Origin of the sequence: Marinomonas sp. PE14-40 (genome assembly GCF_051623805.1) — a bacterium.
Taxonomy (GTDB): domain Bacteria; phylum Pseudomonadota; class Gammaproteobacteria; order Pseudomonadales; family Marinomonadaceae; genus Marinomonas.
This window is the reverse complement of the sequence record NZ_CP130700.1, coordinates 4291714-4753086: the sequence shown is the minus strand read 5'-3', so window position 1 is coordinate 4753086 and position 461373 is coordinate 4291714. Positions and strand designations below refer to the sequence as shown.

The window sequence follows — 461373 nt, the reverse complement described above, 5'->3', positions numbered from 1 at the left end:
CATTGCTGGGTAAATTGTGATTATCAAATCAACTGAGACTAAGATGCCTCGCTTGATCAAAGTAAACACAGAGCTAGCATTATCCGCACGCTCTACAGCTAGTCTTAAACCCGTCGCAAAAGCACTCTCTCCTTCCAGTTTATCCGTATTTAACTGGCGTCCTACTTCAGGGTTGTATTGATGTGCTTTATTACGTAATGGTGGAAGCTTTGGCACAACTATAGCGCAAATAATACCTGTCACCACAACCGATAAATACCATTCAATAAAATAGCCTTTCATGCCTATAAGACTTAATAATAAATAAGAGTAAGCAATTGAAACAATAGAGAAATTTGTCGCTATAGTGCAGGCTTCTCGAGAAGAATAATAGCCTTCCTTGTATTGCTGAGTTGTCAGAATAATGCCAACACTTGAAGCAGATAACCAAGAGGCAGTACAGTCAATCGCAGCACGTCCTGGTAAACGGAAGCATTTCTCAAAAACCTTCGCGAGTAAGCTACCGACAAACTCCATCAAACCATAGTCGGTTAACAAAGGTAGTAGCACAGCAGATAGGAAATAGATCGCAATAACAACGGGACCTACATCATAAAGCATTACCCCGCCAGTATTACGGTGCCACACCCATTCTGGACCGACTTGGAAATAAGTCATCGCCATTAATACCGCACCAATCACACGTAAAATCACCCAACCAGTTCCAGGGTTAAACAGCTTTATAAATGCGCTTGAACTGTTTTTTAACGGACTATAAGAAACAATTAAAGTAAAGATAGTTGGGATAATGGCAGCGGCGGCGGTTGCAGGAACCATCATAGGCTTGATTACAGTGTTGATATAATCAATTAACAGAGCGATGGTGATGGTAAATTTACCATCAACACTGACTGGGGTTAAAAAAAGCAAAATGCCAAGAATAGTAGGGATTAGAAATTTTGATAATTGTGATGCAGTGTATTTAGTCGTTACAGGTCTATTTATCGGATTTTCTGATGGCTGATTAGACATACAATACTCCTTAAAATTATAATTATTGTTGGTTTTATGAGCACACTTAATTCAATTAAGTGAGGAGAATAGTGACTAAATCACGAGTCTTTGTAGTGGCAATTTATTCGCTCTAAACGACGTAATTGAGCCTGCCAAAACAAATCTACACTCTGATTATGATAGGCCTTATTCGCGAATTGCTCCGCAGTAAATAGGCAGTCTTGCTCGCTAGGAATAATAAGAGCTTGACCTGTACTTTGTGCTTGCAATTGAATTTCACAAGCAGCATTCAGGTAATACATATTAAAAAACGCTTCTGCAACTGATCGACCTGTTGTCAGAAGACCGTGATTACGCAGTATCATGCAGTTGTTATTCCCCATAGCATCAACAATTCGTTGTCGAGCCGCTAAGTCAATCGGAATACCTTCATAATCGTAATAAGAAACCTTGTTGTAGAAAGCCATATTAGTCTGATTAATAGGTAACAAACCCTCTTGGGTCGCCGCAATGGCCATTCCCGCTTGAGTATGAGTGTGAATGACACAAGTCGCCCCTTCACATGAGCTGTGAATGGCACTGTGTATAGTAAAACCAGCTGGGTTTACTTCAGGGTTTTTATCACTCAGTTTGTTTCCATGAATATCTATTTCGACTAAGTTACGGCTCGTTACCTCTTCAGGTAATAGACCGTATTCATTGATCAAGAATGCATTTTCTTGACCTTCTAATTTAACGGAAATATGAGTGAAAATTTGATCACTCCACCCATAGTAGTTGAGCAGCTGATAAGCAGCAGCGAGGTCGTTGCGCATATCCTGATTCGATTGTTTGAGCATGTAGAACACCATTGATTATTATTATTGGATAAACTCAAGATACCTTCCTTGTTTCCCTGTGAATATTGACTTATTCTTCATAGTTCATTCCAATATGTAATAAACTATGAACAATAGTCATCTACCTTCCACGATTGCATTAAGTTGTTTTGAAGCGACAGCTCGTCATTTGAGTGTCACTCTGGCAGCGGATGAACTTTGCCTGACACAAAGTGCAGTCAGCCGACAAATTAAGCGGCTTGAACAGCAGCTCGGCTGCAGTTTATTTCTAAGAGTTAAACAGCGTTTAATTTTGACTGAAGGTGGGTTGGAATATGCCGCTCAAGTAACTAAATATATGGCCTTACTCAATGCTGCAACCGTCAACTTGAAAGCAAGTAGGCAAACACAATTACGTATTGGTGCAGAACCATCATTAACAGCTCGCTGGTTGTTACCGCTAATCGACGACTTTAAAAAAGCGCATCCTGAAGTATCATTAGATTTTGTAACTGAAATGAAAAACCTTTACGAGGCACAGCAGGGGTTTGATCTCGCAATTCTATACGGAGATGGTCGTTGGCCTGAGTTTGATTCGACATTTTTGATGTGCCCAAAAATGTACGCGGTATGTACACCAGACCTGTTGCAACAATATGGTCCAATCTCTAAACGTGAGGATATTTTAAAATATCCACTACTACATCATATGGCTCAAGATGTTTCTTGTGACCTCTCTTCAACGCAAATATGGTTAAAATCAATTGGATTAAGTCAAGCTGAAATAGCAGGAATCTCATCTCAACATTTTGAACATTTCCAATTTTTACTTGATGCTGCTTTGCATGGTTTGGGCGTAACAGTATTGCCAAGTTACTTTATCGATGAAGAGCTCAAATCGGGCAGGCTAGTAAAAGCCTCAACCGAGCCACTTGTCGCTAAAAATTATTATATAGCGATACGAAAAGGGATAAACAATAGTAACTGTCAGCGTTTTAAAGATTGGTTACTGAAAGAAGTAAAAGCATAGAAGTAGATAGAACCTTCAAAAATAGCTTCTAACACGTTTAAAAACAAAAAAAGCGCACGTCAATGCAATAAACATTGAGTGCGCTTTGTTATTGATAACGGATGTTAAGCCACGGCTTCTTCAGTCTCAGCCAAAGGTACTGAAGTTCGAATTAAGTGATCGAAGGCACTCAATGCAGAAGTAGCGCCTGCTCCCATGGCGATAATGATTTGCTTGTAGGGTGTCGTTGTTACATCCCCAGCAGCAAATACACCTGACATAGACGTCTGGCCTCGCGCATCAATTTCGATCTCACCTCGATCAGATAAATCAACACTGCCTTTTAAGAAATCAGTATTCGGCAACAACCCTATCTGAACAAAGATACCCGCAAGCACTACTTTATGAGAGTCGCCAGTTAATCTATCTATGTAAGTTAGGCCATTGACTCTTGAGCCGTCACCTAGCACCTCAGTTGTTGCTGCATTTTTGATGATGGTCACATTGCTTAAAGAGCGTGCTTTTTGTAACAAGACTTCATCGGCACGCAACACATCAGAAAACTCCAACACAGTCACATGCTCCACTATGCCAGCAAGATCAATTGCAGCTTCTATCCCAGAGTTACCACCCCCAACGACAGCCACTTTTTTGCCTTTGAATAATGGGCCATCACAGTGTGGGCAGTAAGCCACGCCTTTCCCCTTGTATTCGGCTTCCCCTGGCACGTTCATTTCACGCCAGCGCGCCCCTGTCGCCAAGATAACTGATCGGCTTTTTAGCACAGCGCCACTTTCTAGCGTCACTTCAACTAAACCAGAATCACTCTCTTGAGCACTGACAATATTGGCTGCTCTTTGGGTTTTAACCAGGTCAACATCGTAATCTAAAACGTGCTGCTCAAGGTTTGCGACAAGCTTAGGGCCATCGGTTGCTTTCACCGAAATAAAGTTCTCTATCGCCATGGTATCACTGACTTGTCCGCCAAAACGCTCTGCCACAACGCCGGTACGAATCCCTTTACGAGCAGCATAAATGGCCGCTGCAGAACCCGCTGGCCCACCACCCACAACAAGCACTTCATAAACTTCTTTTTTCGATAGTGCCTCTGCTTGTTTCTTCTCAGCACCTGTATCTAATTTGTTTACGATTTCTGCCAAGGTCATACGTCCTTGTCCGAATAACTCACCGTTAGCGAAGACAGCTGGTACCGCTAAAATGTTGCGCTCTTCCACCTCTTTCGGGAACAAGGCACCGTCTATCATGGTGTGGCTAATATTTGGATTTAGCACAGACATCAAGTTAAGCGCTTGAACAACTTCAGGACAATTCTGGCAGGAGAGAGAAATATAAGTTTCCAGTTTAATCTCACCTTCTAGTAAAAGAATCTGATCTAGAATCGCTTGCTCTTCTTTTGCTGGGTGTCCACCCGCTTGCAACAAGGCCAATACTAAAGAGGTAAACTCATGACCCATTGGAATGCCCGCAAAAGCAACCCTTGCCGCTTCTTCATTGGCAGGTTGAATGGACATTAAAGGCGCGCGTTCTGTGTCTAGTTGCGTTTCAAGCAAACTAATCTGGTCAGACATTCCTGCAATTTCTCTTGCTAGCTCAACCAGCTCTGTCGATTTATCAGAGTTATCTAGATTGACACGAATGCTCACCGGGCGAATGATTTTTGTTAAGTAAGCTGATAACTGAGTTTTAATTGATTGATCCAACATGCTTATTTCCTCTTATCTTCTGTTACATAATTTGTTTGTTTCAAAGTGACTCTCTACTAAATTCGCTCAATAAAGAGATGCACTTAAGTCATGCAATTAGATTAATAAAAACAATCAAAACAGTGAAATTGATAGATTAAATACCATCAATAGGAAAATGCTATTTGGTAAGATTTACAGCGTTTTGTGACTCTAGATTCAAGCTCTTAAAAGACTAAAAAGCCCCGCTAAACAGCGAGGCTAATTAATAAAAGCAACGTCTATGAAAAGCTTTGATAGCTAATAAGCTTATTGCTTAACGATACACATACCTTCACTTTCTGGTCGGCTCAATTCAAAACCAAACTTTTTATATAACTCGGGGACATCTGCCATAAGGGTTATATAAGCGCCTTTTGGGGCATCCCTATCCAAATAGTCCATGATACTTTGCATAATTAGACGGCCTAATCCATTACCTTGAAAATCAGGTTGAACAGCAATATCGACTACTTCAAAGTTAAGTGCACCATCACCTACAACACGACCCATACCAACAACCTTGTTATCAATGCAAATATGCACACCAAAAAGGCTATTAGGCAAAGCACGTTTAGCAGCCTCATAAGGTCTAGGAGCTAAACCAGACACTTCTCTTAATCTCAGAAAGTCATCAACCGAAACAACTTTTTCTACTACTTGATACAAATGCCTCTCTCCATTTAAAGTTTTTTCCAATCTTGAGACTTTACTATAAACGCCTTATTAGCATGGAAGCTTTTTCATGATATTAGAAATAAGCACCTGCTTTCCACAAATATTATTTAGGCAAAGTCATCACCAATCTAAAAAACCAAAAAGCCCGCCTAGTCTCCTAGGCGGGCTTTATTTTATCAGATGCTAGTCTTAGATTTTACCAACTAGATCTAAAGATGGCGCTAGTGTTTCTTCACCTTCTTTCCATTTCGCTGGGCAAACTTCACCTGGATGAGCTGCTACGTATTGAGCGGCTTTTACTTTACGAAGTAGATCTTGTGCGTCACGACCAATGCCTTCTGCGGTAATTTCCATTGCTTGGATGATGCCATTTGGATCAACCAAGAAAGTACCACGGTCAGCAAGACCTTGCTCTTCACGCATAACTTGGAAGTTACGAGTGATGGCACCTGTTGGATCACCAATCATGGTGTATTGGATCTTACCGATAGTATCAGAAGAATCGTGCCACGCTTTGTGAGTGAAGTGCGTATCAGTCGATACTGAGTAAACCTCTACACCACGCTTTTCAAACTCAACATAGTTATCAGCAATATCACCTAGTTCTGTTGGGCAGACAAAAGTGAAGTCAGCTGGGTAGAAGAAGAAAACTGACCACTTACCTTCTAAGTCTTTATCAGATACTTCGATGAAATCACCTGCTTTAAAAGCAGATGCATTGAAAGGTTTAATTTGTGTATTGATCAAAGATGTTGTCATTTCTTGCTCCAAAAATAATTATCGTTTCTATTCAGTTTTTGTTGATTTCATAACAAGCTAGCTTTAAAAGACGCTTGCGGTATTTGTTTCGATCGCCTCAATTGGCGTTGTGTTTCGACAAGGAGTAGATTAATAAATATTATTGAAAATAAGAAATTGATAGTCTAAATCAGGCCAATAAGAAATTCCTATTGGCCTTCTCTCACCCTCTTACTTAACGAGTTTCTGCAGGAAATCATTCGGAATTACCGAGACATGCCCATTGTACTTTGGATGAACCATCATAGGGTTTGGATACTTGGCGATAATAATGTTTCCTAAAGGCGGCACATTGGAGTAAACAAGTTTGCCATATTTCCCCTGAACGGGATCACTCTGCCGACTAGATGCCTCAGTAAGACGAATGGTATGCCCTAAATACGCCATAAGCCTTCCTCTATCTGGGTCCAGCGGTGAAAGTCCTGGTGCTCTATTCAAGGTTCGTAATTGATTTAAAACTGTCGCTGGCGACTGATTTCTTCTTGCGGTTTCCAATGCTATTACAAAGCCCTGCTTCGCTTGAGGCCCATTCATTAAGCGTCCTAGGTTTTGTCCCCACCAAGCTAATGATTGGATAACAGCAGCCTCTTGTCCAATACGCTGATTATCAAGTGTGCCTTGAATTGCTAGCTCGGTTTGAACTTCAGACTTGCCTGTGACGGTATTAAAACTTAATTCACCAGTTCTGGCTGTCATTCTGACTTGACGTCTAGGGCTAATACTATCAAAAAGCTTATAGGCGAAACTATTTGTCCAATCTATCAAGTCTAAATTTTGATGATCTAATCGATATTGGGAACTGCGAGCCCCAAAACACATGACTAAAGTAAAGTTATAATTTACCTTAGGAATAAACAGCATTAACAATAACTCTGCTAATTGCCTAACTGTGACTCTTTCATCTGGATTTGCAGGATTAGTCGATCGAATCAGGCCATAATCCGTACTTGTCATGGGGCCGTGTATCGACAACATTACTTCTGTCGCCCCTTTACATTTATTCTTTAAATCATTTCGTTGTCGATTAAAAGCGGCATCCTGAGGCCCATTAACAAAAGCACGATAAAAGCCCACTATATCGATCTCAGTTACTCTAGGTGTATGCAAATACTTTGAATCAGGATGCTTTAACTTAAGTGCAGTAACAGCCTTGTGGCCGTCTACACCTAAGTCATCAGACATATTTAAAAAGATAATATTTTTTGCCATATTAAGTCCTTTTGTTAAGTTCAAATAAGATGAGGCAAAACTCATATAAAACAATAACTTAAAAAACAAAATAAAACAGTTAACAAAAAATCAAAAGGAAAAATTTAAATTAGATTCAAATTTATTTTAAAGTCTCAAGATTATAAAGAGTCGAAACCGGTTTTGGCTCATCTTCAGTAAGCTTAATCGCACCTTTAATCCGTAAAGCAGCTCGGCTAAATGCCTCTTCACTATTTGCATGAACAAAGCATAGAGGGGTTTTAGAGTCTAGTTTTTGCCCTAGTTGAGCGATCTGATTTAAGCCTACACTATAGTCCAGCTTGTCATCCGCTTTACTGCGACCACCGCCAAGGTCAACAACAGCCATGCCAATTGCTCGGGTGTCCATGCTTGATAGATAGCCAGACTCGGACATGAATACCGGCTTTATAATCTCAGCTTTAGGCAGGTATTTATTTGGCTGCTCTAATAGGTCATTTGGCCCACCAAGGAAGGCTACCATCTGCGCGAATTTTTGTGCCGCTGCGCCTGAATCTAAAGCTAACATACGTTTTTTAGCTGCCTCTTCCTTAGACATTGCTAGGCCTGAAATAAGCAGCATTTCATCAGCCAAGGCATAAATCACTTCGGCCAAACGCCCAGCTCTTTTCTCCCCCGTTAGAAAGGCAATGGTTTCTGCTATTTCAAGTGCATTACCAGCGCTTGTTGCCAGTACTTGGGACATGTCAGTTATCAAGCAGCTGGTTTTAACACCAGCACCATTAGCAACAGCAGAAATACTCCTTGCTAATTCAATCGAGCTTTCAAGGTCTTTCATGACAGCACCACTGCCCGTTTTCACATCCATGACAAGGGAGTCTAAACCACAGGCTAATTTCTTAGATAGAATGGAAGCCGTCACCAGATCAAGTGATTCGACGGTGGCAGTGATATCTCTTGTCGCATAAAGGCGCTTATCTGCTGGCGCTAAATTGGCAGATTGACCTATGATGGCAAGCCCAATCTCTTTGACACTGTCTCGAAATACCTGATTTGAAACCTGAGTTTGATAGCCAGGAATAGCATCTAATTTATCCAGCGTGCCACCAGTATGTCCTAAGCCTCGGCCAGATATCATAGGTACATAACCGCCACAAGCCGCAATAATGGGTCCTAACACAAGAGACACTAGATCTCCCACGCCACCGGTACTGTGCTTATCTAATACAGGTCCATTAAAGGCTAAGTCTTGCCAGTTTAATACATCACCCGAGTCACGCATGGCGCATGTTAGCGAGATGCGCTCTTCTATGTTCATTCCTTGAAAATAAGTTGCCATAGCAAAAGCAGCGACCTGTCCTTCACTAATCGTTTCTTTGGCAATCGCATCGACAAAGTAAGCTATTTCAGCTTGGCTTAGGATCATGCCATCTCGCTTTTTACGAATGACTTCTTGTGGGATAAAGTGGTCTGCTAGCTTTGACTCTCTATGGCAACTCATAAGGCATCCTTTCTTAGAAACTAATAAGCACTTTCAGCAATATCATGTTCGACATCAAGCTCGCTAAGAAGGTTAGCTAATAAGCTAGAAGCACCAAATCGAAAGCTTGACGCTTGAATCCAATCTTTACCTAAGATTTCAGTCGCTAGGGTCAAATAAGCATCAGCATCTTGTGCCGTTTTTACGCCACCAGCCGCTTTAAAGCCAACATTAGTATCTGTTTCTTTAATCACATTGAGCATGACTTCGGCGGCATCTAATGTGGCATTGACAGACACTTTACCTGTACTGGTTTTAATAAAGTCAGCACCTGCTTGAATAGAGATTTCACTGGCTTTTTGAATCAAGGCAGGTGTTTTCAACTCCCCCGACTCAATAATCACTTTAAGTGTGGTTTGATCGCCACAAACTGCCTTACAAGCTTTTACTAAATCAAAACCAATTGCCTCATCTCCTTGAATCAAAGCGCGGTAAGGGAAAACAACATCCACTTCATCTGCCCCTAACTTAATCGCTTGTTGGGTTTGCTTAACCGCTAGAGAGACATCAGCCACTCCCATGGGGAAGTTGGTCACTGTGGCAATTTTAACGTGAGAAAGTCCCAAATCAGCTAAAGTCTTTTTTGCCAAAATAATAAACTGAGGATAAATACAGATAGCAGCAGTGTGCCCAACTGGTGTATTAGCTTGATGGCATAAATTGATAATGGTGTCACTGGTATCAGAGTCATTTAAACTAGTGAGGTCCATTAAGCTCAATGCTGTTTTTGCGGTTTGTTTTAAATCAGACATAGATTTTCCTTTCAAAATAAAAAGTGCCAAGCATCCTTAATTAGAAAACCTGACCATTCGAACAAGATAATCAAAAGCGTTAAAGATAAAAACAATTAATCTTATCCAGAGAGCAGCAATTCCTATTTTATTGATTAAGATCTAACTTTTGGCTCTCTAATCATTTTTTGATTGCAGCTAAAAAAGACTTATTCACTTCACACTATCTGCACAACCATGCTGCTAAAATTCACGAAAACTGCAAATTGTGGGCGTTTATTCTCTCAAATGGACAGTTTGTGTGAAGATTCACATTTTTCATATTGGTTTGTTTGAAAAGCTAAAAATCGCATGGTTAACTGAAAACACTTAGCAGGAATTAAGATTTTTAAAACCTGTTAGAAAAAACTTAAATTGTATTTAATATCAACAAGTTAACAGGAATAAACAACATGTCTGATGATATCGCTTTTAAAATCCAACTTGGAATTATCCTACCTAAATTAAAAGATACTGTAGGTGATAACCTATCCAATATTATCGAAGAGCTAGTCTCAATATTGTCCTATGGCACCCTTGAAGGTGAAGACAAAGTTGAGCTTTCAGCAGTAAAAGAAATCATTATGAAAGATATCGAAATCTTCCTTGATAATGATGTTCTACCCGCACTGGATGCAAAGTTAAATCCACCAGAACCAGAGCCAGAAGCTGAAGTAAATGAAGAAAGCGCTGAAGAGGCAGAAGCCGAAGAAGTCGCAGAGTAACCTTTCTCCCTTGAGTAGTTTTTTATTATTGAACATAGTAGCAAGACAGTTTTCTATCTTACTTGCAGCCAGCTAAAGCCCTTTAGCTGGCTTTTTTATTATGGCAAATCAACAAACCCTCCCCTCTGATACAATCAAATAGACCATTCATTTTGACAATTCTTGCCTATCCGTTAATAGTTAACAACACACAATTCTTAACTGTGAGCTCTCACCGGAAGCAGACTCTTTTATTACAAGATGGAATAATCAAATTTAATTAATGAGTCCAAAGATGAAACTTTTTCTCTTTTTAAGCCTATTCTTCTCGCCCACCTTATTCGCAGTCGATACCATAAATATGCGTCCAATTTTTTACTCTGGCGACCCAACCACAAGCTATAAGTACCAATTACTCGAACTTCTACTCGAACGAACCTCAGCAGAGTTTGGCCCATATCAAATTAATATAACTAATAGCATTCACTCTCAAAAGCGGGATATCAACCAGCTAAAGTCAGGTGAAATTAATGTCTTTATTTCTATGACATCGCAAGCAAGAGAGGAAGTAATGCAAGCTATACGCTTTCCCGTCTTTAAAGGTTTGTACGGTTATCGCGTTCTTCTAATTAAGGAAAGTGAGCAAGCTAAATTCAGCAAAATTAAGAGCTTAGAAGCATTGCAGCAATTAACAGGAGTACAGGGTTCTCACTGGCCTGATTTGCAAATTTTACAAGCCAACGGCCTCAAAGTAGAAAGCACCAGCCAACATAAAAGCCTTTATAAAATGCTGGAACATGGTCGAGTAGATTACTTTCCTAGAGGTATTCATGAGCCATGGAAAGAACTTAAAGATAGACCTGAAATGGCATTAGCGGTTGAGAAAAGCTTGATGCTTTATTACCCTGCCCCTGGCTATATATTTGTTAATAGAAACAATACTCGATTAGCAAAACGCCTTAATCAAGGCTTTAAAAATATCATAGAATCTGGTGAGTTTAATCGCTTTTTCAACCTCCACCCACAAATCGTCGAAATGAAAAATCAAGCTAACATAAAAAACCGAACATTATTAAAACTATCTAACCCTCTACTCACCCCTAAGACACCATTACAGGATGAAAGACTCTGGTTTCGAGTAGGTAACTAATTCCCGCAGATATCAGCACAAAAATGACATAAAAAGGGTTATGTACAGCAATATATTTACTTAATAAAATAGTATGTAAAAAGAGCGACATCCTCTTACTTAAGCTCTTTTTTTGACAATTTATTCATGTCGGTTAATAGTTAATTATCATGACTCAAACCATGAGCTCTCATTGGGAACAGACTCTTTAAATTCATTATGGAATGCCCTAGTTCATTTAATGAGATCAAAGATGAAATTTCTACTCCTTTTTAGTTTATTATTTTCTCCTTTACTGCCTGCTCTAGATATCATAAAAATGCGACCTGTTTTGTTTCCTGCTGATCCTAAACAAAACTATAAATACCAGCTGATAGATCTAATACTTAAAACCACTCAAGAAAAATTCGGCCCTTATCAAATCACCTTTGCCAATACAATTCATTCGCAAAAAAGAGATATTACGTTACTTAATTCAGGTGCTATCAATGTTTTCATATCCATGACCTCAAAAGAAAGAGAAAAGAGGATGCAGGCGGTTCGCTATCCTGTTTTAAAAGGTCTTTATGGATACCGTGTTTTCTTAATTAGAAAAGAGGATCAACAAAGGTTTTCAAATATTCAAAGCCTAGATGAACTAAAACAACTTAAAGCGATTCAAGGAGCTCAGTGGCCTGATCTAACCGTATTAAAAGCTAATAACCTCTTGGCTGAAGGCGCTAGTCGTCATGATAGTTTATATAAAATGCTGCAATATGGTCGAGTCGACTATTTTCCAAGAGGAATACATGAACCTTGGGTAGAGTTAAAAAATCACCCAAACATGGGCTTAGCCGTTGAAAAAAGTATCGTTCTCTATTACCCCGCTCCCGGCTATATTTTTGTAGAAAAAGGCAATACACACCTAGCGGAACGTTTGAATGAAGGCTTCGAACAAATTATTCATTCAGGAGTGTTTGATCGATTTTTTAACCAGCATCCACAAATTATCGAAATGAAAGAGAATGCAAACCTACAAAATCGAGTGATCTTCAAACTTGCCAACCCTCTACTGACAAAAGAAACACCACTTAATGACAAAAGGCTTTGGTATCAAATCCATTGAATAACGCTCATAAGTTAAGTGGAGGGGTCTGTGGATTTACTGCATAAGTGTTATGACTTTATATGCCTTAAAATTATGCATTAAAAAGATTATCCTAATCAAAAAATAAGCCAACTTGATCAAGGATATGCATATCTCTTCCGTTTCCCTCAACTTTGATAAAAAACCCAGTTTAGCCAGCCCTTTAATCAAGGCATTATGCTTACCTAGAAAAGGCTTTAAACCTGAAGTAGGTATTCCTGCTATCAAAGCCAGTTGGTCACAAATCAACATAGACCCTCAAGCACTCCATGCTTATTGCCAAACACTGGGACTGAAGGAAGAGGCAAACCTTCCCTTACTTTATCCTCATGTACTCGCAGGGGGCATGCATATGCACATGCTAACTCACAAAGCCTTCCCTATTGGATTATTAGGCGCGGTGCATTTAAAGAATAAAATCAGACAAATTCGCCCCATTAAAATTAACGAAGTAATCAGAATTGATAGCGAGTTAGGAGAATGGCGCATCACAGAGAAAGGCTTAGAGTTCGACTTCAGCTCTTTTGTGTCGGTGAATAATCAGGTTGTTTGGTCTGAAATCAGCACCTACTTTAAGAAAGGAAAATTTCCACCCGCTAACAAAACATCTGAACCAGACTCAAGCATAGAATTAAACAACTTGGAGCTAAACACGTTAGAAGACACATACTCTGGTGATAATTGGCTGATTCCTAAAAATCGCGGTAAAGTCTACGCTAAAATTTCAGGGGACTATAACCCTATCCACATTTCTAAAACCCTAGCAAAACTCTTTGGTTTAAAACGCGATATCGCTCATGGCTTTGGCGTTTTAGCGCAAGCATTAGCAAGCAATGGCGTTGACGAAATTACCCAAGGCCATACACAACTTGCCCTAGATACTGTCTTTAAAGGTCCATTATTTTTAGAAGAAACAGCCAGTGTAAAACTCGCTGTTTCTGATGATAATGGCCTAGAACAAGGCTTTGATATTTATTGTGGCAAGAACCCGAAACCTAGTATTTGTGCTCATTTACAAGTGCTTAACTAGTCCCCTAGATTTAGCGATTCTTAAAATAAAGGCCCTTTGCGATAAAGGGCCTTTACTCTAAAAAAGTTATTTAGGTGCCTCATCCCTTCTATGCAAACCATAATCCCTGACAACATGCGCCACTCGGATACGATAATCATCAAAGACTTTCTCACGCCCTAAACTCTGGGCTTGATTATGATCTATATGCTTACGCCAATTTGCGACAGCCGCTTCATCCTGCCAGAAGGATAACGAGAGCACCTTAGCTGGCTTAGAAGATTCAGACATTGAGGCTTGAGGCTCAGACAAACTTTGAAAGCGCTCAATAGAAATAAAACCCGGCATCTTCACTAGGTTTGCCTTTAATGAATGAGCTAACTCAAAATAGGTGTCTACTTCGTCAGGTTTAAGTTCTACTTCAAACATAACAGCGATCATATTAACGCCTTATTAAAAGCTTTTGCCTTACACCAGTAAGTCGCCTCTACTGGGGTTAAAAAGCGACGTGTCTCTTGCAAGATAAATTGCTCTTCATTGGCAAATTCAAAGTTTTCTATTGCCTGAGCATCCTGCTTAAGCCTTATTCGATAGGCTTCATAACTTGCCAAGCTATCAAAGCTAATGATGCCAAACGCTTGAAAATTAGTACCTTCATGGGGAAGAAAGTAACCTACTAACTCACCACCGCAACGGGGAATAATCTGCCCCCAGTGATTAGCATATCGCGTGAATTGAGCCAACTTAAAAGGGTTAATTTTGTATTCGATAAAACAGCTTACTGTCATTTCCTGCTCCTTAGGAGTTGATTAAATCAAATTGGTTTTGATGATGAGCAGAAGTCTACTTAAGCCAGTTAAAGCATACTTCGATGTGGCTCGAAGCATGTATTCAAGAAAAGCCTATATTGCCAAAGAGTCTGCATACAAACATAAGATGTATGCGAAAATACAAAAAGAGACACATGTTTATTAGATCCAAGGGGGAACACAATGGAATTCAATATCGCGCTAGTTGCCTCTTTGATGGGAGATTCAAGTCGTGCACTCATGCTTAATGCGCTTTTAGGTGGTAAGGCATTAACAGCGACAGAGCTAGCCACTTATGCAGATATCAGTGCTCAAACAGCCAGTACTCATTTAAATAAGCTTGTGGAAGGTCAGCTGATCCAAGTGAGGAAACAAGGTCGGCATAAATATTTTCAACTTAAGAGCTATCAGGTCGCTGAAGTACTAGAAGGCATGTTGAATTTAAATGCTCAGCTATCAGCAACACAGACAAGCTGCCAAGATATTAAAACAGGGCCAAACGATGAGCGCTTAAGGCATTCACGTATTTGTTACGATCATTTAGCAGGCGAGATAGCCGTAAAGGCCTATGACGCCTTGTTAAGAAAAGGATGGTTGGTAGAAGACAATTTACAATTAAACTTAACTGAATCAGGCAAGCTTAACTTTGCCTCGTTTGGGTTTAATTTAGCTGAGTTCGAATCCAGTAAACGCCCTCTTTGTAAACCTTGTCTAGATTGGAGTGAACGTAAAAGCCATCTTGCAGGTACACTTGGAAAATGGATTCTGGATGATGCTATTGCCCGTAAATGGGCAAATCGAGATCTGGACTCAAGAGCCATATCTTTTAGTGAGTCTGGCCTTAAACACCTAAGCCAGCGGTATGATTTAGAGACATCTTAATATGTCGTTTTTCCTGTCGGTAAACTCAACCCATATTGATCTAACAAGGTCTTCCAGTATTCATCTTCAGATAAGTTTTTCACCACTTGAGTTAAAGTGTTAAACACCTTCTCATCATGATTAACCAAAATATGGCGTGTGTAGGTTTTAAGAGGATTTGGTGAGTAATAAACCTTGTGGCTAAGCTTCATTTCTTTTTCGTAATACTTCATCGTCGATAGAGGAATCAAAAAACTACTAACCCTATCCTTTAACAACATACCTATATTTTGCTTAGCATTAACCACATCTTTTCGTTTTATTTTTCCTGCATCTATCTCTTTTTGAATACCACCATATAAATGCCCACGGATACCACCTAAAACAAAACCTTGTGCCATTAGAGATTCAGGTCCGTTATAAATAAAAGGGGTTCTTACTCTAGAAACAAACGCTTGTTCATCTTCTAGCAGCCTAGGAGTCCAATCATATTTCTCTCGCTTTATGTCTGCAAAAAAGATGGGGTTAACCCAGAGCACAGCCCCTTTTACACCTTCATTTAGATAAGAATCTAATCGCTTTCTTGGTATGATTTTGAGCTCATACTGATAAGGGCTATTGGCTTCAAATAGATTCAACATCTCAACAAAGTCATAATTCAAACCTCTTTTATCTGATGCACTAATCACGAAAGGTGGATAATCGTAATAGCTCCATAAAGTCACCACTTCTTTGCTTTGAAGCACAGAACTAAAAATCGAACCAAATAGAAAAAGAACAGAAAGTGAAAGGGTTTTCAGCACGGGAAACTCCTAAAAAGGGAGAGAGACAACTAATTAAATTGATTACAACAATACTAGATGATAATCCCCACTCACGCCTTTTCTCTTTAGTAATCCGTCAGTTTGCCCACCGGTAAATCAAGGCCATATTGATCTAATAACGCCAGCCAATAATCATCTTGGCCAAGCTGCTCTACCACCTTATTTAAAGCTTGGAACACTTGCGAATTATGATTGACTAAAATGTGCCTTGTATAAGAGTTAAGAGGATTTGGTGAGTAGTAAACCTTATGGCCTAACTTCATCTCTTTTTCATAGTACTTCATGGTCGTCAATGGGATTAAAAAACTATCTACCCTGTTTTTTAAAAGCATGCCGATATTCTGCTTCACATAGCTCACATCACTACGAATGATCTTACCTGCGTCGATTTCCTCTTGAATACCACCATATAGATGACCTCGAATACCGCCAAGGACAAAACCCGGCTGCATTAAAGAGCTGGGCCCTTCAAAAATAAAAGGGCTTTTACTTTTGGATATAAAACTTTGTTCGTCTTCTAATAAGCGCTCTGTCCAACGATATTTTTGCCTTTGTGTATCAGCGAAGAAGACAGGGTTAACCCACAAAACCGCCCCTTTAAAACCATTATTGAGATAAGAGTCAAGCCGCTTTCTAGGAACAACTTCAAGCTCATATTGATAAGAATCATCATTTGAAAAAAGATTAAGCAGTTCAACAAAGTCGTAACTCAGACCCTTTTTGTCCGACATACTGATCACAAAAGGCGGGTAATCATAATAACTCCAGAGAGTCACAACCTCTTTCTTTACTGGAGGAGAGTCGACCAGAGGCGAGCTAACAAGGGAAGAACTGAAACAGAAAAAGAGCAAGGATAACGCCAAAAAACACTTACGCACAAAACCACCTAGAGACGAATCTCTTTTTGCTGATATTTTAAACAATTAAAATATAAACGATTGGTCAACTTTTATGCAATTTTGGCGTTTTCACCTTATGAGAAGAAAGCCCTCTAATAAGGACTTATAAAGACCTTGGTACTAAGCAGTGAGCAAAGACGATCTTTTACACTGTAATGGCGCGCGCAGCAGTCGTGCAAGGTCTTTTATAATAAATTAGCGCCATCGAATTCAGACAGACTCAGTTGCTTCAAGTCTAAGCCATCAACACAATTCAGATTCACACGATAATAACCAGGTTTACGCAAAGTTTGATGAAATGGGTAAATGCCACACTGATTACAAAAATGATGTTTAGCCACTTCAGAGCCAAAGGTATAAGTTGATAAAGCCCCTTGCTGAATGTCTCTCTGCAACTCAGCTTCACTCACAACAAAAGCACTCATAATAGCGCCCTTCTTAACGCACAATGAGCAATTGCAGGTTAGCCCCTCAGTAATTTGAGGCACATCGAAAGTAAATTTCACACTACCGCAATGACACTGACCAGAATACTGCATATAAAACCTCGTCCTTAGCTATTTTTTTATGGATAAAAGCATTAAGGAAGCTGCGAATAAGTTCTCCCGCCTCAGCGTGTGGATAAAATGCCTGAGATTTAAGGCGAGAGCCGCAACTTAATAGTTATTCTATTGATCAGGCTCTCAACTTATAGATAAGGCTTTTAGCCCACGCCCTTCGGGTCTTACGGAAAAAATGTCACTCTGTTTTCCAATATCCTTAAAAGAGTAGACTGAGAAGAGGTGACTTAATCACAGTTTCCTTAAACAAATTAAGGCTAAATAGCGTAAACTCTTGCGGTTAAGAGAAGCAAGCTCCAAAAGCCTAAAATAAGAGTAAGCTTTTAACGATCTAAACTAACTAACAAGCCTAGAGAAAGCATTTGAAACCTTTTAAAGTAACAGACCTACCAAAGCATATAACTTATCAAATGACAGCCATCCCAAGTGATGATGCAAGAGTCTCTGGCACTCCAGATAAAACCCCTTTTAATAAACAAGAAGCGGCAGAAGTACATTACCTTATTACCCGCTTCGCCAGTGCGAAGCGCCTAAAGCTTAAAAAGTCACTGGTCAAAGTGGCAGAAGTGATTCATGCAGAGCTGCCAAAAGAGCAAAAAACTCAAATTGAAGCAATGAAATGGCTACAAGCAAACTGGAATAAGTTTTAGCACCTTACCCCATTTTCAATAAATACAAAAAAAGCCGATATATGAAAATATATCGGCTTTTTTATTTAATATCTAAACGCAAAAAATTACGATCTGATACTTAGTGGGATTTTGCTTTCAGGCGAGGCATAAAGTCTAAAAGCAAAAGAGCCTTAGTGCTTCACACTAAAGCCCTCCACTATATTATTGTGCTTTAAAATCAATACGGTATGCATGTAAAAGAGGCTCAGTATAGCCAGAAGGCTGAACTTCACCTTTGAAAACAAGATCACAAGCCGCTTTGAAAGCAATGCCATCAAAGTTAGGTGCCATGTTTACATATTCGCTATCACCCGCATTTTGCCCATCAACAATAGCTGCCATACGCTTCATAGATTCCATAACCTGCTCTTCTGAGCACACACCGTGTGCTAACCAGTTAGCAAGGTGTTGAGATGAAATACGCAAAGTCGCTCTGTCTTCCATTAGGCCAACATTGTGAATGTCTGGCACTTTAGAACAACCAACACCGGCATCAATCCAACGAACAACATAACCAAGGATACCCTGCGCATTGTTGTCGATTTCAAATTGGATCTGCTCAGCAGTTAGTGCACTTGCATCAGCCATTAGCGGAATGCTTAGAATATCATCTAGGCTAGCGCGGCCGCGGCTTGAAAGCGCTTCTTGACGTTCAAAAACACTGACTTGATGATAATGAGTACTGTGCAAAGTCGCACCGTTTGGCGAAGGAACCCAAGCTGTGTTAGCACCAGATTTAGGGTGACCAATTTTTTGCTCTAGCATGGCAGCCATTTCATCTGGCATAGCCCACATACCTTTACCGATTTGTGATTTGCCAGGAAGGCCGCATTCGATACCTACATCAACGTTCCAATCTTCGTAAGCTTGGATCCAAGCTTGCTGCTTCATGGCAGATTTAGGCACAAACGCACCCGCATGCATTGAGGTATGAATCTCATCACCAGTACGATCAAGGAAACCTGTGTTGATGAATACAACACGTTCAGAAGCGGCACGAATACACTCTTTTAGGTTAACTGTAGTACGACGTTCTTCGTCCATGATGCCAACTTTTAGCGTATTGCGAGCAAGACCAAGTGCATCTTCAACACGGCCAAATAGCTCAACAGCGAAAGCCACTTCTTCAGGGCCATGCATTTTCGGTTTAACAATGTTCACACTGCCCGCACGGCTATTGGTTAGCGTATTGGTTTTGTTTACATCATGCATAGCGGCAAGCACAGTCACCATAGCATCCATGATGCCTTCAGGTACTTCATTACCGTCTTTATCAAGGATCGCAGGGTTAGTCATTAGATGACCAACATTACGAACAAACAACATACTACGGCCATGCATTACAAGTTCAGCACCATCAGCGCCAGTGTATACGCGATCAGGGTTTAGAGTACGTGTTACGGTTTTGCCATTTTTTTCAAATGACTCTTCCAGAGTACCCTTCATTAAGCCTAACCAATTTGAATAAACTTCAACTTTATCTTCTGCATCTACTGCAGCAACAGAGTCTTCACAGTCCATAATGGTTGTGATTGCCGCTTCTACGATTAAGTCTTGAATGCCAGCAGTATCTGTTTGACCTACAACACCACTTGCATCAATCAAGATCTCGATATGCAAGGCATTATTTTTAAGCAAGATAGCGCTAGGTGCACTTGCTTCGCCACGGTAACCAATAAATTTTTCTGACTGAGCCAGACCTGTTGTTGTGCCATCAGCCAAAGTAACAACTAGCTGACCATTTTCAACAACATAAGCTTGTGTACCAACATGAGAGCCATTTAACAAAGGCGCTGCATTGTTTAGGTGATTACGAGCAAAAGCAATTACCTTGTTACCACGAGCAGGGTTATAACCTTTACCTTTTTCTGCACCACCTTCGTCAGAAATAGCATCTGTGCCATAAAGTGCATCGTACAAGCTACCCCAACGACCGTTTGCAGCATTAAGGGCGAAACGTGCATTTTTAACAGGTACAACTAATTGAGGTCCTGCTTGCTCTGCAATCTCAACATCAACGTTAGCCGTGGTAATTTTAAAGTCTGGCCCTTCTGGAAGAAGGTAACCAATTTCTTGTAAAAAGGCTTTATATGCGACTGCATCATGCGCTTGATCCGCACGTTCTTTATGCCAAGCATCAATTTGTGCTTGTAAGGTTTCACGCTTCGCTAACAGATCTTTGTTTTTTGGTGCTAGATCAGTCAGAATGGCTTCGAAGCTAGCCCAAAATTGCTTCGTTTCAACACCTGTACCAGGTATGATTTTATCGTTCACTAGTTGCCAAAGGTTTTCGGCAATTTGTAAGCCACCTTCTTGAATTCTTGCAGTCATAAACCCCTTCCTAATCTTTCACTTTTAGTCTTACTAGTTTGCTCATTTAGCATGAGTTAATTGTATCAGAATTTCATTTTATGAAACATATGTTACGAGCCGTTAACACTTATTCCTCACATTCATACAAATAATAAGATCATTCATACAAAAAATGATTATTTCAATTTTAGCTGGCTAACTATATTTGGTTTTTTCACTAGGCAAAATTGTAATTTATTTTCACAAAATACGAAAAGGCCAAGATAAACCCTAATCAAATGTACTAAAGCTACATATAGCGCCTATCAACTAGGCTTTTCATTGAATATAGCTGTCTATAAATATGACCCCATTTCATTCAAAATGCACATTCATATTCTAAATGATAGCAATGCACAATATAGATTAGACTAATTCAGGTTAAATTCTCTATGCTGTTTCACATGGTCAAGCAAGCGGTAACGCAAGCAAATGCTAATGACCAGATGCAAAGCTTAAAAAGAAAGTGAGTCCTTAATAAGCTTCATCATAAAAACAAAAAATTATTAAACAGTGCTAACTAAGTAGTGCAACTGTCACCATTGAGGAAGAAACATGTCAAACTATAAAAACGATATCGACACTACCGCTAGCCTTATCGCATCTCAAGGTGCGCCATGGAATGCAATCAACCCTGAGTTTGCCGCTCGTATGCGTGCTCAAAACCAATTTAAAACAGGCCTAGACATTGCCCGTTATACAGCAAAAATTATGCGTGCAGATATGGAGCGTTACGATGCTGACTCTTCACAGTACACTCAGTCTCTAGGTTGCTGGCACGGTTTTATCGGCCAACAAAAAATGATTTCTATTAAAAAACATTTCAATAGCACAGATCGTCGCTACCTTTACCTTTCAGGTTGGATGGTTGCAGCGCTTCGCTCTGAGTTTGGTCCACTTCCTGACCAATCTATGCACGAGAAAACCTCTGTATCTGGTTTGATCGAAGAGCTTTACACCTTCCTACGCCAAGCAGACGCTCGTGAACTAGGTGAATTATTCCGCAGCTTAGATTCTGCTCGTGATGCAGGCGACAATGCCGCTGAAGATAAAGTACAAGCTGAAATCGATAACTACCAAACTCACATCGTGCCTATCATTGCTGATATCGATGCAGGTTTTGGTAACGAAGAAGCAACTTACCTACTTGCGAAACAAATGATCGAAGCAGGTGCTTGCTGTATCCAGATCGAAAACCAAGTATCTGACGAAAAACAATGTGGCCACCAAGACGGTAAAGTCACTGTGCCACATGAAGACTTCTTAGCGAAAATCCGTGCGGTTCGTTACGCTTTCTTAGAACTAGGTATTGAAGACGGTGTCATCGTTGCACGTACAGACTCTTTGGGTGCAGGCCTTACTAAGCAGATCGCTGTAACCGCTGCTGAAGGTGACCTAGGTGATCAATACAACAGCTTCCTAGATGTGGAAGAAGTTGATGCAAGCAACATGAAAAATGGTGATGTACTACTTAACCAGAAAGGCAAATTGGTTCGTCCTAAGCGCCTTCCAAGTAACTTGTTCCAGTTCAAAAAAGGTTCTGGCGAAGATCGCGTAGTACTTGATTGCATCACCTCTCTACAAAATGGTGCTGATCTACTTTGGATCGAAACAGAGAAGCCACACGTTCAGCAAATCGCTAGCATGGTTAACCGTATTCGTGAAGTTGTGCCAAATGCGAAACTTGTTTACAACAACTCACCATCTTTCAACTGGACACTAAACTTCCGTCAGCAAACATTTGATGCTTGGACAGAAGCAGGTAAAGACGTATCAGCTTACGATCGTGCCAACCTAATGTCAGTTGAATACGATGCAACTGATCTAGCAACAGAAGCAGATGAAAGCATCCGTACTTTCCAAGCGGATGCAGCACGTGAAGCTGGTATCTTCCACCACCTAATCACATTGCCAACTTACCACACAGCAGCATTGTCTACTGACAATCTTGCGAAAGAGTACTTCGGCGAGCAAGGCATGCTAGGTTATGTGAAAGGTGTACAGCGTCAAGAAATCCGCCAAGGTATCGCTTGTGTGAAACACCAAGCAATGGCTGGCTCTAACATGGGTGATGATCACAAAGAGTACTTCTCTGGTGATGCCGCGCTGAAAGCGTCTGGTAAAGACAACACCATGAACCAATTTGGTTAATTCTCTGCCTCCCCGCATTAGAGCTGATTGACATAGGCTCGAAAAAGAGAGTTACCAAAACCCTGAAAAGAGGCTGGCTATCATAAGTCCAGTCTCTTTTTTTGGGCCTTTAATCTCTAACAAAAAGACAAATCCCCACCTGAGAAACTTATCCTAGATAAATCCAATAAGGTTATCAGCCACTCGCTAAAGCATCCCACCAATCGTAAACATACAAAGCAATATAGATAGGCAATAGCGCCCAAAGAAGAGGGTCATCCCAGAAGGAAAAAGTGGTTCCAATTGCGGCGATGGCAAGCACCATAAGTTCGGTGATACCGACAAATAAAAGAAACTTAGTGATATGAACAAAATAACGTTGAACCGTATGGTTTAACTTAGTCTTTTGATAGGTCGCTTCGAAAACACCAATAATGCCAGCCGCCATTAACAAACCTATCACAGTCAAAATAGATGACTGATTCGATTTATCCATTTCAGCCATACTCTCAAAGGTATTCAAAAACAAAACAGGGGCGACTAGCCCCAACAAAATACCTTGTTTAATCGCTACTTCTAAATAGTACTTAGGTTTTTCCATTTATAGCCAATCTCCTGGGCCTTTTAACTTTCTTTCAATTTTATTTTTCGCTTTCGCTGAAGAGAAAGGCTGCACTCAATTTATGCAAAACTGAATACAGCCTTAAACTAATAACTCTCAGAATCAAAGACAACTTTGCCTTGCAACATTGTCATGAGAATTTCAGTGTCAGCAATCTTGTTAACACGCATTTGCCTTATGTCTTTTTCTAAGATGGCAAAGTCAGCGGATTTCCCCACTTCAATAGAGCCTGTCACCGCTTCCAAGCCTAAGCTATGGGCAGCGTTAATAGTATAAGCCTCTATCGCGCTTTCAATATCAGGCAAACCTGTTTTCCCCATAATGACACTATTAGCAATACCAACTAATGGATTAATATCATGCACATTCCAATCACTGCTTAGCGTGACGTTTGCTTTGGAGTCATAAATGGCCCTTAAATTCATCAAGGCTTTCGTGCGTTTTGCCCCTAAAAAAGCCTCTGCCCATTGATGATCATGATAAGCCACATAGTCAGAACCCACCTGAAAGTCCGCACTAATATCTAGCTCTTCAAAACGAGGCACGTCTCTTTTATTCACTAACTCAACATGGGTTAAGGTATAAGGCTTGGTAGAACCAAGATCACGCATAGCCTCGATTGCATTCAATGACTCTCGCACAGCACCATCTCCTATGGCATGGATATGTGCACTGAAGCCAATTTTATCTAGCTCACTCAACCAAGCTTTCATTTTTTGAGGCGATATATAGTTGATGCCACGGGGCTCATCAGGAATATAAGTATCAAAATATGGTGTTAGCATTTTCGCTGTGCCATTGATAAAAATACCATCACTGTACATCTTCACCTGATCGACCAATAACAGATCCTTCTCTTGTCGAGATTGGATAGTCGATAGATAGGTCAACTGCTCTGCCATAGGGTCAGTTGGATAAATCCAAGGCCTTAAAGACACACGCGCGGTGAGATCACCTGACTTTTGTGCTTCTTGCCACACTTCATACCAACCCCGCTTCCAATATAAACGACCATCACCAATGGTTGTTATCCCATGAGCTGCAGCCTGCTCAAGGCCAGCCATCAACCCATCGTAGCTTTGATCAAATTGATTACTTAGGCTATTCCAAGCCATTTCCATCACAATATCACCGGCGTTATCCATCAGGATGCCATTCAGCTCGCCAGTTTCTTCATCCTTTAGAATTTTCCCACCTTGGGGTTCTGGAGAGTATTTAGTAATGCCAGCTTGTTTTAATGCGACAGAGTTAACCCACATAGAATGAGAAGTCTGCTCCATCAAGACAACAGGCTGATCAGGGAAAATCTTATCTATCACTTCTAACGGCGTATAAGGCCCTCTTTCTAATAGCAAGGCATCAATTGAAAACCCATAACCCGTTAACCATTCATTTGGATTCGCATTTCGACGACAAGCTTTTAAATAACGAACCTGCTCTTTCAAGTTGCCATCCATGCTTAATTCACAGCTACCACCGGCTTCAGATGCGGCTTCAAACACGTGGTTGTGGTTATCAATAAAACCCGGCATCACAAATGCGTCTTGCAAATCCACAAGCTTGGTTGCAGATGATTGGTAGCCCAAAGCATCAGCTTGATTACCTATATAGAGTATCTCACCATTCGCCACTACGATTGCATCTGCCGTATCGTGACCATAAATAATCCCATTGGTAAGAATCATATCCGCTTGTGCAAAAGCAAGCGTGCTCGCACTTATTGCCAAGCCAGTTAACAAGGCGGTTGAAAAAATTGGTTTCATCGCATCTTCCTTCGTATTTCTTATGATGAATATCAAAGCTAATTAAGTATTCAATTAAGTATATCCCAGTAAATTTTAGTGATAAAAATACTCAGCATTCGATTTTTTGATAGCGCAGCTAAAGGCACAACAATGATATCTAGGTACTCAACGTCTAGTGCTAAACTCAGCCGTGAGCCAGTGACGAAAGGCGGTCACTTTTTTACTTGGCGTAGAAAGATCATTTATCAGAATATAATAACTTAAGCCTTCTAAACTTGAGCCTTGGGGATGCCTTTTTAACCAAGCTTGTTGCAATGGAGTTTGGATAAGTAAATTACTCACAAAAGCGATACCTTGCCCAGCAAGTGCTGCCTGTATGGTATGCTGTTCTTGATCATAGGAACAAATCATTAACTTGCTACTCACTTCATCTTCCAACTCAAAAACGCGCTGCCAAGTCATAGGCTTTAAACGAGCGTTTTTCCATTTTGTCTCTATTAGCTGCGCTTTTCTAAAATCAGGAAATGCCTGTATATAAGCCTCTGTGGCATACATGCCAAACTCTTCGGTCACAAGTTTAGTAGCAGCCTTATCTTGAGGGTCAAACTCGCCATAACGAATTGCTAAATCTATACGCCTATCTTTGGTGAGATCCTCTAATGCGTCTTCGGTTTTTATCACCACTTCAATGTCAGGATGAGACTGATAAAAACGCTCTAGGTTTGGCACTAACCAATGGGAAGCAAAAGAGCTGGTCGTGCTCACACAAAGGCGTGTCTTTTGGTCCGAAATTTCCTCAAGCACGGCCGAAATTTGTGCAAGAGATTGATGAGCCACTTGCGCTAGCTTCTCACCATCTTGGGTTAGAAGAATATGGCGAGTTTTTCGCTCGAACAATAAAGTGCCTAGCCTTTCTTCGAGCGCTCTTATTTGATGAGAAACCGCCGTTGGCGTCACATTCAACTCAAGAGCAGCCTCTTTAAAGCTTTTCAACCTTGCTGCCGAGTCAAACACACGAATACTGTTTAGTTGAGGTAAATGAGAAAACATAAAACACTTATATGGATGAGTTAATCTCATCTATAAGAAAAAATTCATCTTTTGTCAAAGCAAACCTTTCACCCCATGATAACCACAGATCAATCAGGCCTAAAAAAGCCAGATGACACTCTAAACAGAGAAAAGCAAAAAGGAGACAAAAGCATGCAAACAGATAGCCCAAAGATACTTCACATAGATACCAGCGCGAGACAATTCGATGAATCCAAAGAGAAGCATAATTCACTTTCAAGGAAGCTTGCTAACCGCTTTAAAAAACAATGGTTAACCTTGCAACCAAAAACAGAATTCATCTATCGTGATCTTGCAATAAGTCCACCAGACTTTATTGATCAAGCTTGGATAGAAGCCGTCTTCACTCCAGAAGCACAAAGAACAGCAGTACAGAATGCGAAAGTAACCCTATCAAACACCTTGATAGACGAGTTAATTGCGGCAGATATCATTCTGCTTTCTACTCCCATGTATAACTACGGCATGCCAGCGGTATTAAAAGCCTGGTTCGATCAGGTGATTCGAGTAAACAAAACCTTCTCATTCGATCTTAAGCGAGGTGACTATCCGTTAAAGCCCTGCTTATCAGGAAAAATCATGGTGCTTCTCACCTCTTCTGGCGAGTTTGGTTTTGAAGCAGGTGGTATAAGAGAAAGCATGAATCACCTAGGCCCTCATATCAAAACCTTGAGCCATTATTTAGGTGTCGAAAGCTTCTATGAAATTGGTTCAGAGTATCAGGAATTTGGAGATGAGAGACATGCTGAATCAGTTAACAAGGCAGAAGAAGCCATTTCAAAACTCGTTGGAAGGCTATCTCATAAATAGGTGAGAACACCCACTTAATCATTCACTAGCTTTGTTATGTGCACCAACTCGAATAACACCATTTTCATAAGCAAAAATGACAGCTTGAGCTCTATCTCTGAGTTCAAGCTTACTTAGTAAGCTAGATACATGAGTTTTTACGGTTGATTCACCAATAAATAAACGACTGGCTATTTCACTATTATTAAAGCCAAATGCTAGGTTTTTTAAGATCTCTTTTTCTCGTATCGTTAGCCTCTCTATATGTCCTGTTACATTTGTATGAGAAGGCTTTAACTCAACAAAAGCTCCGATCAGCTTCTTAGTGATTGAAGGTGTTAACAAAGCGCCTCCCTGAGCAACCACATGGACTGCAGCAATTAACTCATCAGGAGGTGTATCTTTTAAAATAAACCCACTTGCACCTTCTCTTAATGCACGATAAATATATTCATCTAAATCAAAGGTAGACAAAATTACGATACGGGTCTGTATATTTAAATCCCCTAGAATAGCTGAGGTTGCAGACAAACCATCCATTTCAGGCATTCGAATATCCATTAAAATTAAATCAGGGATGTATTTCTTTGCGGCTTCAATTGCTTCTACGCCATTGGCACATTCAGCGACAACCTCAATATCACTTTGATGATCAAGGATCATAGATAACCCGCTTCTCACCAATGCCTGATCATCAACTATAACAATTCGTATACTCATGCTGCTTATTCCTGCTCAAAAGGCAAATAACACTTAACTTGGAAACCACCCTGATCTAGCTTTTTCGTTTCAAGCGTACCCCCTAATAACACAATTCTTTCTCGCATTCCTATAAGCCCATAACCTGACCTTTCTGGTACTTTCTCTTTTTCTGCCAGACCCTCATCTTTAATTTCTATCTGTATATTATTTTCATTATATTTAACACAGACATGCACAGATGCCTTCTTACCAACATGTTTTAATACATTAGTAAGAGACTCTTGAATAATACGATATATTGTTAAGTCCATACTCACCGGCAGAGCTTTATTTAAAGTAGGCATTTCCATCGTCACAACTAAGCCTGCGTTACAAAAATTTTCGACTAATTTAGGGACATCACCTAACCCCGGCTGAGGTGCTAATTCACACACTTCTTCATCAGGCCTAATAACACCAAGTAAACGCCTCAACTCAATCAGCGCCTCTCTACCAGCATGCTCTACGGCATCCATTGCATTCATCGCTTTTTGAGGTTCTTTTTTAAACACTATTTTTGCAGCCCCAGCCTGAACTGTCATTAAGCTTACTTGATGAGCCACAACATCATGAAGCTCTCTTGCAATGCGCCCCCTCTCTTCTTCTACCGCTTTCTTCGCATCATTAATTTTATCTTTCTCAAGCTGCTCTGCTCTCTCTTGCAATAGCTGCAAGTATTCACGCCTTGCTAATACTCTTCTCCCTATATACCAAGACAGAAATAAAAAGATAAAAGAGAAGCCCATATCTGTCAGTGTTTCATTCTTATCAAAGATTAAAATGAGCCCTATCAACCCAATCGTTGCACCACCTAACTGACTTAACTTATCTCTTATCTCATACCTCCCAACACTATATAAGGCAATTGGAACACCAAAGAAATCAAAAGAAAGCCCTAGAGCAGTTGCTATCGCCATCATAAGAAGCGTAACCGCTAGCACTTTTAATGGATGTTCTTTTCTCCAGTAAAGAGAAATAGAAGCAATTGCCAACAGAATAAGGAGCAAGGCTGGCGTTTCGTCCAAGGCTCTAATGATGACCTCATCGCCATCCCCTTCTGAAGAAACAAAAACTGAAGCCAGAAAAACACAAATAGCTAAAACAACTTCACTCAAATTCGGCCAGCGTGCAAATGGTCCTTTAATAGGAATAAAGCTAGGCACTGAATATTGTGGAGTCTCTGTCTCTTTTTTCTTTTTCATTTGTATACCTGTGAACATTGAGCAAGAAGGTAAATCATACAAGATAACTTTTTAAACTAAATCCTCCTAAATAGTGATTTTTCCTCTCATAAATCTAAAGATGCCTTCATTAATAAGGAAGAAAGCTACTACTTTTGGATGACCTAATTTCACCTAATTGGCGGATCAATAAGAGCCTAACTTGCCTGTAAGACCACCTTTATAAACATATAAAAAATGGAAATCTAAAGCTCAAGATTAGGACATTCATGATGAAAAGAAACTTTTATATAGGCTTCTCAACACTGGCATTATTTCAGTTTCTTCTCAACTTAAGCCAATATATCAACCTTTATGATTTGCTAAAAATTTGGCGCCTGACATTTCTGTGGCTCAAACTGTTCTAATGATTTCATCATCAAATTTACTCAAGATTATACTTTCATTTAGACGCCACCCATCTATCTCCCTTACCTCTAGACATAAAATTAAAATCATCCTTTTTGGTGATCTAATTTCATACAAAAGGCGGATGAAGAAAAAAAGCTAATTGATAAACTTACCATCTAAGTCATAACGGCTAAAAGTCACACTAGAACCCGAATAAAACATTAAAAACTTAGGAATTAAAAATGAAAAAAGTCTTTATTTTACCTTTTGCCTCTCTGCTTTTAATTGCTTGTAGCTCGAATCAGAACAAACATGAATATTTTACTGAGGCTGCAATGGCTTGTAGCAATGTCTGTGAAAATCATCCTGAAATTAGTGAATTAAGCAGCTCCGGTGGAATTGGTTCACCTTTATTATTTATTGGAGGTATGGAGACCTCTTGTAAATGCTCTAGATAAATTTAAGCGAATGGTTAAAAGGTAATATGATGATGAAAAATAAATCTGCTTTTTGGAACCGACTTTCAAAGCACTATTACAAATCTCCGGTAAGAAACCCTCAAAATTATAATTCAAAACTTGATCAAATTAGCCAATTAATCAGACCTGAATCATCAATACTTGAACTTGGTTGTGGAACAGGTTCCACTGCCCTTAAGCTTTCAAGTAAAGCTTATAGTTATACCGCTTATGATTTTTCTGAAGAGATGATAAAAATAGCCAATAGAAGATTAGACAATGAGAAACATAAAGTAGAGTTTATCCTTAAAGATATTGAAGCGCTCTCCCTGCCTTATAAATACTATGATATGGTGATGGCTCATAGTGTTTTACACCTCTTAGAGAATGCTGAAGATGTGCTAGAGTCAATGCTTAATGCCGTAAACTATAACGGCTATATAGTCCTGAATTTAATACTGCTAAAAGACATTCCGTTCCCTTTAAAAGCTTTATTATCATTTGCTCAAATATTAAGGCTAGCACCTTATTTAGAATATCAAAATGAAGTGAATTTCATAAAAATAATACGTGCGAAAAATTTTAAAGTAATGCGTTTTTGGAAATTAGACAAAACAAGTATATTCGTCATAGCTCAGAGAAGAGAAAGTTATAATGATTAATTTTCTTTTTAAATCAATCATTATATTAACAGCGCTTTATATTAGTTTTATTTTCAGTCAAAACTCAGAAAGTATTACTAATCTCATGCTAAAAGTAAGAGAGAATCAGATTATTTTTTCTGCCATTTTAATTTTATACATTATTTTATTAGCAATCCCATATATACCTTCAGCAGAAATTGCCCTCTGCCTCTTAATTGTACTAGGTAACGAGAGCTCTTCTATAATTTATTTTTCTACAATTATTGGCTTAATGATTCCTTTCTTAATTGGTCGTTATTTTTCAGAAAGAAAAGATAAAAAGATTGAAAACTTCTTCATCCATTCAAAAATATTAACACATATAGGCAGGTTCAACCCTGTTGTAACACTTGCACTCTTAATAAATATGCCTGGTAACACGTTACTAGGCGGGGGTGGAGGGATAGCAATGACATTTGGTTCAGGAAAGCTGCTTTCTCCTTTCAAATATTTATTAGGTGTGCTCGTAGCAGCCTTACCAATTTTTGTCATTGGCAAGGCTACTGAATATCTAGCTAACTATTTTTAGAGCTTCTCTCTATGATGGGCTCTCAGTTTTTTACTTGTAAAAGCGCCACACCAAAACCAATAAAAATGCCGCCTGTAACGCGGTGGAAGATTTTAACTAGACTCACGTTTTTAAACCAATGACGAACGGATTTCGCTAGGTAACCAAAGCTTGCTAGGCTGATAAAAGACAGCGCCATAAAGGTAAGTGTCATTATCATAAACTGTGGGAATGCCGCTAAGCTGGTATCCAAAAACATTGGAAAAAAAGCAACAAAAAAGAGAATCGCTTTTGGATTAGTCATGGCGATCATGAAGGCTTCTTTGAACTTAGCAAAGTAGTTGATCTTAACGCTAGCTATCTGTTCATTTTCAGATTCAACAAAGAAGGTATCCTTACTTCTAAACTTTTTAATCCCAAGGTAGACAAGGTAGCAGGCACCTAAAACCTTAAGAATCGTAAAAAGTAGCGCTGAGGTTTTTAGCACTAAGCCCAAACCCAACATTGAGATAGAAGAGAGTATAAATATCCCCATGATATTACCCAGCGCAGCTGCAAGGACAGATTTATAACCCCAAGATACTCCGTTCGAAATTGCCAGTATGATGGCAGGTCCAGGACTCACTACATTTAAAAATGCTGCTGCGGTGAACATTAACCAAACTTCAAATGCCATGTTTATCCCTCTTTGTTGACTAAGGTTTAATCCCATTCAATAGCCCAAAGATTCTACGCTTTTTGTATAAGAAGGATACAAGTGAGCGGAAAAACACTTTTTATTTTCATTATTTTTTATCAATAACCTAATGCTGAAGCGACTACATCAAGTCACTCACTAGATTTTGCCATTGTGTACTCAAGGTGACCTGTAAACTCGTCTTTTTGTTTGCTTTTAATGCTAAAGCCTTGTCCTAAATAAAATAGAATACTTGCCTGATTCTCTTGATACACAGACAAACTCAAGCTATCTCTTTGCTTTAATGCATGGGCAATAAGCTGCTTCCCGATACCTTTACCTTGAGACGCTATTGCTACAAAAATTGCAGCCAGCTGGTCATCATTGAGAGAGTAAAAAGCAATCGGCTTAGCATCCTCCTCATAAACATAAGTCTCTGAGTTAGGAAGGTAAATATCTCTCATCGCCTCGACTTGAGACTGCCACACTTGCTCATCGACAAAGCTGTGAACCTTGATAGAAGCCGTGAGCCATATATCAACTAGTGCTGGGATATCATTTGGAGTTACAGGTCTTATCATTTTATTCACTATTTTCTTCACCGGTTTACGTTAAAGCCATTTAGAGTCGGGCTATAGTGACAAGATTAAGCGAAATATGATTGAAGATTTGCGGCAGTTTTCACTTTGTCGTTTCATACTCCTCAAAAACAAGAAAACCCCAGACAAGCTGAGGTTCTTTTAAACTTTCTACAGGCTCAAAATGAACCCTGAGAGTTTGTTTTAAGCAACACTTACATCAACATTGATGTTACCGCGAGTGGCGTTTGAGTAAGGGCAAACCACGTGTGCTTTTTCTACTAAACTAGTGGCGGTTTCTTTATCAAGGCCAGGAATAGAAACACTGATCGCCGCTTCAATACCAAACCCTGTTGGGATAGGGCCAATACCCACACTTGCAGAAACTTTGGTGTCATCAGGAATCGCGACTTTTTCTAGGCCTGCAACATACTTAAGCGCACCAAGGAAACATGCAGAATAACCAGCTGCAAACATTTGCTCTGGGTTAGTCCCTTCGCCACCAGCACCACCTAGTTCTTTTGGCGTAGATAATACAACAACCAATTTGCCGTCATCAGATTGAGCCTGACCTTCACGGCCACCTGTTGCACTTGCGTATGCTGTATAAACTGCTTTTTCTAATTTCATGGTTTTATCCTCTATTTTGATTAATTATCTTCATTTATATTTTAAAGTAGCCAACTACTAAATAGCGCACTACTTTTATATTTTAAAAAAAAGAAGTTTTCACTTCTTCCTTAGCCTTCATTCAAAAAGTATTACATGTTCTTCAATAAGTTATCTCTTAATTTCTCTAACTTATCTTTGGTTTCTTTAAACTCTGTCATATCCATATCAGCGGCACATTTGGCCTTTTCCATAATACTAGCTACCTTGGCTTCCATCTCTTTTGCATTTTGCGTTAGAGAAACGATGACACTTCGCTCATCTTGCAAGGCACGCTTTCTTGTTACTAAATCACTGGCTTCCATTCGCTTTAATAAGGGAGTCAGTGTGGCAGAATCTAAATACAAGCGCTCGCCAATGGCATTTACCGCCTGCTCATCTTGCTCCCATAAGGTCACTAGGACCAAATACTGAGAGTAAGTTATGTCTAATGGCTTAAGCAGCTTTCGGTATAACTTGTTCATTGCTAATGAGGTTGAATAAAGTGAGAAGCACAATAAGTCATCAAGCTCAGGGGCGGACGTTTTTATTGAAGTTTTATCTGACACTTAAACTCTCTCATTAACTTTAAATTATTTTCTAAAATCAGCTTATTTATCAAGCTTGTTATGCAATATACATAGCGCACTATTTAAAATCAAGCTTTGCGTTACACCTTTTTAATAAAGTGCCTCAAGTAGGCTGAATGACGAAGACCTCTCACTTATCATGATGGGCCTCTGATTGCTCCCATAATACGGGGCCACTGGCCTCTTCTCCCAGTTTGTCATCTGGGTTACGCAATTTACACTGTGTCATAGAAAGACAACCACAACCAATACAGGTATCTAGCTCATTCCTTAAGGCTTGTAACTTAGCAATCTTAATATCTAGCGCTTCTTGCCAAGCATTTGCCATTTCCTGCCATTCGGCTTTACTTGGGGCATGATCAGACGGTAAATGATCCATGGCTTCTTTAATTTCAGATAAGCTCATACCCAGCATTTGCGCGGTTTTAATCACAGCAATGCGGCGTAAAACATTTCTATCGTAGCGCCTTTGATTACCCGCATTACGCCAGCTTTGAATCAGGCCTTTCTCTTCATAAAAGTGCAAGGTCGATACTTTTACATCAGCACGTTTTGCCACTTCTCCAACACTTAATGCCATAAAGCTTCCCTTTATATTTTTACTAAAAAAGCAAAGCACCTGCCCTGGAATGGAAACAGGTGCAAGCCTTAAGGAACCTGTGATTAAGTCACCTCTTCTCAGTCTTATCAGAAAAAGTATCACACAAGGCGTTACTTTTTCTGAAAGACCCGAAGGACGTGGTCTAAAAGCCCTATCTCTATGTTGAAGACCTTATCAATAGAATCACTATTAAGTTACGTTCCTCGCCATAAATCTAGCGGCTTTTATCCACACGCTGAGGCGGGAGGACTTATTCGCAGGTTTCTTAACATTTAAATCGCTTTATTAAGTAAATACTCTAAAAGCGATCATTTAAGCAGATTTTACCAGATTTTCATCTGTATCTTGCGCTTCACCTTTGTGACTTAACAAAGCTTTAATCAAGGAGATTGTCATTAATACCATGATGACTGAGAAAGGTAGAGCACCTATAATCATGGCAGTTTTGATCACCCCTAGACCACCAGCAATTAACAGAGCGCCAATCAGAGCCGTTAAGAAAACACCCCAAACGATAATATGAGAACGTGGTGTTTGTGCTGTGCTACCACCCGCATTAATGGTGTTTACCACCAAAATAGCTGAGTCAGCTGACGTCACCAAGAAAGTCATTAGCAATACTACGATTACCGCTGACATCAATTTCGCCCCTGTATCAGACATTAAGACATTCAAAGTCTCATAGATTTGCGCTGAGATGTTCGCCCCTAGAATCTTACCTTCGGCAAGGCCTGAAAGCTCAAGATCTAAAGCGGTACCACCAACAAAGGTAAACCAGATAAAACAAACAAATGAAGGTATCAAAGTGGCACTTAAGACAAACTCTCTGATGCTACGACCTTTAGAAATACGTGCAAAGAAGATCCCTACAGCAGGCGCATAAGCAATCCACCAAGCCCAATAGAAGATAGTCCAACCTGACTGCCAATCGCCTAAGGCTGTGCCTTTTTCTTCAACGTTAACCGCCATAGAAACAAAGTTAATTAGGTAATCAAATGTGCCTTTAGCAAGTAGCTCAATGGCTAAAAAAGTCGATCCAAAAATCAAAAAGAACAACAATAAAACCCCTGATAGGGACATATTGATATTACTTAGCCATTTTACACCTTTACCCACACCACTGATGGCAGATAAGGTGGAAAGCGCCATAACAAAAACCAAAGCCACTATCATAGCTGTCATGGTAGGTGCGCCATCACTCATAATCCAATCAGCACCCGTTATATTGTAAACACCGGAAGCAAACTGGCTCACTCCATAACCTATGGTTACTGCAATCCCTAAAATGGTGGCTAAGACAGCGGTAATATCAACAATATGACCAAAAGTGCCATTTAACTTATTACCGAACAAGGGCGTAAGTACCGACCGTATTGTTAGAGGTAGCCCTTTGTTATAGCCAAAGTAAGCTAAAGCTAGACCCACTAGTGCGTATATTCCCCAAGCAGAAAAACCCCAGTGCAAAAAGCTGTAGCGATATACAGACGCTAAGGTGTCACTTTGTTTAGCGGCTACTAAACCTTGAATAATATCGGGATTATTGGCGAAATGGTAAATCGGCTCACCCGTTGAATAGGTCAGCATACCCACACCAATGCTGGCACCAAACATCATAGAAACCCAAGAAAAGCGTGAAAACTCAGGCTTTGAATCAGTACCACCTAAAACGATATTCCCCACCTTAGGTACCATAGACAGAGCAATGGCCGTTAAGGCAAAAAATGCCATGACATAAATATAGTAAGTTCCAAAATTGCCTAGCACTAACGCGTTAACTTGAGACAAGACACTTTTAGCTTGATCTGGAAACACTAAAGCCCAAAGTACAAGCACCATGATTAACATTTTAGAGGTTAAAGTCACTGCGTGATTAAACCCCTTATAAAAGCCATCTTGGGCTGTGTCTATGACCACCTCGTTTGATTGATTTTTCATATAAATACCTTGTTTTTATTATGTCGTGGTAAGCAGTGCACTCTCCCTAGTGCTATTTAAATTCCGCTTTCAGCTGCTCCTTGCATCACTTTCAACAGGGTTCTCAGGCAACAAAAAGCCCGCCTGAAAACCAAGGTAGTCAGTGATAAATTATTAAATTGCTTAGTTAATGATTTGAATAAAGGTGCTAGGCGGCGCTCTGCTTCGCGCCGACTTCTTTGGCGATAACTAGGGCATCCACAGCAATACTTCCCTTGTCATTCACTATGATGGGGTTAACGTCTATCTCACTGATGACATCAGAAAGATCTGCTGCTAAATGAGAGAAGTTAGCCAGTTGCTGGGCAAGTTGATTAAGGTCTGCTGCTTTCGCGCCTCGGACACCAGCTAATAAAGGACGAGTTCTTAAGCTGTCTATCATTGTCATGGCTTCTACTTCATCAAATGGAGCTAAAGAGAAAACCCTATCTTTCAAGACTTCGATATAAATGCCGCCACTACCAACCATGACCATAGGGCCAAACTGCGGGTCGTTTACCATACCAAAGGCAAGCTCTGTACCTTGACCAACCATAGGCTCAATCGTCACTCGGTAACCCAAACGATTCGCAAGGTCATCATAGGCTTCACTCACGTCAGTCACAGAATTAAGATTAAGCTTTACCCCATCGACATCTGACTTATGGTGAATATGTGGCTCGGCGGTTTTAAGCACCACAGGGAAAGTCATCTTTTCAACGGCTTTTAGAGTGTCTTCTTGGGTGTGCGCTTCTTGTGGATTCGCAATACCAATACCGTAATCCGCTAATAGGTTTAAGCTGTCGGTCTCACTCATAGGTAAGCCTGTTACTAATCGGGTATGCCATTTATCTTTGCGAGCTGGGTTGCTGATGTTCTCGACTGTGGCATGTGCTTTGGCTTGTTGGTCACGATTAGCAAATAGGTTTGCAATCGCCTTTACCGCATTCTCAACGCCGTTTACTAATGGAATATCATGATCCATCAGGTCTTCAGCAATGCCAGCATTTAGCGCTAGTGAGAAGGTATTCAATACAATGAAGGGTTTACTTGAATACTGTTTTACTTCTTTTGCGATTTCGATAAATTCTGGCATATAAATAAATTCATCACGGGCCTCAAACTCAAAGACACCCACAGCCACATTTGGATCCTCCATAATGTAACGCACACTATCACGGAAAACTTCCGCATAATCTGGCGTAAAAGGCCCTGCGGCATCCAATGGATTAACCGCTTCTAAACCTAGAGGCAACCTTTGTTTGAGCTTATTCATGGTGTCGTCAGTCAAGTTAGCAAAGGTCAAATCATGCTCTTCTGCTGTATCAACAAATAACTCTCGCAAACCGCCTGAATCCCCAATATAGCCAAGATCACCAGCCCCTAAATTACCTCCTTGAGAAAGAATCTGAGCACAGGTCATAAGGTCATCAAGTGAGTCAGTGGCTATGACACCGTATTTTTTAAACAAGGCGTCATAGGCCGTATTATTGCCAGCGATGGCACCAGAGTGAGTCGCTGCTAGTTGCGCACTAACTTCAGTACGGCCAACTTTTGTTACCACAACAGGTATGCCTTTACGCTTGGCTTTTTCTAATACTTTGACGAAGTTTTCTGGGTTACGAATGGCTTCCATAAAGATGGCAAGAACACGGGTGCTTTCTTGCTCTAGGGCGAAGTCCATATATTCATCAAGAGAGGTCGCAATTTCTTGCCCAGCAGATACCACAAGGTTAAAGCGGAAACGCCTGTCGTTTGATGTTGGTAAAACAAAAATAGAACCAGAATGTGCAATCAAAGATATGTGGCCCGCTTTGCGCTCACCAGGGGATTGGAAACTAATGTAGGCATCGTTATCAAAATTGTAATACCCCATGCAGTTGCCACCGCAAATAGGCATGTTGGCTTGCTTAGCTTTGTAAGCAAGTCGCTCTAACAAGGTTGGACTGGCTTCTTCTTCGAGTTTGCAATAATCAAAGATAGTCACTCCGCCAATATTCAAACTGATGGCTTCATCAAAAAGCGGCTCCATTCTATGACTCGCGACACTTAACACCGCCATATCAATCGCTACTGGAATATCAGATAAGCTTGCGAAACATTTGTGCCCTTCTATCTCATCGTATCTTGGGTTAACAAGAAAAACCTGCCCCTTATAACCGCCACTTAGCAGTACCTGTAACATGTCATGGCCTACCGTGCCTTCTCTTGGTGAAACGCCAACAAGGGCAATGGTTTGTGGCTTTAGTAGTCGATCTAGGTAATGAGTATTTGAAAGTGTCATAAGTTAGCGTCCTTTATATTCTGGTGGGCGTTTTTCTGAGAAGGCACGAGAGCCTTCGAGGTAGTCCTCTGAGTACAGCATTTTTTCGAAAAGAGGCAGGTCACTTTCCTTTTTCCAAGCTTTTCGTGTTTGCACAAACGTTTCTTCAACAGAAAGAGACACAGATAAGGCCATGATCTCTTTCATGGCTTGTAATGGTAGTGGTGCTGATTCAGCAATTTGCGCTGCCATTTCATGCGCTTTTGCAAGCACTTGATCCGGCTCTAACACATGGGAAACTAGGCCATGATGTTTGGCTTCTTCCATGCCCAATTTGCGACCTGTCAGAATGAGTTCGGACGCTAGATTGTAAGGTAGGCGCTTAGGGAGTTGCTGAATACCACCGCCATCAGGCAAGAAACCTAGCTTGGCTTCCGGTAACCAAAATTCAACGTCTTTTGCTGCAATGATGACATCAGCGCTGAGTAGCATTTCAAAACCACCACCAATGGCACTGCCTGTTACAGCAGCAATGACAGGCTTCTTTAGCCCCCAGAATTCACTCATACCACCTAGTCCACCTGGACCTAAATCGTAATCTGCCGATTCCATTAACTCATCACCTTTATCAGCGAATTCCTTTAAGTCCCAACCGGCACTAAAGTAGCGACATTCTGCATTGGTGATAATACCGACATATAAATCATCATCGTCTTGTAGACGCTTAAAGGCCTGATAAAGATCTGTGCTAGTCGCAAGATTAATGGCATTTACCGGTGGGCGGTTGAGGGTTATTTCTAACACTCTTCCAATTTTTTGACAGCTCACTGATTGGGACATAGTGATTTCCTAAGCGGGTTAACTTTACGCATTTGCTCAAGATGATTTGAGTATGCTTCTTTTTATGCCCCGATTCTGCGCTCATGATTGAGTGAGTGTAAATTGATTAAAATATGATAAAAGGTTAAAAAAACTAACCATTAGGGAAATGAAAAACCTCATCTAAAAACTTACTTCTAAGAGATTATGGTGCTAGAACAAGACTTAAAGGAGAGAAATTGAAATGATAAAAGGAGAGTGAAAGGAGAATAAATACGTAAAAGTAAGAGGATAAAAACGTATTTTTAACCTCTAATTCTTTATTTTCTGACAATAAAACTTGAATCTTCACCTATTTTTTGGGTTAACCAATCATTAAATAACTGTATTTCAGGCTTAGGATTTTGCTGCTTAGGGTGCACGCTATACCAGCTCCCGACCTCCATAACAGAGAAATCAAACGGTCTAATAATTCGTCCTGTTTCTAAATCTCGCTTGGCAAAAGATTCCCTAGCCATGACAACTGAATTTCCTTCATAAACCATTTCTAAAGCTTGTAAATAGTTATCGACCACAGGCCCTGAGTCGATAATATGAGGATCAACACCCGCTTTATCTAACCAAGTTGGCCAATCATCTGGCGCTAGCTCAACAGTAATTAAATCTAACTTAGCAAGGTCTTCTGGTTTTTTTAATTTGCCTTCGGCGACAAGTTTAGGAGAACAAACAGGGAAGATCTCCATATCAAACAAATAGGTGTAATCTAGATGGGACCATGACTTATCACCCATTATGATGCCCACATCCACGTCATCCTTATCAAAGTCCACATCCACGAATGAGATGGATATCCGCACTCTGATATCAGGATACTTCGCTTGGAAGTCATTGAGCTTAGGAATCAGCCACACAGTGCCAAAAGTGACATAGGTCTGAATGGTGAGGGTTTTTGTCTTGTTAGCGGACTTAAGACTTGCAACAGCTTCTGTAATATTGTCAAAGCTATCGTTAATCACTGGGTATAAAAACTCGCCCTGTTTCGTCAGGCTAATAGAACGCCCATTTCTCTGAAACAAAAACACATCTAACTCTTGCTCTAATTGCTTGATCTGATGACTGACAGCCGAGTGCGTCACACAAAGTTCATCGGCAGCTTTACGAAAGCTTTTGTTACGAGCAACGGATTCGAAAACTCGTAAGGATTTAAGTGAAGGCAATTTTCTATTCATACTTAATTCACATGTCTAAAAAGATTTTTGAAATTAGGCTAAAACTAGACGAATTATTCAAAAAAATAAACTGGTTAGTTTTTTAGACCATTTATAGAATTATTTTCAATTTACTCCCTCCTTGAAGATGATCACACTCAGCAAAAAAATAACTAGAAAATAAGTTTTATCTATTGGAGGTATAAATGCAGATCATAGAGGTAGGTGTCATAGGTGCTGGGCAAATGGGTAATGGTATTGCTCAAGTCATAGCTCAAGCAGGCTACAAGGTTAAGCTATGTGACTTAAACGCCGCAGTATTAGAGACCGCCCTATTCACGATTAATAAAAATCTAGATTTTTTAGTGAATAAGGACAAAATATCTCAAGAGCAGAAAGACATTACTTTAGCGCGTATCGAATGCCATCAAGACCTTTCTGCATTATCCAACTCAGATTTGGTGATAGAAGCCATTATTGAGAATGAAAAGATCAAATCTGATTTATTCAAACAACTTGATGGGATCTGTAAAGATACCTGTATTCTTGCCTCAAATACCTCTTCTATCTCCATTAGCAAGTTAGCCAGCGCGACCCATAGGCCAGAGCGTGTTATTGGTTTGCACTTTATGAACCCTGTACCTCAGATGAAACTCGTTGAGGTGATCCCAGCATTGCAAACTCAGCCTGATATTTTCAATCTTTGTTTTGCCCTAATGGAAAAGTTAGAGAAAAACCCGGTAAAAGTTGACGATATTCCAGGGTTTGCGGCGAATCGCATTTTGATCCCTATGATAAACGAAGCCATCTTCTGTCTTTATGAAGGGGTTGCCAGCGCCGAAGAGATAGACACCATTAGCCAGCTTGGCATGAGCCATAAAATGGGGCCTTTAGCATTGGCTGATTTAATCGGTTTAGACACGTGTTTGAGCATAATGGAAGTCTTGTACGATGGTTTTAAAGACAGCAAATATCGCCCTTGTCCACTGCTTGTGAAGATGGTGAGCGCGGGTAGATTCGGCCGTAAATCAGGCCAAGGCTTTTACGCTTACCTAGATAAAAAAGTGCAGGCCTAACCTATGCAAACACCTCTAGCTAATAAAGAGTTTGATCACACTAACACTATAAACGCCTTGGCTGACAAGTTTGAAAATATTCGCTTAGAATGCCTTGAAACTGGCATTTATCAGATCTGTATTCATAGGCCTAAGATTTTAAATGCACTCAACCTGCAATGCCTTGAAGAATTAAATACTTGCTTAGATCTAATAGATAGCAACCCTGATGTACGTGTGCTTCTTGTCACTGGAGCGGGTGATAAAGCCTTTGTTGCCGGAGCTGACATTGCTTATATGAAGCAATTAAGTGCCCAAGCAGCAGAAAACTTCTCTGCCTATGGTAATCAAACCTTTAGTCGTTTTAGTCAACTTAAAGTACCTGTCATTGCCATGGTAAATGGCTACGCCTTAGGTGGTGGTTGTGAACTCGCCCTCAGCTGCGACTTCATTATAGCGTCAGACAAAGCCTGTTTCGCTCAACCTGAAGTTAACCTTGCTATCTTGCCTGGTTTTGGTGGGAGTCAGAGACTAACCAGAAGGCTTGGTCTAAGCCTCGCCATAGAGCTGGTTATGACGGGTCGTAACATCAAGAGTGATGAGGCATTAAAACTAGGCCTTGTGAACCATGTTTATCCTGCTGATAGCTTAAATGAGGCAGGACTTGAACTAGCTAGGGGTTTAACTCATAAAAGCCCTTATGCTTTAGCTGCAATAAAGCAACTTATGCATCAAGGGGAAAATATCCCCCTTGATCAAGCGCTTAAATTAGAAAGTCAGTCCTTCGCTCTCACCTTTGCGGGTAATGATAGAGAGGTGGCTATGCAGGCCTTTCTTGATAAAAGCCAAGCTAGCTTTCGTTCCCTCCAGAAAACAAGCTAATTAGCTTTCAAAATCCTGTAAAAGAGAGTGACTTTGGAGTATCAAGCCCAGCTTGATACTCATTTTTTTGCCTTACTTTGATTCAGGCACAAGCACTAATCTAATAACTTTCCCTACCTTATTAAAGCTAGCTATCAAGCTGATAGAAAAACTTAATCAAAAATTTGGCCTTCACCCCTTTACCTCAAGTTAACTTGAGCTTTTATGCTTGGCACACTTTTATCAATTCGAAGGACGCCCTATGCCATTCAAGTATGTTAGCTTTTTATCAGGACGTTTTTTTGATGGCATTTCTTCTGGCATGTTTATGCTGGCTTTACCTTGGATCATGCTAGAAGAAACACAAAGTGGCAGTATAGTGGCACTGAGCACTTTAGCCTGTACCTTGGCTTCTTTTAGTTTAAGTCCTCTTTTATCCACTTTAATCGATAGACACTCTCGCAAAGCCATTCTATTTATCACACAAGTTATCCAGGCTCTGACCGCATTTATTGTTCTAATTGCTTTCTTTTATCAAGTAGGCAATCTCACCACTCTGATCTTTGCTCAGCTGGTTTTTTGGTGTTCAAGTGATTTAGCTTGGAAAACAAATAACGCCTTTGTGCAAGAAAACTTTGCAGCCAATGAGTACCCTAAAATTACCAGCTATCAAGAAATTATCATGCAGATAACCACGCTTGGAGCAGGTGCTACTGGCATAGTATTACTAGCACAATGGGGTATGCAGGAGTTCGCTGCAATTGCTTTTATCGCTTCTTTTATGGGTGCTATTAGCTATGGTGTTATGCCCTATCAAAGAAAGTTACGCCTTCAACATGAAGCGAGCTTTATAAAGCAGGTCATTGAAATAAAGGAGATTTTCTTAAAACAAAAACAGCTAATGAGTTTTCTAGCCCTTTCATGCCTTTCTTACCCTGTGCTCACATTTTTAGTGAAGTTAGTGCCTATTTATTTCTATGAGCAAGGCTATACCGCAAATTGGTTTGCTGCATGGAAATTAAGTTTTGGCATAGGTGCGCTTATTTCGGGACTAATTATCCGCCAACTGCTTATTAAGTATTTACCTGAAAAGCTCATGATAGGCTGTGTTTCATTGATTGCTTTAGCCCTCTTTGCCTCATCCTTATTTAGCGCAGCCTGGGTCATTGTTGGCTTTGCACTTTTTTTTGGCTTATTTAATTCAGTAAATCGTATTAGCCGTATGAATAAAATGCACCATGAAATAGCCCTAAACGAGAGAGGCCGTATTGAAGGTGGGCTACATATGTTTAGTACCTTTATTCAAAGCATCAGTTACATGCTGATTGCCCTGCTCAGTCATTATGATGCGACCCAACTTGGGTTTAGTATCGCGAGCCTGGTCATGCTACTTGCTGCCGTTTTTATGCTAAATCTTTATCAGGGAACACAAAAATTAATCGATGTTAGTGAGAAGCTTTAAACGTAACTAATTATCGAAAACACCTCCCTTTTTTAAATTAGGGATTATACTTTTCTATGCGATCAAAAAACGACCAATCAATTTTAGGTCAAACGGTCTCTGAAAAAAGGATAGTCCCTTGAAGAAAATCTCTATAAAAGCACTCTTTATTCTGCTCTCCCTTTCCTTGATATATATACCAAGTGCCTTTGCATTAGAGAAAGTAACCTTACAGCTTAAATGGAAACATGCCTTTCAATTTGCAGGCTATTACGCAGCCAAAGAAAAAGGCTTTTACAAAGAAGCAGGGTTAGATGTCAATATCATTCCCGCTGTACCAGGACAGGATATTATCTCACCTGTAATAAACGGTTTCGCTCAGTTTGGAGTAAGCACAAACTCACTCTTACAAGCCCGTGATTCGGAAAAACCTGTTGTTATGTTAGCCGTAGTCTATCAACACTCTCCGGTGGTACTGCTCACCTTAGAAAAGGATATGACAAAAGGCATTCATAGCATTCAAAACCAAACAGCCATGTTAGAAACTAAAACCGCTGAGATTGCCGCCTTTTTAAAGCAAGCTAATATCGATATCGAAAAAATGACTCTGCTCAAACACAGCTACAATCCACAGGATTTAATAGACGGTAAAGTAGAAGTGATTTCAGGCTACAGTATTGATGAGCCTTTCTTTTTAGAAAAACAAAACCTCTACTATAAAACCTTTAATCCAAGATCACTTGGTATCGATTTTTATGGGGATAACCTATTCACGTCTGAAAAAGAAATAAAAGAGCATCCTGAACGTGTAAAAGCCTTTAGAGAGGCGAGCCTCAAAGGTTGGAAATATGCCATGGATAATAAAGAAGAAATTATCCAAACTATTTTAAGAGATTATCCCACCAGCTATACCTATGAATTTTTAAGCTATCAAGCTGAAACAATGGAGGACCTTGTTCAACCAACCTTGGTAGAAATGGGTTATTTTAGCCACGACAGATGGCAGCACATTGTTAACATTTATCAGCACTTAGGAATGCTAAGCAAAGGCTTTGATCTAGATAAGTTTTTATACGATCCAGCCCCCAGTGTTGGCCTCGCATTCTTCTATAAAGCCCTTGCCATTGCGGCAGCTATTCTAGTGTTGATAGCCGCCGGTCTCATTTATGTCCTTAGCATTAACCGACGCCTTGATCATGCATTACTTGAGAGCCAAGAAGCGAAGGAGATCATCTGGAAACAAGCTTATTTAGACCCTTTAACTAACCTTTCGAACCGTCGTAACTTTAAAGGCAGAATACAAAAAGCCCTAGAAAAAGCAGAAGCGAAACAAACAAGAGTCGCCCTCTTATATTTAGATTTGGATGATTTTAAAGCGATTAATGATTTTCATGGCCATGATGTGGGTGATAACTTACTGGTTGAAGTTGCCAATCGTCTCTCTCAAGTCATCAGTAAAAAGCGTAACATTTACCGTTTAGGAGGCGATGAGTTTACCATCATCATTGATCAGTTTGAGGATAACGCCTATTTAGAAGCCCTGTCTCAAACCATTCTTGATCAGTTAAGTGCGCCTTATTGCCTTGAAAAAGATAAGCTTTATATCTCAGCAAGTATAGGAATAAGCCTTTACCCAAAACATGCTAAGAACAGTGACTCACTTTTACGATATGCCGATGAAGCCATGTTTTCTGCTAAAGCACATGGCCGAAATCAATATCAGTTTTTCACCCAAAAGTTACATCAAGACATTCTTTATCGTATGCAGGTGATCAGTGATTTAAGATCCTCCTTAGAAAAAGAACAATTCGAACTTCATTACCAGCCTATCGTCGTACTCAATACAGGAGAAATAAAAAAAGCAGAGGCTTTGATTCGTTGGAATCACCCCATCCATGGACTCACCATGCCTCTAGAGTTCATAAAAATCGCAGAAGAAACCAGCCATATTATCGACATTGGTGATTGGGTCTTTAAAACCGCCAGCAAGCAACTTAAGCAATGGCGCAGTGAGATAAACCCAGATCTGATAATGAGTGTTAATACCTCTCCAGCTCAATACCAATACAAAACCAGCACTATGGACTCTTGGTTTGAACACCTTCAAACTCTCGAATTAGACCCTCATGCCATCATCATAGAAATCACTGAAAGCATGATAATGAAAGAGAACAGCCATATTGAAGAAAAGCTTATGCAGTTTGGCAATCAAGGAATCCAAGTCGCACTGGATGACTTTGGCACCGGCTACTCTTCTTTATCTCATCTCAATAAATTTGATATTGATTTTATTAAGATTGATCAGACTTTTATCAGCCACTTAAGCATGCATTCTCAGCAATTAGAGTTATGTGAAGCCATTATTATCATGGCGCATAAACTTGGCTTGTCTGTCATTGCAGAAGGCATAGAAACAGAGGAACAAAGACGCTTATTAATGAAAATTGGCTGTGATTATGGCCAAGGTTATTTATTTGCAACGCCTATGCCCAAAGATGATTTTGAAGACTTATTAAGATCAAGTAGCTCATCTCAAGCTCAATTTCGCATTATGTCGTCCAAAGATAAGAACAAACAATGAATTTGATTTAACCTCTTTTAGTCAGATTAAAGTGAAAGTAAATGATTGTAGAACAGTCAGTTACTTTAAACCCTAAAATAAAAACGAAAACATTCGCCCTAAGCCCTACTTATGGACTATTTTGTTAATCATATGAACTGGCTAACATAAGCTTGTCCGCTTACTTTTTGAACAACACTAGATAAGGTAAAAAATAACCACGGCCTTACTCTTTAGTCTATCAATAGGAGAAAATCATTTGGATATTAATAATAAAGTGATTGTTATTACTGGCGCTGCCCGAGGTTTGGGCTTGGCTATGGCTGAATACCTAGCTGATAAAGGCGCTAAGATTGCCCTTGTCGATATGGATTTCGAATCTGTAAACCATGCCTCTTCCATGATTACAGACTCAAAAGGATACGTCTGTAATGTGGCAAATGAATCAGAAGTAGAACAAGTTTTTGAACAAATTAAGAATGACTTTTCACGCATAGATGGTCTGGTCAATAATGCGGGAATTCTCAAAGACGGATTGTTAATCAAGTACAAAGACGGTGAAATGAATAAGATGTCACTTGACCAGTTCCAATCTGTGATAGATGTGAACCTAAGTGGTGTTTTCTTATGTGGACGAGAAGCAGCCTCTCATATGGTCAGATCAGGACAAGGCGGCGTTATAGTCAATATTTCTAGTATTAGCCGTGCAGGTAACTTTGGGCAAACCAATTACAGTGCTGCCAAAGCTGGGGTTGTCGCCATGACAACAGCTTGGGCACAAGAATTAGCCAAGTTTGATATTCGTACTGGTGCTATTGCGCCGGGCTTTATCGAGACTGAAATGACGGCACAAATGCCACAGAAAGCCTATGATATGGCAGCGCAAATGTCGCCTCTTAAACGCATGGGCACACCGCAAGAAATCGCCCAAGCAGTGTCATTTATTTTTGAAAACGACTTTATCAGTGGTCGTGTCATTGAGGTAGATGGCGGCACTCGTATCTAACAACCGTCATAAACCAGATAAAAACAAAGGCCGCTACTTGTAAAAGTAACGGCCTTTCTTATTTTTACCTCTTTATAACGATTTACTACCTGTGCAAATTAGCGATAGATCGTGGCAGGAAACCAGTTTACTAAGGCAGGAAATAAGAGAATGATCACCAAACCAATCAACTGCAATACAATAAAAGGGAAGACCCCTTTATAGATAGTTGAAAGCTTAATATCTGGTGGGCAAACCCCTTTCAAATAGAATAATGCAAACCCCACGGGAGGAGTTAAAAAGGAGGTCTGTAAGGTTACAGCCACCAGCATAACAAACCAGACCAACTCTGGATTATCCAATACCTCATAACCCTCAATGGCAATGTCTAACGCACTGATAACGGGTGCGATTAAAGGTAATACGATCAGGGTAATCTCGATCCAATCAAGAATGAATCCAAGTAGAAATATGATTGCCAATATAAATAGGACGATACCATAAGGACCAAAAGGTAAAGAGGTTAGAAAGGACTCAATAAATTCATCTCCACCAAGCTCTCTTAATACCAAGGCAAATAAGGACGCTCCTATGAAAATAGCAAAAATATAACCACTAACATTAAAGGTATTATGCAGGCATTCTTTAAAAACAGACCAAGACAAACGCTTATTCATAAAGGCCAATAAGGTCGCTGCTGCAGCACCCACACCAGACGCTTCGGTTGGCGTCGCAAACCCTGCAAATATACTACCTAGTACCAGCAATACCAGCATCATGGTAGGCAAAGTGGCTTTAATCACCTTAATCCAAATGGCTAAGGTAACAGGCTCGGTCTCTTTCGGTAATGGAAATGCTTTAGGATTAAAGTAACCACTTATCAAGATATAGCTTATGTATAGGGCGCCAAGTAAAAGACCCGGAAAAACAGCCCCCATAAATAGGTCGCCCACCGACAGACCGATTTGATCGGCCATAATCACCAGCATGATACTAGGCGGAATTAAGATACCTAGTGTCCCAGAGCTGGCGATGGTACCGAGGGCGACTTGATCCGAATACCCTTGCTTTTGCATGGCTGGCAAAGAGATTACCGCCAGCAATACAACCGACGCACCGATAATGCCTGTTGATGCCGCCAAGATAATACCTATCAAGATAACAGTAATGGCAAGGCCACCTCGTACTCTTCCAAATAACTCTTGAAAGGATTTCATCAGGTTTTCAGCGGCACCCGATTTATCCAGCATGTTGCCCATAAAAATAAACATGGGCAAGGCTACTAGAATCCAGTTATCCATGATTTTGAATACCCGGTTTACCACTAAACCTAAGGTTAGAAAATCAATGCCAGTAAAGGTGTCTAGGTATAAATCTGAGTAGTAACCAGCAATAGCGAATAATACGCCAACGCCACCTAATACCCATGCAACAGGGAAGCCTGTCATTAAAAGAGCAATGAAGCTTGCAAACATTAATAAGATCAAAATTTCATTAACTGGCATCTGCTTATTCCCCTCTTATTAATAAAATGAGTTCACGATAAAAACGGTTTAGCACAGCCAAAACCAGTAAACCGATACTCAGGGGAATGACGGCTTTAATGATCCAACGGTAAGGTAATCCTGCCGGTGCGGCAGAGCTTTCCATGGTTCTAAAAGAGTCGTAAACAAAATCTAAACTATGATAAAAAATTAAGCTCAAGAAAGGCAGTAAGAGAATTAATATGCCGGTTATCTCAATCAGGTGACGCGTTCTAGCGCCAAAATTATTATAAAAAAGATCCACTCTGACATGGGAATCCTTTGCTTGGGCATAGGACATGCCAAACATAACCCCAGTGCCATAGAGATACCATTGCAACTCTTCCAAGGAGATCATGCCAGCATGGAAGCCTTTTCTGAGAACAACTTGGAGAATAATGGTAACGATTAGAATTGCGTAGCAAGTTGATATCCACTTGCCTAAGGTTAAAACCCAGTTATCGATATGATCAGCAACAACAAGGGCTTTCACATTTTGATTCATTAAAACGCTCCTTATGCAGATAAAAAAAAGCCACTTTAACCTCTATGCGACCAGCATAAAGAAGGAGAAAGTGGCGCAAATGGAGAGGTTACTTAATCATGGCCCCCTAATTTCTAGGGATAAAGGCCCTTTGTGCCCAGACAGCGTAGTTCTCGCGGAATTGAGAAAGATCTTTGTAAACAGTGTCAAAGGTGGCATCTTGAGATTGCTCGATAACCACTTCATCCCAAGCCTGATTGAAGCTCTTTAGCATGTCATCGGACCAAGTGTGTATTTCGACACCACGCTCATTTTGGTTTTTGATCATGGCTTCAAATTGAATAAATTCAGACTCAGCAATAGAGTTAGTGATGGAGGCTTTACAAGTAGCAGACACCTGAGCTTGTTGACTTTCAGTCATCTTATTCCAGGTTTTATTATTGATTAGTAACTCGAATAAAGTAGCTTGTTGATGCCAACCAGGGAAGTAGTTATGTTTTGCAATTTTATAGAAACCAAGTAGTTGGTCTATCGCAGGTTGAGAGAACTCGGTGGCATCAATTGCACCTTTTTCTAAAGCACCAAAGATTTCACCACCAGCAATTAGCGAGGTTGATACACCTAGCTTTTGCATCACTTCACCACCCAATCCAAAGAAGCGCATATTTAGCCCCTGAAGGTCGGATACATCATTAATTTCTTCCTTAAACCAACCAGAAGTTTCTGGTGAAATAAGGGCGCATGGTTCAACATGGACGTTGTAACCTGCGTCATCATACATTTTTTGATAAAGGTTTAGACCGTTACCATAGTAGAGCCAAGCCATAAATTCTGGCGCTTCTGGCCCAAATGGAATCGCAGAGAAAAGGCTTGCTGCTGGCATCTTTCCAGCCCAATAACCTGCGGTTGCATAACCTGAGTTAATTTTGCCACTAGACACAGCGTCTAAGATTTCCAGTGGCGCAACAAGCTTACCGGGCTCATAAATTTTCATTCGTACACTGCCTGCAGAAATAAGAGGTAACTGCTCTTCTACCCATTTAATCGGCGTACCTAATGCCGGTAAGTGTGACCCAAACGCAATCGGCGTTTTTAGCAATATCGGTCTCACCTTGTCAGCGGCATACACACTTGCTGAGGTGGCGGCTAAGGTAAATCCTGTGGCAAGCGCCATGGTACGAATATACTTCTTCATAGTATCTAGCTCCGGTATTTTTATTCTTGTTTTATGCCTCAAGCACACGTTAATCAGGTGCTGACAAGGCTATTTTGTACCCAGCCACTATGATTCCAACGCTAAAAGAAAACTATCCATCATTAGTAGGAGAAAAAACGGTGGTGCTTATTCTTAATAGCTCCACCTAAAGTAGGATATTGGGAGAAGAGTGAAACAGGTTAACTTGTTGCTAAAATCACAAACAATAAATATAAGAGAGTGAATAGATTATGCCTGACCATCAAAGCGCTATGATGCCCACCCCATTACTCACCAGTGATATCATTGAAAATGCCATTCTACGCTATCCAGAGCAGAGGATAGTGAGCCTAATGCCAGATGGTAATAAGCACGAATATACCTATCTTGACGCCCATACTCGTATCAAGAAACTCGCCAATGCTTTAACCAAATTAGGTTTTAATAAGGGCGATAGGATAGGTACTTTAGCCAACAATCACTATCGTCATTTTGAGCTTTATTACGCCATTGGCGGTTCTGGCGCTGTGATACATACGCTTAACCCTAGGCTCTTTGAAGAACAGTTAGAGTACATTATTAAACATGCAGAAGATGAGTATATCTTTGTCGATCCTTGTTTTGTTCCTCTTTTAGAAAAGATTCAATCACGGATTCCCAAGGTAAAAGCCTTTATTATTAATTGCGCTGACTCTGACATGCCCAGTACTCAGCTAGCGCCTGTTTTCTGCTATGAAACATTAATTGAAAACGAGAGTAGTCACTTTGACTGGCCTAACCTCAAAGGCACTGACAATTGTGCGTTGTGCTATACATCTGGGACAACTGGCAACCCTAAAGGCGTCATTTACGACCATCAATCTAGTATCTTACATGCCATGATGAGTGGCTCTAGCCAATTTTTAAGCTTTAATGAGTGGGACATCATAATGCCAGCTGTGCCCATGTATCATGTAGTGGCATGGGGCATTCCTTACTCCGCGCCGCTATTTGGTTGTAAATTAGTTTTTTGTGGCGATAAGTTGGATGGTGAATCTCTTTATCATTTGATTGATTCAGAGCAGGTCAACAAAGGCTTTGGTGTCCCCACTATTTGGCTTGGCTTACATAATTATTTAGACAGTCTTAAGCAAGATACTGAATTTGAGCCAAGCAGCCCTATCCCTAGTTTAAAGATGGTGGGAGTGGGTGGCGCAGCCTCGCCAACCAATCTGGTAAAAACCTATGCCGAAAAATATGATGTTTATTGGATGGGACTTTGGGGCATGACTGAAACCAGCCCTTTGATGAGCGCTTCTGTTAACTCCCCTAGTATTCAAAAACTAGACCCTGAGAGCCGTTACCACTTACAATCTTCAGCTGGCAAAGCTATGTTCGGCACTCAAATAGAGATTTTTGATCTAGATAATCAAGTGCTTGCACACGATGGGATACAACAAGGCACTTTAAAAGTAAAAGGCCCTTGGGTGCTTAAAGAGTACTTTAAAGGTGAAGGCCAAGAGAACTTTGAAAATGGTTGGTTTAACACAGGGGATATTGCGGTTATTAACCCTGAAGGCTATTTACGCATCGTCGATAGAGCGAAAGATGTTATAAAGTCTGGTGGAGAATGGATAAGTTCCGTTCAACTAGAAGACGCAGCATTAGAGTATTCAAGTATTAATGAAGCCTGTGTAATTGGGGTTGCTCACCCTAAATGGGATGAAAGACCCATTCTGCTGGTCACAATAAAACCAGGCAAAATATTTGAACAAGAAGCCTTACTTGCCATATTAAAACAAAAGGTGGCTAAGTGGTGGTTACCCGATGCCATTTTGCAGCTTGAATCATTACCCCACACAGGAACAGGTAAGTTAAAGAAAATAGACTTACGTAATGAATATAAAAACTATTTAGTCGACAAAATACAATAACAATAGCGAGGTAAAATACATTGCCTCTAGCACAAAAGTTTGAACATGAGGTTCAAGGAAAGCGGATTAACAAACAAGTTAATTTGCTTTCAGCTTTTCTGCAAAATGCGAATAAAGCTGAAAGGAAGCAGTTATGTGTTTAATTAAAATGACCCTAGGGACGTTTATCTCTACTAATCAAAAGATTCGCCAAAAGGCGAGTAGTCATTCTACTGCCAGCAGGTTTGATTCATGATCAATGCTTGGTGGATTTCTATTTGTTCAATTCTCTATATAGGTTTACTTTTTTTAATTGCTCTCAAGGGTGATAAAAACCAGTCAAACCGCCTACAACCTTACGTTTACAGCCTTACCCTAGCCATTTTCTGCACCTCTTGGGCTTTTTATGGCACTGTGCAACAATCCATCAATCATGGTTGGTTAATGGCCCCGACCTACTTTGGTGCCATCATTCTTATGCTATTAGGTTGGCGCCTAATGGCTCGCATTATCCTAATTGCCAAAAAAGAGAACACCCACACCATAGCGGACTTTATCGCCACCCGTTATGGCCACTCTCGTACCATTGCCGTAATGGTATCCGTCTTTAGTTTAATTGGCATAGTGCCCTATATTGCACTGCAACTTAAGGGGGTTTCTGAGTCCTTCCAACTGATCTCTGGTTCTAGCCACAAAGCACTTCATTGGTATACAGATCCGACCATATGTATCGCGCTTCTAATGGCAATCTTTAGTATTTTGTTCGGTACCCGAAACCTAGATGCGAGTGAACACCATAAGGGTCTTATGCTAGCGGTTAGCTTTGAATCTTTAGTTAAGCTTTTCGCTTTTATGTGTGTTGGGGTTTACGCCATCTTCTTTATCCGTGATGGGGTATTCGATGTTTATTATGCCGCCATGTCCGATGAGCAACTCAATGCCAATCTCACTCAATATCATCAACCAATGACATACTTGGTTCATGCTCTAATTGGCGCAATTGCGATCTTTGCTTTACCTCGTCAATTCCACGCTGCAGTTGTTGAGTATACAGGCCCCAAAGACTTAAAAACCGCCCGCTGGCTGTTTCCCTTTTATCTATTTTTAACCAACCTTTTTATTTTACCCATAGGCTTAGTGGGCTTTTTAAATTTTGATACCACCGGCTTCCAGCAGCAATATTTGACCCTTTGGATTCCTATGGCAAGTGATGCAAAAGGGCTAGCCTTACTTGCTTATATTGGCGGGCTATCCGCTGGCACCAGTATGGTGATCGTTGCTTCAATCGCCCTATCGACCATGCTTTCTAACGAAATTTTATTGCCCTTAATTATTCGTTCAAAAATCATTGCCCTAGAACAAATTCAAGACCTTGGGCAATTTGTTATTCGTTTAAGGCGCTTCTCCATTGGCGCGGTACTTCTCTTCGCATTCTTTTATTATCGCTTGCTGACTGAGTTCAATGTTTTATCCGAAATTGGCTTACTTTCATTTGTCGCAGTAGCACAATTTTCACCACCCCTTTTACTTGGTCTAATTTGGCGTGGCGGTAATAAGCAAGGTGCTATTTTAGGCATGCTTGCAGGCTTTAGCATTTGGTTCTATTGCCTTGTCGTCCCTTTATTAGTACAGGCTTATTGGTTAGATAAAAGCTGGATGCATGGCCCATTTAACTTAGGTTTTTTACAACCACACGCTTTATTAGGTGTTGAAGGTTTAAACCCTATTGTGCATGGCACTATTTGGAGTTTATTTATTAATTGTCTGGTTTATGTCATTGCCTCTCTTTATCACAAGGAGAGCTTTGCCGACATTAGCCAAGCAAGTAAATTTGTCCAAGAAGCAAGTTTAGATAACTTAATACAAGGCCAAGCTCACCGCCCATATGAATCAGAACAAGGTAAAGAGGTGTCTTTAGGTGATGTAAAATCTTTGTTATTAAGGTTTATTAATAAGGATAAAATTAATGCATTACTCGAGAATCATACTAACCCTATTACCGGCCGCCTTATTGACTCTTCCCCTGCTACATCTGATGTACTGATTGCCGCTGAACGCTTATTAAGCTCAGTATTAGGTGCTCCCGCCGCGACACTATTAATAGAACGTTTACAACAAGGCCAAGCTGATAGCTATCAAAGCTTTAATGTCATGTTAGATGAAGCCTATGAAGTGCTACACCATAATCGCTCTGTGCTTAGCTCGGCATTACAAAGTATTAGCCAAGGGGTATGCATTCTTGATAAAGAACATATGGTGATCGCTTGGAATGATAAGTTTAAAAAGCTCTATCAATTTCCAGATACCTGCTTGTATATGGGGGCCTCTGTGCAACAAATCATTACTCATGTTGCTAAACAAGGGGGATATGGTTGTGGTGTTGTGGACAGCTTAGTGACAGAGAAACTCACTATCTATAAGCAGGCAAAGCATCATATTTCTGTTCATGAAAACCAAGAAAATCGCTTTATTGAAATAGAAACTAATCCTATGCCAGCAGGGCAAATTATTACGACTTATACCGATGTCACAGATCAAAGGCATCATGAGACCATGCTAAGGCAAAGTAATGAGAAATTAGAGCAAAGAGTCATGGAGAGAACCAATAAGCTCTCTCAACTCAATCAAGAATTAAAACGCGCAAATAATAGCAAAACTCACTTTTTAGCCGCCGCAGGCCATGACCTAGTACAACCCCTTAATTCAGCTAGTTTGTTTGCTTCATCCCTTATTCATCGATTATCAAAACAACAAGAAACGCAAACAAGCAGAGAAACAGGTGAGCTTATTATATTAGCTTCTAGCCTTGAGAGATCACTTGATAATGCGGAACTATTACTCAGTGAGCTATTAGAAATTTCAAAGCTAGACGCCGACATAGTAAAACCAGAGGTACGTGATTTTGAACTAGAACAAATTATGGCCCCTCTGGTTTCTGAATTTTTACTCATTGCCAAAGAAAAGGGTTTAAAACTGCATTGGATAACCAGTAAATTAAATATTCATAGTGACCCTAGGTTGTTACGTCGTATCTTACAAAACCTCTTGAGTAACGCTATTCGTTACACGCCAAATGGTAAGGTTTTATTAGGTATCAAACGTCATCAGGGGAATCTCAGAATACAGGTATGGGATACAGGAATAGGAATAGATGCTTTTCAGTTAGACAATATTTTCGATGAGTTTCATCGTCTTGATAACAAAGACAGCACCTTTGAAAAAGGTCTAGGGCTTGGCCTCTCAATCGTACAAAGGTTATGTCGTCTACTAAACCACCCTATCAAGGTAGAATCGATTCCAGGCAAAGGCAGTGTTTTTTCTATCGATATTCCACTGGCTAAAACGCAAGTCACAGGCCTGAACATAGCCAACCCCCAACTCAAGCCCGAACAAGAAAGCACGAGTTTGATTGCTTGTATCGATAATGAAATTCAAATTATGCAAGGCATGCAGTCTTTAATCAGTGATTGGGGCTATCAAGTGATTACCGCTCAAAACGCGGAGTCCTTAGTTTTAAAGCTGAATGGTAAAGTACCTGATGTGCTTATTATCGATTATCACCTTGATCACAATAAAACGGGATTAGCGGCTTATCAGGAGCTTTCTAACCTTTGGCAGCTACATATCCCTTGCATGGTAATTACTGCTGACTATACCCAAGAGGTCGAAGAGAGAATTTTACACGCGGGATTAACCTTATTAAAAAAACCAGTTAAAGCCATGGCCTTAAGGTCTCAACTTAATCACCTACTCACGTTAAGCCCTCTTCAAGAAAAGCTGCTCGAATAAGGCTACTTACTTTAGATTTCATGATTCAATTCTAACGGTTGGATAAAAAGAGCAGCTTGGGTGCGATTAATAATACCAAGCTTTTTGAATATCTCTGATATGTGAGTTTTAATCGTGCTCTCTTTAACATTCAGTTGATAAGCAATCTGTTTGTTTAAATCACCCTTAGCAATCATGGTTAATACTCTTAACTGCTGCGGTGTTAACTGGGCTATTTTTTCACTAACCGTTTGAGTATTTACAAGACCAGCCATATCAGGGAAATAACTATGGCCATTTAATACAGATGAAATGATAGTTTGAATTTTTTCCAATGGCGTATTTTTAATAATATAGGCTAATGCGCCGGTGGCTTTTACTTCGTTAATAATATGTAGGTCTTCATTGGCACTGATCACTACGATAGCCAACTGAGGAAAGCGCGTACGTAACTTAATTAATCCAAACAAACCTTCACTGTCTGGCATTTTTAAGTCCAGTAATAAGAGATCAACCTCACTAGAGGCTAGTTGCTGTTGAGTTTCAGCAAAGTCGCAGGTCTCAGACAAAGCTATATCCTCAGCAATGCCGTTTAAAGTGACCTTTAAAGCAGAGCGAAACAAAGGGTGGTCATCTGCAATTAAAACCTTATACATATGGATACTTCCTTTATCTAAATCATGAATAAGTATGCAGATACTAAAGAGCAAATCTATGTAAAGCAAATTCTAGACCCAACAACAAAATTAGATATCACTAATTTAAAGAGATCAATTTAGTTTAATTTAGAAATATTTATTCGATCCGATAACCTTTTAGAGGTTAATAAGAAAAAGGCTTTTTATGCGGCTTAATGACTACAAAATTACACTCAGAATCTGTGTTATCGGACTATACTTATTTCATGTAAATAAATTGCTCTTTAATTGGTTGGAGAAATAGATGAGGCGTTTTTTTAGACACCCAACTGATATTCCAATTTGTGTCAGAACAGCGATCGTGAGCAAGGAAGAACAATGCGACATGAAGGACTTAAGTGAAGGAGGTTTATCTTGCTTCTTATATTCACTTATCGAAGTTGGCATGATTGTCGATATCACAATTACCTCGATTGACCCACCTTATTATGGTCAAGGGAAAATCGTTTGGGCAAAACTATGCGATGATAATAGTGCAACTCCTCGCTATGAAGTTGGAATTAAATTTACTGATAATGATGAAATGTACAAAGTAAGAATGGTGCAGCAGATTTGTCACATAGAACAATACCGACGTCGTATTCTTGAAGAAGAAGGACGAGAGCTAGACAGCAACTCTGCCGCACAAGAATGGATTCAACTATACGCTGCGGACTTTGGCCGTCACTAAAGTAAACAACTCAAACTAAGATAGAACTCTATTCTTTTCTGATTAAATAGCGCTTATAAAGAAATAGAGTTCATCTTTATCCACTGATGAGTAAAACGCCCCTAGCCATCTCGCTTAGAAGAAAAGCTTGGCGCTTTAATCAAGCGTTTTGGCATGCGGAAAACCTCAAACGCAAACAACATACCGAGACATACCAGTATTAAACCACCAATTTCTACCCAAGTTAGAACCTCTTCCAATAGAAATGAACCCAGCAACAAGGATAGAGGTGGTAGTAAAACTGAGAAAATTGCCCCTTTTGATGCACCTAATAAACTGATCGCTTTCGAATATAAATAAAGCGCACCAATTGAAGCAAATACCCCTTGATAAAGGCCTTGAACAATTAAAGTATCAGTATCAACGGCTAATATTTGTCCGCCAAATTGGTAAAGATAAAACGGCATATAGAGCACAATAGACACCATAGAAACTAACACTGTGGCATCCCATGGGTTTATCTTCCAATATCTTGCTAACACGGTATAGATTGACCATAAAAAACCACACATCAAGAACATAAAGTCTCCGATAAGTGTGTCTTCTAGAGCCAAACTTCCTAAACTATTTCCACCCACAAACACCACGCCAGCAATAATAAAACTGATACCTAAAATTCGCGCTAAAGTAAGCTTCTCTCCTAACCAAAGCACACTTGCTATGGTGGTAAATAGCAACATAGAAGTGGGCATAATGATACTAAAGTGAGAGGTTGGCGCATAAGCCATGCCCGAGGTACCAACCAATACATAGGGTGCACCTGCACCAAATGCCAAAACAACACCTTTTGCCGCGATGGCTTTTAATTTAGCGAAACGCATAATAAATAAAGGCAATAGAACCAGCCCAGAAATGCTGAATCTAAGCATGGTAATATCATAAGGAGCCAATTGACTATTCGTCGCAATCTTAGAAAGCACTGGCCAACCAGCCCAAATGACAGTGGCACTAATACCTAAAATAATACCCAAAACTTGATTACGATCTAATTGCCCCATTACTCACCTCACTCTTTTCGCCTAATACGAAAATCTCTTCAAATCACGTTAAATCGCTTTAACCCGCTTTAACTAATTAAGGTGGTAAGCTTAAAAGATAGGTGTCAACGTTGCGCATCAAAGAACACTCATATACGCTCTTTTTATGCGTAAATTTTATTTTAAAGAGGAATTAAGACCTAGTGGATAACTTTGATCATCAAATACTCAAAATTATGCAAGAAAATTGTCGAACAAGTACAGAACAAATCGGCGCTCAGATTGGACTTTCAGCCACAGCCTGTCAAAGGCGTATTAAACGTTTGCGTGAAACGGGTATTATCAAAAAAGAAGTCGCGATATTAGATAGCAAAGCACTTGCGAACCATGTCACCGTACTAGTTGAGATTATTGTGAAATATGGTGGAAGTGAGGAAATAGAAAAATTTAAACACGCTATGCTGAGCCATGAAGAAGTTCAGCAGTGTTATTACGTGACAGGTAATGCCGATTTTATCCTCATTATTACCGTCGAAAATATGCACGAATACGAGGCTTTAACTCAAAAGTTATTTTTTAGTAATAATAACATTCAGCGTTTTCATACCAATGTGGTCATGGATAACGTCAAAACAGGTCTTACCATCCCTATCAATACAGCAACAAGTTAAACGGCTTATTAAATAACATAGGCATAGTTACCCTATTATTTAGAGCGGCCTTTTGAGGTGACTAGATAAACACCAAACACAGTTAATGCCATTGCAAATAAGGCGGCTGGAACCAATCGCTCATCAAATAATATCCAAGCATTAAGACTTGCTGTGGGCGGCACTAAGTAGAAATAACTTGCCACCTGAGAGGCTTCACCTTCTCGAATCAAATAAAGCAGTAAAAAGGTCGCCATAAAGGACAAAACAAAAATCAGCCAAGTAAGTGACAAAATTAAAGTTAAAGACCATTCAATTACTTGGGTCTCAAAGCTGAAGGACAAAATAGTGACCAGCACTAAACTGCTCGCATACTGCCAAAAATTAGCAGCCAATAGCTCTACTTTAGCGCCAAAATGTTTTTGATAAAGACTACCAAGTGTAATCGCCAATAATGCTATCAAGGCATATAAAACGGCCGTAAATGAGAAGCTAAAATCTGATACTCCCTGAGTGAATAGAACTGTGGCGACTACACCGATTAAACCAAACCCAAAACCAAAGCTTTGCCTCAAGGTGAGCCTAGCTTTATACAAATACCAACTCAAAACTACGGTTAAGATAGGCTGTCCACCGACAATAATGGCAGTTATTCCTGCAGGTAGACCAGCTTTAATGGCAGCAAATACACCTGATAAATACACACCATGAATCAATAATCCTGCCACCATCTGGTGTCCAATTTCTTTTTTCGTTGGCCACTTTTTGACCCAATACCAGCACATAGCCCCTAAAAGCACTAAGGTAATAAACATACGTACCATGAGCAGCGTAAAAGGTTCGATATAAACCAGTGCGTACTTGGCACCTATAAAACCGGTACTCCATAGAAATACAAAGAAAAAGGGTGCTAAAGCAATAAGTCGTGAGAACAAAACTGAGTCCTTGTTATGTTAAACCTAATGGCTGGTATCAATTCAGTTTTGCAGTGTGACTGGCTTTTACTCTTAGTGAAAGCTTCGAAGTAGAAAAAGCCGCCCGAAGGCGGCTTAAAATACATTTAAATTTATTCACCCTGCCTATCTAGATAAAAGGAGGCTGATATTTCTTTAACAATCGAGTTAGCAGCTAAGGTTTTTCACCTGCTGCTAATCTCTTATCAATATCTTCAAGTACAGCAGGTAGATCGGCGATGGTATCTATTTGATAATGTGCTCCTGAACCGTCAAAAGCAAGCCTTGCCTTAGTTCTTGCTTGAGCCAATGTCTCTTCATCAGCAGCCTCATATTCTGCCTGGGTTAGTCCCGCTTCATTACCTGATAACAGAAGTGCTACCGTCCACATGCTGGCATTCAACCCCTCTGTAATACCTGGTACTGAGTCATCAACTTTAACGCAGGCATTAACATCTGTAACCGCTAAATCGATCACGTTTTTAAGCACCATATAAGGTGCTGGTCGACCACCAGAAGCAAGATCATCCGTAGCAACAACGTTATCTGGCGCGATACCATTTGCTTTCGCTGCAGGCAATAGCTCATCAATGACGCAACGAGGATAACCCGTACAAGAGCCTATTTTTAACCCTTTATCCCTAAGCTGATTCAGTACTTGTGGCGCGCCAGGGATAGGATCAGCATGCTGTGCTACCTTAGCAATCTGCAAAGGCATAAAAACCTCATAGATATCATCGATATTCTTATTCGTCATTGGCTCGCCAAACTGAGCTAACCAACGTTCAGCAACTTCTGGGATACGACCAACAGCTTGAATATGATCCCATTTTCCAAGACCCATAGGAACACGAGCCTCAGCCAAAGAGACATCAAAGTCATAACCTCGTCTAAACGCTTCCACAAAAATGGTTGTTGGTGCAAAGGAACCAAAATCAACCAAGGTGCCTGCCCAATCGAAAATAACAGCTTGTAACTTTTGCATTTTAAATCCTCTCGTTTATTTGCTATCAGGCTGAGCCCTAGCGTCTTCTATCTATAAAAATTTAATTTCTATTAACAATGACATATTAAAAACGGCCTATTTAGGAGCCGTGAATTCAAGCTCTGACAAGGCTTGCTCTAATATGTCTAATGCTTCGCTTAATTCAGAACGAGTAATAATGAGTGGTGGACTAAGTTGCAGCACATTACCCTGACTCACCTTAAAACTAAGCCCTAATGCCAAACATCGATACATCACCTGTTCAGCTTGCACTAGGGCACGCGTTTTCTTTATAGGGTCTGTTACTAACTCAATTCCCCATAGCATACCGACTCCTCTAACATCGCCTATGATGGGAAATTTAGCCGCCAAGTCAGCTAATCTTGCTTTGACAAACTCATGATCTTGCCGTGTTTTTTCTAACAAATTATCCCTTTCAATCACCTCTATCATTGCCAATGCAGCAGCACAGCCTATGGGGCTTTTCTCATGGGTATAGTGGCCTAAAGACACTTGCTCAGCCGTGTTGTATTCATCCCGTGTCAGCATAGCGGCGAAAGGCACGACGCCTGCGCCTAAACCTTTACCTATGCAGAGAATATCTGGTTCTATGCCATAGTATTGATGGCTAAACCAATGCCCTGTTCGTCCCATGCCATTAGGAATATCATCTAATATCAAGAGCACATTATGGCGATCGCAGATTTCTCTTACCCGCTTCCAATAAGCCTTACTTGGCACTTGAACATCGGTATTACGCACAGCTTCTGCGATAAAAGCACCAACGCCCCCTTCTTTTTCAATCACATACTCTAAGTAGTCTGCATAATGAAGGTCACTACCATCAGGTGAAGGTAAAGCGCCACGATAACTTACCGCTGGCGGAATTCGCTCCACTCCAGCCATCAATGGCCCCATGCTTTCCCTAAAGCAGGCTTCACCACCCACTGAAATTGCATCCATAGAAGCACCATGAAAACTATCCCACAGTGAAATAACCTTGGCATTTCCTGTCACATGCCGTGCAAGCTTAAGTGCCATACCAACAACTGAAGTACCACCTGGTGCAAAGAGCACACGATTAAGAGACTCTCCTGCAATGCTTGTTAGCTTAGCAGCGCAATCAACAGCGACTTGATGTGTAAAACGCCTTGGAGCGAAAGGTAAATCCGCTAATTGAGCTTGTATTTTGGCAATGACATGGGGATGACCATGACCTAATTGATGGACATTATTACCATGGAAATCCATGTATTTATGGCCAGCTAGATCCTCTAAATAAACCCCTTTGGCAGCCACTAAAGCATCCAAACAAGGAGTAGACATAGCCTGGTGCAAAAAATGACGGCTATCCTGTGCCAGAACATCTTTTGTCTTTTTATCGTGGCTTTGATCTATCCAGTCTTGCCTGGCAGCACTGGTATTTGTATCTCCTTCGCTGCAAGCACTTTGTGGATTAAACGGTGATATTTTCATCTATTATTTCAACCAGTACATAGCATTACTAATAGCTAAAATAAGACGCTCAATATCCTTAGGATGCACATCTCCTATGTTGCCAATTCGAAAGCAATCAGCATCAGAAACCTTACCAGGGTAAATAACAAAGCCCTGTTTTTTCAATGCATTATAAAAATCTTTGAAGTTGTAACCTTGCTCTTTTGGGGAGTAAAAAGACGTGATAATAGGCGAGTGTAGACTCTCATCTAATAGGCATTTAAAGCCTAATCCCAGCATGCCTTCAACCAGTATTTTTTGGTTTTGTGAATAACGCTGGTATCTAACCTCTACACCTCCTTCTTCTTCTAACTCAGACATAGCTTGAGCAAAGGCTCTCACTGTATGAGTAGGAGACGTAAAGCGCCACTTTCCCTTGTTCGCTTCCATACATAACCATTGCTGATAAAGGTCTAACGAAAGCGAGCGAGCTTGACCTTGGCAGGCTTGTAGCTGGTCTTTATTGGCAATAACAAAACCAAAACCAGGCACGCCTTGAATGCATTTATTCGCAGAACTAATGAGGAAGTCTATACCTAATTCAGACATATCAAGCGGTATACCACCAAAGCTAGACATAGCATCTAATATCATTACTTTGCCATGCTTTTTTACTGTCTCACAGACGCTTTTAACAGGATTTAACATGCCTGTCGTTGTTTCACAATGCACCATAGCAACATGGGTGATCTGACTATCTTCCTGCAAGATTTCATCTATCATGGAGGCGCTTGGCATAGTCATTTCACTTAGCTCTAGAACATGACAATCTAGCTTTAAATAACCTGCGATCTCAGCCATTCGTGCGCCATAAGCACCGTTATTAACCACTAGCAATTTACCGCCTTCAGGTATCACAGTACCAATTGTTGCTTCAACTGATGCAGTACCGCTACCTTGCATCAAGGTCGCTGTAAATTGTTCTTTATTTGGCGCCGACACCGCCAATGAAACTAAGTTAGATCGTATAACCTGCACGATATCTAAATTGTACTCATCATCCCAAGTACACCAATCTTGTAACATGGCTTCGCGAACTGTTTTGGTCGTTGTTAATGGGCCAGGGGTCAATAATAAATATTGATTTTCGAGGTTTTGCATCTAAAACTCCATTTGGTATATACCAGTTTCGAAAGACTATACTGACAATTTTGCTTTCTTGTAAAGCCATAACTGAAAATTTTATCTGTGAATTATTTTATAATTAGGTGTTTTTAATAAAATATGAGCAAAAAAGTCAAACATATGTACAAAACCTCGCTGTCATTAAAACTTAATAAAATGACTTATCTTTGAAACATGAGTGTCACATTCCTTTTTTAGTATGAAACAAACAATCTGGTAAATACCAAAAGGAAAACTTATGAAAACCTTCTCCAAGCTTCACACGTCTTTATGTTTTGGTGTCACTTCTCTATGCGCTGCCATGTTCACTAGCTCACTTGCAAGTGCAGAAGAGCTAACTGTTTACACGGCTTTTGAAACAGAGCAACTTGCACCTTACAAAGCAGGTTTTGAAGCTGAAAACCCAGATATCACTATCCGTTGGGTGAGAGACTCCACTGGCATAATGACGGCAAAACTCTTAGCTGAAAAAAATAACCCTCAAGCAGAAGTCATTTGGGGGCTAGCTGGCTCTTCTATGGCTCTACTTAAAAACGAAGGCATAGTAAAACATTATGTACCACAAGGTTTGGCTGAAACTCGCTCCTATCTAAATGACCCTGAAGCACAACAAGCTTGGTTCGGTAATGATGCTTTTTTCAATGCCGTATGCTTTAACGAAAGAGTTGCTAAGGCAAACAACTTACCTAAACCAAACAGCTGGAAGGACTTAACTAAGTCGGTTTATCAAGGTCACATTGCCATGCCGAACCCTGCATCTTCAGGCACTGGCTATATGCAAGTATCGACTTGGTTACAAACCATGGGAGAGCAAAAAGCATGGCAGTTTATGCAAGAACTAGATCAAAACATTGCTCACTACACCCATTCAGGTTCTAAACCTTGCGTTCAAGCCGCCATGGGTGAGGTTGCAATTGGTATTTCTATGGCGAGTCGTGGTGCGAAATTGAAATCACAAGGCGCACCGATTGATATTCTTATGCCAAGTGAAGGAATAGGTTGGGAAGCGGAAGCAGTAGGCTTAGTAAACACTCAGTCCGAAGCAGCCAAACGCCTTGTTGAATGGTCACTGTCTCGTAAAGCCAACGAACTTTACAGCCAATTCTATCCTATTGTTTCTCACAAACAGGTAAACAAGAAAGTAGCAAATTATCCTGATGTTGAAACCGCTATGGTGAAATTAGACTTTAGCACTATGGCACAAGGTAGAAGCGCTACGCTTGCGACTTGGTCTCAAAAATTTGATGCCAAATCTGAACCTAAATAAGCCTCAAAGCTTTATTTGTGGCAAGCCAAGCACTCCGGCTTGCCACAATCATAAAAGACTCTTTGCTAACGTCATCATGCGGTCACACAGCAAGCGTAAAACTCAACATCTAATAGACCAAATTAGGGATGCACATGTCAGCCTATTTAAACATACACAAGCTCAACAAATCCTTTGCCAACTTTAAAGCTTTGGAAGATATCTCTCTTAATGTTGAAGAAGGAGAGTTTATTTGTTTTTTAGGGCCATCTGGCTGTGGTAAGACAACCCTATTACGTTGTATTGCTGGTTTAGAGATTGCTGATCAAGGTGTTATTACCCAAGCTAATACAAATATTACCCGCTTACCTGCAAGCCAACGTGACTTTGGTATTGTGTTTCAATCCTATGCGCTTTTTCCTAATTTAACCGTGGCAGATAACCTTGCTTTGGCTCTTAAACAACAGGGTCACAACAGGAAAGAGGTGCATAAGAAAGTTAATCATTGGTTGTCTGTTATTGACCTAGTAGGTTCTGGAGATAAGTTTCCAAGCCAACTGTCTGGTGGTCAGCAACAAAGGGTTGCTCTTGCAAGAGCGCTGGCTCTATCTCCTGGTTTACTTTTACTCGATGAGCCCTTATCTGCGTTGGATGCCAAAGTGAGGCATCACTTGCGCACTGAGATCTGCCAATTACAAAAGCAATTAGGAATCACCACCATAATGGTCACCCACGACCAAGAAGAAGCCATGGTAATGGCTGATAAAATTGTAGTGATGAATCACGGCAAGATAGAGCAAGTGGGCACTCCCAGTGAAATATATCTAGAGCCGGCCTCCCATTTTGTTGCTAATTTTGTCGGCAGTATGAACTTTCTCCCTGCACAACTAGGTAAAGACAAGACGTTTAAACTAGCAGGTCAAAATTTCTCTCCTCTTTGGCCTGAGTTTATTAATGACTATATAGAAAATACAAAATCTGATGTACAGCAATCTCTTATCCTAGGTGTACGCCCTGAAGATATTCAGTTCTCTAATCCTGAAGTTGAAAACCAAGAAGTCGTATCTAAAGTCAGTTTCCCTATCAATATTCAATCACTTACCTTCCAAGGTGCGAACATTAAAGTGGATTGCCAACTCATAAGTAGTGAAGCAGCCAGTAGAAATACGATGGGAGAACAAGTAATACAGGTCGAAATTCCCTTACAAGAAAGCCTTAACCTAGGCCTTAAAATTGGTGATGAGAAACAAGTTCATTTCCCTCATAACAAACTTCACTACTTTCGTACTGAGATAAGCCAATGATGACAACTAAGATGAAAACAACAGGCGCTCAGGTATTTGACTACACTCTTGGCAATCAAGTAGAGAAGCAAAAAAACCAGCAAGGCAAAGACTCAGATACGCGTCGACATTTGCCTAGCAAAGACTTTCTTGATGCATTTGTAACGGCTGAAGAAAAAGCAGATTCTTCAGCCAGTGCAGTAAGACATAAAGCATTTGGGCTGGTGTCTCATCCTCTTACTAACCAAGCAAAGTGGCTACCTTTTCTAAGTACTGACATCCTGATTAAGTTCATCTTAATTAGTCTATTGAGTCTAATGCTTTTCACTTTCACTGCTGCCCCACTTTTTAGCATGCTACAAAAAAGTGTACTGGACAGCCAGGGCAGCTTTGTTGCATTGACCAACTTTATTAACTACTTACAAAGTCCAGCCTTAAGGCAGTCCTTTGTTACGACATTAACTTTGGGATTTTCTGTTAGTACCATTGTTTCTATCCTAGCTTTTGCCTATGCCTATGCAATTAATCGATCTTGCATGCCGGGTAAAAACATTTTTGCCAATATTGCTTTAGGCCCTATCTTCGCCCCTTCACTTCTCCCCGCCATTAGCCTAATTTACTTGTTTGGCAATCAAGGATTAATCAAAGAAGTGCTATTAGGCCATTCGATTTACGGCATGATAGGCATAATGATAGGTTTGATTTTTTGGTGCTTTCCTCATGCTTTTATGATTATTAATACCGCATTAAAGACAACAGATGCAAGATTGTACGAAGCGGCATCAGCTCTCAAGCTATCCCCGACTAAGACCTTCTTTACCGTCACACTTGCAACAGCCAAGTATGGTTTAATCAGTGCATTTATGGTGGTTTTTACCTTAGCTGTTTGTGATTTTGGCGTCGCTAAAGTGATAGGAGGGAATGTTAATGTGATGGCCACAGATATTTTCAAGCAGGTGGTAGGTCAGCAGAATTTCTCAATGGCTGCAGTGACCAGCGTATTATTACTCTTACCCGCACTCATCACCTTCTTTTTAGATAATAGAGTCCAGAAAAAACAACAGCAGCTATTTAGCGCTAACTCGATTGTTTATAAGCCTAAAACTAATGCGAAGAAAGACCTTGCCTGTTTTATTTTTTGCAGCGCCATTGCCTTACTTATTCTATGTATTTTGGGAATGGCGCTATATGCTTCTTTAGTAAAGTTTTGGCCATGGAATATGAGCATTAGCTTAGATAATTACCAATTCAGCAAGTTTAGTGTATATGGATGGCAGCCTTACTTTACCTCTCTCAAGCTCGCCAGTTTGGTTGCAATTATTGGAGCCTTGATTATTTTTATAGGTGCTTATTTACTAGAGAAAGGAGAGCTAAACAAAGGTTTAAAGCAAGTTTTACAAATGCTTTGCTTACTGCCTATGGCGGTACCTGGCATGGTGCTTGGTTTAGGCTATATCTTCTTCTTTAATCATCCGAGTAATCCTCTTAATTTACTTTATGGCACCTTAGCGATTTTAATCATTAATACGCTGGTCCACTACTATACTGTGGGACACCTCACGGCATTAAGTGCATTAAAGCAATTGCCACAAGAAGTTGAAGCGGTCGCTGACTCTCTCAAAGTTCCTCAATATAAGATTTTCTTTAAAGTCACCTTACCTGTGTGTTTACCAGCGATCTTAGACATTGGAATATATCTGTTTATCAATGCCATGACGACGACCTCAGCCATCATCTTCTTATATTCAAGTAATACACTCCCTGCAGCTGTCGCTGTGTTGAATATCAGCGATACAGGTAACTTAGGTGCAGCAGCAGCCATGGCAAGCCTGATCATGCTTACATGTGTGTTAGTAAAAATAGCCCACAGCTTATTACAACAGGCCTTTCACTTTAAGTTTCAAGCTTGGCGGCAACCTAGGGAACCTGCGATTAAGTCACCTCTTCTCAGTCTTTTCAGAAAACGTATCACACAAGGCGTTACTTTGACGTAATGTAGGCACCTTGCGAGAAGTGACAACACAGGGTGTTACTTTTTCTGAAAGACCCGAAGGGCGTGGCCTAAAAGCCTTATCTTTATGTTGAGAACCTTATCAATAGAATCACTATTAAGTTGCGCTCCTCGCCATAAATCTAACGGCTTTTATCCACACGCTGAGGCGGGAGGACTTATTCGCAGGTTCCCTAGTTAACTTTCAGGCACCTACTTTAGTAAAGAAGGTGCCTTTGTTATGATTTCCAAAATACCCCACTCGCTTTTAATGATAGGAAACGCTTTTTTGCAGTATCTAAAAATAATGGAATCCATCAATGAACAAATTGAAGCGGGGTTACTCGCCCCAGGAAGCAAATTCCCTGCAGAGAGGAAGCTAGCAGAAACCTTTAACACGAGCCGGGTAACATTAAGAGAAGCCCTCTCTTTATTAGAGTCTGATGGCAAGATTTTCCGCGAAGATCGACGTGGTTGGTTTGTTTCTCCAAGGCCACTTTCCTATGATCCGACGAATACAGACAATTTCAAAACCATGGCACTTAAAGCAAAACGAGAGCCAAGGTCTGAATTGTTAAGTTCTGAGTTATTACCATGTCCAAAAGATGCCGCCAAGCTGCTAGGGGTAGAAGCTTTTACTCAGGTATTCAAATTAGAAAGGTTGCGCTTCTTAGATGACAGACCAGTCGCAGTCACCATAAACTATGTGATCGCTGAGTATTTTCCAGAATTGCAAGAAAAGGATTTTATTGAGTCACTGACTCAAACCTATAAAGATGATTACGATATTCTTTATAGCCAAACCCGTTACCATATTCGAACAAGTTCACTACAAGGCAAGATCGCACAAGCACTTAGGGCAACATCCGGTAGTACAGCCATGCTTGTAGAGAGAGTAAACCATGATCAAAATGGCCGCTTAATCGACTGTGATATCGAATATTGGCGCCATGATGCCATTAATATTCAGTCAGTGGCGACCTTAATAAAAGAGTAGCTAAAAAATACTGACACAAAAAAAGAAGGCATTTCATTAGGAAAACGCCTTCTTTCTAAAACTTCCATTTGAGCCTTATAACAAGCTTATTGCGAATTAAAGAATACCAAAAGTAATTTCTAACTCTTGGTTTTTAACAATGATGGATTGCAAGGTAGCTTTAGCAATCTTCTGTTTTACATCCTGATCATTTAGTACATAAACAGGACGCTGAGATAAGGTTCTAGTCAGGCTAGACTGGGCAATTTTTTTCAGCTCTGGCTGAATTTCTGATGGTACGCCATTAAGGCTCAATTCAATTAAACGAGCATTTTTGAAATAAAGCGCTCCTTCAGTTTGATTGTAATCAAGTTGACCTACCACATGAACTATCCCATCCCCTTGCAAGCCGCCCGGTGCACTCACATTAATATGAGACTTAAGGCCTAGCTCATCAGAGCCTTCTATCAAGTCAATTTTTGGATCAGATAAGGTGATTGTCATAAAGTATTTCTTTTTAACAATCGGCATTACTTTCTCAACTTCTTGTTGCAGCTCTGCTTGAGTAAAATTTTGCGTATAAGAAAAAGCATTTGCAAAGCTAGTCATTGCGATTAAAAGGCAGGTAATTAGTAGTTTCATTTCATTCTCTCAAATATTAATTAATAACTAGGGAACAAGTTCCTCGATTTTCTTGCCTGCTCAAAATTCTTTAAATATAAAACGAGAATCTAAACTCGAATACTAATAGCAGCTTACTCGCACCTTTTACATTAAAAGGTGATTAACCTCAGATTCGCTAGCCTAACTTTCAAAGCTTAAGGAAGCCTTAAGGATTTATAAAAATAAAGCGGTTATCCATCACTACCTAAGACCTTCTTTAGGATGAAATCAAAGCGTTCCAGGCTCATTATAAATTTATCTTTTACCCTTAAAAAGCGCTTTTTTGTCTCTAAAAGAGTGGAAAAGTGAACATAATTGAAGAAATAAAGATCTTTAAAAAAACATTCATTTGACCTTCGTCTGACCCATATCATTTTTAAAACACAAGTTTACACTAAAATGAAATTGCCATTATTTCAGTAAACTTTTCACTACAAATAAGCGCTCTCAAGGCATATACACTGTTCGTGAACTAGTGAAAACTTTACCGACATTTGTATTAGCTTTAGAGTATTTACTGAGAAAACTATGAGAATAAACAACCCAGTCACAGGCAAAGAACAAAGCTACCCTGAAGATTTTAACATTCTATCTATTGTCTCCCCTTCTAGCCATATTACCCATGTAAGTAAAGACTTTGTTAGCCTTTCTGGGTTCAGTGAGTCAGAATTACTAGGGCAACCCCATAATATTGTTCGACACCCAGACATGCCAGAAGCGGCTTTTGAAAATTTGTGGGATAACCTCAAACAGCAAAAATCGTGGATGGGTCTAGTAAAAAACCGCTGTAAAAACGGAGATCATTATTGGGTTGATGCCTTCGCGTCCCCCATTATTCAGAATGGTAAAACAACCGAGTATCAATCAGTACGTTTAACGCCAAAAAGAAAACATGTGGAAAATGCAGAAAAGATTTATGCAAAAATCCGTTCTGGTAAGAGCCCTCTCGCACTTAAGCTTCCCCGTACACGACTCTGGCAAAGAGCCTGCCTCAGTTTCTTACCTTGCTTAGTAATTTCCTCTTTTATCCAAAGTGTATCGCCAATTGGTGCTTTGGTGTTTTTATTCTTAACTAGCTCATTAGCAACCTATTGGCTTACCAGACCACTCGAAGCCTTAAGTATAGAGTCGAGAAAGATCTTTAATAATCCTCTTATGGAGCTTATTTATAACGACAAGATTAACGATATATCTGAAATAAAGTTAGCCTTAAAAATGCGCCAATTCGAAGTAAATGCCATAGTAGGTAGAATTCAAGATTCTAATATTCAACTTGGTTCTTCAGCCCAAATATCCAGTAATAATGGCTCGATGACAGCAGATAACTTGGATAAACAAACTCAAGAAACAGAGCTGGTTGCTACTGCTGTTGGCCAAATGAATGCCACTGCCAATGAAATCCTTGAAAATGCAGTCAATACGTCTGATGCTGCAAAACAAGCTAATGATGCCACCACAGATGGATTACAAGCAGTAAGCGAAACCGTTAACTCCATTCATAGCCTTGCGGGCCAACTCAATAATGCATCACATGTGATAGGCCAATTAGAAGAGCACGGCAAAACAATTAATGATGTATTAGGTGTTATCGAAGGCGTCGCAGAGCAAACAAACTTGTTAGCGCTTAATGCAGCAATTGAAGCGGCTAGAGCTGGCGAGCAAGGACGTGGGTTTGCGGTTGTGGCTGACGAAGTAAGAGCCTTGGCTAAACGCAGTCAAGATTCGACTAAGGAGATTCAGGAGGTTATTACTCAAATTCAGGGAGCGACTTTAGATGCAGTATCAGCCATGAAAGAAGGTAATATCCAAGCAGATATTTGTGTAGAAAGCGCAGAGCGCACAGGTGAAAAGTTACGTGCATCCTCCAATCAGGTAAAGGATATTTCAAATAAAAATGATCAAATTGCCAGTGCGATCCATGAACTGGCACAAGTATCAAGTGAAATGAATGCCAATATTCAATCTATCAGTGATGTCTGTAGTAGCACGTCTTCTCTAGCAAATGAAACTGTGAAAGAGTGCTCAAGCTTAAGCCAGCAGCTAGGAGATCAAGACTCTCTGGTTAAGCAGTTCCGCCGTCTAGCCTAATAAAACCAACTAACCATAAAGCACTTTAGCTTTATGGTTAGTTGCTATACTCCATTTAACAAACATCAGCTCGCTATTTAAGTGGCATATAAATGTCAGTGAGTAATTCACTTGGAGGAACTTGCCTTGGATCATTCAAGTACTCTTCAAATGGCGGTTTATCTGCCACTTCATAACCAGACTCAGCAAGCCAGGTGCCAAAGAACCAACGATAAGCGCTGTGCATATCTGCATAAGGTCCTTTAAAGTGTAAAACAGCATATTTACCGGCATCTATTTGATATTGCTCAAAAGGAGCCTCTAAACTTGGCTGTTTTTCAAGAGCGAGTGTTAACCCAGCAAGAGAGCGCAAATCTTGTTCTGGCGTATTATCTGGGTCATGAAAATAGACAGCCATCATGCGGCTATCTTGATCGAATAATTGACGCACCCCCGCCCAGCCGGAAAGCTTCTCAAAAGCTTGCCCTATGTTCATATAAGAACCTTGATGAGGGTAAACTACTAGAGCTAAATCTTGCTCTACTTGCTCAAGTGTGACTGAAAACTCATTATTCATCTTAGAATTTTGCATACTCATTTTCTCCCTCGCCACGTCTTGTGGCGTTAATAAGTCGATGTGTTTATTACGTTCAGGCAACCTTTGCTGTCGAAAGCCAGCTGGAGGAACGCCAAACTCAGCACTGAAAGCACGAGAGAATGATTGAAGGTGACGATAGCCCGATTGCTTAGCCACCTCTTCAATGACTAAATCTGTATTCACCAATAAACCAGCAGATTTATGTAAACGTAGGCGCTTTATCATACTGGAAAGGCTTTCCCCATAAATACTGGTATAAATTCGATGCAGGTGATATTGGGAGATCCCCGCCACCTCAGCCATTGTGATTAAATCCAAATTCTCATTTAGATGTGAGTAGATATAATCAATCAACTTTTGCAATCGAGATTCATAACGTATTTTAGATGTCGTCATTCAAGCATTCCCTTCTTTGTTTCAGTAAAGTGAGTTTAACAAGCACCCTTTTAGCAAATCTTGCTCAATGTATTATTTTAAAATTATGTCTTTTGTGTAAGAGTATATGCTAGTAAAAAATCCAGAAAAGCCTTGTTAGCATGGGATAAATAACCATGTTTACGCCAAGCAATATTTAGATCTAAAAAAATAGGCGGATCAAAGGGTCGAGTGATGAGCGCATCATCATCTTGAGTCACCATGGCAAGTAAGGTTGAGATACCAAACCCTTGTTTAATAATAGATTTTATTAAAGGAAGAAGATTCGTCTCAAAGCCAATATTAAGGCTAGCTCCCGTCTCTTTTGCTAATCTATCAACCGCTTTTCGATGAAAGTAACCTTGTTTGAACATCACTAATTCCTGCGAAAAGAACTGCTCTGGGGTAATTTTTTCAAACTCAGTGAAAGAATGAGTTTCATCCACCGTGACCAGCATTTCTTCCGTTAAAATAGACCGCATTTCTAAGCTGTCTGGCACATCTTCTGCGACAACAACACCGAGATCAATCTCACCTTTTTCGATCTTATGCTGAAGATCGGATGTCCCGCCTTCTATCACTTCAAGGTTGAGCATAGGATATTGATGTTTAAATGCCATGAGAATAGGCGGGAAATAATAGGAGCCAAGCATGCTTGAAATACCAATTCTTACATCCCCCTTTACTAGGCCTCTACGCTCCTTCATCTCTAGCTCAGCATCATCATGTATCTGAATAATTCTTTGGGCGTACTGGTAAAGTGCTCTACCTTCATCCGTTAGACTCACTTTACGATCAGCACGATGTAGCAAGGTTAAAGCAAGGTCATGCTCAAGCTTTTGAATTGACATGCTGACAGCTGGCTGAGCTACCCCTAATCTTGATGCCGCTTTGGTAAAACTTAAATCGTCTGAAACGGCTAAAAAATATCTAAGTTGTTTAACTTCCATCAACAATCCTTATAGATTCGATCATTAATATGAATTTTATTGATTTTAAAACACGACGTATAGTTAATTTTTCTTCAGTACAAGATTGAGTAAATATCGTGATTCAGACAGGCAGTAAAATTTTTTGGAGAGCTAACCTAGCCCTACTCATTGGCTCTTTTATGGTATTTGCCAATGTCTATGTGACTCAACCTCTGTTGCCCATGATAGCTAGCAAATTCGCCATTTCTTCGTTAGAAGCAAATGCAAGCTTTACCATTACCACTTTTATACTCGGATTGTCTTTATTGATATATGGCCCCCTTTCGGACGCCTTAGGTAGAAAGTGGTTAATGCTGGTAACCATGCTAGGTATTGTTATCACCACTTTTACTCTGGCTTTTGCCTCCCAATATCAAGACTTATTAATATTGAGAGGAGTACAGGGGTTCTTTTTAGCCGGTCTGCCTGCCATGGCAATAGCCTATCTTGCAGAGGAATATCAATCTGATGCGATGACAATTGCGGTGGGTCTATACATTGCTGGAAACTCTTTAGGAGGCATTGGAGGCCGTCTGTTAGGAGGCTTTCTAGGTGAATGGCAAGGTTTAAGCAATACCTTTTTTATCATGGCAGGCATTTCAAGTATTTGTCTCATTAGCTTTGCTTATTTACTACCTAATTCTCAACACTTTTCTGCAAAAACGTTAAATATAAAAACAGTCTTAAGTAACTTTAAGCATCATCTTGCTAACAGGTATCTTTTAATCACTTACCTTATTGGTGGTTTGAGTTTCTTTATTTTTATTAATCAGTATAGCTATATCACTTTTGTTCTTGAGTCAGCCCCATATTCACTCTCTAGTAAATTGATAGGTATGCTGTTTTTAACCTATTTAGCAGGCACATGTGCGTCTTCTTTATCAGGAAAACTAGCCCTTAAATACTCTCAACCTACTTGTATGATGCTGGGTACAAGTTTTTTAATACTTGGCTCTCTAATCACATTAGAATTAAGTCTCTTTGCCATCATTTTTGGCTTAACGATGAATAGTTTCGGCTTTTTTCTGACTCACTCCACTGCAAGTGCTTGGGTCAGTAAACAAGCAAATCGCTCCAAAGTAAAAGCCAATGCGAGTGCAAGTGCCCTCTATCTGACCTTCTATTATATGGGGGCAAGTTTTGGCAGTTTTTACCTTGATCCATTCTGGCAAACTTATGGCTGGAACGGGGTTGTAATGGCATCACTCTTTGCATTAATTGTTATATTTTTACTGGGCTTATCCTTATTCAAAACAAGATCGGAGATAAACCCACAAGTCATATAAATTCAATGTGAGATGTCTTTAAACATACAGGATCACAGTTATGATGGTGACCTTTTCCAATCATCCCAATAAGGCAAATTCTGATCAAATTGCTCTTCTAGAAAACTCAAAAATACACTGACTTTTTTAGCAAGGTATTGCCTCTGGGGATAAAGCGCAACGAGGTTTTTATACGGCATTTGATAGTCTGTTAATAAAGGAATTAAATTCCCTTTTTTGATTTCCTCACCTGCAATAAAACTAGGTAAGCGCCCCACTCCTAAACCCGTTAGCAAAGCTTCTTTCAATGCGTCACTGTTGTTTACCTGATAATTGCCTTTTACTTCGACCCTAACGTCTTCATCATTGCGGTTAAAAAACCACTCATTTGAAGTCGAGTGATATGAGTATAAAAGGCAGTTATGTTGCACTAAATCAGCGGGCTGTTTGGGGGAACCAAACTCTTCTAGATAATTTGGGGCAGCACAAATCACACTGTGTAATGGCGCTAGAGGCTTAGCAACCAAACTGGAATCTGGAAGATCGCCCGCTCTTAACGCAAGATCATATCCCTCTGATATCACATCAGACCAGGTATCGCTTAATTCCATTTGAATACTGATCTTAGGATAAGCTTTTAAAAACTTAGGGATAATAGGGGCAATATGACTACGTGAAAAAGACATAGGCGCACTAATTCTTAATACTCCTTGCGCCTCTTGCTGCAATCCTGTTGCCGCACTTTCAGCCTCCTTTGCCGCTTCAAAAGCTCTTTGGGCATGTTGATAATAACGCTCACCCGCCTCGGTTAAACTCAGTTTCCTGGTAGATCGGTATAAAAGCTTTACACCTAATTGCGCCTCTAAAGCACTAATCCGCTTGCTCACACCAGAGTTAGAAAAACCTAATACTTCAGCGGCTTTTGAGAAACTACCTTGTTCAACTACTGAAATAAAAACAGGAATACTGTTAATTTCAAACATAATACAACCCATTATTAACTTTTTTTCATCAATCATCTTCCCATAAGCGGTCTTATCAAACAATCGCCCTAGCACTAAGCTTTACCTACTAACTCATGTAAGGAGAGAAATATGATCCGTTTAGAACATGTAAATTTGGTGGTAAAAGACATAGAAGCTAGTTGCTCTTTTCTTCTAACAGCCTTTCCTGAATGGGAAATTAGAGGAGAAGGTAAAAGTGAATGGTATGGCGTTTTTCGTCGTTGGTGCCATGTGGGTACTCAGGAAAACTACATCACCCTAAATGATGGTGGCACATCAGAAAACCGTAATTTAAAAAGCCATGATATGGGTCTAGCTCACATTGGCTTTGAGGTAACAGAACTTGAAGAAATTGCTCAGCGTCTGAAGGATAAGGGCTATGAAATTGCGACGATTGGCGCCGACCATCCCTATCGTAAAACTTTATATTTTATTGACCCAGCGGGGTTTGAATTTGAGTTCATCGAGTACTTATCAGATCAAGACGCACAGAGAAATTTATACGGTGGTGAAACATCTAGCATTACTCGAGTCGCAAGCGCTTAAAAGCGGTTAAATCTGTTAAAGCTAAAGCCTTAAAGACTTCAATATCAAATTAAATACATAAGTATCAGGAGATACTCACATGCAAGCAAATCAATTTATTAAGCATTTATATCAGGCAGTTGATGAAAAAAGTCTAGATAAGCTCTCTCCATTTCTCGCTGATCAAGTTAACTTTAAACTCGCAAACTTTCCTAGCACACAAGGCAAGGTCGCTGTACTAGAAGCAAACAAAGCCTTCTTTACTAGCATTCAAAGTATGCAACATAGGTTAGACAATATTTGGCAGATCGAAGGCGGACTCATCTGCCATGGTGAAGTAAGTTATATTCGATTAGATCAAACAAAGACGAGTGCGAATTTTGCCACTATTTTAAAGCTAGAAGATGACAAAATTGTCGATTATTTAGTCTATGCAGATCTAAGCCAACTTTAAAAGCTGGCCATAAGGAGAAGTAGCTGACTATCAGATAACCTGCTATTTCTCTAATGCATAGATCTCTTCGTTGATGACTTCCATTCGCTCAAGCACAACTGCTTGAGCGTCTTGAAGCCCCTTATTGTAAAAACTAGATCCAAACTCCTTAGCAATAAAATCTAATAAAAATTCTGCTTCAAAACCGCCAAGATCTAATTCAAACTCTGTTGACATATGCTGCTTTAACTTAGGGATTAATTTATCTTTTTCGAGCTGGGTAAAAGCAAATTTAGACATACTCATTTTCACTCTTTATCAAATTATGCCTCTTTGGCGGGAAAGCTTCTTGCGATTGCACAGGTTGCCTTTGCATTTTTATGCTTGGGTAAGACTAGTTCTGGTTCTGTATTGGTAATCTTTTGACAGCCGACAAGACATGCAGATTCAGCCACACCATAAACTCCAACTGTGTTAAATATATAGTCAGAATGTGTACTTAATAAGCGCTTCATAGGGCTTAGTTCATCAATGCTCCATGTTCTAAAAGGCTTATTATATTTTTTGGCTAAGGCAATTAAATTCACTTCATCTGCTTTAATATCAATACTGTGAAAACTATCAATTTGTTCAATAGAAAGTCCTGCGTTTAACAAGCTCTCATGCATTAGCTCTTCAAGATAGACTAACGCACAATTCCTCTCACACCCCATACCAATGCTATATACAGGCCTTAAATAGGGAGATGCAGTCGTAATCACTAACTGAGCACGAATCAAAGAAGAGACCTGATAAGCCCAATCATTTGCTCCACCTTCATGACCAGAAAGGAGTGGGATAACAAAGTCGCCCATTTCATCAAGAACAAGCACTGGCGGATCTTGATACTTACTTTCCAACACTGGCGCCAAGGTACGCATAACAATACCTGTAGCGCAGATAAAGATAAGCTTATCCCCTTGTTTGAAAGCCTCTTGAACTGTTTCAGAAAAAGGACTGGGCTTATAATTTATGCAAATTTCATCACTAGGTAGAACTTGTTCTAGCTTTTTTGCTAGGCATAAACCTAGTTCAGTCAAAGCAAAAATTTGAATCATGAATAGCTATCCTTATGCCTACTTTCATCACTTCGAGTTACAAGAAATAGCGAAAAATAAGGTCCCGACTCGTCTTGTAAATGGGTAATATTTTCCACTATTTTCTGATTTTCACGCCCAATATATTCAAGGTATTGCGCTTCGTTGACACGCTTTGTTTGCTCTAATGCTGCTAAAATTTTTGCTCTTGCGCGCCCAGCTTTCATTATAACAACGGTATCATTCTGGGTAAGAGCAGCTTCCAGTTGTGCTTGGGTATGACGCCCACTCACAATCGTAAAGGACTCTTTCAACATAGTTAAAGGGTTAGCTAAAGCAGAAGATGCTGCATGTACAGACGAAATACCAGGTACAGAAAGGCACTCAAATTCAGTATTCAATCTATCTAGTAAGTATGCAAAAGAACCGAAAAAGAGAGGGTCGCCTTCACATAAAAAAACCACATCTAAGCCCATTTCTAACTGAGACTTAATTGAGCTTGCGCCCTCATCATAGGCCTTATTTGCTAGACCTCTATCAATCGACATAGGCATTTGAATGCCAATATGTTTTTGCTCACGACAATCAGAGTCAAAAGCTTCACTGGCAATCATTAATGCCTGAGATTGCCCTTTGTCATTGGCTAGATAGCTAATCACAGGTGCCGATTTAATTAACCTTAGTGCCTTTAACGTAATAAGCTCTGGATCTCCAGGTCCTACTCCTACTCCTATAAAACGTCCTTTAGATAGACCTATTCGAGAGTTTTGAATACTGGCAGAAGTAAATGCAGAAGGCATAAAGCACCACAGAGAATTGTTCACCTCTAGTTCTTTATAAAAAACTAGAGGTAATGGATTAATAGGGAATAAGACTAGTTTAGTTTTTTAAATCTAAACAGTGTCACAGGTAAACTCGGACGATAAACTTGCTGACCAGCAAGTAAATCTAATTTTGATTGTGAGACTTGTTTCGATTCAGTTTCTGCATCTGCGGCGTCTAACCTTGCTTGGAAGAATTGTTGCAGGGCTAGTTTGGTATTTTCAGTCACAGCACTAGCGACTAATACCCCATTAGAATCAAGTGATTGCCAAGCATGAGAAAGAATCGAATCTAAATTACCATCACTGCCTCCTATGAATACCTTATTAGGTTTAGGCAAGGTCAGTAAGGACTCTGGCGCTCTTCCAGACACAAGAGAAAGATTATTCATGACCCCAAAACGAGTACGGTTAGCAGATAAACATTCTTGTCTACCCAGGTGATGCTCTATTGCGTGAATATGGGCTTTTTCGTGCCAATAACTCATTTCAATTGCGACACCACCGCAACCGGCACCAACATCCCAAACTACATCTGTATCACAAATTTGCAGTAACGAGAGAATAGATAAGCGGACATCACGCTTGGTGATCATGCCTTTGCCATCACCTTTATCTGTAATGTATTTCTCATCTTCAATGCCTGGAAATTCTGGGAAAAAGCTGGTTTGATTCGAGGTTTCTACAACAACAACATTTAATGAATCAAACACAAGCGACTTAAGCTCAACGAGATCTTCAGCGATAAAGTGGCTGAGCTTTTCTTGTTGATAACCAATCGCTTCGCAAATATGTAACTTTGACTGAGAAAGACCCGCATCAATACACTCTTTTGCTAATACCTGAGGCGTGCTGCTGGAGTCAGTTAATAAAACTAGGGTTTTATTTGCTTGTAAATGACGTCTTATGGTTTCGACAGGTCTTCCGTGAACACTGACAATACTCGCATCTTGTAATGATATACCCAGTTTATGACATGCTGCCTGAACGCTAGAAACAGCGGGGGTGAAGCGTAACTGCTTAGCCTCAAAGTGACGACTTAACCACCCGCCAATCCCAAAAAACAATGGGTCTCCGGACGCTAAAACAACAATATTATGCTTGCTTTCTTGCTTGAAGGTTTCGAACTTTGCTTTGAGTGCCTTAATAGGAGGTAAAAGCTGGCGATAACCATCCACTTGGCTATTTTCACTCGTTTCTAAATAAGCGGCTACGGTTTCTAACTGACGTTCTGACCCCATAACACAATCGGCTTGGTTCAAAATATCTTGTGTTTCTTGATCGAGCTTAACGTTTTCTTTTACGCCTAATCCCACCACATGTATCAACAATTCATTCATTGTCGATCTTGTAGAATCTAATTCAGATAAGGTTAATTCTGGCACTTTTCACTCCGTTGCAAATACGCACTAACATTAATTTCGATACAAGATGCTAGTAGTACTCACCAATATTACATCTTAATAAAGCATTACAACTGGCTGACGATACCGCACTTCCTCCAATGCGAGAAAGCAAAGTAATACATTCAACCCCTATTTCTTTGTGGCAATCCCACAAGGCTTGTTTCGACTCTGCAGCCCCAACAAAACCTACTGGCATAGCAATAATAAGGGCTGGCTTGTCAGCACCTTGTTTGATCATTTCCATTAATCGATATAAAGCGGTAGGAGCGTTCCCAATGACAACTACACTGCCGGCTAAATAAGGTCTCCATAACTCTAATGCAGCCATGGAACGAGTTTCACCTTTTTGTTTAGCTAAAGCAGGTGTTTGTTCATGGTTTAAAAAGCACATGGGCTCTTTATTTACCATTCGCTTAGTAATCCCCTGCTTAACCATTTCTACATCACATAGAATATTTGCATTTAACCCTAATGCATCACGACCAGCAGTACAGGCATTCAAACTAAACCTAACCTGAGATGCTGCTTCTGGTAACCCCATACTATGTACAATTCGCATAACAACTTGCTGCTCATCTAGATTAAATTTATCTAATTGAGTCAGTTCTCTAATTTGTAGAAAGCTGTTTTTTTCGATAGTTTGAGGATTTAACTCGTATTCAAATTTCAAAAGATTGTCCGTATTTAGCAGCAATTTTAGCGAGGTTTTTATTGATTCCGCATAATAGCACCAGCGCACTCGATTAATGAGTCAAACACTCGATTTGGTTCTGATAATTTTGGGCGTTCCAAGATTAGTACTTTTAGACCCAGATCCTGAGCGACTTGTAATTTTGCCGATGTCGAACTACCACCGCTATTTTTACTTACAATAACATCAATATCATGCGTTTGAATCAATATTTTTTCATCTTGATACAAAAAGGGTCCAATTGCCTTTACCCAATGCACTTTTGTCAGTTTTCCGTAATCAGATTTGGGAACTACAGCAGTTCGCCAAACGAGTTTGAGCAATTTATCACCTGTATGTAGGCGCGCTAGCTCATCTAAGCGAAATTGCCCAGCACTCAAAAGAGGTGCAGAATACCCTTTAAGAAGGGTAACTAATTCATCAAAGTTTCGATAAAAATGCCAATCATCTTTATCTGTCGCCACCCAAGCAGGTCGGTGAAAACGCCATACTGGTACCTCAGCTTCTTTTGCAGAAACTACTGCTTGGTTACTCATCTTTTGAGCATAAGGGTGAGTAACATCTAAAATTAGCTCTATCCCATTTTCTTTAACATACTGGGTTAATCCACCAATCTGACTAAAGCCACCGATTAGAATCTGGCAATCAAGGTCGGGAGTTCTAACAAGGCCCGCAATGCTATAAATCACATCTACATTTAGTGTGATTAATCGATCACAAAGCCTACGAGCATCCGCTGTGCCACCTAATAAAAGTACCGTCATAATCTTGCGTCCTCTTGTGCTCTGGCAACAAACTCTCCTTTACGGTTAATAGCCCATACCTCAAGCTCAATATGATATGGAATATAATGTCGACAAAAAGTAAGTGCTTTTTCACACACAAAAAGAGCTAGATCAATATCAGCGTCATTACATAGCGTTAAAGCCTCAATACTGGTGTTAGCACTTTTAATTTTGGTCAGTAATGCTTGAGTTGCCCCTTGGTCAGTCGCTATTTGTGCAAGCTGCTCAAAATCAATACTTGATACTCGACTATTCAAATCCATATGACCGTTGGCAAGTTTAGTCAATTTACCAAAACCACCGCAAATGCTCAGCTTGGTTAAACTTTTATTCGCCTTTTCCAACTTACGAATATGCTTTAAAAGTGCACCAACAAAATCGCCCATTTCGATTAATGCGGTTTCATCTAACTGATAATGCGCTTTAATCGCCGCTTCACTGGCATTACCTGTTGTCGCGGCAAGGTGAGTAAAACCATTGGCTCTTGCTACATCAATCCCTTGATGAATAGAAGCGATATAGGCAGCACAAGAAAAAGGCCTAACAATGCCAGTCGTACCTAAAATGGATAAGCCGCCCAATATGCCTAGCCTAGGATTCATGGTTTTAAGCGCGATTTGCTCACCGTTCTCAACGCCTACTTTTACTTGGAAACCACCTTGATAGCCCAACTCTTCAGCCAAGGTTTGTAAATGCTCCTGCATCATTTTTCTTGGTACAGGGTTTATAGCTGGCTCCCCTATCGCCAACACCAGGCCTGTTTTGGTAACCGTCCCAACCCCTTCTCCGGCCAAAAAGGTAACGCCTTTTTTATGCAGTAGCGTCAGTTCGACAAAAATAGTTGCGCCATGGGTCGCGTCGGGATCATCCCCAGCATCTTTGATTGTGCTGACTCTCATCGCATCATTCACCACTTGGTAAGCGAGTATATCTAGGCTAACGATTTGACCCTTGGGTAAATTTACTTCTACTTTACGGGCGAGGTTATCTGGTTTCACCAATAAAGCTTGAGCAGCAGCGACACAACAAGCTGTTGCACAACAGCCTGTTGTTAACCCTGTTCGTAAGGCTTGAACCTTTTCGCTGCTTTCTGGCCACATATAGTATTAAGCTCGATTAAAAATCGCAGCAACAGCCACAGGATTTGAAGGGAAAAATAAGTGTAAATAACTAGCGACTAGACCTTGCACTTGATACACAGCTTCACCTGGCGCAGGATGTCTTTGACGACGACCAAAGCTAATAGGTTCTGGCGTATTTTCACTACGAGATCTGTGATGGGCATGAGCTCTCACCTCGCCGCTCGGTAAAATGGCTGTTTGCATTCCTTGGCAACCTCGTTTACCTCTCATGGCACCGTCACCGGCTAAAATACCTAGCATAGGATAGGTATGATTATTTAAATCAGTCAGGGTTTCTAAACTATAAAGTAAGCCACCACATTCAGCTAAAATGCCTTTTCCCAGAGCAAAGAAGTTTTGAATCTCTTTCTTGATCGCCTGATTTTCTGCCAAAGCTTGGGTATGTAATTCAGGGTAACCACCCGGTAACCAGAGAGCATCAGCTTCTGGTAGGACCTTATCTTTTAATGGCGAGAAAAAGCATATTTCAGCGCCCATCTCGGTTAAACATTTTAAGTTGGCATCATAAATAAAGCTAAAAGCTGCATCAGAGGCCACCGCTATCGTTTTTCCCTTTAATAGTCCTAGGTGTTCCTCATTAGTTTCTAACTCAGCAGGAAAAAAGGTAACAGACTCAGGTAATTCTAAAAGCCGATTATCATTTGATTGCATCAGCCAGTCGACCGCTGCTTCGAAACGTTGTTCAAGCTCTTCCTGCACCTCATTGGCTTGCACTAAACCAAGATGACGCTCAGGTAAAACAATATTTTCATCACGCTTTAAACTAGCAAGTAAAGGAAGGTTTTCTGGTAAGGCATCTCTTATTAGCTGAGCGTGTCGCTCGCTACCACAACGGTTTGCAATTAAACCCGCGACTTTAATATCATCACGAAAGTTTGCCATACCTGATGCAAGAGCCGCTGCAGTTTGTGCCATACCTTTTACATCCATCACGATAGCAAGTGGTATATTAAAGCGAGCAGCTAAGTCTGCACTTGATGGTTCACCATCAAACATGCCCATGGCCCCTTCAACTAAAATAAGGTTTGCAACCTGAGCTGCTTCATAAAACTTGTGCTGGCAATAAGCATCTCCCGCCATCCAAATATCAAGCTGCTCGACCGCTATACCTGATGCCTGAGCTAAGATTTGAGGGTCCAAATAATCCGGCCCAGTTTTAAACACATGCACTCTTTTACCTTGCTTGGAAAAGTACCTTGCAAGTGCTGCTGTAATGGTTGTTTTACCTTGATTAGATGCAGGTGCAGATAAAAATAATGCAGGACAAGAAATACTCTCTTTAACTTGGTTACTCACTCAAACCATCCCAAAATATGTTTAGTAGTCGCTATAAGCCTGTCTTGATAATGACGCTTATTCACTTAAATTGTAAAATATTCAGCATTTATTGCATGGGCAAGCTGCTGTGCTTTACCCCTTTTAATTACGCTAGATTCGATATCAATAAGGCTACAATGACCCTTTAACTCGATATCGATGACATCGGCTTGAGTACGTCCATCAGTAAAAATATAAGTATGACTGTAACTCGTTGGAGATTGCTTATAATAGCGAGCTAGCCAAGAAGCAACTTGCAATAAACCATCTCGAAAGGGTGTCCCTCCTCCAGCTTCGATATTATTCAAAAGCTCACTCATATCTTTGGGGGCTCTTACTTTCGCCTGCACCTGCTTTACTTCATTATTACCAAAGATAAACATGGAAATTTGCTCGCGCTTTAAATAGGCCTGATGAGCAATATCTAAAATGGCGCCTTTTGCTTTTCCAAAAACAGCATGGCCTAACATTGAAGCCGAGCAGTCGAGTAAAATTAGATGCAATATGCCTTGGCCTGTTTTTTCATTATGTCTATGCAGTTTTACTGGTGGCCATTGTAAGCCTTGATCATTGGTAGATTGAGTAATTGTTTTATGCCAATCCACAGCCTTACCTATTTTACTTTTATTTTGACTTCTTCCCTGAGTGCTTTCCCCTTTACTAATAGAGAAGCTTTGTTCCGTTAAAGACGTCGTCAAATTTTTCTTAATTTGTGTTCCTGATTGTGATTCAAAATGAACGCTATGATCTAGAGTTTGTGATTGAGCTGGCATGCTGCCCCAATCGTCATCATCAGTCTGAGTACTGCTCCCATCTCCGCTATCTACTTGCCCTTGATGACCTTGTTCAACTGAGTTATGAGAAGTTTTAGATCGTGAGCTTTCAGGTCGTCTAGCATTGCTTTGAGCTTGCGTCTGATTAGGGTTTTGGTTTCCTTGATGATTTGACGAGTTACCCGAAGTTGGCGGCAAAGACGACCCAGCTTGCCTTCTATGGGCTAATACTAATTCTGCTACCATGTCTAAATCTGCACGAGTAACAGCCTTTCCACCTCGCCATGCTGTATATGCCATAGCCGCTCTTAACCAGACAATATCGGCTCTCACACCATCCACATTTGCTTGAAAGCAAGCTTTGGCGATTAATAGACGCATTTCATCACTGCATTCAATATCTGGTAACTTTTGCTGAGCAATTTCAATACTTTGTCTAAGGTTTTTCTGTTTCACTCTATATTTGTCACAGAAAGCTTGTGCGTTTTGATCAAACTCATCTCTTAATTTAACAATCTGAACTCTTTCATCCAAACTGTAGTTATTAGCAAGCTCGACCATAAGACCAAACCTGTCTTGTAGCTGGGGTCTTAATTCACCTTCATCAGGATTCATAGTACCAACCAGTATAAATTTAGCCGCATGTTCGTGACTTATACCGTCACGTTCAACCCTGTTCACTCCGCTTGCTGCGACATCTAGAAGTTGATCGACAAGATTGTCTGCTAATAAGTTGACCTCATCTACATATAGCACACCACCATGAGCCTTACTTAATAGACCAGGGTGAAAAGCCACTTCTTTGCTTTTTAAAACCTTATCTAGGTCAAGCGTCCCTAATAATCTTTCTTCACTTGCCCCTAAAGGCAAGGTTGCAAAAGGGGCTTCTAAATCAGGTAATACATGAGCTAACCCACGTGCGAGTGTTGACTTTGCACTCCCTCTTGGCCCGCTAACCAGTACACCGCCTAATAAAGGGTTTATTGCTGCAAGCGTAAGAGCAAGCTTGAAGTTTTCTTGGCCGGCAACTGCGGTAAAAGGGAATTCAAGATGGGGAAGAGACGTCATAAAGCAAACCAAAAAGTAATAATTCACACGGCTTTTACCGTATCTAAACAGTGACCTTATCTAGGCCATGGTAGCTTGTCAATTTCAGCTTTTCTCGATTCATTAAATTCAATAAAAATAGCCTCAATTAGCCAAATGATTCAAGACAAAGTGAAAAATTAACAGCTTTAAGGCCCTAAACAAAACATCTCAAAAACCGCATTACCCAGTGCTATCAAGCTAGCCTTTTATATTTCATTCAAAGCCTTGACCTTAGATCTTAGTCTAGGGTTTATACTTAACTCATCATCAAAATTATGGAGCCATCACTATGTTTAAAATTGGTGAACTAGCTGAGTTATGTCAAATCAGCACAGATACATTACGGTTTTATGAAAAAAATGGATTATTTCAAGCATCTCAAAGATCCCATGCTGGTTATCGTCTTTATACAGAATCAGACAAAAGCCGCCTAGAGTTCATTCTAACATCTAAGTCGGTGGGTTTTAGCTTGAAAGAAATTGCTGACTTATTATCTATAAACCTAGATAAGTCTAATCGGACCTGTGGCGACGCTAAACAGCTGGTTGACGACAAACTTGCTCAAGTAAGAGAAAAACTCGCTGAATTAGAACGCCTTGAAAACTCACTAAAAAGTTTATCTGATGCTTGTTGTGGTGGAGCCGAAAGTGCCCTTCATTGCACAATATTAGAAGCATTAGCAAACAACAAAACACCAAAAAAAGAGCATTAAACTGGATTTTATTGCTTAAAAAGCAGCAAAAGGATACATCATGTTATTAGTTGAAAACTTCCTCGAACTATTTTTAGACTCAGCCCCTTGGTTATTACTTGGACTTATTCTAGCAGGCATCCTAAATAGTTTCGTCCCCATGAGTTGGATGCAGAAACAACTTGGAGGCACGGGCAGCAAACCAATTTTTAAAGCCGCTCTTTTTGGTGCCCCGTTACCTTTATGCTCCTGTGGCGTAATTCCAGCGGCAGTTGGCTTAAGACGTGCTGGTGCATCTAAATCTGCCACCACATCATTTCTAGTCTCTACCCCAGAAACAGGTATAGATTCAATTTCCGTTTCATACGCTATGTTAGGGCCCTTTATGGCTATCGTAAGACCGATAGCGGCTATTTCTAGCGCCATAGTGGCAGGTTTACTAGTAGGCGCAGACAAAGAAGAAAGGAAGAATAACCTAGACACAACAAACTCAACTACGAGTATGACCTCATGTTGTTCTTCTAAGAAAAGTGACGAAATTAGCTGCGGTGAAACAAAGCAGCTAACAAATTCAAAAAAAGAAAGCCTTGAAACATCATCTTGCTGTTCAACAAAAATTAAAAATGATGCAGTAAAAAGCGAGAGTACGAATACTTTAGTTAACTCAGCTAGTGATAAACAAACAACTCAAGCTGATACTTGCTGTGGAAGTGAAACTCAAGAAACAAAAATAAGTTTCAAGCAAAAACTTATTTCAGGGTTAACCTTCTCAAGTACAAACCTTGTAAAAGATATCAGCGTCTGGCTAATGATAGGATTATTTTTTGCAGCTTTGATTCAAACCTATTTGCCAGCGAGCTTTTTACAAACTTGGGGGAGTGGCATTCTGGCCATGTTAATCATGGTTGTCATTTCTATTCCCATGTATATATGTGCAACTGCTTCAACTCCCATTGCTGCTGCATTACTACTTAGTGGCATTTCCCCAGGTGCAGTTTTGGTTTTCATGATGGCTGGACCTGCAACAAATATAGCAACGTTAGGTGTTGTCTATAAGGAGTTAGGCTCTAGGTCTTTGATTGGCTACTTAACGGGGGTTTTAGGCGGCGCTTTATTTTTTGGAACGCTCGTTAACTATTTAGTGCAAAACTATGGTTTTAGTGTGGTCCCACTTGTAGGCATGGAACATCAACTACTACCTGAAACATTAACCTATCTCTCTGCCATTTTGTTGGCGGTACTTATGTTAAATGAGTTAAGGAAAAAGCTCGTAGTCCTATCTGTTAGTTTTACTAACTAATGGCTGGCAATAACTTATGATTGATAAAGCTGTATTTAACAAATATGGCTTTAATCAATTGGCAAAAGTATAATTTCCTTTAACCTGCTCTTCAAAGTAAGTGTCTACTCTTAACATAAGCTCTTGTTTTTAAAGTAAATCTCTGAATTTAAGCCAATCACTAGTATTATATAACTAATCAAATTTCTCCATCATTTTTTGAAGTTTAGTATATTGGGACCTTAATGCTTGGTCTTGTAAGTATTGAGAACCATAGTTTGGAACTTCATTAATATTAATATCTACACCTAATGTATGTAGCTTCTTTTCCATTACACTAATATCAACCCTAAGATCATACATCTCTTTATCAGGATTTGATTTAGCTTGCACACCACTAGACATGAAAGTCACGAGTGCAAGACTTAAAAGACCTAGTTTATAAAAATTCATTTCTATTTTCTCCAATAAGTTCAACGTTTAAATTAATTATATACCTAACTTTCAATTAAATATGTAAATCAAATTAGCTTCCACTGTATTTACATTTTTTTAAAAAAATGTGAACACTTATTAGAATAACACCTCTTAAAAATAATTTGAAAACATAATAATTTTAATAACAGATAGGAAAATTAACAACAGATAGGAGAGGAAGATTTTTTAGAAAAGTGAGTAGAAAAACAAAACCAAAGAAGCTAAGTTTAATGAATAAACTTAGCTTTCCTTAAGCAGCCCATATTAGTTTTCTACATGGTTATTTTGAAAAATGGCTTGTAACGAATCATATTTAGCTTCTAAAGCGCGAAGTTCTTGTGTTCTATTTAGGCCTGTATTTATTTCAGTTTTGTTATAATTAACATCCATAGAATCTAATTGCCTTTCAATTGCAGCAATGCTTGATCTCACACCATCTAAGTCATCTGAGAAATCGTTTGCTGATATAGAAGTAGCACCTAAGCCTAGAGCAATAGCAGTTACAGTTGTTGTAATTAAAGTTTTCATGTCATTCACCTATTAGTATAAAGTTATTAGTTTGCTGTGTAAGCGTTGCTAAATTCGGTTTTAAGATCTTTATATTGAGCTTCTAAAGCTCTTAGTTCTTGAGTACGATTCAAGCCAGTATCCAAACTTGTTTTGCTGTAATTCACATCCATAGAATCTAACTGTTTCTCTATCGCAGTAATACTAGCCTTTAGATCATTAACATCATCTGAAAAGTCAGATGCAATAGCAGAATTAACACCCATAGATAAAGCAATAGCTGTAATAGTTGTTGAGAATATATTTTTCATTTTAATGTACCTTTATTGTTTCAATTAGTTTGCTGTATATGCATTATTAAATTCTGCTTTCAAGCCTTTATACTGGCTCTCTAAAGCTCTTAATTCTTGTGTACGATTTAAACCTGAATCAATTTCAACTTTATTATAAGAAACATCCATTGAATCTAGCTGATTTTCAATCGCTGCTATGCTTGATTTAAAACCATCTAAATCATCTGAAAAATCTGCAGCCATTACAGAACTAACACCCAAAGATAAAGCTAATGTTGAAATTGAAGTCATAATAATTTTTTTCATTTTAGTGTACCTATATATTCATTAATTAAATTTTATTAGTTTACAAAATAAGCATTATTAAAGTCTGATTTTAGACCTTTATATTGTGCCTCTAACGCTCTTAGCTCTTGAGTTCTGTTTAATCCAGTTTCTAAAGAAACTTTGTTATAATTAACATCCATTGAATCCAATTGTTTTTCAATTGCAGTAATACTTGATTTCAAATCATTTATGTCATCGGTAAAATCAGATGCCATAACATTATTTGCTGCAATACTAAATGCTACAACCGCCAAACCTGAAGAGATAATTTTTTTCATTTTCATATTCCTATTTATATTTAATAACTTTTTACTTAGAAAGTAAGTTGCTGTTCGATGAGAGATATAATAGCGTTTTCTAAAATAAATAAAATACCTAAAGGAACGCTTCCCCTGTGTTTACAAAATTGGAAAAGCCAGGTGCTAATTTGATTAAATGTGCACATATTGTGATGAATATGCACATATTTGGAGTGAAGAATAAATTGTGAAAGAAATGTTTATGATTAGGCTGAGTTTAGCCTTTATTAGACAGGTTTAGCACTGATTTTTAGTACTTAAAATGAGGTATTAATAGCCTTTTGGAATGAAGAGAGAGGATTTTTTTAATTCACTTGCACAATTGAATTTATATGTGCTTTCTTTATACGCTCACTCCTAATTTTAAAGGGCTTTTAGCCCTACTTTTAAGGGGCTTAAGCCAAAGTGTCAGGTTAAAGTGCCATCTATATAAGATCTTTTATAAGTTAAGATCAGACGTTCCTAACTGCCCTACTCATCTATATTCTAAAATAACTAGATTAATGAACCTACGAATAAGCCCTCCCGTCTTAGCATGTAAATGAGAGCCGCTAGGTTTATGTCGAGAGATGAAACTTAATAGTCATTCTATTGATAAAGCTATCAACTTAAAGATAGGGCTTTTGGGCCTTTGAATAATACTTATCCGGCATTTCAGAAAAGTAGCACTCTGCTTGTCCCTTTTTATAATGTACCTACTTTACTTCAAAATAACGTCTTGTGTGATGCTTTTCTCCTATACCTTAAAAGTGCAGACAGAGAAGAGATGATTTAATCGCTGGCCCCTTAATTAATGAGATTGGTAAAACTCCAAAATTCAGATAATAAGAGTCAGCCTATACAAAAAAAGCATAGATTTACAAAATTAGATCAATCAACCAGACCTTTTCAGAAAAATAAGAATAACCCTTAGCTTTATATCGTGGGTTTTGGGAAAAGAGGTCTTGGCTAAAGATTGGCTTCTCAGCGATTGGCCAATACTCAAGCACTTCATCATCCAGAAGGTTAAAAGGTGGCGAATTTGCCTCTCTTCCATCTTGATAAGCATAATCTAGGGTAATCAGCATCAAATGAGCATTACTCTTCAACCTCTGCTTAAGGTGATGAGTATACCTAGGCCTAGCCTCTTTTGTGATAGCAACTAATGACGCTCTATCATAACAAGCATCAAAATCAGTCTCTTCAAATTCAAAAAAATCTTGTTCTATTAAAAGTATATCCAATTCCTTCGCTTGATAATAAGCAACGCCATCGTACCAACTTTGCTCATACGATAGCAGATTCTCTTTAAAGAAGTCCCGTATAGCAATATCTGATAGCTCAATACCAACGACCTTGACACCCTGTTCAGCAAGCCAGATGAGGTCTTTTGCCTTACCACATAAAGGCACGAGTACTTTCGAACCTTCATTAAGTTTAGGCCAATATTCAACTAATAAAGGATTCACTTTATCAAGGTGAAAGCCTATCTGGCCTGATTGCCATTTTTCTAACCAAAACGTATTCTTTAGCAAATTATCACCTCTATATTTTGTTGTCATTCAAATAAAAAGTTAGCTATATGGTATATTTCGACGGATTAAATAGAAAGGAAGTAAATTAAGATGCCCCTTGAAAACGCACCTAAACATATTCAACTTGCCGTTGATCTAATAGAAATACTAGAGACTAATAAGGTAGATAATGAAACTGCTGTAGCAGCTCTCAGCATCGTGTTGGAAGACTATAAAGCAAAGCGAAATAATGACATAGCCAAAACAGATAAAACCTAATGTCACTTGATAAGTAAAACTCAATTTACTGAGCTTATTTAGCTAATATTTGCCTGAATAAAAATCTCCGTCATCTTAGAACTAAGATTCAAACAGGTTCGTTTTTGCCATGGCTGGCTTGATAAACGCTCTAATAAACGACTACGGCCATCTATTACAGATAAAACACTAGTGTGGGCTTCTTTACGAATAACATCAAAGTAGTCTAATTTATGATTTAACATAAAACCTGAATTAGCCCATTCATACATCGGCTTATATCTTATAAGCGGGTATCCTGCATCACGATTCACTAAGCAAAAGTTAACTTGACTGAATAAGGTACTTGATTGAGTAAATCCTTGACCACACCAAAGTACGCTAGGTTTTGAATAGCCCTTAATTTTTTTAAGTAAGCGATTTTGAGCTGCTTCATTTTCTAACATATCAGAGATATCTAAAAAATTAGATTTCTCAATCACTTCATACCATATAGCTAAAATTTTATGGTTAGATTGCCAGCCATTTAATTGTTCTTCTATTTGAGTAATGGCCGATTTTTGCATTAACGCATCACGACATAAACGAATCATTCCAAGCCGTTTACCATGATTTAAAGGGTGCTCAACTATCTGTATAAAAGGATTACTCACGGTTTGAGTATTTAACCTTCCTTGAAGTAATCCCTCAGATGTTTTCTTAACACTCGCTAATTTCATCCGCTCTTATTCCCAAAGTACCCACTTAGATCTTAAGAAGTATCACTTTTGGCTTTAAATCAAAATATTAAAAAAGCGCCTATTTAGTAACATAAAAATTCAGGCAAAAAAAAGCAGCCCTACAAGGCTGCTTTTAATCTTTAAGAATCAATAGGTTGTTTCAAAAAACCTATTTAAGCTTAAACAATTTATCCATTACCTGAGCCTGTTCGCCAATGCTTTTTAGGTGCATATGGGTTCTCAGAGCTCTTAAACTCAAAAGTAATAGGCGTACCTGTAATATTAAGCACTTGTCTAAACTTATTCTCTAAGTATTTTTTATAGCTACCAGGCAAAGATTCAACTTGATTACCGTGGATAACAATTCTTGGCGGGTTAGAGCCACCTTGGTGAGCATAACGCAACTTAATTCTTCGCCCTCTTACGAGCGGAGGTTGATGCTCACTGATAATGTCTTCCATGATGCGTGTTAAGCGGTTAGTTGACCACTTGGCATAACAAGATTCATAAGTTTCATCAATTGTATCGTACAAGTTACCAACAGCCGTACCGTGAAGAGCAGAGATATAATGCACTTTAGCATAAGGAACAAATCCTAAACGACGCTCTACTTCTGTTTTGATTCGCTCTTTAGAGTATTGGTCGAGACCATCCCACTTATTCACCGCAATCACAAGGCCGCGACCAGCATCGATTACATAGCCTATCATATGTAAATCTTGTTCAACCAAGTCTTCATGACCGTCAATCACCACAATGACAACGTTCGCATCTTGAATGGCTTTTAAAGTCTTAACTATCGAGAATTTCTCAACAGCTTCTTTAATGTGCTTACGACGACGTACACCTGCAGTGTCAATTAAGGTGTAATCTTTTTCATTACGAATATAGGGGATATAAACACTGTCACGTGTTGTACCAGGCATGTCATAAACAACCACTCGGTCTTCACCCAACATACGGTTAACCAAAGTCGATTTACCCACATTAGGTCGACCAATTACGCCAATACGAGTTCCTTTAGATTCAATATCAATTTGGCCTTTCGCCTCTTGAACTTGCTCAGCAAACGGTAACATACAGATATCAATGAGTTTGTGCACACCTTTACCATGTGATGCAGCAATAGGATGAAGGTTTCCTAATCCAATGCTGTAAAAGTCTGCGAGAGCCACATCTTCATTAATACCGTCAGTCTTATTCACTACCATAAAAGTAGGTTTATTAGATCGACGCAAATGATTGGCAATCATTTCATCAGCAGGGTTTAGACCATGGCGTCCATCCACAAGGAAAAGTACAGTATCAGCTTCTTCAATCGCTAGCAGTGATTGACGAGCCATCTTTTCATCTATCCCCATTTCATCACCACTGATACCACCAGTATCAATAACAATAAATTCATGTTCACCAATACGGCCATCACCGTATTTGCGGTCACGTGTTAAACCAGGATAATCTGCAACAAGCGCATCACGAGAACGGGTTAATTGGTTAAACAGAGTGGATTTACCAACATTGGGTCTACCAACCAATGCAATAACTGGAATCATTTTTTTACCTTTATAAATACAAAGTGGCTAGCGCCTATATGAAGACGCTAGCCACTTAAAAAACCTAACTCTAATGGATTTTTAGTTTTGAGATAAAAGTTCTCAATAACTCATTAATCAATCGTTAAAGCGGTTACATGTTCATTTGGCGTAAGTATAAACAATTGTTCACCATTAGACACCATTCTACTTCCTACTGGTAAGTTTTGATCAGCCAATTTATAGGCAATTATTTCACCAGTATCTTTGTCTAATATGTGTACATAACCTGCTCTATCAATTGTTGCTATCTGATTTTGGAAAATAACAGGAGAAATTAAATCTCTATCAGCCAGCTGATCTTGTTGCCAAACTAAACTGCCAGATATTGCATTCAAAGCAAAAATTTTACTTTCCTGATCGATAACAATAAGCAAATCATCAATGATTGCTGTTGATAAAGCACTAGGAATACTACGCTGCCACAATGCATCACCATTGTTTACATCAATGGCGCTGATTGTACCATTATATGCTGTTGAAAAGAGTGTTTTATCTGAAAGTAATAATCGCCCATCTACATCCGTTAAACGCTCAATTTCATACTTACCTTCTGGCTTACCCACTTCAAAAGACCAAGCACTTTTACCATTTAGTAAGCTATAAGCTTTCAGCTGACCATTAGAGAAGCCTGCAATCACTTTACCTTCAGTAATGATAGGGACATTTGTTCCTCGTACACTTAATGCTGGAACAGATTCTTTCGTACGCCAAAGAGTATCACCTGTATTAGCATCCAAAACACTCAACCAACCATCAGAGGTTTGAACAGCTAGCTTATTAGTGACAACAGCTACTTCAGAAAGGATTTCTGACGTAAGCGTTTTACGCCATACTTCTGACTCTTGTGTCAATGAAACAGCAATCAGCTCAGCATCATAAGTTGAAATAAATGCAAGATCTGCATTTTTTGCTAAACCAGCACTGACATCAGTATCTTCAACTTTGATACGCTTAATACGATGACCATCTTCGGCATCAAGCTGATAGATGATTCCACGTCGAGTTACCAAATAAAGACTATTATCTTCATTAACAATATTGAAGCGCTCACTAGCTTCACCAAAAGCTCCATCAACACCACGACGCCAATCCGTTCTTAATTCTACTTGATTAACCATACTAGCGGGAGCAGATAAGGCTGGACGAGACTGAGAACAAGCTTGTAAAACAAATGCGGTCAAAACCACGAGTAACAGAGAAAATTTATTCACGAATTTAGCTCTCTACTAGGTCTTGCAATTTAATATCTAACAAAGGATTCTGAGTTTGTTGTGTTAAAGCATTACGAGCAGCTTGATAAGATGCTCTGGCTTCTTGCGTTTTGCCTTGTGCAAGTAACACGTCACCTTTTAACTCAAGCTTAAGGCTATCAAACTCAGTTAAGTTAATCATAGCTAGCTGAGTAAGGGCTTTATCTAATTCACCTTGATGAACAAGCACCTTACTAATACGTAGGTCAGAAATCGCTTTTAAAGTAATATCGTCTGTGCTTGCTTTCGCTTCATTTAAGGTATCGATAGCAGCATCATAGTCTTCAGCTACCACATCAACCTTAGCTTGAAATAAATGAGCGAAAGTTGCGTAGCCTGTATCATCAAAATCATTAACTAGCTGATCAGCTATAAAAGAGACTGTCTTAAGGTTCTTTTCTTCGCTTAGATCTGTCGCCGCTTGGCTCATAGACTCAAATAAAGAAGAGGCTTCTGCTAAATGACTCTCTTGGTTTTGCTGCCAAGCTTGAAAACCAAAATAGCCAGCTACACCAACAGATACGGCAAGCACGAGTGAAGTTCCATTTTTCTTCCACCAGGTTTTAAAGGCTTCTATCTGTTCTTCTTCTGTCTTAAGTTCTGACACTTAACATTCCTCTTCATTCTGTTTGCGTTGTTCTGCACTTAAACTCTTTTGGATTAGTACCCAATTAGCAGAATTAGTTCAATTTTGTTCTTTTGTTGATAAGTAATCTGCAACAGCATCAATCACACAGTTCTTCTGTTCACCTGTGCTCATATCTTTAATTTGGCAGATACTCTCTTCAATCTCTGCATCACCAATAATTAAGGTAAATTTGGCTCCCGATGCATCGGCTTTTTTCATTTGCTTCTTAAAGTTACCGCCACCGCAGTGTCTTAGTATGCGCCACCCTTTATCAGCATCTCTTAAACGTTCTGCTAAAGTGAATGTAGCAAGTTCAGCAGCATCACCCATACTCACAATAAAGATATCAGTTTGACTCTTAGCTTCTGAGGGAATGAGCTCTAGTGTCTCAAGCAATAACACTAATCGTTCAATGCCCATCGCAAATCCAACCGCTGGCGTTGCTTTGCCACCTAATTGCTCAACCAAACCATCATAACGTCCACCAGCACAGACAGTTGCCTGAGCGCCTAAATGAGTAGTTACCCATTCAAAAACGGTTTTGCCATAATAATCAAGGCCACGAACTAAGCGACTGTTGACAGTAAAAGCAATGCCATTTGACGTTAATATTTCTTTTAATCTCTCAAACTCTTGGCGAGATTCATCATCAATATGGTCTGCAAGATCAGGAGCATCATTAAGGATCTCCTGTGTACGAGCATCTTTTGAATCTAAAATACGTAATGGATTAGTACCCAAACGTCTTTGGCTGTCTTCATCAAGTTCATCTTTGAATTGCGTTAAATAAGCAACCAAGGCTGCTTTATAGGCTTCTCGAGCAGCTGCTGTGCCTATCGTATTTAATTCAAGTTCAACATGTTCTAGTAAACCTAATGCTTGCCATAAACGAGCTGACAGTATGATTAATTCAGCGTCAATGTCTGGTGAAGACATACCGAAAGTCTCAACACCAATTTGATGAAATTGACGATAGCGTCCTTTTTGCGGCCTCTCATAACGGAACATAGGGCCCACATACCAAAGACGCTGAACTTGATTGAATAACAATCCAGCTTGATCTGCTGCACGAACACAACTTGCTGTGCCTTCAGGCCTTAGCGTTAAAGAATCACCATTTCTATCGTCAAAGGTATACATCTCTTTTTCAACGATATCTGTTGTTTCACCAACCCCACGTTTAAATAAATCTGTTGTTTCAACAATAGGAAAACGGATTTGATCATAACCGTAACTATTTACGACATCTGCAACCTTAGCTTCAAGATATTGCCAGATAGAAGTTTGTCCTGGCAGAATGTCGTTCATGCCTCGAATTGCTTGTATTTTACGTGCCACTTTGTATTCCTTAAACTGCTAGCGCAACTTATGCCTTTGCAATAATTTGCTCTAATTCTTTCTCTTTCGCGTCAGCTTTTGCTCTAATTTGCTTTTCAAGCTGATCGACAATTTCATCTGCTTGTAACTGATTAGATGGTTTACCATCTTCATACACCATATTATTTGGTGTACCACCAGCAAGACCTAGATCGGCTTCTTTAGCTTCACCTGGACCATTTACAATACAACCAATCACAGCAACATCTAATGGTACCTTAATGTCTTCAAGGCGCTCTTCCAGCTGATTCATAGTTTTAATAACGTCGAAGTTTTGGCGTGAGCAGCTAGGGCAAGCAATAAAGTTGATACCACGATTACGCAACTTTAAGCTACGCAACATATCCCATCCCACTTTAATTTCTTGCACAGGGTCTGCCGCTAAGGAAACACGCAACGTGTCACCTATACCGTCCATTAGCAACATACCAAGACCAATAGATGATTTCACCGTACCAGAACGCAAACCACCAGCTTCAGTAATACCTAGGTGAAGCGGGTTATCTATTTGGCTCGCAATCTTACGATAAGCTTCGACTGTCATGAATATATCAGATGCTTTTAAACTAAGTTTAAACTCTTGAAAGTCTAATTCATCAAAAAAGCCTATCTGACGAAAAGCTGATTCAACAAGCGCATCTGGGGTAGGTTCGCCGTACTTCTTTTGTAAGTCTTTTTCTAAAGACCCTGCATTCACACCAATACGAATAGGAATGCCATGATCACGAGCTGAATCTACAACAGAGCGAATACGATCTTTGCTGCCGATATTACCCGGATTAATTCTCAAACAGTCCACTCCGTACTCAGCTACCTTTAAAGCAATTTTGTAATCGAAGTGAATGTCGGCTACCAATGGTGTTGACACCTCTTGGCGAATTTTTTTGAAGGCTTCAGCGGCATCCATAGAAGGAATTGAAACACGAACAATATCCGCACCTGCATCCGCAATTGCTCTAATCTGAGCAACCGTTGCGTCAACATCACAGGTTTCAGTATTGGTCATGCTCTGTACGCTGATAGGCGCACCACCACCTACAGCAACGTCTCCCACCATAATCTGGCGAGATTGACGTCGTTTTATGGGAGATTCAAAGTGCATAGATTTCTCTAGTTAAGCTCGAAGCGAGCTAGGTTTTTTCGGGTAAAAGGGGAAAAGTCGAACTCTTCACCCTTATAAATGAGGGAAGAAACACCACCAGCAAAACCAAGGACAACTTTATAAGGACCTTGAGCGGTTAAAGTTAAATCTGTACCCGCTTTCTTAACACCTGAGTATAAAATCCTACCGTTACCGTCTCTTACTTCTGTCCAACAATCTGAACTAAAATTGATAACGACATCATCGTCGTAAGGTGTTGGAAGGCTAGCTTCAATTGCCGCCTTTTCAGCCAAACTTGGTTCGTTAGCAGGTAATGAAATATTATCAGGGTTAACGCCTGCATCTTTCAAAATGGCAATAGTTTCTGCAGATAAACCAGTAACAACATCAGCATCTTCAGTACTAGCGGTATCAGAACGTTCATTATTAATTACGTCTTCAGTAACTGAACGAACATTATCAACATCATCTGCTTTAGTATCAGTTACAGTTTCGGTTGTTACCGTTTCTTCAACATCAGCTGAGTCGTTTTCAATTGTATTAGCTGGCGCAACTAACTCAGGCTCAGGAGCCGTTTCTTGGACAGCTTCCTCTTGTTCAATAACGGGGTCGGTAGAAATGATAGGAGATTCTTGCATCATGGTTGGCCACCAAAATGCGAGAAAAATTAACATGGCGCCAATTACAACAGAAACTAGAATGACAATTGGATCAGCCATCTGAGCCTGTTTGCCATTTTTATTAATTGGTTGAACACTTGGCTCGCATTCTTCAAGAACACTATCAAAAGCGCCTAGTAATCGAGTTTCTTCTAACTCTAATAAACGCACATAATTTTTCAAATAGCCGCGGGCGAAAGTAGCACTGCGAAAGTAATCAAATTCATTCGCTTCTAAAGCACGTACTTGTTCAATTGGAATCTTTAATTGAGTCGCTATTTGACGCTCATCTAAATTTAACTCATTACGTTTACGTTGTAGCTCTTTACCTATATTAACAATGATCTTATTTTCATTGTTTTCTTGAATTCCAGATTCCATATTCAATACCTTGAACGACGCAGGCAAAAGGGGGTCGCAAAGATGAGTAATGTGTTGAGTCTAACTCCGCTGCGTTGTACTGCTGCAATAGACATTCATACTCATTTTTATGCTCGATGTAAGGAGCATTTTTTTGTTTAGCCTGGATTTTGTTGTAAGATTGACGCGCCCCACTTAAATCACCCAGTATTAAAGCAAGATTGAGCTCAGTCAGCAAACCTATATAGGGTAAATTGTTGATTTCTTTCGCTCGTTGCAAGTACATTCTCGCCATATCGACCTTTTTAAAGCCAAGTTCACACCGAGAAAGGTTAATTAGCCCAGAAAATGAGTTTTGAGACGATAACAAGACTGCTTTTTTAAAATTGTTGCAGGCCTGAATAAAGTCTTTATTCGCAAGCAACAAAACACCAAAGTTGTTCAATAACACAATGTCATTGGGGAAGGTTTTTACGGCAAATTGATAGTGTTTTTTTGCTTTATCAATTTGTCTACTTTGAGTTAAATAAACCCCTTTTAACCGCAAATAGTCTAGAGAGTTTTGAGATAAATAAGCCAGCTCTACCGAGGTAAATGATGATAGGATTACTCCGGCTTGAGCCCATGATTCTAAAGCCAAATACTTCTGCACGAAATCAAGTTTAGTGATCAAACTTTTAGGTGGGTTACTTACAGGCGAAATACTACTAGGCTGATGGCTACAGCCAAACAAAATGACACTTAATATAAGCGATAATAAAATACGCATCATTGACATCCTTGTCAGTCGAATACGATAAATAAAAAGCTAGCCCGACTTACTCATCCAGAGTAAGCATCCGATAACATGGTTAGTCTTGAATTTCCTTGAGTTCAATATACTTTTGGCTACGACGGGTTTTATCATGGAAGTCACCAACAAGTTGGCCACATGCCGCATCAATATCATCACCACGTGTTGTTCTGACTGTGACGGTATAGCCATCATCTGCTAACACTTTCTGGAATCGACGAACCTGATTATTCGATGGTTTATCATAACCAGAACTAGGGAACGGGTTAAAAGGAATCAGATTAATTTTACATTCTAATGTCTTTAACAGCTTAGATAGCCCTCTTGCTTGCTCTTCACTATCATTCACACCCGCCATCATAGTGTATTCAATGGTAATATGACGCTTATCAGGCAAGCTGGTCAAATAATGCTGACAAGCCCCTAATAATTCATTAATTGGGTACTTCTTGTTGATAGGTACTAAAACATCACGTAATTCATTTGTTGGTGCATGAAGAGAAATAGCTAAAGATACGTCCGTTCGTTCAGCGAGCTCATAAATTTTCGGTACAACACCTGATGTACTCAAGGTAACACGACGCTTAGACATGCCATAAGCATTATCATCCATCATCAGTGTCATAGCATCGACAACGGGCTCAAAGTTCATCAAAGGCTCCCCCATTCCCATCATGACCACATTAGTCACACGACGAGGACCATTGGGATCAAATGGACCAAAGGATTTGATAGCAACCCATACCTGCCCAATGACTTCAGCTGGCGTCAGGTTACGGTTAAAACCCTGCTTACCAGTTGAACAGAAACTGCAATCTAGGGAGCAACCAACCTGTGAAGAAACACATAATGTCGCTCGGTCGCCATCTGGAATAAGCACAGTTTCAACACAGTTATTACCACCACCTTCAGTACGGATAATCCATTTACGGGTTCCGTCATTTGAGATGTTTTGAGAAACCACCTCTGGAGCACGAATCTCACAAATATCCTTAAGCTTATGACGTAGTGCCTTACTAACATCTGTCATCTGATCGAAATCATCAGCACCCTTTTGATGAATCCATTTCAGTACCTGAGTCGCCCGAAATTTCTTTTCGCCAATTGACTCAAAAAATTCAATCATTTTTTTAGGTGGTAAACCCAGTAAGTTCACCTTTTTAACTTCAGTCATAGTCATGTCACTTGCCAAAATTCAGCATTAGGTATTAATAGTTTAAAACAAAAAAGCTTCTGAAAAAGACATCCTTTTCAGAAGCTTCTAAAAAGAAACAGGCTTTAGCCTGTTTCTTTTAGGAGATTCTTTACTTATCAAACAAATACAGAGTAAAAGTTTAATAAGTTAAATCGCTGCAAAAAAGCAATTATTTACCGAAGAAATAACCGATTTCGCGAGCAGCAGACTCTAGAGAGTCAGAACCGTGTACAGCGTTAGCATCGATAGACGCAGCATAGTCAGCGCGCAATGTGCCAGCAGCAGCTTCAGCAGGGTTAGTAGCACCCATTAGCTCACGGTGACGAAGAACAGCGCCTTCACCTTCAAGTACAGAGATCATTACAGGACCAGAAGTCATGAAACCAACTAGGTCTTTGTAGAAAGGACGTTCTTTATGCTCAGCATAAAAACCACCAGCCAATTCGTCATCTAGTTGAACCATTTTAGCTTCAACAACTTTAAGACCAGAACGTTCGAAGCGAGAGTAAATTTCACCAACAACGTTTTTAGCAACAGCATCAGGCTTGATGATAGATAGAGTGCGTTCTACAGCCATTTTAAACTCCAAAAAATTTAATTAATTGATAGGTAATTCCTACGAATTTAATACCTATCAGTTTCCAAAAAATGATAAGCGCGCAGATTATACGCATCTATTTATTAAAATTGTATGTAAATAATGCTTTTTTTAGCAAAAGCGACAATTATTCGTGTTTATCATAAAGTTCGTTGCCACCCACTCTTTCATTTTACTCTCAAACATACTGCTTTTTTTAAGCAAACATACTGCTTTTTTTAAGCAAACAGGCAGCAAGTCATGTCAGGATACCTATACTTGAATAAGGTATTTCTTTCGGACCTAACAGGAATAGGAGCCAATAAAATGAGGCTAGATAATAATATCCATAATTACTACGAGCACCTTGTCCTTGACTATATTAATACGCATTTCGCAGAAGAGTTTTCTGATAACTTTATTGCCGATCTGATTTGCCAAACTTTAAACCACCTTCCTCCTAGATATATACGTCACGAAGTGGATATGGCTTTCTATCTTCCTCAAAACGAAAGAATGGCAATGGAATTTCAAGTAGAGAAAGCGCTCAACACATCATTGACCTTCCTTGAAGGTAAGTATGATATCTAGCGCAGTTTAAAAACGTATCAAACCCAAAATTTGAACCTAACGGACTCACCCTATTGCACCAACAAGATGTAAAAAATCTTATCTATGCTGATTACCTATTAAGACATAAAGTCGTACCTTTTCATTAGACTACTTGGACAAGACGACCAACTAATGCCCGCTAGCACTAACGCCAACAGCAATCAGACAAATATAATATCCTCAAACATCACCTTTATTCTTAGCGCAAGGTTTCTCTCAGATTTTTCCGCCTTTTTGAATATGGTGGCACTAAGCTCATACATTTATTATCTTTCAAATAGTCCTATCATGGTCGGTATTTTCTTAGCCTGCCGTGTCTTTGGCGGTCTAGTTGCGAGCTTAGCTTCCAGTAGCCTTTTCCGTCTTTACCCAGGAAAAGTATCCCTTGTATGCTTAGATTTAATTCGCGCTAGCTGCTTATCGCTCCTTTTAATTACCTATTCGGATGTTCATTTGACGATTATTCCTTTCCTCGGGTTTATTCTAGGAGTGGCAAACAGCCTCTTTAGTATCGGCCTTAATAGTCAGCTAACATCCTTTATTGGCCCACATAACCTTGGTAAGACTAATTCATGGATAACGACTTTATCCTCTATCGGAATGGTGCTTGGCGCTCTCAGTTCAGGCATTATCATAGGCGTATTCAGTTATGAGTCCGTTATCTTTTTAAATATTTTAGGCTATTTGGGCGCCGCGACCTGTGTCGCTTTAGTCATTCATTTATATCCAAAAGAAATTAAACAAAGTCCATTACAGCAAACCTTTAAACAAGATATTGAGTTATTAAAACAAGCATTAGCAAAATCTCCCATAATATCTGCCATGCTCCTAATTACACTAGCAGACACATTAGGAAGCGCATCTCACAATGTAGGCTTCCCTATTATTGCTAAATACTTTGACCCAAGCTCAGCTGCACAGATAATGAGCTATATCATAGCCGTATGGGCTTTAGGCAAACTAAGTGGTGCACTCTTAAGTAAACGCCTTGGTTTAATACCTAAACAGGAGGTGACTGATGAAAATAAAAAGCGCATGGAAAAAAGTTTTTTTATTGCTGTAATCATCATGTCTTCTGGATTTATTTTAGCCTTTAATCAAAACATCTTGGTTTTGAGCTTAATTTGCTTTTTTATAGCTGGCATAGGTGATGGCATTTCAGAAGTTTGCTTTATCACTCGAGCTCAACACACAGAAGACAAGATTAGATTACCTCTATTCAGCTCCATTTCCTTTATGCAAAACACAGGATTTGGACTAGGCATGTTAATTAGTTCAATTGCCTTTGAATACCTATCACCAGGTTATGTGATTTCAATATTTCACGGTTTACCTATTTTAGTTATCATTCTTTGTTATTTTAGAATCAAAAAACTTAATTTCGGTCTCTAACCTTGTTTAGGGTAGCCTAAGGCTAGACACTATTCGTGTCATGTAATACAAAATAATTAGCTACAAAATAATCATACAAACCTTACTAAAGTGCCCTCAATACTAGTCCCCTTGATACCAAAGCACATCCTCATCAATTGGTGTTTTAGCCGGTAAATAGGGGTTCTCTAATTTAAAAATACGACGTTTGCTTATCTCTGCTAGGTTGAAGATTTCTTTATTAGCAGGATGGTTACGAAAAATGAGCTCAAACGAACCATCCTCTATCGCCATTCTCAAACCTAATTCAATTCGCTTAGCAAGGGCTTGATTATCCTTATTAACAAAAAAGTAGATAGGTGCAGGATATTGCAGTATCAGTGTTTTCTCTACCTCCAAGTTCTTATCAACATGAGCGGTCACTTCAGCCCAGGGCTCATTCACACCACGAGGAAAATAATCGAACCTCTTTCCAGCCAACATATTAAATAAAACTGAGTAACCACTCGCTTCAACAACTGAGAACCCGTTTGCTTTTAAAATTTCTGTATCAGGCCAATCAGCCCCCTGCCCTGCGGATAGTTTTTTGAGTTGAGAAATACTTTTCACAGAAGAAAAGCTATCTTGCGTCCCTTTTCTGATAATAAATACACGATAACCAAGTAAACCTTTTAATAAAGGGACTCTTATTGGCTCAAGTAACTCCTCCCTTTCAATTGATGTCATAGTCCAAACTACATCAATATTTTTTTTATTTTCAAGGTTCTTCAGAGCCCTCGACTGATTCATTTCAACTTCTGATTTATGTAATTCGAAACGGCCATACCGACGCTCTGTTTTTGAAAGTGCAAGTTTGAGAACATCAATAAAGTAGGCATTACGCACATCAGTATCATTATGCGGTCGAATATGAGTAAGAGATAAAGTACCAGCCGGCAAAAAGGAGCTAACCAGCAAAAAGAAAAGTGGAATCAGTTTTATTATATGCATGGTGTATAAACCCTAAAAACCTGTCTATCAATTGTTAGTACAGCTGATTTTTCAATGGTTTGCCTTAAGTCGCCACTTGATTTCGTCCATTATGCTTAGCACAATAGAGCGCTTCATCTGCTTTTATCATGGCAGCTCCCACCCCTTCTGGATGAAGTTCACAGCTGGCAATACCAATACTTGCCGTCAAACTCAAGCCAGTTTTTTCTGGTATCACTAAAGAGGTAATTTTTAAACGTAATTTTTCTGCGACTAGGCTAGCTTGATATAAATTGGTACAGGGCAATAAAACAGCAAACTCTTCCCCTCCCATTCTCGCAACCAGATCATTTGATCTAACACTTTGAGTTAACTCAATGGCAATTTCTTTTAGTACGACATCACCAATATGGTGACCAAAACTGTCATTTACTCGCTTAAAGTAATCAAGATCAATAATCATCACAGACATGCTTGAACCCTTGTGTATCGCGCTGGCTTGCTTAGAGTAAGCCTCAGCCATAAAGTGTCTTCGATTCGCAATCCCAGTTAACTCATCCGTAGCGGCTTGCTCTTTAAACTCTTTCCTTTGTTCAACTATTTTCGTTATTTCGGTTGAAAAACCGACAAACGAAACAAGTTTTCCTTTTTCGTCTTTAATCGGAATCTTAGTAGACCAATAATACTTGTCAGGACCCAACTCATTAGAAAAGACCTCTTCTCCCTCCACTTTTTCCTCTGATGCTAGTATTTTATGGTCCAAAATATCAAAATTATCAGCAAGTTCCGGAGGTAATAATTGTCGAGTAGTTTTACCCTTTACTTCACTTGCGTGTACTCCAAATAAGTCGGCGGTTTTATCATTAATAAATAAGAACTTACCTTCTCTATCTTTCATATAAATATACGCATCGACATGATTGATAATGGTTTTTAACTGACGTTCGTTATCCCTTAAGTTAGTTTGCATTTGTTTTTGATCGGTAATATCTGTGGAAATACCGTTTAACCCAATTACCTTACCTTTAGCATCAAACAAGGGTTTCTTGGTTGTCCAATAATAGCGAACTTCACCTGTTTCCATGATGACATTACGCTCTTCTTTTTCTATGCTGACTCCGTTCACCATGACATAAGTATCGTTAACGGTAATTTCATCTGAATCATCTAAAGAAAAAAATGAGCTATCATCCTGACCAACAATTTCCTCAAGAGAACAATTAAATAGCTCTCGTACCATTTTATTAGCGTAGGTGTAACGGCCATCAAGGTCCTTCATAAAAATATATGCACTCACATTATCCAATGCCGTTTGATGAATCGTGAGTTCATAAGAGATTTGATTAATTTTATGTTCTAAAGAGTCAGCCATCTAAGCTCCAAACCGTCAAACAAAATACATGAACCTTTAGGTCAATAGTTTAAATCCTTTCTAATACAGCATCTTGAATAAGCATAATTAAACAGGCAGCGATATCAGAGTCTTGATTATTAGCTTAGTTGAGATAGATGCAAAGTTTTGTCAAAAAGTGAATAGAGTTGAAACTTAAAGAAAACGTTGCCTCTTTTAAACTTTAACAAAGAAGAAAAGCGGAAAAGCGAAACTGGATAAAGGGGCCTTATTAACAAAGAGCCCCGATAGGTGACTAAGGAATCTGCAAAGCAGGTAGTTATCAGTCTAGGGAAGCTGCGAATAAGTTCTCCCGCCTCAGCGGGTGGATAAAAGCAACTAGATTTATGGCGAGGAGCGCTACTTAATAGTGATTCTATTGATAAGGTCCTCAACATAAAGATAGGGCTTTTAGACCACGCCCTTCGGGTCTTTAAATAATACCTACTCGCTATTTCAGAAAAAGTAACACCTTGTGTGATACTTTTTCCCTATATACCTTAAAAAAGCAGACTGAGAAGAGGTGACTTAACCGCAGTTTCCCTAGTCAGATTCAGACGGTTTTTTAACCAATCCAAAATCATCTAAAATGACGTACAGACTAGGCAGCAAAAATAGAATTAAGCAAGTTGAAGTAATCATGCCGAAAATAATACTTACCACCATAGGTTGCATAATTTGCGCCTGAGTACTGGTTTCAAACATTAAAGGTACTAAACCCGCAATGGTCGTGGCGCTGGTAATAAACACGGCTCTAAATCTCGCCTTAGATGCATTCACAGCGGCAATATGAGCCGATACTCCTGCTGCTACATTCCGCTTAATATAGTCAACCAATAAGATTGAGTCATTAACCACTATGCCAGCTAAAGACACATAACCTATCATGCTTGGCATCGTCATATCGTATCCCATAATGAAGTGCCCCCAAAGAGATCCTATTAGTGCAAGGGGGATCGCCATCATAACAATGACCGGTTCTATATAGCTTCTAAACTGAAAGCTTAAGATAATAAAAATACCCACCAACCCCATTAAGAATTTTTCAACAATTGAACTTGAGGTTTCATTACCTTCTTTATTTTCGCCTTCCAAATTCACTCGAATGTTTGGGTAATCTTGCTTAATCTCTTTTAAAATACCATTGGAAAGCCTAGCTAAAAGCACATTCGTATTCAGCTCTTGGTTATCAACGTCACCGATTACGCTCAAAGTGCGTAAGCCGTTAACTCGGTTAATACGAGAAAAACCTCTTTCATAATTAAATTCAACCAATGCAGACAATGGAATTTCACTGCCATCACTTAATCGAATTGGAAACTGTTCAAGCTGGCTTTGCGATAGAGTGTCTTGCCTTGACAGTTTTAGCTCTATTTCAAGTTGCTCTGAACCTCGCTGAATATCATCAATTTTCACCCCATTAAAAGCGGTACCTATTTGGTTTGACAAGGTGGCAGCATTGACCCCTAAAGACAAGGCACCGGGTTTAAGCTTGAGCTCCAATTCTTGCTTACCTGGGCGCACATCTAACATGACGTTCGACACCCCTTTATATTGATTAATTTCAGCTAAGATACGGTTCCCTGCTGCCATCATTTGTTGCATATCATTCGCTTGTAATTGGATATCAATTGCTAAACCAGCTGGGCCATTGGAAGGCTCTTTTATAGACAGAGCAACAACACCTGGCAATTCTCCTATTGCTTTCTCCCAAGCCGTTTCAATTTCGTAAATACTCGGCGTTCGCTTAGCAACCGTCAGAAATTCAACCTGCACAGTGGCAACATGTGCTCCAGTAATAAAGGCATCTGCATTTTTATTAAACTCTACCCGAATGTGCTCAATCAACTCTTGCTCACCGCTTGAAGGTAAGCTTTTCTCGAGTGTCTTAGCGGCAGTGACAACATGATTCACCACTTTTTCAGTTTGCTGTAATGCAGTGCCGGGAGGCATGATAATTCTGGCAACCAAAATATCAGCTTCTGTATTAGGAAAAGCTTTGAACGCCAAAGCACCACTTACCATCAACGAAACTGAGATAAATAAAGCGCCAACTAAACTACCAACAAAAAGGTACCTAAAACGAATAATGGCTTCAACAATGTTGACTAACTGGGTATTACGAAATCTTTCAAAGGCATTAATAAAACGCTCTTTAAATCGATTAATTAGATTTACTTTAACATCTGACTTAGGGGTTTTATGTAATGCATGAGCAAGATGGCTTGGTAATATCAAAAATGCTTCAACTAAAGACACTGTCAAAGTCAAAATCAAAACAATGGGAATATCACTTAAGACTTGGCCAATTGTGCCAGATATAAACGCCATACCACCAAAAATAGCCAAAGTGGTTAAGAAGGAAGAAAGCACCCCAGGGAAAACCATGGTGACCCCTTTTACAACGCCTTCATTAATATCTTCGTTTGCCGCGACCTGAGAAGCAATATTCTCTGCAATGACAATAGCATCGTCCATCAGAAGGCCAATAGCGATCAACATAGCTACCATAGAGATCATATTGACGCTAATCCCTAAAATTGACATTAGCCATAAGGCGCCTAAAAAAGAAACAGGTAACCCCATGGCAACCCAAAAAGCATAGCGCCACGTAAAGAAAAGCCACATAACAAAGAAAGCGAGAAGAATCCCTTGCCAGCCATTTTCAAGCAACATAGTCAGGCGATCTAAAATGTTAGTAGATTGATCATTAGACAGGACAAGGGAAATGCCCTCGGGAGATATCGCTTGCTCTTTTTCCACAAACGCTCTGACAGTATTAGCTATATTGATTGCATCTTGTGATTTATTTTTATTAATTTTTAAAAGCGCAATACGTTCACCGTCTTGCCAAATTTTATCTTCATCAAGCTCAAATCTATCTGTTATCTTTGCAATATCAGATAACAGAATTTGCCCACCTTCTTCACTTGCTGAAACAACTGTTTGACCCAGTTTATAAGCAGTGACCTGCTGTTGGTCTATACGTATCAACAGAGCTCTATTATCATCTTTTAATTCACCGCTTGGCGCTTCTATATTTTGGTTTGATAATGCGTCAGATAAATCATTTATTGATAAACCGACCTGCCTTAATAAAGGTAAAGATACATCCACTTGTAATTGATGGGTTGAGAAGCCTTTAATATCTATCAATGAAATACCCGGCTCTTGTTTAAGCTTTCTTTTTACTTCTTCACTGTATTCCTTTAACTCGGTTGTCGTCATATTCTTGCCATGTATGGCAAGGTCAATAACTTCGTCAGTTCGATTCGCTTCTGTAATAAAAGGGCTTTCTGCATCTTCAGGGAAGGTGTTTATTCCATCAACCTCATTTTTCACCTCTGACATTAACTTACTGAAATCCCCTCCTTCAGCCATTTCTACCGTCAACGTTGCTAAACCTTCTGTCGCCTCACAGCTGACTTCATCAATATTACTTAAACCATCAACAGCGTCTTCCATAGGAATACACAAAGCACTTTCAATACTTTCAGGCGTAGCGCCTGGGTAAATGACAGTGGCTTTAATTGCATTAATACTAAAGTCAGGAAACGTTTCGCGCTTAAGATCAGATAAAGAGTTTAAACCTAACAGGATCAACATCAACATCAAAAGGTTTGCAGCAGTAGGGTGTATCGCAAAAAATCGAATCATTCTTCTATTCCCTGTGTGACAGTACGAATAGACATACCACTAACTGGTGCAATTAAATCGGTGAGAATAATTTTGTCTCCAACGTCTACTCCTTTTGCAACTGCAGCAAATTCACCTTGGACATACGCTATTTCAACTCTTTGGATAATTAATTCATTCTCTTTATTAACTAGATACACCTTATCCCCATGTACAGCTTTAATGGGGATCACAATTTGCTCTTTAGCAGGGCCTGACACATCTACCTGTAAATACATATCTTTAACCATGAGAGGCGAATCAACTGGATCAAACTTATCCATGTCGTTCACAACTTCAACCGTCACCCCTATGGTGTTACTTGATGGATCAATACCATCACTGACACTGGTAACTTTTGCTTGCCACTGAATCGTACGATTACCTAATCTTGCTGTCATTACAGCAGTAAAATTGAAGCCATTGATATCACTAAAAGAAGTTCGCCTATCTTTAGAAGATGTTTGTGAGATTGCACGAATAACACTGACAAAACTTGCCACTGGCATATTTGCAGTTACTTCCATTACTCGCATATCATGAGCCGAAACAAGCAACTCTTGCTGATTAACCACTTGCTGTAGTTCTGTGTTTACATCTCCAATACGAGCATCAAAAGGAAGGCTAAATTCAGTTCTTTGAAGATTACGTTTGGCATCTGCTAAACTTGCTTCCGCCACCTTAACATTTGCTTCACTTACAGCCCTGTCTGTAGGGATATTATCCAGCTGCATTTGCAAATCCCAAACGATCTTTTCTTGAGATAGTACCGCATTTCTTTGATCTTCAAGTGTCGATCTAGAAGCAACACCTTTCTTTTGTAGCGTTTCAATTCTCGTTAATTCTTTCTTAGTCAGAGCCAAGCGGCTTGTCTCAATTTCTAATGAACGTAAATATTGCTGCTCATTCAAATCAACACGCTTCACCTCTATTTTTTTGGTTTGCAGGTCTGCTTGGCTTTGAGCTAAATCCAGTTCGTAATCCACAGGATCTATTTTTAGAACTAAAGTTCCTGTTGGAATAAAAGCACCATTTTTTAAAGTTGGATGCTGGTAAACAACTCTTCCACTGACCTCACTGATCGCATCCCAAGTAGTCACGGGTTTGGCACGCCCAAAACCCGTGACAATTGGGTCTAACCTAGCTAATTTCACCTCTTCAATAAGAACTAAAGGCCCTTGCTTTCGCTCTGTGTTAATTTCAATTTTTTCAGGTGCCTGACTCGATATAACCAAGATAGCCACACCCATTGCAGCAGCAAGTGGCAACATAATTTTTGTTTGTAAAAGCTTAGAAGGATTCACTCACTTTTCTCCTGATCAATAAATGCGGTTTCTAAAAATTGAATACTTTGCTGAATCATCTGTTCAAAGTGATCATGAGTTAAAGATTCCCCTTCCACTTCTTCAATCGATTCTTTCATCAAATAGGGAAGGACTGTGCTCCCCATAATATGTAAGACAAGAAACACAGGGTTCACACCAGGTTTTAATGGTTTAAAGTGGGAGGCCTGCAGAAATTTAAGTACAAACTCCCTATCAGGGCGAATCACTAAATCAATGACTTTAGAACGGCTTCCCTCATCATTAAGCAGAAGTTCTCTGAAAATGAGTTTGGCAACACCAGGCTCTTTAGCAAACATTGCCGCATAAGAACGAACAATAGGCTCTATTGGACTTGATACCTCACTCCAATCTGAATTGAGAATATGGCTTTGTAACTCCTCCGCCATGCCAGTTAACATCTGCTGATAGAGACCATCTTTATTAATAAAGTAATAACGAATAAGTGCTGGATTCACACCCGCTCTTTCTGCAATCTTTCGCGTTGAGACCTTTGCATAGGGGTCTTTAGCAAAAAGCGCTCTGGCAGCCTCTAATAAGGCCTTTCTAGATTGATTCTTCTCATCACTATTAAGACTTTTAGAAGGGCGTCCGGGCTTTCTGGATTCGGTAGGCGTTACAAACATAGGCATATTTTTTTGTTTATTTGGTTCAATTAATTACTCAGTTGCAGAATTATTATCTTGGTAGCTTTTTTTATCGACTACTTTAATTATTCAATTCTAGTCGTTTTGATTAATAAGCCTAAGAAAAGGTATCTAGTGCACATTTAATTTACATTAAGATACATAACGATGAAATGATAAAATCTGAGCTTAAAATAGAGAAAGGGATTGTTATGCTCTTAATCTGAATCGTTAATTAAAATTCAATGTTATAGAGCGATTTTTACCCCTGAATATATAATCAAAAATAGAGAAGGGGTGAATAAAAAGTTCACAACCTAATGTTTTTAAACACTTTAAAATGAATTAGGTTATTAATTTTAAAATCAGTTTTTTCTGAACCTGATTATTGTTATGCGAGTGAGTCATCGGTCTTTAATGACACTAGAGAGTAATTTGTGGTTCGCTTATACAAGTTGGTTTTTAGTTAAATCACATGTCATTCATTCTGATTTTTTATAAAAACAATCTTATTAAAGTCAGAAGATGGAATTTTCTACACAATGAGATTTTTAACTTATTTTTGAAAAGCATCGTTAGAGTTAAAGCCAAGAATTAAGCGACTAACAAGTACAAACAAAAAAGCGAACCGAGTGGTTCGCTTTTAAGAATTAACAACTCAATTATTTTAATGAACTATAGTAAGCCGCTAAATTAGCAATATCCGCATCAGAAAGAGGCGCAGCCATTCCCGCCATGATAGCGGCTTGACCACCCTTTCTTTGACCTGACTTATAAGCTTTCAACGCTGCGTCTATATAGCCAGCATTTTGACCTGCTAAATTTGGGTAAGTAGGAATCATTGCAATACCATTTGCACCATGACATGCCGCGCAAACAGCTGATTTTGCCTTACCCGCTGAGATATCAGCGGCGTTTACGGTAAAAGGTAAACAAGCAATCGCAACTGCAGAGATCCATAAACCTAATTTCATACGATTTTCCTTACAAAGAGTATCAGTTAAATAATAAATCACCCTTAAATACATATCATAAAAGCTATATGACAAATTTGTCCAAAAGCAGGAAAGCTTGAGTTAGGTGTTTTTATTCAGTCTTTATTGATTCTAGTTTCAATATAAATAAAACACTAACTGCTATAGAAGTGTTTTTCCAATACTTAGCATTCGTATTGTGAAAAAAAACCACAGTATGAAGAAATCATATCTCGCTTATGTACTGCTTTCTAAGACGCTTACTCTCTTTCATTGAGCCTCATTCCAAAGCATTCATGATAGAAACTGTGGCATATCTACTTTTAGACAGTTGGTTTTACGATGAAATCAAATACGATATTTTTAAATCGATCCGTCGCCCTAATAGCTAAATGAACTAATAGGGCAAAATCACTCCCATACTAATTGATGCAAGATCTGAACTATCAGCTTCAGGTAAAAACCGCCATTCTAGAAATGCATTGGCAACATCAAAAAGGTTATAATCAGCGCCTACTCCATAGCTAATTCCAGAAGTGCCTACATTTGGGCTAGATTCAACATCATAATTTGCATAGCCCATCAAACCGTATAGCTTTAATTCTTTCAAACTAATATAGGGCTTCAAATAGAGGAGTTTATAGAACCCCATCTCAACGGAATTTGGGTTTGATTCAGACTCATCTTCACCGAACCCCATTCCTAGTCTGATTGAAATATCTAGAGGATTAAATAGTCGATAATCAGCAATGGCTTCAAATGAAATAGGATTATAAGTTTCACCGGACTCTTCATAGTTCCAAGTAACGATAGCTCCACCAACATATAAACCTTCAGTAAAATCAGACTCTACTCCCTCTTCTTCTGCATAAAGAAGTTGAGAGAAGCTAAACAACAGTACTATAAGTGATTTCATTATCCCCTCCTAATACAAAAATGCTTCTCTAGTTTTGCATATATAATAAAGAAGATGAGAAGCAAAATACTTTTAAGGTATATACGGATTATTAATACAACTTAATTAAAGTACATAAAGCCTTTTAAAGTAAGGTGCTTTTTTAGAAGGAAGAGAACTATGAATGATTGCTTGATACTTAGCATAATCAAGCAATTCTATAATAGAGACTAAAGAGGGATACTTAATCCAAGGCTAATACTAGATAAATCATAACCATTACCATCAGGAAGTTGACGCCACTCGACAAAAATCGAGTTATGATCAAACGCCTTATAACTTATACCTGCACCATAAGCAAAACCTGACGTTGAGTCATCCGTTTCTACAATGCTTCCATCTGATATATCTTCTATTTCTCCATACATTTCAATACTTGCAAGACCAAGTAATGCATAAAACTAAAAATCATTTTTGAGATATTTAGGTTTCCAGTAGGCCTCAATATGACTGGTTACATAAGCCCTTCTAACTAAACTCGTATTATTACCATAACCACTTGTCTCCTCACCTGCATCGACACCAACACGTACAGATACATCAAGATTATCAATTATTTCATAATTAAAAGACGCTTCTATTGTTGTCGAATCGTTAGAACCTTCTTCATCACTATAATCCCACATGCCTATAGCGCCACCAAACGACATTTCATTAGCCACTGAATAAAGAGGTAAAGATAGAACAAGAGGCAGAATAATTTTTTTCATTTAACATCCTTAATAAATACTCAAAACAATGAGTTAAAAAAATCCGCGGCCATTGTAATGTCATGTAATATCAGTAAGCAAAAAGTTTTTACAAATGCTCAAAATAACAAAGCCAGCAGTTGCTGGCTTTGTTATTTAACTTGATTAGCTAAAATTAAATCAAACTAATGCGTCTTCAATTACCTTCGAACCTTCTTTTGGTTTCAAGAAACGGGAGTATTTAAATGGCGTAATATCCATATCTAAAGGCAAACCGCGATATAAGTCATTAATTAACTTACCCGTAATAGCTGAAGTTAAAATACCTGTTCTAAAGTGACCGCAAGCATTGATATACCCTTCCACGCCTTCCATTTCTCCTAAGATAGGAAACTCATCTGGTGTACCTGGTCTTAACCCCGCCCAACAGCGCTTAATGTTTAAATCATTTAGCATAGGAATACACTTCACTGCACCATTCACTAGCTCTTTAAGCTCTGGCAAGGTATTGGTTGTATCAAAGCCTTTTTCTTCTGTGGTACTTCCAATCAAGACCTCACCATTATCTTTTTGGGCAATATAGCAGTCTGTGGTAGAAACACAGCCCTTAAGAATTTTTGGTAAACGCTCAGATAGGATAATTTGGCCTTTAACTGGATAGACAGGCAACTCAATACCCGTTGCCATTTTACTTAATTGTGCAGCCCAACTGCCTGCTGCATTAATTAAGGTGTCACAGGCAATGAAGCCTGCATCAGTTTCAACGCCAATTACCTTATTTCCACGTTTCTCAATCGATAGCACTTCCGTTTCTAAAAAGAGTTCAACGCCATTTTGTCGTGCTGCCTCTAAATATGCTTCATTTAAACGATAAGGATTAACCTGATGGTCACATTTAAATTCTAATGCACCGATAGACTTTTTATTAATGTAAGGTTCATCTTCAGCTAGCTCTTCAGCGCTTAACCAGCTCACTTGGTCAATTAAACCTGGGATATGATCTACGATAGAATCGGCGTACATCTTATCGTATTCGTCGTACATGACATATTTCAGGCCCGTTTTTTCAAACTTAAAATCGACGCCATGCTTGTCTTTTAATTCTTGCCATAAAGCTGGGTACATAGCATTACTTTTTAAAGCAAACTCAAAAAAGTAATCAGGTAATACATGCGGCCTCATAGGCGGTAGATCTTCACCCGTTGCATCTGCTTGTTGCATTGTCATGCGATTAAAAAAGATCACTCCACAACCTAGTCCAACCGATTCACCAATGGCCCACAAACCACCAGCAGATGCACGAGAGGCATTACCTGGTTTTTTAAGATCTACTAATGCAATTTTTAAGTCTTTTTCCTTGCTTAAAAAATAAGCACAAGCAGCACCAATTACACCACCACCCGCAATCACTATGTCGTATTTTTTATTCGTCTTAGTACTCATAATTGCACTCCATCAGATAAGGCAGAAAAAGGAATAGGGTCAAGTGGAAAACGTGGCTTAATATGTCCAACATCTGGATTTTTTAATTCATGCCCCAATCTGTCCTGACAATAGCTATTACAGGTTTTTCCTTGGCAGTCCCCCATACCCGCTCTAGTTCTCATTTTTAAAGACGTGATATCTTTCACTCCTTGCTCAATGACTTCATCGATATCTGAGCGAGTCACATTCTCACAACGACATACTATGGTATTCGGCTTCAATAGGGATAAAAGGCCTTCACGACGGCGACCAATACGATCAAAACCAGCCCTAAAGCTTTTCACTTTTTGCAACAGAGTGAAGTAATCATCTGCTTTACTATTTGCATCAGTTGTCGTCACCTTTTGAAGAGTTTGTGCGATCGATAAGGCGGCAATACGCCCCTCTACCATGGCACCTTCTCCCCCTAAGATGCCAACACTGTCTCCGGCAATATAGATATTTTCCTGACTAGATTTTTGCCAGATATCTACTTTCGGCTTAAGACCACTAATGGCACAAACATCATGATCTAATTGGAACAATTGGCTTAGCTGATTGCGTGAGACAAAGCCATAACCTACTGCTAGACAATCTAATTCTAGGCTTGTTCCTGTTCCTTCAACGGGATACCAATCATCTGTGTATTTCGCAAAATGAGCCTTTTTGAGATTACCTTCTCCTGAAACAGAAACAATCCCCTGGCCATAATGCATAGGAATGGCGTTTGCTTTTAAATAACTCAGCATCCCCATACCTTCAAGTGCGAGTACTGGCCGGTTAAGTAAAGCACGACTCTCCTTAGCAAAATCACTAAACTTGCCGGCTTCATATACCCCCACGACCTCTACACCAGCCTTAAAGAGCTGACAGGCAACAAGAGGTAACAAAGGACCCGTACCCACAACAGCCATTTTTTGGCCTGGTTTAACTAACCCTGACTTAAGCTGAAGCTGGACACCACCAAGCAACATAACTCCCGGCATTTGCCAGCCATCAAAAGGCACACTGCGTTCATGACAGCCAGTCGCTATAATCAATTGTTCATAGTTAAGCTCATTCACTTCATCCTTATGACGAACTAACAAGCTATCTTTACCTGCTGGCCCTAATACTCGTGTATTTAATCTAAGTTCGATAAAGGCCTGATGATCATTATATTGCTGCCTAATATTAGAGATCTTTTTGCGTAATTTAGAATCTAAATGAGGCAACTCAATGGCTTCACGATATGGCCCCCGAAAAACAGCGCCTCCGATTTTTGGAGCCTCATCTAATACAATAGAGTGAATGCCAGCTTGCGCTAATTCCACAGCGGCAGAAATACCAGCCGTACCCGCTCCGACAATAACTACAGGTGATATTTGCGTCATTTAGAAGCCCTCTTCTAAACGGTTTTTTTGGGTATTAATACGCATACCAGGCTCAATCAAGGTTTGGCAAGCTTTCATCTTATGCTTGTCATTCACTTGAACATTGCAACAATGACATATCCCCATGCCACAATAAGCACCGGTAATTTTTGCATGATCATTTTGAGCAATTTCATTTTTACCTACTGCGAAAAGCACGCTTAAAATACTTTCTCCAAGTACTGCATCTACTTTCTGGTCATCAATCCAAACTTGGGTAAACTGACCACTTGGCGGTACAATATCTTGCTTCCTATCAAGTTTTCTATTGTGTTCCATTAACTCTACGTATTGATCCATCTCTAGTCCTTTAATTTAATATTTTTATAAATATCAACAATTTAACTCAAACATAAAACAAGGTTAGCTCTATGCTCGATAAATTTAGGGCGTAGTTACCCCTACATTTATTTTGAAAATGCATTCATCATTTAAGCGATTAAGTACTAAAAAGAAAAAAGGAAGGACAAAGAAAGGCCGAGCGTATTTAACCAAGCTCTAATAAAAAACAAAAAGCCATTAATAAAAAAATAAAAGCGAACTCAAACATCACAATAAAAGCAAACACAATGCACCTTATTAATTAGCCAGCCTTAGAATCCAACCGAATTATAAAAATAAACAAAAGCTCCTGTATTGCCTTTTCAGATAAGGTTCAATTTGTAAGACTCATGAGTTCAGATCATTAGGCTTTATAAAAATGATCTTGCAACTCTGAACCTGACTTCAAAAACACACGTACCTAGCTTGGAAATGACGATAAGCTGTGCCAGATAATATGGCTATTACTCAAGATTACAGGCAAAAGAGATATTGATATTTCTCATATAAATCAGACGGAACTATTTTTTAAAAAAATTTATGCCCTATGCATCCAAAACAAACGAATGGACGTTTCTATCAATGACTAAATTAAAAAGATGGAAATCATATGAAACCTGTATTGAAAACCCTTTGTGTTGTTGGCCTTGCTCACTCACTTATAGCCTGCGCAGCAAGTTCAGACTCCTACTACTCAAGTAACAAAAGCCCTGAGAACAAAATGGAAACACCTCTGACAGATGCAAATGGCATGAGTCTTTATACATTTGATAAAGATACGGCAGAAATTTCTAACTGTAATGGCGCTTGTGCGACACTATGGCCACCACTGCTCGCTAAAGATGGTGAGCAAAAACCCAAAAGTTACACTCGTATCACTCGTAATGATGGTAGCTTACAATGGGCTTTCAACGGACAGCCGCTTTATACTTGGGTTAGGGATACAAAGCCTGGAGATACCACAGGAGATGGTGTGAAAGGTGTTTGGCACCTTGCAAAGAAACCTTAAAACATTCAATTGTTAGCCATGGCTCGATCTACTGATCGAGCCATAAAAGGAAACTATTTTGAGTTTTGATGCAACGACAAATAAAACACAGGATAAAAATTTTAAACATAAGGTTGAGATCTTACTCGCGCAAATATGTTTAAAAGATCAAACGGCATTTGAAAGCCTTTATCAAATCACCAGTCCTAAGTTATATGGCTTAATATTAAAAATGATTCAAGATAAAGATATTGCCGCAGATATTTTACAAGAGAGTTTTAACAAGATCTGGCACCAAGCTTCGTCATATCGGAGTGATTTAGGTGAGAATTGGGCATGGGCTTGGATATGTCAAATCACTCGAAACTCAGCACTGGATTACATAAGAAAAGCAAATCGTCGCCCTGAATCTCCTCTAGAAGAAACTGATATAAACCAAATTACAGATGAAGGCATGGTAATAGCAGAACAAAGAGATCTCAATTACTGCCTAAACCAACTAAAGCAAGAACCGAGACGAGTGATTGTATTGGCCTATGTTCATGGTTTTTCCCATTCAGAGTTGGCAGACAAGCTAAGTACACCAATCGGCACCCTAAAGTCTTGGATAAGACGTGGACTAAAGGAGCTAGAATTATGTCTCAAAAATTAAATTTAGCCCACCGCTATCAAAACCCTAAGATTCGCTCTCATCTTGCAAGCCAATTTGTATTAGGCACCTTATCACCTAAGGTACAACAAAGAGTTATCCGTCTCATGCAGATTGATAAGGAATTAGAACAAGCCATCTATCAGTGGCAGAACCGACTAGAGCCTATTAACACCAATACAGATGATGTCGCCCCCCCAAAAAGAGTATGGCAGCAGCTAAGTCAAGAACTCTTTTTAACTGACAAAACCTCATCCTCTTGGTGGCAATCTTTATTCTTATGGCGAGGAGTGAGTGCCTTAAGTTTCGCTCTCATGCTCAGTTTATTTATCGGTAAGTTTGGATTAGAGAAAACCAACATACCACCAAGTTTATCCTTACAAGGACCAAATTATTTAGCGGTTTTAACATCCACAGAGGAATCGAATAAAATACTTCCTGAACTGATTATTAGCGCCTATAAAAGCCCGGAAGCAGGCCAATCTGAACTACATATTCAGTGGAATAAAAATACAGATAATCAGCAAAGCTTTAAACTGGAAAGCGATCAAAGCCTCACTCTTTGGACAATAGATAAAGACACAGGCCAGCAAGTCTCTTTAGGGCCTCTTGTCAGCACAAATAACAAACAAAAATTGAGTGTTGTTCAATGGCAGTTGATAAAAAGCAGTAAAGAACTTTGGTTAACAAAAGGGAATAAAGTAACTGATCCGGTTCTCTTTAAAGGCGAGTGCTTGCAGCTCTCCAGTTGGAAAACCAGTTAAATAGAAATAAAAAACGGGGCTTATTGCCCCGTTTTTTATTTATACTCGGTAAATTAAAGCAAGGATTTAGCCCTTGAGACTGCTAATTACCTTTGTAATCGTTTCGATCGTAAAGTCGATATCCTCTTCAGTGGTAAAACGGCCCACCGAAATGCGTAGAGAAGCATGCGCTAATTGATCAGGTAAACCTATGGCTCTTAGTACATAAGAAGGTTCCAAGCTTGCAGACGTACAAGCAGATCCAGAAGAGACAGCAATATCCCCAAGAGACATCAACAAGACTTCACCATCAACATCGGCAAAACCCACATTAAGCACGCCTGCAACTCTTTGTTCAGGATGGCCATTTAAATGCACGCCACCTAAATCTTTAATACCATTCCATAACTTATCTCTAAGTACGGTAATGCGCTCTTTATCAGCTTGCATATCTTGGTTAGCCAACTCAAACGCTTCACCCATACCCACAATTTGATGGGTAGCAAGCGTACCAGATCGCATGCCACGCTCATGACCACCACCATGCATTTGCGCTTCAATTTTTACCTTTGGTGAGCGGCGTACGTATAAAGCACCAATACCTTTAGGTCCATAAGTTTTATGGGCAGTTAAAGACATTAGGTCTACCTTCATGGCATTAACGTCTATTTCAAGCTTGCCTGTCGCTTGGGCAGCATCAACATGAAGATAAGTACCGTTCGCGCGGGTTAACTCACCAATTTTGGCGATGTCAGTCACTATGCCTATCTCGTTATTTGCCATAAGCAAAGAAACTAAAATAGTGTCTTCACGTAATGCCGCTTGAACCATTTCAGGCTGAATAACACCTTGCTCATCAGGCTTTAAATAAGTGACTTCAAAACCTTCAAGCTCAAGTTGCTTACAAGGATCCAATACGGCCTTATGCTCAATCATGGAGGTAATAATATGCTTACCTTTCTTTCCATATTGATGAGCTATCCCTTTCAATGCCAAATTATTTGCTTCAGTTGCACCTGAAGTCCAAACAATCTCTCTCGCATCAGCCTTGATCAAATCCGCTACCTGTTGTCTTGCATCTTCAACGGCTTCTTCTGCACGCCAGCCAAACATGTGTGAACGAGATGCAGGATTACCAAAGTTGCCTTCTAAAGAAAGACATTGCATCATTTTCTCAGCCACTCTTGGGTCAACCGGTGTAGTTGCTGAATAATCAAGGTAAACAGGGGAACGCATTTTTTTCTCCATATAAGTAAGCATTTACTTACTTTAAATCATATACTCTATAAGCTTTATTAGATTAGCAGAACTAGAGTGCTGCTTTTGCCATTGCCTGAATTCTCGCGACGATAGATTTAAGACCATTGCCTCTAGTCGGACTTAAGTGACGCTCAAGATCTAGCTCAGCAAAATAGGCATCAATATCAAATGCATCAATATCAGCCGCTGTTTTATTATCATAAGCAGCCATTACTAACGCTAAAAGACCGCGCACAATAATGGCATCACTATCAACTACGAATGTCATTAACTTGCCATCTTGGCCTGGCTCGATCCAAACACTGCTTTGGCAGCCTTTAACTAAGCGCAGCTCAGTTTTTAGCGCATCATCCATAGCAGGTAAGGATTTACCTAAATCTATGATGTATTTATATCTGTCTTCCCAGTCGTCGAAAAATTCTAAATCTTCAATAATCTCAGTTGTGCTTGGTAATGACATATCAGTAAAAATCTCTTTCAATAAGAACGGGAACGGATCAATTATCTTATCTTGACCATAAAACCTTGGCCTAAAACAAAACAACCCTAGCTGTGATATCAACTAGGGTCGCTATTGTATGAGAAACAATGCTGAGGGTGAACCTCTTGAGTCAGATTAAAGTCAGTTAAAAGAAAAGTCCGGCCTCTAACTGAGCTTCTTCGCTCATCATTTCACGAGACCAAGGCGGATCAAACACTAGCTCAACCTTAACTGTTTCTACATTAGGGACCATAGCAACACGATAATCTACATCACTAACTAATACAGGCCCCATACCACAACCTGGTGCCGTTAATGTCATATCAATACGAACACTCTTGCTAGCTTGGTCAACTTCCACTTTATAAATCAGTCCAAGAGAAACCAAGCTAATGGGTATTTCTGGATCAAAAATACTGTCTAATGCCTGCCAAACTTGATCTTCGACTATTTCACCCGTACCAGTATCTGTAAACTCTAGTACTTCTGGTTCTTGCCCTATAGCATCAGCATCAGTGCCATCAATACGCAGCATATTACCTTGAAAGGTAACCGTGTAATTCCCACCTAAACTTTGATTTATAGTCAGAAACTGGCCTTCTTCAATAATAGTAGGCTCGCCACTAGGTACTCTTCGTGCTGGACATTGCCTTTGGGTTACGACCATTTTTTGCATTAAATCAATTCTCTTTAAAGGCTCAATTCATTTGAGCTGAGGGCGAGTTAGACGACGCCCTGATCTGTTACACTAAAGCTTTCGCCACAGCCACACTCAGACACAACATTAGGGTTGTTAAACTTCACAACTTCATTGAGTCCTTCTTGTGCAACATCAATTTCAGTACCAGCAACCAAACCTAATGCGTCACCAGAAACCGCTATGGTTAACTCATCAAACTGAAAAACCTTATCGTCTACTTCTGGGCTATCAGCCAAATCTAGAACATAAGCAAAGCCTGTACAGCCGCTTACCTTAGTCGTCAGGCGAATTAACTTGCCAGTTTGGTTCTGCATTTTTTTAGCAAAATATGCCTTAGCCACATCACTTAGACTAATGGCCTGTGCTGGATTAAAACTAGAAACAGTCATATAACACTCCTAAGCCAACATAGTTTTGACTTTACGTAGCGCCTCAAATAAAGCATCTACTTCTTCTAATGTATTGTAAACCGCAAATGACGCTCTTGCTGTACCAGGCACTTGAAACCTATCCATCAAAGGCTGAGCACAATGATCACCTGTACGTATCGCAATACCTTGTCTATCTAACAAAAAGCCAATATCTGCAGGATGGCCGCTGTCCATCACAAAACTGATTGCACCAACCTTATGGTTCGCATTACCAATAATACGTAAACCATCAAATGCCATAGCTTGTTCAGTCGCACTCATCATAAGTGCTTTTTCATGGGCTTGAACCGCTGCTTGATCTAAATCGCTATACCACTTAATTGCTGCGCCCATTGCAATCGCATCACCCACATTTGGCGTGCCAGCTTCTAGGCGATAAGGCAAAACATTCCAGCTCGATTCGGTATAGCTTACGCGAGAAATCATCTCGCCACCTGTTTGCCATACAGGCCAATCAGCAAGGACTTCTTCACGTCCCCACAAAATACCAACCCCCATAGGGCCATATATTTTGTGAGCAGAGAAAGCATAAAAATCACAGCCAATATCTTGCACATCTATGTCGCCATGAGCAGCACCTTGAGCGCCATCAACCAGCACCCAAGCCCCCACTTCTTTGGCTTTTTGTGTTAAGCGTTTAATCGGATTAACACTGCCTAGTGCATTAGATACGTGTGGAAATGCCACCATCTTGGTATTTTCATTTAACATGGCATCAAATGCATCAAGGTCTAGTTCACCTAAGTCTGAGATAGGTGCAACATGCAAACTTGCCCCAGCTTGTAAACAAGCTTGTTGCCAAGTAACTAAATTCGCGTGGTGTTCCATTGCGGTTACCACAACTTCATCACCCGCTTTTAACAGTTTAGTTAAACCATGCGCCACTATGTTGATAGACTCAGTCGTACCACTGGTCCAAATTACTTCGTGACGTGCTTTTGCATTCAAAAATTGAGCAATGATGTCACGGGCATTTTCAAAACGACGTGTTGCTTCATCCGCCAATTGGTGAGCACCACGGTGAACATTTGCATTACATTGAGTGTAATAATCAACGATTGCATCAATGACACACTGAGGCTTCTGTGTCGTTGCCGCGTTATCCAAATAGATAAGAGGTTTACCATCAATCTTGCGATCTAAGATAGGAAACTCTTTGCGTATTGCCGTTACATCAAAACTCATTTTAATCGCCTATTTCACTTCCATTTGCGAGAATTTCTCACGCATTTGCGGACGTAGCCATTCTGCCAACTCTTGATTTGGCATCTGATCAATCAACTCGTTAATAAAGCCAAAGTTCAACATCACTTGAGCTTTAGCACGACTAATGCCACGAGATTGCATGTAATACAGGGCTTTCTTATCGATTTCAGCTACCGTTGCACCATGAGCACAACGTACGTCGTCAGCATAAATTTCAAGCTCTGGCTTGGTATTAATTTCTGCTTTGTTAGACATTAAAAGGTTACGATTATTCAGCTCAGCCAAGGTTTTTTGTGCATCACGATGTATGTGAATACGACCATTAAAAACCGCTTTTGCCTGATCCGCTGCAATAATACGAATATTTTCTTCAGTGGTACCATGTGGTACAGCATGTTCAACTGTTGCATGTAAATCGAACAACTCCTTACCGTTTAATAAGTAAAAAGCATTCATCTTAGCGAAAGCATTTTCGCCAGCATGTACCATATCCACATCAACCCGAGATAAGTCGCTACCAAAGCCAACCAAGGTGCTATTTAAATCAGCACGTTCAGCTAATTGGAAATGACTACCACCTAAACTCACCGCTTTACCGGTTTGCAAAGCAAAACGATAATGTTCAAGGCGAGCATCAGCACCAATTTCGTATTCAACGAAACCTGTATTTAAGCTTTCTTCATTACCTTCGTAATGCTCGCTAACGGTCAATTTCGCATGCTCACCCAATACCACTAATACACGCGTATGAGCTTGTGCTGCTAGACCTAATATTGACGTCATACGTATAGCAGGCGCTACGCAAACATTGTCAGCGACTTCAATAACAAGTACGTCTTGTACTAAAGCATCATTTAACAAACCAAAAACGTGACGCTCGGGTTTAATGCTAGAGAACTTAGCGAGTACATCAGCTTGTTTACTTGCATCCGCTTGGCTTGCCAATTGAATAGACAAACCTTCTGGCAGTGTCAGTTCAGCTAGATTAGTAACAAACTGGCCATTTTCAAACACTAAATCAAGACATTCAAAACCTTGAATTTGAGTCAGAGTTGAAGTTGACGTAAAAGCTGCTGGCGCTTCTTTGCTAAATTTTTCAACTGGACGCAAAGAGGTGTATTTCCATGCTTCCGTTTTACGTGTTGGCCAACGTATATCGGCCAAGGCACTTAGCGCCAAATCACGTTTAGGGGAAAGCCAATCACTCACACCTTGTGCTTGAGTGATGGCTTGATTTAGCCATTCACTCATGCGTTTTGTCCTTCTTCATCACTTGTTTGTAACCAAGCATAACCTTGTGCTTCTAGTTCAAGAGCAAGAGAAGCATCACCGCTTTTCACTATCTTACCGTCAGCAAGAACATGCACGAAGTCAGGTTTAATATAATCAAGTAGGCGTTGATAGTGAGTGACAACAACAAAGCTGCGATCACTCGAACGTTGACTATTTACCCCTTCAGCAACAACTTGAAGCGCATCAATATCAAGGCCTGAGTCAGTTTCATCAAGGATACAAACCTTAGGCTGTAACAAAAGCATCTGCATGATTTCATTACGTTTCTTCTCACCACCAGAGAAACCTTCGTTAACCCCACGCTTTAGGAAAGCAAGTGGTAGGTTAACTTGCTTACAAGCCGCTTTAGCCAGTTTCAGGAAATCTGCAGAAGAAACAGCCTCTTCACCACGCGCTTCACGCTGTGCATCAACAGATGCCTTTAAGAATTCTAGGTTGCTAACACCTGGGATCTCTACTGGATATTGGAAAGCTAAGAAAAGACCAGCACGCGCTCGCTCTTCTGCTTCAAGTTCAAGAATATCAACCCCGTCAAGTACCGCACTGCCTTGCTCTACTGAATAGCCTTCACGACCAGACAAAACATAGCCCATGGTACTTTTACCGGCACCATTAGGTCCCATGATCGCATGGACTTCACCAGGCTTAACGTCTAGGTTTAGGCCTTTAAGAATGTTCTTTTCTTCGACACTGGCATGTAAGTCTTTTATGGTTAAAAGGCTGCTTGTATCTTTAGTATTTGTATTCGACATGTACGTGTGTCCTCAACCTACAGAGCCTTCAAGGCTAATTTCTAGCAACTTGCCAGCTTCGACGGCAAATTCCATTGGTAATTCTTTAAAGACTTCCTTACAGAAGCCATTCACTATCATAGAGACTGCTTTTTCTGGATCTAAGCCACGTTGCTGGCATAAAAACATTTGGTCATCACTTACTTTAGAGGTTGTCGCTTCGTGCTCAACAATGGCAGAAGGATTACGACTTTCAACATAAGGGAAGGTGTGTGCACCACACTGATCACCAATTAGCAGGGAGTCACATTGAGTAAAGTTACGCGCGCCATCAGCACCTGGATTCATGCGGACCAAACCACGGTAACTATTGTTACTACGGCCGGCCGAAATACCTTTAGATATGATGGTCGACTTAGTATTTTTACCTAGGTGAATCATCTTGGTACCTGTGTCTGCTTGTTGCGCGCCACGGGTTAATGCCACTGAGTAAAACTCACCAACACTATTATCACCTTTCAATACACAACTTGGATATTTCCAAGTCACGGCCGAACCAGTTTCAACCTGTGTCCATGAAATTTTAGCATTGGTATGACAAATACCACGCTTAGTCACAAAGTTATAAATACCGCCTTTACCGTTTTCATCACCTGGATACCAGTTTTGAACTGTAGAGTATTTAATCTCAGCATCATCAAGTGCAACCAACTCAACGACAGCAGCGTGCAATTGGTTTTCATCACGCTGAGGCGCAGTACAACCTTCAAGGTAACTTACATGGCTACCTTCATCAGCAATAATCAAGGTACGTTCAAACTGACCTGTATTTTGCTCATTGATACGGAAGTAAGTCGACAGTTCCATTGGGCAACGTGTGCCTTTAGGAATGTAAACAAATGAACCATCGGTAAACACAGCACAGTTAAGTGCGGCATAATAGTTATCTTTAGTCGGTACCACACTGCCTAGGTATTTTTTTACCAATTCAGGGTGGTTTTGAATCGCTTCTGAAATAGGGCAGAAAATAACCCCAGCCTCAGACAGTTTTTCACGAAATGTCGTTACCACTGACACAGAGTCAAATACAGCATCAACCGCGATACCTGCTAGCATTTGTTGCTCAATCAGAGGAATACCTAACTTTTCGTAAGTACGAATCAGCTCTGGATCAACTTCATCAAGCGACTTAGGCTTATCTTTCATGCTTTTTGGTGCAGAAAAATAGGAAATGGCTTGAAAATCAATTTTTTCGTAATCCACATGAGCCCAATCAGGCTCTTCCATTTCTTGCCATACTTTAAACGCTTTCAAACGCGCTTCTAGCATCCATTCTGGCTCATTTTTCATGGTCGATATACGACGAATGACATTCTCATCCAAGCCGGGCTCAAAAGTATCTGACTCCACATCAGATACAAATCCAGCTTCGTATTCGCGCTCAAGCGCCTTATCAATCTGATCTGTCATATCTAATAACACTCACTTAAACTAGATTGCGAAGTGCTTAGCAAAGACATTAAGCCAATAACCCTGCCGCTATTGGCTTAACACCCAAATTATGCACCTTTATGAATTAGATTTAATTCAAGAGTTCCGCATTAATTTTGCTGCTCTGGTCAATTTCACCAGTATGCACTAACTGTTCGTTTTCTTGCCTTTGCGCTACCAGTCTCACATCTTTACGTGACACTAATTGCGCCAAACTTATTTGACTTAAGAAGTCATGAATTTGATCACTAAGATCGCACCATAAATGGTGAGTCAGGCAAGTCGTGCCTGATTGGCAATCATTTTTACCTTTACACCCAGTCGCATCCACAGATTCATTCACTGCATCTACGATTTGAGCCACGAATATTTGATCATTGGCACGACTCAATCTATAGCCACCGCCTGGTCCACGCACACTTGATACCAAAGTTTGTTTGCGAAGTTTGGCAAACAACTGCTCCAAATATGACAAAGAAATACCTTGACGCTGGGAGATATCAGCCAAGGAAACTGGGCCATTATCCGAGTGTAAAGCGAGGTCCAACATAGCAGTTACAGCGTAACGACCTTTAGTTGTCAGGCGCATATATTTTCTCGCTTCAAAAGTGCTGAGTTTAAAAGCTAAGTATAGAACCAAAACCAAGTAAAATAGTCAAGTATTTAACCCAGTACTTTAGTAGGTTATTTAGCCGATAAAAATGTGCGACGTATTCTACGCTGAGTCACATAAAAACTAAACCCATCTGACCTAGATCAGGCTGGCAAACAGAAAATACAAATTAAATTCATGAATAGAGCTCTTTTTATGAATTATATTTTTACCTTTTGACATATTAGACTGTTTGCATAACGAAATAAAAACAACATCAATCCTTAGCGAGATAGCACATGTCACAATGCCCTTACCAAGCCTCCCACGTCGATCTAAGCGATGAAGGCGTACACTGGGATCAAGATATTAGTTATGGTCAATACCTAGATCTTGATGCCGTACTTAAATGCCAAAACCCTCGTTCAGACAAACATGATGAAATGCTATTCATCGTCATTCATCAGGTATCTGAACTTTGGATGAAGCTTTGCTTACATGAGGCTCACGGTGCCGCTCAAAGCATTTTGGCTGGTAAACTTAGCCCAGCCTTTAAAATGCTAACTCGTGTTGCCCGCATTCAAGAGCAACTTATCAAAGCATGGGAAGTGCTTGTCACTATGACACCTGCAGACTACGCCAGCTTTCGTGATGATTTGGGCCAGAGTTCAGGCTTTCAATCTTATCAATACCGCGAGCTTGAGTTCTTATTGGGCAACAAGAATCAAGACATGATTAATGCTCACAAAAATAACCATGAGCAATTTGATTATCTTAATAACATTCTGCACCAACCTAGCCTTTACGATGTGTGCTTGAAGCTGCTGGCCAGTCGTGGTTTTGATATCCCAAGTGAAATAGTAGAGCGTGATTGGTCTTTACCTTATCAACATAACGACAAGGTAGAAGCCGCATGGGCAAGTATTTATCAGGACACACAAACCCATTGGGAGCTCTATGAGCTTGCTGAAAAACTGGTGGATCTTGAGTTCAATTTCCAGCGCTGGCGTTTTAATCATATGAAGACTGTTGAGCGCATCATAGGCTATAAAAAAGGCACAGGCGGTACAGGTGGCGTAAGCTATTTAAGTAAAGCTTTAGATCTTAAGTTTTTTCCAGAGCTTTGGTCTGTCAGAACGGAGATCTAACATGTCAGATACGAATCTAAGTAAGCAACTCTCTCCTGCCCTTATTGATATTAGTCAGACATTGCGTACTGGTATTCCTGTGTGGCCTGGCGATACACAATATCAGTGTGAAACCATTTGGCACATAGATGACCAATGCCCGGTAAATGTATCTTGGCTGCATTGCTCAACACACACAGGTACTCATGCTGATGCACCTTATCATTATGATCAAAATGGTAAAGTGATGGCACACGTTGCTTTAGATGCTTATATCGGAGAATGTCAGGTTATTGACCTATCCCACCTTAATATCAAGGGGCAAGGCATCGAAGGGAAAAGCATCAGTCTCAACGACTGCCAAGCCCTTATCAACACTCAAACAAATTCAATTAAACGTGTTCTATTTAAAACTTATCAAAGCTTCCCAATAGATGAGTGGGATGAAAACTTCGTTAGCATCAGTCAGGAAGTGATCAATTGGTTAGGCCAAGTAGGATGTATCTTAGTTGGTATAGATAGCCCTTCTTTAGACCCACAAAACTCAAAAAATTTAGCCGCTCATAACGCCATAAAAGAACAAGGCATGGCAATTTTAGAAGGTCTAGTCTTTGATCAAGTATCAGCTGGTAAATATGAACTTATTGCTCTGCCGTTAAAACTTGCAAATCTAGACGCCTCTCCTGTTCGAGCCATTTTACGCCCTTTAGCGCCTTAAGTAGGATACTTTCATGACACCCTCTACATCAGCTTCACCAGAAATGACTGTCAATCAGACTGATTTTCACGATCTAGATAAACAAGACCCTCTCGCTCACTTAAGAGAAGAGTTTGATCTAGCCCAAGACTTAATCTATTTAAACGGTAACTCCCTAGGAGTACTGCCCAAAGCAGCTAAGACGCGAATGGCAGAGGTCATAGAGAAAGAATGGGGCCAAGGACTCATAAGAAGCTGGAACACACATAATTGGATTACCTTACCTCAGCGCATAGGCGCTAAGCTTGCAGGTATTATCGGTGCCCAAGATAAAGAAGTGATAGTGGCAGACTCTACCTCGGTGAACTTATTTAAGTTAGCCGCTGCAGCGGTTAGGTTGCGTCCAAAACGTACCAAAATCGTCACTGAACCTGGCAACTTTCCAACCGATTTATACATATTAAATGGCGTCAAAAACTTCATTGGTCAAGAGATTGAAATCATTACCGTGCCAAGCCATGAAGTAATGCAACATATAGATGAAAACACAGCATTAGTCTGCCTAACCCATGTGCATTATAAGTCTGGCACCATGTTAAATATGAAAGAGATTACCGCTGCTGCCCATGCTAAAGGTGCTTTAATGATGTGGGATTTAAGCCATAGTACAGGCGCTGTCCCGTTAGCCTTAAACGAGGCAAATGCGGACCTAGCGGTTGGCTGTGGTTATAAATACCTAAATGGTGGCCCAGGTTCTCCTGCATTTTTATATGTGGCAGAAAAGCACTTAGCAGCCTTAGAACAACCCTTATCTGGCTGGTTTGGCCATGCAAACGCCTTTGCCATGAGTGACGATTTTGAAGCCGCACCAGGGATAGAAAAAACCCTGTGCGGAACGACACCAGTCCTAGGTGCATCAGCTTTAGAAGTGGGTGTCGACATTATGGCTAAGGTCGACCCTCAGCAATTAAGGGATAAATCACTCGCACTAACTGAATACTTTATGCGTCTAATGGAACCACTTTGTGAGACTTATGGCTTTGAACTTGTAACCCCGAAAGAGCAAAGTATAAGAGGCAGTCAGGTGTCATACACACACCCAGAAGGCTACGCGATTATGCAAGCTTTGATTGCCCAAAACATTATTGGCGACTTTAGAGCACCCAATATTTTACGCTTTGGCTTTGCTCCCTTGTATGTGCAATATATTGATCTTTGGAATACCGTTAAAGCACTAGAAACAATCATGCGAGATGCTAGCTGGGATCAAGCCCAGTTCAGAGCCAAAAATAAGGTTACATAATTTAATGCCATAAGCATTAGATGAGTTAAAACGGCTATTTAGACTATTACTTTATCCAGATAGCTAACACGACAAGAAGTTAACAGCCTATCAGGCAATTTATAACGAGGAAAACACCATGGTCACAGGTATCATTTTAATTAATGTAGAACGTTCTAAAACTAACGAAGTGGCTAAGTCATTAGCTGAAGTAAAAGGCATTACCGAAGTTTTCTCTGTCGGTGGACGCTTTGATCTTGTTGCTCTATGCCGCGTAAACAATAACGAACAACTTGCCGACCTAGTCAATGTCGCTATGGCAAATGACCTTCGTATTAGCAAAACAGAAACACTAATTTCTTTCCAGACCTTCTCTAAGCATGATCTAGACACCATGTTTTCAATTGGTAACTAGTTAGTTCAGCCGCCTTTCTCTAAGGACAATCAAATTAGAGAAAGGCTTCTAATACTCTTTGCTTCATTAACAATAAAACGTTTTATTCACTAAACACCCTAAGTAAAGAGTCTGCAAGTTGCTGACATGCAGAACCTTCTTTTTCATCTTTACGAGAAAAAGCATACCAATCAATATAAAAACCTTCCGATCCTATTGATTTATACTCTAGATTCGAGTGTTCAAGATAAGGCTGAAGAGTCCATTTTGGTAAAATACTAATCCCTTTACCTGCCTTAATAAACGCAATAATAGTATCCGTTCTGCCAACACGTACAACCTGTTTTGGAAAAGTGTTATTAGGGCTAAAAACCTGTTCATATTCTCTATGATATTCAGGGGTCGTCGTATCTGTGATGTAAACTTGATCACTAAAGTCTTCAACTTCAATCAATGTTTTATTGGCAAACTCATGCTCAGGTAAAAACACTACAACAAGCTCATCTCGTAATAGAAACTGACTTTTAAACCCCGCCTGAGCTTTAGCACCAGACATAATACAAACATCTAAACGCCCATTTCTAAGACAGTACAAAGCATCAGGATAAGGGTCGCTTACAAGTTCAACTTCAGCTTGTGGCACTTTATCATTGAAACTCTGATAAAGGTCAGGCAACCAATGGCTTCCTCCCCTATGGTCAACTCCCAGCCTAAGTGTTTGCTCTATACCTGCTGAATACTTAGCAATATCAAATTCCGCTAACTCCACCTCATTTAAAATAATGTTAGCCGAGTGAAGTAAACGTTCGCCAGCACTAGTGGGTGCTAATTTTTTATTTCGTCTTATAAAGAGTGGCGCACTCAGAAGCCTTTCTGCTTCTCTTATTCTATGGCTCAAAGCAGATTGAGTTATGCCTAAAATTGCAGCAGCATCAGAAACATTGCCTGTTTGTGTAATCATTTGCACCATCTGCAAGTGTCGCATTCCGATTCGAGGCATTTGATAAGACTCATAAAAATAATAAGACGGTTATTTTAAGCCTTTAAAAGACGAATGTAATAACTTTTGGACAAAGATTACTTTCAGTAATAGGCGAGAGGGTAAATTTGATATACATCAGAGAAAGCTGGAATCAAGGCCAGAAAACACAAACGAGTATCGTTAAGTTCAAACAAGACTCACTTTTTTCAATAGAATACGGCAAAACTGATGCGTCAATCCTTTGATAACAGTAAGTTGGGACTAAAAATATGCAATCCACCTTACTTCTGTTAGCCTGTAAAAATGAATTGACTAGTTAATGATCAAACCTAAGCCCCGATAAAAGGCCAAAGAAAAAGGTTTAAAACAACTAATTTCATAAAAGGTGCAGCATGGCGACGAAAGAAAATCTTGATATCGATGAGAAAAATTTAGCTCCAAAGGCTGACTTTTTTGAAGTACACAAAAAGCTATTCATAGGCATATTAGTCTTTTTTGCCTTATGTATATCTGTCATTATTTCTGTCACTTTAAGCCTCTTACTTACCCCTAAACCTGAATCTAACTTAGAAATTGAAGCTCGCTTAGCCGAGCTAGTTGAAAGTGTGCAGTTAATGGAAAACAGCATTGCTGAACAAAACCTAAAACTTGATCAAAATGTTGCAAGGTATGAAGTACTACAGACTCACTTGAGACATACTAGCTCCACAACACTTAAGAATATTCTTATTGACCAAGAGAAGAACTTCCAAAGCTTCTTGCATGTTCTCAGAGCAGGTATGCGAGACCTTTCTGTTGAAGTACCAAACGGCGCTGATTGGTATGATGATTATGGTGATCAAATGCAAAAAGCGCTTAAGCGTAGTCAACAAAGACAAGATCTTTTAAGCTTACTAAAAACAGGTGCTGTGCCTGAAGAAACCTCAGATAAGCCCAAAACCTCAGAAGTAACACCCTAACCCCAATCAGCTTTATTAATTAAGCTCACACTTAGCCACAAAGTATTTGTGGCCAAACAATGCCCCATGAGACACGCCTCTATTTATCCAGAACCTTCGCTTTTTAAACCACCTACTAAAAGTGTTATTTCGTCTTTTAAAAAACACATAAAGTTACACTATAACTTTCAAAAATATAAATTTCAGGCTAAAAAATGCATTCAATTCGTTAAAAACAATGTTATTTCCTCTAATTCAGAAAACGCATCCCCATAAAAATATATTACTTAAATAACAATAACTTAAGTGTTATTGAAATTATTATAACGTTAGATAACAAGGATAAAACAATCCGATTAAGCTTTAAAAAAGCGCAATAAAATCTAAATCTCTACAATTAATGCACTTTTTATGACTACAATATAGTTACAAAAACTAACTAGGGGGTTACATATGGCCGCACTTGACACATCTAGCCGACTTCTAGATATAGACATAGATACTAAAGAAAAAAAGAAACCTGCCAAGGCAAATCCAAACCTAGTACGTAATCTTACTTATGGTTTATTGGGGTTCTTACTAGTCTGCATAATTGTCGCAATCTCTGTTAGCTTGAGTTTGTTTTTAGCCAAAGACTCAGAGAATTTAGCAACTAAATCCAGTGTGTTATCTCTTTCCCAACATTTGGCATCAATAGAAGAGCAATTAGAGCTAAGTGCAGACCACACAGAAAAGTTCAAACAAGACTTTGAAGTGCTACAAGTACACCTCAGACATTCAAGTGCCAAGGCACTGAAGAACATCTTAATAGATCAAGAAAAGAATATTCAGAAAATGTTAACTATTTTAAATGCGAGTATGCGTGAATTAGCTGTTGATATTCCAGAAGGCGAGGACTGGTATCAAAATTATGGAGCAAAGCTAAGCCAAGTACAAAGGCTCAGTATGCAAAGAGAAGAATTGTTGCGATTATTAAAAACAGGTGAGGCCGATGTAACCAGCCACTAGATCACTCGCCTAGTAAAATGAAAAGATGAGATCAAACCGAAATCCGCATTTTTCGGTTTTTTTCTAAAAAAGAATGCAGCTAAATATGCAACTCCACATTGAATAACAAAACGTAAAAAAACCAACTTTCACAATTTTAAAAGATTTTAGAAACAATAAGCCTTATTTTTGGCCAAATATATGAGAAGTTTTTAACCCAACCTAATGTTAGCACGTCTTAAAATAAGGTTTTTTTCTTTATAAAGAATGCACAATTTCCACTTAACATACGCTTCATTACATATACATTAAGATGGAGTCTAAAATGAACAAACCACATAAGCTCGGGTTCTTGGAGGTAGAAACACCAGGAGAAGGGTTTCAAGCGAATAGCCTATCCCAATTTATCAATGCGAATAAAGTTTTCTGTTTTAGCTTATTCCTGTTTCTATGCTTTTTAATTTCGACCTTGGTATCAATCGCTATTTCACTCTTGGTCACACCCGCTCCTGCCCCCTCTACCACAGCGGTTATGTTGCTATCTAACAACTTAAACGAGATCAAATCGGAACAAACTCAATTAATACAAAATTATCAGGAATTTAAGCAAGAACAACTCGCTATTAAACAAAGTTTAGAAGCAAATAATGTAACAGCGATTAAGCTTATTTTGATGGATCAAGAGAAGAATTTTCAGTTATTCCTACAATCCTTAAAACAAGGAATGCAGTCTTTATCAGGTGATTTACCTAACGGAGATGAATGGTATCAAGATTACAGCGAACAAATTAGCTTAGCAGAAAAGCATAGCTTTAGACGGCACACTTTACTGAGTATGATTCAAACTAACACTTATCAACAAGATTAACTGAGCCAATAAAGTATCCTTATTCTTAGTGTATGCATTTTATAAGTATTTAATAAAAAAAACCGAGCTTAATAGCTCGGTTTTATATAAAATCTCGTAAGATTAGATCTCTAAAGCAAGACGTGTACCTTGGTTAATTGCACGTTTAGCATCAAGCTCAGATGCGACATCCGCACCACCAATCAAGTGGTAACTCTTATCTAAACCTTCAACAAGTTCACGACGAGGCTCTTGTCCTGCGCAAATAATCACATTATCCACATCTAACAAGGTATCTTCGCCTTTCACAGATAGATGCAAACCTTGATCATCTATTTTATGGTACTCGCAGCTAGCGAGCATATTCACGCCTTTCTTTACCAAACCAGCACGATGAATCCAGCCAGTCGTTTTTCCAAGTTGAGCACCAACTTTCGTTTTCTTACGTTGCAGTAAATGAATTTCACGTGGTGATTCATGCTCAACTGGCGTCATATTTTCAATGCCGCCACGGGCCTGCATTGTCATATCCACACCCCATTGCTTCATAAACTCAGGCACATTTTGGCTAGTCGATTCACCCGCATGAGATAAGACTTCACCAATATCAAAGCCAATACCGCCCGCGCCAATAATCGCTACTTTTTTACCAACATTAGCCCCATGCATGACATCTAAGTAGTTTAGAACCTTAGCATGCTCAATGCCTTCAATCTCAGGCAGTCTCGGTGTAATACCAGTAGCTAGTACCACTTCATCAAATTCATCTGAGTTTAAGTCAGCCGCGCTCACTTTCGTATTCAGTCTTAGCTCAACACCTGTCAATTCAACTTGTTTTTTGAAGTATCTCAGGGTTTCAAAAAACTCTTCTTTACCAGGAATACGTTTAGCCACATTAAACTGACCACCAATCTCATTAGAGGCATCGATCAGAACAACTTTATGGCCACGTTTCGCAGCAGTAGTAGCAAAACCTAAACCAGCAGGGCCAGCACCTACAACCGCAATCGTTTTAGCCTTATCTGTTGGTGTCAGGATCATTTCTGTTTCATGACAGGCTCTTGGGTTTACTAGACAAGATGTCAGTTTATTCTGAAAGATATGATCAAGGCAGGCTTGGTTACAACCGATACAAGTATTGATTTCATCAGCACGATTCTCATCAGCTTTGACCACAAATTCAGGGTCAGCCAAGAATGGACGCGCCATAGACACCATATCAGCATCACCGCGGGCTAATACGTCTTCAGCCACATCAGGCATATTGATACGGTTTGAGGTAATAAGTGGCACAGACAACTCTTTACGTACTTTCGCAGTTACCCAAGTGAAGGCGGCTCTTGGCACTTTAGTCGCGATAGTCGGTACGCGTGCTTCATGCCAACCAATGCCAGTATTAATAATAGTAACACCAGCTTTTTCAATCTCTTTACCTAGTTGAATGATCTCTTCGAAGGAGCTACCACCTTCAACCAAGTCCAACATAGAAAGGCGATAGATAATAATAAAGTTTTCGCCTACTTTTTCACGTACACGGCGAACAACTTCAATAGGGAAACGAATACGTTGCTCATATTCACCGCCCCACTCATCGTCACGACTATTAGTACGGGCAGCAATAAACTGATTAATCAAATAACCTTCTGAGCCCATGATTTCAACACCATCATAACCAGCTTCTTTTGCTAAAGCTGAACAACGAACAAAGTCTTCAATCTGTTCATCTATACCTTCTTCGCTTAACTCTTTTGGTGGAAATGGATTAATTGGCGCTTGAATAGGAGATGGTGCAACCGATTTAGGGTTGTAAGCGTAACGACCGGTATGCAGGATTTGCATACAAATTTTACCGCCTTCAGCATGTACAGCTTCTGTGATCATTTGATGATTCATTACATCTTTATCTGTCGCCATCAACGCCGCACCCATGTGTACTGCCCCTTCCTGGTTAGGGCCAATACCACCTGTCACAATTAACGCCACACCACCTTTCGCACGTTCAGCGTAAAACGCTGCCATACGTTCAAAACCACCTTTCTTTTCTTCCAATCCAAGGTGCATAGATCCCATCAAAACGCGGTTTTTCAGCTGTGTAAAACCAAGGTCTAGGGGTTCAAATAAATGCGGATATTGAGCATGTTTTTCTGCGTTAACATTCATAATGACTGGTCTCTTTTATTCAAAAAAATCTTTTTATTAGAGAGTGATGTGGTTTGCCCACCACATCTGGACACTGTCAAGATAAAGTTAAATTTTGACAGTGTCAAGATTGGTTGTTAAATTGCCTCTACCAACATTGGAATAACTCATATGACCAAAAAGCCTTATCACCATGGGGATCTAGGTGAAACCCTGCTATCAGCAGCTACAGAAATATTGAGAGAAACTGGCGTCGAAGGTCTGTCGATGAGAAAACTGGCGGATAAAGTCGGCGTATCACGCACCGCGCCTTATCACCACTTTAAAGACAAGAATGCCCTTTTATGCGCGATAGCAGAAGCTGGCTTTAAACAGCAATGGCAATCAGTAGAAGCCATCATAGATAGCCACAACAAAGAGGCAAAACAAGATAGCTTTGAGAAGTATGTACTGACCTATATCGAGTTTGCTGACCAACACCCAGAAACTTATGACCTTATGTTTGGTCGAGATATATGGAAGTCTGGTGCACCAACAGAATCCTTACTGGAAATATCCAAAGCCAGTTTTCGACAATGGTTAAATTGGGTAGAAGAGCTACAAGCCCAAGGTATTTTAACCGATGTGAGTAGCGCCTTAAGAGTAGGCCAAACCACTTGGGCAACCCTTCACGGCTTATGTAGATTATTAATTGATGGCATCTATATCAACCGTGACGATCTGGATGACATGGCAAAGCAAACCATCAAAATTATCCTCAATAAACAAGGCTAAGTTTCCACGTCTGTTTCAAGGCAAAAAAAAGCCGCGATTAATCGCGGCTAACTGGGAGATAAAAGGGGATAACTTAAGCACTGGCTAAACTATTTCTGCGTTCTGCCCTGCCCATTAGCACAATCGGAATGATGATAAAGAGTGCACCTAGGCCTAACCATAAATCGGGTGTTTCATTAAAAACTAACCAACCAACTAATACGGCAAAAAGAAGTCCGGTATATTCAGCACTAGCAACTTTACTTGCTGCCACATAACGATAAGCCAACATAACAGCGACACTGTAACCAATCGAACAAACAGCAGAACCTATGGCATAACCTACCATGTCCATATTCCAAGCAGCGCCTTCCCAAATACAAAGTACAAAACTGAAAGGCAAAGCGAATAGCTGGGTTAATAACAAGCCATGTAGCAAGGTTTGACCTTGAGGTAGTTTTCTAATCAACAAGCTATTAATCGCCAAAACAAAAGAGAAGGCCAAGGCACTTAGAATGCCCCAATCAAACTCACTCGGTCTTAAAATAATTAAAATACCGGCAAAGCCACCCACTACCGCAAGCACTATCATGCTAGTCAAACGCTCTTTCATAAATAGAGTCGATAACACAACTATCATGATTGGCGCGGTATAGAAAATCGCGTTCGCAGTCGCTAAAGGCAAGACTTGTAACGAGATAATGAGAAGCAAAGAAGATAAGATCCAAAGATTGCCTCTTAATAAATGCAACTTAGCCCCTCTTAGTGGCGCTTTCCAATCAACAAAACGGAAGAAAGGAATCAAGATTAAAAAGGTAAAAACTGCACGAATGAAGATAAACTGAAACACAGGAATATCCTGACCAGCCGCCTTAATAAACGCATCACAGAAGGTCGCGACAAGGTTGCCCATTATTAAAAGCAATACTGCGCTCGTTACTGTTTTTCCTGTCATTTCTACCTCTAAAACATACTACAAAAAATTAATACTCAGTTCATGATAAGAAAGTGAACTGTTACTGAATTTGTGCAGTCTAGAGAGCACTAAGTATTATGTACAATGACATTTATTAAGTTAGTATTAGTTTTTTAGATAATAAATTTTATTGAGTCAAAATGTCCTTACCACCTCTAAAATCTTTGCCTGTATTTGAAGCCGTTGCTCGTCTAAATAGCTTTTCCAAAGCCGCAGAAGAGCTCAATGTCAGCCAAAGTGCGATAAGCCATCAAATTAGACTTTTAGAGGACTATTTAGGAGAAGCACTTTTTATCAGGCAAGGTCGACAACTCAGCTTAAGCAGTGAAGGTAAGCATTATTTAGATAATGTCAGTGCATCGCTTTCACAAATAGAAAGAGCCAGCAACCACCTAAAAGGCTTACAGAATAGCCACCTGCGTATTGCAGTTTATAGCTCATTCGCTGTTTATTGGCTGATTCCTAGATTAAGCGACTTGCAAAGGCGTTACCCACATACTGAAGTGTCAATTGAAATGCTTAATTCCAACCCTGATTTATCGGACAGGGTTGGGGATTGTTTTATTACAGTAGAGAATAATAAACGAGGTTTTACTTTTGAGCATCTCTACAGTGAACGCTTATTTCCTGTGTGTAGCCCTAAGTTTTACTCCCAAATAGAAGCAGAGCTTAACAAGGTCACTGATGATGACTTAGAAACTCACTTGAAAAAACACCCTGAGTGGATTACCCAATTCCCGCTTGTCACAACCCATAGCATTTTCAATAAGTATGCAGAAGATTGGCGGCTCTGGTTTGCCGCTATCAATAAGAAGTTACCGGGAGAAGTGAAGTTCCATAACTTTAGCCATCTATTATTAGGTAAAGAAGCCGCCCTTCATCATTATGGCATTGCACTCATTAACGACTATATGATTAACGAAGATGACAGTATGCCTTCGTTGGTTCGCCTGCCATGCCATCATGTTAATTCAAACTGCGACTTTTACTTTTCCTACAAGAATAGCCGCCGTCACGAACCAGAAATTCGCGCTATTCGCAGCTGGATCAAAACACAGAGCCAGCAGCTAGGTAAGTCATAACAAAATTGAAGCCGAGTAGATTTTACTTCTAAAACGCTAGTCCAAACCACATCTGAGCCAGCCACATAGTTAACGGCAAGGTAACGACACTTAACCCTGTCTGCACATTAATAAATACAGACATAATAGGTGCATTACCGCCAAGCTGTTTCGCTAGTGCATAACCAGAAGTGGCAGTGGGCACAGCGCCAAATAATATAGCAACACAAGCAACAAGCGGATCAAGTTCTAAATAAGTACAAGCCAAAGCAATGCATAAAGGGAAAACTAATAATCGAGCTAAAGATGACCATATTAATAAACTTCCAGCATCTTTAAAGGCCTGCATTCTTAAGCTAGCACCCACAGCGAGTAACACCAAAGGCAAGGTTGCTCTTGCTAAAATCCCTGTAATATCGGTTAACAAAAACACCTTTTCAATGCCTAGAAGGTTAACACTGATGCCTGCCATGATTGCCAAAATTAATGGGTTCTTAAAAAGCTCTTTCACTAATAAGCTAGGCAATGATTTGGCTGGTTTCGAGTCATCTTGTTGGCCATGTAAGCTCACCATACTAATAACTAAAAAGACATTAATAGTCGGAATCAAAATCGCTGCTCCTAATGTCGCCAGTATCAGACCTTCTTCCCCATAAAGTGCACTCGCCACTGCAAGTGAAATAAAGGTATTAAACCTCACGCCGGCTTGTAATACAGAAGTTCCTGTCGGTTTATCCACTTTAGAAAAATAGCAGACAGCCAATACAAAAAGAGACACGCTAACTAAGGCAAAGGCAAGAACATTGGCATAACTAGGTAACACTGGGCTAGATAGGTCCACCCTAGAGGTTTGATAAAACAGCATGGCAGGAAACATTATCCAGTACACAAGCTTATCTACACCAGGCCAAAAACCTTCAACCGGAAAGCGTTTACGCTGTAACAGAGCACCAAATAGTAAAAGCATGAAAATAGGCAAAACTGTCAGGGAAAGCGTTAACACTTAAATCTCCTTTTAAAAGTTAAATCGTACTGATCGCTAACGAGAAGAATCGGATCAAAATACCGGATATCTGTTATAAATGTAGTTAATTTGCATCAACTGGTCGTCATAGTGTTTAATTCTGGACCTTTCTCAAACACTTTATTTAACGTAAAAAGGCAAGTCATGAATCTCATTTTTCGCATGTTAAGGGTGCTGATTGGCAGCTTTTTTAAACCAAAGCTGACACCCGATAATCTATCTAGCCATTTATCTATGCGAGTATTACCTAATGATTTAGACCTGAATATGCACATGAACAATGGCCGTTATCTTACCATCTGTGATCTATCAAGAGTCGATATTTTTATTCGCAGAGGCTTAGCAAAGGCCATGCTAAAACAGAAATGGCAACCTGTCATAGCCGAGCATACTATGACCTATAAGAAGCCTCTTAATTTATTTCAACGATACTGTATGAAAGCAGAAGTCACCCACTGGGACGAGAAGTATTTCTACCTGGTACATACCTTCGAACGCAAGGGTCGCATCATAGCTCAAGGGACATCGAAGGGTTGCGTGGTTAGTAAAGCAGGCGTGATCTCACCAGAATTGGCTATAGCAACCGTATCTTCACGTCTTAAAGTGAAATCCTAATTATTTCTGAGAGGCATAAAAAAGCTGGCACTAAAAAATCCAGTGCCAGCGGGGGAAGAGTTAATTGTCTAAATTAACGAGGAAAGCAATTCTAGGCTTTATCGAAGAAAACCTCTGCCACCATGCAGCGCGCACTACCACCACCTACGGCCTCGATAGTGTCGATATCATTCACCAATAATTGACCATATTGCTCTAACTGTTGCTTTTGCGCTTGGGTAAATCCATTAAAAGCACTTTTCGACATGATAATAAAAGCATCTTGATCTGTATTTTTCACATGCAAAATGTTGCCACAAAAATGCTTTTCCATTTGCTCTTTGCTAATTTCAATTACCTCATTAGCAAGAGATAGGCTTGCTTTAACCTCTGCGTACTCTTTTGCGTCCACAAAGCAGTCTGCACAAATTACAGCGAACCCTTCACCGACACTCATCATCACATTCGTATGATAAATAGATTTGCCATTATCACTGGCAGTATCAAATAAATAGCTTGCTTGATAACCTTTTTTCTCAGCAAAACGTTTGAATTGTGCTTCATGACAGCGCTCAGATTGGCTTGCGTATAAAGCGCTATTCTTATGATCTATCACCAAGGCACCTGTGCCTTCTAGTATCTCAAGCTTTTCATTCATGTCAGCCAGTTGTTCAACAGACCCAACTTGATAACCTTCTCTCTTTAACAAAGCAGTTAAATCATCAATACGTCTTTCTTGACGACGATTCTCAGCAAACATAGGGTAAATGGTCAAGGTGCCATCTTGGCTGGTAGAAAACCAATTATTTGGAAACACAGCATCAGGGGTTACATAATCAGAGTCCGCTTTTTCTAGTACCAACACATCAATACCAGCCGCTTTTATACGGTTAACCATGCGTTCAAACTCAACAAGTGCTTGTTCAGTTACCTTGGCACTATCATCAAGCTTTTGTTGGAACTCATTATCCAAAGCCGTTTCTTCGTTAAAACCAAAATCAACCGGTCTTACCATAACCACAGCTTGCGCCAATTGAACTGCTTTACCTGTATTTTGATTAAGCTTTATCTCTTTCATTAAACTCATGCTGCTTGCCTCGCACTTAATGCCACAATTCGTACACTGTCACCCGCTGCCACTTTTAGGGCATCCGCACTTGCTTGATCTAACTTGATCGCACCAGCTCCCTTTGCCTTTGAAACAGACGCATTTATCAAGGTACAGCGATAATCTTTAATCTCTAAGTTAGAAATTAAGCAAGGATAAGCCTCTTCATCTGGACTAGCATCGCCTATCTCAATAGGTACAGTCGTACTATTTGAAATCGCTCGAATATGACGGATATTAGCTTCAATAGTGGGACCACCATCAAAAATATCCACATAGCCTAGATTCTCGAACCCTTCGCCTTCGAGCATACGAAGCGCAGGCAATGTATTGTCATGCACCTTACCAATCACAGATCTCGCTTTGTCATTCAGTAGATTGATATAGATGGGTAGTTTAGGCATAAGTTCAGCAATAAACGCCTTATTCCCTAATCCTGAAAGGTAGTCAGCTTTAGCAAAAGGCATAGCAAAAAAATGAGTGCCTAGGCCATCCCAGAAAGGAGAGTTACCCTCTTCATCACTTACGCCACGCATCTCTGCGATAACACGCTCGTTAAATCTCGCAGGAGCATTCGCCATAAACATGAAACGACACTTAGACAATAAGCTGCCATTTTTACTATGTCGAAAATCCTTATCTAAGAATAAAGTACATAACTCAGAGCAGCCTGTGTGATCATTACTTAGAGTCAAAGTATTACTCTTCTCATACACACCTAATGTTGGGGAAGCATGCACAAGTGTACCCAGGTGATAGTTGTACCAAGGGGTTTGTAGCCCCAATGCTGATTCAATGCCACATACACCCGCTATTTCACCTGTATTTGTCTCTTCCAAGACAAATAAATAACTTTGATTCTCTTCACTTTCAGGAGAAGAAGAGAAAGCCGCTTCCGCATCTGCAATACGGGCTTTTAACAAATCTAAGTTAGCAGGTAGAGAGGTAAAACCAACACCGGCATTTTCTGCCATACGTTTAAGTGCGTTTAAATCTTTCTCTACAATAGGGCGTATGATCATCATTCGATTGAGCTCACAAAAAATAGGTTTGATGTAGTAATTAAGGCTCATCATAAGAGGCAATTCAAATAACACAAAACTCAATTTGTTATCCTATCGATAACTAATTAGAATGAATTGATATTAAGTTTACTTTCTGGAATATCGAATGAATACACTTGCTCTAGCAGCCTTTACCACCGCGGCAGAAGAAAATTCTTTTTCCTTAGCTGCCGAGAAGTTACACCTAACTCAACCTGGTATTAGTAAACGTATTGTCTCCCTAGAAGACCAGCTTGGTTGTCGACTCTTTGACCGTATTGGTCGTCGTATTCAACTCACAGAAGCAGGCAAAACTTTCTTACCTCATGCTTATAAAATGTTACAAGATGCGCAAAGTGGCCTTAATGCCGTGCGCAATTTATCCCATACCATTGACGGCTTTTTATCTATCGCCACCACACAGCACATAGGGTTGCACCATCTTGCTCAACCAGTAAAACGTTACATTATTGAATATGAAGAGGTGGCCTTTAACTTGGACTTTTTAACGTCCAAACAGGCCTATGCAGATGTATTACAAGGGAAATTAGAATTAGCATTGATTACAGAACCTACCCAAATGGATGAGCAATTACGTTTTATTCCTTTATGGACAGAAAAGCTCAAATTTGTCTGCGCTAAAGATCATCACCTAGCAAGCCTTAAGAGTATAAGTCTCAAGGACTTAAGCAGTGTCCAAGGAATATTGCCTGATGCTTCTAGTTTTACCCGCCGTGTTATCGACGATATTTTTGAGCAAGCTAACCTAAGCATTATTCCAAGGGCAGCTTCAAACTATCTTGAAGCGATCAAAATGCTGGTTACCGCAGGCCTTGGTTGGAGCGTTTTACCAGACTCTTTGATCGACGATAACCTAAAAATTTTAGACTTAGATAATAGTCCTTTGAAGCGCCAAATAGGCTGTTTGATTCACCAAGATAGAACCGAATCTAATGCTGCTAGCGCCTTTATCAAGTTATTACAAAGCTATGACTAACGCTACCATTAGCGCTATTTAAGAGATTTCACCAGCTGACACAAGCGTAATAACTGTTGATAAGCACTACTTTTATCCTCATCTCTCGTGCCATTGTTCAAAATAGGCCAACCGCAATTGATGCGAATACAATCACCGTAGGCATCATGGGTGCTAAAACAAGCACCACTTCGAATATCAACACCTTCTTCATTGGCTGCTAACTCTAATGCTTTGGCATCTATATCAGGCAACTGAAGCCAGAGAACAAGCCCACCATCAGGCACGCTTATTTTAGTATTGACAGGCAAGTTTTCTATCAAGAGATTACGATACACATAGACCTGCCGATTTAACTGCAACCTAATACGGTTCACATGACTACGATACTCTCCTGAGTTAATAAACTCAGCCAAACTCAACTGCATCAAACCATTAATACCGAAGCGGGTTTGCGTATGCTGTTTAATATAAGCCTCCAAATAACGTCCGGGCAAGCACCAACCTAACCTAAGTCCTGCTGCTAAGGTTTTGGAGAAAGAACCACACCAAATAACATACCCTTCATTATCCCAATATTTGGTTGGTAAAGGCGGTTTACCCTGATGAGATAATTCAATATAAACATCATCTTCTATCATGGGGGTTTGATAATCTTGGGCGAGCTTTGCCAAAGCCTGTTTTTGTTCATTCGATAAAGTGCGCCCGCTCGGGTTCATATGAGAGGTACTAAACAAGCTTGCTTTAATGTTTCCTTGCTTTAAACAGGCTTCATAAAAATCTAAATCCAAGCCCTCTTCCGTGCAAGGTATCTCGACAATTTTACGAGAAAGAGCAACAAGCAAGTCCAATAGCCCACTAAAACAAGGTGAGCTTATCGCTAAGGTATCCCCTTCTTTTGTTAAGGTTTCAATGGCAATGCGTACTGAATCTATACAACCATTTGTTATCACTAAATCTTTGGCAGAAAAAGCAAAATGATCCAAACGAAAATGTTCGCTAAGTGCTTGTCTTAAGCCCACCTCTCCTTGCGGATTAGGGTAAGAAAATAAGCTTTGCTGGCTGCGTGAGGCCACCCGTTTAATACACCTTTGCAAAGCTTTCGTTGGTTGTAATTCTGGCGCTATCATAGAGGTGCCTAAAGGATTAAAAAACTCAGCACCAGCGTTATACCCCAAAACAGGTGAGTAGTTCTTAGGATCACGACCTTGATTTTGAAGCGAGGTTAAACGTGGAAAACTCTCTTCTTCTAAGTTATTGGCAACAAAATAACCTGCCTGTGGTCTTGGATAAATCCAGCCATGTTGCTGTAAATACTCATAAGCTTTAGTTGCTGTTGTTAAACTCACCTTATGCTGCTTGGCCAACACTCTCAAAGCCGGTAGACGGCTACCAAAGGGTAAACGCTGACTCTTAATCGCATCGATATATTCATTTGCCAAGGTTTCATACAAGGTCATACCAATATCTCCAAACTAGATCACACAAGGTTTTTTAAACCTTAATACTCAAGGGCCAACAAATTGTACTCTATTTTTTATTAAAAATTGAATCTGCACTCTTTTTTACTTTAAGGACATACTCATACCAATGCTTTCACAATAAGATTAAGAGACAGACCATGAAAAAACTCGACCTTTGTTTACTCACCGCTCTCATGGCACTTTGGGGATTCAACTTCAGTGTGATCAAACTTGGGGTGAATAATATAGACCCGCTTGTACTCACTGCTATGCGTTTCACCTTTGCGGTTTTTCCGCTCATCTTTTTTATCAAAAAGCCCGATGTAAAGTGGCGCTATCTCATCAGCTATGGCTTAACCTTTGGCGTGGGTGTTTGGGGTTTAACAACCTTAGCCATTGATGCGGGCACATCATCAGGTATGGCATCCTTGTTATTGGATATGAGTGTCGTTTCAGGTCTATTAATCAGCTACTTTTTCCTCAACGAAAAGCTGAGTTTTAACAAGCTTTTTGGGGCCTCATTGGCCCTCATTGGCCTCTTTATAATTATGCAGGAACAAGGTGGCAGCGTGACCCTAAAAGGTCTTGTATTAGTTTTGGCAGCCTCTCTATTTTGGAGCATTAATGGCTTAATCGTAAAACGCGCGAATACTAAGTCCATTTTTGCATTTAATATTTGGGCGATGCTGTTTGCCCCCCTTCCCTTGTTACTTTTAGCCGTTGTAAGTCACGGACCTGAAGTGATTACTAACTTACATTTAGGCATCAATAGCTCAGCTATCTTTTCCGCCTTGTTTCAGGCCTATCCAACCACACTACTTGGCTACTGGTTTTGGAATAAAATGATCGTCAAATATGAGCTTTCCAGTGTCGCCCCCATGACCTTACTAGTCCCGGTGTTTGCGATTTTAGGTGGTTATTGGTTTTATCAGGAAGCCATTGTTTTATCTCAAATACTAGCGGCTATATTCATTTTACTCGGTCTATTTATCAGTCAATTAGCCGTCAATTTAAGCCCTGCCTTATTCCAAAAAGTGGCAAAAAAAGCCACTTTAGAAAAGATAGGAAATAAGTAACTAAATACAAAAAGTGAGTCGCTTTACATAAAGTTAGCCTATCCTAATGCAGAGCGACCTCCACCTAACTGATCACGACATGAACAGCGCCAAGACGATGACCCTAGATCAAACTAGCACCATACTGATTGCCCGCAGATAGTTTTTACTGCTGTGTAGCGTCTAATAATAAGGAGAAAGCTATGTCTTTAGCTCACGCAAACAGAGGTGTTGTTTATCAAGGTCCAGGTGTAGTGCAGGTCGACACCATTGACTTTCCAAAACTGGAAATGAATAAACGCCTATGTCAGCACGGTGTCATTCTAAAGGTTGTTACCACCAACATTTGTGGTAGTGACCAACACATGGTTCGAGGTAGAACAACAGCCGAACAAGGTCTAGTACTTGGCCATGAGATCACAGGTGAAATCATTGAATGTGGCCGCGATGTTGAATTTTTAAATGTTGGCGATCTTGTTTCTGTGCCATTCAACATTGCTTGCGGTCGTTGCCGTAACTGTAAAGAAGGCCGTACCGGTATCTGCCTAAACGTAAACCCAGCGCGCCCAGGTGCAGCTTACGGTTACGTTGATATGGGTGGCTGGGTTGGTGGTCAAGCTGAGTACGTAATGGTGCCATATGCTGACTTCAACCTACTGAAATTCCCAGATCGTGATCAAGGTTTGGAAAAGATCAAAGATCTGACCCTACTGTCTGACATCCTACCAACAGGTTACCATGGTTGTGTCACTGCAGGTGTTGGTCCTGGCTCTATTGTGTATATCGCGGGTGCTGGCCCTGTTGGTCTTGCTGCAGCGGCTTCTGCGCAACTATTGGGCGCAGCTTGTGTCATTGTTGGTGACATGATCCAAGAACGTCTAGATCAAGCACGTAGCTTTGGTTGTGAAACAATCGACCTACGCCAAGAAGGCGAAATGGCTGACAAGATAGAGCAAATCACAGGTGAACGTGAAGTAGACGCTTTTGTTGACTGTGTTGGCTTTGAGGCTCACGGTTGTGGTTGTAACCATGGTAAAGAAGCGCCAGCGACTGTGCTTAACTCTGCAATGGAATTAACCCGTGCCGGTGGCCAAATTGGTATCCCAGGTCTATACGTAACTGATGATCCAGGTGCGGTTGATGAAGCAGCACGTGTTGGCGCACTTTCTATGCGTTTTGGTTTAGGTTGGGCGAAATCTCACTCTTTCCACACAGGCCAGTGCCCAGTAATGAGTTACCACAGACAACTAATGCAAGCGATCTTGTTCGATAAGATTGATATTGCCAAAGCGGTTAACGTACAAATGATAGGTCTAGATGACGCACCTAAAGGTTATGCAGACTTTGATGGTGGTGCGGCGAAGAAATTCGTTATCGATCCACATAAAATGGTGTCTTAACTCTTTTAGCTAAAGCTAAAAAGCGTTAAACGCACACAAAAAAGCCCAATGCTTCCTACCAGCATTGGGCTTTTTTTATCTTAAATGTTGTGAGAAAGAATTTTGAGTTTAGAAGTCTAAAGATAGGTAAACGTCATTCGTCTCATTACTAAACTCAAGAGACCTGAGGCTAAAGTGCTTTATACCGAAAAAACGATTTTGTTTTTGTCTAAATCTCTCACATAAGCTGAAAACCTTGGTCCACGATCAGCCGGCTCACCTTCGCTAGTTCCACCTAATTCAAGTGCTTTTTGATAAAGCCTAATCACCTCCTCAGTCGAACCCACATTTAAACCTATCATGGTGCCATTACCATTAGTTGCGGGTTCTTCATTAAAAGGAATTGCTATGGCAAAAGCAAAGTCCGCACCTTGCCAGAAAGTCATTCTATCGGTTGCTAATACCTGATTAAGCCCTGTTTGCTCAAACAGTGAATCGTAGAAGTTGATTGCCGCTGCCATATTGTTGGTTCCAAGAACGCAATAGTCCATTTTCATTATTGAATGCCTTAACGAGTTAGTGAATTAATCTTGATTTACAAAGTATGAAATTCAGTATATCCACCCCATACTGACACCTCATGTCAGCAGTCATTCAATCTAATTTTTCCAATAATCTCTCTCTTTTCGTTCACCCGCATCTGGCAACCATTTATCCATCACACAACAAGCGGTTAGATCGCCAGTCACATTTAAAGTGGTTCGACACATATCCAATATCCTATCTACGCCGAGTATCAAACCAATACCTGCAGCAGGCACACCAACACTTGATAGCAGTGTCGCTAGGATAACGATACCAACACCCGGTGTACTGGGTGCCCCAATGGACGCACCTATCGTGGTTAACATGAGTAATAAGAGTTCACTGGTTGTGATCTCTACGCCAAAAGCCTGAACCAGAAAGATTGCGGCTATGGTTTGGTACAAGGCGGTACCATCCATATTGATTGTCGCCCCTAAAGGAATCACAAACTGCCCTACTGAAGGCTTTACTCCTAGAGTCTGCTCTGAGGTTTGAAGGGATAAAGGCATAACAGCGGCGGAGCTTGATGTAGAAAAAGCTAACAGTTGTACCGAACGAACTCCCTTTGAAAAGCCCCAAACTGACCTTGAAGCCACCAGCCTTATAATGATGAGGTAAAACACCCACAAAACTACCAGTCCAAAAATCACGGTCAGTACATAGATAGACATACCTAATAACGCATCTACACCTATGCGTATGGTAATTTCACATAAGAGCCCAAATACCGCCAAAGGTGCCAGTAACATGGCCCAACTCACTACTTGCATGGCAATGGCTTGAACACTGTCTAGCGCTTGAAGCAGTACTTTGGATTTTTTAGGTGGCAAGGCTACCAGCGCAACGCCCATTATCATGGCGTACACCACAAGTTGAAGCATACTTTTGTCTAAAGTCGCTTTTGTCATATTCGTGGGGATGAGAGCACTAATTTTATCAGGCACTGAGGAACTTTCTAATCTACCAATAGGCTCTACTGCATCTTTATCAGCAAGTATTTCACTACTTATTTTCTGACCCTGCATTTGACTCTGCATGTATTGCCCAGGCTCAATCCACAACACCAAGCTCGCGCCAATGATGACGGCAACCGTGGTTGTGGTCACAAAGTAGGGAAAAATTCTTAAACCTATTTTTTTAAGATAGTCAGGGTCTCCCGCTGTGGCTATGCCTAACATGATAGAGCTAAGCACAAGAGGAACCACCACCATTTGGATCAAAGAAAGGAAAAGAGTACCCGGTAATTTGACCCATTGGGCAATGACGACCGCAGTATCTGCTTCGACCAAGCCACCGCCTGTTGGCGATAGCATTAAACCTAAAGTCACACCTAAAATAAGTGCCACAATAATTTGCATCCATAACTGACTTTTAAGCAACATCGAAATTTGCTTAAGCTGATTATCAAAAGGTTGGTACCAAGGGGCTAAAGAAGTCATATTCGTAAAAACTCATCCATAATTAATCTGGCTTATTCTGAGTTTTTAACGAGTATATTCAAGCAATTGAAGGACAAAACAAGGCACAGATCAAACTTAGAGAACTAGGCTTACATATCTCCCATAAAGGGAGAAAAAACTAAGCTAGGTTCACTCTGAATAAAAGAAAAACGAAGTCTGAAAATAGAAGTTAAAAGTAGAGATACAAGCGATAGTTACAGACTCTATCCCTACTTCAACAGAAAAATAAAGGATCAATGATTAGAAAAAGACAAAGCGCTTTCTAGGCTGGATATAAGCTGAGATATCAATATTTCCATAGGAAAAAATAGGCTCAATAACTCGAATATCTTTCTTGGAAAGAGAGCCACGACGTATTTTTTCTAACATAGCCATGCGCTCTTTTGTTGCTTGTGAAAAACCACATTCAACAGCAAATTCTTCTTCATACTTCATCGAGAGTGTTTCGTATAATTTAGCCAGCTCATCATTACTCATTCATAATATCCCTTTGTCGTTTTAGCCACATCTTAACTTTAATCTGATTAAAGATTTACCAGATTAAAAATTGGCTAATGATTTAATTTATGAGGCGAAAACTTACTCTGACTGAAGCTATTCAAAGTTGATATAAATCTATCAATTAGCAACTTACATAATCACTGCACATTATAGAAAGCACATTTCAAACACTGCTCTAGATGCTTTCACACCGATTTAACTACCCGCCAGCGCCATTAACCAAACACTCCAACTAAGTGCATGGACCCCACCCGCCAAACTTGCCCCCCCCCATAGAGCAACCGAGCGATCTGATGCCTTGAGTAAACTTAGAAAGAGAAAGACGAGTGGGAGAATAAGGTTACTCAATAAGAGTAAAGGAGGAATCACCACGCCAATCTGCGGCCCTAGGCTTTTTAACATCACAGTACTGGCAATTAGGCTAAGCAATAAAAAAGCATAAAAAGGGAGAGATTCTTTTTTTCGAGCATTTTCATGTTTTTTATTAAGACGAACATAAATCACTAAACAGATAAGGTAACAAGGCAAAATCAGTAGCGGCAGATATAGCACAACACTAGAAAACAATAGAAAGTCTGGTAATAAATTCCATAGATTCATAAGCTTAACACCAGCGCCTAACTTGAGTTCGATACTCTAACACCTCATCGCCAAACAAGGCTTCAAGAGCTCGCTCTTCCGGTTCAATTTGAAAACGTGACATATATAAAACAAAAAATGGCGTAAGCGCCAAAGTACCAAAATGGGCTAAAAAACCACTCCATGCGATCACACAAAGCAGCATACCTAAATACATAGGGTTACGGGTATATTGATAAATACCAGAAGTCACTAATGAAGAGGCCGATTCAGGGTTAATCGGGTTTACTGTAGTGCTAGCTTGCTTGAATGCCTTAACCCCAAGAAGAGCTATCAGGCTCCCTGTAATAATGCCAAACAATAAGATAGAAAGCCGTACTATAAAGTCCAGCTCCAACTGTAAGAAAGACAAGCTATCTAATTGGCTGGCTCCCCACATAAGCAAAGAAAAAACCAGTACAAGTAAAACAGGTGGAAGCTTTAATTCAAGAAACGACATGAAATCTCCTTTTCATACTTTTGTGATAAGAAAGTACTAAACTTTCACGTTTAAAGTTCAGTATGCGAATCTTTACCTTACAGTTTGATTGTCAGCCAGTGCCACTGCCTTTAAACTGATCACGATTAAGTTAATTACTAATAACCAAGGAAAGGTTCGTGAATTCAGACCCTAGCACACCTTCGCAAACTAATTTGCACGAAAGTACGATTATTTCCAACGAAACTATTTCCAATAACACACATTCCAACATCACTAACTCTAATAAAGAAGCACTTAACCAAGAGATTAATAAAGAGCAAGTCTCAACACAATGGTTAACCATTCTCGTATTATGGATAGCTGGTGTGTATGCTGCGATGCAATTTGCAAAGTTTTCTACCTCATACGATATGCTATTACTGCATTATCAAGCCAGTTCAACAACCATAAGCATGGCGTTATCATCCGTTGGTATAATGGGGCTATTTTTTGGCACAGTAGCAGGTGTTTTAAGCGGTAAGCTAGGCCATAAAAAAGTATTGCTAGCGAGTTTACTCCTAGGCAGTGTCTTATCATTTACGCAATCACTTTTACCAAGTATCGAATATTTGCTCTTAACTCGAATTTTAGAAGGTTTGTCTCATTTAGGCGTTGTTGTTGCCGCGCCGACCTTGATGATTAGTTTAAGTGAACCAAGGCACCAAGCGATTACTATGGGCTTATGGGGGACCTTTTTTGGCGTTGCATTTGCTTTGATGGGTTGGTTAGGTACTCAAATTTTAGCCCAAGGAGGACTTGCTCAGCTTTATCAATTTCACTCTTTGTTATGCTTGCCTATTTTTATCTATTTGGCACTCTCATTAACCTCAGAGAAAAGTATTAAGGCTCAAACACACCTATCTCATAAAGCACTTTTATTAGGCTTTTTCCGCGATTTAATGAAACTTTATCAAAACATGAGAACCCTACTACCAGGGCTAGTGTTTTTATTTCACACCAGTATGTTTGTTGCTCTTTTAACTTTTGTCCCCAGAATCACAGATGATGAAAATATTAAGAATCAGCTATTTATACTCTTACCACTCATTAGCATTGGCGGTACTTTTTTAGCAGGTATTCTTGCCCAGTATTTTATTTCACCACAAAAGTTAGGCAGCTTGGCTTATATCGGTGTCGCAATATTTACTGGGCTCACCTTATTCAATATAGATTCTCCAAGTACATTTTTAATTTTTGCCTCTTGTTTATTAGCTTTTTCCGGCCTTATAGCAGGATCCTCATTTGCTATGGTGCCTTATCTTGCCAGAACACCTAATGATCAAGCCCAAAGTAATGGCGCTATCGCCCAACTTGGAAATTTAGGGGCAAGCATGGGACCGCCAGCTTTTGCTTTTATACTGGCGCAGTATTCCAATCAAGGCATGTTAATGCTTATCTTATTGTTATGTGTATTTGGTGTTGGTATCACTTTACTAGCTAACCGCTATAAGCCAGTTAATTAGGCAAGCCTAGTTACTGACTTCGTAATGCTTTTTTACCAACTGAGCAAGTGTGCCAGTTGCTTGTAGTTTTTCAACGGCAGCTTTTAGCTTGGGAATCTCAGATTTGAATTCGGATTGCTTAGACATATGCAACCACTGCTGCCTTACACCCAGTACATGAAAACCATTGCGATCTAAATAGTTAGGCTGATTACTTTGCTCTAGTTGATATTTAATCGCTTTATAACTGCCAGCTAAAGCATTTATTCTGCCTGCAAGCAGCATATTAACGGCTTGTTCATAGTCATTAAGTTCGCTGACAATTAGTTGAGTATCTTTATCAAAACGGTTATCGAGTTTAGTGGAGCGAGTCTTGCCTATATCAAGGCTAATAAGGTCTTCATAATTACGGACATTATAACCTTTAGCACCAACTACTATCGTTTTAAGCTCTCTTATCAAGCCGACTTTGATTACCTTGCCATCTCGGCTCGGTGATGCGAAACCCACAACAAGGTCATGACGACCCACTTCTAATCCCAACCAAACCCTTGCAAAGGGCATGAGTTCTTTTTCTATACAAAGGCCGGACTCTCGGCTAATTTCTTCAAGAAAATCCCAATGGACACCCGTAGCAAGGCCTTGAGCATCCAAATAACCAATTGGTTTATTCTCTATTACACCTGCACTGAGGCAGCTGGCTTGAGCCATAAAAGAAGAGAGAGATAAGAGTGTGGCAGAAAACAAAAAGCGGCAGTATTTCAATGAAAGGCCTCAAACGTCATAATCAACTTAATTAAACTCACCAATATTCGGCGAGTTAATACTAGTGGCCTTTCCTTAGCGCAAAAACGGCTAAATGTGTTTGCACGAATTATCGCAAAGCATTTTAACACCTAATCTATATAAGATATCAAAATCGTACCAGTTTTCCCCCTTTTTGTATTAGATCTTTAAGATTACAGTCAGTTCCAGCATGATGAAGTTGGGCTAAAAGGAGTTCGGCTGTCGCTTGGGCATCCCCCAGCGCATCATGACCTTGATAATCAGGTAGCCCATATCGCTTACGACACTCCCCTAAACGAAAAGCATCATTAGAAAGCATAGCTTGTTTTCGCCCTTGCACTTCCCTTTCCATCGCCAAGGTGTCTAACATGACCAAGGTAAGAGGTTTTAGCTTATGAGCACGCCAAAGGGTATCAAGAAATGCTTTTTCTATGGGAGCATGATGTACGACCAAAACCTTATCCAATAACAATTGCCTTAGATAGCGCATAGCAACACTGGGATTACGACCGAGCTCGGCAATATCCTGATCGGTAATCATATGTATGGCGATTGTTTTCTCATCAATTGGGCCATTATCAAGCAAAATATGACGAGCACTCGCGAGCTTTATTGCCCCATTTTTAATCAGCACCCAACCTAGGCTGATGGCTCTATCTTGATCCCCATCTAGCCCTGTGGTTTCCATATCTAATACTAGATACTCATGCTCTATCCAAGGTTTTTTATAAGCTTTATTTGGTCTTAGGCTTTGCTCAAACCTAAGCTTCCATTCTTCCTTGGTTTGGCGTAAATGCTTTAACAGGCTCGCCATTAGCCTAGCCCTTTAGCAAACTTATTTTGCGCCACATCTTGAGCCTGCAAAATAGTTTTAAAAGTCAGTTTCAAATGCTTTCTTTCTAAGGGACTCAGAGAAGAAGGATCCAGAAAAGCACTGGCACTTCCTGTTTTTTGCCAGCTTGCTTGCTGCGCTTCTAACCTAAGACCAGAGAGATATTCCCAAGCATCTTGTAAGTTACTCACATAATCTTGGCTCAATAAGCCCTCTTTTGCTATCCAGTCTAAGCGTTTAAGAGTAGAGACCTGATACCTGCTTGTTGCAAAGCTATATAGACGAGCTAGGTCATTGATTAAAGCGAGTCCTTGGTGCTTAAGATCTAGCTTGTTTTTATGCTCACCGGAATGCTCCAATACAAAGTCACGGAAGAAGCCTAAAGGCGGACGAGAGGAAATCGCATTTTTGGTTAATGTCGCCATAAAGATGCTGTTCTTCACAGCCTTCTCTTGCAACAAATCTGTCAGTTCTTGCAGTGATTCTTCGGGCCCATAAATACTTCGCATATCAAAAAAGATGCTGGCATTTAACAGCGCTTGAGGAGAATTACTTTGTACCCAATAAGCAATTTTTTTCAACCATTGAGACTTGGTCAAACGACAATCAGGATTGCTCGACATGATGTTACCAGGACACAGTGGAATGCCACATTCATTTAGCCCCTGACAGACAAATTCAGACAGATGTTTAAAGTATTCCATCTCTCTGTCATCTCCTTCTCGTTCTAGCATAATGCCATTATCTTGATCACTACCAAGAGATTGCTCTTTACGCGCCTGAGAGCCAAAGACTAAGAAATTAAACTGCATGGGAGGCACGCCTAATTCAGACACAGCAAGTTCGATCAAGCGTCTCGTCAGGTTATCCGTAATGCTAGCTAGAACTTCACCCATGTCCGCAGGGTTAATGTCTCCTGCCACTAGGTTGATAATAAGACGAGGAAGACGCTGACAAACCTCAGCCAAGGCCGCCACACTCTTTTGTCGGTTTATCTCAGAAACCATTAATAAGGGGCTAGTTTGCTGGTTTTTTAAGACATCCGTCGCTGTGAGTATGCCAACAGGCTTTAGAGCATCATCAACAATGGGAAGGTGATGAATATTGCGTTCACTCATAATAAGTTGAGCGTGAATACAAAGACTAGACTCATCAAGATAGGTGGGTTTTCGCGTCATAATACTTGAAACAGGTAAATCGGTAGATACGCCTTTGGCTAGCACTCTAGAACGTAAATCCCTATCGGTAATAATACCAATGAGAGTTTCTCCCTCAACAATTAACAAGGAACTAACCCTAGCGCCAGTCATCTGTAAGGCAGCCATTCTGATACTGGTATCGGCCTCGGCTTTCACTAGCTGTCTAGACATTATCTTATGTACTGGCAAAGAAAGTTGCATAGCAGGATCAGCCCTATTTTGAGCTTGCCTGTCGTCCTCTTTATTACCCGCTAATTCACTCTGAACAAACTCAGTAAGACTAGAAGCTTGGTGACTCTCAAGCTGATGCTGGCTCGATTCTATTGATATTTGATTCCCATTATCTTGCTGTAAACTTTTCGACAATAAGCTAAGGCGCTTTACTCTGGTATTGGCAAAAAATAACGCAAAGTCAGTATTCGCTTTGGTAAGCGCTAAAAAACTTTCCTTATCAAGTCGAAAGACGAGGCTATCTTCAAGGGCAACAACATATAGGCCTTCTGGGTTATTATCCAAAACACTAGAGACACCAAAGCACTCACCGTCGGCAAGCTTATCGACCAACCCCCCTTTTTTACATTGGATCTCAAAGGCTCCTCGTCGAATAATATGCAAATCGTTAAGAGGTAAGACATTAGGTGCTTGCGAGCCTAAAGACATGCTTTGCTTTTGCCTTATATAAATCACTTCTAGGGCTTCTACTAAGCGCCTTAAGTCTGACTCGGCTAAAGAATCAAATGGCACAGTTCCTTGTAAAAACTTAACAACTTCTTGAACGTCTATGGCAGACATGAGTACATCCTTTATCAAAGCTTAGTTAAAGCATGTGCCCAAGGTTTTTAAACATCAATAGTTTAAGACTAAAGTCTAAGTTCAAAGAGGCAAATATAAAAATGATTTATCTTTATTTTTCATAAGCTTAAGAGGTAAAAAAACATGACCAGCTAACTTTTCTTAAGTACGGGCTCTCTTTTACAGAAGACCTAATCATCCAACAAATAAGGTTTTCTCTTAGGTGCGCTTGTTTTGCTAAAGATGAGCTGATAAAAATTGTTATTACTCACCTGTTTACAAGGAAGCTTAATGTCTAAACCTCACTTATTTATCACAGGCGCTAATCGCGGTATTGGCCTAGAAATGGTCAAACAATTTGCGCAATCCAATTGGCAAATTAGCGCCTGCTGCCGTAATCCTGAAACAGCGACCGAACTGTCTGCTTTGGCTCAAGCAAACACAGATATAAAGCTTTACGCATTAGATGTAACTGACTATCAAGCCGTTACCAATTTAGCGAGCCAACTTAAAGATACAAGCTTTGATCTTCTCATTAATAACGCAGGCATTTATGGACCAAAAGGTTCAAGCTTAGATAACCTAGATCTAGAGGCTTGGCGTCAGGTATTCGAAACCAACACCATAGCACCATTAAAATTGATACAAGCTTTTACTCCTCATGTTGCCGCAAGTAAAGGTAAAAGAATTGCTGTACTAAGCAGTAAGATGGGCAGTATCAGTGATAACCAAAGTGGCTCGGCTTATATTTATCGCAGTTCAAAAACAGCGCTTAACCAAGTCATTAAAAGCTTATCTATCGACCTTTCACCTCAAGGGATTCAAGTCATTGCCCTACATCCAGGCTGGGTGAGAACGGAAATGGGTGGTCCTAATGGCTTAATCGATACCACTGAGAGCGTGACAGGGTTAAAAAACGTGATGACATCAGAAATAAAAACAGGCCACTTCTACAACTATGACGGTTCTGAAATAGCTTGGTAATCTTCTAAGCCGCCTTTCTAAACTATCCATCCAAACCCTAGATAAATCGAGCTAAGGTAATACAGAGATGATTACCTTAGCGCCTTCCTTTCGCAATACGTCTTTAAAAAATGAATTTTCTACTTAAGCTAACCTTCTTGCTGGTGAAACCTCAAAAACCTGCTAGCTTTTTATGGGCTTAAGCTAAGGAAAGCGTATAAGTCATATCACTCACATTAAGCCTCCTAGCTTTCGTCACAAAATAATAAAAAACACCCAAATCAATAAATTCATTTTTTTGATACATAAGGACTTTGTTATGGGAAATTTCGCGTCGACTGAAAACCTTCATCATGGTTATCCAACCCCAGGCCCACAATCACCTACAGGCCAAAATGTCATGGACCATGTTTTCTTTCTTACAGAGGGACAGTGGAAAAATGCCAGAGAAAATGGCCAATATGATTTAGTTATCATAGGTACAGGCTTTTGCGCCTATGCAACAGCAGAACGTGCTTTAGAAAATGACCCTCACTGTCGTATTCTCATGATAGAAAGAGGCCCTTTCTTTTTACCTGAGCACTTTCAAAACCTTCCCCTTCCCTTTGTGAATACTTTAGGTGGATTATCAGAAACCTTCCCTTGGACCTTGTCTCAAGAAACCGCAACAGGTCGTGGTGGCCCAGTACGCTGGCAACACGGCATGGTGCCCTTTGTTGGCGGTCGCTCAACATTATGGAGTGCATGGTGTCCAAGACCAAATACAGATGAAATGAAAGGCTGGCCGAAGAAAACCATTGCCACAGCAAAAGAATACTTTGCCAGTGCAGAAAAGTTATTAAGAGTGCAAAATGCCGATCAGATCGATACAAACCGTGACCCCATCTTAACGCGATTAATCGGGCAGCAACGCCCAGTATATGGCGAGTTACAACTCAAGGTACAAACACTCCTCAATAATGCCAATGAAACTGGCAGTATCCCTGGAGTGTATCGCACACAGGCTGCACCGCTTGCCTGTGACGGTAAAGAGGTTGATGACATCGACTTTCAAAAATACTCCACCCCAGGACCGTTATTAGAGCTTGTCAGCAAGCAACAGTCATTGGCTAAAGAAGGCAAAGGCAGCACTTTAGATATAGTAACCCAATGTGTGGTTGAAAGAATCTATAACCAAGATGGTACAGCCTCTGCCCTACAAACATCCCGTGGTGTGATGCCAATTAATGGCGCAAAACTCATTTTAGCGATGGGGACCTTACCGCCAACAACCTTAGTACAAAATTCTTTCCCTGAACTTAACCATATTGGTGAACGTTTTTCGGCGCATTTTATCAGTGCGATTACAGCCAGAGTCCCTAAAGCAGATCTTGGCTTATGCTCAGATAATCCACTGGAAATGGGAGCCTGTTATGTAGCTGGTATTGGTAATAATTACGATCAGCAGTTTCATATCCAGTTAACCTCTATCAGTAACCAAGACCCTGTGAAGAACGCTGGTACAGCACTACGCTATATGCCGGATGTCGTGTCTACTGCCTCTATGGCTCAGCTTGAAAGCTCTGAAGATTATGTTGTTTTTGTTTGTGCTGTTCTAGGTGAACTTGATTATGACAACAAAGAGAACTGGTTTAAGCATTATCAACAAGATAAAAACATTACCACTAACTCGCTTTTACAAGTTGTGGAAAATCAGAGTGATTATGAAACTTGGAATGCCATGGACAAAGCAACTTTCAGTGTTCTCGAAGATGTCCTTTCACCACAAGGTAAAGACAAAGTCGAATACTGGCATGGTGACCCAGACTCTGGTGAATGGGCGAGCTCTCAACCAAGCACTGAAGAACGTCGTGTAGATGCCCTAGTCCATGAATCTTCCACGCTCTTTCTTGGTGAAACCCAAGATGCGCCTGTCGATACGGATTACAAATTAAGAGGTACAAATAATGTCTATATCACAGGGGGATGTTTATGGCCTCAAGGGGGCTCTTGGAACCCAACTATGACAATGGTAGCGCTGGCTCAAAACCTCGCGGATAACCTTGTAAGAAAGTAACTATTTTACCCAGCAAAGCCAGCGTTTTTTATGCCAAAAGCGTTGGCTTTTTTATTACTCATTTTTTGGCTCAAGGAGTTTGCCATGAAAATTATCTACTTAATCTTTGCAATGGTAGCCGTCTGTTTCAGCCAGCTAGTTAGTGCTGAATCTAGCCATGGTGCCATTGCTTCGTTTAATGACTTGATTAAATTAAGTAAAGAGATAGATAAGCCCTACAACACACTATTAGTAATGGATGATGACGATACAATTAGTATGATGCCATGCCCAGATAACACAGACCCTGCACACTGTCAGTACCTTGGCGGACCGGCTTGGTTTAGTTGGCAGCAGAACCAAATACAAAAGAATCTATACCCAAGAGTGGCCGATAAGTTTGAAGACTTGCTGGTGACTGCAACCTTATTATTTAACTTAAATACTATGGTTTATAGCCAGCAAGAAGTCCCTAAGGTACTCAAAAAATTGACTCAGTCTGGCGTCAGGCTATTAGTCGAAACCGCCAGAGGAAATACTGATATTTCTGCCACGGAGCAGCAGTTTTCCAGACTTCAAATAAGTAAAAATAAAACCTTCGCTACGCACCTCAGCCAGAACTCATTACTGTTCGATAATAAAAGTAGCAAGGCAAGCCCTTACATTCCCTGCGATATCAGTACTATGAATACTATTAGCTATAGAAACGGGGCCATGTATTTGTCAGGGCAAGATAAAGGCATCAATTTAAAGTGTCTGTTAGATGAGTTCAATCAGCAAAAGAGTGCCACCAAACTCACTCAAATTATCTTTATTGATGACACCTTAGCCAATGTCATCAGTGTCCATAAAGCCTTTAAAAATAGCCCACACTACCAAGTGAAGGCTCTGCACTTTACTGCCTTAGAAAAGCATAAAGCGGCACTAAGGAAAGGTAAGTATGCTAACCAGCACCAGCAGAATGCGACTGACAAATGGAACATCATTAAAGATGTTTTACAGTCAGAATTGAAAAAGCCAATTCTGTGATTTAAAAGCCCTTAGCTTAAAAAGAGCCTTCAGCTAACGAGAGCCCTCAGCGAAAAAGAGCCTTCAAGCGACAGAAGGCTCTGCTGATGGTTAAGAAGGTTGCTGCTCCGCTTCCTGCTTTTTTGCCAATTTATGACCTTCATCACTTACACCCATTTTCCAGTAACTGCTAATGTAGATCTGGCTTTTAGGTACAGATTTCTCTTTTAGGAAATAGTCTCTTAGTGGACGCATTGAATTCATTTCACAGGCACTCCAAACAAAGCCCTTACCTTCAAGCCATGGCAGACTAAGCACCTTGTCGACTAATAAGGTATTAATATTTTCCTGATCAGGGTTAACCACACAAACAAGCTCTACCCCTGCAGGCAAATCCAAATTAGGTTTATCTTCTATAGATAAAAGCTCAACAACTAAATAACCCTTAGCATCTTTAGGCAAACGCTCAGCAATGACACTAAGCGCGGGTAAGGCTGTCATATCCCCAACTAAGAAAAACCAATCTGAATCCATGTCTGGCAATTTCACCAAACCTGGACCAAGCAAAGAAATTTGATCACCAAGTGAACAAGATAACGCCCATGCTGAAGCAGGTCCATTATCACCATGAGCAACAAAATCTAGATCTAAGGTTAAGGCTTTTTCATCAAAATAACGCACTGTGTATGAACGCATCCTAGGCTTGCTATCACTTTCTACACCCGTTTCCGTTGGCTGTGGAAATAGCAACTTTACATAGCCGCCTTCAGCGCCCATAGGAAAATCACTAAGGGCTTCACCTTGTAGCTGAATTCGAATCATATTAGGGCTAAGTTGCGTTTTTGCATTTACGGTCAAAAGACGAGTTGTTCGCGTAGACATAAAATCTCCTAAGTAAAAATGCTTAAAAATCAGTAAAGAAGACAAAAGGCTATCGCTTTATCTCTCTAGGTGAAAATAGGTTCCCTAGCCATCAATGGCAACTAAAATAACACAGCATAAGAAATGACTGCGTCTTCCGATTAAAGCTAGTATACATAAAACCCTAAATAAGAATGAGAATCAAATAAGAAATCAAATATTCAGCTTACAAACCTCCTTCTAATTGATATCTGTTATACATGATGTTGAACATAGAAAAACATGACTTATTACTTCATGGTTATTTTATTAAGATAAAAATAGCTGTTCTTTACTACAAAGTTTCATGCTTTTGTAATCTTAAAATCCTTTACTTTATTTAGCTCCGAAATAAGTTAAAGAAAATTCAGTGAGAGCATCAAAGACATTAAAAGGGAAACTTATGTCAGACCGTATAACAATAGAAATTACTAGCCATATCGCTCAAGTGAGATTAAACCGAGCTGATAAGCTGAATGCTGTCGATATGAATATGATTTATGGATTAATCGAAGCTGCAGCCAAAATTAAACAGCAAAAAAATATCAGGGCGGTTGTGATAGCAGGCAATGGCCCCTCTTTTTGTTCTGGATTAGATATTCCTAGCATTATGGCGCAACCGGATAACATCCCTAAACTGCTGACAACAGAAGAAGGTTATGACGCAAACTTGGCCCAACGTTGTGCCCTTGATTGGCATGACTTAAACATCCCAGTTATCGCAGCATTACAGGGACATGTTTACGGTGCAGGACTACAAATCGCCATGGCAGCAGATATACGTATCGCGCAAAAAGACACCTTGATGTCCATCATGGAAATTAAATGGGGGCTGATTCCAGATATGTCACTCACTGCCACTGTCCCTCATTTTGCACGCCAAGATGTGATTAAAGAGCTGACCTTTACAGGTAAAAAGTTTAGCGCTGAAGAGGGTCTAGCTTATGGTTTAGTGACTCGTTTAGATGAAGATCCGCTTACAGCAGCAACCGAGCTTGCCCAGCAAATCGTAAATAAAAACCCAGATGCGGTTCAAGGGGCTAAAACCCTACTTAACCAAGCTTGGCAGCAGGAAAGACAAGCCTCACTTGCCCTAGAAGAAAAGATACAAAGGACGATTATTGGCAGTAAAAACCAGATGGAAGCCGTTCAAGCTAACTTTGCCAAACGCCAAGCGAACTTTGAAGACAAGTAATAAAGGTTTAATTCAGCCAATAAAAAAGGATCACCAGTTAGGTGATCCTTTTTGCTCTCTTAGATCTGCTTAAACTTTAAAATCGCCCATTGTTTGGGTAAGGGTTTGAGCATGTCCTAGTACTTGCTTACTGGCTAAATGCGATTGCTCAGCATTACTACTGGTACTTTGCGCAGCATCAGAAATATTGCTGATACTCGAAGTAATATCGTCACTTACTTCCGCTTGTTGATCCATAGAAGAAGCTATCTGAGTTGCCATATTCGAAATATTACTGATGGATCCTGCAATACGAGAAAGCGCTTCGCTGGCTTGTTCTGCATGTGCCACACTCGCATCCGCTTGTTCACGACTTTGCGCCATCACACTAACAGCCGCATTCGACCCTTTCTGTAATTCAGTAATCATATTTTGGATCTGTTCTGTCGACTCTTGTGTTCTACCTGCTAAGGTTCTTACCTCATCGGCCACAACGGCAAAGCCTCGACCTTGCTCTCCAGCACGTGCCGCTTCTATCGCCGCATTGAGTGCAAGTAAGTTAGTTTGCTCGGCAATGCCTCGGATGACATCCAAAATACTGCCAACATTTTCAGTATTTTGTTCAAGAGATACTAAGGCTTCTGAAGCTTCACTCACCCCTTTTGCCAAGCTATTAATCGACACCTTACTTTCATTTACCACTTGCTCAACTTGCTTAGCATCATCATCAGATTGTTTGGCAGCAAGCGCCGCACTTTCAGCATGATTTGCCACATCTTTTACCGTTGACTGCATCTCGGAAATTGCTTGAGTGATATTGTCGGTTTGTGATTGCAATTTCTCCATACCTTTACTGGTTTCAATAGAGGCATAGGTCATCTGTTTACCTTCACTCGACAGCTGAATCGCTTTGTCATTTGTCTCTATGATGAGATTATGAATGCCTGCAATAAAACGGTTAAAACTACGAGAAATGTCCGATAACTCATCTTTACCCTCTTCGGATAAACGCAAAGTTAAATCTTTAGCACCATCAGCAATATTACTTAAAGACTGATCAAGTTCATGTAGAGCAGGTAAAATACGACGACGTAAGAAGAGAATAGAGCCCACAATTACCACGCCACAAATTAAGCTGCTCATAAGCGCAAGAGAGTGAGTGCTTTCATTTACTGCGATAACTTCTTGATCCCCTTCCACCAAAGCAGTTACTAACTCTGATGCTATAGCATCAAGGGAGTCAGCTAATTGAGCAGATTTATCATCAAAGCCACCAGCCCCTTTCATTAAAGTATTACCCGCTTCGGTGCCATCTTCTATGTAGGTGTAAGCCATTTTCACACCAGCCGCATGCATAATATCAAGCTGGTTTTTCAAGGCCTGAATTTCTTGAGCACGTTCTGGCAATATTTGCTCTAATGCATCAAAACTTTCAATAGCACCCGCTTTACTCTCATCCGCTTCTGCTAGGGCCTCATCGCTTCGCGTTGCGCCAATGTCAGTCAGAAACTGTTGTACTTGCACAACATAGTAACGAGCATCTTTTATTCTTCCAACAGATTCTGAAATTAATGCCTGTTGTCTCATCACATTTTCGTTTCGTTCAATCCCTTTTTCAGTAATGGAGAATAATGCCACTAACGAAATCAAGACGACTAAAATTACAATACTAATCAAGCGATTAATTGTCATACCTAAACCTACTCAGAAAATGTTTTTAAAGAAATTTCTATTCATGTTAGACAAAGTCCTTACTTGCGTTAAGCTAAGCTTGTGTAAACTTCACTTAAGGGGTGTAAAGCCATTCACTTTTGTCTCCTTTAGTATTTGTAAAATCTATTACCTAAACCTTAAGGTTTTATTAAGGCTATGACATTTCTCAAAAATCCCTATTTATATTTTTTTATTCACACACCAGCCTACAAGTGTAAAATTAGTTAAATACTCACCATCGTTATTCCTCTAAAGAGATAGCTGCAAAAATAATAAGGAAGACACTATGCAACTAGCCATATCCTGTACGGATAGAATAGGTATTGCACAGGATGTGCTAGACGTTTTAGCTCATCATGAAATAGACCTAACTGGCATAGAAATTAACCATCAAGACGACGGCTTCTTTTTAAGCACCATGCAAGTTGAGCTACCTAGCCTGCAACTCGTCATGGCAGAAATACGTAAAGTAGAGGGTGTGAAGGATGTAAAAACCACATCTTATTTGCCTATGAGCCATAGTTTAAACGAGTTACAAAACATTATGGATCAGCTCACTGAGCCAGTTTTTAGCATGGATCTAAACTTTAAATTAGTCATGGGTAATCAGGCTGCTAATGCGTTATTTAATTGGCATTTAGATAAAAGCAAACAAGTTATTCATTGCCAAGATTACCTTGTTTTTAAAACGCTGCCTCAGCAAGTTAATCAGCCATCTTTTGAAAATGTTCAGGTTAAGCAAAGTTTGTTTTTAGCTGATATCAGGCTCGTCAACAAAAGCCATCTCGATAGTCATTACTTAGTTCGTTTATACAACCCTAAGCAATTAACGAATCTTCTAAGCCATTCTCACTCTAGCAACATCCCTAAAGAAAACTTTTTAGCAAGCAGCCTAAGAATGCGCAAGTTGCTTAAAGTGGTTAATGTGGCAACACAGTCAGAAGCGCCTTTATTAATCAGTGGTGAAACAGGGACAGGTAAAGACCTTCTAGCGAATATGAGCCACAAACAAGGGCCGAGAAAAGATCAGGCCTTTTTAGTATTAAGCTGCGCCACCCTGCCAGATAATGTGGCTGAAAATGAACTCTTTGGTCATGCCCCTTTTGCGTTTTCGAATGAGGATGGTGAAGGTAAAAAAGGCCTGCTACAGCTCGCTGATAAAGGCACACTATTCTTAGATGAAGTGGGTGATATGTCGGCGGTTCTACAAGTAAAACTTCTACGCTTTTTAGAACAAGGTAAGTTTCGCCGCATTGCCGATGAAAAAGAAATAGAAGTTGATGTACGTATTATTTGTGCCACCCAACATGACCTTTTTAAAAAGGTTGAAAGCGGTGAGTTTAGAGAAGATTTGTATTACCGACTTAATGTGCTCAATGTCACCATCCCACCTTTAAGAGAGCGTGATAATGATATTTTGCCTTTAGCTCAGTACTTTATTGAGTCTATTTGTGCTGAACAAGGAAAGCCTCTACTGACATTAACTAAAGAATGTGAGTCAGCAGTCTTAGCTTATCCATGGCCAGGAAATGTTCGCCAACTTAAAAATACCCTATTACGGGCTATCAGCATGTTAGATCATGAACAAATAGAATTAGAAGATCTAGCCTTACCTCAGTACCAACAAGCGACCCAGATGCAAGCTTTAGACGTAGCAGAGTTTGAAGGTAGCCTAGAACAAGCAATGAAGCAGTTTGAGAGCCAGCTACTGAAAAGTTTATTCCCCAGCTACCCAAGTTCACGTTTGCTGGCTAAAAAGCTTGGCCTTAGCCATACGGCCATTGCGAATAAACTAAAAGAGCATGGTATCAATAAGGAGAGCCTCTCTTAAGGTTTTTTAAACTAAGTTTCTATTCAGTAGAGTCGATTATCTAAGAGCTTGTCAGTTAAATATCAGCCAATTAAATGATCAACCCTTTAAAAGGAAACGCATCTCGAATCTACTTACTTTCGGGTGCGTATTCTTTTTCTTACAGCAGTTGTAAACATTTATTTACAGCTAAGCTTACTCTTTCGATAGACTGATTCAACTCAATTTTTCCTAGATAATCTCACTATTTCTAATCTACTTTTTTCATTCTTAAAGAGAACAAAGGGCTAACTCGTTCAAATTTTAATCAGGCGTAAAGCCAAGCTTACAACCAAGTACTTTTTCCGACTATCTCGACCTCATTAACAAGACTTTTGTTTTACCCATAAATTCGGTTTATTTAAAAGCAACTAACGCAAAAACAAAAACAAAAGATTGCAGGAGATAGACATGAACACGGCTTTAAAAATTGATTACAGCATCAACCCACTAGGTACAGACGGATTTGAATTTGTTGAATACACAGCAGCAGATGAAAAAGGTATCGCTGACCTTAAAGCCCTATTTGTTTCCCTCGGTTTCACCGAAGTTGCCAAACATAGATCTAAAGAAGTTTGGTTATACCGTCAAAACGATATCAACTTTATTGTTAACTCTGAACCAAACTCTCAATCAGAAGCTTTTGCTCGCATCCACGGACCAAGCGTTTGTGGCATGGCTTTTAGAGTGAAAGATGCTTCTGTTGCCATGCAACATGCCATTGCCAATGGTGCCAAAGAGTTTAGCGGCAACCTAGGCGCTATGGAGCTAAAACTACCTGCTGTATACGGCATAGGTGAAAGCACTTTGTACTTTATCGACCGCTACGGAGATAAAAGCATTTATGACGTAGACTTCAATTTCTACGAAGACTACCAAGCAAAAATGCTATCTCATCAAGCGGGTCTATATGAGGTTGATCACCTTACCCATAATGTCATGCGTGGCAACATGGATCATTGGGCAGGCTTCTACGAAAACATTGGTAACTTCCGCGAGATACGTTACTTTGATATTGAAGGTAAATTAACAGGCCTAGTTAGTCGTGCTATGACCAGCCCTTGTGGCAAAATCCGTATCCCTATCAATGAATCTTCAGACGATAAATCTCAAATCGAAGAGTTCCTAAACCAATACAATGGCGAAGGTATCCAACACATTGCCATGTCTAGCTCTGATATCTATGAGACAGTGCGCCAGCTTAAAGCCGGCGGCCTTAAGTTTATGAGCACACCTGATACCTATTATGCCAAAGTAAACGACAGGGTCGTAGGTCACGGTGAAAACCTAGCAGACCTTCAAGACCTGAGTATATTGATCGATGGTGCGCCACTTAAAGATGGCACCTTGCTGCAGATCTTTACCGATACGGTAATAGGTCCAGTCTTCTTTGAGATCATTCAGCGTAAAGGCAACGAAGGCTTTGGCGAAGGTAACTTTAAAGCCCTGTTTGAAAGTATCGAAGAAGACCAAATTCGTCGCGGGGTATTAAACGATGCGTAAACCTGCGAGCTTTCCCCACAAGGAAGGTATTACTTCAAATCAGGCCCATGCGGACTTCCCTGAAGAGGCGATTTATGAGAGAGAAGCGGGTCGCAGTGGCTTTTTTGGCCCTGCTACCCAGTTCCATCATAAACATGCGCCAACAGGTTGGAGTGAGTGGACTGGGCCATTAAAGCCCAGAGCATTTGACCTAAATAAGTTGGATCTCACCAGTGCTAATCCTTGGCAGCAAAAACCTGTGCTTAGTAATGCCCACTGTAAAATGCGCATGTGGCAACTTACGTCTAGTATGGATTATTTGGTGAGTAATGCCGATGGTGATGAGTTGCTATTTATTCACCAAGGACAAGGCATTATCTGGAGTGATTATGGCCACCTTACTTTCAGCGAAGGGGATTACATTGTCATTCCACGTTCGACCAAATGGCGTTTAGAGCTAGAAGAAGCGGCACACATATTAATGATTGAAGCGACTAATGATAGCTATCAATTACCTGAAAAAGGCCTAGTGGGTAACCATGCTATTTTTGATCCAGCTGCGCTTCGTATTCCTGCGATCAACCAAGCCTTTTTAGATCAGCAAGATGAGAATACTTGGCAAGTTGAAATCAAACGACACAATCAGGTTTCAACAGTTACTTACCCTTTTAATCCGCTAGATGCCCAAGGCTGGCATGGAGATTTAAGTGTATTAGCCATTAACTGGCGCGAGATTCGTCCATTAATGAGCCATCGATATCATTTACCGCCATCTGCCCACACTACTTTTGTAGCCGAACGCTTTGTCATTTGTACTTTTGCACCTCGCCCTATTGAAAGTGACCCTGGTGCATTGAAAGTACCTTTTTATCATAACAATGATGATTATGATGAAGTGCTTTTCTACCATGCAGGAGACTTCTTCAGCCGTGACAATATCGATGCAGGCATGATGACATTTCACCCTGCAGGCTTTACCCATGGCCCTCACCCCAAGGCATTTAAAGCAGGTCGTGAGCATAAGAAGAAATTTACCGATGAAGTCGCAGTCATGATAGATACAAGGGATTCCTTAGAGATTGGCGAGATAGCACATCAGGTAGAAAACCCTAATTATGTTTATAGCTGGCAAGAGAAATAGCCAGATATTACAAACGATCAAAGACCCTATAGAGAAAAAGGCCTAGACCAAACTTTTGGTCTAGGCCAGAGAATAAAGGTTAACCCTATGAAACTAGCCACATTAAAAAATAACCGCCGTGACGGTCAACTTATCATCGTTAGTCGTGATCTAACGGCTGCTGTCGATGCCAGTGATATTGCTCCAACTCTGCAAGCCGCTATTGATAATTGGGATGATATCAAACCAAGACTAAAGCATAGATATGTTGCTCTTTGCCAAGGTGAAGCCGCAAACAGTTTTGCCTTTGATGCTGCTGCTTGTGAATCTCCTCTACCTAGAGCTTATCAATGGGCCGATGGCAGCGCTTATGTAAACCACGTGGAATTAGTACGTAAAGCCAGAAACGCTGAAATGCCAGAAACCTTTTGGCATGACCCTCTTATGTATCAAGGTGGTAGCGACCAATTTATTGGCCCATATGACGATATCCAATTAACGGATGAAGCTTGGGGGTTAGATTTCGAATCTGAAATTGCAGTAGTGACTCAAGACCTTGCCATGGGAGCGAACACACAAGCTGCTTCAGAAAGCATTTGTTTGTTCATGCTCGTCAATGACGTGTCTCTGCGTAACTTGATTCCAGGTGAATTAGCAAAAGGCTTTGGTTTTTTCCAGAGCAAACCTTCTAGCGCGTTTTCTCCTGTTGCAGTCACGCCAGATGAATTGGGCGAAGCTTGGGACGGCAAGAAACTTCACCTGCCTTTAGTGACCCATTTAAATGGTGAGTTATTCGGTAAACCAGAAGCCGGTGTTGATATGACTTTCGACTTCCCTACTTTGGTTAGCCATGCTGCCAAAAGCCGCCCTCTAGGTGCTGGTTGCATTATCGGTTCTGGCACAGTGTCAAATTACGATCGCAGTTTAGGTTCTAGCTGTCTAGCTGAAGTACGTATGTTAGAAACGATAGAACAAGGTAAGCCTGAAACCTCCTTTATGAAGGTAGGTGATAAGGTACGCATTGAGATGTTTGATGCAGATGGAAAGAGTATTTTTAGTGCTATCGAGCAGAATGTTGTGGCTTACAAACCAGCACCTTAATGCTTTAACGATTAGGGCCCTATTTTTTAGGCCCTTTTTACCTCTATCACTCTCTCACTAAGACAAACTAATAAGAACAAGGTAAAAGCATGTTAACTCTCTATGGCTATTGGCGTAGTTCAGCGGCATATCGAGTCAGAATAGCCCTTAACCTTAAAGGCTTAGACTATCACTCTGAATCTGTTCACCTTGTGAAAGACGGTGGTCAACAGCATTTAGAAAGCTATCAGTCGCTTAACCCAGCCGAGCTTGTCCCGACCCTAGTTGATGGCGAGCTTGTGTTAAATCAGTCCATGGCGATTTTGCAATATTTAGACGATGTTTATCCTCAGTATCCCCTTCTACCAGAGGATAAAATAGAAAAGGCCAAGGTAACGGCATGTGCTTTAGATATTGCCTGTGAGATGCACCCTATTAACAATTTAAGGGTATTACAGTACCTTAAATCCCCACTGGGGCACTCGCAACAAGAGACTGAAAATTGGTATAGACACTGGCTGAAAGTAGGCTTTGATGCATTAGAAAAACGTTTAGCATCTCATGGCGGCAAGTATTGCTTCGCAGATCAAATAACTATGGCAGATCTAGTACTTGTGCCTCAAGTTTATAATGCCATCAGGTATCAATTAGACATGAAAGCTTACCCTAAAATTCTAGGAATTTATGAGAACTGCTTGTCATTAGAAGCATTTTTCAAAGCATCGCCAGAACAACAAGAAGACGCAAATTAATGCTTTAATGTTTCGCGAGATACAAAAAAACCGCCACTCATGAGAGTGGCGGTTTTTTCTTCCTTTAAAGACAGATTAATCTTCTAAAGGAACAACCTTACCAATATAAGGTAGGTGACGATAATTCTGTGCGTAATCAATTCCCACACCGACAACAAACTCATCAGGAATAGCGAAACCAACCCACTTAACATCCACTTCCACTTCGCGGCGTGATGGCTTATCTAACAAGGTACAAATATTGATAGAGTTAGGTTCACGGATAGAAAGAATCTCGCAAACCTTATTCAGGGTATTACCTGTATCAATAATATCTTCAACAAGGAAAACATCTTTACCTTTAATATCATCATCTAAATCTTTTAGGATACGAACATCGTGAGATGTGGTCATATCATTGCCATAACTTGAGGCAGTCATGAAATCGATCTGGTGAGGAACATCAATCGCACGGGCTAAGTCCGCCATAAAAACAAAAGAACCACGTAACAAACCCACCATTACAAGGTTGCTGCTGTCTTTATAATGTTCACTAATTTCCTTACCTAAGTCATTAATTCTCTGCTGAACTTCCTGTTCAGAAATCATCACATCTACGCGGTGTTTCATTGCTTCTCCACTGATAACGAGGCTGGCCATCATTAAGTTGTGTATCACTGTCTTGGGAAGATACGAAAAGTCTGTCCACTTGTTCGAATCGTTACCATTCTAACACCACCAAGCAGGTTTGTTTTTGTTAAATAGGATTTTCATGAGCAATAAATTTCATCATGTAAGTTATTAAAATGAAAATCACTCGATATCTATAGGCTAATCAGCCTCTTCTTCGTCCATTTGACTCTTTTGAGCATGCCAAAAATAATGCTTATAGTGAGTGTTTTCTTCATAACCTAACGTTGAATAAAGGTTTTGTGCAATCATATTATGCTCACCCGTTTCTAGCTCAATTCCCTTGGCTCCGGTTGCTACTGCATAATCATGTGCAAACACCATCAACTCTTTAGCACAGCCTTTACCTCTCGCTGAAACTCTTACGTACAGGTCATTGAGAATCCAGTATTTCTCTAATGATACAGAGCTAAAGCCTTGGTAAAGGGTGATAAAGGCTTTTATTTTTTTATCTTCTATTGCCAGAATAAACACTGCATCTTGGTGATCGTATCTCGCCTTAACCCAAGCCTGACTATCCGCCAGCTCTGCCAAGCTTTGCAGACTAATAGATGTACTACGGTATTCATGAAAAAGCTTAGATAGAGGGTCGAGATCACTTTCATTAGCTAAACGATACTCCATATTCAGCCTCCTTTTTAAATGATATGGAAGATGACAAGTGTACGTTAGCCAAGAATAAAGACTCAATAAATGAAGAGTGTAAAAGAGGTAAATCATCCCTAAGAAAGTGAATCAACAAACAGAAAAAATTGAAATAGCAGAATCAAACTTTGCGCTTAATAGAGAATATGACTTTCGCATCAATGAGGTCTAGATTAATCCAACCCATTTGTTCGGATGACACACTTCGCTGGCCATCGCCCACTAACCAAGCGCCTTTCTCTAAACACAGCTGAGTAACACGCTTTATAATGTAGCCATACTCTGGGTGTTTCACCAAGATGATGTCATTTACAGAAATAGAAACGTATAGACGAGTGGCGATAACAAAGTCACCAGAGCGTAACGAGGGAAACATACTGTCACCCTCGACTTTATGAAAGCAAAAAATGCTCATTAGATACGATTCGACTTAAATAGCATCTAGCTTAGGGTAAACGACAGCTTCTGATGGTAGGTAAGGTGAGATAGCTTTATAAGTTGCTACGCCTTTAGTTAACCAAAATGCTTCGGCAAATTCATTGACCAACTCAAGTAATCCCAGAGCATCATCACGAGACACACCTTGTTTTGCCTTTGAAGCCTGCAGCATAATTTTATGTACCAACTCATGGGCATTAGGCACTTGGTCGAACTGAGGTTGCTTAAAGTAGTCTCCCCAAATGACACGCACTTCTTCTTTTACTTTAGTGCCATGGGCTTCTTTTTCATTAACCAAGCGAATCAGCTGAGCTTGATCCTTGATAGATAAACAGTCTTTTGCATCCAACTCATTAATGAGATCAACCATACGAATAATGGTTAATGCGGCAATTTGAGCAGTCGCTGGATCATAAATTTTACAAGGGATATCACAATGGGCAGACACAGTTGCAACCTTAGCGTTACCCACTAATTTTTTAGTAATGGTATGCAACATAACTAGTCTTCCTTTTTATTTGATTGTGAAAATTTATTCTTAACGGTGAAGAAAACCCCAACAGCAGCGACACCAAGAATGGCAACTATGGTTAAGGCATGAATTGGATCACTTAGCCAGTGACTATGATCATGACCTGGGTGAGCAAAAGCACTGGAGGAAACTAACGCAGCAAGTGCGATCAATTTAGTACGCAAAATATAACTCCTTTAGAGTGTTTGATAATTAGTGAAGAATCACTGCATGATGATTTTGAGCAGATAAAGCAGCTAATGACGCCTGAAATGTAGACAGTTTAAGGTCTGAAACATCATTTTGATTCGCTTTCAAAAAGCGACACCATTCGTTATGTAGATGAGAAGCTCCATGCAAAATGGCATGCTTTTGTTTTTCTGACAGCTGCGGCTTTGCATTAACTGCAATCAGAAAACTCAGTGCATTATCAAAACACTCCCTTGCTTTAATAAAGTCATACAGTGCTAGATGATTATCTATCGCATTAAAATAACTCACTAACACAGCCGCTATCGCCCTATCTGCATCTAGTTCAAATAGCTGATTAAAATGTCGCTTTGAAAAGAGTAATGCTGAAGTGTTTAATTCAAGCGCCTCTCGATAAGCACACTCTTGAAATGCCCTTCTAGCATGTCGCATCAACTCTTCCCAATGGGTAATAGGTACATCCATAACAACTCACCAAAACAAATGATAACGAGAATCATTATTATATATAATTTTAACAAGCACAAGATTCAAATTAACGAATATAAGGAAAGAGGCGGTGAGTTAGCTAAGCTATCTATTAAAATCGAGATAAAAATAAACCAATCTATTGGCTAAGTTGGAAAGACATATTGATGAAATTTTCTTCAGTTGAATCGGTTACAAAACCAAGACTCTCATAAAAAGCTAAGGCTCTTTTATTTTGGGTAAAACTAGATAATGAGATTTGGTCACAAGCCATACGCCGAGCTTCGTTAATTAAAAAATCCATAGCATGACGCCCTATTCCATTACCTTGAAATTGAGTAAAAACAATCATCAGATGTAGGTGTAAACGGCTCTCTTTTTTACGATAACAAACAAGCCCAATCCTAGTGTTTTTCTCATACAACCAATGATACCAAGTCAGCTCATAATCATGTCGTAAGCGGTCTTGCTGAAAATCATCATCCCAACCGTAGACGGCATCAACATAGTCAAACAAAGCTTGTTTGACGCTTGAGAAAGCCTGCTGGAACTCACTTTCTGTTACAACTTGAGTCCTAATGCTCATTCTGGCCTTTTGCTCCTTGCGTTTGCTTGTTTTACAATCACTTCAAGCTATTGTTTTATATTAATAATTTAAAGTATTTAGATTAAGATATATCAGTATTTTTTGATTAGGGAAAATTAACATGAATACAAATATACCAATAGAAATGACTTTTTTTGAGCGTTTTGAAGCAGATATTCTCTCAGGCAAAAAAACTATCACATTAAGAGATGAGTCTGAATCCGACTATCAAGTTAACAGCATAGTGAATGTTAAGACATTAGAAGAGGGTCGTTACTTTTGCAGATTGCATATTCTAGAAGTAACGCCTGTGCTTTTTGACGAACTAAGTGAGTTCCATGCTAATCAAGAAAATATGTCACTGGATCAACTCAAATCCGTTATCCAAGATATTTACCCCGGCATTAGTCAGCTTTATATGATTAGTTATCAACTAGAAACTTAAGCAAAAGCACAATTTAATTCGATAAATTGATAACTATTACCGCGACTGATAGCGCTACTTACTAAAGCGCTTTTTTAACAGAAACTCTCTTTACCCTCTTAATTCAATCTCTTTATTAAGTTCACGAACATAAACCTATTGTGGTTGTCGCCATCTCACTGATTCCTCACTTTTACATTTCGTACCTATCTATATTCCCCTCTGTTTTTATTCGCTTTATTTAAATTGATTTTATCAAAACTGGAACTTCCTCCGATACAACTCAAAACCCCATCTAAAAGATACAAAAGCAAGTTAAGAGAAAATTAAGTGGTAATTTTACAACAAAAAAGCAATTTCAAAATACTGAATCGAACTCATAAATTATCTTGAAAAATTAAACAGTTAAGAAACCATTAAGATAAGTCTTTATTTTTAAAGAAAAAATTAAGAAATAAATAAGCAAGAAATAAGATTGCCTAAGAATTTTCATTATGTAAGTTTAATAAGGGCAGGTTGCTAGAAAAATAATAACAACCAATAAAACATAATAAAAATACATACCGAGGTAACATAGAAATGAAAAAAACTGCCCTTAATCTTGCTGTCGCTAGCTGCTTATTAACTTTTGGATATGCATCCGCAGCCCCTACATTCGATGCAGATATTGAGATAGATACAGACCAAGTTAATGCAGACACTGGCGGCACAACTTTCGACCAGAACGGTCGTGTAGCACTCTATGTATCTGACTCCAAAACATCTGGCGAGAATTTTATTAGCGCCAAAGGTGCTGTGCTACTCTCAACTGATGGCACTACCTCTGTTGATGATTCCTATATTCAAATAGGCAATAGTACTTACGACATTCAAGTGGGTCGCTTTGAAGCAATCAACCTCTTTCCACTTGGAAAAGACACAATAGTAGAACACGCAGGTGACGTAAGCGTTTATCAAGGCAGTATGGCAAGAGGGCGTGCGGGTGATGACGGCGGACAAATCGCGATAAACATCACATCTAGTGAAACGCTATCTTTTCAAATAAACACGATTTATGGCGATGACGACTCTAGCGGAGACAACAAAACAGCTTTCTCAGGCATTCGCCCAACGGTAACTTACGAAGCAGAAAGCTTCACCCTTTCTGCAGGTTTTGAGCAAGTAAAATACGATGGCACAACCACAGCCTCAGATGTAGATAAATCTGGTGTATCTGTTACTGCCGCTTTCGAATTAGGTGATGCAGATATCAATGTTTCTTTCGCAAACATGGATGATGATACAGCAAATCAAACCGTTACCTCCTACTCTGCCAACCTGACTCAAGATGACTTTGGCATGGGTGTTATCGCATCAGATGAAGACAATGCGACAGGCAATGATCCGAGTGTACTAACAACTTACCTAGCCTACACTCTACCTGTATTTGATATTGATGATGCTAGCGTTACTTTGGCAGGATCTTACTCTAAAGCAAGCAACGTTTCTTCTGGAACAAATGACACAACTCTAGCAACAAGAGTTCGTTTCAACTACGCCTTTTAAACACTTCTACAGCCGAGTGACGGTTTGAAAAAGCATTGAGATTTTCACACCTTAACAAGCTGTTATTTGAATTGGCATAAGCAATACATAGAACGCGTAAGAGCAGTATCTGGCCTTACCCCTTTTGGCCAGATACTGAGCTTGTTTAAACGAAATAGCGATTAACTAAAAGCTTCTCAACTAAAGAACTATCAACCCAAAACATGCATTAACTCAAAGCAACTGAAAGCTCTCTACTTAAGTCGTTAGCGAGACAACAAAGATCGCGCCTCATCTAACACCTGATCCATGATGGTTAAAATCATTTCTACATCTAAAGCCTCAATAGTTAAAGGCGGTCTAATTTTTAGAATGTTATCAGTAGGCCCTTCTGTTCCCATTAAAATTCGTTTTTCACGCATGCGGTTTTTAACATAATCGGCCACCTGTGTTGCAGGCTCTCGAGTTTCTCGATTGGTCACCAGATCCAAACCAATAAACAAACCACACCCTCTTACATCACCGATTAACGCATGCTTTTCTTGCAAACGTTTAAGGCCATTAATCAGCTCATTTCCCATGAGCCTAGCATTTTGCATCAAACCTTCATCATCAACAATATCCAGCACTTCTTTACCAATACGGCAGGATAAATTAGATCCACCAAATGTTGAGAAGTACTCAGGCCCTTTTGCAAAACTTTCCGCAATGTCCCGACGAGTCACTAAAACACCGATAGGATGTCCATTCCCAACAGGCTTACCCATGACAACAATATCTGGCGTCACTTCCTGCTGTTCAAAAGCAAAGTAGTAATCACCTAGTCGACCAAAGGCCGTTTGCACTTCATCCGCGATACACACACCACCAGCATGTCGAACACGCCGATAAACCTCAGATAAATACCCTTTTGGTGGAATAATTTGGCCTCCGACACTTGGAAAGGTTTCGGCGATAAACCCCGCGAGCTTTCCGCCCCTTCTTTCAATACGACTAATGGCATCACCAACTTGCCCCGCATACTTTTGCGCTCTTCGGGAATCATCTACACGATATGGTCCTCGATACTCATCCGCCACATCCACTAGCTGCACCCAATCAGCCTGGCCAACGCCACCTTTGGCATTAAACTTATAAGCCGAGATATCAATCGCCCCAGTAGTATTACCATGATAACCATGATCTGGTGTGACCATATCCTTACCGCCAGAGTGAGCACGCGCCAACCTCAGAGCCAATTCATTCGCTTCAGTGCCTGAATTCACAAAAAAACAAACATCTAATTCATTTGGCATTTTAGATAGGATTTTTTCGGCGAACTCAGTTTGAGCAGGATGCAAGTAACGCGTATTTGAATTCATCCGCAATAGTTGATCTGCCGCCACGGCTTGAATTCGAGGGTGGGCATGCCCCACATGAGGCACATTATTATAAGAATCTAAGTAAGGTCGACCCCACTCATCAAATAGATGATGACGCCAACCCCGAAGAAACATGACAGGTTTAGCATAAGTCAGCTTTAGGTTTTCACCGAAATGAGAGCGGCGCTTATCTAGAACACAGGCTTTTTGTGTCCCTTGGTATTCGGTTTTATCATCATCAAGATTTAGTAAAGCAGCAGGATTAGGACAAAGTGAGTTATATAACACCAGTTCATCTGGGTCAGCCACACCCGGCCAGTTATCACCTATCCCTTTCGTTGTTAATGCCAGCTGAAAATGTAGGTGAGGGTTCCAGCCACCGTTAGAATTTAACCCGCCTAAACGCGCAAAGACCTCGCCCTTTTCTAGCATTTGACCTTCAACTAAAGACGTAATTGATTCTGAATCTAGATGCCCGTACAAGGTATAAAAAAGGTCACCTTCTTCAGTCGTATGCGCCAAGATAACCATGCCACCATAATCTAAATAATCGCTACGATACTCACTAAATGCGACCGCCGCCGCCATAGGTGTACACACCTCTAAACCCGCTGGCCCAAAAGCATCAACACCAATATGCACAGTCCTACGGTTACTGGCTTTATATCTTCCTTTCCTGAAGGCTTTATCTGTATAAACCAATCTAGGTTCATTGTAAAAACCAAGCCAAACACCTTCTTCTGCAAGGTAATTTCCACCAAGCTCTTCTGCCTCTTTTCCGGTTAACTCAAACGGGTTTTGTGGACAGACACTCTTCTCCACAGAAAGACTGCGCATACTAGCATCGGCTAAATCAACGCCTAGAACAGGAGCAAAATTACCTCGTTCATTATCTAGCCATCGCATAATTCGCGGCGCACTCTCTGTAACGGGAAAACCGCAAACAAGCCTTAAACGGCTAATGAGTAAATCCTGATTAACCTTGTTTTCTTCCAGAAACTGCCAAGCAGCTTGCTGACTAATTGTAATATAGGGATCTTCAGGGTTTTGCAGAGATTCAAGACTGGAATTAACAACACTCACAGCCAAACGCATTCTCAATAAAGGCCATAAGAAGGCTAACTCATTTGCGGTTAATGGATTTTTAGCATGATACCCAGCAACTAAGGCTTCTATTACCTGCTCAGGCTGAGACTGACCGAGCACCATATAAGCCGCTGCAATGGCCAAATTGCAGATTCTAGGACTGGCACACATATCCCCTAAATCAATCAGGCCAGATACTTTTGCTTGATCAGTCAAAGACCCGCTTACGATAATATTGTAATCATTCACATCATTATGAATAGCTTGCTGCTTGAGACTCGCTAGTTCAGGCATGATCCGCTGATATTGCGATAGCACATCAGTAACAAGCTGACGCCTAGAATCATCTTGAATAACTGATAATTCAGCTTCAATCCAAACTGCCGACATCAAATTCCATTTAAAATCTCGTACTAAACCTGCATGATCAAAACCCAACCAAGCCCTATCTAGCGAGCCAACTACCTCACCTAGATTATAAATTAGAGGTAAATTCTGAGGCTTAAAGTTTGCGTAGGTTTTACCCGACACTTTTTCTTGCAACCAAACAATACGACTTTCACCATCAGGCCCAGTGACACTGAGATAAAGCTCACCTTTTGAGGTTGGAATCACCCTTGGCACGGGAATAGAGGGAGCCTGTTCAGACAAATACTGTAAAGCGCTGGTTTGTAGGTCAATAAAGTTTTCATCACAACCAACACGCATGACTTTCAAAACAGCAGCGACGTCCCCTTCAAAAGAAAAGTTGAGGTCATACTCTCCATCTAATTGAGCTAAGTCCCCATTAATTTTCCATATCTCTTTTACCAAGTCAGTCCAAAACGCCACCATATTGAAACCCTTTATACCAAGTGAAAAGTCTTTCAAACATACTAATTCCCTAAGCACACGATGGATAATATCTATTTTCTAGTGGGGCTATCAGCTAAACCTATAGCAAACAAACCAAATCAAAGGAGGGGAAAGAAAGGAGGAAAAAAGATAAGTTTCTACAGACATAAAAAAAGGCACCTAATGGTGCCTGAGGCCGTAATAATTTCACCTTGTATCAACAAGGCCCAGTGAAATCGCCAGAAGCTAACCTCACCACTATTAACGGCACACTGCCAATCATCCTTTTCTATGAGAGAGAAGTAATTTGAGAGCAAGCTCTCTTGGCCAATAAGTTAATCGAGCAAATTAAGTGTAGTTCAACTCTCTAATTTAGCGACTACTAAAACAGACATAAGCTCAATCAAGCAAACCCACTAAAAATGAAAACCCAAAAAGGGAAAGGGAAAGTGAAAGTGAAAGTGAAAGTGAAAGTGAAAGTGAAAGGAAGAGCACATCAGATAAGCTCAATAATCCAACTTATCTGAGTAAGTAATAGATAAGGTCTAGCGACGCTGATCTAGCTCCAATTGTAAATCTGCCAAAATAGACTCTAATTTTTGCGCCTCTTGCTTTACTGACAAAGCCACATGCTTGTCTTTTTTCCATACAAGAAGGCTTACGAAAGCAAAAACAATACAAGAGAAAATAACCGTTAACACATTGAGCATAGAGAGAATAATCACACCACTAAAGGCTAAATAAGACGGTGAATTATAGGTAAACCTATCCATGATAGGATCAATCTTATGTGTCCATATCGAACCTTGCATAGCACTATGCTGAAACATCTGGCCAATTAGATCCGGCACAAAAAACACAAAACTAGAAAGAACAAATACCCAACCAAATAGGCACTTACCTTTTCTTAAATTCGTTTGACCTGCTTCCATAATATACTCTTACCACCTAAATATTAATGCATCCGAGCATAACTAAAACCTTACAAAGTTGTACATAACTTTACGTATGAGGTGATACTACATCAAAAAACTTACCTTTGTACACAAAACAAACAATTTATTTAATTAAAGTACATTTAGGATAATTTCAGCTTTTTAAAATTTTAATTCAATTTTTCGGATGAACTTATCAACTTTTTCCTTAGTCAGTTTTTCACTTTCATAAAGGGATAACATCTTAAACTTACAATTACTGGCGCAAGCACCTAATAACGCGAGCTTTAGTATTTTCCTCACAGGCCTTCTTAAAACAAATGCATCTACCCACCAAGGTGAACCAAGTGTTGTAACCACTTTCATTTCTTTTAAGTTACCTAGACCTTGTTTAATTGGTCCAAAATCTGAAGCATGATCATAAGCATGTCCAGGTGCCCAAACACGATCAAACCAACCTTTCAAAATCGCAGGAAAACCGAACCACCAAGTAGGAAAGATAAGTACTAAGGACTCTGCACTTTTTAACTGCTCGATATCATCTTTAAGCGCTTGTCTATCAAACGGAGCCTGATAATAACTCGCCCTTTCAGACTCAGTTAATACTGGGTTGAAGCTTTCTGCGTACAGATCTTTAATCGTGAGGTTATAGCCTTGCAGCTTTAAGTGCTCAATAGTTTCGCTAGCAAGATGCTTACATAAACTATTTTCTAAAGGATGTGCAATGACAACTAAACAGTTCAAAAGTATTCCTTACTACCTAACCCTTTAGCTGTTAATTACACAGCTAAATAAAGGTTTAGTGAAATGATGTTTAAAGCATAAGAAAGGTGTAAAGGTGTATTAATCCGCCTTCCTTAGCTTTGGTTAACTTCTGATTTTACCGTTTTTATTAGAAAAGCCTAGCAACATTCTCTGTTGAGTAGACAAGCTATTACCCGAGATAAGATTCTTCTTTAGGCATCAATTAGCAAGAGATAACTTAACGATTGATTCAAGCTTTTAGAATAAGAGAGTTTGGAGAGGTTTAAATTTAGGAGAATGAGCAGGCAAGATTGTAAACCTTACCTGCCTATAGATTTACTTAAATGCTGTCTCTAAACGGTTAAATTGTATTAGCTCAGCAATTTCTTGTGAAAACTCATCAGAACTCAACTGTTCTAACAAAGCGAATGCTGCTTGATAGCTTACTGGTCCACCATTTGATGTTAAGACACCATCATCAATGACGAAGTTTTTATCAAACTGTACTTTTACCTTTGGATAGTCATCGGCAAAGTCTTCTTCACCACCTGCCCAAGTTGTCGCATTTTTTCCATCTAGCACACCTGCTTCAGCCAATATCATGGCTCCAGAACAGTTACTTGCCATCCAGCTAGCCTGACCATGTTGATCTTCAACGAACTTGATTAGAGTTTCATTATTAAGCACAGGACTCATATTGTATGCACTGGCCACAATAACAACATCTAAAGTTAATGGATCATAAATTGTTTTATCTGCCGTTATGGTTAAGCCTTCTTCGGTTTTAATCGTCTTATTCTTTGTTGCAGACACTACAACCACTTCATAATCAGAGAACCAGGCTTTTTTACTCGCCGCGCCAAACACTTCTATTGGCGCGGTCACATCACTGGTCAGCACACCATCAAAAACGATAACACCAATTTTGGCACTGGCGGCATGGACACTCGTCGTAAATAACACAAAAATACCAACCAGCATCGACTGACAAATCATGTTACTTATTTTTTGTATATAGCTCTTCATTACACTAACTCCATATTTTAATTAAAACTTTGGGCGAGATTCCATGCTCGGCTATAGGCTTGCTCTTTAGCTTCTATAACCTTAGTTTCTTCCGCAATAGTGGGTGCGAAGGCAACGGTTTCTACCTCACAATTCATATAGGTTTTCAACCAACGCTCGATATAAGTTAAGCCAAAATCATCTTTCTCATTACCCGAGCCAATTCGAAAATCCTGACCACTAGAACTCAATAAAAAGGCTTTTTTTGCGTCTAATAATGATTGATAACCGGCATCTGGACTCCAGCTAAAACAAAGCCCCGGCTGGGTAATAACATCGATATAATGCTTAAGCACATAAGGGACACCAAAGTTCCAAATTGGCATCACCAATACAACAACATCAGCGCGGCGAAAACGGTCTAGATGTTGCCTAACTTGCGACCAACCCGCCGCCTGTTTTTCTGTCAGTGCTTGCCCTTGAAAAAAGGTATATTTTGCATCAAGTATGTCGCCGTCCATGGCTGGAAGAGACTCATCCCACAAGTTTAATTTATCAATATTCCAGCGCTCACCATTAGCTTGAAGAGCGTTAATAAAGTGCTCTGCTAAGGGCATAGTATTAGAGCCATTACCTCTGGGAGTAGATTGAATAAGAAGGAGAGTTTTCATGATTTTTGCACTTCAATTTTGTAAGTGCTGATGATCTTAAATTATAGTAGTCTACCCAAAAAGACCCACTTTCCTCATTTTTTAGGAACCACTTTATGACGGGCAAACACCTTCGCTTTCAATTTGAATCCATAACTATCAGCACAGAAGACCCTACTGCACTCTTTCGTCAGTTAGAGAATCAAATACGTGAAGCCATTTGGCAGGAGCGCTTAAGAGCAGGTGAGCGACTACCCTCTACCCGTCATTTAGCAAAACAACTGGGCATTGCACGCAATACCGTTATCAACGCTTATGAACAACTTGCTTTAGAAGGTTTTATTGTGACCCTGCGTGGTTCAGGAACCCGAGTGACAGATCACTTCCCACCGCCATCAAAAGATTCAACCCAAGAAAGTGATGCGTCTTCAATAACCATAAAACAGACAGATTTTTCTGAACGCTATCAAGCCCTTGCAAACCATGAGATTGACATATCGCAAGGAGGCCAAGGTACGGCTCGCCCCTTCAGAGCAAACATTCCAAATTATTTCGAGTTTCCTCGAGCTCAATGGGCTCAACTTATGAGCAAAAAATTACGCCAGAAGCCAGACAGTTGGATGGAGAGGGTCCACTCTTGCGGATACGAACCTTTAAGGTCTGCCATTTCAAGTTATCTTGGTGTCTCAAGGGGAGTAAGCACAACAGCCGAACAAGTTATTGTTACCGCGGGTGCACAACAAGCAATAGAACTATTGGCAAAGTTATTAATTAACCCTGGTGATGTCGTGTGTTTTGAGGACCCAGGATACACCCATGCAGCCATGGTGTTTGAATTAGCTGGCGCAAAAATAGTGACTATTCCAGTAGATGAAGACGGCTTAGATGTTGATGAATTACAAAAAACGATAAGCGAAGCAAAGCTGCTTTATGTTACTCCCGCTAACCACTTTCCTTTGTGTACGACCTTGTCCCAATCCAGACGCCAAGCCTTGTTAAAGTGGGCCAAAGAAACTGACACCATTATTCTTGAAGATGATTATAACGGTGAATATCGCTATCGTGGCCGCCCTCTGCCAACCCTTCATACAATGGCAAATGATGACCGTGTTATATACATTGGCAGCTTCAGCAAATTACTCTTCCCAGCACTTAGATTAGGATACATGGTTGTCCCTCAACAACTGGTAGAACCCCTTGGCACCATTCGCTGGCTGCTCGATCGCCACTCTCCTTCACTAGAACAAATAGTCTTGACCGACTTTATTAATCACGGACACTTTTCAAGGCACATTAGACGAATGCGATCACTCTACTCAGAACGTCAAAAAGCCTTAGTTAACGCAGCAAAAGAGCATTTAGAAGATATTTTAGAGCTACCACCTTTAGACGGTGGCCTACATTTAATCGGTTGGTTAAAAAAAGGTGTGGAACAAAAGCAGCTCATTTCAGCCGCCGCCAGTGTCGATATAGAACTACTACCCACCTCTCTATTCAACTTTAAAACACCACAAAGAGAAGGCGTTATTTTTGGCTACGCCCCCTATAACGTTGAGCAAATCGTTAGCTCAGTCAAAAAACTAAGCTCCACCTATTGGCAAAGCAAGAAAGAGGGACTGTAAATCACCTTAACTTTTTGAACTTCTTTGACGACGTAAGTGTTAAGCCAGCTTTAAATAACTCCTATTGGGAGTACCTTTTTTTAATTTTTGTAGGGTATTTGGTTTTTATTGACCTACCACCTGTATTTAAGATTTTCTCAACCGTTTTGGTGAAAGCCCATTTTGATCATTTAAAGAAATCAAAATGAAGCCCTCACCTTCGACAAATTTATATTGCTTAATACGTGCTTTCATCCAATTAGAGAAGTCACGCCCAGCTTCAAGAAATAAGTGTAGTTGTCGAGCGTCTACTGTCTCGCATTTTCGATTATCAATTTCATGAGTTTGAATAGAAAGGGATTCTGAAGAGTTCAAGCGTTCTACTTGGATTTCGGATTGAATAGCCATCAATGGCCTCCTGTTCTTTGGTTTATTTACCACCGTACGAGGTTGCAATCTCGATAAGGTGGCAGGTCAATACTAGGTTGCAACAACCGCCCAAAGAAACGGCCTAGCCAAGGCTAGCCTAATAAAGACCCACCATTACAGGCGAATCTCGGCCACAAAAAACACGCGGTGCGTGTTTTAGGTCGCTAAGGTTAATGCGGGCTTTGAGTCACGACGCTGGATTTTGCCAGCGCACATAAATGGAAAACCTTGGTAGGTGCGGGTGTAAATGGTGGGCAAGAAACTAACTACCATTTAATACTTTTTTTATTACTTTACTTAACTTTGCATCATTATCAGTGAGTATTATATCTCCAGCTATAAGCTTTTTTTGGTTTAACAAGTACATATAGTATTCCAATTAAATATTGGATTAAGCTTCAATCAAAAGTTCTTCAGACTTTCTAAATAAAGATATCATTTTTAAGCTTCTATTTGTTATGCCAAAAGAAGCAGACCAATCCTGCCCAGAGCCTTCGCCTGCACCAACAGAAGAAGCAGGGTCAGGTAATAAAAGCCTCAATCTTATAAGATCATTCACATAAACAAAGACAGCTTCTTTATCCCATCTTTTCTTGCTAAACCTTTCAAAGTTTTGTTTATTTATACCTGCTCTTGGATATGGAGTTCTAACTTCTTGGCGACTTAAATTCGCCGTTTCCAAAAAAAAGTCCAAAATATCATCATTTAATTCTTTCATAGCTGAAATAAGTGTTATTTTTTCAGTATCATCAAAGTTAAAGTCTCTATCTTCACAATATAATAGGGCAGTCGCCATACAGACGCGATCAGAAGTAGTTTTCAAAATTGATTCAGCAAAATTCGCAAGTATTTCTTGGCCTTCTTCGGTGTTTATCTTTTTATTAAGCTCAGCCTGTTCTAACAAAGTCATATACTCGTATCTAAGATCGACACACCTTAAAAACTTTTTTAGTCGTTTTTTTTGAACTTTATAAATAGTTTTTTTCATTAGTTCATAAATTCCAACGCCAAGCTCTGTTGAGTTTTCTATTGTTATATCCATAAATTTCCCAAATATAAATTAATCAAGTTAACTAGTAAAAATTTAAATGCGATAGAACCTTACGCCCTCCTGTAAAAAATTTCTAACACTTCTAACAACCATGAGCTTTTGCTTCAAAAGTGAATTAAGCTCACCAAAAGAAAACTTTGAAAAGCACTGAGGATAGGCTAGATTAGAAGAATTAATGAAGCAGCCAAGGACTGGCTAAGCTCGCTGTTCGTACTTAGGATGAGCACAACAACGAGCCTTTAAACGATAAAACGTAGGGTGTGAATGCTAGACTTTGCCAGCGCACATAAATGGAAAACCTAGGTAGGTGTGGAGTCAATGCTCTTCTACAAGAAACACGCTAACCGGACACTTTAAAATAAATATCCTAAGATTAGATTAATAAACCACTTTGCAACTTTAATGACATATACCTCTAGTAACTCTACCTACCTTACAATCATTTAATAAAAACTATAAAAAATATTTTTTATACAAAGTATTGAAACCATATACAACAAAATCTTTCTACCTAATTCAACATTTACTTTCTTTCTATACCTTGTGCCTAAGTACGACCCTAAAATAGCAAAAATAGACATCATCGTAATATGAATTAAATATTCATAAAAAACAAAACCAAGTGAAGAAAAGACAATTATTTTTGCAATATTTATCAGTGTATTTATAGCTGCATTTGTAACTATAACCTCTCTTGAACTATAGCCCTCTTTAACAAGAAAAGATGTACTTAAAGGACCTGTAGCACCAACGTATAATGATAATCCAGTTTGCACAATACCTAAACTGAAATATCTACCAGGAATTGAGAGTAATATTTTCTTTATCGGTAACCATAAAATAACCAGTATAAAAACACTCATAATAAGAGGTATATATTCTAAATTTATTAAAATTAAAACTCTCGAACCAAAATATGAGCCAAGTATTGAACCTATAAAAAAGTGAATTAATGGTTTTAAACATGTATGTTTTATATCAAACACGAATCTACTAAAATTACTTGATAACTGAACTGCCCCATGTACAGGTATAAGTGCATTTACAGGAATTAATCCAGGCAGTAATGCCAACAATAGAATCCCACCTCCCATACCTATAATAGCTGTAATTAATGATGTAATTAATGAAAAAATAGATAACAAAAAATAGATGGATAATGAATCCAAGTCATACTCCTGATAGTCATAATTAGAGCCGCTAAAATAAGCGGCTCTACCTACTGTTTAATTATTTCTATTTAAATCCAAGAACAAGCTGATGTGATTCAGTATTTACTGGTTTACCATCTAAAGTAAGCCTAAGTAATAGACGATCTTCATCTTTAGGGAATGCGGATCGTGCATGCATTACAGAGGAGTTGTCACAAATAAGAATTTGATTTTCTTTTAAACGAACCCGCACTTGATTTTCTGGCCTATCAATATATTCTTTTATCTTTCCTAAAGTAGTCACAAGACTTGCGGGGTTAATTTCAAATCGAATAATATCATCACAACGAAAAGAAAACATATATGATCCATTGTTCAAAATATTTTTGTCAAATATTGCTCGAGATGCTTCAGCTACACCACGCTTAATAGTTACTGTACCAGGTTCTTTAAGGAGCTCTAAACCTTTACTATCAACTTCAGAAAGGTAATCATATACTTTCTTAGAAGACACTAGAAATGAGTCTCCACCTACAGATGAAGGCTTAACGCATTGCAATAATAATACAATTGGTGGTGTGTCACTATAAACTCCCCCTGTATGTAATGGGTGATCAGTATAACTAGCACCTAAGTAGCCTTCATATCCTTTTAAGTTTGCAATTGTAGTTATTCCATTAGAGTCAGATCGATCATGTCCAATTGGACTTCCAAAATATTTACCCAACTCTAATAAAATATCCTTTGAATTTTCAACATCTTTATGCTGAACGATAACTGCACCATATTTATTGAAACAATTTATTATAGAGTCAACTTCATCTCTATTTATATTTTTTTCAGATTTTAAATCATAAGTTAATTCATTTAAATTGGTATTGGCATCAAATGTATATCGTGTATCTTCGATGTTACTTAATTCTACTACGTTTTCCACTGCTAATTTCCTTTTATGCTTTACTTCCAAATTGACATCAAAATTTCGTATTGATATCGCCAATAAGAATAGCATTCATATTTTTATAAAAAAATAATTTTATTTGAAAAATAACTGTAAAATTTTAATATATAACTGTAACAACAAGTAATTGAATTATCTTTATATTTATGCTTGATAATTTAAAATTAAAACTAAAATTTTCGTTTATAAAAGTCACTTCTTTCAGAAATAGCATTTCACTCCCTTAAGAGTAGAAAGAAAAAACGAATTAACTTTTTTTAAATAGGGATTTACATAATCAATAAGTCTTTATACTACCCTAGAAAATTATTTCCTCCTCCCAAACTAAATAATTAAGTACCTCTAAAGTAAATCAAGTTCACTTGAAGAAAGCATTTAAAAGCACAGAGGACAGGCTGAATTAGAAAGGTCAATGAAGCAGCCAAGGATTAGCTAAGCTAGCTGTTCGTACTTAGGATGAGCACAACAACGAGCCTTTAAACGATAAATAACGCAAGGAGCGCGACCATGGAATATAAGAACAATTACACACTATCAGCTTAATAAAAATAGACATTTCCTCGCTTTCATTCAGCCAGCAGAATTTTAAACGCCCCCTTCTTGGGGCGTTTATAGGCTAAGTATAAATTTCCGACAATTTCTGATAAATTATAAAAGTTCAATCATTTTACGTAGTTCCTTCAGCTCATTACGTAGTTTTTTGATTTCTGCATTTTGGTTTTCAATCATTGCATTAATTGATAGTGATGTAGTTGTTGATGTACCAAGCTGGCCTAAAGAATTTATGTAGACCTGTTTAAGCTTGCCATCTCCACCTTCAAGCGTCGTTCCATGTATTCCTGCTATATAGGTTTTTGTTTGTACTGGGAGATTAATTTTCTGAGGACATTTATTAACTGTACTTGAGTCACCCCCGATACGAATAACATGACTATCGTTGTTCGCACCTAAACTACCAATATAAATATTATTGTTACCTGTTACTAATGCACAACCAGATTGGGCTCCTATCGCTATATTTCTATTCCCTTTTGCATTATAAAGCGCAGACTCACCAGTAGCGGTATTACCACTGCCACTCTTATTATTGAATAAAGCATCTTCCCCTATCGCGGTATTGTGTTCTCCAATATTATTACTTTGAAGTGCCGACTCACCCACGGCAGTGTTCTGAACTCCACTTGTATTACTCTTAAGAGCGCTCCATCCAACGGCCGTGTTTGATGAACCTTCTTTATTACTGGTTGACCCTCTATTATTATTTAAAAGGGCGTTATGACCGACAGCAACATTTCTAATCCCTGTAACATTTAAATTTAGTGCTTGATAACCAGTAGCCGTATTTTCGCTCCCTGTGGTGTTGTAATAAAGAGAGAAAGCCCCACTTGCAGAGTTGTTACGGCCTGTGGTGTTGTTTGTTAGGGCTCCTGCTCCATTAGCTGTATTATGGTTCCCTGTGGTGTTGTAATAAAGAGCGATAACGCCAGAAGCGGTGTTATAAGTGCCTTCAGTATTGCTGTGAAGTGCATCCCAACCATAAGCAGTGTTAAATCTCCCTGTAGTAACATTTTCAAGCGCTTCATAGCCTGTTTTTGTATTATAAGTCTCTGCGGCGCTCGATATAGTCGGTAATAAATACATTAATAAATAAAACAGATAGGAAAAAACATTTGGAATTTTTGTTATGGAAATATTATTTTTCATGAGTAAAAAGTTCCTTTTTAGTTTATATAATTATGCCGTTTAAACAGTACATAATTATTAAGGCTTCAAACAATATGTCAAATAACGGATGCTTAAATTAATAATCACACGAGATAGGGAACATGCGAAATTAACCGAGACAGCCAGTGTAAAAAAGATCAAAACCAACACCCAGACTCAATATAGAATATGCCAGCCTAATAAGGAGTATTAAAAATTTATAGGGGAAAAAGGATCAGATTTAGCTTATTCAGAGAATAATTAAGTGATTTTCAGAAAGTATGGAAGCAGGCATTCTCGCGTTAACGATTTAGAATAAAATGTAGGTTTATTTTATGCTTAAGACAAAAGCCGTCTACACGTTTTTAAGCTGGGCCTTCGTTTGATATTTACATGTTCACAGTAGTCAGCTAATGAAGCTTCTGATCCCGCCGCTGTAGTGAAATGCTTTTCAAACCCTGTTGTCACTTCTAGCCACTGCTCTGAAGTGAGATTAATGCGTTGAGCTTTTAATAAAGGGACGTGGTGCAAGGCTCATATCAATATTACCTCGCTTGTCTTCCCTTAATACTCTGCCCGTGAGATCGATCAATTCAAGATAATCGGTGAGTTTGAAGGGCAAACCTTCTGGTTGATCCTCCCTTTCATAACCAATAAAGGGGAATAGTATTTTAGGTTGAGTTTGGTTGGCTTTCGCCACTTCGATGCGGGTTTTTATACTAGTATGCTTTGACATTTCGGGTGTTTTTTCCATCCTCGTCGATGTTCATAGCTTTGACCCGTGAACTTATCGTCACCGCATAAGAAAGCACGACGAACACTACGAGAGACACAATGATAATAGGCAGTATCTTGAAGACTTATAAGCGCTTTACGAGGCTTTGGCATTTGTAGATCCCTCATCCTTGAGTGAATCTAATAAAGCTAGACCGCTTATGGAAAACGGTCAATATAAGGATTGGGGTCCTAGATAATTGGAAGTTTTATAGTCAATTTCTTTTTAAATTTACGCCTTATGCGTGCTTAAGCTTTGAATTGATGAATGCTGTTATTTAACTCAATAATCTGACTTGCGATTTGCTCATTGGCAACCGCAGTCTTTTCAGCACCTTCTGTCGTACTTAATGCAATGCTTTGTATATTTTGAAGGTTATTGCTTATTTCTACTGAAACATGAGATTGCTCTTCAACAGCCGTTGCTATCTGAATATTAAGGTCAGAAATACTAGATACCGCATCATAAGCCTCTTCAAAGGCCTGACTTGTTTCAGTACTTTTAACCAAACACGCTTCTGTTTTTTGATTTCCATTTTGCATACTTGCCACCGCTTGAGTGGCTTCTTTTTGCAGCTTCTCTACCAACTCTTTAATATCGACCGTCGAACTTTGTGTTCTCTGTGCTAAAGATCGAACTTCATCAGCAACCACGGCAAAACCTCTGCCACTTTCGCCTGCTCGAGCCGCCTCTATTGCCGCATTGAGCGCTAATAAATTAGTTTGCTCTGCAATGCCCTGAATCGCGTTTAGTACCGTCCCAATGCTTTCGGTTTCTTTGGCGAGGGTTTCGATATCTTTGGAAGTGCGTATGATTTCATCCGCCATATCACGAATAATCACTTGGGTGTCGTCAGCAGAGCGTTTACCAATTTCGACACTCATTTTAACTTTCTCAGCCATTTGTGCCGCTGACGTCGTACTTTGAGCGACTTCTTGAGTCGACACGTTCATTTCAGATACGGCATTAGCAACAGAGGTCGTTTCGTCTTGTTGTGTTTTTATCGATTGCTGTGTTTCTTCAGTGATACGAAGCGCAGTAGAAGACGAACTCTCTAAGGCCAGACTTGAGTTGGTAATTTTTCTTACCGTGCTAGCCAACTGATCAATAAATAAGTCAAAGGTATTAGAAACTGCGCCAATTTCATCCTTCATTGGACTATTAATTCGCAGTGTTAAATCGCCATCACCCTTGGTAATTTCTTCTAAACGATTTTGCAGGTAACCAATGGGACCTGTGATAGAACGACCAATTAGAATAGGAAGCAAAATAGCTAATATCACGGCTCCTATAATTACCAAAGTGATGAGTTTAAGTGCATTAATCTCATCATGCTCTGCTTGTAATGCTGATGCAGCGGTAAAGGCTTGTATATCGTTTAACACTTCAATCAGTTCTTCATCAAGTTCATTTTGATGTTTCTCTAAAGTGGGTAAAAATTTTAAGGCGTCTTCTATTTTGTTAGCTTCAAGTAAATCAACTAACTCAAAAGTTTCATGCTCTGTCTTAACAAAGTGAGAATCTATTAACAGTATGGTTTCTTTTAAGTCGCTAAGTTTATCTATTACCACTTGGCTATGAGCGATGTTAAACGCTTTTTCAATCAACGCCTCAGCTTCAACAAACTCATGCTTTATCTCTTTAGAGATGTCTCTTACCTCTTTAATATGGTGTGCCATCTCCTTTTCAAAATTCCCACCCGCATATTGATCTAGCACCCCATTAAGAACAGCACGTTCTAGCTCTATCACTTGCATTAATTGGTGTTCTGTAATGTGTGTCATAACGTTATTAAGAGGGATATCAATTTCGGCGATATCAACGATTTCATTACCAATTTTTTGCATTTGGGTAAAACCGATGAGACCAACGACGAGAGTAATACAGAGAAGTGAAAGACCTAAAAAGTATATTTTTTGAGCAATTTTTATTCTATTGAACATAACAGTTATCTCGCTTAAAGGTTGATTTTAATAAGGTTTTAACAACTGAAAATTAGCATCCTTATCTAAAATCCCCTTATCAGTACGGTGATACTTTTATTACTTTTAAGTGTACACTTACACATGAATTAATAACCCTAAGATTTGAAAGGATATGTATGCAATTATGATGAAATACAGAGTAGTTAGGTGTTTGTGTATCTTTATTATGATTATGTAAGTGTCGCCATATTTGAATTCTTATCAAAAAAGCCACTTATCTCATTAGAAGAGTGGAAAACAAGTTTTACGTGGTCACCCATTCTTAATAGAGTACTTCAACATTTTCTAATACCCATTAGCCAATACCTAGAAAGTAAGTCAATTTCACCAAAAGAAAGCCTGAATGCACAGAGAATGGTCTAGATTAGAAGAGTTAATGAAGCAGCCAAGGATTGGTTAAGCTCGCTGTTCGCACTTAGGATGAGCACAACAACAAGCCTTTAAACGATAAATAACGCAAGGAGCGCGAACATGTAACAGATCACGACTCTCTAATACAGACAAGTTAGAAATGATCAAACTTACCTAAAAAAGAGCCTCTAAAAGACATCTCAGACCTACCACACGAACACCAACACACAGTCGCCCTCAGGCTAGAGCAACTGCAAGACGAACTGCGAAAAGCGTTGGTGGGGTGAGTTTATAGTCTTGTTGGCGTTTTAATCCATACTGCGAATTATTTCGCCATAGAAATATATCAAGAAGACAAACATTACACAGAAAGCAATAAGACTCCATATGCATATAATTTCAATTCTGTGAAGCTTCTCACCAAGCTCTATATAAGGTTGATCGTTAGTTTGCTTATACACTTCTTTACTTGTGTATCGCCAATAAGTCAGCGAATCACTTTCAAAGGCATGCTTATTACCTACCCTACATGTTTCAAATAATTCAGGGTAATCTGATTTTGTGATTTTTTTAAACTTCCTTGAGTAATAAAAAAATTTAATTTGATAGAACACAAAAAAGGCAAGCACTATAAGACAAAGCAAACTGGCATAATTTGCAGCCTCTTCCGTCACTAAAAACCAATACATGTCTTCAAGCACTATAATTCCCTTACCTCAAACTAGAACAACTACAAGACGAACTAATTTATAGTCACCCTTTATTATCTAACTAACTCCCAAAACGGATATCGCCATTACAACATAGAATTAAAAAATAAGGTCTATCAAGAGCAAGCACTAATCGATACCAAACGAGTATAAAGATTCATTCACTAGAACTCAGTTGCTTCTTTTATTATGTATCGCTTTTGTTTATAGATTCCACCACTTTGGTGTTTTGGACTTGTAGGAGTGGGAGGTTGGCTTTAGTTCTTTTCTGTTGTTTGAATCAAATGAGCCAAGCGCCATTGCTATCACAGGGTCATCATCGATAGCGCCGAGTGTGCTCCCGCAATTAGGGCAAAAGCTTCTGCTGGAGTAATCTGATGAACGCCATAGCGTTGGTTCACCACCTGGTCCATCCCATTGAACTTGCTCTTTTGAGAACTCAACCCAGAACTGAGTGATTGAGCCTGAATGACGTTGGCACATCTTGCACGAGCATGTATGAGGTTTTTTGGCATCACCAGTAATAGTGAAACGGATGTTTCCACATAAGCACCCACCTTTGTATGTTTTTGCCATGTTATTACTCCGAGAAGTCCATTATGGGAGATAAGTTCTACTACTCTATTTCTAGATGCAGAACACTCAGTTTAGAGGTACCACTGCCAGTATTCTAAATAGAAGTGTGCTGGGTCAATCATCAGTTTTAGCTTTTACTTCCAGATTAAAGAGAGCTCTGTTTACTCTATGCTAACGAAACGTACATTAAATAAAATTTAAAACTTTTAATTTAGGACTTTAAGATCTTTCTAAGTTAGAAAAACCTCATATACCCTCTTAATGCTTTTGGTTTATTTGATCAATAGGTATAAAATATATTTATTATTTTACCCTTTTTATAGCACAATTTATTAGGGTGAATGTTACATATCTAACAAGGGTAGTCGCCAGTTGATAACCATTTTAAAATCTATATTTAAAGCACTCTCAATTTTAATTTTTCTACTCTTGGCACTCCCTTCATTAGCATCTTTAGACACATCATTTGAAGCGGCTTTTCGTAACCATAGTTCTGTTATGTTATTGATAGAACCAACGGATGGGCAGATTGTCGACGCAAATAACTCAGCGATTGCTTTTTATGGTTATTCCGCTGGTGAACTTAAAAAATTAACAATCCAAAAAATCAATATGTTAAGTGCTGCTCAAGTTGAAAAAGAAAGGCTTGCAGCTAAAACAGAGGATCGTAACTATTTTATTTTTCGCCATTTAACGGCAAAAGGCATAATAAAAACAGTGCAAGTACATTCATCTCTTATCTCAGTCGGTAACCGTAACCTCCTTTTTTCAATTATTCGTGATATTTCATCAGAAAGATTAGCTCAAGAGCAACTTTGGCAATATCAAACTGACTTAGAAGCGATGGTTGATGAACAAGTTGAAACATTACGAAATAAGTCTAAACAAGAGGCTTTATACCTTTTTGCAGGTATCACTCTATTAAGTATTCTTTGTATCTTTTTAGCCTACCTTCTTAAAAGAAAGTTCGAAACAGATCAAAGAGTAAAAATGTTATCGTTAATTGTTGAGCAGAGCCCTGTATCGATCGCTACGCTTGATGATCAAGGGAACGTTACATATGGAAATAGTAAATTCAAAGCGCAACAAGCATTACGTAAAGAAGCGATTACCTCTAAGAAAAAGAGCTTTATAACATCCTATTCAGAGACCAACGCTGAAGTTATCAACAAAATACAAACTCCTCATTGGCAAGGAGAAATGTTCAGCTTTGATAATAATAATCAGGAGTTCTGGGAGCTTACTAACATCCATTCTTTATCTTTATCGTCAGCTTCAGACAATGCTACACATGTTGTTATCAGCCAAGATATTACAAAGTTTAAGAAAAATGAAAAAAGACTAAGACTCGCATCTACCGTTTTTCATACTGCAACAGAAGCGGTAATGATCTGTGACGCAGAAAGCAAAATACTTGCTGTAAATAATGCTTTCGTTGAAATTACAGGCTATTCAGAACAAGAGACGCTTGGAAATAGTCCATCTATCTTAAGCTCAGGACATCACGATGATACTTTTTATCAAAAGATGTTTATCGAATTAGAAAACTCTGGCCAGTGGCAAGGTGAAATATCTAATCGACGCAAAAATGGCGAAGTGTATTTTGAATGGCTATCCATTACAGCGCTTAAAAACCCAGCAGGTATATTAGAAGCCTATGTTTCTTTATTTAGCGATATAACAAAGCGTAAAAAGACTGAAGATAAAATATATAAACAAGCCAACTTTGATATGTTAACGGGGCTATCAAATAGGGTTCACTTTGCTGATAGGCTTGAATTTTGTTTGTCAGTCGCAAAACGTGAAGCAACTAAAGTTGCATTGCTATTTATTGATTTAGATGGCTTTAAGCAAATAAATGACTCCCTTGGCCATGCGCTTGGCGACACTTTGCTTCAAGAAGTTGCTAACCGCTTAACGGGCATACTAAGGCAATCAGATATGGCTGCACGATTGGGGGGCGATGAGTTTGCTATCATACTATCAGGTAACATTGATTTTAATGCTGTTGAAACATTAGCAAAGAGAGTTGTCACTGAGGTTGCTATGCCCTTCAATTTGGACGGGAATAACAGCAATATATCTGCGAGCGTCGGCATCTCAATTTACCCAGATGATGGGACAGAATCGGAAACATTATTAAAAAATGCAGATAGCGCCATGTATGAGGTTAAATCTCGGGGCCGAAATGGTTATCAGTTTTTTAACGACAGTGACACCAACCCCAAAGATGCTGCTAACTAAAAACAATTGTGCGCTACGATTTTCTTAAAATAAACAATAGAGAGTTACTAACTAACTCAGCGTCCTTTCTATTTTCGCACCACGTACAATTTGATAAATAGCAATATTCTTTTGGCTTAAAAGCTTGGCAACATCAGGTACACACTGAATAGGCATCACAAGCTCATACCCAAACTCTAAATGTTTAATATGCCTTGCTTGAGCCTCTCCCACACACTCAGTAAGAACTGTCAGAGCCCTCCCTTCCCACTCACCTACCTCGAAATATACCTTGTACATATCGTCGCTATAATCTCTTGGCGTACCACTATGCATCATCTTTTAACATCCATTCCTTTTTATTCATATAACACTCTCTTCTCATAGTATCGGGTTAAGCAAAAAGTAATGTATTAATATTACTTTTTGCTTAGATGCTCTTATATGTTAATCACTATTTAGCCGCTGGCGCTAGATGCTGTACCACATCGACATGAATACCTGCTGGGTCCTGTATCATAAAGTGAATTTGCCCCCACTCTTCATGTTTTAGAGCCATGGCTATATTTAGCTCCATTTCTTTGGCTTCTGAATAGGCCAAGGTGGCATCTTTCACTTCTAGAGATATAACATAGCCTTGAGTAGACATGATTGGGTGTAGAAATTCTGGCTGGTTTACTAGGTTTGGCAATAGAAAACCTAGCTGAATACTGTTGTTGGGGGATATCAAGTGAAGGTAAAAATTTGAGTCATAAAATACCGCAGTAAAACCAAAAACGGTCTCATAAAATTGTTTTACGGCTTCGAGATCATTTGTCACCATGACAGGAAACATAGCATCAAGGTCTATCATTACACTTTCTCCTCAGATTAGGTGTTTAAAAACCAAATTATTGTTTTTTAAACTCAATCTGTATTGTACAAAGCGGACATAACTTGAAATTCACTTGGCGTAATGCCAGACAGTTTTTTAAAGTCTCGATTGAAGTGAGGTTGGTCGTAATAATGGTTCGCCCAAGCATTAGCACAGCCTTTAGTATTCATGGTTCTTAGTGTTTTTTGAAAGCGAAAAACCTTTGCAAAATCCCTAGGGGTAAGCCCTAAATATTGAGATGTTAATCGTCTGAGGTGACGAGCGGATAAACCAAATTCCGAGCACTGCTTATCAGATAAATCCATATTGGAATCATGGTGTTGGTCACAATATAAAATATAATGAATTAAGCGTTTATCTACTTCACTTGGACGTAAGGCACTAAGTAATAACTCAGATAAGAAGTTGCAACGCTTTTGGAATGTCATGTTCTGGTAGGCACAATCATTTAGCACATTAGTTAAATGTCTGGGGAAAACGTCATTTAAATCCGTGACATTATCTTTGTTGCTCCACTCTCCTAGTGGCGTCTTAATGATCCCTTGATGCCCTAATATACGAAATCGTATACCAAAATATGACACTGGCCCTGTCATTTCAAACACTTTAGCTGTTGAGAAGGGCGTCACAATGAAGGCTTCTTCAGGTGATGTAATGTTGTAAATTATATCTACACAGTTATCTGGAACACTACGATAGAAGAACCTACCCATAGGGACATTGAGTTGCCAAAATTCATGCACCCAATTACTTAATGGAGGTGCAGGCTTGAAGGTAAGATAAGCATCTGAGCGACTTACATGGCCTTGTAAGGAGTAATCATTAATGTTTATTAGCATAATTGAATACCTAACCTTGCTAGTGCAACAAGATAAGAAGCAGCATTTTGTTTACATCAGTCTAATCGTAAAGAACAAAGGTTAATAGATTTAAGTCTCTTATGTGCTATTACTTATGCGCTGCTACTTATGCACAAATGCGGCAGTAATAAGAGGATCGACTGTGAATTTTAAGTGTTTATCAAAGACTCAGTCATTAAACACTTTCTAAATTTATTTTAAGTACAGGTAAGTAACGCCCTTCTATACTGCCTGACTTTTGCTTACCTACCAAAACACCACCAGCTGCTCTATAAAATTTTTCAGCGTTAGGGTCACTTTGTATTTTGATAGAGGTATACCCTCTAGATTTAACCTGTTGAATTGCATGCTTTATTAGCTTTCTACCTATACCTTTGCCTATCAATGTCGATTTCACAAAAAGAGCATCTAACTCTGCTTCTATCTCCGTTAACTGCGATATGGCATAAAAGCCCAGTACTTCATTATTCGCCTCATAAACCATATAAGTAATTTCATCAGACATTATATGCGCCGCTGTTACACTTAACTCTTCTTCACATGCTTTCATAAAGTCTGAGTCATAACCCCAATGTGCTTTTGACTCTAATGCAAGTTTAGTTAGTAATTCAGCTTCCGTTGTATTTGCTTCACGTATGCATATATTCATCAATAGCACCAGTGGTTAATCCTTCAAACGTAATATTCTTACTCAATCCAGCAGGTATATTAGAGGGAAACGTCTATGTAATGAAGCTGGGCAACAGCTAACCTAAAAATTTGTCCCATAGACTTAATCCCTTAGCTTTGTTCCTATGCGAATCGCCATATCACCTTAGAGCCTAGAAAATTTAAGTATAGCGAGATCTTCAAGCGCACTCTTCTTAAGTCACTTAATGTATACGATGTGATTAATAGTACGAGTTTGCATTGGTTTGCTTGAGAGGTGATGAGCTGAATTGAAACTCAGAAGATGAGGTAATTATTAGGTTAACATCTCACTTCTAATCTGATTGCCTTTTGGATTGTGAACGAGCACACACAATATCTCTATACTGCGGCATAATGTGCGCTCATTCAATTCACTTGGACTTTGTAGCAAGTCCTTAATCCCACTACTAGCTATCTGCAGCCATATGCTTAATTTCTAAAACATTAAAGTTAGGATCTTCAACAAAGAAAGTCTCTTGCTGATAATCAGTGCCTTCAAACCTGATGTAAGGAGTATCAAGGAAACCATTACTCGCTTCTACATTCGCTCTTACTTGCTTATAGTTTTCTAATGATAAATGCACGCCAAAGTGCGGCACACAGACTTTCCCCATAGCAACATGATGTCGATTGCGATCATTACTTTTTTCGACCCTTGGCTCTGATTCGTGAAGAGTTAATTCATTGCCCCAGAAATCGATATCTTGCCACTTCCCTTCTTCAGCCATACCGATTTCACAGCCCAATACAGATTGGTACCATTTAACGGTTTCTTTTAAAGAACCCGCTTCAATTGCCAAATGAAATGTATTACTTCTCATGTTAATCACCCCTTATATGAATTAGGCTCAACTTTATCAATTATGCTGCGCAATGTGCTGCCAAAAACGCCCTTTTATGACTAACAAATTGGCACGATATGCCAATTTCAAAAAAAGAGGGTATCCGAACATAAGTAAAACATTAACTCGCTCTTAAATTGATGCAACAGAACACCCCTTTTAAGTAAGTCAAAAAACACCTTAGTGCAAGGCTATGTTGGATTCGTAGTGCAATCTCAGCGCTAAACTTGAAGGAGGATTAAATAAGGCAGAGAAAGTAAACAATTTAGATAGGTTAGCTGAAAGCGCTATAAGCCAGAATTGGCGGGGTATTGAGGAAGTTTGAATTTATTACAGGCATAAAAAAAGGCACCAAATGGTGCCCGGGACCGGAACAAATTTGACCTTAGACAATCAATAACTTAACCAGTTTTGGGTGCTATATAGGTGCTAATGATTTATTTCATAGCACCCTCTTTAAACTTAAGCACCCTACAAACTGGGTTAACATAATGAGTATAGTCAAAAATCAAAGTTGTTTGGACAAAGCCCAAATCACATTTAGATAGTTCATTTTCTCATCACTTAAACCAATTTATATATAAAATTACTCACCAGAGGTTAACGAAATATTCTTCCTTACGATCTCATGGTCTTCTTCCCCTGGCCAATAGAAATCCGCTTCAATTCTATTTTGGCCATCTACATTTGAGGCTCGCATAATGGCAAAGTTATTAATCCCAGACTTTGCGAAAAGGCGTTTTTGATAAACCGTCGTTGCGACTTTTTTTCCATCAACTTCTTTTGTCATATAGCCAGATTTAGCCACAGCCACATTGGCTACTGCCGGGTTTGGTTTACGAGATATTGGGCTACTGGTTACTTGAGAGACTTGCGCCTTAGGGAAGCGGCTCATATCAACAAGCTGATAGGCACTGGCACAGTGAACATCTCCACTCATAAAACTGATAGGTACACCAAAATCATGGGAAGCTTTAAGAACATCAGTCAAAAGCTCATCTCTTTCTGCATGGTTTGTATAATGTGACCACTCATCCATTAAGTCATCTTTCATCCCTGATAACGAAAAGTCAGCAATGTCTACCAAGCCACTCCAGTGAACGACAGGGACAGGAGAAACAATAAAAGCACCTTTAGCCCCTGACAAACTGTTCAACCAAGTATTTACTCTGGCATTCTGATCTTTACCTAATAAGCGATAAGCCTCTCGCTCACAGTCATGATGCCCACGCACATCAAGCACATAATAATGAAATTCACCCCTTTGAAAGCTATAGTCCCAATGAACACGAGATAAGTCAGATAAATTAATCGAAGCCTGTGCCCAAGGATTATGGCTGTGCTGATATTCAAAATAGACTTGTGCAGCAGCTTGCCAAGCAAGACCTACAACCTTCAGATTAAAAGCGTCATCATCGAATTGGAAAAAATGCCGTAACAGCTTTATCCGTTCATCTTTTGTGCGTGATCCCCAGCCGTCCATAATTTCATGATCATCCCAGATCATATAACTTGGATATCGACCATAAGCATCCGCCAGCGCTTCGAAATTCCAATAGATTTTGTAGTATTCTCGGACCAAACCAATAAGGTGATCCTTAATTTCTTCATCCGTCTTTTGCTTTAACTCATTTTTATGACGAGCAAGGCATTTCCATAAATCCGTCATACGGCCTTTATTGGTATCAAGATATATTTGATCACCGCCAGCAATCAATAAATCAAGGTTCTCACGCCGCGCTACATCACAGAGTTCAGGCCATGCACCCTCTTTAGGGTGAGCCCAACTAAATGGATCGTGGCAACTAAACATAGCAAATTTAACTTCATCATAATGCTCTTTTGCTGTGGTGAAATAAGCAGCAGAGGTATCACCAATTACAGTTCGACCTTCTTCTGTAATCTTGGTATCAGGCTCTGAAGTAAGCAGGTAGTAATAACGACAGTTCTTAGCCAACTCATTTATGTTGAAGGTATGACATAGACCTTCACCCTTCTGAAAGTCATATGTATATGTTTTGATACCCGCTTGGCCTTGTAACCACTGAGCAACTGGCTTTCCATCCATGTTATCTAAGTCACCACTGAACCCTGATGTCGATAACGCTAATGTCCACTTTCCAGCGACAGGTACTTTCGCCCAAATTTTGACAAAGTCTGCCCCAGTGTCACCTATGATCACCATTTGCTGTAAACGGGATTTTTTATCTTCAAAGCGTTGCGGTTTTGGTAAATGATTTCCCATCTGTCTAGCCCCTATTCCCTTGGTAGTAACTAAACAAAATGAGGGAAATATAAATCTGAGTCAAATACAATTGCTCATAAAGCAACCAGATCTAGATGATGCAAAGAAACTTCAAGTGTTAAGGCACAAGTAATAACAAAGAAAGAATTTCTCTTTTTAACCCCTCATTTGAGGGATAAAAAAGGGAAACGCCTTAATACATTAAGATCTAATTTTACTTAGCCATACCTCTGAAGATACCAGATAACATTGACCGTCTTCCCAAAAGCTGATTGAGATAAAAACTAGCTATTCTCCAAAAGCAGCATAAAGCATTATAGGAGCCATAAAAGCTAACCCCCCTAAAAACAATGCAGCCCCTTTCGCACCAGCAGGGTTCTCCATTGCCAAGCTAGAAATAATAGCGATTTTATGACTTACTCCTTTAACATCCCTATCAAGCAGTACTTTAAATACATCGACCATAAATCTCGTTAGTTGCTTATCTAATTCACTTTGTCTTGGCATGCTCTTTTTTAAATCCTATTTTCAATAATAGCTCTTACAATCTGGTCATCCTTCTCTTCCCAAACCAAGAATTCTAGATCATAGTAAGTGACAATCCTTGTTTCAATCTTTCTTACTTTTAAACCTTTTAGTATTCGACTACTTTTATCAATTGGGTGTTTAACCCCATCTACAATAGCCCAAGTCTTAATAGGCCAAGCTATGGAAAATTTCTCAGGTGGTTGTTGGCCAAATAATTTATCTTTTATCTCCGTATATTCAGGGATGCTCAAACCTTTTACTGAAGCGCAAATCATACCTTCACTATTACTATGACTTTTCGTGATGCCATGCTCTATATCTCGATTATCTAACTCTTCAATAAAAGAATTAAAATGCGTTGCTTTATCAAAGCAAACATCAGCTACATGATCAAAATAGCCGCATCCAGAAAGCATTACAGCAGCCCCCAATATAATATGTTTCACAAAGACCTCGAATTGAACTTATATAATTGATTTTAAATACCTTGAGATTAAAAGCCGACCCTAATCCCAAGTAATTAAAAATTTAGCCAAAGTAAGAATTTCCTTTTTTACCCGCTCATTTTGAGAGTGAAGAGAAAGGCTTGCTGAGCTTTTACCAGACTACCTACGTAAATCCCGTGCGTTAAATATCAAATTTAACGTGGTAAAATCTTTTTGAAACTCTTCAGAAGCTAAGCCAGCTAATTCTACCAATGGGGTTGCAGAGTTTAGGGCATCAATTGCTGATTTATCATATGACTTTAAACCACTACTTTTAGTTATATTTATATCTTTAATTTCGAAGCTATCATTTACAGTGACTTCAATTTCCACTCTCATATTATTTTTGGCATTCCATGGCCTTACCCAGTTGTCTGATACTGCATTATGAATAGTTAAAGCACACTGTTCGATCGACGTGCACTCTACAAATGTTCTTTTCGGTGTATATACGCTCTTCACATTAGAGCTTGAGCAGCCATAAATCAGTACTGCGCTAAGGATAATGAACATTAGTTTCATCTAAAAAACTCTTTACACACTTGGAATAAGAAGTTACACCCTATTTGGCGTTTGTTAGTCTCTGATTTTACAGCTTTTATTGAAGAAGCCCACAGCCTATACCTAATCAGCGTACAACGCTTAATTAGACAAGGTGGACTCTTCTTTAGGTTATTCACCTAATCACACAGGTTTCTGGTAATTAGATAATTTAGATTTAATGAAATGCATTAGCCAATACAGGGTCATAATTGAAAAAGAGAATAACAAAGATAAAATCGGGAAAATGAATACGGCAAAGATATTTCGCCCACCATCACCAAAAAAAGTATCCATATTTTTTCTATCTTGTTCGGTCCATGTAGTCTCTTCTTCAGGTGTCCATAAACCGTCTCCATTTCTGTCTAAAGGAGATATTAGAATCTCCAAATAAATACTGTATCCAAACCAAAGAGCAATCCCAATTACTGACATGATTAAAGTAGAAAATACGACGCCTTTGGCAAAGCCAAATACACCTATAGATTTTTTTCTTACTTTATATGCCACTACAAAAGGCACACAAAAAAGCACTGTGTAAGCAAACACATAAGCAGAAATAATAAGCATAAAGTTTAGCCTTCAATAAGATTACTAACACTTTGTGAAATTGAGGTTATCACCTTGATCTTAAACACCTTTAAGAAAAAAGCCCACTGGTTTAGTGGGCTTTGTGGGGGCTAATCACAGAAGTTTCTGCTGGTGTAGGTTTTGATGGTTTCTATTTGGTCGTTAACCCAGTTTGAGCTTTGGAGTCTGGCTATTTGGTTTTGGTACATTCTGACGGCGCGTACCATGTTGATCATCTCGATGGCTGGGATGACTAAGGTGTCTTGTTTGAACTCCAAGCTTCTCACCATACCGTTTAGCATGCGGTACTTCGCTTGCTCTTCTAGGGTGACCATGCTGGTTTGTAGGGCTTGGCTATGTTGGGCGGGGGTGCTGTGTGGTTTGGTTTTCTATTGCTGGAGAATTAGAGTTAGCGGCTTTGAGTTGGCGTTCGCAGTTGATGAAGTAGCGGCGAGCTTCGCGGCCTTTTTCGTTCCGTTCTACCATGGCGAGTTCTTTCGCCATGTTGAGGGTGAAGAAGTAGTCTTTTGTTGGTCTGCCGCCCGTATTTCGGGTTTCCTCCCGTTCGGGGGAAAACTTATTATTGGTTCCCCCATTTTGGGGAATCAAAATAAAATCTTCATTTTCAACGAATTGATACTGCTTAATACGAGCTTTGATCCAAGTGGGAATGTCTCAGCCAATTTCTAAAAAGGTATGTAGATCTTTTGCGTTAACGGTATCGCAAGTTTGTTCGTTGATGACTTGAGAATGTAGCGAAAGAATTTCGGTTGAGTTCAAGTGTTCTACTTGTATTTCGGATTGCATAGCCATCTATGGCCTCCTTTGCATATGGCTTCCTGCCACAAAAAGGTACTAATCTGAAGGTGGTAGGTTGAACGGGTTAGTACTGCCGCTACAAAGAAACGGTGGGCACAGGGCCCCCCGAACAACCCACCATGAATGGTGTTGCTCACGCACAAAAAAAGCCGTAACGCATAAAACAGACGACTTGTGCGCCTTTGTATAAACGGGGTACTAATCCCGGCACTGGATTTTGCCAGTGCATTTAAATGGTAGACCTAAAAGGGTTTAGGTGCCAACAATCAAGTTATACAACTTAAAGTGATGGGGAGTTTTCATACTACTAACAATATCCAAATTTAACTACTGAAATGTACTCAACTTTAGGCATTGAAAATGTAAACTAATCAACTACATAACAATAGAAGTTAGCAAAAAACCATCTTGAAATAATGGATCTACTCAAAGCTAATATACAAGAGGCTAGAATGAACGAAGTTAACTGAAGGTGACAGATAATGTCAGTGATTTCACGAGCCCTTCGGGGCTTTTTTTATGCCTAAAAACAGGCAAAACCGAGATCTTGCTGGAGGAGGTGTGGAAATATTTTGGAAATAAATTGGAAAATTTCACGAATTTTAGTCGAAAAAAAAAGACCTAGGAACTAACCTAAGTCTTTGTATTCACTTAATAAAATAAGTGGTAGGGCTAGGCAGATTCGAACTGCCGACCTCATCCATGTCAAGGATGCGCTCTAACCAACTGAGCTATAGTCCTATAAACTTGATGGCGAGAATTATACCTATGCAAAATAGCTTGGCAAGCTTTATGCCCAATTTTTATTTAAGCATTTGATATTGTTCAGCTATTTACACTTAACACGGTTTTTCTAGCTTTAGGATTTAAATACCTGACCCATGAGCCCAATCATGAACATAATCAGGCAAGTCTGACTCTTTAGGAACCGGAGTCGATTTACCATCTTCACCTATAGCGACAAATTTAAAAACGCCTTCGGTTACCTTTTCTCTTGTCCCTATGCGATTTCGTCTAACCCAAGCTTCAACTAATATTTCCATTGAAGAGCGCCCTACTTTTATCACGCTGGTGTAGACACCTAAAATATCTCCAACTTTAACGGGTCGAATAAAACTCATGCGGTCTATTTCAACGGTGACAACACGGCTTTGTGCCCTTTGGCCTGCACATATTCCGGCTGCGATATCCATTTGAGAGAGTACCCAGCCCCCAAAAATATCACCTGCTGGGTTTGTATCTCCCGGCATGGCAACGGTACGCGTCGTTAATCTGCCTTTTGTTTCTTCTGTCTCTGTTTGATCTGACATTGTCTGCCTTTCTCTGTCTGCTTATTTTTCACTTCCTTGTTTAGTATTGTCCAAATTTATATTTATTCGAGTTTAATACCGAATCAGGTAATAAACGGGAGTTTAAAGCTCACCCACTTCTTTTAACTTTTTCTGCAAAGAGCGTATCTGATCTCGATAACCTGCTGCTAATTCGAACTTCAAATTCTCAGACGCTTCTACCATTTCTTTTTGTAGATTCACTATAGCTTTACGAACATCGGCCACATCATCCATGCTTTCCACTTTATAATCAGCTGAGGTTTCAGCCACTTTTTTAGCTTTACTCTGCTTGCCTTTACCCGCCCCCGGGTTATATGAGCCTTCCATAATATCTTGTACAGACTTAGAAACCCCTTTAGGAATAATGCCGTGCTTCTCGTTATGAGCAACTTGCTTCTCACGTCGTCTATCCGTTTCAGCCATGGCACGTTCTATTGAGCCAGTAATTTTATCGGCATATAAAATAGCGCGTCCGTTAATGTTACGAGCAGCACGGCCTATGGTCTGTATGAGAGATCGCTCTGAGCGCAAGAAGCCTTCTTTATCAGCATCTAAAATAGCTACCAAACTTACTTCTGGTATATCTAGGCCCTCACGAAGTAAGTTAATACCTACTAACACATCAAATTCACCAAGTCTTAAGTCACGAATTATCTCAACACGTTCAACGGTATCTATATCCGAATGCAGATAACGTACACGGATTCCATGCTCATAAAGGTAGCTGGTTAAATCCTCTGCCATGCGTTTGGTTAAGGTGGTAACTAAAATACGTTCACCACTTGGTAAACGTTTATTAATCTCTGATAAGAGGTCATCAACCTGAGTTGCCACTGGACGTATTTCTACTGGTGGGTCAATCAAGCCCGTCGGCCTTACTATTTGTTCGACAACCCAATCTTGATGTTCTGCTTCGTATTTACCAGGTGTTGCAGAGACTAAGATGGTCTGTGGCTTAATTTGTTGCCACTCCTCAAAACGCATAGGTCGATTATCTAATGCTGACGGTAAACGGAATCCATATTCCACAAGGTTCTCTTTACGGGAACGGTCGCCTTTGTACATGGCACCAATTTGCGGTACGGTCACATGGGACTCATCAATGACTAACAATGCATTTGCTGGTAAATAGTCGAATAAAGTAGGTGGTGGCGACCCTTCTGGTCGACCAGATAAGTATCGTGAATAGTTCTCTATACCTGAGCAGTAGCCTAGCTCTTGCATCATTTCTAAATCGTAGCGAGTTCTTTGCTCTAAGCGCTGTAACTCAACTAATTTATCTAAAGACTTTAGTTGCTGTAAACGCTCATCAAGCTCTACTTTAATACGCTCGATAGCATCCATTACGGTTTCCCTTGGTGTTACATAATGGGTTTTCGGGTAAATAGTAAGCCTTGGTACTTTACGAATGGTTTTATTTGTCAGTGGATCAAAGAAAGCCAGATTTTCAATTTCATCATCAAAGAGTTCAATCCTTACAGCAGTGTCTTCTGAATCAGCAGGGAAAACATCTATCACATCACCACGTACTCGAAAATTACCGCGCTCGAACACGACATCGTTACGGCTATATTGCAGCTCGGCAAGACGCCTTAAGATATCCCTTTGATCGATACGATCGCCTCTGTCTAAGTGCAGCATCATCTTCAAGTACGATTGAGGATCACCCAATCCATATATTGCAGATACGGTGGCCACTATAATGACATCTTCGCGTTCAAGTAAGGCTTTCGTTGCTGAGAGTCGCATCTGCTCAATGTGTTCATTTACTGAAGCATCTTTCTCAATGAAAGTATCTGAGGCAGCGACATAAGCTTCTGGTTGGTAGTAATCATAGTAAGAAACAAAGTATTCAACCGCGTTATTAGGGAAGAACTCCTTAAATTCACCATAGAGTTGGGCTGCAAGTGTTTTGTTATGCGCCATAATGATAGTAGGTCGTTTCGCTTTAGCGACCACATTAGCAATGGTAAAGGTTTTACCAGAGCCAGTTACCCCTAATAAAGTCTGATGGGCAAGACCGGCTTCTATCCCTTGGGAAAGCTTTTCTATCGCTTTAGGTTGATCTCCCGCAGGAGAGAATTGCGATACAACTTCAAACTCTTTAGACACGGCTCTATTCCTAGCATTCTAATAATCACTGAATCTATCAGTTTAACAAAAACTGCTTAAGCTGACCGCAATGAGGAGAATTATTTCATCATATATCCAAGGATTATTAGAACTTATGCGAGTTAAGATGAATTTTTAAAAAAACCATATATACTATTTAGAAATAACTTTATTCCATTTAGAGATATATTATGAAAACCACTCAGGTTACACCTTTTTTTGATCATTCAACCAATACGGTTTCCTACATAGTGACGGATAACCAGAATAAAACCTGCGCGATAATTGACTCTGTATTGGATTATGATGCCGCATCGTCTCAGACCAGCACTCAATCTGCTGATTTATTAATTGATCACATCAAAAAAAATACGTTAACACTGAAATGGATTCTTGAAACACATGTCCATGCGGACCATTTATCTGCAGCACCCTATTTACAAAAGCAGTTAGGTGGACAAGTCGCTATTGGCCAAGAGATTACCCAAGTACAAGGTATTTTTACTGAACTTTTGAACCTAGAAGAAAGCTGCGCTACAGATGGTTCACAGTTTGATTTGTTATTAAACGAAGGGGATGAGCTTACTCTAGGTGACTCTCTCATTCAGGTATTACACACGCCTGGCCACACCCCCGCCTGCGTTAGTTATTATGTGGATGGCGCATGCTTTGTTGGCGATACTTTGTTCATGCCCGATTATGGCACTGCCCGCTGCGACTTCCCAGGTGGCGATGCCAACACTCTGTACCACTCTATTCAAAAGATACTGTCGCTACCGGATGAAACCCTTATTTTTACCTGCCACGATTACAAAGCTGAAAATAGAGATCACTATGCATGGCAATCTAGTGTGTTAGAGCAAAAACAATCCAACTTGCACATTAATCAAAACATTAACGAAACTGAATTTACTCATATGCGCAGCACCAAAGATGCGACTCTGAATATGCCTAAACTGATCTGGCCCGCGGTACAAATCAATATGCGAGCAGGAAAGTTGCCAGCATCAGAATCTAATGGGGCAAGTTATTTAAAAATCCCAGTTAGTCATACTGCTAAATAGTTTAGGAATTGAGTATGACAAAGCTAGCCTATTGGATACCTGGGATAAACCAGATAAAACATTATAAACGTGAGAATTTTGGCGCTGATTTAGTCGCAGGCAGCATCTTATCGATCATGCTAGTGCCACAAGCACTTGCCTATGCATTGCTCGCCGGGTTACCACCAGAAATGGGCCTTTATGCCAGCATACTCCCACTCTTTATTTATGCTTTTTTTGGCTCTAGCCGCACTATGGCAATTGGACCTGCGGCCTTAATAGCTATGATGTCTGCTTCGTTTAGTAGCCAATTTGCACTTCAAGGAACCCCTGAATACAATACAATTGCACTTATTCTTGCCATGCTATCGGGCGTTATTCTTTTGCTTTTAGGCTTTTTAAAACTGGGTTTTTTAGCCAATTTATTAAGCCACCCCGTGATTTCAGGATTTGTCACAGGCTCAGCCATCATCATAGCGGCAAGCCAGATAAAACACTTTTTGGGGATATCAGTATCAGGTGCGTCCTTACTTGAGATTATTGAAGGTACTTATTATCAGCTAGATCAGGTTAATCCAATTAGCTTGATTATTGGTTTAAGCGCCTTAACGCTACTAATTTTATTAAAGCGTTATACATCCAAACTACTTGAAGTATTCGGTCTATCTGCCAACACTGCCGTATTATTAAGCAAAGCTGGGCCTATTCTAGCTATAAGCCTATTTACTTTTATTAGCTATAAATTCGCTTTAGCCTCACAAAATCTTGCGCTAGTTGGAACAGTACCTAGTGGATTACCACTTTTATCTATACCTGACTTTAGCTTTAGCCTTGTTTCTGATTTATTACCTGCTGCTGCCATTCTAGGTTTAGTGAGCTTTATAGAATCCATTTCGATAAGCCAAGCCTTTGCTACACGAAAACGACAGAAAATTGATTCAAATAATGAGTTAGTAGGCTTAGGTGGCGCTAATATAGTATCTGGTTTGAGCGGCGGATTAGCCGTTGCAGGTAGCTTTTCACGCTCTGCAATTAATGATGAGGCAGGAGCTAAAACCCAGTTATCAGGCCTAGTCTCAGCAAGTTTTGTGCTGTTAACACTCTACTTTTTAACAGATCTATTCTTTTACATGCCAAAAGCAGTATTGGCCGCGACTATTTTGTTAGCCGTATTTGCCTTGATCGATTTTAAAGCCATTATTCATGCTTGGCATTACTCTAAGCATGACGGTATTGCTATGCTAGGCACCTTAAGTATTGTATTACTTTTTGGCGTTGAGACAGGTATTTTAGCTGGTGTTTGCTTATCTATTTTGCTCTTCCTTTGGCATACAAGCCACCCTCATATCGCTATTGTAGGTAACCTAACAGGCACAGAACATTACCGAAATGTAGAGCGCTATGAAGTAGAAGTAGAACCAAATATTTTAACGCTTCGTATTGATGAGAACCTCTTTTTCGCCAACTGTCGTACTCTAGAAGAAAAAGTCACGGAGCTCATATCAGAAAGGCCAGATGTGCAACATTTGGTGCTTATGTGTAATGCTGTCAACATGATAGACATAAGTGCATTGGAAAGCTTAGAGACCATGATGCAAAGATTGGAGTCGGCTAACATTACTTTGCATTTCTCAGAAATAAAAGGCCCTATCATGGATAAACTTAGAGATACGAACCTAATATCTGAACTAACCGGGGAAGTCTTCTTAACTCAACACCAAGCGATGAAATCAATCAAGAGTTAGTCTTTGAGAAGAAGATAAAAGTAAAAAAAGTCCCCAAGCTCCTTGCCTGGAGCTTGGGGTAAAAACCCTAACGAGGAGACTATCTACATCAGTAGATAAACATAGAAGAGGTTTTTAAATTTATAAAGGTAAATCCGCTATTTTCTCCTCTTTATACTCTTCTCCTGGCCCTATTGATAAGTAATCACGGTTCTTTTTAAGTAAAGAAGGCCCTATTCCTTTCACAAAAATCAGTTCATCAACTTCACTAAATGCCCCTTTTTCATTACGGTATTCAATGATTGCCTGAGCTTTCTTGCGGCCTACGCCTGTCATCACTGCGGCAAGTTGCTCAGCGGTTGCTGTGTTTACATCGAGTGGGGTTGCAGCAAAGGCTGAAGTAAACACACTGCAAAACAGAAAGGCTAACGCCAAGGACATGGCTTTAAGAGAAGTACGGGTTTTACGGGTATACGAGACGCACACGAGATTCATCATAGAAAACTCCTTTTTCTATTGATGGCACAAAGGCCTAGTTATTATAAATCATAAGGATTTACTTAGCTGATCAACCCCTTGTCAATCAGCTAGTTAACTATAATCTCTCTTACTAAATTCTCAAGTTGAGAAAAGTAATTTTGTTTATTTATTGATTAAACTTTGATTCACGCTGGTTAACACTGCCACTGGATCAGCAGCTTGAGTAATAGGACGGCCCATAACAAGATAATGGCTACCCGCTGCCATCGCTTCTTGCGGTGTCATAATACGCTTCTGATCACCTTGCTCTGCCCCCACAGGACGGATACCTGGCGTAACTAACGCGAAATCTTTACCTAGCTCTGTTGAAAGCATTTTTGATTCTTGCGCCGAACAAACAACACCATCCATGCCAGATGATTGGGCAAGCTTAGCCAAGCGGCTTACATGCTGCTCTGGAGTTAAATCGATACCGATTTCAGCAAGGTCAGACTGATCCATACTGGTTAGAACAGTAACAGCGATCAATAAGGTCTTATCTTTGCCTGATTGAGATGCGATAGATTCTAGTGCGTTCGCTGAGGCTTCCATCATACGACGACCACCAGTAGCGTGAACATTAACCATCCAAACACCCGCTTTAGCTGCAACGCTTACAGCATTTGCCACCGTATTTGGGATGTCATGAAACTTAAGATCTAGAAAGATATCAAAACCCAGTTTATGTAATTCATCTAAAATGACAGGACCCGCTGTGGTAAAAAGTTCTTTCCCTACTTTCACTCTACATTGGCTTGGATCAAGGCGTTTAGCCATTTCAATTGATTGCGCCATGGTTGGGTAATCTAGAGCAACTACGATAGGAGATTGGCAGGTCATTTAGTATCCTCATACAAGAGATGTTGAAATTAACGGTATTACTTATTCGCCTTCTAACCCGTGAATAGGCTTAACGGTTCCCCAACTTTTACAGCTTGGACATTTCCAATGTAATTGAAAACCAGAAAAGCCACATTGGCGGCAAAGGTATTTATGTTTGTTTTCTGTGAGTTGGTCTAGCAACTCATAAAGTACTTCTAAGTGTTCTTTGGCTTCGTCAGTCGCTTCATTAAGCTGCATTTGTACCAACTCACGAAAGCCCTTAATCGTTGGGTGCTTACGTAGCTGATCGATCAAAAAGATCTCAGCATAATCTTTATTGTCTTTCGATAAACGTTGAGCAAGCGCTAAAATAACGGTAGCAGATGGCGATGTACGGTTTTGCTCTTGCAAGAACTTGGTAAAACCACTATTACCCCAGACTTTCTCATAACAGTCTCTTAGCAAACCAACGGTAATAGGGACAAAGTCTTTATCCTGATTGGCAACTTGCTTTAATTCTTTTATGGCATCTCGATAACGCTTCTGTGCGATAAAAACGTTGGCAGCCCCCATGCTGGCACGCACACATTTCTCATCCATATCGAGAGCATTTTGGTAATCTTGTAAAGCTTCTTTTGATTTATTTTTAGCATGCTTTTCATCCGCGATTTCGCAATGAAAATGAGCAAGGCGTTTAGCCAAAGTCTGTTTTTTATTAAGTTGATAAAGTTGATGGCCGATTTGTATGGCTTGATCCCAACTCTGTTCAAACTCATAAAGGTCAACTAAAAGAGCTAATACCGTCGGTTGAAACTCTGTTTGTTTCGCCGCTATGTTAAGCAATAGTCTTTCTGCTCTATCTAACAAACCAGCCGACATAAAATCACTGGCTAATTCTAACTGCACCAAACGCATTTCACGGGGTGTAATTTCTGGACGGGCAAGTAGATTTTGATGAACATTGATGGCTTTTTCTATCTCACCCTTTTTACGAAAAAGGTTTCCAAGGGTAAGGTGAATATCAAAGGTTTCTGAGTTAACTTGAAGTGAATCAACAAAGGCATCAATTGCTTCGGAATGTTGATTGTTTAATAAATGGTTTAAACCACGAAAGTAATCAGGAGGTACAGCCGACTTGCTTTTATCAACAGCAGACGAGTTCTTGCGTCGACCCATTATCCATCCGGCTAAAAGCGCGACGAATAGAACAATGAAAAGCAAAACCTCGGACAACCCAATTACTCCCTACTGATGTCTAAATCTTTGGTTAATGTCGCCTTGCGCAAAGAGTCCAATTCTTTTTGCGCATTAGTACAGCGACGACTAAGTACTCGAACATGATTTTCGGCTCTTAACAGTACGATACTGCTAGCAATAATGGCCACAAAAGCACCGAGTGCAAAGGCTAGAAGAAGGTAAAGCGAGACACTAAATTCCGGTGCCTGCCAAAAAACCAGATCTAAACTCACTGGTTGTGGGTTACGGACAGCAAAGAATATCCCTACCAATAAGAAAAAGATAAGGACAAGGGCAAAAATTACACGCGAAAACCACTTAAGCATACAACACCTACAAGATGGATATTGGCGTCATTATGCCGTGATCTTGAATAGATTTCGAGTTAAAAAATAGAATTAATTCAGCTCGTCAGTCTCAATCGCTGGCGAATTAACCAATTCTCTTAATTCTTTACCTGGCTTGAAATGCGGTACATATTTCGCCACAAGTTCAACAGACTCACCGGTTTTAGGATTTCTGCCAACTCTCGGTGCTCTATAGTGCAAAGAGAAACTACCAAAACCACGAATTTCGATACGTTCACCATCTGCTAATACTTCTGACATATGCTCTAGCATAGCCTTAATAGCTTGCTCTACATCTTGAACAGGCAAATGAGATTGCTGATCAATAAGCAGCTCTATAAGCTCTGATTTAGTCATTTCTGTCCTCGCGACTAGATTTTGATCTATCACTAAGACTAGCTAAATTTAGAAAGAAAGCAATAAGTTAAGTGGATTTCTTCACATTTTTCTTGAGAATTTCACAATAAAATTAGGGTTTATTCCCAAACTCCACCAAAGTCTTACTAGCATCAGACAATACGAGCTTTTATAATATTGCTCATATATTGACCATATGGAAGAAGAAGTATGAGCTATTCACAGATCCCTGCGGGCAAAGATGCTCCGAATGATATCTATGTAACAATTGAAATTTCGGCTCAAAGTTCGCCTGTAAAATACGAAATTGACAAGGACATGGACGCCCTACTCGTTGACCGATTTATGGCTGCGCCTATGTTTTACCCAGCTAACTATGGTTACATCAATAACACCCTAGCTGACGATGGAGATGCTGTAGATGTGTTAGTTATCACGCCTCATCCAATCTTGCCTGGATCGGTTATTCGCTGTCGCCCAGTTGGCGTATTAAACATGACTGATGAAGCCGGCACAGATGCAAAACTACTAGCGGTTCCCCATGATAAATTAACCAGCATTTATACTGACATTAAAGATATTGATGATGTACCGGAATTGCTACGTAATCAGATAGAGCATTTCTTCGAAAACTACAAAACGCTAGAGAAAAATAAGTGGGTTAAGGTCGAAGGTTGGGCAAATGTCGAGGAAGCTAAAAAAGCGATTATAGAAGGCATTGAAACCTATAACGCTCAATAATCATCTAGAATTAAATTTCAGATATAAAAAAACCAGCATTAAGCTGGTTTTTTTATACTTAAAATACTAGTCGTTATCTAGGAAACGCTCAGCATCCAATGCCGCCATGCAGCCAGTACCAGCTGATGTGATGGCTTGACGATAAATGTGATCGCTTACATCACCAGCAGCGAAAACACCTTCAATGCTTGTCTGAGTCGCATTACCGTGGGAACCTGACTCTACTTTCAAGTAACCATCTTTCATTTCTAACTGGCCAGCAAAAATATCTGTATTTGGTTTATGACCAATAGCAACAAAGACACCAGCAAGATCAATTTCTTTCTTCTCGCCTGTTTCGTTGTTTAGGATACGCATGCCAGTGACACCAGCGTCATCACCCAGTACTTCATCTAATTGAGAGTTCCACTCAATTTTGATGTTACCGTTTGCCGCTTTTTCCATAATCTTGTCAGCCAAAATCTTTTCACTACGGAACTTGTCACGACGGTGAATAACTGTCACAGATTTCGCAATGTTAGATAGGTATAGTGCTTCTTCTACTGCCGTGTTACCACCACCAATTACCGCAACATCTTGACCACGATAGAAGAAACCATCACAGGTAGCACAGGCAGAAACACCACGCCCCATAAATGCAGTCTCACTTTCAAGACCTAGGTATTGAGCGCTTGCACCAGTACAGATAATTAGCGCATCACAAGTATAAACACCATCATCACCTTCTAGGCGAAACGGGCGATTTTGCAGATCAACTTTACCAATCTGATCAAAGATAATTTCAGTTTCAAAACGCTCAGCATGCTTACGCATACGTTCCATCAATTCAGGACCTTGCACACCTTGATCATCCCCCGGCCAGTTATCAACATCTGTCGTAGTGGTTAGCTGTCCACCCATTTGCATGCCAGTGATCATCACAGGGTTTAGGTTTGCACGCGCAGCGTATACAGCAGCGGTGTAACCCGCAGGGCCAGAACCTAGAATCATTAATTTTGCGTGCTTAACGTCACTCATTGATGCGCTCCTTGAAAGCTAAATCTTGTCGTATATGTTTAGGTTAAAGTCATAATTGCTTTGCGTATCAATTCTTGTATGACACTGAGGTTATGAGTTTGAGCCTATTAAATCGGATCGTTAGTCTAACCAAATTCACCAAGTATTATTAGCGAATTTTAACTATTAGAGAGATAGAGTTCTTCTATCGTAATTCAACCCTGGCATATGCCTTTTTCATAAATATTTTTTATAAAGTCTGAATTTAAGCACAGATAACGCATTCGGGATCTTGGGTTAAATTAATATCACGCCAAATTCCCTCAAACCCATCAAACACTCTTAGCTTGGCGTGCTGAACTCGACCACAACCAGATAAGATTTTTATGGCATCTAATGACTGGAGCACCCCAATAGAGCCAACAACTGGGCTAATAATACCGGACTGAGAGCAGTTCAAATTAGTGTCATTAAGATTAGGGTAGAGGCACTGGTAACAAATCTTACTATGTTCGGCAAAGAGAAAAGATTGCACTTGCCCTTCCCAACGAATAGCAGCCCCAGAAACAAGATTTACCTTGTGTTGATGGCATAATTTATTAACTGTTTGACGAATTTTAAAATTATCAGTGCAATCCAGTACAAGATCGTAGTCAGCCACTTTCTGAGCCAATGACGTTTCATCAAGACGCTCAAGTAAAGCCTCAACTTTAACGTCTTCGTTCATTTGAGCAATTTGTGTCTTGGCAGCCTGCGCTTTTGCAACACCAACATCATCTTGCTTATACAGAACTTGTCTTGCCAAGTTACTTAGCTCAACCACGTCATCATCAATCAAGGTTAAATGCCCAACACCTGCTGCGGCTAAATAACAAGATGCGATATTGCCAAGCCCGCCTAAGCCTATCACCATGACTCTCGCATTCATCAGCTTTTGCTGGCCTTCGATATCAAAATTGGGGAGTAATATTTGACGACTATATCTTTCTAACTGTAATTCGTTCATTAATTTGCCATTTTTTTAGAATAAGCCATATTAGCTTGACTCAATTTTTTGATAAAATGTTTTTTTCCCTATGTTGGATATTGAACATGAAATTCCCTGGTCGTCGCAAGTTAAAGCATTATTTTCCCGTTTCACAACCTAAACCTGCTTTACCTACTTCTGAAGTACAACCTAATAAAGACACCTATGTGGTTGGTCTTGATGAAACCATTGTCGACGTCATAGCGAATGTAAATGATGATTTTTTAACAAGGCATAAAATCACAAAAGGTCTTTCTAATCTTGTTGATCACGATACTGCAACTGAGATTTATACAGAACTTGTTGCTCAAGGTTCCATCTCTGATCACTTTGCCGGTGGCACCATAGGTAACACCTTGCATAACTATTCTGTACTTGCAGATGATAAGTCCGTCTTATTAGGTGTAATGTCAGCCAATATTCAGCTAGGTTCACCTGCTTATCACTATATTTGCCATACTAGTAGCAAGGTTGATATGAACCACCTACAGGGAGTAAAAGGAGATATCGGTCGTGGAATTACGCTAATCACCGAAGATGGTGAACGTACTTTCGCTATAGCACCAGGCGATATGGATGAGCTAAACGAGCAGCACATCCCTGATGAAATCATCTCTCATGCAGCAGCCTTTGTGGCATGCGCTTATCCTGTGCGCCATCAAGATAAACCGATTCACAAAGCGATGCTGACAGCGATTGAATCTGCCAACAAACATAATGTACCTGTTGTATTAACCTTAGGTACACAACACCTAGTTGCTGATAACCGCGACCTTCTCATATCGTTAATCGAGAATTCAGTCGATGTCTTAGCGATGAATGAATTAGAAGCAGAGGCCTTAACTGGCTATGATGATCCGTTACAAGCAGCGGATTACATTCTTGATTTTGTTGATATGGTATTGATTACGGCAGGGCCTCATGGGCTTTATTTATGCGGCCATACGAGTGCCGAGTTAGCTCGAGAAACAAGTAACCCAATCAAATCAGATAGCTTGGAAGACTTTAACCTATACGAGTTTAGTCGTCCGATGAAGCGTCGTGACTGCCATGCGCCTATTAAAGTATTTTCACACATAGACCCTTACATGGGTGGCCCTGAAAATATCAAAAATACCAATGGTGCGGGTGATGGTGCGCTTTCAGCATTATTACATGATATCTCTGCTAACTACTTCCACCGTTCTGCTGTGCCAAACTCCAGCAAACATAGAGCAGACTTCTTATGTTATTCCTCCTTTGCTCAAATCTGTAAATATTCCAACAGAGTGAGCTATGAAATTCTGGCGCAAAACGCACCACGACTATCACGAGGCCTACCTGAAAGAGAAGATAGCTTGGAAGAAAGTTACTGGGAAAGTTAGCACTCATTTATTTAAGCCAAGCGCTTAAATAAAATATTAGACATAAAAAACCATGCCAAGGCATGGTTTTTTTATGTACTCAGAAAGGGCTTTATTAAAGCGCTTCAATGCCTAAAGTGTCATTGCTTTCAAAGAATTTATCAAGCTCAAGTAAGATAACTAACTCATCATCTTTTTGATAAACACCCTGAATAAACATAATCGCTTCGTCATTACCAACACTAGGACTCTGTTCGATTTCACCTTGGTATAGATAGAATACTTCTTGTACTGCATCTACCAACAAACCAACTTGTTCATTATCATGCTCGACGATAATGATACGAGTGTCATCAGAAATAGTCGCATCAGGTAAACCAAAGCGAACACGAGAATCAACAACAGTAACAACGTTACCACGTAGATTTACGATTCCCATTACATATGAAGGTGCGCCTGGAACAGGTGCAATTTCGCTATATCTTAGAACCTCACGAATTTGCATTACATTAATGCCGTAGGTTTCATCAATTAGCTTAAAAGTAAGGTATTGAAGTAACTCACCTTTGGCGCTTTCAGAAACGCCTTTTTTAGAGTCATTTAATGTGGCAATTTCAGACATAGTGACTTCCGTTTTAAATCATTTTATTAACTTATGCCATTAACAATATACTGAAATCCAGCAAACTTGTAATGGCACAGCTCAACTTTTAAGTAACAATTAGTTATCTTGTTGAATACCAACAATGGTCCAATTGCTTGATTGTTGTGACATGTTTTTCTCTAAGTGCCAGTACTCAGTACTATCACTTGTGTCTTCACCTTCTTTGATCCATCCAGAGAACTTCAAGGTAATAGACGAGATAGAGCCTTGGTATTCACCACGTACTAGCTCAACATCCAAAGAGATAATTTCTGTCTTTGGTTTATCCGCACCATAGTTAGCGCGTTCAGCTTGTAACATAGCAAGTAGCTCAGGTGTCACATAATCAGAGATTTCTGCGAAATCATTTTCATCCCATGCTTTTTGCAAAGCAGAGTAATGATTTTTTGCTTCAGCAACAAAAGCCGCTTCATTAAAATCAGGTGGCAACTGCATTGCAGGGTCTTGAGCCTTAAACGGGTTCGCAGACGCTGTTGGTGCTTGTTGGAAAGAGTCAGCACCAGGCATTTGACGGAACTGGGCGTTATTAGCAGCAGCTGCTGCAGCTTGTTGACGCTTAGGCGCGATGAAGAACTTGTAGATTAAGAAACCTACTAGCGCAAATAATAGGATGTCGCCAAATGCGAATCCATCAAAAGCACCACTCCCCATTAACGCGGCAAAAATACCACCAGCTAACAGACCACCCATAAGGCCGCCCATCAAACCGCCGCCAAATAGGCCGCTTTTCTTTTTAGTTGCAGAGCTAGTCGTTGTTGCCGCTTTATTAGCCGACGTAGACTTAGGTACAGAATAACTCTTACCAAAACTCTTACCACCACCAAATTTCTTGGCCTCAACTTCTGCACTAAAACCACCGAAACCGATAGCTAGTACAAATGCCATAAGGACAGCATAAACACTCGTTTTCATTCTCTATACTCCGACTTAACTAAACTTCACTAACCCCATTGATTCTCTCAATGGGGTAACAATTGATTGAGCACGGCTACGGGCTTTAGCCGCACCAGCTTGTAGTATTTCTTCCACATCATTCGGCGCATCCATAAGAGCATTATACTTCTCACGCGCTTCACCTAGCTCTTCATTCACTAGATTAAATAATTCTTTCTTCGCTTCACCCCAAGCAATGCCATCTAAGAACTTCTGATGCATTTCAGCTGTTTGCTCTACCGTTGCAAACGCTCGGTAGATATCAAACACAGTAGAATCATTAGGGTCTTTCGCTTCACCAGGCTCCAACAAGTTTGTCTTAATCTTGTTGATTGCTTTCTTCAGCTTTTTCTCACTTTCAAACAGCGGGATAGTATTATTATAACTCTTACTCATTTTACGGCCATCAAGACCTTTCAAAAGTGCCGTTTCTGAGTCATCTACCACAGCTTCTGGCAATACCAATTGCTGCCCGTAAAGGTGATTCAAACGACCTGCAATATCACGAGCCATTTCTATATGTTGAATTTGATCTCTACCTACTGGCACCTTATTCGCGTTAAACGCCAATATGTCAGCCGACATAAGTACAGGATAGCAAAATAAGCCCATGGTAATACCAAGGTCTGCATCTTGCTCAGCATTCACATTCACATCAACCGCACCTTTATAAGCATGGGCACGGTTCATCAACCCTTTTGCGGTTACACATGTAAGTAACCAATTTAATTCGGCTATTTCTGAAATATCTGATTGACGGTAAAAACACACCTTTTCAGGATCAAGTCCACACGCTAGCCAGGTCGCCGCAATTTCTTTACGAGAGCTTTTTACTCGCTCTGGATCCTGACATTTTATCAAAGCATGATAGTCAGCTAGAAAAAAATATGATTCATTATTTTCATCTAAACTTGCTTCAATTGCGGGACGAACTGCACCGACATAGTTACCTAAATGCGGTGTACCACTAGTGGTAATTCCTGTTAAAACAATCTCTTTAGCCATTATTCCTACTCAGTCACGACAAATGTGCGCCTACCCTAACACAAAACCTTCTAATCAAAAATTACTCAATTTAGGGTAAGCCTTAAATACTGAATATTGGGATTTTAATCTTAGAATCAAGCCTTAGATCATCACCTTTTTGATAACAGTTGCTTATGACACTTTAATGACACCAAAGTTTATCAACTAATCCGGAATAACGTGCAACTTGTGTCGAAATACCTGCTCGCATGGAATCTGGCGTTGCCCACAAGCTAAAGAAAGACTTAGCCCGAGTGATACCCGTATAAATAAGCTCTTTGGTAATAACGGGGCTCTCGTAGGGCGGCAAGACTAACTCAACACGCTTAAATTCTGACCCTTGAGATTTATGTACTGTCATCACAAATACCGCTTCATTCTCACTCAAACGGCTTGGTAAATAGGCTTTCAAGCTACCATCAGGTAATTCAAACCATACCCGCATGCGTTCCTTATCATCCGCATCAGGTAAGCAAATACCAATATCGCCGTTAAACAAACCTAAACTTGCATCATTACGAGTGATGATGATGGCTTTTCCAGGATACCAAGCAAGCGGATTGATCATACGCCCCCTTTGATAGAAAAAGTCTTGCAAGCTTTGATTCAACTGCTCTACCCCATATTCTCCTGTTCGTACAGCCGATAAAATTTGATAATTAGCAAACTCCTCAAACAGGGCTCCTACGCTTATTTCTCCTTGTAGAGCTTGTTTAACCGCTCGCCAATAAGCGTCATAACCTCTAGCCAAAGTCGCGATATCTAACGTTTGCTCCTCTTGATCTAATTTGTGCCAAGAAAGATCTGGATAGCTTGAGCCTGCACCACCTAAAATAGAAAAACTGCTGTTAACATCACCCTTATTCACCGCGCCAGCTAAATGCCCTATACCACTGTCTTGGTGAAAGCGATAGCTTTTCGCTAAAAGAGACAAGTTCTGACGAATAGGAAAATCTATGCGTGTATCTAACGAAACCACACTACTTAGATCTGTTTCACTTAGCGGCTCTAACACCTTGGCCCACTCAGGCGCTAAGCTTACAGGCTCAATACCATGAGTTAGGTCGGCCAATACACTCCCCGCTTCAACTGAGGCAAGCTGGTCTTTATCACCTAATAGAATCAATCTTGCTTTCGCAGGCAGAGCATCTAATAACTTAGCCATCATAGGGAGGTCGACCATAGAAGCTTCATCCACCAGCAAGATATCAAGATGTAAAGGGTTCTTATGGTTATGTCTAAAACCAGAGCGTCCGTATTCGCTGCCTAATAAACGGTGCAAGGTAGAGGCTTGCTCAGGTATTAGACCGAAAACCTCCTCTGAGAACTCGGTACTTTCCCTTAACTTAGTTTTGGCTTGAATAATAGATTGAGTCAAGCGTGCCGCCGCTTTACCTGTTGGTGCAGCAAGCTCTATGGTTAATCCTTGTTCTTTTGAATGAGCCTGCAAGGCTAACAAAAGTAAAAGCTTGGTGACTGTGGTTGTTTTACCCGTTCCGGGACCACCGCTAATCACAGCAAAGCTTTGTAACCCCGCATTGGCAACTGCAATTTTCTGCCAATCGATGCTTTCTTGTTGAGGTAGATCATCAGGGAATAATTGAGCTAGCCAGCTAGCCTCGAACTCGTAATTGGCTTGGCTTTGAGCTTGGCGGATATAATTAACGACTTGAGACTCAAACCCATAATAACGCGCTAAATAAAGGCGATTATCTTGTAGTACATAGGGTTTAGTTACCAGTGTACCCTGCTGACCATGAGATGATTCTTTCACCTCAACTAAAGGCGAGTCCATCAAGTCTGCCAATAACTCCTGATAAGAATTTATCCCCAAAGCCAATAAACAAGCAGCCCACTGTTTAGACGTAATCGCTTGAAAAGGGCAAGAATACAACTTATCTAAAGGTAAACAGCTATGTCCTTGGCCTAAATAAAAGCTGGCGACCAAACTTGCTAATAGCACACTCGCTCTTTTTTCTTGGCAATGGCTAGCCAACCTTAAACTAGTATGAAGATCTAGTCTTCTTATCAAACCTAGCTCAGGCCAATGGGAGATTTGCTGAAAGAAGCTGCCTTTCGAGTGATTCGTGCTATCTAATACGAGACGATCACTCTCTAGCACCAAGCTTCTATCGCTTTCTAAAGTGAGACTCATTTGTGTGGCTACTGAGGTATTTTGCTTAGAAGAGTTCAATTTGGGGAACCTCCTCATTGGTTTCATTCAACATATTATCAAGCGCATAAACATGCTCACGGCTTAATCGAGTGGTAAATACCCCCGTATTGCTACCTACTTCACCTTTATCATCTTTAGCTTTCATACCACGTAAAAATAAATAACAAACACCACCGATGTGCTTATCATAATCGTAATCTGGCAGGCGCTGAGCCAAGAGCCTGTGTAGAGCAAGCGTATAGAGCTGATACTGCAAGTCATACCTGTGCTCTGCTATAGCGTGAGCCATATGCTCCGCTTGATAATCCTCGTACGCCATACCTATGTGGTTTGATTTATAGTCGAGAACATAATACTTGCCCTCATGTTCAAACAAGAGATCAATAAAGCCCTTTAGCATTCCCTTTAAAGACCTTTCTTGAATGGCTGGGGCATGTAGGGAAACTGGATCATATTGTCTAGCAATTTGATCCAGCGTTCTGGCATTAAAACCAGCTACAGGTAAGAAGAACTCCATTTCCTTTAGACACTGTTGCGGACTTAATTGTTTTAAGCTCACATTGGGGTATAAAGATGTCGCTAAAATATCCTCCAGCCAAGAAAACAGGACGCCTTGCCAGTCTTCATAACCCTGCTTAACGAAGTATTCAATCATTTTACCTTGATACTGAGTCTTTAGAAGGTCGGCAAAACTTACCTCTTCCAAACTGCTAATAAGTGCATTACCTTCTAGCAAATCATGTAAAAAGGTGCCGGGCTTAGCCCCTTTTGGAAAAGTAAAACAGGTCTTTTCATCACTGACTAATACATCCTGTTGGGCTATTTCATCAACAAGCTGAGCTTGGTTTTGCTCTAGTGTCTCTACTTTAGTGAATTCATCTAAACCTGGCTCACTGTGCTCAGCCTCTTGCTCTTTAGCTAAAGCAGACTGCTCTACAACCAAAGAAGAGTAGCTCCCGACCCACCAGTCTCTCTCAATATTTCCTGAGAAGGTTTGTGCCGCAACGGACTCTTCTTTGCTGCCTTGGCTTAGGTTAAGCAATAGACTCTTCTCTGATACTAAAAGTGATTGGCCCATCTTGTCGCTCTCACTTGTTAGCGCTTGAAGTTTAGTTTCAAGTTCACCAAGTTCGATAGGTTTGCCATGACAAATTAAAGACCCTATACCACTTAGATGCAGTGATAACTCAGCCTCTTTCGATTTAGTCGCCGCTTTACCGACTTGCGCGCAGCCGATATAACACGCTTCACGAGCACGAGTCAGCGCCACATAGGCAAGTCGAATTTCACCTGCATAAAGCTCTGTTTCATGTTGCTCTAACTGATTTTCGTCTGGCACCGGGGCATAATTTAGTTGATGTTCATCATCATGGTATAAGGCGTATTTGCCATTATTTCTAAAAGGTGTAAAAGCAAAAGGCAGATACACTATCGGATACTCAAGGCCCTTGCTCTTATGTATGGTGATAATACGGACTAACTCATCATCACTTTCTAAGCGTATTTTCTGTTCATCACTATCACCATTTGGTGCTTGAATCGCTAACGTAAGATAGCGAATAAGACCTTCTTTTGACTCTAACTCTTTTGCTTTTTGCTGTAATTTTTCACCAAGGTGTAAGAGGTCAGTTAACCGGCGTTCCCCTTGCATTCCTGTTAATAGTTTCGGGGCAAGCTCTAAGGTTTGTATCATGGCTCTAATCATGGGCAGCACCCCATCTTTATGCCAGATTTCAAAGTAGTTTTTAAACCTGTCTACCCAAGTTTCATACAAGACATCATCTTGGTTAAGCTGATCCAGCTCATCCACTTGCCAACCTAATAGGTTCGTTGCCAAAGCAGACCGTATTGCAGACTCTTTACCTTGGCTTAAAATGGCATTAAGCACTAACAGCAATTCCCTTGCTTCAGTACTGGCAAATACCGAACCTCTATCACTTAGATAAACACTGGCGACTCCACGTTCACTTAAGGCCGCCTTCATTAACTGAGCTTGACGATAACCTGATACCAAAACAGCAATATCACCAGAGCGAACCGCTTGACCTGAAATTAAAGCCTCACCTTGCTGAGCTTGAATAAGGGTTCTACAAATATGCTCGGCGGTTAGATCTGCCATTTGAATCTGATATTGGGCACTTGTTACTATCCCATCATCGCTATAGGCATCTTCAGGTAATAAAAACTGTACCGCTTTTTCAAGCTGATTATGACGATAAAATTCACCAGGAGTTTGTCTGTCTTGCACCTCAACAAAGGGAATCCCATCCACCATAAAAGGATTAGTCTGAGCAGCAAACAAAGCATTTACCGACTGGATCATAGCGGCAGAAGATCGATAGTTTGTTGCTAAAGAATAAATCGCATCAACTTCTTGCTTAGCGGCCAAATAAGTATAGATATCAGCCCCTCGAAAGGCATAAATAGCCTGTTTTGGGTCACCTATCATAATAAGACCTAGGCTATTTTCATCTTGGCTTGCGGGTTGATAGATCTGACTAAAAATCCGATATTGCACAGGGTCCGTGTCTTGGAACTCATCTATCATGGCTAAGGGATAGAGCTGGCGTATTCTAAGTGCCAATGCATTTTCAGCCCCTTCTTCTTGGCCTGGGAGACTAAGCGCGTCATCGAGATTGGTAAGTAAGTCGGTAAACGTCAGCTTTTGAGTTTGCTGTTTCCAATTAAACAATCGCGTTTGAGTTTGTTGCCATAAGTAAGCCATCAAAGGAGGTTTAATTTTATCGACACTTGGATAGGACTCAAAAAGGCTTGTCACTAATTCAAAAAAGGCATGGCTTGGCTGGGCACCATTTTTCTTTAACTGATTAACATGCTCTTTCCCACTGAATTTCGCGAGCTCTTTAGGTAAACCACTTTGGTCTGATTGAGCCCATTCGAGAATTACATCTGGGATACCAGCTTGGCGTTTCCCCCAAAAAGTTCCTTTAATGCCGCTATTCGTCAGGGCATCTAAAATATTCGCGGCCTGTTCAAGCCACATAGCCTTAACCTTATGCATGGTTTCCAGCGCGTTAGACATCAAGCTATCAAGATCAAAGTCTTGCGCTTGATCTAGATCTTTCCCTTCATCCTGAATAACCGCATCCGGCTGATTTTGCAGTAAACTAAGCTCTTTTTGTAGCGCTTCTGGACTTGGCCAAATAGGCTTTACTAAGGCTGCAATATCCGCTTTCATTGGATAAATATTGGCCCGCCATACGTCTTTAATCGCCATGGCTAAAGGCGCTTGCTCATCTGTTTCAATTTCTTGTTGGAACAGCATACGGCTTTCAAACGCATTCTGGCTTAGCATCCTTTGGCAAAAACCATGGATAGTAAAGATTGCCGCCTCATCCATTTGCTTTTCAGCATAAAGCAGACGTTCAACCCCAGAGGCGATATTTTCAGCTGTCATTGAGTCTAATAGTTGCGCTAAAAATACATCGTTAGACTCTCCCAATAAAAGCGCTTTACGGGCATCTCGAATACGGTTCCTAATCCTAGCTTTAAGTTCTGCGGTTGCCGCTTCGGTAAAAGTTACGACAAGAATTTGATCAACCGTTAAAGGCTTTTCAAAATCCGCATCAGAAGAAACCGGCAGCAGCATTCTTAAATAGAGATTAGCTATGGTATAGGTCTTACCTGTGCCTGCGCTGGCTTCAATTAATCGCTTACCATACAAGGGAAAATGCAAAGCATCTAAAGGCAGAGCATCTTGTAACACTGCTTTATTGCTCATCTGTTTTCACCTTTAATAATTCATTCATGGGTAACCAAGTCGCCTTCACATATTCGACAAAATCATTTTGATAAAGAGCTAAGTCCGCAAAGAAACGCTGCCAATAAGGATCTTTACCATCGGAAAAATCATTAAAGTCATCGTTATAAGTTTTAAGCGCCATCTGCCAAGCGGCTTCCTCTTCGTTATCTTGGTTTTTATCATTCAAATAGGCGGCACACCAAGCATCAGAGGTTCTAGCAGGTATTACTAAAGGCTGACGATCTCCTAACCTAAAATAGGTGAGGTACTGGCTTAAATAGTCAGTAGCAGATTCAACAGATAAGGCTTCAAACACATGGGTGATGACCTGATTAGATTTTGCATTCTTAAAGCTTAAGATATGGGTTTCAATCTCCTCACCTTGAGCACATAACGCCAAATGAGATAGCCACGCTTGTATTTTCTTACCTGGGCTAAGTTGACCTAAGTGATAAACCAAATACAGCTGTCGATTGGTTAGTTCCAACCATGATTGCACTCGGCCTTGCTCAAGTTGTAAATCAATATTAATAGCGTCTAATTTCTGGTGGGCATACTCATTAATGTTGAGCGCCATAATGCGGCTTTGCTTAACCAAGTCATTAACTTCCATATCGCCAAATGCGCCATAAGGGTATTTACCAGACAACTTCAATTTGGCAATAAAGCTCTCTAACGTGTCCTCTTGAATCGCTAACAGTAACTCTTCTTTGAGTTGGTAACGAGTTAAAGCATCTAGATTAAATGGCTCGTCTTCATTTTCTTCAATTTCCTGCAATTTAAGGTAAGCCTTGAGCCTATGTTGCATAAAATAGCGTGCTGGATTGAGGTAAAAACGCATCAATTGGTTAAGTTCAAGTTGGTGCTGCTGATCTTCTATTGCCAGCAATAAAGGCAAAGTCTGCTGCTCAGTTTTCTGCTTGGTCACATTCACTGCATCTAACCAGGAAGCATCATAACTTTTAAGCTGGCCACTGAAGGTTTCTTTATTTGAATAATAGCCTTGATGGAAAGGCTGTAACTTGTGCTGCTGTACAAGTTTTTCAAGCAGCGCAGCTTGGCCTTCTTCTACTGGCGCTTGCATGTCTTTTTCTAAGACACAACTTTGAGCGATATAATCAACTAACTCACTGACCAAAATAGAAGGGTTCAGCTCACTATTGTCCTTCACACTACGGCCAACATAACTAATATAGAGATGTTCACGCGCAGACATTAGCGCTTCTAAAAATAAGTATTTATCATCTTCTCGACGGCTACGATCACCACTACGATAATCACCCACCATTAAATCAAAGCCCATTGGCACCATAGACCTTGGGTAAGCACCTTCGTTAAGCCCTAATAAGCAAACCACTTTGAATGGCACAGAACGCATAGGCATCAAGGTACAGAAATTCACTTTGCCCGCTAAGAAACGTTGACTGCCCTGCGCTTCTTGTAACCTTGGAATCAATAACTGCTTTAACACATTTACATCTATAGTTTGATCAAATTGAGCATGCTGCCACTCATCACAGATTGCCTCCATATGCTTACTCAACATAGGTGGAAAGGCATCATCTTCATCAAGGGTAAAAAAGCGTTCACTTACTTGATATAAAAAGCTTACCCATTCATTGGGTTTCTTTTCCAGCAAGAGAGCCTGCTGAGTTTCACGAATAGCGTCCAAAAATGCCGCTAATTGGCCTGCTAATTCCGCCTCTAAGCCTTCAACTTCGCCATAGCTTAATAGGGATTGCCAAATATTGTCATTACCCATGGCGTAGCCCAACAGCATGCGATCTAATCCATTTTGCCAAGTATTATGCGCTTGGCTAGGTAAGTCTAAATCTGTCGCGGTTGATTCATCCAACCCCCAGCGAATACCAACCTCACTACACCATTGGCGAATTCGTTCCACTTGATGTACTTGTATCCCAAAACGCGCCAATACAGCAGGTACTTCTAATACACTCACTAGTTCAGATAGGGTAAAACGGCTATCAGCCAAGCTAAGTAAGGTGACATAGGCATCAACCACTGGGTTTTCCATACCCGCTGCTTGGTCTATCAAAGAGTATGGAATAGATTGCTGTTGTGGCGCTTGGCCAAATACGGCCTGCACAAAAGGACTGTACTGGTTCACATCTGGCAACATCACGATGACATCTTTAGGCGTAAGGTGAGGGTCCTTTTCAAACAAGGCCAGCAGACTATCGTGCAACACTTCGACTTCTCGCAATGAGCTATGACACACTTGAACCGCAACGCTATTATCATCATTCGCAATTGGGTATTTATAGTGAGAATCTGAACTGGCTAAACTTCTCTCTTCTAACGCTCCATGGTTATTCAGTTCTAACACATCTTGTTGTATTCGGTTCAATAAGGAGGCTTGGGAGTCATCATCACAATAGCTTTCAAACACCTCTAGTTGCTGATTCGCGAAAGCTTGCAACTCACCAATATAGTCTCGACCAAGGCGCCCCCAAGAAGCTAATAACGGGTTGGCATCCAGGTGTAAAGTATCTTGATTTAGACCGGGTTTATTCGCTTGTTTATTTAGTACTCTGCCCAGATAGTTTTTATCAACAATATCCCCCCAGTAGTACTGGCAAGGATTCTGCAAAAATAGATGCATATCTATCCAATTACTTTCTGCTAATAAACGAAGGGACTGCAAGGTATTAGGCGGCAATGCCGATACACCGAAAATATAGACTCGTTGCGGAATGGCAGGGGGTTTAGGCTTAGAGCGAACAACCTCTTCTAATGCTTCAAGTAAATTGGCTCTGTGATACAAAGATTGGTCATAGGAAGCGACATCAGCAACAAGATCACGCCATAAGATAGATTGCCAAGCTTGATCTTGATCCTTACTTTTAGGTAGGTCTTTGGCTTGATTACCTTCCTCCCACGCGGCGATCCAATCAGGTCGATAAACTAAGTATTGGTCATAGATATCAGCAATACTAGAGCATAATTGAAAGCGCCTTAGCTGGCTGTCGTCTTCAGCTAAGTACCAAGCAAGTTGCTGAAACTCTGCCTCTTCTAATCTGTTGTCTAGCAGGCGCATTAAACGCCAAACTAAAAAAGGTTTATTAAATTCGCTTTGTCCAGGTATATCTTGTAGAGCTTGTTGAAAGCAGCGCCAAACAAACGTAGAAGGTAGAGGAAATTCATAACCTGCCGCAACTCCCTGTTCTTGCGCCAGTTGCATTTTGAGCCATTGAGCCATGCCCGGACTCTGCACCAGTATGTGCTCTTTAGCGAAAGGGCTTTCTGGTAAAGATAAGGATAAAATACGCGCTAAAATGCTCGACAAATCTTCTAAGCGATTACCCGTATAAAGATGAAACATATATAAACCCAGACCTAGTTCAAAGCGAAAATTGGATTAAAAGCAAATAGTTAAAGCATACCAGCTTGCAAAAAAGAAGGCTCATAAATAAATACTTGAGCATGCGGATAAGTGTAAGAGAACCCCTCTAGAAAAAGCATAAAAAAAAGCGCTAAGATCTTGGGGATTAATCTTAACGCCTAAAGTAGAGCATAGGGATACAATGAAAATAGGTTATTTATTAACTCAGGTTAAATATTAAAACTGGACATCAAATCCTTCATTTTTAAAGTGGTATTGGCTAAAGATTCACTTGATTGACGGGTTGTGACAATTTCATCATTACTTTGATCCGCCAATTTTGAAATATTCTGCGTTAAGTCATTCAAATGTGTCACAGCCTGATGCTGATTATTAATACTTTCAGTAATCACATCACTGGCATGGCTAATGGCTGTAACCGATTGCGCGATATCTGCTAACGCTTGATCTGTTTGAGTGATGTCTTGAGTTGTTCGTTTGGAGTATTCATGGCTCGAATTAATTTTGCTCTCTGCCTCTTTTGCCCCAGCTTGCAGACGATTTATCATACCTTGAATTTCATCTGTCGAGCTTTGGGTTCGACTCGCTAAACCTCGTACTTCATCCGCGACCACAGCAAAGCCTCGTCCTTGTTCGCCAGCTCTAGCGGCTTCAATCGCAGCATTCAATGCCAATAAGTTCGTTTGCTCTGCAATACCACTGATTACATCCAAGACCGCCCCAATATTTTGAGACTCTTGCGCTAATAAACTAACGGTTTGCACACCATCATCCAGCTCGCTAGAAAGAATCTCTAATGACTCCATGGTTTGTTTAACAGACGTTTTGCCTAATTCTGTTCGTTCTTGCGTTATCTTGGCTGACTCATACGTTGCTTGGCTATTTTCTAATACTTGTTCTTTCTGTTCTGATACCTCATCTATCGCCACTGTCATTTGAGCGATAGTATCAAGCTGAGTTTGAGCTAGCTCAGTTGTATTACCCGCCACACTTCGTAGTTCTTTACTGTGTTCATAAACACTTTGATTAAGCTGAATTGCCTCAGCTAACGTGCTTGAAATTTTGTCACTGAACGCATTAAATGCAACGGCGATATGAGTAAACTGATCACGACCTGAAACTGGTAATCTATGTTTTAAGTCCCCTTCTGCTGCTGAGATATTATCAAGCGCGTCTAGGCTAGCTTGTAAAGGTTGAGTAATTGAGCGCACGATCAGAATAGATAAAATAAGACCTAGGATGATGATTACCCCTGAGCTACCGCCAACAGTAAGGAGCTCATCTATAAATTGGCTCTCAACATCATCAAGGTATATGCCAGAGCCAACAATCCAACCCCAAGGTTCAAAGCCTTTTACAAATGAGACCTTTTCTACCGCTGCGTCAAAACCCGGTTTAGGCCAAAGATAGCTCACAAAACCTTCTTTTTGCGCTTTTACAATATTAACGAACTCAGTAAAAAGCTTTTTACCGTTAGCATCTTCTAAGTTACTTAGATCCTTACCTTCTAAGGCAGGTTTTATCGGATGCAGAACAATATTTGCCTGATAATCATTAATCCAAAAATACTCAGTACCACCATATCGAGCCATTCTGATTGAAGCTTTAGCCTGTTTCTGTGCTTCAGCTCTGGAAAGTTCACCGGATTGCTCTAACGAATAAAAGTAATGAATACTCGAATGCGCGAGATCTACGACATGGCGAGTTTTTAAAGCTTTTTCTGAATTTAGGGAGTGTTTGTAAGAAGTAAGTGACATGGCTAGTACAACGACTAAACCAAGACAAAGAAAGAAAACGAGACTATTAAGTCTTAAGTTAATAGAGAAATTTCTTAGAAATTGAGTCAATGTTTGGCTCCTATTGATGAGTTTGATTGGCAATTAATCCTTTTCATGTCCGTCATACAGCCAACTTGCAAAATATTTAAAACACCTCTTCCTGAATAAGTTCTAAATAATCAGGTTAAAACACTAAAACTTAATGGGTAAAATAGGAAGCTAGGCCAAATAAGACATTAGTCTAAGAAGAGACTGATGCATGTCACATAAAATACATTTTGCTAGCGATGTTAATTTTTTGAACTATATGCACCTTATCTAATCTAGACTTGTAAATCCAAAACCGCTTGGTTCAATTCATTTATATAAGGAAAGACAATGAAAAAATGCTTCTTAGGCCTATTTTTACTCGTCTGTAATAGCCTCTTTGCTAGCGAACCTGTTAGCACCAGCTTTTGGAATAATATTGCGATTGGTAAGCACGACACCTTGGCTTACTACCAAGAGGGTCTAACGGGGAGTACACCAACAGCGAAAGGCGCAAAGCAGTTCATCGTTAATTGGCAAGATGCTGAATGGCGTTTTGCTAGCCAAGTATCCGCAGATAAATTCGCTGAGAACCCCCGTAAATATGTACCTAGATACAATGGCCATTGCGCAAATGCGTTAAGCCTAGGTGATGGTTTAATTAATACCGATGGCAGTGTGTGGGAATTTTTCGGTGAAAAACTACATTTATTTTATGCAGAAAGAGGCAGGCAACGCTGGCTAAAAGGAGATTGGCAAACCTATCAGGCAGAAGCGGATAGCGCTTGGTTAGAGATATTAAATAAAGAGAGTTAAACTGAAATTACTCGATTAACTCTCTTTATGTAGTTTGAAGAGACTAGCTATCTGTTTGAATGATGATTTTAAGCCCAGGATGCGCATTTGCCAGACTAATATGCCACTGATGGAAGTTAAAAATTGCCTGTGCTTGGGTTAATCCAAGACCATGACCTTTACTTCCTCTATGTCGTTCTAGTCGGTACATGCGCCTAAATACTTTGTCATAATCATCTGCATCGATACCACTTCCTGAATCCTGCAAGACAATTAAGCCAGGCTTACAGCACAGTTTAATATCCGTATTTTTCGCGCCATATTTAATCGCATTATCAAATAAATTTGAAAATGCCTGGAATAATAAATCACCATTAGCGACAGCTTGATAATCATGTAAATCTAACTGCACTTTCATCCCTTTCTCTTGTGCTAAAGGCTCATACATTTCTGCAATATCAGCGAGTAAAGATGCTAAATTAATCGACTTCATAGGAATATCAACAGCACTCTTTTCAAGCTTGCTAATATTTAACAAGGCATTAAAGAGTTTTAGTATTCTATCTGTGTCTTGCGTGGCTTCTTCTTTGAACTTAGCAACTTGAGCCTGAGACGCATCTGGGGCAAAAGATTCCAGTCTATTATGTAAATGCGTTAGTGGCGTTCTCATATCATGGGCAATATTATCTGAGACTTCTTGAACTCCTTGCATCAGGCTCGCTATTCGATCCAACATGCCATTAATGTTTTTTGCCATGTGATCATAATCATCATTGCGCTGACTCAATGGAATCCTCTCATCAAGTTGGCCTTCAATGATGGTATCGCAAGTTTGATTGATGACAGTAAGACGCGTAACGGTACGTCTTGTGAGAATCAAGGTGCCAGCTAATAGGATAATAAAGCTTAATATCAAACCAATTATCAATGCGCTATACAATATTCTGTCCACTTCTTTTAAGTAGCTTATATTGTAAGAGAGAGTGACATAGTTGCCATCTGCTAGGGCAAGTTGTGCGATACGGAACTGCTCTGGGTCATCCGCTTCAAACTCTTCCCAGTAAGCATCTTCTCCCAGAATAAAATCACCTGATGAAGGGTCAAATTCAGCGCCTTCCATCTCTAAATGTTGTATCCAGTGCGCAAACTCTGCAGCACATTCTGACCAGTTGTCTTCCTCTTCCTCATAGGCTTCTATTTCATCAATATAGGCTTGATCTTCTATTGGATTCAGCAGCGTTAAATCTATTTCAACACCTGCTTGATCGCCAATTTCTCTTAGTTTTTGACGAAGAACAGCGAGGTTCTCAAAGTTATCAAAATCCTCAAAAAGCGCTTCAACTTGCGCTTCTTGTCGTTCAAACAAAATATCGACATTTTCCCATAAGCTGGTTTTTACGATTTGATAAAGAGCAAAAAGAATCAGCGCAAAGGTCAGCCATAGAGTTCCCATGACAGTAAGCGAAAACCGAAAACTAGAACTTTTAACAAGATTAAGAAGCCGATTTAACAACATAGCCACGCCCTCTTATCGTATGTATCAAGGTATGACTAAAAGGTTTATCGACCTTGTTTCTCAACCTAGAAATATGAACATCTATCACATTCGTTTGCGGATCAAAATGATAGTCCCATACCGCCTCAAGTAACATGGTGCGAGTAACCACCCTGTCTTGATGTCTCAATAAATATTCTAAAAGTCGGTATTCTCTAGGCTGTAAATTAATAACCACACCATCACGCTTTGCTTCTTGTGTTAGTAAGTTCAAACTCAGATCATCACAGTGCAGTACGGTTTGCTCGCCTGATTCCTGGGTTGCACGTCGAAACATAACATCCAAGCGGGCTTGCAGCTCAGAAAAAGCAAAAGGCTTAGTTAGATAATCATCTGCCCCTGCTTGTAGCCCTTCTACTCTATGGCTAACTTCTGCCATTGCACTTAATAGAATGACAGGCACTAAGGAACCCGCCCCCCTAATTGTTTTGAGAAGGGTAATACCATCAAGCTCAGGTAACATTCTATCTAAAATGATGGCGTCATAAGTTTCAGTGGTAGCCTGCAATAACCCCTGTTTACCACTATGACAAACATCAACCACATAACCTAGCTGCTTTAAGCTTGTGCAAATAAACTTAGACACATCTAGATCATCTTCGACTACCAATACTTTCACGCTATTCACCCTATTATTTTACCTAGCCTAAGGATACCAAGGCTTTAGTCATTATTTCATTACCAAAAGTTAATATTCAGGCAAGACTTAAGTAAGACCCCACTCGCTAAGCTTACCTTCATCGACCATGAAGACATTCTTCATAGCGAAACATAATCTAAATAGGAGCTTAAGATGAATAAACTAATTGCAGCAAGTTTAACCCTAGGTGGTGTTCTATTAGCACCAATGACATTTGCTAACGACGCTTGTAGCCCAGACAACCCATCGGCCTGCAAAAGCAAACTAGAAAAAGAGTGTCTTTATTATTCTTTTGAAGAGTTTGAAATGGATGAAGAGTTTATTATCTTTGAAGAGGGTTATATGGAGTATAAAGAACATCATCAAGATAAGAACCATGATCAAGAGTTCAAAGAAAGCGATTTACTATTAAGTGATTTAAACGAGCTTTCTCTGACAAATGAGCAACAAAGCTTGGTAAATGATTGGCAGACTTATAACACCGAATTTGATAAAGATTGGATTACACTTTGTATGTCATATCCAAACAAAGACAAAAGCATTACCAATCAAATTGATTGGGAAGAAGCTAACTTAAAGAATGACTTAACTTATTTAAAAGAAAGCCGTGTTTTTGTTAACAAGATGACAGCTAGTTTGACTGAGCCTCAAAAGCAACAGCTTGTGCAATTAGGCCTAATGCAACTGCTACCCTAGTTTCTAAAGGAGTCAACAGCCTCTTGAAGCAATAAGCTATCGCCAGAAACAAAAAAGCCTCGTATAAACGAGGCTTTTTTCGTTCATCTAATAAATGAAAATATTATTAGATAAAGTAGAATTTGGTGGAGCCTAGGAGGATCGAACTCCTGACCTCAACGCTGCCAGCGTTGCGCTCTCCCAGCTGAGCTAAGGCCCCAAAGTGCTAAGCATTTTAGGTAGGATAAAAACCCGTGTCAATAAAATTCAGTATTAATCATATCCTTTTATTAGTTAATTAAAACAAGCATTAAACAATAATCGGTAGATGGATTTATCTTAATTAGTTTTAAAAAATACCGCCTCTTCAAGCCACTGCTTTCATACAAGAATAAAACCTGTTGATAAAACTTATGGTATTCTAACTTTAATAGGCAGCAAAAAAAGGACTTCTAATGTCAGAAACATCCTCAGCTTTAACCAAGTTAATGATGGCACACCAGCCTATTATTGATGCCGAAGGAAATAGCGCCTACACAGAGCTAATTTTCCAACGTAAGCCAGGTACTCCAAGCGTTGAAGGCTCAAAAGATGCCATAAACCAAAGGTTAGCTAACATTTGTATTGGTGTAAGCGAGCTTAAAAGTGAATTTAATACCCCCCTTTCTATCAGGTTAACCAGCGCTATTTTGATGTCTGATATCCATTTTCCTATTGCTGCAAACCTTATCTATATCGAGTTACCTGGCAATACAGCTATTACTCGATCATCTGTTGAAGCGTTAAAAAAGTGGTATCAAGCAGGTTACCGATTCATTTTAAGTGGCTTTCGCTTCGATATCGATTACCGCCATATTTTACCTTTTATCCATATGATAAAAATGGATGCGGTAAAACTAATAAACAACAAACAAAAAGTAGAAGCCCTAAAAAACAGTGACCTTAAAATTATTGTACGCAAGGTAAACGATAAAAAGACCTATGAAACGTGTAAGCATCTTGGTGCAACACATTTTCAAGGTGATTACTTTAAAGCGTTACAGCAGGTAGATAAAAAAGGACCGAGTGCAGAAATTTTAACCGCGAAAAAAATTGTGTCTGAACTAAGAGATGATAAAGCTAATCTTGATAATGTTGCTAAACTCATCAAAGATAATCCATATATTACTTATCAATTACTTAGAATTTTAAACAACCCGATTAGTGGCCTTCCAAGAAAAATTACAGACATTCGAGAAGCCATTGTCATGATAGGTTTAGAACAAATTAAAAAGTGGGCCATACTTATCTCACTGTCAGCGACTAAAAAGCAGCAAAATGAGCTGTTTAGCAGCATAGTAAATCGTCCAAATAAGGTAAGCGCTGAATAATAACAAAAAGGTACTTTATGTCTTTGCCCTCTGTATTCAATGACTTAATGATGGCTCAACAACCCATCTTCGATAAAAATAAGAAGCTATTTGGGTATGAGTTGCTCTTTAGAAATAGCAATGAAGAGATGGCCAATGTTATTGATGGCGAAGGCGCGACCAGCCAAGTACTTATTAATTTATGCATTGGTATTACAGAATTAGAAGCACAAATGTGCACCCCTTATTTTGTTAATATCACACGTAAATTACTCATGTCTGATGCTTTCTTTCCCATCGAACCTAAACTGGTCTATATCGAAATTTTAGAAGATCAAGAAATCACTCCAGATTTTGTCGAAGCTGTCGCACGTTGGTACCAAGCAGGCTATCAATTTGTGCTAGATGACTACCACTTTGATCCGAATTACACACAGCTCTTCCCGTATATCAAAATGATCAAAATTGATGTGCTAGCGACTGATCCTCAAAAGTACAAATCTCACATACAGGTCTTACAAAAAAAGAAAATCACCTTATTAGCAGAAAAGGTTGAAGACATAGAAATGTATGAGTGCTGTAAGAAACTTGGCTTTCAATTATTTCAAGGCTACTACTTACAAAGGCCTAATATCATTAAAGGCAAACGTATTACCTCAGGAGTTGAAAGTGCACTTGAGCTTATTAGCGAGCTTCAAAATGATAATATTTCAATTGATAAAGTCACCCAACTAATTAGCAAAAACCCAACCCTGTCTTATCAATTACTCAGAGTTCTTAATAGCCCTATTTGCGGTATGACACGAAAAGTCACCGATCTAAAAGAAGCAGTAGTTTATATAGGTTTAAGTCAAATCAAAAAATGGGCCATGCTAATCACCATTAGCTCTTCCTCTCAGCCACCGAGAGAGCTTTTTCGATTCTTATTAATTCGAGCTAAATGTTGTGAAGCGCTTGGATTACGCGAAAACTCAGAAAACCCTGACGCAGATTTCATGGCAGGTATGATGTCAGGCATTGATCTTATCTTACAACTCGAAAAGAAAATTGTATTTGATCAGATCAACATTGATGAGGACATTATTAATGCCATCCAACATCATCAAGGCCCGATTGGAATTCGGCTTAAAAAAGCCTGCGCTCTTGAGCAAAGTGATTGGGGTTATATAGGCAAACTTCCAAGTAACGAGAAGCTAGTACTAAGTCGTTCCTATGGTGAAGCGAGTTTATGGGCGGACGGAACCCTCAAAAGTATTCATATGTAGAAATAGCCCTTCATTTAAACCTTTAGCTAGATTCAAAATAAATTCATATAAACCGTTGACATAATTAGTAAAACACATAGAATACGCTCCACGTTTCAAGCCAGTGTGGTGGAATTGGTAGACACGACGGATTCAAAATCCGTTGCCGAAAGGCGTGGCGGTTCGAGTCCGCCTACTGGTACCAAATTAAAAAGAGTTTCAGATCTTCTGAAGCTCTTTTTTTGCTTTTTTTCCTTGGATCATTCCCACACCTCTTACCTTACATTATTAAGCCTCACTATAGCTTTCGATCACTTCATCAGCTGAGCATCCAATTCGGCACTAGACACATCACTTATCAAATATTTTGCTTTAGATTCTCCAGCCATTAAAAGGTATAAAGTGTTTTTAGCTTAAATACACAGCCCATTTAAATATCACCGACTTCAAGTAAACACAGTCTCATCATAACGTTAGCAACAAATGTACTTTTAAAATAAGATTACTCAAAATAAATGTTATGATATAACATATCTTTTTATTGAGTTGTATTATTAATACATCAAACACCGCCCAGCAATAGATCTCGAACTTAACTCAAATACCAATACTTTCAAATGCTTATTCCTTAAACATACTAGGAGACTGAAAACTCATGTCTATCACCCTCATAAAGAATGCTCGAGTTGTCAATGAAGGTCAGGTTACAGAAACAGATGTACGCATTGTCGACCAAAGGATTGATACTATCGAAAACAATATTAGCGCAGGCCCTAACGATACTGTTATCGATGCAAATGGATGCTACTTACTACCAGGCATGATTGATGATCAAGTGCATTTTCGTGAGCCAGGGCTGACTCATAAAGGCTCCATTGCCACCGAATCTCGTGCAGCCGTAGCAGGCGGTATTACCAGCTATATGGAAATGCCCAATGTTAACCCTGCGACTACGACCATCGAAGCCCTAGAGAAGAAATTTGATATTGCTAAAGAAAGCTCTCTAGCAAATTATTCTTTTTATCTGGGTGCCACCGAAGATAACCTTGAGCAAATAAAACGCTTAGATCCTAGTAAACACTGTGGTATAAAAGTCTTTATGGGGGCATCGACAGGCAATTTGCTAGTTGAAAAACCAGAAGCGTTAGAAGCCATCTTTCGGGACTCCCCCGTTCTTATCGTAACTCACTGTGAAAGCGGTCCAGTGATCGCTCAAAACACAGAAAAAATATTGGCAGCTAAGGACACTCTTACGATTGAAGATCACCCTATTTTAAGAGATAACGAAGCCTGCTACGTCTCTTCTTCTTACGCCGTGTCTCTTGCTAAAAAATATCAAAGCAATCTACATGTTCTGCATATTACGACAGAGAAAGAACTCGAACTTTTTGAAGCAGGACCAATTCAAAACAAACAGATTACCGCAGAAGCCTGTGTGCATCATCTTTGGTTTAATAATCAAGACTATAAAACACTAGGTAATCAAATTAAGTGTAACCCTGCCATCAAGTTTGAAAGCGATCGTGCTGCGATTATCCAAGCCTTAAAAACAGGTCAAATTGATATTATCGCCACTGACCATGCTCCTCACACTTGGGAAGAAAAACAAGTCGAATATAATCAAGCACCCGCAGGCTTACCGCTTGTACAGCACGCATTATTAACCTTGCTTGATCAAGTAAACAGAGAAGCCCTTAGTATTACTCAGGTTGTTGAGAAAACCGCGCACAATCCGGCTATTCGTTATGCCATCGAAGATCGTGGCTTTATTCGAGAAGGTCACTATGCCGATTTAGTTTTAGTCGATACCGACTCTTCTACTCTTACTACGCATGAAAACAGCCTTTATAAATGCGGTTGGACACCTTTTGCTGGCCACACTTTTTCAGCTCAAATAAAAAGCACTTGGATCAATGGCAATTTGGTATTCGATAACCAAGAGGTAAAAGCCACAGAAGATTTAGCGATGCGACTGAGCTTCAAGCGTTAACCGACTTTATTCAAAAGAAGATTTAATCTGGATCGAGAAATCAATATGTTAAGAAGAAACCCAAGTGGTCATATGCCGCAAGTATCAGAAACGGCATTTATTGATCCAACAGCCATCATATGTGGCAAGGTCATCATTGAAGACAACGTTTTCATTGGCCCTTATGCGGTAATTCGTGCGGATGAAGTTAACGAGCAGGGTGAGATGCAAGCCATCATTATCAAGCGTGATACCAATATCCAAGATGGTGTCGTCATTCACTCAAAAGCGGGCGCCTCTGTGACTATAGGCGAGCGTTCATCCATTGCGCATCGCTCTATTATTCATGGCCCTTGCGAAGTGAAAGATGATGTCTTTATCGGCTTCAATTCAGTGGTGTTCAACGCCCTTATCGGCGAAGGCTGTGTGATTCGTCACAACTGTGTTGTCGATGGACTCGACCTGCCAGAGAGTTTTCACGTGCCACCTATGACCAACATAGGTAAAGGCTTCGACCTAAACAGCATATCCAAAGTCCCCCCCGAATACTCAGCCTTCTCCGAGTCTGTTGTCTCAGCTAACCACACACTGGTAAAAGGATATAGAAGAATCGCTAACGAGCTTTAAGGTAAATAGCAAAGCGAGTTCCTGAATAGGTGCTCGCTCCTTGCTTTGTAGTTGAATAGCTAGAATCACAAAAGACAGGCTTATGCTACTTGAGTCATGACGCAAGTCGGCTAAATTTATGACTTCATTTTATTCACTACAAGTGTTCCAACACCATCATATTTGTCATTTAAATTCACAGGAATACTTATTTTGTCTGATTTAGAGATAGAAGTTTTGAGGTTTAACATTAATTGAATTGTTACATCTAACAGTAGCAAGACCTTACGAGATGTAATCTCATGTTTTATAGAGGAATTAGCAGTTAAGAGCGTTTCTTTGTCATTATGAGCCACCTTCAAATCTCTGTAGCTTTTAAAGCTAAGTCGACTTAGTATCTTGCTCGATATTGCTTTTAGTTTTTGACTTTTAGGGTAAAGAAATTCATCATATTTTGAAACTAAATTATATTGAGAAAGGTATGCCCTGTTACTTCCCTTAAATTTGTATCCACTACCATCAAATAATCTACTTAATGACATTAGTATTTCGTCATGCATAGATCGTTGAATGATAGAAAAAGCTCTACTAGCTGATTTATTTAATTCTGCAACGGAATCAGATGAAGCAAACATCTCGGAATAAACAACAACAGCTCTTCTAATCCTCGTTGCTTCAATAATATATCGATCAAATTCTTCCATGGATACTCAACCTTGAGGAAATATAACGCTCAAAACGGCGGTTTATTCGCTGCCTTTGATTATTAAGAATGAATAAGTTTTGGCAATTCCTTCATTGAGCTAAAGCTTACCACCGATGGGTAATCAAGAGCTTCATTAAACCGATTAAAAAATAGCGTTTTCATCCCCGCTTTATAACCTGCCTCAACACCAACAGGGCCATCATCAATAACAACACAGCTTTCTGGTTTGAACCCCATACTATTAGCTGCGTATAAAAAAATGCCAGGATCAGGCTTCCAAATTTTCACTTCATATGAACTATAAATGTTACCTTCGAAGTACTTAGTCAAACCACATACTCTAAGAGCCTGATTGATTTTGTGTACCGGGCCACTCGATACTACTGCTTTGGGTTGCGATAGGTTCTTTAACGCTTCCTCGATATGGTCCACTGGCTTTAGCTCAGTTTCAAAAAGATATGTCACTATCGCACGGTAACTAGCAACAAAGTCATCAGGTAAAACCAATGCATATTCGATCGATAAGGTGTCGAGAATGCTTGCTAGCTTCCAGCCTCTAAACCTTATAACAAGTTCATCCGCATCCAGCTTAATCCCTAGCTCTTTAAACTTAACGACAAGACCAATATTACAAAGCCGTTCGCTGTCCACCAAGGTTCCATCGTTATCAAATAAAAGACATTGATTCATAGTGCTCTCTGAGGTTTAGCGCCTGTCTAACAGGCTGTTTTACATAGGCTAAAAGCAAACTAAGCGAAATTAACTCGGGTTAGTGAGTTTACCTTAAACTTTCTGTGATCTGCCTTGCTCTATTTCTGCACGGTAACTCTCTGAACCTACGGCTACTTCCCATAAGTAGCCATCAGGGTCAGAGAAGTAACCTGAAAAACCACCCCAAAACACAGCTTGCCCTTCTTTAACGATTTTCCCACCCTTTGCTTCAGCGCAGCTCAATAAACGAAGTACTTCATGAGACGATTCAACATTCCTAGCGAGAGTAATACCTGAAAAACCAGAACCATTGGGCTCAACACCAACATCTTTCGCTAACTCGGATTTGGGAAATAGCGCTAACTCAGGGCCATCAACATCCATGAAGACAATTTCATCAGATTTATAGTCAGTGCGCTCTAACCCAAGCACAGCCTCATAGAACTGAGCTGACAATTCGATATCTGATACACCTAGTGTAATGATTGATAGTTTTCTCATTCTTACTCCAAGTACATAGCACCTTGTTAATGAACGGTAAAATATTAATAGCGAAGTGAAACCAAGCTACAAAGGATGTCCTGTTAGACTTATTTCAATATTTCGTAGCTTCATAGGTGGCTAACGCCAAGCTAAGCGGCGTAGCTTTGCTGCGTCCTTACTTGAGCGCCTTGTTAGCCCTCTAAATTTCCTTAGATGGCAGCCATAATCCATTTGGACTTTCTTCATACTCGTTTAACCAAGCCAAAAGATCATCCTTATCTTTTAAATAAATACCGAGATTTGCTACATCTTGACGTGTATATTTTCTGAATCTTTTAAAACCTACTATCGAGACAATCATCGCAGCGGTCCAACCAAACCTATGTTTTTCACCAATAACTGCGCCATGCACTCGGTCAATCACCTCTACACCAACTTTATCTTTCCAACGCTTAACTTCGACAAAGTATTTGTGTTCACCTATATCATCAATGTACTTCGCAGCAATAAGGTCAGCGGATGTATTTTGACTTCTTCCTACCAAGGAGACATTTTTAAATCCTCTACTGGCAAGCAGTTCCCCCACAAGATGTTCAAAAACATCCGGTTTTAGCTTTTCAAGATTATCTGAGCGGCTCCTTAGCCGATCTAACAGTTCAGGTGATAACTCTTCAATTTCCGCTATAGCCTTAGGAATGATAATTTCTGTCCGAGGCGACGTGGTTTTAGCTAAATCAAGAAACTGCTGAGCCCCTTCTGCGCGCGAAGGATGGCGAAGCTTTCTTAGTGCCTTTAATCTAATTTCTTCCACGCGTTCAGCAGATATATCTAACTTTTCAGCAATTTCTACATTATTTAGTGCTTTTGACCCAGAAAGAAGTGAATACCGTAACACTGCAGACTCTCTAGAAGTCAAACCGTTAACGTTAAGAACTTTTTTTGCATCTTCCATTAGCTTTCTATCACGCTCTGGGTTATCCATATTCACATTACTTTTTGGTGGCTAATATTTTAATAATGCGCTCACTCAGTTTGCTCGATTTATCAACCGTACTAAAAACGTCACATCTACTTAATTAATTTGAAGAAAGGCTACTTATCAACTGAAACCTTCCTGGTTAAACGCGCATGCGCGTTATTTCGATTCCTATTTTTGCTTGTCGAGCACGGTCATTATCGTGGCTTTATTATAACTAGCTGATTTTACGCAATTTAAAAATGAACACAATTACAAGACCTATCACTCTAGGCAAATGTCAGCAGAGCTGACTGGTATGCATTCCCACGAAGGAACATGGGAACGAGAAGCAGGATCTTTCCTGAATAACGGCAGAGGTTATGAGATCTGGTGCGCTCTACAGCTGTTCTTATTGATGCTATGCTTTTTAATGCCAGCTAGGTGATATGAAGAGTAAAAAATGATATCTATCACTAGCATTAAATTGTTGTAATAAATAAGCACCTTAGTTCTAACGCCAGCAGAGCTGGCTGGTATGCATTCCCACGAAGGATCATGGGAACGAGAAGTAGGCAAGATCATGCTTTTTAAAGCCAGCTAGGTGATGTTGGCGCCTACAAAGAGGAACTCCCACACGACCATTGGCGATGTTACTTGCTCACTTCTGTATTTGGGTTAGGAAGCGGGATGGGATCATCAACGACTCTGTGGTTATCAAGAAATTCTGTCTCAACAACTTATGTACAGCATTTGATAGTTACTTTTCTCTAGACGAAAAAACCAGCTCAGTGATTAGGCTATCTTTAGAGAGTAATCTTGATAACGATCTACTCTCACATGGGAACTCCCACAAAAACACCAAGGATAACACTTTTCACTTCTGGCTCTTTTTAGGCAATGGGATGGGGTCAGATGGTTCAGACGTCGTTGTCGTCTCAACCTTTGCCTAGTTTATTTTAGGCAAAAAAAAGCCTGATCAGTGATCAGACTTTTTAGATTTTAATCTTGATAACGACCTACTCTCACATGGGAACTCCCACACTACCATCGGCGATGCGACTTTTCACTTCTGAGTTCGGGATGGGATCAGGTGGTTCAGACGCTCTGTGATTATCAAGAAATTCTGTTTGTCAGAACAAGCTCTGTTTGTGGCTTATTCATTGACGAATTTGCTTATGCTTTAACAATACTTTTTGAATAGTCTTCTCTTCATTAGAGAAGTTAACGATAACCAAGCCTCAAACCAGCTTGCGATGTTTTACCATCTTTTTAAATCGTAATATAACGCTAAACCATTTTGGCGTTATATGGTCAAGCCTCACGAGCAATTAGTACAGGTTAGCTCAATGCCTCACAGCACTTACACACCCTGCCTATCAACGTCGTAGTCTTCAACGGCTCTTTAGGGAACTTAAAGTTCCAGTGAGATCTCATCTTGAGGGAGGCTTCCCGCTTAGATGCTTTCAGCGGTTATCCCGTCCGAACGTAGCTACCCGGCAATGCCACTGGCGTGACAACCGGAACACCAGAGGTTCGTCCACTCCGGTCCTCTCGTACTAGGAGCAGCTCCTCTCAAATCTCAAACGTCCACGGCAGATAGGGACCGAACTGTCTCACGACGTTCTAAACCCAGCTCGCGTACCACTTTAAATGGCGAACAGCCATACCCTTGGGACCGGCTTCAGCCCCAGGATGTGATGAGCCGACATCGAGGTGCCAAACACCGCCGTCGATGTGAACTCTTGGGCGGTATCAGCCTGTTATCCCCGGAGTACCTTTTATCCGTTGAGCGATGGCCCTTCCATACAGAACCACCGGATCACTAAGACCTACTTTCGTACCTGCTCGACGTGTCTGTCTCGCAGTTAAGCGCGCTTTTGCCTTTACACTCTTCGCATGATTTCCGACCATGCTGAGCACACCTTCGTGCTCCTCCGTTACTCTTTGGGAGGAGACCGCCCCAGTCAAACTACCCACCACACAGTGTCCTCGATCCCGATTAGGGACCTGAGTTAGAACCTCAAACATACCAGGGTGGTATTTCAAGAATGGCTCCACCAAAACTAGCGTCTTGGTTTCAAAGCCTCCCACCTATCCTACACAAGTAGGTTCAAAGTTCACTGTGAAGCTATAGTAAAGGTTCACGGGGTCTTTCCGTCTAGCCGCGGATACACAGCATCTTCACTGCGATTTCAATTTCACTGAGTCTCTGGTGGAGACAGTGTGGCCATCGTTACGCCATTCGTGCAGGTCGGAACTTACCCGACAAGGAATTTCGCTACCTTAGGACCGTTATAGTTACGGCCGCCGTTTACTTGGGCTTCGATCAAGAGCTTCGCCGAAGCTAACCCCATCAATTAACCTTCAAGCACCGGGCAGGCGTCACACCCTATACGTCCACTTTCGTGTTTGCAGAGTGCTGTGTTTTTAATAAACAGTCGCAGCCACCTGGTATCTTCGACCAATCTCAGCTTAAGCAGCAAGTGCCATCACCAAAATCGGCGTACCTTCTCCCGAAGTTACGGTACCATTTTGCCTAGTTCCTTCACCAGAGTTCTCTCAAGCGCCTTGGTATTCTCTACCTGACCACCTGTGTCGGTTTGGGGTACGGTTCCCATATATCTGAAGCTTAGAAGTTTTTCCTGGAAGCATGGCATCAACCACTTCACCCAAAAGAGGGCTCGTCATCAGTTCTCGGCCTTAAGGCAACCCGGATTTACCTAAGTCACCAGCCTACCGCCTTAAACACAGACAACCATCGCTGTGCTGGCCTAGCCTTCTCCGTCTCTCCATCGCAATATATGCAAGTACAGGAATATTAACCTGTTTCCCATCGACTACGCATTTCTGCCTCGCCTTAGGGGCCGACTCACCCTGCCCTGATTAACATGGGACAGGAAACCTTGGTCTTCCGGCGGGGGAGTTTTTCACTCCCCTTATCGTTACTCATGTCAACATTCGCACTTCTGATACCTCCAGCCTGCCTTACAGCTTGACCTTCAACGGCTTACAGAACGCTCCTCTACCATGCCTAGTAAACTAAGCATCCGTAGCTTCGGTGTACAGTTTAGCCCCGTTATATCTTCCGCGCAGGCCGACTCGACTAGTGAGCTATTACGCTTTCTTTAAAGGATGGCTGCTTCTAAGCCAACCTCCTAGCTGTCTAAGCCTTCCCACATCGTTTCCCACTTAACTGTAACTTTGGGACCTTAGCTGACGGTCTGGGTTGTTTCCCTTTCCACGACGGACGTTAGCACCCGCCGTGTGTCTCCCGTAATTGCACTCATTGGTATTCGGAGTTTGCATGGGGTTGGTAAGTCGGGATGACCCCCTAGCCCAAACAGTGCTCTACCCCCAATGGTGAGATACGAGGCGCTACCTAAATAGCTTTCGAGGAGAACCAGCTATCTCCGAGCTTGATTAGCCTTTCACTCCTATCCACAAGTCATCCCCGCATTTTTCAACATACGTGGGTTCGGTCCTCCAGTTAGTGTTACCCAACCTTCAACCTGCCCATGGATAGATCGCCCGGTTTCGGGTCTATTCCCAGCAACTATACGCCCTATTAAGACTCGGTTTCCCTACGGCTCCTCTATGCGATTAACCTTGCTACTGAAAATAAGTCGTTGACCCATTATACAAAAGGTACGCAGTCACGGAACAAGTCCGCTCCCACTGCTTGTACGTACACGGTTTCAGGATCTATTTCACTCCCCTCACAGGGGTTCTTTTCGCCTTTCCCTCACGGTACTGGTTCACTATCGGTCAGTCAGGAGTATTTAGCCTTGGAGGATGGTCCCCCCATATTCAGACAGGATACCACGTGTCCCGTCCTACTCGATTTCATTAAAAGGGCATTTTCGTATACGAGGCTTTCACTCTCTACGGCGGCACTTTCCAGAGCCTTCTACTAACACCAATTTAACTTAAGGGCTAATCCCCGTTCGCTCGCCGCTACTTAGGGAATCTCGGTTGATTTCTTTTCCTCCGGGTACTTAGATGTTTCAGTTCCCCGGGTTCGCCTCGTATGGCTATGTATTCACCATACGATACCCGCAAGCGGGTGGGTTTCCCCATTCGGACATCTCGGGATTAACGCTTGTTTATCAACTCCCCCGAGCTTTTCGCAGATTACCACGTCCTTCATCGCCTCTGACTGCCAAGGCATCCACCGTGCACGCTTGGTCACTTGACCATATAACCCAAAAGGGTCTATATACCAACGAGCTTTTGTGTCTCGCTGGATTTACGATTTGAAAATCACTCTAGGTTAAAGAGTGTTTCCACCGGTTTGACGCTTGATTATCGTCTTTGAAATAACAATTAAAGTCCGAAGACTTAAGTCGTTATTTCGATCTATTCAAAAAGTTAAATTGTTAAAGAGCAATTAGCGCAAAGCGCTAAGTCAGATACTGTTTGATCAATTAATCATTTAATTGAACAGCAACTTGCTTAGCGTTTTAATGCTTCGTCTTAAAATTGGCTATCAGATAATTTGTGTGAACACTCACCAGAGCTTCATATCGTTTAAGGAGGTGATCCAGCCCCAGGTTCCCCTAGGGCTACCTTGTTACGACTTCACCCCAGTCATTGACCACTCCGTGGTAACCGCCCTCCCCGAAGGGTTAAGCTAGCTACTTCTGGAGCAATCAACTCCCATGGTGTGACGGGCGGTGTGTACAAGGCCCGGGAACGTATTCACCGTGACATTCTGATTCACGATTACTAGCGATTCCGACTTCATGGAGTCGAGTTGCAGACTCCAATCCGGACTACGACGCACTTTCTGGGATTCGCTTACTTTCGCAAGTTCGCAGCCCTCTGTATGCGCCATTGTAGCACGTGTGTAGCCCTACTCGTAAGGGCCATGATGACTTGACGTCGTCCCCACCTTCCTCCGGTTTGTCACCGGCAGTCTCCTTAAAGTTCCCGACATTACTCGCTGGCAAATAAGGACAAGGGTTGCGCTCGTTACGGGACTTAACCCAACATTTCACAACACGAGCTGACGACAGCCATGCAGCACCTGTCTCATAGTTCCCGAAGGCACTAAAGCATCTCTGCTAAATTCTATGGATGTCAAGAGTAGGTAAGGTTCTTCGCGTTGCTTCGAATTAAACCACATGCTCCACCGCTTGTGCGGGCCCCCGTCAATTCATTTGAGTTTTAACCTTGCGGCCGTACTCCCCAGGCGGTCTACTTATCGCGTTAGCTTCGCCACTAAGTCATTACAACCCAACGGCTAGTAGACATCGTTTACGGCGTGGACTACCAGGGTATCTAATCCTGTTTGCTCCCCACGCTTTCGCACCTCAGTGTCAGTATCAATCCAGAGTGTCGCCTTCGCCACTGATGTTCCTTCCTATATCTACGCATTTCACCGCTACACAGGAAATTCCACACTCCTCTATCGTACTCTAGCCTGCCAGTATCGGGTGCAATTCCAAGGTTGAGCCCTGGGCTTTCACATCCGACTTAACAAACCACCTACGCGCGCTTTACGCCCAGTAATTCCGATTAACGCTTGCACCCTCTGTATTACCGCGGCTGCTGGCACAGAGTTAGCCGGTGCTTCTTCTGAAGGTAACGTCACAGCTAATGCGTATTAAACATTAACCTTTCCTCCCTTCTGAAAGTGCTTTACAACCCTAAGGCCTTCTTCACACACGCGGTATGGCTGGATCAGGCTTGCGCCCATTGTCCAATATTCCCCACTGCTGCCTCCCGTAGGAGTCTGGGCCGTGTCTCAGTCCCAGTGTGGCTGATCATCCTCTCAGACCAGCTAGAGATCGTCGCCTTGGTGAGCCTTTACCTCACCAACTAGCTAATCTCACGCAGGCTCATCTAATAGCGAAAGGTCCGAAGATCCCCTCCTTTCCCCCTCAGGGATTATGCGGTATTAGCCTGCGTTTCCACAGGTTGTCCCCCACTACTAGGCAGATTCCTACGCGTTACTCACCCGTCCGCCGCTCGACGCCTGTAGCAAGCTACATCGTTTCCGCTCGACTTGCATGTGTTAAGCCTACCGCCAGCGTTCAATCTGAGCCATGATCAAACTCTTCAGTTTAAAATCATTGCTCACTCAAATCTTTACTGCTGACTTTAAAACTCGATCCGAACTAACGAATCAAACATAAAGCGTTTTAGTATCGACTCTCGTAAGACTTCAATTTTTTTGTAGTCATTCGAACATCAATTACCGTAGCAATTAACAACTCGAATAACTTGCTGAAGTCTCTAGCGAGTGCCCACACAAATTATCTGATTAACTATTTTAAAGAGCGGTCTGACTTATCTATGTAAGATAGTAAGTTACTTGGTAACTTGTCGGTGTAGTCTTGTTTGCTACCCCGTGTCAGCGAGGGCGTATATTAATGACTGGTAGATTTAGTGCAAGTGTTTTTTGAATTAATTTTGATTTTTTTCAAATCTATCCGAAGAAGCAGTGGAATCACTAAAAATGGTGTAAACCAAATCGCAATTTCTGAGTCCGCTTTAATCTGCCACCACAAATGAGCCAAGGTCGCTAATGCCGCTATATATACCATCTTATGCAATGGTTTCCAGCGCTTGCCTAGTTTCCTTACCATAGCTTTAGGGCTCGTAATCGCTAAAGCCGTTAATATCACAAACGCTAGCACACCAATATAAATATAAGGACGCTTGAGTAGATCTTCTTGAATCCAACTTAAATTAAAGCCTGCATGTAAAACCAAATAAGCTAAGAGATGAACTAAGGCATACCAAAAAGCAGCCAAACCGATAAAGCGACGGTATCGATTTATTACTCTTAAGCTTTTTAACTTTTTAGTTAAAGGCGTAATACTCAGGCTCATGCATATAAAGACACTTGCCCAAATACCACTTAAGGTCATAAAAGGTTCGGCAGGGTCTGGAAAATAGCGGCCACTTAAAAGCGAATACACCAACCAAATAAAAGGAGCACAAAACACCACTAATACGTATGGTTTTTCTTTTCTGTCCCACATAAGCCTTACCTCTTTCTTAGTAACCAATATAAATTAATAGTTCTTAACTAGGCTCATGCCTTTATATAGGTCAGCAACTTCTTCTTGGTAACCATTGAACATTTGTGTATCAATAACATTAGGGAAGAGTAATCCACCCGGTAAACGTCTTTCTTGCTTCTGCGTCCATCTTGGATGATCAACCCCTGGATTCACATTGGCATAAAAACCGTATTCTTGTGGTGCGAGTAAATTCCATGTGGTTTCAGGCATAGTTTCAACAAAGCGTATTTTCACAATAGACTTAATACTCTTGAAGCCATACTTCCAAGGTACAACTAAGCGAATTGGCGCACCATTTTGATTGGGTAATACACTGCCATACATACCAACACTTAAAAAAGCCAAATCATTCATTGCTTCGTCTATACGTAAACCTTCTCTATATGGCCATTTTATATTGCCGCCATTTTGCCCTGGAAACTGAGAAGGGTCATATAAGGTTTCAAAGTAAACATATTTAGCTTTTGAGTTAGGCTTGAACTTTTTAAGCACCTCTCCAAGAGAGATACCAACCCAAGGAACAACCATGGACCAAGCTTCAACACAACGTAGTCTATAAATACGTTCTTCTAACTGATGCTCTTTAATAATATCTTCTAGTGCAAAGGTTCCGACAATATCAGCTTCACCCTCTACTGTAATATTCCAAGGATCAGGTTTAAAGTTTTCAGCACGTTTTGCCGGATCACCTTTCCCATATCCAAATTCGTAGAAGTTGTTATAGGTTGTAGCAACATCAAAAGGTGCCACTTTTTCACCCATACCAAAGCTAGTCTCTTTAATATTATTAAAGTAAGGCGCTAAGGATGCAGGAGGTGTAATCAGGTTGCCTTCTTGCAAACCTGCTAGAACGTTTGATGTGCCTGATAACGCAGCAATCGATAATGCTGAATTACGCATAAATTGACGGCGATTTAAATAAACAGCTTGGTCTGTAACTTGATGCTCACTAACGTCTGATGCTTTCTTAATTTTTATCAACATGGTCATTCCTCATAATCTGTAAGAGTTGACCAATGTTTTTATCAGGGGTTCAATTTTCTTTACAATTTATTGACGTTCTAGCATCCAATCTAAGCAAGTACTCAATATCAAGACACAAAAAAACCTGCATTTAGCAGGCTTTATTTGAATCATAACTGACTTAGGCAAAGCGACGCATAATTGAACCAATCACACCCGAAGCACCATAGAGTATAAAGGCACTTGCTAAGATTAGAGATGGTTCCATAGCCACAAGCACTAGGATGAAAACGACTGCCACCAGCTTAATAAAAGACACCTTACCTTTCATATCTAAGTCTTTAAAACTGCGATATTTGATATTACTTACCATCAATAACCCAACAGCAGGGACAAGCAACAGCATCAGATAAACAATGCTTTCAGCTGCTATCCCTTGAGTATTAGCCGCCCAGATCACACCAGCAATGATTGCCGCCGCCGCTGGACTCGGTAAACCGGTAAAGTAACGTTTTTCCTCAACACCCAACATGGTATTAAAACGCGCCAACCTTAACGCTGCACCAACCGCATAAATAAATGCGGCGACCCAACCTAGCTTACCAAGAGGGGCTAATACCCAAGTAAAAGAAATTAAAGCAGGCGCAACACCAAAAGACACCATATCAGAGAGAGAGTCATATTCAGCTCCAAAAGCACTTTGAGTACCTGTCATGCGAGCAACACGACCATCAAGCCCATCAAGAATCATGGCAATAAAAATGGCCACCGCAGCATGAGTGAAGTCACCATTCATTGCTGCAATAATGGCATAAAAGCCTGCGAACAATGCCGATGTAGTAAACAGGTTAGGTAATAAATACACCCCTTTATGAGGTGGTTTTATTTCTGCCTTTTCACTTTCAATACCATCAGATTCTGGTTTTTCACTTTTCTTCTCAAGGGGCATTTCAGTCACTTTGCTCATGCACTCTCTCTGTTAATTATTAATATTCTTATAGTTGCGCAAAGGCTTTTTTAGCAGCAGCAATTGTAAACTCAATATCTTCATCTGTATGAGCTTGAGAAATAAAGCCAGCTTCAAATGCTGCGGGAGCAAAATATACGCCTTCTTGTAGCATCAGATGGAAGAATTTTTTGAATTTTTCAGCATCACAAGCCTGCATTTCTGCAAATGAGGTAATTCGGTCTGCGTCAGTAAAGAAGAAACCAAACATACCACCAACGCTTACGGAGTGAAATGCAACACCCGCTTCATCCGCTGCAGCTTTTAAACCTTGCATCAGCTTTTCAGATTTTGCAGTTAACGTCTCATGAAAACCAGGTTCACTAATTAAGTTAAGAGCAGTTAAACCCGCAGTCATCGCAATCGGATTACCAGAAAGTGTGCCAGCTTGATAAACAGCACCGAGTGGCGCGATATGCTCCATGATGTCACGACGCCCACCAAATGCACCAACAGGCATGCCTGCACCAATCACTTTACCTAGGGTTGTAAGATCAGGTTTGATATTGAATTTTTCTTGTGCTCCGCCCAAAGCAACACGGAACCCTGTCATCACCTCATCAAAGATAAGTACCGCGCCAGATTCATCGCATACTTCACGTAGAGTTTCTAAAAACCCTTCAACAGGCGGAATGCAGTTCATATTACCAGCGACAGGTTCAACAATGATGCAGGCAACTTGGTCACCAATTTCAGCAAAGCATTGTTTTACATTTTCAATGTCGTTGTATTGTAGCGTTACTGTGTGTTGGGCAAGATCAGCAGGTACACCTGGTGAATTTGGAATACCAAGCGTTAATGCACCCGAACCGGCTTTTACTAACAAAGAGTCTGAATGACCGTGGTAACAACCTTCGAATTTCACAATTTTATCGCGCTTAGTAAAACCACGCGCTAAACGAATTGCGCTCATTGTTGCTTCTGTGCCTGAACTCACCATACGAACCATGTCCATCGAAGGCACAAGTTCACATACTTTTTCAGCCATATCGATTTCGATTTCAGTCGGCGCACCAAAACTTAAACCTAAATCCATTTGCTCACGAATTGCGTCTAAAACAGCGGGATGTGAGTGACCAATAATCATTGGCCCCCAAGAACCAACATAATCCACATATCTTTGATCATCTTCATCATAAACATATGCGCCCTGCCCTTTTTGGAAAAAGACTGGGGTTCCACCTACACCATTAAAGGCTCGCACTGGTGAATTTACGCCACCAGGAATTCGCTTTTGTGCTCTTTGATACAAATCTTCAGATCGGCTCATAACTCTATACTCAAACTATAAAAACAAAAAAAGGAAAATTAGAAAGGTTTAACAATTACCAAGATGGCTATGGCAATTAAAATAACAACAGGCAATTCGTTGAACCAACGAAAGAAAACATGACTACGTGTATTCGCGTCATTAGCAAACTTCTTCAATAGACGACCACATGCATGATGATAACCAAGTAGAACAAATACTAAGGTTAATTTGGCATGAAACCAGCCTGACTTCATATAATACTCAGGACTAAAACTGACTAACCAAAGACCCAAAGCAATGGTAATTACAGCCGCTGGAGTCATAATGCCGCGGTACAGTTTACGCCCCATGACTTTAAACCTTTCATTACTAATCGCATCTTTTGCATCGGCGTGATACACAAAAATGCGCGGCAAATAAAATAAACCAGCAAACCAAGAAACCATAGCAACTAAATGAAACGCTTTAACCCATAACATAATTCGAATTCCTTTATAAAATTCAATTTTAGTAATCTTGTAACAAGTTGAACTTGGGCTTTACCACCTACAAAGTAGTAGCATAGGTTCAAGCAAAATAAACGGCAGGCATTCTAGCATATTTATCTTTTTGGTATTACTCCAGAAAACACAACCTAAAGTGGGATAAATCACTAACTTATTCTTTTGTGCTTTTCACATCACCATTATGATCAACTCTTACTCTGGCTTTAGCATGCAAGCCTAAACTCGTAAGGCGCTCTACAAAAATAGAATCCTGTTTGAAAGCGACTCTTGTTATCACACAGGAAGAAGCAATCACTAGCATTGCAGGTAATAAGATCTCAGGAGAGTGTGTCATTTCAACAATTGCAATCAGCCCTGTTAAGGGCGCTTGAAAGCTGGTTGACATCATGGCAGCCATACCTAACAAGGCAAATAATGAAATTAACTCAAGACTCGCCTCACCAGAAAAAGCCCAAACAGCCACCTGAATCCCAGCTAAACCGCCCATAACAAAAGTTGGCCCTATCATGCCGCCGGGTATACCCAAACCGATAGAAAACGCCGTTAAGAGAACTTTAGCTAACAAAACTAACAGCAAGATATTTGTTAATGTGCCACCAGCTAATAATTTTTCAACTGAATCATAGCCTGCGCCTAACACCTCAGGGATAAATGCAGCACATAAAGCCGTTGCGACTCCCACCAGAGCAAAACGCCATGCTACAGGCCAATGATTGACTCGCCAAAGTAACTGCTGCGTGCGATAAAAAACACCGGCTAATAACGCAACGGTTACAGAAAGCACGACCAAGGCAACGACTGTTTCAGAGTTAATGACTAAGACAGCAATACGATCGAAACTAAAAAGTGTAATTGGGCCCAAAAGCGCATGGCTAACAGCCATAGAAAATACGGAAGATAAAATTACTGGGAGAATAATCGCTATTCGATATTCTAGAAAAATCACCTCAAGCGCAAAAAGCACACCTGCTAAAGGGGTTTGAAATGCAGCCGATATTGCACCAGCCACGCCACAAGCAATAAGCACCTCAATATGGCTTTGAGATAGACCTAAACGTGTTGCGATACGACTACCAAAGGTAGCTCCAATATGAACTGCTGGCCCCTCTTTACCGATAGACAAGCCACCCATTAAACCTATGCCTGCGGTAATAAATTGAATAACGCCATTCATGATAGGTAAATGGCCCTTATGGTAATTAAGTCGTTCAATTACGTAAGGTACACCCACTTTTTGCCACTTTTTGGGCAAATAAAACATAATCAGAATTAATAAAAAGCAAGAGACTAGAGGAAAGAGTACACGTAGTAATAATGGTAAATCTTCGAAGCCTTCATTATCTCCTCCCATAAAAAGATGGGCGGGTAGATCTAAAAGCCAATGCAATAGCACCATAGATAAGGCGCAGGCTATCCCTACAATAACCCCTACAGAAGAGAGTAAAAGCAGAGCGTCAGAAGAATTAAGTCGCTGTTGCAGCAAATCTTTTAATTTAAAGCGGTACAGTTGGCTCTCCTTACTTTTAAGATTTGTAAAAATCGGGCACTATTCAACCAGTAAATCAACACAGGCGCAAATGTGTTAACGCGTTTCAATCAAGTATTAAGATAACGGGACTCAACAGTGTATAAAATCGGCATAGTAGGCGGCACAGGTTATACCGGTGCAGAATTATTAAGACTTTTAGCAAATCACCCAGAGGTTGAGGTGAAAGCCATCACCTCTCGAAGTGAAGAAGGCAAACTAGTTGCTGATATTTACCCAAGCCTACGAGGACATTATGACCTTAAATTCACCACTCCTAGTGTAGACGAATTAGCTGAGTGCGATCTTGTCTTTTTTGCCACTCCTCATGGTGTTGCCATGGACCAAGTACCTGCATTACTAGAAAAAGGCGTTAAAGTTGTAGATCTTGGGGCTGACTTTAGAATTAAAGATACAGTGGAATGGTCGAAATGGTATGGCATGGAACATAGAACACCTGACTATGTTGCTGAAGCTGTTTACGGTTTACCTGAAATAAACCGTGAAGCAATCAAAGGGGCTCGTTTAGTTGCTAACCCTGGCTGCTACCCTACTGCGACACAACTTGGCTTAATTCCTCTGCTTGAAGCAGGTGTTATTGACCCAAGTGATCTTATTGCCGATGCAAAATCAGCAGTAAGTGGTGCTGGTCGTGGTGCGAATGTTGGTACACTGCTTTGCGAAGCGGGCGAAAACTTTAAAGCTTATGGGGTTGCTGGTCACAGACATTTACCTGAAATCAAGCAAGGTCTTCAAGCTTATACAGATAAGCAAGTGGGTTTAACATTTGTCCCACACTTACTACCTATGATTCGTGGTATTCATTCAACCATGTATGCCACATTACTCGATACAGACATTGACCTTCAAAAACTATTTGAAGAAAGATATCAAGATGAATTCTTTGTTGACGTGATGCCTGAAGGCAGCTTACCAGAAACACGTAGTACTAAAGGTGCTAACTTCTGTCGTATCGCGGTTTATCGCCCACAAGGTGGAAACAAGGTAGTCGTGCTTTCAGTTATTGATAACCTTGTTAAAGGTGCATCTGGTCAGGCGATCCAAAACATGAACATCATGTTAGACCTAGATGAAAATGCTGGATTGACTGCTTTAGGCATGATTCCCTAGGGAGATTGCAATTAAGTCAGCACTTGATCGAATCCATCTTTAAGGGTTGGATTGAAAAAAGCCCGTATAGCAAAAGCGATACGGGCATTTTTATAATCTTGTCATTGCGTACTATTTTTGGTGTTAGCGTTGGAGCCGGTCAACCAACACTGTATGAGTGACAATTCGTTGGACATTTGGCCAAGCATCCATCATTTCACGAATCTCACTCAAGCGTGTCATATTTGCAGCTTCAGCAAAAACAATCAGATCCACATCACCGCTAATACTATGGGCCTGCTTAATTTCTGGAATATCTTGCATCAAACCTGCAATCACTTCACAGCATAAGGGGCTAAAGGTAACCGAAAAATAGGCTGCGACTTGTGTTGCAGCATCTTGATTAAGCTTGGCATGATAACCCGTGATGATTTGGCTTTCTTCCAGACGTTTAATCCTGTCAGTCACGGCCGAACGAGACAAGCTCACCTGACGAGCAATATCCGAAATAGATAATCTGGCGTCCTCTACCAACAGAGAGAGAATTTTTTGGTCAAAACTGTCTAACTTCACTCATAATCCTTGTTGCCATCGCATTTTCTTGGAGCTAAGCACTTTGACGGCATAACCGTCACTTTAACGGCGAAATAACCTATTTTGCTAGCTGTATACTTAATCAAATCATTCTATCCTGTCTCAATTGAATCACACATCAATTTATTTTGAATTAACACACAATTTTTGCGATTGACATTAAAGAGAAGAAGAATGAGCACAAACACCAAAGGAATAGGTCCATTACAAGGCATTGCCATGACAGTGACGACATTTGTCGGTACAGGCCTGATGGTGCTACCCGCATTATCTGTCAGCATAGCTCACGAACAAACCGCTTACAGCTGGATTTTCACCGCTCTCATCATTATGCCGATTGCCATTATTTTTGCGTTACTAGGAGCAAGGCTTCCCCATGCAGGTGGGGCATCACATTATATTGGTCAAGCTTTTAGTAAACCTTTACAAGATGCGGTGGGTTGGTTGTTTTTATCTATTTTAATTGTTGGCCCTGCGGTTGCGATAAAGATCACAGCTAATTACCTAGCTGCCTTCTTAGGTTTTGATCAAAGCATGTTTATTTACCTCTATATTCTGATCTTTATCTTATTTTTAGGATTTGGCCTTGCAGGTATTCAAACCTCGGCCAAAACACAAACAGCGATAGTTGTTCTTATGCTGCTGGCTATAGTATGGCTTGCCATAAAAGGAGATATTCTAAATGCAGTACAACTTACTCAAGCGCCAATAACGGACACTCAATGGCAGCAAACCTTTAGCGCTATCAGTGTCGTTTTTTGGTGCTTTCTTGGCATTGAAGTAATGGCCCACTTGGGTGGCGAGTTTAAGAACCCAGCAAGAGATTTCCCTATCGCTATGATAGTCGGCATTAGTGTCGTGATTGTTTGTTACCTAACCGTCGTGTTCCTTATTTTTGCCTACTCAAGCTATGGTGACGAGCAAACTAACAATCAATCAATTGCGGTTTTAGTGTCTAGCATCGCCGGAGAGAGTGCCAGCCGCTGGGTATCCTTTGGCGCCTTTGTCATTTCCTTTGCAAATGTCAGTATCTATCTACTTGGCTTTGGCCGTATGGTACAAGCCATGTCAGAGAACAAAGCACTACCTGCTTATTTAGGCAAACTTAACCGCTTCGGCTCACCTGGCAATGCCATCATTATTGTTAACCTTGTCTGTGCAGGCTCACTCATATTAGGAGAGAGCTTTAATCTTAAAATGGAGTGGTTAATCGAGATGACAAACGGTTCATTTTTAACGGTTTACACCCTGGCTTCTTTAGCAGCATGGCACCTTCTAAAAGGCAAAGTTAGATATCTTGCGATACCTGCTTTAATGGCCTGTACTTTTATTGCCCTGCAAATTGGTGAAAGTATGTTGTTTGCCTTTGTCATGCTAGGCACAGCTTATCTTTTCTCATACTTTAAGGCACATAAAACAGCGATTGCTTGATAACACCTAGTTCAGAAGTTGGGCCTACTAAAATCAAAGCTTAAGCCAAAGATGACTGAGCGTTAACTAATAAAGGCCTGATTTCAAGATAATATCTTGGTCAGGCCTTTTTATTTCCCTCATTCAAGCAGCTAAAATTAATTTAGTCATAGGAGTTTATTAAAAAGCATCGTCCTCAATTAAAGCAGCATCAGCCTGTAGCACATCCAGTGATTTTGACGAACTCACCCAAATCGCTATTCCCGTTTTTTGCTGACCCAATTCAGGTGGTTTATCTAGCTTAATCTGCCAACGCTTCCCTTGGCTAATGAGACTGAAATTATCTAACACTACATAGTCATGGTTCAGCAGCCTATTTCGATTTTCACCTGCTTTTACTTGAGTTGTAATTCCCATGCCTAAATAAGCGATATTAAGCAGATAAGGTCCATTCACTTCAGGATGCCCTGTGTATTGAGCTTCTAAAAAGCCTTGTGTTAACTGCGCCGACAACAGTCCTGCATCACCACTGTTTTGAGGTATATCTCTATCTCCTCGAAACCATTCACGCCACTCTTTATTATTCACCACAAAGCCTGGGGTATAGACTTGACTTGTATTTCCTTCTCTTACATGTCGCCTTTGCCGGCTACTAAATTCAGGGCGAGAAAAACGATCATCCCAACCTATGTAATTCCAATAATCCACATGGTAAGCCAGAGGAATCACTTTTTCGAAAGGGTCTTCTTGGCTAGCAAGAGTAGATAGAAAGCGATCTGCAGGTGGGCATGAACTACAACCCTCTGAAGTAAATAACTCAATTGTTGTTGGCGCATTTGAGTCCGTTACGAACGTTTGAGAAAATGCGGTATGAGCTGAAAGTAAACCTATTAGTAATGGAAAAGTATAAAAGGGCCTCATATCATCATGCCTTTTCATATGGATAAGTGCACCCTAACAGCACAAGCCTACGCTGATAGAAATATGCGATATAGCTAATATGAGGCAGGAAGTCTAATTTAGTTCACTTATTGATGGATGCAAACAATAACAAAATTAGTAAAACTAAAAGAAATGAGATGGAAGGAGTCGACTCGCATTAAGGTAAATACGAGTCTCTAGCATTAAAGTATCTGGCGATAAATTATCGCGAAGCGCTCGCTAATACCGCACTGGCTGCGACAAACACGGCTCCCATAGAACGGTTTAAACGTATAACACCCTTTGAACTTTTAATGAAACGCTTAATTTGGTTACCTGCTATCGCATAAATATATGAACCGATAAATTCAGTCACAATAAAGGTAAACCCCATGATAAAGAACTGAATCATAACGGGTTTATCAAGATTTAACATTTGAGGAAAAACCGCCGTAAAAATCAGAATGGCTTTCGGGTTGCTAATAGCAACAATAAACTCCTGACGAATTAATCCTGAATAAGGCACTTTTCTAGTATGAGTAACTTCACCTGAATCAACCCCTTGAGCAGCATTACGCCAAGTTTTAATCCCCATATAAAGTAGGTAGCAAACCCCCGCCCACTTAACTATGTTGAACAAAAGACTAGATGAAACAATAACAGCACCCAGACCTAAAGCTGAAACCAACATCAAAATAGCAAAGGCGAAATTTCGACCAATAGTACCGACCAAAGCAGCCACTGGACCTTGATTAATACCGTTAGACATAGCCATAAAATTATTAGGGCCAGGACCTAGAGATAACAAAAGAAATATTGGCGCTATCGTTAGCCAGTCAACAAATGCCATGATGTTTCCTACTGAATTTTCAGCTTATATAAAAGTGAATTATGGGTGGTTAATTTTCAAGCAATTATCAATTAAATCCCTCATAGTCACAAGAAATTAATCAAACTTTTGAATCGAAAGTTTCCTCACAAATTTACGGTGTTTTTTAAAGTTTTAAGCCAGTAAATGATTAGTAATTGTCTGGTGAAAAACTTTCCTCTAGCGCAAACTTCTCCACAAGATAAGACATCAAAATTTTTGCTAACTATTACAAGGGCAAAGGATACGTTAAAGAGTGAGGATTTATGAGCATTGCACACATCATGTTATGGTTAACCGCGATTATTTGGGGCGTTGGTTTTGTTGCACAAAGTGCAGGTATGGACTCACTTGAGCCTCATAGTTTTAATGCTGCGCGCTTTGTTTTAGCCGCTATATCTCTGATTCCATTATTGTTTTTATTTCCGAACAAACAAAGTTATCAGCTTCGCACTTTAATACTAGGCGGTTTAGTTGGTGGTATATTTATGTTTACTGGTTTTACTTTCCAGCAAACAGGTTTGCTTTATACCACAGCGGGTAATGCAGGCTTTATTACCAGTGTCTATATCGTTCTTGTTCCTATCATAGGCATGGCCTTTGGACAAAAAACAGCACGCAATACTTGGATTGGCATTACCTTCGCTATCGTTGGTTTATATAGCTTAACCATTGGCCCTAATTTAACGATCAATTATGGTGATGCACTGGAATTAGCGGGTTCCTTTTTCTGGGCATCCCACGTTTTGGTAATTGGCTACTTATCAAAGCGTTTGCCTGTTATCCCTTTTGCGATTACTCAGTTTTGTGTCGCCGCGGTTTTAGCGATTGCTGCCGCGTTTATTTGGGAAGTGCCTAAACTTGAAAACTTCTATCTAGCTTGGGTGCCAATTGCATACGCAGGCATAGCTGCGTCAGGTATTGCTTGTACATTACAGATACTTGGGCAGAAAAAAGTATCACCAAGTGCAAGTGCTCTTATTCTATCTACCGAAGCTGTCTTTGCAGTCATTGCCGGTTGGTTATTTATTGATGAGGTTTTAAGCCTAGATGCTTATGTAGGTTGTGGTTTAATTCTTATTGGTATGTTGATTAGCCAATGGCCTACTAAGGAAGGTAAAGGAAAAGAAACAATCGATGCAGAGACAACAGCCTCAACTTAGTAAGTTTAGTATTCACCCAAGTTAATGATTCCCATGCGTTAAGCATTACCCTTTTGGCCCAGTTCAGACTACTGGGCCTTTTTTTATCTCATAAAAAATTTATTTATTACCTTTAGCCATCTAACTCGTTATTAAAGAGATTCAATTGTCTTGGCAGCTCTCGTTTTATTGGGGTAGAAAGAATCATCATGGTGTGAGTATCACTTAAATCAATTAATCGATTTAATAAATCATCCAAAGCAGACATTGAAGCAACACCCACTTTGAGTATAAAAGCATAAGGCCCTGTGAGGTTCTGACTTTCAATTACCTCATCTAATGTACTGACTAATACTTTAAACTCTTTCTCCTTGGCGTGATGCACCTCACAGCCAATTAATGCGGTAATAGGTATCCCCATTTTCTCTAAATTCAGTGTCGGTCGATAACCTGTAATCACTCCAGATTCTTCTAACTTACGTATACGTTCAGCCACAGCTGGCGCAGATAAGTGCACCCTTTTCCCCAATTCAGAAAATGACATTCTGGCATTTTCTGTTAAAGCAAAAATTAGCTTTTGATTCGTTTTATCCATTTCTCATAAACCTATTAGGCAGATTTCAACCATTAGATATGTTGTAATAAATGATATATATTTTTGCTATTATTGCATTTTATACACAAAAACAAACTGCATTTTTAGCTTGTTAAATTTAAGGCCTACTCTATGGATACCAAATCATTACAACTCTTCTCTCACTTGGCCCAAACCTTACATTTTGGCCGAACCAGTGAAGCGTTTCACATGAGTCCATCCACCTTAAGTCGGCATATTAAACACATTGAAAATGAAATAGGACATATTTTATTTAACCGTGATAATCGTTCAGTACAGCTGACAACTGAAGGTGAAAGGTTTAATCAATATGCTCTAGAAAGCCTTACTCAATGGCGTAATTTTAGACGTTCATTGACCACTAGTGGCGAGCAATTGGTCGGAGAAATCAGCCTGTATTGCTCAGTCACTGCAAGTTATAGTTTTTTGTATGATATTTTGAGTGAGTTTCGTGGTCTGCACCCAAAGATAGAAATGAAATTACATACAGGCGATCCAGCACCAGCGTTAGCCCGCGTGATGGAAGGTCACGAAGATATCGCCATAGCAGCCAGACCAAATAACCTACCAAGCAGTATGGCGTTTAAGCGAATTGCCATTTCTCCTCTCGTATTTATTGCGCCAAACGACGCGAATGCAGCTCAATCTTTAGGTGTATCCATGTCGAATGATAACAAGATAGATTGGAATCAAGTGCCAATGATTTTGTCTGAAGAAGGTATCTCACGCTCTCGAGTCGATCAGTGGTTTAGACAACGTAACGCAAAGCCTAAAATTTATGCACAAGTCTCTGGTAACGAAGCGATTGTTAGCATGGTGTCCTTAGGGTTTGGGATAGGAGTCGTTCCAAAAATCGTTATCGATAACAGTCCTTTGATCGACAAGGTCACCATTATGGACCTTCAACCAGAATTAGAAGCCTATGATGTTGGCCTATTTACCCTTAAAAAGAACCTAGCAACTCCTATTATTAAAGCTTTCTGGCAACAAATTAACCGCTAGGAGGCAAGACTCTCATCATCTAGAATATTGTAATTGAAACGTGATGAAAGCTGATGAAATTCTTTGTGCAGCAACAATAAAGGTTTCTTCTTTTCCATATCATTAATACGACTAATCAAGAAACCAGCCATTGATACATATTGAGATAATTGACGCGCGAGTTCTTGCTGAAAAATAAAGTACTCTCTCACTTCAGGCGCCGCTTCAAGCAGTTGCATTTCCTCTACATGAGACATCCAACGCGCCAGTGATTCCGTCAGTAAGCCTGTACTGGATACAATAAATAGAACCTGTTCTGCTTTTTGCCTAAATCTTAAAGGCAAACTTTTAGAGCTAATAGCAAGCTGAGCTTCTACTTTTTCAAAAAGCTCCAACCATTCATTTAATACCACATGATTTATTAAAATTTTTCGTAGGTTCTCTAACAAACTTTTTTCATCAGTTATGACATGCTGCAAATTTGCTGAGCAAATCGCTTCTATGATGACTTTCGAGTAACGCGGGAAATAATGAGGCGAGTAAAGCTTAAGAATAGGAATAAAATCCAATGGCCCCACATTGAAAGAAAACTTATCACTCATTCCTACTTGTAGAAATCGGCTTAGCCAAACAATTTGATCTTCATTGGCAACCGCTAACATGTCATCTTTTTTCATGAGACCTAAGCTGGTTGGAAAGACCTTCATGTTAGTGATGGACCTGACTATCGTAATTGGCAAGCCATTAATTTTACTGAGTACCTGGCTTGTTAAGGAGAGTATCGAATCATTTGACCCTCCTTTACTAATAAATAGACGGCCAATATCTTGAAATAAACAAGCAGTGAACACAGCTCGTTTTGTCATTTGACTATCTTGTTTTGCTCTGGCTATCATCCAAGCTCCCCAAGCTAAAGTGAGGGATTTTTTCATCTTGCCTGGATAGAGTTGAGCATAAACAGTAATGAGTTGAACGAGAGTAGGATATTGCGTGAAAAAACCACACATATCAGTGAGATCTTCTTCGTTATGAAGCTTAAGATGTAGCTCTTTTAGCAAGTCATTTTCATTAATGACATTCAGTGTCTGTTGAAATATTTCGTTTCTGGCGAGAGAGTTCTGCATTTTAATACTGAACTCTAAAGGTTGCTCTAATACATGCTGACGAATTCTCGCCAATCGTGCAGATGTTAGCTCAGTATCAGCTTTGACCAATACCGCTCCTTCTTTGTTTAATATATCTTTAGAAGCTAATGCGCTGTTGCTAGGTTCAATTGATTCTAATTGAACCGCATACTCCTTAGACATCTGATCAGCCAGCTCCATATCACTCCTTTAAGTCCGTTTAACCCTTTTGATAAATATGGCCTAAATAGCAAGATAGCATGATATCTCTATAAAATGCATTTATAGAATAGTTGAATATTAAAAAAATGAGGAAAAAAAAAGCCACATAAATGTGACTTTTTTGTAACGCTATTCAGTTTTATTCAAAGCCAATCAACAAACTTGAATGGCTTAGAATAAAAAGTACTAGATACTCAGTACTTTCTCTCCGCGCGCGATGCCAGATACACCAGTTCTAACAACTTCAAGAAGATGAACGGCACCTAGTGACTGTAAAAAGCCATCTAGCTTATCTGATTCACCTACAATCTGAATTGTGTAGATAGACGGTGTCATATCAACTATGTTGCCACGGAAAATATCAACTGTACGCTTAATTTCAGCACGTTGAGCACCGGTTGCACGGACTTTCACCAACATCAATTCACGCTCAATATGCTGACCTTCTGTAAGATCAACTAACTTAACAACATCAATCAGCTTATTAAGTTGCTTAGTAATCTGCTCAACTACTTGATCTGAACCAAATGTCGTCAAGGTCAAACGAGACAAAGTCGGATCATCAGTAGCAGCTACGTTAAGAGATTCGATATTAAAGTTTCTTTGAGAAAATAAGCCAACTACACGCGACAAGGCACCTGGTTCGTTTTCCATCAATACAGAGATAATGTGTCGCATATTAGGTACGCTCCGTCTTGCTCAATAACATATCACGCATGGAACCACGAGGTACCTGCATTGGATAAACATGCTCTTCAGGGTCAACATAACAGTTGATAAATACCAACTGATCTTTCATAGCAAAAGCTTCAGCCATTTTTTCATCAAGTTCGTCTTTGGTATTAATTTCAACGTACTGATGACGATAGGCTTTCAATAAAGCTTCAAAGTCCGGTAAGGACTCAAGGTATGAACTAGAGTGGCGACCTTCATAGTTCATATCTTGCCATTGGCGTACCATGCCAAGATAACCATTATTCAAACATAATATTTTAACGGGTAAGCCGTATTGCAAGCAGGTAGACAGTTCTTGAATATTCATTTGAATACTGCCTTCACCGGTTACGCATACTACTTCTTCTTTAGGGAAGTTTAACTTGATCCCCATAGCAGCAGGTAAACCAAATCCCATGGTGCCTAAGCCACCTGAGTTAACCCAACGGTTTGGTTTATCAAACTTGTAGTATTGTGCAGCAAACATTTGGTGCTGACCTACATCGGAAGCAACAAATGCATCCCCTTTAGTCGCTCTCCAACATGCTTCAACTGCAGCTTGTGGCTTGATTTTTTCACTCGTAGTGTCGTATTTACCACCGTGAACCTTGCGCCACTCTTCAATCTGCTTCCACCAGCCATCTAACACGCTTGCATCAGCTTTCTTAGAAGACTCAACAAGACCTAACATTTCGGTTAGTACTTGTCTTACTGGACCAACAATGGGTACATCAGCACGGATAGTTTTAGAAATAGCAGCAGGATCAATATCAATATGAATGATCTTAGCGCCAGGACAGAACTTATCTGGGTCATTTGTTACCCTGTCATCGAAACGTGCCCCCACAGCAAGAATCAAATCACTATGGTGCATGGTCATATTCGCTTCGTAGCTACCATGCATCCCTAACATACCCACAGATTGGCGATCAGTTGCTGGATAGCCACCTAAGCCCATTAGCGTATTAGTTACAGGGAAGTTTAACGCCTTGCCCAATTTCACAAGTAAATCAGACGCACCGCCTAAAATAACACCACCACCGGCATAAATAATTGGGCGTTTCGCCGCAAGCATTAAATCAACCGCTTTTTTAATCTGACCACTATGGCCTTTAGTTGGTGGTACATAAGAGCGTAGAGAAACTGTCTCTGGGTATTTATACTCAAACTTTTCGTTTGGTACTGTCATATCCTTTGGAATATCAACAACTACAGGACCAGGGCGACCAGAAGAGGCTATGTAATACGCTTTTTTAAGAATTTCTGGAATTTCAGACGCATGCTTCACAGAGAAACTGTGTTTGACGATTGGACGACTTACACCAATCATATCTGTTTCTTGGAATGCATCTTCACCAATCAGATAGCTCATTACCTGACCACAAATAACTACCATTGGAATTGAATCCATATAAGCAGTAGCAATACCTGTAATCGTATTTGTTGCACCAGGACCCGATGTTACTAGCACAGTACCCGCTTTACCGGTTGCACGTGCATAGCCATCAGCCATATGCGTTGCAGCTTGTTCATGACGAACAAGTACGTGTTTGACATCATTTTGGCGATGCAATGCGTCATAGATATGCAAGGCTGCCCCGCCTGGATACCCATAAATGTATTCTACGCCCTCATCTTTGAGAAAGCGGGCGATCATTTCACCACCGGATAATAATTCCACCTTTTTACCCTCTATTATTCGTTTTACTGCTAGATTTTTATGGCACATATTGTACCCATATATCTTAGTCAGATAAATATTGATTAAACGAAGTTTGCAAAGCTTATGCTGAAACCCTAAAAAAAGGTGTGCATTCAAACGCAAAAAATCGCAGTAATTACACTGCCCGCGTTTTTCGCGAGGAGAAATGTAAAGTTGTAACTTAAATCACTTCACATTTTTGTGTGCATTCATATGTCTAGGCATACGATTGGGATAGGCTGTTGGCCTAAATAAGATTTTTAGCTGGGATGTTTGCTAAAAAGATACCTTATTCTGCCTATTTATTCCCCAAGCTGTCAAGCAACATTTATGAAGAAGCTTGCCCTTCATCCCGCTTCGTGGTGTCATAGGCTGATTTGAACAGTAGGAGTTTTAAAACAATGGCAAGTGAACTAAATCAACAACGAATTATTGATGAATTTTTACGCTGTTTTAGAAAAATGATCATGGAGCCAGAACTAGCAGGAGAGCTGGTTCGCATTGCAAAAGAACATATTAATGAGCCAAATGCATACGAACGTATCTCTGAAGAAGTTTCTAGCCAAACAACGTTAAAAATTACTGATGAACACACAGATGCTGACCGCATGTTCATCAACTTATTAATCGATGTCGTTAAAGGCGATTCTAACCTTTATTAACGTGGCAATTTCTTTTAAAGGCATAACAGCTGTTTATGCCTTTAAAAAGTATGCCTATTAAAAGTCTTATCTCTTTGTCATCATCAAAAAACGATCTAAGCATGCCTCAAGCTAGCGCATTAACTGTCGCTGAACTAAACGAACTCGCCCTTAAAATCAAAGAGTGGGCGATAGAGTTTGGTTTTGCTGAAGCGAAAATCACAGGTACAGATTACAGCCAGCATAAAGAAGATTATCAAGCTTGGATTGATGCGGGCTATCACGCCAGTATGGATTATCTCGCTAACCATGGTGATATGCGCTTTTTTCCAGAACAGCTACACCCAGGCACACAGCGTATTATTGCTTTACGCATGCATTATTTACCTCAGTCTGTCGAAACGGTTAAACGCCTACAAACGAAAAGCAAGGCCTATATTGCCCGTTACGCCCTTGGCCGTGATTATCACAAGTTAATTCGTAAACGTTTAACCCTGCTTGCCAAAAAAATTCAAACTGAAGTGGGCGATCATGGTTATCGCGCTTTTGTTGATAGCGCCCCTGTTTTAGAAAGACAAATCGCTGAAAATGCAGGCTTAGGCTGGACAGGTAAAAATACCTTACTCTTAACCCCCAAAGCAGGTAGCTGGTTTCTGTTAGGTGAAGTTTTTACCAATTTACCTCTACCGATAGACAAACCAACGCCCAAAAGACATTGCGGTAGTTGCACCGCTTGCCTTGACCTTTGCCCTACCAATGCCTTTGTTGAACCTTGGGTATTAGACGCCAACAAATGTATCTCATATCTCACCATAGAACATGATGGTCCCATACCGGTTGAACTGAGAGCGAAAATGGGCAATCGTATTTTTGGCTGTGATGATTGCCAGCTGGTCTGTCCATGGACAAAGTTTGCTAAATATACCGAAGAGCAAGATTTTCAACCTCGTCACCAACTTGATAAAGAAGAGTTAGTGACGCTTTTTATGTGGCATGAAGAAGAGTTTTTGAAAAAGACAGAAGGCTCGCCTATACGCCGTACAGGCTACGAGAACTGGCTTAGAAATATTGCCATTGCGTTGGGTAATGCTCCTTATAGCGAAGAAGTCATTAACGCCCTAAAAAGTAGAGAGAATAGCAGCTCTGAGCTGGTAAAAGAGCATGTTAGCTGGGCTTTAGCTCAGCAGGCTCTTAAACCGAAACTCATTTAGTATCACTATTTTGAATAACGAATTAAGCCTTCTTGTGCAGTAGAAGCAACTAACTCCCCTTTTCGATTAAATATCTGACCTCTTACAAAGCCTCTAGCACCACCAGCGCAGGGGCTATCAGCCACATAAAGCAGCCAATCATCTAATTTAAAGGGCCTATGAAACCAAATAGCATGATCAAGGCTAGCAATATTTAAATAGCGATTCCCAATTGAAATACCATGAGGCGTCAAAGCCGTTTCTAAAAAGCCATAATCGCTTGTATAAGCCAACATAGATTGATGAATCAGCTGGTTATCAGGCAAAGGCGCCACACTTTTAATCCACATATGGCGTTTGGCTATGCCATGCCTTGGCCTAAATGGATTTTGATTTTCCACAACTCGACACTCAATGGGTCTATCAGCAATAAACAGGTCTCGAATCTTATCTGGTATCTCACTGGCATGAGCGCGATATAAATCCAGTTCGGATTGGAAATGTTCAGGCCCTGGAACATTTGGCATAACGTCTTGGTGTTCAAAGCCCGCTTCTTCCTGATGAAACGAAATAGACATGTTAAGGATTTGTTTCCCAAACTGGCTGGCCACCACACGACGCATACTAAAACTGCCGCCATCTCGGATCACTTCCACATCATAGTTAATAGGATGGGATGCATCGCCAGGGCGCAAAAAGTAAGCATGTAGTGAATGGGGTTGGCGATTCTCTACTGTTTGTGTGGCAGCGGACAAACCTTGTCCTATAACCTGACCACCAAAAACTTTAGGAAAGCCCAGATCCTTGCTGCGGCCAATAAAATGGGTTTCATCTTGTTGCTCTAATTTAAGAACATCAATTAAATCATTTACGACATTTTGCAATTTTCTTAAACTCCCATTCAGTTAATTATAAAACTCTTATATAGATTAATAACTTGAATTTAATCATACGCTTAAAGCTTATGTCATAAATCAAATTAATAGCAAATTAGTCACATAATATGAAAATTATTTATTCTGTTAACTTTGCTTATTGCGCTTTTTTTTGGTTCTATGGACTTGCTAACTCTGTGAGGTATTTTTTTGTCTGAGTCATCCCTAGTCGATCCATTTGGAAGACGCATAGATTATCTTCGTATATCAGTCACCGATCGTTGTGACTTTCGCTGCACTTATTGCATGGACGAAGATGTCACTTTCATGCCTAAAGAACATATTTTGTCATTGGAAGAGATCGTCACTACTGCGCGTACTTTCATAAAAATGGGCACTAAACGCATCCGTATTACCGGAGGTGAACCACTTGTCAGAAAAAACATTCTATGGGCACTTGAGCAAATTGCCAATACCCCAGGCTTAGAAGAGCTAACAATTACGACAAATGGCTCAATGTTAAAAAAATTGGGACAATCTCTCTATGATGTGGGTGTATCACGCTTAAATGTCAGTCTAGATACTCTAATCGAAGAAGAATTTAATCGTCTGACTCGTCGCAACAAATTTAAGCAAGTGGTTGAAGGAATAGAAAGCATTGCAGCACTTCCTTTTAATCGCTGTAAAATTAATAGCGTCATTATGAAAAACCAAAATGACGATCAAATTCTACCTCTGGCTAAATTTGCACTCGCCCATAATATGGACATTAGCTACATAGAAGAAATGCCCTTGGGAGCCATCACTGCGCACGATAGAGCAGAGTCTTATATGTCGAGTGACGATGTGATCGAGCTATTAAGTAATCACTATCAGCTAAGTAAAAGTTCGGCCACAACCCCTGGCCCAACTCAGTACTACAAGGTTGAAGGCGAACAAGGTCGTATTGGTGTTATTTCGCCTCATAGCCATAATTTCTGCTCTAGTTGTAACCGTATACGTATGACGGTAGAAGGTCGTCTGTTGTTATGTCTAGGCAATGAGCATTCACTTGATTTAAAGCCTTATATACGTGCAACGAATCAGGATAAACTGACATTAGAAGATGCCATTATTAAAGCTTTGGCACTCAAACCCGAACAGCACTATTTTAATCTAGATGAAGAGCCCCAAATTTTACGCTTTATGAGCGCAACTGGTGGTTAATAAAGAAGGCAAACAATGAGCAAGACAGCTAAACCTTTTCGTTCCTTAAACATTAATGTACTTACAGTTTCAGACACTCGATCCATTGCAGAAGACACCTCAGGTGATGCACTAATTGCAGGGGTAACAGAAGCAGGTCATAACCTAGTCGAAAGAAAACTTGTAAAAGATGACATCTACGACATGAGAGCGGCAGTTTCTAACTGGATTGCCGATAAGGAAATTAATGTTGTTCTTATTACTGGCGGTACAGGCTTCCATTCAAGAGACAGCACACCGGAAGCCTTGAAACCACTTTTTGATATGCATGTTGAAGGTTTTGGTGAACTCTTTAGACAGATTTCCTTTGAAGAGATCGGCACTTCAACTATTCAATCAAGAGCAGCAGCCGGTATTGCTAATCGTACCTTGGTATTTTGTCTTCCTGGCTCAACAGGCGCATGCAAAACAGCTTGGTATAAAATTATTGAGTCTCAACTTAATGCAACAACTCGTCCTTGTAACTTTGTTGAGATGTTACTAGGTAAATAGAACTAAGCTTTAAATGCAATAATCCAAATGTGATTGGGTGTACTCTTTATTCTGTGCACTCTTTCATACACCACCTCAAATACGTAAAGTCTAATCACTCGTTCCAGCTAAATATTTATTAAGGCCAATCATGTCTAAGTCGCCATTAATCTCTTTCACAGATGCACTCAATACGATTCAAGCAAACTCCAACTGCTTGGTGTCTAAACAGGCAATCGAGCTTGATCAAGCTTTAGGTAAGGTGTTGGCACAAGATATTATTGCTGAACTTGATATCCCACCTGCCTCAAATAGTGCAATGGATGGATACGTCATGCGCTTTGAGGATTGGCAAGTAAACAAGGTGTTTGCCATTAGTCAACGTATTCCAGCAGGACAAGCAGCAACCGAATTAGAAGCAGGCACAGTTGCTCGAATTTTCACTGGTGCAGAAATCCCCACCAATGCTGACTTGGTTATTATGCAAGAAAATGCAACTCAACAAGATGAAGGGGTGAGCTTTCAGCAGGAACCGAAGCAACATGATAACATTCGCCCAAAAGGCCAAGATATTACTAAAGGAAATCTAGTATTAAGCCAAGGCACTTGCCTTGAAGCTCAACACCTTGGCATGATAGCTAGCCTTGGCATTAAGCAAATCGTGGCATTCTCTGAGCTTAAAGTGGGTATCTTAACCACAGGCGATGAACTTATTGAAGCAGGAAAACCGCTTAAAAAAGGCCAGATATATAATAGTAATGGCCCTATGTTAAAGGCACTAGTGGAAAAGTCAGGTTATAAGGTAGCAAGTTATCAACATGCTCCCGATAACCATGAGGAAACAGAAGCCATTCTGGCAAAAATGGCGCCACTGTGCGATATCATTTTATCCTCTGGCGGGGTCTCCGTTGGCGAAGAAGATCACGTTAAAAATGTAATCGAAGCAAATGGTGAGTTATTACTTTGGAAAATTGCAATTAAACCAGGCAAACCATTAGTTCACGGAAAAGTGTTTAATACCCCTTTCATAGGTTTACCTGGAAACCCTAGCTCTACCTTAGTCACTTTTCATTGGTTTGCGACAATTGCATTAGCAGTAAGCTCAGGTTTAACAGTGACTCCTGTACAAGGTTTTGAGATAGCATCTGGATTTAGCCGACAAAATGCCATTAGTCGTGATGAATTCTTACGAGTATCTATTATTGATGGTAAAGCGATAGCACATCATCAGCAAAGTTCTGGCGCTTTAAGTGCAGCCTGTCATAGCCATGGATATTTTCATATCCCTGCAGGTGAAAAAATCGAAGAAAACAAACGTTTTACCTTTTATCCTTTCTCTAGTTTTTAATCTCTGATTTTTTGAATAAGCTCGGTTTATGAACTAGATTATAGAAAGATTCTAGCGATATTAAACTGAGTTATTCTAAGTTTTGGGGAGTACGCATGCGCAATCTTGAATGGGAAGATTCGTTATATCAGCACCAACATCAGATGATCAAACGTCTAGATACTTACCGTAAGCAACCTTCAAGTAAAGAATTATCAACTGACGATAAAATGGTGATTGAACACTCATTTCAATTGCTTGTGGCATCCATGTTAGATCTAGCTAAATACGTATTAAAACATCACTACAAAACTAAAGTATATGAACGTAATGAAGTGCTTGAAGCCTTGATAGAGCATCAAGATGTAACTTTTGAACAAGGTGAGCAGATGAGAATGCTCATTGAAATTCGTGAAAACATTTTATTTGATTACTTAGACGAGAATTTTAATATTCTAAGGCAAGCAATGGAGCTAAGACGATATAGCTTAGTAGAAGTATTAACAAAAGAATGGACGACGAGACTTAAAAATATAGATGCTCAATTAAAGCTTAATGCCAGCTAATCAGAATCTATGATGCTTAATAAAAGCTTATTAAGCATCACACTTAGAGTTTAGAAATATCAGCAAGAGTACCCAAGCAAAAGTACTCAAAATAACCCTTGCTGATATATAGACTCTTAGTTAACCCATTTCATTCACAAAAGCATTACGGATAATACCGCGCAACCATTGATGACCTAAGTCAAATTGATATCTATCATGCCAAATCATTGAATAATCGAAGGTTCGAGTTTCAAACGGTAGATTATAAATTTTTAAATCTGGAGACGTAGCCAAAATATCAGTGGCAAACAAACGCGGTACTGTCAGCAATAAGTTACTGCTAGAAACAACCCTCACAGCAGGCACAAAGTTTGGTAGCACTATCGCTACATGCCTTTGGTGACCCATCTTATCTAATACTCTATCAACCGCCGCTCTTTCTTTTTTACCTAATACCACTTGAGCGTGATGTAGGTTCAAATATTTCTCTAATGTCAGCTCACCTTGTAACCCAGGGTGATCTGCTCTGGCAATACAAACCATTTCATCTGTATCTAAACGAACGGCTCGAATACTACTTGGCGGCTCTTTTGAGATGACCGCAACAGCAACATCAATATCATTTACGTCTAATTCAAATGAGGTACCTTCATGCCAATGCTTTACATCTAACACTGCATTCGGTGCTTGCTGTCTAAAACTATCTAAGATTTTAGGCAGCACTGTTAAAGCACCAAAATCTGTAGTAGATAAAACAAAACGACGCTGTGAAGAGGCTGGATTGAACTGAGGCGGCTGAACTAAACTCTCTAGCCCCTTAAGCATATCAACTAAATAAGGTGCTAAATTTTCTGTACGAGCCGTTGGCGATAAACCATGGGAAGTACGAACAAATAAGGGGTCATTAAATACTTCTCTAAGTCTAGCAAGAGAGCGACTGACCGCTGGTTGACTTACATTTAATTTCTGTGCCGCTTTGGTAACGTTCAGCTCATCAATTAAAACTTGCAGAATATAAAGCAAGTTTAAGTCAATTTCTGATAATTTTATTTCTTGCAAAGAAATAACCCCCAATTATAAATTCTTGTAAAAATTGTCATATATAGCATATCAAAAATGCATGATATGCCAATCAAATTAATTAAATGAATAAAAATTAAACAGATATCTGTCTAATTTCTGCAGATGTCATACCTAATAAATACAGTATGCTATCTAAACCTAACTGATTAACAGGATGTGGAGCCTGCTCTCTAACTAAAGGTTTAGCGTGTAAAGCGACACCAAGGTTCGCCGTATTTAACATGAGTAGATCATTTGCACCGTCACCACAAGCAATCGTTTGAGACTGACTATAACCTGTTTCTTGTAAAATGGTTTCTAATAAATATTTTTTACGGCTGCCATCTACGATTGGCCCTAAATGCTTACCCGTTAATTGATCTTCTTCTATTTCCAGCACATTAGCATGCACTTCAGTAAAGTCGAAGGCATGTTTGATCTTGTCAGCAAAGAAGGTAAAACCGCCGGATAGAATTGCAGTATGCCAATCAAAATGATTTAACACCTTCATCAATTTTTCTATGCCTTCCATATATTCAATACGAGCAAAAACACCATCCATGACATCACTACTTAAACCATCTAGCAAAGATAATCGTTTAACAAAACTTTCTGTAAAATCTATTTCACCGCGCATGGCACTCGCAGTAATCACTGCAATTTCTTCACCAATTCCTGCTTCTACCGCTAGCTCGTCCATTACTTCAGCTTTAATTAAAGTCGAGTCCATATCAAATACAGCAAGACCTGGTCGGCTAATATCAACGGATTGGCTTTGATAAACATGATCGATATGGCTTGTATCAGAAAAACTTAATAGCTGTGCTCTTACCATAGCCTCTTGCTCTTTAGTAAAAGGGCTATTTAAAATCCATCTCTGCACAGCAACAGGGTCACTAGAATCAGTTAAATAATTGCGGCTTGCATCTTTATTAAACCCAGCTAACCAAGACTCCAATTGATCCATTGTCTCTTGATCAATGGCACCCAATAACGTAATACTTGCAGACATAGTTTTTCCTCAAACAACATTAGCTCAACTATATCAAATACCTGTCCAATCAAATACTCTAGATGATGAATCACCATACAAAATACACATTTTAAGTCTAAAATAGCGACTAAAGATGGTAAAAGGCTTAGAAAATCGATAGTTAAAAATATCAGTTTTAAGCCCTAGTCATCCTCTGATGAAAAATGGCTAACTGATTAACAAATATGCAAATTAAAGAAAACCAATCTCAGCCGATAGCATATAGACACCCTGACATTTAGCCGCCTTTGGAATATTGACAGAATAATGGATATCAAAACAAAAGCTCGCAGTATAAGTACACTTCTTGAAGAAAGAATGAGTGCCTCTATCGTCACTTTAATGACTTTTCTCAGCTTAATTTTGATCTCTCTTACCATTTTTTGGGCAACAATTACTAACACGCTTGAAGGTTATTTAACTCAACAAACTGAAGTATTAGGCAGCAGCTTAGCAACTCAAGCCGCCTTTAATGCCACACAATCCATTTTAACAAATGACCTATTAAGCTTGAACGTGCTCCTTACTAGATTAGTGGTTGATGAAAATATTTTGAGTGCTCGAGTCTTCAATAAACAAGACGAATTACTTGCTGAAGCCTCAAGTGATAATAGTAGCCATTTAAATGATAGCGACATCAGCTTAAGTGAAAACAAAAGAGTATTTAGCTCCAGCGTCAAATTCAGACAAGAAGTGGTTGGTCACGTTATTATCACACTTGATAAAACCCCTACCCAGAACATTTTATCCCGACTAAATTCACTGCTCATTAGTGTCAGTATATTCATTACTGCGATTGCACTCTTCATCGTCTTCTTTATGACTAAAAAACTTTTTGCACCAATCACAAATGTGAGTGAGGCATTAGAAGCGCTATTAAAAGGCCATACAGACGCACGACTCAACAAAGGCCTCTATAAAGAAGCTAACACCCTATTACAATTACTGGCTAAAGTGCAGTCTTTAGAATGGCTCCCAAGTGCTCAAGGTGATAAAAGAGCAACGCCAGAAACCAACCTAGAAGCTTTAGAAGCGGACACAGAGAAAGAAGATCAATTTGAGTTTAACTTTGAGCAAATTTTTGAAGAAGATAAGCAGAGAAGCTGCATTCTTTATATTGAATTAACCAATATGAGCCAATGGCAGGAAGAGTTTACACCGATTCAGATAGCTAACCTTTTCACGCCTGTTTATCGTGCTATGTTTCAAGCGAGTGAAGCCTATTGCGGCCAAGTTCATCAATATCAAGAAAACTCGACACTTATACTATTCAGTGCCAGTGAATGTGAAGACCAACTATATTTAAATGCTATCTGTACCGCTAAGCTATTTACGAATTTATTAGAGAAATTACTGCAGTCGGATATTTATGCTGATAGTCCTAGCATTGAATATAAGATAGTGATTGATGATGGCATGAAAAACCTTGCTCAACGCATGGAGCAGCTTGATGATATTCCACCTGAATTTGAGCCACTATTTAGCCAAATTAAACACTTGAGCGATGAAATAGACGTAAAAACAACGGCCATCAGTGAAGCTATTTTTGTTTTGCCAGAAATTCAAAACAAGGTATTCACAGGGCTTCCAGATATACATACCGATGCCAATGGAAATGAGCAACTAAGCTATTCCATCAAAGGTATGTCGGATAAGTTATTAAGCAAAATACAAACAAAGTTTGAGCAAATAAGCGAATAACACCTATAAAAGAAAACAAATAAAGCCAACTAACAGACAGTTGGTTTTTTTGGTTATATTAAAATTACTCACTAGTTCTAGTTAATCCGTCAGATATATCCCCCTTAAGACAGTTCTCACTATTGCCATCAAAGACAACTAGAAAAACTCCCTCTTGGCAACTCACCAAGTTTAAACATTAGGCCTGTAACTCTAAGTTAACCGCTTAGGAAATACAGAAAACACAAACTCTAGGCAGAAAAAAACCAACTGCTATACAGTTGGTTTTTGGTTATGCCTATCTATTCTATTAGTTAATCATTTAGATGCATGACATCATCCAAAGACAACCCTTGTTTTTCCATCATTAACTTCAGTTTTCTTAAGGCTTCAACTTGAATTTGACGAACACGCTCTCGTGTTAAACCTATTTCTGCACCTACATCTTCAAGTGTACTAGGTTCATAACCACGTAAGCCAAATCGGCGTGCAATCACTTCTCTTTGTTTTTCATTCAAATCGTTTAGCCAATGATCAATGTTATGCACCACATCACTAAACTGTCTTTCGTCTTCTGGACCTGCATGATTTTCATCTGCAATTATCTCAACCAAACTTTTGTCTGTATCCATACCACCGACAGGGGAATCGATCGAACTGATACGTTCATTTAAGCTCAGCATTTTTTGCACATCTTCCACAGGACGATCAAGCAATTCAGCTATATCTTCTGCACTTGGTTCATGATCGAGCTTTTGTGTTAATTCACGAGCAGCTCTAAGGTAAACATTCAGTTCTTTTACAACATGGATAGGTAATCGAATTGTTCTAGTTTGGTTCATAATGGCACGTTCGATTGTTTGTCGAATCCACCAAGTCGCATAAGTTGAGAATCGGAAACCTCTTTCCGGATCAAACTTCTCAACCGCTCTGATAAGGCCTAAGTTGCCCTCTTCGATCAAATCTAGTAGAGACAAGCCTCTATTAAGGTAGCGACGTGAAATCTTCACCACTAGCCTTAGGTTACTTTCTATCATCCTTTTACGTGATGACTCATCGCCTTTTAACGACTTACGCGCATAATAAACTTCTTCTTCCGCGCTTAATAAAGGAGAAAAACCAATCTCACTTAAATACATCTGAGTAACATCAAGATTTTTGCCAACATCCTCATTGGCATATCTTGCAGTAACTGCTGATTCAAACTCTTCATTAGAATCAACAACATCTAGATTAAGACCATTCTCAATATCATTATCCGTTGATAATGCTACATCCTCTGCTTTTACGATTTCTACAGCTTTCATGTTCCCTCCAAATACCCAATGAGTTGTTATTATTTGGGTAATACTTTTAATGGGTTTATTGGCTGACCGTCTTTCCTAACCTCAAAGTGCAATAATGATGTTTGTGATCCCTTTCCTCCGATGATTGCAAGTTTTTGACCCGCTTTGACCGATTGCTGCTCTTTCACTAAAATTTCTTGGTTGTAAGCATAAGCACTTAGGTATTCATCACTGTGTTTTACAATAACAAGATTACCGTAACCAATTAATCCATTCCCTGCGTAAACAACAATACCATCAGAAGCTGAAACCACCTTGCCATTCTTCTTGCCTTTGATATCTATACCTTTACTACTAACACCCTTGTTTGAAAACCCCTTGATCACATCTCCAGACACGGGCCACACCCAATTTAGGGCTTTTTTGGACTTAGTTTTAGTATTAGATGGCGTTTTTAATATTTGGTTCTTGTTATTTACAGTGGTTTGCTTTTTATTACTTTTGACCACCTTCGTAGGGGTGATTTTCGCTTTTTGGCTATTTACAGTACTTTTCTTAACCGTTTGTTTAACCGTTTTAACCTTGTTTGATAAACGAATTTTCTGTTTTGGATAAATCACATAAGGTGCAGGGATCTTATTTAAGGCAGCAAGCTCTTTATAATTAAGGCCGTACTTAAAAGCGATAGAGAATAAAGTGTCACCTGACTTTACGCGATAGTAGCCGCTTACAGATTTTTGTTTTCCAAAGGAAAGATCTGGCGTCCAGCTGGATTTATTTGAATTTGAAGCCCCAGAAAAGTTCAAAGGGTCACTGGCACAGCCGTAAAGCATCATGCCAGCTAAACTAACAGCAATTAAATCAATTAACTTTATTATTCTCTTCTTACTTGCCATCAGAAATTATATTGGTGCTCACTTTTGAAAGATGAATTAAAGTTTCGTATCTATATCATTCGTATCATTAAGTAAAAAAATGTTATTTATCACCTTAATTATAAAAATACCAAGCAATACAAAGCACAAGGGATAAACTAAATCAGATGACATTTGATAATCATTAATATTCCAAGGCATCACATACATGACATTTTCGGGCACTTCTTTACCATCAATATTGGTCCACTGACCTATATTTTTCCATGGCCAGATTTTTAACAATGATCCCAACATAACGCCAATTAAGAATGAAATCGTTATTTCTCTAAAATATGTCATTAAATATTTAAGTAATTTAGAAAACGTCAGTAAACCCAATAAAGCGCCAGAGGCAAACAAAACTAAAACATTTAGCTCTAAATTTTTTATTGCTAATAAGACTGGTCCATACATACCTAACATTAATAGGATAAAACTACCTGATATACCGGGTAATAACATGGCACAAATGGCAATCATGCCAGACAAAATAATCATTAAAGGTGTTACATTGATATTCGTCGGTGATAATAAGGACACCAACACACCAAAACAGCAGCCAAATAAAATCATCATCAAATGCTTAGTTTGCAGTTTAGGTAGATCTTTTGACAATAATGCAGCTGAGGCCAGAATCAGCCCCAGAAAAAAACTAGCTAAATATCTTGGGTAAAACTCTAGTGCATAAGAAATAGCGCCAGACAAGGCAACTAAACTGGTTAAAATACCTATCCCTAATACAAGTAAGAAACTAGCATCAAAGTGTTTCCATAGGCCTTTAATGTCGCCATTGAAAAGCAATTGTATGCTTTCCTTATTTACGCCACTGAGCGCTGAGATCAAACGCTCATAAACACCCAATATAAACGCAATAGTGCCTCCAGAAACACCTGGGACAATGTCTGCAGCCCCCATAAAAATGCCACTAAAGTATATCTTTACCCATTTATTCATCTTCTAAACCTTCTAGCAGAGGAACAAAGTGAGCCTTCTCATCATCCAGACGCTTCCACTTAGCTCCTTCTTTTACCCAACAGGCAACACAGGAAACTGTATCCTCAATTGGCATAATTAAAATTCCGCCCTCTTTTAAGTTTTCTAACAAGGCAGTAGGCACCTTATTTACCATAGCTGTGACTATGATGGCATCTAACGCAACACGGCTAGGCCAACCTTTATTCGCGTCACCATAAAGGTATTCAACATTTTTAATATTCAGTTGAGTAAGTCTTTGCTTAGCAATTTCATGCAAGGCTTGTTTACGTTCTATGGTATGCACTTTATTAAAAAAGTGAGCCAGTAATGCCGTTTGATAACCTGACCCTGTTCCCACCTCTAACACTCTTCCCAAACGCGCATATTGCAACAGCCACTGAGTCATTCTGGCAACGGTGAAAGGTTGACTTATCGTTTGGTTGTGACCTATGGGTAACGGAGTAGAAGAATAAGCAAGATGAGAAAAAGCAGGTTCAACAAAAATATGGCGCGGTAACTCCGCCATTTTTGCTAATAAAGCTTCGTTTTCTATCCCTTGTCTTCTTAAATCATTAATCATGCTTGAAGCACGACTTTCAGAGGTTCTCACTAAACTTTTTAAACTATTCATTTTCATCTAAAGGCGTGTCTAACCAAGTAGAGATAGAATTCATGGCATTGTAACATGTCATATCTGTATGCAAGGGTGTGATAGAAACATAACCCTGATTAATAGCATGAAAGTCCGTCCCTTCTTTCTCATCATGAGGCTCAGATAATGCCCCAATCCAATAACTAGGTATACCTTTAGGATGCTGAGCAGAAATCGCTGGCTGGGCAGATTTACGATAACCTAATCGCGTCACTTTAAATCCTTTGATATTTTCAAACTCAACGTCGGGGACATTAACGTTCAAAATACTCCCCTTAGGCAAAGACTGACTTAATGACGTTAACGCTTTGTGGTCTGCAATCAGGTTCATAATGACTTTTGCGGCTGTATCAAAATGTTTATTGCCAACCAAAGATACGGCTATGGCAAAACACCCTACATGACGCGCTTCCATTGCTGCTGCAACAGTCCCAGAGTAAATAACATCATCACCTAAATTTGGACCATGATTAATACCTGAAACAACAAAATCAAATTTACCATCAATAACTTCAGAGATTGCTAAATTAACGCAATCAGACGGCGTGCCATCAACACTGTACTGTCCTGGTGCAACCTGTTTAGGTTGAAGAGTACGAGTCAAAGTTAACGAATTACTAGCCCCACTCCGGTTTCGATCAGGGGCAACCAAAACCGTCTCATATTTATTGGATAAAAACTGATTTAAAGTTTGAATGCCTTTTGCATCCACTCCATCGTCATTCGCTATTAGTATTCTCATTGGCACTCAAATTAGAAACATCGGTAAAATCAATTAACTCACGTAATACACTTGTGGCAAAACATCCTTTTGGAAGGCTAAATTGCACAATTAATTGATCGTTAAGCAATTCCCAGACCATGTTTTCAGGTATCACTCGTGTAGCTCTTTGCTCACGCCCTAAAGAGAGCCGATGTAACTGAGCTAATAGTATTTCGTCACCTTTCCAAGATTGCTCCATTGAGTGAGCTCTTAATATGCTGGTATCCGCTAGAGCACCGTTATTTGCTAAAGGTAGCTGAGGATGCAAATCCAATTGATGCAACCGTCTTAATAAATTAGCATTGAGTTCATCTACCTTAAAAGAGGATTGTGTTCCTTGTAGCTGAACTCTATCGTCAATAAACACTTGCCCCCATAAGCCAGAAGCAACTTGATCACTTAATGCCTGGTTAAAAAACCAAGAACGTATCGCTGAAAGCCAAAATGATTCTGTCTTAGTTAAACGTTTTTTTGGGGATGGCTCTTTCGCTAACCAACGACCTCCCTGTGCTAGGTTATTACCATTAATGCCAAATCGTTGCGGTCCAAAATAATTAGGTACACCTTCAAGCGCTACAAGCGCAAGACGGTCTTTTAGATCATCTAAGTTTCCAGCTAGATGCCGTATTCTTAAAACAAAGCGGTTAGTTTTATGGACGCCTACTTTAAGTTTACGAGGGTGTTTCTCCATCTGAACCAGCTTAATACTCTCTTCTGGTGCAAGCTCCTCGCTAATAGCCTGCATTAAGCCAGCACCATCTAAGGCTTTATTAAGCACATGTAAGCAAAACCATTGGCGTGTGACCGCATGCCTATCTTTTACGCCACTATAAGTGACCTTGTTCGAAGCGATATCAGCATGCTTTGCGATAAGTCGAGCTAAGAACTCTGTATTGACTCCTTGTTTCTCAATGAAAAGATACAAATGCTCGCCATTACCTTCAGGCTCGAATCCAAGCTCTTCTTCAACATAAAAGTCTTGTGCATTTGTTTTTAAGTCGCCTGTCACCTGTGGTTTAGACCAAGCATATCGCCAATCAGTATTCATTTTATAACCTTGTTATTTAAGCACTGCGTCAGCACTCTTAGTAAATCAATCTATTCAGCGGCAATAAGCAAAGCAACAGATGCAACTGCAATACCTTCCTTACGCCCAGTAAAGCCGAGTTTCTCAGTGGTTGTTGCTTTGACATTGACACAATCGATATCAAGAGCTAAATCTTGAGCGATATTTTCTCGCATAGAATCAATATGAGGAGCCATCTTAGGTGCTTGAGCCATGATAGTAATATCTAAGTTACCCAATTTATAGCCCTTATTGAGCACTTCTTGATAGGCTTTTTTTAGTAATACTCGGCTATCTGCTCCGGCAAAATCGGGATCAGTATCGGGAAAATGTTTGCCGATATCACCGAGAGCTGCCGCCCCTAAAATAGCATCGGTTAAAGCATGAAGAACGACATCACCGTCAGAGTGAGCAATCAGCCCTTGTTGGTAAGGAATGCTCACTCCCCCTAAAATTATTTCATCACCTTCACCAAATTTATGGACATCAAATCCGTGGCCGATACGAAATGGCAGCATAAATAAATCACCTTATTTAGTCGTTTAGTTAATGCTTATCAAGCAAAGGAAGTAAGGCTTTCGCCATTACCAGGTCGATAGGAAGGGTAACTTTAAAATTACTAGCTTTGCCTTCAACCAAATCAGGATATTGTCCTACCGACTCAAGTGCTGAGCTCTCATCAGTAATCACTAAATTTTGTCTTTTAGCTTTGATTAAGGCAGCAAAAAGTGCATCTACTTTAAATTTTTGCGGCGTTTGTGCATGCCAAATAAACTGTCTATCTAGACTCGTCTTTACATTTGTTTGATGCTTCGATGTTTGCTGTGATTGTTTAATTGTATCTTTTGCAGGCATAGCCAACAGGGCGCCAACCGGATTATTATTCGCTAATAAATCATCAATTTCAGAAATTGAAATTAGTGGCCTAGCAGCATCGTGAACTAAAACAAACTCATCCTTTATGGCGTGTTTATCCATAATAAAAGACAAACCATTTAACACGGTATCACTGCGCTCTTTTCCACCAATATAACGATGGATACGCTTATCATTAGCCCAATTTGAATCCAACCAATAGGCATCATTCACACTTAAACCAACGGCAATATTGTTTATTTTTTCATGACTAAGTAAACGCTGAATAGTTTGGTCAATTAAGTATTGACCCTCTAGCATCAGATATTGCTTTGGGACGTTAGCCTGCATTCGAGCACCAACACCCGCTGCGGGCAAAATAACCCAATAGGAATCTGTCATTGATCTACCATCCTATAAAAGGTTTCACCTTCTTTAATATATTGCAGTTCAGTACGAATCTTTTCTTCAACTGCATCCTGCCCATTTCTAAGGTTCGACAACTGTGCTCTTAAAGCCGCATTACGCTGAGCGAGTCTATCGTTAGTCAACTCTTGAAACTCAACCTGCTTGCTCAATTCTTCTTGACGCTTATGACCTTGCTCACCATATACAAGTTGGTAGGTAAGATAAATCGCCATGAGTGCGAACAATAGGGACACTAATCGTTGCATTGAAATGATCATTCCTGAAAAAGAGCTCCTACTATAAATCACGTCCAATATTGGGTAAAACAAAAAAAGGGAGAACCTAGGTTCTCCCTTTTTTACTTAATCAAGTTTGTTAGATTAAGCTTGACCTTTGATCTCTGAAAGACCGTTATAAGGCGCTTTACCACCTAATTGCTCTTCAATACGAAGCAATTGGTTGTACTTAGCAACACGGTCAGAACGACATAGAGAACCTGTCTTAATTTGACCAGCAGCTGTACCTACTGCTAAATCTGCAATTGTTGCATCTTCAGTTTCACCAGAACGATGAGAGATAACGGCAGTATAACCAGCCGCTTTAGCCATTTTGATAGCTTCTAGCGTTTCGGTCAAAGAACCGATTTGGTTAAATTTGATTAGGATAGAGTTAGCGATACCTTCATCAATACCACGCTTAAGAATCTTAGTATTAGTTACGAATAAATCGTCACCTACTAATTGAATCTTATCACCTAGAATTTTAGTTTGATAAGCGAAGCCTTCCCAATCAGATTCATTCAAGCCATCTTCGATTGATACGATTGGATACTGGTCACAAAGATCAGCTAGGTAGTCAGAAAAGCCTTCTGAAGAAAATACTTTACCTTCACCTTTCAGGTTATATTGACCATCTTCATAGAATTCTGATGCAGCACAATCCATTGCTAAAGTAATGTCTTTACCTAGCTCATAGCCTGCATTGGCAACAGCTTCTTTGATAACTGCCAAGGCTTCAGCATTTGAAGCTAGGTTTGGTGCAAAACCACCTTCATCACCAACAGCAGTATTAAGGCCACGATCACTCAATACTTTTTTCAAGGCATGGAAGATTTCAGCGCCATAACGCAATGCTTCACGGAAGTTAGGCGCGCCAACTGGCTGAACCATAAATTCTTGGATATCTACATTGTTATCAGCGTGCTCGCCACCATTGATGATGTTCATCATAGGAACAGGCATAGAGAATTGACCTGCTGTACCATTGATTTCAGCAATATGCTCATACAAAGGCATTTTTTTAGCGGCTGCAGCAGCTTTAGCTGCAGCAAGCGATACCGCTAGAATAGCATTCGCACCGAAAGTAGATTTATTTTCTGTGCCGTCTAAGTCAATCATGATTTGATCTAGTTCTGCTTGGTTTTCCGCATCTTTACCTAGTAAAGCTTCACGGATTGGACCATTTACAGCAGCGACTGCTTTCAATACACCTTTACCTAGGTAACGACTCTTATCACCATCACGTAATTCAAGTGCTTCACGAGAACCAGTAGAAGCACCAGATGGAGCACAAGCAGAACCAACAGAAGCATCAGCTAAAATTACGTCAGCTTCAACAGTTGGATTACCTCGAGAATCAAGAACTTCTCTCGCCTTAATATCAATGATCTGAGTCATAACAAACCTTTTATCAATAAAATGAAAAAACTACGCCTCTTAAGGCGTAGCACTTATTTCTCTTTACCAGCGTATTTTAGAGCGGCATGTACAAACGCACTAAATAGGCCATGACCATAGCGTGGCGTGGAAGTGAACTCCGGGTGGAACTGACAAGCAACAAACCATGGATGGTCTGCAATCTCTATCATTTCTACTAAAGAGTTATCTTCTGAACGACCTGAAATTGTCAGTCCAGCTTCTTCCAATGCAGTCAAATAATAGTTATTGACTTCATAACGGTGACGGTGACGTTCACTGATAACAGGCTGACCGTAAGCAGTATGTGCTTTTGATCCGTCAAGCAAGTTACAGTTTTGTGCACCAAGACGCATAGTGCCACCTAGGTCTGATTCCTCTGACCGTATTTCTTTGGAACCTTCTGAGTCTGTCCATTCTGTGATAAGACCGACTACTGGATTCTCTGTTTTTAAGTTGAACTCTGTACTATGGGCACCGTTTAGTTTTGCTACATTTCGAGCAAACTCAATAACAGCAACCTGCATACCTAGACAAATACCTAGGTAAGGAATTTTATTTTCACGAGCATATTGCGCCGTTAAAATTTTGCCTTCAACACCGCGTTCGCCAAAACCACCAGGAACTAAAATAGCATCCATTGATTTTAGAACTTCTGTGCCTTCATTTTCGATGGTTTCTGAATCGATATAATGAAGTTTCACTTTAGTTTGTGCGTGAATACCAGCATGATCCATGGCTTCAATTAGAGACTTATAAGCATCTAAAAGCTCCATGTATTTACCAACCATGGCGATATTAACTTGTTTTTCTGGATTCAATTTAGCTTGTGCAACTTTATTCCAGATAGCAAGATCAGGAATACCGCAATCTAAGCTAAAGCGATCAACAATCAGGCTATCTAAGCCTTGATTATTCAGGTGTTGTGGAATGCTATAAATCGTATCGGCATCAGGAAGAGAAATAACAGCTCTTTCATCTACGTTAGTGAAAAGAGAGATTTTCTTGCGTTCAGGCGCTTCAATAGACACTTCAGAACGACATAATAGAATATCAGGCTGAATACCAATTGAACGTAGTTCTTTAACTGAGTGCTGCGTCGGCTTAGTTTTCGTCTCACCAGCAGTGCGAATATAAGGCACCAATGTAAGGTGCATAAATAAAGCACGATGCGAACCTAACTCAACTTTAAGCTGGCGAACCGCTTCAAGGAAAGGTTGTGATTCGATATCACCGACAGTGCCGCCGATTTCAACTAAAGCAACATCAGCCCCTTCAGCACCAGCAATCACACGACGTTTAATTTCATCGGTAATATGTGGGATAACCTGAACCGTACCACCAAGATAATCACCGCGACGCTCTTTTTTCAGTACGCTTTGGTAGATTCGGCCAGAGGTAAAGTTATTACGTTTACCCATTTTAGTAGAAATAAAACGTTCATAGTGACCAAGATCTAAATCTGTCTCAGCACCATCTTCGGTAACAAAAACTTCACCATGTTGGAAAGGGCTCATGGTACCTGGATCAACATTGATGTAAGGATCCAGTTTAAGCATAGTAACTTTAAGGCCGCGCGATTCAAGGATCGCTGCTAGAGAGGCCGCTGCCAATCCTTTACCAAGAGAAGAAACTACGCCGCCTGTGACGAAAATGTATCGAGTCGCCATTTATGAAAAGCCCGCCTTTATAGATGAAAAATAGAGTTGATGACATGTTGAACCATGCCTTCTGACGGGTCGAAATAATATCATTTGATGACTTATCACTCAATCGATAAATCCAGAATCGGACTTAAATAGAGATAAATTCTATTAAGGCCAAGAGATTTAAGAAAAGGGAATTTTAAAAGTTAATTTTTCGGCCAAGTCAGCAGCGTTTTCGGTTGCCATTTAATCTCTAAACGATTTTGAAAGTTAGGCTTCAACCAAATATCTGCAATCGCAACCAGTTCACCTTTGTAATAGAGATAAGGCAAATATTCACGCCACCAAAGAGGTATGTTTTCGTCGTTAAACCATTTTTTTAACTTACGAGAGTGCCCATTGGCTAGAGCTAAATTATAAGATACAGGCTTAGCAGCTAAGCTAAAGTCATCATAGCCCAAAGATTGATGATCGATAATAGACAGAGAATAGGTGTCATAATTACGCTCTACAGGCTGAGCCAAATTCATATCATATTCTTGTTCAGGTAAATCAGCTGGCAACACATATAAACGCCCTTGAAAACGCATTAAGCGGGCCTGTTTATGCTTGAAGCAAGGTTGCTTATCTTGCTGACTAAAAAAACTCGCATCAAGGGCTAGGATTTGAGCCTGTGTCAGACTTAGCGAAAAGAGCTCAAGGTATTGACGTAACCAAAAGGTTCGCTCTTTTTGAGCGAGCAAGGCCAGCTTATCTAAATATAAACTTGCATCAGGTGCCTGCCACTTAGCTAGCTTTTCTTGGCTCAAATTTGACAACATTTGATAATCAAAAGCGAGTCGCCTAGCGGCTTGCTCTATTCTGGTCTCTGCATCTTTTTCAAAAGCCTGTAGGGCTGGAATAATGCGATGGCGAATATGGTTGCGACTATAAACTTCATCCTGATTGGATTCATCCTCGACCCAATCTAAAGCATTATATTTTGCATACTCAATCAAGCTACTTTTATCGAAAGGTAATAACGGTCGATAAAGATAACCATCTGACAAAATACGTGTTTCAGGTATACCTGCTAAGCCTTTGCCGCCCGTACCTCTTAACAAACGAAACATTAATGTTTCCGCTTGGTCACCTGCATGATGTGCTAATAAAAGATAAGCACCCTCACTCAAATGCGAAGCAAAGACATCATAACGAGCAATACGAGCCGCTTCTTCGATTGAATGTTTTTGAGTATTTAATTCAGCTTTGAAACCATGGAACGCTACTTGATACTTATCACATAAGATTTCACAAAAGCTAAACCAATCGTCTGCATTATTGCTTAAACCATGGTGTATATGAATGACCTTTAAACGATTAGAGAAACCTGCCTCAACCAATAAATGCAATAACGCAACAGAGTCAACACCACCACTTAACCCAAGCAAAATGGGTTTATCCGTTCCTTTCAGATATTCCTGAAAAGAGTCACTTAAGCCCATTACGAATGTTTCTTTGGAAAGTTGCATTAGCACCACTCTATTGATCAAGATTTAAATATAAAAAAGCCTCCATCAGGAGGCCTTTTTAAGATCAGCATTCAAGCTCTGAGCAATCAAACATTAAAGTCCGTAAGACATTAATCTTTGATAGCGACGCTCTAATAACTCATCTGTGGTTAACGCTTTCATGCGGTCTAACGCTTCAAGCACATTCTCTTTATAGCTTTGTGCGGTTTGCTCATGATGTACATGTGCACCACCCATAGGTTCAGTGATAATTTTATCAACTAGACCAAGCTCTTGTAGACGATCCGCAGTAATTCCCATAGCTTTAGCAGCATCAGAAGCACGATCAGCACTTTTCCAAAGAATTGACGCACAACCTTCTGGAGAAATTACTGAATAGGTACCGTATTGCATCATCATAAGTTCATCGCATACGCCGATTGCTAACGCACCACCAGAACCACCTTCACCAATAACCGTCGCTATGATAGGCGTTTTTAGACGAGACATAACAGCCAGATTGTAAGCAATGGCTTCACTTTGGCCGCGCTCTTCAGCACCGATACCTGGATACGCCCCTGGAGTGTCAATTAAAGTCACTATTGGCATATTGAAACGTTCAGCCGTTTGCATCAAACGTAGCGCCTTACGATAACCTTCTGGTGCTGGCATACCAAAGTTACGAAGTACTTTTTCTTTTACTTCACGGCCTTTTTGATGGCCGATAACCATAACTGGCTTACCATCTAAACGAGCAACACCACCAACAATAGCACGATCGTCAGCATAATGACGGTCGCCATGCATTTCTTCAAAATCGGTAAAAGCGTGCTCGATATAATCCAAGGTATAAGGACGTTTTGGGTGACGAGCAAGCTGAGATACTTCCCATGCGCCTAGATTACTAAACAGTGACTGAGTCAGGGTAATCTTTTTCTCTTCTAAACGACTAATTTCGTCGCTGATATTAAGTTGGTTATCATTACCAACCAAGCGTAACTCTTCAATTTTTTGCTCGAGTTCAGCAATTGGTTGTTCAAAAGGTAAATAGTTTAAATTCATTATTTAATCACTGCTGTTTAGTTGCCATCTAGAGAATGCTCTTTTTATATGATTTCTCTAAAGAAATCAGAGTCATTCCAATCACTACTTGTCTAATACCATTAAATTGCATCAATAATATCAACAAGTTTTCTGTCTTATAATTCTAAAATGTCGCTAATTATACACGAGCTGAACGTTTTGTTGACCGTATTGTTTTTTAAGATCGTACATTAATTGGTCATCAGGCATGATTTTCCAACTTTGCCCCAAACAAATGTCCCCTTCTGCATGATCTGTTGCAAAACTTACCACTACATCACAGCCATCGCCACGATAAGGTTGTAAGAACTGAGACAAGGTTTGAATATCCATGCTCGACACTGTATCAGACTGCCAATCGATCCTTAAGGCTTGGACATACCTAATCCGCGCTTGAGCTATGTCCATTACTTTACGGGCGATAACCTTCTGGCCACCTCGGAATTCGTCGTTACTGATTTCTCCCTCAACAACCACTACCTGATCTTTTTGAATCACATCTTTAAATTCTTCAAAGCTATCAGGAAAAACGGTTACTTCAATACGTGCCGACCTATCATCTAAGGTCACAAATGCAATATTACCGCCTTTCTTACTTTTCGTAATTCGCATCTCAACAATAAGACCCGCCATAATTTGCGAATCACCTCGTTTTGGCTGCAAATCAACAATACGAGAGCGAGCAAAGCGTCGAATTTCTTTTTCATAATCATCAATAGGGTGGCCTGTTACATATAAGCCCAGCGTATCTTTTTCACCATCTAATCGCTGGCGAGACGGCCACTCATGCTGAATACCTATTTCGTCATAGGCACCTTCCGTAGACTCTTCAACAGCAACACCGAAAAGATCCATCATGCCAGCGTCTTCATCTTTAGCAATTCTGTCGGCACGCTTTAGAGCTTCATCAATAGATGCAAACAAAGTGGCTCGGTTTGGTCCAATTTGATCTAACGCACCCGATCGGATAAGCGCTTCCATGACGCGTTTATTAACTTTTTTACCAATTCGCTGGCAAAAATCAAAAATATGCTCAAATGGACCATCTTCACGAGCCTGAGTGATCGCTTCAATTGGCCCTTCACCCACACCCTTAATCGCACCGAGTCCATAAACAATGGCGCTATCACGATTAACAGTAAATTTATAAACAGACTCATTAACATTTGGCAATTCAAGCTGGAGTTTCATTGCCCTACATTCTTCGATAAAGATAACTATCTTATCGGTATTCTGCATATCAGCAGATAATACTGCGGCCATAAATGGTGCAGGATAATGATGCTTCAACCATGCAGTTTGATAAGAAACTAAGGCATATGCCGCAGAGTGAGATTTGTTAAAACCATAACCAGCAAACTTTTCCATCAAGTCGAAAATATTACCCGACAGGTCATCACTAATATCGTATTTACCCGCACCTTCCATAAAGAGTAAGCGCTGTTCTGCCATTACTTCGGGTTTCTTCTTACCCATAGCACGGCGTAACAAATCGGCGCCACCCAAGCTGAATCTAGCAAGTACCTGAGCAATCTGCATAACCTGTTCTTGGTACAGAATAATACCGTAAGTCGGTTCAAGTACTGGGATTAGGTCATCATGCTGATAGTCAGGGTGAGGGAAAGCAAGCTCTGCACGACCGTGCTTACGGTTGATAAAGTCATCTACCATGCCCGATCCCAAAGGACCTGGTCGATAAAGTGCAACCAGAGCGACAATATCCTCAAAACGTGAAGGCAATAGTTTTTTAATTAACTCCTTCATGCCTCGCGACTCTAACTGGAAAACAGCCGTCGTCTCAGCTCTTTGTAGCATGTCATAAGTTGGCTTATCTTCTAAATCAATAAGAGAAATATCAAGTGCAGGCTTACCTTCTCTGGCTAGAATATCGTTAATATTCTTCATCGCCCAATCAACAACAGTAAGTGTTTTTAGACCTAAGAAGTCAAACTTTACAAGACCAGCCTCCTCAACATCATTTTTATCGTATTGAGTTACTAAACCAGAGCCATCTTCTTCACAGTAAAGTGGTGAGAAGTCAGTCAGTTTTGTGGGGGCTATTACGACACCACCTGCGTGTTTACCAAAATTTCGAACAACACCTTCCAATGAAAGTGCCATCTCCATAACGTCGCCAGCTTCCTCGTCACCTTCGATAAACTCTTTTAGCATAGGCTCTTCTTCAAGCGCCTTATTCAACGTCATACCTATTTCAAAAGGAATCAACTTTGAAAGTTTATCACCAAGGCTATAGGGTTTTCCTTGTACCCTAGCTACGTCACGCACTACCGCCTTTGCAGCCATAGCACCAAACGTAATAATCTGAGATACCGCATCTCTACCATAGGTTCGAGCCACATAATCAATTACTTTATCTCGGTTATCCATGCAAAAGTCGATATCGAAATCGGGCATGGATACACGTTCTGGATTAAGGAAACGTTCGAACAGTAAGTCATATTCTAATGGATCCAAATCAGTAATTTTTAGAGCATAAGCAACAAGTGAACCGGCACCAGAACCACGACCTGGGCCAACAGGAATGTCGTTATCTTTAGCCCACTGAATAAAGTCCATTACGATTAAAAAATAACCAGGGAACCCCATCTGATTAATAATATTTAGCTCAAAGTCCAGCCGATCCCAGTATTCTTGCTTTTTATTAGCAATACGATCGCCGTATTTGTTAACTAAAAATTCAAAACGCTCTTCTAACCCTTTATAAGATAATTCACTAAAAAAGACATCCATCGTCATGCCTTCCGGCACGGGAAAGTCAGGCAGGAAATACTCACCTAACAAAACATCCACATTACAACGCTTTGCTATTTCCACTGTATTTTCAAGAGCCTCTGGAATATCTTCAAATAAGGCCTCCATCTCATCAGCAGATTTAAGGTATTGCTCTTCTGAATAACGCTTCTTACGTCTTGGATCATCAATAGTGACACCATCATGAATACAGACTCTGGCTTCATGAGACTCAAAATCTTCGCGCTTAAGAAAACGCACATCATTTGTCGCAACAACAGGGCACCCTAGCTCTACGGCTAAAGGAATAACAGCATGAATATACTCTTCTTCTCCTGCACGACTGGTTCTTTGTAGCTCTACATAAAAACGATTAGGAAAAACTTGCATCCAACGCTCAAGTTGATGCTTGGCATGAGTTATTTTTTGCAAAGTTAGATATTGACCAATGTCGCCATACTGAGCACCAGAAATAAGAATCACATCTTCAGAATGCTCTTCGACCCATGCTCTTTGTACTATCGGTCTGCCTTCAAACTGACCTAACTGATAGCCTTTAGAGATAACCTCGATAATATTTTTGTAACCCTTGTTTGTCATAGCAAGCAAGGTCAATCTATGGTTCTCTTCTAATTCACCGTCAGCTTCAATAACAACATCAGCACCACAAATAGGCTTAATACCACTACCCATTGTGCCCTTATAAAAACGAACAAAACCACAAAGGTTATTTTCATCTGTCATTGCAACAGCAGGCATACCTAAATTAGCAGTCGCGCCTAATAAGCCTTTAATCTTTACAAGACCATCGACCAAAGAAAATTCTGTATGTAATTTAAGATGTACGAAGGATGTCGACACGTATAAACCTTTAAGCTAACTTTTCGATAATGCGTTTAACAGGGCCAAAACTCTGTCTATGGATAGGGGTAACACCTAACACTTCTAGTGCTTCCAAATGCTGTGCAGTTGGATAACCTTTATGCTTTTCTAAACCATAACCTGGGTAGCGCTCAGCCAAAGCACTGATTTCATTATCACGCTCTACCTTAGCTAGAATAGAAGCAGCAGAAATCGCTTCGACTCTATCATCCCCTTTTATAACAGCCTCTGCTGTGCAGGGTAAATCTTTAGGAAGACGGTTACCATCTATCAAGGCATGCTCAGGTGCAATGGGTAAACCTGAGATAGCTCGTTGCATGGCCAACATACTGGCATGAAGAATATTTATCTCATCAATCTCAGCCACGCTAGCTCTGGCAATACAAAATGCTAGCGCTTTTTCTTTTACTTCATCAAACAAAGCAACACGCTTTTTTTCAGATAACTTCTTAGAGTCAGCTAAACCTAAAATTGGGTTATTGGGATCGAGTATCACAGCGGCTGCAACAACATCACCCGCAAGAGGCCCTCGCCCTGCTTCATCAGAACCTGCAAACAAATCGCCAGTGTACTGCTCACTCACAAAGGGTTCTAATACAGGCTTTACTTTCTTTTTTTTCTCCACCAACTTACCTAGCCTCTATGCTTGTTTTTGATTAACCAACGCAACTACAGCTTCGGCAGCTTGTTGACCGGCATTTAATTTAAGCTCTCTATGTAGGCGCTCAAATGTTTGTGCCATTTCAGTACCTGGTGAGAAATTCTGCCAACACTCTATTAATTTTTCAGCCAATTTTTCAGGGTTTGCTTGATCTTGTATTAACTCAGGAACTAATGCTTTTTTAGCCAACAAATTAGGCAATGACACATAAGGCACCTTAATCATTCTTGACATGATGGCATAGGTCAATTTGGTAAATCGGTATGCTACAACCATAGGACGCTTCACTAACATTGCTTCTAGGGCCGCCGTACCAGAAGCAAGCAACACAGCATTAGCTGCTACCATGCACTCTCTTGAAAGACCATCGGTTACCACTATCGCAGGTAATAAGTCTGCTTTTAAGTCATCACTCAATATCAAGGAAGCAATTGTCTCTTCAATCTGAACTCGCCTTTGAGCATTCGCTGCTGGTATCAGAAACTGAGCATGAGGAATTTGTTTTTTAATAATGGCCATCGTTTTAGCAAAGATAGGCATTAAACGACTAACTTCTCCACCTCTCGAACCCGGCAAAACAGCAAAGATGGCATCACCTTCTAACTCAAGCTTTAACTCAGTACGGGCTTTGACTTGATCAACAAGTAAAGGAATTTCATCAGCCAATGAGTGCCCAACACATTTAATTGGAATCTTATGCTCATGATAAATATCCGTCTCAAAAGGGAATAAGGCTAACATCAGATCAACAGATTCTTTAATTTTGAAAATACGCTTTTGACGCCACGCCCAAACAGAGGGACTCACATAATGAATGCTAGTTATCCCTTTCTGTCTTAACCTTTTTTCTAGTGGTAAATTAAAGTCAGGAGAATCAATACCAATAAAAGCAGTCGGTGGTTTTTCAACACACAGATTAAATAGCATCTTACGAATAGACAGCAACTCTCTCAGTCTACCCAGAACTTCAACAAGCCCCATAACAGACAATCTATCCATTGGTACCAAAGACGTGAACCCTTGAGCTTGCATTAAGGGACCACCAATACCACTAAATTTTGAATCTGGATCAAGCTGCTTTAAATGAGAAATTAAGCTTGCACCCAAAATATCGCCAGATGCTTCGCCTGCCACCAAGATGTAATGATTTGACACTTATTTCCCTCATAAACCGAATTAACAAAAAACCCCAGAAGTGTCTGGGGTTTTAAGTAGCTTCAATAAACTAAATTATTAATATTATCTAATAATACCGCGTTTTGAACGTTTTATTGAAGCCAAAAACATTGCAACTTCGGCATATTCTAATGCTAAACCTTGCTCAAGTTCTTTCACTGCATCCTCTAATTTACTGCCTTTTAGATAGATACATTTGTAGGCAGTTCTTAACGCTTTAATAACGTCTTTAGACATGCCTCTACGACGCATTCCTTCGAAGTTCATGCCATGAGCTTTCGCCGGATTACCAGACACCATGACATAATTTGGAATATCTTTAGTAACCATTGAACCCATACCACACATACTATATGAGGCTACCTGACAAAATTGGTGAATACCTGTGTAACCACCTAGGATAATGGAATCCCCAATGACAACATGTCCCGCTAAAGCAACATAGTTTGCCAATATATTATTGTCACCAACAATACAGTCATGACCAACATGCGTGCTAGCCATAAACAAATTACCATTACCTATTTGAGTAATACCATTATCTTGAATCGTGCCTCTATGTATTGTGGCATTTTCACGGATAATATTATTATCACCAATCACAAGTAGAGTTGGTTCGCCTTGATATTTTTTATCTTGGTTAGCTTCACCTACTGAGGCAAACTGATAAATTTCATTACCTTCACCAATCGTCGTATGACCATTAATAACAGCATGAGATTTAACTATCGTTCCCGCTCCAATTTTGACATTTGCACCAATCACAGAAAAAGGCCCAATCTCGACACTCGGGTCGATTTCGGCATTAGGGTCAACAATGGCTGATGCATGAATCGTCACTAGAGCTTCCTATCTGCACATAAAATAGTTGCGGAACAAGCAAGTTCGCCATCTACTGTCGCTTTACAAGCAAACTTCCATATACCACGGCGTTCAGTGATAATTTCAGCTTCTAGTTGCACTCTATCACCAGGAACAACAGGACGTTTAAATCGAGTATTATCGGCACCTACGAAGTAATAGATAGAACCATCTTGAGGTGTTTTATCCATAGTTTTAAAACCTAGGACACCTGCAGCTTGCGCCATTGCTTCTATAATTAGAACACCAGGCATAACCGGATGATCAGGGAAGTGACCATTGAAAAACGGCTCATTCACTGTGACATTTTTATAAGCCACAATTGATTCACCCAACTTAATATCAACAACACGATCTACCAACAAAAAAGGGTATCTGTGTGGGAGATATCGGCGAATCTCATTTACATCCATCATCTACTATCGACCTTATATTTTTTTCTTACTTTAGTTTATTTTCTAACTTGGCTATGTGTTTAGCCATATCATCAATTCTTCGTAGTCTGGCAGCAGTTTTACGCCACTTATCTGTCGCTTCTAATCCAGTACCTGAGGAGTAAGAGCCTGATTTATGGATAGACTTACTTACTAGACTCATTGCAGTCACATGTACATCATCAGCAATTGTTAAATGCCCTATAATGCCAACTCCTCCAGAAATCGTACAACGCTGTCCAATCTGAGTACTACCAGCTACAGCTGAACAACCTGCAATCGCACTATTATCGCCAATTATCACGTTATGAGCAATTTGAACTTGGTTATCAATGATAACACCATTACCGATTCTAGTGTTCTCAAGGGCACCACGATCAATTGTGGTATTTGCCCCTATTTCTACATTATTACCTAAGGTAACGGCAGCAAGTTGCATAATTTTAACCCAACCTTCTGAACTTGGGGCAAAACCAAAACCATCCGCACCAATAACGCAACCACTGTGTAATAAGCACTCTTTGCCTATTTCCACATTATAATAAAGAGTAACATTCGCGGCTATCCGTGTATTTTCACCGACTTTAACATTTGCTCCAATCACTGAGTTTGGACCTATCTCAACATTGTCCGCAAGGCAAACACCTTTCTCAAGCACTACGTTTGCAGCAATTTTAGCATTCTTACCTAAAACAACACTTTCATCTATGCTTGCTGATGGATGAATACTTGCCTCTGGTTTAGGTCGATTATCAAAAAGGTGAGTTAATTTTGCAAAAGCAAGGTAAGGATTAGAAACAAGAACTGCATTCTTTAAGCCTTGGGATAAGGCTTTATCAGCAATTAAAACAGCACCCGCTTGAGTAGTAGCAAGCTGGCTTTGATACTTAGGGTTTGCTAAAAAGCTTAACGCCTGAGCATCTGCATGCTCAAGCGTTCCCAGTTTTTCAATAACATAAGATGTATCACCAATAACACGCCCGTCAATATGGGATGCTATTTGCTCTAAACTAAAAGCCATTAATTACTCTCATTGAGACGTTTTGTTAACTCATTAGTAATATCTATGTTTGGTCCTGCATATAGGCTAAATTGGCGATTAAGCACTAAATCTATACTTTTTTCTTGAATAATACCCTTTAAAACAACTTCTGCATCAGGTGTCAATTTTGCTAAAAGATCTTTTTCAAGCTTTTGAGCTTGGCGCTGCATATTACTTGCAGCCGCTCTTAACTCAGATTCTCTTTTAGCCAATGCCTGACGACGTTGCTTAAATGTTTCAGGATCTAGTGTTAGCTCATCTCGCTGCAAACTAACTTTTTTATCGTCCAGCTCAGCTTTTGCTGCATTTAATTGCTGCTCCATTTTTGCAACTTTTTCTCTTGGTACTTTTGCCGCTTCTTGGCCAATATTGCTTTGTAAAACAGCAACACGAAAATCAAGTGTGACGACATTTGTAGCAAAAGCCGAAAAAGAAAACAAAGTAAAAATGACAAAAATAATTGAACGTTTCATTATGATTCCTTATTAAAACGTAGTCCCTAACTGAAATTGGAAAGCATCGGTATCATCACCCGTTTTAGCATTCAAAGCTCTTGCCAAATTAAACGATAATGGTGCGATAGGCGTTACCCAGGTCCAACTAAAACCCGCGCTAAAACGAATTTCTGCAAGATCAACGCCTTCCTCACAGCCTGTATTACCACTATAACAGTTATCAGTAAAAACGTTACCCGCATCGATAAAAAAGGCAGTCCGTACAGACTTATGATCTTCAACCATAGGCATAGGGAAAATAAACTCAGCAGTTCCCGTAATGGATATATTACCGCCTAAAGCATCAGGTGTCTCAGATGAAGTACTTGGATATGAGTTCAATGGCCCAAGTGATGAACTATCGAAACCTCTTACAGAGTAAACACCGCCAGCATAATAGTTTTCATAAAAAGGCAATTGCTCAGAACCACCATAACCAAAACCATATCCTAGCTTACCTTTTAACCTAAGTAGCCACAGGTTAGAGCCATTAAGACTCCAATATCGCTGAGAGTTTAAATCTAATTTCCCATACTCTTGATCACTAATAGGTGTCGTTAAGCTCAAACTCAATCGAGTAGAGTAGCCTTGAGTAGGCAACATACCACCAACAAGGTCACTATCACTCCAAGTGACACTCCCGATGATATCATCAAAATTATCACCATATTGATTTACATAATCACTGGTTTCATTTGATGGATCTGTTCCTAATTGTATTTTCGTTTCTTTAGCTGTTACGCCAAAAGTTATTCTCTGCGTATCTGAAATAGGGTAACCAAACCTAACTGTCGCCCCTAAACTATCAAGACTGTAGTCTTCCACCTCATCATCTTCATCATAATCTGTGGTTTTATAAAACACATCAAAACCACGACTAATACCATCCACTGTGAAAAACGGGTTATCGTAGGATAGAGTATAAGCTTTCTTTGTATCTGAAGTGCTTATATTGAAAGATGCTTTATTACCTGTCCCTAAAAAGTTACGTTTAGAAATACCAAAACCAAGTTGCATACCATCACCTTCAGAGTAACCAATACTGGCTTGTATACTACCCGATGGTTGCTCTTCTACCGAGATATCAATATCTACCTGATCGTTGCTTCCCTTTACAGGTATTGTCCTTAACGTCACCTCACCAAAGTAACCTAAACGCTCAATCCGTCGTTTTGATTGCTGTATATTGGAATGATTAGCTAAACTACCTTCAAATTGCACCATTTGACGACGCAACACTTCATCTCTCGTTTCTGAGTTGCCCGAAAAATTAATACGTCTAACATAGACTTTAGGCCCTGGCGTTACATGATAGGTCAATTTAACCTTATCACCCTCTAGTTTCTCAGGGATAATATTTACCTTAGTAAATAAATACCCATGGTCACCTAATAAAGCAGAAACAGTCTCTAAATCTTTTGTTGCTCTTGCTCTCGAGAAAACATCGCCTTCTTCTTGGGTGATTTTTTCAAATATTTCAAATTCTTCTAAAACTAACTCGCCATTTAGCAAAACCTCATCAACAAAGTATTGAGGGCCTTCTTCGATATTAATAACAATATAAACATCTTGCTTATCTTGCGACAAACTCACTTGACTAGACACTATTTCAAAGTCAAGAAAACCGCGGTCTAAATAGTAACTTTTCAAACTATCCAAATCGGCTTGAATTTTAGGTTTGGCGTACTCATCACCTGAGCCAAATGGATTAAAGAACCCCGTTTCCATAGATAGGAAGTCTTTGGTAATTTCTTCTTCCGTAAAAAATTGATTACCTATCACATTCAAATGCACAATTTTAGCAGTTTCACCCTCATCAATATTGATTGTGACACTCACTCTATTACGTGGCATTTCTTCAGTAATCACCTCTACATCAGCATTGTAACGCCCAAGAGCATAATATTGACGCTGCAATTCTTGCTGTATCTGATTCAAGGTATCAGGCTTATAAAACTCACCCACTTCTAGTGAAGATCGAGTCAAACCTTTCTCTAAGTCCTCTGTTGGTATTAAGTCATTACCCTCAATAACCAGCAAGCCAATAGAAGGCCTTTCTAATAATTCAAAGGTAAGCACACCTTGGTCTTCATAAACCTGAATATCGCTGAAGAAACCGGATGTAAATAAGGTCTGAATTGCATCATGAACGGATTCATACTGATACTCAGTTTCTTCTTCATAACCTATCATTTCAAATGCTCTAGCATCAGGCACTTGTAACAAACCATTTATTTGAACTTGAGAAACACTTTTAGAAATCGCCGGTAAACTCAAACACATTAGACATAAGGTAAAAACAAACTTCACTAACAACCTCTCTACAAACGGGCGATATCATTAAAAATAGCGACCAGCATCAAAGCAAATAACATAGAGGCTCCGATACGATAAGCTAGATATTGAATTTTCTCAGAGACAGGCTTTCTGCGCACAGCCTCAACAACATAAAATAGTAAATGACCACCATCCAATACAGGAATGGGCAACAGATTCAGCACACCAAGACTAATACTCAGATAGGCCATGAACTGTAGAAATGATTGCAAACCAGACTCTGCTGATGCACTTGCAACCTTGGCAATAGTAATTGGACCAGATAAGTTATCAATTGAAATTAAGCCCTTAATCATCTTATAAATAGATGACAGGGTTAAATTTATCATCTGACCAGAACGATCTATGCCATAAGCTATTGATTCAAAGAAACCATACTGGGTTTCTTTATACCAAGATGCATCTAATACAACTGGCTTTACCATCAAACCTACATAACCTATCGCCTCTCCCTCTATATCTCTTGAGTTTGGCGTTAGCATAAGTTTAATTTCTTGATTATCTCGCACTATAGTGACAGATAAAGCCTGCTGCGGACTCTTTTGCACTATACCGACAAATTCTTGCCAATCTTCGATTAGGTCATCATCAATCTTAACAACCCGATCATTCTCTTTCAGACCAGCTCGCTCTGCGGCACCATCTGGCAATACTTTTTCAACAATTGCCGGCATTTTCGGTCGCTTAGGAGTGAGTCCTAATTCGCTAATAAGGCCAACAGGCTCTGAGTCTGATAACCAAGCTTGTAGTCGAATCTCAGATTCAATTTCTGTCGAGCCCCCTTGCGGAATATACCTAAAAGAATAAGTACCTGATTGACCAATTAAATTCGCCAATGCGAGGTTAACTTGTTGCCAAGACGCAACGTCTTCACCATTAATCCAAGTAAGCTCATCACCGATTTGCAAAGACGATTGAGCAATAATTGAATCAGCCTTTATACCACCTATCACAGGAGAAACTGTTTGAACCCCCTGTAATGCCACAACAGCATACAGAATAATCGCTAACAAAAAATTAGCTAAAGGCCCGGCTGCAACGATAGCAATTCGTTGCCAAACAGTTTTATTGTTAAACGCCTCGTGCTTTTGAGTATCAAGTACCTCACCTTCTCGCTCATCCAACATTCTGACGTATCCGCCAAGTGGAATAAGCGCCAATGTAAACTCAGTACCTAGTCGATTTACCCATTTAAAAATTGGCTTACCAAAGCCAACTGAAAATCTAAGTACCTTTACACCACAAGCACGCGCCACAATATAGTGACCAAACTCATGAAAGGTTATGAGCACACCTAAAGCAACGATAATGGACAGCACACTCTGAATCACAAAAACGCCTTAGAATTAATAACATCATTTGCTTTTTGACGCGCCGTTTTATCAGCGCCAAATACAGCTTCCAAATCTGTGACAGGAAAAACTGCTGTTTGTTCAAGTACTTCAGTATTTATTTTGGCAATATCTAAAAAGCCTATGCGTTTATTCAAAAAAGCATCTACAGCAACTTCATTTGCTGCATTTAAACTTGCCATTGCAGTACCACCGATATACCAAGCATCTGCAGCAAGCCTTAGATTAGGAAACTTTTCTAAATCAGGCTTAGAGAAATCCAATTGAGCAATCTCAAACAAGTCTAGCGGCTCAACTTGTGTGGTAATACGTTCAGGCCAAGTCATACCATAAGCAATAGGCACCTTCATATCAGGGTTACCCATTTGTGCGATAACTGAGCCATCATCATATGACACCATAGAATGAATAATACTTTGTGGATGAATAACAACTTCAATATCATCAGGTTCAACATCAAACAACCAACAAGCCTCTATTAACTCAAGACCTTTATTCATCATGCTGGCGGAGTCGACAGAAATTTTACGCCCCATCGACCAGTTTGGGTGTTTACACGCCTGCTCAGGCGTCACAGATAACATTTGCTCATTGCTAAAGCTTCGAAATGGGCCACCTGATGCCGTTAATAAAATCTTATCAACCGATCTTTTGATCGCACCAGACTCATTTTGAGGAAGACATTGATAGATCGCATTATGCTCACTATCAATCGGCATTAAAGTGACATCGTGCTTGGCAACCTCATCCATAAAAAGCTTACCAGCAGTAACAAGCGACTCTTTATTAGCTAACAAAACACGTTTGCCCGCTCGAATAGCAGCTAAAGTGGAAGTCAACCCTGCAAAACCTACTATCGCTGCAACGACTTGATCTACATTTGACTCTGAAGCAATTTCTGTCATTGCTGTCGTATCATAATCAAATTGGATAGAAAGATTCGGACAAGCTTGGGCGACAGCGTCACGCGCTTTTTCAGACCCCATGACAATTCGCTCAGGCTGAAACTCATGACAAATTTCAACCATACGCTCAACACTTTCGTTAGCCGCAGCTGAAATGAGCCTAAACCTATCTGGGTGCTGAGAAATCAAATCAAGTGTACTTGAACCAATTGAACCGGTCGCACCCAAAAGACAGATATTTTGCATTACAACCATCCCACATTCATCATAAGAAGCACAAAGATTGGAGCGGCTGACGTTACACTATCAATGCGATCCATTACGCCACCATGACCTGGTATGAGTCGACTTGAATCCTTTAAGCCCTCATGTCGTTTAAACAAGCTTTCAGTCAAATCACCCAAAACAGAGACAGCAACAGTCACTAAACCTATTGCAGATAGAATAAGGGTAGGTATTAAAGCCAGCTCTTGGTAAGTAGCAAAGATAAAAAGCCCTATCTGGGTTAATACAACACCACCAATCACACCCTCCCAGGATTTCCCTGGACTTACGTGGCGCGCTAATTTGCGTTTACCAAATAATCGCCCCGTGAAATACGCTCCTGTATCAGCCCCCCAAATAAGAGTCATCAGAAGAATGAGATAAGTAATGAATTGGCTACCTTGCTTTATTACAGCTAAAGCGCACCAGGTTGTCAGCAATATACTCAAACCAAATGACAACCTGAGAAAACGACCTTTCCATGCCTTCATTTCTGGGTAAGCAATGACCCAGTAGAGAGCAAAGCACCAAAGCACTGGAGTAACCCACAACATAGCTCGCTGCAACTCAAAAATAGCAACACCATAAGATAAGGTTGCTACCATGCCAGCAAAAGCAATTCGAGTTTGCTGCCTTGTAATACCAGAAAGTCTAGCCCACTCCCAAGCAGCGACAACTAACACCGCTCCAGTGAAAAGCATAAAACCGACTTCATTGAAGGTAACTACCACATAAACAAACACGATTGCCATAACAATGGCACTTAGCACTCTAGGTAAAAGCATAATTATCGACCGCCATAACGTCTTTGGCGCTGCTGATAAAGATCAATCGCATATTGAAGATCATCAGCATTAAAATCAGGCCAAAGCACAGGTAAAAAAACAAACTCCGAATAGGCTGCCTGCCATAACAAGAAGTTACTAATACGCTCCTCACCAGAGGTTCGTATAATAAGGTCTGGGTCAGGAAGATCTGAAAGGTAAAGTTGACTTGAAATCGAATCTTCATCTATTTGATTAATAGATAAATCGCCTTCTACCACTTTTTGACAAATGCGCTGGGCAGCTTGAGCAATATCACCACGCCCACCATAATTTGCCGCAATAACTAATTGCATCCCTTCATTAGCTTGAGTTTGTTGCTCTGTGTAAGCGATTTGCGCCTGTAAATTAGCACTAAAACCTGACACATCACCCATAATCCTAAGTCGAATATTTTGCTCATGCATACGCTTTAGCTCCTTCTTCAAAGAGCGCATAAAGAGCATCATGAGTGCATCAACTTCTGCTTTTGGGCGTTTCCAGTTTTCGCTAGAAAAGGCGAATAAAGTTAAAACCTTTACACCAGTCTTAGCAGACGCCTCTACAACACGTCGCACTGCAGTCGCGCCAGCTTTATGACCAGCAAGACTCGGTAAAAACTTTCCTTTAGCCCAGCGATTGTTACCATCCATAATTATGGCGATATGAGCAGGAATATTAGCTACTTCACCCGCCTGATGGTTTAGTTCGTCGCTTGACGATCCAGACATACACAAAACCTTATTTTAAAGAAAAACGCTTAATGGAGCCCTAAGGGGCTCCATTAAGATTTTTAGATTGCCATTAGGTCTTTTTCTTTTTTAGCTAAGCGATCTTCAACTTCTGCAACAAACTTATCAGTCAGTTTTTGCACTAGGTCATGTGCACGACGCTCATCATCTTCAGAAATCTCTTTCTCTTTTACTAAAGATTTAAAGCTGGCATTAGCATCACGGCGAATATTTCGAATAGAAACACGCGCACCTTCTGCTTCCGCTTTCGCTTGCTTGAAATAGTTTTTACGCGTCTCTTCAGTCAAAGCAGGCATAGGTATACGAATCAGACCACCAGTAGTCGAAGGATTCAGCCCTAGATCAGACTTCATAATTGCCTTTTCGATTTCAGGCACTAGGTTTTTTTCCCAAGGAGAAATACCTAAAGTACGTGCATCTTCTACTGTAATATTCGCAACCTGACTAAGAGGCGTATCTGAGCCATAATAGTCAATTCTTACTGAGTCTAAGATACTTGGGTGAGCACGACCTGTACGAATTTTTTTAAATGCTGTCTCTACCGCTAAGATAGATTTCCCCATACGCTCTTCTGAATCTAACAAAATTTCATCAATCATAACTTTCTCACTTAATTAGTGTGCCTTCATTGCTTCCCACAATCACATTGATGAGTGCACCAGGCTTATTCATATTAAATACACGTATTGGCATATGGTGATCGCGAGTCAGGCATATTGCAGTTAAGTCCATGACTCCTAATTGTTTTTCCAATACTTCGTCATAGTTTAATGTATCATATTTAACAGCATCTGGTTCCTTCATTGGATCAGCAGAATAAACACCATCAACTTTAGTCGCTTTTAGAACGACATCAGCATCAATTTCGATACCACGCAAACATGCCGCTGAATCTGTTGTGAAGAATGGGTTACCAGTGCCTGCAGAAAAAATCAGCACATCACCTTCTTTCATCAAACGCATTGCACGTCGACGATCGTAAGGTTCAACTATCCCTGTCATAGTAATTGCAGACATAACACGTGTCGTAATATTAGCTCTTTCGAGTGCGTCACGCATTGCCAAGGCATTCATAACCGTTGCTAGCATACCCATATGGTCACCAGTCACACGATCCATCCCTGCTTCACTTAAAGCTTGTCCACGAAATAAGTTACCACCACCAATAACTATACCAACTTCAACGCCTATACCTCGCAATTGACCAATTTCAAGCGCAATTCTATTTAACACTTTAGGGTCGATACCAAATTTTTCGTCACCCATTAAAGCTTCACCACTTAGCTTTAACAAAATTCTTTTATAATTGGCGTTTTTTTCAATCGGCATATTCAATCTCCGGTAATGGCATTGTTAATACTCAGGCAAAAATATCAGCCTGATATAAAGTATCCATCTTTGTAAGATGAATAATTATAAAAAAGGGCAGTCTAGCTGCCCTTTTTATGAAGTCGTTCAGCTAAGATTAACCTTTAAGCTGAGCTGCAACTTCTGCAGCGAAATCAACTTCTTCAACTTCAATACCTTCACCCACTTCAAGGCGAACGAAAGAAGTAATTGTTGCACCAGCATCTTTCGCTAGCTGACCCACTTTAACATCTGGGTTCTTAACAAAAGGCTGTTCAACTAGGCTATTTTCAGCCAAGAATTTCTTCATACGACCAACAATCATTTTATCAACGATTTCAGCTGGTTTGCCTGCCATATCAGGCTGAGCACGGATGATCTCTTCTTCTTTAGCAAGAACATCAGCAGGCATATCATCACCACGTACAACACGTGGCGCAACTGCTGCAACATGCATAGACACATCTTTAGCTAGCTCATCAGAACCATTTTCAAGTTGAGTCAATACTGCAATTTGGCCATTACCGTGTAGGTAACCACTAACCAAACCACCTTCAATAACAACAGCACGACGAGGAGCAATGTTTTCACCGATCTTCTGTACTAGTGCTTCACGTAATTCGCCGATTTCGCCAGCCAATAGCGTTTCCATGTTAGTTTCTTTGCTTGCAAAAACAACATCAGCTACTTTTTCTGCAAAAGCACCAAAGTTATCATCACGAGTCGCAAAGTCAGTCTCAGCGTTAACTTCAACCAATATGCCGTAAGAGTTGTCTGGCGCAATGCGCATAACTAGACGACCTTCAGCTGCAGTACGACCAGCTTTTTTAGCTGCCTTCATACCACTTGTTTTACGCAATTCTTCAATTGCTAATTCAATATCGCCACCAGCTGCTGTAAGTGCTTTTTTACACTCCATCATGCCAAGAGCGGTACGCTCACGTAATTCTTTTACCATTGCCGCAGTTACTGCTGCCATTTGTAAATCCTCTTAATACGAATTTAAAATTTAAAAAAGGGGGCGTTCAAGCCCCCCTTTCAAAATTAGGAAAGTCCTAATTAGTTAGCTTCAGTTGCTTCGCTAACTTCAACAAACTCATCAGCAGATCCTGCAGCCGCACCGCGACCTTCAAGAACAGCGTCAGCGAATGCAGTTACATACAACTGAACAGCGCGGATAGCGTCATCATTAGCTGGAATTACATAATCAATGCCATCTGGGTTGCTGTTAGTATCAACAACACCGATTACTGGAATACCTAGCTTGTTAGCTTCTTTAATTGCGATGCGTTCGTGATCAACATCAACAACGAAAAGGATATCAGGAAGACCACCCATATCCTTGATACCACCGATAGAAAGCTCAAGTTTTTCAAGCTCACGCGTGCGCATCAAAGCTTCTTTCTTAGTGATTTTTTCAAAAGTACCGTCGTTCATTTGAGCTTCAAGGTCACGTAGACGCTTGATAGAAGCACGGATAGTTTTGTAGTTGGTCAACATACCACCTAACCAACGGTGATTAACGTAAGGCATAGAAGAGCGTTGAGCTTGCTCTTTCATTGTCTTAGACGCTGCACGCTTAGTACCAACGAACAAAACTTTGTTTTTGTTCTCTGCCATTTTCTTAACTAGCTCTAGAGCATCGTTAAGAGCAGGTACAGTGTGCTCAAGGTTGATGATATGAATCTTGTTACGAGCACCGAAAATGAAAGGCTTCATTTTTGGGTTCCAGTAACGAGTTTGGTGACCGAAGTGAGAGCCGACTTGTAAAAGGTCGCGCATAGAAACTGTAGGCATAATAATATCCTTGTTTGGGTTGTTTATCACTTACCAACCTACTACTCCAGCCAGACAAGGTTTAAAGCAACCATTGGCACCCAAGGAGAGGCAGTTAATTGTGGTAAGGTCGTTAAGGTTTGTTTAATAAAACTTGAATCGAAAAGCAATTAAGATTCAAGCGGCGTGTTTATACCATAATTACAACACAATCAAAAGAAGATATTAGCCAAGGGCGTTTTTTCTTCTGTTTTTAGTCAGTAAAAAGAGGGAATATCCATGCTGTCTCATGTAGAATAGCAGGCATCTTAAATCAGACATCATTTTCTATCATGAGCAACGAAATTTTAAACCAAATTAAAGAACTCACAAAGAATGGCCGAGTTGATGTGCCAAAATGGACACCTAAAATAGCGGCAACTCGATTTACCGACATTGCCGATATTGAAGGCATGCGCACTGCTGGTCGCTTAGCATCTGAAGTACTCGAAATGCTATTACCCTATGTTGTTCCTGGCGTTACTACTGATCAACTAGATATTATTGCGCATAACTACATAGTATCTGAACAAGGCGCCATTCCTGCACCACTTAACTACCATGGCTTCCCTAATTCAATTTGCACATCAGTAAATGATGTTATTTGCCACGGCATCCCAAATGCTAAAGCGCTAAAAAAAGGTGACGCGGTTAACATAGACATTACCGTTATTAAAGATGGTTATTATGGTGACACAAGCCGCATGTTTTTCGCAGGCGAACCAGCACCTCACTTAGTACGCTTATGCAAAGTCACCCAAGAGTGCCTATACCTTGCCATCAAAATGGTTAAGCCAGGCGTTCGCATTGGTGACTTAGGGGCCGCTATTGCAGCACATGCACACAAACACAACTATTCAGTTGTTGAAGAGTATTGCGGCCACGGCCTTGGCACAACTTTCCATGGTGAACCTCAAGTTGCACATTACGGCACAGCAGGAACAGGGGCAGTCATCGAAGAAGGCATGACTTTTACCATTGAACCTATGATCAATGCAGGTAAAAAGCAGGTTAAGCACTCCGGGCAAGACAATTGGATTGCAAAAACAAAAGACGGCCGCCTATCTGCACAATACGAACACTCACTTCTAGTGACCGCAGATGGCGTTGAAATTTTAACTAAACGCGCAGAAGAAGACTTTAGTTAACTCAATGCCATAAACCATACCCGACAAAAACAAAGAGGACCAAGATGGACAGCCCTGCACATATAGACTTACCCACTCTCACCGAAAAAGAGCAGCAAGAATTAAGTCAAGCAAGCTGTCCCGTCTCAATATACAAAGACATTATTGAGACAAAAAGCGAAGCACTCAACCAACTTTTTTTACAACAACTCCCGATTGAATGGCTAGTAAAAGGCCGCGCCAGCCTCATCGACCAAGTGCTTCTCACTGCATGGCAAGCAAAAGGCCTAGACCAAGAAAAAGACGTCTGTCTAGTTGCTGTAGGCGGTTATGGTCGTGGTGAATTACATCCGAAATCTGATGTCGACTTACTTATCCTGATCAATCAAGTAAATGAGTCTCTTAAACTCAAACTTGAAGCTTTTATCACCTTCTTATGGGATATCAATTTAGATGTGGGTCACAGCGTTCGCACCCATGACGAATGCGTCAAACTCGCTCAAGATGACATAACCATAATCACTAATTTGATAGAGTCACGCCACCTAGCAGGCGAACCTGATCTACTTGCTAACGTACAACTTGCTATTGACGTTGAACACATGTGGGATGGCCACTCGTTTTATCAAGCAAAAATCAAAGAGCAAGAACAAAGGCACGAAAAATACCAAAACACAGCCTACAATTTAGAGCCTAATCTAAAAGAGTGCCCTGGTGGACTAAGAGATATGCAAGTCATTGACTGGGTTGCCAAACGTCACTTACACACCCATAGATTAAGTGCCCTTATTAATAAGTCATTTTTATCCGAAGACGAGTATCACAGACTAAAAGAGGCGGTTTCTCATTTATGGCGAATCCGTTGGGCTCTGCACATTGAAACCAACCGCAAAGAAGATCGCTTATTGTTTGACCATCAACGCAGCCTGGCTGGTACATTTGGCTTTATCGGTGATGATCTGAAACGTAACGTCGAACATTTTATGCAAGGCTACTATCAAAGTGTTGCTGCAATACAACAACTAAACGATTTATTACTACAACACTTTGAAGAATCATTTTTATACCCAGATCAAAGCAATATTACAGAAATCATTAATGACAGATTTCAAGTCCATAACGGGCAACTAGATATTCGCGATCAGGATATTTTTCGTAAAACCCCCTCTGCAATTTTAGAAGTTTATGTGGTTTTAGGCAGCAGAGAAGATATCAAAGGCTTACGCGCCAACACTATGCGAGCCCTGCAAAACAGCCTAGATCTGATTGATGATGAATTTAGGTACGATAAGCACAACACAGAGCTCTTTATGGACATTATCTCAAGTCCATACAGCATGACCAGCCTATTACGCTCCATGAAACACATTGGCATATTGGGCCGCTACCTACCCGAATTTGAAGCCATCATAGGTCAGATGCAACACGACCTATTCCATGTTTATACGGTTGATGCCCACACTCTACAATTAGTAGAAAACCTGCGCAGACTTTGGCTGCCGGAGTATAAACAAAAATTTCCAATTTCATCTCAAACAATTCGTCATCTACCTAAAGTAGAGCTTATTTATATCGCTGGGCTATATCACGACATAGCAAAAGGCAGAGGCGGAGATCACTCTGAGTTAGGTTGCCAAGATGCTAGAGCTTTTTGTGAGAGACATAGCCTATCTAAGCATGATACAGAACTGATTGTTTGGCTTGTTAGAAACCACCTACTCATGTCTGTTACCGCTCAGCGTAAAGATATCTCAGACCCTGAAGTCATTTGGGAATTTGCACGCATAGTTAAAGACCAAGAACACCTAGACCATCTTTTCATTTTGACCGTGGCAGATATTAATGCGACCAATCCTGCTATGTGGAATAGCTGGCGCGCCTCATTAATGCGCCAACTCTATTTAGAAACCAAGCGAGCCTTAAGACGCGGTCTAGACTCACCAATAGATGCAGAGATGCTCATTGACGAGCATAAGCAAAGAGCCTTAGAAGTACTTATTGAGCGTCGCGTCGACATGTGTGAAGCGGAAAACATCTGGGAAACCATAGATGATGAATATTTCATACGTTCCAGCGGCGATGAAATTGCCTGGAACACAGAGGCCATTATAAACCACAAAAGCGATAAGCCATTAGTCGCCATTAAATCACTGGGTGGCCGAAACTTTTCAGGTGCTAACCGTATTTTTGTCTATACCCCATGTAGCGATCACCTCTTTGCCGTTACGGCTGCCACACTTGAGCAATTGGGCCTAACCATTCTTGATGCCAAGATCAATATCACGACCCATAACTACAGTTTAGACACCCTCGTCGTGATGGATGATAATGATAGCAACACCAACTGGAATCTCGATAATGCAAAAATCAAACTCATCCAAGACACCTTAATTGAACAACTAGAGTCTCCTTCTCTTTATGAAAGCTTGATTCAAAGATACACACCAAGAATTCTTAAAATCTTTAATAATGCCGCCAGAGTCAGTCTTGAAAACAACCCAGAAGACATTTGGTCTGCCATGGATGTGATTGCTCCAGACCGCCCTGGCCTACTTGCTATGATCGGCCAATTCTTTATGACCAAAAACGTCATGTTACATAAAGCTAAAATTGCCACCTTAGGTGAACGAGTAGAAGACACCTTTTACATCACAGAGAAAAGTGGTGAGCCAATTTTAGAAGAGGCCCGCATTAAACAGCTCTGCCAACAACTCGAAGAAAAAATCGACTTATTTTCACAAGCCAATTAGCGAGGAAGAAATGAATCCATCAATAAATGAACTACACCCGTACCCGTTTGAAAAGCTCGCTAAGCTTTTAGCCGATATCACACCCAACAAAGACCTTGAGTTAATAAAACTCACCATAGGTGAACCACAACATCCAGCACCACAATTCGTGTTGGATACACTCACTCAAAACTTAGATAAGGTTAGCAAGTACCCAGGCACCAAAGGCACCCCAGAGCTAAGACAAAGTATCGCCAACTGGGCAAGTAAGCGCTTTCAACTGAATCAGCTAAACCCTGACACTCAAGTTTTACCCGTAACAGGTACCCGTGAAGCCCTTTTTGCCATCACCCAAACACTTGTAGACTCAACCAAACCTAATGCCACAGTAATTAGCCCAAACCCTTTTTATCAAATTTACGAGGGAGCAACTATTCTAGCTGGCGCAAAGCTACACTTTTTAGCCGGCAATCCAGAGCAAAACTATAAAATTGACTATACCTGCATCAGTGATCAGGTTTGGCAAGATACTCAAATCGTATTTACTTGCTCTCCGAACAATCCTAATGGTTATGTCACAACACTAGAAGACTATGAGTTCCTGCTTAAAAAGTCAGCTGAGTTTGATTTCACCATCATTGCTGACGAATGCTATTCAGAAATCTATTTCGATGAAAATACAAAACCAACAGGCCTATTAGAAGCCTGCCAGAGATTGGATAATCCAGAGTATAAAAACTGTCTCGTTTTTCACTCTTTATCTAAGCGCTCAAACCTACCAGGGTTACGCTCTGGCTTTGTTGCTGGGGATGCCGATATTCTCGCCAGCTTTTTACTTTATCGAACCTACCATGGCTGCGCGATGGCACTGCAAACCCAAATGGCTTCCATTAGCGCCTGGAACGACGAAGGACACGTATTAGAAAACCGCAACCTTTATCGTGAAAAGTTTGAGCAGGTACTAGAGATCCTGACACCAGTAATGAAAGTAAACAAACCTGATGCAGGCTTTTACCTTTGGCCCCAACTAGATATGGACGATGAAGTTTTTTGCCAAAAACTTTACCAAGAAGAAGCGGTACTAGTATTACCTGGTCGTTACCTTGCTCGTGATGTAGAAGGTATTAACCCTGCTAAAAACCACGTGCGCATGGCCCTTGTAGCTACTACGCAAGATTGTGTTGAAGCAGCATCCCGCATTAAACGCTTCATGTTAAAACACACAAAATAAGCAAAATTTTTTATCAAAAAACGCCAGTATTTTTATCATTTCAGCAAAGCCAAATTAATTTGAAACTGATACCATACTGGCATTCACTTTTACAGGTTAAGCTGGAGACAGCTTAGCTTGAACTAACTTTATATTTACCGCGTTGGAGTTAATTAATGAGCAGTCAATTTTTCGCATTAGGTTTAGGCATAGGCACACAAAATACAGAAGGTGAGTGGTTAGAAGTTTTTTACTCAAACCCTATCATCAATCCTGAAAAAGCCGTTATTGATGCGATCCTTGAAAGCACTAGCTACACAGAAGGCAATGATACTATTGTGTTGGATGAAAGCGACCTTAACCGCCTTCACATGAGCCTACTTAAAGCAGGTAACATTGAGCAAGCTGAACTTGCATCACGCCTAAAAGCATCAACTCAGCCAGTTATTCTTTGCCTACTAAGCAATGATGTAGCACCAAGCAACCCAGCTGAAGTTTACCTAAAACTTCAGCTAATTTCTCATCGTGTAATTAAGCCTCACAGCACAAACCTAACTGGCATGTTTGGCTTATTAATCAACACAGCTTGGACAAGCGATGGCCCTATCGACGTTAGAGAACTAGCAGATCGCCAACTAAGCGCTCGTATGGAAGGCCGTACAATCGAAATCTTTAGCGTTGATAAGTTCCCTAAAATGGCTAACTTTGTTGTGCCATCAGGTGTTCGTATTGGTAATGCAGCCCGTATTCGTCTTGGCGCGCACCTTGGTGAAGGCACGACAGTAATGCATGAAGGCTTCTGTAACTTTAATGCAGGTACTTTAGGCAACTCAATGATTGAAGGCCGAATCTCTGCTGGCGTTGTTATTGGTGAAGGTTCAGACCTTGGTGCTGGCTGCTCTACCATGGGCACACTATCTGGCGGCGGCGAAATCATCATAGGCGTAGGTGAAAAATGCCTAGTCGGTGCAAATGCGGGTATTGGTATTGGTCTTGGCGATCGCTGTACAGTAGAAGCAGGCCTATACATCACTGCTGGACAAAAAGTTCTAGTTCGCGATGAAAATCGTAATGAAGTTGCTACTGTGAAAGCACGTGAGCTATCTGGCAAATCTGACCTACTATTCATTCGTAATTCAGAAACAGGTGCAGTTGAATGTCGCACCAATAAATCTGCCGTTAGCCTGAACGAAGAACTTCACGCTAACAACTAAGTTTTATCTAGCGCGATCTAATAGGGTCGCGCTTTTATAGAATAATAAGGCTGACAATGACAAACATTTACGGCATTAAGAACTGCGACACAATGAAAAAAGCGATGGCTTGGTTAACTCAGAACGATATTGAGTTTAACTTTCATGACTACCGCAAAGACGGGTTAGAAAAAGCATTCATAAGCCAATGGGTAGCTGAGTTTGGATGGGAAAAGATTCTCAACAAACGCGGTACAACATGGCGAGCATTAGATGAAGAGACCAAGTCTAATATGAATGATGCCTTAGCAATAGAACAGGCTTTAGCTCAACCCGCTATAATAAAACGCCCTCTATTAATACATGACAACAAGGCGGCACTTGGCTTTAAAGCTGCCGAATACCAAGCAATATTTAACTAACCATCAAGGAAGAATCACAGGTGCGTAAGCGCATCGATAAACGTTATTTAAGTAAGCTGTATAGACCCCCTGCCCGCAAAGGTTAACAACAGGTGCAGTACCATTACCCGCCTCATCCGACATAATTAAAGGCACGTATTGGTTACTTGTTCTCGCATAACCTGTTTCATATGTTTGCACACCACAGGCGGTCAACAAAAATAGGCTAGATAAAATTAATAGTTTTTTCATAAAAAGGCCTCGTAATTCGAGCTGTATCCTAGCAAACATACTTAAAAGTAACAAAAACTTCGACCCAAGGTAAAGAAAAGACCACTATGACTAACCTGTCCTCAACTTTAGCACTCGCATTTGACCTTATTTCTCGCCCATCAGTTACGCCGGAAGACGCTGGCTGCCAAGATGTGATGATTCAACGCTTAGAAAAACTTGGCTTCGAAATAGAAGAGATGCCATTTGGCGAAGTAAAAAACTTTTACGCTAAAAGAGGTACTTCTGGTCCAAATCTTTGCTTTGCAGGTCATACAGATGTTGTACCGACAGGCCCTGAATCAGAATGGATTAACCCTCCTTTTGAGCCGAAGATCATTGATGGTAAGTTATATGGTCGTGGCGCTGCAGATATGAAAGGGAGCCTAGCCTCTATGGTGGTTGCTGTTGAAGAATTTGTTAATGCCAACCCAGATCACAAAGGCCAGATTTCTTTCTTAATCACGAGCGATGAGGAAGGCCCGTTTGTAGATGGTACAACGCGTGTAGTAGATGCTCTTATTGAACGTAAAGAAAAAGTCGATTGGTGCATTGTAGGTGAGCCATCCAGCACTAACCAACTTGGCGATATCATTAAAAATGGCCGTCGAGGCTCATTTAGTGGCAACCTAACCATCTATGGTAAACAAGGTCATGTGGCTTACCCTCATTTAGCACAAAACCCAATCCACTTTGCCGCACCTGTTATCGCTGAGCTTTCTGAGACACATTGGGACGAAGGCAACGATTTCTTCCCACCAACAAGTTTTCAAGTTTCCAACATCAATTCAGGCACGGGCGCAACCAACGTTGTTCCGGGCACCTTAAACACATTATTCAATTTGCGATTTTCGTCTGAATTGGATTTTGACAAGATCAAAACCCGCATTCTTGCCATTCTCGAAAAGCACGATGTTAAATATGATATTGAGTGGACCTATAACGGCCTACCATTCCTCACTCGCCCAGGTGAACTAGTAGACGCCATTGTTAAATCTGTTGAAGATAGCGTTAACATCACACCTGAACTTTCTACATCTGGCGGCACATCAGACGGTAGGTTCATTGCTCAAATGGGAACACAAGTGGTTGAATTAGGCCCTATTAATGCAACCATACACCAGATCAACGAATGTGTTGAGGCAGAGAGTCTAAACCAGCTGACGAATATTTATCGAAAAACCTTGGAAAATCTTTTCCTATAGTTTAATTTGCCAGCCATGAGCCAAAGAAAATCATTCCTCAAGTTTAGAAGGCAAGTTCACCAACTTGCCTTACGTTTAGGTAATAATCCTAAACTCGCTTTTGCTCGCCTTTTACAAGGCATATTGGTGTTTTTATTCGGCGCCTTAATACTCATTATTTCCGATAGAGTACTAGCAAACTCACTTCAACAAGAGATGATAGCGCTACTCGGTGTTATCATAGCGGGCATTGGCATAATCATGGCGCTTTTTGGCTACCTATCGATGAGCTTACTTCGCCTATACCACATGATTAATAACAAGGATCATTAAGCACAATGCAGCCAGATATTGAGATTTACCTGCTTTCTTGCAACAAGGATAAAATTATTGAGTGGTTGCAGACTCATTTTAAGATCATTGAGCAAAAAGCTTTAAATGAAACTTTGCTGAGCCTCAATGTCGCCACTAACGATACTGAATTTGAAGTTCAAATATTAGAGCAAGCAGCTGGAAAGCGATTTACCTCAGTTTGGTTAAATTCAGATAAAACACCTTGGCAAGATGATGTTGAATGCGCAAAAGCAGCGTACAAAGCCCTGAACTGCGAAATTAGGTGCAATATTGCTAGCTGGAGCGAGACGGAAGAACAAGACCCTGATCAGTGGTGGCACATAAATCAATACGAAGAAGGCCCATTTATTTGGCGCTAATTTTACTAAAGCTAGGGCATGACCCCGCTTTTAACTAACGGCTACACAACTAGTCCGGTAAAGAAATATAGAGAGAGAAAACATGCAAATTACCCTGCTTAAAGGCAAACTTCACATGGCTTGCGTTACTCAAGCTGAGCTTTGGTATGACGGTTCTTGTGCTATCGACAGCGACCTAGTCAAACTAGCAGGTCTTCGTGAGTTTGAAAAAATTGATATCTATAACGTAAGCAATGGAGAACGCTTCCATACTTATGTTATTTTGGCCGAAGCAGGTTCTGGCACAATATCAATGAACGGCGCAGCCGCTCGTCGCGTACAAGTTGGCGATAGAATCATTATCGCAGCTTATGCCAATATGGATGAGAAAGAAGCAGATAAGTTTGAGCCTAAACTAGTCTATTTAAACGAAGATAACAGCGTTGAGCGCAGTACTAACACCATTCCGGTACAAGTTGCTTAACAAGTAAATCTTTATAAAAAAAACGCCAATCGAGCTCTCGTTTGGCGTTTTTTTATCGCCCACTTCCAAGGAGAAGACTTTGCATTCTCATTTTGAGCCTGCCTTTGCCACTTTCATCCAAGCAGAAATGCAAACTGACTTAGCTCATGATTATCAGCACGTTTTAAGAGTCGTGAAAAATGCCTCTAAACTTTGCCAGCAAGAAGGTGCGATAGAGGCGGTCGTAATACCTGCTGCATGGTTACATGATTGCTTATCTCTACCTAAGGACCACCCTCAACGAGCCCAAGCCTCACAACTAGCAGCAGACAAAGCCATTCGCTTTCTAACCAGCATTCAGTACCCTGCAGAACATCACCAAGCGATTCATCATGCCATTTGCTGCCATAGCTATAGCGCCAACATCACACCAACGACACTAGAAGCTAAAATAGTACAGGATGCAGATAGACTCGATGCATTGGGCGCCATTGGTATAGCCAGATGCTTACAAGTAAGCAGCAAATTAAAACGCCCGCTTTACGCACCTGAAGACCCATTTTGCAAAACAAGAAAAGTTGATGATAAAACCTTCACCCTTGATCATTTTTATCAAAAGCTTTTAAAAATAAAAAACACCATGTATTGCCGATCAGCGAGAGAAGAAGCCGATAAACGCACTAAATATATGCAAGGCTTTTTAGAGCAACTCCAGGACGAGATTAGCGACTAACAAGTGACCAGTTCATACAGACCTGTATCAAGTAAATTTTAGGCACAAAAAAGCCAGCTCATTGAGCTGGCTTTTTTGTTTCAGGCGAGCTTATAAAACAGCAAGTGCTGCATCATAATTTGGCTCATCAGCTGTCTCAGCAACTTGCTCAGTATGAATCACTTCACCTTGCTCATTGATAACAACAAGCGCACGAGAAGTCAGACCAACAAGAGGCCCAGTCTTAAAATCGACACCGTAATCACTACCAAAGCTAGAACGGAAGCTAGATCCAGTATCAACATTATCAATCCCTTCAGCACCACAAAAACGAGCGGCAGCAAAAGGTAAATCAGCAGAAACACATAATACAGTCACATCTTTTAAAGACGCTGCAGCTTCATTAAATTTACGAACTGATGTTGCACAAGTTGGCGTATCGATTGAAGGAAAGATATTCAACACCAATTTCTGACCTTGATAGTCAGCTAAAGTGACGACAGATAAATCTGTTTTAACCAATTCGAAATTAGGGGCTTTTGAAGAGATTTCAGGCAATTGCCCAACAGTTTCAAATGCATTTCCTTTTAAGGTAACACTTGCCATAACACTATCCTTTAAAAATTAATTAACCGTTACGTAAAATAGAAACGTTTTCAGCCTGTTTGCCTTTTTCGCCTTCGGTTACATAAAAACGGACTTGTTGGCCTTCAATCAAGAAACGACGACCACGGCCGCGGATAGCACGATAATGAACAAAAACATCTTCACCGTTATTTCGAGTCAAGAAGCCAAAACCTTTTGAAGAATTAAACCACTTAACAGTCCCTTCTTCACGGTCATCGTCTTCATCCTCTTCTTCCGATGAAGAAGTCGCAGAGGCTTTAGATTCTCCGCCTAATACAGCACCTAAGTAAGATGCAACAAAAACAAAAGCAAAATATACAAGGAAGTTAGTACCTAGGTCTTCCTTTAAAACAGCAGCCATTAGTAATGGCATAACTAAAGCAATAATAATACTTGCTACAAAAGCACGTAATGAAAATACAGAAGGAGTGGCAGATGTCGCGCTGCTACTTACTTCATTATCTTGATTGTCATTCATAAAATTTCTCTTTTAACAGTGAAATGAAAAACCCACTTTATCCGGCATTATTGAGGCCAGCATCAGTGGTAAAATAAAAAAATATAACTTGCTATACAAAGCACCCATGATTGCCATTTAGATTCCACGCATAACCCCCTATAATAGCGGGACTCGCTTTTGGTACAAAAATAGAAATGCTGCTTATGAAGTTTAACAATTGATTGTTAAACTTTTTATCAACACGGCAAACTCAAGAGCTTAACGTCATAAGATTAACATACAGATGGTACGAATGAACACTACAGAAATCAACGAGCGCATCAATGACTTAGAATTCAAAGTACTGTATCAGGAAGATACGATAGAAAGCTTAAACCAAGTGGTTTCTCAGCAGCAAAAAGATCTACTGATACTACAAGAAAAAGTAAAGCTGCTGGGTAATCTCCTTGAGTCATACCGTAGCCAGCAAGGCATCAATTCAGACAATGAAATCCCTCCTCATTATTAATCACTAACAAGGATTAGGATTCATCAACTTCGCTTGAATCAAGTGATTTTAAAACATAGATATCGAAGCGCCCGGATTTCCCGTCTAATTGATAAGTAGGCTTTTTCAAATCTAGGTAGGGAGCACCTTTTGGACGCTTTACCACAACACGATACTTAGCCTTCTCCAAGGCTAAGGGTAAGAGCGCATCAGCATCTTCATCATGGCCGATAAGATCTCTAAAAAACGCCATCTCCTTCTTAGCAGCTGCAGATTTTTCCGTATGTGGGTACATGGGATCTAAATAGACGACATCGACAGGTTCACCCACGTATTCATCCAAAGTAGAAGAAGCAAGTTTCATACGCGCCATAATATCAGCAACGTCTTCATGATAACGGGCCGCATTCAAACCAGATTCAAGCAAAGCCCTAACAAAGGGAACACGCTCAAATAAGGTCACCTTACAACCAAGTGTGGCTAACACAAAAGCATCACGCCCCAACCCTGCCGTCGCATCGAGCACGCTAATGTCTGCACGTTTATTTAAACCAACAGCTTTAGCAATGTCCTGCCCTTTACCTCCACCAAACTTACGCCTATGCGCAACAGCCCCACTCGTAAAATCAACCTTCACGGGTGCTGGAGCACCTTTTCCCGTTTTAGCAATGGCGACATGGTCTGAAACAAGCAAAAGGTAATCATATTGATTCACAAATTTAAGCGGTGTTTTAACAGAGTAAAAATCAAGTCGAAGAGATTTCGCTAAGGTCTTAGCAGCCTCTTTATAAAAAGGCTCTAACGCACTTACAGCAAGAGATTGAGTCATGAAGGATTACAATATAAATAGAAAGTTAAGCGAAAGTATCAACGCCAATAAGGTAGTTTTTAGGATTATCTGCCGCCATTGATTGCGTTGCTTGATAACTCGCAATCGCTTCTTGTACCGCTCTATCCAAACCTTCAACACGACTAAACTTAGCACCCTGACTCTGCTGAGCATGTTCAAAACTAGCCATTGGACTAGCAGGCAAAGAGAACTGAGGGGCACTAGTAGGTTCAGCAACAGCAGGAAGCGTCGGCCTTACTTTAGACTGACCTGTATCTGAAACAACAGGAAAACGCGTATTTATTTGCATAACAAGCGCGACCTCAACGTAATAAGAAAAAGACTAACCAGCATATACCAAGGCGAGTAGTACGCCTCCCAATATTAGACGATATATTAAGAAGGGTGTAAAACCAATAGTATTTAACCACTTCAAAAAGAAGTAAATACAAAAGTAGGCACTTAGTGCAGATAAGATCACACCAGAAACAAGTGCCCCCCATTCTACATAGACATCAGTGGTCAGTAACTGGATGAGTTTATAGCCACCTGCTAAAGTAATTAAAGGAATAGAAAGTAAAAACGAAAATCGTGCAGAGGCTTCACGGTTAAAACCAAACGCCCTTGCCGCTGTCATAGTAATACCAGAACGAGATGTCCCAGGAATCAAAGCAATTGCCTGAGCAATACCTATCATTAAGCTGGTACGCCATGTTAACTGGTATTCACTTTTCCTTTGCGAACCAAACTTATCTGATAACCAAAGCAATATGCCAAAGCCAATAGTGGCATAAGCAATCACTTCAACAGACCTAAGATTCTCTTCAATAAAGTCATTGAAAATTAATCCAGCTAAACCTGCAGGGATTGTACCTATAATCAAATACCAGCCTAACTTACTTTGATCACTTGACCCTTTACCCGACAAAGAGGCAAACCAACCACTTACAACCTGAATAAGATCGCGATAAAAATAGGTTACAACAGCAATCAAAGTACCTACATGCACCGCTACATCAAAAGCTAAACCTTGATCAGGCCAATTAAGCACCTGAGCAGGTAAAATAAGATGGGCAGAACTCGATATAGGCAAAAATTCCGTTAACCCTTGAATAAGAGCTAGGAAGAGTATTTGGTACCAAAACATTAAACTATCGTTTCCCTACTTTAAGCGGTTGCTTTTCCCATGAAATCTCATCCCTTAGATAAGTCGGAACAGCTTCATGAGCAGCGATTGTCTCACCTTTTTGCCAAGCAATTTCAGCCAAGCGAACAATACAAGATGCCTTCGGTGCAGCGTCCTCTAAAATATGTTTAGCTTTACTTGGTAATAAGTTTGATAGTGTTTCTTGATAACACCAACCAGAGCCTATACCTTGATAAGCTTTATCAAAGTTTGGCACCTGATCTGGCTTAATGACAACCTCTTCGAAACTCCTTTTCACTAGCAGTGAACCGTCATTCTCAGAGAACTCATATCCACCTAGATAAACCTCTCCCATACGAGCATCCAAGGCAGCCAGCCAATGACTGTCCCCCGTTTGCTGAAAACCATCCAAAGCCAATGCAGCTAATGTCGAAACGGGAATAACGGGTAAATCAGCACCGTAAGCTAAACCTTGCACCACACCCGCCGCTATCCTCAATCCAGTAAAAGAACCAGGACCTCGGGCAAAAGCAATGGCATCAAGATCAGATAAGCTCAATTGAGCTTGAGTTAGCATCTGATCCACCATGGGAAGAATAAGCTCATTATGCTTACGAGGTGCAAGACGAAAATCATCCATCATCACACCGTCTACCAGCAATGCGACAGAGCATGCTGGTGTCGAAGTATCTAACGCTAAAATGGCAGTCATCTTTATTACGCTTTTAGAGCCGCCAATAAGGTTTGCTTGATCTCATTAAGATCACCCACACCGTTAACTTTTACGTATTCAGGTGCGTTATCCGCGCCTGTTTTAGCCCAATCGTTGTAGTAATTAACTAATGGTGCTGTTTGATCATGGTAAACACCTAGACGATTACGAACAGTCTCTTCTGTATCATCAGCACGTTGAACCAAGTCTTCACCTGTTTCATCATCTTTACCTTCCACTTTTGGTGGATTGTAGATTGTATGGTAAATGCGGCCAGAACCTGGGTGTACACGACGACCACTTAGACGTTGGATGATTTCCTCATCAGCTACATCAATTTCAACAACATAATCGATATCAACACCAGCATCTTTTAAAGCATCAGCCTGCGGAAGCGTACGAGGAAAACCATCAAACAAAGCACCATTGTTGCAATCATCAGCCGTTAAACGCTCTTTTACTAAACCGATAATAATATCATCAGAAACCAAAGCACCTGCATCGATAACAGCTTTAGCTTTAAGGCCTAGTTCAGTACCTTCTTTAATGGCTGCGCGTAGCATGTCACCAGTAGAGATTTGTGGAATAGAAAAAGCTTCAGTAATAAATTGCGCTTGCGTACCCTTACCTGCGCCTGGTGCGCCCAATAGAATAACTCGCATAACAATCTCCTATATATAATTTTAAAAATAAAAAACTGGTGTGACTTTTGGCGGTCTTACAGGCAGAGCATCATCTAGCTCAAATTTATACCTAGCCACTTCCCAAGTCATAAAAAATAAAACGGTCGCCAAGGATACCCAAGCAAGCATTGAATATGCAAATTAACTGACAAATATTCGTTATTAGGATCTGAATTGATCGCTTTTAAACAATTTTTTGGCAATTTTAGCTGACTATACCTTCATGAAAGTGAAAATCCTGTCCAGAACCTCCACTTTCAAAGGCTAAGACTTAATTTAACCCGTGTTCTGCATGCCGCTTGCGATACCTGCCATGGTAATCATAAGCGCTTTACTCACCTTTTTGTTATCAGACATTTGTCTACTACGGTAGAGCAATTCAGCCTGCAGGTAATGTAACGGATCTATGTAGGGGTTACGAACATCAATTGACTGACGTATGGTTTGATTATCTTCTATCAAACGTTCTTGTTCTTTGAGCTCAACGATTAATGAACTCACCTTCTGGAGCTTATTTCGTAGTAAACGGCCTAACGGTTTAAGCTCTTCAGGCACAAGGCGTTTCTCATAATACTCTGCTATTTCAGGCTCAGCTTTCGCCAAAACCATGTCTAACATATCAAGGTAAGCGGAGAAGAAAGGCCACTCTTCTCGCATCTGTCTTAATTTTTCTAAATGTCCAGAATCCACCGCTTGCTGTAATGCGCTTTCAGCACCTAACCAAGCAGGCAGCATCAAGCGAATTTGCATCCAAGCAAAAATCCAAGGAATAGCACGTAAACTTTCGACGCCACCATCACTTTTACGACGAGCAGGTCGAGAACCTAATGGCAACTCTGCCAATTCCTGCTCTGGTGTAATAGCTCTAAAGTAAGGCACAAAGTCTTCATGACCTCGAACTATGCTGCGGTATTGATTCATGCCTATCTCAGCCATTTCATCCATAACAGCGCGCCACTCTTCTTTTGGCGCCTCTGCAGGCATCAAGGTAGCTTCTAATACAGCAGAGCAATAAAGCTCTAAAGATCGTACCGCAATATCTGGAATACCGAACTTAAAGCGAATCATCTCACCTTGCTCTGTCACTCGGATCGAACCATTCACAGAACCTGGAGGCTGAGACAAGATAGCTACATGTGCAGGACCACCACCACGGCCAACGGTACCACCACGACCATGGAATAAAGTTAAGCGAACACCGTGTTTATGACAAAGATCGGTTAATGCCTCTTGCGCTCGATACTGACCCCAAGTCGCAGCAATTTGTCCTGCATCTTTCGCCGAGTCAGAGTAGCCAATCATGACTTCCTGTTGGCCATCAATATAAGCCTTGTACCATGGCATAGAGAAAAGCTGCTCTATCGTAGGCTGAGCATTATCAAGATCAGCCAATGTCTCGAACAAAGGCACAATACGCATTTTTTGCACGACACCACTCTCTTGCAATAAAAGAGCGACAGCTAAAACATCTGACGGCGCACTAGCCATGGAAATCACATAAGAACCGAATGAACTAGCATCACCATCCGCTATCATGGCAAAAGTATCTAATACTTCTCTGACTTCAGGTGTCGTCACCCAATCACGAGGCAACAATGGACGCTTAGAGTTTAGCTCGGTTAACAAAAACGCTTGGCGTGACGCTTCATCCCATTCTGCATAATCACCCACACCATAAAAGCGAGTAATCGCGGATAGCGCATCAATATGACGCGATGCATCTTGTCTTACATCTAGCTTTACTAAACTGAGACCGAACGTAGCAGCACAACGAATCAAATCAAGCAGGCGACCATTTGCAATCACCTTCATGCCACAATCAATCAAAGATTGGTGACAAAGTACTAAATCATCATGTAATTGTTTACTTTCTAAAAGAATATTTTCACGACTCGCAGGTTCACCTTTAATACATGCTTGCGCCCAGTCGCGAGTGGCTATCATTTTATTTTCAAGATTACGTAGAATTTCACGATAAGGCTGAGTACTTTCACCCACTCTATCTCTTAAAGCCTGGTTACATTCAGACATAGAAAATTCAGAGCGCAGTACATTTAAATCTTTTATATAAAGATCCGCAGCCATCCAACGGGCGAGTAAACTGACTTCGTTCGTCACTTTAGCCGTCACATTTGGATTACCGTCTCTATCGCCACCCATCCAGGTTGCGAACTTAACTGGCGCTAAATCCATAGGCATTAAGGCACCGTCTAAGTGACGGCTGAACTGCTGCTCTAACTGACGGTAGAAACGTGGAATAGCTTGCCATAGAGATTGCTCAATAACAGCAAAACCCCATTTAGCTTCATCAACCGGTGTCGGTCTTTGATCACGAATTTCATCCGTGTGCCAAGCCTGCGTAATGATTTCACTTAAACGACGCACATGAATATCTTCTTCAAGCGGGAGAATATTATCTTTATCTAGCGCTTCAAGTTCAGAGGAAATATTGTCGTATTTTTGAATAAGAGAACGGCGTACTACTTCAGTTGGGTGAGCAGTTAACACAAGCTCAATAGATTGTTCTTTCAAGGTAGCAAGAATGCTTTCTTGACTGTGGCCGTTATCATGTAATCGAGTAAGAAGATCCCCAACCGGGTTCTGATATACCCCTAAGCTTTCATTCGTACGGCGTCTATGCACCCTATGATATTGCTCTGCGATATTTGATAGATTGAGAAATTGGTTAAAAGCACGCGCAACAGGTACTATTTCGTCGTCATTCAAGGCTTCTAACGCTGCAATCAAAGGCGCTGAATCACCTGCCTGTCTACCTTCCTTAGATAGTCTACGAATGTCTTCAACTTGATTAAGTAAGTCTTCCCCTAAATGATTGATCATGGTCTCCCCTAAACAATCACCTAAAAGTCTCACATTTTCGCGTAACGAAGCCTGTCGATCACTCACTTAATAATCTCCCATCAATCTATGTTGCCCACATATAATTTAAACAATTAGCAAATTTTCACTTATGCGCAACAAAATATTCGTCTTGACCACTACTTGGTATTGATCAATTTTTTGGCTCTTATAAGCCTTCTGATTTGGCTTGATCCCAATACTTATCGAGTTCAGCAAGGCCACAATCATCTAATTTTTTGCCTTGTTCTTGCAGCAAGTTTTCAATTCTAGCAAATCGGCGACAAAATTTCTGGTTTGTTAAGCTAACCGCTTGTTCTGGATCCTGTTTAACATGCCTTGCCAAATTAGCCATGACAAATAACAAGTCACCAAGCTCTTCTTGAATATGGCCATTATCTTGCTCTTCAATGGCTTCCTCTAGTTCATCAAGCTCTTCTCGAATCTTTGCAAAGACAGGCTTAACATCCGGCCAATCAAAACCAACCTTAGCCGCTTTTTTTTGCAGTTTTACTGCTCTTTGCATAGGAGGCATCTTTGCGGGAATAGAGTCAAGCAGACCTGTTTTCGTATCCTGCGGTTTTAACGCTTTTTCTTGCTGTTTTATCAGCTGCCATTGCTCAGCAATTTCAGCATCGGTTAAATCACTTTGAGCGCCAAAACTGGATAAGTTGCCATCAGGAAAAACATGAGGGTGACGACGTAACATTTTACTGGTGATACCAGAAACAACATCATCAAAATTGAATGCATCATGCTCATTTGCAATCTGAGCATGAAAAACTATTTGGAAGAGTAAATCACCGAGCTCTTCTTTTAAATGAGATAAATCTTTTGACTCAATCGCATCAAGAACTTCATAAGTCTCTTCAGTTAAATAAGGAATAAGACTGTCATGAGTTTGTTTTAAATCCCAAGGACACCCTTTTTCAGGTGTCCTCAGGTTTGCCATTAAGGTTAATAAATCATCTAAGTTATGACTCACTTCTCACGCTCACGGTAAACGTTAAGAACATTAGGTAGCTGATTAATACGATGCAATAATTTACTTAATATATCTAACTCCCCCACCTCAATTGTGAAGCGAATCAGAGCCGTATTACTTTCTTTTGTTGAAATCGTATTCATGGATAACAGATTAACCTTTTCGTTAGCGAGAAGATTGGTGATATCTCTAAGTAAGCCCGTTCTGTCATAAGCCTCAATCTGAATATTGACCGGATAGAGGTTGCCTGACTCCTCCCCCCAGCCAACTTCAACCACACGCTCAGGTTCATCTACCTGTAACTGAACCATATTAATACAATCTTGGCGATGTACAGACACACCTCTACCTTGCGTAATAAAACCGAGAATTTCATCACCGGGAATTGGCGTACAACATTTCGCCATACTCGTGAGTAGCTTACCTACACCTCGAATATGAACATCGCTTTGATCCGCAACATGCTGACTTTTACGTAAACGAGGAGGATGCTCTTTATCGCCATCCAAACCATAAACATCTTCAATACGACGTAAAATCCGAGCAATCTGTATATCACCCGCACCGATGCCAACATAGAACTCTTCTTTGCTAGCGTATTTACACTTTTCAGCAATGAGTTGTAAGTCGATATTGGCTTCATCGATTCCAAGGCGTTTAAAATTTTGCTCTATGATCTGACGACCAGCCTGAATATTCTTATCTTTATCCTGCTTTTTAAACCAGTTTTGGATATTTGCTCTAGCTCGGTTTGTTTTCACATACCCCAAACTATTGTGCAACCAATCACGGCTTGGCCCACCTTCTTTAGTGGTTAGAATTTCTACTTTATCACCGGTTTTTAGCGGAGTGACCAAAGAGATAATACGACCATTTACCTTAGCACCACGACAACGATGTCCTATCTCAGTGTGCACACGATAAGCAAAATCTACCGCTGTAGAGCTTGTCGGCAAATCCACAACATGACCATCCGGCGTAAAGAGGTAAATCCTATCTTGCTCGATATCACTTCTAACTTGCTCAGACAGAGATTCAAGATCCCCTTGCACCTCATGAAAGTCCAAGATAGTTCTTAACCAAGAAAGCTTTTCTTCGTATGAGCTACTATTCGAACTTAAATCTGTGCCCTTATATTTCCAATGGGCACATACACCAAGTTCTGCATCTTCATGCATTTTGTGAGTACGTATCTGAATCTCGACAGCTCGCCCATTCGGCCCAATTACCGCCGTATGCAAAGACTGGTAACCATTAGATTTTGGGTTACTGATATAATCATCAAATTCATGGGGAATCGGCTTCCAAAGAGTATGCACTGTGCCTAACACACCATAACAATCCATGGTTTTATCAACCAGAATACGCACAGCGCGAACATCATAAACCTCATCAAAGCCTATATTTTTGCGCTTCATTTTGCGCCAAATACTATAGATATGCTTTGCTCGCCCCATTAGATCCGCATGAATATTTATTTTTTGCAATTCCACATCTAAGGTAGAAATCACTTCATCGATATATTCTTGGCGGGCAATTCGTTTTTCATCCAGCCAGGTTGCGACGCGCTTATACTCGGTCGGATAAAGGTAACGAAAAGATAAATCTTCCAGCTCCCACTTGATATAACCAATACCAAGCCTGTGGGCTAAAGGTGCATAAACACTTTGCACTTCCAAAGCCACAGCTTCACGCCTTGCGCCATCTTGATGTTTTGCTTCTTTAATCGCACAAGCTCTTTCGGCCAGCTTAACAAGCACAACACGTACATCATCAATAATAGACACCAGCATTTTTCGTAATGATTCCAGCTGGTTGTCGCTATTACCTAGTACTTCTATCTTTGTATCTGCAGAAAGATTTTTAGACACCTCTCCCATGCGAATCACGCCTTCAATAATGGAAGCGACTTTACGACCAAACATATCAGCCACTTTTTCTATGGCTAATTGATCTTCACGCACAGCTCGATACATGGCTGCGGCAAGTAAAGAATCTTGATCAGCTCGAAAACCGGAAAGGATTTCGACCATTTCGAGGCCTGCTTTGAAGGTACTCGCTTGAGGCCCCCAGTAGGAGTCCTTACCCATTGCAACTTCCGCTTGACGTGCCAGCTCACATGCCATCCTTAATGGCACACGTGCTGAAACATCAATATTGTCGCCTAACTGCGCCATCCACAGATCAATATCCACAGACCCATCGGCTTGGGTTGGATGATCCTTACGCACTGTTACCATGTGTTCACCTTTTGCTTAGTGCTTCTTTTGTAACAACATCATAGTTTCTACATGAGCCGTCTGAGGAAACATTTCCATCATACTCACACGTTTCACTTTATAACCATGCTCTACAAGAAATTCTGCATCTCGTGCCAGCGTTGCCGCATCACAAGACACATATAAAATAGTATCTATTTTGAGTTTGAGTAAACTAGGTAAAAACTCAAACGCTCCCGCTCTTGGCGGGTCTAACAAGGCTTTTGTAAAACCTTTTTTCAGTTCACTGTGAGTCACTTTTTGGGTTAGGTCTGCACCAATAAAGGTCACATTCTCTAGTCCATTTAAACTCGCATTGCGCTCGCCATTTAGCACCATTTGCGGCTGAACTTCCACTCCAACTACCTTAGCAGCAGTTTTAGCCATAGGCAGAGAGAAGTTTCCTGCCCCGCAAAATAAATCCAAAACCTTATCTTGATCATTAAGATCTAACCACTGCAAAGCTTGGGCCACCATCTTATCATTCATAGGTTTATTAACCTGAATGAAGTCCTGGGGATGGTAGTGAATCGACAAACCTTCCAAGGTATATTGACGAAGTGATTCTTCATCACATTTAGCTTTATCTAGTGTCGGCGTTTGTAAATACAAGTCCCAAGCATGTGAACTTGCGCTTTCAGCCCATAAAGCGAGGTCATTGGAAGTTAAGTCAGCAGTTAATCGCAATAACACAGAACAGCCTAAATCATCTTCAAGTAATTCAATATGACCAATAGCACTAGGCTTTTCACTTTGAACAAGAATCTGCTTCAAGTTGGGCATAATTACCTGCAGTTTTTCAGTCATCACAACACAGGTATCAAGGTTCACTATATCGGCAGAGGCCTTGCCTCTAAACCCCATATTAACGCTACCATCTTTGTTAGTTTTAACTGCTAGCCTAGCGCGACGGCGATAAGCTAGCGGTGCATCGGTCAATTGCTCCATTTCACCAGTAAAACTAAGTTTACGAAGCTGCCCAGTTAACCATACTTGCTTCGCCTCAACCTGCTTAGGATATGATAAGTGCATAAAACAACAGCCACCACATTGATCGAAGTGCTGGCATGCCGCACTCTCTCTGTCTACTGATACTTGTTGAATACGAGTCAGCTTGGCTTCATCATAACGGCGGTTAGACTTAAATACCCGCGCACTGACCTCTTCTCCCGGTAACGCACCAGCAATGAAGGTAACCTTGCCATCAGACTTAGCAATGCCTCTGGCATCATGAGTAAGACGATCTATATGAAAAACAAGTTCGGGTCCCAGTTTAGCGGGGGAAGCGCTAGGTCTTCTTTGTTGACGAGTACGATGCTTCAAAAATTGGGCTCATTTGTATTTATTAACAACGGCGGCAATTTTACCCAAAAGCTAAGCTATCAGCTAGCAAACATAGTGGAGATAAAGGGAAGAATTTATAAAATACGTCAGGTTTCAAGGGAGTAAGCTAAAGCAATGAAACCATTTCTTTTATTTTTGGGTAGAAAAACAATAGAAATTGCTTTCTACCCCAAAATAGTTAATGCCTCATAACAGACACATCTAAAGCTTATACGGGATTAAATACACCCGTAGATAGGTAACGGTCACCTCGATCACAGATAATAACGACTATAGTCGCATTATTAATCTGCTCAGATAACTTAAGCGCAGCAGAAACAGCGCCACCAGAAGAAACACCACAAAAGATACCTTCTTTCGTTGCCAAGTCGCGCATTACATTCTCTGCATCTACTTGTGCAACATCGATGATTCTATCGACTCGAGTTTCATCAAAAATACTTGGCAAGTACTCTTTTGGCCAACGTCTAATACCAGGAATGCTGGAACCTTCTTGAGGTTGCAAACCGATAATCTCGACAGCATCACTTTGAGACTTAAGGTATTTAGACACCCCCATAATGGTACCTGTGGTTCCCATTGCACTCACAAAGTGAGTAATTTCACCTTGAGTTTGCTGCCAGATCTCAGGACCTGTTGAACTCACATGGGCATCAGGGTTATCAGGGTTAGCAAATTGATTTAATAGTTTGCCTTGCCCCTTTTCTTGCATAGAGATAGCAAGATCTCTTGCCCCTTCCATACCTTCTTCTTTAGTAACAAGATGTAATACAGCGCCATAAGCAGACATTGCAGATTTACGCTCTGCACTCATATTATCCGGCATCACAAGATGCATCTTATAACCTTTGATTGCTGCAACCATGGCTAAAGCAATACCGGTATTGCCACTGGTCGCTTCTATCAAACTATCGCCAGGCTTAATATCCCCCCTTAACTCAGCTTGAGCTATCATATTGAGAGCAGGCCTATCTTTTACAGAACCCGCCGGATTTTGGCCTTCTAGCTTAAGTAAGACCTGATTCGTGCTATTAGGATTTATCCTTTGTAGCTTGACCAAAGGGGTTTGACCTATTAAAGACTCGATAGTTGGATAGTTATTCATAAAAACTTCATTGACATTAATTACGTAGAACGTGAAACTTACTTTAATTCTATGATTTTATAAATCACTTATTTACACTATTGCAAGACAAAAGCGTTATATCGTTAGCGCGAAATAAAAGCGGAGAAGCATCACATGCGCGAGAAGCTCAAATTTGGACTACTCATAACAACCCTAACCCTGGCGGGTTGTGACATGTTCGGCGGCCCAGCTGCAGACATCCCAGATGGTGATTTACGCTCCAAATGGCGTGAGTGTAAAACAATAAGCAATCCATCTCGTACTAAGGTAATGGCTTGCGAAAACTACACTCGTGAATGTGATCGTCGTAAAAGAAACGGAAATTTTGCCTGCTACTAACCATTCGTTTAGCCTAGTAGGTTAATAAGGTATATAACTGGTAATGAATTCAAATTTTTCTTTAAGAGTTAAAACTTTTTTTGCGATTTTTTTGCCAGTTTCCTTCCTAAGTTTGGTCATTTCACTGATTTTCATTTATGAAAGAAAAGTCGATTACCAGCAGCAAAACCAAAGTCAAATCGAGTTTATTGCTCAGCAATTTGCCATTGCCTACGAAAACGCAGCGCCAAATATAGACAATAACTTCTTACAAAAGCAGTTAAAAGCCAGCATATTAAGTCCAAACATCATCTCAGCTAGAGTCTATAACGCTCAAAAAAAGCTAATTAACGAAATAGGCAACAAAAGCAATTTCGCCGACCCTGAAGCGCTTTTTAGCAATCAGGCCGAACAGAAATTCTCCCAATACTCAGCTCTCTCAATCACCCCTTTATTAAGCCTTAAAACCTCACAAGAAAGTGAAGGCTTAGGGCCCATTGAAAGTAATGACAAAGCGCTCACTGGTTGGTTAGTTCTTGAGTCTAATACCGCAGATTTCACGCTAAAGAAATACCGTTTGTTCAGCTTTATGGCGATAACACTCATCGCTTTTACTACCCTCTTTGCTTTAATCGCCATTAAAATAGCGAATAAGATTGCCAACCCTGTTAACAATCTCAATCGTGTTATCGAGAAAATCAGCCAAGGCCAGTTCAACGCCATCAAACAATTAAAACTCCCTAGAGATTATTTAGCGACAACCAAAGGCCTTGCAGAAATTAATGAGCGCCTAGAGAACAGCCAAGAAGAAATGCTCAAAAGCATAGAGCAAGCAACAGAAGATATGCGTCGAAACATGGATAGTATGGAGGAAAAAAGCGCTCAACTACATATCGCTAACCGAGAAACCAGCGAATCTAATCGCTTAAAAACGCAATTTTTGGCAAACATGAGCCACGAGGTGAGAACTCCCCTTAATGCCATTTTGGGTTACACCCAGCTATTACAGAAAGATAAATTAGACCATCAGCAACGCCTCTATATTAATACCATAGAGCAATCGACCAACAGCCTACTCGCTATCATAGGCGACATTCTCGATTTCTCAAAAATTGAAGCGGGTAAGTTAAGTCTGGAGCACTCGGAGGTCAATATTCGTGAACTCATTGATGATGTTTACCAAATACTCAGCGCTAACCTTTTAACCCATAAAAAGTCGGTAGATTTAGTACCAGAAGTCGCCAAGGAAGTCCCTGAATGGCTAATCGGTGATGCCATTCGAATTCGCCAGATTCTAACTAACCTAATCGGTAATGCAATCAAGTTCACCCATAATGGTTTTGTTCGTACTAAGGTGACTCTTGAGCAACAAAGAAACGGCCAACCCACCCTATTAGTACAAATCATCGACAGTGGCATTGGCATACCTGAAAACAAGTTAAACAGCCTTTTTAAAGCCTTTTCTCAAGTAAACACCTCCACAACAAGGCAATTTGGTGGCACAGGGTTAGGCTTGGTAATCACCAAAAAACTAGTTGAACAGATGGGCGGTGAAATAGAAGTAAACAGTGAATCTGGCGTAGGCTCAAATTTTCGCTTCCGCATTAATCTGCAAAACTCCAACCGTGAAGATGAACCACAAGAATCCATTCATAAGAACATTCTAGTTTTTGAGCCATCCAAAGGTTACCGCCATTATTTAGAGAACTATCTGACAAGCATTCAGATTAATCCTATCTTCTGCACGACTCTCGAACACCTGATTCGCCGCTTAAACTCACGTCAAGATGAAGAAGAAATCGACGCGGTTCTATTAAGTGTGAGCGGTGAAGATAAAGATATCGCCCAAAGCTATGAACTGGCCGTTTATGCCAGTGAAAGCTGTAAGATACCTTGTATTTTAATGACCCAGTTACCGGGTAAAATCAACCAACACCCTGAACTACAAAGACTCGCCTGCGATGTATTGCTCAAACCGATAAGCCATAGACAGCTCTATAAGAGCCTTGCTGGACTCGATCAGCAACCACTTGAAGAAGCAATTAGCAGTACGCCAAATACGATTCCATTTAATGGCCTTAAAATCTTGGCAGTGGACGACAATCAAATCAACTTACAACTTGTCAGTCACTGGCTCACACCAAATAATATCGAAGTAAGTCTGGCCCACTCAGGCCAAGCGGCATTAGACCTATGTGCTAGAGAAAATTTCGATCTAATCCTGATGGATATACAAATGCCAGAGATGGATGGTATGGAAACCACTAAACGCCTGCGAGAACATAGAAACACAACACTAACACCGATTATTGCCCTCACAGCACACGCCTTAAATTCTGAAAAACAAGAGATCTTAAACTCGGGTATGAATGCCTATCTCACTAAACCTGTGAATGAGAGTAAACTGCTAGAAGTCATTCAGGACTGGTGCTTTAGCCAACCTTCCGAAATGGAATCAGATAAAAACCTTGAAGGCATCTTCGATATCGATAAGTCCCTTTCTATTGTTAACGACCAAGTGCCTATCGCTAGAGACATGTTCAACATGCTGGCAGATTCACTTGAATCAGAGAAGAAGCTAATTAACCATCACTTTAAACAAGAAGAGTTAAGTAAGTTAATCCAAGTCGTACATAGATTGCATGGCGCATCTAAATATTGCGGCACACCTAGCTTAACCAAGCATGCAGGCTTTTTAGAAAGCCACTTGAAAGAGCTCGGTTTAGAAGAGGTAGAAGAGGTTCTACTCGACTTTATACAAGCGATCGATCAAGTATTAGAAGTAAGAAACCTGATTAAATGGCCTCAAGAATAACAAAAGCTTGAGCATAGTCTTTTTCATCACTAATACTCAGGTGCCACCTGATAGGCTGATCCATCATTTTATTACCATGGGGCTCTACATTAACGATTGGCTTCCCCATTTCATCATTACTGACCTCAATGTGCTGAAAACTCAGCCCTCGCCCAATACCTGTCCCTAACGCTTTAGCAACCGCTTCCTTAGCAGCAAAGCGCTTAGCTACATAAGCTTCAGCCATCTCTTCATTGTTAATACTTTGGTACTTTTCCATTTCATTTTGCGTTAATAAGCGCTTTAAAAAACGTTCACCTATACGTGCAACAGAATCACGGATTCTACCTACTTCAACGATATCGGTTCCAATTCCAAGAATCATAAACTATTCATTCCAATACTTTTTTTACCACTAAACACAAAAGCTACTCAGCGCTATCAGAGCGAAAAACAGGCACACTATAATGACGTTCACCATGAAACTGATAATCAGGCAACAAACGCCTAGCGACAACTTCTTTGCCTTCTAATAAGTGATCTAACCAAACTCTATGAAGTGTTTTCGCCAGCCTCACAACATCCGCTTTTCCCCACAAACCATCAGAGTAATCCAATGCCATCTGCCCACTAATAAATAAGTCAGGCAACTGCTTTGGCTTATCCCCATAGTAAGGCCGCAGGCCAAACCTCACATCAAAGCGATACATAGCCTCTGGGTCTAATACATTCCCTGTCGCTGTCATAGCCAAATTGATACTACTGCCTATCTCTTCAAACAAGGCATGTTCAAAACGGCGTAACAAAGGTGCAACAGGCGCATTAGAATGAAGGCTAAGGATGAGCCACTGATAAAGCTCAAAAAAGATAGATAAGGGTAAGTTAGTAGGTAACAGCTTGAGTAAAATCTCATGCACATACATACCCGCAAAAAGGCGAAGACCCTCCAGGCTTGATGCTGGCTCAGATGATTCAAGCACATATACCGTCTTTAAATCGGTTCGACCTTTTAACAGAGCTTGATAACGCAAAAAAGGCCCAGGAATGACCCGAGCCTCTTTTTTTGGCAGTCGAAACACTGCCCTTACCAAACCTGATTCAAGTGTTAACAAATCCAACAAGATTTTATTATCTTGAAAAGGTCTGGTATGAATAACATAAGCGGAAATTAACGCCTCTTTGTTATCTTGCATAACAAGACCTAGTTATTGGTCCTGATAACCAAGACTAGCTAGGGCGCGCTCATCATCAGACCAACCAGCCCTGATTTTAATCCACAAATTAAGCATCACCTTAGCTTGGAACATGCTCTCCATATCAATACGAGCCTCCTTGCCAATCAGCTTAATTTTTTCGCCCTTATCACCTATGATAATGCGCTTTTGACCATTACGTTCAACCAAGATCAAAGCACTGATATGTAAGGTTTCCCCTTCATAGCTAAACTCTTCAATCTGAACAGCCACTTCATAAGGGACTTCTTGACCTAATTGACGGGTAATTTTCTCGCGTACAATCTCAGACGCTAAGAATCGAGAGCTACGATCTGTAATCTGATCTTCAGGATAGAACTGTCCACCTTCAGGTATCATACCTTCCACCAAACGCTCTAACCTATCTAGGTTTTTACCCCTAAGAGCAGAAATAGGCACTATTTGCGCGAAGTTCATTAACTCTGATAGCTTAGCCAAAGTTGGTAGAAGATTATCTTTTTCTTCTAGCTTATCAACCTTGTTAACCACTAATACAACCGGGCAACGTGCAAGCTTAACCTTCTCCAATACAGATTGGTCTTCTTGAGTCCAACGCTCTGCATCAATAACAAATAAAATAGCATCCACATCAGCCAAAGCAGAGGAAGCTGTCTTATTCATGAAACGGTTAATTGCCTTAGCTTCACCTAAGTGCATACCAGGCGTATCGACATAAATAGTCTGTACATGACCTTGGCTTTTTACACCTAAAATTTGCTGACGTGTTGTTTGAGGCTTACGTGAGGTAATACTCAATTTTTGGCCTAGAACATGGTTCAATAATGTCGACTTACCCACATTCGGACGCCCAACAATTGCCACATAACCACAATGGGTAATATCTAGCTCAGGCTCTTCATAGTCCTCGGTAGACACCCCTGATGCCATTTGACTAAAGTCAAAATTATCCAGATCTATGCCAGCGTCTTCTGAGGCAGTATTCTCTATATTATCCTGATCATCAGGTAGGTCATCTTTATGCATTTTCTTGCTCCAACATAGCTAAGGCTTGCGTCGCCGCTTTTTGTTCTGCAATTCGACGACTGTTTCCTTTACCTTCAATCGGATCAGCAAATAACTCAATAACACAATGTACATAGAAGGTTTGATCATGAGGTTCGCCCAAAACTTCAATCACTTCATATTGAGGTAAAGCATGCTTGCGTGCTTGCAAATATTCTTGCAGACGCGTTTTCGCATCCTTAGTGACCACTTTTAAAGACGTCGCATTTAAACGAGATTCATACCAGCTCAAAATACGTTCACTACAAGAGTCCATACCTGCATCTAAAAATATAGCACCGATAATGCCTTCAACCGCATCTTCTAAAATAGAGTCACGACGAAAGCCGCCACTCTTTAATTCACCAGCACCCAATTTAAGGTAATCACCCAATTTAAATTCACGGGCAATTTCAGCCAGTGTTTCACCTTTTACAAGAGAGGCACGTAAACGGCTCAGCTCACCCTCTTTCGCTTTCGGGAAGCGATGAAATAAGTCTTCTGCGATGACATAGTTCAAAATGGAGTCACCTAGAAACTCTAGCCTTTCATTATTTCTACCACCAAAACTACGGTGAGTAAGCGCCAGCTCTAGTAACCCAAGGTCAGCAAAAAAGTAACCCAACTGCCGACACAATTTTTGATAAGAGGAACTCAAAATATCTCCAAACTACTATTCAATCGAACTATTATTTTTAAAATTCGGCACACTTAGAAATTTATTCCAGTGCATCCATATATAGAAGGCACGGCCTTTCATGTACTTCTCTGGCACAAAGCCCCAGACACGGCTATCAGAACTATTATCGCGGTTATCACCCATCGCAAAGTAATGCCCTTCAGGTACAACCCAATCACCTTCTAGGTTAATCGCACGCATCGTTTTATAAATTTCGTGCTCTACACCCAATAGATCTTCTTTAAATTGGGTAACAGGAATACCTTGATTCTTTTCAGAAGGTGGTAAATCCGCCTGAAACTCTTCACCTATTAGCTTACCATTAATCGTTAAACGCTTATTATGATAGCTAACCGTATCACCTGGTAAGCCAATTAAACGCTTAATATAGTTAACACTCGGCTCTTTAGGGTATTTAAAAACAATCACATCACCACGTTTTGGCTCAGTTGTTGGAATTAACTGAGTATTAGTAACCGGTAGACGTACACCGTAATCAAATTTATTTACCAAAATAAAATCACCCACTTCAAGAGTCGGCAACATAGAACCAGATGGAATCTGAAAAGGTTCAACAACAAAAGAACGTAGGCCAAAGATCACGGCAACAATCACAAAATAAGACTTTATTTCAGTCACCCATTTAGGGGTACCTGCCATACTGTCCTTCACTTCTTTTGGAATTGCAGAACATGCTTCTGGCGATAAATCATTTAACGCAGCAACACGCTTTGGATAAAAGGCAACTCTATCGTATATCCAAACTGCAGCAGTCAAAACAAAGGCCGCCGCTAGGATAATTTCAAAATCAAACGCCATAAATTGTCCTTAATATAAACCCCATTCATTGACTGAACAGGGTCTATTTCATCTTTTAGTTAGCAATTAGCTCGCTGTTTATAACTATCTTTTAGCTATCCACTTTTAATACAGCTAAGAATGCAGATTGAGGCACTTCAACGTTACCGACCTGCTTCATACGCTTCTTACCTTCTTTCTGTTTCTGCAACAGCTTCTTCTTACGACTCACATCACCACCGTAACATTTCGCCGTTACGTTTTTACGCAATGCTTTTACTGTCGTACGAGAAATCACTTTAGCACCAAGCGCTGCCTGAATTGCCACGTCAAACATTTGACGAGGAATCAACTCTTTCATTTTTTCACATAACATACGGCCTTTATACAAGACATTATCCTTATGCATGATAAGAGCAAGGGCATCAACGCGGTCGCCATTAATAAGGACATCAAGACGAACCAAAGGTGCCGCACTATAGTGACTAAAACTGAAATCTAGAGAAGCAAAACCACGGCTACATGATTTAAGTCTATCAAAGAAGTCCAAAACGACCTCATTCATAGGCAGCTCGTAGTTCAAAGAAACCTGATTACCCACATAAAGCATATCTTTCTGAATACCACGTTTCTCAACACACAAGGTAATCACATTACCTAGATATTCCTGTGGTACTAGGATATTCGCTTCAACCATAGGTTCACGCATTTCACGGATATTACCTGGATCAGGCATTTTAGATGGGCTATCTATCGTGATCACATCGCCATTATTAAGCTCGACCTCAAACACTACCGTTGGCGCAGTAGTAATCAAATCCATGTCATATTCACGTTCAAGACGCTCTTGAATGATTTCCATGTGCAGCATACCTAAGAAACCACAACGGAAACCAAACCCTAGAGCATCAGATGTTTCTGGCTCGAAGAACAAAGAAGCATCATTCAAGGTTAGCTTGTTCAACGCTTCACGGAAGTCTTCATAATCATCAGAACTAACCGGGAAAAGGCCCGCATAAACCTGAGGTTTCACTTTTTTGAAACCCTCAAGTTGAGGCACATCTTTCGTCGCCAAATGAGTGATGGTATCACCCACAGGGGCACCGTGAATGTCTTTGATACCAGAGACGACATAGCCCACTTCACCCGCACGTAAAATGCCAGTTTCTGTGCGCTTTGGCGTGAAGATACCGACCATATCTACTGGGTAAGATATGCCCGTAGACTTGATAACGATCTTATCTTTCTTCTTGATAGTACCTTCTTTAACACGTACCAAAGAGACAACACCTAGGTAGTTATCAAACCAAGAATCAATAATTAGCGCCTGTAGAGGGCCATCAACATCACCTTCTGGTGCAGGTACTTCGCCAATAAGACGCTCGAGCACATCGGTAACGCCCATGCCTGTTTTTGCAGAACAGGTAACAGAACCATGGGCATCAATACCTATGATATCTTCAATCTCATCGCACACACGCTCAGGTTCAGCCTGTGGCAAATCGATTTTATTCAGTACAGGCATAACCTCTAGGCCTTGCTCTAACGCGGTATAACAGTTAGCAACAGATTGAGCCTCTACACCTTGAGCAGCATCAACCACCAGCAGAGCACCTTCACAGGCAGCCAAAGAACGAGACACCTCATAAGAGAAATCTACGTGTCCAGGGGTATCGATAAAATTTAGCTGATAGGTTTCACCATCTTGCGCTTTGTAATCCAGGGTCACACTTTGTGACTTGATTGTGATACCACGCTCACGTTCAATATCCATGGAGTCAAGTACTTGAGCTTCCATTTCACGTTCACTCAAACCACCACAGTTTTGAATAAAACGGTCAGCAAGAGTGGATTTACCATGGTCGATATGGGCGATAATAGAAAAGTTACGTATATGTTTTAACTGTTTAGAAGACACTTATTTCTCACACTTAATAAAGCGATACACAAAGAGCAGGTGTTGATAAGTCATTTAATGCAAATCAGTGACAAGTTTAAAAAACTTATCGACACCTTCTCCGGATAGAATTTTGATGCATTCTACCCAATTTAGCCCAAGGACTCCATTTTATTTACCGCTTCTAAGGCCTTTAATTTCCTAGCTTTTACATCCCTGAAGGCAAAAAACCACAGCGTAACAAGAGACTAGCTAAAGGAAAGGCACACTAGATACTTAAGATAGGAATAAAAGAGAAGTGAGGATGATATAAAAGAAGAGCAAGAAAGACGCTTTAGTCGCCTTAAAACATACCAAAAGAGGTCTTATCTAAGCTAAAACCCCCTATTCATTATAAAACGCCGTTATGGCGCCCAAATTCGCTTAACAAAGCGCGATAAAGCAAAATTTTCAATAATACTTTAACGACATATGACATAAAACTGTGGATAGGTACCCTGTTTATCCACTTTATTTTGCGCATTTATTATCCAGATAGCTATTTATTCACAGTATTAACCGAACAAAATACTCGGTAAGCGAACACACTTAAGGTTACCCACAACACAGATTCAACAATGCTTAATACGAAAGTTATTAAGACATGCTCTAAACCAATTAAAGAAAAGAAGTTTTCGATTAGCCAAGTTGGTAACCAAGTAATCAGAAATAAAATAGCGCCACCGAGTAGAATCCCCCACACCTTATCCTTAGTGGCGTGCCAGCTTGCTTCTAATGAAGAAAAAGGTGATTGCTTATTGAGCACACAATAAAACTCAGAAAATGCCAAACGCGCCATAATATAGAGCCCTGGAAAAATAAACAGAAAGAGCCCTCCCATGAGCGCTAAACTAATTATCACTGACAGCAAAAAAAGTGGTCGCCAATACATGACACCAACGCCATAACATTGTCCTCGTGTTAAAGATTCACCCGAAATCACAGATGCCATATAAGCAATTAATGCCCCTTGATAAAGCGGGTAAACCACCATCCCAATAATAGTCGAAAACCAAAAAAGTTGATTTGGGTCGTCACTATAAACACCCGCCAAGGCATAAAGCAGATTAAGAGGAATAATACAGGGTAAGATAATACGAGAAATAGGGCTTAAATGATGTATAAAAAACTTCAGACTATCTTTTACTAATGACGATGTTTCGTCCATTTTGACCTCTAAAACATGATAAGAAAGTGAACATTAAGCTTAAAATATAAGCTAATCAAAAAGACTCAGACCATTAACTAAAAGCTTAACCGTCCCCTTTAGTGACCTGATATTTAACAATTTTACTATTAACCACCCGTAAATTCACAACAGTAAGCAGCTTTACTTGCACAAACAAAAAACACATCTAAAGCACACCCTCCCAATTCTATTAAGCGCCTATTAAGTCTATTTTCTGTTAAGAAGGGTTTGAAAGAAATAACTAGAGGATATCTCCCTTATCCGAGCAGACAAGGGAGAAGCATCAACAAAGCGATTTAGGTTGTCGCTTATAAACTAATGCCTTTTTGTTGCAAAATACGCTCAACTGTATCAACAGTTGCTTGAGTATGGCTGTCTATTTCAAGGTTTACTCTATCGCCAACGTCTAGCAAACCAAAGGTTGTTAGCCTTAAGGTTTCAGGAATAAGAGAGATTTCAATCCAATCTTCACCTATGTCACAAATGGTCAAACTTGAGCCATTTAAGCCCACGTAGCCCTTATCAAACAGATATCTCATCGCATCGACAGTCGCACTATCATCACTCAAACCTGCCAGTTTCTTCACCACAAAACGAATACGGTAGCTGTCATCTTGAGTACGCACCTGCATGACTTCAATGGCACACATAATATGGCCAGACATAACATGGCCACCCACTTCGTCACCCATTTTGGCAGCACGCTCAAAGTTCACCTTATCGGATGCTTTAATCGCCCCTAAATTGGTTAACGCAAGCGTGGTATCTATCACATCAAAACTGACTTTATCATTGTCCACTTCAGACACAGTGAGACACACACCATTAATCGCAACACTGGCACCAAGCTGCTGCTTATCCATTGAATTTTCTGGAAATTGGATCACCAAACGCTTATTCGTGCCCATCTCTTGACAGCTTTCAACCTGAGCCATACCCTGAACGATACCTGTAAACATTAACTCACCTACCTAATACAATTTGAAGACGGATAAAGAATATTTAAGCGTTTTTAAATGATTAAAAAACATACAATTTTAAAAAAATTCTATGTCAGTGCTCAACACTGAAGAAGATTTGAACATACCCACTAGAGCGCCCGTATTTATTGGGCTAGCGTAAGTTATCACAAAGACACTAATAGGGTTATCCACAGCTTGCGGGGATAACGAAATCAACCAACACTAAACTTTTGTTAGATAAAATTATGATTCAGCACTTTATTCGGTTTAAAACGGCGCTTATTTTTTTACTCTTTTTCCAAGCATCTTATAGCTATTCATCAGCAAATCAAACCTTTAAAGCACCATTTATGTGGCAAATCAAAACCGATAAAACCCAGCTTTATCTAGCAGGTTCTATCCATGCCCTAAATTCAGATTTTTACCCACTTGCACCCGCTTACCTAAATGCCTTTGACTCGGTTGATCAGCTAGCCGTCGAATTCAATATCCTAGAATTGAACCCAGCAAAAGCCCAAGAACAAATATCTCAATATACCTGGCTCAATCATGATGAATCTATAGCATCTGCTTTTAGTCAAAAAGAGATAGAACAGCTAAAGCCTTTTGCTGTACAAAAAGGCATGGATATAGACACCCTATTAAGGCTTAGACCTTGGCTTATTATTGAAGCCCTTAGTAGTTTCCAGTTTTCCCAAACAGATTTTCAAGCGGATCTAGGTGTCGATCAGTTCTTCATAAAACGCGCTAATCAACAGGGTAAAAACGTACTAGAGCTAGAAACCCTACAGGAACAAATTAACGCGATTAATGGTGCTGAGCTTTCTGCGCAAACCGCAGCGATTTCATTAGCCCTTTCCCAGCTTGATAAAGGCCAAGAACAACTTATGCAGATGGCAAATTATTGGCAGAGCGCCGATGCTAAAGGCCTATACGAATACAGCCAACTAGACTTGATTGAGCAACCAAATATTGCACCACTTATGTCACATCTTTTATACAAGAGAAATCAAATCATGGCAGAGAGGATTCACGGCTACCTTGAACAAGGTGGCAGCTATTTTGTCATGGTTGGCGCATTACATTTAAGCGGTCCTCAAAGTGTTCAAACCCACCTTGAAAAAATGGGCTACCAAACAATAAAAGTCGCACCTTAACATTGAACTCAGAAATCTATGCCTTGATCACTACGAACAGAGCGTTAAACGCATAATAATCAGCCATAAAAAAACGACAAATTATTTGTCGTTTTTTTATATCGTACTTAAAGAATTAAAAAGTAAAAAGCTTAAGCATTAATCTTGAGTTTCTCTATCATGTCCTGAGTCACTAAGGTAATACCATCTTCATTACGATAGAAACGACGGCTATCATCCTCAGCATTCTCACCAATAATAGTGCCTTCAGGTAGTTTGCACTCAGAATCTAAAACCACTTTGTTAAGGCGACAATGACGGCCAATATCACAATTAGGCAAGACAACAGAGCGGCTCACAGTCGAATAAGAATTCACCCTAACATTGTTAAATAAAATACACTTATCAACCGTCGCACCAGAGACAATGCAGCCTGCAGATACCACAGAGTTTAACGCAGTACCGATACGCTCTTCATAGTTATAGTTAAACTTCGCGGCTGGCCTTTGGTAATGGGCAGTACGAATTGGCCAAGAGTCATCATACAAATCCAATTCAGGAACCAACTTGGTTAAATCCATATTGGATTCCCAATAAGCGGTTAAAGTCCCCACATCACGCCAATATGCACTATCAGGGTAACTTGGATTCGGGATACTACTATGGCTAAAGTGATGCGCTTTTATCTTACAAGAATCAATAAAGAGCGGGATCAGATCTTTACCAAAATCATGGCTTGAGTTGCTATCGCTGGCATCCAACTCCAACTTCTCAATCATAAATTTGGTATTAAAAATATAAATCCCCATACTCGCCAAAGACACATCAGGTTTACCTGGCATAGTCGGTGGGTTAGCGGGCTTCTCTTCGAAGGCAATAATATTGTCTTCGTCATCTATGTGCATAACACCAAATTGATCGGCTTCGCTAACAGGCACTTCAATACAGGCAACAGAGACGTCTGCTTTAGAGTCAATATGCTCTTTTAGCATCTTGCTGTAATCTTGTTTATAAACATGATCGCCAGCCAAGATCAGCACATATTCACTGTCTAGCCCTTTAATCATTTTAAGGTTTTGATAAACCGCATCCGCGGTACCGCGGTACCAGTCTTCACCTGTTTGTTGTTGCGCCGGCCAAAGCTCAATAAATTCATTAAAATCTGAGCGTAAAAAGTTCCAACCCCTTTGCACATGTTGATTAAGCGTGTGCGAACGGTATTGAGTTAAAACGGCCATCTTACGAATGCCGGAATTGATACAGTTAGAGAGAGGAAAATCAATAATCTTATATTTACCCGCAATAGGTACAGCAGGTTTAGAGCGGAAATCAGTTAAATCTTTTAATCTAGAGCCTCGTCCTCCTGCAAGAACAAGCGCCAAGGTTTTCATGCGTGCGGTATTTAAATCCATATTCCACCTTTTTATTATTTAACTTTATCTATTCATTTTCTTACGATCTATGCGATCAAGTAATGCAATCATCCCTATCTTGATTTGATAAGTTAGCCCGCTTACTGCTCACTCAACAAACCTATTCGCTCCCCACCTTATCTCGATACAATAATTTTATATTAACCTAATGTTTTAATTGCGTATTAACTTAATCATCTTAATATCGTATTTTATATAAACGCTCTCAATTTCACTTACTAAATAAGACTCTCTATGATGAAAGTACTCTTTGCAGCTTCTGAAATTCACCCACTAATCAAAACGGGCGGCCTTGCAGATGTTGCTGGCGCATTACCAGTATCACTTAGACAAGCAGGACAAGATGTCCGCCTTATCATGCCAGCTTACCAAGGCATATTAGAGAAACTAGCGCCAGTACAAGCCAAAACCAACCTAGGTGACCCCTTTGGTATTGGCGACATCATATTGTTAGAAACCCTTATTCCAGCAAGCGATACGCCCATCTGGCTAGTACAATGCCAAAGCCTATTTGAACGTAGTGGTAGCCCTTACCTAGATCAATACAGCAAAGACTATGCCGACAATCATATTCGCTTCGCTGTTTTCTCTTGGGTAACGGCTTTACTCGCCAGCCAAGGCAACCTTCTTGGTTGGCAGGCAGACATACTTCATCTTAACGATTGGCAAACAGGCCTGGCTGCCGCTTACCTTAAAAGCTGGAAAACCGAGCATATTCCGATTGTCAGCACAGTACATAATCTAAGGTATAACGGCAGCTTCCCTATGTCTTTATATCCAGATGTACGTCTATCAAACGAATTACTCGACCTACATGGCCTCGAATTTTATGGCCAATTCTCAACGCTAAAAGCCGCGCTGGTCTACAGTGACGCTATCACTACCGTAAGCCCTACCTATGCCAATGAAATTCTCACACCAGAGTATGGAGATGGTCTAGATGGCACCCTAAGAGCCCATCAAGATAAGCTACACGGCATATTAAACGGCGTTGATTACAATGAGTGGTCACCAGAGATTGATAACAATATTGCACAGAAATATGACATTAATAATCTCGATTTAAAGGATGAAAACAAAAAGGCATTGTTAATCGAAAACGACTTATCACCTGACCTCAGCAAGCCTATTTTTGGGGTTGTCAGCCGCTTAACTGAACAAAAAGGCCTAGATTTAGTACTCGAAGCCATGCCTTCTGTGCTCAAAAGTGGTGCGCGATTAATTTTATTGGGTTCTGGTGACCCTAATTTGGAACAAGCATTCTTGCAGCTCGAAAAAGATTATCCAGAGCAAGTTGGTGTGCGTATCGGATACGACGAAGCCTATTCCCATAAACTTCAGGCCGGTGTCGATAGCCTATTAATTCCATCTCGATTTGAACCTTGTGGGCTTACTCAGCTTTACGCACTTAAGTACGGCACCTTACCTTTGGTAAGAAAAACAGGTGGTTTGGCAGATACCGTATTTGAATCTGGTGATGCGGCCAATGGGTTTGTATTTGAAAGAGCAGATACGCAAAGCTTAACAGACACGCTACACAGAGCGATGGACTGTTTTAACCACAGCCAAGCTTGGCGTCAACGCCAAATCAATGGCATGAAATACGACTTTAGCTGGCAAAAAACCACAGCGACTTGGCTTAACCTTTATCAGTCTTTACTTGATTAAGTTGGGCTATTAAACAGAACGATAAAACAGAGCTAAAGCACTAGGTAATATGAAAGTCTCATACCCGCTTACATAATATGGCTATAAAAAAGGAAGGCATCAGCCTTCCTTTTTTTATCTATTTTAACAACCACTGGGCGCTGCCCTTAAGCTTAATTTGTTCAAAGAAACCTTCTTGAGTGAGGTTGTTCATAATACCAGCCAGCTTTTCTCTTAATGCCTGATTATTACAGGGTGAGTTTTGTGAAAAGGCTAAATATAACCCCTCACTACTTACCGCTGGTTTTTGAATTTGGAAGGGAAAGTAGTTCCAAATTTGCTGGATGTAGGCTTCGCCGGGCAACTCTTCGTATAAGACATAGTCGACCCGATTTCCTAAAAGCATTTTAAAAGCCTGCTCAATACCTGCGACTGTGGCGATATTGAGATGCTCGGCCGCATAAGAATCAAACGACTGACCAAAACTATTATTGATCACTGTCGCACCTAATTTACCTTCTAAACTGTGTTTATTTTGGTAATCAAATGGGGTCGACGCATTCGTCCAAACCACACTCTGAGTTTCTAGAAATGCAGGTTCTATGTAGTCCATATACTGGCTTCTTGGCTGGGTATAAAACACCCCTGCCATGAGATCAATCCGACCACTCTTTACTTCCCTTTGGGCTCGCGACCAAGGGCCTGTATGTTTCAGCTCTATCCTCTTCCCTAAACGCTGACTAATCTCGTTAATAATCAAACTATTAGTCCCTAATAGATGATTCGTTTCTAGGTTTTTACGCCATAGAAACGGAGGGTATTCTGAGTTACCAGTTGCGGTTAAAAAGTCACACCTATCACCCGGTGCCGCCTCCGATAACGAATGGAATCCCGCCATAACAAAGATCGATAAAAATTTATTTTTTTCGCGAAAAAAGGACATAACGCCTAGTATCTTAAAATTAATGAATTAGATTTCAGTTAGTTAACGACTCAGTCATAAACTAACATACAAAAGTATAGAGGGCTGCGTCCAACATAGAAAATAAAAAGTAAATTTGACGGGAACCTTTAAACAACTTCTGCCTCAAATGCATAAATTACAGGAGGAATTATGAAAAATAGACACACAACTGACTCAAAACTGACACTCTTACCTAAACTGATGCTTTTCGTTTTAACCCTAGTTTTCGCTGCTGGCGTTAACGCAAAAAAGCTTAACCTTGATAAAGATCAACTTGCCCTCGAAGGCTATGATCCGGTGAGCTATTTCTCAGAACAACCAATGAAAGGTTACCCAGCATTACAAATTCGTCATAACCAAGTACTTTATTATTTTGAAAATGAAGAAAACAGACTCGCTTTTAGCGAAGACCCAGAGAAGTATGTGCCAGCTTATGGTGGGTGGTGTGCTTGGGCGATGCTAGATGGCGATAAGGTAGAAGTAGACCCGCTTAGCTACAAGATCATTAATGGCAAAAACCATCTTTATTACAATGGTTTTTGGGGTGATACGCTAGCAAAATGGAATAAGAAAGCAGGTAAAGATGGTGAACAAACACTAATCGACTCTGCTGATAAAGAGTGGGCTGACGTAGACTAAAAGTCCAACCTCTAAAGTTTAAGAAGCGTCAGAGGTTTGAAGCAAGATGAAACTATCCCCTTTCATCTTGCTTAACTTTGCTTCAAAACGTTTGATAAAAACTTTATCAGGATCGCTTAATCCAAAAAAGCGAAGCTCAAACAAGACCAAGCGCTAAAACGGCCAGATACAAAAATTCTTATCATCAGGCTCAGTCCCCTTTAAGAAAGACAGCGTCATCTTGTCATCACAACGATCTGCCGCCAGCTTAAACTCATTTCGACTCACCTGAAAATACTCACTACCTTGAGGCAAAACGTCTTCTAGGGATGTTGGGTTTAACCGTTTCATCATTTCAATCCAGACCTTTTGCGCACCAGAGCTTCCGGTAATCGATAATGGATGATTATCATCAGCACCTAACCAAATGGTAGTTGAGTAGTCTGCGGTAATACCCTGATACCAACTGTCCCTTTGTTGGTTTGTCGTCCCTGTTTTAGCGGCAAAGACTAAGTTAGGCAAGGCCGCTTGCGCCGCTCTTGTGGTGCCAATCTGGGCGCTTAACTTCATGCCATCTCGTAAAGTAGCAAGTGCCGCTTTGGAGTAAGGTACGCGGGTATCTTGGCTAAACTCTTTAAGTACTTCGCCTTCGCTCGTTAACACAGAAGCCACGATACCTAATTGGCTAGACTCCCCCGCAGAGGCAATCGGCTGATATAACCTTGCCACTTCAAATGGAGAAAGCTCTATCGCGCCCAACGCTACCGCAGGGAACATGGTAAATTCTCGTTCCACACCAAGGCGGCGCAAAGCATCACCAACTTCTTCAAAACCAATACGATAAGCGAGGTCCAAGGTAGCTAAGTTATACGACTTGGCCAAAGCCTGATACATGGGCACATTACCATGATATTTGTGATCGAAATTCTCCGGTTCCCAAATCTCACCCCCCACTTCAAAACGTGTTTCATCATCTTCCAACAAGGTTAACCAAGTGAAAGATCGATTCGCTAAAGCTTCTAAATAAATAGGCGGTTTCACTAATGACCCAATAGGACGAACCGCGGCCAAAGCCCGATTAAAACCTGTGTAATGGCCATCACTCGACCCTAAAATCGCCTTAACTTGGCCATTATGAGCATCGGTTACCACTATCGCGCCTTGTAAGTCTTTCAAGCCTTTTTTAGCACGCTTTAGGCTTTTGACTTGAGAGGTCATACTTTCCAGCACAGCTTGTTGAACTCGCGTATCTAACCCTGTGTAGATTTTTAAGCTTTGAGTAGCAAGCGTCGTCTTATCAAAGTCCCGGGACAATTGAAAAGCCACCAGGTCTAAGAAGTCACCATACAAACTACGGGTTCCCGCTTGTGTTCGCGTTTTTAAAGCTTTAGACAAACTCACTTTATATTGAGCCTGAGTGATAAAGTCTTGCTGATACAGAAGGTTTAACACCACATCACGACGCTCTTTTGCACGTTTAGGATGACGTTTAGGGTTATATAAAGAAGGTCCTTTTACCGTGCCGACCAAGGTCGCCATCTCGTCTATGCTCAGTTCTTTTAACGGCCTTGCGAAAAAGTGTTGGCTAGCGGCAGCAAATCCATGAATCGCCTTATTACCGTGTTGCGCTAGATAGACCTCATTCACATAAGCCGTCAAAATCTCTTGCTTACTGAAACGATATTCCATCAAAAGCGCCATAATCACTTCTCGAATTTTACGGCTATAGCTTCGCTCAGAGCTTAAGTACATATTCTTAATAAGCTGCTGAGTCAGGGTACTCCCCCCTTGTCTGCGTGAACCCGCCTGCAGATTAACCCAAAACGCCCTTGCAATACCGGTAAAAGAAATCCCAATATGCTCATAAAAATCTCGGTCTTCCACCGCGAGCAAGGTATCTATGAGATGCCTAGGGATCTCATCATAAGTCAGCAGAATTCGACTCTCACTGTTACCACCGTACAAATGCCCTATCAATTGCGGTTCTAAAATGGCTGAAGTGACTTTTCTGCCCGCCACCGTTTTGATCTGTAGATGCCCATCTGGAAAAGAAAAGATACGTCGCTGAGCAGGATAGGTTCCTGTATGATCGGAGAAAGATCTTAAGTGAGCACTTACTTTCGTAGAGCTTCTTGCTGCCCATCCTATTTCTTGGCTATTACGACCAAAGCGATAACCAGCCTGTTGTAAACTTTTCTCTAAGTCCTGTTTACGCCACTGATCCCCAGAACGTAACAAGGTGGGAGCGCTGTAAACCTCAGCAGGTACTTGCCATTTTTGCCCTTCAAAATGCTGTACTAGCTCTTTATCTAACCACCAAACCCAAGCTGAAATAGGAATAGCCGCAATTAAGCCCAGCACAAAACAGATAATAAAGAGTCGTTTTATTAATGCTTTAAACCAAGATTGTTTGATAGGCTTTTTACCCCTAGAACGCGAGGTTTTACGGCTCGTCTTCTTAGAGGTCGAGTTAGCGGTCGAGGATTTTTTCGGCTTATTAGATGAAGCAGAAGGCTTTTTCGTAGGGCGATTTACAGGGCGTGTTTTACTCATGGGCATGAGTATAAAGACAGCTTATTTAGGGTGCAATCAAGCTAGCTTATTTTCCTTAATTTTGACATTAGATTCTTGTCATTGACTCTCAAACAAGCCCATTTTAGACTCACCCCATAGGCCTATCGCCAAGTAAAAATAAGAGAATAGAAATATGATGATCATAGACCTGATCGATGAACTCGATATCATCGAAGGTATTCAGCAAAGAGTACCTAATCTGGATAAAAGCGAACCTGCCGACATGGGTCAACTGCTCAAAAGTGCCGCACTGACAGCAAATGAAGAAGAATGGGCAGCACTTAACCTATGGCTAGCTGAAGTCAGTAAAGATATCACCCTATTGCTACCAGAAATAAAACAAGCCCTTTGCAGCAAATGGCAAGGTGAAAGAGCCTTAACAGACGAACTTGCTATCAATTTATCAAGCTAACCATGTCTTGGACGCCTCTTTGCCTCGTAAGCGAACTCCCTGAAAAAACAGCTAAATCATATAAGTTTGATGATCTCAGCTGTTTTATCATCAAGTATGAAGGTGAGGTTTATGCCTACCTTAACGCTTGCCCTCACAGAAATATCGAACTGGAATGGCAAGAAAACGACTTCTTTGATTACAACAAAGATTACCTTCAATGCGCCACACATGGTGCATTATTTTTGCCTCATAACGGTTATTGCATTACCGGCCCTTGCAGCCAAGCCTCATTAACACCTTTGACAATACACATCATTGACGACCGTATTCATATTAAATATTAATTTTACCTAAAAGCTATTGATAATCATTATCAACAAGTTCATACTAGCTTTTCGATTGCGGTCGATGCACTTGATAACAGATTTATATTTTAAGCCTCTGTATTTCTGACCAAATTATCAAGTGCAAATGATGGAGCAACAAGGAAGATGTGAATAACCCTCTCTATTAACTGCCTCTAATAGAAGGATTTTTCATGCCTTTCTATATTCCCCCTTGTGTTGCTCCATCATGCGTTTTTCTTCTTCAGAGGTCTTAACACCAACCTAAGCACTCTTATTTTCTTATTGAAAAAAGGAAATGCGAACACTGAATATTGCCCCTTCCGTAATGGACGACTAATGTTAATAGACTAAATGATGCCTGAAGTTGAATTCGCTCATTTACAAGGGACAGCCAAACAGACACAAGGAGTGTTACCTATGCATCTTGGAATCAATAAAAAGTCACACATAATCAATCAAGTTACATTGGTTCGTTTGATTCAACTTTGCGTCGTAATCATTGCAATTGGCACTCCGCTGATCGAAAGTCACTTTATCCATCCCGCCTTTATCAAACTCATAGTACAAAACACAGAAAACGAAGCGAATCGTGCTGCAACGCGCATACAGAGAGTTGTCATTCAAGATATTAAAAACGGCCATCTCACCGTCTCACCAGACACAGTCAACTACTTAAAAGAAGCAGAACAAGATTACCTACTCTGGAAAAGTAAGGTGTTTAACCATGACGGAGAAGTACTCTACTCTTCTCAAGATAAAGACATAGGCACAATTAATGAAAAGGGTTACTTTCATAACCAAGTTGCTAAAGGTGAAATTTTTACCAAGCTGGTTAAAAAGAATGGAAGCTCACTCGATGGAGAAGTGACAGAGCTAGATGTGGTCGAAACCTATATCCCACTCATGGTTGAAGGCCAATTTATTGGCGCATTCGAGCTCTATTACGATATAAGTGCGCGCATAGAAGCCATGGATGCCCATATGGAGTGGGTCGATAAAATGCTGCTATTACTGTCAGGTATTGCCATCATCACAGCCTTTGTCATTGGTATCGGCTATAAGAAAGTACAACAGATCAGAGAAGAATATGAGTTAGAACTGATTGAAATGGCCACCAAAGACAAGTTAACTAATATTTATAATCGTCGCAGTTTTGAAGCCAGATTAATCCAAGACATTAAGCAGTATGAGAAGTTTCAAACAGAATTGAGCGTCATCCTCTTCGATGTAGACCATTTTAAATTTGTGAACGACACCTATGGCCATCAAGCGGGAGATAACGTGCTCTCTTTATTGGCTGAAATCACCCAAAAAGCCATACGTTCCAATGACATAGTAGCCCGTTATGGTGGTGAAGAGTTTGTTATATTGCTACCCAATACGGGGAAAAATGGTAGCCAAGTCATTGCAGAAAAACTACGCTTAGCCATAGAAGAAGCAGCATTTGATACTCAATCTCACAAAATACAAATCACCGTAAGTTTAGGGGTTGCCTGCATCTCTGATATCCCTAATCCAAATCTAGATAGCCTGGTGAAAAGTGCTGATGATGCACTCTACTATGCTAAGCATAATGGCCGTAATCAAGTGTCTTACATGCAAACATCATCCAGTAAATACTCAGATGACGAAGAAGAAATGGATTTAGGTTCGGCTCCTGTATTGGATAGATAAAAACCTATTTATCAGTAATAAAGAAATGAAAAAAAGGGGAAGAAATCATTAAGATTTCTTCTCCTTTTTTGTTTGCTTAAAACTCGTAATCGAACACCAGAATATCAGCGATCATAGGCACAAATATCGCTTTAAAGGCCTCATGTTTAGCATGGGGCAAGTAAGCGTCCCTCGCTTTAACATCGACAAACGTCATTAAAACAGCATGGGTATAACCCTTATCTAACCCTTCAGGGCTAATGTTAGCACCAAACTCAACCCCTTCAATGCCAGGAATATCTGCTTTAAGTTGATAAAAGGCCTGCTCTAACTGGCTCAAATCCTGTTCACTTGTTTCAGAGGTAAACTTAACCAATAAAATATGTCTTACCATCAACAGACTCCCTTTAGGTCTAAACCGATATCGTTATTAGGCTTGAATAAAGGCCCACCATACACTTAAAAACAATAAGATGGCGAGTATTTGGTTTAAACGAATTTGCTGTTGTTCGCTCTCAAGGTGACGATTAGCCAACTTACCAAGATAAGCCCAAACACAAATACAAGGCACAGCAATTGAGGCAAACAAAACGGCTAACACCACATAATGGATCAGCTCACTCAAGCCTTGACTAGGAAACAAGCTGGCAACCGTCACAGACATCATCCAACTTTTAGGGTTAACAAACTGCAAACCACAGCCTTGCAACCAAGTCAGGCCTTGTTTGTCTTCTAAACCCGTACCATCAGCCGAAATAGACTTAAGCTTAAATAACTTAAATGCCATAAGACTCAGCCAACTGGCGCCAACAAATCCTAATAAAGGCTTCACAAAAGGGTAATCAAATAAAAATTGAGTCAGCCCCATGGATGTAAAAAACAGAATAAAGCCCGTTCCAATCGAAGCCCCAAGAATGAAAGGCATCACACGTAAGATTCCCAGCTTGCCGCCATAACTTAAGGCAATCACATTGGTTGGCCCTGGTGTGATAGAAGCCACAAAGGAAAATAAAGAAAAACTCACGTATAAACTCAACATAGAAACACCTGTCACTTGGGTAATTTGAATGCTTAGTATCAGCTGCCCAAGCCTTAAAGTCTGGAAGCTTTGTGCATAAGAAGGATTTATTAACTAATTAGCTAAATCACTGTTTTTAAAATGATATTCTGATAGAAAAGAAGTGAGTTTGAACAACTAGCAAGCAGGTTAAAAGCCCGAACTTAAGGCTTAACGAGTTTGCATAATCTGTTTTTGATAGGCACTAGGGGTTAAGCGATAAGCACGACGAAACCAACGCCCTAAATGGCTCTGGTCAGCAAAGCATAAATCACTCGCCACACTAATAGGGGAAATACCTTGAGACAACAAGGTTCTGGCTTTTGCTAACCTTAATTGAATTAAATAAGCATGAGGCGCTAACCCAAAAGCCGCTTTAAAACGCCGAGTCAGGCGAAACCTGTCTGTACCTAACTCTAACGCCAAGCTTTCAAGGTTAATGTCTTGATGTATGTTTTGCCTTAAGTACTCACGGGTTCTTAAAGCCAATTCACATGGGTTACCAAAAGATAAAGGTAAGTCTCGGTCTGCTTTTTTACGCCAGCTCAAATGCTTACTGGCATGGGCTAACATTTGGTCTAGGCAAGCTTCTCGAATAATTTCAGGTTCTTGGTAATGCAAAGCACTAAAAGCCGCAGAAATACTGGCAGTCAGCTGTTTGTCCTGCATTAAATTCTGAGCGGTATTAAACTCAAAGTTATCCGGTAAGTCATGAAATAAAGAGGCGAGATTATCGTGTAACCAAGCCACAGGAAGGTAAAGCTGGCGATAGGTAAAGCCCCCTTCTAATGGCGCATTACCATCATGTATTTCACCAGGCTCTAATAGAAAACTGCCACCCTCTAACGACGTGCACATCTGTTTACGGCAATTAAATTGCTGCACACCTTGCTCAGTAAAGCCAATCAGATAAGTATCATGCCAATGAGGGTCATAAGCATGTCCTTTGAAATGAGCGCGAAAGGTTTCTATCCCCGTGCGCTTATCCTGTTCTAATTGTACCCAACTGTCTGTGTGTGACATTTACCTAACTCTCTAAAAACATGCACGACTGAAATGCATAAAGACCATAACCACTAAAAAGGTAAGACTATCCCAAAAATATTGCTAGAAGATTTGTGCAAACCTATTCAGTTTAGAGCGCTCTCAACATCTCTATATGAGGGATATCATCTTCATCGTACGGCTCAGACACCACCTCAAAACCAAAGTCTTCATAAAACTTTTGCAGATAAAGTTGAGCAGAAATACGAATCGGGCTTTTTGGCGCTTCATTATCTAAAAATTCAAGTGCACCTTGTATCAGGGCTTTACCTAATCCCATACCACGTGCAGCTTCTGTAGTAAGCACACGGCCAATAGAGATTTCATCATATTTACAACCAGCATAAGTAATACGTAAATAGGCTAAAATTTTATCGGTCTTTTCATCACTGGTATAAAGATGCCAAGACACATTATCCAAGCTATCTACATCTTGATAAGGGCAGTTTTGCTCAACCACAAACACTTCTTGTCTTACCCTTAAAATCTCATAAAGCTCAGCTATTTTTAACTGCTCAAACCGCCTAACTTGCCACTCGATCATGACTTATGCTCCTTTTAAAGCGTTCAACACCTCGATTAGGCCTAATCTAACAGGTTAGTATTTGCTTTAAAATCAATTTATTTAACTCACAAAAAAGCCACTCATTCCTTACTTAAGAACAAATGGCTTCTACACAAAAGAATGCGTTAATCAGTCACTTCCCAAATAGCATCTAATCACTGTTGGGTTTTAAACGCACTGTCGGCAAACTTGCCTAACGCAGCGACATCCTGCTCTTTTACCAAAGCAACAAAGCGCTCAACCATAATGACATCAGCCGCTTTTTTCGTTGGCGTTTCAATAAACTCAAAACCCTTACGACTTGCCATTTGAGTACGATACGTAAAGCCTGTTTTTACGTCAGCCTCTTGGAAAACAAAGCTGTTATTCCAGTCCAAGACAGAATCATCCATAGCGATCATGCCATTTGTCCCCTAAGCAAGAAGATAAAAGGAAAGTGAAATTAAGATAGGCAAAATAAGAGGAAAGCCCCGTAAACACTCAATTTTACGGAGCTTAAATATTCATAATCACTAATACATAGAGAGGCTAAAACGCCCTAAAAAGCATCATAAAATTAAACAAAAGAAATCTCAAAAAAGTGAGGGTTAGGCTCACAAGCCGACATACTCGCCACATTGTCTAGCACCACTAAACGCGTTTCATCACCTTGTTTTAAACACAAACAAGATTGGCGTTCATCATTATAAGCTGTATCTAATGCCTTCCCTTGAAGCACCTCACCCGTCTTTAAAACGAGTTCAACCTGATAGCGATACACACATACCAGTTCAATATAATCATGTTGATCACAAGACATCATAGGGTTAATTCCTCTTCCAACGAGTTAGTTTCACTATTTAATTTACCCATTAGATTAGCTACTTTAAAGAATGTTCCAAACAACTAAGGGCACAGGTTTAAAATCTTGCTGTATTAATTGTCATGCTAATTTCAGACACAGACACGCCATCAATACGATACCTATCTTCAACCTCACCTAAAATCTGAAATCCAGCATTCAAATAAAGCTGTTTCGCCGCCTCATTATTCGACAACACATTTAGATCTAACCAACTGATTTGCGCCTGATCATGACAATAGGCAATACAGTGTTCAATCAATATACAGCCCAAACCTTGTCTTCGATAATGGCGATCAACGCCCATTCCTAACAATATACGGTGCTGACAATGCTCATCCTCATAGGGGCGAATATCCACATGCCCCATAATTGCACCAGTGTCATTCTTCATTATCCATAACAAGCGCCAACCGGGCTCTCCTACAGGCGTTGAAATACCTTGCATAAACCTTTGTCTGGTTGCCACACTGACAATCGAATCATCGCGAGACACAGGCTGGAACAAAGGTGAATCTCCGCGCCTGTTATCTGCTAATTGCAAAGTGAGATAAGTAAAAAAGTCCGACATATCAGACTTAGTCGCAACGTCTATCTTCATGGTTAAAACGCTTTTCATCCTTATTAAGCTTGTTTCATTTTTTGAGCATCTTCGATTCTTAATCAGTCAGTTAATTCAGGCTCTTTTGCATAAAAGGTTTTGTAAGCCTTAACACCTGTGTCGGTTAAATAATGCTGTATATTCTCAAACAGGTCATATAACTCAGCTCCATACTTGGCCACAAACGCTTCGCTCGTCAATAAAAGCTCTAACTCATTGGCTACCGTTAATTCACAAAAAGCGCTAGCCTGTTCATCATCTAAGGTAAAACACTCACTGGTAAACCTATCCTTAAACGCCATTGAGACTTTGCCCATGCTTCGCTCAAACACATAATCCCTATCGCAGCTGCAATATAAATAAACCAAAGCCTCAGCCTCTTTCCCTATGACCTCTGCTATCTTGGCTCTTTGGGATAAAGACACCATGGTTTCATCAAAGCCTGCGGTGCCATACGCTGCATGAAAAAGTCCGGCATCACAAACATAGTCTGCTGCGCCCCATGTTTTTAACATCTTGAAAGTACCCGTTAAATGCGAAATCAAAGAACCATTTAGATGATCAAACTCACCAGCACCTAAAGCCTCAAGCGCCTTAAACCTCATATCATTAGTATCCATACAGCGACTTCCTTTTATAAAAACTAAAATCAGACATAAGCAAAAGTTTATCTAAGCTAACAGTAAATGCTAATATAAGGCCATCGACAATACAGCTAGTTAAAAAAATCAAAATGCCACTCTCAATTCCCTTAACACAAACACAAAGAGTTTTTCTAGGCCGTCTCAATAGTGGGTACACACTTACTAAAGATTCAAACAACAAATATTGTTTTTCACACAAAGACAGACCAGAAGAAAAAAAGAAAATCGTTTACTACGAAAAGACCGTCGCCGCCCTCATTAAAAAAGGCCTACTCAGCGAAAATCTAGAACTGACAGACCTTTACCATGAGAAAATGGCAAAACTGTATATTTGGAAAAGCGATAGACCAAAAGAAGATCAAGACTAACCCAGCGTTAGCACGAAAAAGCCCCAGAGATGGGGCTTTTTTGGTTAAGCTGCATTCTAGCTACACTACCACCCCGCTCTGATAAATCATCTTGCCAATCAAGATAAAACACACACAAATCAACATGGGTTTGACGATTTTACTGCCCTTGAGATGTACCATTTTGGAGCCGTAGTGGCCGCCTATCCATTGGCCTATGGCCATGATAAAACCTATTTGCCAGATTATATGCCCACCTATGATAAAGGTGATGATGGCGGCGCCATTGGCAAAGAGTAATAGGAGCTTGGTGTGGGCCACGGCTTTGGCGGTGCTAAAGCCGAGTAAAGCTATGAAGGAAATAGAAAAGAAAGAGCTGGCGGCGGGGCCAAAGAAGCCATCATAGAAGGCGAGAAAAGGTACGACAATAAAACTGAAAGCCGCAATGGTGAGACGTTGGCTAGTATCTATGTCCGCCATTCTTGGTGAGAAGATGGTGTAAAGCGCTACCAGACCTATCATCCAAGGGATGTACAAGACTAAGTCATGATTAGGAATCAGCTGTACCGCATAACCACCAAGGCCTGCGCTGATAAAGGTGACAACTATCGCCAGCTTGAACTTCTTCACGTCTATTAAGCCGTGTTTTAAAAAATACCTTACGGAAGATATCTTGCCAAAGATGGCCTGAAACTTATTCGTGCCTATGGCTTGTACTGGGCTTAAGCCAGCTAACATCAAGGTGGGTAAAGCGATTAAGCCGCCACCGCCACTGACGGAGTCGATAAAGCCGGCTAACACGGCCACGCCAAAAAGCATGGCGAGTAATTCTGGGGTTATGATCAAAACCTGTCCTTGTTCTACTTGAGAGCCTTTTACAACTGCTGAGCGCGCCAATACAGTGTTAAAAACAAACTCAAAATGCTCATTTATAGCTTATAAACTCTGCTTTTTCGTTTCTTTTTGCCTCGTCTTGGCTTTGCTCACGACGTCGTGAAAAGGTCTCTACTTTTGTTTTCTGAAAATCATTTTCGCTAAATAGCTATAAGAAGAGGGAGAGTTTAACTCTTAGAAAAGTGAGTGCATATGCAGCATTTTGTCACAGCTAGACTAACCCCTTGAGATTAGAGGCATTGTTTAAGGTTTTGAAAACACCTTCACTGGGCAAACTTTAATCTAATTAGGCGCTTAATTTACAGCTTGTTGCTTTTCTTATTTGCTAGCCATTCCTATAATTTTTCTAACCCTCGGGTATTAGCTTTTAACTTTTCACCTTCGTAAAAGGTCATGATGGCAACTTATAAAAACGCTTTCTTCTTGCTCTGTGTTTTATTAGCGACGAAATCATTCGCTATCAACATTGTGTCTCATCCGATAAATGGATTAGTGTTTGAAGATGCTGGCGGCCCTTACCCAAAGCTTTTAACTAAGTTAAATGACGCCATTGATACTGAGTTTTCTTTAAAAGTAATCCCATTAAAACGGGCGGTTTATCATTTCGAAAATAAGCATGATAATTGCCTACTATCAGGTAACAGTCTTACAATTAAAACCCCTGGAAAATACCTTATTTCAAACCCTTTAAGTGAAATCAAACTGCACTTTTTTAACCTACAGCACATGCCACCTATCACCAATTTTAACGACCTGAACCAGAATATGCTTATTGGTGGAATCCTAGGAATTGAAGATTTATACAAGAAAATATTACCAGAGAAGCACAGGCTCGCTCTTGTGAGTAGCGATGAGCAGAGCATCAATATGTTAGTCGCAAAACGGGTGCAGGCGATTTTGGGCTTTATGCCCGACCTCAACGCCCATTTGGATATACTGCATTACGATGAGAGGTTTGTTTTATACCATGGCAGCGACAACTTAATTTGTCACGATACGCAAGAAAATAGAGACTATCTCCAGCAAATAGATCAGGCGTTAAAAGATATAAAAGCCAGCCCTACCTACGATGAGATTATGCCTTAGCTTTATGTTCGTGAATAACATATCACCTCATCTTAGCTTACCGATTTATCAAAGGCTTGCCTAAGCGCCTGTATCAGTAAACGGGTGCGCTTTGCCATATGGATTCGATTAGGAAAGATGAGTGAGACAGGCAAGGCCTCAAGAGACCAATCAGCTAATAAAGGTACAAATCGCCCTGTATCCACCAAAACTTGTCCGCTGTGTTCCGCCATTAATCCAATACCAAAATCTGTTTCAATTAACTTCTGATAAGTAGCAATATTATTCGCGGTATTTTGATAATTGGGCTTGATACTGATACTTTCGCCTGCTTGATTATTCAACACCAGTTCTGGCATAGCGGCATGCTTTAAAGCAACCCAAGGAAGCTTAGCTAAATCCTGCGGCTGATGAATGTGAGTTTGATCGAACTCAGGGCTGGCAAAGAGTTTTAGCCTTGTCTTGGTTAGTGGTACAGCGACTAGATTTGAGTTAGGTAAATCACCCGATCGAATGGCAATATCAATGGCCCCTTCTATGACAGGAAGCGCCTCTTCTGTAATGATGAGATCGAATTCAACTTGCGGGTAATCCACTTTAAAGCGCTTTAAAATAGGGAGTAGTAAGCACTCGTAAAAGTCACTGGTAGTGGTAATGCGTATTTTACCTTTTATCTCATCTTCTAAACTTTTTACTTCTTCTATTGCCCCACTGCCATGGGCAAGTAATTTACTCGCATCACGGTAAAGTACTTCTCCTTCAGCTGTGATACTGACCTTTCTGGTATTGCGAACGAAGAGCTTAACACCGAGGTAATCTTCAAGCCTTGCCACCTGCTCACTGACTTTTCCCCTTGGCATGTTTAAGCGTTTACCTGTCGCCGTGAAACTACCGGTTTCAACGACCACAGCAAAAATAGCCATAGGTTTTAAATAGTTAAGCCACATAGATTTATCATTTCACTTTATTGATACTAAAAGAGGATCACTTTTTATCAATTTTAACAACTAATAGAATCAATAAGCAAGTGACATACTGCCCCCAATGACAAGCGACTAAACCGCTAATTAATGAATAAGGGAAACAGGTATGACACAGAAAACATTGGCCTTAATTGGCGCAACGGGCCGTACAGGCAACGAAGTAATCCATGCAGCTTTAGCACAAGGCTACCAACTTAGAGTCTTAGCAAGAGACCCTAGCAAGGTAAAAGTCCATCAGGATGTTCAGATCATTAAAGGTGACGCCCTTGATCAGGCGAGTTTGGCAGAACTGATACAAGGGGCTGATGCGGTCGTGTCTTGCTTAGGGCCAAGTGGCATAAATCAAAGCCTCAAGCAAGCAAAACAGTCAGCAAAAAGTTGGCTTTGCTCTAATAGCACCAAGCTACTCATTCCGCTTATGGAAGATGCTGGTATCCAGCGTTTAATCTTAACCACGGGTGCTAGCCTAAAAACCCCAAAGGATAAGAACTCTCTGTTTATGCGCTTCATGCTCAACAAGCTAGCACCGCTGATTCTTGGTGAAATGTGTCATGACCGCCAAGCGGAATATGAGTTACTCACACAAAGCCAACTTGACTGGACTTATGCCCGTTGTGGTGGAATACATTTTGATGCCAAGCAGGACCAACTAAAAGTCAGCACGACACGTTTTCAAGGGGGGAAGATACACCCCAAAAAACTGGCTCATTTTTTAATCGATCAAGTGACACAAGATAAGTACAAAAGTGAAGCTGTGTTTATTGCAAGTTGCTAAAGGCAAGGAGGTTAAAAAATGGCGTCTATCATCACCTATAATTGACGCCGTTTTTTTATTTTTACTGGGCTAGAACTGGTCCTTTATCTAGGGTAACCATGCCTTGTATCTTGGTTAAGATACTGGCTTCTTGGATGAGTTTAGGTAGCTCTTTACCTGGTTCTAAGGTGGTGATGACAGCTCGGCCTATGATGAATCGGCCCACGCTGTCGTCTTCTTCTAGAGTACGTAAGCCCCAGATATTATGGAAAACGAGTGGCTCGCCAGCTTTTTCGCCCACATATAGCATTATGTGTCCACGTAGGTAGATCAGCGTCATAAAGGGTACGGCGTCCTCTAGAATACGTTGCTTTTTGCCTTGGTTATCCAGTTCTTTAAGCTCAATATACTCACCTGCTTCTAGCTGCTTTGATGAGTTACGTTTGAGGTAAACACCAAATGGTGTAAAGAAGTCTTTGGTAAAAGCAGAGCAATCTCGATTAGCAAGTACACCACCCCAACCATAATCTTCGCCGATTAAAGCGTTCGATACTTTATTCAAGTTCGCTTGGTTGAATTTAAGTGGCTTAGGCGCAACATTTTGCGCATTGGCTGGGGATAGAACAAACTCCACACCTGTACCACCAGCTTGGTGATTTTTTTGTACTGTTACAAGCTCACCTGCGATCACAGGAAAGATGGTACCTAGCTTGATGTATTCGATAAAATTGTTGGCTTTATCAAACAAAGCAAAATCATCTTGCGTGGAGACATAATAATTCCCATTTTTAAAACTGTCTCTTTGGGTTTTGTTCATCAATACCACGTCTTTCACGGGTAACCAACCAAAGAGTGAATTCGCTTCCACATAGACCCAAGCTTTATCTAAGGAATAGTGTGAGACAAATAGTGGAGTATTAATCTTGATGTGAGAGTTTTGGTTATAGTCGAAGGGAAAACCTTCCCCAGGGGAGTCTGGGTTATAAAAAATCACACTTTGAGTGGGAAAGACTCTCAGGTCCGTATTGTGAGTCGTGATGGCATATTCTCTGGCTGTGTCATATTCCTCAAAGTTAGAGCGTCTGATTTGCGCTTCGTACCATTCTTTTTTGCGAAGCTTGTGGTTTTCACCATAGGTTTCTTTTTTAAGGTAGTAACTGCCCCAGCTCGCTTGCTCTAGATCGTAAGACATTTGAGTAATGTCCCAAGGGCTAAAGAAGGTTTTGTTGTACTCTGCATCTAATCTTGCTTGTTCGTCAAAGTCGTAACTACCGATAGATTGAGTATAGGATTCTGCGGTTTGCGGTAAACTTTCTAAATCAGCAATTTCAGTAATCTTAGGCGCACTAGTACAGGCGCTAATTAACACACTTAATAGTGCTAACGAGGCGGAATAACCTAGTTTCATATATGCTTCCTTAAGGTTTTCTGGCAGGTATTCGAATTAATATCATGTTAGATTCTAGGTGCTTATGGTGTGTTATACCTTAATTAAATGTCAGCTGCGCTTAAGCACTGGGTAAATTCATCGAATCTTCATGATTCTGCTACAAGTCTCAACTTCCCCCTAGCCAGATGCATGAGAGAGTGATTAACTAAAGTCCCCTTTCAACCTTTCTCTAAAGAGACACTAATGAATGCACAAACTGCAAAATTTGTAGAAGGTTCTACCATGCGTCACATTTTAGTCATGTCGGGCTCTGGTTCGGTTGGCTTAATGGCGCTATTTGCCGTCGATCTATTGGATATGCTCTTTATCAGTATGCTGGGGCAAATTGAGCTTGCAGCAGCTGTCGGTTTTGCTGGTACCTTGATGTTCTTCTCCACCTCTGTGTCTATCGGTACTTCTATTGCTATGGGGGCTTTGGTGTCTAAAGCCATAGGTGCCAAGGAATTTGATAATGCCAGACAATTAAGTGGCAGTATCATGATAACCGCCTTTGCTATTAGTTTGGTTTTCACTGTCTTTATGTTCGCCTATATCCCTGAATTATTAGCCTTGATTGGGGCAGAGGGAGCCACAGCAGAACGGGCTGAAGCCTATTTACAAATACTCGTACCTAGTGGCCCATTTTTAGCGGTCGCTATGGCTGCTGGTGCAGGGTTGAGATCAGCAGGTGATGCCAAGCGCTCTATGTGGGTTACGCTATCTGGTGGCATTGTTAACGCTATTTTAGACCCTATCTTTATCTTTGGTTTTAACTGGAATGTGGAAGGCGCGGCTTTAGCCTCTGTGATCTCACGTTTTGCCGTTTTGTATTTCTCTTTATACCCATTAATTAAACACCATAATCTGGTGAGCTTGCCGAGCCTCAACCAGTGGTTAAAACATATTAAGGCCATTTTAAAGATTGCTGTGCCGGCCATTTTTACTAACGCTGCGACACCAATCGGTAACGCTATCGTCACCACCAGCATTGCTCAATACGGTAATGACTTTGTCGCAGGCTATGCGGTGATTGGTCGTCTTATCCCTGTGTGCTTTGCGGTTATTTTTGCCTTATCTGGGGCAGTTGGCCCGATTATCGGCCAAAACCTTGGTGCAAAACGGATAGATAGAGTTAAAGAGACACTCTACAACTCTTTGTTTGTGACCACCCTTTACACCATTGGCGTGTGTATATTGCTCTACTTTGTACAAGACTATGTGATTCAGGGATTCACCTTAGAAGGGGATGCCGTGCTTATCGTGCAAGCGTTTTGTACTTATGTGGCCATTACCTTTGTTTTTAATGGCGCTATCTTTGTTGCCAACACCTCTTTCAATAACCTAGGTAAACCGCTTTATTCCACTGTATTAAGCCTTGGCCGTGCCACCATAGGAACACTACCTTTTGTTTACCTTGGCTCTCTTTGGTTTGGTGCATTAGGCGTACTTTATGGACAAGCCTTGGGGAATATTATCTTTGGTGTGATCGCTATTTTAGTATTACAACGCCATATAAAAGAGTTAATGCAAAGCTCGGTCTCTGATCATCAGAGTGAAGCAGATACTGCCCAAGAAGCGGCTTCAGAAGTCGCAGCAGTACAAGCAGACGAAACGCTAAAAGATACTGACACACAAGTAGACTGGCAGACACTGGCTAAATCTAACCCTGCCTGTGAGCAAGCGATAAAAGATGGCGATGAAATCCCACTCTCTTGCCTTAACGCGCAACCTTTCTGCACACTCGATGCTGTACTCATAGACGACCTCGCCTCTCACAAGGATGAGTTAGTGACAGCGCCTATGATTAACAGTGATGTGATTAATAACGAAGATGGGAAAGAGTTAAAGGAAAAGTAAGACAGGCTTAATGGCGATAGATAATGAGAAATCATTACCTATCGCCATTAACAAAACATTAGAAAAGGCAAAAGCGTTATTAAGTTAGGTAAGCTAAACAAACGTAGTGAGCTTAATACCAACGAGACAAGATCTCATCGTACACACCATTGGCTTTAATCTTTTCCATCGCATCTTGTATTTCTTTGGCAGTCTCAGGTGGAAAATCCAAGCCTGCCCCAAGGTAAATATAATTCACACCACCTACATTCGGCCCAGCTACCAAACTGCGTTTGTCATAGCCTAGTTTTTGCCACTGATAGGTATCCACCAATTTAGATTCCACCATGGCATCCAGCCTTTTTTTAGCCAGTAAATCGATTAACTGCTCTATATCATCTGCTTCATAAATACTGGTAAAGCCTGCCTCTTCTAATTCAGGGATAACAGATGAGCCTTGAATCACCCCCACAGACAGCCACTTACTTTTATCTAGGCTGAGGTCATTTACTTGCGTGTTTTTAGTTGCAAATTCATCATACAAAGTCAGGCGTATTTGATTAGGGACAAGCGGCACTATCCAAGTGTAATCCGGTTCTCTTGTTGGGGTTCTGGTAAGCGGAATAATGAGTGTACCTTTGGTCTTTTGCACCATTTTTTGAGCACGCGGCCATGGCATAGACTGATAGCGAAAGCTTGGTCCACCATGCAGTGTGATCTGTTCTAATATTTCGACAGTGACTCCTGCATCACGTCCATCGACTGTGCCACACCAAGGCATGGTTTCATGACGATAAACCAAGACTTCTGTGGTATTGGTGGCGTGGGTATAAAAACTCGATACTAGTATCAATAACAGAAAAGCGGCTTTCATTCATCTCTCAGACATTATCAATTAATCTAAAACAGGCATTCGATAAAGCTCATACTTTGCTGCACACCTACTTAATAAATTAGCATAACTTATTTTAGTTTGAATAATGTAATTACCGTTTTCATAAAATTCGTTAAGACAAATATCATGTTTTGCTTAAACAAAATCGATACTGACATCAGATTTTCTGCGTTAGATCAAAATCACCATGAGTCACCTTGTTAAAATAGCGCCCCTTCATTTTCCCTAAGACGCGATTCTCTCCATGCAAAATCTTTATCAGGAAGCAAAACGCTGCTTTTTAACCGCTAATCCAGACGACAAGATAGCCCTCACCTATCAAACCTGTGCGGCTTGGCAAGCAAATAAGCTAAGCTGGCGAGAGAGCTCGCCGGTTGAATTACTGAATGAGCCAGGACGTTTATCAAAACCTGAAATTGTGATGCCAAGAGATATACCTAAGCGTAAGTTGAACAAAGAAGTAGGCAGAGCGGCACTGATTCATGCCCTAGCTCATATTGAGCTAACAGCAGTTAACCTTGCTTGGGACTCGGTTTATCGTTATCGCGATATGCCAAAAGACTACTACCAAGATTGGGTGCAATGCGCCCAAGAAGAAGCGGAACACTTTAGCCTTTTACGTATGAGGCTAAGAGAAATGGGTTATGACTATGGCAGTTTTCCTGCTCACGACGAGCTTTGGAAAATGGCAGTCACTACAGCAGATGATCTAACCGATAGGATGGCCATAGTACACAGGGTATTTGAGGCTCGTGCACTTGATGTGATTCCGGCCACGTTAACTAAGTTTCAAGCCAAAAATGATACCCAGATGGTAAAAATACTCACCCAAATTTGTAATGAAGAAGTCGGCCATGTGAGCTCTGGTACACGATGGTTTCGTTATCGTTGTGAGCAAGCCAAACTTAACCCTGATACGCATTTCATTCACTTAATTGAACAGTATATGAAGCAACCTTTAAGCGGGCCTTTTAATCATGAGGCACGGCTCGCCTCTGGTTTTAGCCAAAATGAGCTTAATTATTTAGAGCAAAGCGCCACTTACAAGCATCAAGGCTAACCCTTAAATAAGCATCGATCAGTTTTCGAGTAGATATAGGCCTGCTCTGGATTCAGCAAAGTATTGATCGTATTTACCGGATGCTTTCAAACGTTTTAAGCCTTTATTGAAGGTTTTGACTAAACGAGCGCTTCTCTCTAACTTTTTAGGGAAGACTACACCTTGAAAGGTTTCAGCTAAGAGCCTCGGGTGATAGGTAATACGATCAGCTTGATCTGGCGATAAGTCTCTTTTAATCATATACAAGCCGGCATCCAACCCCATTGCTACAGCATCCATACGGCCACCTAATAACTTAATTAAGTTAAGCCGTTCGCTTGATACATATTGCACTTTAAAGCGCTCGTTATTTTTAGCATTTTCAAACATACTCCCATAAAAATACCCATCTGTTACCCCTATCTGCTTATCTTCTAAGTCCACCATGGAATCCCAAATTAATGGTTTTTCTTTCAAGGAAAACAGCACTTTAGGTATCGAGTTGGTTGCATCGCTTATATAGAAGTCTTCTTGTATGTCTGGCCTTGTAATCGCCCAGCCGACTGAACCATCCCATCGCCCTTCTCTGGCAAGTCTTAGAGAACGCTTCCAAGGAAAGTAACCAAACTCGACGTTGATCCCTTCTAGAGCAAAGGAGTCACGAATGATTCTAGAGACCAGTCCGTTATGCTTTAAGGTATGTTCTGAGGTGAAAGGTGCCCATTCACCACTGGTTAATCTGACGGTTTCAGCATTAAGGTTAATGGCCTGAAATCCAGCAAAAATGATCAGAAAAGTAAGTACTCGTATCTGTTTTTTATTCATGGCTAGTCACTTAGTCAAAATAAAACTGAATTAAGTGTCAGTTAGTATAGCCAAACCATCTACGAGCAATAAAGCCTTTACTAAGGGTATACATGAAAAAGCCCCAATAAATTGAGGCTTTAAAGATAAGGCTTTGAGATAGCACTTAGAGCAAGCTTAGGCTGACTTGGCTAGTTTTTGAGTCAGTTTATTCAGTAAGACACCGTATAAGGGCACAAACATACATAGGCTGATAATCAGCTTAAAGCCATAATCGACTAGAGCGATTTCAACCCAATTCTCTGCCATAAAAGCATCGCTACTTTGATAAAAGGCTACACCAAAGAAAACCAAAGTATCCACGGCATTACCGACTACGGTGGATAAAGATGGGGCAATCCACCAAGCTTTTGCTTGTCTTAGCTTATTAAAAACAGTCACATCCATGACTTGGCCAACAACATACGCGGCGAAGCTTGCAATGGCGATACGAGCAACAAAGGTATCAAGTTGTGCCAGCTTTTCTATCCCTTGGTAACTACCCTGATAAAACAACACAGACGCCACATAGGATACCAGCAATGCAGGCAACATCACGGTCAAAATGATACGTCTTGCTAATGCCGCACCATAAAGGCGAACGGTTAAATCAGTCGCTAGGAATACAAAAGGAAAGGTGAAAGCTCCCCAGGTGGTATGTAAACCAAAGATGGTAAAGGGAAGTTGAACTAGATAGTTACTCGATGCCAAGATAAGAATATGGAATCCAGCAAGAATAAGCAGGGCTTTTTTTATGGTTGACGCATTGTTAGATAATGCATCAAATGTCGGAGTCATTTGCATTGTATTGTCCTTTTTATGAAACGCCAGGGGTGAGGGAACCCTGAATCAGGCGCGCATTGTCCATAATTTAGACAGGTGTGTAAAGTTAAATGAGATTATATTTAACCGATCGGTCAGATGTTTGGTGTTTTAGTTTTCATATTATAAAAACCAATTAAAAACTAGAATAAAGCACTCAGAAAAAGTGCTAGGAAAAAGAGTTAAGAAACAGGAATGGGAAAAACACGTTTAAATCGTTCTAATACCAACATCATGTCTTCTTGTGGGGTAATCTTTAATTCACCACACTCTTGGCTGAAGAAATCCCAATGAGCATCGCGCCACCAACTCAAGCTTTTATCCCCTTCTCCCTCTGCTGCGGCAAACTCAGCTGTCACATTTTGATAAGCACAAAGGGTTACTGAGGTAATTTCGAGAATACATATAGGCTCACCATCCCAGTTAGTGACAACCTGTAAGGCGCCGACTTCTGGCATAGGGTCACCTTCTACCTCATACCAATGTGCCATACTACAACTGGCTGTTTTCTCATCCTTTAAAATAAGGTCAGCACAGACATTGGTATTGTATTCATCGGCACAAAAATAATCAGCACTCACACTGCTTACCTTAGCTTGTTCCTCTTCGGAAAGACTTGCGAGGTATGTCTCTAAAAATGCCTGTGACCTTGGCTCTAACATAGGGTTTCCTTATCTCTGCTTAAGTTAGCGCTCTATACTGCTTATGAACTTTTTAGGATGATAGCTGGCTAGGATCACAGCTTGGCCATGATACTGGCATAGCTAGGTCTAACTCTCTTAATTGCTGCTTGCTCACATCATCTAATCTAAAGTGGAAAAGTTCAAGGTTTTCAGCCAGATGGGTTGAACTTAAACTTTTAGGGATGACAGCAAAACCTTGCTCTAACGCCCAACGTAGTAAGAGTTGAGCTGGTGTCACTTGATACTCTTGCGCCAAACGGTTAATCACAAAGTCTTGATCCTGAGAAAGCGCCTGCATCTTATCGTTTTTTGCACTTTCTAATTTAGGTTCGGTGCGCCAATTCACTAATGGAACCAAGCTACTGTAGGCCATAGGCAAAATATTATTAGCTTTAAGATAAGCAACCAACTCAGGTTTCTGGCACCAAGGATGTAACTCGATTTGGTTTACTTCAGGCTTGGGTAAATCTGCTTGAATTAAGTCTTCAATATGCTGTTGAGTAAAATTACTCACTCCAATATGTATCACTTTGCCGGCTTTTTTCAGATCAACCAAGGCACGCCATTGCTCAATATATTCCTGCTTTTTAAAAGGTGCGTGGATTAGGTATAAGTCTAAGTAATCAAGCTGTAGGCGCTCTAAACTCTCATTAAAGGCTTGAATACAGGCGGAGTAATCTTTTGGTGTTTGCCCCCAATTCGCATTCCCTGACCAGAGTTTAGAGCTAATAAAAATAGCCTCCCGTGAGCTTATCCCTTGTTTTAGATAATCTTGAATAGCCCGTCCAACACCCGCTTCATTATGATAGCCCTCTGCTGTATCTATATGGCGATAACCCAAAACCAAAGCTTGGCAAACTAAAGCCTCAACATCCTCATCATTCACTTGATACGTACCTAAACCAATGGCAGGTAAATCAAATTTACAGGCAATTTCAACAGGGTAATAAGCAGACATATGAACCTCAACCATAACGTTTCTATGCTTTTAAACAAGCTTAGTTAGAGATTGGGAAGGCGGCGAATCTATTTCTCCTTAAAATTGGAATAGACTATTCGAATCACAATTTTCAAGAATTAAAAAATTTCACAAAACAAAATACGCTTTTCCCAAGACTGCACCATACTAAAAGTAAGACGAGTGATTGATGAGGTAGGTATGGAGTTATTTAAATACTTCATATGTTTTCTTTTCTGTTTGTCTGGCTTAAGCAAAGCTGCAAATTCCTTAGAGAACCTTGAATACATTACAGAGCAATATGCCCCTTATAACTACCAAGATGAACAGGGTATCCCCCAAGGTTTTTCAATTGAGGTATTAAATAAGGTTTGGGAAGTGCTTGAGGTTGCACCTCAAAAGATTCATGTGTTTCCTTGGGCACGTGGTTATTCCCTTGGCCTGCAACAAGATAATACTTTACTTTTCTCTACCACTCGCAGTGAATCCAGAGAGGCGCTATTTAAATGGGCCTGCCCCATTATTGATATTCGTATTGTGTTAATTTCTCGCCGTCATTCAAAAATCGAAATAGAATCTATTGAAGATGCAAAGCAATATAAAATTGTGGCGATTCGATCAGATATTGGCCAGCAGTTATTAAAAGATAAAGATTTCTCTGAGACTAAAATACATTTATCTAACTTCTTAAGCAGTGCCATTTTAATGCTCAAACATGGGCATGTAGACCTTATCTCAAGCGAAGAAACCACCGTTTTTAGACAGTTGATAAAAATGGGGGAAGACCCAAAAAACTTTAACGTCGTCTGGGTACTTGAAAAACGCCCTTTATGTTTTGCTTTTCATCACGAAGTCGAAGAGGACTTGGTATTCGACTTTCAAAAAGCGCTGAATCAAGTACAAAACTTGCCGGGCTTTATTCAAGCCTTAAAACAAAAGCATCAACTGACAACTCAGTAAGACAGGTTAAAAAAATGCCCCTTACTCTTAAAGAATCTGTGATTAAGGTAAGAGGCATCTATTAATAGCAGCAGGTATTACTAGCAGCAGGCTAGCTCGTCATTAGAGTTTGAGCGAGTTTCGCAACATTTAGCGCCTTGGCCTAAATAGGTTTTATCCGATAGATAAAACCCAGTAAATGCCTCTTCAAAGTCATCCGCCACTGATGCTCCAAACAATCCCGTTTCAAACAGAGCCGCTTGCCACGCTTTCACATTCGGTTTGTTAGCAAAAAGATCAAAGCCTGTATGCTGCTGAATGATCTGAGCCCTGTGCAGCAAAGGCAACCAAGCAATGTCGACATTACTCAATTGCTCACCTTTAAATAGATGACCAGAAGCGTTTTCTCTTTTTGCCAACTCTGCTTCAGCTTTAGCAAAAGGCTTACTGAGTTTAGTCATGCGTTCACACAAGGTGTCTTCATCGGCACTGCGCATAGCGCTACATTGTACTAGGTAGTGTTTCGCTGCCATGTAACCCCAAGCTCTGTCTAACGCTTTTTGCTCTGGGGTTAAGTTATCTTCAAGGGGATGGCTCACTTCGTTGATGTATTCCACAATGGCTTCTGATTCAAACAAGGCGATACCCTCTTCGGTAATTAAAAGCGGCACTTGGCCATTAGGAGAAATATCTAAAAACCATTGTGGTTTGTCGCTCAAGCTGATGTATTCAACCTGATAAGCCAATTGTTTTGCTTCTAGCAAGGCAGTAACACGTTGCACGAAAGGACAAATTTTAAAGCTAACTATCTTGATCATATTCTTCTCTCTTAATAAAAAGGTTTAATCTATTTACTAATAAGACGAAGCACCGCAGAAAAAGACGACGTTTTTTTGAAAAATAAAAAATAAGAAGTTAAAAAGAAAAGAATAATGACCCCTAACAAGGGTCACAGTTACCCTTAGAACCTGATTTCTTCATATCTAAATTCGAGTTCTGTTTTCTTTCATACTCAATCAGATTGCCAAATTTATCTTCCTGAAAATGACAACACTGATCAAATAAGGCTTTCAGTTCTAATCGTGCTTTTTTTACTTGGGATTTAAGGGTTGAATAAGGAATACCTCTTTGCTCAGCATAGGCTTTTTGCGATATACCTTCTAGCTCTATTGCCTGTAGCAACTCAGCTTGTTCATAGGGCAAAGCGCTGATAAAGGGTTGCACACAATGGGATAGCTCAGACTTAATAGTATTATCAAACGCATCGCTTTTACCTTCTTCTGCCACATGCCCTTCTTCGTCTTCAATTTGGTCCGCTTTTTTTGCGTTCTTTCGATAAAAATCGATCACACTGTGGCTTGCAATTTGAAACAGCCAAGCTTTAATACTTGCCGCATCTTTGAGGCTATCCAGCTTAGTAAAGCTCTTAAGCAATACCTCTTGTAATAGATCATCCACATCATCTGGGCAGCTTACTTTGGTATGTAAAAAAGCTTTTAATGCTTGGCGATATTCTTGCCAAATTTGATCTAACTGAGGTCTTGCTGTCATGGGTTTTGTGGCTCCGGACTCATGGGAATAAACCATTTAGGCTGCATATTCTCAAAGTCTTGTCTTAAGTGCTGAGTTAAAGATTGAGATGAATCGAGCACATAATCTTGCCCATTAAGGCGCTTAAACACAACCCAGTGCCAAAACCCCTTACCTGCCTCTTTATAGTATTTAATGGCCAATAAAGCGAGGTCTGGCAAGGCTTCCCAACTCGTAAAAGGCAGCTCTTTAGTATGTGTTTTTATTTTATATTGAACCAACAATGTACGAACATAGCCAGTATTAGAAAAGAGTTTTGTATCATCTGCGAAGATGCCTAACTGATTCGCTTGGACTTTTACTTCCTGATAACTCAGGCCCAAGGTGTTCGCTACGCTCGCGATACCACAGCCTGTTTGCTCATCTTGCCTGATCGGATTAAGGCTCATGAGATTTGCCGATTTCATGTCTTGTTTTTCCATTTGTTGCATGTCCTTTTTTAACTAATTTTCTCGTGATGACAGTTTGTTATTCAGGTACTGACACTGCAAGCCTCTCTGCATCTAGAAGAGTACGTTTTCGCTCTAATCCCCAGCGATAACCACCCAAGCTACCATCGCCCCTTAATACTCGGTGACAGGGAATCAAAACACCTATAGAGTTTTTGCCACAGGCTGTCGCTACCGCACGAAACGCTCTGGGTTTGTCTATCCCTTGTGCCACTTCAGAATAACTTAGTACATCTCCCTCTTTAATACTTAAAAGGAACTGCCACACTCGCATCTGAAAAGCTGTACCTCTTATATCTAAAGGCAAATCTGGTCTGGGAGCGCCTTGGCTAATGTGCTGATTAAGCGCCTCTATCCAGTTGGATAATTCGATCGAATCTTGAGCATCACTTGGGCTTAATTCGGCCTTAGGAAACTCCGCTTGCATTTGCTCGATTAAGCTTTTTTCATCTTCACCAAATTGCGCGAAACAAACCCCTTTTTGCGTAGCAGCCATGGCAATTAACCCTAAAGATGTGGACGCGAAACCATAAGAGATATGCTCCCCTTTCCCACCCGCTCGATAGGCTTTTGGGCTCATACCAAGGTGTCTTGATGCTTGTCCGTAGACGCGACTAATTGAACTATAACCTGAAGCAAAAATAGCATCGGTTATCGGCTCTCCAGCTTGCAAGGATTGCTTAAAGTGCCCCATACGTAAGGCATCTTGATAGGCTTTAGGGGTTACCCCAAACGCTAATTTGAAACGACGTTGTAACCAAGACGCAGATAGCCCAGCCACCAAAGCCAGTTGCTCTAGAGAAAGACTGTCTTCCAAGTGATTTTGAATATAACGCGCCACCTCAACGAGTTGATTAAGTTCCGTCATATCTTCGTTGGCAAGGCAGCGTTTGCAAGCACGAAAGCCTGCTAGTAAGGCGAGTTCTTTTGAGAAAAAGTAGCGAATATTTTCGGATTTCGCCTGACGCGATGGGCAAGAGGGTTGGCAAAATATACCAGTGGTCACGACTCCGTAAACAAATTTTCCATCAAAACTTGTATCACGGTCTTTAACGGCCTGCGCCATTATTGATTCAGTTAGCTTAGACATAGAATCACCTATCCTCTTACTTAAAGCGAATTAAGACTGACACCCGAAAGTGGGTAAGTCAGCCTTAATCATTAAGCATACGCTAACATGAATCCATCCGATTCTTGTTTAGTAATGTCACTCTTTCTAAAAAAGATTAAATCACACTCATCATGCTAGCAAACACACACCAAGCCACAATAAACAAAGGAGATTTCTTCCAGAAAGTCAGTAAGCCATAACCTAGAATCACAATAACAAAATCCAAATTAGAGCTAATCGCCGAGGTAAAAATAGGGTCGTAAAGAGCCGCAGCCAAAATGCCCACTACAGCGGCGTTAATACCTGCAATGACATAGGCAAGGCTCGCCTTATGACTGATGCTTTGCCAAAGTGGCAACACTCCTGCAAGTAATAGAAAACCAGGTAAAAACATAAAGATAAGCGCACTAAACGCACCCGTTAGATAGCCGAACTCAGTGGGAATCAAGGCACCTAAATAAGCGGCAAAGGCGAACATAGGCCCAGGAATCGCTTGCGAAGCACCGTAACCTGCTAAGAAGTTTTCGTTAGTTACCCAGCCTGTGCCCACTACTGATTCTTCAATCAAGGGTAGCACCACATGGCCACCACCAAACACTAAGGCACCTGCTTGATAAAAGGCTTGTGCTATGGCCATAAGCCCTTCTGCTGGCACTAGGATGAAAAAGGCTAACAGTGCAAAAAACACGGTTAATAGACTTAAACCTAAGCGCTTACCATAAGGTACTTGCAGTTGAGAGTGAGCTTCTAGATTGACACTACGACATAAGAATAAACCTGCAACACCTGCAAATAGGACCACAAGAATTTGCGCCCAAGCAAAGCTAATCAACAAGACAGCACTCGCTGCTACTATGGCGATACTGGCCCTTTGCTTATCAGGACAAAGCTTTTTCCCCATACCTATCACAGCATCAGCCACCACAATGCAGGCAACCAATTTAAGGCCATGAATTAAGGCTTCACCATAGGTATTGGATAACAAAGGTAATGCGCTGGCAAAGCCAATTAAAATGGCTACAGAAGGTAAAGTGAAGGCTAAAAAGGCTGCAATAGCGCCCAGCCAACCGGCTTTTAATAAACCAATTGCAAAACCTAATTGGCTACTAGCAGGGCCGGGTAAAAACTGACAGATAGCAAGTAATTGACCAAATTGACTTTCGCTAACCCAAGCTTTTTCTTCCACAAAGGTTTTACGGAAATATCCGATATGGGCAGCTGGGCCTCCAAAAGACGTTAATCCTAATTTTAAGAAGCTTAAAAAGACTGTGAAAACAGAGACTTGCGCATTCTCACTGGCGACTTGACTAGACATTGTTTGCTCTTCCTATGTTACGAGCCCAAGAGTCTATTAAGAAGTTGTTACAAAGTATATTGCAGGGCAGAATTTTTTAGGCAAAGCCTGTATTTAGGTTGACCAAGTAAAGAGCAAATCAAGTAGCTCTTTATTTGGCCTTTATTTTTTCTTGCCATTCTTATTGGCTAGCCGTATCAGAAAATCGTCTCACTGATGTAAGTTCAGTACCAAACTAAAACAATCTAAGTCATCCGCCTCATAGAGCTTTACATCTAACGCAGGTGTCATACCTAATTTTACCAATACAGCTTTAGAGGCTTGATTCTCAGGCATAGCGACGCCGTAGATTTGCCTGTGAGAAGTGTTATTTGCAATGAAGTCTAAAATTTCACTGGCAGCTTCACTGGTGTAACCAAAGCCCTCATGCTCCTTCGTTAGAGCAAAACGAATATCCACCGCACTACCGACGGGCGTATATTCCACTCCAATAAAACCCAGTTTAGTGCCCGCTTGAGCAAGCATGTCTAGCTCTGCTTCTTCATCAGAAACTTGCGCTAACGCGTCTTGATAACCTTCATCTTTTAATGAAATCACAAAGGTACCAAAACCATGCTCTTCCCAATGATTGATGCGATTTCTTAGGTAGTTTTCCCTTTGCACCAAGTTATAAGGAGACTCGTTAGGCAGGAATCGAGTTTGTTGTGGGCAAGTGAGTATTTCACTAAACAAAGCAAAATCCGCAATAGAAGGCTTACTTAATACCAGTCTTTTCGTTGATAACATTATCGCCACTCCTTGCATTAGTTTAGGGAACCTGCGAATAAATCCTCCCGCCTCAGCGTGTGGATAAAAGCCGTTAGATTTATGGCGAGGAGCGCAACTTAATAGTCATTCTATTGATAAGCTCTTCAACATAAAAATAGGGCTTTTAGACCACGCCCTTCGGGTCTTTCAGAAAAAGTAACACCCTGTGTTGTCACTTCTCGAAAGGTACCTACATTACGTCAAAGTAACGCCTTGTGTGATACTTTTTCTGAAAAGACTGAGAAGAGGTGACTTAATCGCAGGTTCCTTAGTTAATCCGCATTCCACCAGACACAAGAGAGTAGCGGATTATCCTCATAACAGACAAGTAATCTGCATTTTCTTTACAAAAATTGAATTAACATACTGCTTTTATTCAGGTTTAATGCGCGTTTTTAATCGCAAGGATGCGACCATGATGTACCATAGAATTACCCCGACTGACTCAGTCCTGCTAAATGATGCAAATAGAATAGAAGCAGACTTTTCCTCTTTCAATGAAGAAAATTGGCAGGCTATCACACCGACAAACCTTTCCCCAGAACAGGTAAAACAAAAACTGGCTGACGGTGAAATGGTCGCCTTAGCGGACACACCAAATCTACCCCTTTTTTGCTTTATTAAAGGAGACATTGAAGTCAATCCTTTGGCAATCTCGCAAGCAAACCAAGACCTCATCAGACGCCTTAATGCAAGATTTGACGCCAAAGGCAGTGGCGCCTCTTTTAGCGCTCAGTCAGCAGCAAAATCAAATGGCAACTTACATCCGCCAGCCCCTATGGAAGAAAAGGCCCCAGAACCTGTGGTAAAAGACCCTGAGCCAGATACCAGTAAGCCTAAAGTACCGGCGTCTTTTGGTCAGCCACCTGCCCCCATTATTTTAGAAGTGGTTTATGACGATAAAGAAAAAACGCCTGTTGGTGATGTACCCTACAAACTTGTCTTTGATGATCCTAAGCAAACCATATTAACAGGCTCGCTTAATCCTATGGGTTGGGCGTGTGTAGAAGATTGTCCTAATGCCAAAGCCAGCATAAGTTTTGGAGAAGGCGTCGATAACCAAGCAGAACTCGACAGCCTTTATACCGAGTTAGAAACGGCACTTGATAACACAATTAAGAAAGTCGCTGATTACACCCTAGAGAAATTAAACGACATCGAAATCAGTGCAATTACAGAGGCCTCAAATCAGCAGCTAAAAGATTACCTTGCTGAGCTTAGCGACACACTTGAGGATGTGGATATACTTAGTTTTTACGACAATACGATAGCTAAAGCAAAAAACGCAGCAAGTGATGCTACAGAAGCCTTTAAAGAGTTTCTCCCTCAAGATACAGCAGACTTAGACGAAACGGCTCTCAGTCCAATCCAAGACGCCCTTTGCACTGCGGTTATCGATGGTGACATTGATGCACTGGAGTCAGCATTAGCAGGTTGGAAGCCTAGGGAAGAGATCAGGCTGAAAGCAGAATCAAAAGCCATGGAAAAGCAGATTCTCATCATTAATGATCAACAAAGTCGTAATATACTGGCAACCAGTTGCCAGCGCTTTGTTAAGGCTATGACACCAGAAAAGCTTATCGACTTAGCTGTGTACCTCTCGATTAAAACCACCGAAGACGCCACTCTCAATAGTGTCTCAAATCTAATGGGAATACTCACCGGTAAAGTCAGCTTGGCCATTACTCGACAAGTGCTATTGTCCGCAACCACAGACACTAAAACTGAATGGTATAAAGACATTTCTCAAGCCCTTACCAACTTGGTTAAACCACTGAAAACCCTCAGACCTTTTGATGCCGAATATAGCCATAAAAAAGTCATCGAAATCCCCTTAGCTAAAGCCGACATCCAACCATCGGACTGGGCTAAAAAGACAGAAAATGAAAAGATAAAAACCATCACAGACAAACCTGATGACAGCATCCTAGATGATGAAATGGACAAGAAATGGCTGATCGTGCCAAAGGGACAATTGACCTTTGATGTGGAAGGGGATGATATTGAGTCTAGTGTGAACTTTAGCCGCCTTGTTCATCTCCCCGTTCGAGGTAAAGCATCCACCTCAGAAGTAGTTGCTGGCGCATCAGGTATTACCATAGGTAGAGGCTTAGATGTCGGTTCTAGGTCGGCTAAAGAAGTTCAAGGCTACTTTGATAAAGTCGCTAAACATTGTAGACCAGTTGCACCTGAACTTATCACGTTTTTGAAAGATTCAGTGGGGATGAAAGGAGCCCACAATAAATCAGGAGAAGGTTTAAAAGACGAAGCTAAAACTGCCCATATTGAAAAAGCACAAGAGAATGATAAGGCGCTGATTAAGTACGTAAAAGATTTTAAAGACAGCATTAAAGATAAGTCTAAAATCACCCTGACCCGTAAGCAGCAGTATTATCTTTTCTTTGCTATTTATGATTATTATGAAGGTGAAGCTAAACGTTTAAGTACCAAACCGGACGTTTCTAGAGACTACCTAAATGATAACCAGATCGATTGGGGTGCTTTGCCTCAGAACGTAAAAGATGTGTTAGTCGATTTAACTTACCGAGGAGATTACACAGGTACCAAAGATAAAAGAGGTAATACCCGAAAGTTAATCGTGCCTGCGGTTTATAGAGATCAAATTACAAAATACACAGATGGAGCATCAATGTTTATTAATGTTATGAATAACAAAGGTCTCTGGCTAAATACTTTTAGTGTAGATAAGAATCGTTATGAAAGTAGAGTGGAGCATCTTCTAGATGAGTAAATTAATTTTATTATTAAGTTTTTTCTTACCATTTTCATTAGTGGCAGATCAAATAGATCAATATAAATATTACCAAACGGATAATATAATCCCTAATAAAAGATCTCCATATTATGCAGCCTTTCTTAAAATTGATGATCCATGTCTTTTCGTTAAAGATTTTAGGAAAAATGAAATTCAAGAATATTGTCAAATGGAAGATAGCGGTCTAGATTTAAGAAGAGATTACCCTTCAATTTACCCCGTCGATATGACTATATCAGGTTTAACTCTTTACTTTATTGTTGCAGCCCCTTGGAATGAACAAGAATGCAAAATTTTCTTTCTTGATAAAAGCATCACCTGTGAGCCAACAGGCAAAAACTAAACATTCTCATTGTTTGAAGCATTGAAGGAAAACATGCGGACTTCGTCTCGTGCAAACCAGCCCAACCTTTTATAAAAAGCTTGGGCTTTGATGCATAAAGAAGTAACACCCTGCCTTGTCCCTTCTCGTAAGGTGCCAACATTGCGTCAAAGTGACGCCTTGTTTGTTACTTTTCCCCATATACCTTAAAAGAACAAGCTGAGAAGAGGTGAGTTAATCACAGATTCCTTAAGCAATCAGAGCAGGAGCAACCATGTTTTCTGGGCTTAATAACTGGTTTACTTCGTCTTCAGTTAATAGGGCTTCTTCTATGATCAAGGCTTTCACTGTATTCCCCGTATGCAAAGCCGTATTAGCAATACGAGACGCATTGGCATAACCAATATGAGGCACAAGTGCTGTGATGATACCGATACTATTATCCACATGGGCGGCACAGGCTTCTTCGTTAGCTTGAATACCTTTAATACAGCGGTTCTCCATCATTTCACAGGCTTGAGTAAGCATTTTAAGCGAGTTAAGCAGGTTGTAGATAATCATGGGCTCCATCGCATTAAGCTGCAACTGCCCCGCTTCTGCGGCCAGTGAAACAGCCATGTCCGATGCCATCACCTGATAAGCGGTTTGGTTCATCGCTTCTGGAATCACAGGGTTTACTTTACCCGGCATAATGGAAGAGCCTGGTTGCATGGCAGGTAATTGGATCTCGCCTAAGCCGGTTCTTGGGCCACTTGAGAGCAACCTAAGGTCATTACTCATCTTACTTAGCTTAATTGCAAGGCGTTTTAGAATCCCAGAGAAGAAAACAAAAGCCCCCATATCAGATGTTGCCTCAACTAAGTTTGAAGCTGGGATGAATGGTTTTGCAGATAATTCGGCAAGATTTTCGACAGCAAGCTTGGCGTAACCTGCTGGTGTATTAATCCCTGTACCTATTGCGGTTCCGCCTAGGTTCACTTCACATAAAAGCGCGCAGGCTTCATGAATTCTGTCTATGTCTTCACCTAGGTTAACTGCAAACGCATCAAACTCTTGGCCAAGTGTCATAGGTACTGCATCTTGTAACTGAGTACGGCCCATTTTTAAGATATGAGAAAACTCACGGCCTTTATCTTCCAACGCCGCTTTTAGAGAGCTTAAACTAGGGATAAAGTTTTCTGCCGCATATTGAATGCCTAAGCAGGCTGCTGTTGGGTAAGCATCATTGGTGGATTGGCAGCAGTTCACATCATCATTTGGATGAAGGTACTGATACTCTCCTTTATGGTGTCCCATCAACTCTAGGCCAATATTGGCAATGACTTCATTGGCGTTCATGTTGGTAGAGGTGCCAGCGCCACCTTGAATCACATCCACAATGAATTGATCGTGATAATTCCCTATGATGAGCTCTTCACAGGCGCCTACTATGGCTTCTGCTTTTTTTTCTGAAATTAGGTTTAGAGTTTGATTGGTTCTTGCTGAGGCGGCTTTCACCATGGCGAGCGCCACAATTAAGTCAGGAAAGTGTGAAATAGGAACACCTGTAACAGAGAAGTTTTGCGCCGCTCTTAAGGTTTGAATTCCATAATAAGCATCAGCTGGCACTTCCAGTTGACCCAATAAGTCATACTCTAAACGCATTGTCATCTCTGTTAACCCTTTCATTCAAGATACCGAACTAGCAAAAAACCTCGTCCTGATGGCGATCAGGACAAAGCGCTGTATTTCAAGCAAGCAGAGTTAATGTAACGTGAGCGCCATACCTTTAGGTAGTTTGTAACCTGTATCATTTTAATGCTACTTGATGCTAAATTAGCACCAAGTAGCGCCATAGTTTCAATCTAAGCATTTTCTGGATAGATGATATGAATAAAGATTTTCAAGCCAACCTCAAATTACTTTGCAGCTTCTATAAGTCTATTTCTGAAGTGTGTCGTCGGCTTGAAATTAATCGTGCCCAATTTAATCGTTACCTTAACGGCACAACCTTTCCATCGACCAATACCCTAAGACGCTTTTGTGATTTCTTTGGCGTCGAAGTCGAAGAGATAAAATTACCTCATCAGCAGTTTCAACGCCTTGTTCAAGTCAAACCAGAGCCTTTTAATACACCAGCTGCCCCAACTTCTGACCCTGCTCTCATGTATCAACAAAGAGTCATGCAAATGGGGCAAAAAGGTTTAGATAAATACCTAGGTTATTATTTTGAGTATTACCTTTCTATGGCTTATCCGGGCAAAATTTTAAGAACCCTAGTTTGTCTTGAAAAGCATGCAGGTAAAACCTATTTTCAGCGTACGGAGCGCATTCAAAAGAAAGGTCGACGCCATGTATTTCATGGTAAATATAAGGGCATGGTGCAATATTTATCTGACCGTATATTTATGATGGATTTTGAAACCCTGACCGAATATGAAATCACGCAAACCATACTCTTCCCTTCGTTTAAGAATCGTATCGATTGCCTAACGGGCCTTAGATTAGGCGTGTCTGGTAGTGGGGAGCGTATGCCCTGCTGCACCCGAGTTGTATACGAGTACCTAGGACAAGAAGTGAGTTTTCGTAAAGCCTTTAAACTATGCGGTCTTTATGATCTAGATTCTGATGAGATAGAAAGCGGCATTCGCCAAAATATTCGAAATGATATTAAAGAAGATGAGTGGCATTTTAGAGCCCGTTTTTGATGAGCTCATGCTGATACTTGATGATCTGCTCACTCGCTCTTAAGCCTTACGCTGAGCTCTTAACCTAATAAGGTCAAGACATTGCCATCAGGGTCTTTAAAATGAGCAAGGCTCGCTCCCCATTCTTGTTTTTCCGGTGATCCTTGAAAGTTTACGCCTTTTGAAATTAGTTCAGCATAAACCTCATCCAAATTATCCACTTGTAAACTGATACCTAAAAAGCGGCCCACTAAAGAGTGAGCTTCTTCATCATTTGGATCTTGTTGCTCAATCGCTAATGTACCTCCGGGTAATGAAAACTCAGCCCAACCAAATTCATCATCCACACTCTTTAGAGAAAGGCCTAAAGTGTCCGCGTAAAAAGCGATACTTTGCTCAAAATTGAAACAAAAAATCCTATGACAATAGAGAGTGTATTTCATTGCTGGTCTCCCTAGCCTATCGCCTGAATATCGAAAAGGTCGACATCTCTTGCTAACAAAGTTTTGTACTGAATAAGTTGTGTTTTAGGCATTAGAGGTACTCTCACTCCCTCAAATTCTGACATTACTGAAGTGGTGAAGTCGATATTTTGATTGACCCAATCACCGTCTTTATTCCTTATTTTCACCCCTGGCACTAGACCTATCTCAATTTTCTGGTCCTGATAGATCAGCTGCAGATACTCTAAGTCCCATTCGCCTTCAAGATAATGAGTTAGAGGCTTTGAAATATAAGGTGCGAGCTCTTGCTCTAGCTTAGCCACATCTTCTTTAGGAATATAAAGGTCAATATCTGCAATCGGCCTTTGCGCACCATAAATGTATGCCGCTAGACCGCCCACGATCTGATAAGGCACGTCGGCTCGCTCTAAAATGGATTGAACCCAAAGCAGTGCATTTTTCACCTTATCTAAATCCATTTTATAATTCTTCATACCTTTGACTCCTCGCTAAAGTGGATTAGCAATACAGGCTTTATAAATCTTGAGCCATGTCTGATAGTCTAGCTGATCTGTGAAATCCTGTTCATTTACCTTGTTATCACTATGTGATTGACTGCATTGATTTTGGGTATCACAAAGTTCGGCTTTAAGGTCTGTAATCTCTTCTGTCACGCAACCTGAGTAGAATTCATGGTTAGCAACAATATCATTAAGCTGACGCCTTTCTTCTAAACTCGTCCCAGCTTGAGGCACACTTTTATAGGGTGAGCAGGCAAAGGACATCAATACCAAACTCATAAGAGAAACGAGACCTAATCCTTTCATTTTTCCTAACACCTTATTTTCCTGCCCCTTCATTTTCATCGCTATATGCACGCTAAATTAAGTAAAAAAACATCCATTGAAAAGCGCAGTTTATTAAAAGGACTAGTTATAAAAAATCCCAGTGTGAAAAGATGGCAGCTTGACCAAAATAGTCGCCCTTCGCATCTATGATATTCCATACAATAGCCTGTTTTATCATAAAGCGTTTTCCCTTAGCTGAAATACGCACACCAGAATAATCGTCAATATAGCCTTGACAAGTCACTGTCTCTAAAAGGTATTCCCTATCTGCCTGATTAATGGTTTCAGCAGATAAGCGAGAAGGCATTTTAGTCAGACCCTGCCAGTCTATTTCAAATAATTCGAGTGCGCTTTTATTACCAAAGTTGAAAATAGGGTCGTCGCCTAAACCATGGGATAGTAGTACAAAAGGCGCATTATCTAATTGCTCGATAATACTGAATGAAGCGTCACTCTTCATGCCATTATAGGCAAGTAAATCATTGCCTGTTAGGCGCTTATAGCTTTCAACCAGTAGAGCACCATGCTCGATATAAAAAGGGTTTGTTAGGGGCGTATCCATCATAATTTGCTTCAAAGTTAATCAGTTGTTAGCAGAATATAACAGATTTAAATGAAATTTAGCTGAGGATAAAAGCCCCCAAAAGGGACTTATTTGCTAACGAAAAATTCGGCTAATTCTCCCAACTCGCTGATGGTCAAGCTTGCCGTCATTCCCCAAGGGTCAAATATGGCTTTATCTGAACGCTTGACCCAAGCGGCATTAAAGCCAAAAGAAAGTGCCCCAATAAGATCAAAGCTATTACTTGAGATCAGCCAAGTATTGGCTTTTACTGCGCCTGTTTTGTCTAAGAAAAGCTGGTAAACACTGGGGTTAGGCTTAAAGGTTTGAAGCTCTTCAACACTGACAATATCAATAAAATAATCATGAATACCCGCATGCTCTAGTAACCGAGTAACAGCCGCTTTAGCTCCATTCGAGAAAGCATACAATTGTACGCCAGCTTCTTTAAGCTGCGCCAAGGCAGGTTTTACATCGTCAAAGGCTGGCAAGCTTGCATAGGCTTGAAGCAATTCGTTTTTTTGCAATTGAGTTAAGGGCGTTTCCATCTCAAGGCAGGTATATTCCAGCGCGTCTTTAGTACAAACAGAGAAGTCTTGATAAGACTGCATCAAGCCTCGTCTAAAAGCATATTCTAGCTGTTTTTCTCGCCACCTTTGGGAAAACGCTTCGGCCTTGCCTCCAATAATGGTTTCGAGTTCTGGGACCAACCCTTGGGTATTGATTAAGGTGCCATACACATCAAATGCGAGTACTAACGACATAACTTTCCCTCTAATAAGCCTTTTAAGCATCTCAAAATAAAGAAGCCTTTCCCGCTTGTCTATGGGACTTAAGTGTTAACGCTTTCAATCTGCATCAGTTTTTTTGATGCTTTTATAAAGTTAATAATGTTTTACCAATAATCTATTTCCTCATAACCTATTTAGGCATAGGAGGAGCAGGTTATCGGCAGTTAATTTGGTTAGACGCGATGAAAAGCATCAGGACAAATAGCCAAACATATCACTCCCATAATCTAGGACTCCTAAACAAATATTCTAAGAAAAATCCGGCTCCACTGACCCACCCGTTGTGGAAAAGTTTGATCTAACCACTCAGCCAAACGGCTGCAGAAGAATAAAAAAGGATACTGAAATGGCAGTTGAAAAAATTGATACGCTTATTATTGGTGCCGGTCAGGCCGGTATAGCCACCAGCGAACATCTTACAAAGTTAAATATTCCTCATCTTGTACTTGAACGTAATCGCATCGCTGAATGCTGGCGTACTATGCGTTGGGATTCATTAGTTGCCAATGGTCCAGCATGGCATGATAGATTTCCTGGGTTAGAGTTTGAAGACCTAGATCAAGATGCTTTTGCCCCTAAAGAGCGTGTTGCTGATTACTTTGTGGATTATGCTAAAAAATTCAAAGCGCCAATTCGTACTGGCATTGAAGTTACCAAAGCAACTCGCAATACAAACCGCCCAGGTTTTACAATTGAAACCTCGGACGGTGTGATTGAAGCGAATCGTATTGTGTCAGCGACTGGTCCATTTCAGAAACCCGTTATTCCACCGATTGCGCCTAAAACCGATAAGATAGAGCAGATTCATTCAGCTCAATATCGTAACCCTGAGCAACTTCCTGAAGGTGCTGTTTTAGTCGTAGGTGCTGGTTCTTCTGGTGTACAGATTGCCGACGAACTACAAAATTCAGGTAAGAAGGTTTACCTTTCTGTCGGTGCTCATGATCGCCCACCTCGTGCTTATCGTAACCGTGATTTCTGCTGGTGGCTAGGCGTACTGGGTGAATGGGATGCAGCCGCAATGAAACCAGGCACAGAGCATGTCACTATTGCTGTAAGTGGAGCTAATGGCGGGCATACTGTGGACTTTAGAGGCTTGGCACATAAAGGCATGACACTGGTTGGCCTAACCAAAGCCTTTAATGGCGATAAGGTAAGTTTCCAAAATGATTTAGCGACTAACCTAGCAAAAGGTGATGAAAACTATCTGGCCCTATTGGATGCGGCGGATGAGTATATTAAGCAAAACGGCCTAGATTTACCGGAAGAGCCAGAAGCGCGTTTTACCTTCCCAGAGCCAGACTGTGTAGCTAACCCTTTGCTTGAATTAGACCTAGCAGAAGCTGGTGTTACCTCTATTATTTGGGCGACAGGTTTTGCCACTGACTATAGCTGGTTACAAGTGGATGCACTGGACGAAAAAGGTAAGCCACAACATCAACGTGGAGTATCGTCTGAACCGGGTATCTATTTTGTTGGCCTGCCTTGGTTATCTCGTCGTGGTTCGACCTTTATTTGGGGTGTTTGGCATGATGCAAAACACATAGCTGACCATATTGCGACCCAGCATAAGTACCTAGAGTATAAAGATCCTTCACAGCGTTAAGAGCTAACTAGTCTGTCAGCAAACCTTATGCACAAGGTTTGCTGATGTCTCGCCGATATGCTTTTTTCTATTCTGTACAAATCCATTCGCTCCTCTTCTCGCTACTTCTTACAACTATCTTCTCTAGCTATCGTCTCGAATTATCCTCTCAGTATTATTTTGAGCATTCAAAACTATTGATTGATCCAATAATGACTATTCTTATAACGAATAAAATAACACTTTACCTCAAGTTAGCTTGAGGATTTAACCTTGTGTCATTCTTAAAAACTAAGACCTTAAACAAGGAAGAAATCATGATACAACTTGAACATATCAATCTTGTCGTTAGCGATATTCCTGCCATGCTAAATTTTTATCACGCGGTTTTCCCACACTGGAAGATACGTGATGAAGGCAAGGGAGAATGGAGCGGTAAACCCAGAAACTGGCTACATTTTGGCGATGATTACCAATACATAGCCTTAAGTGATCATGGGGAAGGCGAGAATAGGAATCTAGATGGCCATCAAGTTGGCTTGGCACATTTTGCTTATGTCACCAATAACTTAGATGCTGTCATTAACAGATTGCTTGCTGCTGGCTATGAGATTGCCAAAAATGGTGCGCAGGACCTTTATCGTAAAAACGTTTACTTTATCGACCCTGCAGGGTTTGAGGTAGAGTTCGTGGAATACTTAAGCGATGACCCTGTACAAAGGAACTTATCAAGCTAGCTTTTAAGTCGCTTACTCTACTGCCGTTATTTGGGCCTCAAAGTCTGGAATCTCTCCCATAGAGACAAGTTTTTGATAGGAGGCCTTTAAACGGTTCGCCATTTTCTCTGGAGTAGACTTACTCATGGCCATATAAGGCCTAGAAGCTCTAAAAGATGTCACGGCTTCTATCTCATCCACAGAAATATCTAGATGGTTACAAGCTTCTAACAAGACAGGATAAGATCCAACGATTAAATCAATCCTATCTCGTAACAACATTTGCACACTTTGATTGAACTGAGAAACAGCATGAATACGATTAAAGCCTTCAGATTTTAGAATTTCATGGTTTACATCATGCAAGCTGACACCAATAGAGTACTGCTTGGCCTGCTCTAAGGTTTGGACTTGAATCTTATTGTTTGCAGCAAGTTTAAAGAAAAAAGTGTCGTTATCTTCCGCTCCTAATAACCCAATCCATTTAAATTTTGTTTCTCTAGCTGGGGTTCTATTGATGGTATAAATCAGGGTATTTTCATCCCTTTGGGCCATCGCATAGGATCTTGCCCAAGGATGGAGCTGAAAGTTGGCTTCTACCTTTGCTTCTTGCAACACTTTTCGAACCATAGCAGTACTTGATCCGACAATTTCCCCATTCTCTAGATAGTTAAACGGTCTTAAATCTTCCGTCACCACTTGTATAAGGTCTTGTGCAAATAAGGAAGCATTTGCTCCCAATAAAGAGAGTGTTAGCGCCAATTTTTTCATTTAAGAGCCCGCAGAACAAAAGCGTTATTATAAATGATCAAACATATTAGTAACTACTTAAATAATTGATCTAGCTTTGAATTAAAGCTAATCAGAGAAATTAAATTCGCAGCAACTAGGCTTTTCCCAATTGATAAGCTGCTTGAAACCAAGATGGGTTATCTAATTGAGCAAGTTCTTCGTGCGTTGGTAATACACTTTTATCTAAAAAATCAATTGATAAAGAGTGAGATTTACCAATACAAAGATCTAACGCTTTTCGCTCATGATTAAGGGCGTAGTTCCCCCTATGTAGCATTTGAGCATTGAAAATAAGCAGATCTCCAGCTGAGAGCTCGATCAATCTTGAATCCGCTAGGGGTTCACTGTTTTCATGCTCTTCTAACTCGAATCTCACCTTGCGCTCCAGTTCTGTGTCCCAACGTTTATGAGAACCTGGGATGAGTTCTATCCCAGACTCATCTAACAGAGGAATACGTACATGCAGACTCAACATATTGAGCTGCTCCCTTGCTTGCTGCTCATCTGCAATAGGGCTGTACTGCATATCTCTGTGCCAATAAGGTAAACGGGCTTTATTTGTTGGATTAAAAAAGAGCTGAGTATTATGAAAATACAAACCATCACCAAACAGGGTATCCAAATACTGGGTGAGCTTAGTAGGTAAAATCGCATTGAAAAATGCAAGACGCTGAATCTGTGATTGCTCAAAATAGCCAGCATGAGTAAGAGAGTGCATATTCAATAACTTGTGTTCGAATATGTGCGCTTCTTTGCCGTCACGCCATTGTAAAAAAATAGGATCAACCAAAGCGGTTAAATGAGAGATTTCCTGCGAATTAAAGAAATTTCGCAAAATAAAATACCCACTATCTTCATAGTCTTTTATGCTTTTTTGGTAGGCTTGCTTCATATTTTCTTACATCTTAGCCATTATGTGATTCCATCATGAAATGAAAGCATCAGGCTGTAAACTGTTTTAGTTCAAGGTCTCTATAAAGCTAAACTCTTTTAGAGCTAAGCTTTATAGCGTTAAGCTGCTCCAGAGTTAACGTTTATAGAGTTAAACAGACCTCATTAAAAAGGGCTTCTGCCTTTAGATAAAATACGAGAGTCACCACTGGCTTCTAACTCTTTACCTATACCGGTTTCTAAATCCATCAGCTTTATGTCAAAAACGGGTTTAGCCTTAGTTGCTGACTGAGAAGGCTCTCCAAGTTGAGGCTTAATATGCGCTCTTCGAATAGACTGCATTGAAGCATAACGCACCACATTCATAATACTCGCCCCAGAAAGTGGATACTTGTGTGCTAGCCAAGACAGGTCGATTTTATCTTCTAATTTGGCTTTAGCAGAGAAGCCTTTTTGCCATAAACTCAAGCGTTCTTCAGGACCCGGAAGTGGAAAATATATGATAGATTCAAAACGCCTTAAAAAGGCCTCATCAAGATTATCTTTAAGGTTAGTCGCCAAGATAGCAACACCATTAAATGCCTCTATTCGTTGTAGTAAATAGGCCACATTTTGATTCGCAAACTGATCATTAGAACTCGTGGCACGATTACGTTTTCCAAATAAGGCATCAGCTTCATCAAACAACAAGATCCATTTTTTATCTTCTGCCATATTAAAGACTTTGGATAAGTTCTTTTCGGTTTCACCTATGTATTTAGACACCATTAAAGACAAATCAATGCGGTAGACATCATGCTGAGTTGCTCTCCCTAATAGACTTGCTGTTAAGGTTTTACCCGTGCCTGGTGGACCATAAAATAAAGCGCGGTAACCAGGGCGAATTTTGCCTTCTAGCTCCCACTCTTGCATCAGTTGTTCACCATAAAAAATATGATATTGAATATCTGATACCTGTTTCATTACAGTCTCAGGCAAAACCAGATGCTCCCACTCAAGATCTGTAGAGAGGTATTGAGCAGGAAAGTCCTGACTAGATTCAGGCCTAAAAGCACGCCCAGTCGTAAATCGATACAAGGCGGAATCAGTCAGATTGATAGGCACCTGCATGGTATTACTTGCTTGCTCTAAATCTAAAGCTAGCACTTGATTTAAACCACTAATCTCTAAAACCTGTCTTTGAGTTAAAGCATGCTTATCTTTTTGTACCAAGGCCTGTAGCCAATCCTGAATATGAAAATATGTCTCTAATTCTGCGCCAGATAAAATAAAAGCAAGGGTCGCCCCTGTTGCATAGGGCCTATCGTTATAAAGTTGAACACCAAACTCAAAATAAGCCAGACCCGTCACCTCATTACGCATTAACAAGGCATCATATAAATCAGGCTTAATATCACTGGCTAGGGCCAATATCAGAGCCAGCCTTGCTTGCGTACCTAATTGATACTCATGAATAAACTGAGCATAGGAACGGCTTATTTCAACACCTGAGTTAGCGTCATCTTGAGCCTGATTAGTAAGGTTAAACACAGGCGGCTTTGGCAAATAAATATCTGATTCTAGATCCCTTTTGCTGCTCCCCTCTTCCTCTTGCTTTAGTCTTTTAAAATACGCGCCTAAACGTACTTGTATCATGGCAGTACACCAAGCGAACTCTTGGGTTAAATCTGCTGCATTCGCATAATCAGACGCCTTATTTATCGATGCAATATTAGGGTATTGAACTCTGTCTGAGGTGATTCTATTTCTCATAACAACCTATCTTTTAAAAGCCAATAACTGAATAGACATTTCGAACTAGAGCAGAGTTTTCAATGAAGACACATGTCTATCTCTTTGAAAATGCCTGCCATGATTCACACCAGCACTAAGGGCAAGTTGGCCAAGCTTGGTGGCATGCTCTTCAAGCTTAGGGTCATCATTCACAGCAACCCCATTTACCTCAGTTGTCGCCTCTACCATGCCCCACATTTGCTGTACCACATGCCCTAATTCATGGGGCAAATGATGCTCTTGTCCTAACGCTAAATAAATTTGATTACCTTGAGCATAGCCATGGGCCTGAACTAAAGCGGGCAATGGTGACGCATAATGCACCCGCACTTGATTTAGGTTTAAGCCAGTTAACTTTTCCATACCAAGTTTTAAATCCGTGGGTAACCTAACCCCAATAGAACGGGCAGGATAATGTGTTGGCCATTCCGCCTCTTTCTTAAAAAGCCGATGAAACTTGCTCGTCCATAGGTCGCACATAGCGCCTCCTTAAACCATTAAAGCTTGGCTAATTTAGCGCTAAATAGGCCTCGCTACTGGGCTTAAACACTTAAGAATCCGGCCAAAAATCGGACACTTAAACAGCATTTATGAACACACTGGTAAACACCGCAGTTTGCATCATTTTTGCCGCTCCCCACTCCTTATATTCAATTAGGGTTAGGCCAGTCATCTTTAGCGAAACTAACTTAGGAGAAATGGAATGAGTGATACTCAGACTAATCATCTTGCTTCTGCTCAAGAAGCTCACGTCCAAGAAAAAAACATTGAAGAAACACAGGCCCAACTAGCACCTACTGCTCAAAGAGTAGAAAATACGGCTCTTCCACTTGCTAATATGGGCAGCGAAACTGGTACTACGGCTCAATTATCAGCAATAGAAAGCCAGCCAGAAAATCCAAGTTATATTTATGTGGCAGGTAAACTTAGACCTCACTTTCCATCCCGTGGTTTAGAGAAAGAATACGATACAGCCGCACAAACACTGGGCTTGAACCCAAGAGATTTTAATAAGATCTTTACCTATACAGAAAATGGTCATCACCCATTTCGTTATATTGCAGAACAAGTCAGTTGGATATTGAGTGTCGGTGGCCAAGATGTGTATGTACTATTACCTAATAGCAATGATGAGCTTGATGAGTTTATCGACTCTCTTACCTTTGATTCTGAAAGTAACCTAGCAGATGAAACCTACTCAGTGGCCATTGGCATTAAAGGCCCATTAGCGCCAGAGCAGCTCAGTAACGACAAGCCATTGCCTATGGTAATGTGTCATCACCTGTATCACTTCACCACAGCGCAATTACAGGATGAACTCAAGGCTGGCAATACAACCACCATTGCGATCAGTAATGTTTTAGATGCCTTAACCAAGCAGCCTAATACAGGGGAGAGCGACTTTGATCGTGCGAAAAACTTTGCAGCCTTTCGCTACCCTAGTATCTATGCCATTAGACAGCCTGCTACTCATTCTTCTAGCAGTTCGTCTGGCCACTCATCTAGTCAAGGCTCCTGTTATTCTGACAACAGCTCAGACGATGAACAATTTTTAGAAAACCTTGCCCTACAACACTCTAATGTGGCACCGGGACGTAAAATTGTTGATATCATTTTAACCTACCAAAAAAATATCAGTGGTCGTAAAACCAGCTATTACGCCAGCATAGATGTGACTGACCTATATCCCTTCTTACACAGCAACCTAACGACTTACATTCCAACGAATTAAGCCTAACTATGCAGCGATAACGCTTGAGAAGGAGAAATTAAATGATGAACAAAATGAATGTTAGCCAGCTAGGATTAGCCAATCCTGCAGCATTAGATTTTATTTATGTGGGCGGATTTATTCGGGCTGAGTTTGATAATTTGGGGCTAGAAAAAGAGTTCGAGCGAAACTTGGCTTCAAGTGATGATCACGAAGATAGCGCCCTTTTTATGCCTGAGGATATCCCTCATGCGCTTAACAAGAAAAACTGGCAAAACGACAGGGCTTATTGTCTGTATAAGCATCTTTCGAATCCTAAAAACCGCTATATTGCCAGAGAGATGAAATGGTCTATCATCAATGCTTATCGCGATAAAATGTATCTGTTAGAGCCAAATGCTCAGCAATTAAATGCGCTCATCAGTGCTCTTAAACCTAATGAAGATAAGAGCTTAAGTCGAAGAGACAGCAATACAGAAGCTTTGACCCCAATTAATATCATAGGCGCTTATCAATTAGGGTCTCATGAGGCCATACCTAAGGTTAAAATCCTAAAAATAGATACCATTAGGCCAGTTGATATCGTTAATAAGATCCATGCTATTCACGCTGGCTTTAATGATAAAAAGCTCAAGAAAGTGATTACTGACATGATCTCGCTTGCCGGAAACAATGGCGATACAGATCAGGATAGAGCGCTAAATTATACCCTTAAGTACAATTTAGAAGTCTATATGGGAGCATATGAGCTTATCTATAACCATGCTAATAGCCACTCAGATAGAGAAGTTGCCCAGCTCAATAATGTAACAGTTCTCACTGAAATTTGTGGCGAGCGTAAAATTGCCAAAGTGATTTTTGACTTTCAGAATGTGCAAAATAGTATTGGCCAACATTGGTATTGTGCGATTGATGTCACAGATGATTATCCCTTCTTACTAACCAAGTTCAGACGTTATTTACCGAGATACTAAACTGAGTTAGCCAACACAAACGAAAAGCGCCTATTAGTACAGGCGCTTGTTTTTGCTCTTTTTATTAAACTCTTTTTTTCAATGAATAAAGAAGCTTTAATCATAGGTTTGTATGGTTCGAAAGGTCAGATTGACTCTGGGTCCATGATGCATTTTTGTAGGTGGTAACCTATGTAACCAGTGGGTTTGTGTCACCCCTTTCATGACCAGTAGGCTGCCATGATCTAGCACTTGAGAGATCACTTCTTTGCTGTTTTTATGTTTAAAGGCAAACTTACGTTCAGCGCCTAAGCTAATCGAGGCAATAGCACCATGGGTTTTGAGATCCTTTTCGCCATCACTGTGCCAAGCCATACCTTCACTACCATCGTGATAAAGATTTAACAGGCATGAGTTATAGGTTTCTCCACTCTCGGCTTCTGCCATTGCTTTGAGCGCCATTAACTCTTTCGTCCAAGGCAAAGCGGTTTTGGTGGTATTTGAATAGGTATAAGTAAAAGGCCTTTCACCATACCAAGCGACTTTACGTTTGGTGATAATCTTCTTCCCGAAGATAACCGCCTCATCATTTCTCCATTCAATCCTATTAAATAACGTTTCAAAGAAATGATCGGCCTGGGGCAAGGACATAATGCTGCCATAGTATTCAACACTGCCATCATGGGGCAGTAGTTCTCTTGGCCATTCTTCTAATTGATCAAACAGATCCATTACTTAACCCTTCACTTCTAACTAGCTGCATCATGGAAAATAATGCCCATGGCATATCGCTCTCCACTTAACACCTCACTAATACCATGCTTCATATTCACCCTATAATACCCTCTTACTCCCTGTTCAGGTTTAAAATTCGTGGTAAATATAACCATATCGCCCCGATTAGGGGTTAGCACTATGGCTTGAGATTGGGCTCTTGGCACCTGTCTTGTCATAACAAACTCGCCGCCTTGATAGTCTTCACCCTTTTGGCTTAACACAATGGCCGCCTGAATAGGAAAATAGACTTCACCATATAAATCCTGATGCAGCGTATTAAAGCCTTTTTGCGGATACTTTAAGATCAATGGCGTAGGTTTCATCTGGCCATTCGCTTCACATTGCGCTGTTAAGCTTGGCAAATGCTGAGGAAAACGTGTATCTAGATTCAAGCATTGCATCCAAGTATTCGCCACAGGCGCTAAATGCGGATACAAACCTTCGCGCAAGTTTTTCACTATATCGGGTAAAGGGTAATTCCAATATTTATACTCACCAAAACCAAAGCGATAACGCTTCATATCCACGGTTTTACGATACTCACTCTCATTGTCATAACGTTTAATCAAGCTCTGACATTGGCTATCTGACAAAAAGCCAGATACGAGGGCATAACCTTTATCCTGCAAGCTTTGGCAAATTTTTTGCCAATCTAGTTGATTGATTTGCTGATTCAAATTCATATCACACCTTTATCTTCAACGGCGAATACCTAGAAAAGAGGCGCCACAATCTGCCATCGATTGCAGATAAGCCTAAAGCAATTAATCCCATGCCAACAAAATGTATGACCTCAAGGGATTCATCTAAGAAAAAATAACCCAATAAGATGGCAGAAACAGGAATTAATAGGGTTACAAGCATGAGGTTAGTCGCACCCGCGACTGCCAATATTCTAAAATAAAGCACATAAGCAACGGCGGTAGAAAATACCGCTAAGGAAATAACAGATAGCCAGCTTGTCATTTGTGGAAGTGCGAAATTAATAGGGCCGTCGAAGAAAAGAGCAATGGGAAAGAGCACCAAACTAGAGCCTGTCACTTGCCCTGCCGCTGTAATAATAGGGTTAATTTCCATCTGCTTAAAGCGTCGACCAAATACTCCGGCAAAAGCATAAGATACGGTTGCTAGTACTATCGCTAATTGAGCAACTAAACCACCCGCCCCAGCTAACGCAGGCAAACCTATCATGATGACAACCCCCATAAAGCCAATGAGAATGCCCACAATTTTTAGCAAATTTGCTTTTTCATCAGGTAATAAAAAGCCAGCTACAGCTACAGCAAAAATAGGCGTTGCCGCATTTAATATAGAGGCCAAACCAGAGGCTAGCTGAGTTTGCCCCCATACGATTAAAACAAAAGGTACCACATTATTCAGTAGACCCATGCCTAGAAACGCTAACCAAACTTTGAGCTCCTTAGGAGGCTTTAACCCTAAGATAAAAACGATGCTCCAAAGGGTCATAGCAGCAATGCCAACCCTTAATGTCACTAAAGTAAGAGGCGGAAAGTCGACTAACGCAACCTCTACAAAGAAAAATGAGCCGCCCCACAGTACGGAAAGTAGTATTAAGGCTCCCCACACGGTAAGACTCATTGACGAAGTGATTGTTGATGTCATCCATAAACTCCTAAAATGAATTGTTCTGACATCAAGTTAGCAAGTATCAATGGGTAAAAACATCTGATTCTTGCCTGCTATTTCTTAAAGAGTTTATTTACCTAGATCAGAAGTAAGCTCTAAAGCCTCTGACCAAGGGGAGTTGCGACAATCAAATTGAAGGGGTTCAGTGAATACATATCCCTATGGGGTATTTATCTATTAGTAACCCAAAGCTAGCAGTAGAAGCGACTAAAAAAGAGCTTGGTATAACAAATTCGCCCTATTTACATGTAAAAGAAAACAAAAAACAGAAACAGCTATTCTCGTATAAAATAAATATTCACATCCAGTTATATCTATATAGAAACATTATTTTAATTTTCAAAATACATTCTCTAAAACCAAAAAGATAATCACTTTATTAAATAAAAAATTAAATAATATTTGAAAAATAAATACTAATTAAAAAATCTCATTAAAGATAACCAAAAATAAAACTAAGTCACTCAATATCTTCAGAAATATCAACATTAAATTCTTTTTTAAATAGCGTTTTTGTATTTTCAAATGCCATTTCTAAATGTTCTCTATCTTCATCATCTCGCGAACCAAAGTAAGGGTAATGGTGTAAATAAATACCAAATATTGCCTGGCAATCCTGAACGTACTTTCGAGTATCTAATATATGATTATGCCAAACAGCATCTATGGCGAGTGTAGGAGAAATGTTTTTGTTATATTTTCTAATTAAGTATAAATACTGTCGATATTGATTAATTGCAAAAGCCGCGTCTTCTTCTTCCCATAGTAGGCCTAACTCCCCTGCGCACTCTTCATCTGTCATCTTAAAATAGATCATGGACATATCCATATTAAAGATATATTCCTTTACTTCTTCCAAACTTTCTAGCTTTGGAACATGAGAGAATGCCAAAGGAAGCTCTACATTGCCTTCAATATCTTTAACGTCAAATTCTTTAAAATCCATGTCACTAACCACCCATTCTAAAACAGTTATTTAAAACTCATTATAAGTAATAAGCACCTAAAAAAAGGTGCTTATTACTATATAATCAAAGCATTACTTTGTTGTATGTACACAAAGTCTGCCACAGAAAGCTTTTTTACCGCTATCTAGTTTGATTTTGAATTGTGCTGTTTTAGCACCTGCAATAGCAGGTTTAGAGAAAGACTGTTTTGCAACTTTAGTGTTAACTTTATTCATAATAATATTCCTTCATTTTTTGTTTTTATACATTCCATCTAAATGGAAATATTATGTAAGCAACAGCTTTAAATCCTGTCAAGACATTAGTGCCATTTATTATAAATAAATACAAAAAAGTTCTATTGTAATAACCCGTAATTGATAGATGATAGTTTGGGTAGGATTATTTAGAACTTTTTATTTTATGATAAAGAGATTAAATAGTACTAACTCCTTTACATTTTAAAATACCAAACTGATATTTAAATAATTTTATCGGCCTATAAACTCGACTCAATAGACGCCTTTTCTATTCAAAAAACATCTATTTATTAAGTTCTAGTTAGTCGAACTCTAGATGCTCTGCTAAAGAACTATTAATTTCGTACCAATCCGCTTTTTGTGATGTCCAGATATGGCTAATTTCTTTACTAGAAATCTCATCATCGAGTGAGCCTAAACGTAAAATAATATGATCAGCCTTATCTCGTTTCGCATAAATCTGGGTGCCACAGTTCGCACAAAAGTGTCTGACCTTTCCAGGAGAAGACTCAAAAGAATTAAGAAGTTGCTCATTCATGAGCGTAAAAGCACTCAAAGGTACCGAAGCCACGCTAGAAAATGCGGCACCATGCGCTTTTCGACAAGTAACACAATGACAGTGAACGATATCACCTAGGTCACCCGAAATTTCATAAGTAACATTGCCACAAAGACAGCTTCCTTTAATCACCTATTTCCCCTTTAAATGTTAAATATCTTTCGTTAATTAGCTTTATTTATTGGCAGTTCATAATAAAGATCAAATTCATCTTCATGAGTTTGAACAAAGCCATTGTTTTGATAAAACCCATTAGAACGGCTGCCTTTTAAAGCGCCTAAACGCAAGGCTAGGCCCTTTCTTTTCGCTAGCTTGATAACACGAGTGAGGGCCTTTTTGCCAAACTGTTTACTCTGATACTCAGGTTTAATATATAAATGATCCAACCAGATATGATCTGTACGAGTTCGTAGGACATAAAAACCAATCAGCTCACCCTCAAGGGTAAGCTTTATCGTATCTTGCGGGAGAAAAGTATCTAAAAAGCGATTTCTCACCCTGTCTTCATCAAACCGACCGAGTGCAACTAAGCTAGGTTTCATGGCTTGAGCCCTAAGGTCCGCTAAGTCATTAGCATCAGAATCTTTTGATTTAATATATTCCATTATTATCTTCCTATTACTCAATCTTAATTAGTTACCTTAACTCTGTCTGTGACTTAACTTGGAAGGTTAGCGACGGCTACTGCCAGGAGTTTTCTGATAATAACTTTTGTAAGCACGAGAGAAACTAGACGCGTCAGAGAAACCCGTTTCTGCTGCGATACTGACCAAAGGCATTTTGGATTGGGTGAGCAATAATTGTGCTTTTTTCATTCGCCTACTCATCAAATATTGCTGTGGTGTCATACCGATTTGCTGTTGGCACAACGCATAAAAATGACTTTCACTCACATGCATCATATTCGCAAGCTCCGCATTAGTTGGCGGCTCAAATAATCGACGATCAATGAATCGATTTAATAGCAACATATCAAGACGCTGACATAACATATCACTTACTGAATCAGCACTATAAAGCTGCGATAACTGAGTCATAAATAATGACACCAGCTGGCAGTTAATTTGAGGGTTAAGCTGTCCTGGATTTTTAGCTAATTGCCCTGCGGCAAAATCAAGTAAAGGAAGCATCTCAGCATTGAGAGAAATAATGTTAGCTTGCTGAAACAGCGTCTCTTTAAACGAAGTCTGACAAGCTATTTCTAAGGCATTAATAAAGGGGTCAAAAGGGGCTAAGTCAATAACAAACAATTCACTATCATCACTTAAGCCGCTAAATAAATGCGCCTCATCCGAGGGCACTATCGCAAGGTTACCACTACTAAGCTCACCCGTTTCACCCTCGAACTCACAGGCCATTTGACCATGTAAACCAAACAGAAGCTGGGGGAAATTGTGACAATGCTCACCGCTCTGACGTGCAATCAAATTGCGCCGAGCCATACTTTTATTCATTGCGAAAACGCCTATCTAAAGAGAGAAACATTAGGTTTCAAGAGTTTCAGTCAATAACTCCGTAGCCTCAGTCAATTATCAGTTTTTTCTTGTCGTTATCATGGAGCTAAGACTAACAATAAGAGATTCAGTTATGCAACTAAACGCCACTCAAGTTCAAAATGCACTGCCTTGGAGTGCTTTAATTTCCACACTAAACGATATCTTTACGCGTAAAGTTCACTCACCTGTACGCCACCATCACAACATTAAAGTCGCGCAAAACCCAGACGCAACTTTATTACTTATGCCTGCTTGGCTGGAGAATGAATATTTAGGAATAAAACAGGTTAATGTATTTCCAGGTAACGCAGCACTTAAGCTACCTGGATTAAGCAGTCATTACCTTCTTAGCTGTGGAAAAACAGGCCAACCTTTAGCCCAACTAGAAGGCAATGAATTAACCGCTCGTCGTACTGCGGCAGCATCTGCTTTAGCCTCTCAATTCTTATCAAAAGAAGACGCCAGCGAATTATTAATGGTTGGTGCGGGAAGAATGGGGCGCCGTTTAATTCCTGCACATATGAGCGTTAGACCCATTACTAAGGTAAGTGTGTGGGATCGCAATGAGGATGCAGCAAAGTCTCTAGTTGATGAACTTAAGGCTGCCGATATTAATGCAAACTTCTGCCCAAAAGATGAACTTGAAACCTGTGCAGGTAAAGCCGATATTATTAGCTGTGCAACTATGTCGACTACTCCCTTAATTCAAGGTAAATGGTTAAAGCCTGGCGCTCATCTAGACCTAGTAGGTAGCTTCACGCCAACAATGCGCGAAACAGATAATCATGCCATGCAACATTGCGCTGTCTTTGTCGATACCAGAGCGGGTGCATTAAGCGAAACGGGTGACCTGATTATGCCGATTGAGCAAGGTGCTATCACTCAAGATGTCATTCTTGCCGAATTCTCAGAGCTTTGCTCGGGCCAACACTCTGGCCGTCATTCGCTTGCGGATCCACAAACAGCCATCACCTTATTTAAGTCTGTGGGTGATTCAAGGGAAGATTTAGCCGCCGCGATACTCGCTTACAAAACCCATTCACAAGAAAAAAACTAGCGCCAAAACTTAGCGCTTTTACCTCTGATAATAAAAACAATGACGAAGCTCTTTCGCTTTCTGGAGAACACAGATGCAAAAAAATAATGCCCCAAACTTAGCGATACCAAGCCTAGGTTTAGCTCTAATCCCTATCATTCTCACCATCGCTTTATTAGGTGTTCAGATCTTTTATTATGATGACTTTACACCTCATATTGCGCTAGCCATTGGCTTTGCAATTACGGCTTTAGTTGGCTGGTCTCAAGGCTATCGCTGGAAAGATATCGAGTCTGGTGCGTTTCATGTTCTGCATGTCGCTATGCCTTCTATCGCAACTCTAATTGTTGTAGGTATGCTGGTAAGTACATGGATTGCGAGCGGCACAGTGCCTATGCTCATTTATTATGGCTTAGAGCTGATAGACCCTAGCTGGTTCTTAGCGGCTTCTATGTTACTTTGCTCTGTTGTTTCGCTATCCATAGGTTCTAGCTGGACAACCGTAGGAACAGTGGGTCTTGCGCTAATTGGCATAGGCTCAGCTTTCGGCGTGCCTATTTATTGGAGTGCAGGTGCAGTGGTTTCTGGTGCCTTTTTTGGCGATAAAATATCTCCTTTATCAGATACCACCAACTTAGCCGCAGCGGTGACCGAAACAAATGTGTTCGACCATATTCGCAATATGATGCCAACCACCATTCCAGCTATGGTTATTGCCTTTGTTATATATCTAATTGTCGGTGGTCAAACTGCGACAGATACTGCTCAACTTGCTCAAATATCTCAATTTAAAGAAGGCTTAAGTACCCACTTTGATCTTGGTGTTCTACCACTAATCCCCTTAATTGTCGTGATGGCATTAGCCTTTTTTAAAGTCTCTCCCATCCCAGCCTTATTTACAGGTTTTATTCTTGGCGCAATAGTCGCAGCCGTGAACTATGACTATAACCTGAACCAGGTTCTGACTTTCGCTCATAGTGGCTTTAAAATTAACACTGATACAGCATCGTTAGACAGCTTGCTTAACCGAGGTGGCGTGTCATCTATGACCTGGGTAATTACCTTGATGATGTTTGCGTTAGCCTTTGGTGGTGCATTAGAACGAACCCGCTGTTTAGAATCAGTGGTCAGATCGATACTAAGATTAACGAAAGGCTTTAGAGGATTACAAACTAGCGCTATTTTAACCTCTGTTGCGACCAATGTTGTGTCAGGTGATGTCTATCTATCTATCGCCCTACCCGGCCGTATGTACGGGCCTGAATACAGCAAGCACGGATATAGCCGTCTAAACTTATCTCGCGCCATTGAAGAAGGCGGTACCTTGGTCTCCCCACTAATTCCATGGAATGCCGGTGGTGCATTTGTAATGGGGACCTTAGGTTTAACTGTCGTATCAGGTGACTACAGCGCTCTACTCTATATTCCCCTTGCTTTTGCTTGTTGGCTCTCACCTGTGATTGGGATAATTTATGCCCAAACGGGTTGGTTCTCGAAAAAATCCGATGAAGAGATCATGAAAACTCAACCCAGCTCTGAAAATTCAGCGCAATCCCAATCACTAAAAGGAAACATCTAATGCAGAACCTCGGCGCGAATAAAATTAAGCCTGTCACAGTAGGCGTTGTTGGTGCCGGGGTGGTCGGTCTCTGTACCGCATTAGAGTTACAACGAGAAGGTTTTCAAGTGACCTTAATCGACAAAAATGAACCGGGGTTAGGGGCGTCATTTGGTAACGCGGGCTACTTAGCAACTGAGCTAATTGACCCCTTATCCACGATTAAAACTCTACGCAGTGCACTTTCCATGTGGCTAAACCCACATGGACCCTTGTCACTTCCATTAGGGTACTTTCATCGTATTTTACCTTGGCTGGTAAAATTTATTACGGCCGCTCACCCAAGCACATCTGCAAAAGGACGCCTCGCCTTATCAGCATTAAACCAAGCATCAATTCCAGCTTGGAAAAAATGCTTACTGGATATAGGTGCTAGTGGGCAACTCGTGAAATCCGGTTACCTCTTAGTGTGGGAGTCGCAGAACAAACTAGAACAAGCCAAACAACATGCTCTTTATTTAAAAGCATGGGGAATACAAACAGAGCTTGTTCAAGGTGAAAGATTGAAAAAGCTAGAACCCGCTCTTTCCAGCACAATAAATCATGCGTTATATTTTCCCAACGCTTATCGCGTACAGGACCCTCATCTGCTTTGCGAAGTACTTTTTTCTGCTTTTCTATCAAGGCAAGGGAGCTTCATCAAAGAGGCAGTCAAGGATATTCAACCTGGCGATAAGTCCAATAAACTTATCACACAAGATGCCAGCTACTCATTTGACAAACTGGTTATTTGCACTGGTGCTTGGAGCAAAAGTTTACTACAAAAAGTCGGTCTTAATATTCCTTTAGAAGCCGAGCGAGGCTATCACCTTACGTTTAAAAATAATCCATTTAAACTCAATCACCCAATTGGTTCTGCTGAAAGAAGGTTTGTGATGAGCCCACTCCATTCAGGTTTAAGAGCTGTGGGAATGACAGAGTTAGGCGGACTTAAGCTGAAACCTTTTAAACGACGGTTTTTATCTCTCCGTTATCATAGTCAAAAGCTAATTCCTCGACTTAAAAGCACAAAAATTAAAACCAGTGATTGGATGGGGTTTCGACCGACTATGCCAGATTCATTACCTGTGATAGATAAGCACCCTGAGTATGAAAGCATCTTTTTTGCTTTTGGAAATCAGCACCTTGGATTAACTCAAGCGGCAACAAGTGCAGAACTATTAACCGCTATTGTTACCCAAAAAACACCTAAAATTAATTGTGACGCGTTTAAAGTGACTCGATTTTAGCAAGCCCTCAAAGAGTAAAAGAGGGGCTAACGACCCCCTCTTTCTTGTCCAACAATGTTATTTAACTCACAACACATTTAAGAGGAGAAATAGGTTTAACTGCCTCTTTAATCGAGCTAATCCGTGTCTTCAGCTTTGCTCCATAGGCACTTGCTCTTTGGGCTACTTCTTCCTTTTTATTCACGACATCTGGTATGTATAACATATTGCCACTGGCCATAGGCGATAGCCAGTGCATCCCACATAAGGCAGCGGTTTGCTCTAAGGGCGTAAATAAAGTCTCAAGGCTAAAGTTGTTATGTCCACCGACTTGATAAGAGGCGATATCTCCGCCCAATGTTGTTGAAATAAGCAAACGCTTATCTTTCAATTTATTCCCTGTACTGCCATAAGCAAAACCATAAAGCAGCACCTGATCCATCCACTCTTTTAAAATCCCAGGTACGCTATACCAATGGATAGGAAATTGAAAAATAATCAAATCAGCTTCAAGCAATGCCTGCTGTTCATTAGCGACATCAATTTTAAAATCAGGGTATAGCTGGTACAGATCTCGTATCTCCAAACCTTCTATCGCATTTAGGCTTTCAACTATGGCTTGGTTAGCAATGGAACGTGTCGCTAGGTATTTATGGGCAACTAAAACGAGGGTTTTCATCTATTTTCTCCAATCTACTTTTTCAATCTAATGTCTTCAATATATGACTATGAATTTCTCTTGCGAGAACATGAGTGTGGGAGCAGAATAAACAAAAAATTTGGCCGACATAAGAAGGCACTTTTTAAGAACTCAGTACCTTTTTGTATACCCTTGGACGTAAAAATGCCGCACACAGATTATGACTGTAACCTTGGTTGCCCAGTAGAAAGAGCGCTTGAAATCATAGGCGGGAAATGGAAAGGCGCAATTCTTTATCACCTGTTAGATAGCAGTAATCAAGATACTTCAATTCGCTTTAATGAACTGCGTCGTATCATGCCCAACATTACCCAAAGAATGCTAACTAAGCAGTTAAGAGAGTTAGAAGAAATAAAACTTATTTCACGCACAGTTCACCCTGAGGTCCCTCCTAGAGTCGAATATGCCATGACTGACTATGGCAAAACATTAGCTCCTGTTATTGAGTCCTTAAGGGCTTGGGGCATTTCTCATCTAGAAAGTAATAACACTCGTCAAGATTAGCCTTTAGAAGCGATTCATTTTTTCTCTTTACAAGTATTCAAGTTTTATCTAACATTCAATACATACCATACAGTATGGTATGTATTGAATGTTTTTAACTTCATACTATCGATGAGAGACAAAGGAATTACTATGGCTTGGCTTTTCTCCAATATTCAAACCTTAGAAGAACCCAAACAAGATAACCTTGCTGGTAAAGCTGAAGGCCACTATTTTCGTGATGCCCTCTCTATGCAACTCAGTAAGCCATTATTGAGCCCAAGCCAAGTACAGCACGCTATTTTTGCTCACATGCCTAGCTGGGTATCCAGATTAATGAGAATACGTAATCGGATAGTCAAACTATTTGGTTTTGAGGTAGGCGCAGATAACTTAGCCCCTAGCAGTGACGAGCTTGCAATAGGTGATAAAGCAGGTTTCTTAACTGTCATTGAAAAGACTCAAGATGAGATCATCTCCTTTGCTGAAGACAAGCATATGATCTTCTATATCTCTGTGTTAAAACAAGCTGATCAAGTCATCGTTTCCACCTTGGTGAATCAAAAAACATTGATAGGTAGGCTCTATGTAAATAGCATTTTGCCCTTCCATTACATCATCGCACGTACTGTGATGAATAACGCCCTTAAAGCTAAAAGACTATGAACACAAAAACAACTAAGAAAAACTTAAACAAAGCCCAATTAGATAAAAATAAAGATAGCAAAAACAGTCAGTTAGATTGGCTAGAATTTGCCTTAGAAACACTCGTTAAAAAGGGTCCTGATGCCTTAAAAATTATCCCCCTATGCGAATTAAAAGGCGTGACTAAAGGCTCTTTTTATCACCATTTTAAAAATAGAAACGTATTTATCGATACCTTAATGACACACTGGTATCAAAAAAGAACACTGGATTTTATCGAGCAAGCCAATACCCAAAGTTCTCCCATGGAAAAGCTAAATAAGTTAGACCAAGTGATCGCAAGTCAACAAAGTGAAGCCGAAATGCACATCCGAGCTTGGGCACTTAAAGAGCCCTCTATTGCGATACATTTAGGAAAAATAGACCAGCAAAGACAAGATTATTTAGCCCAATGTTATGCCGAACTTGGCCTTCCAAAAGAGGAAGCACAAGATATCGCATTAATGGCCTATGCCAATTTTTTAGGCATGCAACAGATACATCCAAGACCCTCTATCGAAACTGTATTAAGAGTCACAGCAATGGCATCTCAAGCCTTTTTGCCAATGCCCAAGGATAACTGATTTTAAATTGAAACCTTAAGGATAGAAGACCATGAAATATTCAGGATATTACCTAATCGCAACAGGCATACTTCACAGTGTTATTGGCTTAATTTTAGGTTGGGAGACTCTCCTAGCAATGCACCAAGATAATTGGCTTGCCAGCACCATGATAGGCGATCAGATATTGTTTGATCGCGAGGCAATTTCTTGGTTTTTACTGTCAGGGGTTTTCTGGATTCTATTTGGTTTGATGCTTCAAAAAGCGTTAGATGAAGGCTTTATTCCTCCCGTTTCCTTAGCTTGGGGCTTTATTCTAATAGGTATTATTGTCGCCATCATAATGCCTGTATCAGGCGCTTATTTCTTTATTATTCAAGGCATTGTTCTGCTGCTTGGTTGCAAGGCAAAAAAGCGTCTTAGATCATTAGCGACTAACCTTTCTTAATTACATAAGATGAGTCTAATTTATATCTTATCTATGTTTTTTTAGATATGTGCTTCAGCTTTGACATGCTAAAATATGCGCGCTTTATTTCGAGCGTTCAAACATGATTTTTTGTATTTTGTCGCTAAGCTTAAAGACGAGTTGTTCTAAATAAAGTGAGGGAATTTATTACCTCACTTTAACAGGTATAAATGAAAGGAAGTTAAGATGAAACTAATGAAATATTCAGGCTACTACCTAGTTGCAACAGGTATATTTCATTGCCTAATAGGAACCTATTATGGCTGGCAATCTCTGGTTAATATGCACAACGACCATTGGTTTTCGAGCATTTTTATCAATGACGAACCTATATTTGACCGTTTAGCGATCGTCTGGTTTTTGATCTCAGGAGTCATGATGATAATGCTGGGGTTATTCCTACAAAAAGCCCTCAAAGAAGGTTTTATTCCTCCGTTATCTTTAGCTTGGGGCTTGATAATAATAGGTATTATTTTGGTATTCCTTTCTCCTTTTGAGAGCGCTTATTTATTACTTGCCCAAGGCTTTATTCTACTGTTTGGCATTCCAGACCTTATCCATCAAAGAGTTGAAAAAAGCATGCAAGAGAGTAACTAATCTACAAAATATGAAGCAGGGTTTATCCCAAACGCCTGCTTGAAGGCATAAGTAAATGCAGAGGGAGATTGATAACCTACCTCTAACGCAACCTGAGTAACTGGCAAGCCTTGCTCTAACAAGTTAATTGCCTCTAATAAACGGACTTTTTGCCGCCACTCTTTAAAACCCATTCCCACTTCTTTGGTAAAAATACGCGTAATAGTGCGACTTGATAAGTTAAGCGTCTGAGCCCACTCCTCTAGGTTCATGGCATTACTTGGGGTATGAATTATCTGCCTAACTAATTCGGCTAACCGCTTATCTGAAGGGATTAGAATTGATAAAGCACTATCCGCCTGTAAACTTAGCTGATCAATCAAAACTTGCGTGAGTCGCTTATCCTTATCATCCAGCTCTTTATCTTCATGGGTCATTTCACCCACAGCTAAAATCAGTTCACGCACTAATGGGGTAACGCTTAGCACCTTACTCGTATCTCCAAGAGCCGAAACCGTATCAGGCCTAAAATACACGCTATGAAAATGCGCTCCTACAGGCACCCTTACCCTATGATCACAGTTCGGTGGTAACCAAATCGCTTTTTGCGGTGGCACAAACATAATTTGATTCTGGTACTCAACATTTAATACTCCGCTTGATGCATACATAAGCTGATACCAGATGTGTCGATGCAGTTGCCCTTTATACCCAGCTGGCATGTCGATCTGATGGGTAAGAACGAATTTATCACCCGCGTTTTCAATTTTTTCGTTCGAGGTTAACTTGACCATAATCTTTCGCTTTGTGATTTAGTGGACTTTTTTATTTTATTTACTTTCATTGTTAACACTCATTTTAACATTGTCCGTTTATCGACATTGATCGTCATAACATAGAAAGTAAGACTAAAAAATAACGAATAGACTGTCTCATATCAATTTATTTCAGAAGAGATTAGACAATGTTAATCAATAGAAATGCTTATTCTTGGCAAACCCCCAAGCATCTCCTCATGCTGATATCTATTATCGTGCCTATGGCATTTGCTAGCTGGCAGGCACTACTGAATAACTTTGTCATTGAAAAGGCACACTTTACTGGCGCTGAGATTGGCTTATTACAAAGTGTGCGTGAGATCCCAGGCTTTTTAGCCTTTACAGCCATCTTTGTACTCTTATTTTTAAGAGAACAAAAATTTATGTTGCTCTCACTCGTTATGCTCACTCTAGGTGTGGCGGTTACGGGCTTTTTCCCTTCGGTGGCAGGGCTTTTATGTACGACCTTGTTAATGTCTATCGGCTTTCATTATTTTGAGACCTTAAAGCAGTCATTATCACTGCAATGGCTCACAAAAGAAGAAGCGCCAGAGGTATTAGGCAAGCTCATTTCTGTTGGGGCACTCGCCTCGCTCATTACCTATTCTGGGCTTTGGGTTTTATTAGAGATATTCCAACTTGAGTTTAAGTGGGTGTACCTTATTGCTGGCAGCCTCTCATTAGCCATAGTGCTATTTATCTGGTTAGCCTTCCCTAACTTTGAGGCCAAGGTGCCACAAAATAAAAAGCTAGTGCTGCGCAAACGCTACTGGCTCTATTACGCCTTAACCTTTATGAGCGGTGCGAGACGTCAAATCTTTGTGGTGTTTGCAGGCTTTTTAATGGTGGAGAAGTTTGGTTACTCGGCGTCAGATATAACGCTTCTGTTCTTGATTAACTATGCCTTTAACTGGTTATTCGCGAAAAAAATTGGCAAGTTGATTGGACACTTTGGCGAACGTAATGCCCTTATTTTTGAGTATCTCGGCTTGATACTGGTATTCGTAGGTTATGCTTTTGTAGATTCAGCGATGCTTGCCGGTAGTCTATATGTCATAGATCACTTGTTCTTTGCTTTGGCGCTGGCGATTAAAACTTACTTCCAAAAGATAGCAGACCCAGCGGATATGGCCTCGACTGCAGGCGTGTCTTTCACTATCAGCCATATTGCAGCGGTCGTGATTCCAGTGACCTTTGGTTTAATCTGGCTTGTTTCCCCTGCCAGCGTATTTTTAGCGGGAGCCGCTATGGCTGTTGCCTCATTGGTATTAGCTTTTAATATTCCAGCCAAACCAGATGAGGGTAATGAAGTACGTCGATTTAAATGGGCATAAAAGAAAACTAACACGCACACCCAAAATAAGTATCAACTAGCTTGGCTTATTTTGGGTCTTCCATCGCCTAATTAACACTTACCTAATTAACATCTATCTTGGTAGAGTCCATTTTTTTGATTACGGCTTTTTGAAGAATCAAAGTATTGGGATAAGTAATTAGATCATCACCTCGCTTTATCAATACATGAAACAAAGCAATCTCAACTATCACGCCACGAATATCATCATCTTTATCCACAACTTGAATATGATCCCCTACTCGATATGGAAAACCAAAGAAGATAATTAAACTCGCTGTAATATTACTCAAAATGGACCATTGAGCAAAAAGCGCCACGCCAAGAACAGCAAATAAAGAGGATAAAAAGATAGAAATTTGAGAGTACTCTATGCCTAAAAAAGTCACGAGTAATATCAGGTAAAAAACGATTAAAGAAAGACTTAACGTTTTGGAAATATATTTAATTCGATAAGGGCTTACCGAACGGCTGATACCAATTTTTTCGATGGTTTTAGTGGTAATACGTATGCTTATAAAGAGTGCTAATAGAATGACTGATGCAATCAGGGTATTCATTTAGATTAAGCCTTTTATTCATGCTAAACGTTATCAAAGATGATCAATCTTAGTCCTAATTTTATGCTCTGAATAGATCAAAAATTAGAAAGTTGACGAATAAAAGGCTGTTTTAAGAGTGCTTTATAGGTGTACTTTATCAGTCTTCAATACCTGCCACTTCACCCACTGCAATAAAACTCCCCATGCCCAATAAAATCGAGCCAGAGACCTTATCCTGTATTACTTGCGCATTCTTATGCTTTAACAACCAACTGGCTACCTTACTGGATGACACGGCCACTAAAATATCACAAGGCAAGGCAGTTAATGCAGCAATCATACCTAAAACAAAAAGCTGTAGCGCAATCGGGCCTGATTCAGGCACAACAAATTGTGGTAACAAAGCGATAAAAAACAAGGCAGTTTTTGGGTTAGTGACTTCAACGATAATACTTTGGATGAACACCTTTTTAAGAGGCATGCTTTTTGTCTTTTTAACAGGCAAGGCCTCATCATCAGAGCCAGAACCAGAATGTGCACGCCAGTAGTTCACCCCAAGATAAATAAGATACAAAGCACCAATTAACTTCACCATCATATACAGGGTCGGCGAATGGCTAAACAAAACTGATAAGCCTAAAACAGCAGCAGCCACATGGATTAAGCTACCAACACCGAGACCAGCAGCTGCCACTAAGCCACCTTGTACACCTTGCGCAATGGATCTTGCCATGACATATAAATTAGATGGGCCAGGAGAGAGGCTCATTAATAATGAGGTTAGAGTAAAGGCTAATAAAATTTCGATTGATGGCATTCATCGTCCTCCGATAACACATCATGGTCAGAACATCATTTTCTGAACCTGATCTAATAAGAAAGAATGAAGGTTATCTGAGAAAATATAATTAGTTAAATTAATATTATTAAATAGTCATTAATTATTTTACTAATTTAGTACTAATTAAAGAGGCGAAGAGATAGCTATGAAGAACTCACACCACCATAAACATCAATGGTAAAACCTCTTTCTTTCGCATAACGCTTTGGTGTTTGTCCTAGCTGCTTTTTTAAATGTCGAATAAGGTGTGGCTGATCACTAAAACCAAACTCAAAGGCGACCTCAACCCAATCTATGTCTTGAGCTTGTTTTTGATATAAATGCTCAAGTAAAACCTCAAGCTTATTCATTGCTTGGTATTGCTTTAGACTTAACCCTGTCACCCTGATAAAACTGCGTTCTAAGGTACGCTGTGAGCAATTAAGCCTCTCCCCTAAAGATGAGATATTCGTTGTTGAAATAAGCGGTAAAACGCTACTCACCAGCTCACTATGTCTATCCTCTTTCACTTGATTAAGCCAAGGCAGTAAAAGCTTATCCAATTGATCACAACAAAGCTCAGCTTCTTCACGAGCAAATGAGAAGAGCTCCTCAACGAATAGATTTTCTTTCGTAAACAGCTTCTCTTTAATGAGTACCTGCAACTGAGTTGCTTTAGTTTGATTTAGTACCGCTTGGCTATCGAACTCATCATTCTCATTGAGGTTCAAACGATATAAAGCGCCTGGTCGGAATTTGATACCCAAATGAACAAATGCCTGCCTATGATCAAGTTGTAAAGTTTGCTGATGCGGATATAACCAGTGGCTTCCAAAGCCAAATGAAGTACTTTTATGCCTGAGTGCCAGAGGCTCTGTTACATCCGCCTCATGTAGATCAAGCCCATAAAAATAGGCCTGATCCGAAGGCGATAATATCAAATGAGCACTTGGGTCTGGGTTGAGCTTTGGATACGGGTAACTTGTGGCGTCTTTGGTTTTTTCAATAAACCAATAACACTCTATTAAGTTACTTAATCGCTCTGACTTAGGGGCTTGTATCCAATTAATCATGTCTTGTTAATACTCGATTTTTCACCTTGGCTAATCTCCAAGCTGACATCATATTTTCCACCTGATATGCATATTAAAACTCAAATTGAATAATACGGTGAGAGGCTGAAAGCCCCGCTCTTGATATGGCTTTTTGTGCAGCCAAATTGTCTGCTTCTGTCGAACAGATACAGGCAAGTCCTTTCTTTGAAGCTATATTAGTTAAGCATTTCAGTACTTGAGTCGCCAACCCTTTTCCTCGATGTGATTGACTGACTATCATGCCTAAGTCAGCGTACTCAGTTTGTATCTCATCAAATAAACGACATTCTCCTGTTGCAACAAGCTCATCATCAAGCCAATAACCAGACAGCTCATTACGACCAATTAAATTCCCATAATAGTCGTTTAACCACGGTTCTGGGGCGCCTATATTGATTGCCGCGAAACTAACAAAACGGGCTAATTCAGACTTGTCAGCTAGCTGCATCTCTAACTCAGTTTCAAGCACGCCTTCTATTTCTTGACGATACATTAGAGCATTAACCTTGTAACTCGCTCCGTTATCTAAACACAGGTTTAAATATTGTGTTTCAGCTGTACTGACAAAGGCACCTTTTATCTCACCAATGACAGAACTATTACCTTGGCTAATGAGTTTGAATAAATCAGGTCCATGAATATTGGATTTAGGCGAAAGGTAAAATTGGATGAGATATGACTCGCTATTCACACAGCAAAAACCTTCTAACTCGTCTTCGAAATAAAAGCCAAAATGAGCACTCATAGGCACAAAACCAAAGTGCCACATGCCGTCTAAAGGACCATTCGCTTGCTCAAAAAAACCTTGTTTTAAACGGCTCAATTCAGGGTGAGTAAGGTCGTCTATAGTTTTGATTTTTAACATGCTGTTTTCCTATTATCTGAAAGAAATCTTGATAAGGAAATAATAAAAAAATAGCCTTAAGAATGATTGAATAAATACGACAACTTGATTAAATAACGTAGCAACAGCGGCTTCTAGCTTATTGAGTTACACCCTTAACTTGTTTTAAATAGCCTGTTAAGCGTTCTTTATTCGCCACAAACTTATCACTGTGTTTCTTGGCCTCTGCTTTCGCTTCTTCAAGATTTTCCAGCTTGCCAGCATAGATAACACCAAACATGCCATAGTAATAATGTGGTGCGCATTTATAGAGATAAACCCCTTCTTTATCGATAGTCACTCTCACCTTTTTACCCCGTTTTCCATGCCAGGTTGCAGCTCCTTGTGGTGTATAAACAGAGACAGAGTCATGCCCTCTATCTTGTGGAATAAAAGTCACTGTGTCGCCCACTGCAACCTCAAGCACAGCAGGCTCAAACACCATATTGCCCTGCTCAGACACATTCAACATTTTCACTTCAAAATGAGCAGATAAGACAGGTGTCGATAATAGCAATAAGGGAACCGCTAAAGTGAATAATCGATTAACTTTAGTAAACAAGGAACTAGCTTCGAACATTAATTATTTTCCATCGTAACAAAGACATACATCACAGGATGTCTAGTCATAGAGGTGTCGAAAAAACGGCTAAATTAACAAATTTTAGTTTAGCGAATTTATCATTCTACATTTTTAGTTGAAGCAAGAATCATATGGCTTTTTTTAATAAAATTGGAGGGGTGTAGACCAAACATTGTTTTAAAAGTACGAGAAAAATGTGCGGAATCTGTAAAGCCAGCTTGATGAGCTGCTTGAGTTAACGACATATCATTTTTCATCTCACAATCAATTTCATCATGGGCATGCAAGCTAGCATAAAAACAGGCATCTAATAGCCGCTGCCATAATAAATAACGACGAATAGGAATACCAACTTCTTCTTTAAATAGATGACTTAGACGCCCCGTTGACAGGTTTACAGCTTGGGCAAGTTCATCGATATTTGCTGACTTAAATTCTGTCTGAGCAATATATTGAATCAAGGTTTCTATTCTAGGTTCTAGGGCTTGTTCACAATCACTTTGAGTCAAAATAGTCATTAATTGCTCAATCGGTTTTGTGATTTTAGCCTTGATAACATCTTCGTGTTCACTCATCAGTAATTGAATAAATTGTCTTAATTGCTGCAGAAGATCATCATCTATGGCCATGATGCCAGTAGTTTGATGATGACCTAAAATATGTTTTGCTTGATGTAGTTCAGGGTCTAATAACAAGGTAACAAAGGGACCTGTTTCTGCCTTTATACTATGCTCAATATCAGCCCCAATAATCACACCGTGATAAAATTCAGACACTCTAGCTGACTGACCCTTTTCTACCCCAAGTGTAAAGGCATCGCTCATGGAAAAAGTAACCTGTAAAGCATGATGGCTATGAGTATTCGCCTCAATATCTTGTGTGATAATTAACAAGGAGTTAAGGCTCTTAAATAAAAGGTTTTTTTCAAGTTTAGGCATGATTATTAAGTAGATCCTAGCAATCAATTAAGCAAGTTAAAAAGCAGTATAGTCCTCTGACAGATTCATTATAAATAAATTAAAACTAAAGAATTTTAATCCGTATACTGCTCTGCCCATGTGCTATAGGCACTCTCATTAGACGCTTCCATTTTGGCAATTAAAAAATCAACAAAGGCTTTTACCTTTGCTGGTAAATACTCTCGATTTGGGTAAATAGCGTACACTCCCTGTTTACTGTTTCGATAGTAAGGCATCACAACCTGCAGCTCTTCAGATTCTAGCCAATTTCGTGCGATAAAATGAGGTAATTGTGTTAGCCCTAATCCTTGAGAACAAAGGCTTGCTAGCGCTTCACCATCATCAACAATATATTGCTGACAGGTATCTAGCTGTAAGGCACGCTCTCCATTGGCTAAAACAATCGGCATCAAGCGACCACTTTGCTGATACTTAAAGCGAATCCAAGGATGATCAATTAACGTTTCGGGCGTAATTTTAGGGTGTTGTTCTAGGTATGTTTTCGAAGCACAGATAACAAAATCTATAGGACTAATTTTACGTGCTACTAGATTAGTTTCGCTCACTGTTCCCGTCCGTATGGTGAGATCAATCTGCTTTTCCATCATGTCTACATAACTGTCATTAAAAGAGAGTTGAAAGTCTATATCAGGATATTGCTGTTTAAACTTTTGCAGCAAAGGCATGACATAAAGTCTGCCATAGGAGACGGGCAAATTAATCCTTAACTGGCCACGAAACTCATTGTTATCCTGACGTAACTGGTTCTCGGTTTGTTCCAGCGCCTGCAAAGTATTAACGGCTGTTTTTAAATACTCACTGCCTGCACTGGTCAGACTAACTTGACGTGTTGAACGATAAAAAAGCTTGAACGACAGCTCTTTTTCTAATCGTGCAATACTTTTACTTAAGGTGGAGGGTGACTGCCCTAACTCGTTCGCAGCCGCCGCAAAACCACCTTGCTCTACCACGCAAATAAACTGCTTTAGTAAATTAAGCTTATCCATAATATTTTTTATTCGTGAATTTTATTCACAACTGTTAATAATGAATTGCCATTTAAGCATCAATTATCTCTCATTAAAATGCTTCCATTATTTATAGCAATGGAAAAATCATGAAAAAATCATTTGTAATCAGTATTTTAGCAGCCTCACTCTCTAGTGGTTTAGTAAACGCCAATAACTTTGAGTTTATCGATATGACTCATGCCATTCCCACATTTGAGCCATCTAAAGAGGATATGACTAAGCCAAATTTAAATAAACCCATTACTAATAGCACCCCGATTGCAGGTTTTTATCAGCAAGCTATTCTTTATCCTGCAGATTTATGGCCAACCAGCGATGGCGTGTTTAGCAGTAAAGCCATCTTAATTCAGGAGCATAATGGCACAAGTTTCAACGCACCTAATCATTACATAAATAATCATGAAAGCAGTGAAGCTGGTGCCATACCTAAAAATGCTCGAAAGTCAGCAGAACAACTTACAACAAGCCAACTGACAGGAGATATCGTATTAATAGATGTCTCTAAGCGAGTCGCCAAAGAGTTAGCAAAAAATAATGGCCAACCTAGTCCATATTTAAATATCACTGATTTTTCAGACACTTCGATGGCAACTATTCGTGCTTCAGATATTCGTGCTGTTGAAGACCAAATTAAACAAGGTGTTTGGCTTGTAGGACGAGTTGGCTGGGAACAATTTTACTTTTCAGGAACAGAAGATTGGGCTAAATCAGACTACACAAATAACCTTAATCACCCAGGCTTTACCGCAGAGGCTATTGAAGAAATTATTCGAATAATGGATGAGAAGAAAATTAAGATTTCTGGGATAGCAGCAGATAGTTTCAGTACAGATTCAGGCCAAGGTGCAAAAGGGACTGATGAGAATTGGAGTAATGCTTGGCCCGCCCATGTAAGGTTATATCAACGTGATATATTGATCGTAGAAAACCTTGCAAACCTTGATAAATTAGCCGCCAAAGCGGAAGGTAACTGCGCACTTATGGTAGGTGCGCTTAAACACACAGGAGGAACTGGCGGCCCAGCGCGAGTAATGGCCGTATGTGATTAGCAAGGCAGGTTTAGCCCCTTATTTTATTAAGGGGCTAATACAAGGCTTTATCATTTGAACGAGTAGTTAGTTACCAATTATTAATTGTCATTATTTACTCGTTGCCAAACGCGCCGCAAGGCCAAGAAAGATCAGGCCTAATACCCCGTCTATATACTGCCCTAATGTTAACTTTTTCCCCAAAAAGCGCCCTAGTTGGCTAAAGGCAAAAGAAAAAGCCAGATTAATTAGAAAGACGAACAGACTTAAAATAAGGCCTAGTATCAGGATTTGTGTGGTGAGGTCGGAGCCATCATGGGTGAATTGAGGTAAAAATAAACTAAAAAATAAGAGCGCTTTAGGGTTTAATAAGTTATTGAGTAAGCCCTTATTAATCAAGCTAAAACTCGATAATTTTATGGCTTTAGAGCGCCCTTCGGCACGAGTCAGAATGTCTTGATTTTGCTCATAATTAGCGACATTTTTATACCAAGTGAGGAGCATTTTGAGGCCAATATAAGTTAGATAAGCTGCCCCGACTAATTTAACTCCTAGGGCGATAATTGGCATGGCCATCATAAGTTCACCTAGACCAAAGGCAACCAAGCTAGTTTGTACAACACCAGCCAGTAACACACCAATAGACACCATGGCACCCGCCATAAATCCCTTACTTGATGAGTAACTCGATAGCAGTAATAAATCTGGTCCTGGGGAAATCGCTAAAAAGAAAATAGCGGTAAAAAAGAGAGGTAACACACTCAAATCTAACATTAAAAATCCTTGATCTTGTTAATCATTAACCTATATCAAGGACGCCATTTAGCCACTAAGTCGAAAAAGGAGCAAGTATTAAAACCTACTCCTTAAAATCAGTTTCTTACTAAGTTGGTTAAAGCCTCGCTTTAGTAAAATATTTAATGCTAGGAGGCGTTTCAAAAAAAGCGGCCAATTGCTCCAACACACCATTTTCTTCTATGTGTTTAATATAGGCATAATGTTTTTGTACACTAAGCCACTCTTCTTCGAGTAGCATTTCCCCATTCTCATCATCAAAATAAACCGCGACTCCTAAGCAGCCATCAAAGCCTCTTACATTTGGCAAATTAGCTGCTAAGAATGACATGAGTAACTCATTTCGCTTAGCTTTTAACACACAGTTTAAAGTGACTCTTACGCTCATAATGTGACTCTCCTTTGATTGAATAAGTATTAGATTCAATCAAACTCACAAAAGAGAACTACTCAAAAAAGCCAAAAATCCTGTTTTTTTGTCAAATCAATTGTTTAAGTTGCTTTGGTGTCACCTCATAAAGCGCTTTAAAGGCCTTAATAAAATGAGAGACATTGTCATAACCTAATTCACTAGCAATCTGCGTAACACTAAAATCGGTTGTTAACAGGAGCTCATTCGCTCGTTTTAAGCGTTTCTCCTGTAGCCATTTTTTAGGCGTCGTGTCATAAAAACGTTTAAAATCTCGGGTAAAACTAGAAAGGCTACGCCCTGACAAATTCGCTATGTCATTAATAGATAAGGCAAGTACTTCAGGGCTAGACAATAAACGTTGTAGATTACGTCTTGGTCCGCCTTCCATCTGGCTCACTTGATACAAACGTTCAGAAAAGTTTTTATCTGCCATAGCTAACAAGTGCATCAGTTCAAGCAATTTTGTCTGTATAAAAGCTTGGGATAAATGCGTGTTTGATTTCAATAATAAAAGGGATTGGAAGTAATGCTGAATAGACTGATCACATTGCACTTTATCAAGATCATGGGTGCGCTTTTCTTGAAAACGAATACTGGTAAGGAATTCACTAATTAGGTTGTAATCAAAAAAGACGAGAAAAGCATTAAGGGAGTCTGTGGATTTTACAAAGTCCGAATGTAAATGCATGCCTTTTGGTAACAAAAAGGCGGTATTTTCAGTCAAGGTTAATTGCCGATTATCTGGTGTAGTCAGCACCTCTTCGCCACTTTCAATATAAACAAGACAGGGCATTGTGCTATGAAACTCAACATCCAATAGATCTTTTGAAAGCTGTTTATAAAAAATACTTGAGCTACCACTAAACAACAAAGACACATCCTGCATCTCATGTAACGCCTGAGGGATCACCAAGATATGCTTTTCACAATACTCAGCTACTGTTTTCACTTCTTCTCTCCTCCCTGATATAAAGTTGGCCCCTCCTCTTGGGAGCTTGATCAATAGAGCAACCCTATAAGCCGCAACTCTTGCCTTAAATTTCAGGCATTTTATTCTTACATTGAGGCGGGAGGACTTATTCCTAGGTTTCTCTGAATAAGCCGCCTCAAATATAGCTTTATAGCCTAACTCTTTTTACCTTTCATCGACAATCAATGTCTTTGCATCTTGAACACCAAATTCAGGCTTTAACAAGGTATGTTTTATCTGGTATTCCGCCTTCAACACTTGGTTAATGTTCGCAATAACCTCAGAGGCTTCGCTGAGCTTAAGATCCTCTTTAAAATCTAAATGCGCTTCAAGGTGTATGTCTTTGTCATTAAGCTGCCACACATGCACATGGTGTAGGTTCTCAATAGCAGCTTCCTGCATAATACTGGCTTGAATCGCCTCTACATCTAGATTTTTCGGGGTGAATTGCATCAACACTCTCAAGGTTTGAGTCAGAAGACCAAAAGATGAATAAATCAGGTAGATGGCAATCAAAATAGACAGCAAACTATCCACCCAATACGCTTGGAAGTAGTACATGCAAATCCCACCTACCATCACAGCAATCGAAGTGATCATGTCAGAAAATAAATGTAGATAAGCAGAGCGCATATTCATGTTTTCTTCTGCTTCACTTTTCAGTAAAAGCACACTAAGGCCATTCACCAGAATGCTGGCACCCGCCAATAAGATAACCCAAACGCTTTCAATTTCGACAGGCTCATTAAAGCGTAAAATCGCCTCTTTACCTAACATCAACGCGATCGCGATAAGGCTGACAGCATTAATCAAGGCAGCGATAACCTCTGCTCTTTTATAGCCAAACGTTTGCTCTGAACTGTAGTTTTTTTGCGTCAACTTATCGGCGATATAACTAATAATGAGTGCGATAACATCACTAAAGTTATGTAGGGCATCCGTGATTAAAGATAAGCTACCTGAAAAGATGCCCCCTATTGCCTGAGCCACAGTGATGAAGACATTAAGTAGGATTGAGATACCTAACTTTTTCCCTTTCATATTACCGTGATTATGATCATGCCCATGTCCCATTATATTTCCCCTTTCAATAATTTAAATGAATGTGACCTTGTGATTGCGATATCAAATGTTCGCATGTCTTATCTGGTTCACATTTTTGTTATTCGAGTGCCTTATAAAATGTTTGAAGATAAACGCCTTAAATAAAGAAAGGTCTTGTTGGTGTTTGGCATACAGGGCATCGGGGCTATCGAATAAACCAAAATCTTGGTTAATGCCTAACTTTTGAATATAAGTGTCACTTTCATTCCATGTGATCTCTGGGGCTAATAAGTCTTCAGTAAAAACACCATAACCACAAAAATTTTGTCTTTGGCTTTCAAACTTCTTCTGCAACTTGGTTAAGTAGGTGAGATCCAAAATCACCCCTTCTAAGTTGTACCAAATATCTTGATAGTTAATTTCTACCCAGGTGTGCAAAATATTTTGAGGGGCAACTTGGTACCAGATACCCGTAAACGCACCTTTTTGTAAGGCCTTATTTATGGTGAAACCATGCAAACGACAAGGGATACCTGCCGCTCTTAATAGGGCCATTAACAAGGTTGATTTGGTATTACATTGGCCAATACCGTCTTGCAAAATTTCACTGGCACTTAACTCATCTTTTTCGTTATAGCCAAATAAAATCTCGTCTCTCACATAGTTATAAATTTGGCCAATGCGCTCTTTCTCTGGCAGGGTTTTCCATTTTCTCTTTTCAATAAGAGCTTGAATATTTGAGCGATTAAAATCGAGTAGCTCAGTTTCTTGGAGATATTTTGTTTCTTTCATTTTGTCACCCTATTCATTTTTCTGCTGGGAGCTGGCTGCTCTCTATGCCCATAGAATAAAAAACAAAAGAATTGAAAACTTGTATAAACTGGCTAACCTTTAAAATAGGGCTAAGAAATCGACATGCCCTTATTGTTTGCAAAGTAGTCTTTGATATACGCAAATAAACGCTTAGCTCTGGCACTCATCAAGCGCCCATCTGGCCATACAATAAACACATCTCGGCTCACCCCCTGCCATTGCGGCAAAATACGAACTAGGCTTGTGTCATTAATGTATTGCATGACTTCAGTCTCTGGTAATAAAGAAATCCCCAAACCTTCACGTACAAACGAAGTGGCAATATTCACATCATTAACTAGGGTAGAAAGCATAGGTGGCACATTAACGGATGCACCAGTGTTTACATCAACAAGCTGCCAATGAAAAAGCGATTTAGCACCTATTAACCTATGTCGTTTTAACTCTTCTAAATTTGTCGGTGCGGGATTTTTTTCAAGATAATCAGGGGCAGCAACTATCACAGTATTAATGGCCCCTAACCGTTTTTGATACAAAGGTGAGTCTTCCTGTGGGCCTACCCTAATGGCTAAATCAGCCTTTTCTGCAATCATATCTTCTACCTGATTACTCAGAATTAACTCTAGCTGTATCTCTGGATATTCCCGCATAAAACTCACCCACATAGGCTTTAAAAAGCCAGCAGACAAATTTACTGGCGCCATCACCTTTAGGTTTCCACGCATGTCATACATATCATCACTCAAGGAGCGTTGCGTCTGTTCAAACTGGTCTACTAAATGGCTATAAGCCCGAAAGTACACCTCACCTTCTGAGGTAAGTTCAAACCGTCTCGCTGTACGATGAATTAAGCGGCATCTCACTGAATTTTCAAGCCGTTGCAGCCGCCTAGTGACAGTCGCAACAGGCATATCTAACTCCCTTGCAGCGGGCGCTAAACCTTGTTGCTGAACAATATGAATAAATAACACTATGTCGTCTAACATGATTCCATTTCCGGAATTTAAGATTGATTAATAAAGCATACACATCATAAGCGCAACAATACAAACTGAGCCTATCTTAATTACCTAGACCAAGGAGCTTTTCATGACTGACTCTCATCTTTCAAATTCATCTTTTCTATGGGTTAGCGCTGGATTGACTGTCCCTGACGATAAAAGTCCAAAAACAGCCAGTGAGGAGTTAGCGAAATTAAGATTAGCGACGATAGAAGAAGCTGGATGCTTTCAATTTGAGGTAAAGCCCCATAATGATAACCCCCGTAAATTCACCCTATGGGAAAAATGGATCAATCAAGATGCCCTGACCCAACACTTTCAAGAGCCCCATACCTTGCATTATTTATCCCTAGAGCTAACCCAAGTGGATTACATCGAAAAGCTCGGAGATACCCTATGAAACAACGAATTCTATTCGCTTTGCTCATGTCACTTTTACTTTCTTCTCTTATGAGCTGTTGGGTGACTTGGATTAATCTAGGGCTTAACAATGAGTTTTTATCACATTGGCGACAAGCCTTTCTTGGTGCTTGGCCTGTAGCAGCAATTATTGCCTTCTTTATTGGGCCAGAGATCCACAAGCTATCAATAAAATTAGCCTGTAAATGGGAGGCACTAAAATGATCGATAAGGAAACAACAAAACAGAAAATCTTAAAAAATGAAATTATTGAAAGTGACATGATGGAAAATGAGTTAGTAGTTAAACCCATTAACTTTCCTGACCTTGGCCTTCCTGCTGGCCCCTATAGCCAGGCAGTCATTCACGGCAACACACTTTATACATCTGGTATGACAGTCTTTGGCACTCAAGCTCAAACTGGTTCAATATCAGAGCAAACAAAAGAGGTCTTCAGACAAATTGAATTTATGGCAAAAGCTGTTGGCAGTAGCTTAAGCAAGCTGATTAAAGTGACTATTTTTGTCACTGATTTATCTGATATGCAAGCACTAAGGCAAACCCTCAACGATATTTATCAAACTCACCTGCCTGCAAGTTCTCTAATCAAAATAGAGTCTTTATTTTCAGCAAATCTAAACGTTGAAATAGAGGCCATTTTAGCGATTTAAGAGAAGATAAGTCATGTAAGAATAGAGAGAACCTAACGGATTACTCAGTTAGGCTCTTCATCTAAAACTAAATTAATTAGATTAATTGAATCTGTTTTAAAGCGTGATCAACTAAAGACTTAGCTTGATCAATCGATACGGACTCTGCATAGCAGCGTAGCTCTGGTGCATTACCAGATGGGCGAAAGTGCACCACATCATCGTTGGCTAATGTCATACGCAATCCATCTGTCGTATCAAGAGAAGCAAGCTTGGCATCAGAGACATTTAGGCTCTGTAAAAATGCTTCAGGCGCATCTTTCGCTTGGGCTAAAATCGCTTGGCTTTTTTGTGTCGCAAAGTTTTGAATCCTATCACTATGAGTCACTCTTTGTGGCAGCGCATTCACTAAGCTCGCTATTCCCGTTTCTTTCGCTGCTGCAAGCAGCATAAGTGCTGGCAATACGGCATCACGGGTTGGCAGTGCCTTAATGGTTTTATCATTCACTATGGCATCAGAACCTAATAAGAAGCCACCATTGGCTTCAAAACCAGCAACACTCGCATAGTCTTTCGCTAAGGATTCAAACTCTGCAATTACATAAGGCGAGCCAACCTTAGTACGAGTAATATGTTCAAACGCTTGGCTCTTCTCAATAACGGTATTACAGCTGACAGGCACAGCCAAGGCTTCAATATCCATCACATCAGCACAGATTAGACCTAGTACGTCACCGCGTAACCAATTGCCTTTCTCATCCGATACTAAAGGACGATCTCCATCCCCATCGGTAGAGAAAATAAAATCTAAGTCATATTCTGCAGACCAGTTTTTCGCTTTCAGTTTATCCGCCTCTGAAACCGCTTCGGTATCAATAGGCACAAACTCATCGCTACGCTCTAGGGCAATGACCTCAGCACCCAAGGCTTTAAACATGTCAGCATATAAATCTCTACCAGCACTTGAGTGCTCATAAATACCAACACGCTTTCCTGACAATAAAGAAGAATCAAACAAAGCCGTATAACGCTCAATATAGACAGAGGCCGCTTTATGGTTAACCACCAGTTCAGGTAAATCGGTAATAGACTCGAACTCAGCCTCTACGCTCAAAATGCCTTTTTCATCTGCCTTACTAATTTCCCCATCAGGGCGATAAAATTTAAGTCCATTACGATCAAAAGGAATATGGCTACCGGTGACCATGATACAAGGAATTTCATTTTGCATTGAGATATAAGCCAAAGCAGGCGTTGGCACCACACCATAATAAATGGCTTCAAGACCCAGTTGCTCTAGGGCCTTCACACAGGCTTGCGCCATAGCAGGGCTACTTGGTCGGTTATCAATGGCAATGGCGACCTTGTCAAAATGAAATTCGCCTTGCATACAACGAATAAAAGCATGGGTAAACGCCGCACAAGCATTAGCGCTAAACTGGGTCACTAAGCCTCGTGCACCACTTGTACCAAATTGAATACCAGACTGCTGTATTACTGTTGAACTTAGTAACATCTTTGTTTTAAATCTTGTTTAATGAATTGCTTTTAGGTGAACGCTTTAATAAGCCGCCCCATCAATTTTACGAACAGGAATAGCATTTTTAATCTCATCATCGGCCATGCACATATTGATAGCGGTCACATTGGCATCACATTTATCTGTCGTTACATAGTGGGTAATACAGCCGCATAAAGTGCAATGATGAAAAGCGACTTCCTTATCGCCCCAAATATAAGCGCCTGAGGCTTTTTGAGTGTGAGAGATATTAACATCCTTTGGTTCGTAATAGGCCCAAGACGCGGCATAACGACGGCAAATGGAGCAATTACAATTGGCTATTTCTTTAGGAATATAAGCCGCTGTTAATTCGATATTGCCGCAATGGCAGGTTAGTTTCATTTTAATTCTTCCTTTAGCTAGCTTTCATCTCGTCCTTGCTGAAATGAAGGGATACCTTGCTGTAATTCACACCAGTTAGCTTTATATTCTGTATAAATTTGAGCATCAATTTTAATAGGAATGTCCTCATCAAATGTTGAGATTGCTAACTCAATCTCATCAATACTCGCATCTTTAATTCTAAACCCTAAACTCGAACCACAATCCTGGCAGAAACTTCTTTGAGTCCCATTCTTAGCTGTGAAGTGCTTCATTAATTCAAAGCCTTTTAACCAAGTTAATCCCGTCACACTCACTAGCGTTCCATATGCTGCTCCATGAAATTTTCGGCACATAGTGCAATGGCAATTTGCTGCACTTTCACTAAAACCAGTAACATTAAAGCTAATACCGCCACATAAACAAGAACCATAATATTTATGAGTCATAATCACCTCCACTTCATAATAGAATTCATGGTTTAGATAAAGCTAGCCTATCATTACCGTAGCGTTTTGCCCTAAACTCTCCCAAGTTTTTGATACAGCTTTTCAGGCAATTCAACCTTGATAGCATCCTCTATCAAAGCTGCCCACCCCTTACTGCAATCCTTATGATGGCTTGAAACACAACCTCATCACCCTCACCCTCTATAAAAGTGAAAGTGATGCTAGTTTATAATTAAATTAAACTTGAAAGGTTACAATTTCATCATAAGCGGCTTCTATATTTTTATTCGCTATGTCATCCCCCATGGCTAATCCCTGAACATAAACGAATTGAATATTATGTAGACCTATTAGCCCTAATATTTGTTTTAGATACGGAGTCATAAAATCATCAGACGTTCCTAAACTCATCCCTCCTTGCGTCATAATAATATAAGTATCTTTATTACTTAAAAGGCTCTCAGGTCCTGCTTCCGTAAATTGGAAAGTACGTCCAGCTCTTACTACAAAGTCGATCCAAGATTTAAGAGTTGAAGGGAGCATAAAGTTATACATAGGCGCTGTGATGATTAAAATATCGGCTGACTCTAACTCTTCAATTAAGTCATTCGATATGGTTAATTTATCATTAACACCTGACGCGATATCAGTTAAATCATCCTGGAAAGATTGAAATGTCTCTTCATCTAAATGCGGAATTTCATCTTTGCTTAAATCTCGCTTTATATGCTTTATGTCAGATAAGTGAGACAAAATTCTATCTGACAAATCATTTGCTAATTTAGATGATTGAGAGCTTTCACCCTTCATGCTCGAATTAATTTGCAAAAGCGTTTTCATTAATTACTCCATACTACCAACTATTAATAAAATAGGACTGTTGTCATTATTAAGTGTCCTAGAACTTGACTAGATTAATTAAAATTACAAATAGTAAAAAGTTAGATACTATTGAAAATATCAATAGTATGAGACGAAATAGATGACGAGCTTGGAGCAATTAAGAATGTTTGTGGCCGCAGCAGAGACTGGGAGCTTCTCAGCGGCTGGCCGCCAGATAAATAAAGGGCAATCGGCTGTTAGCCTTGGCATTTCTAGCTTAGAAACAGATTTAGGGATTGATCTATTTGATAGAACAACACGTAAACCAAGCCTTACCTTAGAAGGTAAAAGGCTTATCCCCCTTGCTAAAGCAACGCTAATGCAAGCTGAAGATTTTGATTTAGCGGCATCAAAGCTTTTTGCTGGAGAAGAGACATGTATTCGAATCGTGTTAGATGACGCAATTTTAGTTCCAGCTCTTAGTAAGCTATTGGTCGAATTTGGTAAACGCTTTCCTGCCACTCAGGTCGAGATTTTATCCGCTGTTAGCCCTGATATTCCAAGGATAGTCAAACAAGAAAAAGCAGAAATAGGCCTTATGTTTTCAGGCGGTAAAGTACAAAAAGGAGTAGAGCAGACTTATATTGGAAATCTCCCTTTTATATCAATAAGCCATCCTGATTACCCACTGGCAAAACTAAATTCTATCGGTGCCAATGAGCTATTACCCCATAGACAACTATTACTCAAAAGCCCTCAAGGTAGTGTATTAGATCAATTTCCAGCTTTATCATCTGATATTTGGAGTGCTGCGAGCTTTAATAATATTAGAGAGCTTGCCATAGAAGGCGTTGGTTGGGCTTACCTGCCAGAGCACCTAGCAGACAAATCGATTTCTTCTGGGTTGCTGGTTAAGCTTAATTTTCGATTCGAACATAAGCATTGGAGCCCACCAGTTGAAAGTATCACTCAAAAAAATATTTGTATGGGACCAGCACTCTCTTGGCTATCTCAACAATGTAAGGACATATTAAGCTGAGAAAAGAATGATAAATGATACCCAATAGCAGAGTGATCTCTTTTCACGCTTCTAGGTGTCTAAACTCTCTCAAGCGTTTGATATGGCTTTTCAGGCAATTCAACCTTAATGACATCCTCTATTAAAAGCTGTCCACCTTTCACGACAATCGCCATGATGCCTGCTTTGCGTATGAGATTGCCTTCTTCATCTTTATCCAACACAGCTTGGGTCAAGCCTTTTTGATAGTGATCCAATTGGGCACATGGGTTTCTAAGCCCTGTCACTTGCAATAGAACTTCATCACCTAAATGGAGTAAGGTATCTTTTGGTAAAGAGAGTAAATCGATTCCTTGAGTGAGGATATTCTCACCTAAAGAGCCAGCCTCAACATTAAAGCCTTTTGCTTGTAACTCAGTAAGAAGCTCTGAATGAATTAGGTGAACTTGGCGTAAATTAGGCTGGGTTGGGTCTGCTTTTACTCGAGATCTATGTTTAACGGTCTCGCCACAATGGGCATCACCTTCGACGCCTAAACCTGTAATCAAGGTAAGCTGTGTTACCGGCTTTTTAGAAAACTCATGTTTATTATCACAACTTAGAGATAAAACTTTCATTTTGCTGTCCTTAGCATTTTATGGTTAGACTCCTCTGCCTTTTTAACGCCAAGGTAATGGTGAAAAGTAATCTTTTAGATAATCTATAAGCGCACGTACCGTCGGGGATAAGTGTTTTCTAGAGGAATACAAGGCATAAGTAGTAAGCGTATTAGGTTGCCAGTCTGGCAATACTGCAACTAGCTCTCCAGACTTTATGTATTCGGTTGCCAGATAGGTTGGCTGTAGCGATATTCCTATACCTAGCAAGGAAGCATGTAACAAAGCCGTTGCTTCATTCGCCGTTAAGCGACATTTTACTTCAACTGATTCGAACATGTCCCCTTGAGAAAGGTGCCAGACATTTTGCTCAAAATTTTTGTAACCTAAACAATCTTGAAACATTAAATCTTGCGGTTCAAGGATAGGAGTATTGTTTGCTAAGTACTCAGGTGAAGCGACTAGCACAGACTCACATAACGCAATAGGTTGGCCAATGAGAGAAGGGTCTGGCGTGCTCGCAATACGAATCGCCAAATCAATACGGCTTTCAATTAAATCTGCCACTGAATCTTGCAGGTCTAAATCTATACTGACTTTTGGGTGCTTTTCCATAAAGCCTTTTACGGCAGGTACAAGCTGAGCAAAGCCAAATGACATGCTACTGGCCACACGAATTTTGCCAAATAGCTCACCATTGATTGCAGATGTAGATACGATTTCTTCTGATTGCTCCAGCCACTTTTCTATCTTACCAAGACAGGCTTCACCAGCACTGGTTAAAGAAACTTTGCGTGTTGTTCTATGTAGCAAACGCGTTTCGAGCCAGTTTTCCATTTCCTCCACATACCTTGTCACCATAGATCGAGAAATACTTAACCTACCCGATGTCGCCGTAAAGCTTCCTGAATAAGCAACATCTACAAACACCTTTGCCGCTGTGACTCTATCCATCTGTTTACCTAAATTATCTGCTCAATTTAAGAAATAATGATGCTGATTATTGTATCTTTTTCCGAACTTATCAATCTCCTATTATCTCGCTCACCCATTACCCACATATGATAGGAAACAAAGATGAATAAGTTATCCCTTTTACTTACCTCACTCGTTTTTAGCAGTGCTATCACAGCAAATGCGCAATCTGACCTTCAGTTTGATGTTTATAATGCAGACGATAAAAGCTTTAACGTTAACTCAACCCTTATTTATGGTGAAAACGATGCCATCTTGATTGATACAGGCTTCACCAAAGCAGATGCATTAAGAATCACGGCCAAAGTCTTAGACTCAGGTAAAAAATTAAAAACCATCTTTATCAGTCAGGCTGACCCTGATTATTATTTTGGTGCCGAAGTCATTCATAACTTTTTCCCAGATGCTGACATCATCACCACTAAAGCCGTGAGAAAAGTGATTGAGAAAAAGCTTGAAACCAAACTTTCTGTTTGGGGCCCAAGAATGGGAGCTAATGCGCCTATAAAGCCGATCATGCCGGAAGTGTATGACAAGTCGTTTCTAACACTGGAAGGTCATAAAATAGAAATCAAAGGCACACAAGGCGCTCTTGCTCACCGCCCATACCTTTGGATTCCTGACAACAAAGCGGTTTTAGGCAATGTCGCAATTTATGGCAACATGCATCTTTGGATGGCTGATACTCAAACTGATGAATCTCAAAGCGCTTGGGTAGCTCAACTTGAAGAAATGCAATTACTCAAGCCAACTAGCGTCATTCCAGGTCATATGAAGGCAGGTACTGAGTTAAATTCAACAAGTATTGCTTACTCTCTGCAATACATTGAGAGCTTCCAACAAGCAAAAGCAGAAAGTAAAAATAGTACTGAGCTAATCGAGAAGATGCTGGCTAAATATCCCGCTAACAATGTGCCGATTTCACTCAGCATTGGTGCGAAAGTACAAATGGGTGAAATGAAGTGGTAGAAAGAAAGTAAATTTACTTATCTTCTAAGCTAAAGCTTACTAAAGCTAGCCATTCAAGCTGGCTTTAGTTTTCTGACATATCTTATAAGTCTTGCTCGTACCAGCCTTGAATCATTTTTTGCTCATATTCTTTCAGTATGCCCTTAGCTTTAATTTCCATAATTCCTTTATTATAAATCTGCAGTAGTTCATCGGCATTTTCATTCACCTTAGGAAAGAGCGGATGCCCAGTAGGCTTTAAAAGAGCCCTCGAATGGTAAGTAATTTTCTCTGCTGACTCAGGAGGAAAGCGGTTATTTATTAGGTATAAACCTTCAAGGACAGTCATGGGGAAAATATCAATACGGCTGGCCAATAGCATATTCACATTATCTATATCACGTGTGGTGACATGGCTATTCAGCTCTCCTGTATTTACTAACTCATCAAGTTCAGGCGAATAATGATAACCCGCCGTTAAACCAACAAAATAAGGTTCTAGATCATCATAATCCTGCCAATCAAAATCTAAGCTTTTTAGATGAAAAAAATATATTTCAGACTGTATTAATGATTCACCACAATGAAAGTCTTTTTGCCTTTCTTCAGAGCAGAACCAATAGAAGGTAAGATCATAATCTCCTTTTTGCGCACTAACCATAGCTCGCTTCCAAGGCATGAAATCTATATCCAATTTGATACCTTGGCTTTCAAAAGCCAAAGTCAGCATATGAGTCGCATAACCACCGTGTTTTAAATTAGCACCTATTGTTGGTGAATACTCTCCAGTTGCCACTTTAAGAGTCTGCGAAAATCCGTTTACAGCAGGGAAAAAAATCAGAATGACAGATAGAAAAATAATATTTCTCACTTTCTTTGCCCTTTAGCATCACAAGTTAAATCAAGACAACCAAATAAAAGTCTCCTACAAAGTTATAGAGAAGAAGTTCGTTTCTAGCCACGTTATAACAAGTTAAATGCCAAAAAATCGCGTTTAAACACACTTATTAACAATAATGATCCCTTGTATCGTTCCAGATAAAAAACCTCAAATGTTAATGAGGCTTTTAGTAACTATGCTAAGGAATCTGCGATTAAGTCACCTCTTCTCAGTCTGCTCTACTAAGGTATATGGGAAAAAGTATCACACAAGGCGTCACTTTGACGCAATGTAGGCACCTTTCGAAAAGGGACAACACAGAATGACGCTTTTTCTGAAATGCCGTTTAGGTATTATTCAAAGACCCAAAGGGCGTGGTCTAAAAGCCCTATCTTTAAGTTGAGGGCCTTATCAATAGAATAACTATTAAGTTACGCCCCTCGCCATAAATCTAGGCGCTTTTATCCACACGCTGAGGCGGGAGGACTTATTCGCAGGTTCCTTAAGTAAAACAATGAAATAATTAAAAAAATGATATTAAGAAAATGACATAAGCTTAAATCGTTAAAAGCTAAAAGCTAAAATACTGATTTTTAATCCAATTTTTTGCATCCTGTAAACTAGCAACTATCTTAATCGCCTTACTCAAATCCTGATGCTGTGACATTTTTGTCGCAATTGCGACACAAGGAACATTCGCTGCTGCAGCCGCACTGACACCATTTGCCGTATCTTCTATAGCAACACACTCATAAGGCTCAAACCCTAACCTCTTTGCAGCTAATAAATAGCAGTCGGGTGCTGGCTTACTGTGTTCAACGTCATCCCCCGAAACGATAGTCTCAAAGTAAGTTTCTAGATCATTTTGCTTAAGTGTTTTCCTAGGTGCCTCGCCACCAGCGCCAGTCACAATGGCAAGCTTCACCTCTTTTTGGGCCAAACTTGCTATCACCTCTTTGGCTGAATCCACTAAAGGAAATGCCTGATTTGAAAGGTAATTATCTGTTGCCAGTGCCTTCGCTTTATTTAGTGCTTCTGGCGTATAGGTAAGACCATATTTTTCGACCATAGTCTTGGCATTAGCAGGGCTTGGGATACCGGCATATTCCTTGATGTATTCCTCCTCGGTTAGCGTCACACCATAGGGTTTTAAAATCGCTACCCACATTTGATAATGAATAAACTCAGAATCGACTAAGGTTCCATCGTGATCAAAAAGAATTGCTTTTATCGCTGCCATCACCTTTCCTCCCTTAAACTTCATACCCTTTACAAATCAAACTTATAATCTTGTTAACAATTTATAAAAATATACTGTGCTTTCTAACTTAACATTTGAGCCAAGCGCAAATTGTGGAATTTTACCTGCTTCAATGTAGCCAATCGAACGATATAAGTTTGATGCTAAATCACCTACTCTAGTATCTAATACCAAAAGTGTTAAGCCAATTTCGACAGCGACACATTCCATCAACTTCATCAGTTTTTTACTAATACCTTGGCCTCTTGAAGTCGTTTTTACCATGAGTTTTTCAACTTCCGCCCTATGGGCACCATTAGCTTTGGCACACAAAGAAAGCTGCACACATGCCACTAACTCATTGCCTTCAAATACAGCAAATAACTTTCGTTTAGCCAAGGCGAGACCTACCTCAACTTCGTTCCAATAGGTACTGATTTCAGCGTGATTAACGGGTGTAATAAAGCCAATTGATGCCCCACTTTCAATGCTATCAATTAACAACTCGCTAAACTCGTTTTCATGCCCTTTGATAGAGCTCAACTCTCTAAATTCCATACATATCTTCTTATTTGTCTTATATTTTGAATAAATTAGCTTTGCTCAATACCCAAACTTTCATTGCACCTTTTTAGTGCGATATATAGTAAATTAGCCTTACAAAACGGCTAAAAACCTTAGTATTAGATGTAGAAAAAGCATTAAACTAATCGCAGCAAAACCTATGCCATCAAATTAGATCAATAGAAGTCGTGCTATTGAAGACAATATAAGTAAGAGAGAAGAGTTTTTTAAAAATGAAGAGACGCAAATAACTTGCCTGCTTAAACAGCTCTTTCGACCCTAGACTTTAGAACCAAGCCTTTGAGTCAAAAGCATTAAAAACGAATACTTAAAAGCTATGCCCTTGCCTTGAGTTTTTGGTAATACATGCGCTTATCTGCGATATCTAAAAGTTTATCCATATTACCTCCGTCTTCAGGGTAAACACTGACACCAAAAGTCGCTGAAACCTGCAAATTAACCCCATTAAATGAAATAGGCTCAAGAATCTTATCGCTCAAAAGGTTAATGATGTCCTCTGAACTCACCAGATTATTAAATACGATTACAAACTCATCTCCGCCTACTCTCGCCACCAAGTCAGTGCGTCTTATCGTGCTATTGATTCGATTCGCAATCGCCGTTAAAACCTGATCTCCAGCCTTGTGGCCATAGGTATCATTAATTGCTTTAAACTTATTCAGGTCCATATATAACAAAGAGAACTCGGTTTTTTCTCGCTCAGATCGAGCAATAGAAAATGCAATACGTTCACTGAGGAAGTTACGATTAGCACACCCAGTTAGGCTATCGTAGAGAGCAAGTTGTTTAAGCTGCTCTTGCTGCTCACTTTGCTCTTCGAGTAGTTTTGTAATTCTTTCATGATCGAAAACATGCTGAAGCTCACTTTCAATCACCTTCTTTAGCTGACCTAACAGTTTCACAAAACTCTCTGAATAATTGCTAGGGGTGGTATCTATGACACAAATAGAGCCAAATAATGAATTATCAGGCCAAAAAAGAGGATAACCAAGGTATGAGCGAACAGGCCCTTCGCAGACAGGCGGCGCACTACACCATTCATCAGAATTTTCAGCGTCGTTCACATAAAGAACACTTCGAGTTTCCATAATACGACGGCAAAAACTTTTCATTTCCCAAGGCCAACTTGCATTCACTTCAAGAAAACTGCCTTCATTATTGCTGGCCGACACCACATTAAAAGAATCATTTCTAAACTGAACCACCACACCACTAGAAGCACCATAGATTTCAGCCATCATGTTGACTAAAACTTGCCATTTGTCGAAGTCGATATTGGGTTGCTCAAGAATACAGGTATTAAGGTTGATCATAGGATGAGGCTTCCTAAGTTAAGCGCTTATCAATCACCGTCAGGTCTAATAAGTCATCCCTCTCTTACCTAACACACGTCATTAATAAGCATAGTTATTAACCCTTATTGAGGCAAATAAGAGAAACAAATAAGAGAGGTAAAATGAGGAAGTTATAGGTGGTAAGTCAGGGCCATTTGAATACAAACTCTTAGCTCTTCTTCTGGCAGTTCGTCATCAAGCTTAAACACCACTGCTCTTGAGCCTTCAAAGGAAAAGGTATTAGGGAAAAGGGAGTTGTATGAGTCAATCAAACTGGTTTGGCAGTTCACGTAGAGGGCATATTGATCTGGGCTTTTCGCCTTCCAGTCGATACGAATTGTGGTGCCTGGAGCTTTTACTTTTTTCAGTTTGCCTGATTCATCTTCAAACTGTATTGGTAAGGTAATATAAGAAGGCTCACCCCATTTTAGGGTTTCTTCTAATTCTTCTACCTTATTTGTATTGGCGGCCACTTCTAGAATAAGCTGTCTTAAGTACTCAAGCTTTGCTCTCACCTTAGCAGGATAAGTATCAAACTTTTGTTTAACTGAGTCATTCATCATAGTTACCCTTCAAAGTATCCCTACTTAGGCTTTTTGTGTAACACAAAGTCAGCTTTTGATTTTAAGGTTTCTTTATCTCGAATTTGAGCAAAAGGATCGGGCTTGGCGCCTTCTCCATCCTTTTCATTTTCGGTTTTAGATTTTTTTTGGTCCGCTTTTGCTGTGACTTTTGATGTGGGAAGAGCTCGCATTTTTGCGATTAGATCATCTTCTAATTCGTCTTCTTCGTTTAATAACTGACCATACTTTTTACGCTCGGCTTTGCTCAGATTTTCTTTTTTAAATTTCTCTTGTTTAAACAATACATTCCAAGCGCAATACAAGCCAGTAACGCAGGCGAAGGCAAACCATTTAAGTCCAAAAGAAAGGGCTAGATAGCTAGTATCCTCATTGAGTTGGCTATAGCTCACGAAATCTTGGTGGATTTTTTCAATTAGCCATAAGACCAATAAAAGTAAGGCAGTAGAAAGGATAGTTTGCTTGTAACGCTTATAAATAAAGGTCACGAAGGTGATGCGAAATATTTGATTCATCATTAGAGCCAGCTCACACCTAATAGCGCTAGAACAGCCAGTAGGCCCTTACTCTTAATGTCAGACTTAAGCTTGTTTTCTTCCTCTTGTACCACAACCTCCAAGTCTTCCTGACTAAATTCTTCTGGAGTACGGCCAGCAATAATAATGCGTGTTTTCGCCCTTGAGATGGCCTTCTCACGGATGATTTTTTTATATTTTAGTTGCGGGTTATAAGCCTTTAAGCTTTTCACAATATCAAAATCCTTTACTGTTACATCCCTATGATATTGGTACTTTCCTTTCCAAAACAAGGTTAAAAAAGAATCAATTATTCGCTAACTCACAATAAATCCGTATGAAATACGGCTAAAAATTGTGCATAAGTCTGTTATTTAACCACACATTCATTCACATTCTCTGGAGTGCAGTAATAAAAGTCCTGATAGTAGATGTCTTTTTCAGGCAATTTGTTTTGAGTTAAGTATTGATATAACAGCTCTGTTCCTAAGCGTCCCATTTCAAATGGTTTTTGCCCAATGTTTATATTTGATAAGTGAGCACCCAACGCCTTTAGCTGAATTTCTTCTGCATCAGCAGAGATAATCACTGCCTCTCCAGATTTAATTTGCGCTTCATAGGATTTAATTCTTTCTATGTAATCAGGAGAGAACTGAGCAAACCCAGCTACTGCAAGAAAGATAGTTGGAGTTTCAAGGTTAAGTATGTGCTCTAGCTGTCTGACTGCCTGCCCTCTCTTACCTAAGGTATAAAAAGGACACCTTGAATATTCTGTCCAGCCATTCTCACCTTGTAACCGAGTCACATGAGTACCCGCTAAAGCATATCTAACACCATCAATTCTCGCATTCAAATTTGGCGTTGTATCATGACCAGACTGAATACATATTTGAGTCTCACCCGTTTTTTTAAATGCCTTGGCTTGATTACCTAGGGCAACACCATAATCGAAGTTATTCGTCCCCACATAAGCCAATCGATAAGCTTTATCTTTTTCTAATAAATCTGAATCAAAGGTGATAACGGGGATTTTTGCCTCTTTAACCTGCTTTAGTACACGGTTAACAAGGAAGGTTGAATCAGTCGTTGATATTAAAAAGCCATCAACACCTTTGTTAATATAAGACTCAATAATAAGTGCTTGAGAACGGATATTTTGAAAGTCTTTAGGACCATCATAAATACAATTAATGTCACCCACAGTTTGAGCAAACTTTTTACAGCCTTCATAGGATTGCTCATAAAAGCTGTCATTTTTTGTCTTGCCAATCACAACAATATTTAGCTCATGATTAGCAGCACCATGGTTAATATCTGTTGCAGAAAGCCCAGTCACATGTAACGCACAAGTAAGGAGAAAAGCACTGACAGAGTAATGAAAAGACATACACTTCCTCAAATAAGTTGCATCGAGAGATAAGAAATAAACCATTGATATTTAATAAAAATTTTAATTTATACATAAGTGAAAACTTAATTAAGACTAACACTTATCTCTCTCAATGCAACTTGAAGGGAAGAAAGTTTAATTTCTCATAATACGCTAATTAGCGTACCAAACTGTCTTGGTCTGCAAATATTGCTCAAATGCCTCTAGACCATTATCACGTCCACCGAAGCCAGACATCTTATAACCTCCAAAAGGTGTTGAGATATCGCCTTCAGAAAAACAATTAACCGAAACAGTCCCTGCTTTGATTGCCTTAGACATTCTGTGGGCACGACGAATATCCGCTGTATATAAAGACGCTGCCAAACCATATTCACTGTCATTAGCCAGCTTGATCGCCTCCTCTTCTGTGCTAAAGCTCACCACAGCGAGTACTGGGCCAAAGACCTCTTGTTTAAACAAGGTCATGTCAGGGGTAACCGCGTCAAAAATGGTCGGCTCAATACACATACCCGCTCCTAAATCAGATACCTTGCCACCCTGAATCAATTGCGCACCTTCTTGTTTAGCTATTTCTAAATGAGAGAGCACCTTATCAAAATGCACCTGTTCTACCATAGGTCCAATAGAGACATCTGAATCTTGAGGGTCGCCCAATTCCCAATCCTCAAGACGTCTTTTTAATACGGCTAACAACGCCTCTTTGATATCTTGATGCACGATCAAGCGTGAACCGCAGCTGCAGTTTTCCCCCATATTCCAAAAGGCTGCTGAGAGTACATCATCGGCAATTTCTTCGACAGAATAGACATCGTCAAATACCACTTGTGGGCTTTTCCCACCGCACTCTAGTACTACACCTTTTAAATTAGATTGGGCAGCATAAGTTAGGAACAAACGCCCTACTTCCGTGGAGCCAGTAAAAGACACCATATCAATGTCATTATGCAAACCTAGAGGTTTACCAACGTCTTCACCAAAGCCCGTAATCAAAGAAAGCGCCCCTTCAGGGATACCTGCTTGATAGGCCAGTTGCACCATACGATAAGCGCTCAAAGACGTTTGCTCGGCAGGTTTTGCAATCACAGAATTGCCCGCAGCTAAAGCTGGAGCCACTTTCCAAGCGAACATAAGAGCAGGAAAGTTCCAAGGCAATACAGCAGCTACTACGCCAACGGCTTCTTTCACCACTAGGGCAAGATTATCCCCATGAGTGGGCGCGACCTTTCCAAAAACCTTATCTATGGCTTCTGCATACCAAGCGAAAGTTTGAATCGTCTCAGGAATATCTGTCGCCAAACATTCTGCAATGGGTTTACCTGCATCAATGCAATCAAGTGCCGCCAATTCTTCAGCATGCTCCGTCAATAATGCCACCCAATTTTGCATCGCTGCTTTTCGCTCTGCTGGGTGTAAGCCCGCCCATTCGCCTGATTCAAAGGTTTCTCTTGCAACTTTTACGGCAGTATTTACATGGCTTTCATCGCAAGATTCCACCTTGCCAATGACACTATGATCGAAAGGACTCAGTGTCTTAAATACTTGTGTTTCAGCACGACTTGAATAACCTTTGATTAAAGCACCAGCATATAAAGCGTGTTTGCGCCCAAGCTGAAACACATCTTCTTTGAGAAGCTTTAAGCTAGAAGCAGAATTAGATGTTGAATTAAATAGCTGCATATTGACCTCCTATGCGGATAAAGCTTGCTCTAATAAAGCGATAAACTCAGCTTGAGATTCAGCACTCACAGGCAGTAAAGGGGCGCGAACATTCCCCACAGGCACGCCAACATGAGCACAACCTAACTTGGCTTTTTGATTATAATCTTCCGCTTCCTGATGCTTAATCACAGGTAAAATGGCTGTCATTAAGTCTCTTACTTTCGCAAGATCATCCACCTTAGCCGCTTCAATCAAGGCGACATGTTGAGAAGGTAAATAGTTTGCTGCACCGCCTATCCAAGCACGTACACCCCAGAACAAGTAGTCTGCCGCCTGATCATCACTGCCACACACAACTTGGAAATTATCTAGCTTGGCATTGATTAACGACAAGGCACGGCTAAAGTCACCACTACTTTCTTTAATCCCGACTATGTTCTTATCTGCACTTAGCTCGATCACCGCTTCAACACTAATTTCAACACCAGAACGCGCTGGGAAGTTATACATAATGATGGGCATATCAGCCTCTTGGCTGACCGTTTTGTAATGTTGAATAATTTCGTTTTCTTGCGGTAAGCAATAGATAGGGGGCGCTAACATTAAGCAGGTATAGCCTAGCTCTTTTGCCTGTTTAGCTTTCAGTACAGAGCCTTGGGTATACAAATCATTCACACCAGCAATTAATAGGGCTCTATCACCCACATGCTCAGCAATAAAGGCCATTACCTTATAACGCTCTTCATCATTAAAGGTGTAATACTCACCAGTGGTGCCACAAGCAACAATGCCTTTCACACCAGCATTAATTTGAAAATCTAATAAGTTAGCCAGAGCGGCAAAATCAATACTGCCATCTGTAGTAAACGGGGTAACGACTGGGACTAATACACCTTCAATATTCATTTTCTTATCCTTTTAACATGAGGTTTAAGCTTCTTTTAAAAGCCGATTTAAGCTTATGCTTTAATTAATGTATATTTTATACAATTTGTTTTTACAAAATTTTTTAGCGCTGTTTCATTTCTTATTCAGGCAAATCTATCGTGACGAAATGGCGTCATATCTAACTTAGGCTTTTGGTTGTGTGTTAAGGCATTCACCAACTCACCTGTCACTGCGGCTTGGGTTAAACCTAAATGCTGATGACCAAAGGCGAATATCACCTGCCCTTTGGCACCAACCTTATCTATGATGGGTAAGGAGTCAGGTAAAGAGGGCCTAAAGCCCATCCACGTTTGACCAACTTCAGCATCAATTTTAGGTAAAAGCACTTGTGCATGTCGTACCAACATATGCGCTCGCTTCATATTCGGTGAGCTGTGCAAACCGCCAAATTCAACGGTTCCAGCAAGGCGTAACCCGTCATTCATTGGTGTCATAATGAAACGTCTATCAGCAGAAGTAACAGGCACTGTTAAGCTATTATCGACTTTGGGCAACATGAGGTGATAACCCCTTTCCGTATCCAAAGGCACTTTCTTCTGAGTTAATGCTTGCACCCAATGTTTTGACCAAGCCCCTGTTGCTAACACGAGTTTAGGCACCTGATATGAAGCCCCATCAAGCGTCACCTCAACGCCATCATCATTCATGTCTAATGCTTCTACTTCTTGCTCAATCAGCTTGCCCCCCTGCTTGATAAAATGCTCAGCTAATACACGAGTCAATTTATGAGGGTCAGCCGTATGAGCCGTATTGGGAAACATGACGCCATGGCAAATATTGCCTGACAAGCTCGGTTCTAACTCTCTCACCTGACAACCCGAAAGTGATTGAGTTTTAATACCCTGCTCATTCAAAAAGAAATGAGTATCTTCATAGTCTAAAACTGACTTTTGTGATTCAAATACTAGCAGTGAGCCGTCCGCTTTAATTTGTTTTTGCTCTCCTAATTCTTCTAAAATCTTCAACCAAGCAGGTAAAGCTGCATTATTAAGCCCAGTTAAGGCATCCACTCCCTGACAAAAAGGGCCGCTTCTCGTATTGAGCATAAAACGAATTAACCAAGGAGCGATTTTATGTAGATAAGACCAGCGAATAGACACAGGCCCTAAAGGATCAAGTAGCATTTTAGGTATCTTCCACATCAAACCGGGTGTGGCGAGCGGTAGAATCTGTTCTGTCGCAAAGTGGCCAGCATTGCCTTTTGAGCAACCTTCCCCTACTCCGTCCCTATCAATTAAGGTCACCTGATGGCCTGATTTCTGTAAGGCTAGAGCACAGCAGACACCAACAACACCTGCACCTAAAACAGCAATATCCGCTTGCAAAGACTTCATAAAATATCCTTTCATCTGAACTCTGTATATTGTATAAAATATCCTTTGATCAAAAATAAAGCAACGCTATTCATTCTAAAAACCCCAATAACGATAAAAACGGATAAGGAAAATAAGATGAGAGAAGGCACCTTTTTTTGCATTGATGCTCATACATGCGGTAACCCAGTTCGCTTAGTTGCAGGCGGTTATCCTGATCTAGAAGGTCAAACAATGAGCCAAAAACGCCAATTTTTTCTTAATAAGTATGATTGGATTCGACAAGCGCTAATGTTTGAGCCAAGGGGACATTCCATGATGTCTGGCTCTATCGTTTACCCTCCTTGCTCTGAAGATGCCGATGCTTCAATACTCTTTATCGAAACCAGTGGCTGCTTGCCCATGTGTGGACACGGCACCATAGGTACAGTCACAAGCGCCATTGAAAATGGCATTATCAAACCAAAAGTTCCGGGGCAGCTCATTCTAGATGTGCCCGCAGGCAAAATTAAAATTGAATACAAACAAGATGGTGACAAGGTAGAAAGTGTGCGTATTTATAATGTGGCTTCTTATCTCGCTCACACAGATGTCGTGGTGCAAGTGCCTGAATTGGGTGAACTTGTGGTCGACATTGCCTACGGTGGTAACTATTACGCTATTGTAGATCCGCAAAAAAACTATCAAGGGTTAGAGCACTTTAGCCCTGATAAAATTTTGCAATTAAGCCCTATCGTACGCCAGCTTGTTGATGCAGCGGCAGAATGTGTTCACCCAGACGATGCCACAGTTAATGGGGTTTCCCATGTGTTATGGACAGGTACTCCCACACAAGAAGGGGCACGAGCAAAAAATGCCGTATTTTATGGGGATAGAGCCATAGACAGATCCCCTTGCGGTACAGGCACCAGTGCGCGAATGGCCCAATGGTTTGCCAAAGGCAAGCTCAAAGTCGGTGATGACTTTGTACACGAAAGCATTATCGGCAGTTTATTTCATGGACGGGTTGAATCTCTAACCCAAGTCGGCAGTCATATTGGCATCATGCCAAGCGTGCAAGGTTGGGCCAAAGTGTATGGTCACAATACCATTTGGGTGGACGATGAAGACCCTTATGCCCACGGCTTTGAAGTTAAATAACCTTTACGTACAAAATGAAAGAATCACAGGGTTTAAGCACTTAAAGGTGTTAAGTTTTATTAAAAGGGCTTTTAGAAATACTAAGCTGGGGGTTATATTAAACGTCAGCTTTTTATTAAGCTTTAAAGTGAAAGTGTTACAATAAACCAATAATGAGACTCCACCATACGACAGAAGCGCGGCCCCTACTCCATGATGACAAACTCTATGCCTGTTTATAAAACACGAACCCAAATGGTTGCAGACATATTAAGGAATAAAATTCTGTCCGGTGAAATCGTGGCAGGAGAAGCATTACGCCAGGAGGCCTTAGCCAAAGAATTCGACGTCAGCCGAATACCTGTTCGAGAAGCCCTATTACAATTAGAAGCCCAAGGCTTAGTGGCTTTCGAACCTCATAAAGGCGCCATCGCAACCGAACTCTCACCCGCTAAAATTCACGAACTCTTCCAATTAAGAGCCATGATAGAGTGCCATGTACTAGAACACTCTATCGATAATATGACAGAAGCCGACTTTGATGCGGCAGACAAGATAGTACAAGCCTTTGAAACGGCAGTAGAAACGGGATCTCAAGTAGAAAGCTGGAGCGATTTAAATTATCAGTTACATGCTGCCCTTTATAAGGCTGCTGATCTTCCTCAAGCCAAAGAAATTATCGAAAGCTTGAATTTAAAATCAGACAGATATATTCGCCTACAACTATTGCTTACTTCACGCATTGATAAAGCAGAACAAGAACACAGTGAGTTGCTCACACTTTGTCGTCAGCGCGATAAAGTTGCCGCCTGCGCCCTGCTTAAAAAGCATATTTTAGAAGCGGGCCAAGCCATTCATGACCTATTAGTTGAACAACAAGAAAACGCAAAATAAGCCATTCCTCGCCAATTTATCCCCTGATAAATTGGCGTTTACTTCTCACAAGCACAGATTCCCCATCTACTTATTCCATTTTTAAGCAAACCTGTGCATGAGTTTAAGCAGAAGCTCAAACAGCAAACGCTTTTAACTTAAGCCAGTATCAAGTAATTTAGCTAGGAAGCTGCAAATAAGTCCTCCCGCCTCAGCGTGAGGATAAAAGCCCCTAGATTTATGGCGAGGGACGAAACTTAATAGTCATTCTATTGATAAGGCCCTTAACGTAAAGATAGGGCTTTTAGGCCACGCCCTTTGGGTCTTTAAATTATACCTACTCGGCATTTCAAAAAAGTAACAGACTGAGAAGAGGCGACTTATTCGCAGGTTCCTTTATGGGACATTTTTGTCCTTTTAATAAGCTAAAAGCCTGATATATGGCCCTTCAAACTTGGCATCATTCTTTCATTAGCTTTATTAGCAAAACGGCTCATTAGTAAACAGCTGACACTGACTTAATACCTAAGCTCTTCCAAAACAATAAAAATAGGATATTTGGAAATGGCAATAAAACGATTTTACTGGCTCTCGCAGCTAGGGATTGGCAGTCGCTTATTTTTGGCTTTTGTGATGATTTCTTCCATCACAATCGTCTCTAGTGGACTGGCAACAAACACCTATTTGCAACTAAGCGATAGGCTAATGTTACTCAAGCATCAGGATATTCCTGGTCTAGATGCCGCAGCGCGCCTTAATGATAAAAGTCGTTTAATCGTCGCAACCGCGCCTTTAATCGTCACCAGTGACTCGAATGTCAGCCGTAATCAAGCCATGGATACTTTGAACATTGCGATTCAAGATATGGACGGTTTGATGCGTAATTTACCTGACTATAACCGCTATTTTTTAGAGCTCATCACCCAGATACAGAACAACTTAACCCTGTTAAATCAGAGTGTTGAGCGACGAGAAGTCATACGTAAAAAACTTACTCAACAATCCAAACTCATCTTCCCCTTGTTCCAAGATTTAATCGTTGAGTTCGATCGTCTAGAGCAAAGTGAGCAATTAGAAGAAGTCATCAGACGGCTTTATTACTTTTCAGGCCTTATCGAAAAAGTCAGTAACGAAGCCTCCTTTAACGACCTTGATTACACCTTTTTACGGCTTGAAGATTTAGGCCGAGAAATCAGTGCGCGTCTGCCTTTTTTGCCACAAATCCCCCGTTTAAAACGTCAGCTTCTTAGCCAGTTATTAGAAATGAGTTCACGCCAAGGACAACTCTTTTTATTGAAAAATGAAGAGCTAGATTTGCTCTATCAACAGAGCTTCTTTCTGGAAAATAGCCAGCAGCATATCCAACAATTAGCGGCGCAGATAAATCAATATACCAATCAAACCAATACCAGTATTCGTGGTTCTTTAGAAGGAGCGATTAAGTCCATCAATGCCAGTATTAGCAGCATTCTTTTGCTCTCCTTAGCCAGCCTTGCTGTTGCCTGTGCCATCTCTTGGTTTTACGTGAGACGAGATGTGTTACAGCGCATTATTGAGCTACAAAAAAACATGCGCGCCATAGCCAGTTCCAAGCTTGATACCCAGATATTAATCAAGGGGAATGACGAAGTATCAGGTATGGCCAGAGACCTGCAATACTTCCAAAAAACCGCCATAGAAGTGGAAAAAACCAACCAAAAACTCGCCGCCGAAATTGAAGAAAGACTAGCAGCCGAAGTCCAATTAAAGAGCACCCAAAATGAACTAGTCCAAGCAGGAAAGCTTGCCGCCCTTGGTCAATTGAGTGTGGGGATCACCCATGAAATTAACCAACCTTTAACCGCGATTGCTAGCTATTTGCATACAGCCGGACGCCATTTAGATAAGGCCCAGCCAGATAAAGCCAGACTCAATATCGAAAAGATGCGCCAGCTATTAGATAAAATCGCAGGCATTACTCGCCACCTTAAAGCCTTTGCCCGTGAGGCAGGTACAGAACTCAGTCCTGTGTTATTAGAGCCCGTTATTCTTGATGCCATAGAGCTAATGTCGAACCAAATTCGAGAACAAAATAGCCGTTTAGAGTATCAAAATGAAGTCAAAGATCTGAATGTATTGGCCGAGCCTATTCGCCTCGAACAAGTTCTGGTGAATCTCATTAGTAATGCGGTGGACGCCTTATCCAGTGCGCCTTTAAAGCAAATTAAAATAGCAGTAAAAGAAGATGATAATCAGGTATTTATCAGTGTCAGCGACACTGGCATTGGCATAGAATCCGATAAGCTAAACCAAATATTTGACCCCTTCTTCACCCAAAAAGAAGTGGGCCAAGGTTTAGGACTAGGCCTCTCTATTAGTTACAACATCATTCAAGATTTTAGTGGCCAAATCCGAGTCAGCTCAACCCAAGGACAAGGCAGTACTTTCACATTGGTTTTACAAAAAGCGAGCACAAAATGAAACAAGCGATTCGCATTCTTATCATAGATGATGAGCAAACCATCATTGAAGCCCTGACAGAGCTTTTAGAGCTAGAAGACTTTCAGGTAGACACCTTCTTAGATGCCCAACAAGCATTAGATTCTCTCAATAAAAATAGCCCAGTGGTTGCGCTTTGTGATGTAAAAATGCCAAAGATGGATGGTATGAGTGTGCTGGCCAAGCTCCAAACCTTAGATCCTGAATTACCCATTCTCTTGATGAGTGGCCACGGTGATATTCCTATGGCTATCGAAGCCATGAAAGAAGGGGCTTATGACTTTCTCGAAAAGCCGCTGCAACCTGCTAAGCTGATTAGCCAATTAGAAAGAGCCATAGAGAAGCGTCGTCTCATTTTAGAGAACCGTAGCCTCAAACAAAACCTCGCTAATCAAACAGGCCTAGAGAATTTTATTATTGGTGAATCCGCTGCCATTAAAGGCATACGCCAACATGTAACAGCCCTCGCCCAAGCCAATGTGGACACCATTATTTATGGGGATACCGGCTGTGGTAAAGATGTGGTCGCCCGAGCGTTACACCAGTTTAGCCGTCGTCATGAAAGCCGGTTCATCGCCATAAACTGTGGTGGCATCAGTGAAAGCTTGATTGAGAGTGAGCTCTTTGGTCACGAAGCAGGCTCTTTTACCGGTGCCAATAAACGTCATATCGGCAAGATAGAAGCCGCCAATGGCGGCACTCTGTTTCTTGATGAAATCGAAACCATGCCCCTGCCTGTGCAAATAAAACTTCTCAGGGTGCTGCAAGACAGGACCATAGAAAGAGTCGGCAGTACACAGCCTATTCCCGTTGAGCTCACTGTCATAGCCGCCAGTAAAGATGACCTTGCCCAATTAGGCGAAGAAGGGAAGTTTAGAAAAGACCTCTTTTATCGCCTCAATGTGGCAAGCCTCACCATACCGCCACTTAAAGACAGGCCAGAAGATGTACTGCCTTTGTTTCACTATTATGCCCGTAAAGCCGCCGAGCAATTCGATCGCCCTTTGCCTGAGCTTACCCCAGAGTATCTTGCCTTTTTATTGGAACATGAGTGGCCAGGCAATGTACGAGAACTCAAAAACGCCGTGGACAGATTTGTTTTAGGTATCACAGAAACCTCTCTCGCGACCCTTAAACGTGATGAAGACACTAATGGCAGTTACGAGGAACGCATGGAGCAATTTGAGCGCAGCATTCTAGAACAAGGCTTACGGGCATCGGGTGGTCAACTTAATGAGGCGGCCGAATTATTAGATCTCTCTCGTAAAACCCTTTATCGAAAAATGAAGAAACACCAATTAGATAAGCAGGTTTTTAAGGCGACATAAAAGGTTTATAAAAGGGGCTTAATAAAAAAGACACATGTGTCCCATTTAACAAAAAACAATGAGACTAAAGCGTCCCAAAGTAGTGACTTAGATTTTTAAAAATATCGTAAACACATGAAATTAAACAATATTTTAGACTTGGTATTGCTTTTGCTCTAACTGGGTCAGATCCACAACATTGTGGGGCTGACTCATCCCCGATCAGGGTCTTGCCCAATTGGTGATAAAAATAAAAATATCTAATGAGGAAAAGTGAGATGCCAAACAAATTGCTTACCGGTTTACTTTTAACCAGTTCGTTATTCTTAGGTGCCAGCGCTGTACAAGCAGAAGACTGTAAATACCGTGGCGTATTAGACGACAAGTTTTGTGATGATAACTACGACCTTGTTGCCGACACACCGAAAGACCCTAGCAAATGGCGTGATCCAAGCACCTTGGTTTTCACCTACACACCCGTAGAAGACCCAGCGGTGTACAAGGATGCCTTTAGCGACTTTCAAAAATACCTAAGTGATGTCACAGGTAAAAAAGTGGTTTATTACACGGTTCACTCGAATGCGGCCGAAGTTGAAGCCATTCGCTCTGGTCGTTTGCACATTGCCGGTTTCTCCACAGGCCCAACTGGCTATGCGGTTAACCTAGGTGGTTTAGTGCCAATCGCAGTAAAAGGCACAGCAGACGGTTTCCAAGGGTATAACCTGATTACTATTGCCCGTTCAGACAGTGATATTTATAAAATGTCTGATCTTAAAGGCCGTGTTGTTGCACATACATCTGCTTCCTCTAACTCTGGTAACTTAGCCCCTCGTGCTATCTTCCCTGCATTAGGTATTACCCCTGATCAAGACTACAAGGTGAAATACTCAGGCAAACACGACCAATCTATCATGGGCGTACTATCAGGTGACTATGAAGCCGCGCCTGTCGCATCAGACGTATTTAAACGTATGGTGGCAGCAGAACGAATTGATGCAGACGATTTTCGTATCATCTACACCAGCCCGCGTTTCCCTACCTCTTCATTTGGTTATGCTCATGACTTAAAACCAGAGCTAGTAGCAAAAATCAAAAAAGCCTTTACTGAATTCCGTTTCCCTGCGGATATGCAAGAAACCTTTGGTGGTGCAGACCGTTTCTACCCAGTTACTTATAAAGTTGACTGGCAAGTTATCCGTGACATTGCCCACGCATCTGGCACGGCTTACACCAAAACAGGCCTAAAACGTTTGGCTGAAGCTGACGCAGCGAAAGCCGCGAAAAAGCGTGCTGCCGCAGCGGCTAAAAACAATGGTTAATGGCTAACTTGCCAAATTAACCACCTCAGTTTTACCGCACATTTAATTAATTGAAATAGCTCATCAGCGACCTGGGAGACCAGGTCGTTTGCACCTCTTATTGCTTGTAGGATACAGATTATGTCTTCAACTCACGCGGCGGTTGATCGCTCCAACTTCCTTGAAATCAAAGGATTACAGAAAGAATACGTGCCAGGTAACCCGATTTTAAAGGGCATCGACATTAACATCAGCGAACCCGGCATTGTCGCCATTATCGGTCCATCAGGCACAGGGAAAAGTACCTTATTACGTTGTATCAACCGTTTAATTGACCCAACAGCTGGGGCCATCTTGTTTGATAATGCAGACCTTAGCCAAGCTAAAGGGGGCGAATTACGTAAACTACGCCGCCAAGTCGGCATGGTGTTCCAAGAATATAATCTGGTTGAACGTTTAACCGTGATTGAAAACGTATTAACCGGCCGCCTTGGTTATATGAGTGCGTGGCAGGCTTGGCGTCGTAAATTTAGCCAAGAGGACATTAATGGCGCATTTGAACTACTCGCAGCGGTTGGTCTTAGCGAACATGCCAATAAGCGTGCAGACAGTTTATCTGGCGGTCAGCGCCAGCGTGTTGGCATCGCTCGCGCCGTTATGCAAAATCCACGTGTGCTATTAGCCGACGAGCCCACTTCTTCCCTTGACCCGAAAACGGCGGTTGAGATCATGGAGCTGCTAGAACGTTTCTCAGAAGAGAAGAACATCCCTGCTCTGGTCAATATTCACGACGTTAAACTCGCCAGCCGTTTTGCTAAACGCATGATAGGCATGAGTAATGGTGTGGTCGTATATGACGGCTCTCCAGAAGGCATCACAGATGAACACCTTAAACAAATTTATGGAGGTGAATCATGGCTGGACTAAGCACCTCCAAAGAGTATGAGAATCCCTTTAAGCGTAACTGGGTAAGCACCGGTATTTGGGCGCTTGTTGGTGTCTATCTGGTTTATTCTTTCAATGCCATGGGCCTCACATGGGATAGATTCGTTCAGGGTTTAGGCCATGCGGATAAACTTTTAGATCGTATGTTCCCGCCAAACTTTGATCGCTGGGAACTATTATTAAGCGGCTTAGCAGAAAGCTTAGAAATTGCGGTTATCGCCAGTGTCTCAGGCATAGTACTGTCACTATTTTTTGGTCTCTTTGCAGCCCGCAACTTGATGCCAAACTGGGTCAGTGTGCCTATGCGAGGCTTCATTGCCTTGTGTCGTACGTTTCACCCTGTAATCATCGCTATTCTCTTTGTGAAAAGTGTCGGCTTTGGTGCTCTAGCAGGCATACTCACTCTGATCGTAGCCTCTATTGGCTTTATCGCTAAGCTGTTTGCCGAGGCCATCGAAGAGATTTCACTCAAGCAAGTAGAAGCGATTCGTGCCACTGGCGCAGGCTTTGTGAGTGTCATTCTTTTCTCTGTGATGCCACAAGTTTTCTCCCGTTTCATCGGTTTTTCTGTGTATCAGTTGGACTCTAATCTACGTAACTCCACCATGGTGGGAATCGTAGGTGCAGGCGGTCTTGGTGGCACCTTATTCTCTGCGTTCCAGCGCTTTGACTATGACTTTGTTGCTGCCATCTTAATCACCATTATTGCCTTGATCATGCTAGGCGAGTTTCTGTCTAACATAGTCAGAAACATCTTTAGATAAGCCTTTAGGAGCCAATTAAATGAATACAATGAATCATCACTGGCAGCGTTTTACCCTAAAGCAAAAGCTGTCCCGTTATGCGGTTTACCTAGTGCTTATCATGGCTATGGTGCAATCGATTCAATCGGTCGAGGTCATCCCTGAGTTCTTCTTTGATGCACCAGAACAAATGGCAGACATGTTCAGCCGTATGTGGCCTATTGATTTTGCTTACTATCCTGTGTCCGTTCATGACGCCATGATAGAAACCCTTAACATCGCCACCTTGGGTACGTTAGTTACCTTGATTTTTGCTTTGCCGTTAGCCTTGATGAATGCCAGCAATATTGTGGCATCGCCTTGGGTGCACTGGATCGCTAAGTTCTTCTTAGTCTCATCCCGTTCCGTAAACTCACTGGTTTGGGCACTCTTGTTTGTCTCTATCTTTGGGCCGGGGGTTATCGCCGGCGTGCTCGCGATTGCGTTTCGATCTGTTGGTTTTGTCGGCAAGCTATTAGGTGAAGCCATCGAAGAGGTAAACATGGGGCCGATTGAAGCGTTGAGAGCTACTGGCGCCTCTTGGGCATCCGTACTACTAAAAGGATATTGGCCACAAATCCTGCCATCTTTTTTCAGCATCGTGCTATTTCGTTGGGACATTAACGTACGTGAATCAGCGGTCTTAGGCTTGGTCGGTGCTGGCGGTATCGGTGTGGTATTAAGTGACTCTATGAATCTGTTTGAATGGCAACGAGTGGCTGTCGCATTACTCTCTATCTTTGTGGTCGTGATCATTGCAGAAATTGTGGTAGTGAATATCCGTAAACGTTTAATCTAACGATTTCATTTCACCGTTTCATTCTAAAAGGGCTCTACTTTATTCTAAAGGAGAGCCCTTCTCAGGTTTAATTAAGGCTTGAGACCATTCATCTAAAATGATTTTTCGCTTCATTTCATCCGTTAAAACCAAGAGCTTTAACCCTAATGCAATAGGCCTAGTATTGCCCGTATCCGATAGATCAAATGAGGTATTTAAGTAGTCTTTCCTGACCTTGGCATTGATGGGAAATAAGTTAGATTGTTGAGCAAGTACTTGCTGCCCTTGCTGTGATAATAAGAAATCTAAAAACATTTTAGCCAGCTTCGCATTCGGTGCCGTTTTCGGAATAAAAGCCGTACGCATAATCGCCACAGTGTAGTCTTTTGGAAGGACAAACTTAATTTGAGGGTAGGTTTTAGCCCAAGATTTAGCATAAGATCCTAACAAGTTATAGGCGATTGCTATCTCTCCATCTGCCAAGGCTTTCAGCATAGCAGCGCTACTTGGAAAAAGACGAACATCGTGAATACCAAAAGACTCTAATACCCGCCCATAACTGCTTGATTGCTGGCTATCATGCGCCCATAAAAGATAGCCAATGCCGACTTTTCCAATATCAAAAGTACCAATTAAGCCTTTTAATCTATGCGAATTTTGTCGAATGTATTCCAGCATTTGTGCTCGGCTTTGAAGACTCGGAGCTATAATACTGGAGTTGCGAGAAATAAAATCATGATTATAAGCAATCACCGCTGGTTCATAAGTAAAACCAAAAATCTCATCACGCCAATTCGCCCATTCAGGTAAGCTGCGAGTTTGCTCAGAACGATAGGTTTGCGCATGGCCATCGTTAACTAACTTGATTTGTAGGTCCATGGCGGAGCTTGTAATGACATCCGCATCAGCCAATTCGCCAGCTAGAAAGTCTTGGTATAACTCACGTGAACCTAGCTCTTCATATTGCACAATAATATTCGGAAAGCGGGCCATAAAAGCGTTAAACAAAGGCGTTATTTCTGGTGTATCAGCGGCACCTTTTACTTTTAAAATCAGCTTACTAGCGCTCTCATTCAAGGCATTTTCTTGCTTATTGGCCAGCACAGAGAAACTTATCATTAAGAGGATAAAAGCAGATAAAAACTTTATCATATTAAGATTCCAGTAATTCAAAGCTTATGTTCACAATAAGACCTGTGGGCGCATTATCAATTAGCGCTAAAGATGCCCCATGATGATCAACCACTTCTTTAGCAATCGCTAAACCTAAACCAGTACCTGATCGAGGATTATTGGCACTACGATAGAAGCGCTCAAATACATGAGGCTTTTCACTATCAGGTATCCCAATACCTTTATCTTGTACAGACAAGGCAATCTTAGACGTTGAGCTGGAATCAAGTTTGGCAAGACTTACCACAACAACTGAATGAGCTGGGCTGTATTTAATCGCATTTTCTAGAATATTTCTCAGCATTTGCTCCAGTGCGAATTCATCTCCTAAGATGTAAGCAGGGTTACCCTTGGCAAACGACGTCTCTCCTTCAAAAGCAATTTCAACTTCTTGCTGTAACGCCGAAACAACTACATGCTTACAGACAGATTTTGTGATCTTAATAAGGTCAATTTGGGTTAATTGTTGGCTTTGAAAGCGATGCGATAAAGTTGCCTGCATCAATAGCTGAGTCACAGTGTGATTCAGCATATCGCATGACTCAATTACACGTAATAGCTGCTTGTGCCTAGCACCCTCATCCTCTTCAGAAAGTGCATTTTGTGCTTGGGATTTTAACCCTGCTAATGGTGTCCTTAACTGATGGGCCGCTTCACTAGTAAAGCGTTGCAGATGATTCAAGTTATTCTCTAACTGCCCCATAAAATGATTAATACTTTGCACTAACTGCTCAAGTTCAGTCGGCACGGGTAAATCAATTTTCGACAGATCAAAACCTGTACGTGAAGAGAGCGTACGGTTTAGTTTATTAATGGGTTTAAGTAATTGCCAAATACCTAGCATCACCAAAATAAAACCGACAGAAATAAAGGGAAAGACGAGCTGAATGCCACGCCAACTAATTTCATTCGCTAAGGCTTCTCGGGCAATCACTGTCTGCCCAATTTGAATACTGACATCACCAGAATAGTTAGCTTCCGTCAGACGTTTTTTATAAATAAGAAACCTAACTGGCTCACCATCATAACTCGCATCAAAAAAGTAAGAATCAGGCTTATGCTGGGGGGCATCAAAGTTAGCTCTTTGCCGCTTTTCCTTACTGGTTGGCAAACCATCATAACCTGTTATTTTTTGCCCTGTTTTGTCTTTTATCTGATAAAAAACTCTATCATTTGGTGCTGACGATAATATTTCAAAAGCAGACCAAGGTAGATCTACAGTAATATTGCCTTCCTTCATACTGATGTTTTCAGCAACTTGTATTGCCGCACTGGTAAGCAGTCTGTCGTAAGAAATTTGAGCAGAGCGTTTGCCATAACTATTAGCTAAAAAGAACGTTATAAAGCTCGCAATGCACAAGAGTAGCAATGTCATTAGAACTAATTGTCCACGAATGGATCTGCCAGAACGGCTAATCATCCAAGGCTTCCAATATATAGCCTAGCCCTCTTAGGGTACGGATTTCCACCTGACTCTTTTGTAACTTTTTCCTTAATCTTGCCACATAGAGTTCAATCGCATTAGGGCTGGGAGGTTCATCAAAATTATAAAGGTGATCGATCAAATCATCCTTACTAAGTACCCAACCGGGGTGAGTTAAAAAGACCTCTAATAAACGAAACTCTCTTTGCTTTAAATCGACTAATACCTGATCCACATACACACTACAGGCTTTTCTATCTAAGCTTAAATTGCCATATTGGATAAGGTCATGCGCTTGCCCTTGTTGCCGCCTTAATAAAGCACGACACCTAGCGTCAAATTCACCAAAATCAAAAGGTTTAGTCAGGTAGTCATCCGCTCCTAGGTCAAGTAACTGAATCCTATCTTTAACCTCATCTCTGGCCGTTAAAATAAGCACAGGAGTTATGGTTTTTCTGATTCTGAGTTTATTTAATACTTGCTCACCATTCATGCCTGGTAAATTCAAATCCAATATCACAAGGTCATATTCTTGATGCCTTAAAATGTCATTTGCATCAGCGCCACTGGTCACAAGATCTACCCCATGACCTTGCTTTAAAATACGCTGATTAATGGCTTCACCTAATACATCATCGTCTTCGACAACCAGTATTCTCATATATTGCTACCTAAGTGATACTTATGCAGATCCTCTTTGTAGTCACATCCATCCTAGACCTATCTTCAATAAAAAGTATTACTGAATACTCAAAATATTAGCAGTCACTAATAGGTCTGTTAAGATAAATAAGTTTTTTCCGTGACAGCTTGCTGACAGCTTTGAAAACTATATGAGCTCGTTTTTAAAGGTCGGTATTTAGCCATCTTATGTAGGCTCTAAGCCCACGCTAAGCTAAGATTTCTTGCTTAATCCAGTCAATAAACTTCACCACATCGGCTCTTTGAGACAGGCTCTTAGTGCATATTAGGTGGTAGTTATATTTAGCTCTCAAAGATTGCGGAAAAAGTCGAATTAAACGCCCTGTTTTTAAGTCATCCGCCGCCAGAACACTGCTGGCCATCGCTACTCCTTGCCCATCAATTGCGGCTTGTAATACCATGCTCGACATACTGAATCTTGGTCCATGTTTAAAGGCGTCTTTATTTAGCCCATTCTCTTCAATCCATTCGGCCCAACCGGGAAAAGATTTGTCCGCAGAACGCCGTTCAAGATGCAATAAAGGATAATCACTTAGAGCTTCTAAACTGGCACATTGGGTCATCAAATGAGGGCTACAGACAGGAAACAGCTCTTCATGGGAAAGTGCTTCAACATGCATGCCCTTTTCTTTGATCGCGCCATAACGGATTGAAATATCCACATCATCATGGGCAAAATCGATTAGTCGAGTTGAGGCATCAATACGTAAATCAATATCAGGGTGTTTACGCCTAAACTGCTCTAATCGAGGTAATAACCATTTCGCGCCAAACGAAGGCGCCACACTGATGGTAATGAGCTTTTGTTCACTATAAGCTTGCGCTTTTGCCGCAGCGTCGCCTAACAATTCAAACCCCTGCTCTATCAAAGGCAGGCAGGCTCGACCCGCTTCTGTTAAGCGCACAGATTTATTTAAGCGCTTAAACAACTCAACGTCTAAATGCGCTTCCAACAACTTAATTTGCTGACTAATTGCACCTGTGGTGACACATAGCTCATCGGCTGCTTTTTTAAGACTTTGATGCCGTCCAGCCGCTTCAAATGCCTGCATCGCTTTTAAAGGAGGTAAGCGTTTCATCGTGTTTTCCAATTTTTCAGTTTAGTTATTCTATTACCAACTTATAATTTAAGAATACTAATTAATTTTTTGTTAGGTTTTTATGCTTAAAAATCGAAAAGTATAATTTTTAATTTTACTAAATCAAACCTCTAAAAACCAATCAGAAAACAATATACAAGCAATAAACAAAAAACATTTTAACAATTAAAAACAACAACTTATAAAACAAGTTTTCTTTATAATTTTTATAAATAAATTTACTTGTTTTATATTTTTAAAAAATTCGATTTAGTTTTTCTATCTCAAACATCTAATTCTTATCGTTTGTCAGTCAAAACCCTCCACGTTACTTTAGCCCACATCAGCAACAGCTAAATTGAAAGTAAGATTTTGATTTAGAAAATCTAAACAATAGTTCGAGGTGGTCTCATGCAAACATCCATTCCCTGTACCATGATGCGTGGCGGTACGTCACGAGGACCTTATTTTTTAGCGAATGATTTACCTAGGGATTGGGAGACACAAAAACAGGTTTTATTATCTGCAATGGGATCTTGTACTGGCCAACAAATTGACGGCATTGGTGGTGCCACCAGCTTGACCAGCAAAGCGGCGATCATTTCGGTTTCAGATAGTCCAGACGCAGATATTGATTATTTGTTTGCACAAGTCTCTATCGATGATATGTCCGTAGATACGGCGCCATCTTGTGGCAACATTCTCTCTGGTGCAGCTCCTTTTGCCATAGAGTCAGGTTTAGTTCGTGCTCAACTAGGGGAAACCTTAGTCAGAGTACGCAACCTCAACACCAACTCTTTCATCCATGTGCTGGTGCAAACCCCCAATGGTTTTGTCAATTATGAGGGTGAAACCCAAATTGATGGTGTTGAGGGCAGTGCTGCGCCCGTCATGCTCAACTTTTTGAATGTAGCAGGGACTAAAACGGGCAAACTATTTCCAACGGGCCAATTAAAAGACACGATTCTAGGAACAGAAGTCAGTTGCATTGATGCCGCTATGCCTATGGTACTTATCCCTGCGACAAGTCTAGGCATTAAAGGCAATGAGTCAAAACAGACGCTAGATAATGATAAAAATCTACTTACCCGTATCGAAGCAATTCGCTTAATCGCAGGCGAAAAAATGGGCTTGGGAGACGTAGCTAATCAAGTCATTCCCAAAGTGGGCCTATTAAGTGCGCCACAACAGGGAGGCAATATTACCTCTCGATATTTTGTCCCCCATAACTGCCATGCCAGTCACTCTGCTACAGGCGCTATTTGCGTTAGTGTTTGCAGCGCTATCCCTGGCACTGTGGCTGACGATCTAATTTTGCCTAACTTACCAAGCCAAAACGCCCAAAAAAATAAGCAAATCATTATCGAACATCCAAGTGGCAAGATCACTATCGCGTTAAATATGACACTTAATCAAGAGACGTCTCAAATCCACCAAGCAGGGTTAGTCCGCACTGCAAGACGCTTGTTTCGTGGTGAACTCTACGTACCGAGCAAAGTATGGACACCACTCACACTTCAAGTCGGTTAATTTCTGGGCTTATTTTCCAATTTTAAAAAACACCCTATCAAGACAGCTTGGTGACAGCTTGCCTTTTTAAGGTGGTTATATAGCAGCAACCCGACCACCTAAGTGGTCACCCTTAATACAAAAATAATTATGAGGCTAACCATGAATTATCATAAAAAGAGCTCAGTAACAAAGTTGATGCAAGGCATCATCACTAGTGCAAGTATCGTGCTTGCCACCCTTTCTATGCCAGCCCAAGCAACCGACTTTAGTGGCAAACGTGTTGAATGGATTGTCCCTTTCAAAGAAGGGGGTGGTTCAGATACTTGGGCGCGTTTCTATGCACCTATGATCTCAAAAAACCTACCGGGTGAACCTGTAGTCGTGGTGAAAAACATCCCTGGTGGTGGCTCTACCAAAGGCGCCAACCAATTCCAACGTCGCGCTAAAAACAACGGCCTTAACGTACTAGGCACCTCAGGTTCAACTCAATTCCCTTATCTATTAGGCGATCGTCGCGTTAAATATGAATATCAAGACTGGCATGCAGTACTTGCCACACCAACAGGCGGTGTTTTCTATGTAAACGCTGAACTGGGTATTAATTCAGCGCAAGACCTAGTGAAATTACGCAATCAAGAACTTAAGTATGGTAGCCAAGGCGCAACCTCGTTAGACCTAGTCCCACTACTTGCTTTAGACATGTTAGACATAGATGTTAAAGCGATCTTTGGCATGAAAGGTCGTGGCGCAGGTCGTCTCGCTTTTGAACGTGGTGAAGTCAATATCGATTACCAAACCAGTGCCGCTTACCTGAAAAAAGTGACACCTTTGGTTAAAGAAGGCAAAGCGATACCTATCATGACTTGGGGTATTTTGGCTGAAGATGGTAGCTTGCAAAGAGACCCAACTTTCCCAGACCTACCTCACTTTGCTGAAGTCTATGAAATGATTCATGGTGAAGCCCCTTCTGGTACTGACTTTAAAGTTTGGAAAGCTTTCTTTGTCGCAGGCTTTGCCGCTCAAAAAGGGATTTTCTTACCTAAAGGCACCTCAGAAGAAGTGATTGAAACTTGGCAGAATGCCATTGCTAAAACCGTTGAATCAGACGAGTTTAAGAGCCGTTCTGAAAAGGTTTTAGGCCTTTACCCGCAAGCGATTTATGGTGACGCTACCAGCGCCTTTAACACAGCTCTTTCTATCTCAGACGCAGATAAAGAGTGGGTCCGTAACTGGTTGACTAAAAAGTATAACGTACGCTTTTAATCCCTCACTATCTTTACTCTTTCACTTTGATAAGCCCTGTTTTCAGGGCTTTGACAAGCTCATTTATCGGAGAGCGCACATGCCTCACCTAACCAACACCAGTGGTCGAAAAACCGTTCGCCATTTCATTACTTTAAGAGGCTTGAGCGCATGATAGATGCATTCTTAATCGCCCTACAAACCATACTCACGGGCACTCATCTTTTATACCTTTCTGGCGGCGTTTTACTGGGTCTCGCTATTGGTATTTTTCCAGGTTTAGGTGGCATAGCAGGCCTCTCTCTCCTATTACCTTTTTTATTCGGAATGGAACCCGTTTCGGCTCTTGCCATGTTAATCGGCTTGGTTGCGGTCATCCCAACGTCTGATACCTTCACCTCAGTATTAATGGGTATCCCCGGCTCAAGTGGGTCTCAAGCCACCGTGTTAGATGGCTTCCCCATGGCTAAAAAAGGCCAAGCGGCCAGAGCCTTATCGGCGGCTTTTTCTGCCTCTTTGTTCGGCGGTTTATTTGGTGCCTTAGTCCTGACCTTATTTGTTCTTATTGCTCGCCCGGTCATCCTAGCGTTTGGCTCGGCCGAGCTATTTATGCTGACCTTACTCGGACTTAGTATGGTGGGTGTACTGGCAGGTAATAGCCTAATTAAAGGCTTAAGCGCCTGTGGCATTGGCTTGCTGTTTGGCAGCATTGGTGGCGCTCCTGCGACCGGTGAATACCGTATGAGTTTTGATAATAGCTACCTAATGGATGGTATTCCGTTAGTGGTAGTGGGCTTAGGTATTTTCGCTATTCCCGAAATTATTGATCTATTAAGGCAAAATCGTCCTATTGCTGAAGCCTCTAAATTAGGCAGCGGTTGGGTCGAAGGCATCACAGATTTAGTACGTAACAAATGGCTAGCGATTCGTTGCGCCATTATCGGCTGTATTGTCGGTGCATTACCAGGTTTAGGTGGTAGCGTTGTGGATTGGATCGCCTACGGCCATGCAGTACAAACGTCAAAAGACAAATCAGAATTCGGTAAGGGAGATGTACGAGGTGTAATAGCACCAGAATCGTCTAACAATGCAAAAGAAGGTGGCGGTCTTATTCCAACCTTACTCTTTGGCATTCCAGGCTCTGGCAGTATGGCGGTGTTTTTGGGCGGCATGGTACTGATTGGCTTAGAACCTGGACCCGCCATGGTCAGCACGGATCTTGATATCACCTACACCATCGTTTGGTCCCTTGCGATGGCAAATGTGATTGGTGCCGGTGCCTGTTTAATCCTATCTAAATGGGTCGCTAAGCTCACCACCATACCTTATGCCTTAATGGCCCCTTTCATGATCATGGTGATTTGCTTTGCGGCTTTCCAAGCAACCCGAGATTTAGGCGACCTGATGGCGCTACTGGGTATTGGTTTATTGGGTATTTTGATGAAGCGCTTTGGCTGGCCAAGACCTGCTTTTTTAATTGGCTTTGTGCTCGCCGGCGGTATGGAAACCTATTTATATCAAGCGGTACAGTTTGATGGTTGGGGCTTTCTACTTAAGCCGGGCGTTATCATCATTGGCGTAATGACTGCGGTTTCTATTTACTTTGCAGCAAGACACGCAAGTAAGTCAGATGATACTAGTGGCTCTGAAAGCGCTGAAAGCGCTGAAAGCGCTGAAAGCAATGAGAAAGACAATCTAACTCAAACACAAGCTAAAGCTCAGCACTCCATTCGCCCACAGGTAATATTTGCCGCTGCGGTTTGTCTAACCTTCGCCTATGGTTTGTACGACTCTTTACAGCAATCCTTTTTAGGGGGCGTGTTTACCGCAGGCTTGTCTGGTCTCATGCTCATATTGTCTAGTATTGTGCTTTATAAACTTGTTACTAATAAGTTTGACGACCCTGCAAACTTTGATAATGAAATCGTCGCAGGCTATAAGGGCGATCAAAGTGTTGCCAGCTTGATGCATTATATCTATTGGTTAGTTGGCCTTATCCTGGGTTGTTTTGTACTTGGCTATCTCATTTCTATCAGTCTCTTTTTTATTGCCTTCTTGGTCTTAAAAGCGCGTACCTCCTTTATAAAAACCGCCTCCCTAACTATGAGTGCCGTTTTATTCTTAAGTGCTCTATCTCATGTCATGGTGTTAGACCTTCCCCGTGGCCTGCTACAAGATCTAGTTCAACTTCCCTGGCCGATAGGCTAGGGAGTTTTCTCACGGAGATTTTTTATGATTACCCCAAAATCCTTATTAATGCCCTTATCTACCAGTGGCCACATTAATGAGCGCCTTGAAGGTGCGCTTTCCGTGGCTAACTACTTTGATGGTCATTTAGAAGTACTGCATGCTCAAGTTAGCCCAAGACAATTTATCCCAGAAGGTGCGATAGGTATTCCCACCAAACTAGTACGAGAATTAGAATCACTGGCGGGGAAGTTTTCTCAGTCTGAATCACAAACCCTACAGACAGAGTTCGCTAAATTATGTCGTAAGTTAGATATCAAACTGAGCGAAAAGGCATCTAGCAGAAACACAACGGCAAACTGGGTAGAAGTGAATGGTTTACGCAGTGAGCTAGTCGCAGAAAAAGGCAAGGTATCTGACCTTGTCATTATCCCTCAGTCTAAATCAGGTAGCTCTACCGCCACCTTTGAAGCCGCCATTATGCGTAGCGGCAAACCTGTTTTGCTGGTCCCTAGAACCATGACCCAATTTAAAGCAGATAAGGTGTTAATTGCTTGGAATGCCAGTACGGAAGTAGCCCGAGCAATAAGCCATGCACTGCCGATTCTAAAACGGGCCCAGCAAGTCATTATCACCACAGGTACTCGTAAAGGATATCGTCAACCAAGCCCCAATGAGCTAGCCGATTATCTTAAAAGCCATGGCATCAATACCATTATTGAACAGTTTGATAATAGCCATAGCGCCACGGGTGAAGCCCTGATGAGTTTCGCTAAAAATCATCAAAGCCAGCTCATCATAATGGGCGCCTACACAAGGCGACGTGTGCGGGAGCAAATTTTTGGCGGTGTTACTCGTCATATGTTGGCCAAGTCTGATCTTCCTATTTTTATGATGCACTAAAGCAAAAAAACGAACCTTCATCACCTAGGAGCACTAAGATGCAAATCCCTCATATCTCCATTAAAAGCAAACTTCTTTTGCTCTCAGTGCTTCCTGTGGTTGGCCTGTTTATTGTCGTCGCCACCTCCTTAATCCAACTAAAAGCAGCTAATCAAGGTGTCGAGAAAGTATACCAAGAGCATATGGTGCCTCTTGAAAACTTAAAGATTATTGCGGATGACTATGCCATTTATGTCACAGATTCAGTCAATAAGGCCAATGCAGGGTTGATCAATGCAACCCAAGCCTTAGATGGCATTAAAAGGGCACAGGTAGAGATAAACGAAAAGTGGCTTGCGTATCGTAGCCGTAACTTAAGTACAGAAGAGTTATTACTCGCTGAAGAGGCCGAAGTCTTATTTGTAAATGCCGACAAAGCCATAGAAAAAGTCACCCAGAAGATCACCAGATTAAGCGAGATGAGCCCAAAAGTTGCGTCTCGTTTAAATCGTCAAATTGGTCCTTTATATAAGGATATTGATCCTATTAGTCATAAAATTGCTGACCTTATCAATTTGCAAATGCGCCTAGTGGAAAAAGAAAACAAAGCACTTAAAGCAGATTATCAAGTCCACCTTATTTGGCTCACTAGCCTAAGCCTATTTCTTATCAGCCTATTAATTCTCCTCAGCTTTATTCTCTATCGTGCTGTTAAAAAGCCCATCGATGATTTAAGTAATAGTATGGAGCGCATTATTAGAGATGCGGATTTCACCACCAGTATCCCCATCGAAAGACAAGACGAAATTGGCACCATGGCAACCCATTTCAATGCCACTATTTCTATGATTCGCCATGTGATTAGAGAGCTCAACAATGTGACCGCTAAGCTTGCTAGATCCTCTTCAGAGCTCACTCAAATCAGTGCTGAAACCAAATTAAGAATCAATGCCCAACGTGATGAAGTGGAACAAGTCAGCAGCGCCATGCAACAAATGGTTGAATCCACCAATAAGGTGACACGTCAATCCGAAAGCGCCAATAAAGAGGCCCAAACAACTAGCCATCAAGCAAATGAAGGCTCTGAAGTCGTACAAGATTCAATGCAAACAACCAGCATATTGATTGAAGAAATAAATAAGTTATCAGGTCAAATCAGTATTTTAGATACTGACAGCAACAACATAGGCCAAGTGGTTGATGTGATCACAGACATTGCTGATCAAACTAATTTATTAGCCCTTAATGCGGCGATCGAATCTGCTCGTGCAGGTGAACTTGGCCGTGGTTTTGCCGTTGTCGC

General features: G+C 40.4%; 450 protein-coding genes, 3 tRNA genes, 3 rRNA genes and 1 pseudogene (2 of these 457 cut by a window edge). 147 read left to right on the top strand and 310 right to left on the bottom strand.

Annotation, left to right across the window (positions count from 1 at the left end):
* Positions 1-1011, bottom strand: the 5' portion of a protein-coding gene (locus tag Q0A08_RS22015) for a YjiH family protein (RefSeq protein ID WP_438463659.1). It extends 372 nt beyond the left edge of the window; 1011 of the gene's 1383 nt are visible here — the first part of the coding sequence; the start codon lies at positions 1009-1011; its stop codon lies beyond the left edge, outside the window.
* An 80-nt stretch (positions 1012-1091) separates the two neighbouring features.
* Positions 1092-1832: a class II aldolase/adducin family protein gene (locus Q0A08_RS22010; RefSeq protein WP_438463658.1), complete on the bottom strand. Its 741-nt coding sequence runs from the start codon at positions 1830-1832 to the stop codon at positions 1092-1094.
* A gap of 106 nt (positions 1833-1938) precedes the next feature.
* On the opposite strand from Q0A08_RS22010, the gene Q0A08_RS22005 reads away from it, so the two are divergent.
* Positions 1939-2841 (top strand): LysR substrate-binding domain-containing protein, encoded by a 903-nt coding sequence (locus Q0A08_RS22005; protein WP_438463656.1) that lies wholly within the window; start codon positions 1939-1941, stop codon positions 2839-2841.
* Positions 2842-2945: 104 nt separating this feature from the next.
* Here the strand turns inward: Q0A08_RS22005 and ahpF are convergent, their stop codons facing one another.
* The 6 genes from ahpF to deoC all read right to left on the bottom strand — a co-directional run bounded on the left by ahpF (position 2946) and on the right by deoC (position 9518).
* Complete coding sequence (gene ahpF, locus Q0A08_RS22000) at positions 2946-4544, bottom strand: alkyl hydroperoxide reductase subunit F (protein ID WP_438463655.1); 1599 nt, start codon at positions 4542-4544, stop codon at positions 2946-2948.
* A 288-nt stretch (positions 4545-4832) separates the two neighbouring features.
* On the bottom strand, positions 4833-5231 hold the full coding sequence (locus Q0A08_RS21995; RefSeq protein WP_438463654.1) for a GNAT family N-acetyltransferase: 399 nt from the start codon (positions 5229-5231) through the stop codon (positions 4833-4835).
* A gap of 198 nt (positions 5232-5429) precedes the next feature.
* Positions 5430-5987: an alkyl hydroperoxide reductase subunit C gene (gene ahpC, locus Q0A08_RS21990; protein ID WP_438467684.1), complete on the bottom strand. Its 558-nt coding sequence runs from the start codon at positions 5985-5987 to the stop codon at positions 5430-5432.
* A 222-nt stretch (positions 5988-6209) separates the two neighbouring features.
* Positions 6210-7247 carry a hypothetical protein gene (locus tag Q0A08_RS21985; protein WP_438463653.1) on the bottom strand — a complete coding sequence of 346 codons (1038 nt, stop codon included), beginning with the start codon at positions 7245-7247 and terminating at the stop codon, positions 6210-6212.
* Between the two features lie 121 nt (positions 7248-7368).
* On the bottom strand, positions 7369-8727 hold the full coding sequence (deoA, locus tag Q0A08_RS21980) for a thymidine phosphorylase (RefSeq protein ID WP_438463651.1): 1359 nt from the start codon (positions 8725-8727) through the stop codon (positions 7369-7371).
* 20 nt (positions 8728-8747) lie between these two features.
* Positions 8748-9518: a deoxyribose-phosphate aldolase gene (deoC, locus tag Q0A08_RS21975; RefSeq protein ID WP_438463650.1), complete on the bottom strand. Its 771-nt coding sequence runs from the start codon at positions 9516-9518 to the stop codon at positions 8748-8750.
* A 431-nt stretch (positions 9519-9949) separates the two neighbouring features.
* On the opposite strand from deoC, the gene Q0A08_RS21970 reads away from it, so the two are divergent.
* The 4 genes from Q0A08_RS21970 (at position 9950) to Q0A08_RS21955 (ending at position 13525) form a co-directional block, all read left to right on the top strand.
* Positions 9950-10261: a hypothetical protein gene (locus Q0A08_RS21970; RefSeq protein WP_438463649.1), complete on the top strand. Its 312-nt coding sequence runs from the start codon at positions 9950-9952 to the stop codon at positions 10259-10261.
* A 274-nt stretch (positions 10262-10535) separates the two neighbouring features.
* Positions 10536-11390: a hypothetical protein gene (locus Q0A08_RS21965; RefSeq protein WP_438463648.1), complete on the top strand. Its 855-nt coding sequence runs from the start codon at positions 10536-10538 to the stop codon at positions 11388-11390.
* A gap of 232 nt (positions 11391-11622) precedes the next feature.
* On the top strand, positions 11623-12474 hold the full coding sequence (locus Q0A08_RS21960) for a substrate-binding periplasmic protein (protein WP_438463646.1): 852 nt from the start codon (positions 11623-11625) through the stop codon (positions 12472-12474).
* 127 nt (positions 12475-12601) lie between these two features.
* A complete protein-coding gene (locus tag Q0A08_RS21955; protein WP_438463645.1) occupies positions 12602-13525 on the top strand; it encodes a MaoC/PaaZ C-terminal domain-containing protein in 924 nt (307 codons plus the stop codon).
* Between the two features lie 66 nt (positions 13526-13591).
* Here the strand turns inward: Q0A08_RS21955 and Q0A08_RS21950 are convergent, their stop codons facing one another.
* Both Q0A08_RS21950 and Q0A08_RS21945 read right to left on the bottom strand, forming a co-directional pair.
* Complete coding sequence (locus Q0A08_RS21950) at positions 13592-13945, bottom strand: antibiotic biosynthesis monooxygenase family protein (protein WP_438463644.1); 354 nt, start codon at positions 13943-13945, stop codon at positions 13592-13594.
* Positions 13942-14292 carry an NIPSNAP family protein gene (locus tag Q0A08_RS21945; protein WP_438463642.1) on the bottom strand — a complete coding sequence of 117 codons (351 nt, stop codon included), beginning with the start codon at positions 14290-14292 and terminating at the stop codon, positions 13942-13944. The genes Q0A08_RS21950 and Q0A08_RS21945 overlap by 4 nt, the downstream gene beginning before the upstream one ends.
* 43 nt (positions 14293-14335) lie before the next feature.
* Between Q0A08_RS21945 and Q0A08_RS21940 the strand changes: the two genes are divergently transcribed.
* Positions 14336-14479, top strand: a complete 144-nt coding sequence (locus Q0A08_RS21940) for a hypothetical protein (protein ID WP_438463641.1) — start codon at positions 14336-14338, stop codon at positions 14477-14479.
* A 17-nt stretch (positions 14480-14496) separates the two neighbouring features.
* Complete coding sequence (locus Q0A08_RS21935; RefSeq protein WP_438463640.1) at positions 14497-15195, top strand: ArsR/SmtB family transcription factor; 699 nt, start codon at positions 14497-14499, stop codon at positions 15193-15195.
* On the opposite strand, the gene Q0A08_RS21930 is transcribed toward Q0A08_RS21935, so the two are convergent.
* From Q0A08_RS21930 to Q0A08_RS21920, 3 genes are all read right to left on the bottom strand, one after another.
* Entirely contained in the window at positions 15192-15977 is a 786-nt protein-coding gene (locus Q0A08_RS21930; RefSeq protein WP_438463639.1) for a hypothetical protein, read from the bottom strand. The genes Q0A08_RS21935 and Q0A08_RS21930 overlap by 4 nt on opposite strands.
* Positions 15978-16063: 86 nt before the next feature.
* Positions 16064-16729 (bottom strand): substrate-binding periplasmic protein, encoded by a 666-nt coding sequence (locus Q0A08_RS21925; protein WP_438463638.1) that lies wholly within the window; start codon positions 16727-16729, stop codon positions 16064-16066.
* A 353-nt stretch (positions 16730-17082) separates the two neighbouring features.
* On the bottom strand, positions 17083-17436 hold the full coding sequence (locus tag Q0A08_RS21920; protein ID WP_438463637.1) for a GFA family protein: 354 nt from the start codon (positions 17434-17436) through the stop codon (positions 17083-17085).
* A 383-nt stretch (positions 17437-17819) separates the two neighbouring features.
* Here Q0A08_RS21920 and Q0A08_RS21915 point away from each other — a divergent pair, with 383 nt between their 5' ends.
* Positions 17820-18107 (top strand): hypothetical protein, encoded by a 288-nt coding sequence (locus tag Q0A08_RS21915; protein WP_052702058.1) that lies wholly within the window; start codon positions 17820-17822, stop codon positions 18105-18107.
* A gap of 183 nt (positions 18108-18290) precedes the next feature.
* On the opposite strand, the gene Q0A08_RS21910 is transcribed toward Q0A08_RS21915, so the two are convergent.
* The gene (locus tag Q0A08_RS21910) at positions 18291-20459 is read right to left on the bottom strand and encodes a malate synthase G (RefSeq protein ID WP_438463636.1); all 2169 of its coding nucleotides are present in this window, start codon (positions 20457-20459) and stop codon (positions 18291-18293) included.
* Positions 20460-21035: 576 nt separating this feature from the next.
* Between Q0A08_RS21910 and Q0A08_RS21905 the strand changes: the two genes are divergently transcribed.
* On the top strand, positions 21036-22631 hold the full coding sequence (locus tag Q0A08_RS21905; protein ID WP_438463635.1) for an isocitrate lyase: 1596 nt from the start codon (positions 21036-21038) through the stop codon (positions 22629-22631).
* Between the two features lie 175 nt (positions 22632-22806).
* On the opposite strand, the gene Q0A08_RS21900 is transcribed toward Q0A08_RS21905, so the two are convergent.
* The 3 genes from Q0A08_RS21900 to Q0A08_RS21890 all read right to left on the bottom strand — a co-directional run bounded on the left by Q0A08_RS21900 (position 22807) and on the right by Q0A08_RS21890 (position 26027).
* Entirely contained in the window at positions 22807-23211 is a 405-nt protein-coding gene (locus Q0A08_RS21900; protein WP_438463634.1) for a hypothetical protein, read from the bottom strand.
* Positions 23212-23318: 107 nt separating this feature from the next.
* On the bottom strand, positions 23319-24995 hold the full coding sequence (locus Q0A08_RS21895) for an amidohydrolase (RefSeq protein ID WP_438463633.1): 1677 nt from the start codon (positions 24993-24995) through the stop codon (positions 23319-23321).
* A gap of 147 nt (positions 24996-25142) precedes the next feature.
* Positions 25143-26027 carry a LysR substrate-binding domain-containing protein gene (locus tag Q0A08_RS21890; protein WP_438463632.1) on the bottom strand — a complete coding sequence of 295 codons (885 nt, stop codon included), beginning with the start codon at positions 26025-26027 and terminating at the stop codon, positions 25143-25145.
* Between the two features lie 153 nt (positions 26028-26180).
* Here Q0A08_RS21890 and Q0A08_RS21885 point away from each other — a divergent pair, with 153 nt between their 5' ends.
* Positions 26181-26858 (top strand): FMN-dependent NADH-azoreductase, encoded by a 678-nt coding sequence (locus Q0A08_RS21885; RefSeq protein WP_438463631.1) that lies wholly within the window; start codon positions 26181-26183, stop codon positions 26856-26858.
* Between the two features lie 18 nt (positions 26859-26876).
* Here the strand turns inward: Q0A08_RS21885 and Q0A08_RS21880 are convergent, their stop codons facing one another.
* Together Q0A08_RS21880 and Q0A08_RS21875 are read right to left on the bottom strand one after the other, a co-directional pair.
* Entirely contained in the window at positions 26877-27557 is a 681-nt protein-coding gene (locus tag Q0A08_RS21880) for a response regulator (RefSeq protein WP_438463630.1), read from the bottom strand.
* Positions 27558-27562: 5 nt separating this feature from the next.
* The gene (locus Q0A08_RS21875; RefSeq protein ID WP_438463629.1) at positions 27563-28780 is read right to left on the bottom strand and encodes a histidine kinase; all 1218 of its coding nucleotides are present in this window, start codon (positions 28778-28780) and stop codon (positions 27563-27565) included.
* A 611-nt stretch (positions 28781-29391) separates the two neighbouring features.
* Here Q0A08_RS21875 and Q0A08_RS21870 point away from each other — a divergent pair.
* The 3 genes from Q0A08_RS21870 to Q0A08_RS21860 are packed head-to-tail and all read left to right on the top strand — an operon-like array spanning position 29392 to position 30819.
* Positions 29392-29607, top strand: a complete 216-nt coding sequence (locus Q0A08_RS21870) for a hypothetical protein (protein ID WP_438463628.1) — start codon at positions 29392-29394, stop codon at positions 29605-29607.
* Positions 29608-29639: 32 nt separating this feature from the next.
* Positions 29640-30269, top strand: coding sequence for a class I SAM-dependent methyltransferase (locus Q0A08_RS21865; protein ID WP_438463627.1), 630 nt, complete (start codon positions 29640-29642; stop codon positions 30267-30269).
* Positions 30262-30819: a hypothetical protein gene (locus Q0A08_RS21860; RefSeq protein WP_438463626.1), complete on the top strand. Its 558-nt coding sequence runs from the start codon at positions 30262-30264 to the stop codon at positions 30817-30819. Before Q0A08_RS21865 ends, Q0A08_RS21860 begins: the two co-directional genes overlap by 8 nt.
* Positions 30820-30841: 22 nt before the next feature.
* On the opposite strand, the gene Q0A08_RS21855 is transcribed toward Q0A08_RS21860, so the two are convergent.
* The 9 genes from Q0A08_RS21855 to gcvA (Q0A08_RS21815) all read right to left on the bottom strand — a co-directional run bounded on the left by Q0A08_RS21855 (position 30842) and on the right by gcvA (Q0A08_RS21815) (position 40155).
* The gene (locus tag Q0A08_RS21855; RefSeq protein WP_438463625.1) at positions 30842-31474 is read right to left on the bottom strand and encodes a LysE family translocator; all 633 of its coding nucleotides are present in this window, start codon (positions 31472-31474) and stop codon (positions 30842-30844) included.
* 152 nt (positions 31475-31626) lie between these two features.
* Positions 31627-32055, bottom strand: a complete 429-nt coding sequence (locus tag Q0A08_RS21850) for a GNAT family N-acetyltransferase (RefSeq protein WP_438463624.1) — start codon at positions 32053-32055, stop codon at positions 31627-31629.
* A 201-nt stretch (positions 32056-32256) separates the two neighbouring features.
* On the bottom strand, positions 32257-32682 hold the full coding sequence (locus tag Q0A08_RS21845; RefSeq protein WP_438463623.1) for an organic hydroperoxide resistance protein: 426 nt from the start codon (positions 32680-32682) through the stop codon (positions 32257-32259).
* Positions 32683-32813: 131 nt separating this feature from the next.
* Positions 32814-33269, bottom strand: coding sequence for a MarR family winged helix-turn-helix transcriptional regulator (locus tag Q0A08_RS21840; RefSeq protein ID WP_438463622.1), 456 nt, complete (start codon positions 33267-33269; stop codon positions 32814-32816).
* 151 nt (positions 33270-33420) lie between these two features.
* Positions 33421-33870 carry a redox-sensitive transcriptional activator SoxR gene (gene soxR, locus Q0A08_RS21835; RefSeq protein ID WP_438463621.1) on the bottom strand — a complete coding sequence of 150 codons (450 nt, stop codon included), beginning with the start codon at positions 33868-33870 and terminating at the stop codon, positions 33421-33423.
* Between the two features lie 333 nt (positions 33871-34203).
* Positions 34204-35826 carry a BCCT family transporter gene (locus Q0A08_RS21830; RefSeq protein WP_438463620.1) on the bottom strand — a complete coding sequence of 541 codons (1623 nt, stop codon included), beginning with the start codon at positions 35824-35826 and terminating at the stop codon, positions 34204-34206.
* A 187-nt stretch (positions 35827-36013) separates the two neighbouring features.
* Positions 36014-38128 (bottom strand): acetate--CoA ligase family protein, encoded by a 2115-nt coding sequence (locus Q0A08_RS21825; protein ID WP_438463619.1) that lies wholly within the window; start codon positions 38126-38128, stop codon positions 36014-36016.
* A gap of 3 nt (positions 38129-38131) precedes the next feature.
* Positions 38132-38947, bottom strand: coding sequence for an enoyl-CoA hydratase-related protein (locus tag Q0A08_RS21820; protein ID WP_438463618.1), 816 nt, complete (start codon positions 38945-38947; stop codon positions 38132-38134).
* A 299-nt stretch (positions 38948-39246) separates the two neighbouring features.
* Entirely contained in the window at positions 39247-40155 is a 909-nt protein-coding gene (gcvA, locus tag Q0A08_RS21815) for a transcriptional regulator GcvA (RefSeq protein WP_438463617.1), read from the bottom strand.
* 185 nt (positions 40156-40340) lie between these two features.
* On the opposite strand from gcvA (Q0A08_RS21815), the gene Q0A08_RS21810 reads away from it, so the two are divergent.
* The 5 genes from Q0A08_RS21810 to Q0A08_RS21790 all read left to right on the top strand — a co-directional run bounded on the left by Q0A08_RS21810 (position 40341) and on the right by Q0A08_RS21790 (position 47057).
* Positions 40341-41210, top strand: a complete 870-nt coding sequence (locus tag Q0A08_RS21810) for a 3-hydroxybutyryl-CoA dehydrogenase (RefSeq protein ID WP_438463616.1) — start codon at positions 40341-40343, stop codon at positions 41208-41210.
* Positions 41211-41213: 3 nt separating this feature from the next.
* Positions 41214-42071, top strand: coding sequence for an enoyl-CoA hydratase/isomerase family protein (locus Q0A08_RS21805; protein ID WP_438463615.1), 858 nt, complete (start codon positions 41214-41216; stop codon positions 42069-42071).
* Positions 42072-42312: 241 nt separating this feature from the next.
* Positions 42313-43512, top strand: a complete 1200-nt coding sequence (locus Q0A08_RS21800; protein WP_438463614.1) for an MFS transporter — start codon at positions 42313-42315, stop codon at positions 43510-43512.
* A 118-nt stretch (positions 43513-43630) separates the two neighbouring features.
* A complete protein-coding gene (locus Q0A08_RS21795; RefSeq protein ID WP_438463612.1) occupies positions 43631-46072 on the top strand; it encodes an EAL domain-containing protein in 2442 nt (813 codons plus the stop codon).
* Positions 46073-46310: 238 nt separating this feature from the next.
* Positions 46311-47057, top strand: coding sequence for an SDR family oxidoreductase (locus tag Q0A08_RS21790; protein ID WP_438463611.1), 747 nt, complete (start codon positions 46311-46313; stop codon positions 47055-47057).
* A gap of 98 nt (positions 47058-47155) precedes the next feature.
* Here the strand turns inward: Q0A08_RS21790 and Q0A08_RS21785 are convergent, their stop codons facing one another.
* The 3 genes from Q0A08_RS21785 to Q0A08_RS21775 all read right to left on the bottom strand — a co-directional run bounded on the left by Q0A08_RS21785 (position 47156) and on the right by Q0A08_RS21775 (position 50238).
* Entirely contained in the window at positions 47156-48541 is a 1386-nt protein-coding gene (locus Q0A08_RS21785; protein ID WP_438463610.1) for a TRAP transporter large permease, read from the bottom strand.
* Between the two features lie 4 nt (positions 48542-48545).
* Positions 48546-49064: a TRAP transporter small permease subunit gene (locus tag Q0A08_RS21780; RefSeq protein ID WP_438463609.1), complete on the bottom strand. Its 519-nt coding sequence runs from the start codon at positions 49062-49064 to the stop codon at positions 48546-48548.
* Positions 49065-49170: 106 nt separating this feature from the next.
* Positions 49171-50238, bottom strand: a complete 1068-nt coding sequence (locus Q0A08_RS21775) for a TRAP transporter substrate-binding protein (protein WP_438463607.1) — start codon at positions 50236-50238, stop codon at positions 49171-49173.
* Positions 50239-50489: 251 nt separating this feature from the next.
* Here Q0A08_RS21775 and Q0A08_RS21770 point away from each other — a divergent pair, with 251 nt between their 5' ends.
* Together Q0A08_RS21770 and Q0A08_RS21765 are read left to right on the top strand one after the other, a co-directional pair.
* Complete coding sequence (locus Q0A08_RS21770; RefSeq protein WP_438463606.1) at positions 50490-52151, top strand: long-chain fatty acid--CoA ligase; 1662 nt, start codon at positions 50490-50492, stop codon at positions 52149-52151.
* 231 nt (positions 52152-52382) lie between these two features.
* The gene (locus Q0A08_RS21765; protein ID WP_438463605.1) at positions 52383-55919 is read left to right on the top strand and encodes a PAS domain-containing hybrid sensor histidine kinase/response regulator; all 3537 of its coding nucleotides are present in this window, start codon (positions 52383-52385) and stop codon (positions 55917-55919) included.
* 11 nt (positions 55920-55930) lie between these two features.
* Here the strand turns inward: Q0A08_RS21765 and Q0A08_RS21760 are convergent, their stop codons facing one another.
* Complete coding sequence (locus Q0A08_RS21760; protein WP_438463604.1) at positions 55931-56554, bottom strand: response regulator transcription factor; 624 nt, start codon at positions 56552-56554, stop codon at positions 55931-55933.
* A 286-nt stretch (positions 56555-56840) separates the two neighbouring features.
* On the opposite strand from Q0A08_RS21760, the gene Q0A08_RS21755 reads away from it, so the two are divergent.
* Positions 56841-57266 carry a PilZ domain-containing protein gene (locus Q0A08_RS21755; protein WP_438463603.1) on the top strand — a complete coding sequence of 142 codons (426 nt, stop codon included), beginning with the start codon at positions 56841-56843 and terminating at the stop codon, positions 57264-57266.
* A 101-nt stretch (positions 57267-57367) separates the two neighbouring features.
* Here Q0A08_RS21755 and Q0A08_RS21750 read toward each other — a convergent pair whose 3' ends face one another.
* Positions 57368-58303, bottom strand: coding sequence for a DMT family transporter (locus tag Q0A08_RS21750; protein ID WP_438463602.1), 936 nt, complete (start codon positions 58301-58303; stop codon positions 57368-57370).
* Positions 58304-58485: 182 nt separating this feature from the next.
* Here Q0A08_RS21750 and Q0A08_RS21745 point away from each other — a divergent pair, with 182 nt between their 5' ends.
* Complete coding sequence (locus Q0A08_RS21745) at positions 58486-58953, top strand: Lrp/AsnC family transcriptional regulator (protein WP_438463600.1); 468 nt, start codon at positions 58486-58488, stop codon at positions 58951-58953.
* Between the two features lie 35 nt (positions 58954-58988).
* On the opposite strand, the gene Q0A08_RS21740 is transcribed toward Q0A08_RS21745, so the two are convergent.
* From Q0A08_RS21740 to phnW, 4 genes are all read right to left on the bottom strand, one after another.
* Complete coding sequence (locus tag Q0A08_RS21740) at positions 58989-59867, bottom strand: DMT family transporter (RefSeq protein ID WP_438463598.1); 879 nt, start codon at positions 59865-59867, stop codon at positions 58989-58991.
* A gap of 193 nt (positions 59868-60060) precedes the next feature.
* Positions 60061-60870, bottom strand: a complete 810-nt coding sequence (phnX, locus tag Q0A08_RS21735) for a phosphonoacetaldehyde hydrolase (protein WP_438463597.1) — start codon at positions 60868-60870, stop codon at positions 60061-60063.
* Positions 60871-60966: 96 nt separating this feature from the next.
* Positions 60967-62346, bottom strand: a complete 1380-nt coding sequence (locus tag Q0A08_RS21730; RefSeq protein WP_438463596.1) for an aspartate aminotransferase family protein — start codon at positions 62344-62346, stop codon at positions 60967-60969.
* A 3-nt stretch (positions 62347-62349) separates the two neighbouring features.
* Positions 62350-63468, bottom strand: coding sequence for a 2-aminoethylphosphonate--pyruvate transaminase (gene phnW, locus Q0A08_RS21725; protein ID WP_438463595.1), 1119 nt, complete (start codon positions 63466-63468; stop codon positions 62350-62352).
* A 262-nt stretch (positions 63469-63730) separates the two neighbouring features.
* Between phnW and Q0A08_RS21720 the strand changes: the two genes are divergently transcribed.
* The 4 genes from Q0A08_RS21720 to phnR all read left to right on the top strand — a co-directional run bounded on the left by Q0A08_RS21720 (position 63731) and on the right by phnR (position 69008).
* Positions 63731-64759 (top strand): putative 2-aminoethylphosphonate ABC transporter substrate-binding protein, encoded by a 1029-nt coding sequence (locus Q0A08_RS21720; RefSeq protein WP_438463593.1) that lies wholly within the window; start codon positions 63731-63733, stop codon positions 64757-64759.
* A gap of 134 nt (positions 64760-64893) precedes the next feature.
* On the top strand, positions 64894-66042 hold the full coding sequence (locus Q0A08_RS21715) for a putative 2-aminoethylphosphonate ABC transporter ATP-binding protein (RefSeq protein WP_438463592.1): 1149 nt from the start codon (positions 64894-64896) through the stop codon (positions 66040-66042).
* The gene (locus Q0A08_RS21710; protein ID WP_438463591.1) at positions 66039-68015 is read left to right on the top strand and encodes a putative 2-aminoethylphosphonate ABC transporter permease subunit; all 1977 of its coding nucleotides are present in this window, start codon (positions 66039-66041) and stop codon (positions 68013-68015) included. The genes Q0A08_RS21715 and Q0A08_RS21710 overlap by 4 nt, the downstream gene beginning before the upstream one ends.
* A gap of 285 nt (positions 68016-68300) precedes the next feature.
* Positions 68301-69008 (top strand): phosphonate utilization transcriptional regulator PhnR, encoded by a 708-nt coding sequence (phnR, locus tag Q0A08_RS21705; RefSeq protein WP_438463590.1) that lies wholly within the window; start codon positions 68301-68303, stop codon positions 69006-69008.
* Positions 69009-69104: 96 nt separating this feature from the next.
* Here the strand turns inward: phnR and Q0A08_RS21700 are convergent, their stop codons facing one another.
* Positions 69105-69629 carry a DUF1439 domain-containing protein gene (locus tag Q0A08_RS21700; RefSeq protein WP_438463589.1) on the bottom strand — a complete coding sequence of 175 codons (525 nt, stop codon included), beginning with the start codon at positions 69627-69629 and terminating at the stop codon, positions 69105-69107.
* A gap of 549 nt (positions 69630-70178) precedes the next feature.
* Here Q0A08_RS21700 and Q0A08_RS21695 point away from each other — a divergent pair.
* A complete protein-coding gene (locus tag Q0A08_RS21695; RefSeq protein ID WP_438463588.1) occupies positions 70179-71738 on the top strand; it encodes a methyl-accepting chemotaxis protein in 1560 nt (519 codons plus the stop codon).
* Between the two features lie 73 nt (positions 71739-71811).
* On the opposite strand, the gene Q0A08_RS21690 is transcribed toward Q0A08_RS21695, so the two are convergent.
* Positions 71812-72711 carry an AraC family transcriptional regulator gene (locus Q0A08_RS21690; RefSeq protein ID WP_438463587.1) on the bottom strand — a complete coding sequence of 300 codons (900 nt, stop codon included), beginning with the start codon at positions 72709-72711 and terminating at the stop codon, positions 71812-71814.
* Positions 72712-72794: 83 nt separating this feature from the next.
* Positions 72795-73679 (bottom strand): LysR family transcriptional regulator, encoded by an 885-nt coding sequence (locus Q0A08_RS21685; RefSeq protein ID WP_438463586.1) that lies wholly within the window; start codon positions 73677-73679, stop codon positions 72795-72797.
* A gap of 98 nt (positions 73680-73777) precedes the next feature.
* Between Q0A08_RS21685 and Q0A08_RS21680 the strand changes: the two genes are divergently transcribed.
* On the top strand, positions 73778-74986 hold the full coding sequence (locus Q0A08_RS21680; protein WP_438463585.1) for an MFS transporter: 1209 nt from the start codon (positions 73778-73780) through the stop codon (positions 74984-74986).
* 38 nt (positions 74987-75024) lie between these two features.
* Here the strand turns inward: Q0A08_RS21680 and Q0A08_RS21675 are convergent, their stop codons facing one another.
* Complete coding sequence (locus Q0A08_RS21675; protein ID WP_438463584.1) at positions 75025-75948, bottom strand: LysR family transcriptional regulator; 924 nt, start codon at positions 75946-75948, stop codon at positions 75025-75027.
* 111 nt (positions 75949-76059) lie between these two features.
* On the opposite strand from Q0A08_RS21675, the gene Q0A08_RS21670 reads away from it, so the two are divergent.
* Both Q0A08_RS21670 and Q0A08_RS21665 read left to right on the top strand, forming a co-directional pair.
* Positions 76060-76515, top strand: coding sequence for a VOC family protein (locus Q0A08_RS21670; protein WP_438463583.1), 456 nt, complete (start codon positions 76060-76062; stop codon positions 76513-76515).
* A 79-nt stretch (positions 76516-76594) separates the two neighbouring features.
* Positions 76595-76948: a nuclear transport factor 2 family protein gene (locus Q0A08_RS21665; RefSeq protein ID WP_438463582.1), complete on the top strand. Its 354-nt coding sequence runs from the start codon at positions 76595-76597 to the stop codon at positions 76946-76948.
* Positions 76949-76990: 42 nt separating this feature from the next.
* Here the strand turns inward: Q0A08_RS21665 and Q0A08_RS21660 are convergent, their stop codons facing one another.
* The 9 genes from Q0A08_RS21660 to Q0A08_RS21620 form a co-directional block, all read right to left on the bottom strand.
* Positions 76991-77233: a DUF2164 domain-containing protein gene (locus tag Q0A08_RS21660; protein ID WP_438463581.1), complete on the bottom strand. Its 243-nt coding sequence runs from the start codon at positions 77231-77233 to the stop codon at positions 76991-76993.
* A 17-nt stretch (positions 77234-77250) separates the two neighbouring features.
* A complete protein-coding gene (locus Q0A08_RS21655) occupies positions 77251-78024 on the bottom strand; it encodes a cobalamin biosynthesis protein (RefSeq protein WP_438463580.1) in 774 nt (257 codons plus the stop codon).
* Positions 78021-78827, bottom strand: a complete 807-nt coding sequence (cobI, locus tag Q0A08_RS21650; protein WP_438463579.1) for a precorrin-2 C(20)-methyltransferase — start codon at positions 78825-78827, stop codon at positions 78021-78023. The genes Q0A08_RS21655 and cobI overlap by 4 nt, the downstream gene beginning before the upstream one ends.
* A 50-nt stretch (positions 78828-78877) precedes the next feature.
* Positions 78878-80209, bottom strand: coding sequence for a precorrin-6y C5,15-methyltransferase (decarboxylating) subunit CbiE (gene cbiE, locus Q0A08_RS21645; protein ID WP_438463578.1), 1332 nt, complete (start codon positions 80207-80209; stop codon positions 78878-78880).
* 49 nt (positions 80210-80258) lie between these two features.
* The gene (locus tag Q0A08_RS21640; RefSeq protein WP_438463577.1) at positions 80259-80900 is read right to left on the bottom strand and encodes a precorrin-8X methylmutase; all 642 of its coding nucleotides are present in this window, start codon (positions 80898-80900) and stop codon (positions 80259-80261) included.
* Positions 80901-80938: 38 nt separating this feature from the next.
* Positions 80939-81685, bottom strand: a complete 747-nt coding sequence (locus Q0A08_RS21635; RefSeq protein ID WP_438463576.1) for a precorrin-6A/cobalt-precorrin-6A reductase — start codon at positions 81683-81685, stop codon at positions 80939-80941.
* Entirely contained in the window at positions 81682-82806 is a 1125-nt protein-coding gene (locus Q0A08_RS21630; RefSeq protein ID WP_438463575.1) for a cobalt-precorrin-5B (C(1))-methyltransferase, read from the bottom strand. Before Q0A08_RS21630 ends, Q0A08_RS21635 begins: the two co-directional genes overlap by 4 nt.
* A 6-nt stretch (positions 82807-82812) precedes the next feature.
* Positions 82813-84144, bottom strand: coding sequence for a cobyrinate a,c-diamide synthase (locus Q0A08_RS21625; protein WP_438463574.1), 1332 nt, complete (start codon positions 84142-84144; stop codon positions 82813-82815).
* 65 nt (positions 84145-84209) lie between these two features.
* Positions 84210-86006 carry an ATP-binding protein gene (locus Q0A08_RS21620; RefSeq protein ID WP_438463573.1) on the bottom strand — a complete coding sequence of 599 codons (1797 nt, stop codon included), beginning with the start codon at positions 86004-86006 and terminating at the stop codon, positions 84210-84212.
* A 310-nt stretch (positions 86007-86316) separates the two neighbouring features.
* On the opposite strand from Q0A08_RS21620, the gene zntR reads away from it, so the two are divergent.
* A complete protein-coding gene (gene zntR / locus Q0A08_RS21615; RefSeq protein ID WP_438463572.1) occupies positions 86317-86739 on the top strand; it encodes a Zn(2+)-responsive transcriptional regulator in 423 nt (140 codons plus the stop codon).
* Positions 86740-86779: 40 nt separating this feature from the next.
* Positions 86780-88018: an SO_0444 family Cu/Zn efflux transporter gene (locus Q0A08_RS21610; RefSeq protein ID WP_438463571.1), complete on the top strand. Its 1239-nt coding sequence runs from the start codon at positions 86780-86782 to the stop codon at positions 88016-88018.
* A gap of 174 nt (positions 88019-88192) precedes the next feature.
* Here Q0A08_RS21610 and Q0A08_RS21605 read toward each other — a convergent pair whose 3' ends face one another.
* From Q0A08_RS21605 to Q0A08_RS21580, 6 genes are all read right to left on the bottom strand, one after another.
* A complete protein-coding gene (locus Q0A08_RS21605) occupies positions 88193-88450 on the bottom strand; it encodes a hypothetical protein (protein WP_438463570.1) in 258 nt (85 codons plus the stop codon).
* 288 nt (positions 88451-88738) lie between these two features.
* Complete coding sequence (locus tag Q0A08_RS21600) at positions 88739-89002, bottom strand: hypothetical protein (RefSeq protein ID WP_438463569.1); 264 nt, start codon at positions 89000-89002, stop codon at positions 88739-88741.
* 26 nt (positions 89003-89028) lie between these two features.
* Positions 89029-89292 carry a hypothetical protein gene (locus tag Q0A08_RS21595; RefSeq protein WP_438463568.1) on the bottom strand — a complete coding sequence of 88 codons (264 nt, stop codon included), beginning with the start codon at positions 89290-89292 and terminating at the stop codon, positions 89029-89031.
* A gap of 24 nt (positions 89293-89316) precedes the next feature.
* Positions 89317-89580 (bottom strand): hypothetical protein, encoded by a 264-nt coding sequence (locus tag Q0A08_RS21590; RefSeq protein WP_438463567.1) that lies wholly within the window; start codon positions 89578-89580, stop codon positions 89317-89319.
* Positions 89581-89615: 35 nt separating this feature from the next.
* Positions 89616-89879, bottom strand: a complete 264-nt coding sequence (locus Q0A08_RS21585) for a hypothetical protein (RefSeq protein WP_438463566.1) — start codon at positions 89877-89879, stop codon at positions 89616-89618.
* 878 nt (positions 89880-90757) lie between these two features.
* Positions 90758-91414: a methionine biosynthesis protein MetW gene (locus Q0A08_RS21580; RefSeq protein WP_438463565.1), complete on the bottom strand. Its 657-nt coding sequence runs from the start codon at positions 91412-91414 to the stop codon at positions 90758-90760.
* Between the two features lie 90 nt (positions 91415-91504).
* On the opposite strand from Q0A08_RS21580, the gene Q0A08_RS21575 reads away from it, so the two are divergent.
* Positions 91505-91672 carry a DUF2496 domain-containing protein gene (locus Q0A08_RS21575; RefSeq protein WP_438463564.1) on the top strand — a complete coding sequence of 56 codons (168 nt, stop codon included), beginning with the start codon at positions 91505-91507 and terminating at the stop codon, positions 91670-91672.
* A 38-nt stretch (positions 91673-91710) separates the two neighbouring features.
* Here Q0A08_RS21575 and Q0A08_RS21570 read toward each other — a convergent pair whose 3' ends face one another.
* From Q0A08_RS21570 to ndk, 10 genes are all read right to left on the bottom strand, one after another.
* Entirely contained in the window at positions 91711-92370 is a 660-nt protein-coding gene (locus tag Q0A08_RS21570) for a hypothetical protein (RefSeq protein ID WP_438463563.1), read from the bottom strand.
* A gap of 188 nt (positions 92371-92558) precedes the next feature.
* Positions 92559-93923, bottom strand: a complete 1365-nt coding sequence (der, locus tag Q0A08_RS21565; RefSeq protein ID WP_438463562.1) for a ribosome biogenesis GTPase Der — start codon at positions 93921-93923, stop codon at positions 92559-92561.
* Between the two features lie 113 nt (positions 93924-94036).
* Positions 94037-95176: an outer membrane protein assembly factor BamB gene (gene bamB, locus Q0A08_RS21560; RefSeq protein ID WP_438463561.1), complete on the bottom strand. Its 1140-nt coding sequence runs from the start codon at positions 95174-95176 to the stop codon at positions 94037-94039.
* A 4-nt stretch (positions 95177-95180) separates the two neighbouring features.
* Positions 95181-95822, bottom strand: a complete 642-nt coding sequence (locus tag Q0A08_RS21555) for a YfgM family protein (RefSeq protein WP_438463559.1) — start codon at positions 95820-95822, stop codon at positions 95181-95183.
* 78 nt (positions 95823-95900) lie between these two features.
* Entirely contained in the window at positions 95901-97181 is a 1281-nt protein-coding gene (gene hisS, locus Q0A08_RS21550) for a histidine--tRNA ligase (RefSeq protein ID WP_438463558.1), read from the bottom strand.
* Positions 97182-97209: 28 nt separating this feature from the next.
* Positions 97210-98322 carry a flavodoxin-dependent (E)-4-hydroxy-3-methylbut-2-enyl-diphosphate synthase gene (gene ispG, locus Q0A08_RS21545; protein WP_438463557.1) on the bottom strand — a complete coding sequence of 371 codons (1113 nt, stop codon included), beginning with the start codon at positions 98320-98322 and terminating at the stop codon, positions 97210-97212.
* A gap of 8 nt (positions 98323-98330) precedes the next feature.
* Entirely contained in the window at positions 98331-99362 is a 1032-nt protein-coding gene (locus tag Q0A08_RS21540; protein ID WP_438463556.1) for a helix-turn-helix domain-containing protein, read from the bottom strand.
* Entirely contained in the window at positions 99334-100110 is a 777-nt protein-coding gene (locus Q0A08_RS21535) for a hypothetical protein (RefSeq protein ID WP_438463555.1), read from the bottom strand. Before Q0A08_RS21535 ends, Q0A08_RS21540 begins: the two co-directional genes overlap by 29 nt.
* An 82-nt stretch (positions 100111-100192) precedes the next feature.
* Positions 100193-101308: a 23S rRNA (adenine(2503)-C(2))-methyltransferase RlmN gene (gene rlmN, locus Q0A08_RS21530; RefSeq protein WP_438463554.1), complete on the bottom strand. Its 1116-nt coding sequence runs from the start codon at positions 101306-101308 to the stop codon at positions 100193-100195.
* Positions 101309-101498: 190 nt separating this feature from the next.
* Positions 101499-101906 carry a nucleoside-diphosphate kinase gene (ndk, locus tag Q0A08_RS21525; RefSeq protein ID WP_009832329.1) on the bottom strand — a complete coding sequence of 136 codons (408 nt, stop codon included), beginning with the start codon at positions 101904-101906 and terminating at the stop codon, positions 101499-101501.
* A 327-nt stretch (positions 101907-102233) separates the two neighbouring features.
* Between ndk and Q0A08_RS21520 the strand changes: the two genes are divergently transcribed.
* A complete protein-coding gene (locus tag Q0A08_RS21520) occupies positions 102234-102497 on the top strand; it encodes a late competence development ComFB family protein (protein ID WP_438463553.1) in 264 nt (87 codons plus the stop codon).
* Between the two features lie 153 nt (positions 102498-102650).
* On the top strand, positions 102651-103910 hold the full coding sequence (locus tag Q0A08_RS21515; protein ID WP_438463552.1) for an MFS transporter: 1260 nt from the start codon (positions 102651-102653) through the stop codon (positions 103908-103910).
* A 102-nt stretch (positions 103911-104012) separates the two neighbouring features.
* Here the strand turns inward: Q0A08_RS21515 and Q0A08_RS21510 are convergent, their stop codons facing one another.
* From Q0A08_RS21510 to Q0A08_RS21455, 12 genes and pseudogenes are all read right to left on the bottom strand, one after another.
* On the bottom strand, positions 104013-104879 hold the full coding sequence (locus Q0A08_RS21510; protein ID WP_438463551.1) for a substrate-binding periplasmic protein: 867 nt from the start codon (positions 104877-104879) through the stop codon (positions 104013-104015).
* Between the two features lie 64 nt (positions 104880-104943).
* Positions 104944-106230 carry a sensor domain-containing diguanylate cyclase gene (locus tag Q0A08_RS21505; RefSeq protein WP_438463550.1) on the bottom strand — a complete coding sequence of 429 codons (1287 nt, stop codon included), beginning with the start codon at positions 106228-106230 and terminating at the stop codon, positions 104944-104946.
* 561 nt (positions 106231-106791) lie between these two features.
* Positions 106792-109905 (bottom strand): efflux RND transporter permease subunit, encoded by a 3114-nt coding sequence (locus tag Q0A08_RS21500; protein WP_438463548.1) that lies wholly within the window; start codon positions 109903-109905, stop codon positions 106792-106794.
* On the bottom strand, positions 109902-111227 hold the full coding sequence (locus Q0A08_RS21495; RefSeq protein ID WP_438463547.1) for an efflux RND transporter periplasmic adaptor subunit: 1326 nt from the start codon (positions 111225-111227) through the stop codon (positions 109902-109904). Before Q0A08_RS21495 ends, Q0A08_RS21500 begins: the two co-directional genes overlap by 4 nt.
* Positions 111224-111898: a TetR/AcrR family transcriptional regulator gene (locus Q0A08_RS21490; protein ID WP_438463546.1), complete on the bottom strand. Its 675-nt coding sequence runs from the start codon at positions 111896-111898 to the stop codon at positions 111224-111226. Before Q0A08_RS21490 ends, Q0A08_RS21495 begins: the two co-directional genes overlap by 4 nt.
* A 656-nt stretch (positions 111899-112554) precedes the next feature.
* On the bottom strand, positions 112555-112866 hold the full coding sequence (locus Q0A08_RS21485) for a c-type cytochrome (protein ID WP_438463545.1): 312 nt from the start codon (positions 112864-112866) through the stop codon (positions 112555-112557).
* Between the two features lie 397 nt (positions 112867-113263).
* Positions 113264-113782, bottom strand: coding sequence for an outer membrane beta-barrel protein (locus Q0A08_RS21480; protein WP_438463543.1), 519 nt, complete (start codon positions 113780-113782; stop codon positions 113264-113266).
* A 209-nt stretch (positions 113783-113991) separates the two neighbouring features.
* Positions 113992-114207, bottom strand: a pseudogene (locus tag Q0A08_RS21475) (hypothetical protein); the annotation flags it as partial.
* Between the two features lie 15 nt (positions 114208-114222).
* Positions 114223-114531 carry a hypothetical protein gene (locus Q0A08_RS21470; RefSeq protein ID WP_438463542.1) on the bottom strand — a complete coding sequence of 103 codons (309 nt, stop codon included), beginning with the start codon at positions 114529-114531 and terminating at the stop codon, positions 114223-114225.
* A gap of 159 nt (positions 114532-114690) precedes the next feature.
* Positions 114691-115953, bottom strand: coding sequence for an NAD(P)/FAD-dependent oxidoreductase (locus tag Q0A08_RS21465; protein ID WP_438463541.1), 1263 nt, complete (start codon positions 115951-115953; stop codon positions 114691-114693).
* Positions 115950-117347: an FAD-dependent oxidoreductase gene (locus Q0A08_RS21460; protein ID WP_438463540.1), complete on the bottom strand. Its 1398-nt coding sequence runs from the start codon at positions 117345-117347 to the stop codon at positions 115950-115952. Before Q0A08_RS21460 ends, Q0A08_RS21465 begins: the two co-directional genes overlap by 4 nt.
* Complete coding sequence (locus Q0A08_RS21455) at positions 117348-117686, bottom strand: 2Fe-2S iron-sulfur cluster-binding protein (RefSeq protein ID WP_438463539.1); 339 nt, start codon at positions 117684-117686, stop codon at positions 117348-117350. It abuts the gene before it with no gap.
* Between the two features lie 631 nt (positions 117687-118317).
* On the opposite strand from Q0A08_RS21455, the gene Q0A08_RS21450 reads away from it, so the two are divergent.
* The 3 genes from Q0A08_RS21450 to Q0A08_RS21440 are packed head-to-tail and all read left to right on the top strand — an operon-like array spanning position 118318 to position 120108.
* Positions 118318-118716, top strand: coding sequence for a COG4315 family predicted lipoprotein (locus Q0A08_RS21450; protein WP_438463538.1), 399 nt, complete (start codon positions 118318-118320; stop codon positions 118714-118716).
* A gap of 58 nt (positions 118717-118774) precedes the next feature.
* Complete coding sequence (locus tag Q0A08_RS21445) at positions 118775-119347, top strand: RNA polymerase sigma factor (protein WP_438463537.1); 573 nt, start codon at positions 118775-118777, stop codon at positions 119345-119347.
* Complete coding sequence (locus Q0A08_RS21440; RefSeq protein ID WP_438463536.1) at positions 119332-120108, top strand: anti-sigma factor; 777 nt, start codon at positions 119332-119334, stop codon at positions 120106-120108. Before Q0A08_RS21445 ends, Q0A08_RS21440 begins: the two co-directional genes overlap by 16 nt.
* Positions 120109-120174: 66 nt before the next feature.
* Here the strand turns inward: Q0A08_RS21440 and Q0A08_RS21435 are convergent, their stop codons facing one another.
* The 9 genes from Q0A08_RS21435 to iscR form a co-directional block, all read right to left on the bottom strand.
* Positions 120175-121323, bottom strand: coding sequence for an IscS subfamily cysteine desulfurase (locus Q0A08_RS21435; protein ID WP_438463534.1), 1149 nt, complete (start codon positions 121321-121323; stop codon positions 120175-120177).
* A gap of 73 nt (positions 121324-121396) precedes the next feature.
* The gene (locus tag Q0A08_RS21430; protein ID WP_438463532.1) at positions 121397-121807 is read right to left on the bottom strand and encodes a SufE family protein; all 411 of its coding nucleotides are present in this window, start codon (positions 121805-121807) and stop codon (positions 121397-121399) included.
* A 166-nt stretch (positions 121808-121973) separates the two neighbouring features.
* Positions 121974-122504: a putative Fe-S cluster assembly protein SufT gene (gene sufT, locus Q0A08_RS21425; protein WP_438463531.1), complete on the bottom strand. Its 531-nt coding sequence runs from the start codon at positions 122502-122504 to the stop codon at positions 121974-121976.
* 47 nt (positions 122505-122551) lie between these two features.
* On the bottom strand, positions 122552-122917 hold the full coding sequence (locus tag Q0A08_RS21420) for a HesB/IscA family protein (protein ID WP_438463530.1): 366 nt from the start codon (positions 122915-122917) through the stop codon (positions 122552-122554).
* 9 nt (positions 122918-122926) lie between these two features.
* A complete protein-coding gene (locus tag Q0A08_RS21415) occupies positions 122927-124144 on the bottom strand; it encodes an aminotransferase class V-fold PLP-dependent enzyme (protein ID WP_438463529.1) in 1218 nt (405 codons plus the stop codon).
* 9 nt (positions 124145-124153) lie between these two features.
* On the bottom strand, positions 124154-125416 hold the full coding sequence (sufD, locus tag Q0A08_RS21410) for a Fe-S cluster assembly protein SufD (RefSeq protein ID WP_438463528.1): 1263 nt from the start codon (positions 125414-125416) through the stop codon (positions 124154-124156).
* Positions 125413-126210: a Fe-S cluster assembly ATPase SufC gene (sufC, locus tag Q0A08_RS21405; RefSeq protein ID WP_438463527.1), complete on the bottom strand. Its 798-nt coding sequence runs from the start codon at positions 126208-126210 to the stop codon at positions 125413-125415. Before sufC ends, sufD begins: the two co-directional genes overlap by 4 nt.
* Positions 126211-126222: 12 nt before the next feature.
* Positions 126223-127659 carry a Fe-S cluster assembly protein SufB gene (gene sufB, locus Q0A08_RS21400; RefSeq protein ID WP_438463526.1) on the bottom strand — a complete coding sequence of 479 codons (1437 nt, stop codon included), beginning with the start codon at positions 127657-127659 and terminating at the stop codon, positions 126223-126225.
* Positions 127660-127771: 112 nt separating this feature from the next.
* Positions 127772-128269, bottom strand: a complete 498-nt coding sequence (iscR, locus tag Q0A08_RS21395) for a Fe-S cluster assembly transcriptional regulator IscR (protein ID WP_046017515.1) — start codon at positions 128267-128269, stop codon at positions 127772-127774.
* Between the two features lie 302 nt (positions 128270-128571).
* Here iscR and kynA point away from each other — a divergent pair, with 302 nt between their 5' ends.
* The 4 genes from kynA to Q0A08_RS21375 all read left to right on the top strand — a co-directional run bounded on the left by kynA (position 128572) and on the right by Q0A08_RS21375 (position 131793).
* Entirely contained in the window at positions 128572-129420 is an 849-nt protein-coding gene (gene kynA / locus Q0A08_RS21390; protein WP_438463525.1) for a tryptophan 2,3-dioxygenase, read from the top strand.
* Between the two features lies 1 nt (position 129421).
* On the top strand, positions 129422-130117 hold the full coding sequence (kynB, locus tag Q0A08_RS21385) for an arylformamidase (protein WP_438463524.1): 696 nt from the start codon (positions 129422-129424) through the stop codon (positions 130115-130117).
* Positions 130118-130130: 13 nt separating this feature from the next.
* Positions 130131-131399: a kynureninase gene (gene kynU, locus Q0A08_RS21380; protein WP_438463523.1), complete on the top strand. Its 1269-nt coding sequence runs from the start codon at positions 130131-130133 to the stop codon at positions 131397-131399.
* 118 nt (positions 131400-131517) lie between these two features.
* A complete protein-coding gene (locus tag Q0A08_RS21375; protein WP_009832357.1) occupies positions 131518-131793 on the top strand; it encodes an Lrp/AsnC ligand binding domain-containing protein in 276 nt (91 codons plus the stop codon).
* 82 nt (positions 131794-131875) lie between these two features.
* Here Q0A08_RS21375 and Q0A08_RS21370 read toward each other — a convergent pair whose 3' ends face one another.
* Positions 131876-132772, bottom strand: coding sequence for a LysR family transcriptional regulator (locus Q0A08_RS21370; protein ID WP_438463522.1), 897 nt, complete (start codon positions 132770-132772; stop codon positions 131876-131878).
* Positions 132773-133146: 374 nt separating this feature from the next.
* Between Q0A08_RS21370 and Q0A08_RS21365 the strand changes: the two genes are divergently transcribed.
* From Q0A08_RS21365 to Q0A08_RS21355, 3 genes are all read left to right on the top strand, one after another.
* Positions 133147-133713, top strand: coding sequence for a hypothetical protein (locus tag Q0A08_RS21365; protein ID WP_438463521.1), 567 nt, complete (start codon positions 133147-133149; stop codon positions 133711-133713).
* Positions 133714-134145: 432 nt separating this feature from the next.
* Positions 134146-134700 carry a hypothetical protein gene (locus Q0A08_RS21360; RefSeq protein WP_438463520.1) on the top strand — a complete coding sequence of 185 codons (555 nt, stop codon included), beginning with the start codon at positions 134146-134148 and terminating at the stop codon, positions 134698-134700.
* 304 nt (positions 134701-135004) lie between these two features.
* On the top strand, positions 135005-135547 hold the full coding sequence (locus Q0A08_RS21355; RefSeq protein WP_438463519.1) for a hypothetical protein: 543 nt from the start codon (positions 135005-135007) through the stop codon (positions 135545-135547).
* Positions 135548-135649: 102 nt separating this feature from the next.
* On the opposite strand, the gene Q0A08_RS21350 is transcribed toward Q0A08_RS21355, so the two are convergent.
* Entirely contained in the window at positions 135650-137686 is a 2037-nt protein-coding gene (locus Q0A08_RS21350) for an FAD-dependent oxidoreductase (RefSeq protein ID WP_438463518.1), read from the bottom strand.
* A gap of 150 nt (positions 137687-137836) precedes the next feature.
* Between Q0A08_RS21350 and Q0A08_RS21345 the strand changes: the two genes are divergently transcribed.
* The gene (locus tag Q0A08_RS21345; protein WP_438463517.1) at positions 137837-138439 is read left to right on the top strand and encodes a TetR/AcrR family transcriptional regulator; all 603 of its coding nucleotides are present in this window, start codon (positions 137837-137839) and stop codon (positions 138437-138439) included.
* Positions 138440-138512: 73 nt separating this feature from the next.
* Here Q0A08_RS21345 and Q0A08_RS21340 read toward each other — a convergent pair whose 3' ends face one another.
* Complete coding sequence (locus tag Q0A08_RS21340) at positions 138513-139373, bottom strand: DMT family transporter (protein WP_438463516.1); 861 nt, start codon at positions 139371-139373, stop codon at positions 138513-138515.
* 161 nt (positions 139374-139534) lie between these two features.
* Here Q0A08_RS21340 and Q0A08_RS21335 point away from each other — a divergent pair, with 161 nt between their 5' ends.
* Positions 139535-140476 (top strand): LysR family transcriptional regulator, encoded by a 942-nt coding sequence (locus Q0A08_RS21335; RefSeq protein ID WP_438463515.1) that lies wholly within the window; start codon positions 139535-139537, stop codon positions 140474-140476.
* 28 nt (positions 140477-140504) lie between these two features.
* Here Q0A08_RS21335 and Q0A08_RS21330 read toward each other — a convergent pair whose 3' ends face one another.
* Positions 140505-141458 (bottom strand): AEC family transporter, encoded by a 954-nt coding sequence (locus Q0A08_RS21330; protein ID WP_438463514.1) that lies wholly within the window; start codon positions 141456-141458, stop codon positions 140505-140507.
* A 165-nt stretch (positions 141459-141623) separates the two neighbouring features.
* Between Q0A08_RS21330 and Q0A08_RS21325 the strand changes: the two genes are divergently transcribed.
* Positions 141624-142094 carry an acyl-CoA thioesterase gene (locus tag Q0A08_RS21325; RefSeq protein ID WP_438463513.1) on the top strand — a complete coding sequence of 157 codons (471 nt, stop codon included), beginning with the start codon at positions 141624-141626 and terminating at the stop codon, positions 142092-142094.
* Between the two features lie 91 nt (positions 142095-142185).
* Here Q0A08_RS21325 and ctlX read toward each other — a convergent pair whose 3' ends face one another.
* Complete coding sequence (gene ctlX / locus Q0A08_RS21320; RefSeq protein WP_438463512.1) at positions 142186-143160, bottom strand: citrulline utilization hydrolase CtlX; 975 nt, start codon at positions 143158-143160, stop codon at positions 142186-142188.
* The gene (astA, locus tag Q0A08_RS21315; protein ID WP_438467682.1) at positions 143157-144278 is read right to left on the bottom strand and encodes an arginine N-succinyltransferase; all 1122 of its coding nucleotides are present in this window, start codon (positions 144276-144278) and stop codon (positions 143157-143159) included. Before astA ends, ctlX begins: the two co-directional genes overlap by 4 nt.
* A gap of 73 nt (positions 144279-144351) precedes the next feature.
* On the opposite strand from astA, the gene Q0A08_RS21310 reads away from it, so the two are divergent.
* Positions 144352-145221, top strand: a complete 870-nt coding sequence (locus tag Q0A08_RS21310) for a LysR family transcriptional regulator (RefSeq protein ID WP_438463511.1) — start codon at positions 144352-144354, stop codon at positions 145219-145221.
* A gap of 14 nt (positions 145222-145235) precedes the next feature.
* On the opposite strand, the gene Q0A08_RS21305 is transcribed toward Q0A08_RS21310, so the two are convergent.
* Complete coding sequence (locus tag Q0A08_RS21305) at positions 145236-146660, bottom strand: PLP-dependent aminotransferase family protein (RefSeq protein ID WP_438463510.1); 1425 nt, start codon at positions 146658-146660, stop codon at positions 145236-145238.
* A 161-nt stretch (positions 146661-146821) separates the two neighbouring features.
* Here Q0A08_RS21305 and Q0A08_RS21300 point away from each other — a divergent pair, with 161 nt between their 5' ends.
* The gene (locus Q0A08_RS21300) at positions 146822-147739 is read left to right on the top strand and encodes an EamA family transporter (protein ID WP_438463508.1); all 918 of its coding nucleotides are present in this window, start codon (positions 146822-146824) and stop codon (positions 147737-147739) included.
* A gap of 182 nt (positions 147740-147921) precedes the next feature.
* Positions 147922-149118 carry a formaldehyde dehydrogenase, glutathione-independent gene (fdhA, locus tag Q0A08_RS21295; RefSeq protein ID WP_438463507.1) on the top strand — a complete coding sequence of 399 codons (1197 nt, stop codon included), beginning with the start codon at positions 147922-147924 and terminating at the stop codon, positions 149116-149118.
* Positions 149119-149297: 179 nt separating this feature from the next.
* Here fdhA and Q0A08_RS21290 read toward each other — a convergent pair whose 3' ends face one another.
* The 5 genes from Q0A08_RS21290 to Q0A08_RS21270 all read right to left on the bottom strand — a co-directional run bounded on the left by Q0A08_RS21290 (position 149298) and on the right by Q0A08_RS21270 (position 152721).
* Complete coding sequence (locus Q0A08_RS21290; protein ID WP_438463506.1) at positions 149298-149654, bottom strand: VOC family protein; 357 nt, start codon at positions 149652-149654, stop codon at positions 149298-149300.
* A gap of 102 nt (positions 149655-149756) precedes the next feature.
* Positions 149757-151121 (bottom strand): dicarboxylate/amino acid:cation symporter, encoded by a 1365-nt coding sequence (locus Q0A08_RS21285; RefSeq protein WP_438463505.1) that lies wholly within the window; start codon positions 151119-151121, stop codon positions 149757-149759.
* A 261-nt stretch (positions 151122-151382) separates the two neighbouring features.
* Complete coding sequence (locus Q0A08_RS21280; RefSeq protein WP_438463504.1) at positions 151383-151619, bottom strand: hypothetical protein; 237 nt, start codon at positions 151617-151619, stop codon at positions 151383-151385.
* Between the two features lie 219 nt (positions 151620-151838).
* Positions 151839-152243 carry a hypothetical protein gene (locus Q0A08_RS21275; protein WP_438463503.1) on the bottom strand — a complete coding sequence of 135 codons (405 nt, stop codon included), beginning with the start codon at positions 152241-152243 and terminating at the stop codon, positions 151839-151841.
* 4 nt (positions 152244-152247) lie between these two features.
* The gene (locus Q0A08_RS21270) at positions 152248-152721 is read right to left on the bottom strand and encodes a methyltransferase family protein (RefSeq protein ID WP_438463502.1); all 474 of its coding nucleotides are present in this window, start codon (positions 152719-152721) and stop codon (positions 152248-152250) included.
* A gap of 158 nt (positions 152722-152879) precedes the next feature.
* Here Q0A08_RS21270 and Q0A08_RS21265 point away from each other — a divergent pair, with 158 nt between their 5' ends.
* The gene (locus tag Q0A08_RS21265) at positions 152880-154205 is read left to right on the top strand and encodes an MFS transporter (RefSeq protein WP_438463501.1); all 1326 of its coding nucleotides are present in this window, start codon (positions 152880-152882) and stop codon (positions 154203-154205) included.
* A 6-nt stretch (positions 154206-154211) separates the two neighbouring features.
* Here Q0A08_RS21265 and Q0A08_RS21260 read toward each other — a convergent pair whose 3' ends face one another.
* The 3 genes from Q0A08_RS21260 to Q0A08_RS21250 all read right to left on the bottom strand — a co-directional run bounded on the left by Q0A08_RS21260 (position 154212) and on the right by Q0A08_RS21250 (position 157793).
* Positions 154212-154949, bottom strand: coding sequence for a substrate-binding periplasmic protein (locus Q0A08_RS21260; protein ID WP_438463500.1), 738 nt, complete (start codon positions 154947-154949; stop codon positions 154212-154214).
* A gap of 148 nt (positions 154950-155097) precedes the next feature.
* Positions 155098-155784 carry a 3'-5' exonuclease gene (locus tag Q0A08_RS21255; protein ID WP_438463499.1) on the bottom strand — a complete coding sequence of 229 codons (687 nt, stop codon included), beginning with the start codon at positions 155782-155784 and terminating at the stop codon, positions 155098-155100.
* Positions 155784-157793, bottom strand: coding sequence for a DUF294 nucleotidyltransferase-like domain-containing protein (locus Q0A08_RS21250; protein WP_438463498.1), 2010 nt, complete (start codon positions 157791-157793; stop codon positions 155784-155786). The genes Q0A08_RS21255 and Q0A08_RS21250 overlap by 1 nt, the downstream gene beginning before the upstream one ends.
* Before the next feature lie 291 nt (positions 157794-158084).
* On the opposite strand from Q0A08_RS21250, the gene Q0A08_RS21245 reads away from it, so the two are divergent.
* The 3 genes from Q0A08_RS21245 (at position 158085) to Q0A08_RS21235 (ending at position 161820) form a co-directional block, all read left to right on the top strand.
* Positions 158085-158777: an SDR family oxidoreductase gene (locus tag Q0A08_RS21245; RefSeq protein ID WP_438463497.1), complete on the top strand. Its 693-nt coding sequence runs from the start codon at positions 158085-158087 to the stop codon at positions 158775-158777.
* A gap of 298 nt (positions 158778-159075) precedes the next feature.
* Positions 159076-160812 (top strand): GMC oxidoreductase, encoded by a 1737-nt coding sequence (locus Q0A08_RS21240; RefSeq protein WP_438463496.1) that lies wholly within the window; start codon positions 159076-159078, stop codon positions 160810-160812.
* 84 nt (positions 160813-160896) lie between these two features.
* Positions 160897-161820 (top strand): DUF2608 domain-containing protein, encoded by a 924-nt coding sequence (locus Q0A08_RS21235; RefSeq protein ID WP_438463495.1) that lies wholly within the window; start codon positions 160897-160899, stop codon positions 161818-161820.
* Positions 161821-161910: 90 nt separating this feature from the next.
* On the opposite strand, the gene Q0A08_RS21230 is transcribed toward Q0A08_RS21235, so the two are convergent.
* The gene (locus Q0A08_RS21230; protein WP_438463494.1) at positions 161911-162681 is read right to left on the bottom strand and encodes a siderophore-interacting protein; all 771 of its coding nucleotides are present in this window, start codon (positions 162679-162681) and stop codon (positions 161911-161913) included.
* A gap of 421 nt (positions 162682-163102) precedes the next feature.
* Here Q0A08_RS21230 and Q0A08_RS21225 point away from each other — a divergent pair, with 421 nt between their 5' ends.
* Entirely contained in the window at positions 163103-163894 is a 792-nt protein-coding gene (locus Q0A08_RS21225; protein WP_438463493.1) for a crotonase/enoyl-CoA hydratase family protein, read from the top strand.
* 69 nt (positions 163895-163963) lie between these two features.
* On the opposite strand, the gene Q0A08_RS21220 is transcribed toward Q0A08_RS21225, so the two are convergent.
* On the bottom strand, positions 163964-165565 hold the full coding sequence (locus tag Q0A08_RS21220; protein ID WP_438463492.1) for a methyl-accepting chemotaxis protein: 1602 nt from the start codon (positions 165563-165565) through the stop codon (positions 163964-163966).
* Positions 165566-165872: 307 nt separating this feature from the next.
* Between Q0A08_RS21220 and Q0A08_RS21215 the strand changes: the two genes are divergently transcribed.
* The 5 genes from Q0A08_RS21215 to maiA all read left to right on the top strand — a co-directional run bounded on the left by Q0A08_RS21215 (position 165873) and on the right by maiA (position 171869).
* On the top strand, positions 165873-167417 hold the full coding sequence (locus tag Q0A08_RS21215) for a sigma 54-interacting transcriptional regulator (RefSeq protein ID WP_438463491.1): 1545 nt from the start codon (positions 165873-165875) through the stop codon (positions 167415-167417).
* A 429-nt stretch (positions 167418-167846) separates the two neighbouring features.
* Positions 167847-168938 (top strand): 4-hydroxyphenylpyruvate dioxygenase, encoded by a 1092-nt coding sequence (hppD, locus tag Q0A08_RS21210; RefSeq protein WP_438463490.1) that lies wholly within the window; start codon positions 167847-167849, stop codon positions 168936-168938.
* A complete protein-coding gene (locus Q0A08_RS21205) occupies positions 168931-170058 on the top strand; it encodes a homogentisate 1,2-dioxygenase (RefSeq protein WP_438463489.1) in 1128 nt (375 codons plus the stop codon). The genes hppD and Q0A08_RS21205 overlap by 8 nt, the downstream gene beginning before the upstream one ends.
* An 87-nt stretch (positions 170059-170145) precedes the next feature.
* Entirely contained in the window at positions 170146-171138 is a 993-nt protein-coding gene (locus Q0A08_RS21200) for a fumarylacetoacetate hydrolase family protein (RefSeq protein WP_438463488.1), read from the top strand.
* Between the two features lie 89 nt (positions 171139-171227).
* On the top strand, positions 171228-171869 hold the full coding sequence (gene maiA, locus Q0A08_RS21195) for a maleylacetoacetate isomerase (RefSeq protein WP_438463487.1): 642 nt from the start codon (positions 171228-171230) through the stop codon (positions 171867-171869).
* A 75-nt stretch (positions 171870-171944) separates the two neighbouring features.
* Here the strand turns inward: maiA and hpt are convergent, their stop codons facing one another.
* The 7 genes from hpt to Q0A08_RS21160 form a co-directional block, all read right to left on the bottom strand.
* On the bottom strand, positions 171945-172478 hold the full coding sequence (gene hpt, locus Q0A08_RS21190; RefSeq protein ID WP_438463486.1) for a hypoxanthine phosphoribosyltransferase: 534 nt from the start codon (positions 172476-172478) through the stop codon (positions 171945-171947).
* A gap of 201 nt (positions 172479-172679) precedes the next feature.
* Entirely contained in the window at positions 172680-173162 is a 483-nt protein-coding gene (locus tag Q0A08_RS21185) for a GNAT family N-acetyltransferase (RefSeq protein WP_438463484.1), read from the bottom strand.
* Positions 173163-173304: 142 nt separating this feature from the next.
* Positions 173305-173598: a S24/S26 family peptidase gene (locus Q0A08_RS21180; RefSeq protein ID WP_438463483.1), complete on the bottom strand. Its 294-nt coding sequence runs from the start codon at positions 173596-173598 to the stop codon at positions 173305-173307.
* A 15-nt stretch (positions 173599-173613) separates the two neighbouring features.
* The gene (gene sodN / locus Q0A08_RS21175) at positions 173614-174120 is read right to left on the bottom strand and encodes a superoxide dismutase, Ni (protein WP_438463482.1); all 507 of its coding nucleotides are present in this window, start codon (positions 174118-174120) and stop codon (positions 173614-173616) included.
* Positions 174121-174122: 2 nt separating this feature from the next.
* Positions 174123-174317, bottom strand: a complete 195-nt coding sequence (locus Q0A08_RS21170; protein WP_438463481.1) for a hypothetical protein — start codon at positions 174315-174317, stop codon at positions 174123-174125.
* 28 nt (positions 174318-174345) lie between these two features.
* The gene (locus Q0A08_RS21165; RefSeq protein ID WP_438463479.1) at positions 174346-174807 is read right to left on the bottom strand and encodes a hypothetical protein; all 462 of its coding nucleotides are present in this window, start codon (positions 174805-174807) and stop codon (positions 174346-174348) included.
* Positions 174808-174949: 142 nt separating this feature from the next.
* Positions 174950-175396, bottom strand: coding sequence for a GNAT family N-acetyltransferase (locus Q0A08_RS21160; protein ID WP_438463478.1), 447 nt, complete (start codon positions 175394-175396; stop codon positions 174950-174952).
* Between the two features lie 121 nt (positions 175397-175517).
* On the opposite strand from Q0A08_RS21160, the gene yqfB reads away from it, so the two are divergent.
* Both yqfB and Q0A08_RS21150 read left to right on the top strand, forming a co-directional pair.
* Positions 175518-175841 (top strand): N(4)-acetylcytidine aminohydrolase, encoded by a 324-nt coding sequence (gene yqfB, locus Q0A08_RS21155; RefSeq protein WP_438463477.1) that lies wholly within the window; start codon positions 175518-175520, stop codon positions 175839-175841.
* Between the two features lie 558 nt (positions 175842-176399).
* Positions 176400-177365 carry a carbohydrate porin gene (locus Q0A08_RS21150; protein WP_438463475.1) on the top strand — a complete coding sequence of 322 codons (966 nt, stop codon included), beginning with the start codon at positions 176400-176402 and terminating at the stop codon, positions 177363-177365.
* Between the two features lie 245 nt (positions 177366-177610).
* On the opposite strand, the gene Q0A08_RS21145 is transcribed toward Q0A08_RS21150, so the two are convergent.
* The 5 genes from Q0A08_RS21145 to Q0A08_RS21125 all read right to left on the bottom strand — a co-directional run bounded on the left by Q0A08_RS21145 (position 177611) and on the right by Q0A08_RS21125 (position 183980).
* Positions 177611-180661: an aminotransferase class III-fold pyridoxal phosphate-dependent enzyme gene (locus Q0A08_RS21145; protein ID WP_438463474.1), complete on the bottom strand. Its 3051-nt coding sequence runs from the start codon at positions 180659-180661 to the stop codon at positions 177611-177613.
* Positions 180662-181170: 509 nt separating this feature from the next.
* Positions 181171-181557 (bottom strand): hypothetical protein, encoded by a 387-nt coding sequence (locus Q0A08_RS21140; RefSeq protein WP_438463473.1) that lies wholly within the window; start codon positions 181555-181557, stop codon positions 181171-181173.
* Between the two features lie 165 nt (positions 181558-181722).
* The gene (locus tag Q0A08_RS21135) at positions 181723-182304 is read right to left on the bottom strand and encodes an NAD(P)H-dependent oxidoreductase (protein ID WP_438463472.1); all 582 of its coding nucleotides are present in this window, start codon (positions 182302-182304) and stop codon (positions 181723-181725) included.
* 336 nt (positions 182305-182640) lie between these two features.
* Positions 182641-183330, bottom strand: coding sequence for a DJ-1/PfpI family protein (locus Q0A08_RS21130; RefSeq protein WP_238326213.1), 690 nt, complete (start codon positions 183328-183330; stop codon positions 182641-182643).
* Positions 183331-183347: 17 nt separating this feature from the next.
* Positions 183348-183980: an FMN-dependent NADH-azoreductase gene (locus tag Q0A08_RS21125; RefSeq protein ID WP_438463471.1), complete on the bottom strand. Its 633-nt coding sequence runs from the start codon at positions 183978-183980 to the stop codon at positions 183348-183350.
* 95 nt (positions 183981-184075) lie between these two features.
* Between Q0A08_RS21125 and Q0A08_RS21120 the strand changes: the two genes are divergently transcribed.
* Positions 184076-185581 (top strand): PLP-dependent aminotransferase family protein, encoded by a 1506-nt coding sequence (locus Q0A08_RS21120; protein WP_438463470.1) that lies wholly within the window; start codon positions 184076-184078, stop codon positions 185579-185581.
* A 126-nt stretch (positions 185582-185707) separates the two neighbouring features.
* On the opposite strand, the gene Q0A08_RS21115 is transcribed toward Q0A08_RS21120, so the two are convergent.
* The 9 genes from Q0A08_RS21115 to Q0A08_RS21075 all read right to left on the bottom strand — a co-directional run bounded on the left by Q0A08_RS21115 (position 185708) and on the right by Q0A08_RS21075 (position 195253).
* Complete coding sequence (locus Q0A08_RS21115; RefSeq protein ID WP_438463469.1) at positions 185708-185968, bottom strand: antA/AntB antirepressor family protein; 261 nt, start codon at positions 185966-185968, stop codon at positions 185708-185710.
* 412 nt (positions 185969-186380) lie between these two features.
* On the bottom strand, positions 186381-187031 hold the full coding sequence (locus Q0A08_RS21110) for a hypothetical protein (protein ID WP_438463468.1): 651 nt from the start codon (positions 187029-187031) through the stop codon (positions 186381-186383).
* A gap of 452 nt (positions 187032-187483) precedes the next feature.
* Positions 187484-188209, bottom strand: coding sequence for a sulfite exporter TauE/SafE family protein (locus tag Q0A08_RS21105; RefSeq protein ID WP_438463467.1), 726 nt, complete (start codon positions 188207-188209; stop codon positions 187484-187486).
* A gap of 67 nt (positions 188210-188276) precedes the next feature.
* On the bottom strand, positions 188277-189128 hold the full coding sequence (locus tag Q0A08_RS21100) for a TauD/TfdA family dioxygenase (RefSeq protein WP_438463466.1): 852 nt from the start codon (positions 189126-189128) through the stop codon (positions 188277-188279).
* A gap of 672 nt (positions 189129-189800) precedes the next feature.
* The gene (locus Q0A08_RS21095) at positions 189801-190856 is read right to left on the bottom strand and encodes a hypothetical protein (protein ID WP_438463465.1); all 1056 of its coding nucleotides are present in this window, start codon (positions 190854-190856) and stop codon (positions 189801-189803) included.
* A 493-nt stretch (positions 190857-191349) separates the two neighbouring features.
* Complete coding sequence (locus Q0A08_RS21090; protein WP_438463464.1) at positions 191350-191592, bottom strand: hypothetical protein; 243 nt, start codon at positions 191590-191592, stop codon at positions 191350-191352.
* Between the two features lie 287 nt (positions 191593-191879).
* Positions 191880-193574: a methyl-accepting chemotaxis protein gene (locus Q0A08_RS21085; RefSeq protein WP_438463463.1), complete on the bottom strand. Its 1695-nt coding sequence runs from the start codon at positions 193572-193574 to the stop codon at positions 191880-191882.
* 701 nt (positions 193575-194275) lie between these two features.
* Positions 194276-194668, bottom strand: a complete 393-nt coding sequence (locus Q0A08_RS21080) for a hypothetical protein (protein ID WP_438463462.1) — start codon at positions 194666-194668, stop codon at positions 194276-194278.
* A gap of 213 nt (positions 194669-194881) precedes the next feature.
* Complete coding sequence (locus tag Q0A08_RS21075; RefSeq protein WP_438463461.1) at positions 194882-195253, bottom strand: GFA family protein; 372 nt, start codon at positions 195251-195253, stop codon at positions 194882-194884.
* 372 nt (positions 195254-195625) lie between these two features.
* On the opposite strand from Q0A08_RS21075, the gene Q0A08_RS21070 reads away from it, so the two are divergent.
* Positions 195626-197497: a diguanylate cyclase domain-containing protein gene (locus tag Q0A08_RS21070; RefSeq protein ID WP_438463460.1), complete on the top strand. Its 1872-nt coding sequence runs from the start codon at positions 195626-195628 to the stop codon at positions 197495-197497.
* Positions 197498-197548: 51 nt separating this feature from the next.
* Here the strand turns inward: Q0A08_RS21070 and Q0A08_RS21065 are convergent, their stop codons facing one another.
* The 16 genes from Q0A08_RS21065 to uvrB all read right to left on the bottom strand — a co-directional run bounded on the left by Q0A08_RS21065 (position 197549) and on the right by uvrB (position 209372).
* Positions 197549-197815, bottom strand: coding sequence for a hypothetical protein (locus Q0A08_RS21065; protein ID WP_438463459.1), 267 nt, complete (start codon positions 197813-197815; stop codon positions 197549-197551).
* A 115-nt stretch (positions 197816-197930) separates the two neighbouring features.
* Complete coding sequence (locus Q0A08_RS21060; protein ID WP_438463458.1) at positions 197931-198329, bottom strand: VOC family protein; 399 nt, start codon at positions 198327-198329, stop codon at positions 197931-197933.
* 53 nt (positions 198330-198382) lie between these two features.
* Positions 198383-199189 carry a DUF6597 domain-containing transcriptional factor gene (locus Q0A08_RS21055; protein ID WP_438463457.1) on the bottom strand — a complete coding sequence of 269 codons (807 nt, stop codon included), beginning with the start codon at positions 199187-199189 and terminating at the stop codon, positions 198383-198385.
* Positions 199190-199385: 196 nt separating this feature from the next.
* Complete coding sequence (locus Q0A08_RS21050; RefSeq protein WP_438463456.1) at positions 199386-199859, bottom strand: GNAT family N-acetyltransferase; 474 nt, start codon at positions 199857-199859, stop codon at positions 199386-199388.
* Positions 199860-200307: 448 nt separating this feature from the next.
* Positions 200308-200721 carry a glyoxalase gene (locus Q0A08_RS21045; protein WP_438463455.1) on the bottom strand — a complete coding sequence of 138 codons (414 nt, stop codon included), beginning with the start codon at positions 200719-200721 and terminating at the stop codon, positions 200308-200310.
* Positions 200722-201328: 607 nt separating this feature from the next.
* Positions 201329-202987: an alkaline phosphatase D family protein gene (locus Q0A08_RS21040; RefSeq protein WP_438463454.1), complete on the bottom strand. Its 1659-nt coding sequence runs from the start codon at positions 202985-202987 to the stop codon at positions 201329-201331.
* A 288-nt stretch (positions 202988-203275) separates the two neighbouring features.
* Positions 203276-203494 carry a hypothetical protein gene (locus Q0A08_RS21035; RefSeq protein WP_438463453.1) on the bottom strand — a complete coding sequence of 73 codons (219 nt, stop codon included), beginning with the start codon at positions 203492-203494 and terminating at the stop codon, positions 203276-203278.
* Between the two features lie 8 nt (positions 203495-203502).
* Positions 203503-203961 carry a hypothetical protein gene (locus tag Q0A08_RS21030; RefSeq protein ID WP_438463452.1) on the bottom strand — a complete coding sequence of 153 codons (459 nt, stop codon included), beginning with the start codon at positions 203959-203961 and terminating at the stop codon, positions 203503-203505.
* Between the two features lie 159 nt (positions 203962-204120).
* Positions 204121-204522, bottom strand: coding sequence for a TonB C-terminal domain-containing protein (locus Q0A08_RS21025; protein ID WP_438463451.1), 402 nt, complete (start codon positions 204520-204522; stop codon positions 204121-204123).
* A 162-nt stretch (positions 204523-204684) separates the two neighbouring features.
* Positions 204685-205110, bottom strand: a complete 426-nt coding sequence (locus Q0A08_RS21020; RefSeq protein ID WP_438463450.1) for a hypothetical protein — start codon at positions 205108-205110, stop codon at positions 204685-204687.
* Between the two features lie 110 nt (positions 205111-205220).
* A complete protein-coding gene (locus Q0A08_RS21015) occupies positions 205221-205445 on the bottom strand; it encodes a hypothetical protein (RefSeq protein WP_438463449.1) in 225 nt (74 codons plus the stop codon).
* 19 nt (positions 205446-205464) lie between these two features.
* Complete coding sequence (locus tag Q0A08_RS21010) at positions 205465-205770, bottom strand: antA/AntB antirepressor family protein (protein ID WP_438467680.1); 306 nt, start codon at positions 205768-205770, stop codon at positions 205465-205467.
* Between the two features lie 15 nt (positions 205771-205785).
* The gene (locus Q0A08_RS21005; protein WP_438463448.1) at positions 205786-205923 is read right to left on the bottom strand and encodes a hypothetical protein; all 138 of its coding nucleotides are present in this window, start codon (positions 205921-205923) and stop codon (positions 205786-205788) included.
* A gap of 670 nt (positions 205924-206593) precedes the next feature.
* Positions 206594-206670: transfer RNA gene (locus tag Q0A08_RS21000), tRNA-Val, on the bottom strand.
* 125 nt (positions 206671-206795) lie between these two features.
* Entirely contained in the window at positions 206796-207239 is a 444-nt protein-coding gene (locus Q0A08_RS20995; RefSeq protein WP_438463447.1) for an acyl-CoA thioesterase, read from the bottom strand.
* Positions 207240-207341: 102 nt separating this feature from the next.
* Positions 207342-209372 carry an excinuclease ABC subunit UvrB gene (uvrB, locus tag Q0A08_RS20990; protein ID WP_438463446.1) on the bottom strand — a complete coding sequence of 677 codons (2031 nt, stop codon included), beginning with the start codon at positions 209370-209372 and terminating at the stop codon, positions 207342-207344.
* Positions 209373-209563: 191 nt separating this feature from the next.
* Between uvrB and Q0A08_RS20985 the strand changes: the two genes are divergently transcribed.
* Together Q0A08_RS20985 and Q0A08_RS20980 are read left to right on the top strand one after the other, a co-directional pair.
* Entirely contained in the window at positions 209564-210436 is an 873-nt protein-coding gene (locus Q0A08_RS20985) for an MBL fold metallo-hydrolase (RefSeq protein ID WP_438463445.1), read from the top strand.
* Positions 210437-210450: 14 nt separating this feature from the next.
* Positions 210451-212160 carry a SulP family inorganic anion transporter gene (locus Q0A08_RS20980; RefSeq protein WP_438463444.1) on the top strand — a complete coding sequence of 570 codons (1710 nt, stop codon included), beginning with the start codon at positions 210451-210453 and terminating at the stop codon, positions 212158-212160.
* Positions 212161-212280: 120 nt separating this feature from the next.
* Here the strand turns inward: Q0A08_RS20980 and Q0A08_RS20975 are convergent, their stop codons facing one another.
* The 5 genes from Q0A08_RS20975 to ihfB form a co-directional block, all read right to left on the bottom strand.
* Positions 212281-212637: a ComEA family DNA-binding protein gene (locus tag Q0A08_RS20975; protein ID WP_438463443.1), complete on the bottom strand. Its 357-nt coding sequence runs from the start codon at positions 212635-212637 to the stop codon at positions 212281-212283.
* Positions 212638-212781: 144 nt separating this feature from the next.
* Positions 212782-213498: an orotidine-5'-phosphate decarboxylase gene (pyrF, locus tag Q0A08_RS20970; protein ID WP_438463442.1), complete on the bottom strand. Its 717-nt coding sequence runs from the start codon at positions 213496-213498 to the stop codon at positions 212782-212784.
* A gap of 42 nt (positions 213499-213540) precedes the next feature.
* Complete coding sequence (gene lapB, locus Q0A08_RS20965; protein WP_438467678.1) at positions 213541-214701, bottom strand: lipopolysaccharide assembly protein LapB; 1161 nt, start codon at positions 214699-214701, stop codon at positions 213541-213543.
* Positions 214702-214718: 17 nt separating this feature from the next.
* On the bottom strand, positions 214719-215042 hold the full coding sequence (locus tag Q0A08_RS20960) for a lipopolysaccharide assembly protein LapA domain-containing protein (protein ID WP_438463441.1): 324 nt from the start codon (positions 215040-215042) through the stop codon (positions 214719-214721).
* Between the two features lie 72 nt (positions 215043-215114).
* Positions 215115-215450 carry an integration host factor subunit beta gene (ihfB, locus tag Q0A08_RS20955; RefSeq protein ID WP_269447917.1) on the bottom strand — a complete coding sequence of 112 codons (336 nt, stop codon included), beginning with the start codon at positions 215448-215450 and terminating at the stop codon, positions 215115-215117.
* A 180-nt stretch (positions 215451-215630) separates the two neighbouring features.
* Here ihfB and ppa point away from each other — a divergent pair, with 180 nt between their 5' ends.
* Entirely contained in the window at positions 215631-216161 is a 531-nt protein-coding gene (gene ppa / locus Q0A08_RS20950; RefSeq protein WP_438463440.1) for an inorganic diphosphatase, read from the top strand.
* A 66-nt stretch (positions 216162-216227) separates the two neighbouring features.
* Here the strand turns inward: ppa and trxB are convergent, their stop codons facing one another.
* A complete protein-coding gene (gene trxB / locus Q0A08_RS20945) occupies positions 216228-217178 on the bottom strand; it encodes a thioredoxin-disulfide reductase (RefSeq protein WP_438463438.1) in 951 nt (316 codons plus the stop codon).
* Positions 217179-217422: 244 nt separating this feature from the next.
* Positions 217423-218163: a HesA/MoeB/ThiF family protein gene (locus tag Q0A08_RS20940; RefSeq protein ID WP_438463437.1), complete on the bottom strand. Its 741-nt coding sequence runs from the start codon at positions 218161-218163 to the stop codon at positions 217423-217425.
* A gap of 86 nt (positions 218164-218249) precedes the next feature.
* Here Q0A08_RS20940 and Q0A08_RS20935 point away from each other — a divergent pair, with 86 nt between their 5' ends.
* A complete protein-coding gene (locus tag Q0A08_RS20935; protein ID WP_438463436.1) occupies positions 218250-219548 on the top strand; it encodes an inosine/guanosine kinase in 1299 nt (432 codons plus the stop codon).
* A gap of 94 nt (positions 219549-219642) precedes the next feature.
* On the opposite strand, the gene Q0A08_RS20930 is transcribed toward Q0A08_RS20935, so the two are convergent.
* From Q0A08_RS20930 to Q0A08_RS20900, 7 genes are all read right to left on the bottom strand, one after another.
* Positions 219643-220149 carry a chemotaxis protein CheW gene (locus Q0A08_RS20930; protein ID WP_438463435.1) on the bottom strand — a complete coding sequence of 169 codons (507 nt, stop codon included), beginning with the start codon at positions 220147-220149 and terminating at the stop codon, positions 219643-219645.
* Between the two features lie 99 nt (positions 220150-220248).
* Positions 220249-221103, bottom strand: coding sequence for a Tim44 domain-containing protein (locus Q0A08_RS20925; protein ID WP_438463434.1), 855 nt, complete (start codon positions 221101-221103; stop codon positions 220249-220251).
* Between the two features lie 15 nt (positions 221104-221118).
* Entirely contained in the window at positions 221119-222129 is a 1011-nt protein-coding gene (gene trpS / locus Q0A08_RS20920) for a tryptophan--tRNA ligase (RefSeq protein WP_438463433.1), read from the bottom strand.
* Between the two features lie 163 nt (positions 222130-222292).
* Positions 222293-224344: an exodeoxyribonuclease V subunit alpha gene (recD, locus tag Q0A08_RS20915; protein WP_438463432.1), complete on the bottom strand. Its 2052-nt coding sequence runs from the start codon at positions 224342-224344 to the stop codon at positions 222293-222295.
* Positions 224331-228068 (bottom strand): exodeoxyribonuclease V subunit beta, encoded by a 3738-nt coding sequence (gene recB / locus Q0A08_RS20910; protein WP_438463431.1) that lies wholly within the window; start codon positions 228066-228068, stop codon positions 224331-224333. The genes recD and recB overlap by 14 nt, the downstream gene beginning before the upstream one ends.
* Positions 228058-231432: an exodeoxyribonuclease V subunit gamma gene (recC, locus tag Q0A08_RS20905; RefSeq protein WP_438463430.1), complete on the bottom strand. Its 3375-nt coding sequence runs from the start codon at positions 231430-231432 to the stop codon at positions 228058-228060. The genes recB and recC overlap by 11 nt, the downstream gene beginning before the upstream one ends.
* A gap of 230 nt (positions 231433-231662) precedes the next feature.
* Entirely contained in the window at positions 231663-233300 is a 1638-nt protein-coding gene (locus tag Q0A08_RS20900) for a methyl-accepting chemotaxis protein (RefSeq protein WP_438463429.1), read from the bottom strand.
* A 309-nt stretch (positions 233301-233609) separates the two neighbouring features.
* Between Q0A08_RS20900 and Q0A08_RS20895 the strand changes: the two genes are divergently transcribed.
* Positions 233610-234074, top strand: coding sequence for a YHS domain-containing (seleno)protein (locus tag Q0A08_RS20895; RefSeq protein WP_438463427.1), 465 nt, complete (start codon positions 233610-233612; stop codon positions 234072-234074).
* Between the two features lie 43 nt (positions 234075-234117).
* Here the strand turns inward: Q0A08_RS20895 and Q0A08_RS20890 are convergent, their stop codons facing one another.
* Positions 234118-235506 carry an ATP-binding protein gene (locus tag Q0A08_RS20890; RefSeq protein WP_438463426.1) on the bottom strand — a complete coding sequence of 463 codons (1389 nt, stop codon included), beginning with the start codon at positions 235504-235506 and terminating at the stop codon, positions 234118-234120.
* 40 nt (positions 235507-235546) lie between these two features.
* Positions 235547-236227, bottom strand: a complete 681-nt coding sequence (locus Q0A08_RS20885) for a response regulator transcription factor (protein WP_438463425.1) — start codon at positions 236225-236227, stop codon at positions 235547-235549.
* Positions 236228-236401: 174 nt separating this feature from the next.
* Between Q0A08_RS20885 and Q0A08_RS20880 the strand changes: the two genes are divergently transcribed.
* On the top strand, positions 236402-236944 hold the full coding sequence (locus Q0A08_RS20880; RefSeq protein WP_438463424.1) for a hypothetical protein: 543 nt from the start codon (positions 236402-236404) through the stop codon (positions 236942-236944).
* Positions 236945-237067: 123 nt separating this feature from the next.
* On the opposite strand, the gene Q0A08_RS20875 is transcribed toward Q0A08_RS20880, so the two are convergent.
* A tRNA-Ala gene (locus tag Q0A08_RS20875) sits at positions 237068-237143 on the bottom strand.
* Between the two features lie 235 nt (positions 237144-237378).
* On the opposite strand from Q0A08_RS20875, the gene Q0A08_RS20870 reads away from it, so the two are divergent.
* From Q0A08_RS20870 to Q0A08_RS20850, 5 genes are all read left to right on the top strand, one after another.
* On the top strand, positions 237379-238293 hold the full coding sequence (locus tag Q0A08_RS20870; protein WP_438463423.1) for an EAL and HDOD domain-containing protein: 915 nt from the start codon (positions 237379-237381) through the stop codon (positions 238291-238293).
* 17 nt (positions 238294-238310) lie between these two features.
* Complete coding sequence (locus Q0A08_RS20865; protein WP_438463422.1) at positions 238311-239537, top strand: EAL and HDOD domain-containing protein; 1227 nt, start codon at positions 238311-238313, stop codon at positions 239535-239537.
* Positions 239538-239636: 99 nt separating this feature from the next.
* Positions 239637-239721: transfer RNA gene (locus Q0A08_RS20860), tRNA-Leu, on the top strand.
* A gap of 450 nt (positions 239722-240171) precedes the next feature.
* Positions 240172-241506 carry a dihydroorotase gene (locus Q0A08_RS20855; RefSeq protein ID WP_438463420.1) on the top strand — a complete coding sequence of 445 codons (1335 nt, stop codon included), beginning with the start codon at positions 240172-240174 and terminating at the stop codon, positions 241504-241506.
* 45 nt (positions 241507-241551) lie between these two features.
* Positions 241552-242112 carry a carbonate dehydratase gene (locus Q0A08_RS20850; RefSeq protein WP_438463419.1) on the top strand — a complete coding sequence of 187 codons (561 nt, stop codon included), beginning with the start codon at positions 241552-241554 and terminating at the stop codon, positions 242110-242112.
* 116 nt (positions 242113-242228) lie between these two features.
* Here Q0A08_RS20850 and Q0A08_RS20845 read toward each other — a convergent pair whose 3' ends face one another.
* From Q0A08_RS20845 to Q0A08_RS20785, 13 genes are all read right to left on the bottom strand, one after another.
* A complete protein-coding gene (locus tag Q0A08_RS20845; RefSeq protein WP_438463418.1) occupies positions 242229-242795 on the bottom strand; it encodes a hypothetical protein in 567 nt (188 codons plus the stop codon).
* A 62-nt stretch (positions 242796-242857) separates the two neighbouring features.
* The gene (locus Q0A08_RS20840; RefSeq protein ID WP_438463416.1) at positions 242858-243487 is read right to left on the bottom strand and encodes an HAD-IA family hydrolase; all 630 of its coding nucleotides are present in this window, start codon (positions 243485-243487) and stop codon (positions 242858-242860) included.
* A 93-nt stretch (positions 243488-243580) separates the two neighbouring features.
* Entirely contained in the window at positions 243581-244009 is a 429-nt protein-coding gene (locus Q0A08_RS20835; protein WP_438463415.1) for a VOC family protein, read from the bottom strand.
* 181 nt (positions 244010-244190) lie between these two features.
* The gene (locus Q0A08_RS20830) at positions 244191-244973 is read right to left on the bottom strand and encodes a restriction endonuclease (protein ID WP_438463413.1); all 783 of its coding nucleotides are present in this window, start codon (positions 244971-244973) and stop codon (positions 244191-244193) included.
* 979 nt (positions 244974-245952) lie between these two features.
* Positions 245953-246067: ribosomal RNA gene (gene rrf / locus Q0A08_RS20825) — 5S ribosomal RNA — on the bottom strand.
* Positions 246068-246256: 189 nt separating this feature from the next.
* Positions 246257-249144 (bottom strand): 23S ribosomal RNA (locus tag Q0A08_RS20820).
* 333 nt (positions 249145-249477) lie between these two features.
* Positions 249478-251016, bottom strand: a 16S ribosomal RNA gene (locus tag Q0A08_RS20815).
* Together the 16S, 23S and 5S rRNA genes form the textbook arrangement of a ribosomal RNA operon.
* Positions 251017-251320: 304 nt before the next feature.
* On the bottom strand, positions 251321-251938 hold the full coding sequence (locus Q0A08_RS20810; protein WP_438463412.1) for a sulfite oxidase heme-binding subunit YedZ: 618 nt from the start codon (positions 251936-251938) through the stop codon (positions 251321-251323).
* 33 nt (positions 251939-251971) lie between these two features.
* On the bottom strand, positions 251972-252964 hold the full coding sequence (msrP, locus tag Q0A08_RS20805) for a protein-methionine-sulfoxide reductase catalytic subunit MsrP (protein ID WP_438463411.1): 993 nt from the start codon (positions 252962-252964) through the stop codon (positions 251972-251974).
* A 160-nt stretch (positions 252965-253124) separates the two neighbouring features.
* Positions 253125-253910 carry a CDP-diacylglycerol--serine O-phosphatidyltransferase gene (pssA, locus tag Q0A08_RS20800; protein WP_438463410.1) on the bottom strand — a complete coding sequence of 262 codons (786 nt, stop codon included), beginning with the start codon at positions 253908-253910 and terminating at the stop codon, positions 253125-253127.
* 28 nt (positions 253911-253938) lie between these two features.
* Positions 253939-255219 (bottom strand): glutamate-1-semialdehyde 2,1-aminomutase, encoded by a 1281-nt coding sequence (gene hemL / locus Q0A08_RS20795; RefSeq protein ID WP_438463408.1) that lies wholly within the window; start codon positions 255217-255219, stop codon positions 253939-253941.
* A 38-nt stretch (positions 255220-255257) separates the two neighbouring features.
* Positions 255258-255680: a protoporphyrinogen oxidase HemJ gene (hemJ, locus tag Q0A08_RS20790; RefSeq protein WP_438463407.1), complete on the bottom strand. Its 423-nt coding sequence runs from the start codon at positions 255678-255680 to the stop codon at positions 255258-255260.
* A 178-nt stretch (positions 255681-255858) separates the two neighbouring features.
* Positions 255859-257190, bottom strand: a complete 1332-nt coding sequence (locus tag Q0A08_RS20785) for a chloride channel protein (RefSeq protein WP_438463406.1) — start codon at positions 257188-257190, stop codon at positions 255859-255861.
* A 141-nt stretch (positions 257191-257331) separates the two neighbouring features.
* On the opposite strand from Q0A08_RS20785, the gene argC reads away from it, so the two are divergent.
* A complete protein-coding gene (gene argC, locus Q0A08_RS20780) occupies positions 257332-258363 on the top strand; it encodes an N-acetyl-gamma-glutamyl-phosphate reductase (RefSeq protein ID WP_438463404.1) in 1032 nt (343 codons plus the stop codon).
* Between the two features lie 123 nt (positions 258364-258486).
* Here argC and Q0A08_RS20775 read toward each other — a convergent pair whose 3' ends face one another.
* Entirely contained in the window at positions 258487-258915 is a 429-nt protein-coding gene (locus Q0A08_RS20775; protein WP_438463402.1) for an Lrp/AsnC family transcriptional regulator, read from the bottom strand.
* A gap of 195 nt (positions 258916-259110) precedes the next feature.
* Here Q0A08_RS20775 and yjeH point away from each other — a divergent pair, with 195 nt between their 5' ends.
* Positions 259111-260367: an L-methionine/branched-chain amino acid transporter gene (yjeH, locus tag Q0A08_RS20770; RefSeq protein WP_438463401.1), complete on the top strand. Its 1257-nt coding sequence runs from the start codon at positions 259111-259113 to the stop codon at positions 260365-260367.
* A gap of 159 nt (positions 260368-260526) precedes the next feature.
* Here yjeH and Q0A08_RS20765 read toward each other — a convergent pair whose 3' ends face one another.
* The gene (locus Q0A08_RS20765; RefSeq protein WP_438463400.1) at positions 260527-261267 is read right to left on the bottom strand and encodes a DUF1223 domain-containing protein; all 741 of its coding nucleotides are present in this window, start codon (positions 261265-261267) and stop codon (positions 260527-260529) included.
* Positions 261268-261490: 223 nt separating this feature from the next.
* Positions 261491-262117 (bottom strand): LysE family translocator, encoded by a 627-nt coding sequence (locus Q0A08_RS20760; protein WP_438463399.1) that lies wholly within the window; start codon positions 262115-262117, stop codon positions 261491-261493.
* A gap of 284 nt (positions 262118-262401) precedes the next feature.
* Here Q0A08_RS20760 and Q0A08_RS20755 point away from each other — a divergent pair, with 284 nt between their 5' ends.
* Positions 262402-263298, top strand: coding sequence for a DMT family transporter (locus tag Q0A08_RS20755; protein WP_438463397.1), 897 nt, complete (start codon positions 262402-262404; stop codon positions 263296-263298).
* 112 nt (positions 263299-263410) lie between these two features.
* Here Q0A08_RS20755 and Q0A08_RS20750 read toward each other — a convergent pair whose 3' ends face one another.
* Positions 263411-263872, bottom strand: a complete 462-nt coding sequence (locus tag Q0A08_RS20750) for an Lrp/AsnC family transcriptional regulator (RefSeq protein ID WP_438463396.1) — start codon at positions 263870-263872, stop codon at positions 263411-263413.
* 132 nt (positions 263873-264004) lie between these two features.
* Here Q0A08_RS20750 and ilvY point away from each other — a divergent pair, with 132 nt between their 5' ends.
* Complete coding sequence (ilvY, locus tag Q0A08_RS20745) at positions 264005-264895, top strand: HTH-type transcriptional activator IlvY (protein ID WP_438463395.1); 891 nt, start codon at positions 264005-264007, stop codon at positions 264893-264895.
* Here the strand turns inward: ilvY and Q0A08_RS20740 are convergent.
* The 3 genes from Q0A08_RS20740 to Q0A08_RS20730 all read right to left on the bottom strand — a co-directional run bounded on the left by Q0A08_RS20740 (position 264892) and on the right by Q0A08_RS20730 (position 268615).
* Positions 264892-266199 (bottom strand): hypothetical protein, encoded by a 1308-nt coding sequence (locus Q0A08_RS20740; RefSeq protein WP_438463394.1) that lies wholly within the window; start codon positions 266197-266199, stop codon positions 264892-264894. The two genes, ilvY and Q0A08_RS20740, sit on opposite strands and share 4 nt — an antisense overlap.
* Before the next feature lie 207 nt (positions 266200-266406).
* Positions 266407-266898 (bottom strand): acetolactate synthase small subunit, encoded by a 492-nt coding sequence (gene ilvN, locus Q0A08_RS20735; RefSeq protein ID WP_046018626.1) that lies wholly within the window; start codon positions 266896-266898, stop codon positions 266407-266409.
* A 1-nt stretch (position 266899) separates the two neighbouring features.
* Positions 266900-268615, bottom strand: a complete 1716-nt coding sequence (locus Q0A08_RS20730; protein WP_438463393.1) for an acetolactate synthase 3 large subunit — start codon at positions 268613-268615, stop codon at positions 266900-266902.
* Between the two features lie 422 nt (positions 268616-269037).
* Between Q0A08_RS20730 and Q0A08_RS20725 the strand changes: the two genes are divergently transcribed.
* Together Q0A08_RS20725 and queG are read left to right on the top strand one after the other, a co-directional pair.
* Positions 269038-269298: a hypothetical protein gene (locus tag Q0A08_RS20725; RefSeq protein ID WP_438463392.1), complete on the top strand. Its 261-nt coding sequence runs from the start codon at positions 269038-269040 to the stop codon at positions 269296-269298.
* 101 nt (positions 269299-269399) lie between these two features.
* On the top strand, positions 269400-270488 hold the full coding sequence (queG, locus tag Q0A08_RS20720; RefSeq protein ID WP_438463391.1) for a tRNA epoxyqueuosine(34) reductase QueG: 1089 nt from the start codon (positions 269400-269402) through the stop codon (positions 270486-270488).
* A 5-nt stretch (positions 270489-270493) separates the two neighbouring features.
* On the opposite strand, the gene Q0A08_RS20715 is transcribed toward queG, so the two are convergent.
* The gene (locus Q0A08_RS20715) at positions 270494-271351 is read right to left on the bottom strand and encodes an acyl-CoA thioesterase domain-containing protein (protein WP_438463390.1); all 858 of its coding nucleotides are present in this window, start codon (positions 271349-271351) and stop codon (positions 270494-270496) included.
* A gap of 201 nt (positions 271352-271552) precedes the next feature.
* Between Q0A08_RS20715 and moaA the strand changes: the two genes are divergently transcribed.
* The 4 genes from moaA to Q0A08_RS20695 all read left to right on the top strand — a co-directional run bounded on the left by moaA (position 271553) and on the right by Q0A08_RS20695 (position 274951).
* Entirely contained in the window at positions 271553-272548 is a 996-nt protein-coding gene (gene moaA, locus Q0A08_RS20710; RefSeq protein WP_438463388.1) for a GTP 3',8-cyclase MoaA, read from the top strand.
* Positions 272549-272563: 15 nt separating this feature from the next.
* On the top strand, positions 272564-273079 hold the full coding sequence (gene moaB, locus Q0A08_RS20705) for a molybdenum cofactor biosynthesis protein B (RefSeq protein ID WP_438463387.1): 516 nt from the start codon (positions 272564-272566) through the stop codon (positions 273077-273079).
* Between the two features lie 130 nt (positions 273080-273209).
* Entirely contained in the window at positions 273210-274406 is a 1197-nt protein-coding gene (locus tag Q0A08_RS20700; protein ID WP_438463386.1) for a molybdopterin molybdotransferase MoeA, read from the top strand.
* A gap of 95 nt (positions 274407-274501) precedes the next feature.
* Positions 274502-274951 carry a hypothetical protein gene (locus Q0A08_RS20695; protein ID WP_438463385.1) on the top strand — a complete coding sequence of 150 codons (450 nt, stop codon included), beginning with the start codon at positions 274502-274504 and terminating at the stop codon, positions 274949-274951.
* A 120-nt stretch (positions 274952-275071) separates the two neighbouring features.
* On the opposite strand, the gene Q0A08_RS20690 is transcribed toward Q0A08_RS20695, so the two are convergent.
* Together Q0A08_RS20690 and serB are read right to left on the bottom strand one after the other, a co-directional pair.
* Complete coding sequence (locus tag Q0A08_RS20690) at positions 275072-275992, bottom strand: LysR family transcriptional regulator (protein ID WP_438463384.1); 921 nt, start codon at positions 275990-275992, stop codon at positions 275072-275074.
* Positions 275993-276089: 97 nt separating this feature from the next.
* On the bottom strand, positions 276090-277007 hold the full coding sequence (serB, locus tag Q0A08_RS20685; protein ID WP_438463383.1) for a phosphoserine phosphatase SerB: 918 nt from the start codon (positions 277005-277007) through the stop codon (positions 276090-276092).
* 288 nt (positions 277008-277295) lie between these two features.
* On the opposite strand from serB, the gene Q0A08_RS20680 reads away from it, so the two are divergent.
* Positions 277296-278729 carry a hypothetical protein gene (locus tag Q0A08_RS20680; RefSeq protein ID WP_438463382.1) on the top strand — a complete coding sequence of 478 codons (1434 nt, stop codon included), beginning with the start codon at positions 277296-277298 and terminating at the stop codon, positions 278727-278729.
* Between the two features lie 293 nt (positions 278730-279022).
* Here Q0A08_RS20680 and rpoS read toward each other — a convergent pair whose 3' ends face one another.
* The 29 genes from rpoS to rpsB form a co-directional block, all read right to left on the bottom strand.
* On the bottom strand, positions 279023-280015 hold the full coding sequence (rpoS, locus tag Q0A08_RS20675) for an RNA polymerase sigma factor RpoS (protein WP_438463381.1): 993 nt from the start codon (positions 280013-280015) through the stop codon (positions 279023-279025).
* Between the two features lie 29 nt (positions 280016-280044).
* The gene (locus Q0A08_RS20670) at positions 280045-280890 is read right to left on the bottom strand and encodes a peptidoglycan DD-metalloendopeptidase family protein (RefSeq protein WP_438463380.1); all 846 of its coding nucleotides are present in this window, start codon (positions 280888-280890) and stop codon (positions 280045-280047) included.
* Positions 280891-280926: 36 nt separating this feature from the next.
* A complete protein-coding gene (locus Q0A08_RS20665; RefSeq protein WP_438463379.1) occupies positions 280927-281865 on the bottom strand; it encodes a DUF368 domain-containing protein in 939 nt (312 codons plus the stop codon).
* Positions 281858-282517, bottom strand: a complete 660-nt coding sequence (locus Q0A08_RS20660) for a protein-L-isoaspartate(D-aspartate) O-methyltransferase (protein ID WP_438463378.1) — start codon at positions 282515-282517, stop codon at positions 281858-281860. The genes Q0A08_RS20665 and Q0A08_RS20660 overlap by 8 nt, the downstream gene beginning before the upstream one ends.
* The gene (gene surE, locus Q0A08_RS20655) at positions 282510-283280 is read right to left on the bottom strand and encodes a 5'/3'-nucleotidase SurE (RefSeq protein WP_438463376.1); all 771 of its coding nucleotides are present in this window, start codon (positions 283278-283280) and stop codon (positions 282510-282512) included. The genes Q0A08_RS20660 and surE overlap by 8 nt, the downstream gene beginning before the upstream one ends.
* On the bottom strand, positions 283258-284349 hold the full coding sequence (gene truD, locus Q0A08_RS20650) for a tRNA pseudouridine(13) synthase TruD (protein ID WP_438463374.1): 1092 nt from the start codon (positions 284347-284349) through the stop codon (positions 283258-283260). Before truD ends, surE begins: the two co-directional genes overlap by 23 nt.
* A 50-nt stretch (positions 284350-284399) precedes the next feature.
* Complete coding sequence (ispF, locus tag Q0A08_RS20645; RefSeq protein WP_438463373.1) at positions 284400-284885, bottom strand: 2-C-methyl-D-erythritol 2,4-cyclodiphosphate synthase; 486 nt, start codon at positions 284883-284885, stop codon at positions 284400-284402.
* 28 nt (positions 284886-284913) lie between these two features.
* Positions 284914-285624 carry a 2-C-methyl-D-erythritol 4-phosphate cytidylyltransferase gene (gene ispD / locus Q0A08_RS20640; RefSeq protein ID WP_438463372.1) on the bottom strand — a complete coding sequence of 237 codons (711 nt, stop codon included), beginning with the start codon at positions 285622-285624 and terminating at the stop codon, positions 284914-284916.
* Complete coding sequence (locus Q0A08_RS20635; protein WP_046018611.1) at positions 285621-285896, bottom strand: septum formation initiator family protein; 276 nt, start codon at positions 285894-285896, stop codon at positions 285621-285623. Before Q0A08_RS20635 ends, ispD begins: the two co-directional genes overlap by 4 nt.
* A gap of 114 nt (positions 285897-286010) precedes the next feature.
* On the bottom strand, positions 286011-287306 hold the full coding sequence (gene eno / locus Q0A08_RS20630; protein ID WP_438463371.1) for a phosphopyruvate hydratase: 1296 nt from the start codon (positions 287304-287306) through the stop codon (positions 286011-286013).
* 53 nt (positions 287307-287359) lie between these two features.
* The gene (locus Q0A08_RS20625) at positions 287360-288994 is read right to left on the bottom strand and encodes a CTP synthase (RefSeq protein WP_438463370.1); all 1635 of its coding nucleotides are present in this window, start codon (positions 288992-288994) and stop codon (positions 287360-287362) included.
* Between the two features lie 182 nt (positions 288995-289176).
* Positions 289177-290481 (bottom strand): tRNA lysidine(34) synthetase TilS, encoded by a 1305-nt coding sequence (gene tilS / locus Q0A08_RS20620; protein ID WP_438463369.1) that lies wholly within the window; start codon positions 290479-290481, stop codon positions 289177-289179.
* Positions 290482-290574: 93 nt separating this feature from the next.
* A complete protein-coding gene (gene accA / locus Q0A08_RS20615) occupies positions 290575-291522 on the bottom strand; it encodes an acetyl-CoA carboxylase carboxyl transferase subunit alpha (protein ID WP_438463368.1) in 948 nt (315 codons plus the stop codon).
* Between the two features lie 156 nt (positions 291523-291678).
* Positions 291679-295155: a DNA polymerase III subunit alpha gene (gene dnaE, locus Q0A08_RS20610; protein WP_438463367.1), complete on the bottom strand. Its 3477-nt coding sequence runs from the start codon at positions 295153-295155 to the stop codon at positions 291679-291681.
* 10 nt (positions 295156-295165) lie between these two features.
* Positions 295166-295804, bottom strand: coding sequence for a ribonuclease HII (gene rnhB, locus Q0A08_RS20605; protein ID WP_438463366.1), 639 nt, complete (start codon positions 295802-295804; stop codon positions 295166-295168).
* 12 nt (positions 295805-295816) lie between these two features.
* Positions 295817-296992, bottom strand: a complete 1176-nt coding sequence (gene lpxB / locus Q0A08_RS20600; protein WP_438463365.1) for a lipid-A-disaccharide synthase — start codon at positions 296990-296992, stop codon at positions 295817-295819.
* A gap of 84 nt (positions 296993-297076) precedes the next feature.
* A complete protein-coding gene (gene lpxA / locus Q0A08_RS20595) occupies positions 297077-297853 on the bottom strand; it encodes an acyl-ACP--UDP-N-acetylglucosamine O-acyltransferase (protein WP_438463364.1) in 777 nt (258 codons plus the stop codon).
* Positions 297853-298290, bottom strand: a complete 438-nt coding sequence (gene fabZ, locus Q0A08_RS20590; protein WP_438463363.1) for a 3-hydroxyacyl-ACP dehydratase FabZ — start codon at positions 298288-298290, stop codon at positions 297853-297855. The genes lpxA and fabZ overlap by 1 nt, the downstream gene beginning before the upstream one ends.
* Positions 298291-298315: 25 nt before the next feature.
* The gene (gene lpxD / locus Q0A08_RS20585; RefSeq protein WP_438463361.1) at positions 298316-299329 is read right to left on the bottom strand and encodes a UDP-3-O-(3-hydroxymyristoyl)glucosamine N-acyltransferase; all 1014 of its coding nucleotides are present in this window, start codon (positions 299327-299329) and stop codon (positions 298316-298318) included.
* Complete coding sequence (locus Q0A08_RS20580) at positions 299329-299823, bottom strand: OmpH family outer membrane protein (RefSeq protein WP_438463360.1); 495 nt, start codon at positions 299821-299823, stop codon at positions 299329-299331. The genes lpxD and Q0A08_RS20580 overlap by 1 nt, the downstream gene beginning before the upstream one ends.
* A gap of 12 nt (positions 299824-299835) precedes the next feature.
* Positions 299836-302154, bottom strand: coding sequence for an outer membrane protein assembly factor BamA (gene bamA / locus Q0A08_RS20575; RefSeq protein WP_438463359.1), 2319 nt, complete (start codon positions 302152-302154; stop codon positions 299836-299838).
* Positions 302155-302165: 11 nt separating this feature from the next.
* Complete coding sequence (gene rseP / locus Q0A08_RS20570) at positions 302166-303512, bottom strand: RIP metalloprotease RseP (RefSeq protein WP_438463357.1); 1347 nt, start codon at positions 303510-303512, stop codon at positions 302166-302168.
* A complete protein-coding gene (gene ispC / locus Q0A08_RS20565) occupies positions 303509-304684 on the bottom strand; it encodes a 1-deoxy-D-xylulose-5-phosphate reductoisomerase (RefSeq protein WP_438463356.1) in 1176 nt (391 codons plus the stop codon). The genes rseP and ispC overlap by 4 nt, the downstream gene beginning before the upstream one ends.
* Positions 304684-305487, bottom strand: coding sequence for a phosphatidate cytidylyltransferase (locus Q0A08_RS20560; RefSeq protein ID WP_438463355.1), 804 nt, complete (start codon positions 305485-305487; stop codon positions 304684-304686). Before Q0A08_RS20560 ends, ispC begins: the two co-directional genes overlap by 1 nt.
* Before the next feature lie 2 nt (positions 305488-305489).
* On the bottom strand, positions 305490-306236 hold the full coding sequence (locus tag Q0A08_RS20555) for an isoprenyl transferase (RefSeq protein WP_438463354.1): 747 nt from the start codon (positions 306234-306236) through the stop codon (positions 305490-305492).
* Between the two features lie 62 nt (positions 306237-306298).
* On the bottom strand, positions 306299-306856 hold the full coding sequence (frr, locus tag Q0A08_RS20550; protein WP_438463352.1) for a ribosome recycling factor: 558 nt from the start codon (positions 306854-306856) through the stop codon (positions 306299-306301).
* A 7-nt stretch (positions 306857-306863) separates the two neighbouring features.
* The gene (gene pyrH / locus Q0A08_RS20545) at positions 306864-307586 is read right to left on the bottom strand and encodes a UMP kinase (protein WP_438463351.1); all 723 of its coding nucleotides are present in this window, start codon (positions 307584-307586) and stop codon (positions 306864-306866) included.
* A gap of 136 nt (positions 307587-307722) precedes the next feature.
* Positions 307723-308583 (bottom strand): translation elongation factor Ts, encoded by an 861-nt coding sequence (gene tsf, locus Q0A08_RS20540; protein WP_438463350.1) that lies wholly within the window; start codon positions 308581-308583, stop codon positions 307723-307725.
* Positions 308584-308663: 80 nt separating this feature from the next.
* On the bottom strand, positions 308664-309401 hold the full coding sequence (gene rpsB / locus Q0A08_RS20535) for a 30S ribosomal protein S2 (protein ID WP_438463349.1): 738 nt from the start codon (positions 309399-309401) through the stop codon (positions 308664-308666).
* Between the two features lie 311 nt (positions 309402-309712).
* On the opposite strand from rpsB, the gene map reads away from it, so the two are divergent.
* From map to Q0A08_RS20510, 5 genes are all read left to right on the top strand, one after another.
* Positions 309713-310567, top strand: coding sequence for a type I methionyl aminopeptidase (gene map / locus Q0A08_RS20530; protein ID WP_438463347.1), 855 nt, complete (start codon positions 309713-309715; stop codon positions 310565-310567).
* A gap of 44 nt (positions 310568-310611) precedes the next feature.
* Positions 310612-313296 (top strand): [protein-PII] uridylyltransferase, encoded by a 2685-nt coding sequence (gene glnD, locus Q0A08_RS20525; RefSeq protein ID WP_438463346.1) that lies wholly within the window; start codon positions 310612-310614, stop codon positions 313294-313296.
* Between the two features lie 10 nt (positions 313297-313306).
* Complete coding sequence (dapC, locus tag Q0A08_RS20520; RefSeq protein ID WP_438463345.1) at positions 313307-314506, top strand: succinyldiaminopimelate transaminase; 1200 nt, start codon at positions 313307-313309, stop codon at positions 314504-314506.
* A gap of 155 nt (positions 314507-314661) precedes the next feature.
* Complete coding sequence (gene dapD, locus Q0A08_RS20515) at positions 314662-315699, top strand: 2,3,4,5-tetrahydropyridine-2,6-dicarboxylate N-succinyltransferase (RefSeq protein ID WP_438463344.1); 1038 nt, start codon at positions 314662-314664, stop codon at positions 315697-315699.
* Positions 315700-315755: 56 nt separating this feature from the next.
* Complete coding sequence (locus tag Q0A08_RS20510) at positions 315756-316100, top strand: ArsC family reductase (RefSeq protein WP_438463343.1); 345 nt, start codon at positions 315756-315758, stop codon at positions 316098-316100.
* Between the two features lie 3 nt (positions 316101-316103).
* Here the strand turns inward: Q0A08_RS20510 and Q0A08_RS20505 are convergent, their stop codons facing one another.
* A complete protein-coding gene (locus Q0A08_RS20505; RefSeq protein WP_438463342.1) occupies positions 316104-316331 on the bottom strand; it encodes a hypothetical protein in 228 nt (75 codons plus the stop codon).
* Between the two features lie 86 nt (positions 316332-316417).
* Between Q0A08_RS20505 and dapE the strand changes: the two genes are divergently transcribed.
* The 5 genes from dapE (at position 316418) to Q0A08_RS20480 (ending at position 319421) form a co-directional block, all read left to right on the top strand.
* On the top strand, positions 316418-317554 hold the full coding sequence (gene dapE, locus Q0A08_RS20500) for a succinyl-diaminopimelate desuccinylase (protein WP_438463341.1): 1137 nt from the start codon (positions 316418-316420) through the stop codon (positions 317552-317554).
* Positions 317555-317569: 15 nt separating this feature from the next.
* On the top strand, positions 317570-317866 hold the full coding sequence (locus Q0A08_RS20495; RefSeq protein ID WP_438463340.1) for a hypothetical protein: 297 nt from the start codon (positions 317570-317572) through the stop codon (positions 317864-317866).
* Positions 317867-317871: 5 nt separating this feature from the next.
* A complete protein-coding gene (locus Q0A08_RS20490) occupies positions 317872-318246 on the top strand; it encodes a hypothetical protein (RefSeq protein WP_438463339.1) in 375 nt (124 codons plus the stop codon).
* 82 nt (positions 318247-318328) lie between these two features.
* Positions 318329-318709, top strand: a complete 381-nt coding sequence (gene panD, locus Q0A08_RS20485; RefSeq protein ID WP_438463338.1) for an aspartate 1-decarboxylase — start codon at positions 318329-318331, stop codon at positions 318707-318709.
* Between the two features lie 79 nt (positions 318710-318788).
* Positions 318789-319421, top strand: a complete 633-nt coding sequence (locus Q0A08_RS20480) for an HD domain-containing protein (protein ID WP_438463337.1) — start codon at positions 318789-318791, stop codon at positions 319419-319421.
* 90 nt (positions 319422-319511) lie between these two features.
* Here the strand turns inward: Q0A08_RS20480 and tpx are convergent, their stop codons facing one another.
* Both tpx and Q0A08_RS20470 read right to left on the bottom strand, forming a co-directional pair.
* Complete coding sequence (tpx, locus tag Q0A08_RS20475) at positions 319512-320006, bottom strand: thiol peroxidase (protein WP_438463336.1); 495 nt, start codon at positions 320004-320006, stop codon at positions 319512-319514.
* A 22-nt stretch (positions 320007-320028) separates the two neighbouring features.
* Positions 320029-320505 (bottom strand): cold-shock protein, encoded by a 477-nt coding sequence (locus Q0A08_RS20470; protein WP_438463335.1) that lies wholly within the window; start codon positions 320503-320505, stop codon positions 320029-320031.
* A 274-nt stretch (positions 320506-320779) separates the two neighbouring features.
* On the opposite strand from Q0A08_RS20470, the gene Q0A08_RS20465 reads away from it, so the two are divergent.
* Positions 320780-320995 carry a SlyX family protein gene (locus tag Q0A08_RS20465; protein ID WP_438463334.1) on the top strand — a complete coding sequence of 72 codons (216 nt, stop codon included), beginning with the start codon at positions 320780-320782 and terminating at the stop codon, positions 320993-320995.
* A gap of 13 nt (positions 320996-321008) precedes the next feature.
* Here Q0A08_RS20465 and Q0A08_RS20460 read toward each other — a convergent pair whose 3' ends face one another.
* The 10 genes from Q0A08_RS20460 to cysM form a co-directional block, all read right to left on the bottom strand.
* Positions 321009-321803 carry a class I SAM-dependent methyltransferase gene (locus tag Q0A08_RS20460; RefSeq protein WP_438463333.1) on the bottom strand — a complete coding sequence of 265 codons (795 nt, stop codon included), beginning with the start codon at positions 321801-321803 and terminating at the stop codon, positions 321009-321011.
* A 25-nt stretch (positions 321804-321828) separates the two neighbouring features.
* The gene (locus Q0A08_RS20455) at positions 321829-322113 is read right to left on the bottom strand and encodes a hypothetical protein (RefSeq protein WP_438463332.1); all 285 of its coding nucleotides are present in this window, start codon (positions 322111-322113) and stop codon (positions 321829-321831) included.
* 33 nt (positions 322114-322146) lie between these two features.
* Positions 322147-322950: an undecaprenyl-diphosphate phosphatase gene (locus Q0A08_RS20450; RefSeq protein WP_438463331.1), complete on the bottom strand. Its 804-nt coding sequence runs from the start codon at positions 322948-322950 to the stop codon at positions 322147-322149.
* A 4-nt stretch (positions 322951-322954) separates the two neighbouring features.
* The gene (gene tsaB, locus Q0A08_RS20445; RefSeq protein ID WP_438463330.1) at positions 322955-323662 is read right to left on the bottom strand and encodes a tRNA (adenosine(37)-N6)-threonylcarbamoyltransferase complex dimerization subunit type 1 TsaB; all 708 of its coding nucleotides are present in this window, start codon (positions 323660-323662) and stop codon (positions 322955-322957) included.
* A gap of 5 nt (positions 323663-323667) precedes the next feature.
* Positions 323668-324324, bottom strand: coding sequence for an adenylate kinase (adk, locus tag Q0A08_RS20440; protein ID WP_438463329.1), 657 nt, complete (start codon positions 324322-324324; stop codon positions 323668-323670).
* A gap of 297 nt (positions 324325-324621) precedes the next feature.
* The gene (gene ppc, locus Q0A08_RS20435) at positions 324622-327252 is read right to left on the bottom strand and encodes a phosphoenolpyruvate carboxylase (protein WP_438463328.1); all 2631 of its coding nucleotides are present in this window, start codon (positions 327250-327252) and stop codon (positions 324622-324624) included.
* Positions 327253-327373: 121 nt separating this feature from the next.
* Complete coding sequence (mazG, locus tag Q0A08_RS20430; protein ID WP_438463327.1) at positions 327374-328189, bottom strand: nucleoside triphosphate pyrophosphohydrolase; 816 nt, start codon at positions 328187-328189, stop codon at positions 327374-327376.
* Complete coding sequence (gene relA / locus Q0A08_RS20425) at positions 328186-330429, bottom strand: GTP diphosphokinase (protein ID WP_438463326.1); 2244 nt, start codon at positions 330427-330429, stop codon at positions 328186-328188. Before relA ends, mazG begins: the two co-directional genes overlap by 4 nt.
* A gap of 15 nt (positions 330430-330444) precedes the next feature.
* Positions 330445-331770 carry a 23S rRNA (uracil(1939)-C(5))-methyltransferase RlmD gene (gene rlmD / locus Q0A08_RS20420; RefSeq protein WP_438463324.1) on the bottom strand — a complete coding sequence of 442 codons (1326 nt, stop codon included), beginning with the start codon at positions 331768-331770 and terminating at the stop codon, positions 330445-330447.
* Positions 331771-331999: 229 nt separating this feature from the next.
* On the bottom strand, positions 332000-332896 hold the full coding sequence (gene cysM, locus Q0A08_RS20415) for a cysteine synthase CysM (protein WP_438463323.1): 897 nt from the start codon (positions 332894-332896) through the stop codon (positions 332000-332002).
* 195 nt (positions 332897-333091) lie between these two features.
* Between cysM and Q0A08_RS20410 the strand changes: the two genes are divergently transcribed.
* Positions 333092-333256: a hypothetical protein gene (locus Q0A08_RS20410; protein WP_438463322.1), complete on the top strand. Its 165-nt coding sequence runs from the start codon at positions 333092-333094 to the stop codon at positions 333254-333256.
* Positions 333257-333347: 91 nt separating this feature from the next.
* Positions 333348-336050 carry a response regulator gene (locus Q0A08_RS20405; RefSeq protein ID WP_438463321.1) on the top strand — a complete coding sequence of 901 codons (2703 nt, stop codon included), beginning with the start codon at positions 333348-333350 and terminating at the stop codon, positions 336048-336050.
* On the opposite strand, the gene acpS is transcribed toward Q0A08_RS20405, so the two are convergent.
* The 8 genes from acpS to Q0A08_RS20365 form a co-directional block, all read right to left on the bottom strand.
* Positions 336031-336414 carry a holo-ACP synthase gene (gene acpS, locus Q0A08_RS20400; protein ID WP_438463320.1) on the bottom strand — a complete coding sequence of 128 codons (384 nt, stop codon included), beginning with the start codon at positions 336412-336414 and terminating at the stop codon, positions 336031-336033. The two genes, Q0A08_RS20405 and acpS, sit on opposite strands and share 20 nt — an antisense overlap.
* Positions 336415-336457: 43 nt before the next feature.
* On the bottom strand, positions 336458-337222 hold the full coding sequence (gene recO, locus Q0A08_RS20395) for a DNA repair protein RecO (protein ID WP_438463319.1): 765 nt from the start codon (positions 337220-337222) through the stop codon (positions 336458-336460).
* A gap of 12 nt (positions 337223-337234) precedes the next feature.
* Positions 337235-338170: a GTPase Era gene (era, locus tag Q0A08_RS20390; protein WP_438467675.1), complete on the bottom strand. Its 936-nt coding sequence runs from the start codon at positions 338168-338170 to the stop codon at positions 337235-337237.
* Positions 338171-338258: 88 nt separating this feature from the next.
* Positions 338259-338942, bottom strand: a complete 684-nt coding sequence (rnc, locus tag Q0A08_RS20385; RefSeq protein ID WP_438463318.1) for a ribonuclease III — start codon at positions 338940-338942, stop codon at positions 338259-338261.
* A 15-nt stretch (positions 338943-338957) separates the two neighbouring features.
* Positions 338958-339782, bottom strand: coding sequence for a signal peptidase I (lepB, locus tag Q0A08_RS20380; RefSeq protein WP_438463316.1), 825 nt, complete (start codon positions 339780-339782; stop codon positions 338958-338960).
* 91 nt (positions 339783-339873) lie between these two features.
* Positions 339874-341679 (bottom strand): translation elongation factor 4, encoded by a 1806-nt coding sequence (gene lepA, locus Q0A08_RS20375; RefSeq protein WP_438463315.1) that lies wholly within the window; start codon positions 341677-341679, stop codon positions 339874-339876.
* A gap of 517 nt (positions 341680-342196) precedes the next feature.
* The gene (locus tag Q0A08_RS20370; protein ID WP_438463314.1) at positions 342197-342865 is read right to left on the bottom strand and encodes a hypothetical protein; all 669 of its coding nucleotides are present in this window, start codon (positions 342863-342865) and stop codon (positions 342197-342199) included.
* A gap of 329 nt (positions 342866-343194) precedes the next feature.
* Entirely contained in the window at positions 343195-343845 is a 651-nt protein-coding gene (locus Q0A08_RS20365) for a riboflavin synthase subunit alpha (protein ID WP_438463312.1), read from the bottom strand.
* Positions 343846-344093: 248 nt separating this feature from the next.
* Here Q0A08_RS20365 and Q0A08_RS20360 point away from each other — a divergent pair, with 248 nt between their 5' ends.
* Complete coding sequence (locus Q0A08_RS20360) at positions 344094-345005, top strand: TraB/GumN family protein (protein WP_438463311.1); 912 nt, start codon at positions 344094-344096, stop codon at positions 345003-345005.
* 131 nt (positions 345006-345136) lie between these two features.
* On the opposite strand, the gene glgC is transcribed toward Q0A08_RS20360, so the two are convergent.
* The gene (gene glgC, locus Q0A08_RS20355) at positions 345137-346396 is read right to left on the bottom strand and encodes a glucose-1-phosphate adenylyltransferase (RefSeq protein ID WP_438463309.1); all 1260 of its coding nucleotides are present in this window, start codon (positions 346394-346396) and stop codon (positions 345137-345139) included.
* A 255-nt stretch (positions 346397-346651) separates the two neighbouring features.
* Here glgC and glgA point away from each other — a divergent pair, with 255 nt between their 5' ends.
* Complete coding sequence (gene glgA, locus Q0A08_RS20350; RefSeq protein WP_438463308.1) at positions 346652-348085, top strand: glycogen synthase GlgA; 1434 nt, start codon at positions 346652-346654, stop codon at positions 348083-348085.
* Between the two features lie 118 nt (positions 348086-348203).
* On the opposite strand, the gene Q0A08_RS20345 is transcribed toward glgA, so the two are convergent.
* Positions 348204-349007, bottom strand: a complete 804-nt coding sequence (locus tag Q0A08_RS20345; protein ID WP_438463306.1) for a substrate-binding periplasmic protein — start codon at positions 349005-349007, stop codon at positions 348204-348206.
* Between the two features lie 171 nt (positions 349008-349178).
* Here Q0A08_RS20345 and Q0A08_RS20340 point away from each other — a divergent pair, with 171 nt between their 5' ends.
* Positions 349179-349667, top strand: coding sequence for a YHS domain-containing (seleno)protein (locus Q0A08_RS20340; RefSeq protein ID WP_438463305.1), 489 nt, complete (start codon positions 349179-349181; stop codon positions 349665-349667).
* 153 nt (positions 349668-349820) lie between these two features.
* Here Q0A08_RS20340 and mrcB read toward each other — a convergent pair whose 3' ends face one another.
* A complete protein-coding gene (gene mrcB, locus Q0A08_RS20335) occupies positions 349821-352199 on the bottom strand; it encodes a penicillin-binding protein 1B (protein WP_438463304.1) in 2379 nt (792 codons plus the stop codon).
* A 154-nt stretch (positions 352200-352353) separates the two neighbouring features.
* Between mrcB and Q0A08_RS20330 the strand changes: the two genes are divergently transcribed.
* From Q0A08_RS20330 to Q0A08_RS20320, 3 genes are all read left to right on the top strand, one after another.
* Positions 352354-352632, top strand: a complete 279-nt coding sequence (locus Q0A08_RS20330; protein WP_438463302.1) for a hypothetical protein — start codon at positions 352354-352356, stop codon at positions 352630-352632.
* A gap of 2 nt (positions 352633-352634) precedes the next feature.
* Positions 352635-352958, top strand: coding sequence for a Rieske (2Fe-2S) protein (locus tag Q0A08_RS20325; protein WP_438463301.1), 324 nt, complete (start codon positions 352635-352637; stop codon positions 352956-352958).
* A gap of 357 nt (positions 352959-353315) precedes the next feature.
* A complete protein-coding gene (locus tag Q0A08_RS20320) occupies positions 353316-354635 on the top strand; it encodes a GGDEF domain-containing protein (protein WP_438463299.1) in 1320 nt (439 codons plus the stop codon).
* A 76-nt stretch (positions 354636-354711) separates the two neighbouring features.
* On the opposite strand, the gene Q0A08_RS20315 is transcribed toward Q0A08_RS20320, so the two are convergent.
* The 8 genes from Q0A08_RS20315 to Q0A08_RS20280 form a co-directional block, all read right to left on the bottom strand.
* On the bottom strand, positions 354712-355008 hold the full coding sequence (locus Q0A08_RS20315; RefSeq protein WP_438463298.1) for a Dabb family protein: 297 nt from the start codon (positions 355006-355008) through the stop codon (positions 354712-354714).
* Between the two features lie 36 nt (positions 355009-355044).
* The gene (locus Q0A08_RS20310) at positions 355045-355653 is read right to left on the bottom strand and encodes a LysE family translocator (protein ID WP_438463297.1); all 609 of its coding nucleotides are present in this window, start codon (positions 355651-355653) and stop codon (positions 355045-355047) included.
* A gap of 189 nt (positions 355654-355842) precedes the next feature.
* Positions 355843-356694: an AraC family ligand binding domain-containing protein gene (locus tag Q0A08_RS20305; protein WP_438463295.1), complete on the bottom strand. Its 852-nt coding sequence runs from the start codon at positions 356692-356694 to the stop codon at positions 355843-355845.
* 112 nt (positions 356695-356806) lie between these two features.
* Positions 356807-357259 (bottom strand): GNAT family N-acetyltransferase, encoded by a 453-nt coding sequence (locus tag Q0A08_RS20300; RefSeq protein ID WP_438463294.1) that lies wholly within the window; start codon positions 357257-357259, stop codon positions 356807-356809.
* A 176-nt stretch (positions 357260-357435) separates the two neighbouring features.
* A complete protein-coding gene (locus Q0A08_RS20295) occupies positions 357436-357681 on the bottom strand; it encodes a hypothetical protein (RefSeq protein WP_438463293.1) in 246 nt (81 codons plus the stop codon).
* A 155-nt stretch (positions 357682-357836) separates the two neighbouring features.
* Entirely contained in the window at positions 357837-358082 is a 246-nt protein-coding gene (locus Q0A08_RS20290) for a Rho-binding antiterminator (protein ID WP_438463292.1), read from the bottom strand.
* A 97-nt stretch (positions 358083-358179) separates the two neighbouring features.
* Positions 358180-358722 (bottom strand): GNAT family N-acetyltransferase, encoded by a 543-nt coding sequence (locus tag Q0A08_RS20285; protein WP_438463290.1) that lies wholly within the window; start codon positions 358720-358722, stop codon positions 358180-358182.
* Between the two features lie 62 nt (positions 358723-358784).
* Positions 358785-359342 (bottom strand): DUF6817 domain-containing protein, encoded by a 558-nt coding sequence (locus Q0A08_RS20280; RefSeq protein WP_438463289.1) that lies wholly within the window; start codon positions 359340-359342, stop codon positions 358785-358787.
* 113 nt (positions 359343-359455) lie between these two features.
* Here Q0A08_RS20280 and Q0A08_RS20275 point away from each other — a divergent pair, with 113 nt between their 5' ends.
* Complete coding sequence (locus Q0A08_RS20275; protein ID WP_438463287.1) at positions 359456-359734, top strand: hypothetical protein; 279 nt, start codon at positions 359456-359458, stop codon at positions 359732-359734.
* Positions 359735-359794: 60 nt separating this feature from the next.
* Here Q0A08_RS20275 and Q0A08_RS20270 read toward each other — a convergent pair whose 3' ends face one another.
* Complete coding sequence (locus tag Q0A08_RS20270) at positions 359795-360559, bottom strand: TSUP family transporter (protein ID WP_438463285.1); 765 nt, start codon at positions 360557-360559, stop codon at positions 359795-359797.
* 444 nt (positions 360560-361003) lie between these two features.
* On the opposite strand from Q0A08_RS20270, the gene Q0A08_RS20265 reads away from it, so the two are divergent.
* The gene (locus tag Q0A08_RS20265) at positions 361004-361693 is read left to right on the top strand and encodes a hypothetical protein (RefSeq protein WP_438463284.1); all 690 of its coding nucleotides are present in this window, start codon (positions 361004-361006) and stop codon (positions 361691-361693) included.
* 32 nt (positions 361694-361725) lie between these two features.
* Here the strand turns inward: Q0A08_RS20265 and Q0A08_RS20260 are convergent, their stop codons facing one another.
* A complete protein-coding gene (locus Q0A08_RS20260; RefSeq protein WP_438463283.1) occupies positions 361726-362619 on the bottom strand; it encodes a LysR family transcriptional regulator in 894 nt (297 codons plus the stop codon).
* Between the two features lie 142 nt (positions 362620-362761).
* On the opposite strand from Q0A08_RS20260, the gene Q0A08_RS20255 reads away from it, so the two are divergent.
* Complete coding sequence (locus Q0A08_RS20255) at positions 362762-363430, top strand: NAD(P)-dependent oxidoreductase (protein ID WP_438463282.1); 669 nt, start codon at positions 362762-362764, stop codon at positions 363428-363430.
* Between the two features lie 61 nt (positions 363431-363491).
* Here the strand turns inward: Q0A08_RS20255 and Q0A08_RS20250 are convergent, their stop codons facing one another.
* Positions 363492-364817, bottom strand: coding sequence for an SH3 domain-containing protein (locus tag Q0A08_RS20250; RefSeq protein ID WP_438463281.1), 1326 nt, complete (start codon positions 364815-364817; stop codon positions 363492-363494).
* A 225-nt stretch (positions 364818-365042) separates the two neighbouring features.
* Between Q0A08_RS20250 and Q0A08_RS20245 the strand changes: the two genes are divergently transcribed.
* Positions 365043-366695 carry an MATE family efflux transporter gene (locus Q0A08_RS20245; RefSeq protein WP_438463280.1) on the top strand — a complete coding sequence of 551 codons (1653 nt, stop codon included), beginning with the start codon at positions 365043-365045 and terminating at the stop codon, positions 366693-366695.
* Between the two features lie 112 nt (positions 366696-366807).
* On the opposite strand, the gene Q0A08_RS20240 is transcribed toward Q0A08_RS20245, so the two are convergent.
* Positions 366808-367548, bottom strand: a complete 741-nt coding sequence (locus Q0A08_RS20240) for a substrate-binding periplasmic protein (RefSeq protein WP_438463279.1) — start codon at positions 367546-367548, stop codon at positions 366808-366810.
* A gap of 265 nt (positions 367549-367813) precedes the next feature.
* Here Q0A08_RS20240 and Q0A08_RS20235 point away from each other — a divergent pair, with 265 nt between their 5' ends.
* Positions 367814-368629: a ferritin-like domain-containing protein gene (locus Q0A08_RS20235; RefSeq protein WP_438463278.1), complete on the top strand. Its 816-nt coding sequence runs from the start codon at positions 367814-367816 to the stop codon at positions 368627-368629.
* A gap of 18 nt (positions 368630-368647) precedes the next feature.
* On the opposite strand, the gene Q0A08_RS20230 is transcribed toward Q0A08_RS20235, so the two are convergent.
* From Q0A08_RS20230 to Q0A08_RS20215, 4 genes are all read right to left on the bottom strand, one after another.
* A complete protein-coding gene (locus tag Q0A08_RS20230; RefSeq protein WP_438463276.1) occupies positions 368648-369433 on the bottom strand; it encodes a substrate-binding periplasmic protein in 786 nt (261 codons plus the stop codon).
* Positions 369434-369589: 156 nt separating this feature from the next.
* Positions 369590-370255 carry a 7-cyano-7-deazaguanine/7-aminomethyl-7-deazaguanine transporter gene (locus tag Q0A08_RS20225; RefSeq protein WP_082828026.1) on the bottom strand — a complete coding sequence of 222 codons (666 nt, stop codon included), beginning with the start codon at positions 370253-370255 and terminating at the stop codon, positions 369590-369592.
* A gap of 200 nt (positions 370256-370455) precedes the next feature.
* The gene (locus Q0A08_RS20220) at positions 370456-370935 is read right to left on the bottom strand and encodes an ASCH domain-containing protein (protein ID WP_438463275.1); all 480 of its coding nucleotides are present in this window, start codon (positions 370933-370935) and stop codon (positions 370456-370458) included.
* A gap of 52 nt (positions 370936-370987) precedes the next feature.
* Positions 370988-371914, bottom strand: coding sequence for an aldo/keto reductase family protein (locus tag Q0A08_RS20215; RefSeq protein WP_438463273.1), 927 nt, complete (start codon positions 371912-371914; stop codon positions 370988-370990).
* Positions 371915-372115: 201 nt separating this feature from the next.
* Here Q0A08_RS20215 and Q0A08_RS20210 point away from each other — a divergent pair, with 201 nt between their 5' ends.
* The gene (locus Q0A08_RS20210) at positions 372116-372874 is read left to right on the top strand and encodes a substrate-binding periplasmic protein (protein WP_438463272.1); all 759 of its coding nucleotides are present in this window, start codon (positions 372116-372118) and stop codon (positions 372872-372874) included.
* Between the two features lie 80 nt (positions 372875-372954).
* Here Q0A08_RS20210 and Q0A08_RS20205 read toward each other — a convergent pair whose 3' ends face one another.
* The 6 genes from Q0A08_RS20205 to Q0A08_RS20180 all read right to left on the bottom strand — a co-directional run bounded on the left by Q0A08_RS20205 (position 372955) and on the right by Q0A08_RS20180 (position 378083).
* On the bottom strand, positions 372955-373671 hold the full coding sequence (locus Q0A08_RS20205; RefSeq protein ID WP_438463271.1) for a glutathione S-transferase family protein: 717 nt from the start codon (positions 373669-373671) through the stop codon (positions 372955-372957).
* 121 nt (positions 373672-373792) lie between these two features.
* Positions 373793-374404: an RNA polymerase sigma factor SigZ gene (gene sigZ / locus Q0A08_RS20200; protein ID WP_438463270.1), complete on the bottom strand. Its 612-nt coding sequence runs from the start codon at positions 374402-374404 to the stop codon at positions 373793-373795.
* A complete protein-coding gene (locus Q0A08_RS20195) occupies positions 374401-374865 on the bottom strand; it encodes a hypothetical protein (RefSeq protein WP_438463268.1) in 465 nt (154 codons plus the stop codon). The genes sigZ and Q0A08_RS20195 overlap by 4 nt, the downstream gene beginning before the upstream one ends.
* A 46-nt stretch (positions 374866-374911) precedes the next feature.
* A complete protein-coding gene (locus Q0A08_RS20190) occupies positions 374912-375982 on the bottom strand; it encodes a bifunctional transcriptional activator/DNA repair enzyme AdaA (protein WP_438463266.1) in 1071 nt (356 codons plus the stop codon).
* 136 nt (positions 375983-376118) lie between these two features.
* Positions 376119-377318 (bottom strand): chromate efflux transporter, encoded by a 1200-nt coding sequence (gene chrA / locus Q0A08_RS20185; protein WP_438463265.1) that lies wholly within the window; start codon positions 377316-377318, stop codon positions 376119-376121.
* A 189-nt stretch (positions 377319-377507) separates the two neighbouring features.
* On the bottom strand, positions 377508-378083 hold the full coding sequence (locus tag Q0A08_RS20180) for a GNAT family N-acetyltransferase (RefSeq protein WP_438463264.1): 576 nt from the start codon (positions 378081-378083) through the stop codon (positions 377508-377510).
* Positions 378084-378519: 436 nt separating this feature from the next.
* Here Q0A08_RS20180 and Q0A08_RS20175 point away from each other — a divergent pair, with 436 nt between their 5' ends.
* Together Q0A08_RS20175 and Q0A08_RS20170 are read left to right on the top strand one after the other, a co-directional pair.
* Positions 378520-380856 carry a hypothetical protein gene (locus Q0A08_RS20175; protein ID WP_438463263.1) on the top strand — a complete coding sequence of 779 codons (2337 nt, stop codon included), beginning with the start codon at positions 378520-378522 and terminating at the stop codon, positions 380854-380856.
* The gene (locus Q0A08_RS20170) at positions 380849-381223 is read left to right on the top strand and encodes a hypothetical protein (RefSeq protein ID WP_438463261.1); all 375 of its coding nucleotides are present in this window, start codon (positions 380849-380851) and stop codon (positions 381221-381223) included. Before Q0A08_RS20175 ends, Q0A08_RS20170 begins: the two co-directional genes overlap by 8 nt.
* A 228-nt stretch (positions 381224-381451) precedes the next feature.
* Here Q0A08_RS20170 and Q0A08_RS20165 read toward each other — a convergent pair whose 3' ends face one another.
* Positions 381452-382852, bottom strand: a complete 1401-nt coding sequence (locus Q0A08_RS20165; RefSeq protein ID WP_438463259.1) for an aspartate ammonia-lyase — start codon at positions 382850-382852, stop codon at positions 381452-381454.
* A gap of 218 nt (positions 382853-383070) precedes the next feature.
* On the opposite strand from Q0A08_RS20165, the gene Q0A08_RS20160 reads away from it, so the two are divergent.
* Positions 383071-383889, top strand: coding sequence for a helix-turn-helix domain-containing protein (locus Q0A08_RS20160; protein WP_438463257.1), 819 nt, complete (start codon positions 383071-383073; stop codon positions 383887-383889).
* Between the two features lie 59 nt (positions 383890-383948).
* Here Q0A08_RS20160 and Q0A08_RS20155 read toward each other — a convergent pair whose 3' ends face one another.
* The 5 genes from Q0A08_RS20155 to Q0A08_RS20135 all read right to left on the bottom strand — a co-directional run bounded on the left by Q0A08_RS20155 (position 383949) and on the right by Q0A08_RS20135 (position 386485).
* Positions 383949-384311, bottom strand: coding sequence for a VOC family protein (locus tag Q0A08_RS20155; protein WP_438463255.1), 363 nt, complete (start codon positions 384309-384311; stop codon positions 383949-383951).
* Between the two features lie 11 nt (positions 384312-384322).
* Positions 384323-384805 carry a nucleotidyltransferase domain-containing protein gene (locus Q0A08_RS20150; protein ID WP_438463254.1) on the bottom strand — a complete coding sequence of 161 codons (483 nt, stop codon included), beginning with the start codon at positions 384803-384805 and terminating at the stop codon, positions 384323-384325.
* Positions 384806-384820: 15 nt separating this feature from the next.
* Positions 384821-385138, bottom strand: coding sequence for a hypothetical protein (locus tag Q0A08_RS20145; protein WP_438463253.1), 318 nt, complete (start codon positions 385136-385138; stop codon positions 384821-384823).
* Positions 385139-385244: 106 nt separating this feature from the next.
* Positions 385245-385724 (bottom strand): MEKHLA domain-containing protein, encoded by a 480-nt coding sequence (locus Q0A08_RS20140; RefSeq protein WP_438463252.1) that lies wholly within the window; start codon positions 385722-385724, stop codon positions 385245-385247.
* 86 nt (positions 385725-385810) lie between these two features.
* On the bottom strand, positions 385811-386485 hold the full coding sequence (locus Q0A08_RS20135; RefSeq protein ID WP_438463251.1) for a haloacid dehalogenase type II: 675 nt from the start codon (positions 386483-386485) through the stop codon (positions 385811-385813).
* A 373-nt stretch (positions 386486-386858) separates the two neighbouring features.
* Here Q0A08_RS20135 and Q0A08_RS20130 point away from each other — a divergent pair, with 373 nt between their 5' ends.
* Positions 386859-388118 (top strand): flavin-containing monooxygenase, encoded by a 1260-nt coding sequence (locus tag Q0A08_RS20130; protein ID WP_438463250.1) that lies wholly within the window; start codon positions 386859-386861, stop codon positions 388116-388118.
* A 296-nt stretch (positions 388119-388414) separates the two neighbouring features.
* The gene (locus tag Q0A08_RS20125; RefSeq protein WP_438463249.1) at positions 388415-388834 is read left to right on the top strand and encodes a VOC family protein; all 420 of its coding nucleotides are present in this window, start codon (positions 388415-388417) and stop codon (positions 388832-388834) included.
* A 12-nt stretch (positions 388835-388846) separates the two neighbouring features.
* Here Q0A08_RS20125 and Q0A08_RS20120 read toward each other — a convergent pair whose 3' ends face one another.
* From Q0A08_RS20120 to Q0A08_RS20105, 4 genes are all read right to left on the bottom strand, one after another.
* The gene (locus Q0A08_RS20120; RefSeq protein WP_438463248.1) at positions 388847-389584 is read right to left on the bottom strand and encodes a substrate-binding periplasmic protein; all 738 of its coding nucleotides are present in this window, start codon (positions 389582-389584) and stop codon (positions 388847-388849) included.
* Between the two features lie 115 nt (positions 389585-389699).
* Positions 389700-390497 (bottom strand): phytanoyl-CoA dioxygenase family protein, encoded by a 798-nt coding sequence (locus Q0A08_RS20115; protein ID WP_438463247.1) that lies wholly within the window; start codon positions 390495-390497, stop codon positions 389700-389702.
* 164 nt (positions 390498-390661) lie between these two features.
* On the bottom strand, positions 390662-392248 hold the full coding sequence (locus tag Q0A08_RS20110; RefSeq protein WP_438463246.1) for an ATP-binding protein: 1587 nt from the start codon (positions 392246-392248) through the stop codon (positions 390662-390664).
* Between the two features lie 45 nt (positions 392249-392293).
* Entirely contained in the window at positions 392294-392749 is a 456-nt protein-coding gene (locus tag Q0A08_RS20105) for an eCIS core domain-containing protein (RefSeq protein WP_438463245.1), read from the bottom strand.
* A 223-nt stretch (positions 392750-392972) separates the two neighbouring features.
* Here Q0A08_RS20105 and Q0A08_RS20100 point away from each other — a divergent pair, with 223 nt between their 5' ends.
* Entirely contained in the window at positions 392973-394001 is a 1029-nt protein-coding gene (locus Q0A08_RS20100) for a hypothetical protein (RefSeq protein ID WP_438463244.1), read from the top strand.
* A 41-nt stretch (positions 394002-394042) separates the two neighbouring features.
* Positions 394043-394954, top strand: coding sequence for a hypothetical protein (locus tag Q0A08_RS20095; RefSeq protein ID WP_438463243.1), 912 nt, complete (start codon positions 394043-394045; stop codon positions 394952-394954).
* A 96-nt stretch (positions 394955-395050) separates the two neighbouring features.
* Here Q0A08_RS20095 and Q0A08_RS20090 read toward each other — a convergent pair whose 3' ends face one another.
* The 8 genes from Q0A08_RS20090 to Q0A08_RS20055 all read right to left on the bottom strand — a co-directional run bounded on the left by Q0A08_RS20090 (position 395051) and on the right by Q0A08_RS20055 (position 400577).
* Complete coding sequence (locus tag Q0A08_RS20090; protein ID WP_438463242.1) at positions 395051-395665, bottom strand: alpha-ketoglutarate-dependent dioxygenase AlkB family protein; 615 nt, start codon at positions 395663-395665, stop codon at positions 395051-395053.
* A gap of 17 nt (positions 395666-395682) precedes the next feature.
* Complete coding sequence (locus Q0A08_RS20085) at positions 395683-396393, bottom strand: 2OG-Fe(II) oxygenase (protein WP_438463241.1); 711 nt, start codon at positions 396391-396393, stop codon at positions 395683-395685.
* A 1-nt stretch (position 396394) separates the two neighbouring features.
* Positions 396395-397333 carry a DMT family transporter gene (locus Q0A08_RS20080; RefSeq protein WP_438463240.1) on the bottom strand — a complete coding sequence of 313 codons (939 nt, stop codon included), beginning with the start codon at positions 397331-397333 and terminating at the stop codon, positions 396395-396397.
* A gap of 484 nt (positions 397334-397817) precedes the next feature.
* On the bottom strand, positions 397818-398303 hold the full coding sequence (locus tag Q0A08_RS20075) for a glycine-rich domain-containing protein (RefSeq protein ID WP_438463239.1): 486 nt from the start codon (positions 398301-398303) through the stop codon (positions 397818-397820).
* A gap of 93 nt (positions 398304-398396) precedes the next feature.
* On the bottom strand, positions 398397-398540 hold the full coding sequence (locus Q0A08_RS20070) for a hypothetical protein (RefSeq protein WP_438463238.1): 144 nt from the start codon (positions 398538-398540) through the stop codon (positions 398397-398399).
* 325 nt (positions 398541-398865) lie between these two features.
* Positions 398866-399255: a GFA family protein gene (locus Q0A08_RS20065; RefSeq protein ID WP_438463237.1), complete on the bottom strand. Its 390-nt coding sequence runs from the start codon at positions 399253-399255 to the stop codon at positions 398866-398868.
* A gap of 32 nt (positions 399256-399287) precedes the next feature.
* On the bottom strand, positions 399288-399728 hold the full coding sequence (locus tag Q0A08_RS20060) for a GNAT family N-acetyltransferase (protein ID WP_438463236.1): 441 nt from the start codon (positions 399726-399728) through the stop codon (positions 399288-399290).
* 66 nt (positions 399729-399794) lie between these two features.
* Positions 399795-400577 (bottom strand): AraC family transcriptional regulator, encoded by a 783-nt coding sequence (locus Q0A08_RS20055; protein ID WP_438463235.1) that lies wholly within the window; start codon positions 400575-400577, stop codon positions 399795-399797.
* 133 nt (positions 400578-400710) lie between these two features.
* Between Q0A08_RS20055 and Q0A08_RS20050 the strand changes: the two genes are divergently transcribed.
* From Q0A08_RS20050 to Q0A08_RS20040, 3 genes are all read left to right on the top strand, one after another.
* Positions 400711-401676, top strand: coding sequence for an ornithine cyclodeaminase family protein (locus Q0A08_RS20050; protein ID WP_438463234.1), 966 nt, complete (start codon positions 400711-400713; stop codon positions 401674-401676).
* Positions 401677-401749: 73 nt separating this feature from the next.
* Positions 401750-403234 carry a Na+/H+ antiporter NhaC gene (gene nhaC, locus Q0A08_RS20045; RefSeq protein ID WP_438463233.1) on the top strand — a complete coding sequence of 495 codons (1485 nt, stop codon included), beginning with the start codon at positions 401750-401752 and terminating at the stop codon, positions 403232-403234.
* Positions 403234-404502, top strand: a complete 1269-nt coding sequence (locus Q0A08_RS20040) for an NAD(P)/FAD-dependent oxidoreductase (RefSeq protein ID WP_438463232.1) — start codon at positions 403234-403236, stop codon at positions 404500-404502. The genes nhaC and Q0A08_RS20040 overlap by 1 nt, the downstream gene beginning before the upstream one ends.
* Before the next feature lie 61 nt (positions 404503-404563).
* Here Q0A08_RS20040 and Q0A08_RS20035 read toward each other — a convergent pair whose 3' ends face one another.
* On the bottom strand, positions 404564-405160 hold the full coding sequence (locus Q0A08_RS20035; RefSeq protein ID WP_438463231.1) for an NAD(P)H-dependent oxidoreductase: 597 nt from the start codon (positions 405158-405160) through the stop codon (positions 404564-404566).
* A 165-nt stretch (positions 405161-405325) separates the two neighbouring features.
* Between Q0A08_RS20035 and Q0A08_RS20030 the strand changes: the two genes are divergently transcribed.
* The 5 genes from Q0A08_RS20030 (at position 405326) to Q0A08_RS20010 (ending at position 407977) form a co-directional block, all read left to right on the top strand.
* Positions 405326-405685 carry a winged helix-turn-helix transcriptional regulator gene (locus tag Q0A08_RS20030; RefSeq protein WP_438463230.1) on the top strand — a complete coding sequence of 120 codons (360 nt, stop codon included), beginning with the start codon at positions 405326-405328 and terminating at the stop codon, positions 405683-405685.
* A gap of 132 nt (positions 405686-405817) precedes the next feature.
* A complete protein-coding gene (locus tag Q0A08_RS20025; RefSeq protein ID WP_438463229.1) occupies positions 405818-406330 on the top strand; it encodes a DUF2867 domain-containing protein in 513 nt (170 codons plus the stop codon).
* On the top strand, positions 406327-406932 hold the full coding sequence (locus Q0A08_RS20020; protein WP_438463228.1) for a TetR/AcrR family transcriptional regulator: 606 nt from the start codon (positions 406327-406329) through the stop codon (positions 406930-406932). Before Q0A08_RS20025 ends, Q0A08_RS20020 begins: the two co-directional genes overlap by 4 nt.
* Before the next feature lie 31 nt (positions 406933-406963).
* Positions 406964-407359 carry a DUF6463 family protein gene (locus Q0A08_RS20015; protein WP_438463227.1) on the top strand — a complete coding sequence of 132 codons (396 nt, stop codon included), beginning with the start codon at positions 406964-406966 and terminating at the stop codon, positions 407357-407359.
* Between the two features lie 207 nt (positions 407360-407566).
* Positions 407567-407977 carry a DUF6463 family protein gene (locus Q0A08_RS20010; protein WP_438463226.1) on the top strand — a complete coding sequence of 137 codons (411 nt, stop codon included), beginning with the start codon at positions 407567-407569 and terminating at the stop codon, positions 407975-407977.
* Here the strand turns inward: Q0A08_RS20010 and Q0A08_RS20005 are convergent.
* The gene (locus Q0A08_RS20005) at positions 407974-408750 is read right to left on the bottom strand and encodes an AraC family transcriptional regulator (RefSeq protein ID WP_438463225.1); all 777 of its coding nucleotides are present in this window, start codon (positions 408748-408750) and stop codon (positions 407974-407976) included. The two genes, Q0A08_RS20010 and Q0A08_RS20005, sit on opposite strands and share 4 nt — an antisense overlap.
* 170 nt (positions 408751-408920) lie before the next feature.
* Here Q0A08_RS20005 and Q0A08_RS20000 point away from each other — a divergent pair, with 170 nt between their 5' ends.
* Positions 408921-410108, top strand: a complete 1188-nt coding sequence (locus Q0A08_RS20000) for an MFS transporter (protein ID WP_438463224.1) — start codon at positions 408921-408923, stop codon at positions 410106-410108.
* 82 nt (positions 410109-410190) lie between these two features.
* On the opposite strand, the gene Q0A08_RS19995 is transcribed toward Q0A08_RS20000, so the two are convergent.
* From Q0A08_RS19995 to Q0A08_RS19965, 7 genes are all read right to left on the bottom strand, one after another.
* A complete protein-coding gene (locus Q0A08_RS19995) occupies positions 410191-410688 on the bottom strand; it encodes a mechanosensitive ion channel domain-containing protein (RefSeq protein WP_046018508.1) in 498 nt (165 codons plus the stop codon).
* 139 nt (positions 410689-410827) lie between these two features.
* Positions 410828-411487: a LysE family translocator gene (locus Q0A08_RS19990; RefSeq protein ID WP_438463223.1), complete on the bottom strand. Its 660-nt coding sequence runs from the start codon at positions 411485-411487 to the stop codon at positions 410828-410830.
* Between the two features lie 167 nt (positions 411488-411654).
* Positions 411655-412563, bottom strand: a complete 909-nt coding sequence (locus Q0A08_RS19985; RefSeq protein ID WP_438463222.1) for a helix-turn-helix domain-containing protein — start codon at positions 412561-412563, stop codon at positions 411655-411657.
* Positions 412564-412636: 73 nt separating this feature from the next.
* A complete protein-coding gene (locus tag Q0A08_RS19980) occupies positions 412637-413449 on the bottom strand; it encodes a GNAT family N-acetyltransferase (RefSeq protein ID WP_438463221.1) in 813 nt (270 codons plus the stop codon).
* 118 nt (positions 413450-413567) lie between these two features.
* Positions 413568-414047: a pseudoazurin gene (locus tag Q0A08_RS19975; protein ID WP_438463220.1), complete on the bottom strand. Its 480-nt coding sequence runs from the start codon at positions 414045-414047 to the stop codon at positions 413568-413570.
* A gap of 101 nt (positions 414048-414148) precedes the next feature.
* Positions 414149-414988, bottom strand: a complete 840-nt coding sequence (locus tag Q0A08_RS19970; RefSeq protein ID WP_438463219.1) for a helix-turn-helix domain-containing protein — start codon at positions 414986-414988, stop codon at positions 414149-414151.
* A 95-nt stretch (positions 414989-415083) separates the two neighbouring features.
* The gene (locus tag Q0A08_RS19965) at positions 415084-416016 is read right to left on the bottom strand and encodes a LysR substrate-binding domain-containing protein (protein ID WP_438463218.1); all 933 of its coding nucleotides are present in this window, start codon (positions 416014-416016) and stop codon (positions 415084-415086) included.
* 110 nt (positions 416017-416126) lie between these two features.
* Between Q0A08_RS19965 and Q0A08_RS19960 the strand changes: the two genes are divergently transcribed.
* Positions 416127-417089, top strand: a complete 963-nt coding sequence (locus Q0A08_RS19960) for a cyclase family protein (RefSeq protein ID WP_438463217.1) — start codon at positions 416127-416129, stop codon at positions 417087-417089.
* A 90-nt stretch (positions 417090-417179) separates the two neighbouring features.
* Here the strand turns inward: Q0A08_RS19960 and Q0A08_RS19955 are convergent, their stop codons facing one another.
* From Q0A08_RS19955 to Q0A08_RS19930, 6 genes are all read right to left on the bottom strand, one after another.
* Positions 417180-417842, bottom strand: a complete 663-nt coding sequence (locus tag Q0A08_RS19955; protein ID WP_438463216.1) for a LysE family translocator — start codon at positions 417840-417842, stop codon at positions 417180-417182.
* A gap of 118 nt (positions 417843-417960) precedes the next feature.
* On the bottom strand, positions 417961-418251 hold the full coding sequence (locus tag Q0A08_RS19950) for an antibiotic biosynthesis monooxygenase (RefSeq protein WP_438463215.1): 291 nt from the start codon (positions 418249-418251) through the stop codon (positions 417961-417963).
* Between the two features lie 91 nt (positions 418252-418342).
* A complete protein-coding gene (locus Q0A08_RS19945; protein ID WP_438463214.1) occupies positions 418343-419224 on the bottom strand; it encodes a helix-turn-helix domain-containing protein in 882 nt (293 codons plus the stop codon).
* 186 nt (positions 419225-419410) lie between these two features.
* Entirely contained in the window at positions 419411-420319 is a 909-nt protein-coding gene (locus tag Q0A08_RS19940) for a cation diffusion facilitator family transporter (RefSeq protein ID WP_438463213.1), read from the bottom strand.
* A gap of 51 nt (positions 420320-420370) precedes the next feature.
* Positions 420371-421081, bottom strand: coding sequence for a transglutaminase-like domain-containing protein (locus Q0A08_RS19935; protein ID WP_438463212.1), 711 nt, complete (start codon positions 421079-421081; stop codon positions 420371-420373).
* 110 nt (positions 421082-421191) lie between these two features.
* On the bottom strand, positions 421192-422088 hold the full coding sequence (locus Q0A08_RS19930; RefSeq protein ID WP_438463211.1) for a LysR family transcriptional regulator: 897 nt from the start codon (positions 422086-422088) through the stop codon (positions 421192-421194).
* Between the two features lie 103 nt (positions 422089-422191).
* Here Q0A08_RS19930 and Q0A08_RS19925 point away from each other — a divergent pair, with 103 nt between their 5' ends.
* The 3 genes from Q0A08_RS19925 to Q0A08_RS19915 are packed head-to-tail and all read left to right on the top strand — an operon-like array spanning position 422192 to position 423173.
* On the top strand, positions 422192-422503 hold the full coding sequence (locus Q0A08_RS19925) for a putative quinol monooxygenase (RefSeq protein WP_438463210.1): 312 nt from the start codon (positions 422192-422194) through the stop codon (positions 422501-422503).
* On the top strand, positions 422500-422727 hold the full coding sequence (locus Q0A08_RS19920) for a DUF2798 domain-containing protein (protein WP_438463209.1): 228 nt from the start codon (positions 422500-422502) through the stop codon (positions 422725-422727). The genes Q0A08_RS19925 and Q0A08_RS19920 overlap by 4 nt, the downstream gene beginning before the upstream one ends.
* Positions 422724-423173: a RidA family protein gene (locus Q0A08_RS19915; protein WP_438463208.1), complete on the top strand. Its 450-nt coding sequence runs from the start codon at positions 422724-422726 to the stop codon at positions 423171-423173. The genes Q0A08_RS19920 and Q0A08_RS19915 overlap by 4 nt, the downstream gene beginning before the upstream one ends.
* 76 nt (positions 423174-423249) lie before the next feature.
* Here the strand turns inward: Q0A08_RS19915 and Q0A08_RS19910 are convergent, their stop codons facing one another.
* From Q0A08_RS19910 to Q0A08_RS19895, 4 genes are all read right to left on the bottom strand, one after another.
* Entirely contained in the window at positions 423250-424668 is a 1419-nt protein-coding gene (locus Q0A08_RS19910; RefSeq protein WP_438463207.1) for a phosphomannomutase, read from the bottom strand.
* Positions 424669-424713: 45 nt separating this feature from the next.
* A complete protein-coding gene (locus Q0A08_RS19905) occupies positions 424714-425055 on the bottom strand; it encodes a GFA family protein (protein WP_438463206.1) in 342 nt (113 codons plus the stop codon).
* Positions 425056-425072: 17 nt separating this feature from the next.
* Complete coding sequence (locus Q0A08_RS19900; protein WP_438463205.1) at positions 425073-425483, bottom strand: GFA family protein; 411 nt, start codon at positions 425481-425483, stop codon at positions 425073-425075.
* Between the two features lie 237 nt (positions 425484-425720).
* Positions 425721-426323 carry an FMN-dependent NADH-azoreductase gene (locus Q0A08_RS19895; protein WP_438463204.1) on the bottom strand — a complete coding sequence of 201 codons (603 nt, stop codon included), beginning with the start codon at positions 426321-426323 and terminating at the stop codon, positions 425721-425723.
* A 142-nt stretch (positions 426324-426465) separates the two neighbouring features.
* Between Q0A08_RS19895 and Q0A08_RS19890 the strand changes: the two genes are divergently transcribed.
* Positions 426466-427344, top strand: a complete 879-nt coding sequence (locus Q0A08_RS19890) for a LysR family transcriptional regulator (protein ID WP_438463203.1) — start codon at positions 426466-426468, stop codon at positions 427342-427344.
* 59 nt (positions 427345-427403) lie between these two features.
* On the opposite strand, the gene Q0A08_RS19885 is transcribed toward Q0A08_RS19890, so the two are convergent.
* Both Q0A08_RS19885 and Q0A08_RS19880 read right to left on the bottom strand, forming a co-directional pair.
* Complete coding sequence (locus Q0A08_RS19885; RefSeq protein WP_438463202.1) at positions 427404-427940, bottom strand: MOSC domain-containing protein; 537 nt, start codon at positions 427938-427940, stop codon at positions 427404-427406.
* A 42-nt stretch (positions 427941-427982) separates the two neighbouring features.
* Complete coding sequence (locus Q0A08_RS19880; RefSeq protein ID WP_438463201.1) at positions 427983-428873, bottom strand: LysR family transcriptional regulator; 891 nt, start codon at positions 428871-428873, stop codon at positions 427983-427985.
* Between the two features lie 123 nt (positions 428874-428996).
* Between Q0A08_RS19880 and Q0A08_RS19875 the strand changes: the two genes are divergently transcribed.
* Positions 428997-429863 (top strand): MBL fold metallo-hydrolase, encoded by an 867-nt coding sequence (locus Q0A08_RS19875; protein WP_438463200.1) that lies wholly within the window; start codon positions 428997-428999, stop codon positions 429861-429863.
* An 82-nt stretch (positions 429864-429945) separates the two neighbouring features.
* Here the strand turns inward: Q0A08_RS19875 and Q0A08_RS19870 are convergent, their stop codons facing one another.
* The 11 genes from Q0A08_RS19870 to Q0A08_RS19820 form a co-directional block, all read right to left on the bottom strand.
* On the bottom strand, positions 429946-430713 hold the full coding sequence (locus tag Q0A08_RS19870) for a substrate-binding periplasmic protein (RefSeq protein WP_438463199.1): 768 nt from the start codon (positions 430711-430713) through the stop codon (positions 429946-429948).
* Positions 430714-431293: 580 nt separating this feature from the next.
* On the bottom strand, positions 431294-431962 hold the full coding sequence (locus Q0A08_RS19865) for an HAD family hydrolase (RefSeq protein WP_438463198.1): 669 nt from the start codon (positions 431960-431962) through the stop codon (positions 431294-431296).
* Between the two features lie 42 nt (positions 431963-432004).
* Entirely contained in the window at positions 432005-432520 is a 516-nt protein-coding gene (locus Q0A08_RS19860; RefSeq protein WP_438463197.1) for a GNAT family N-acetyltransferase, read from the bottom strand.
* Between the two features lie 341 nt (positions 432521-432861).
* Complete coding sequence (locus tag Q0A08_RS19855; RefSeq protein WP_438463196.1) at positions 432862-433860, bottom strand: sensor domain-containing diguanylate cyclase; 999 nt, start codon at positions 433858-433860, stop codon at positions 432862-432864.
* A 152-nt stretch (positions 433861-434012) separates the two neighbouring features.
* Positions 434013-434441: a DUF1801 domain-containing protein gene (locus tag Q0A08_RS19850; protein ID WP_438463195.1), complete on the bottom strand. Its 429-nt coding sequence runs from the start codon at positions 434439-434441 to the stop codon at positions 434013-434015.
* A 23-nt stretch (positions 434442-434464) separates the two neighbouring features.
* Complete coding sequence (locus Q0A08_RS19845; RefSeq protein ID WP_438463194.1) at positions 434465-434980, bottom strand: hypothetical protein; 516 nt, start codon at positions 434978-434980, stop codon at positions 434465-434467.
* On the bottom strand, positions 434980-435210 hold the full coding sequence (locus Q0A08_RS19840; protein WP_438463193.1) for a hypothetical protein: 231 nt from the start codon (positions 435208-435210) through the stop codon (positions 434980-434982). The genes Q0A08_RS19845 and Q0A08_RS19840 overlap by 1 nt, the downstream gene beginning before the upstream one ends.
* Positions 435211-435347: 137 nt before the next feature.
* Entirely contained in the window at positions 435348-436364 is a 1017-nt protein-coding gene (locus Q0A08_RS19835) for a substrate-binding domain-containing protein (protein ID WP_438463192.1), read from the bottom strand.
* Positions 436365-436520: 156 nt separating this feature from the next.
* The gene (locus Q0A08_RS19830) at positions 436521-438047 is read right to left on the bottom strand and encodes an aldehyde dehydrogenase (protein WP_438463191.1); all 1527 of its coding nucleotides are present in this window, start codon (positions 438045-438047) and stop codon (positions 436521-436523) included.
* Between the two features lie 9 nt (positions 438048-438056).
* Positions 438057-438935: a 4-hydroxy-tetrahydrodipicolinate synthase gene (dapA, locus tag Q0A08_RS19825; RefSeq protein WP_438463190.1), complete on the bottom strand. Its 879-nt coding sequence runs from the start codon at positions 438933-438935 to the stop codon at positions 438057-438059.
* 125 nt (positions 438936-439060) lie between these two features.
* Positions 439061-440311: an NAD(P)/FAD-dependent oxidoreductase gene (locus Q0A08_RS19820; RefSeq protein ID WP_438463189.1), complete on the bottom strand. Its 1251-nt coding sequence runs from the start codon at positions 440309-440311 to the stop codon at positions 439061-439063.
* Between the two features lie 117 nt (positions 440312-440428).
* On the opposite strand from Q0A08_RS19820, the gene Q0A08_RS19815 reads away from it, so the two are divergent.
* The 8 genes from Q0A08_RS19815 to phnE (Q0A08_RS19780) all read left to right on the top strand — a co-directional run bounded on the left by Q0A08_RS19815 (position 440429) and on the right by phnE (Q0A08_RS19780) (position 449891).
* Complete coding sequence (locus tag Q0A08_RS19815; RefSeq protein WP_438463188.1) at positions 440429-441430, top strand: 4-hydroxyproline epimerase; 1002 nt, start codon at positions 440429-440431, stop codon at positions 441428-441430.
* A gap of 207 nt (positions 441431-441637) precedes the next feature.
* Complete coding sequence (locus tag Q0A08_RS19810; RefSeq protein WP_438463187.1) at positions 441638-442303, top strand: GntR family transcriptional regulator; 666 nt, start codon at positions 441638-441640, stop codon at positions 442301-442303.
* Positions 442304-442846: 543 nt separating this feature from the next.
* Positions 442847-444742 (top strand): ATP-binding protein, encoded by a 1896-nt coding sequence (locus tag Q0A08_RS19805; RefSeq protein ID WP_438463186.1) that lies wholly within the window; start codon positions 442847-442849, stop codon positions 444740-444742.
* Positions 444739-446088, top strand: a complete 1350-nt coding sequence (locus Q0A08_RS19800) for a sigma-54-dependent transcriptional regulator (protein WP_438463185.1) — start codon at positions 444739-444741, stop codon at positions 446086-446088. Before Q0A08_RS19805 ends, Q0A08_RS19800 begins: the two co-directional genes overlap by 4 nt.
* A gap of 257 nt (positions 446089-446345) precedes the next feature.
* Positions 446346-447386: a phosphate/phosphite/phosphonate ABC transporter substrate-binding protein gene (gene phnD, locus Q0A08_RS19795; protein WP_438463184.1), complete on the top strand. Its 1041-nt coding sequence runs from the start codon at positions 446346-446348 to the stop codon at positions 447384-447386.
* 120 nt (positions 447387-447506) lie between these two features.
* Entirely contained in the window at positions 447507-448292 is a 786-nt protein-coding gene (gene phnC / locus Q0A08_RS19790) for a phosphonate ABC transporter ATP-binding protein (RefSeq protein ID WP_438463183.1), read from the top strand.
* The gene (gene phnE, locus Q0A08_RS19785) at positions 448280-449074 is read left to right on the top strand and encodes a phosphonate ABC transporter, permease protein PhnE (RefSeq protein ID WP_009832638.1); all 795 of its coding nucleotides are present in this window, start codon (positions 448280-448282) and stop codon (positions 449072-449074) included. Before phnC ends, phnE (Q0A08_RS19785) begins: the two co-directional genes overlap by 13 nt.
* A gap of 19 nt (positions 449075-449093) precedes the next feature.
* Complete coding sequence (gene phnE, locus Q0A08_RS19780) at positions 449094-449891, top strand: phosphonate ABC transporter, permease protein PhnE (protein WP_438463182.1); 798 nt, start codon at positions 449094-449096, stop codon at positions 449889-449891.
* A 39-nt stretch (positions 449892-449930) separates the two neighbouring features.
* Here phnE (Q0A08_RS19780) and Q0A08_RS19775 read toward each other — a convergent pair whose 3' ends face one another.
* From Q0A08_RS19775 to gcvA (Q0A08_RS19760), 4 genes are all read right to left on the bottom strand, one after another.
* Positions 449931-451022 (bottom strand): ABC transporter substrate-binding protein, encoded by a 1092-nt coding sequence (locus Q0A08_RS19775; RefSeq protein ID WP_438463181.1) that lies wholly within the window; start codon positions 451020-451022, stop codon positions 449931-449933.
* Position 451023: 1 nt separating this feature from the next.
* Positions 451024-452463, bottom strand: a complete 1440-nt coding sequence (locus Q0A08_RS19770) for a sensor histidine kinase (protein WP_438463180.1) — start codon at positions 452461-452463, stop codon at positions 451024-451026.
* On the bottom strand, positions 452456-453127 hold the full coding sequence (locus tag Q0A08_RS19765) for a response regulator transcription factor (RefSeq protein ID WP_438463179.1): 672 nt from the start codon (positions 453125-453127) through the stop codon (positions 452456-452458). Before Q0A08_RS19765 ends, Q0A08_RS19770 begins: the two co-directional genes overlap by 8 nt.
* Positions 453128-453356: 229 nt before the next feature.
* The gene (gcvA, locus tag Q0A08_RS19760) at positions 453357-454247 is read right to left on the bottom strand and encodes a transcriptional regulator GcvA (protein ID WP_438463178.1); all 891 of its coding nucleotides are present in this window, start codon (positions 454245-454247) and stop codon (positions 453357-453359) included.
* Between the two features lie 411 nt (positions 454248-454658).
* Between gcvA (Q0A08_RS19760) and Q0A08_RS19755 the strand changes: the two genes are divergently transcribed.
* From Q0A08_RS19755 to Q0A08_RS19735, 5 genes are all read left to right on the top strand, one after another.
* A complete protein-coding gene (locus Q0A08_RS19755; RefSeq protein WP_438463177.1) occupies positions 454659-455777 on the top strand; it encodes a 4-oxalomesaconate tautomerase in 1119 nt (372 codons plus the stop codon).
* A gap of 141 nt (positions 455778-455918) precedes the next feature.
* The gene (locus Q0A08_RS19750) at positions 455919-457022 is read left to right on the top strand and encodes a Bug family tripartite tricarboxylate transporter substrate binding protein (RefSeq protein ID WP_438463176.1); all 1104 of its coding nucleotides are present in this window, start codon (positions 455919-455921) and stop codon (positions 457020-457022) included.
* 150 nt (positions 457023-457172) lie between these two features.
* The gene (locus tag Q0A08_RS19745) at positions 457173-459209 is read left to right on the top strand and encodes a tripartite tricarboxylate transporter permease (protein ID WP_438463175.1); all 2037 of its coding nucleotides are present in this window, start codon (positions 457173-457175) and stop codon (positions 459207-459209) included.
* Between the two features lie 24 nt (positions 459210-459233).
* Entirely contained in the window at positions 459234-460091 is an 858-nt protein-coding gene (locus tag Q0A08_RS19740) for a universal stress protein (RefSeq protein WP_438463174.1), read from the top strand.
* Positions 460092-460129: 38 nt separating this feature from the next.
* A protein-coding gene (locus Q0A08_RS19735) for a methyl-accepting chemotaxis protein (RefSeq protein ID WP_438463173.1) crosses the window boundary here: on the top strand, positions 460130-461373 show its 5' portion. 397 nt of this gene lie beyond the right edge of the window; 1244 of the gene's 1641 nt are visible here — the first part of the coding sequence; its start codon is at positions 460130-460132; the stop codon falls past the right edge of the window.

What these genes read in the sequence shown, in the direction of transcription:
- Q0A08_RS20360 (WP_438463311.1), top strand. Translation starts at nt 344,094, where the DNA reads ATGATTCAGCACTTTATTCGGTTTAAAACGGCGCTTATTTTTTTACTC.
- Q0A08_RS21480 (WP_438463543.1), bottom strand. Translation starts at nt 113,782, where the DNA reads ATGAAATCACTTATAGTACTGTTGTTTAGCTTCTCTCAACTTCTTTAT.
- Q0A08_RS21850 (WP_438463624.1), bottom strand. Translation starts at nt 32,055, where the DNA reads ATGATAAGACCTGTAACTCCAAATGATATCCCAGCACTAGTTGATATA.
- Q0A08_RS20135 (WP_438463251.1), bottom strand. Translation starts at nt 386,485, where the DNA reads ATGTCGTTAGTACTCGCATTTGATGTGTATGGCACCTTAATCAATACC.
- ahpF (WP_438463655.1), bottom strand. Translation starts at nt 4,544, where the DNA reads ATGTTGGATCAATCAATTAAAACTCAGTTATCAGCTTACTTAACAAAA.
- Q0A08_RS20665 (WP_438463379.1), bottom strand. Translation starts at nt 281,865, where the DNA reads ATGAATAAATGGGTAAAGATATACTTTAGTGGCATTTTTATGGGGGCT.
- sigZ (WP_438463270.1), bottom strand. Translation starts at nt 374,404, where the DNA reads ATGACAGCAAGACCTCAGTTAGATCAAATTTGGCAAGAATATCGCCAA.
- iscR (WP_046017515.1), bottom strand. Translation starts at nt 128,269, where the DNA reads ATGCGCCTGACAACTAAAGGTCGTTACGCTGTAACTGCTATGTTGGAC.
- glnD (WP_438463346.1), top strand. Translation starts at nt 310,612, where the DNA reads ATGGACAGCCCTGCACATATAGACTTACCCACTCTCACCGAAAAAGAG.
- Q0A08_RS21230 (WP_438463494.1), bottom strand. Translation starts at nt 162,681, where the DNA reads ATGTCTACGCGAACAACTCGTCTTTTGACCGTAAATGCAAAAACGCAA.
- Q0A08_RS21765 (WP_438463605.1), top strand. Translation starts at nt 52,383, where the DNA reads ATGATCAATGCTTGGTGGATTTCTATTTGTTCAATTCTCTATATAGGT.
- Q0A08_RS21460 (WP_438463540.1), bottom strand. Translation starts at nt 117,347, where the DNA reads ATGACGCAAATATCACCTGTAGTTATTGTCGGAGCGGGTACGGCTGGT.
- Q0A08_RS19990 (WP_438463223.1), bottom strand. Translation starts at nt 411,487, where the DNA reads ATGCCATCAATCGAAATTTTATTAGCCTTTACTCTAACCTCATTATTA.
- msrP (WP_438463411.1), bottom strand. Translation starts at nt 252,964, where the DNA reads ATGTTGATAAAAATTAAGAAAGCATCAGACGTTAGTGAGCATCAAGTT.
- Q0A08_RS20310 (WP_438463297.1), bottom strand. Translation starts at nt 355,653, where the DNA reads ATGTTGAGTTTATACGTGAGTTTTTCTTTATTTTCCTTTGTGGCTTCT.
- Q0A08_RS20895 (WP_438463427.1), top strand. Translation starts at nt 233,610, where the DNA reads ATGAAAAAATGCTTCTTAGGCCTATTTTTACTCGTCTGTAATAGCCTC.
- Q0A08_RS21035 (WP_438463453.1), bottom strand. Translation starts at nt 203,494, where the DNA reads ATGCCAAGACAAAGTGAATTAGATAAGCAACTAACGAGATTTATGGTC.
- Q0A08_RS21900 (WP_438463634.1), bottom strand. Translation starts at nt 23,211, where the DNA reads ATGGAAAAACCTAAGTACTATTTAGAAGTAGCGATTAAACAAGGTATT.
- Q0A08_RS21150 (WP_438463475.1), top strand. Translation starts at nt 176,400, where the DNA reads ATGAAAAAAACTGCCCTTAATCTTGCTGTCGCTAGCTGCTTATTAACT.
- Q0A08_RS20455 (WP_438463332.1), bottom strand. Translation starts at nt 322,113, where the DNA reads ATGCAAATAAATACGCGTTTTCCTGTTGTTTCAGATACAGGTCAGTCT.
- Q0A08_RS21205 (WP_438463489.1), top strand. Translation starts at nt 168,931, where the DNA reads ATGCGTAAACCTGCGAGCTTTCCCCACAAGGAAGGTATTACTTCAAAT.
- Q0A08_RS20290 (WP_438463292.1), bottom strand. Translation starts at nt 358,082, where the DNA reads ATGATGTCTTGTGATCAACATGATTATATTGAACTGGTATGTGTGTAT.
- phnE (WP_009832638.1), top strand. Translation starts at nt 448,280, where the DNA reads ATGGCTGGACTAAGCACCTCCAAAGAGTATGAGAATCCCTTTAAGCGT.
- dapC (WP_438463345.1), top strand. Translation starts at nt 313,307, where the DNA reads ATGAATCCATCAATAAATGAACTACACCCGTACCCGTTTGAAAAGCTC.
- Q0A08_RS21225 (WP_438463493.1), top strand. Translation starts at nt 163,103, where the DNA reads ATGTCAGACCGTATAACAATAGAAATTACTAGCCATATCGCTCAAGTG.
- Q0A08_RS20165 (WP_438463259.1), bottom strand. Translation starts at nt 382,852, where the DNA reads ATGACAATGCGTTTAGAGTATGACTTATTGGGTCAACTGGAAGTGCCA.
- Q0A08_RS19860 (WP_438463197.1), bottom strand. Translation starts at nt 432,520, where the DNA reads ATGGAATTTAGAGAGTTGAGCTCTATCAAAGGGCATGAAAACGAGTTT.
- Q0A08_RS20175 (WP_438463263.1), top strand. Translation starts at nt 378,520, where the DNA reads ATGATGTACCATAGAATTACCCCGACTGACTCAGTCCTGCTAAATGAT.
- accA (WP_438463368.1), bottom strand. Translation starts at nt 291,522, where the DNA reads ATGAATTTAAACTATTTACCTTTTGAACAACCAATTGCTGAACTCGAG.
- Q0A08_RS21800 (WP_438463614.1), top strand. Translation starts at nt 42,313, where the DNA reads ATGCCATTCAAGTATGTTAGCTTTTTATCAGGACGTTTTTTTGATGGC.
- Q0A08_RS21575 (WP_438463564.1), top strand. Translation starts at nt 91,505, where the DNA reads ATGCCCCTTGAAAACGCACCTAAACATATTCAACTTGCCGTTGATCTA.
- Q0A08_RS21350 (WP_438463518.1), bottom strand. Translation starts at nt 137,686, where the DNA reads ATGAATGTTAACGCAGAAAAACATGCTCAATATCCGCATTTATTTGAA.
- Q0A08_RS19750 (WP_438463176.1), top strand. Translation starts at nt 455,919, where the DNA reads ATGAATTATCATAAAAAGAGCTCAGTAACAAAGTTGATGCAAGGCATC.
- Q0A08_RS20050 (WP_438463234.1), top strand. Translation starts at nt 400,711, where the DNA reads ATGCAACTAAACGCCACTCAAGTTCAAAATGCACTGCCTTGGAGTGCT.
- serB (WP_438463383.1), bottom strand. Translation starts at nt 277,007, where the DNA reads ATGTCTGCAAGTATTACGTTATTGGGTGCCATTGATCAAGAGACAATG.
- Q0A08_RS21520 (WP_438463553.1), top strand. Translation starts at nt 102,234, where the DNA reads ATGAGGCTAGATAATAATATCCATAATTACTACGAGCACCTTGTCCTT.
- Q0A08_RS20695 (WP_438463385.1), top strand. Translation starts at nt 274,502, where the DNA reads ATGCGCAATCTTGAATGGGAAGATTCGTTATATCAGCACCAACATCAG.
- frr (WP_438463352.1), bottom strand. Translation starts at nt 306,856, where the DNA reads ATGATTGATGAAATTTTGTTAGATTCAGAAGAGCGTATGGGGAAATCT.
- rpsB (WP_438463349.1), bottom strand. Translation starts at nt 309,401, where the DNA reads ATGCCTACAGTTTCTATGCGCGACCTTTTACAAGTCGGCTCTCACTTC.
- Q0A08_RS21140 (WP_438463473.1), bottom strand. Translation starts at nt 181,557, where the DNA reads ATGGAAGCAGGTCAAACGAATTTAAGAAAAGGTAAGTGCCTATTTGGT.
- Q0A08_RS21005 (WP_438463448.1), bottom strand. Translation starts at nt 205,923, where the DNA reads ATGGCTATGCAATCCGAAATACAAGTAGAACACTTGAACTCAACCGAA.
- Q0A08_RS20315 (WP_438463298.1), bottom strand. Translation starts at nt 355,008, where the DNA reads ATGGTAAGACATATTTTATTGGTTAAGTTTACCTCTGAAACAAGTGAA.
- Q0A08_RS21485 (WP_438463545.1), bottom strand. Translation starts at nt 112,866, where the DNA reads ATGAAATTAGGTTTATGGATCTCTGCAGTTGCGATTGCTTGTTTACCT.
- Q0A08_RS21610 (WP_438463571.1), top strand. Translation starts at nt 86,780, where the DNA reads ATGTTATTAGTTGAAAACTTCCTCGAACTATTTTTAGACTCAGCCCCT.
- Q0A08_RS20160 (WP_438463257.1), top strand. Translation starts at nt 383,071, where the DNA reads ATGAATAAAGATTTTCAAGCCAACCTCAAATTACTTTGCAGCTTCTAT.
- deoC (WP_438463650.1), bottom strand. Translation starts at nt 9,518, where the DNA reads ATGTCTGATTTAAAACAAACCGCAAAAACAGCATTGAGCTTAATGGAC.
- Q0A08_RS19980 (WP_438463221.1), bottom strand. Translation starts at nt 413,449, where the DNA reads ATGTTAAAAATCAAAACTATAGACGACCTTACTCACCCTGAATTGAGC.
- Q0A08_RS21950 (WP_438463644.1), bottom strand. Translation starts at nt 13,945, where the DNA reads ATGATCGCTGTTATGTTTGAAGTAGAACTTAAACCTGACGAAGTAGAC.
- zntR (WP_438463572.1), top strand. Translation starts at nt 86,317, where the DNA reads ATGTTTAAAATTGGTGAACTAGCTGAGTTATGTCAAATCAGCACAGAT.
- Q0A08_RS21020 (WP_438463450.1), bottom strand. Translation starts at nt 205,110, where the DNA reads ATGCTTATTATTTCTGCTTATGTGTTTGCTTACACAGTGCTTTTTTGT.
- Q0A08_RS19905 (WP_438463206.1), bottom strand. Translation starts at nt 425,055, where the DNA reads ATGAAACTAACCTGCCATTGCGGCAATATCGAATTAACAGCGGCTTAT.
- Q0A08_RS22010 (WP_438463658.1), bottom strand. Translation starts at nt 1,832, where the DNA reads ATGCTCAAACAATCGAATCAGGATATGCGCAACGACCTCGCTGCTGCT.
- Q0A08_RS21925 (WP_438463638.1), bottom strand. Translation starts at nt 16,729, where the DNA reads ATGTCGGACAAAAAGGGTCTGAGTTACGACTTTGTTGAACTGCTTAAT.
- Q0A08_RS19995 (WP_046018508.1), bottom strand. Translation starts at nt 410,688, where the DNA reads ATGAATACCCTGATTGCATCAGTCATTCTATTAGCACTCTTTATAAGC.
- Q0A08_RS21430 (WP_438463532.1), bottom strand. Translation starts at nt 121,807, where the DNA reads ATGTCATTACCAAGCACAACTGAGATTATTGAAGATTTAGAATTTTTC.
- Q0A08_RS20305 (WP_438463295.1), bottom strand. Translation starts at nt 356,694, where the DNA reads ATGTCACACACAGACAGTTGGGTACAATTAGAACAGGATAAGCGCACG.
- Q0A08_RS20830 (WP_438463413.1), bottom strand. Translation starts at nt 244,973, where the DNA reads ATGGATAACCCAGAGCGTGATAGAAAGCTAATGGAAGATGCAAAAAAA.
- Q0A08_RS20660 (WP_438463378.1), bottom strand. Translation starts at nt 282,517, where the DNA reads ATGAATAGTTTAAAAAGTTTAGTGAGAACCTCTGAAAGTCGTGCTTCA.
- Q0A08_RS21780 (WP_438463609.1), bottom strand. Translation starts at nt 49,064, where the DNA reads ATGAATCAAAATGTGAAAGCCCTTGTTGTTGCTGATCATATCGATAAC.
- Q0A08_RS21855 (WP_438463625.1), bottom strand. Translation starts at nt 31,474, where the DNA reads ATGGCATTTGAAGTTTGGTTAATGTTCACCGCAGCAGCATTTTTAAAT.
- Q0A08_RS21600 (WP_438463569.1), bottom strand. Translation starts at nt 89,002, where the DNA reads ATGAAAACTTTAATTACAACAACTGTAACTGCTATTGCTCTAGGCTTA.
- Q0A08_RS20835 (WP_438463415.1), bottom strand. Translation starts at nt 244,009, where the DNA reads ATGAGAAAACTATCAATCATTACACTAGGTGTATCAGATATCGAATTG.
- Q0A08_RS21435 (WP_438463534.1), bottom strand. Translation starts at nt 121,323, where the DNA reads ATGCGTTCCCCTGTTTACCTTGATTATTCAGCAACTACACCGGTTGAC.
- Q0A08_RS20750 (WP_438463396.1), bottom strand. Translation starts at nt 263,872, where the DNA reads ATGGATAAAACGAATCAAAAGCTAATTTTTGCTTTAACAGAAAATGCC.
- Q0A08_RS20240 (WP_438463279.1), bottom strand. Translation starts at nt 367,548, where the DNA reads ATGAAAGCCGCTTTTCTGTTATTGATACTAGTATCGAGTTTTTATACC.
- gcvA (WP_438463178.1), bottom strand. Translation starts at nt 454,247, where the DNA reads ATGAAACGCTTACCTCCTTTAAAAGCGATGCAGGCATTTGAAGCGGCT.
- Q0A08_RS20140 (WP_438463252.1), bottom strand. Translation starts at nt 385,724, where the DNA reads ATGATGGATACGCCCCTAACAAACCCTTTTTATATCGAGCATGGTGCT.
- Q0A08_RS21865 (WP_438463627.1), top strand. Translation starts at nt 29,640, where the DNA reads ATGAAAAATAAATCTGCTTTTTGGAACCGACTTTCAAAGCACTATTAC.
- Q0A08_RS19950 (WP_438463215.1), bottom strand. Translation starts at nt 418,251, where the DNA reads ATGAGCGTAAGAGTCACTTTAAACTGTGTGTTAAAAGCTAAGCGAAAT.
- Q0A08_RS21775 (WP_438463607.1), bottom strand. Translation starts at nt 50,238, where the DNA reads ATGAAGAAGTATATTCGTACCATGGCGCTTGCCACAGGATTTACCTTA.
- Q0A08_RS21935 (WP_438463640.1), top strand. Translation starts at nt 14,497, where the DNA reads ATGGAATTCAATATCGCGCTAGTTGCCTCTTTGATGGGAGATTCAAGT.
- Q0A08_RS20260 (WP_438463283.1), bottom strand. Translation starts at nt 362,619, where the DNA reads ATGTGGCTTAACTATTTAAAACCTATGGCTATTTTTGCTGTGGTCGTT.
- tpx (WP_438463336.1), bottom strand. Translation starts at nt 320,006, where the DNA reads ATGGCAAGTGTTACCTTAAAAGGAAATGCATTTGAAACTGTTGGGCAA.
- Q0A08_RS20510 (WP_438463343.1), top strand. Translation starts at nt 315,756, where the DNA reads ATGACAAACATTTACGGCATTAAGAACTGCGACACAATGAAAAAAGCG.
- Q0A08_RS20450 (WP_438463331.1), bottom strand. Translation starts at nt 322,950, where the DNA reads ATGTTTTGGTACCAAATACTCTTCCTAGCTCTTATTCAAGGGTTAACG.
- Q0A08_RS19875 (WP_438463200.1), top strand. Translation starts at nt 428,997, where the DNA reads ATGAATAAGTTATCCCTTTTACTTACCTCACTCGTTTTTAGCAGTGCT.
- pyrH (WP_438463351.1), bottom strand. Translation starts at nt 307,586, where the DNA reads ATGCCGATTGAAAAAAACGCCAATTATAAAAGAATTTTGTTAAAGCTA.
- Q0A08_RS21115 (WP_438463469.1), bottom strand. Translation starts at nt 185,968, where the DNA reads ATGGCTATTCAATCCGAAATCCAAGTAGAACGCTTGAACTCTTCAGAA.
- Q0A08_RS21095 (WP_438463465.1), bottom strand. Translation starts at nt 190,856, where the DNA reads ATGAAAAATAATATTTCCATAACAAAAATTCCAAATGTTTTTTCCTAT.
- deoA (WP_438463651.1), bottom strand. Translation starts at nt 8,727, where the DNA reads ATGAGTTGCCATAGAGAGTCAAAGCTAGCAGACCACTTTATCCCACAA.
- Q0A08_RS21670 (WP_438463583.1), top strand. Translation starts at nt 76,060, where the DNA reads ATGATCCGTTTAGAACATGTAAATTTGGTGGTAAAAGACATAGAAGCT.
- Q0A08_RS20890 (WP_438463426.1), bottom strand. Translation starts at nt 235,506, where the DNA reads ATGGGAACTCTATGGCTGACCTTTGCGCTGATTCTTTTTGCTCTTTAT.
- Q0A08_RS21690 (WP_438463587.1), bottom strand. Translation starts at nt 72,711, where the DNA reads ATGACGACATCTAAAATACGTTATGAATCTCGATTGCAAAAGTTGATT.
- Q0A08_RS20280 (WP_438463289.1), bottom strand. Translation starts at nt 359,342, where the DNA reads ATGGATACTAATGATATGAGGTTTAAGGCGCTTGAGGCTTTAGGTGCT.
- Q0A08_RS21360 (WP_438463520.1), top strand. Translation starts at nt 134,146, where the DNA reads ATGGCCGCACTTGACACATCTAGCCGACTTCTAGATATAGACATAGAT.
- moaB (WP_438463387.1), top strand. Translation starts at nt 272,564, where the DNA reads ATGAGCAAGACAGCTAAACCTTTTCGTTCCTTAAACATTAATGTACTT.
- Q0A08_RS19815 (WP_438463188.1), top strand. Translation starts at nt 440,429, where the DNA reads ATGAGAGAAGGCACCTTTTTTTGCATTGATGCTCATACATGCGGTAAC.
- Q0A08_RS21595 (WP_438463568.1), bottom strand. Translation starts at nt 89,292, where the DNA reads ATGAAAAATATATTCTCAACAACTATTACAGCTATTGCTTTATCTATG.
- Q0A08_RS21045 (WP_438463455.1), bottom strand. Translation starts at nt 200,721, where the DNA reads ATGAGAAGTAATACATTTCATTTGGCAATTGAAGCGGGTTCTTTAAAA.
- Q0A08_RS21805 (WP_438463615.1), top strand. Translation starts at nt 41,214, where the DNA reads ATGCAAACACCTCTAGCTAATAAAGAGTTTGATCACACTAACACTATA.
- Q0A08_RS19745 (WP_438463175.1), top strand. Translation starts at nt 457,173, where the DNA reads ATGATAGATGCATTCTTAATCGCCCTACAAACCATACTCACGGGCACT.
- Q0A08_RS21180 (WP_438463483.1), bottom strand. Translation starts at nt 173,598, where the DNA reads ATGAGCATTTTTTGCTTTCATAAAGTCGAGGGTGACAGTATGTTTCCC.
- Q0A08_RS20000 (WP_438463224.1), top strand. Translation starts at nt 408,921, where the DNA reads ATGTTAATCAATAGAAATGCTTATTCTTGGCAAACCCCCAAGCATCTC.
- Q0A08_RS21630 (WP_438463575.1), bottom strand. Translation starts at nt 82,806, where the DNA reads ATGTGGCCAGAAAGCAGCGAAAAGGTTCAAGCCTTACGAACAGGGTTA.
- sufD (WP_438463528.1), bottom strand. Translation starts at nt 125,416, where the DNA reads ATGAGTGAATGGCTAAATCAAGCCATCACTCAAGCACAAGGTGTGAGT.
- Q0A08_RS21515 (WP_438463552.1), top strand. Translation starts at nt 102,651, where the DNA reads ATGCCCGCTAGCACTAACGCCAACAGCAATCAGACAAATATAATATCC.
- Q0A08_RS20725 (WP_438463392.1), top strand. Translation starts at nt 269,038, where the DNA reads ATGGCAAGTGAACTAAATCAACAACGAATTATTGATGAATTTTTACGC.
- maiA (WP_438463487.1), top strand. Translation starts at nt 171,228, where the DNA reads ATGTTAACTCTCTATGGCTATTGGCGTAGTTCAGCGGCATATCGAGTC.
- Q0A08_RS21090 (WP_438463464.1), bottom strand. Translation starts at nt 191,592, where the DNA reads ATGTCAAAGCATACTAGTATAAAAACCCGCATCGAAGTGGCGAAAGCC.
- Q0A08_RS21825 (WP_438463619.1), bottom strand. Translation starts at nt 38,128, where the DNA reads ATGACACTTTCAAATACTCATTACCTAGATCGACTACTAAAGCCACAA.
- Q0A08_RS20330 (WP_438463302.1), top strand. Translation starts at nt 352,354, where the DNA reads ATGATGATCATAGACCTGATCGATGAACTCGATATCATCGAAGGTATT.
- Q0A08_RS21750 (WP_438463602.1), bottom strand. Translation starts at nt 58,303, where the DNA reads ATGGGGCAATTAGATCGTAATCAAGTTTTGGGTATTATTTTAGGTATT.
- Q0A08_RS21365 (WP_438463521.1), top strand. Translation starts at nt 133,147, where the DNA reads ATGGCGACGAAAGAAAATCTTGATATCGATGAGAAAAATTTAGCTCCA.
- Q0A08_RS21250 (WP_438463498.1), bottom strand. Translation starts at nt 157,793, where the DNA reads ATGTCTGCCATAGACGTTCAAGAAGTTGTTAAGTTTTTACAAGGAACT.
- Q0A08_RS20285 (WP_438463290.1), bottom strand. Translation starts at nt 358,722, where the DNA reads ATGAAGATAGACGTTGCGACTAAGTCTGATATGTCGGACTTTTTTACT.
- Q0A08_RS19850 (WP_438463195.1), bottom strand. Translation starts at nt 434,441, where the DNA reads ATGAATGACTCAGTTAAACAAAAGTTTGATACTTATCCTGCTAAGGTG.
- Q0A08_RS21450 (WP_438463538.1), top strand. Translation starts at nt 118,318, where the DNA reads ATGAAACCTGTATTGAAAACCCTTTGTGTTGTTGGCCTTGCTCACTCA.
- pyrF (WP_438463442.1), bottom strand. Translation starts at nt 213,498, where the DNA reads ATGACCTGCCAATCTCCTATCGTAGTTGCTCTAGATTACCCAACCATG.
- der (WP_438463562.1), bottom strand. Translation starts at nt 93,923, where the DNA reads ATGATTCCAGTTATTGCATTGGTTGGTAGACCCAATGTTGGTAAATCC.
- Q0A08_RS20225 (WP_082828026.1), bottom strand. Translation starts at nt 370,255, where the DNA reads ATGCAAATGACTCCGACATTTGATGCATTATCTAACAATGCGTCAACC.
- Q0A08_RS21585 (WP_438463566.1), bottom strand. Translation starts at nt 89,879, where the DNA reads ATGAAAAAAATTATCTCTTCAGGTTTGGCGGTTGTAGCATTTAGTATT.
- pssA (WP_438463410.1), bottom strand. Translation starts at nt 253,910, where the DNA reads ATGAGCAAAGTGACTGAAATGCCCCTTGAGAAGAAAAGTGAAAAACCA.
- Q0A08_RS20220 (WP_438463275.1), bottom strand. Translation starts at nt 370,935, where the DNA reads ATGTTAGAGCCAAGGTCACAGGCATTTTTAGAGACATACCTCGCAAGT.
- Q0A08_RS20105 (WP_438463245.1), bottom strand. Translation starts at nt 392,749, where the DNA reads ATGTGCGACCTATGGACGAGCAAGTTTCATCGGCTTTTTAAGAAAGAG.
- Q0A08_RS21655 (WP_438463580.1), bottom strand. Translation starts at nt 78,024, where the DNA reads ATGATTCAAATTTTTGCTTTGACTGAACTAGGTTTATGCCTAGCAAAA.
- kynU (WP_438463523.1), top strand. Translation starts at nt 130,131, where the DNA reads ATGACACCCTCTACATCAGCTTCACCAGAAATGACTGTCAATCAGACT.
- rlmN (WP_438463554.1), bottom strand. Translation starts at nt 101,308, where the DNA reads ATGACTGAAGTTAAAAAGGTGAACTTACTGGGTTTACCACCTAAAAAA.
- Q0A08_RS20960 (WP_438463441.1), bottom strand. Translation starts at nt 215,042, where the DNA reads ATGCTTAAGTGGTTTTCGCGTGTAATTTTTGCCCTTGTCCTTATCTTT.
- relA (WP_438463326.1), bottom strand. Translation starts at nt 330,429, where the DNA reads ATGGTAACAGTGCGTAAGGATCATCCAACCCAAGCCGATGGGTCTGTG.
- Q0A08_RS20975 (WP_438463443.1), bottom strand. Translation starts at nt 212,637, where the DNA reads ATGATGAATCTCGTGTGCGTCTCGTATACCCGTAAAACCCGTACTTCT.
- Q0A08_RS21955 (WP_438463645.1), top strand. Translation starts at nt 12,602, where the DNA reads ATGCATATCTCTTCCGTTTCCCTCAACTTTGATAAAAAACCCAGTTTA.
- glgA (WP_438463308.1), top strand. Translation starts at nt 346,652, where the DNA reads ATGATGAAAGTACTCTTTGCAGCTTCTGAAATTCACCCACTAATCAAA.
- Q0A08_RS21830 (WP_438463620.1), bottom strand. Translation starts at nt 35,826, where the DNA reads ATGAAAAATCAATCAAACGAGGTGGTCATAGACACAGCCCAAGATGGC.
- recC (WP_438463430.1), bottom strand. Translation starts at nt 231,432, where the DNA reads ATGTTTCATCTTTATACGGGTAATCGCTTAGAAGATTTGTCGAGCATT.
- phnX (WP_438463597.1), bottom strand. Translation starts at nt 60,870, where the DNA reads ATGCAAAAGTTACAAGCTGTTATTTTCGATTGGGCAGGCACCTTGGTT.
- Q0A08_RS21125 (WP_438463471.1), bottom strand. Translation starts at nt 183,980, where the DNA reads ATGAAAACTCTCCTTCTTATTCAATCTACTCCCAGAGGTAATGGCTCT.
- Q0A08_RS21280 (WP_438463504.1), bottom strand. Translation starts at nt 151,619, where the DNA reads ATGAGTAATGATGAGCTGGCTAAATTATACGAAACACTCTCGATGAAG.
- gcvA (WP_438463617.1), bottom strand. Translation starts at nt 40,155, where the DNA reads ATGAATAGAAAATTGCCTTCACTTAAATCCTTACGAGTTTTCGAATCC.
- Q0A08_RS20760 (WP_438463399.1), bottom strand. Translation starts at nt 262,117, where the DNA reads ATGGCATTTGTTGACTGGCTAACGATAGCGCCAATATTTCTTTTGTTA.
- Q0A08_RS21710 (WP_438463591.1), top strand. Translation starts at nt 66,039, where the DNA reads ATGATGACAACTAAGATGAAAACAACAGGCGCTCAGGTATTTGACTAC.
- Q0A08_RS21605 (WP_438463570.1), bottom strand. Translation starts at nt 88,450, where the DNA reads ATGAATTTTTATAAACTAGGTCTTTTAAGTCTTGCACTCGTGACTTTC.
- Q0A08_RS21510 (WP_438463551.1), bottom strand. Translation starts at nt 104,879, where the DNA reads ATGCATATAATAAAACTGATTCCACTTTTCTTTTTGCTGGTTAGCTCC.
- Q0A08_RS21345 (WP_438463517.1), top strand. Translation starts at nt 137,837, where the DNA reads ATGACCAAAAAGCCTTATCACCATGGGGATCTAGGTGAAACCCTGCTA.
- Q0A08_RS20700 (WP_438463386.1), top strand. Translation starts at nt 273,210, where the DNA reads ATGTCTAAGTCGCCATTAATCTCTTTCACAGATGCACTCAATACGATT.
- Q0A08_RS20080 (WP_438463240.1), bottom strand. Translation starts at nt 397,333, where the DNA reads ATGACATCAACAATCACTTCGTCAATGAGTCTTACCGTGTGGGGAGCC.
- phnD (WP_438463184.1), top strand. Translation starts at nt 446,346, where the DNA reads ATGCCAAACAAATTGCTTACCGGTTTACTTTTAACCAGTTCGTTATTC.
- ispG (WP_438463557.1), bottom strand. Translation starts at nt 98,322, where the DNA reads ATGCACTTTGAATCTCCCATAAAACGACGTCAATCTCGCCAGATTATG.
- sodN (WP_438463482.1), bottom strand. Translation starts at nt 174,120, where the DNA reads ATGTTGCATACCATTACTAAAAAATTAGTGGGTAACGCTAAGGTTGCA.
- Q0A08_RS20100 (WP_438463244.1), top strand. Translation starts at nt 392,973, where the DNA reads ATGAGTGATACTCAGACTAATCATCTTGCTTCTGCTCAAGAAGCTCAC.
- Q0A08_RS21695 (WP_438463588.1), top strand. Translation starts at nt 70,179, where the DNA reads ATGAGAATAAACAACCCAGTCACAGGCAAAGAACAAAGCTACCCTGAA.
- Q0A08_RS20210 (WP_438463272.1), top strand. Translation starts at nt 372,116, where the DNA reads ATGGAGTTATTTAAATACTTCATATGTTTTCTTTTCTGTTTGTCTGGC.
- fabZ (WP_438463363.1), bottom strand. Translation starts at nt 298,290, where the DNA reads ATGATGGATGTAAATGAGATTCGCCGATATCTCCCACACAGATACCCT.
- Q0A08_RS21325 (WP_438463513.1), top strand. Translation starts at nt 141,624, where the DNA reads ATGAATCTCATTTTTCGCATGTTAAGGGTGCTGATTGGCAGCTTTTTT.
- Q0A08_RS20250 (WP_438463281.1), bottom strand. Translation starts at nt 364,817, where the DNA reads ATGAAACTAGGTTATTCCGCCTCGTTAGCACTATTAAGTGTGTTAATT.
- ilvN (WP_046018626.1), bottom strand. Translation starts at nt 266,898, where the DNA reads ATGCGACACATTATCTCTGTATTGATGGAAAACGAACCAGGTGCCTTG.
- hemL (WP_438463408.1), bottom strand. Translation starts at nt 255,219, where the DNA reads ATGAGCCGATCTGAAGATTTGTATCAAAGAGCACAAAAGCGAATTCCT.
- Q0A08_RS21420 (WP_438463530.1), bottom strand. Translation starts at nt 122,917, where the DNA reads ATGACTGTTTCTAGTTTTAATCCAGCACAGGCCATTAGTCTAAGTGAT.
- Q0A08_RS21675 (WP_438463584.1), bottom strand. Translation starts at nt 75,948, where the DNA reads ATGTTTGAAATTAACAGTATTCCTGTTTTTATTTCAGTAGTTGAACAA.
- lpxD (WP_438463361.1), bottom strand. Translation starts at nt 299,329, where the DNA reads ATGGCTTTTAGTTTAGAGCAAATAGCATCCCATATTGACGGGCGTGTT.
- Q0A08_RS21340 (WP_438463516.1), bottom strand. Translation starts at nt 139,373, where the DNA reads ATGACAGGAAAAACAGTAACGAGCGCAGTATTGCTTTTAATAATGGGC.
- Q0A08_RS21505 (WP_438463550.1), bottom strand. Translation starts at nt 106,230, where the DNA reads ATGGCTGACTCTTTAGAACATAAAATTAATCAAATCTCTTATGAACTC.
- Q0A08_RS20155 (WP_438463255.1), bottom strand. Translation starts at nt 384,311, where the DNA reads ATGAAATACACTCTCTATTGTCATAGGATTTTTTGTTTCAATTTTGAG.
- Q0A08_RS21275 (WP_438463503.1), bottom strand. Translation starts at nt 152,243, where the DNA reads ATGAATCTATGGAATTTATTACCAGACTTTCTATTGTTTTCTAGTGTT.
- Q0A08_RS20130 (WP_438463250.1), top strand. Translation starts at nt 386,859, where the DNA reads ATGGCAGTTGAAAAAATTGATACGCTTATTATTGGTGCCGGTCAGGCC.
- Q0A08_RS20460 (WP_438463333.1), bottom strand. Translation starts at nt 321,803, where the DNA reads ATGACTCAATCTCTTGCTGTAAGTGCGTTAGAGCCTTTTTATAAAGAG.
- Q0A08_RS21870 (WP_438463628.1), top strand. Translation starts at nt 29,392, where the DNA reads ATGAAAAAAGTCTTTATTTTACCTTTTGCCTCTCTGCTTTTAATTGCT.
- Q0A08_RS20075 (WP_438463239.1), bottom strand. Translation starts at nt 398,303, where the DNA reads ATGGATTTTAAAGAATTTGACGTTAAAGATATTGAAGGCAATGTAGAG.
- Q0A08_RS19805 (WP_438463186.1), top strand. Translation starts at nt 442,847, where the DNA reads ATGGCAATAAAACGATTTTACTGGCTCTCGCAGCTAGGGATTGGCAGT.
- Q0A08_RS21845 (WP_438463623.1), bottom strand. Translation starts at nt 32,682, where the DNA reads ATGAAATTAGAAAAAGCAGTTTATACAGCATACGCAAGTGCAACAGGT.
- hppD (WP_438463490.1), top strand. Translation starts at nt 167,847, where the DNA reads ATGAACACGGCTTTAAAAATTGATTACAGCATCAACCCACTAGGTACA.
- Q0A08_RS19755 (WP_438463177.1), top strand. Translation starts at nt 454,659, where the DNA reads ATGCAAACATCCATTCCCTGTACCATGATGCGTGGCGGTACGTCACGA.
- Q0A08_RS20215 (WP_438463273.1), bottom strand. Translation starts at nt 371,914, where the DNA reads ATGTCTGCTTATTACCCTGTTGAAATTGCCTGTAAATTTGATTTACCT.
- Q0A08_RS21165 (WP_438463479.1), bottom strand. Translation starts at nt 174,807, where the DNA reads ATGGATGTACCTATTACCCATTGGGAAGAGTTGATGCGACATGCTAGA.
- Q0A08_RS21130 (WP_238326213.1), bottom strand. Translation starts at nt 183,330, where the DNA reads ATGAAGAGCTATATACAAAAAATAAGTAACATGATTTGTCAGTCGATG.
- ndk (WP_009832329.1), bottom strand. Translation starts at nt 101,906, where the DNA reads ATGGCTGTAGAACGCACTCTATCTATCATCAAGCCTGATGCTGTTGCT.
- Q0A08_RS21255 (WP_438463499.1), bottom strand. Translation starts at nt 155,784, where the DNA reads ATGGCGAGCCTGTTAAAGCATTTACGCCAAACCAAGGAAGAATGGAAG.
- Q0A08_RS20580 (WP_438463360.1), bottom strand. Translation starts at nt 299,823, where the DNA reads ATGAAACGTTCAATTATTTTTGTCATTTTTACTTTGTTTTCTTTTTCG.
- Q0A08_RS21110 (WP_438463468.1), bottom strand. Translation starts at nt 187,031, where the DNA reads ATGGATATAACAATAGAAAACTCAACAGAGCTTGGCGTTGGAATTTAT.
- Q0A08_RS21920 (WP_438463637.1), bottom strand. Translation starts at nt 17,436, where the DNA reads ATGCAGTATTCTGGTCAGTGTCATTGCGGTAGTGTGAAATTTACTTTC.
- Q0A08_RS21245 (WP_438463497.1), top strand. Translation starts at nt 158,085, where the DNA reads ATGTCTAAACCTCACTTATTTATCACAGGCGCTAATCGCGGTATTGGC.
- Q0A08_RS19935 (WP_438463212.1), bottom strand. Translation starts at nt 421,081, where the DNA reads ATGAAAGAAACAAAATATCTCCAAGAAACTGAGCTACTCGATTTTAAT.
- Q0A08_RS21085 (WP_438463463.1), bottom strand. Translation starts at nt 193,574, where the DNA reads ATGTTCAATAGAATAAAAATTGCTCAAAAAATATACTTTTTAGGTCTT.
- Q0A08_RS21665 (WP_438463582.1), top strand. Translation starts at nt 76,595, where the DNA reads ATGCAAGCAAATCAATTTATTAAGCATTTATATCAGGCAGTTGATGAA.
- Q0A08_RS21185 (WP_438463484.1), bottom strand. Translation starts at nt 173,162, where the DNA reads ATGGAGTATCGTTTAGCTAATGAAAGTGATCTCGACCCTCTATCTAAG.
- nhaC (WP_438463233.1), top strand. Translation starts at nt 401,750, where the DNA reads ATGCAAAAAAATAATGCCCCAAACTTAGCGATACCAAGCCTAGGTTTA.
- Q0A08_RS20925 (WP_438463434.1), bottom strand. Translation starts at nt 221,103, where the DNA reads ATGAAAACGAGTGTTTATGCTGTCCTTATGGCATTTGTACTAGCTATC.
- Q0A08_RS21760 (WP_438463604.1), bottom strand. Translation starts at nt 56,554, where the DNA reads ATGTATAAGGTTTTAATTGCAGATGACCACCCTTTGTTTCGCTCTGCT.
- tsf (WP_438463350.1), bottom strand. Translation starts at nt 308,583, where the DNA reads ATGGCAGCAGTAACTGCGGCAATGGTAAAAGAATTACGTGAGCGTACC.
- Q0A08_RS21685 (WP_438463586.1), bottom strand. Translation starts at nt 73,679, where the DNA reads ATGGAAGTTAAACAACTTAGATATTTTTTAGCCGTTTCAGACGATTTA.
- Q0A08_RS20495 (WP_438463340.1), top strand. Translation starts at nt 317,570, where the DNA reads ATGAGCCAAAGAAAATCATTCCTCAAGTTTAGAAGGCAAGTTCACCAA.
- Q0A08_RS20180 (WP_438463264.1), bottom strand. Translation starts at nt 378,083, where the DNA reads ATGTTATCAACGAAAAGACTGGTATTAAGTAAGCCTTCTATTGCGGAT.
- Q0A08_RS19930 (WP_438463211.1), bottom strand. Translation starts at nt 422,088, where the DNA reads ATGTTAGACGACATAGTGTTATTTATTCATATTGTTCAGCAACAAGGT.
- Q0A08_RS21055 (WP_438463457.1), bottom strand. Translation starts at nt 199,189, where the DNA reads ATGCTAATAAACATTAATGATTACTCCTTACAAGGCCATGTAAGTCGC.
- Q0A08_RS21060 (WP_438463458.1), bottom strand. Translation starts at nt 198,329, where the DNA reads ATGATAGACCTTGATGCTATGTTTCCTGTCATGGTGACAAATGATCTC.
- Q0A08_RS20490 (WP_438463339.1), top strand. Translation starts at nt 317,872, where the DNA reads ATGCAGCCAGATATTGAGATTTACCTGCTTTCTTGCAACAAGGATAAA.
- Q0A08_RS21075 (WP_438463461.1), bottom strand. Translation starts at nt 195,253, where the DNA reads ATGGCAAAAACATACAAAGGTGGGTGCTTATGTGGAAACATCCGTTTC.
- Q0A08_RS20680 (WP_438463382.1), top strand. Translation starts at nt 277,296, where the DNA reads ATGGATATCAAAACAAAAGCTCGCAGTATAAGTACACTTCTTGAAGAA.
- Q0A08_RS20555 (WP_438463354.1), bottom strand. Translation starts at nt 306,236, where the DNA reads ATGTCTGGATCGTCAAGCGACGAACTAAACCATCAGGCGGGTGAAGTA.
- Q0A08_RS21160 (WP_438463478.1), bottom strand. Translation starts at nt 175,396, where the DNA reads ATGAGCATTAGGACTCAAGTTGTAACAGAAAGTGAGTTCCAGCAGGCT.
- Q0A08_RS21025 (WP_438463451.1), bottom strand. Translation starts at nt 204,522, where the DNA reads ATGAAACTAATGTTCATTATCCTTAGCGCAGTACTGATTTATGGCTGC.
- Q0A08_RS20030 (WP_438463230.1), top strand. Translation starts at nt 405,326, where the DNA reads ATGCCGCACACAGATTATGACTGTAACCTTGGTTGCCCAGTAGAAAGA.
- ctlX (WP_438463512.1), bottom strand. Translation starts at nt 143,160, where the DNA reads ATGAGTTTAATGAAAGAGATAAAGCTTAATCAAAATACAGGTAAAGCA.
- Q0A08_RS20110 (WP_438463246.1), bottom strand. Translation starts at nt 392,248, where the DNA reads ATGAGAAATAGAATCACCTCAGACAGAGTTCAATACCCTAATATTGCA.
- Q0A08_RS20020 (WP_438463228.1), top strand. Translation starts at nt 406,327, where the DNA reads ATGAACACAAAAACAACTAAGAAAAACTTAAACAAAGCCCAATTAGAT.
- Q0A08_RS19925 (WP_438463210.1), top strand. Translation starts at nt 422,192, where the DNA reads ATGACTGACTCTCATCTTTCAAATTCATCTTTTCTATGGGTTAGCGCT.
- Q0A08_RS20005 (WP_438463225.1), bottom strand. Translation starts at nt 408,750, where the DNA reads ATGGTCAAGTTAACCTCGAACGAAAAAATTGAAAACGCGGGTGATAAA.
- Q0A08_RS19955 (WP_438463216.1), bottom strand. Translation starts at nt 417,842, where the DNA reads ATGTTAGATTTGAGTGTGTTACCTCTCTTTTTTACCGCTATTTTCTTT.
- soxR (WP_438463621.1), bottom strand. Translation starts at nt 33,870, where the DNA reads ATGGCATTAAGTGTTGGAGAAGTGGCAAAACGTGCTGATGTAAAAGTA.
- hemJ (WP_438463407.1), bottom strand. Translation starts at nt 255,680, where the DNA reads ATGTTATGGGTTAAAGCGTTTCATTTAGTTGCTATGGTTTCTTGGTTT.
- Q0A08_RS21910 (WP_438463636.1), bottom strand. Translation starts at nt 20,459, where the DNA reads ATGACTGCAAGAATTCAAGAAGGTGGCTTACAAATTGCCGAAAACCTT.
- chrA (WP_438463265.1), bottom strand. Translation starts at nt 377,318, where the DNA reads ATGTCTAGTCAAGTCGCCAGTGAGAATGCGCAAGTCTCTGTTTTCACA.
- Q0A08_RS20870 (WP_438463423.1), top strand. Translation starts at nt 237,379, where the DNA reads ATGTCAGAAACATCCTCAGCTTTAACCAAGTTAATGATGGCACACCAG.
- Q0A08_RS19975 (WP_438463220.1), bottom strand. Translation starts at nt 414,047, where the DNA reads ATGTTCGAAGCTAGTTCCTTGTTTACTAAAGTTAATCGATTATTCACT.
- kynA (WP_438463525.1), top strand. Translation starts at nt 128,572, where the DNA reads ATGTCACAATGCCCTTACCAAGCCTCCCACGTCGATCTAAGCGATGAA.
- Q0A08_RS20070 (WP_438463238.1), bottom strand. Translation starts at nt 398,540, where the DNA reads ATGAATAAAGTTAACACTAAAGTTGCAAAACAGTCTTTCTCTAAACCT.
- Q0A08_RS21375 (WP_009832357.1), top strand. Translation starts at nt 131,518, where the DNA reads ATGGTCACAGGTATCATTTTAATTAATGTAGAACGTTCTAAAACTAAC.
- Q0A08_RS20245 (WP_438463280.1), top strand. Translation starts at nt 365,043, where the DNA reads ATGAATGCACAAACTGCAAAATTTGTAGAAGGTTCTACCATGCGTCAC.
- Q0A08_RS20340 (WP_438463305.1), top strand. Translation starts at nt 349,179, where the DNA reads ATGAAAAATAGACACACAACTGACTCAAAACTGACACTCTTACCTAAA.
- sufC (WP_438463527.1), bottom strand. Translation starts at nt 126,210, where the DNA reads ATGTCGAATACAAATACTAAAGATACAAGCAGCCTTTTAACCATAAAA.
- Q0A08_RS21050 (WP_438463456.1), bottom strand. Translation starts at nt 199,859, where the DNA reads ATGAATATATGCATACGTGAAGCAAATACAACGGAAGCTGAATTACTA.
- phnC (WP_438463183.1), top strand. Translation starts at nt 447,507, where the DNA reads ATGTCTTCAACTCACGCGGCGGTTGATCGCTCCAACTTCCTTGAAATC.
- tilS (WP_438463369.1), bottom strand. Translation starts at nt 290,481, where the DNA reads ATGCAACTTTCCAAAGAAACATTCGTAATGGGCTTAAGTGACTCTTTT.
- yjeH (WP_438463401.1), top strand. Translation starts at nt 259,111, where the DNA reads ATGAGCACAAACACCAAAGGAATAGGTCCATTACAAGGCATTGCCATG.
- tsaB (WP_438463330.1), bottom strand. Translation starts at nt 323,662, where the DNA reads ATGACTGCCATTTTAGCGTTAGATACTTCGACACCAGCATGCTCTGTC.
- truD (WP_438463374.1), bottom strand. Translation starts at nt 284,349, where the DNA reads ATGAATACTGATTGGCGATATGCTTGGTCTAAACCACAGGTGACAGGC.
- Q0A08_RS21945 (WP_438463642.1), bottom strand. Translation starts at nt 14,292, where the DNA reads ATGACAGTAAGCTGTTTTATCGAATACAAAATTAACCCTTTTAAGTTG.
- Q0A08_RS21305 (WP_438463510.1), bottom strand. Translation starts at nt 146,660, where the DNA reads ATGACCTTGTATGAAACCTTGGCAAATGAATATATCGATGCGATTAAG.
- Q0A08_RS20150 (WP_438463254.1), bottom strand. Translation starts at nt 384,805, where the DNA reads ATGAAGAATTATAAAATGGATTTAGATAAGGTGAAAAATGCACTGCTT.
- Q0A08_RS21890 (WP_438463632.1), bottom strand. Translation starts at nt 26,027, where the DNA reads ATGTTTTCTCATTTACCTCAACTAAACAGTATTCGTGTGTTTGACTCG.
- ispC (WP_438463356.1), bottom strand. Translation starts at nt 304,684, where the DNA reads ATGCAAAATATCTGTCTTTTGGGTGCGACCGGTTCAATTGGTTCAAGT.
- Q0A08_RS21860 (WP_438463626.1), top strand. Translation starts at nt 30,262, where the DNA reads ATGATTAATTTTCTTTTTAAATCAATCATTATATTAACAGCGCTTTAT.
- Q0A08_RS21905 (WP_438463635.1), top strand. Translation starts at nt 21,036, where the DNA reads ATGTCAAACTATAAAAACGATATCGACACTACCGCTAGCCTTATCGCA.
- Q0A08_RS19920 (WP_438463209.1), top strand. Translation starts at nt 422,500, where the DNA reads ATGAAACAACGAATTCTATTCGCTTTGCTCATGTCACTTTTACTTTCT.
- Q0A08_RS20300 (WP_438463294.1), bottom strand. Translation starts at nt 357,259, where the DNA reads ATGATCGAGTGGCAAGTTAGGCGGTTTGAGCAGTTAAAAATAGCTGAG.
- Q0A08_RS19965 (WP_438463218.1), bottom strand. Translation starts at nt 416,016, where the DNA reads ATGGATAAGCTTAATTTACTAAAGCAGTTTATTTGCGTGGTAGAGCAA.
- Q0A08_RS19960 (WP_438463217.1), top strand. Translation starts at nt 416,127, where the DNA reads ATGAAAAAATCATTTGTAATCAGTATTTTAGCAGCCTCACTCTCTAGT.
- Q0A08_RS21875 (WP_438463629.1), bottom strand. Translation starts at nt 28,780, where the DNA reads ATGAAAAAGAAAAAAGAGACAGAGACTCCACAATATTCAGTGCCTAGC.
- hpt (WP_438463486.1), bottom strand. Translation starts at nt 172,478, where the DNA reads ATGAAACACCGCGTAGATGTGATGATTTCTGAACAGGAAGTTCAGCAG.
- Q0A08_RS20985 (WP_438463445.1), top strand. Translation starts at nt 209,564, where the DNA reads ATGAAAACCACTCAGGTTACACCTTTTTTTGATCATTCAACCAATACG.
- Q0A08_RS21290 (WP_438463506.1), bottom strand. Translation starts at nt 149,654, where the DNA reads ATGAAAATGGACTATTGCGTTCTTGGAACCAACAATATGGCAGCGGCA.
- Q0A08_RS21570 (WP_438463563.1), bottom strand. Translation starts at nt 92,370, where the DNA reads ATGAAATTAGCGAGTGTTAAGAAAACATCTGAGGGATTACTTCAAGGA.
- Q0A08_RS20755 (WP_438463397.1), top strand. Translation starts at nt 262,402, where the DNA reads ATGAGCATTGCACACATCATGTTATGGTTAACCGCGATTATTTGGGGC.
- Q0A08_RS20145 (WP_438463253.1), bottom strand. Translation starts at nt 385,138, where the DNA reads ATGAAAGGATTAGGTCTCGTTTCTCTTATGAGTTTGGTATTGATGTCC.
- Q0A08_RS20275 (WP_438463287.1), top strand. Translation starts at nt 359,456, where the DNA reads ATGCCACTCTCAATTCCCTTAACACAAACACAAAGAGTTTTTCTAGGC.
- map (WP_438463347.1), top strand. Translation starts at nt 309,713, where the DNA reads ATGAGCAACGAAATTTTAAACCAAATTAAAGAACTCACAAAGAATGGC.
- Q0A08_RS21970 (WP_438463649.1), top strand. Translation starts at nt 9,950, where the DNA reads ATGTCTGATGATATCGCTTTTAAAATCCAACTTGGAATTATCCTACCT.
- Q0A08_RS19830 (WP_438463191.1), bottom strand. Translation starts at nt 438,047, where the DNA reads ATGCAGCTATTTAATTCAACATCTAATTCTGCTTCTAGCTTAAAGCTT.
- Q0A08_RS20810 (WP_438463412.1), bottom strand. Translation starts at nt 251,938, where the DNA reads ATGTGGGACAGAAAAGAAAAACCATACGTATTAGTGGTGTTTTGTGCT.
- Q0A08_RS19915 (WP_438463208.1), top strand. Translation starts at nt 422,724, where the DNA reads ATGATCGATAAGGAAACAACAAAACAGAAAATCTTAAAAAATGAAATT.
- Q0A08_RS20055 (WP_438463235.1), bottom strand. Translation starts at nt 400,577, where the DNA reads ATGAATAAAAGTATGGCTCGGCGCAATTTGATTGCACGTCAGAGCGGT.
- Q0A08_RS20115 (WP_438463247.1), bottom strand. Translation starts at nt 390,497, where the DNA reads ATGAAGCAAGCCTACCAAAAAAGCATAAAAGACTATGAAGATAGTGGG.
- sufB (WP_438463526.1), bottom strand. Translation starts at nt 127,659, where the DNA reads ATGACAGATCAGATTGATAAGGCGCTTGAGCGCGAATACGAAGCTGGA.
- trxB (WP_438463438.1), bottom strand. Translation starts at nt 217,178, where the DNA reads ATGAGTGACGTTAAGCACGCAAAATTAATGATTCTAGGTTCTGGCCCT.
- Q0A08_RS20635 (WP_046018611.1), bottom strand. Translation starts at nt 285,896, where the DNA reads ATGCAACGATTAGTGTCCCTATTGTTCGCACTCATGGCGATTTATCTT.
- Q0A08_RS21785 (WP_438463610.1), bottom strand. Translation starts at nt 48,541, where the DNA reads ATGCCAGTTAATGAAATTTTGATCTTATTAATGTTTGCAAGCTTCATT.
- Q0A08_RS21370 (WP_438463522.1), bottom strand. Translation starts at nt 132,772, where the DNA reads ATGCCTCGAATCGGAATGCGACACTTGCAGATGGTGCAAATGATTACA.
- Q0A08_RS20035 (WP_438463231.1), bottom strand. Translation starts at nt 405,160, where the DNA reads ATGAAAACCCTCGTTTTAGTTGCCCATAAATACCTAGCGACACGTTCC.
- Q0A08_RS21730 (WP_438463596.1), bottom strand. Translation starts at nt 62,346, where the DNA reads ATGAAAATATCACCGTTTAATCCACAAAGTGCTTGCAGCGAAGGAGAT.
- Q0A08_RS21285 (WP_438463505.1), bottom strand. Translation starts at nt 151,121, where the DNA reads ATGACTTCTTTAGCCCCTTGGTACCAACCTTTTGATAATCAGCTTAAG.
- Q0A08_RS21720 (WP_438463593.1), top strand. Translation starts at nt 63,731, where the DNA reads ATGAAAACCTTCTCCAAGCTTCACACGTCTTTATGTTTTGGTGTCACT.
- eno (WP_438463371.1), bottom strand. Translation starts at nt 287,306, where the DNA reads ATGACTCAGATCATTGATATTAAGGCGAGAGAAGTTCTTGATTCTCGA.
- Q0A08_RS19885 (WP_438463202.1), bottom strand. Translation starts at nt 427,940, where the DNA reads ATGAAAGTTTTATCTCTAAGTTGTGATAATAAACATGAGTTTTCTAAA.
- Q0A08_RS20560 (WP_438463355.1), bottom strand. Translation starts at nt 305,487, where the DNA reads ATGCTTTTACCTAGAGTGCTAAGTGCCATTGTTATGGCAATCGTGTTT.
- ispF (WP_438463373.1), bottom strand. Translation starts at nt 284,885, where the DNA reads ATGCTGCCATTTCGTATCGGCCACGGATTTGATGTCCATAAATTTGGT.
- Q0A08_RS20265 (WP_438463284.1), top strand. Translation starts at nt 361,004, where the DNA reads ATGGCAACTTATAAAAACGCTTTCTTCTTGCTCTGTGTTTTATTAGCG.
- Q0A08_RS21415 (WP_438463529.1), bottom strand. Translation starts at nt 124,144, where the DNA reads ATGAGTTTTGATGTAACGGCAATACGCAAAGAGTTTCCTATCTTAGAT.
- Q0A08_RS21660 (WP_438463581.1), bottom strand. Translation starts at nt 77,233, where the DNA reads ATGAGTATGTCTAAATTTGCTTTTACCCAGCTCGAAAAAGATAAATTA.
- Q0A08_RS21270 (WP_438463502.1), bottom strand. Translation starts at nt 152,721, where the DNA reads ATGTCGTTTCTTGAATTAAAGCTTCCACCTGTTTTACTTGTACTGGTT.
- recB (WP_438463431.1), bottom strand. Translation starts at nt 228,068, where the DNA reads ATGAGCAATAAAGCAGTGTTACAAGATGCTCTGCCTTTAGATGCTTTG.
- recO (WP_438463319.1), bottom strand. Translation starts at nt 337,222, where the DNA reads ATGCAAGATAACAAAGAGGCGTTAATTTCCGCTTATGTTATTCATACC.
- Q0A08_RS21300 (WP_438463508.1), top strand. Translation starts at nt 146,822, where the DNA reads ATGAAAAAACTCGACCTTTGTTTACTCACCGCTCTCATGGCACTTTGG.
- Q0A08_RS21590 (WP_438463567.1), bottom strand. Translation starts at nt 89,580, where the DNA reads ATGAAAAAAATTATTATGACTTCAATTTCAACATTAGCTTTATCTTTG.
- Q0A08_RS21335 (WP_438463515.1), top strand. Translation starts at nt 139,535, where the DNA reads ATGTCCTTACCACCTCTAAAATCTTTGCCTGTATTTGAAGCCGTTGCT.
- Q0A08_RS20670 (WP_438463380.1), bottom strand. Translation starts at nt 280,890, where the DNA reads ATGGCAAGTAAGAAGAGAATAATAAAGTTAATTGATTTAATTGCTGTT.
- Q0A08_RS21755 (WP_438463603.1), top strand. Translation starts at nt 56,841, where the DNA reads ATGAGGCGTTTTTTTAGACACCCAACTGATATTCCAATTTGTGTCAGA.
- Q0A08_RS20320 (WP_438463299.1), top strand. Translation starts at nt 353,316, where the DNA reads ATGCCTGAAGTTGAATTCGCTCATTTACAAGGGACAGCCAAACAGACA.
- Q0A08_RS21310 (WP_438463511.1), top strand. Translation starts at nt 144,352, where the DNA reads ATGAATACACTTGCTCTAGCAGCCTTTACCACCGCGGCAGAAGAAAAT.
- Q0A08_RS21940 (WP_438463641.1), top strand. Translation starts at nt 14,336, where the DNA reads ATGAGCAGAAGTCTACTTAAGCCAGTTAAAGCATACTTCGATGTGGCT.
- Q0A08_RS21200 (WP_438463488.1), top strand. Translation starts at nt 170,146, where the DNA reads ATGAAACTAGCCACATTAAAAAATAACCGCCGTGACGGTCAACTTATC.
- ppa (WP_438463440.1), top strand. Translation starts at nt 215,631, where the DNA reads ATGAGCTATTCACAGATCCCTGCGGGCAAAGATGCTCCGAATGATATC.
- Q0A08_RS21120 (WP_438463470.1), top strand. Translation starts at nt 184,076, where the DNA reads ATGACGGGCAAACACCTTCGCTTTCAATTTGAATCCATAACTATCAGC.
- sufT (WP_438463531.1), bottom strand. Translation starts at nt 122,504, where the DNA reads ATGCAAAAAATGGTCGTAACCCAAAGGCAATGTCCAGCACGAAGAGTA.
- Q0A08_RS20195 (WP_438463268.1), bottom strand. Translation starts at nt 374,865, where the DNA reads ATGGAAAAACAAGACATGAAATCGGCAAATCTCATGAGCCTTAATCCG.
- Q0A08_RS20940 (WP_438463437.1), bottom strand. Translation starts at nt 218,163, where the DNA reads ATGAACGAATTACAGTTAGAAAGATATAGTCGTCAAATATTACTCCCC.
- Q0A08_RS19890 (WP_438463203.1), top strand. Translation starts at nt 426,466, where the DNA reads ATGACGAGCTTGGAGCAATTAAGAATGTTTGTGGCCGCAGCAGAGACT.
- phnW (WP_438463595.1), bottom strand. Translation starts at nt 63,468, where the DNA reads ATGCAAAACCTCGAAAATCAATATTTATTATTGACCCCTGGCCCATTA.
- Q0A08_RS20995 (WP_438463447.1), bottom strand. Translation starts at nt 207,239, where the DNA reads ATGTCAGATCAAACAGAGACAGAAGAAACAAAAGGCAGATTAACGACG.
- Q0A08_RS21440 (WP_438463536.1), top strand. Translation starts at nt 119,332, where the DNA reads ATGTCTCAAAAATTAAATTTAGCCCACCGCTATCAAAACCCTAAGATT.
- Q0A08_RS19865 (WP_438463198.1), bottom strand. Translation starts at nt 431,962, where the DNA reads ATGGCAGCGATAAAAGCAATTCTTTTTGATCACGATGGAACCTTAGTC.
- Q0A08_RS20740 (WP_438463394.1), bottom strand. Translation starts at nt 266,199, where the DNA reads ATGGAGCTGGCTGATCAGATGTCTAAGGAGTATGCGGTTCAATTAGAA.
- panD (WP_438463338.1), top strand. Translation starts at nt 318,329, where the DNA reads ATGCAAATTACCCTGCTTAAAGGCAAACTTCACATGGCTTGCGTTACT.
- Q0A08_RS20235 (WP_438463278.1), top strand. Translation starts at nt 367,814, where the DNA reads ATGCAAAATCTTTATCAGGAAGCAAAACGCTGCTTTTTAACCGCTAAT.
- Q0A08_RS19845 (WP_438463194.1), bottom strand. Translation starts at nt 434,980, where the DNA reads ATGATGAATCAAATATTTCGCATCACCTTCGTGACCTTTATTTATAAG.
- Q0A08_RS21065 (WP_438463459.1), bottom strand. Translation starts at nt 197,815, where the DNA reads ATGATGCATAGTGGTACGCCAAGAGATTATAGCGACGATATGTACAAG.
- Q0A08_RS19895 (WP_438463204.1), bottom strand. Translation starts at nt 426,323, where the DNA reads ATGAAAACGCTTTTGCAAATTAATTCGAGCATGAAGGGTGAAAGCTCT.
- Q0A08_RS21455 (WP_438463539.1), bottom strand. Translation starts at nt 117,686, where the DNA reads ATGGATCAATACGTAGAGTTAATGGAACACAATAGAAAACTTGATAGG.
- Q0A08_RS21490 (WP_438463546.1), bottom strand. Translation starts at nt 111,898, where the DNA reads ATGCCTATGTTTGTAACGCCTACCGAATCCAGAAAGCCCGGACGCCCT.
- Q0A08_RS20470 (WP_438463335.1), bottom strand. Translation starts at nt 320,505, where the DNA reads ATGAATGACAATCAAGATAATGAAGTAAGTAGCAGCGCGACATCTGCC.
- Q0A08_RS19810 (WP_438463187.1), top strand. Translation starts at nt 441,638, where the DNA reads ATGCCTGTTTATAAAACACGAACCCAAATGGTTGCAGACATATTAAGG.
- Q0A08_RS20025 (WP_438463229.1), top strand. Translation starts at nt 405,818, where the DNA reads ATGGCTTGGCTTTTCTCCAATATTCAAACCTTAGAAGAACCCAAACAA.
- Q0A08_RS21470 (WP_438463542.1), bottom strand. Translation starts at nt 114,531, where the DNA reads ATGAAAAAAATTATTCTGCCTCTTGTTCTATCTTTACCTCTTTATTCA.
- Q0A08_RS20865 (WP_438463422.1), top strand. Translation starts at nt 238,311, where the DNA reads ATGTCTTTGCCCTCTGTATTCAATGACTTAATGATGGCTCAACAACCC.
- Q0A08_RS21715 (WP_438463592.1), top strand. Translation starts at nt 64,894, where the DNA reads ATGTCAGCCTATTTAAACATACACAAGCTCAACAAATCCTTTGCCAAC.
- Q0A08_RS20060 (WP_438463236.1), bottom strand. Translation starts at nt 399,728, where the DNA reads ATGGAATATATTAAATCAAAAGATTCTGATGCTAATGACTTAGCGGAC.
- Q0A08_RS21810 (WP_438463616.1), top strand. Translation starts at nt 40,341, where the DNA reads ATGCAGATCATAGAGGTAGGTGTCATAGGTGCTGGGCAAATGGGTAAT.
- Q0A08_RS20365 (WP_438463312.1), bottom strand. Translation starts at nt 343,845, where the DNA reads ATGTTTACAGGTATCGTTCAGGGTATGGCTCAGGTTGAAAGCTGTCAA.
- mrcB (WP_438463304.1), bottom strand. Translation starts at nt 352,199, where the DNA reads ATGAGTAAAACACGCCCTGTAAATCGCCCTACGAAAAAGCCTTCTGCT.
- Q0A08_RS21235 (WP_438463495.1), top strand. Translation starts at nt 160,897, where the DNA reads ATGAAAATTATCTACTTAATCTTTGCAATGGTAGCCGTCTGTTTCAGC.
- Q0A08_RS21885 (WP_438463631.1), top strand. Translation starts at nt 26,181, where the DNA reads ATGCAAACAGATAGCCCAAAGATACTTCACATAGATACCAGCGCGAGA.
- glgC (WP_438463309.1), bottom strand. Translation starts at nt 346,396, where the DNA reads ATGGATTTAAATACCGCACGCATGAAAACCTTGGCGCTTGTTCTTGCA.
- Q0A08_RS21500 (WP_438463548.1), bottom strand. Translation starts at nt 109,905, where the DNA reads ATGATTCGATTTTTTGCGATACACCCTACTGCTGCAAACCTTTTGATG.
- Q0A08_RS22005 (WP_438463656.1), top strand. Translation starts at nt 1,939, where the DNA reads ATGAACAATAGTCATCTACCTTCCACGATTGCATTAAGTTGTTTTGAA.
- Q0A08_RS19765 (WP_438463179.1), bottom strand. Translation starts at nt 453,127, where the DNA reads ATGAGAATACTGGTTGTCGAAGACGATGATGTATTAGGTGAAGCCATT.
- Q0A08_RS21985 (WP_438463653.1), bottom strand. Translation starts at nt 7,247, where the DNA reads ATGGCAAAAAATATTATCTTTTTAAATATGTCTGATGACTTAGGTGTA.
- phnE (WP_438463182.1), top strand. Translation starts at nt 449,094, where the DNA reads ATGAATACAATGAATCATCACTGGCAGCGTTTTACCCTAAAGCAAAAG.
- Q0A08_RS21820 (WP_438463618.1), bottom strand. Translation starts at nt 38,947, where the DNA reads ATGTCCCAATCAGTGAGCTGTCAAAAAATTGGAAGAGTGTTAGAAATA.
- Q0A08_RS20015 (WP_438463227.1), top strand. Translation starts at nt 406,964, where the DNA reads ATGAAATATTCAGGATATTACCTAATCGCAACAGGCATACTTCACAGT.
- lepB (WP_438463316.1), bottom strand. Translation starts at nt 339,782, where the DNA reads ATGGCGTTTGATTTTGAAATTATCCTAGCGGCGGCCTTTGTTTTGACT.
- trpS (WP_438463433.1), bottom strand. Translation starts at nt 222,129, where the DNA reads ATGGCTAAAGAGATTGTTTTAACAGGAATTACCACTAGTGGTACACCG.
- Q0A08_RS21770 (WP_438463606.1), top strand. Translation starts at nt 50,490, where the DNA reads ATGCCTGACCATCAAAGCGCTATGATGCCCACCCCATTACTCACCAGT.
- Q0A08_RS20845 (WP_438463418.1), bottom strand. Translation starts at nt 242,795, where the DNA reads ATGGAAGAATTTGATCGATATATTATTGAAGCAACGAGGATTAGAAGA.
- Q0A08_RS21355 (WP_438463519.1), top strand. Translation starts at nt 135,005, where the DNA reads ATGAACAAACCACATAAGCTCGGGTTCTTGGAGGTAGAAACACCAGGA.
- Q0A08_RS20295 (WP_438463293.1), bottom strand. Translation starts at nt 357,681, where the DNA reads ATGATCGCTATGGATGATTCTGTCTTGGACTGGAATAACAGCTTTGTT.
- Q0A08_RS20190 (WP_438463266.1), bottom strand. Translation starts at nt 375,982, where the DNA reads ATGTCTAAGCTAACTGAATCAATAATGGCGCAGGCCGTTAAAGACCGT.
- Q0A08_RS20850 (WP_438463419.1), top strand. Translation starts at nt 241,552, where the DNA reads ATGTTAAGAAGAAACCCAAGTGGTCATATGCCGCAAGTATCAGAAACG.
- Q0A08_RS21635 (WP_438463576.1), bottom strand. Translation starts at nt 81,685, where the DNA reads ATGACGGTACTTTTATTAGGTGGCACAGCGGATGCTCGTAGGCTTTGT.
- Q0A08_RS19835 (WP_438463192.1), bottom strand. Translation starts at nt 436,364, where the DNA reads ATGTCTTTTCATTACTCTGTCAGTGCTTTTCTCCTTACTTGTGCGTTA.
- Q0A08_RS21220 (WP_438463492.1), bottom strand. Translation starts at nt 165,565, where the DNA reads ATGACAATTAATCGCTTGATTAGTATTGTAATTTTAGTCGTCTTGATT.
- Q0A08_RS20010 (WP_438463226.1), top strand. Translation starts at nt 407,567, where the DNA reads ATGAAACTAATGAAATATTCAGGCTACTACCTAGTTGCAACAGGTATA.
- Q0A08_RS20625 (WP_438463370.1), bottom strand. Translation starts at nt 288,994, where the DNA reads ATGGCGACTCGATACATTTTCGTCACAGGCGGCGTAGTTTCTTCTCTT.
- Q0A08_RS19985 (WP_438463222.1), bottom strand. Translation starts at nt 412,563, where the DNA reads ATGATTAATTGGATACAAGCCCCTAAGTCAGAGCGATTAAGTAACTTA.
- Q0A08_RS20370 (WP_438463314.1), bottom strand. Translation starts at nt 342,865, where the DNA reads ATGGACGAAACATCGTCATTAGTAAAAGATAGTCTGAAGTTTTTTATA.
- Q0A08_RS21700 (WP_438463589.1), bottom strand. Translation starts at nt 69,629, where the DNA reads ATGAAACTACTAATTACCTGCCTTTTAATCGCAATGACTAGCTTTGCA.
- Q0A08_RS20410 (WP_438463322.1), top strand. Translation starts at nt 333,092, where the DNA reads ATGTTCGGCGGCCCAGCTGCAGACATCCCAGATGGTGATTTACGCTCC.
- Q0A08_RS19740 (WP_438463174.1), top strand. Translation starts at nt 459,234, where the DNA reads ATGATTACCCCAAAATCCTTATTAATGCCCTTATCTACCAGTGGCCAC.
- Q0A08_RS21465 (WP_438463541.1), bottom strand. Translation starts at nt 115,953, where the DNA reads ATGAGTACTAAGACGAATAAAAAATACGACATAGTGATTGCGGGTGGT.
- Q0A08_RS21240 (WP_438463496.1), top strand. Translation starts at nt 159,076, where the DNA reads ATGGGAAATTTCGCGTCGACTGAAAACCTTCATCATGGTTATCCAACC.
- Q0A08_RS19880 (WP_438463201.1), bottom strand. Translation starts at nt 428,873, where the DNA reads ATGGATAGAGTCACAGCGGCAAAGGTGTTTGTAGATGTTGCTTATTCA.
- Q0A08_RS20205 (WP_438463271.1), bottom strand. Translation starts at nt 373,671, where the DNA reads ATGATCAAGATAGTTAGCTTTAAAATTTGTCCTTTCGTGCAACGTGTT.
- Q0A08_RS20465 (WP_438463334.1), top strand. Translation starts at nt 320,780, where the DNA reads ATGAACACTACAGAAATCAACGAGCGCATCAATGACTTAGAATTCAAA.
- Q0A08_RS19770 (WP_438463180.1), bottom strand. Translation starts at nt 452,463, where the DNA reads ATGATTAGCCGTTCTGGCAGATCCATTCGTGGACAATTAGTTCTAATG.
- Q0A08_RS21965 (WP_438463648.1), top strand. Translation starts at nt 10,536, where the DNA reads ATGAAACTTTTTCTCTTTTTAAGCCTATTCTTCTCGCCCACCTTATTC.
- dapD (WP_438463344.1), top strand. Translation starts at nt 314,662, where the DNA reads ATGAGCAGTCAATTTTTCGCATTAGGTTTAGGCATAGGCACACAAAAT.
- Q0A08_RS20120 (WP_438463248.1), bottom strand. Translation starts at nt 389,584, where the DNA reads ATGAAAAAATTGGCGCTAACACTCTCTTTATTGGGAGCAAATGCTTCC.
- rpoS (WP_438463381.1), bottom strand. Translation starts at nt 280,015, where the DNA reads ATGAAAGCTGTAGAAATCGTAAAAGCAGAGGATGTAGCATTATCAACG.
- dapA (WP_438463190.1), bottom strand. Translation starts at nt 438,935, where the DNA reads ATGAATATTGAAGGTGTATTAGTCCCAGTCGTTACCCCGTTTACTACA.
- Q0A08_RS20345 (WP_438463306.1), bottom strand. Translation starts at nt 349,007, where the DNA reads ATGTCCTTTTTTCGCGAAAAAAATAAATTTTTATCGATCTTTGTTATG.
- Q0A08_RS19970 (WP_438463219.1), bottom strand. Translation starts at nt 414,988, where the DNA reads ATGCCTAAACTTGAAAAAAACCTTTTATTTAAGAGCCTTAACTCCTTG.
- Q0A08_RS21880 (WP_438463630.1), bottom strand. Translation starts at nt 27,557, where the DNA reads ATGAGTATACGAATTGTTATAGTTGATGATCAGGCATTGGTGAGAAGC.
- Q0A08_RS20505 (WP_438463342.1), bottom strand. Translation starts at nt 316,331, where the DNA reads ATGAAAAAACTATTAATTTTATCTAGCCTATTTTTGTTGACCGCCTGT.
- cysM (WP_438463323.1), bottom strand. Translation starts at nt 332,896, where the DNA reads ATGAATAACTATCCAACTATCGAGTCTTTAATAGGTCAAACCCCTTTG.
- Q0A08_RS19800 (WP_438463185.1), top strand. Translation starts at nt 444,739, where the DNA reads ATGAAACAAGCGATTCGCATTCTTATCATAGATGATGAGCAAACCATC.
- Q0A08_RS19940 (WP_438463213.1), bottom strand. Translation starts at nt 420,319, where the DNA reads ATGGGACATGGGCATGATCATAATCACGGTAATATGAAAGGGAAAAAG.
- Q0A08_RS19855 (WP_438463196.1), bottom strand. Translation starts at nt 433,860, where the DNA reads ATGATCAACCTTAATACCTGTATTCTTGAGCAACCCAATATCGACTTC.
- Q0A08_RS21015 (WP_438463449.1), bottom strand. Translation starts at nt 205,445, where the DNA reads ATGGTCACCCTAGAAGAGCAAGCGAAGTACCGCATGCTAAACGGTATG.
- ilvY (WP_438463395.1), top strand. Translation starts at nt 264,005, where the DNA reads ATGGATACCAAATCATTACAACTCTTCTCTCACTTGGCCCAAACCTTA.
- Q0A08_RS21960 (WP_438463646.1), top strand. Translation starts at nt 11,623, where the DNA reads ATGAAATTTCTACTCCTTTTTAGTTTATTATTTTCTCCTTTACTGCCT.
- era (WP_438467675.1), bottom strand. Translation starts at nt 338,170, where the DNA reads ATGGCATCAGGGGTGTCTACCGAGGACTATGAAGAGCCTGAGCTAGAT.
- Q0A08_RS19820 (WP_438463189.1), bottom strand. Translation starts at nt 440,311, where the DNA reads ATGAAGTCTTTGCAAGCGGATATTGCTGTTTTAGGTGCAGGTGTTGTT.
- Q0A08_RS20840 (WP_438463416.1), bottom strand. Translation starts at nt 243,487, where the DNA reads ATGAATCAATGTCTTTTATTTGATAACGATGGAACCTTGGTGGACAGC.
- Q0A08_RS20095 (WP_438463243.1), top strand. Translation starts at nt 394,043, where the DNA reads ATGATGAACAAAATGAATGTTAGCCAGCTAGGATTAGCCAATCCTGCA.
- Q0A08_RS20170 (WP_438463261.1), top strand. Translation starts at nt 380,849, where the DNA reads ATGAGTAAATTAATTTTATTATTAAGTTTTTTCTTACCATTTTCATTA.
- Q0A08_RS20090 (WP_438463242.1), bottom strand. Translation starts at nt 395,665, where the DNA reads ATGGATCTGTTTGATCAATTAGAAGAATGGCCAAGAGAACTACTGCCC.
- Q0A08_RS20125 (WP_438463249.1), top strand. Translation starts at nt 388,415, where the DNA reads ATGATACAACTTGAACATATCAATCTTGTCGTTAGCGATATTCCTGCC.
- adk (WP_438463329.1), bottom strand. Translation starts at nt 324,324, where the DNA reads ATGCGAGTTATTCTATTGGGCGCACCAGGCGCAGGTAAGGGTACGCAA.
- dapE (WP_438463341.1), top strand. Translation starts at nt 316,418, where the DNA reads ATGACTAACCTGTCCTCAACTTTAGCACTCGCATTTGACCTTATTTCT.
- Q0A08_RS19775 (WP_438463181.1), bottom strand. Translation starts at nt 451,022, where the DNA reads ATGATAAAGTTTTTATCTGCTTTTATCCTCTTAATGATAAGTTTCTCT.
- Q0A08_RS20880 (WP_438463424.1), top strand. Translation starts at nt 236,402, where the DNA reads ATGAATAAACTAATTGCAGCAAGTTTAACCCTAGGTGGTGTTCTATTA.
- Q0A08_RS20255 (WP_438463282.1), top strand. Translation starts at nt 362,762, where the DNA reads ATGACACAGAAAACATTGGCCTTAATTGGCGCAACGGGCCGTACAGGC.
- Q0A08_RS20855 (WP_438463420.1), top strand. Translation starts at nt 240,172, where the DNA reads ATGTCTATCACCCTCATAAAGAATGCTCGAGTTGTCAATGAAGGTCAG.
- Q0A08_RS19900 (WP_438463205.1), bottom strand. Translation starts at nt 425,483, where the DNA reads ATGACTCATAAATATTATGGTTCTTGTTTATGTGGCGGTATTAGCTTT.
- ispD (WP_438463372.1), bottom strand. Translation starts at nt 285,624, where the DNA reads ATGACAGATTCCTATTGGGTTATTTTGCCCGCAGCGGGTGTTGGTGCT.
- Q0A08_RS21895 (WP_438463633.1), bottom strand. Translation starts at nt 24,995, where the DNA reads ATGAAACCAATTTTTTCAACCGCCTTGTTAACTGGCTTGGCAATAAGT.
- acpS (WP_438463320.1), bottom strand. Translation starts at nt 336,414, where the DNA reads ATGATTCTTGGAATTGGAACCGATATCGTTGAAGTAGGTAGAATCCGT.
- Q0A08_RS20230 (WP_438463276.1), bottom strand. Translation starts at nt 369,433, where the DNA reads ATGAATAAAAAACAGATACGAGTACTTACTTTTCTGATCATTTTTGCT.
- yqfB (WP_438463477.1), top strand. Translation starts at nt 175,518, where the DNA reads ATGAATACAAATATACCAATAGAAATGACTTTTTTTGAGCGTTTTGAA.
- surE (WP_438463376.1), bottom strand. Translation starts at nt 283,280, where the DNA reads ATGAGAATACTAATAGCGAATGACGATGGAGTGGATGCAAAAGGCATT.
- queG (WP_438463391.1), top strand. Translation starts at nt 269,400, where the DNA reads ATGCCTCAAGCTAGCGCATTAACTGTCGCTGAACTAAACGAACTCGCC.
- Q0A08_RS21215 (WP_438463491.1), top strand. Translation starts at nt 165,873, where the DNA reads ATGCAACTAGCCATATCCTGTACGGATAGAATAGGTATTGCACAGGAT.
- Q0A08_RS21535 (WP_438463555.1), bottom strand. Translation starts at nt 100,110, where the DNA reads ATGCGTATTTTATTATCGCTTATATTAAGTGTCATTTTGTTTGGCTGT.
- Q0A08_RS20085 (WP_438463241.1), bottom strand. Translation starts at nt 396,393, where the DNA reads ATGAATTTGAATCAGCAAATCAATCAACTAGATTGGCAAAAAATTTGC.
- Q0A08_RS20980 (WP_438463444.1), top strand. Translation starts at nt 210,451, where the DNA reads ATGACAAAGCTAGCCTATTGGATACCTGGGATAAACCAGATAAAACAT.
- Q0A08_RS21620 (WP_438463573.1), bottom strand. Translation starts at nt 86,006, where the DNA reads ATGACGTCTCTTCCCCATCTTGAATTCCCTTTTACCGCAGTTGCCGGC.
- Q0A08_RS20040 (WP_438463232.1), top strand. Translation starts at nt 403,234, where the DNA reads ATGCAGAACCTCGGCGCGAATAAAATTAAGCCTGTCACAGTAGGCGTT.
- Q0A08_RS20765 (WP_438463400.1), bottom strand. Translation starts at nt 261,267, where the DNA reads ATGAGGCCCTTTTATACTTTTCCATTACTAATAGGTTTACTTTCAGCT.
- fdhA (WP_438463507.1), top strand. Translation starts at nt 147,922, where the DNA reads ATGTCTTTAGCTCACGCAAACAGAGGTGTTGTTTATCAAGGTCCAGGT.
- Q0A08_RS19910 (WP_438463207.1), bottom strand. Translation starts at nt 424,668, where the DNA reads ATGTTACTAAGTTCAACAGTAATACAGCAGTCTGGTATTCAATTTGGT.
- Q0A08_RS20930 (WP_438463435.1), bottom strand. Translation starts at nt 220,149, where the DNA reads ATGTCTGAAATTGCCACATTAAATGACTCTAAAAAAGGCGTTTCTGAA.
- Q0A08_RS21040 (WP_438463454.1), bottom strand. Translation starts at nt 202,987, where the DNA reads ATGGGAAATCATTTACCAAAACCGCAACGCTTTGAAGATAAAAAATCC.
- Q0A08_RS20325 (WP_438463301.1), top strand. Translation starts at nt 352,635, where the DNA reads ATGTCTTGGACGCCTCTTTGCCTCGTAAGCGAACTCCCTGAAAAAACA.
- Q0A08_RS20935 (WP_438463436.1), top strand. Translation starts at nt 218,250, where the DNA reads ATGAAATTCCCTGGTCGTCGCAAGTTAAAGCATTATTTTCCCGTTTCA.
- Q0A08_RS21540 (WP_438463556.1), bottom strand. Translation starts at nt 99,362, where the DNA reads ATGGAATCTGGAATTCAAGAAAACAATGAAAATAAGATCATTGTTAAT.
- kynB (WP_438463524.1), top strand. Translation starts at nt 129,422, where the DNA reads ATGTCAGATACGAATCTAAGTAAGCAACTCTCTCCTGCCCTTATTGAT.